At 34.9% G+C, this 429,430-nt stretch carries 352 protein-coding genes, 3 tRNA genes and 2 pseudogenes; 178 read left to right on the forward strand and 179 right to left on the reverse strand.

Going from position 1 to position 429,430, the window contains the following annotated elements; translation table 11 throughout:
• From ACSV4D_RS02195 to gdhA, 4 genes and pseudogenes are all read right to left on the reverse strand, one after another.
• Positions 1-182: pseudogene (locus ACSV4D_RS02195) on the reverse strand (hypothetical protein); the annotation flags it as partial.
• 503 nt (positions 183-685) lie between these two features.
• Positions 686-1,186, reverse strand: a complete 501-nt coding sequence (locus ACSV4D_RS02200; RefSeq protein WP_439226964.1) for a hypothetical protein — start codon at positions 1,184-1,186, stop codon at positions 686-688.
• A gap of 558 nt (positions 1,187-1,744) precedes the next feature.
• Positions 1,745-2,458, reverse strand: coding sequence for a DNA repair protein RecO (gene recO / locus ACSV4D_RS02205; RefSeq protein ID WP_439226965.1), 714 nt, complete (start codon positions 2,456-2,458; stop codon positions 1,745-1,747).
• Between the two features lie 126 nt (positions 2,459-2,584).
• Positions 2,585-3,928 (reverse strand): NADP-specific glutamate dehydrogenase, encoded by a 1,344-nt coding sequence (gdhA, locus tag ACSV4D_RS02210; RefSeq protein WP_439226966.1) that lies wholly within the window; start codon positions 3,926-3,928, stop codon positions 2,585-2,587.
• 374 nt (positions 3,929-4,302) lie between these two features.
• Between gdhA and ACSV4D_RS02215 the strand changes: the two genes are divergently transcribed.
• Together ACSV4D_RS02215 and ACSV4D_RS02220 are read left to right on the forward strand one after the other, a co-directional pair.
• Complete coding sequence (locus ACSV4D_RS02215) at positions 4,303-5,115, forward strand: THC0290_0291 family protein (RefSeq protein ID WP_439226967.1); 813 nt, start codon at positions 4,303-4,305, stop codon at positions 5,113-5,115.
• A 115-nt stretch (positions 5,116-5,230) separates the two neighbouring features.
• On the forward strand, positions 5,231-5,971 hold the full coding sequence (locus tag ACSV4D_RS02220; RefSeq protein WP_439226968.1) for a DUF3298 and DUF4163 domain-containing protein: 741 nt from the start codon (positions 5,231-5,233) through the stop codon (positions 5,969-5,971).
• Positions 5,972-6,021: 50 nt separating this feature from the next.
• On the opposite strand, the gene ACSV4D_RS02225 is transcribed toward ACSV4D_RS02220, so the two are convergent.
• Positions 6,022-6,477: a DinB family protein gene (locus ACSV4D_RS02225; protein WP_408080059.1), complete on the reverse strand. Its 456-nt coding sequence runs from the start codon at positions 6,475-6,477 to the stop codon at positions 6,022-6,024.
• 82 nt (positions 6,478-6,559) lie between these two features.
• Between ACSV4D_RS02225 and ACSV4D_RS02230 the strand changes: the two genes are divergently transcribed.
• The 7 genes from ACSV4D_RS02230 to ACSV4D_RS02260 all read left to right on the forward strand — a co-directional run bounded on the left by ACSV4D_RS02230 (position 6,560) and on the right by ACSV4D_RS02260 (position 12,069).
• On the forward strand, positions 6,560-6,916 hold the full coding sequence (locus tag ACSV4D_RS02230; RefSeq protein ID WP_408080061.1) for an arsenate reductase family protein: 357 nt from the start codon (positions 6,560-6,562) through the stop codon (positions 6,914-6,916).
• A 91-nt stretch (positions 6,917-7,007) separates the two neighbouring features.
• The gene (locus ACSV4D_RS02235; protein ID WP_408080063.1) at positions 7,008-7,868 is read left to right on the forward strand and encodes a YicC/YloC family endoribonuclease; all 861 of its coding nucleotides are present in this window, start codon (positions 7,008-7,010) and stop codon (positions 7,866-7,868) included.
• 76 nt (positions 7,869-7,944) lie between these two features.
• Positions 7,945-8,517: a guanylate kinase gene (gene gmk, locus ACSV4D_RS02240; protein WP_439226969.1), complete on the forward strand. Its 573-nt coding sequence runs from the start codon at positions 7,945-7,947 to the stop codon at positions 8,515-8,517.
• Between the two features lie 63 nt (positions 8,518-8,580).
• On the forward strand, positions 8,581-8,946 hold the full coding sequence (locus tag ACSV4D_RS02245; protein ID WP_439226970.1) for a four helix bundle protein: 366 nt from the start codon (positions 8,581-8,583) through the stop codon (positions 8,944-8,946).
• Positions 8,947-8,979: 33 nt separating this feature from the next.
• Complete coding sequence (gene nadD / locus ACSV4D_RS02250) at positions 8,980-9,561, forward strand: nicotinate (nicotinamide) nucleotide adenylyltransferase (protein ID WP_408080069.1); 582 nt, start codon at positions 8,980-8,982, stop codon at positions 9,559-9,561.
• A 72-nt stretch (positions 9,562-9,633) separates the two neighbouring features.
• Positions 9,634-10,791, forward strand: a complete 1,158-nt coding sequence (locus tag ACSV4D_RS02255) for an iron-containing alcohol dehydrogenase (protein WP_439226971.1) — start codon at positions 9,634-9,636, stop codon at positions 10,789-10,791.
• Between the two features lie 282 nt (positions 10,792-11,073).
• The gene (locus ACSV4D_RS02260; protein WP_408080073.1) at positions 11,074-12,069 is read left to right on the forward strand and encodes an NAD(P)H-dependent glycerol-3-phosphate dehydrogenase; all 996 of its coding nucleotides are present in this window, start codon (positions 11,074-11,076) and stop codon (positions 12,067-12,069) included.
• A 141-nt stretch (positions 12,070-12,210) separates the two neighbouring features.
• Here the strand turns inward: ACSV4D_RS02260 and ACSV4D_RS02265 are convergent, their stop codons facing one another.
• From ACSV4D_RS02265 to ACSV4D_RS02275, 3 genes are all read right to left on the reverse strand, one after another.
• On the reverse strand, positions 12,211-12,618 hold the full coding sequence (locus ACSV4D_RS02265; RefSeq protein ID WP_439226972.1) for a hypothetical protein: 408 nt from the start codon (positions 12,616-12,618) through the stop codon (positions 12,211-12,213).
• Between the two features lie 89 nt (positions 12,619-12,707).
• On the reverse strand, positions 12,708-13,727 hold the full coding sequence (gene pheS / locus ACSV4D_RS02270) for a phenylalanine--tRNA ligase subunit alpha (RefSeq protein WP_439226973.1): 1,020 nt from the start codon (positions 13,725-13,727) through the stop codon (positions 12,708-12,710).
• A 111-nt stretch (positions 13,728-13,838) separates the two neighbouring features.
• Positions 13,839-14,195 (reverse strand): hypothetical protein, encoded by a 357-nt coding sequence (locus ACSV4D_RS02275; protein WP_439226974.1) that lies wholly within the window; start codon positions 14,193-14,195, stop codon positions 13,839-13,841.
• A 146-nt stretch (positions 14,196-14,341) separates the two neighbouring features.
• Here ACSV4D_RS02275 and ACSV4D_RS02280 point away from each other — a divergent pair, with 146 nt between their 5' ends.
• A complete protein-coding gene (locus ACSV4D_RS02280; RefSeq protein ID WP_439226975.1) occupies positions 14,342-14,842 on the forward strand; it encodes a CvpA family protein in 501 nt (166 codons plus the stop codon).
• A gap of 53 nt (positions 14,843-14,895) precedes the next feature.
• Here ACSV4D_RS02280 and ACSV4D_RS02285 read toward each other — a convergent pair whose 3' ends face one another.
• The 8 genes from ACSV4D_RS02285 to ACSV4D_RS02320 all read right to left on the reverse strand — a co-directional run bounded on the left by ACSV4D_RS02285 (position 14,896) and on the right by ACSV4D_RS02320 (position 24,217).
• Entirely contained in the window at positions 14,896-15,639 is a 744-nt protein-coding gene (locus tag ACSV4D_RS02285) for a tetratricopeptide repeat protein (protein WP_439226976.1), read from the reverse strand.
• 37 nt (positions 15,640-15,676) lie between these two features.
• Complete coding sequence (locus tag ACSV4D_RS02290; protein ID WP_439226977.1) at positions 15,677-17,425, reverse strand: BatD family protein; 1,749 nt, start codon at positions 17,423-17,425, stop codon at positions 15,677-15,679.
• Between the two features lie 89 nt (positions 17,426-17,514).
• Positions 17,515-18,297, reverse strand: a complete 783-nt coding sequence (locus tag ACSV4D_RS02295) for a tetratricopeptide repeat protein (protein WP_439226978.1) — start codon at positions 18,295-18,297, stop codon at positions 17,515-17,517.
• A gap of 58 nt (positions 18,298-18,355) precedes the next feature.
• Positions 18,356-19,390, reverse strand: a complete 1,035-nt coding sequence (locus tag ACSV4D_RS02300) for a VWA domain-containing protein (RefSeq protein ID WP_439226979.1) — start codon at positions 19,388-19,390, stop codon at positions 18,356-18,358.
• Positions 19,391-19,548: 158 nt separating this feature from the next.
• Positions 19,549-20,550, reverse strand: a complete 1,002-nt coding sequence (locus ACSV4D_RS02305) for a vWA domain-containing protein (protein ID WP_439226980.1) — start codon at positions 20,548-20,550, stop codon at positions 19,549-19,551.
• A complete protein-coding gene (locus ACSV4D_RS02310) occupies positions 20,550-22,181 on the reverse strand; it encodes a hypothetical protein (protein ID WP_439226981.1) in 1,632 nt (543 codons plus the stop codon). Before ACSV4D_RS02310 ends, ACSV4D_RS02305 begins: the two co-directional genes overlap by 1 nt.
• Before the next feature lie 87 nt (positions 22,182-22,268).
• On the reverse strand, positions 22,269-23,132 hold the full coding sequence (locus tag ACSV4D_RS02315) for a DUF58 domain-containing protein (protein WP_439226982.1): 864 nt from the start codon (positions 23,130-23,132) through the stop codon (positions 22,269-22,271).
• An 80-nt stretch (positions 23,133-23,212) separates the two neighbouring features.
• The gene (locus tag ACSV4D_RS02320; protein WP_408080097.1) at positions 23,213-24,217 is read right to left on the reverse strand and encodes an AAA family ATPase; all 1,005 of its coding nucleotides are present in this window, start codon (positions 24,215-24,217) and stop codon (positions 23,213-23,215) included.
• Positions 24,218-24,599: 382 nt separating this feature from the next.
• On the opposite strand from ACSV4D_RS02320, the gene ACSV4D_RS02325 reads away from it, so the two are divergent.
• Entirely contained in the window at positions 24,600-25,355 is a 756-nt protein-coding gene (locus ACSV4D_RS02325) for an SDR family NAD(P)-dependent oxidoreductase (RefSeq protein WP_439226983.1), read from the forward strand.
• Between the two features lie 54 nt (positions 25,356-25,409).
• Here the strand turns inward: ACSV4D_RS02325 and ACSV4D_RS02330 are convergent, their stop codons facing one another.
• The gene (locus tag ACSV4D_RS02330; RefSeq protein ID WP_439226984.1) at positions 25,410-26,231 is read right to left on the reverse strand and encodes a DUF4382 domain-containing protein; all 822 of its coding nucleotides are present in this window, start codon (positions 26,229-26,231) and stop codon (positions 25,410-25,412) included.
• A 98-nt stretch (positions 26,232-26,329) separates the two neighbouring features.
• Here ACSV4D_RS02330 and ACSV4D_RS02335 point away from each other — a divergent pair, with 98 nt between their 5' ends.
• The 3 genes from ACSV4D_RS02335 (at position 26,330) to ACSV4D_RS02345 (ending at position 28,808) form a co-directional block, all read left to right on the forward strand.
• Positions 26,330-27,466, forward strand: coding sequence for an ATP-binding protein (locus ACSV4D_RS02335; protein WP_439226985.1), 1,137 nt, complete (start codon positions 26,330-26,332; stop codon positions 27,464-27,466).
• Positions 27,467-27,560: 94 nt separating this feature from the next.
• A complete protein-coding gene (locus ACSV4D_RS02340) occupies positions 27,561-28,286 on the forward strand; it encodes a metallophosphoesterase family protein (protein WP_408080105.1) in 726 nt (241 codons plus the stop codon).
• 24 nt (positions 28,287-28,310) lie between these two features.
• Positions 28,311-28,808, forward strand: a complete 498-nt coding sequence (locus ACSV4D_RS02345; RefSeq protein ID WP_439226986.1) for a DUF6646 family protein — start codon at positions 28,311-28,313, stop codon at positions 28,806-28,808.
• A 58-nt stretch (positions 28,809-28,866) separates the two neighbouring features.
• Here the strand turns inward: ACSV4D_RS02345 and ACSV4D_RS02350 are convergent, their stop codons facing one another.
• The 5 genes from ACSV4D_RS02350 to ACSV4D_RS02370 all read right to left on the reverse strand — a co-directional run bounded on the left by ACSV4D_RS02350 (position 28,867) and on the right by ACSV4D_RS02370 (position 33,696).
• Positions 28,867-29,280, reverse strand: a complete 414-nt coding sequence (locus ACSV4D_RS02350; protein WP_439226987.1) for a DUF3828 domain-containing protein — start codon at positions 29,278-29,280, stop codon at positions 28,867-28,869.
• 81 nt (positions 29,281-29,361) lie between these two features.
• Positions 29,362-30,915 (reverse strand): L-piperidine-6-carboxylate dehydrogenase, encoded by a 1,554-nt coding sequence (amaB, locus tag ACSV4D_RS02355; RefSeq protein WP_439226988.1) that lies wholly within the window; start codon positions 30,913-30,915, stop codon positions 29,362-29,364.
• A gap of 33 nt (positions 30,916-30,948) precedes the next feature.
• Positions 30,949-31,737 (reverse strand): hypothetical protein, encoded by a 789-nt coding sequence (locus tag ACSV4D_RS02360; RefSeq protein WP_439226989.1) that lies wholly within the window; start codon positions 31,735-31,737, stop codon positions 30,949-30,951.
• A gap of 115 nt (positions 31,738-31,852) precedes the next feature.
• A complete protein-coding gene (locus tag ACSV4D_RS02365; RefSeq protein WP_439226990.1) occupies positions 31,853-32,392 on the reverse strand; it encodes a 3-hydroxyanthranilate 3,4-dioxygenase in 540 nt (179 codons plus the stop codon).
• Between the two features lie 200 nt (positions 32,393-32,592).
• On the reverse strand, positions 32,593-33,696 hold the full coding sequence (locus ACSV4D_RS02370) for an endonuclease/exonuclease/phosphatase family protein (protein WP_439226991.1): 1,104 nt from the start codon (positions 33,694-33,696) through the stop codon (positions 32,593-32,595).
• 235 nt (positions 33,697-33,931) lie between these two features.
• Between ACSV4D_RS02370 and ACSV4D_RS02375 the strand changes: the two genes are divergently transcribed.
• The 3 genes from ACSV4D_RS02375 to ACSV4D_RS02385 all read left to right on the forward strand — a co-directional run bounded on the left by ACSV4D_RS02375 (position 33,932) and on the right by ACSV4D_RS02385 (position 36,063).
• A complete protein-coding gene (locus ACSV4D_RS02375) occupies positions 33,932-34,831 on the forward strand; it encodes a S66 peptidase family protein (protein WP_439227237.1) in 900 nt (299 codons plus the stop codon).
• A gap of 97 nt (positions 34,832-34,928) precedes the next feature.
• A complete protein-coding gene (locus tag ACSV4D_RS02380; RefSeq protein WP_439226992.1) occupies positions 34,929-35,288 on the forward strand; it encodes a YraN family protein in 360 nt (119 codons plus the stop codon).
• Positions 35,289-35,406: 118 nt separating this feature from the next.
• A complete protein-coding gene (locus tag ACSV4D_RS02385) occupies positions 35,407-36,063 on the forward strand; it encodes an aspartate kinase (RefSeq protein WP_071184243.1) in 657 nt (218 codons plus the stop codon).
• A 71-nt stretch (positions 36,064-36,134) separates the two neighbouring features.
• Here the strand turns inward: ACSV4D_RS02385 and ACSV4D_RS02390 are convergent, their stop codons facing one another.
• The 9 genes from ACSV4D_RS02390 to ACSV4D_RS02430 form a co-directional block, all read right to left on the reverse strand.
• Complete coding sequence (locus tag ACSV4D_RS02390) at positions 36,135-36,902, reverse strand: SDR family NAD(P)-dependent oxidoreductase (RefSeq protein WP_439226993.1); 768 nt, start codon at positions 36,900-36,902, stop codon at positions 36,135-36,137.
• A gap of 98 nt (positions 36,903-37,000) precedes the next feature.
• Positions 37,001-37,936, reverse strand: a complete 936-nt coding sequence (locus ACSV4D_RS02395; RefSeq protein ID WP_439226994.1) for a helix-turn-helix domain-containing protein — start codon at positions 37,934-37,936, stop codon at positions 37,001-37,003.
• 63 nt (positions 37,937-37,999) lie between these two features.
• Positions 38,000-38,869: a hypothetical protein gene (locus ACSV4D_RS02400; protein ID WP_439226995.1), complete on the reverse strand. Its 870-nt coding sequence runs from the start codon at positions 38,867-38,869 to the stop codon at positions 38,000-38,002.
• A gap of 10 nt (positions 38,870-38,879) precedes the next feature.
• Positions 38,880-40,964, reverse strand: a complete 2,085-nt coding sequence (locus ACSV4D_RS02405) for an ATP-binding protein (protein ID WP_439226996.1) — start codon at positions 40,962-40,964, stop codon at positions 38,880-38,882.
• Positions 40,965-41,093: 129 nt separating this feature from the next.
• Complete coding sequence (gene mfd, locus ACSV4D_RS02410; RefSeq protein ID WP_439226997.1) at positions 41,094-44,468, reverse strand: transcription-repair coupling factor; 3,375 nt, start codon at positions 44,466-44,468, stop codon at positions 41,094-41,096.
• A complete protein-coding gene (locus ACSV4D_RS02415) occupies positions 44,461-45,120 on the reverse strand; it encodes a hypothetical protein (protein ID WP_408080132.1) in 660 nt (219 codons plus the stop codon). Before ACSV4D_RS02415 ends, mfd begins: the two co-directional genes overlap by 8 nt.
• Before the next feature lie 174 nt (positions 45,121-45,294).
• Positions 45,295-47,169: a M1 family metallopeptidase gene (locus tag ACSV4D_RS02420; RefSeq protein ID WP_439226998.1), complete on the reverse strand. Its 1,875-nt coding sequence runs from the start codon at positions 47,167-47,169 to the stop codon at positions 45,295-45,297.
• 60 nt (positions 47,170-47,229) lie between these two features.
• Positions 47,230-48,852: a S8 family peptidase gene (locus ACSV4D_RS02425; RefSeq protein WP_439226999.1), complete on the reverse strand. Its 1,623-nt coding sequence runs from the start codon at positions 48,850-48,852 to the stop codon at positions 47,230-47,232.
• A gap of 75 nt (positions 48,853-48,927) precedes the next feature.
• Positions 48,928-49,788 (reverse strand): MBL fold metallo-hydrolase, encoded by an 861-nt coding sequence (locus tag ACSV4D_RS02430; protein WP_439227000.1) that lies wholly within the window; start codon positions 49,786-49,788, stop codon positions 48,928-48,930.
• Between the two features lie 239 nt (positions 49,789-50,027).
• Here ACSV4D_RS02430 and ACSV4D_RS02435 point away from each other — a divergent pair, with 239 nt between their 5' ends.
• The 11 genes from ACSV4D_RS02435 (at position 50,028) to ACSV4D_RS02485 (ending at position 58,619) form a co-directional block, all read left to right on the forward strand.
• The gene (locus ACSV4D_RS02435; RefSeq protein WP_408080140.1) at positions 50,028-50,357 is read left to right on the forward strand and encodes a HesB/IscA family protein; all 330 of its coding nucleotides are present in this window, start codon (positions 50,028-50,030) and stop codon (positions 50,355-50,357) included.
• Positions 50,358-50,452: 95 nt separating this feature from the next.
• Positions 50,453-51,901, forward strand: a complete 1,449-nt coding sequence (gene sufB, locus ACSV4D_RS02440) for a Fe-S cluster assembly protein SufB (RefSeq protein WP_408080142.1) — start codon at positions 50,453-50,455, stop codon at positions 51,899-51,901.
• A gap of 33 nt (positions 51,902-51,934) precedes the next feature.
• On the forward strand, positions 51,935-52,687 hold the full coding sequence (sufC, locus tag ACSV4D_RS02445) for a Fe-S cluster assembly ATPase SufC (RefSeq protein WP_439227001.1): 753 nt from the start codon (positions 51,935-51,937) through the stop codon (positions 52,685-52,687).
• A 38-nt stretch (positions 52,688-52,725) separates the two neighbouring features.
• Positions 52,726-53,091: a four helix bundle protein gene (locus ACSV4D_RS02450; RefSeq protein WP_439227002.1), complete on the forward strand. Its 366-nt coding sequence runs from the start codon at positions 52,726-52,728 to the stop codon at positions 53,089-53,091.
• 78 nt (positions 53,092-53,169) lie between these two features.
• Positions 53,170-54,486 carry a Fe-S cluster assembly protein SufD gene (gene sufD, locus ACSV4D_RS02455; RefSeq protein WP_408080146.1) on the forward strand — a complete coding sequence of 439 codons (1,317 nt, stop codon included), beginning with the start codon at positions 53,170-53,172 and terminating at the stop codon, positions 54,484-54,486.
• Between the two features lie 205 nt (positions 54,487-54,691).
• Complete coding sequence (locus tag ACSV4D_RS02460) at positions 54,692-55,906, forward strand: aminotransferase class V-fold PLP-dependent enzyme (RefSeq protein ID WP_439227003.1); 1,215 nt, start codon at positions 54,692-54,694, stop codon at positions 55,904-55,906.
• A gap of 7 nt (positions 55,907-55,913) precedes the next feature.
• Positions 55,914-56,351, forward strand: a complete 438-nt coding sequence (locus tag ACSV4D_RS02465; RefSeq protein WP_439227004.1) for a hypothetical protein — start codon at positions 55,914-55,916, stop codon at positions 56,349-56,351.
• The gene (locus ACSV4D_RS02470) at positions 56,341-56,760 is read left to right on the forward strand and encodes a SufE family protein (protein WP_408080152.1); all 420 of its coding nucleotides are present in this window, start codon (positions 56,341-56,343) and stop codon (positions 56,758-56,760) included. Before ACSV4D_RS02465 ends, ACSV4D_RS02470 begins: the two co-directional genes overlap by 11 nt.
• A gap of 83 nt (positions 56,761-56,843) precedes the next feature.
• A complete protein-coding gene (locus ACSV4D_RS02475) occupies positions 56,844-57,167 on the forward strand; it encodes an SUF system Fe-S cluster assembly protein (RefSeq protein ID WP_408080154.1) in 324 nt (107 codons plus the stop codon).
• Between the two features lie 71 nt (positions 57,168-57,238).
• Positions 57,239-57,745: a DUF2480 family protein gene (locus tag ACSV4D_RS02480; protein WP_439227005.1), complete on the forward strand. Its 507-nt coding sequence runs from the start codon at positions 57,239-57,241 to the stop codon at positions 57,743-57,745.
• A gap of 22 nt (positions 57,746-57,767) precedes the next feature.
• The gene (locus ACSV4D_RS02485; RefSeq protein WP_408080158.1) at positions 57,768-58,619 is read left to right on the forward strand and encodes a DUF3078 domain-containing protein; all 852 of its coding nucleotides are present in this window, start codon (positions 57,768-57,770) and stop codon (positions 58,617-58,619) included.
• Between the two features lie 62 nt (positions 58,620-58,681).
• Here ACSV4D_RS02485 and ACSV4D_RS02490 read toward each other — a convergent pair whose 3' ends face one another.
• From ACSV4D_RS02490 to ACSV4D_RS02525, 8 genes are all read right to left on the reverse strand, one after another.
• Positions 58,682-59,389, reverse strand: coding sequence for a hypothetical protein (locus tag ACSV4D_RS02490; protein WP_439227006.1), 708 nt, complete (start codon positions 59,387-59,389; stop codon positions 58,682-58,684).
• Between the two features lie 279 nt (positions 59,390-59,668).
• Entirely contained in the window at positions 59,669-60,901 is a 1,233-nt protein-coding gene (gene hflX, locus ACSV4D_RS02495) for a GTPase HflX (protein WP_439227007.1), read from the reverse strand.
• A gap of 94 nt (positions 60,902-60,995) precedes the next feature.
• A complete protein-coding gene (locus ACSV4D_RS02500; protein ID WP_408080164.1) occupies positions 60,996-61,472 on the reverse strand; it encodes an FKBP-type peptidyl-prolyl cis-trans isomerase in 477 nt (158 codons plus the stop codon).
• A gap of 104 nt (positions 61,473-61,576) precedes the next feature.
• Positions 61,577-62,926 (reverse strand): DUF5689 domain-containing protein, encoded by a 1,350-nt coding sequence (locus tag ACSV4D_RS02505; RefSeq protein WP_439227008.1) that lies wholly within the window; start codon positions 62,924-62,926, stop codon positions 61,577-61,579.
• Positions 62,927-62,942: 16 nt separating this feature from the next.
• Positions 62,943-65,780, reverse strand: coding sequence for a TonB-dependent receptor (locus ACSV4D_RS02510; RefSeq protein ID WP_439227009.1), 2,838 nt, complete (start codon positions 65,778-65,780; stop codon positions 62,943-62,945).
• 336 nt (positions 65,781-66,116) lie between these two features.
• Positions 66,117-67,331, reverse strand: a complete 1,215-nt coding sequence (locus tag ACSV4D_RS02515; RefSeq protein WP_439227010.1) for an MFS transporter — start codon at positions 67,329-67,331, stop codon at positions 66,117-66,119.
• 247 nt (positions 67,332-67,578) lie between these two features.
• Positions 67,579-68,622, reverse strand: a complete 1,044-nt coding sequence (locus tag ACSV4D_RS02520; protein ID WP_439227011.1) for a Gfo/Idh/MocA family oxidoreductase — start codon at positions 68,620-68,622, stop codon at positions 67,579-67,581.
• Between the two features lie 95 nt (positions 68,623-68,717).
• Positions 68,718-69,785, reverse strand: coding sequence for an NADH:flavin oxidoreductase/NADH oxidase (locus ACSV4D_RS02525; protein ID WP_439227012.1), 1,068 nt, complete (start codon positions 69,783-69,785; stop codon positions 68,718-68,720).
• Between the two features lie 153 nt (positions 69,786-69,938).
• Between ACSV4D_RS02525 and rseP the strand changes: the two genes are divergently transcribed.
• From rseP to ACSV4D_RS02540, 3 genes are all read left to right on the forward strand, one after another.
• Positions 69,939-71,285 (forward strand): RIP metalloprotease RseP, encoded by a 1,347-nt coding sequence (gene rseP / locus ACSV4D_RS02530; RefSeq protein WP_439227013.1) that lies wholly within the window; start codon positions 69,939-69,941, stop codon positions 71,283-71,285.
• Between the two features lie 135 nt (positions 71,286-71,420).
• Positions 71,421-71,494, forward strand: a tRNA-Asn gene (locus ACSV4D_RS02535).
• Between the two features lie 63 nt (positions 71,495-71,557).
• A complete protein-coding gene (locus ACSV4D_RS02540; protein ID WP_439227014.1) occupies positions 71,558-71,842 on the forward strand; it encodes a GIY-YIG nuclease family protein in 285 nt (94 codons plus the stop codon).
• A gap of 262 nt (positions 71,843-72,104) precedes the next feature.
• Here the strand turns inward: ACSV4D_RS02540 and ACSV4D_RS02545 are convergent, their stop codons facing one another.
• From ACSV4D_RS02545 to ACSV4D_RS02615, 15 genes are all read right to left on the reverse strand, one after another.
• Entirely contained in the window at positions 72,105-72,917 is an 813-nt protein-coding gene (locus tag ACSV4D_RS02545; RefSeq protein WP_439227015.1) for a tyrosine-protein phosphatase, read from the reverse strand.
• Positions 72,918-73,004: 87 nt separating this feature from the next.
• The gene (locus tag ACSV4D_RS02550; protein ID WP_439227016.1) at positions 73,005-75,863 is read right to left on the reverse strand and encodes a TonB-dependent receptor; all 2,859 of its coding nucleotides are present in this window, start codon (positions 75,861-75,863) and stop codon (positions 73,005-73,007) included.
• Between the two features lie 236 nt (positions 75,864-76,099).
• On the reverse strand, positions 76,100-77,191 hold the full coding sequence (locus tag ACSV4D_RS02555) for a helix-turn-helix domain-containing protein (RefSeq protein WP_439227017.1): 1,092 nt from the start codon (positions 77,189-77,191) through the stop codon (positions 76,100-76,102).
• A 233-nt stretch (positions 77,192-77,424) separates the two neighbouring features.
• Positions 77,425-78,252: a hypothetical protein gene (locus ACSV4D_RS02560; protein ID WP_439227018.1), complete on the reverse strand. Its 828-nt coding sequence runs from the start codon at positions 78,250-78,252 to the stop codon at positions 77,425-77,427.
• Positions 78,253-78,491: 239 nt separating this feature from the next.
• Entirely contained in the window at positions 78,492-79,679 is a 1,188-nt protein-coding gene (gene pelA / locus ACSV4D_RS02565; protein ID WP_439227019.1) for a pectate lyase, read from the reverse strand.
• Between the two features lie 30 nt (positions 79,680-79,709).
• Positions 79,710-80,381 carry a LamG domain-containing protein gene (locus ACSV4D_RS02570; protein ID WP_439227020.1) on the reverse strand — a complete coding sequence of 224 codons (672 nt, stop codon included), beginning with the start codon at positions 80,379-80,381 and terminating at the stop codon, positions 79,710-79,712.
• A 95-nt stretch (positions 80,382-80,476) separates the two neighbouring features.
• Entirely contained in the window at positions 80,477-82,156 is a 1,680-nt protein-coding gene (locus ACSV4D_RS02575; RefSeq protein ID WP_439227021.1) for a glycoside hydrolase family 28 protein, read from the reverse strand.
• Positions 82,157-82,338: 182 nt separating this feature from the next.
• Positions 82,339-83,640: an L-fucose:H+ symporter permease gene (fucP, locus tag ACSV4D_RS02580; protein ID WP_439227022.1), complete on the reverse strand. Its 1,302-nt coding sequence runs from the start codon at positions 83,638-83,640 to the stop codon at positions 82,339-82,341.
• A gap of 20 nt (positions 83,641-83,660) precedes the next feature.
• The gene (locus ACSV4D_RS02585; protein ID WP_408080198.1) at positions 83,661-84,104 is read right to left on the reverse strand and encodes a MaoC/PaaZ C-terminal domain-containing protein; all 444 of its coding nucleotides are present in this window, start codon (positions 84,102-84,104) and stop codon (positions 83,661-83,663) included.
• A gap of 96 nt (positions 84,105-84,200) precedes the next feature.
• Positions 84,201-85,268, reverse strand: a complete 1,068-nt coding sequence (locus tag ACSV4D_RS02590) for a Gfo/Idh/MocA family protein (RefSeq protein ID WP_439227023.1) — start codon at positions 85,266-85,268, stop codon at positions 84,201-84,203.
• Between the two features lie 2 nt (positions 85,269-85,270).
• Positions 85,271-86,500: an extracellular solute-binding protein gene (locus ACSV4D_RS02595; protein WP_439227024.1), complete on the reverse strand. Its 1,230-nt coding sequence runs from the start codon at positions 86,498-86,500 to the stop codon at positions 85,271-85,273.
• A complete protein-coding gene (locus ACSV4D_RS02600; protein WP_439227025.1) occupies positions 86,500-87,639 on the reverse strand; it encodes a CaiB/BaiF CoA transferase family protein in 1,140 nt (379 codons plus the stop codon). The genes ACSV4D_RS02595 and ACSV4D_RS02600 overlap by 1 nt, the downstream gene beginning before the upstream one ends.
• Positions 87,640-87,642: 3 nt before the next feature.
• The gene (locus ACSV4D_RS02605) at positions 87,643-88,779 is read right to left on the reverse strand and encodes a CaiB/BaiF CoA transferase family protein (protein ID WP_439227026.1); all 1,137 of its coding nucleotides are present in this window, start codon (positions 88,777-88,779) and stop codon (positions 87,643-87,645) included.
• Positions 88,776-89,939 carry an ABC transporter substrate-binding protein gene (locus tag ACSV4D_RS02610; protein WP_439227027.1) on the reverse strand — a complete coding sequence of 388 codons (1,164 nt, stop codon included), beginning with the start codon at positions 89,937-89,939 and terminating at the stop codon, positions 88,776-88,778. The genes ACSV4D_RS02605 and ACSV4D_RS02610 overlap by 4 nt, the downstream gene beginning before the upstream one ends.
• Before the next feature lie 450 nt (positions 89,940-90,389).
• Positions 90,390-91,988 (reverse strand): hypothetical protein, encoded by a 1,599-nt coding sequence (locus tag ACSV4D_RS02615; protein WP_439227028.1) that lies wholly within the window; start codon positions 91,986-91,988, stop codon positions 90,390-90,392.
• A 387-nt stretch (positions 91,989-92,375) separates the two neighbouring features.
• Between ACSV4D_RS02615 and ACSV4D_RS02620 the strand changes: the two genes are divergently transcribed.
• The gene (locus tag ACSV4D_RS02620) at positions 92,376-93,245 is read left to right on the forward strand and encodes an AraC family transcriptional regulator (protein WP_408080212.1); all 870 of its coding nucleotides are present in this window, start codon (positions 92,376-92,378) and stop codon (positions 93,243-93,245) included.
• A gap of 350 nt (positions 93,246-93,595) precedes the next feature.
• Here the strand turns inward: ACSV4D_RS02620 and ACSV4D_RS02625 are convergent, their stop codons facing one another.
• Together ACSV4D_RS02625 and ACSV4D_RS02630 are read right to left on the reverse strand one after the other, a co-directional pair.
• A complete protein-coding gene (locus ACSV4D_RS02625; RefSeq protein WP_439227029.1) occupies positions 93,596-94,516 on the reverse strand; it encodes a dihydrodipicolinate synthase family protein in 921 nt (306 codons plus the stop codon).
• 219 nt (positions 94,517-94,735) lie between these two features.
• On the reverse strand, positions 94,736-96,304 hold the full coding sequence (locus ACSV4D_RS02630; protein ID WP_408080216.1) for a sodium:solute symporter: 1,569 nt from the start codon (positions 96,302-96,304) through the stop codon (positions 94,736-94,738).
• Between the two features lie 588 nt (positions 96,305-96,892).
• Here ACSV4D_RS02630 and ACSV4D_RS02635 point away from each other — a divergent pair.
• The 12 genes from ACSV4D_RS02635 to ACSV4D_RS02690 all read left to right on the forward strand — a co-directional run bounded on the left by ACSV4D_RS02635 (position 96,893) and on the right by ACSV4D_RS02690 (position 107,418).
• On the forward strand, positions 96,893-97,114 hold the full coding sequence (locus ACSV4D_RS02635; RefSeq protein WP_439227030.1) for a helix-turn-helix domain-containing protein: 222 nt from the start codon (positions 96,893-96,895) through the stop codon (positions 97,112-97,114).
• Entirely contained in the window at positions 97,111-98,352 is a 1,242-nt protein-coding gene (gene dcm / locus ACSV4D_RS02640) for a DNA (cytosine-5-)-methyltransferase (RefSeq protein WP_439227031.1), read from the forward strand. The genes ACSV4D_RS02635 and dcm overlap by 4 nt, the downstream gene beginning before the upstream one ends.
• Before the next feature lie 36 nt (positions 98,353-98,388).
• Entirely contained in the window at positions 98,389-99,612 is a 1,224-nt protein-coding gene (locus tag ACSV4D_RS02645) for a type II restriction endonuclease (RefSeq protein ID WP_439227032.1), read from the forward strand.
• 14 nt (positions 99,613-99,626) lie between these two features.
• A complete protein-coding gene (locus ACSV4D_RS02650; protein ID WP_439227033.1) occupies positions 99,627-100,052 on the forward strand; it encodes a very short patch repair endonuclease in 426 nt (141 codons plus the stop codon).
• A 55-nt stretch (positions 100,053-100,107) separates the two neighbouring features.
• A complete protein-coding gene (locus ACSV4D_RS02655) occupies positions 100,108-101,226 on the forward strand; it encodes a PQQ-dependent sugar dehydrogenase (RefSeq protein ID WP_439227034.1) in 1,119 nt (372 codons plus the stop codon).
• 88 nt (positions 101,227-101,314) lie between these two features.
• A complete protein-coding gene (locus ACSV4D_RS02660; RefSeq protein ID WP_439227035.1) occupies positions 101,315-101,770 on the forward strand; it encodes a c-type cytochrome in 456 nt (151 codons plus the stop codon).
• A 79-nt stretch (positions 101,771-101,849) separates the two neighbouring features.
• Positions 101,850-102,872: a hypothetical protein gene (locus ACSV4D_RS02665; protein WP_439227036.1), complete on the forward strand. Its 1,023-nt coding sequence runs from the start codon at positions 101,850-101,852 to the stop codon at positions 102,870-102,872.
• A gap of 8 nt (positions 102,873-102,880) precedes the next feature.
• Positions 102,881-103,471 carry a polysaccharide deacetylase family protein gene (locus tag ACSV4D_RS02670; protein ID WP_439227037.1) on the forward strand — a complete coding sequence of 197 codons (591 nt, stop codon included), beginning with the start codon at positions 102,881-102,883 and terminating at the stop codon, positions 103,469-103,471.
• Between the two features lie 9 nt (positions 103,472-103,480).
• On the forward strand, positions 103,481-103,735 hold the full coding sequence (locus ACSV4D_RS02675) for a polysaccharide deacetylase family protein (RefSeq protein WP_439227038.1): 255 nt from the start codon (positions 103,481-103,483) through the stop codon (positions 103,733-103,735).
• Positions 103,736-104,047: 312 nt separating this feature from the next.
• Complete coding sequence (locus tag ACSV4D_RS02680; RefSeq protein WP_408080232.1) at positions 104,048-105,484, forward strand: circularly permuted type 2 ATP-grasp protein; 1,437 nt, start codon at positions 104,048-104,050, stop codon at positions 105,482-105,484.
• 41 nt (positions 105,485-105,525) lie between these two features.
• On the forward strand, positions 105,526-106,479 hold the full coding sequence (locus ACSV4D_RS02685) for an alpha-E domain-containing protein (RefSeq protein WP_408080234.1): 954 nt from the start codon (positions 105,526-105,528) through the stop codon (positions 106,477-106,479).
• Positions 106,480-106,485: 6 nt separating this feature from the next.
• Positions 106,486-107,418, forward strand: a complete 933-nt coding sequence (locus ACSV4D_RS02690) for a transglutaminase family protein (protein WP_439227039.1) — start codon at positions 106,486-106,488, stop codon at positions 107,416-107,418.
• A 77-nt stretch (positions 107,419-107,495) separates the two neighbouring features.
• Here ACSV4D_RS02690 and ACSV4D_RS02695 read toward each other — a convergent pair whose 3' ends face one another.
• The 18 genes from ACSV4D_RS02695 to ACSV4D_RS02780 all read right to left on the reverse strand — a co-directional run bounded on the left by ACSV4D_RS02695 (position 107,496) and on the right by ACSV4D_RS02780 (position 125,538).
• A complete protein-coding gene (locus ACSV4D_RS02695; RefSeq protein WP_439227040.1) occupies positions 107,496-108,773 on the reverse strand; it encodes a murein hydrolase activator EnvC family protein in 1,278 nt (425 codons plus the stop codon).
• A gap of 24 nt (positions 108,774-108,797) precedes the next feature.
• Positions 108,798-109,574 (reverse strand): DUF4292 domain-containing protein, encoded by a 777-nt coding sequence (locus ACSV4D_RS02700; protein WP_408080240.1) that lies wholly within the window; start codon positions 109,572-109,574, stop codon positions 108,798-108,800.
• 1 nt (position 109,575) lies between these two features.
• A complete protein-coding gene (locus tag ACSV4D_RS02705; protein ID WP_439227041.1) occupies positions 109,576-110,925 on the reverse strand; it encodes a tetratricopeptide repeat protein in 1,350 nt (449 codons plus the stop codon).
• Between the two features lie 32 nt (positions 110,926-110,957).
• Positions 110,958-111,968 (reverse strand): sugar phosphate nucleotidyltransferase, encoded by a 1,011-nt coding sequence (locus ACSV4D_RS02710; protein ID WP_439227042.1) that lies wholly within the window; start codon positions 111,966-111,968, stop codon positions 110,958-110,960.
• Between the two features lie 84 nt (positions 111,969-112,052).
• Entirely contained in the window at positions 112,053-112,487 is a 435-nt protein-coding gene (dut, locus tag ACSV4D_RS02715) for a dUTP diphosphatase (RefSeq protein ID WP_439227043.1), read from the reverse strand.
• A gap of 37 nt (positions 112,488-112,524) precedes the next feature.
• Positions 112,525-113,994, reverse strand: a complete 1,470-nt coding sequence (locus tag ACSV4D_RS02720) for an oligosaccharide flippase family protein (RefSeq protein ID WP_439227044.1) — start codon at positions 113,992-113,994, stop codon at positions 112,525-112,527.
• A gap of 304 nt (positions 113,995-114,298) precedes the next feature.
• Positions 114,299-115,159 carry an ATP synthase F1 subunit gamma gene (atpG, locus tag ACSV4D_RS02725; RefSeq protein ID WP_439227045.1) on the reverse strand — a complete coding sequence of 287 codons (861 nt, stop codon included), beginning with the start codon at positions 115,157-115,159 and terminating at the stop codon, positions 114,299-114,301.
• A gap of 73 nt (positions 115,160-115,232) precedes the next feature.
• Positions 115,233-116,810: a F0F1 ATP synthase subunit alpha gene (gene atpA / locus ACSV4D_RS02730; protein WP_408080252.1), complete on the reverse strand. Its 1,578-nt coding sequence runs from the start codon at positions 116,808-116,810 to the stop codon at positions 115,233-115,235.
• 37 nt (positions 116,811-116,847) lie between these two features.
• The gene (gene atpH / locus ACSV4D_RS02735; protein WP_408080254.1) at positions 116,848-117,381 is read right to left on the reverse strand and encodes an ATP synthase F1 subunit delta; all 534 of its coding nucleotides are present in this window, start codon (positions 117,379-117,381) and stop codon (positions 116,848-116,850) included.
• Positions 117,382-117,385: 4 nt separating this feature from the next.
• Positions 117,386-117,886 (reverse strand): F0F1 ATP synthase subunit B, encoded by a 501-nt coding sequence (locus ACSV4D_RS02740; RefSeq protein ID WP_408080256.1) that lies wholly within the window; start codon positions 117,884-117,886, stop codon positions 117,386-117,388.
• A 123-nt stretch (positions 117,887-118,009) separates the two neighbouring features.
• Complete coding sequence (atpE, locus tag ACSV4D_RS02745; RefSeq protein WP_439227046.1) at positions 118,010-118,201, reverse strand: ATP synthase F0 subunit C; 192 nt, start codon at positions 118,199-118,201, stop codon at positions 118,010-118,012.
• Between the two features lie 99 nt (positions 118,202-118,300).
• A complete protein-coding gene (gene atpB / locus ACSV4D_RS02750) occupies positions 118,301-119,461 on the reverse strand; it encodes a F0F1 ATP synthase subunit A (protein ID WP_439227047.1) in 1,161 nt (386 codons plus the stop codon).
• A 117-nt stretch (positions 119,462-119,578) separates the two neighbouring features.
• Positions 119,579-119,971, reverse strand: coding sequence for a hypothetical protein (locus tag ACSV4D_RS02755; RefSeq protein ID WP_408080260.1), 393 nt, complete (start codon positions 119,969-119,971; stop codon positions 119,579-119,581).
• Between the two features lie 37 nt (positions 119,972-120,008).
• Positions 120,009-120,239 (reverse strand): AtpZ/AtpI family protein, encoded by a 231-nt coding sequence (locus ACSV4D_RS02760; RefSeq protein WP_408080262.1) that lies wholly within the window; start codon positions 120,237-120,239, stop codon positions 120,009-120,011.
• Entirely contained in the window at positions 120,217-120,609 is a 393-nt protein-coding gene (locus ACSV4D_RS02765) for a bactofilin family protein (protein WP_439227048.1), read from the reverse strand. Before ACSV4D_RS02765 ends, ACSV4D_RS02760 begins: the two co-directional genes overlap by 23 nt.
• Before the next feature lie 2 nt (positions 120,610-120,611).
• Entirely contained in the window at positions 120,612-123,233 is a 2,622-nt protein-coding gene (locus tag ACSV4D_RS02770) for a tetratricopeptide repeat protein (protein WP_439227049.1), read from the reverse strand.
• 87 nt (positions 123,234-123,320) lie between these two features.
• A complete protein-coding gene (locus ACSV4D_RS02775) occupies positions 123,321-124,016 on the reverse strand; it encodes an ABC transporter ATP-binding protein (RefSeq protein WP_439227050.1) in 696 nt (231 codons plus the stop codon).
• Between the two features lie 61 nt (positions 124,017-124,077).
• Entirely contained in the window at positions 124,078-125,538 is a 1,461-nt protein-coding gene (locus ACSV4D_RS02780) for a DUF5687 family protein (protein ID WP_439227051.1), read from the reverse strand.
• Between the two features lie 128 nt (positions 125,539-125,666).
• Between ACSV4D_RS02780 and ACSV4D_RS02785 the strand changes: the two genes are divergently transcribed.
• From ACSV4D_RS02785 to ACSV4D_RS02795, 3 genes are all read left to right on the forward strand, one after another.
• A complete protein-coding gene (locus ACSV4D_RS02785; RefSeq protein ID WP_439227052.1) occupies positions 125,667-126,716 on the forward strand; it encodes a 2Fe-2S iron-sulfur cluster-binding protein in 1,050 nt (349 codons plus the stop codon).
• A 299-nt stretch (positions 126,717-127,015) separates the two neighbouring features.
• Positions 127,016-127,237, forward strand: a complete 222-nt coding sequence (locus ACSV4D_RS02790; RefSeq protein WP_439227053.1) for a hypothetical protein — start codon at positions 127,016-127,018, stop codon at positions 127,235-127,237.
• Between the two features lie 17 nt (positions 127,238-127,254).
• Positions 127,255-127,563 carry a hypothetical protein gene (locus ACSV4D_RS02795; RefSeq protein ID WP_439227054.1) on the forward strand — a complete coding sequence of 103 codons (309 nt, stop codon included), beginning with the start codon at positions 127,255-127,257 and terminating at the stop codon, positions 127,561-127,563.
• Between the two features lie 38 nt (positions 127,564-127,601).
• On the opposite strand, the gene ACSV4D_RS02800 is transcribed toward ACSV4D_RS02795, so the two are convergent.
• The 4 genes from ACSV4D_RS02800 to ACSV4D_RS02815 all read right to left on the reverse strand — a co-directional run bounded on the left by ACSV4D_RS02800 (position 127,602) and on the right by ACSV4D_RS02815 (position 133,072).
• Complete coding sequence (locus ACSV4D_RS02800; protein ID WP_439227055.1) at positions 127,602-128,363, reverse strand: GLPGLI family protein; 762 nt, start codon at positions 128,361-128,363, stop codon at positions 127,602-127,604.
• A gap of 40 nt (positions 128,364-128,403) precedes the next feature.
• Positions 128,404-131,187 carry an outer membrane beta-barrel protein gene (locus ACSV4D_RS02805; RefSeq protein ID WP_439227056.1) on the reverse strand — a complete coding sequence of 928 codons (2,784 nt, stop codon included), beginning with the start codon at positions 131,185-131,187 and terminating at the stop codon, positions 128,404-128,406.
• Positions 131,188-131,415: 228 nt separating this feature from the next.
• Complete coding sequence (locus ACSV4D_RS02810) at positions 131,416-132,423, reverse strand: glycosyltransferase family 9 protein (RefSeq protein ID WP_439227057.1); 1,008 nt, start codon at positions 132,421-132,423, stop codon at positions 131,416-131,418.
• A gap of 43 nt (positions 132,424-132,466) precedes the next feature.
• Positions 132,467-133,072 carry a DUF4254 domain-containing protein gene (locus ACSV4D_RS02815; protein WP_439227058.1) on the reverse strand — a complete coding sequence of 202 codons (606 nt, stop codon included), beginning with the start codon at positions 133,070-133,072 and terminating at the stop codon, positions 132,467-132,469.
• Positions 133,073-133,169: 97 nt separating this feature from the next.
• On the opposite strand from ACSV4D_RS02815, the gene upp reads away from it, so the two are divergent.
• Positions 133,170-133,823, forward strand: a complete 654-nt coding sequence (upp, locus tag ACSV4D_RS02820; RefSeq protein WP_439227059.1) for a uracil phosphoribosyltransferase — start codon at positions 133,170-133,172, stop codon at positions 133,821-133,823.
• Here the strand turns inward: upp and ACSV4D_RS02825 are convergent.
• Positions 133,818-134,747, reverse strand: coding sequence for a DUF6427 family protein (locus ACSV4D_RS02825; protein ID WP_439227060.1), 930 nt, complete (start codon positions 134,745-134,747; stop codon positions 133,818-133,820). The two genes, upp and ACSV4D_RS02825, sit on opposite strands and share 6 nt — an antisense overlap.
• 142 nt (positions 134,748-134,889) lie before the next feature.
• Between ACSV4D_RS02825 and ACSV4D_RS02830 the strand changes: the two genes are divergently transcribed.
• A complete protein-coding gene (locus ACSV4D_RS02830) occupies positions 134,890-135,120 on the forward strand; it encodes a DUF6341 family protein (RefSeq protein ID WP_439227061.1) in 231 nt (76 codons plus the stop codon).
• Between the two features lie 82 nt (positions 135,121-135,202).
• Here ACSV4D_RS02830 and purD read toward each other — a convergent pair whose 3' ends face one another.
• Positions 135,203-136,477, reverse strand: coding sequence for a phosphoribosylamine--glycine ligase (gene purD / locus ACSV4D_RS02835; RefSeq protein ID WP_439227062.1), 1,275 nt, complete (start codon positions 136,475-136,477; stop codon positions 135,203-135,205).
• 148 nt (positions 136,478-136,625) lie between these two features.
• On the opposite strand from purD, the gene ACSV4D_RS02840 reads away from it, so the two are divergent.
• Entirely contained in the window at positions 136,626-137,936 is a 1,311-nt protein-coding gene (locus ACSV4D_RS02840) for a phenylacetate--CoA ligase family protein (protein WP_439227238.1), read from the forward strand.
• 42 nt (positions 137,937-137,978) lie between these two features.
• Positions 137,979-138,500: an ORF6N domain-containing protein gene (locus ACSV4D_RS02845; protein WP_439227063.1), complete on the forward strand. Its 522-nt coding sequence runs from the start codon at positions 137,979-137,981 to the stop codon at positions 138,498-138,500.
• Here the strand turns inward: ACSV4D_RS02845 and ACSV4D_RS02850 are convergent, their stop codons facing one another.
• The 5 genes from ACSV4D_RS02850 to ACSV4D_RS02870 are packed head-to-tail and all read right to left on the reverse strand — an operon-like array spanning position 138,501 to position 144,000.
• Positions 138,501-139,268, reverse strand: coding sequence for a glycosyltransferase family 2 protein (locus ACSV4D_RS02850; protein ID WP_439227064.1), 768 nt, complete (start codon positions 139,266-139,268; stop codon positions 138,501-138,503).
• 2 nt (positions 139,269-139,270) lie between these two features.
• Positions 139,271-140,254 carry a UDP-glucuronic acid decarboxylase family protein gene (locus tag ACSV4D_RS02855; protein WP_439227065.1) on the reverse strand — a complete coding sequence of 328 codons (984 nt, stop codon included), beginning with the start codon at positions 140,252-140,254 and terminating at the stop codon, positions 139,271-139,273.
• Positions 140,255-140,260: 6 nt separating this feature from the next.
• Positions 140,261-141,958, reverse strand: a complete 1,698-nt coding sequence (locus tag ACSV4D_RS02860) for a DUF6909 family protein (RefSeq protein ID WP_408080297.1) — start codon at positions 141,956-141,958, stop codon at positions 140,261-140,263.
• On the reverse strand, positions 141,955-143,457 hold the full coding sequence (locus ACSV4D_RS02865; RefSeq protein ID WP_439227066.1) for a GH3 auxin-responsive promoter family protein: 1,503 nt from the start codon (positions 143,455-143,457) through the stop codon (positions 141,955-141,957). Before ACSV4D_RS02865 ends, ACSV4D_RS02860 begins: the two co-directional genes overlap by 4 nt.
• Positions 143,458-143,499: 42 nt before the next feature.
• A complete protein-coding gene (locus ACSV4D_RS02870; protein WP_439227067.1) occupies positions 143,500-144,000 on the reverse strand; it encodes a peptidase in 501 nt (166 codons plus the stop codon).
• 215 nt (positions 144,001-144,215) lie between these two features.
• On the opposite strand from ACSV4D_RS02870, the gene ACSV4D_RS02875 reads away from it, so the two are divergent.
• Both ACSV4D_RS02875 and ACSV4D_RS02880 read left to right on the forward strand, forming a co-directional pair.
• On the forward strand, positions 144,216-144,392 hold the full coding sequence (locus ACSV4D_RS02875; protein ID WP_408080303.1) for a twin-arginine translocase TatA/TatE family subunit: 177 nt from the start codon (positions 144,216-144,218) through the stop codon (positions 144,390-144,392).
• A gap of 346 nt (positions 144,393-144,738) precedes the next feature.
• The gene (locus tag ACSV4D_RS02880) at positions 144,739-145,812 is read left to right on the forward strand and encodes an outer membrane beta-barrel protein (RefSeq protein WP_439227068.1); all 1,074 of its coding nucleotides are present in this window, start codon (positions 144,739-144,741) and stop codon (positions 145,810-145,812) included.
• Between the two features lie 65 nt (positions 145,813-145,877).
• On the opposite strand, the gene ACSV4D_RS02885 is transcribed toward ACSV4D_RS02880, so the two are convergent.
• The 5 genes from ACSV4D_RS02885 to ACSV4D_RS02905 form a co-directional block, all read right to left on the reverse strand.
• Positions 145,878-148,001, reverse strand: coding sequence for a Tex family protein (locus ACSV4D_RS02885; protein WP_439227069.1), 2,124 nt, complete (start codon positions 147,999-148,001; stop codon positions 145,878-145,880).
• Between the two features lie 75 nt (positions 148,002-148,076).
• Positions 148,077-148,643, reverse strand: coding sequence for a DUF4870 domain-containing protein (locus tag ACSV4D_RS02890; protein WP_439227070.1), 567 nt, complete (start codon positions 148,641-148,643; stop codon positions 148,077-148,079).
• Positions 148,644-148,753: 110 nt separating this feature from the next.
• Positions 148,754-149,893, reverse strand: a complete 1,140-nt coding sequence (locus ACSV4D_RS02895; RefSeq protein ID WP_439227071.1) for an ATP-binding protein — start codon at positions 149,891-149,893, stop codon at positions 148,754-148,756.
• 190 nt (positions 149,894-150,083) lie between these two features.
• The gene (gene rpiB, locus ACSV4D_RS02900) at positions 150,084-150,515 is read right to left on the reverse strand and encodes a ribose 5-phosphate isomerase B (protein WP_408080325.1); all 432 of its coding nucleotides are present in this window, start codon (positions 150,513-150,515) and stop codon (positions 150,084-150,086) included.
• A 656-nt stretch (positions 150,516-151,171) separates the two neighbouring features.
• Positions 151,172-151,411 carry a DUF2007 domain-containing protein gene (locus ACSV4D_RS02905; protein ID WP_408080327.1) on the reverse strand — a complete coding sequence of 80 codons (240 nt, stop codon included), beginning with the start codon at positions 151,409-151,411 and terminating at the stop codon, positions 151,172-151,174.
• Positions 151,412-151,527: 116 nt separating this feature from the next.
• On the opposite strand from ACSV4D_RS02905, the gene rnr reads away from it, so the two are divergent.
• From rnr to ACSV4D_RS02920, 3 genes are read left to right on the forward strand one after another with little or no spacing between them, the layout of a single operon-like run.
• Positions 151,528-153,708, forward strand: coding sequence for a ribonuclease R (gene rnr, locus ACSV4D_RS02910; RefSeq protein ID WP_439227072.1), 2,181 nt, complete (start codon positions 151,528-151,530; stop codon positions 153,706-153,708).
• A gap of 18 nt (positions 153,709-153,726) precedes the next feature.
• Positions 153,727-154,395, forward strand: coding sequence for a head GIN domain-containing protein (locus tag ACSV4D_RS02915; RefSeq protein WP_439227073.1), 669 nt, complete (start codon positions 153,727-153,729; stop codon positions 154,393-154,395).
• Between the two features lie 39 nt (positions 154,396-154,434).
• Positions 154,435-155,118 (forward strand): LysE family translocator, encoded by a 684-nt coding sequence (locus tag ACSV4D_RS02920; protein ID WP_408080333.1) that lies wholly within the window; start codon positions 154,435-154,437, stop codon positions 155,116-155,118.
• Between the two features lie 444 nt (positions 155,119-155,562).
• Here the strand turns inward: ACSV4D_RS02920 and ACSV4D_RS02925 are convergent.
• Both ACSV4D_RS02925 and folB read right to left on the reverse strand, forming a co-directional pair.
• Positions 155,563-155,633: transfer RNA gene (locus tag ACSV4D_RS02925), tRNA-Cys, on the reverse strand.
• Between the two features lie 71 nt (positions 155,634-155,704).
• Positions 155,705-156,064, reverse strand: coding sequence for a dihydroneopterin aldolase (gene folB / locus ACSV4D_RS02930; RefSeq protein ID WP_439227074.1), 360 nt, complete (start codon positions 156,062-156,064; stop codon positions 155,705-155,707).
• Between the two features lie 143 nt (positions 156,065-156,207).
• Between folB and ACSV4D_RS02935 the strand changes: the two genes are divergently transcribed.
• From ACSV4D_RS02935 to ACSV4D_RS02950, 4 genes are all read left to right on the forward strand, one after another.
• Positions 156,208-158,331 (forward strand): glutamine--tRNA ligase/YqeY domain fusion protein, encoded by a 2,124-nt coding sequence (locus ACSV4D_RS02935; protein ID WP_439227075.1) that lies wholly within the window; start codon positions 156,208-156,210, stop codon positions 158,329-158,331.
• Between the two features lie 319 nt (positions 158,332-158,650).
• Entirely contained in the window at positions 158,651-158,947 is a 297-nt protein-coding gene (locus ACSV4D_RS02940) for a YtxH domain-containing protein (protein ID WP_408080339.1), read from the forward strand.
• Between the two features lie 26 nt (positions 158,948-158,973).
• Entirely contained in the window at positions 158,974-159,324 is a 351-nt protein-coding gene (locus ACSV4D_RS02945; RefSeq protein WP_439227076.1) for a competence protein, read from the forward strand.
• Between the two features lie 2 nt (positions 159,325-159,326).
• The gene (locus ACSV4D_RS02950) at positions 159,327-159,581 is read left to right on the forward strand and encodes a DUF6327 family protein (RefSeq protein WP_439227077.1); all 255 of its coding nucleotides are present in this window, start codon (positions 159,327-159,329) and stop codon (positions 159,579-159,581) included.
• Positions 159,582-159,604: 23 nt separating this feature from the next.
• Here the strand turns inward: ACSV4D_RS02950 and ACSV4D_RS02955 are convergent, their stop codons facing one another.
• The gene (locus ACSV4D_RS02955; RefSeq protein ID WP_408080345.1) at positions 159,605-160,597 is read right to left on the reverse strand and encodes an SPFH domain-containing protein; all 993 of its coding nucleotides are present in this window, start codon (positions 160,595-160,597) and stop codon (positions 159,605-159,607) included.
• A 76-nt stretch (positions 160,598-160,673) separates the two neighbouring features.
• Between ACSV4D_RS02955 and ACSV4D_RS02960 the strand changes: the two genes are divergently transcribed.
• The gene (locus tag ACSV4D_RS02960) at positions 160,674-161,315 is read left to right on the forward strand and encodes an outer membrane beta-barrel protein (RefSeq protein ID WP_439227078.1); all 642 of its coding nucleotides are present in this window, start codon (positions 160,674-160,676) and stop codon (positions 161,313-161,315) included.
• A 36-nt stretch (positions 161,316-161,351) separates the two neighbouring features.
• On the opposite strand, the gene gltX is transcribed toward ACSV4D_RS02960, so the two are convergent.
• A complete protein-coding gene (gene gltX / locus ACSV4D_RS02965) occupies positions 161,352-162,857 on the reverse strand; it encodes a glutamate--tRNA ligase (protein WP_439227079.1) in 1,506 nt (501 codons plus the stop codon).
• Between the two features lie 162 nt (positions 162,858-163,019).
• Between gltX and ACSV4D_RS02970 the strand changes: the two genes are divergently transcribed.
• From ACSV4D_RS02970 to ACSV4D_RS03025, 12 genes are all read left to right on the forward strand, one after another.
• Positions 163,020-166,304 (forward strand): DUF4175 family protein, encoded by a 3,285-nt coding sequence (locus ACSV4D_RS02970; RefSeq protein ID WP_439227080.1) that lies wholly within the window; start codon positions 163,020-163,022, stop codon positions 166,302-166,304.
• On the forward strand, positions 166,301-166,720 hold the full coding sequence (ybeY, locus tag ACSV4D_RS02975; protein WP_408080353.1) for an rRNA maturation RNase YbeY: 420 nt from the start codon (positions 166,301-166,303) through the stop codon (positions 166,718-166,720). The genes ACSV4D_RS02970 and ybeY overlap by 4 nt, the downstream gene beginning before the upstream one ends.
• Positions 166,721-166,884: 164 nt before the next feature.
• Complete coding sequence (gene mnmG / locus ACSV4D_RS02980) at positions 166,885-168,756, forward strand: tRNA uridine-5-carboxymethylaminomethyl(34) synthesis enzyme MnmG (protein WP_439227081.1); 1,872 nt, start codon at positions 166,885-166,887, stop codon at positions 168,754-168,756.
• A gap of 248 nt (positions 168,757-169,004) precedes the next feature.
• Positions 169,005-169,853, forward strand: a complete 849-nt coding sequence (locus ACSV4D_RS02985) for a class I SAM-dependent methyltransferase (RefSeq protein ID WP_439227082.1) — start codon at positions 169,005-169,007, stop codon at positions 169,851-169,853.
• 259 nt (positions 169,854-170,112) lie between these two features.
• Positions 170,113-170,742, forward strand: coding sequence for an OmpH family outer membrane protein (locus ACSV4D_RS02990; protein WP_439227239.1), 630 nt, complete (start codon positions 170,113-170,115; stop codon positions 170,740-170,742).
• A gap of 109 nt (positions 170,743-170,851) precedes the next feature.
• Positions 170,852-173,122 carry a helix-turn-helix domain-containing protein gene (locus tag ACSV4D_RS02995; RefSeq protein WP_439227083.1) on the forward strand — a complete coding sequence of 757 codons (2,271 nt, stop codon included), beginning with the start codon at positions 170,852-170,854 and terminating at the stop codon, positions 173,120-173,122.
• 868 nt (positions 173,123-173,990) lie between these two features.
• Positions 173,991-175,349 carry an oxygen-dependent tRNA uridine(34) hydroxylase TrhO gene (gene trhO, locus ACSV4D_RS03000; protein WP_439227084.1) on the forward strand — a complete coding sequence of 453 codons (1,359 nt, stop codon included), beginning with the start codon at positions 173,991-173,993 and terminating at the stop codon, positions 175,347-175,349.
• Between the two features lie 185 nt (positions 175,350-175,534).
• Positions 175,535-176,836 carry a PSP1 domain-containing protein gene (locus tag ACSV4D_RS03005; protein ID WP_439227085.1) on the forward strand — a complete coding sequence of 434 codons (1,302 nt, stop codon included), beginning with the start codon at positions 175,535-175,537 and terminating at the stop codon, positions 176,834-176,836.
• Complete coding sequence (locus ACSV4D_RS03010) at positions 176,820-177,299, forward strand: gliding motility lipoprotein GldH (RefSeq protein WP_439227086.1); 480 nt, start codon at positions 176,820-176,822, stop codon at positions 177,297-177,299. Before ACSV4D_RS03005 ends, ACSV4D_RS03010 begins: the two co-directional genes overlap by 17 nt.
• Positions 177,300-177,305: 6 nt before the next feature.
• Positions 177,306-179,603, forward strand: a complete 2,298-nt coding sequence (locus tag ACSV4D_RS03015; RefSeq protein WP_408080367.1) for a penicillin-binding protein 1A — start codon at positions 177,306-177,308, stop codon at positions 179,601-179,603.
• A gap of 123 nt (positions 179,604-179,726) precedes the next feature.
• The gene (locus tag ACSV4D_RS03020) at positions 179,727-180,428 is read left to right on the forward strand and encodes a CoA transferase subunit A (protein WP_439227087.1); all 702 of its coding nucleotides are present in this window, start codon (positions 179,727-179,729) and stop codon (positions 180,426-180,428) included.
• Positions 180,429-180,520: 92 nt separating this feature from the next.
• Positions 180,521-181,180, forward strand: coding sequence for a CoA transferase subunit B (locus ACSV4D_RS03025; protein WP_439227088.1), 660 nt, complete (start codon positions 180,521-180,523; stop codon positions 181,178-181,180).
• 104 nt (positions 181,181-181,284) lie between these two features.
• Here ACSV4D_RS03025 and ACSV4D_RS03030 read toward each other — a convergent pair whose 3' ends face one another.
• The 6 genes from ACSV4D_RS03030 to ACSV4D_RS03055 form a co-directional block, all read right to left on the reverse strand.
• On the reverse strand, positions 181,285-182,886 hold the full coding sequence (locus ACSV4D_RS03030; RefSeq protein ID WP_439227089.1) for a fumarate hydratase: 1,602 nt from the start codon (positions 182,884-182,886) through the stop codon (positions 181,285-181,287).
• 390 nt (positions 182,887-183,276) lie between these two features.
• The gene (locus tag ACSV4D_RS03035; RefSeq protein ID WP_439227090.1) at positions 183,277-184,716 is read right to left on the reverse strand and encodes a nucleoside recognition domain-containing protein; all 1,440 of its coding nucleotides are present in this window, start codon (positions 184,714-184,716) and stop codon (positions 183,277-183,279) included.
• 510 nt (positions 184,717-185,226) lie between these two features.
• On the reverse strand, positions 185,227-185,940 hold the full coding sequence (locus ACSV4D_RS03040) for a 3'-5' exonuclease (RefSeq protein ID WP_439227091.1): 714 nt from the start codon (positions 185,938-185,940) through the stop codon (positions 185,227-185,229).
• 3 nt (positions 185,941-185,943) lie between these two features.
• Positions 185,944-187,104 carry a serine hydrolase domain-containing protein gene (locus ACSV4D_RS03045; RefSeq protein WP_439227092.1) on the reverse strand — a complete coding sequence of 387 codons (1,161 nt, stop codon included), beginning with the start codon at positions 187,102-187,104 and terminating at the stop codon, positions 185,944-185,946.
• Positions 187,105-187,176: 72 nt separating this feature from the next.
• The gene (locus ACSV4D_RS03050) at positions 187,177-187,662 is read right to left on the reverse strand and encodes a methylated-DNA--[protein]-cysteine S-methyltransferase (RefSeq protein WP_439227093.1); all 486 of its coding nucleotides are present in this window, start codon (positions 187,660-187,662) and stop codon (positions 187,177-187,179) included.
• Positions 187,652-188,545, reverse strand: a complete 894-nt coding sequence (locus ACSV4D_RS03055; RefSeq protein WP_439227094.1) for a LysR family transcriptional regulator — start codon at positions 188,543-188,545, stop codon at positions 187,652-187,654. Before ACSV4D_RS03055 ends, ACSV4D_RS03050 begins: the two co-directional genes overlap by 11 nt.
• An 88-nt stretch (positions 188,546-188,633) precedes the next feature.
• Here ACSV4D_RS03055 and ACSV4D_RS03060 point away from each other — a divergent pair, with 88 nt between their 5' ends.
• Positions 188,634-189,341 (forward strand): class I SAM-dependent methyltransferase, encoded by a 708-nt coding sequence (locus tag ACSV4D_RS03060; protein ID WP_439227095.1) that lies wholly within the window; start codon positions 188,634-188,636, stop codon positions 189,339-189,341.
• Between the two features lie 150 nt (positions 189,342-189,491).
• Here ACSV4D_RS03060 and ACSV4D_RS03065 read toward each other — a convergent pair whose 3' ends face one another.
• The 14 genes and pseudogenes from ACSV4D_RS03065 to ACSV4D_RS03130 form a co-directional block, all read right to left on the reverse strand.
• A complete protein-coding gene (locus ACSV4D_RS03065) occupies positions 189,492-189,887 on the reverse strand; it encodes a c-type cytochrome (protein ID WP_439227096.1) in 396 nt (131 codons plus the stop codon).
• Between the two features lie 70 nt (positions 189,888-189,957).
• Entirely contained in the window at positions 189,958-190,953 is a 996-nt protein-coding gene (hemB, locus tag ACSV4D_RS03070; protein WP_439227097.1) for a porphobilinogen synthase, read from the reverse strand.
• Positions 190,954-191,019: 66 nt separating this feature from the next.
• Positions 191,020-191,372: pseudogene (locus ACSV4D_RS03075) on the reverse strand (four helix bundle protein).
• A gap of 66 nt (positions 191,373-191,438) precedes the next feature.
• Complete coding sequence (gene hemF / locus ACSV4D_RS03080) at positions 191,439-192,344, reverse strand: oxygen-dependent coproporphyrinogen oxidase (protein WP_439227098.1); 906 nt, start codon at positions 192,342-192,344, stop codon at positions 191,439-191,441.
• Positions 192,345-192,351: 7 nt separating this feature from the next.
• On the reverse strand, positions 192,352-192,561 hold the full coding sequence (locus tag ACSV4D_RS03085) for a hypothetical protein (protein WP_439227099.1): 210 nt from the start codon (positions 192,559-192,561) through the stop codon (positions 192,352-192,354).
• A 135-nt stretch (positions 192,562-192,696) separates the two neighbouring features.
• Complete coding sequence (locus ACSV4D_RS03090; RefSeq protein WP_439227100.1) at positions 192,697-193,071, reverse strand: hypothetical protein; 375 nt, start codon at positions 193,069-193,071, stop codon at positions 192,697-192,699.
• A gap of 81 nt (positions 193,072-193,152) precedes the next feature.
• A complete protein-coding gene (gene hemE / locus ACSV4D_RS03095) occupies positions 193,153-194,181 on the reverse strand; it encodes a uroporphyrinogen decarboxylase (protein WP_439227101.1) in 1,029 nt (342 codons plus the stop codon).
• Between the two features lie 53 nt (positions 194,182-194,234).
• Complete coding sequence (locus tag ACSV4D_RS03100) at positions 194,235-194,918, reverse strand: uroporphyrinogen-III synthase (RefSeq protein WP_408080399.1); 684 nt, start codon at positions 194,916-194,918, stop codon at positions 194,235-194,237.
• A complete protein-coding gene (gene hemC, locus ACSV4D_RS03105) occupies positions 194,918-195,844 on the reverse strand; it encodes a hydroxymethylbilane synthase (RefSeq protein WP_439227102.1) in 927 nt (308 codons plus the stop codon). The genes ACSV4D_RS03100 and hemC overlap by 1 nt, the downstream gene beginning before the upstream one ends.
• Before the next feature lie 75 nt (positions 195,845-195,919).
• Positions 195,920-197,179 carry a glutamyl-tRNA reductase gene (gene hemA / locus ACSV4D_RS03110; protein WP_408080403.1) on the reverse strand — a complete coding sequence of 420 codons (1,260 nt, stop codon included), beginning with the start codon at positions 197,177-197,179 and terminating at the stop codon, positions 195,920-195,922.
• Between the two features lie 374 nt (positions 197,180-197,553).
• On the reverse strand, positions 197,554-198,144 hold the full coding sequence (locus ACSV4D_RS03115; protein WP_439227103.1) for a hypothetical protein: 591 nt from the start codon (positions 198,142-198,144) through the stop codon (positions 197,554-197,556).
• Between the two features lie 18 nt (positions 198,145-198,162).
• Positions 198,163-198,591, reverse strand: coding sequence for a hypothetical protein (locus ACSV4D_RS03120; protein WP_408080407.1), 429 nt, complete (start codon positions 198,589-198,591; stop codon positions 198,163-198,165).
• A gap of 137 nt (positions 198,592-198,728) precedes the next feature.
• The gene (locus ACSV4D_RS03125; RefSeq protein ID WP_439227104.1) at positions 198,729-199,568 is read right to left on the reverse strand and encodes a DUF5777 family beta-barrel protein; all 840 of its coding nucleotides are present in this window, start codon (positions 199,566-199,568) and stop codon (positions 198,729-198,731) included.
• Between the two features lie 37 nt (positions 199,569-199,605).
• A complete protein-coding gene (locus ACSV4D_RS03130; protein WP_439227105.1) occupies positions 199,606-199,995 on the reverse strand; it encodes an OB-fold protein in 390 nt (129 codons plus the stop codon).
• A 153-nt stretch (positions 199,996-200,148) separates the two neighbouring features.
• Between ACSV4D_RS03130 and ACSV4D_RS03135 the strand changes: the two genes are divergently transcribed.
• The 10 genes from ACSV4D_RS03135 to ACSV4D_RS03180 all read left to right on the forward strand — a co-directional run bounded on the left by ACSV4D_RS03135 (position 200,149) and on the right by ACSV4D_RS03180 (position 209,173).
• Positions 200,149-200,517 carry a c-type cytochrome gene (locus ACSV4D_RS03135; RefSeq protein ID WP_408080413.1) on the forward strand — a complete coding sequence of 123 codons (369 nt, stop codon included), beginning with the start codon at positions 200,149-200,151 and terminating at the stop codon, positions 200,515-200,517.
• 15 nt (positions 200,518-200,532) lie between these two features.
• Positions 200,533-201,072 (forward strand): YceI family protein, encoded by a 540-nt coding sequence (locus tag ACSV4D_RS03140; RefSeq protein ID WP_439227106.1) that lies wholly within the window; start codon positions 200,533-200,535, stop codon positions 201,070-201,072.
• A 137-nt stretch (positions 201,073-201,209) separates the two neighbouring features.
• Entirely contained in the window at positions 201,210-202,064 is an 855-nt protein-coding gene (locus ACSV4D_RS03145) for a helix-turn-helix domain-containing protein (RefSeq protein WP_408080417.1), read from the forward strand.
• A gap of 117 nt (positions 202,065-202,181) precedes the next feature.
• Complete coding sequence (gene hemH / locus ACSV4D_RS03150) at positions 202,182-203,213, forward strand: ferrochelatase (RefSeq protein WP_439227107.1); 1,032 nt, start codon at positions 202,182-202,184, stop codon at positions 203,211-203,213.
• Positions 203,214-204,569, forward strand: coding sequence for an MATE family efflux transporter (locus ACSV4D_RS03155; protein ID WP_439227108.1), 1,356 nt, complete (start codon positions 203,214-203,216; stop codon positions 204,567-204,569).
• Positions 204,556-205,104: a CopD family protein gene (locus tag ACSV4D_RS03160; protein WP_408080748.1), complete on the forward strand. Its 549-nt coding sequence runs from the start codon at positions 204,556-204,558 to the stop codon at positions 205,102-205,104. Before ACSV4D_RS03155 ends, ACSV4D_RS03160 begins: the two co-directional genes overlap by 14 nt.
• A 123-nt stretch (positions 205,105-205,227) precedes the next feature.
• On the forward strand, positions 205,228-206,643 hold the full coding sequence (locus tag ACSV4D_RS03165) for a sensor histidine kinase (RefSeq protein WP_408080750.1): 1,416 nt from the start codon (positions 205,228-205,230) through the stop codon (positions 206,641-206,643).
• 10 nt (positions 206,644-206,653) lie between these two features.
• Positions 206,654-207,436 carry an enoyl-CoA hydratase/isomerase family protein gene (locus ACSV4D_RS03170; RefSeq protein WP_408080423.1) on the forward strand — a complete coding sequence of 261 codons (783 nt, stop codon included), beginning with the start codon at positions 206,654-206,656 and terminating at the stop codon, positions 207,434-207,436.
• A 170-nt stretch (positions 207,437-207,606) separates the two neighbouring features.
• A complete protein-coding gene (locus tag ACSV4D_RS03175; protein ID WP_439227109.1) occupies positions 207,607-208,725 on the forward strand; it encodes an ATP-binding protein in 1,119 nt (372 codons plus the stop codon).
• A 49-nt stretch (positions 208,726-208,774) separates the two neighbouring features.
• Positions 208,775-209,173: a hypothetical protein gene (locus ACSV4D_RS03180; RefSeq protein WP_439227110.1), complete on the forward strand. Its 399-nt coding sequence runs from the start codon at positions 208,775-208,777 to the stop codon at positions 209,171-209,173.
• Between the two features lie 91 nt (positions 209,174-209,264).
• Here the strand turns inward: ACSV4D_RS03180 and ACSV4D_RS03185 are convergent, their stop codons facing one another.
• The 7 genes from ACSV4D_RS03185 to ACSV4D_RS03215 all read right to left on the reverse strand — a co-directional run bounded on the left by ACSV4D_RS03185 (position 209,265) and on the right by ACSV4D_RS03215 (position 218,306).
• Entirely contained in the window at positions 209,265-210,716 is a 1,452-nt protein-coding gene (locus ACSV4D_RS03185) for a TolC family protein (protein ID WP_439227111.1), read from the reverse strand.
• The gene (locus ACSV4D_RS03190; protein ID WP_439227112.1) at positions 210,709-213,957 is read right to left on the reverse strand and encodes an efflux RND transporter permease subunit; all 3,249 of its coding nucleotides are present in this window, start codon (positions 213,955-213,957) and stop codon (positions 210,709-210,711) included. Before ACSV4D_RS03190 ends, ACSV4D_RS03185 begins: the two co-directional genes overlap by 8 nt.
• Before the next feature lie 23 nt (positions 213,958-213,980).
• On the reverse strand, positions 213,981-215,063 hold the full coding sequence (locus ACSV4D_RS03195) for an efflux RND transporter periplasmic adaptor subunit (RefSeq protein ID WP_439227113.1): 1,083 nt from the start codon (positions 215,061-215,063) through the stop codon (positions 213,981-213,983).
• Positions 215,064-215,201: 138 nt separating this feature from the next.
• Positions 215,202-215,627 carry a hypothetical protein gene (locus tag ACSV4D_RS03200; protein ID WP_439227114.1) on the reverse strand — a complete coding sequence of 142 codons (426 nt, stop codon included), beginning with the start codon at positions 215,625-215,627 and terminating at the stop codon, positions 215,202-215,204.
• Positions 215,628-215,785: 158 nt separating this feature from the next.
• On the reverse strand, positions 215,786-216,439 hold the full coding sequence (locus ACSV4D_RS03205; RefSeq protein ID WP_439227115.1) for an HD domain-containing protein: 654 nt from the start codon (positions 216,437-216,439) through the stop codon (positions 215,786-215,788).
• A gap of 133 nt (positions 216,440-216,572) precedes the next feature.
• Positions 216,573-217,559, reverse strand: coding sequence for an acyl-ACP desaturase (locus ACSV4D_RS03210; RefSeq protein ID WP_408080439.1), 987 nt, complete (start codon positions 217,557-217,559; stop codon positions 216,573-216,575).
• Between the two features lie 3 nt (positions 217,560-217,562).
• Entirely contained in the window at positions 217,563-218,306 is a 744-nt protein-coding gene (locus ACSV4D_RS03215; RefSeq protein ID WP_408080441.1) for a lysophospholipid acyltransferase family protein, read from the reverse strand.
• 126 nt (positions 218,307-218,432) lie between these two features.
• Between ACSV4D_RS03215 and rnpA the strand changes: the two genes are divergently transcribed.
• The 3 genes from rnpA (at position 218,433) to ACSV4D_RS03230 (ending at position 221,364) form a co-directional block, all read left to right on the forward strand.
• A complete protein-coding gene (rnpA, locus tag ACSV4D_RS03220; RefSeq protein ID WP_439227116.1) occupies positions 218,433-218,843 on the forward strand; it encodes a ribonuclease P protein component in 411 nt (136 codons plus the stop codon).
• Between the two features lie 77 nt (positions 218,844-218,920).
• A complete protein-coding gene (locus ACSV4D_RS03225) occupies positions 218,921-220,558 on the forward strand; it encodes a S41 family peptidase (RefSeq protein WP_439227117.1) in 1,638 nt (545 codons plus the stop codon).
• The gene (locus ACSV4D_RS03230) at positions 220,558-221,364 is read left to right on the forward strand and encodes an OmpA family protein (protein ID WP_439227118.1); all 807 of its coding nucleotides are present in this window, start codon (positions 220,558-220,560) and stop codon (positions 221,362-221,364) included. Before ACSV4D_RS03225 ends, ACSV4D_RS03230 begins: the two co-directional genes overlap by 1 nt.
• Positions 221,365-221,367: 3 nt before the next feature.
• Here ACSV4D_RS03230 and ACSV4D_RS03235 read toward each other — a convergent pair whose 3' ends face one another.
• The 4 genes from ACSV4D_RS03235 to ACSV4D_RS03250 form a co-directional block, all read right to left on the reverse strand.
• Entirely contained in the window at positions 221,368-222,384 is a 1,017-nt protein-coding gene (locus ACSV4D_RS03235) for a DUF4837 family protein (protein WP_408080449.1), read from the reverse strand.
• Positions 222,385-222,571: 187 nt separating this feature from the next.
• Positions 222,572-224,557: a LysM peptidoglycan-binding domain-containing protein gene (locus tag ACSV4D_RS03240; RefSeq protein ID WP_439227119.1), complete on the reverse strand. Its 1,986-nt coding sequence runs from the start codon at positions 224,555-224,557 to the stop codon at positions 222,572-222,574.
• A 105-nt stretch (positions 224,558-224,662) separates the two neighbouring features.
• A complete protein-coding gene (locus ACSV4D_RS03245) occupies positions 224,663-225,850 on the reverse strand; it encodes a phosphoglycerate kinase (RefSeq protein ID WP_439227120.1) in 1,188 nt (395 codons plus the stop codon).
• A gap of 246 nt (positions 225,851-226,096) precedes the next feature.
• Positions 226,097-226,981, reverse strand: coding sequence for a helix-turn-helix domain-containing protein (locus ACSV4D_RS03250; RefSeq protein ID WP_439227121.1), 885 nt, complete (start codon positions 226,979-226,981; stop codon positions 226,097-226,099).
• Between the two features lie 250 nt (positions 226,982-227,231).
• Between ACSV4D_RS03250 and ACSV4D_RS03255 the strand changes: the two genes are divergently transcribed.
• The gene (locus tag ACSV4D_RS03255) at positions 227,232-228,875 is read left to right on the forward strand and encodes an alpha-L-fucosidase (RefSeq protein ID WP_439227122.1); all 1,644 of its coding nucleotides are present in this window, start codon (positions 227,232-227,234) and stop codon (positions 228,873-228,875) included.
• 25 nt (positions 228,876-228,900) lie between these two features.
• Positions 228,901-229,242, forward strand: a complete 342-nt coding sequence (locus ACSV4D_RS03260; RefSeq protein WP_439227123.1) for an L-rhamnose mutarotase — start codon at positions 228,901-228,903, stop codon at positions 229,240-229,242.
• Between the two features lie 69 nt (positions 229,243-229,311).
• Here ACSV4D_RS03260 and ACSV4D_RS03265 read toward each other — a convergent pair whose 3' ends face one another.
• The 3 genes from ACSV4D_RS03265 to ACSV4D_RS03275 all read right to left on the reverse strand — a co-directional run bounded on the left by ACSV4D_RS03265 (position 229,312) and on the right by ACSV4D_RS03275 (position 233,307).
• Positions 229,312-230,676: an alginate export family protein gene (locus ACSV4D_RS03265; RefSeq protein WP_439227124.1), complete on the reverse strand. Its 1,365-nt coding sequence runs from the start codon at positions 230,674-230,676 to the stop codon at positions 229,312-229,314.
• Positions 230,677-230,782: 106 nt separating this feature from the next.
• On the reverse strand, positions 230,783-232,570 hold the full coding sequence (locus ACSV4D_RS03270) for an amidohydrolase (protein WP_439227125.1): 1,788 nt from the start codon (positions 232,568-232,570) through the stop codon (positions 230,783-230,785).
• A gap of 50 nt (positions 232,571-232,620) precedes the next feature.
• Positions 232,621-233,307 carry a hydrolase gene (locus tag ACSV4D_RS03275; RefSeq protein WP_439227126.1) on the reverse strand — a complete coding sequence of 229 codons (687 nt, stop codon included), beginning with the start codon at positions 233,305-233,307 and terminating at the stop codon, positions 232,621-232,623.
• Positions 233,308-234,049: 742 nt separating this feature from the next.
• On the opposite strand from ACSV4D_RS03275, the gene ACSV4D_RS03280 reads away from it, so the two are divergent.
• From ACSV4D_RS03280 to ACSV4D_RS03300, 5 genes are all read left to right on the forward strand, one after another.
• A complete protein-coding gene (locus ACSV4D_RS03280; protein WP_408080461.1) occupies positions 234,050-235,198 on the forward strand; it encodes a DNA polymerase III subunit in 1,149 nt (382 codons plus the stop codon).
• A gap of 5 nt (positions 235,199-235,203) precedes the next feature.
• Positions 235,204-235,587: a DoxX family protein gene (locus ACSV4D_RS03285; protein ID WP_408080463.1), complete on the forward strand. Its 384-nt coding sequence runs from the start codon at positions 235,204-235,206 to the stop codon at positions 235,585-235,587.
• A 118-nt stretch (positions 235,588-235,705) separates the two neighbouring features.
• Complete coding sequence (locus tag ACSV4D_RS03290) at positions 235,706-236,221, forward strand: acyl-CoA thioesterase (protein ID WP_408080465.1); 516 nt, start codon at positions 235,706-235,708, stop codon at positions 236,219-236,221.
• 180 nt (positions 236,222-236,401) lie between these two features.
• A complete protein-coding gene (recA, locus tag ACSV4D_RS03295) occupies positions 236,402-237,409 on the forward strand; it encodes a recombinase RecA (RefSeq protein ID WP_408080752.1) in 1,008 nt (335 codons plus the stop codon).
• Between the two features lie 182 nt (positions 237,410-237,591).
• On the forward strand, positions 237,592-237,999 hold the full coding sequence (locus ACSV4D_RS03300; RefSeq protein ID WP_408080467.1) for a hypothetical protein: 408 nt from the start codon (positions 237,592-237,594) through the stop codon (positions 237,997-237,999).
• 43 nt (positions 238,000-238,042) lie between these two features.
• Here ACSV4D_RS03300 and ACSV4D_RS03305 read toward each other — a convergent pair whose 3' ends face one another.
• A complete protein-coding gene (locus ACSV4D_RS03305) occupies positions 238,043-238,804 on the reverse strand; it encodes a lysophospholipid acyltransferase family protein (RefSeq protein WP_439227127.1) in 762 nt (253 codons plus the stop codon).
• Positions 238,805-239,095: 291 nt separating this feature from the next.
• Here ACSV4D_RS03305 and trpS point away from each other — a divergent pair, with 291 nt between their 5' ends.
• Together trpS and ACSV4D_RS03315 are read left to right on the forward strand one after the other, a co-directional pair.
• A complete protein-coding gene (trpS, locus tag ACSV4D_RS03310; RefSeq protein ID WP_439227128.1) occupies positions 239,096-240,067 on the forward strand; it encodes a tryptophan--tRNA ligase in 972 nt (323 codons plus the stop codon).
• Between the two features lie 126 nt (positions 240,068-240,193).
• Positions 240,194-241,006, forward strand: coding sequence for a hypothetical protein (locus ACSV4D_RS03315; RefSeq protein WP_439227129.1), 813 nt, complete (start codon positions 240,194-240,196; stop codon positions 241,004-241,006).
• A gap of 59 nt (positions 241,007-241,065) precedes the next feature.
• Here the strand turns inward: ACSV4D_RS03315 and dprA are convergent, their stop codons facing one another.
• On the reverse strand, positions 241,066-242,166 hold the full coding sequence (dprA, locus tag ACSV4D_RS03320) for a DNA-processing protein DprA (protein WP_439227130.1): 1,101 nt from the start codon (positions 242,164-242,166) through the stop codon (positions 241,066-241,068).
• A gap of 103 nt (positions 242,167-242,269) precedes the next feature.
• Here dprA and ACSV4D_RS03325 point away from each other — a divergent pair, with 103 nt between their 5' ends.
• Complete coding sequence (locus ACSV4D_RS03325) at positions 242,270-243,211, forward strand: SPOR domain-containing protein (RefSeq protein WP_439227131.1); 942 nt, start codon at positions 242,270-242,272, stop codon at positions 243,209-243,211.
• Between the two features lie 32 nt (positions 243,212-243,243).
• Here the strand turns inward: ACSV4D_RS03325 and ACSV4D_RS03330 are convergent, their stop codons facing one another.
• Positions 243,244-244,194 (reverse strand): helix-turn-helix domain-containing protein, encoded by a 951-nt coding sequence (locus ACSV4D_RS03330; RefSeq protein ID WP_439227132.1) that lies wholly within the window; start codon positions 244,192-244,194, stop codon positions 243,244-243,246.
• A gap of 278 nt (positions 244,195-244,472) precedes the next feature.
• Here ACSV4D_RS03330 and ACSV4D_RS03335 point away from each other — a divergent pair, with 278 nt between their 5' ends.
• The 33 genes from ACSV4D_RS03335 (at position 244,473) to galB (ending at position 314,114) form a co-directional block, all read left to right on the forward strand.
• Positions 244,473-246,989 (forward strand): L-rhamnose mutarotase, encoded by a 2,517-nt coding sequence (locus ACSV4D_RS03335; RefSeq protein WP_439227133.1) that lies wholly within the window; start codon positions 244,473-244,475, stop codon positions 246,987-246,989.
• 86 nt (positions 246,990-247,075) lie between these two features.
• Positions 247,076-248,146, forward strand: a complete 1,071-nt coding sequence (locus ACSV4D_RS03340) for a Gfo/Idh/MocA family protein (RefSeq protein ID WP_439227134.1) — start codon at positions 247,076-247,078, stop codon at positions 248,144-248,146.
• Between the two features lie 11 nt (positions 248,147-248,157).
• Positions 248,158-249,747 (forward strand): sodium:solute symporter family transporter, encoded by a 1,590-nt coding sequence (locus tag ACSV4D_RS03345; RefSeq protein ID WP_439227135.1) that lies wholly within the window; start codon positions 248,158-248,160, stop codon positions 249,745-249,747.
• A 12-nt stretch (positions 249,748-249,759) separates the two neighbouring features.
• Positions 249,760-251,958: an alpha-L-rhamnosidase-related protein gene (locus ACSV4D_RS03350; RefSeq protein ID WP_439227136.1), complete on the forward strand. Its 2,199-nt coding sequence runs from the start codon at positions 249,760-249,762 to the stop codon at positions 251,956-251,958.
• Between the two features lie 109 nt (positions 251,959-252,067).
• Positions 252,068-253,687, forward strand: a complete 1,620-nt coding sequence (locus ACSV4D_RS03355; RefSeq protein ID WP_439227137.1) for a hypothetical protein — start codon at positions 252,068-252,070, stop codon at positions 253,685-253,687.
• Positions 253,688-253,745: 58 nt separating this feature from the next.
• Positions 253,746-254,873 carry a glycosylase gene (locus ACSV4D_RS03360; RefSeq protein ID WP_439227138.1) on the forward strand — a complete coding sequence of 376 codons (1,128 nt, stop codon included), beginning with the start codon at positions 253,746-253,748 and terminating at the stop codon, positions 254,871-254,873.
• 234 nt (positions 254,874-255,107) lie between these two features.
• Entirely contained in the window at positions 255,108-258,386 is a 3,279-nt protein-coding gene (locus ACSV4D_RS03365; protein ID WP_439227139.1) for a glycoside hydrolase family 2 TIM barrel-domain containing protein, read from the forward strand.
• 100 nt (positions 258,387-258,486) lie between these two features.
• The gene (locus tag ACSV4D_RS03370; protein WP_439227140.1) at positions 258,487-261,900 is read left to right on the forward strand and encodes a glycosyl hydrolase; all 3,414 of its coding nucleotides are present in this window, start codon (positions 258,487-258,489) and stop codon (positions 261,898-261,900) included.
• A gap of 57 nt (positions 261,901-261,957) precedes the next feature.
• On the forward strand, positions 261,958-263,391 hold the full coding sequence (locus ACSV4D_RS03375) for a sialate O-acetylesterase (protein WP_439227141.1): 1,434 nt from the start codon (positions 261,958-261,960) through the stop codon (positions 263,389-263,391).
• A 147-nt stretch (positions 263,392-263,538) separates the two neighbouring features.
• A complete protein-coding gene (locus ACSV4D_RS03380; protein ID WP_439227142.1) occupies positions 263,539-265,857 on the forward strand; it encodes a DUF5703 domain-containing protein in 2,319 nt (772 codons plus the stop codon).
• A 63-nt stretch (positions 265,858-265,920) separates the two neighbouring features.
• Positions 265,921-268,389 (forward strand): pectate lyase family protein, encoded by a 2,469-nt coding sequence (locus ACSV4D_RS03385; protein ID WP_439227143.1) that lies wholly within the window; start codon positions 265,921-265,923, stop codon positions 268,387-268,389.
• 185 nt (positions 268,390-268,574) lie between these two features.
• Positions 268,575-270,590, forward strand: a complete 2,016-nt coding sequence (locus ACSV4D_RS03390; RefSeq protein ID WP_439227144.1) for an aceric acid hydrolase — start codon at positions 268,575-268,577, stop codon at positions 270,588-270,590.
• 352 nt (positions 270,591-270,942) lie between these two features.
• Positions 270,943-274,296, forward strand: a complete 3,354-nt coding sequence (locus ACSV4D_RS03395; RefSeq protein ID WP_439227145.1) for a SusC/RagA family TonB-linked outer membrane protein — start codon at positions 270,943-270,945, stop codon at positions 274,294-274,296.
• A gap of 19 nt (positions 274,297-274,315) precedes the next feature.
• Positions 274,316-276,316 (forward strand): RagB/SusD family nutrient uptake outer membrane protein, encoded by a 2,001-nt coding sequence (locus ACSV4D_RS03400; RefSeq protein WP_439227146.1) that lies wholly within the window; start codon positions 274,316-274,318, stop codon positions 276,314-276,316.
• A gap of 127 nt (positions 276,317-276,443) precedes the next feature.
• Positions 276,444-278,165: a polysaccharide lyase gene (locus ACSV4D_RS03405; protein WP_439227147.1), complete on the forward strand. Its 1,722-nt coding sequence runs from the start codon at positions 276,444-276,446 to the stop codon at positions 278,163-278,165.
• Between the two features lie 92 nt (positions 278,166-278,257).
• A complete protein-coding gene (locus ACSV4D_RS03410) occupies positions 278,258-278,926 on the forward strand; it encodes a DUF3826 domain-containing protein (RefSeq protein WP_439227148.1) in 669 nt (222 codons plus the stop codon).
• 71 nt (positions 278,927-278,997) lie between these two features.
• Complete coding sequence (locus ACSV4D_RS03415; protein WP_439227149.1) at positions 278,998-280,683, forward strand: polysaccharide lyase; 1,686 nt, start codon at positions 278,998-279,000, stop codon at positions 280,681-280,683.
• A 38-nt stretch (positions 280,684-280,721) separates the two neighbouring features.
• Positions 280,722-283,901, forward strand: coding sequence for a DUF6298 domain-containing protein (locus tag ACSV4D_RS03420; RefSeq protein WP_439227150.1), 3,180 nt, complete (start codon positions 280,722-280,724; stop codon positions 283,899-283,901).
• Between the two features lies 1 nt (position 283,902).
• Positions 283,903-285,318, forward strand: coding sequence for a glycoside hydrolase family 140 protein (locus ACSV4D_RS03425; protein WP_408080519.1), 1,416 nt, complete (start codon positions 283,903-283,905; stop codon positions 285,316-285,318).
• A 6-nt stretch (positions 285,319-285,324) separates the two neighbouring features.
• Positions 285,325-286,908, forward strand: coding sequence for a glycoside hydrolase family 28 protein (locus ACSV4D_RS03430; protein WP_439227151.1), 1,584 nt, complete (start codon positions 285,325-285,327; stop codon positions 286,906-286,908).
• Positions 286,909-286,964: 56 nt separating this feature from the next.
• Positions 286,965-287,882 (forward strand): glycoside hydrolase family 43 protein, encoded by a 918-nt coding sequence (locus ACSV4D_RS03435; protein ID WP_439227152.1) that lies wholly within the window; start codon positions 286,965-286,967, stop codon positions 287,880-287,882.
• Positions 287,882-289,747 carry a six-hairpin glycosidase gene (locus ACSV4D_RS03440; protein ID WP_439227153.1) on the forward strand — a complete coding sequence of 622 codons (1,866 nt, stop codon included), beginning with the start codon at positions 287,882-287,884 and terminating at the stop codon, positions 289,745-289,747. Before ACSV4D_RS03435 ends, ACSV4D_RS03440 begins: the two co-directional genes overlap by 1 nt.
• A gap of 62 nt (positions 289,748-289,809) precedes the next feature.
• The gene (locus tag ACSV4D_RS03445) at positions 289,810-292,590 is read left to right on the forward strand and encodes a glycoside hydrolase family 78 protein (protein WP_439227154.1); all 2,781 of its coding nucleotides are present in this window, start codon (positions 289,810-289,812) and stop codon (positions 292,588-292,590) included.
• Positions 292,591-292,615: 25 nt separating this feature from the next.
• On the forward strand, positions 292,616-294,028 hold the full coding sequence (locus ACSV4D_RS03450; protein WP_439227155.1) for a prolyl oligopeptidase family serine peptidase: 1,413 nt from the start codon (positions 292,616-292,618) through the stop codon (positions 294,026-294,028).
• Complete coding sequence (locus ACSV4D_RS03455) at positions 294,028-296,505, forward strand: glycoside hydrolase family 95 protein (RefSeq protein ID WP_439227156.1); 2,478 nt, start codon at positions 294,028-294,030, stop codon at positions 296,503-296,505. Before ACSV4D_RS03450 ends, ACSV4D_RS03455 begins: the two co-directional genes overlap by 1 nt.
• Positions 296,506-296,570: 65 nt before the next feature.
• The gene (locus ACSV4D_RS03460) at positions 296,571-298,130 is read left to right on the forward strand and encodes an MGH1-like glycoside hydrolase domain-containing protein (RefSeq protein WP_439227157.1); all 1,560 of its coding nucleotides are present in this window, start codon (positions 296,571-296,573) and stop codon (positions 298,128-298,130) included.
• 142 nt (positions 298,131-298,272) lie between these two features.
• Positions 298,273-301,026 (forward strand): glycoside hydrolase family 78 protein, encoded by a 2,754-nt coding sequence (locus ACSV4D_RS03465; protein ID WP_439227158.1) that lies wholly within the window; start codon positions 298,273-298,275, stop codon positions 301,024-301,026.
• 24 nt (positions 301,027-301,050) lie between these two features.
• The gene (locus tag ACSV4D_RS03470; RefSeq protein WP_439227159.1) at positions 301,051-302,196 is read left to right on the forward strand and encodes a sialidase family protein; all 1,146 of its coding nucleotides are present in this window, start codon (positions 301,051-301,053) and stop codon (positions 302,194-302,196) included.
• An 84-nt stretch (positions 302,197-302,280) separates the two neighbouring features.
• Complete coding sequence (locus ACSV4D_RS03475) at positions 302,281-303,174, forward strand: sugar phosphate isomerase/epimerase family protein (RefSeq protein ID WP_439227160.1); 894 nt, start codon at positions 302,281-302,283, stop codon at positions 303,172-303,174.
• A 45-nt stretch (positions 303,175-303,219) separates the two neighbouring features.
• A complete protein-coding gene (locus ACSV4D_RS03480) occupies positions 303,220-305,136 on the forward strand; it encodes an exo-alpha-sialidase (RefSeq protein WP_439227161.1) in 1,917 nt (638 codons plus the stop codon).
• A 149-nt stretch (positions 305,137-305,285) separates the two neighbouring features.
• Positions 305,286-308,018 carry an alpha-d-galacturonidase gene (locus ACSV4D_RS03485; RefSeq protein ID WP_439227162.1) on the forward strand — a complete coding sequence of 911 codons (2,733 nt, stop codon included), beginning with the start codon at positions 305,286-305,288 and terminating at the stop codon, positions 308,016-308,018.
• Positions 308,019-308,020: 2 nt separating this feature from the next.
• A complete protein-coding gene (locus tag ACSV4D_RS03490; protein ID WP_439227163.1) occupies positions 308,021-311,539 on the forward strand; it encodes a malectin domain-containing carbohydrate-binding protein in 3,519 nt (1,172 codons plus the stop codon).
• A 136-nt stretch (positions 311,540-311,675) separates the two neighbouring features.
• On the forward strand, positions 311,676-314,114 hold the full coding sequence (gene galB / locus ACSV4D_RS03495) for a beta-galactosidase GalB (protein WP_439227164.1): 2,439 nt from the start codon (positions 311,676-311,678) through the stop codon (positions 314,112-314,114).
• 86 nt (positions 314,115-314,200) lie between these two features.
• Here the strand turns inward: galB and ACSV4D_RS03500 are convergent, their stop codons facing one another.
• Complete coding sequence (locus ACSV4D_RS03500) at positions 314,201-315,154, reverse strand: Fic family protein (RefSeq protein WP_439227165.1); 954 nt, start codon at positions 315,152-315,154, stop codon at positions 314,201-314,203.
• A gap of 203 nt (positions 315,155-315,357) precedes the next feature.
• On the opposite strand from ACSV4D_RS03500, the gene ACSV4D_RS03505 reads away from it, so the two are divergent.
• Complete coding sequence (locus ACSV4D_RS03505) at positions 315,358-317,250, forward strand: peptidase U32 family protein (protein ID WP_439227166.1); 1,893 nt, start codon at positions 315,358-315,360, stop codon at positions 317,248-317,250.
• 276 nt (positions 317,251-317,526) lie between these two features.
• Here the strand turns inward: ACSV4D_RS03505 and ACSV4D_RS03510 are convergent, their stop codons facing one another.
• The 10 genes from ACSV4D_RS03510 to ACSV4D_RS03555 form a co-directional block, all read right to left on the reverse strand.
• On the reverse strand, positions 317,527-317,859 hold the full coding sequence (locus ACSV4D_RS03510) for a 2Fe-2S iron-sulfur cluster-binding protein (RefSeq protein ID WP_439227167.1): 333 nt from the start codon (positions 317,857-317,859) through the stop codon (positions 317,527-317,529).
• A gap of 52 nt (positions 317,860-317,911) precedes the next feature.
• Positions 317,912-318,448: a hypothetical protein gene (locus tag ACSV4D_RS03515; RefSeq protein ID WP_439227168.1), complete on the reverse strand. Its 537-nt coding sequence runs from the start codon at positions 318,446-318,448 to the stop codon at positions 317,912-317,914.
• Positions 318,449-318,637: 189 nt separating this feature from the next.
• Positions 318,638-319,048 (reverse strand): BrxA/BrxB family bacilliredoxin, encoded by a 411-nt coding sequence (locus tag ACSV4D_RS03520; RefSeq protein WP_439227169.1) that lies wholly within the window; start codon positions 319,046-319,048, stop codon positions 318,638-318,640.
• A gap of 136 nt (positions 319,049-319,184) precedes the next feature.
• Positions 319,185-320,330 (reverse strand): lycopene cyclase family protein, encoded by a 1,146-nt coding sequence (locus tag ACSV4D_RS03525; protein WP_439227170.1) that lies wholly within the window; start codon positions 320,328-320,330, stop codon positions 319,185-319,187.
• A gap of 35 nt (positions 320,331-320,365) precedes the next feature.
• A complete protein-coding gene (locus tag ACSV4D_RS03530) occupies positions 320,366-320,830 on the reverse strand; it encodes a thioredoxin family protein (RefSeq protein WP_439227171.1) in 465 nt (154 codons plus the stop codon).
• Positions 320,830-323,136, reverse strand: a complete 2,307-nt coding sequence (locus tag ACSV4D_RS03535) for a TonB-dependent receptor (RefSeq protein WP_439227172.1) — start codon at positions 323,134-323,136, stop codon at positions 320,830-320,832. Before ACSV4D_RS03535 ends, ACSV4D_RS03530 begins: the two co-directional genes overlap by 1 nt.
• Positions 323,137-323,316: 180 nt before the next feature.
• On the reverse strand, positions 323,317-324,531 hold the full coding sequence (locus tag ACSV4D_RS03540) for a hypothetical protein (protein WP_439227173.1): 1,215 nt from the start codon (positions 324,529-324,531) through the stop codon (positions 323,317-323,319).
• A gap of 26 nt (positions 324,532-324,557) precedes the next feature.
• The gene (locus tag ACSV4D_RS03545) at positions 324,558-325,157 is read right to left on the reverse strand and encodes a type 1 periplasmic binding fold superfamily protein (protein ID WP_439227174.1); all 600 of its coding nucleotides are present in this window, start codon (positions 325,155-325,157) and stop codon (positions 324,558-324,560) included.
• Between the two features lie 30 nt (positions 325,158-325,187).
• Positions 325,188-327,569, reverse strand: coding sequence for a TonB-dependent receptor (locus tag ACSV4D_RS03550; protein ID WP_439227175.1), 2,382 nt, complete (start codon positions 327,567-327,569; stop codon positions 325,188-325,190).
• Positions 327,570-327,631: 62 nt separating this feature from the next.
• Positions 327,632-327,976, reverse strand: coding sequence for a hypothetical protein (locus ACSV4D_RS03555; protein ID WP_439227176.1), 345 nt, complete (start codon positions 327,974-327,976; stop codon positions 327,632-327,634).
• A gap of 146 nt (positions 327,977-328,122) precedes the next feature.
• Between ACSV4D_RS03555 and ACSV4D_RS03560 the strand changes: the two genes are divergently transcribed.
• On the forward strand, positions 328,123-328,518 hold the full coding sequence (locus ACSV4D_RS03560; protein ID WP_439227177.1) for a Fur family transcriptional regulator: 396 nt from the start codon (positions 328,123-328,125) through the stop codon (positions 328,516-328,518).
• On the opposite strand, the gene ACSV4D_RS03565 is transcribed toward ACSV4D_RS03560, so the two are convergent.
• Positions 328,512-329,426 (reverse strand): NAD(P)/FAD-dependent oxidoreductase, encoded by a 915-nt coding sequence (locus ACSV4D_RS03565; RefSeq protein ID WP_439227178.1) that lies wholly within the window; start codon positions 329,424-329,426, stop codon positions 328,512-328,514. The two genes, ACSV4D_RS03560 and ACSV4D_RS03565, sit on opposite strands and share 7 nt — an antisense overlap.
• Before the next feature lie 172 nt (positions 329,427-329,598).
• Here ACSV4D_RS03565 and ACSV4D_RS03570 point away from each other — a divergent pair, with 172 nt between their 5' ends.
• Both ACSV4D_RS03570 and ACSV4D_RS03575 read left to right on the forward strand, forming a co-directional pair.
• Positions 329,599-331,467 carry an Nramp family divalent metal transporter gene (locus tag ACSV4D_RS03570; protein WP_439227179.1) on the forward strand — a complete coding sequence of 623 codons (1,869 nt, stop codon included), beginning with the start codon at positions 329,599-329,601 and terminating at the stop codon, positions 331,465-331,467.
• 88 nt (positions 331,468-331,555) lie between these two features.
• Entirely contained in the window at positions 331,556-332,209 is a 654-nt protein-coding gene (locus tag ACSV4D_RS03575) for a metal-dependent transcriptional regulator (RefSeq protein WP_408080582.1), read from the forward strand.
• 239 nt (positions 332,210-332,448) lie between these two features.
• Here ACSV4D_RS03575 and feoB read toward each other — a convergent pair whose 3' ends face one another.
• The 12 genes from feoB to ACSV4D_RS03635 form a co-directional block, all read right to left on the reverse strand.
• Positions 332,449-334,548 (reverse strand): ferrous iron transport protein B, encoded by a 2,100-nt coding sequence (gene feoB, locus ACSV4D_RS03580; RefSeq protein ID WP_439227180.1) that lies wholly within the window; start codon positions 334,546-334,548, stop codon positions 332,449-332,451.
• Positions 334,548-334,787, reverse strand: a complete 240-nt coding sequence (locus tag ACSV4D_RS03585; RefSeq protein ID WP_408080586.1) for a FeoA family protein — start codon at positions 334,785-334,787, stop codon at positions 334,548-334,550. Before ACSV4D_RS03585 ends, feoB begins: the two co-directional genes overlap by 1 nt.
• A 136-nt stretch (positions 334,788-334,923) precedes the next feature.
• Positions 334,924-335,589 (reverse strand): SCO family protein, encoded by a 666-nt coding sequence (locus tag ACSV4D_RS03590; protein WP_439227181.1) that lies wholly within the window; start codon positions 335,587-335,589, stop codon positions 334,924-334,926.
• Between the two features lie 48 nt (positions 335,590-335,637).
• On the reverse strand, positions 335,638-336,582 hold the full coding sequence (locus ACSV4D_RS03595) for a DMT family transporter (RefSeq protein WP_439227182.1): 945 nt from the start codon (positions 336,580-336,582) through the stop codon (positions 335,638-335,640).
• Positions 336,582-337,406, reverse strand: a complete 825-nt coding sequence (locus ACSV4D_RS03600; RefSeq protein ID WP_439227183.1) for an NAD-dependent epimerase/dehydratase family protein — start codon at positions 337,404-337,406, stop codon at positions 336,582-336,584. Before ACSV4D_RS03600 ends, ACSV4D_RS03595 begins: the two co-directional genes overlap by 1 nt.
• A 165-nt stretch (positions 337,407-337,571) precedes the next feature.
• On the reverse strand, positions 337,572-337,940 hold the full coding sequence (locus ACSV4D_RS03605) for a hypothetical protein (RefSeq protein ID WP_439227184.1): 369 nt from the start codon (positions 337,938-337,940) through the stop codon (positions 337,572-337,574).
• Positions 337,941-338,106: 166 nt separating this feature from the next.
• On the reverse strand, positions 338,107-338,715 hold the full coding sequence (locus ACSV4D_RS03610) for a porin family protein (RefSeq protein WP_439227185.1): 609 nt from the start codon (positions 338,713-338,715) through the stop codon (positions 338,107-338,109).
• A gap of 122 nt (positions 338,716-338,837) precedes the next feature.
• On the reverse strand, positions 338,838-339,461 hold the full coding sequence (locus tag ACSV4D_RS03615) for an MCP four helix bundle domain-containing protein (RefSeq protein ID WP_439227186.1): 624 nt from the start codon (positions 339,459-339,461) through the stop codon (positions 338,838-338,840).
• 85 nt (positions 339,462-339,546) lie between these two features.
• Positions 339,547-341,967: a M20/M25/M40 family metallo-hydrolase gene (locus ACSV4D_RS03620; RefSeq protein WP_439227187.1), complete on the reverse strand. Its 2,421-nt coding sequence runs from the start codon at positions 341,965-341,967 to the stop codon at positions 339,547-339,549.
• Between the two features lie 25 nt (positions 341,968-341,992).
• The gene (locus tag ACSV4D_RS03625) at positions 341,993-342,343 is read right to left on the reverse strand and encodes a hypothetical protein (protein WP_408080600.1); all 351 of its coding nucleotides are present in this window, start codon (positions 342,341-342,343) and stop codon (positions 341,993-341,995) included.
• Positions 342,344-342,348: 5 nt separating this feature from the next.
• Complete coding sequence (locus ACSV4D_RS03630; protein ID WP_408080602.1) at positions 342,349-342,900, reverse strand: YfiT family bacillithiol transferase; 552 nt, start codon at positions 342,898-342,900, stop codon at positions 342,349-342,351.
• Positions 342,901-342,902: 2 nt separating this feature from the next.
• Positions 342,903-344,432: a GNAT family N-acetyltransferase gene (locus ACSV4D_RS03635; protein ID WP_439227188.1), complete on the reverse strand. Its 1,530-nt coding sequence runs from the start codon at positions 344,430-344,432 to the stop codon at positions 342,903-342,905.
• A 210-nt stretch (positions 344,433-344,642) separates the two neighbouring features.
• Between ACSV4D_RS03635 and ACSV4D_RS03640 the strand changes: the two genes are divergently transcribed.
• Positions 344,643-344,975 carry a single-stranded DNA-binding protein gene (locus tag ACSV4D_RS03640; protein WP_408080606.1) on the forward strand — a complete coding sequence of 111 codons (333 nt, stop codon included), beginning with the start codon at positions 344,643-344,645 and terminating at the stop codon, positions 344,973-344,975.
• Positions 344,976-345,063: 88 nt separating this feature from the next.
• Here the strand turns inward: ACSV4D_RS03640 and ACSV4D_RS03645 are convergent, their stop codons facing one another.
• The 9 genes from ACSV4D_RS03645 to ACSV4D_RS03685 form a co-directional block, all read right to left on the reverse strand.
• Positions 345,064-345,249 carry a hypothetical protein gene (locus ACSV4D_RS03645; RefSeq protein WP_408080608.1) on the reverse strand — a complete coding sequence of 62 codons (186 nt, stop codon included), beginning with the start codon at positions 345,247-345,249 and terminating at the stop codon, positions 345,064-345,066.
• Positions 345,250-345,328: 79 nt separating this feature from the next.
• A complete protein-coding gene (locus ACSV4D_RS03650; RefSeq protein ID WP_408080610.1) occupies positions 345,329-345,847 on the reverse strand; it encodes a ferritin in 519 nt (172 codons plus the stop codon).
• Between the two features lie 148 nt (positions 345,848-345,995).
• Positions 345,996-347,498: a hypothetical protein gene (locus ACSV4D_RS03655; protein WP_439227189.1), complete on the reverse strand. Its 1,503-nt coding sequence runs from the start codon at positions 347,496-347,498 to the stop codon at positions 345,996-345,998.
• Positions 347,499-347,531: 33 nt separating this feature from the next.
• Positions 347,532-348,221, reverse strand: a complete 690-nt coding sequence (locus ACSV4D_RS03660) for an HAD family hydrolase (RefSeq protein ID WP_408080614.1) — start codon at positions 348,219-348,221, stop codon at positions 347,532-347,534.
• Between the two features lie 5 nt (positions 348,222-348,226).
• On the reverse strand, positions 348,227-349,105 hold the full coding sequence (locus ACSV4D_RS03665) for a DMT family transporter (RefSeq protein ID WP_439227190.1): 879 nt from the start codon (positions 349,103-349,105) through the stop codon (positions 348,227-348,229).
• Between the two features lie 140 nt (positions 349,106-349,245).
• Positions 349,246-351,306: a methionine--tRNA ligase gene (gene metG / locus ACSV4D_RS03670; protein ID WP_439227191.1), complete on the reverse strand. Its 2,061-nt coding sequence runs from the start codon at positions 351,304-351,306 to the stop codon at positions 349,246-349,248.
• A 210-nt stretch (positions 351,307-351,516) separates the two neighbouring features.
• On the reverse strand, positions 351,517-352,071 hold the full coding sequence (locus tag ACSV4D_RS03675; RefSeq protein ID WP_439227192.1) for a hypothetical protein: 555 nt from the start codon (positions 352,069-352,071) through the stop codon (positions 351,517-351,519).
• Positions 352,025-352,666: a hypothetical protein gene (locus ACSV4D_RS03680; RefSeq protein ID WP_439227193.1), complete on the reverse strand. Its 642-nt coding sequence runs from the start codon at positions 352,664-352,666 to the stop codon at positions 352,025-352,027. Before ACSV4D_RS03680 ends, ACSV4D_RS03675 begins: the two co-directional genes overlap by 47 nt.
• On the reverse strand, positions 352,659-353,429 hold the full coding sequence (locus ACSV4D_RS03685) for a TIGR04255 family protein (protein WP_439227194.1): 771 nt from the start codon (positions 353,427-353,429) through the stop codon (positions 352,659-352,661). The genes ACSV4D_RS03680 and ACSV4D_RS03685 overlap by 8 nt, the downstream gene beginning before the upstream one ends.
• A 212-nt stretch (positions 353,430-353,641) precedes the next feature.
• Between ACSV4D_RS03685 and ACSV4D_RS03690 the strand changes: the two genes are divergently transcribed.
• The 12 genes from ACSV4D_RS03690 to ACSV4D_RS03745 all read left to right on the forward strand — a co-directional run bounded on the left by ACSV4D_RS03690 (position 353,642) and on the right by ACSV4D_RS03745 (position 365,415).
• Entirely contained in the window at positions 353,642-353,812 is a 171-nt protein-coding gene (locus ACSV4D_RS03690; protein WP_439227195.1) for a hypothetical protein, read from the forward strand.
• A 141-nt stretch (positions 353,813-353,953) separates the two neighbouring features.
• Positions 353,954-354,493 (forward strand): DMP19 family protein, encoded by a 540-nt coding sequence (locus tag ACSV4D_RS03695; protein WP_439227196.1) that lies wholly within the window; start codon positions 353,954-353,956, stop codon positions 354,491-354,493.
• A gap of 115 nt (positions 354,494-354,608) precedes the next feature.
• Complete coding sequence (locus ACSV4D_RS03700; RefSeq protein ID WP_439227197.1) at positions 354,609-355,997, forward strand: sensor histidine kinase; 1,389 nt, start codon at positions 354,609-354,611, stop codon at positions 355,995-355,997.
• Between the two features lie 184 nt (positions 355,998-356,181).
• Positions 356,182-357,453: a serine--tRNA ligase gene (serS, locus tag ACSV4D_RS03705; RefSeq protein ID WP_439227198.1), complete on the forward strand. Its 1,272-nt coding sequence runs from the start codon at positions 356,182-356,184 to the stop codon at positions 357,451-357,453.
• A 105-nt stretch (positions 357,454-357,558) separates the two neighbouring features.
• Positions 357,559-359,337: a tetratricopeptide repeat protein gene (locus ACSV4D_RS03710; protein WP_439227199.1), complete on the forward strand. Its 1,779-nt coding sequence runs from the start codon at positions 357,559-357,561 to the stop codon at positions 359,335-359,337.
• 70 nt (positions 359,338-359,407) lie between these two features.
• On the forward strand, positions 359,408-359,731 hold the full coding sequence (locus ACSV4D_RS03715; protein WP_439227200.1) for a DUF4286 family protein: 324 nt from the start codon (positions 359,408-359,410) through the stop codon (positions 359,729-359,731).
• A gap of 49 nt (positions 359,732-359,780) precedes the next feature.
• A complete protein-coding gene (gene rsmA / locus ACSV4D_RS03720; protein WP_439227201.1) occupies positions 359,781-360,560 on the forward strand; it encodes a 16S rRNA (adenine(1518)-N(6)/adenine(1519)-N(6))-dimethyltransferase RsmA in 780 nt (259 codons plus the stop codon).
• Positions 360,550-361,902: a magnesium transporter gene (mgtE, locus tag ACSV4D_RS03725; protein WP_408080634.1), complete on the forward strand. Its 1,353-nt coding sequence runs from the start codon at positions 360,550-360,552 to the stop codon at positions 361,900-361,902. Before rsmA ends, mgtE begins: the two co-directional genes overlap by 11 nt.
• Positions 361,903-361,932: 30 nt before the next feature.
• A complete protein-coding gene (gene proC, locus ACSV4D_RS03730) occupies positions 361,933-362,712 on the forward strand; it encodes a pyrroline-5-carboxylate reductase (protein WP_439227202.1) in 780 nt (259 codons plus the stop codon).
• A 302-nt stretch (positions 362,713-363,014) separates the two neighbouring features.
• Complete coding sequence (locus tag ACSV4D_RS03735) at positions 363,015-363,833, forward strand: DNA adenine methylase (RefSeq protein WP_439227203.1); 819 nt, start codon at positions 363,015-363,017, stop codon at positions 363,831-363,833.
• Entirely contained in the window at positions 363,820-364,272 is a 453-nt protein-coding gene (locus ACSV4D_RS03740; protein ID WP_439227204.1) for a hypothetical protein, read from the forward strand. The genes ACSV4D_RS03735 and ACSV4D_RS03740 overlap by 14 nt, the downstream gene beginning before the upstream one ends.
• Positions 364,273-364,278: 6 nt before the next feature.
• A complete protein-coding gene (locus ACSV4D_RS03745) occupies positions 364,279-365,415 on the forward strand; it encodes a DGQHR domain-containing protein (RefSeq protein WP_439227205.1) in 1,137 nt (378 codons plus the stop codon).
• A 91-nt stretch (positions 365,416-365,506) separates the two neighbouring features.
• Here ACSV4D_RS03745 and ACSV4D_RS03750 read toward each other — a convergent pair whose 3' ends face one another.
• On the reverse strand, positions 365,507-366,562 hold the full coding sequence (locus ACSV4D_RS03750) for a glycoside hydrolase family 43 protein (protein WP_439227206.1): 1,056 nt from the start codon (positions 366,560-366,562) through the stop codon (positions 365,507-365,509).
• Positions 366,563-367,083: 521 nt separating this feature from the next.
• Between ACSV4D_RS03750 and ACSV4D_RS03755 the strand changes: the two genes are divergently transcribed.
• From ACSV4D_RS03755 to ACSV4D_RS03765, 3 genes are all read left to right on the forward strand, one after another.
• Positions 367,084-368,028, forward strand: a complete 945-nt coding sequence (locus ACSV4D_RS03755) for a 2-hydroxyacid dehydrogenase (RefSeq protein WP_439227207.1) — start codon at positions 367,084-367,086, stop codon at positions 368,026-368,028.
• 89 nt (positions 368,029-368,117) lie between these two features.
• Positions 368,118-368,636 carry a DUF805 domain-containing protein gene (locus ACSV4D_RS03760; protein WP_439227208.1) on the forward strand — a complete coding sequence of 173 codons (519 nt, stop codon included), beginning with the start codon at positions 368,118-368,120 and terminating at the stop codon, positions 368,634-368,636.
• 129 nt (positions 368,637-368,765) lie between these two features.
• Positions 368,766-369,047, forward strand: a complete 282-nt coding sequence (locus ACSV4D_RS03765; RefSeq protein ID WP_408080644.1) for a TM2 domain-containing protein — start codon at positions 368,766-368,768, stop codon at positions 369,045-369,047.
• 38 nt (positions 369,048-369,085) lie between these two features.
• Here ACSV4D_RS03765 and ACSV4D_RS03770 read toward each other — a convergent pair whose 3' ends face one another.
• Positions 369,086-370,897 carry a GNAT family N-acyltransferase gene (locus tag ACSV4D_RS03770; RefSeq protein WP_408080646.1) on the reverse strand — a complete coding sequence of 604 codons (1,812 nt, stop codon included), beginning with the start codon at positions 370,895-370,897 and terminating at the stop codon, positions 369,086-369,088.
• Positions 370,898-371,035: 138 nt separating this feature from the next.
• On the opposite strand from ACSV4D_RS03770, the gene ACSV4D_RS03775 reads away from it, so the two are divergent.
• The 3 genes from ACSV4D_RS03775 to ACSV4D_RS03785 all read left to right on the forward strand — a co-directional run bounded on the left by ACSV4D_RS03775 (position 371,036) and on the right by ACSV4D_RS03785 (position 373,946).
• On the forward strand, positions 371,036-371,800 hold the full coding sequence (locus ACSV4D_RS03775) for an exodeoxyribonuclease III (RefSeq protein WP_439227209.1): 765 nt from the start codon (positions 371,036-371,038) through the stop codon (positions 371,798-371,800).
• A gap of 81 nt (positions 371,801-371,881) precedes the next feature.
• Positions 371,882-372,823 (forward strand): OmpA family protein, encoded by a 942-nt coding sequence (locus ACSV4D_RS03780; RefSeq protein ID WP_408080650.1) that lies wholly within the window; start codon positions 371,882-371,884, stop codon positions 372,821-372,823.
• Between the two features lie 85 nt (positions 372,824-372,908).
• Positions 372,909-373,946, forward strand: coding sequence for an NADP(H)-dependent aldo-keto reductase (locus ACSV4D_RS03785; RefSeq protein WP_439227210.1), 1,038 nt, complete (start codon positions 372,909-372,911; stop codon positions 373,944-373,946).
• Between the two features lie 204 nt (positions 373,947-374,150).
• Here the strand turns inward: ACSV4D_RS03785 and ACSV4D_RS03790 are convergent, their stop codons facing one another.
• Complete coding sequence (locus tag ACSV4D_RS03790; protein ID WP_439227211.1) at positions 374,151-376,112, reverse strand: transglycosylase domain-containing protein; 1,962 nt, start codon at positions 376,110-376,112, stop codon at positions 374,151-374,153.
• 281 nt (positions 376,113-376,393) lie between these two features.
• On the opposite strand from ACSV4D_RS03790, the gene ACSV4D_RS03795 reads away from it, so the two are divergent.
• Both ACSV4D_RS03795 and ACSV4D_RS03800 read left to right on the forward strand, forming a co-directional pair.
• The gene (locus ACSV4D_RS03795) at positions 376,394-378,394 is read left to right on the forward strand and encodes a sensor histidine kinase (protein ID WP_439227212.1); all 2,001 of its coding nucleotides are present in this window, start codon (positions 376,394-376,396) and stop codon (positions 378,392-378,394) included.
• A complete protein-coding gene (locus ACSV4D_RS03800; protein WP_439227213.1) occupies positions 378,394-379,158 on the forward strand; it encodes a LytR/AlgR family response regulator transcription factor in 765 nt (254 codons plus the stop codon). The genes ACSV4D_RS03795 and ACSV4D_RS03800 overlap by 1 nt, the downstream gene beginning before the upstream one ends.
• A gap of 48 nt (positions 379,159-379,206) precedes the next feature.
• On the opposite strand, the gene radA is transcribed toward ACSV4D_RS03800, so the two are convergent.
• The 4 genes from radA to panC form a co-directional block, all read right to left on the reverse strand.
• The gene (gene radA / locus ACSV4D_RS03805) at positions 379,207-380,568 is read right to left on the reverse strand and encodes a DNA repair protein RadA (protein ID WP_408080660.1); all 1,362 of its coding nucleotides are present in this window, start codon (positions 380,566-380,568) and stop codon (positions 379,207-379,209) included.
• On the reverse strand, positions 380,568-381,707 hold the full coding sequence (locus ACSV4D_RS03810; RefSeq protein ID WP_439227214.1) for an alpha/beta hydrolase: 1,140 nt from the start codon (positions 381,705-381,707) through the stop codon (positions 380,568-380,570). The genes radA and ACSV4D_RS03810 overlap by 1 nt, the downstream gene beginning before the upstream one ends.
• Positions 381,708-381,829: 122 nt before the next feature.
• Positions 381,830-382,180: an aspartate 1-decarboxylase gene (panD, locus tag ACSV4D_RS03815; protein WP_408080664.1), complete on the reverse strand. Its 351-nt coding sequence runs from the start codon at positions 382,178-382,180 to the stop codon at positions 381,830-381,832.
• Positions 382,181-382,194: 14 nt separating this feature from the next.
• Positions 382,195-383,073, reverse strand: a complete 879-nt coding sequence (gene panC, locus ACSV4D_RS03820; RefSeq protein ID WP_439227215.1) for a pantoate--beta-alanine ligase — start codon at positions 383,071-383,073, stop codon at positions 382,195-382,197.
• Positions 383,074-383,152: 79 nt separating this feature from the next.
• On the opposite strand from panC, the gene ACSV4D_RS03825 reads away from it, so the two are divergent.
• The 11 genes from ACSV4D_RS03825 (at position 383,153) to ACSV4D_RS03875 (ending at position 397,586) form a co-directional block, all read left to right on the forward strand.
• Positions 383,153-383,956, forward strand: coding sequence for a glycogen/starch synthase (locus ACSV4D_RS03825; RefSeq protein ID WP_408080668.1), 804 nt, complete (start codon positions 383,153-383,155; stop codon positions 383,954-383,956).
• Positions 383,957-383,971: 15 nt separating this feature from the next.
• A complete protein-coding gene (locus tag ACSV4D_RS03830; protein WP_439227216.1) occupies positions 383,972-385,624 on the forward strand; it encodes a DUF4270 domain-containing protein in 1,653 nt (550 codons plus the stop codon).
• Positions 385,625-385,640: 16 nt separating this feature from the next.
• Complete coding sequence (gene glmS, locus ACSV4D_RS03835; protein WP_439227217.1) at positions 385,641-387,485, forward strand: glutamine--fructose-6-phosphate transaminase (isomerizing); 1,845 nt, start codon at positions 385,641-385,643, stop codon at positions 387,483-387,485.
• Positions 387,486-387,724: 239 nt separating this feature from the next.
• Positions 387,725-390,604: a TonB-dependent receptor domain-containing protein gene (locus tag ACSV4D_RS03840; protein WP_439227218.1), complete on the forward strand. Its 2,880-nt coding sequence runs from the start codon at positions 387,725-387,727 to the stop codon at positions 390,602-390,604.
• Between the two features lie 203 nt (positions 390,605-390,807).
• Positions 390,808-392,319, forward strand: coding sequence for a F0F1 ATP synthase subunit beta (gene atpD, locus ACSV4D_RS03845; protein ID WP_408080676.1), 1,512 nt, complete (start codon positions 390,808-390,810; stop codon positions 392,317-392,319).
• Positions 392,320-392,402: 83 nt separating this feature from the next.
• Positions 392,403-392,684, forward strand: a complete 282-nt coding sequence (locus ACSV4D_RS03850; protein ID WP_408080678.1) for a F0F1 ATP synthase subunit epsilon — start codon at positions 392,403-392,405, stop codon at positions 392,682-392,684.
• A gap of 63 nt (positions 392,685-392,747) precedes the next feature.
• Complete coding sequence (locus ACSV4D_RS03855; protein WP_439227219.1) at positions 392,748-393,908, forward strand: aminotransferase class I/II-fold pyridoxal phosphate-dependent enzyme; 1,161 nt, start codon at positions 392,748-392,750, stop codon at positions 393,906-393,908.
• A gap of 41 nt (positions 393,909-393,949) precedes the next feature.
• On the forward strand, positions 393,950-394,351 hold the full coding sequence (locus ACSV4D_RS03860; protein WP_408080682.1) for a GxxExxY protein: 402 nt from the start codon (positions 393,950-393,952) through the stop codon (positions 394,349-394,351).
• Between the two features lie 38 nt (positions 394,352-394,389).
• Positions 394,390-395,007, forward strand: a complete 618-nt coding sequence (gene bioD / locus ACSV4D_RS03865) for a dethiobiotin synthase (RefSeq protein ID WP_439227220.1) — start codon at positions 394,390-394,392, stop codon at positions 395,005-395,007.
• A 101-nt stretch (positions 395,008-395,108) separates the two neighbouring features.
• Complete coding sequence (gene bioA, locus ACSV4D_RS03870; protein WP_439227221.1) at positions 395,109-396,380, forward strand: adenosylmethionine--8-amino-7-oxononanoate transaminase; 1,272 nt, start codon at positions 395,109-395,111, stop codon at positions 396,378-396,380.
• Positions 396,381-396,431: 51 nt separating this feature from the next.
• Positions 396,432-397,586, forward strand: coding sequence for a beta-ketoacyl synthase N-terminal-like domain-containing protein (locus ACSV4D_RS03875; protein ID WP_439227222.1), 1,155 nt, complete (start codon positions 396,432-396,434; stop codon positions 397,584-397,586).
• Between the two features lie 142 nt (positions 397,587-397,728).
• Here ACSV4D_RS03875 and ACSV4D_RS03880 read toward each other — a convergent pair whose 3' ends face one another.
• Entirely contained in the window at positions 397,729-398,205 is a 477-nt protein-coding gene (locus ACSV4D_RS03880; protein WP_439227240.1) for a regulatory protein RecX, read from the reverse strand.
• A 195-nt stretch (positions 398,206-398,400) separates the two neighbouring features.
• On the opposite strand from ACSV4D_RS03880, the gene ACSV4D_RS03885 reads away from it, so the two are divergent.
• From ACSV4D_RS03885 to ACSV4D_RS03895, 3 genes are all read left to right on the forward strand, one after another.
• Positions 398,401-402,096 carry a hypothetical protein gene (locus tag ACSV4D_RS03885; protein ID WP_439227223.1) on the forward strand — a complete coding sequence of 1,232 codons (3,696 nt, stop codon included), beginning with the start codon at positions 398,401-398,403 and terminating at the stop codon, positions 402,094-402,096.
• Positions 402,097-402,727: 631 nt separating this feature from the next.
• Complete coding sequence (locus ACSV4D_RS03890) at positions 402,728-406,579, forward strand: T9SS sorting signal type C domain-containing protein (RefSeq protein WP_439227224.1); 3,852 nt, start codon at positions 402,728-402,730, stop codon at positions 406,577-406,579.
• Positions 406,580-407,122: 543 nt separating this feature from the next.
• Complete coding sequence (locus ACSV4D_RS03895) at positions 407,123-410,296, forward strand: T9SS sorting signal type C domain-containing protein (protein ID WP_439227225.1); 3,174 nt, start codon at positions 407,123-407,125, stop codon at positions 410,294-410,296.
• Between the two features lie 69 nt (positions 410,297-410,365).
• On the opposite strand, the gene bioB is transcribed toward ACSV4D_RS03895, so the two are convergent.
• From bioB to ACSV4D_RS03915, 4 genes are all read right to left on the reverse strand, one after another.
• Positions 410,366-411,451 carry a biotin synthase BioB gene (gene bioB, locus ACSV4D_RS03900; protein WP_408080696.1) on the reverse strand — a complete coding sequence of 362 codons (1,086 nt, stop codon included), beginning with the start codon at positions 411,449-411,451 and terminating at the stop codon, positions 410,366-410,368.
• Positions 411,452-411,536: 85 nt separating this feature from the next.
• Positions 411,537-411,974 (reverse strand): hypothetical protein, encoded by a 438-nt coding sequence (locus tag ACSV4D_RS03905; RefSeq protein ID WP_408080698.1) that lies wholly within the window; start codon positions 411,972-411,974, stop codon positions 411,537-411,539.
• A 62-nt stretch (positions 411,975-412,036) separates the two neighbouring features.
• Positions 412,037-412,474, reverse strand: a complete 438-nt coding sequence (locus ACSV4D_RS03910) for a hypothetical protein (protein ID WP_439227226.1) — start codon at positions 412,472-412,474, stop codon at positions 412,037-412,039.
• Positions 412,475-412,589: 115 nt separating this feature from the next.
• Positions 412,590-413,519, reverse strand: coding sequence for a bifunctional riboflavin kinase/FAD synthetase (locus ACSV4D_RS03915; RefSeq protein ID WP_439227227.1), 930 nt, complete (start codon positions 413,517-413,519; stop codon positions 412,590-412,592).
• A 207-nt stretch (positions 413,520-413,726) separates the two neighbouring features.
• On the opposite strand from ACSV4D_RS03915, the gene ACSV4D_RS03920 reads away from it, so the two are divergent.
• Entirely contained in the window at positions 413,727-416,393 is a 2,667-nt protein-coding gene (locus ACSV4D_RS03920) for a reprolysin-like metallopeptidase (RefSeq protein ID WP_439227228.1), read from the forward strand.
• Between the two features lie 53 nt (positions 416,394-416,446).
• Here the strand turns inward: ACSV4D_RS03920 and pth are convergent, their stop codons facing one another.
• The 3 genes from pth to ACSV4D_RS03935 all read right to left on the reverse strand — a co-directional run bounded on the left by pth (position 416,447) and on the right by ACSV4D_RS03935 (position 419,004).
• Positions 416,447-417,121, reverse strand: a complete 675-nt coding sequence (pth, locus tag ACSV4D_RS03925) for an aminoacyl-tRNA hydrolase (protein WP_439227229.1) — start codon at positions 417,119-417,121, stop codon at positions 416,447-416,449.
• A 233-nt stretch (positions 417,122-417,354) separates the two neighbouring features.
• Positions 417,355-417,966, reverse strand: a complete 612-nt coding sequence (locus tag ACSV4D_RS03930) for a 50S ribosomal protein L25/general stress protein Ctc (RefSeq protein WP_408080708.1) — start codon at positions 417,964-417,966, stop codon at positions 417,355-417,357.
• Positions 417,967-418,062: 96 nt separating this feature from the next.
• A complete protein-coding gene (locus tag ACSV4D_RS03935; RefSeq protein ID WP_408080710.1) occupies positions 418,063-419,004 on the reverse strand; it encodes a ribose-phosphate pyrophosphokinase in 942 nt (313 codons plus the stop codon).
• Between the two features lie 246 nt (positions 419,005-419,250).
• Here ACSV4D_RS03935 and ACSV4D_RS03940 point away from each other — a divergent pair.
• From ACSV4D_RS03940 to galE, 8 genes are all read left to right on the forward strand, one after another.
• Positions 419,251-419,330, forward strand: a tRNA-Leu gene (locus tag ACSV4D_RS03940).
• A gap of 280 nt (positions 419,331-419,610) precedes the next feature.
• Entirely contained in the window at positions 419,611-420,855 is a 1,245-nt protein-coding gene (locus tag ACSV4D_RS03945; RefSeq protein ID WP_439227230.1) for a DUF2264 domain-containing protein, read from the forward strand.
• Positions 420,856-420,881: 26 nt separating this feature from the next.
• A complete protein-coding gene (locus ACSV4D_RS03950) occupies positions 420,882-422,036 on the forward strand; it encodes a glycoside hydrolase family 88/105 protein (protein ID WP_439227231.1) in 1,155 nt (384 codons plus the stop codon).
• 828 nt (positions 422,037-422,864) lie between these two features.
• Positions 422,865-424,877, forward strand: a complete 2,013-nt coding sequence (locus tag ACSV4D_RS03955; RefSeq protein ID WP_439227232.1) for a DUF2264 domain-containing protein — start codon at positions 422,865-422,867, stop codon at positions 424,875-424,877.
• A 139-nt stretch (positions 424,878-425,016) separates the two neighbouring features.
• A complete protein-coding gene (locus ACSV4D_RS03960) occupies positions 425,017-426,036 on the forward strand; it encodes an aldose epimerase family protein (RefSeq protein ID WP_439227233.1) in 1,020 nt (339 codons plus the stop codon).
• Between the two features lie 43 nt (positions 426,037-426,079).
• A complete protein-coding gene (galK, locus tag ACSV4D_RS03965; RefSeq protein ID WP_439227234.1) occupies positions 426,080-427,246 on the forward strand; it encodes a galactokinase in 1,167 nt (388 codons plus the stop codon).
• 5 nt (positions 427,247-427,251) lie between these two features.
• Positions 427,252-428,301, forward strand: a complete 1,050-nt coding sequence (locus ACSV4D_RS03970) for a UDP-glucose--hexose-1-phosphate uridylyltransferase (protein WP_439227235.1) — start codon at positions 427,252-427,254, stop codon at positions 428,299-428,301.
• Between the two features lie 12 nt (positions 428,302-428,313).
• Positions 428,314-429,327, forward strand: coding sequence for a UDP-glucose 4-epimerase GalE (gene galE / locus ACSV4D_RS03975; protein ID WP_439227236.1), 1,014 nt, complete (start codon positions 428,314-428,316; stop codon positions 429,325-429,327).
• Positions 429,328-429,430: the final 103 nt, after the last annotated feature.

A 429,430-nucleotide genomic window follows, 5' to 3' on the forward strand; every position in this document is an offset into this window, starting at 1 on the left:
TTCCACAAAACGGCAAATTGCAGCGAATCTTTCTTAAAATAATCCCTTAATCCTTTAGGACCTATACCCATTGCCTTAGCAATGCTGCTTTTGGTTTGGGCTTGCTGTATAATGTGGTAATGGATAAAATTCCCTATTGGAGGGTATTGTACGGCTGGGGTTGGTTTCGTGTTATCAGACATAAGGCGCTATTTTTTAGAGGAATAGTGTCAAATATAAGCAAAATTAACATAGCATTTTAGTTTAATAGTACCTAAAAACTCCTCATAGCAAACTTAAAACATCTCTTTTAGTACTTAAAAAGTACTTGTATCCTACTTAAAAACTCCTTTTAACTACTAAAAAAGTAGCTATAACAAACCTAAAAACTCCCTTTAAGCACTTAAAAATACCCTATAACAAACCTAAAAACTACTTTAAGACACTAAAAAAGTACCTATAACGAACCTAAACAGTTCTTTTTAGGCATAAAAAAAGCCCCATTTGTTCAATGGGACTGGAAATGATCCTTAGCAGCTTAACGAACCACCCCGCCTTGCAGGCACCCCTCCTGAGGAGGGGAAGTCGCGTAATTTCCCCTCCTTTGGAGAGCTTATCCCTATTTTATTTCGGGAGGTGCCCAGAGGGCGGGGTGGCTTTTCTAGGTATGGAAACCAGCCCAGTTTAATAGCATTAATTTTTAATTTTATGCCGCTGGAGGTGCCGGAGGTGCTGTAACCGGATCACTGGAACTTTTAGTTGCAAAACGAGTCTTGAGTTTATCGACAATGCTGTCGGCACCCTGTACTCCGGCATCGGCGGCAGTCCCAAAGGATTTATACAGGCTAAGTGCTGTATTATAGGCTTCGCTACCCGCCAGCATTTTAGTATCCTCAATGCGTTCGCACAATTGGTTCGCTAATCCCGAGATTTCGTCCATTTGAGCAAACAGCGTCAGGTCGTTTTGCATAGTAGGCACCGAAATATAACCGGGAACCAGTGTAGCATTGTTTACCGCAGCACTAAGAGCATCTTCGGCAAAGGCTTTGTTGTTGACATCAATGGCGTTTAAGGACTTTCTTTCGTCAGCAGTAAGCCCCACCAGAAAAGGCAGGTTGGTTAAAATGGTTTGAAAAGCAGCTTTTACTGCTGTTAATTGCGCTGCCGTAGCCGTCGTGTTTACACGGTTGTTCAATAAATTTGACATAAAATAATGGTTTAACGGTTGATAATTAATAAGATTATACTCCCAAAGCTAAACTATTATTCTTTTGGTTTGCAGTTTGTTAGTTCTTTTTTTAATTTTATTATAAGTGATCAATTACGGATAGGGTTTTGGATAATTAGTTTTGTCAATAGCGTCTGGCTTTAGCCAGATGATTTGAATTATTAAAACAGAAAAGGCTTTAGCCAAAATCTAAATCAAGATTTGGCTAAAGCCTTTTCTGTTTTAATTTGTAAACGGGCTAAAGCCCGTTCTGATACTTTTAAGATTGATTAATAAAAAGATTCATGTTTTAAAAATCTGAAATGACTGACTATGAATCTGTTATAATTGAATATTTAAAAATAATCTGGATAATCCGTTCCAATTGACACTTTTAAGATTGATCAATAAAAAGATTCGTGTTTTAAAACTCTGAAAGAGCTGACTATAAATCTGTTGTAATTGAATATTTAAAAATAATCTGGATAATCGGTTACAATCCGTCCCGATAGATCAGGATTGTGTGTCATCCTCAATAATTCGGACAATTAGAAAATTTTAAGCAAAAACCTCTTTTAAAACCTCTAATGATTTTGGTCTTTTAAAACCATCGAGATGATATGCGTAGTAGTCAATCAGAATTTTCAAAAGGATCTGTCTTTCGATCACATGAAACACTTTTTGATTGTTATCCAATTTCAAAGCAATGAGTTTTTTGAGTAATTGGGTTTCGTGTTCGCTCAGAGAACCTAGAGCATGAAAGGGCGTAAAAACGCCTTCGTTCATTTCGAAGAAAGGCATATCCATATCGGAAGTATCAGGATAAAAACCAAAATACTTGGTCATTTCGAGCATTAAAATCAGATGAAAATTAGCCATATCATCATGTTCGTCCAGCCAATGCAAGGCCGCTTCCAGAAACTCAAAAAGGGATTCGTTTTTTTCCTCTTCATGTATCGAATGATGCAAAATTTCAGAAAGAAACAACACAATGGTACTCTTGTAAATATCGGAATGTATCGACTGGAAAGGCGCTGCAATTTTAATTTCTTTAAAATGCTCCAGAGTGCCTTTGTTCTTGTGTGTGGCTTCGATTTCCAGAATGGTCATCGGTTGAAAATAAGCCATTTTCTGATTGCTCTTTCTATTCGAAAAAGCATCCCGCACAAAGTATGATTTCAATCCGTGCGACAACGTAAAGCACTTTACAATCAGGCTTTTTTCCTGGTATTTTAAAGCCGAAATAACAATTGCTCTGGTTTTAATTTGCATGGATTTTGATTTTTTGCGAAGATAGTTAAAAGTCCTTAGCTTTATAAAAAAGTCCCTAGTCCTTAGTAGTTAGTCCTTAGCAAAACACTAAAGAACTAACTAAAACTAAGCACTAAGGACTAAAAACTAAACTACTCCCTGCGCCAGCATGGCATCGGCTACTTTTACGAATCCGGCAATATTAGCCCCTTTTACATAATCTACATACCCATCAGCATCGGCACCATATTTCACACAGGCCGCGTGAATATTAAGCATTATCCCTTTGAGTTTTTCATCCACTTCCTCGGCAGTCCAACTCAGTCTAAGGGAATTTTGCGACATTTCTAAACCGGAAGTCGCTACTCCACCGGCATTAGAAGCTTTTCCGGGAGAAAATAATATTTTGGCTTTATGAAAAACGGCAATCGCTTCAGGTGTAGAAGGCATATTAGCCCCTTCGGTCACACAAATACATCCGCCGTCAACTAATTTCTGAGCACTTTGAGCATCCAATTCGTTTTGTGTGGCACACGGCAAGGCAACATCACAGGGCTGCTGCCATGATTTTTCCCCTTCACGGTAAACGGCATTAGGATATTTGTTTACATAATCACTAATTCGGGTACGCAGCTCGTTTTTCAAATACATGATATGTGCTAATTTTTCGGCATCAATTCCATCAGCATCATAAATATAGCCGCCCGAATCTGACATTGTAATCACTTTAGCACCTAACTCAGAGGCTTTTTCCACCGCATATTGTGCAACATTTCCGGATCCGGAAACAGCCACGGTCTTATTCTTTAAGTCATCCCCCTTTGTAGCTAACATACTTTGGGCAAAATAGACTACCCCATATCCTGTAGCTTCAGGACGGATTAAAGAACCTCCAAAAGAAATTCCTTTTCCGGTTAAGACTCCGGTAAATTCATTTCTGATTTTTTTATACTGCCCGAATAAATACCCCACTTCTCTGGCTCCTACTCCAATATCACCAGCGGGAACATCGGTATCAGGACCAATATGCTTGCATAATTCGGTCATGAAAGCCTGACAAAAACGCATTACTTCGATATCTGATTTCCCTTTTGGGTCAAAATCAGAACCTCCTTTTCCTCCGCCCATAGGCAAAGTAGTCAGACTGTTTTTAAAAGTTTGTTCAAAAGCTAAAAACTTCAAAACGCTTAAATTTACCGTAGGATGAAACCGAAGCCCCCCTTTGTAAGGTCCAATAGCCGAATTCATCTGAATACGATAGCCACGGTTTACCTGAGCTTGTCCTTTGTCATCAATCCAGGCCACCCGGAAAATAACAATTCTGTCGGCCTCCACCATGCGCTCTAAAAGCATTTTGTTTTGGTATTTTTTATTCTCTTCTATAAAAGGAAGCACCGTTTCGGCAACCTCTGATACGGCCTGTAAAAATTCCGGTTCGTTAGGATTTTTTAGCGAAACCTCATTTATAAAATCTGTAAATATCTTTGACATAGGTATGTTTAATTATGAATTTAAAAAAAATTACTCCTCTTACAAATATACATTTTATGAAGAAATTCTATTTAAAATAAACTTAATTAAAAAGAGAAATATAAAAATAAAACGGCATTCCTGACCACTCATTTTTGCTGATCTTTTAGATGCTATTTAAGCCGTTGGATGTGATTAGTTTTTGATGATAATTTTTCGTCAGTTCGAGTAATTTTCGATAAAAATTGTATCGAGGACAAGAAATATTATTGTCAAAAACACTCGAATTGACGTTTTTGATAATTACACCTAACGGGTATGCTATTTAGTTCGTTATTATTGCAATAGATAAATTATGTTTTTTATATCTTTGTCCAAACCCGAAAAGTTTTAAAATGCTCAGAAATAATTTGCTAAGCTTATTAACTCTTATTATTTTGCTAGGAATTTCCGGTGAAATAAATGCGCAATTTGGTTTTTCGCATGAGGTTGGAGTTATTGCGGGGCCTGTTGCTTTTCAGTCTGATTACGGAGAGCGGCATGATTTGAGTACCAATGCCGGAAATACCGGATTAGGAATAGGAATTATTCATTATCTGAACTTTTCATACACCGCAGAATGTAACTGTTACAGTCCCGAGACGTATTTTAACGATCACTTCAAGTTAAGAACGGAGCTCTCATACAATAAAACCGAATTCAAGCATTTTGGCGAATGGGTAAGCCCTGACCGGACGTCGCTTCAGGCAGACCAATTACGGGCCATGGAAGGCAACAGTGCAGTGACTAATCTGGGAATGCAGTTAGAATATTTTCCGTTAAGCATTCGTGATTTCACCGCAAGGATAGGAAGTCTTGGTCCTTTTGTGAGCCTCGGCGCTCAGTTTAGCTATTACAATACCGAAGCAACATCTTCTTTAGGACCATTAGGCACACCATTAACCACATATCCTAAATACCTGACGCCATATGACGGACGTCAATATGGTTTTTCAACCGAAAGCGGCAGTGTATGGTCTATTGTTTCCAGTGTAGGTACGCGATACAAGCTGGCACCGCTGAGTGATTTAATGGTTGATTTACGGTTTCAGTATTATTTTTCGGATTGGGTTGACGGCTTAAACCCGAATAAGGATCTTTATAAAGAAAACAAAGCCAACGACTGGCTCGTATGGTTTAATGTGGGCTATATTTATTACTTACAATAAAACAGTAACACTAATTTTTGATTTTTATATTTAGTTAAAAACTGTTATCTTTCAATCCGGGACTTTTTTAGAAAAGTTCAACCCTTTATTTGAGATCCGGATTAAAAAAATTAAAATGAAATATACTTTATTCTTTCTGTTGCTTTTTATATGTATTAGTTGTTCCAAAGAATTGGATTTTGAAAATCAGTCTTTTGAAAAAACAACCTCTGTAGACTGTACTGAAAAGTGTCCGAATATAAAAATTGATATTCCGGTGGCTGAAAATGCAGCGACTGTTTCAGACAGCATTAACAATACCGTTTTTAAAACGGTAAAATCTATTGTTGACTTTGGAGACAAACCTAATGAATCCAAAAATTATGAAGAATTAGCCCAATCCTTCATTCAGAACTATGAAAAAATAAAAAGAGATTTTCCCAGAGATCATTTTGGATGGGAAGCTAAAATTGAAGGAGAAGTAAAATACAGATCGGAAAACATCTTAAGCATTACCATCAATCATTACACGTTTACCGGAGGAGCTCATGGATATGCCGGATTGCGTTCTTTAATTTTTGATCCGAAAACAGGAAAAAAAATAACAAATGAAAAGTTATTTAAAAACTGGAATCTTTTTAAAGCGCTGGCTGAAACCAGATTCAGAGAAAAATATAAAATACCAAGAGACCAATCGATAAACAGTACCGGAATGTTTTTTGAAAATGATGTCTTTCAGGTAGCCCAAAATATTTTTTTTACAAACGAAGGGATTATTCTTCATTACAACCCGTATGAAATTGCCGCTTATGTGGATGGTTCCAGAGAGTTGCTTATCAAATATGAAGAAGCAAACGATTATCTGATAACGAAATAAAAAAAGAGCTTCCATTAGAAAGCTCTTTTATTTATACTTTATTTCGGTCATTATACTAATTTTCGAATAGCCATAATAACACCAATATGAATTCCTTCGTGGAAGTTATTGAAAGACATCGAATCAAAATTGTTTTTTAACACAAATCCTGTAGATGTTGGATACTCATTGAAGTTTTGGAACAAATTATTATCAATATCAATGGCTGTTTGTTCGATTGTTTTATGTAACAAAGACAAAATTTCATCTACTTCTTCCTGCGAAGCATCCTGCTCTGTTTTAGTTCCTTTTTTATATTTTTCTATCAATTCATCAGAAACCATTACCGGTAAACCTGCTAATTTATAAACCAGCACCTGTTGTGTAACGATAATATGCGCTACATTCCAAATCAAATTATTATTAAAGCCTGCCGGAACTTTGTTCAGTTGTTCTAAAGTATATCCCTGAATCAATTTAGAAACCATGTTTCTGCTTGTTTTAGTAATCTCTAAAAGTTCTTTCATTGTATTGAATTTGTAAATTTTGGCGTAAAAATAAACAATTAACGTTCTAAATGATTTTTCTTTGCATAAAGAAATTATAATTATGACTAATAAAATATACTATCTCGCTTCCTGCGATACTTGTCGAAAAATCATCAAATCATTACCTAAAGACAATAATCTTGCTTTTCACGACATCAAGCAAGACCCAATTACTGAGACAGAATTGGAAGAAATGTACCAGCTTTCGGGAAGTTATGAAGCGCTTTTTAGCAAAAAAGCCCAATTGTACAAATCGATGGGATTAAAAGATAAAAACTTAACCGAAGCCGATTTTAAAAAATACATTCTGGAACATTATACCTTCCTGAGCCGCCCGGTTTTTATTATTGATGGCAAAATTTACATTGGCAACAGTCAGCAAAACATCCTTCAGGTTATGAAAGCATTAGAAAAGTAACATTATAAATTAAATCGAATCTCTTACACCATTGACTGAAAACTGACTACTGCAAACTTTTCTTTATCTTTGACCACTTTTAGAAAATAATATGATACAATCCATGACCGGTTTTGGTAAAGCTACTTTGCAGTTACCAACCAAAAAAATAACAGTCGAAGTAAAATCTTTAAACAGTAAAGGACTAGACCTGAACGTCCGAATGCCATCGCTTTACCGCGAAATGGAATTGGGTTTACGTACGCAAATAGCTGCTGCACTAGAACGTGGAAAAGTAGATTTTTCTATTTATATCGAAAGCACTGCTGAGCAAACTTCAACGAAAGTCAATGTACCTATTGTAAAAGCCTATATCAATCAATTAAGAGAAGTATATGCTGATGCCGATGAAACCGAATTGATGAAAATGGCTGTTCGAATGCCCGACACCATGAAAGTGGAAAGAGAAGAAATTGACGAAAACGAGTGGACTCAGATAAAAGAAGTTATCAACGAAAGTTTGAATAATATTCTTTCTTTTAGAAAAGACGAAGGCCTATCGCTGGAAAAAGAATTTCAGTTGCGAATCAGTAATATTCGTCAATATATGAATGATGCTCTGGCACTTGATCCGGAACGTGTTCAAGCCATCAAAGACCGTTTGCAAACTGCCATTGATGAATTAAAAGTAAATGTCGACGAAAACCGTTTTGAACAGGAACTAATCTATTATTTAGAGAAATTAGACATCACTGAGGAAAAAGTGCGTTTGACCAATCATTTGGATTATTTCTTAGAAACCATCAAAGGAACAGAAGCCAATGGTAGAAAATTAGGTTTCATCACTCAGGAAATGGGACGCGAAATCAACACTATGGGTTCTAAATCCAATCATGCACAAATGCAGAAATTAGTTGTGATGATGAAAGACGAATTGGAAAAAATTAAAGAGCAAGTGCTTAATGTTTTATAAAGTAATTAGTAACTAGTGAATAGTAATTAGAGTTTGAAACCATTCACTAATTACTATTCACTAATCACTTATAATGATGAAAAAAGGAAAATTAATCGTATTCTCGGCGCCATCAGGTTCAGGAAAAACAACTATAGTAAGGCATTTATTAAAACAGGAAGACCTGAATTTAGAGTTTTCTATCTCGGCTGCAACACGCGCAGCCAGAGGCGAAGAAGTAAATGGTCAGGATTATTATTTTATCTCTTTAGACGAATTTAAAAACCACATTAAAAACGAGGATTTCGTGGAATGGGAAGAAGTGTACCGGGATAACTTTTACGGAACTTTAAAAAGCGAAGTAGAACGCATCTGGGCTTTGGGCAAAAATGTGATTTTTGATATTGATGTTGCTGGCGGATTGCGTATCAAACATAAATTTCCGGAAGAAACTTTAGCTGTTTTTGTAAAACCCCCAAGTGTGGACGAACTCAAAAGACGTTTGAAAGAACGCTCTACCGAAAGCGAAGACAAAATCAATATGCGTATTGCTAAAGCTCACGTCGAACTCGCCACTGCTCCACAATTTGATGTGATTATTAAAAATTATGATTTAGAAGTGGCTTTGGAAGAAGCGACTGAGTTGGTTAGGGATTTTGTTAATAAGTAGTCCTTAGTTATTAGTACCTAGTCCTTAGTATTAAGTAATAACCATGTGAAAATTAACCAAATTATGAGCGGAGTTAAATCATACAAAGAATTATTAATTTGGCAAAAGGGCATCAAAATTGTGGTTTTGATTTACAAACTCACAAACGATTTTCCAAAAGAAGAAATTTATGCTTTAACAAGTCAGTTAAAAAGAGCTTCCGTTTCTATCCCTTCAAATATTGCAGAAGGATTTGGACGACAAACAGATAAATCATTTAATCATTTTTTAAATATTGCCAGAGGTTCATTAAATGAAATAGAAACACAACTCATTATTTCAAAAGAATTAGATTTTGTAATTGATGATAATTTATTTAATGAAATTCTGTTTTTAATAGAAGAAGAAAGTAAAATGATAAATGCCTTCTCAAAAAACTTAAAAAACTAAGGACTAGGGACTAAAAAACTAAGTACTAAAAAAATGAAAATAGGATTGTATTTCGGCACTTTTAACCCCATTCATGTTGGACATCTCATCATTGCCAATCACATGGCTGAGCATTCTGACTTGGATCAGGTTTGGCTCGTGGTTACACCACACAATCCGTTGAAGAAAAAGAGCACTTTACTGGATGATTACCATCGTTTACAAATGGTTTATTTAGCTACCGAAGACTATCCAAAACTCAAACCTTCGGATATTGAATTTAAACTTCCGCAGCCTAATTATACAGTAAACACTTTGGTACATCTGGAAGAAAAATATCCAAATCATGAATTCTCATTAATCATGGGCGAAGACAATCTGAAATCATTGCATAAATGGAAAAATTACGAAGCCATTCTGGCACATCATGAAATTTATGTGTACCCGCGTATTTCTTCTGAAACCGAAAATTTGGAACTAAAAAACCATGCTAAAATTCACCTGATTGATGCTCCGGTTGTTGAAATTTCTTCAACTACTATCCGAAATAATATCAAATCAGCTAAAAACATACGCCCGCTATTATCTCCAAAAGTTTGGGAATATATCGATCATAATTTATTTTATAAAAAATAATTAGAATTTAATTAACGTATCATTTCGCCCACTCCGGGAAGCAATTTCTTATTTTTGATAAAAAAAGAAATCATGCTAAACTTCGAATTATACAATCCAACCAAACTGGTTTTTGGTAAAGGACAAATAGAAAAATTATCCGAATTAGTTCCGCAAGGTGCTAAAATATTACTGGCTTATGGCGGCGGAAGCATTTTTAAAAACGGAATTCACCAACAGGTAATCGATAACTTAAAAGGTTTCGAAATTGTTGAATTTGGTGGAATTGAACCCAATCCGCATTTTGAAACTTTGATGAAAGCCGTTGAAGTAATAAAAACAGAAAAAATCGATTTTATTCTGGCAGTAGGGGGTGGATCAGTAATTGATGGTGTAAAATTCATTTCGGCTGCCGTACATTTTGACGGAAATCCAATTGATATTTTACAAAAACATATTCTAATAAAAGAAAATGCAATGCCTTTTGGAACCATTCTAACCTTGCCGGCAACGGGAAGCGAAATGAATTCCGGATATGTGGTAACGATTCAAGCGACTCAGGAAAAACTGGCTTCCGGCGGAAGCGCTTTGTTTCCGCAATTCTCAATTTGTGATCCAACTGTAATTCAGTCTTTACCAAAAAGACAATTACAAAATGGTGTGGTGGATGCTTTTACACACGTCATGGAACAATATTTAACGTATCCGCACGAAGGTTATTTACAGGACAGGATTGCCGAAGGAATTTTGCAAACCTTAATCGAAGTAGGTCCTAAAGTGGTTGAAAATCCTGCCGATTATGCATTGGCTTCTAATTTTATGTGGTCTTGTACCATGGCTTTGAACGGATTAATCCAAAAAGGAGTTCCCAGTGATTGGGCAACGCACATGATTGGTCACGAATTAACGGCACTCTACGGAATCGATCATGCCAGAACATTAGCCATTATTGGACCAAATCTTTACAGGGTTTTATTCGAAACTAAAAAAGAAAAACTGGCGCAATACGGAAAACGTATTTTTAATTTATCGGGAACGGTGGACGAAATTGCAAACGAAGCCATCAATAAAACCGTTGCTTTTTTCCACACGATGGGAATGGACACCAGACTGTCACAATACACAGAGAATTACAGCAAAACTGCCGATTTTATTGTAAACAGATTTGATGAAAGAGGCTGGAAAGCAATGGGAGAAAGACAAAATATTACTCTGGAAAAGCTAAAAGAGATTGTAGAAATGAGTTATTAATTTTAGTAAATAAACTTTATTCTCAACAAAAAAGGCGTCTGTGAGTACTATTCTCAGACGCCTTTTTAAAATAACACCAAAACTAAATTAACTAATTCTAATAATTTAAAAAACACAAATTACTCATATATACTATTTTACAACGAAACCAACCTTCTTTTTATTGCATAGTATTTAAAAAAAATTGAAAATATTTGTTTTTACAGATCTGTGTCCAATTCAAAAAGAATAGTCTTGCTTCATTAGTACATTTTTAAGTACTTTTGGTTAAACTATAAAAAGATGAGTGAAAATATAAAGTTTGCAGTAATTGGTGGTGGGAGCTGGGCAACAGCCATTACAAAAATGCTCTGCGTCAATCTTTCTGAAGTTTCATGGTATATGCGAAATGAATCGGCTATTGAGCATATAAAAGCACACAAACACAACCCAAATTACATTAGTTCAGTAGAATTTGACACTAAAAAACTACTGCTTACTAATGACATAAATGAAGCTGTTTCTTATGCAGACTACCTTATTTTTGCAATTCCTTCCGCTTTTTTAGATACTGAACTGCAAAAGCTGACTGTTTCTCTAAAAAACAAAATTATTTTCTCAGCCATTAAAGGAATAGTTCCTGAAACCAGTTTGATTGTTGGGGAACATTTTCATTTTCAATACAACATCCCTTATTATAATATTGGTGTAATTACCGGTCCATGCCATGCCGAAGAAGTAGCATTAGAACGCTTATCGTATCTGACCATTGCTTGTGGTGACGAAAAAAAAGCAGAAAATGTTGCTAAAAATCTTGCTGGAAATTATATTAAAACTAAAATTACCGATGATATTATTGGTACCGAATATGCTGCGATGCTTAAAAACATTTATGCTATTGCAGCCGGAATTGCACATGGCTTAGGCTATGGCGATAACTTTCAATCGGTGTTGATGAGTAATGCGATTCGGGAAATGAAACAGTTCATCAAGAAAGTACACAAAATGAAGCGCAACATCAATGATTCGGCTTATCTGGGCGATTTATTGGTAACAGGTTATTCGGTTTTTTCAAGAAACAGAATGTTCGGAAACATGATTGGCAAAGGCTACACCGTAAAAAGTGCCATGATGGAAATGAGCATGGTTGCCGAAGGTTATTATGCTGCTAAAAGTGCGTACAAACTCAATCAGGGTTATGGTGCCAAAACACCTATTATTGACTCCGTTCATGAAATTTTGTACGAAGGTAAAAATGCTAAAGCCGTATTTAAAAAACTGGTGGATAAACTGGATTAATATCATTGCGAGTTCCGATAGCTATCGGAACGAAGCAATCACATGACGAGAGTAACCGCAAATTGCTTCACCTATTCGCTATCGCTCGGGTCGCAAATTATAATAAGTGAATTTGTGGTTATTATTATTTTAAGATAAAATTTATCGAACAATCACACCATCTACAAATAGAATCGGTACTTCTTCGGTATTGTTTTCGTTAATGAAATTGGCTTTAAAAATAAATTTCTTGTCGTATAAAGTGTTTCCAATAAAATAAGTCAGCATGAATTCATTATTCAACGCTAAAAGACTTTTTTCGACCATTTCGATTTTGACTACTGAAACAGCAGGAACTTCCACAAAAGCATGACGCAAAACAGAGGTTTTCTTCATTTCGCCATCAATAGTTCCAAAAGCTTTAGAAACCACCATCACACTTTCAATATTAAAATCGCTGTCGTTTACTAAATAAGCATACCAGACTTTCTCCATAAAATCATCGCTCCATTCCTGAACGGCAGCAATGAATACGTTTTCTACTTCGGGGATTGTGATGTCTTTTTTCATTTTTAAAAAAGAGTCCCTAGTACTTAGTACTCAGTCCTTAGCAATATTTTAAACTAATGACTAAGGACTACCAACTAAGGACTTATAAATTATATTATCGATTTAAATTGTTCTAAGAAACGTATGTCGTTTTCATAAAACATACGGATGTCTCCAATTTGGTACAACAACATGGCAATACGCTCTACTCCCATTCCAAATGCAAATCCGTTATATTCGTCAGGATTGATGCCACAGTTTTTCAAAACATTAGGATCTACCATTCCGCAACCACCAATTTCTAACCAACCGGTTCCTTTGGTAATTCTGTAATCAGTTTCCGTTTTTAGTCCCCAATAAATATCAATTTCGGCACTTGGCTCAGTAAATGGAAAATAAGAAGGACGCAAACGGATTTTTGATTTTCCAAACATCTCTTTGGTAAAATACAATAAGGTTTGTTTCAAATCAGCAAAAGAAACTTCTTTGTCAATGTATAATCCTTCCACCTGGTGAAAAATACAATGTGAACGCGATGAAACGGCTTCATTACGGAAAACACGTCCCGGAGAAATCGTTCTGATAGGCGGTTTATTGTTTTCCATATAACGCACCTGAACCGATGAAGTATGCGTACGCAACAAAGTATCAGGATTAGTCTGGATAAAAAACGTATCCTGCATATCACGTGCCGGATGGTATTCTGGCAAGTTCAATGCAGTGAAATTATGCCAGTCGTCTTCAATTTCCGGACCTTCGGAAACATTGAATCCAATAGTCGAGAAAATATCAATAATTTGGTTTTTTACAATAGAAATCGGATGACGGGAACCAATAGTTACCGGCTCAGCCGCACGGGTTAAATCGCCATAAATTCCTTTAGATTCTTCTTTGTTTTCTAAAGCTTCCTGGATTGATTTTACTTTTTCTTCTGCAGAAGTTTTCAGCAGGTTAATTACCTGTCCAAATTCTTTTTTTTGCTCATTAGGAACATTCTTAAATTCAGCAAAAAAGTCTTTTAAAATCCCTTTGCTTCCTAAAAATTTAATTCTGAATGCTTCTAATTCTGCTGTATCCTGTGTTGAAAAAGCTTGTGCTTCACCAATATATTCTTTAATCTTATCTATCATTTTCATCCAATAATTGAGAGTGCAAATTTAGTTTTTTTTAGTGAGTAGTAAAAAGTAATTAGTGATTAGTTATAAAAAACCCATGACTAATTACTACTCCCTCTTTACTAATTACTCAATGAGTTGCTTTTCTATAAAATAATTCACAATCGCTTCTTTCATTAAAACCGATTGTTCTCCTGCTTTCAAAGGGGGCAATTCTTCTTTTACTTTGTAATGCGGCCAGCCATCTTCATCAAAAAATTCGAATTCATAAAACCCATAAGGTTCTAACAAACGGCAAATGGCAATATGCATCAGGTTTAATTTTTCATCTTTTTTATATTCCCGATGAAATTTACCCAGTTCCTGAACACCAATCAGAAAAATAATAGCATCCAAATCTAAATCTTCGCCTTGCGAAAACTGATTAGAAAGCATATCGACGAGCCTTTCCCAGCGCTCTTTAAGTTGTGTATCTCTTGACATTTTGATTTCTGATTTTAGATTTTAGATTTTAGATTTTAGATTAAGAATTTTCAATCTAAAATCTAAAATTTTAATTCTAAGATTTTAGGGCAAAGATACCAACATAATTCTTTTATCTTTGCTCTTTATTCTTTTCTCTTTTTACTATGAGTTTTTTAGATATAATTTTGGGTGCTTTACTGGTTTTTGCTTTGTATAAGGGAACTATAAATGGTCTTTTTATAGAGTTAGCCTCTTTTCTCTCATTAATTTTAGGAGTTTATTTTGCTGTTAAATTTTCCGTTATTACTAAAGACCTAATATCAGAGCACGTACATTGGAATCCAAATACTATTCAGATTTTTGCTTTTCTTCTTACTTTTCTTCTGGTTGTAATTGCTATTCATTTCACTGCTAAAATACTTACCGGAATTGTAGATTTTGCTTTTCTGGGGTGGATGAACAAACTAGGCGGTGGATTATTTCGTGTTCTAAAAACGGTATTGCTTATTGGAATTATCTTTTCGATTTTCGAAAAAATAAATCACAACCATTTTTTTGCAAAACAGGAAACACTTGACAATTCCATTTTTTACAATCCTATTCAGAAAACCGCTGCTTTCCTGTATCCGTCTATTGCAAAATGGTATGGAGACCTTAAAAAGTAAGCCAGTTTCAAAACTCAGAAGGTATCTGTATCCTGGAATCTATAATCTTATTCCTATTTCACTTCCCGGATGGCATCACTGTCAATCCAGCCCTCGGTACCGTCCGTTAATTGAATTTTTTTCCAGTTGTCTACTTTTTCATTTACATATACTTTAGTTCCTTCATGTAAAACAACTACATTTGTTCCTTTATTTTGTGGTTCATTCTTAACTTCTGCCATTTCTGCGAAAACAATTGCCGGTTTTTCATTTTTAAAATGACTTTTTTCAAAAGCAGCCGATGAAATACTGATAATAACAAATACCAGCATTACAAACATTCCAAAGAAAAATAATCTTTTATTCAATGCTAAAGCTGAAAAATAATATCCTAAAAAACATCCTAGAAATAAAACAGCGAAAACAACCGAAATCCATGCCCAGGTATTGTAATGAAAATTACCGGTGAAATCACGAAGTAATTTTGCAAAACCTACTTTAGGCACTACTTTTATTTCATCTACAGTCCTTTTCTGAGCAAATCTTAAATTGTTGACAATATCTTTATCGTTAGGATTCAGGACTAATGCTTTTTCATAATTGTATATCGCAGGCGCTACTTTATTGAGTTTATAATAGCAATTGGCTAAATTAAAATACAATTCTGCCGATTGCTTTTTAGCGCTTAATTCAGAATTATAAGCGTCGATAGCCTGCTCATATTTGCCGCTTTTATACAAACTATTTCCTTTTTCAAAACCACTTTGGGCAAAGAAAACCTGGCTAACGAACAATAATAAGTAAAGTATGTTTTTCATTTTTAGTACTCTTTGTATCCTTTGTGTTTAATCTTTTTTAAGAAAGCTGTTTTTCAAGATCAGAAATTATCAGCACTGCTTTTTCATAATCTTTTTGAATACTTGCACTGGATGACGGCGCATATCTTGCTATTTCACAGTTTTCAGTAAGTGCAATAAACTCATTTATCGATACCGGATTTGCATTTTTAGACAATAAAATTTCCTTAATATTATCTTTACTCATTTCCGAGGTTTCAATATGCAATTTAGCTTTCAGGAAATTATGCATGGCTTTTTCAAGCGCCACATAAAAAGGTTCTTTGTTGTTGATTTGCTTTTTCGCTTCCGATAAATATTTCTTTGCCAGACGGTTGTTTCGCCTGATTCTGTTTCCTACAACATCGCTGTCAATGGCTTCTTTTTTCTTTTTAGCTAATACAATCACCGGTAATAAACCAAAAGGTATTAATAACAAACAATAAAACAAGCTTGAGCCAAAAAAATCTTTGTGATTAATCGCTTCCAATTTTGTTTTTAATTTGACATACTTAAATTGTTCCGTTGGGACTACCTGATTTTTTTGAACTCCGGCTGAAGCTGTAGCATCAGTAGGTGTTGGACCGTCAAGTACTTTAACAATAATCTCCTGAGAAGTAATCGTTTTATACTTGCCAGAATTTAAATCAAAATAAGAGAACTGCATCGGTTTTATAGGATATTCTCCTTTATACTGCGGAATAATTGTATAACTATCGGAGATTTTTCCGGTCATTCCTGAAAGAGGCGTATTTACCTGCTCATTATGAACGGCATCATACATTTCCAGCGCATTTGGCACAACCGGTTTTGGTAAATTAAACAGTTTTAAATTTCCTTTTCCGGCCACACTTACCACTAAATCCAGACTTTCTCCGTTTTTAAGTTCCGTTTTTGAAGGAATTACTTTAAAGTCAAAGCTTCCCACTGCCCCTGAAAAATCTTCCGGTTTTCCAGCTTCCGGTAATGCTTTTACACTGATGTTTCTGGCTCCGGCTGAAACCCTTTTGCTGTCTTCTTTCAGAAGCATCTGTCCAAAAATATTTCTTCGATTAGTAGGCAATTCTACATCAATATCTAATGAAAGTGGTTCAATAGCCAGCTTACCTGATTTTTGAGGATATAAAACGGTTTTTTTCAAAACCACATAACGAAATTTTTCTCCTTTAAACATTCCTTCTTCAGGAACTAACTCTTTGATATCAATATTCTGACTCCAGAAGTCATTATAGGTTGGTTTCCCTAATTCTCTCCAGTTTTTGATTCCAATATTATAACTAAAATACAATTTATAAACCACAGTAATCGGCTCATTGATATACGGATTTGTTTTAGAAACATCCGCTACCAGATATAAATTATTATCCGCGGAAAGACTGGTATCATTAGGATCTTTCGGTTGTTCAACCGCATTGGTAACATTTATCCTTACCGGATTAGTCTTATACACCTGCCCATTGTATTCTATGGTAGCCTGCTTAATTGTCAATGTGCCTTTTTGATTAGGCATTAAATAATAAGAATAGATTTTTTCAAACGAGCTTCTACCATTTACCCAGGATTGACTCACTTGCTGACTTGGACCTGCAATGACTCTGAATCCTTCAAAAGAAGGTTCATTAAAATTGTCACCATCAATATTCATCACAAAATCAATACGAAGTCTTTCGTTTAGACCCAGCGTGTTTTTGCTCACTTTAGCCTCAAACTGTACCTGAGCCCAAAGTCCCTGAAAACTTAACAGTAATACTACTAAATATCTTTTCATTAAATTGTTTAATTGTTTAACTGTTTATTCGTCTAATAGATTAACTGCTTTCTTGAAACAAATTAACGATTAAACGAATCAACTAAATTCTACCAATCTTTTTCTGTTTCAACCGGTTTTCCTTTTACTTTATTTGCGTTTACCTTATCCTGAATTTTCTTTTCTTCATTATTCACTGCATCTAAAAGATTTTGCAGACGATCTTTGGAAATTCCGCCCGGCTGTGGTTTTGGTGGCTGATTTTCATCCTTTTTATCCTTACCGTCTTTTTTATCCTGATTTTTTTTGTCCTGATCTTTCTTATTCTCGTCTTTTTTATCCTGATCTTTCTTGTCTTTGTCCTGATCTTTTTTGTCCTGATCCTTCTTGTCCTTATCTTTATCCTTGTCCTTGTTTTTATCTTTTTTATCCTTATTGTCTTTTGGAGGATTTTCTTTCAGCATTTTTTTTGCTAATGCAAAATTGTATCGGGTCTGCTCATCTGCAGGATTATTGCGAAGAGCATTTTTATAAGCTTCTACGGCTTCGGTATAATTCTTCTCTTTCATAAACACATTTCCTAAATTATGATACGCTTTGTGTTTCTGAACCCTTGATCTGGCATTTTTTAACGCTTTTGCGTAAGCATATTTAGCCTCCGAAGCCTGATTTTGTTTGTAAATAGCATTTCCCAAATTATACGGTGAAACGGATCTGTTAGGAAATTTAGAATTCGATATTCTATACTCTGCCTCCGCCTCAGCATATTTACTTTCACTGTAAGCCTCATTTGCTTTTGGTAATGCTTTGTCTTTTTCCTGCGCCAAAATGTTGCCCAAACCCACAAACAGCAGTGCAAAAAACGTAAATCCGTATTTTATAAAATTCTTCATTTTCATTTCTTTGTGTTCTCCCTTATCATTTAATTTAATCCTTCAAAGGAATTGACATTTATTTTTCCTCGTTAAATAAGTTTAACTTTTTAACCCAATTGGTTTTTTTCTCTAAAAGAAATATATCCAGAAACAACAGCACGAAAGCGAATCCTAAGAACCATTGAAACTGGGACTGAAAATCGGCCATTTGAGTCGATTCAAATTCCGTTTTCTGAATCGTATCTAATGTCTTTTTAATATATTCAACTACTTGTTTAGTATTATTTCCACTTACATAACCGCCTTTAGTTTCTTTTGCAATTAACTCTAAGCCGGGCTGATTTAGTTTAGTTACAACTACTTCGTCATTTCTGTCTCTTTGATAACTTTGTACTATGCCGTTTCTTTTTAACGGAATAGTTCCTCCTTTTTCGGTTCCTATTCCGATAGTAATAATTCGCATTCCCAGCTTATTCGCTTCCTCTGCAGCTGCCTGAGCACCTTCGGAATGATCTTCTCCATCAGAAATAAGAATTAACAGTTTAGACGTTTTACTTTTTTCATCAAAATAAGTTGCAGATAATCGTATAGCTTCGTCTAAAGATGTTCCCTTAGAAGAAACGATATCGGTATTCATGCTTTGTAAAAACATTTTTGCTACACCATAATCGGTCGTAATAGGTAAAACGGGAAAAGCGCTTCCCGCATAAGCTACGATACCGATGCGATCACTTCCCAACTGATTAATAATCTGAGAGACTACTTGTTTACTTTTTTCTAATCTATTAGGTGCCACATCTTCTGCAAGCATACTTTTAGAAACGTCCATTGCAAAAACAATATCGATACCTTCCCGTTTTACGGTTTCCAGCTTGGTTCCTATTTTAGGATTTACTAAGCCTAAAATTAAACCCAGTAATGCTAATGTAAGTAGTATTAATTTAAAAACCGGCTTAAAAACAGAATGTTCAGGACTTAGTTTTTTTATGATATCCAAATCACCAAATTCCTTTTGTTTTTTTCTTTTCCAGTACATATTCAACAGGAAAAGCAACACTACAAGAGGTAGTATAAAAAGTAAGTACAAATATATTTTTTCGTCTAATTCCATATTTCTTTAACCACAAAGGGCACTAAGTTTTGTCGCAAAGTACACTATATTAATTTCTCTTTATAAAGTTCCATTTATCAGTTCTAACAATTCTATTTTCAAAACTTATAGCTTTTAAAGCTTTGTATTCTCAGTGAATTCTTTATGAACTTTTAGCACTAAATAAAGCTTCTGTAAACTGTATTTCGTAATCCAAATTCAAGCAATATCAGAAAACCGGCTAACCACACGAAAGGCCTGTATTTTTCATCATAATCATAGAACTTCAATTCTTCAATTTCAGTAGTCTCCAGTTTATTGATTTCGTCATAAATCTCGGCTAGCTTGCTGTTACTGGTAGCTCTGAAATACTCCCCATCGGTTTTCTTAGCTATGCTTTTCATCAATCTTTCATCGATTTCAACTTTCATTCTTTGAAATAAAAACTGTCCGTTAGGACCCAGTGCATAAGGAAACTCAGCCATTCCATTGGTTCCGATTCCTATGGTGTATACTTTTATTCCGTATTGTTTTGCAATATCTGCAGCTGTTTCCGGTTCAATAAAACCGGCATTGTTAACACCATCTGTCAGCAAAATAATTACTTTACTCTTAGCTTTACTGTCTTTTAATCGGTTTACTGCCGTAGCCAATCCCATACCTATACCGGTTCCGTCTTTTAAAATATTATCATATTTGATACTTTCGATGGCCTGTGCTACAATAGCTTTGTCACTGGTTACCGGAGTTTTAGTATACGCTTCGGAGGCATATACCACTAATCCGATTCTGTCATTTGGCCGTTGATCAACAAAATTCTCCGCTACTCTTTTCAAAGCTTCCATCCGATTTGGTTTCAAATCTTTAGCAAGCATACTTCCTGAAACATCCACTGCCATTACAATGTCTATTCCTTTAGTTGTTTTTGTTCTGTTACTAATATCAACTGTTCTGGGTCTTGCCAGCGCAATTATTAAAGAACTTAATGCCAATAAACGAAGTACACTCAGATAGGGTTTTAATTTTGTCCATACTGAATAAGAGCCTTTAAAACCTTTTACAGAACTTACTTTTAAAGTTGCCGATTGTTGATTTCTTTTTAAAACCAACCAAATGATGGCTAATGGAATTAAAAGAAACAACCAAAAAAACTCCGGATTTAAAAAATTTATTTTTGCCATTATTTATCTCCTTGTTTTAATTCAACCGAGTTCAAAACCCGCTCTGAAATTTCATTTGCATATTTATCTCCTTCCTGATGCAGAATCAGAATTTGTTGTAATCCGCCTTCCTGACTGAACATCAAAACTTCATAATACACTCTCTCTTTCTCATTAGTAATCGGACTTACTCTGGAGAAAGTTCCATATGCTTTTAAACCTGTAATTCCTTCCTTAGTCTCGTAATCTTCCTGTTTCACTATCATATTTTGTGCACCCTGAGATTCCATAGCCTGCAAGGAACCGTCCATTGATTTTTTCAAATCGATTTGTCCTTCTTGTTTATACTTAAAAGTGGAAACCATTAAATAGAAATTATCAATCATACTTCCGTAAACAAATGATTGCATTTCTTTGATTAAAGCCATCCCTTCTTTCGGCAAAGCTTTAGACAAATCTGTTCTTACAAGAACTTTTGGAGTTTCAATTTTTACAGCCGGATTTCCATATTCACTTCTTACCCATTCTCCTTCCAGAAGTTCTTTTGAAGGATGCCCGATAAGATTATCTTTTACATAATCAAATCCTTTAGTAACCATCAGAAAAATAGTTGTTGCTGTCAATAAAAATAACACAATAGCGGCAGCTGTAATAATGCGTTGTTTTCTTTTCTTTTTTAACTGAAGTGCAATTTGTTTTTGCCTTTGTGCTTCATTTAACAAAACATCTTCTTCAGCAGGAACCTCAACAGGAATAGAACTGTCCAGGGTTAAAATTGCTTTTTGGATTTTATTTCTGTCTTCGGTTATTTCATATTCCAGCGGTTTTGATTTAGCAAATTTTACTAAATCGGCCTGTTTTAAAACTCTTTCCAGATTTTCAATTGTTTCGCCAGAAACCGTCATTTTCTTTTTGACAGAAGCCGCTTTTAAACCTGCTATCAGTTCCGAAGTTGTACTCTCCATGGCCGGAATTTCTATAGCTTCTTCAATATAATTTCGGGCAATATCAGTTAATTCGCTATAATATTCTTTTACTTCTCCTTTTTGCCAGAGTTCTTTCTTTTCTAAGTTATTCAACAGACTAGTAGCTTTTTCTATAGGTGTCTTATAAACTTCTTCTTCTATTTTTTTCTTTTGTTTATTCTTTAAAAACCAGTATATCCCTGCCCCGATTGCCAGAAATACAATTAAACCTAAAAGATATTTCCACCAGTCGCCTATAGTGTCAGCAGCAGGCTGAATATCTTTGATGTCATACATTTTTTGTTTTAAAGTATCCACCTCAACATTAGCCACCTCAACAGCTATGGAATCTGTTTGATAAGCTTTGCTATTAATAATTATTTTGATAGCAGGAATGACATAACGCCCTGAATCAAATTGTGTCAGTCCGTATTTTTTAATTAACTCATAGCGGTCATTATTTTTTACGGTATCAACAGGGTAAGACTGAATAACTTCTAAAGCACCAATATTTTTTAATTTGGGAAAAACAACTTTAGACAAAGTGTCTACCGAAGTTTTCACCGTTAATTTAAACTCGGCTCCAATTTTATTTTTTGTTGTATCAATACTTGTTTCTACTCTTTTTTGTTGTGCAAAAACTGTAGTAGAAAGAAGCAGAAGTAAGAAGAATATTTGTTTTTTCATGTTTATGAATCCTGTTAAAATCTGAAATCAAGAACCGCTATCGGGAAACTTTGCTCAAATTGACGAAATAAGCTTAATGCTGAAATTTTATCTCGATTTAAAATAACCTAACAATTTAGTTACGTAACTTTCGTCCACTCTGGTATTTACTACACCTGAACCTGATTTACTAAAGGTTTCTCTGAAATAATTTAATTGCTCCTGATAGTATTTCTCATAATCCATCCGGACAACTTTAGAGCCGGTATCTACGAGTTGTACTTCGCCTGATTCGGCATCCAGCATCGGAACCATTCCTATGTTTGGCATTTTTTGTTCTCTGATATCGTAGACTCTTATTCCTGTAAGATCATGTTTTTTAGCTGCAATTTTTAAGGTCTGCTCATAATCATCCGACATAAAATCAGAAATCATAAAAACAATAGCTTTCTTTTTTTGAGTACTCGACAAAAATTTCAATGCCTGAGCAATATCTGTTTTATGGCTTTTTGGTTCGAATTCTATCAGTTCACGAATGATACGCAAAACATGAGATCTTCCTTTTTTTGGCGGAATATACAATTCGATTTGGTCCGAAAATAAAATCAGCCCTATTTTATCGTTGTTTTGTGTAGCCGAAAAAGCCATCGTGGCAGCAATTTCTGTTACGATGTCTTTTTTAAATTGATTTTTAGAACCAAAACTCTCCGAACCCGAAATATCAACCATCAGCATCATGGTTAACTCGCGTTCTTCTTCAAAAACTTTTACATGTGCTTCATTATAACGTGCGGTAACGTTCCAGTCGATATTTCGAATATCATCTCCATATTGATACTGACGTACTTCGCTAAAAGTCATTCCACGCCCTTTGAAAGAAGTATGATATTCCCCTGAAAAGATATGATCACTCAGTCTTCGGGTTTTGATTTCTATTTTTCGTACTTTTTTTAAAAGCTCTTTTGTATCCATTTTTCTAGTAATTAGTAATTAGTGAATAGTGAATAGTAACGAACCAAGGCTAATTACTGTTCACTTATTACTATTCACTTTTACGGAACCTCTACTTCGTTTATAATCTTATTGATAATATCAACCGAAGTAATATTTTCTGCCTCAGCTTCATAAGTCACTCCTACTCTGTGACGTAAAACATCATGTACCACAGCACGAACATCTTCTGGAATTACATAACCACGACGTTTTATAAAAGCATAACATTTTGCCGCAGTAGCTAAATTAATACTTCCACGTGGCGAAGAGCCAAAACTGATTAATGGTTTCAGATCAGCTAGTTTATATTTTTCAGGATAACGGGTGGCGAAAATAATATCCAGAATATATTTTTCTATTTTTTCATCCATATAAACATCTCGTACAGCTTCCTGTGCACGTAAAATCTGCTCAATAGAAACTACCTGATTTACTTTCTCGTAACTTCCGCTTAAGTTTTGACGAATCACCAGTCGCTCTTCATCCATTTTAGGATAATCAATTACCGTTTTCAGCATAAAACGATCCACCTGTGCTTCGGGTAACTGATAAGTTCCCTCCTGCTCAATTGGGTTTTGCGTAGCTAAAACTAAAAATGGTTTTTCCAGTTTAAAAGTAGTATCTCCAATGGTAACCTGCTTTTCCTGCATAGCTTCTAACAAAGCCGATTGTACCTTAGCCGGAGCACGGTTGATCTCATCAGCAAGAACAAAATTAGCAAAAATGGGTCCTTTTTTGATAGAAAATTCATTTTGCTTAATATTATAAATCATTGTTCCTACTACGTCTGCAGGTAATAAATCCGGGGTAAACTGTATTCGGCTAAAAGAACCGTGAACCGCTTTAGAAAGCGTATTAATTGCTAAAGTTTTTGCCAGTCCGGGAACACCTTCAAGCAAGATATGTCCTTGTCCTAATAATCCAATCAATAATCGTTCAACCATTTGCTTTTGACCCACAATCACCTTGTTCATTTCCATAGTAAGAAGATCGATAAAAGCACTCTCTCTTTCTATTTTTTCATTGATTGCTCTGATGTCTAAAGTCGCTGTATTCTCTTCCATAAAATTATTTTTTATACCTTGAATTTAATGCCTTAGTTTTGAGAGTGCAAATTGAATTTTTTTTTACAGGAAAGATGTTAAAAAATGGTTAAAACTTCTGTCAATCCTGCAATTTTAAGGTCGAATTATGATACAATTTCCATAATTTTAAGAAGTCTAAGAATTATCCTTTCAAAACGAAAAAGAATAGATTTTTTTCTGAAAAATTAAAGCCGCAAATAGAATATAATCAACACAAATTAAAGACCTTAGCAAACGAATCAATAAAGAACAAAAAGAGCTTTTTTTAGCATTCGATTAAATAAACAGTTAAAAAAATATTCTCAATTTTATTAAAATTCGAAAATCATTTTCTTTCAAAAAACAAGCATACTGATTAAACATGAATAAAACAGCATTAATAACCGGTGCAACCAGTGGAATAGGAAAAGCAACCGCACAACTGTTAGCCCGGAATAATTACAACATTATACTTTGCGGAAGACGTGAAAACCGATTAAAGGAACTGGAAAAAGAACTTAGTCTTCATACTAAAGTCCACACTTTATCATTCGATGTCAGCAATAAAAAAGACGTTTTTGAAAAAATAAATTCCCTGCCGGATGCTTTTTCGAAAATTGATATTTTAATTAACAATGCCGGAAATGCTCACGGCTTGGATTCCATTCAGGATGGAAATATTGAGGACTGGGAAAACATGATTGATATTAATTTAAAAGGTCTTTTATATGTTTCCAAAGCAATAATCCCAAAAATGATTGCCCAACAATCAGGACATATAATTAATATAGGTTCCACAGCGGCAAAACAGGTTTATCCAAACGGAAATGTATATTGCGCCACAAAACATGCTGTTGATGCGCTTAATAAAGGAATGAAAATGGATTTGAATCCGTATGGAATTCGTGTAGGAGCGATTCATCCGGGACTTGTAGAAACCGAATTCAGTCAGGTTCGTTTTAAAGGTGATACTGAAAAAGCTGCCAATGTTTATAAAGGATTTACCCCTTTAAAACCTGAAGATATCGCAGATATTATCCATTTTGTCATATCAAGACCTTACTACGTAAACATCTCTGATTTAGTCGTCATGTGTACGGCACAAGGTTCGGCAACGATGATTCAAAGAGCCGAATAAGCATAAAAAAACAGCTCATTGATTTGAGCTGTTTTTTATGCTTTTTTTTATTTTTTATTCGAAAGAAACAGATCCTACATCAGTAATTTCACCATTTTCAACTACTACATCAGTAATCGTAATTGGCGTTTTACCCGAAGCAACATCCGGAGTCAAAGTCACTGTATAAGTTCCTGCCGGAACACCATTTAACTGGAATAATCCTGTTTCTCCAGCAAAAGTAGTAATAACAGCATCTCCCACAGGAACAGAAACTTCGACCTGATAACCTTCCAGAACAGGATTTATCGCTCCTTTAATTACTCCTGAAGTAGCTGTTGCTGAAACATGAATTACAGGTTTTAAATTATACATTCCTGAACCTCCGGCTGAAACGATAGATTTGGCTACATCAAAATCTAAAATAAATTCATAAGTAGCTCCCGGCTGCAGTGTTTGGTTAACCATTAATTTCAATCCGGATTGCATCGCGCTTGGAGTATTTAAATCCATTACTGCATCGTCTTTTACAAGAGTATTGTTCTCTCCTAAAACTAATCGTATCTGTCCCAGATATCCCGATGGAACCAACTCATCAGCCAATAAAACATTTACACCTCCTGTTAAATCTAATAAATTATATACACCGGGAGTAAAATCATCATCAACAATACTTACCCAGCCTTCACTATCATTAGTATCATCAGAATATTTAATCATTATATCCTGTACATCAATATTCACTTCATCATAATCTCCTGGGGCATCTACCATTCGAACCGTCATTCTTGAAGTTTGGGAGCTGTCGTCATTATCGTTATTATTACAAGCTGTAAAAAAGCTCGCAAGCAAAACAATGACAAAGAACAATTGGGGGCAAAATTTAATCTTCTTCATTTTATTTGACATATTTAAAATTAGTATATTGACAACGTAATAAAAACAATAAAATTGCTTAAAAAACGGTATTTTTCATAAATAAATTTCATTTTCCAATGATTAACAAACGGCTTTTAATCAAGAATTTATTAGCTCACAATGATGAAAACAGCTTTTATGATAAAAAGCGTCAGCTAAATTTGCACCTCAAAGAAGGTAAAGCAAAATTTTTAAAGCATATCTGTGCTTTATCCAACTCTAATCCGGCCAACAATTCCTATATAGTAGTAGGAGTCGAAGATCAGGATAATGAAATTATTGGAACTGATTTTTTTGATGACAGCCACATTCAGAATCTCATTAATGCCTATCTGGAAAATCCTCCTAAAATACAGTATGAAAATGTCCCTTTTCCTAATCTCCCCAAAGACAAGGTGATTGGCTTAGTAACCATCAAACCAAAGAATAAAATCTCTTCCTTTAAAAAAGGGATTTATACGATACCGGCACACAGCGTTTTTATAAGACGCGGCAGCAACACCACTCCGGTAGAAGAGAAAATTGAAAAAAATTATCCCAATACCGAAACGGTTATTGATCTTGAAAACAATTCCCGAAATAATATTAAATACACACTGGACGGTGTTTTTGATTTTATGAATTTCAGGCATAAGGACATGGCTCCAAAATACAAAGTTTTTAAAGAGTTATTTGTGATATGCTGGGCCGGAATACCTAAAACGGTCCGGGGAAAAACTTTTTTATCCCGGGTAGATATTGAATTGATTAACGAACATATTAAACTTTTTTATTCAGATCAGGATGTGGTAACTATTTCTTTTAACGAAGATACTTTTACCATTATTGAATATGTGCCACTAGGTCTAAATGACAAAACCAGTTATTATCCATTAGAACAGCAAACCATACATTTTTTTGAAAATGGTTATTACAAAATTGAAAGCAAGATGCTTTTTGAACCGCCAGCGTTCAACAAAAAAATGCTTTTTCACATCTATAACAACAATGAAGCTTTGATAAAAAAGCTCATTAAAGGTATTCAGCTCACTCCCGTAGAACTCAAAGACCTTGAAAATCTTCCTTCTACTTTTATGATTTGTTATCTCAACGGTTTTGAAGATGCTAAGAAAAAACTAATTGATGCAAAAACTTATCTTAAACCTTTTCCTCAGGTATATTTATCATTTAAAGAAGCCATGCGTATTTTGAGAAAAATGAAATACGACGTGTAATTAAGACTCATTAAAAAAAAGAGAAACCCGGATCTTTTTAGTCGCTTTTTAGCTATTTTTATTATATTAGAATATAAAAGCAGATTTCAGAAAAATGAGAACATTAGTAATAGGAGACATTCACGGAGGATTACGGGCATTACATCAAATTATGGAAAGGGCTCAGGTTACCGAAAAAGACAAGCTGATTTTCTTAGGTGATTATGTCGATGGATGGAGTCAATCGCCTCAGGTAATCGATTTTTTAATAGAATTAAACATAAAAAATGACTGTGTTTTTATAAGAGGAAATCATGACGAATTATTACTGTATTGGTTAAAAGACAACAAAGACAATCTTATGTGGTACAACCACGGTGGAGAAGCTACAGTCCTTGCATATGAAAAAGTAAGTGCTGAAACCAAGCGTAAACATGTTGAATTTTTACTGGAATTAAAAGATTATTACCTGGATGAACAACAACGCTTATTTATCCACGCCGGTTTCACCAATATGAATGGTATAAATTTTGAATATTTCCCAAAATTATTCTACTGGGACAGAACCCTTTGGGAAATGGCCTTAGCATTAGATGAAAACATTCATCCTTCTGATGTCAGGTATCCGAAACGACTTACTCTATATAATGAAATTTACATTGGTCACACTCCGGTAACACGCATTAACCAGACCATCCCGGTAAACAAAGCCTGTATCTGGAATGTTGACACAGGAGCCGCTTTTAAGGGTCCTTTGACTATCATGGACATTGATACAAAAGAATATTGGCAAAGCGAACCATTATGTAACTTATATTTTGACGAAAAAGGAAGAAATTAAATACATTTGCATAAAAAAATTATCATGAAAAAAACATTCGTTTTTGTATTATTAACTGTAACAGGTTTAATAAATGCTCAGGCTTTTAAAGGAAAAGAAGATATTAAATTTGATATCGCGGCTAACATTCAAAATGGCGGTTCAGGAATACGTCTTTCATCTGATTTTGGTCTAGGAGAAAACATCTCCGTTGGAGTTTTAGGTTCTTATCTCTTATCTGTAAGTAAAGACGATTTGGGAAACAAACCTGATTTTGGTGACAGAATAGACCTCAAAGCCCGTTTTAATGCTAATCTTGGAAATGTGTTTAATATCGACGAGAAAGTAGATATTTATCCGGGACTGGATTTAGGATTAAGAAATTTTGGTGCCCATCTGGGAATTCGTTATTTCTTTACAGACGGTTTTGGAATCATGAGCGAAATAGGTGTTCCTATTGCGAAATACAAACCCGAAGCGACAGGGTTTGAACGTCTAAACAATCAGTTTGTATTTAACATTGGAGCTTCATTCAACTTGTAAAAAAATAACTTTTTAAAAATAGAAAACGGCAATTCGATTTTTCAAATTGCCGTTTTTTTTATTTCAATGAAGAAATTTTAAAAATTCCCTTTTCATTAATTACAGTAACGTGAATACTTGTTGCATTCCCCGAATATTTATCGAGATATTGCACGTTAAATTTATTTTTTGAACCGGACAATCTACTTACAGTTAAAGTTTCTATCCAATCTAATGATGCATCCTGAGCTTTAACAAATGGATTATAATCCAGTTCATTATGTTCAAATTCATTTGAAATACTGTCCAATAAAGATTTCGTGCAAAATTTAATTTCAATTGAATCTAATTTTCTTTCCGATTCAGCGATTTTTTCGTTTGTAAATTCTTTTATATAAACACTATAAAATTCCTTTAGCATTTTTTGAATGGCAGCATCCTTATCAATTTCATTTTTAGAACTTTCAATGGACATTTGTTTATTAGATTCCAACGGTTCTTTTTTACAACTGTATAAAAAAGACATTAGCAACAAACAGACATAAACAGTTTTCTTAGTATTCATATAAAATATTTACAAATCAAATTTTATTCCTTGTGCCAAAGGCAAAGTACTGCCGTAATTAATAGTGTTGGTTTGACGTCGCATATAGACTTTCCAGGCATCCGATCCTGATTCTCTGCCGCCGCCTGTTTCTTTTTCTCCGCCAAAAGCCCCACCAATTTCAGCTCCGGAAGTTCCAATATTCACATTGGCAATTCCGCAATCAGAACCTGCTGTAGACAAGAATAATTCCGCTTCTAGCAGGTTGTTCGTCATAATTGCTGATGACAATCCCTGAGCAACATTATTTTGTATTATAATAGCATTATCAACAGTTCCTGAATACTTTAGCAAATACAAAATAGGAGCAAAAGTTTCCTGTTGTACAATTTCAAAGGAATTCTCAGCTTCCACAATGGCGGGTTGCACATAACAACCACTTTCATATCCGGAACCGGAAAGCACTGCTCCGTCTACCAGAATTTTAGCTCCTTCGGCAACTGCTTTTTGTAAAGCTTTATTGTATTTATCAACTGCATCAAGATCAATTAGTGGTCCTACGTGATTTTTTTCGTCCAATGGATTTCCAATACGCAATTGCTGGTAAGCAGAAATCAAAGCTTCTTTGACTTTGTCATAAACACTTTCGTGAATAATTAAACGACGTGTCGAAGTACAACGCTGACCGGCTGTTCCGACAGCCCCAAAAACTGCTCCGATAACGGTCATTTTAATATCGGCATCGGGAGTAACAATTATGGCATTGTTTCCGCCTAATTCTAATAAAGTTTTACCTAGACGAGCCGCAACAGTTTGTGCCACAATTTTTCCCATTCGGGTAGAACCTGTGGCTGAAATTAACGGAATTCTCGAATCTGTAGTCAATAATTCTCCTATCTTGAAATCGCCATTAATTAGACCGGAAATGCCTTCCGGCAGCTTATTTTCCTGTAAAACCCCGGCTAAAATATTTTGGCAGGCAATTCCGCAAAGAGGTGTTTTTTCCGATGGTTTCCAAACACAAACATCTCCACAAACTAAAGCTAAAGCTGCATTCCAGGACCAAACCGCAACCGGAAAATTGAATGCGGATATAATTCCCACCACACCCAACGGATGATATTGCTCATACATCCTGTGATTAGGACGTTCCGAGTGCATGGTTAATCCGTGTAATTGTCGGGAAAGTCCAACCGCAAAATCGCAAATGTCAATCATTTCCTGAACTTCTCCATAGCCTTCCTGCAGGGATTTCCCCATTTCGTAAGAAACTAATTTACCTAAGGCTTCTTTATTCTGACGTAATTTTTCTCCAAACTGACGTACAATTTCACCACGTTGTGGTGCAGGCAATAATCGGAAAGATTGGAAAGCTTCTGTAGCAGTCTGCATTACTTTTTCGTAATCAGCTGCGGAAGTGGTTTTTACTTTTGCAATCAGCTGACCATCTACAGGAGAATAACTTTCCAGAATTGCTCCTGAAGAAAAAGAGTCGGCTCCAGTTGATGTTCCGTTATTTATATCAGAAATTCCTAATTGCGCTAAAGCTTCTTTAATTCCAAATTGTGTTGCGATTGTTGTCATGGTAATGAATTACGTTCTGTTATTTTTTTTAATTTAATTCTTATCCATATGTCTATATATTTTCCAATTCAAATTATGTTTCAAACACAATTTTTTAAATATTTGAAAACTAAACTGACACATAAAATCTATTAGATTTTTGAAATGTAAAATATCTAATTTAACTCTGACATTTTGATTATCAACTTCATCATACATAAATAAATCAACAAATAATTCCTTCTTATTAGTTGAACAAAATATTTCTGATTTATTCAAAATATAATTATTATGAACAATATTATGTCTTGTCTCGGACAATATAGAGAATGAAGTTTTTAAATCAAATTGCATTTTATCTTTTCCATATAAGAATGAATCTAACTGTGAATCGACTATTTCCCGAAGATGATTTCCACTAGGCATATTTTTTCTAGAAAACTCTTGCTTATTTTTAAGCTTTTTTTCAATAAGACATTTTAATTCTGAATCGATAGAAGAAAATTCAAACATTAAACTTTTCAACAATCTTTCCAAACCTTCAAAAGATTGAACATAAAAAAAACAAAATTGTTTTGAAATTAAATCATGAATAAATTCTGGATAACTCTCTTTAGTAATCTCCAACATACTGTCTGTTGGATAAGCATATGCCCAACCATTATCTGTTTTACCGCTCCAATCTCTTAAGACTAAAGACGAAGCAAATCTTAACTTAGAATCTTCAGAATCAAATCTTTTTAAATCATTAAATAAAATTGTATTCGTTCGTAAAGCTAAATGTTTATATTCTATTAATGAATCAAAATATCTATCTAAATAACCTTTAATAATTTCTTCCAATATCGACTTTATTATTTATTAATTTCCTTTAGCCCCAGTAGCAGCGGCATCCTTTTCCTGCTTTCTTTAAGCAGGAAAAGATAGAGCGGATAACGGGAAATAGCTCCTGAAAAAATTACTTTTTGGCAGTAAATATTGGGTCGGTTTCCATAACCGTTCCGCATTTTTCACAAGTTCGAAGTTCTTCGGAGTTGTAAAAATGTTCAAAATGAGGCAGGAAATCTTTTTCGATATTGTTGAGTTCAAAATAAACTTCGTACAGCTTATGATTGCAGTTGTCACAATACCACAACAAACCGTCAGTAAACCCCTTTCCAGCTCTTTTTCTTTCAATTACAAGACCTATAGAACCTTCAGAACGAACCGGAGAATGTGGGATTGCCGCCGGATGTAAATACATATCACCGGCATTGAGTTGCATTACTTTACGCTCGCCATCTTCCTGAATGTGCACTTCAATCGAACCTTCCAACTGATAAAATAATTCTTCGGTCTCATTATAATGAAAATCTTTTCGGGCATTTGGTCCCGCAACAACCATCACAATGTAATCACCTGAATCTACATATAGGTTTTTGTTACCAACAGGTGGTTTAAGTAATTGACGGTTTTCGTCAATCCATTTAGTAAGATTAAAAGGTTTTGAAATTGCCATTTTGAGTTATTTTTTTTAAGAAAAGCTAAGGTACGAAAAAAAAGAATTTTGGTTTCACGCAGATTCATTAATAAACCCAGAGACACGCAAAGAAACAGATTGAAATAAAATCTTAAGAACTTTATCTAATATTCATTTTATAAAAAATCATGGTGCAACTTTGTGTTTGCTTTGTGAATCTTTGTGTAACAAACAAAACATCATTTAGCTTCCTTAATCAAATAAATATAAACCGGAAAGTGGTCGCTAAAACCCACTTCGGTAGCGGAATGTCGTTTGGGATATCCCTTATATTGTCCGGAATTCTGAATCAGATAACTTTTATTGAAAATTCCTGCTTTCCAATATTGATATGTAGAAAAATCATTTTTAATTAAGGATTGCGTCACCATAATTTGGTCAAAAATATCCCATGAATCCCGAAATGCTATAGTTCCCAAGCCTTTCTTAGCCATTTCTTCAAAAGGATTGTAAATTCCAAATTCAGGTACATCCTGCTTTTTAGCTTTTGCACCCAGCGCTTTTTTAATACTGTTATTAAAGGGACCATCATTCAAATCGCCCAGTGTAATTACCTTAGCATCAGGATTTATTTTTTGTAAAGAGTCAATTATTTTACGGTTCAACATTCCGGCTGCTTCTCTGAACGGACTTGATTTTTTCTCACCTCCGGAACGAGACGGCCAGTGATTGACTATAATATTGATTTCTTCCCCATCAAGGAAACCTGTAACCAGCAATTGATCCCTGGTAAAAACACGATTATCGTATGTTGTAACAGCCTCACTCTGGTCTGAATCTTCTGAAGGCGTTACTAACTCTTGAATTTCAACCTCCTTTTTGTAAATATAAAGCGGAATATTAGCATAAGATGTTGGTAAGAAATATTTCTTTTGAAATAATAAAGCCACATCAATCCCTCTTTTATCAGGTGAATCAAAATGGATAATACCATAATCCTGCAGAACCATTTTAGGCTGTAATACTAAATCTTCTAAAACACCTCGGTTTTCAATTTCTGAACAGCCAATAAAAGTGGGTGAATTACTGTTTTCCGGCTTACCGGTTTCAATCAGAACGCGGGCTAAGTTTTCTAATTTCTGATGGTATTTTTTAGAAGTCCACCGCTGACTTCCCATTGGTGTCCACTCATCATCATCAGTATGCGGGTCATTAATTGTATCAAAAAGATTTTCAAAATTATAAAACACAAGTGTATGAATACGAAAACTTTTTTGCTGTGAAAATCCAATTCGATACAAAAACAGCAAAGCGAGTAACAAAAGTATTCTGAATATTTTCATAACCCGTTCTTTTTAAAGGAGTTTTAGTAAAAATAGTACATTTTAAGTAACAATTTTAAAATTATTTTTGAATTTGATTATCTTTGTTTAAATGCCCGGTAAAGGCCTCTTTATTTAGTATCTATTCCGGAAAAACACCTATATGATTACTTCTCGAATTTTATTTTCAAACCGAACCATCTGTGTATTTCTGATTTTTATTTTTCAATCTTTCAACATTCAAGCACAACAACAAATGATTACACCTGCCACTTTACAAAAAGGAGATACCGTTGCCATTGTAGCCACAGCCAGAAAATATACGGACAACCATCTGCAGCCAGCTATCGATTTATTACATAGCTGGGGACTGAAAGTGGTTATTGGAAAAAGCATTGGACTTGACAATAACCAGTTAGCGGGATCTGATGAAGAAAGAACTGCCGATTTCCAGACCCAGCTAGACAACCCAAACATCAAAGCCATTTGGTGTGTGAAAGGCGGTTACGGAACGGTTCGTATTATTGATTTATTAGATTTTACAAAATTCAGACAAAATCCAAAATGGATTGTAGGCTTTAGCGATATTACTGTTTTGCACAATCATTTAAACACTTTGGGTTATAAAACTATTCACGGGATTATGCCGGTAACTGCTCCCAGAGCAACAGCCGAAGCAAAGGAAACTTTAAAAAAAGCATTATTTAAGCAACCCTTAAGCTATGAAATCCCTTCTGACCCTATGAACAGAACCGGCTTTGCAAAAGGGGAATTAGTAGGTGGAAACCTTTCTATTTTATACAGTTTATTTGGTTCTCCATCGGCAATTGATTGTGAAGATAAAATCTTGTTTATTGAAGATTTAGACGAGTACTTATATCATATTGACAGAATGATGATGAACTTAAAACGCAATGGCTGTCTGGAAAGTATCAAAGGAATTGTGGTAGGTTCTATGACAAAAATGAAAGACAACGATATTCCGTGGGGGAAAAACGCTGTTCAGATTATTGAAGATGTGACTAAGAAATACGATATTCCTGTAATATATAATTTTCCTGCCGGACACATTCAGGACAACAGGGCTTTGATTTTAGGCAGTACTGTATCCATGGAAGTTACTCCGGTAAAAAGCACACTAAAGTTTCAGGATTAATTAATTTTACCATATAAGCCATATAAGTCCACACAAGAATAAATGGTTGCGGAACTTAATAAACTTTTATGGTTTATATGCTAAAACAAATACAGTAATGGCGGAGCATAACGAATTAGGAAAACTGGGAGAAGAACTGGCTGTTCATTTTTTAAAAGAGAATGGCTATACAATTATAGAAACCAATTGGACTTTTCAAAAAGCCGAAGTCGATATTATTGCCCAAAAAGGAGACACACTGGCTATTATCGAAGTAAAAACCCGTTCTTCTATTGAATTTGGTCTGCCGCAGGACTTTGTGAATTCAAAAAAAATAAAACTACTTACGAAAGCTATCGACAACTACGTAGTTGAAAAAAATCTCGATATTAATGTCAGATTTGACATTATTGCCATCCATTTAGAGAATAAATCTTTTGTAATTGAACATCTTACAGACGCTTTTTATCACTTTTAACGATATTTTTTGTTGTTATTTTTGTAACAAATTGTTTTTTTAATTATATTTGCCTGAATTTTTAACGATTTATCTAAGTAAATCAGATTAAAAACTAAGTAAAAACACCTATTTAATTATGAAAACTGTTTCTTCAATTGTCGAAAATTACATCAAAACAAAACCATTTTTATTAAATGCTTTGTCGCTTGGAATTATCAATTTAACCTCGTTATCCCGAAATATCATGTCGGAATTAGAGAGCGAATTTGGAAAAGAAGTAAAACAGGGTGCTGTTGTCATGTCACTAAAAAGACTGACAGAAGAACTGGATTTCAGATTGAATCATAAAATCAACAAAGTAATCAAAAACATAGGTGAGATTACCGTTCGTTCTGCCCTGACAGATTACACATTTGCTGTTTCTGAAACCGTTTTAAACAAACAAGCCGAATTAATTTCGGATATTAACGGTTTTCCGGATGTGTTTTACACTTCGTCAAGAGGAGTAAATGAAATCAATATTGTAGTAAGTAATACGGTAAACAAACTGGTAGACAAACATTTTTCTAACGAAAAACTAATTCAGAAACTAGACAATTTAGCTTCAATTACAGTGAAATTACCAAAAGAAAATATTGTAATTCCGGGGATTTACTACTTCATTTTTCAACGTTTGGCCTGGGAAGGCATTATCATTAATGAAGTAATTTCGACTTCTAACGAATTCACCATTTTAGTGAGTGAAGAACAGGTGGATGTGGCTTTTAAAGTAATTAAAGATCTTAAGAATTAATAAAAAACGACAAAATACGAAAGCTTCCAGTCTATACGATTGGAAGCTTTCGTATTTATACAACGACTTGATTACAAGTTCATCCCGCCTGAAACTTCAATACGTTGTGCATTAACCCACTTAGCATCATCAGTACACAAAAACGCTACTACGCCTCCAATATCATCCGGCAAACCGACTCTTCCCAGAGCCGTTACAGAAGCAACAAACTGATTCAGCTGCTCGTTATCCCGAACTGCACCACCACCAAAATCAGTTGCTATAGCTCCCGGTGCTACTATATTTACTCTGATTTTTCTTTCTCCTAATTCCTTAGCCTGATATTTTGTCAATGTTTCCATTGCTGTTTTCATACTGGCATAAGCGGCATAACCGGGAAATGAAAAACGGGTCAATCCTGAAGAAACGTTTACAATTCCACCTCCATTATTCATTAGAAAAAGTGCTTTTTGAGTTAAAACAAAAACTCCCTTAAAATGAATATTGAACATATTATCAAGTTGCTCCTCAGTAGTGGTCATAAAACTTTCATGAACTCCTACACCGGCATTATTCACTAAAAAATCAATTTTATCCGTAGCAAAAGTATTTTTCAAAACAGTGGTTACTTCTTCAAAAAAGGAATCAAAATCACCTGATTCCTCCACATTCAACTGAATAGCTGCTGCGCTTTGTCCTAATTTTTCAATTTCGCTGACAACTTTTTTTGCTTCATCAATTTTACTGTGGTAAGTTACTAATACATCAAGACCTTTTTTAGCCAGACTTAAAGCCATTTCTTTTCCTAATCCGCGGCTTCCGCCGGTAACCAGTGCTATTTTATTTTTTTTGAATTCCATCTTAAAATTTATTTTAAATTAACAAGACAAAATTAAGTATGAGCAAAGACCTGTAACTTGTAAATATCAATCGATAATTTGCAAAATTCAAATCCAAATTATTTATCCCTAAAAGACATGGGAGTCAAAGTAGTTTGTTTTTTGAAAAAATTAGAGAAATGTGCCAATTCTTCGAATCCTAACGAATAAGCAATTTCGGAGATGTTCCAATCCGTTTCTTTCAACAAAATTTTAGCTTCATAAATTAAACGCCGGCTAATCAATTCGGTGGTGGTTTTTCCTGTGTTCTCTTTCAGCACTTTATTCAAATGGTTCACATGAACAGACAATCGATCGGCATAATCTTTCGGTGTTCTTAGTTCTAACCTTTGACGCGGAGACTCAACAGGAAATTGTCTTTCCAGTAATTCTGCAAAAAGTGAAGCCACTCTGGCAGCCGAATTGTGCTTAGAATACAATGCTGTTGCAGGTTGAAGTTTTTGTCCAAAGTGAATTAACTCTGAAACATAATTCCGGATTAAATCATACTTATAGGTATAATCCGAAACAATTTCGTCATGTATTTTTTTAAAAATCAACTCTATCGCTTCTGCTTCCTCCTCTGATATTTCAAAAATCGGAAAACCCTCCGGCTGGAAAATCGGGAGCGTTTCTAAATCAATTCCGCTTTTATCTTTTGTGAAAAATTCCGGTGTAAAAACACAAAAATGCCCAGATTGTTGTTGCAAATCCTGAGGAACATAATGATATGGAATCTTTGGAGTAGCAAATAACAAGGCATGTTTTTCAACATTAATTACCTTATCTGCATATTCTGCCCTATTCTTGCCCTTTATCAAACTTATTTTGTAATAGGCTCTCCTGTCATAAGGCATAACGGGTTTCTCATTGAATGTTTCGTAAAGATCTTTGATATTAAAAACATTAAAATGACCAATTTCTTTTTGAATCCCATCCGGTAATAAAGAAATTTGTTCCGCACTGTCAAAATCAGTGATTTCGTTATAAAACTCGTCTATTGATTTTAATTTCATAATATATATATTTGCAAAAATCAAATATACAAACAATAAGAATATCAGTAAACCATCAAATAATTAATATCCAAAACTAATTCCTGCAACCAGAAAATTTTTGCCAAAAAAATCAGTGTTTGCTGAAGCAGCATTATGTATATAATTCAAGGACACGGGCATCGAAATTCCATTTGATAAATCAAACTCTTTAGTTGCTTTAAAACTTAAATTCACTAATGAAGGCTTATCATAATCTGCAAAAGAATAATATTCGGATTCATTATTAAGCACAGCTCCAATGGCAGGTGCTAATGAAATATTATGAAGTTGTTTACAGGGCGAGTTTTCGAACAAATTAAAAGTATAACCCAATTCTAAATAAGTAGTGTAATTGCGTTTTGGATTATCATTTTCATCATACCGGTAATCATTTCCGCCTATAAATGTACTTACAACGGCATTAAAAGGATATTTATAGCCTTCGGAAAAATCAAAACAAAGCATCGCATCAATGGTTTGCGAACTTGCAGGACCGAAATCAAAAAACTTATTACTTACACCTTCTACCTTTGACACCGAAGGCCAGTAGTAATTCCAAAGCTGGAATTGCAAAAAATCATTAATCTGATAGCTCACATAAAAATCTATTTCCTGATATCCTTTATAATAGGTTGCTCCATCAGGATAAAAATATTCCTTTTTAAAATTAGTAGTTCCCCAAAAACCTAAGGTTAACTTTGGAATAATTTCATATTCAATCGTAGGCTGAACAGCAGCATAATCACCTCCCCAGCATTGTCCACGCCACAGATAACGGTTGATAATATCAACATTTAAACTTAGCTTTTTTTCTTTGACAAGAGTATCTTTTAGCTTTTGATCGTCCTGAGAAAATCCAAAAGCTGAGAGTAATCCAAAAATCAGAATCCAGTTATTTCTGTGTATCCTCATTAAAATATTTCTAGTATTTATCTATCAGTTCAAATAAACGCTCTCTGCTTAGCGGCTTTGTAATATAATCATCAAATCCGGCCTTTTCAATTTTCATCTTATCTTCAGAAGAAGAATAAGCCGTCTGGGCAATAATAGGCAGTTCAGGACGAATAGGCCGTATTTGTTCAACAGCTTCAAATCCATTTAAAACCGGCATTTTGATATCCATTAAAACCAGATCAATATTTGAATTGCTGATGCAAATATCTACTGCTTCCTGACCATTTTTAGCTCTGATAATTTCAAAATCCTTGTCTTTCATCATTTTTTGGAACAACAGAAAATTAATATTGTCATCTTCTGCAATCAAAATAGTTTTATTGGCTGATTTCATTCCTTCTTTTTCTTTTATTGGTTTTACTATAATGGGTTCTGATTTTACATATTGCAACGGAATGGAGAAATAAAACGTGGATCCCTCACCCATTTTTGATTCAAAACTAATGGTTCCTCCCAGAATTTCAATATAGGCTTTTGAAATAGAAAGTCCCAGTCCTAAACCTCCTACCTGTATGGATTTGTCATTTTCAACACGTTTAAACCGGTCAAAAACATGCTTATGATGATCTTCTTCGATTCCGGATCCGCTATCCTGAATAGTAAAATGAATTAAATTTTGTTCTTCGTCTATTTCATATTTAAATTTTACAAAACCTTCGTCGGTGTATTTAATGGCATTTGTCAGCAAATTGATGATAACCTGTTTTAATTTAATTTCATCGGTAATTATATTATTTTCTGCCGGGACACTGCTTTTTATCAGTTTAAATTTTATAGTTTTTGTTTTAGGAATCGTGACTTTTAGGGTTTTATACAATTCTACAATACAGGATTCTAAATTAATTTCACTAAAGTTAGGCGAAACCTGATTGGAATCTATTTTAGACATTTCAATTAAATCATCAATAATAGAAACCAGATTCTGACCGTTTTTCTGAATGACGTTTAAATATTCTATTCGCTCTTTTTTATCAATATCTGTATTCAGAATCAGTTCGGTAAAACCATTTATCGCGTTCATGGGTGTTCTGATTTCATGTGATAAATTAGCTAAAAAGGATGCTTTTAATAAGTCTCCTTCTTCGGCTTTTATTTTTGCCTTTATCAGTGCCTGTTTCTGATTGTTATTCTCTTCGAATAAATTTCCTATATAACTGAATTCGCCACTTGACTTTTTTAATTCGGCTATTGCCGCTTTACTTTCATTCTGAAGTGCCTTCCGAACCATGTAAAGAGGCCGGTAAATTAGTTTTTGGGTGTAAAAAACACTTACAAACAAATACACTATAAAAACAATGATTATTGCATATAAAATATTGATTGTATTTTCAAAATAAACATCAAATTTTCTTTCAAACAACAGTTTCCCGATTGGTTTTCCCTGAAAATCTTTCAGAAGATAAACAGAACTCACAATATGCCTTTCCTCAGGGATACGGTCATTAGTGGCCAGAAATTTAATTTTAGAAGAAGTAATAGTTTCTAAATTCTGAATAAAATCAGCATTGATCAAACGTACCGCAAAAAAATAACCTGAAGGTTCTGATTTGTTTTTAAAAGGATCATCAGAAGGATGAACCGTTGCTCCGGTTATCTCTACAATTCCTTCGGGAATTTTTAAGTAAAACCTTCCCATCCTTACATTATCCAGGTAAGTCATTGCTTTCTCAGGAACAAAATCAAGCGTTTTAATTACCGGCGTAGGCGTACGCATTATAAACTGCTTGTCCCGATCATACACACCTAAATAATCAGCTCCGTAAATTTCCAGTTCGTTATTGATGGTTTCCTCATACCAGCTTTTATCTTTTGTAGCAATGAAATTTACAAATTCATCCCAGTTAGTATCATTGTTTAAAGCTGTTAAAATGGGTTTAGATTCCAACACTAACAACTGGTTGATTTTACTTTCAAATAATTCAACAGCATTCTGATATGCTTCTTTTTCTGTCTTATTAATATAATAAAACAAAGCAGCATAAAGCAATAAAAAAACAACACTGGAGGATACTACTAAAATAAGTATTTTTGGGGACGTTTTTTTTAAGGTCATAAATTTTATTACGGTCTCATTAGGGTTAAAAAAATATTAAATTAGTAAAAATAAATACATTTCAAACCCTGTTTTATAAAGTAATCGACAGACAACACCGTAATTAACCAAAGTACTACAAAAAAACCATTAATTATCTTTCCCTCCCAATAGCTCCATCAATTCCAAAGCTCTCCTAGTCGATTTTACGTTATCAAAAGTCAGTAACAAACGCAAACCGTTAGCGGTTTGTTTTTCTTTCATTTTGCAAAGTGAAGGATGTTTTTGAACAAATTGTAACACCTTATGAAAACGATTCGACTGATAAAAATCGGATTGTTGATCGGACACAAAATAGCCAATCATCTTGCCTTGTTTCATTACCAATTTTTCTATTCCCACTCTCGTTGCAACCCATTTGATGCGAATACTGTTCATTAAGGCATTGGCTCGAGGAGGTAAAGGACCAAAACGGTCAATCAGTTTATTTTGGAAAACAACCAACTCTTCTTCGTTTTTAATAGCTGCCAATTCGTTATACAAATTCATTCGCTCTGAAATATTATTGATGTATTCATCCGAAAACAACAACTCAAAATCGGTATCAATTTGCAGATCTTTTACATATTCTTTGGTTTCGATATCATTCTCCACCGGATACAAATCTTTGAATTCGTTTTCTTTCAACTCTTCAATAGCTTCGTTCATGATTTTTTGGTAAGTATCAAAACCAATTTCGTTAATGAAACCAGATTGTTCTCCACCGAGTAAATCTCCTGCACCACGAATCTCTAAATCTTTCATCGCGATATTAAATCCGCTGCCGAGTTCACTAAATTGTTCCAAAGCCTGAATACGTTTTCTGGCTTCTTCGGTCATGGACGAATAAGGCGGACAGATGAAATAACAAAACGCTTTTTTATTACTTCGACCCACACGACCCCGCATTTGATGCAAATCAGACAAACCAAAATTATTGGCATTATTGATAAAAATCGTATTGGCATTGGGTACATCCAATCCACTTTCGATAATAGTTGTAGCGACTAAAACATCAAATTCTCCATTCATGAAAGCCAGCATCAGCTCTTCGAGTTTTTTTCCGTCCATTTGGCCATGACCGATTCCAACTTTAGCATTTGGTACCAAACGCTGAATCATTCCAGCTACTTCTTTGATATTTTCAATTCGGTTATTGATAAAATAAACCTGTCCGTTACGCTGAATTTCATACGAAATCGCATCCCGGATTACCTCTTCACTAAAACCAACGACATTGGTTTCAATAGGATATCTATTAGGCGGAGGAGTTGTAATCACCGATAAATCTCTTGCCGCCATCAACGAAAACTGTAAAGTCCTAGGAATTGGCGTTGCAGTCAAAGTCAGCGTATCCACATTAGCAGCAATGGTTTTCAACTTGTCTTTTACGTTTACGCCAAATTTTTGTTCCTCATCCACAATCAGTAAGCCCAAGTCTTTAAAAACTACATTTTTGTTCACCAACTGATGCGTTCCAATCACAATATCCAGTTTGCCTTCGGCTAGTTGTTTTAAAGTTTCTGCTTTTTGTTTCGCTGTTCTAAAACGGTTCAAATACCCAATAGAAACCGGCATGTCTTTTAATCGCTCCGAAAAAGTTCTAAAATGCTGGTATGCCAAAATAGTGGTAGGCACCAAAACCGCTACCTGTTTGCTATTGTCCACCGCTTTAAATGCTGCACGGATGGCAACTTCGGTTTTTCCAAAACCTACGTCACCACAAACCAATCGATCCATTGGGCGATCGCTTTCCATGTCGGCTTTTACTTCCTGAGTCGATTTGGTTTGATCTGGTGTATCTTCGTAAATAAAAGAACTTTCTAATTCGTTTTGTAAATAACTATCCGGCGAATATTGATAACCTTTTTCCAATCGCCTTTTAGCATACAACTGAATCAAATTGAAAGCAATATGTTTGACTCTGGCTTTGGTTTTTTGTTTCAGAGCCTTCCAGGCATTCGAACCTAATTTATATATTTTAGGAGGTGTTCCGTCTTTACCATTGTATTTTGAAATTTTGTGTAGCGAATGAATACTCACATACACAATATCATTATCGGCATAAACAAGCTTAATGGCTTCCTGCGTTTTGCCTTCGACCTGAATTTTTTGTAATCCGCCAAATTTCCCAATTCCGTGGTCAATATGCGTTACATAATCGCCAACAGAAAGCGTCGTCAATTCTTTTAAGGTGATATTCTGTTTTTTCGAATAACCGTTTTTGATGCTAAATTTATGATAACGTTCGAAAATCTGGTGATCGGTGTAGCAGGAAATCTGATTTTCTTCATCAATAAAACCCTGATACATTGGCAACACAATAGTATGGTATTGTTTGCGAATATTCTCTGAATTGGCTTCGTCCAAGGTTTCAAAAATATCATGAAAACGTTTGGCCTGCGCTTCATTTGAACAGAATAAATAATTTTTGTATCCGTTAAAATGATTTTCACTCAGATTATTCAACAGTAAATCAAATTGCTTGTTGAACGAAGGCTGCGGCTGAATGTGAAATTCAATTTTTTTAGTGGTTTTAAAAATGGCTTTTGAACTCAATTCGACAATTGAAAAATCCAGAGCACGCTTTACAAATGCTTTTTGATCCAGAAATAATTGTTCCGGAGTGGCATGTTTGATATCCTTAGACAATTTTTCAAAAGCTTCTTCGGCTCTTGCAAATTGTTTGTCTAATTGTGCCAATAAATCCTCGGTATTCTGAATAAAAAGTACTGTTTGCTCCGAAATATAATCTAAAAAACTCTCTCTATTTTCTTGAAAAACCTTGTTTTCTACATTGGGAATAATGGTAATTTTCTTTTGTTGTTCCAATGACAATTGGGTAGCCACATCAAAAGTCCGGATACTTTCGACCTCATCACCAAAAAACTCGATTCGGTACGGATTATCATTTGAAAAAGAAAACACATCCACAATCCCGCCACGAACTGAAAATTCGCCTGGCTCCGTTATAAAGTCGACTCTTTTAAATTCGTATTCGAATAAAACTTCATTGATAAAATCAATCGAAATTTTATCGCCCACACTTACTTTCAAGGTATTTTTATCCAAATCCCGACGAGTAACCACTTTTTCAAAAAGTGCTTCGGGATAACTCACAATTACCGCTGGTTTTTTACGGGAATTAATGCGGTTTAATACTTCGGCACGAAGCAAAACATTGGCATTGTCGGTTTCTTCTATTTGGTACGGACGGCGGTACGAACTGGGATAAAACAAAACATCCTGCTCGCCAATCATTTGTTCTAAATCGTTCAGATAATAAGCCGCTTCTTCTTTGTTATTTAAAATCACCAAAAAGGGAAGTTCCGCTTTTTTAAACGCCGAACGAATCACGAATGAAACAGCCGATCCCAGCAAACCGCTCAAATGTAATTTTACTGTATTTTTTTCCTGTAATAAAGCAACAATTTGCTGCGTTTTAGGCGAAGTTTCGTAGAGGGTATATAAGGCAGATTTACTCAACTCTGGCGTCGTTTGGGTTAATTATTGCTCGTGTACTGGCCGGAATAACGGATGGATTGGGCAATACCATATTCGGATTATTAGGAATCGCCCGAGCCGAATCCAATAACATTCTTCTCATTTCGTCTTCTCCTTCTTCAACCGGAATTTTACTTTTCTCCGTTAAAATATCCATCTGACGTTGCAATGTGGCTAGTTCTTTATTGATTTCGCCCACTAATTGTACTACTTTCTGATCCGGAATTTCATCCAGATGAATGTACATATCCATCAGACGAACCTTAGTAATCAAAACTGAAATACGGGTTTTGATTTGGGGTTTATTAAATAATTCCGGGACATTATTTCGTAGTGCCAATGCTTTCTTAGAAATTGCTTTGGCTTTTTGCTGGTAAGCACTAATGGTCATTTTAGGTTTACGAGCTAATTCCTCAATAAACAAGCGCAACTCATTCCAGGTTTTTACTGTTTCTTCGGTAGCTTCGTTAATAGGTTCGTCATAAAAATCCCAGCCTTTTTTGATATTTTCAAAAATGACTTTTTTCTTTTGGGCATCTTTGGCATTTTCAGCCAGCCTTTTTTGTTCGTCTTCTCCTTTACAGGAAGCCAGCAAAATCAGCAGACCAAAAATATATACTAGTTTGTTTTTCATCGAATTTTTCATTGAACGGCAAAGTTACAAAGTAAATTGATATTAAAAGAGGCAAATCTTGCTATGAAAATGCTCTTTTTGGGCGTTACCCAAGGGTCGGGCTTTTCGTTTCAATCTTTTGTTTTTTAAAGAGAAAAACAAAAGGATTTACACTGCAATCCCTAACGCAACTCCCTACTTCACCTCAACACTATTATTTTTCAATTGTACATCAGCCATCAATCCGCTTGGGTCAATGGTAATTTTTTTGATGCTGCTTTTAGGCTTTGAAATGGTCAACTCATATTTTGGGTTTGCCCAAGGCCAGTCATTCAACACTGTTCTTTTTATTGACGGATTCGGATTTTCTTTTTCAAAATGCATCATTCGCAACGGAATGTAAAAACTTTCCTTTGTTCCGTCAGTATATTCTAGTTGCAAGTCAATAGGCATTGGCATGCGCCCCATTCGTTCTAAATTAACTAGTGTACTTGCTCCATTTTCTGTAACGGCTGCAATTCCGTAATCAATAGTGTTTGTCGTTTGTGTCCAATCGGTTAAATACCAATCGAGTTCTGCTCCCGAAACGCGTTCGGCAGTACGCTTAATATCATTAGGCGTAGGATGTTTGAATTTGAAATCCTGATAATATTTTTTGATCGTCTTAGCTAAATTATCCTGACCAATCAAATAACCCAATTGCGACAGAAAAATACTTCCTTTGATATAAGAAGAAATACTATAAGAGCGATTTTCGTCGTACCTGTCACCATGTGTGGTTTGTGGCTGTTCTTTACCTGATTTTACCAAATCAGCATACAGTAAATAATTTGTTTTAAAAGGATTTGATTCTTTTTTAACTGCAAATTCATTGACAGCCAAATCCTCTACATACGTGGTAAAACCCTCATCCATCCACGGATGTTTAGACTCATTAGAAGCTAAAATATGCTGAAACCAGGCATGACCTAACTCGTGAGTAGCGGTACCAAAAATCCCTTCCAGAGTTCCGTTTCCTAAAATCAGAGTACACATGGCATACTCCATTCCGCCATCGCCACCCTGAATAAAAGAATATTGTTTGTACGGATAATCGCCAATTGTTTTATTATAAAAATCCATCACCTTAACCATTAATGGCTGGAGATTTTTCCAGTTTTCAATGATTTTAGGATTGTTTTTGTATAAAAAATGCAAATCGACATCATTGGGTCCTTTTACCACATCATGGATGTATTCTTTATCGGCTGCCCAGGTAAAATCATGTACCATTGGCGCTACAAAATGCCAGGTCAGGTTTTTGGTTCTTTTGGGATATTTTACTTCAACACCGTTTTCCTGATAACCATGTCCTATTTCGTTAGCGTTTTGTAAATAACCTGAACCTCCTAAAACATAGTCTTTATCAATGGTAATTTTGACATCAAAATTACCCCAGACACCGTGAAATTCTCTTGCGATATAAGGATCGGCATGCCAGCCTTCAAAATCAAATTCGGCTATTTTTGGGTACCATTGCGACATCGAAAAAGCGATACCTTCCGCATTGTTTCTGCCCGAACGACGAATCTGAACCGGAATCTGTCCGTCAAAATTCAATGTAAAAGCAGTTTTAGAATGAGGCAAAATGGGCTTTGCCAAAACCACTTCTAAAATAGTACCGGTAATTTTTGTTTTTGCTTCAACACCATCCTGTTTAAAATTGCTGATTTTTAAATAGCCTGTTTCATCGGGTTTCAAATTCTGGATTCGGTTTTCTTTAAGCTCTTTTCCATCCACTTTTGTTTTTCTCACCATTCGGGCATCGGCGTCCTTGATATTACCGGCTCTTTCGGCCATTTCGCTGCCGGGCTGGAAAGCATTTGGATACAAATGATAATATACTTTCTTCAAAGTATCCGAAGAATTATTGGTGTAAACCAGTTCCTGCGTGCCCTGGTATTGATATTTCTTAGCATCCATAACAACATCCATTTTATAATCAACGGCTTGCTGCCAATAAGGAGCATTTTGGGCAACTAAAGAAAATGCATTTGATAAAATTAACGATAACAGCAGAATTTTTCTCATTTGTATTTAATAAAAAAAGGAAGGATAAATACCCTTCCATTTGATTTTTAATTTATAAAATTATTTTTTAGCCATTTGATTTGCCATCAAAATGGCGTTATAAGCGTTTACTATTTTGCCAGTTTTTGATAATTCATTAAAAGGTCGAACGTCCTGTGGATTTCCACCTACCACAACATCGTTACTGATTACCACACCCGAATCCATCAAAATCTGTTTTACTTGTGAAGCCTTCAATTTTGGATAATACGAACGAATTAAAGCTGCAACTCCGGCAACATTTGGCGCAGCCATTGAAGTTCCCTGTAAAAACTTATAGGTATTATCCGGAGTTGTAGCATATATTTTTACACCAGGTGCAAATACATCTACATTTATTTTTCCAATGTTTGAAAAACGAGCCGCAATATTTTTTCCATATTCAAAATTCAAAGCGCCCACAGTGATTAAATTATCTGAAATCTCCGTTTTTTTATCTTCAGAATCATTTGGGAAATTATCATAGAAATCAATATTTTTAGCATCATTCCCAGCGGCATGAACGATTAAAACATCTTTCTCAGCAGCATATTTTATAGCATCAAAAACCCAGTTTTTATGTGGAGAAAAACTTTTTCCAAAGCTTCCGTTAATTACTTTTGCTCCATTGTCAACAGCATAACGAATCGCTAATGCAATATCTTTGTCATACTCATCGCCATCAGGAACGGCACGTGCAGTAAGGATTTCAACATTATTAGCAATTCCGTCTCCTCCAATGTTGTTGTTTCTCACCTGCGCTACAATTCCAGCAACATGAGTTCCGTGTAAAGCTTCATTTTTATCGGGACCTATGACATTGTTGTTCCCATAATTAGTATCGGCAATATCATTAGGGTTATCTCCCAGTACTTTTCTATAGTCAGTATCTAAATTATCTTTTTTTAAGAGTTCCTCTTTAGCTTCTAATTCTTTTTGAATTTCTGTCTTCAAATCGGCAATTGGCATCCCAAAAGAAAACATCTTTTGGATAATCATAGTGCTTTTTTGAACCAAAGTATCCTTAGAATCAATAGTTTTCACCTCATCTAAGGTATAGATTTCTTTTTTTAATTGTTTTTTAATGATATCGTCCGCTTTAGTTGCTTGAGCTAATAAAGTACCTAGATAGTTTTTCTCGTTCTGTGCGTCAGAGATTTTTTTATCGTAGATTTTTTTAGCTTCCTGATAAGTGGCTTCATCTACCAGCGATTTGTCTTTAATGATTCTCTCATATTCTAAATGTTCTTTAGTAATGTCACCCAGAAAATTCCAACCATGAATATCATCTATATAGCCGTTTTTATCATCATCAATTCCGTTATCCGGAATTTCTTTTGGGTTAGTCCAGATTACTGATTTTAAATCTTCGTGTTCAATATCTACGCCAGAATCTACGATTCCAACGATTACTTTTTGAGCTTTTCTGTTTTTAAGCAATTCGGCATAAGCTCTATTAACACTCATTCCGGGAACGGTATCTTTTACGATATCATATTGATTCCAAAACTTCAATTGGTTATCCGTTAAAGCCTTCTTTTTTGTAACATTTTCTGGCGCTGTAATAGCAGTTATTGATTTATAATTGGGCAATTTCTGTGCCCCACATCCTGCTAAAACTATAGCAGAAAACAGCGAAAGGCTAAGGGATTTTACTGTATTCATATACATTCATTATTTTGTCAATTTCAAATATAGATTAAAAATAATTTTTCTATTCGAAAATTTTCAGGATTAACACTAGATTAAGATATCAGCACAACTAAAAACCTCCGATAATCGCACGCCTTTTTCGGTGTGTTGTACTGTTATAATCTCGTTATGCGCATCATGTTCCAGAAATAAATAGTAATTATTATCGGCTGCAGCGTTCATGAACTTTGTCTTTTCATCCATTGTTAAAAGTGGTCTTGTATCGTATCCCATCACATAAGGAATAGGAATATGTCCGGCTGTTGGCAACAAATCGGCACAAAAAACGATGGTTTTACCTTTGTACTGAATATGCGGAATCATCTGTTTTTCGGTATGTCCATCAACAAATAAAATTCCGAAATCCAACTCTGATTTTTCTAAAAAATCGGCTTCGTTTCTGGCAATAAAATGCAGCTGTCCACTTTGCTGCACTGGCAAAATATTCTCACTCAGAAAAGAAGCTTTTTCACGGGAATTGGGTTCAGTTGCCCATTGCCAATGATTTTCATTCGACCAAAATCGAGCATTTTTAAAAGCCGGTTCGTAAGCTGTTTTATCTGCATTCCACTGAATACAACCTCCACAATGATCAAAATGCAAATGGGTCAGAAATACATCAGTAATATCGTCACGGTGAAACCCAAATTGAGCCAAAGAAGCATCCATAGAATGGGTTCCCCAAAGCGAATAATACCCAAAAAACTTCTCTGATTGCTTATTTCCCATTCCGCTATCAATCAAAATTAAGCGATTGCCATCTTCAATGAGTAAACAACGTGCAGCAATATCAATTAGATTATTAGCGTCAGCGGGATTGGTTTTGTTCCAAATTGTTTTGGGTACAACACCAAACATGGCACCGCCATCCAGTTTAAAATTACCGGTTTCTATTGGATAAAGTTTCATATCTTTTATTTAAAAAATTCTAAAATAATTAGCAATGGCAATTTATGCAAAAGGAATGCATTTGTAAAAATAAAATGACTCTATATTATTTAATAAACCAAAATAAAATATACTCATTCTAAATAACTATGATAAATAACTATTATCTATTTGCTTATTAGTTATAAAAATGTTATCTATTGTGCAATACCGTTTTTATGCCTTATCTTTGCAGTTAATTTAGACAAAATCAACACACAATGATAAAGGTTTCTGATACTGCCAAAAAGAAAATCATCGACTTGATGAAAGAAGATGGTTTTGATGCCGCCACAGATTATGTAAGAGTAGGTGTTAAAAGCGGCGGATGCTCGGGCTTATCCTATGATTTAAAGTTCGACAAAAACAAAGGTGAAGACGATAAAATCTTCATAGACAACGACATTACGATTGCCGTAGAAAAAAAATCATTTCTATATCTGGCCGGAACAATTTTAGAATTTTCAGGTGGATTAAACGGAAAAGGATTTGTTTTTAACAACCCAAATGCAAGCAGAACTTGTGGATGTGGAGAAAGTTTTTCTTTGTAAAACCAGACTACAATTTTTTAAAGAATTTTTTTAATCTTTAAATTTTCACCCAAGTCTCACAGGCTGCCGGAGAAAATAATATTTAAATAAAAAAAATGAGTAAATATACAGAAGACGATTTAAAAATCGAACTCGAAACGAAAGAGTACGAGTACGGATTTTACACCAACTTGGAATCGGAAACGTTTCCTATTGGTTTAAATGAAGATATTGTTCGTGCCATTTCACAAAAGAAAGGCGAACCTCAGTGGATGACGGACTGGCGCATTGAAGCTTACAAAGCCTGGGAAGAAATGACTGAGCCGGAGTGGGCCAATGTAAATTATGTTAAACCTGATTTTCAGGCTATTTCTTACTATTCAGCACCAAAAACGGTAGACCCGAATAAAACACTTGACGATGTAGATCCTGAACTTTTGGAAATGTACAAAAAGTTAGGCATCTCTGTTGATGAGCAAAAAATGATGAATAATGTAGCTATGGATATTGTAGTTGACTCGGTTTCTGTTGCTACTACATTCAAGAAAACATTAGGCGAAAAAGGGATTATCTTTATGAGTATCTCTGAAGCTATCAAAGAACATCCGGAATTAGTACGTAAATATTTAGGAACAGTAGTACCGCAAAAAGATAACTTTTATGCCGCTTTGAACTCGGCTGTTTTCTCTGATGGTTCTTTTTGTTATATCCCAAAGGGTGTGAAATGCCCTATGGAATTATCAACTTATTTCCGTATCAATCAGGCGGGAACAGGTCAGTTTGAAAGAACTCTGGTTATTGCCGATGAAGGAAGTTATGTGTCTTACTTAGAAGGCTGTACAGCTCCAAGTCGTGATGAAAATCAATTGCACGCAGCAGTGGTAGAATTAATTGCACTTGACGATGCTGAAATTAAATATTCTACGGTTCAAAACTGGTTTCCTGGAAATAAAGAAGGAAAAGGTGGGGTTTACAATTTTGTAACCAAAAGAGGTTTATGTGAAACCAATGCTAAAATTTCGTGGACTCAGGTAGAAACAGGATCTGCGATTACGTGGAAATATCCTTCCTGTGTATTAAAAGGAGATAATTCAGTAGGCGAATTTTACTCTATTGCAGTCACAAACAACTTCCAGCAGGCAGATACCGGAACAAAAATGATTCATTTAGGTAAAAACACTAAATCAACCATTATTTCAAAAGGTATTTCTGCAGGAAAATCTCAAAATAGTTACAGAGGATTAGTGCAAATAAGTCCAAGAGCCGAAAACGCCCGTAACTTCTCTCAATGTGATTCCTTATTAATGGGTAACAATTGTGGAGCACATACTTTCCCTTATATCGAAAGTAAAAATCCAACCGCTAAAATTGAGCACGAAGCAACTACTTCTAAAATTGGAGAAGATCAGGTTTTCTATTGCAACCAACGTGGAATACCTACTGAAAAAGCGATTGCCTTAATCGTAAACGGTTTCAGTAAAGACGTATTGAACAAGTTGCCAATGGAATTTGCCGTTGAAGCTCAAAAATTACTGGAAATTTCATTAGAAGGTTCAGTAGGATAATCATAATCAAAGTATAAAAAACACATTCGAAAAATGTTATCAATAAAAAATCTACAAGCCTCAATAGGCGATAAAGAAATTCTTAAAGGGATTAACCTTGAAGTAAAAGCAGGAGAAGTTCATGCAATTATGGGACCGAATGGAGCCGGAAAAAGTACACTTTCTGCAATCATTGCAGGAAATGAAAACTACGAAGTTACAGAAGGTGAAATCCTGTTAGAAAACGAAGATATCTCTGAATTAGCTCCGGAAGAAAGAGCACACAAAGGCGTATTTCTTTCGTTCCAGTATCCTGTAGAAATTCCGGGAGTTTCGGTAACCAACTTCATGAAAACCGCTATCAACGAAACCCGTAAAGCTAATGGTCAGGAAGAAATGCCGGCTAACGAAATGTTGAAAGTAATTCGTGAGAAATCAGAATTATTAGAAATTGACCGTAAGTTTTTGTCGCGTTCTCTTAACGAAGGTTTCTCAGGTGGAGAGAAAAAACGTAATGAGATTTTCCAAATGGCAATGTTAGAGCCTAAATTAGCTATTCTTGATGAAACTGATTCCGGATTAGACATCGATGCTTTACGAATTGTGGCTAATGGAGTAAACAAATTAAAAAGTGATAAAAACGCCATTATCGTAATTACACACTACCAAAGATTATTAGAATATATCGTTCCTGATTTTGTTCACGTATTATATAACGGTAAAATTGTAAAATCCGGTGACGCCAGCCTGGCTTTAGAATTAGAAGAAAAAGGATACGACTGGATTAAACAAGAGCAAGAAGCTTAATATAGTCGAAGGTCTAAAAGTCTAAAGAAAAATAGTAAATGGGCAAATTTAATTCTTTTGAAGAAATTAATTCTTGGCAAAAAGCAAGAGAATTCAACAAAAGAATATACCTGATTACAGAAAATATAAATTTTAAAAAAGACTTTGATTTCACAAGACAAATTAGACGGGCATCTATTTCAATAACATCTAATATTGCAGAAGGTTTTGAGAGAAATACAGATAAAGAATTTGTTTATTTTTTATTCGTCGCAAAAGCTTCAGCTGCTGAAGTTAGATCTCAATTATATTTGGCATTTGATTTAGATTACATAACAAAAGAAGAATTCGAAGAACTTTTAGAATCAGTAACAGAAATATCAAAATTGTTAAGTGGTTTTATTAAATACTTATCAAAAGTCTAAAGCTTGAAAATTTAAGGATAAAGGTTTCATACCTTTGACTTTACGACTTTCGACTTTCGACTTTAAGACTTAAATAAAATGGAATTAAAAGAAAAATTAATATCATCGTTCATGGCCTTTGAAGAGCGCATCGATGTTCATTCAGAACTGCATGATGTGAGAACTTCAGCTTTAAAAAACTTTGAAACAAAAGGTTTCCCTACTAAAAAAGAAGAAGCCTGGAAATACACTTCGTTAAATGCCATACTGAAAAATGACTTTACCGTTTTTCCTAAAAAAGACAGTGCAATAGAATTTAATCAGGTAAAAAAATACTTTATTCACGAAATCGATACTTATAAAGTAGTTTTTATTGATGGTATTTTTAGTTCTCATTTGTCTTCAACCACTCACGATGGAATTGACGTTTGTTTGATGTCTTCGGCATTGACAAAACCAAAATATAAAATGGTTATTGATAATTATTTTAACAAAATTGCCAGTAAAGATGATAGCCTGACTTCATTAAACACTGCTTTTGCCTGTGAAGGTGCTTACATAAATATCCCAAAAAGCAAAGTAGCTGACAAACCTATTGAAATCATGTATTTCTCTACAGGAAATGAATCAGCATTGATGACACAGCCGAGAAACTTAGTGATTGTAGGAGAGAATTCTCATGTACAAATTATTGAACGTCACCAAAGTTTAAGTGAAAATCCTGTTCTGACTAATTCAGTTACCGAAATTTTCGCTCAAAAACGTGCTATTGTAGATTATTATAAAATTCAAAATGATAATCATCAGGCTAATCTAATTGACAATACTTATGTTTCTCAGCAAAAAGAAAGCCATGCTTCTGTGCATACTTTTTCTTTTGGTGGAAACCTTACCAGAAACAACCTGAACTTCTACCACTACGGCGAAAGACTGACAAGTACACTGAACGGAATTACCATTATTGGTGAAAAACAACACGTAGATCACTACACATTAGTAAATCATGCGGAACCTAACTGTGAGAGTTTCCAAGATTACAAAGGAATCTTCTCGGATCGTTCAACAGGAGTTTTCAACGGAAAAGTGTATGTAGAAAAAGAAGCTCAGAAAACGAATGCTTTCCAAAAAAGCAACAACATTTTATTGAGTGATAAAGCAACTATCAATGCGAAACCACAATTGGAAATTTTTGCCGATGATGTAAAATGTTCTCACGGATGTACTGTGGGGCAATTAGACGAAACGGCTTTATTCTACATGCAACAAAGAGGAATTCCTAAAAAAGAGGCTAAAGCTTTATTGATGTACGCTTTCTCTAATGCAGTTATAGAAAATATCAAAATACCGGAATTAAAACAAAGAATTACTAAAATCATCGCTATGAAATTAGGCGTGAAATTAGGATTTGATTTGTAATATTAAAAAAACAATACTGCTGACGCAAAGTTTTAATTCATTTAGAACTTTGCGTTTTTTTTATGACTGAAATTTTACAGCCAAAAAGACGTTTATTTATTTCATATCAATTAAACTGATACAACAATCAATCAAAACGAATAATAGCCGTTAAAAACAATTTTAGTTTTAGTACTTTTGTATAATAGAATTTTTCTAAATAGTTATGCTGGACATTCAAAAAATAAGAGCCGATTTTCCAATTCTGAACGAAAAAGTAAATGGAAAATCATTAGTATATTTCGACAACGGAGCTACTTCGCAAAAACCACAGGTGGTTATTGATGCGATTTCAAAATATTATCAGGAAATCAATGCCAACATTCACCGTGGCGTTCATACACTAAGCCAGTTAGCCACTGATGCTTATGAAATTTCCCGTAAAAAAGTACAAAATCACATTAATGCCAAACATGCTCACGAAGTACTTTTTACTTCAGGAACAACTTTTGGAATCAATTTGGTTGCTAATGGTTTTGCTTCCATTTTAAAACCAGATGATGAAGTGATGGTTTCGCATTTAGAACATCACAGTAACATTGTGCCCTGGCAAATGCTTTGTGAAAAAACAGGAGCTGTATTGAAAGTCATCCCAATGAACGAAAACGGAGAGTTAATCATGTCTGAATTTGACAAATTACTTTCTGAGAAAACTAAAATTGTTACAGTAAATCATATCTCTAATGCTTTAGGTATTATCAACCCTGTTAAATACATGATTGATAAAGCTCATAAAGTGGGAGCTGCAGTATTTATTGACGGAGCACAATCAGCTGCACATTTAAAACCTGATGTTCAGGCGCTGGATTGTGATTTTTATGCCTTTTCAGGACATAAGATGTGCGGGCCAACCGGAACCGGAATCTTGTACGGAAAAGAAGCCTGGCTGAATAAATTACCGCCTTATCAGGGTGGTGGCGAAATGATCAAAGAAGTAACTTTCGAAAAAACTACTTATGCCGATTTACCTCATAAATTTGAAGCAGGAACGCCCAATATTGCCGGAGGAATCGTATTAGGAACCGCTATCGACTATTTGAATACTGTTGGGTTTGAAAACATTCAACAACAAGAATTGGAATTGTTAGCTTATGCAACCCAGCGTTTATCAGAAATTGAAGGTCTGCGTATTTATGGAAATTCAAAAAACAAAACCTCAGTGATTTCTTTTAATATCGAAGGAATTCATCCTTATGACATTGGCAGTATTATTGATAAATTAGGAATCGCAGTAAGAACAGGACACCATTGTGCCCAACCTATTATGAATTTTTATGGAATTCCCGGAACTATAAGAGCTTCATTCTCTTTTTACAACACTAAAGAAGAAATTGATGCCTTAGTTGAAGCGGTTAAAAAAGCCCAATTAATGTTATCCTAAAACAAATATGAAAATACTATCGTTATTATTATTGACCTTTTTTCTGGGCAAAGGCTGTCAGGGTGATGTACTACAAAATATGGATACAGCACTAATAACATACACAGCAAATACCAGAGGTTATTATCACGAAGTAATTATAGAAAAACATATTGCGAGTATAAAAAAAAACAGAGCAGAAAAAGCTGTTGATGTTAAAATATCAGATACTGACTGGAAAGAGCTGGTTAATCTTTTTCAGGAGCTGGATTTAGAAGAACTGAAAAATCTGAAATCACCTACCGAAAAACGTTTTTATGATGGTGCAGCAATAGCCAGTCTGAAAATAAATTACGAAGGCAAAAACTATGAATCACAAAGTTTTGATCATGGTTTTCCACCTGTAGAGATAAAAAAATTAGTGACTAAAATAAATTCATTTGCAAAACAAAACAATGAAAATTAAAGATATACAAGAAGAAATAGTGGACGAATTTTCGATGTTTGATGACTGGATGCAGCGTTATGAATACATCATCGAACTGGGAAAAAACCTTCCGCTAATCAAAGAAGAATCAAAAATTGACGAAAACTTAATTAAAGGCTGTCAGTCTAAAGTGTGGTTACAGGGAGAGAAAAAGGATGATAAAATAGTTTTTACGGCTGATAGTGATGCCATATTAACCAAAGGGATTATTGCCATTTTAATTCGTGTTTTTTCAAATCAGACCCCTAAAGATATCATTGATGCCGAAATGGATTTCATTGACGAAATAGGCTTAAAAGAACACTTATCTCCTACCAGGGCTAATGGTTTGGTTTCGATGATTAAGAATATAAAAATGTACGCTTTAGCATTTGATTCAAAAAAATAAACTTTTTAAAACAGAAACAAAAAACTTAGAGGACTTATATGTTTAAAAAAATAAGCCCTGTAATTTAACAAAAAAACAAAAAAATGGAACAAGAAATAGACACCAACCAATTAGGAGAAGCAATCGTAATGAAATTAAAAACAATTTACGACCCTGAAATTCCTGTAGATATTTACGAATTAGGATTGATTTACGATGTAATGATCAATACAGATTATGAAGTAAAAATCCTGATGACACTAACCTCTCCAAACTGTCCGGTAGCGGAAAGCTTGCCAAGAGAAGTTGAAGAAAAAGTAAAATCTATTGAAAACATCAAAGGTGCTGAAGTAGAAATTACTTTTGACCCGCCATGGAGCAAAGATTTAATGAGCGAAGAAGCAAAATTAGAATTAGGAATGCTTTAAAAAATTGCATTCAATGTTCAGGAATCAGTACACAACTGAAAACTAAACATTGAACACTGAACACTAGAATAATGGAAGAAATTGTAAATAAAGTAGCAAACAGCGCTTTGGAAGTTTTCGACTTAGAAGATTATTATCCAAAAGGCATTCGCTCGCAAATTGATATTTCGCAATGGTTACTCGAAGGATTTCTATTAAAAGAAAAAGACTTTAGAGAACAGCTTAAAAATCATGACTGGACTCAATATCAGGATCAGTACGTAGCAATTAATTGCAGTACTGATGCCATTGTTCCGGCATGGGCTTCTATTTTAGTAGCAATACAATTAGCCCCTTTTGCTAAAAAAATCATCAATGGAAATAAAGAAGATTTAGATGCAGCTTTATACGAAGAATTGTTACCTAAAATAGATTATAAAGTTTACGAAAATAAATCAGTTATTATAAAAGGCTGTTCTAAAAAACCAGTTCCCACAAGGGCTTACGTGTTAGCTGTCCATTATTTACAACCTTTTGCAAGAAGCATTATGTATGGAGAGGCCTGTTCAGCAGTGCCTTTGTATAAAGCAAAAAAGTAACTAAAACCCAAATAACATTTATATGAAAAAACTAATTCTATTTGTTGTTGCAATTCTGGCTACGTTTACAATACAGGCTCAGGAAACAGAAAAAGACACTACAAAAGTATGGACAAAAAAAGGCAATATGTCCTTATTGTTAAGTCAGTCAGCGTATAACAGACAATGGCTGGGTGGCGGAACTTCAAACGTGGCTGGGAATTTTGGTTTGAATTATGACTTTAATTATAAAAAAGGGGATGTAGTATGGGATAATAAATTTATACTTGCTTATGGTTTAAGTAAAATTAAAGGAAATGAAAATACAGCCAAAACAGACGACCGCCTCGAATTAAATTCTATGTGGGGAAAAAAAGCTAAAGCTAAAAACTGGTATTATTCGATGTATTTTAACTTTAAATCGCAAATGGATGTGGGTCTTGACAAAAACAACGAGGTGATTTCTCACTTTTTCTCTCCGGCCTATTTTCAATTTGGACCTGGTTTCTTATGGAAAAAAGATAACAATGCCAGTATTAATATTGCTCCGGCAGCAGGAAAATTAATTTTGGTTCACAAGCATTTTACAGATTTAGGATCTTCATTTGGTGTTTTACAAGGTGATAATACCCGCTTTGAATTTGGAGCCAGCGTTTCTGCATATTTCAAATTTGTTGCTGTCACAAATGTTTCTATAGAAAACCGTCTGAATTTATATTCTAATTATTTAGAAGATCCGCAAAACGTTGATATCGATTATCAAATGAACGTGGTGATGAAAATCAACAAATACCTTTCGGCAAATATTGCTTTGCAAACCATTTATGATGATAATGCTATAAAAGGGGTTCAGGTTAGAGAAGTTTTTGGATTAGGAGTTAATTATGGTTTCTAATCTTTTCTGCAGCATAAAAAATCCCTTTTTAGAACTGATTCTGAAAAGGGATTTTTTTTGAATTAAATTTCGTTGTTCTTACGTCCTATGATAAAACGAATACCAAAACCAACATTTAATGGATAAGTTCTGGCATTGGAATATTTTGAAAGCGGATTATTAGTAAAATGAATAGGGAATCCTAACAGAAAATCAAAACGAAAAGCCTTAGATCCCAAACCCATCAAAAATCCGGGTTCAACTACAAAATATTCCGAATGGATTTGATCTTTGGTTGCATTTAAATGACTTCCATCGTAGAACAAATAACTGTTTTTTAAACAAAAAACAGCATCTCCTTTAATTCCTCCTATAATTTTACCTCCGCTAATTCCTGCATTTAACTGAACAAAAGGACGACGAAAACTTCCTTCGTATTGTTTTGCTACATGTGTACTATCCGTAAAAGCAAAGTTTGAACCAAAACCCATTCCTCCGGAAACATATAGGTTTTTTGTAAAATATCCCACAGCTACTTCTCCTTCGTGAGAACGATAATTACCTAATCCTCCGCCACTGTACATTCCCATAACTCCAAAATGCTCTGTAAGAGCGACAGCCGCTTTGGTTGTAAAGCCCGAAGTACCTACTTCAGCAGAAACATGTACTTCTCCTTTATCTTGGAATAATACAGGATTGACTGTTGGCGCAAAATACTTATAATTACCAGACTTACAAGATGATAAAATAATTAAACAGAAAAGTAAAATTGGCAAGGCTATTTTTTTCATAATTTAAATTTGAGCAAATCAAAGATACAAATCTACATTAGGAAACTTTTACTCTGTAACTATTCTATGAAAATTATAATTTTAAAGTCAATTGTTATTATTAGCACAAAATCCGCATGAGGGATGGCAGTGGAAATCCTTTTATGCAGTGTAACGAAATAAAAGATTGCAACGTACAGCCCGACCTAACTGGAACGCAGTGGAAGTTGGGTCATGCCCAAAAAAAATCCCTCTTGAAAAATTCAAAAGGGATTTGGTATATTTATATTTCGAAAAAAATTATTCTTTTTCTTCTTTTTCAATGGCATCCTTATAATCCGGATACAGGAATTTATTGTACGGGAAACGGGTAATATGAATTTGGCGCACGGCTTCGTAAACCCTTTCTCTGAATTCTTCGAAGTTTTCTTTGTTGGTAGCCGAAATGAATAAAGCCTTTTCCTCTCCTACACGACTCATCCAGGTGGCTTTCCACTCTTCTAACGTATAATGTTTGGTTGTTTTTTCGGTCATCAAATCATCTTCGTCAATAGTCAAATGCCTATAAGAATCAATTTTATTGAAAACCATAATTACCGGTTTATCAGCTGCTTTGATATCCACTAATATTTGGTTTACCGATGCAATATGATCTTCAAAATCAGGATGGGAAATATCCACTACATGCAATAACAAATCGGCTTCACGAACCTCATCAAGCGTACTTTTGAACGAATCTACTAACTGGGTTGGTAATTTTCGAATAAAACCTACCGTATCTGAAAGCAGGAAAGGCAGGTTTTTAATCACCACTTTTCGAACCGTTGTGTCTAATGTAGCAAACAATTTATTCTCTACAAAAACATCACTCTTACCTATGGCGTTCATCAAGGTGGATTTTCCCACATTGGTATAACCTACTAAAGCGACACGAACCATAGCACCGCGATTGCTTCGTTGAGTACCCATTTGCTTGTCGATAGCCTTGATTTTTTCTTTCAATAATGAAATACGGTCACGTACAATACGACGGTCGGTTTCAATTTCCGTTTCTCCGGGACCACGCATTCCGATTCCCCCTTTTTGACGCTCTAAGTGTGTCCACAATCCCGAAAGACGCGGTAACAAATAGATACATTGCGCCAGTTCTACCTGAGTTCTGGCATAAGAAGTTTCGGCACGTTGTGCAAAAATATCCAGAATAAGATTGGTTCTGTCCAGAATTTTACAATCGATAATTTTGGAGATGTTCTTTTGTTGTGAAGGCGTTAACTCGTCATCAAAAATAATAGTCGAGATTCCGTTCTCTCTTACATAGTGATGAATCTCATCTATCTTTCCTGTACCAAGAAAAGTCTTTGGGTTAGGTTTGTCTACTTTTTGAAAAAAACGTTTTACCACTTGTCCACCTGCTGTGTAAGTCAAAAACTCTAATTCGTCCAGATATTCATTGAGCTTCTCTTCGCTTTGATTTTGAGTTACAATACCAACAATGGCTGTTTTTTCGAAATTTATTACTTCTTTTTCTAACATATCTTATAATAAGCAGCAAATTTAATGATTTGCTGCTTAGGAATTGAATTTATAATTTCTTAAAAATATTCCTTTTGTCTGAAAAAAAGAAATTTTAGTTTACTGAAATCAGTTTTACTTCAAAAATAAGTACTGATCCACCAGGAATACTTGCATAATCATTTCCACCATAACCCAGTTTTGCAGGAATAACAAGTATAGCACTTCCGCCTTCTTTAAGATAAGATATCCCTTCTGTCCAGCCTTTTACAACCTGATTCAAACCAAAAGAAATTCCGTTTTCATCGCTTTGGTCAAATACTTTTCCATCCATAAAATAACCTTTGTAAGCAACAGTTACATTTGAAGCCGGAGTAGCTTGTTTACCTGTTCCGGGATCTTTGATTACATAATACAATCCGGATTCGCTTTTAGTTCCTTTTAAACCTTTTTCAGCTACGTACTTTTCGATTTCTTTTTCATTTTTAGCTACATAAGGAATTTCACTTGGTGCTTCGCTGGAATTATTACTTTCTTTTTTACAGGAAATAAAAAGTGTTACAACCAATAGTGCTGATAATAGATGTTTCATAATAAAATTATTTTTTTTAAAAAGCCAAATATAGTAAAATTCGAACTTATCACCTTAAAATTAACTGTTCCATGATTTCAGAAAAGTATAAAATTATTTCTAAACTAATCCCCGTAAACCTGAACATCATCTACTAAAAAAGCACCATCCAGAGCCAGATTTTTTCCGGAGCCAATATACTTAAAGGCGATATTAATTTTCCCGGTATAACCAGACAAATCAATCATTCCTGAACCGATAAACTCATTCCAGGGCGTAAGCTGAGTTGGAAGATTTGCTGAAACAGGAATCCACGTTGCTGTTTTAACATTTACTCCATCAAAGTTAGTCGACAGATATACTTTTAGGGTATTTAATGGAGAATCTACATCTAAATGATGCTGTGCAGTTCTGAACGAAAGGATTTCATTAGTATGCACATCCATATCAATTTTTGGGGAAATCAGCCATACAATATTCGACGCAACTTTAGTTCCTGTAATTACAAATTCGGCGTAGCCATTCGTTGAAGTAATTCCGCCTTTCCAAACAATAGCACCTGCTTCAATAATATTACTCCATCCTGGCAAACTTAGGTTAGTGCCATCAGCAACAGTCTGAAAATCTTCCACAAAAAAAGGAATATTTCTGGTTCCTTTCATCTGAACATCGGATTCTTTTCTGGCTATCAATTGGTAATCAGTAGCATATTTTGTCAAAACTCCCCGCACTTTCCCACTTCCGCCGGGAACAATATTTTTAGAAAAATCCGCAAAGCTGCTGGTTCTGAAAATTAGCTGATTGCCCTTTTTGTCCACAAGGTTCCAGTTGGTAGCACCTCCCACATTATTGGTTTCTTCAAAGTAATGACGTCCAATAGCCGGTTCTGTAAATTGTACCTCAGACAATTCGATAAGTGTATTTAAATGGCTGTCGTTTATTTCACCTAAATCAATTGACCGAACCAGTTGTTCTTCTTTCACATTGGTACAGGAAGCATGCAATACTTTTTTATAATCATTTTGTGAAAGCCGCCCTACTCCGCCCTGATTAAAAGCACTAACATACAAATCCCCAATTCGTAAACCGCCATAATAGAAATCAGTATATTGATTTTTTAGTTTTACATATACCTTATTTCCTATTCTGTAATCCACATATACATTTGTCGCATCTACAGGCACACTAAACCCAATTGCAGGTGTTGTGGCTGTAGCCAATGTCTGAAACGAAAGAGTCTTGAAAAAATTACCATTTTCATCACTGGAAACCACATAGCCTTCTATCACATCATCATATCTATATTGGGCTACAATTTCAGCGGTAACTGACTTAATATCAGCTACAGTTTTGTTAACTTCAAAATCAGGCTGATTACACTTTAACTCCGGAATTTTTACCTCGTCACTGGCACAGGAACCTGCAGCAGTGATCAATAAAACCAATAACAAAAAGCAAATACTATCATTTTTCATACTAATAAAATTTAAATTAAAAACTGAAATTGAGATTTACAAAATACGTTCGGCCATATCCATAAAAATATTTATTACCAAAAGAAGGCGTCCCGCTGGAAACATCCTGATTGAGTTGTCTGAAATTAGCATTCCTGGCCTGTTCATAACCGCCGGTTTTATATTTACTGTCCAGCACATTATTGATACTTGCAAACAATCCCAGATATTTTCCTTTGATTCTCCATGATTTTCCACCAATCAGATTCAGCAGAATCACCGCATCAAATTGTTCCTGTTTCAGTAATTCTGCTGCTCTTTCCGGAGTGGCTTCTGGAAAAGGAAATCCACTGGCAGGATTGGTATAAAAGCGATTGGTTCTCGACACAGGCGAAACATCGATGTAATTCTCTGCCAGATAATTAACATTAGGAGCAATCCACCAATATTTAGGGTCACGATATTCCAATCCCAAACTATATGCCTGTTGCGGCATCCCTGCCTGTTTGTAATTTTTTAGAAATGCTGTACCAAAATCAAAAGACGGATTGGTATTTTCTGTCGTAGCCACCGCATCATTATTGATACTCACATTGGGATTACTGTCAAAAATAAATTGTCCGTAAGCTGCCGAAAAAGTTGTTTTTAAAGTAGCGCTCAGCTGGTATTCAAAACTCAGTTCTGCTCCTGTATTTTTTCTGTCTAAATGCGTTAAAGTCTGACTCACAAAAGCATTGGTATTGGTATAACCGGCTTCATTATCAAATATTCCTTCGGCATAAAAAAAGCTGATTTTTGTAGCATCTTTTATCGTCGAATAATAGGCTGTTACTCTCGCTTTTAATTTTGGCGTTCTGAAAACGTAAGTTGCATCAAGACTGTTGAGCGTTTCATTTTCTAAACCGCTGACAATAGTATTATTTAATCGGGCATTTGAGAAACTGTTTCTCAAATTAGGCGCTTTAGTCAAATGAGCGGCATTAAAATTCAATGATTGCTTACCGGAAATTTTAAACAGTATACCGCCTTTAAACCCAAAATTTTCAAAATTCAGTTTTTGGCTTTTGCCAAAGGAAATTGTTTCATAAATTCCGTTTTTATATAAACCTTCCCGTTGATAATTAGTCTTAGAAAAAGATTGAGCCAGATAAAAATCTATTGTATTATAAGAAAACCGGAACTGACTAAAAGCTTCCAGAACCGTTGCTGTGAAATTGTAATTGTATCCGTATCTATCACCTGTTTTCACTTGCCTGTTTGGATTATTCAAATCAGATTGTGCCTGGGTTCCGCTGTAAAAACCGTCAATATCTTCAAAAAACGCACCCCCTAATAAATCCAATAATTTTTGATAGTTATGCGAATTGAAATCCCGAAACGAAATTCCGGCATTCACAATCAGATTTTCGCTAAGTTGTGAATTAAAATTAGAATTTACTGCAATGGTTTTGTCATCATTCCGATCCTCATACCACACATAATGGCTTTGTGCCGGTTCGTAACCAATAATATTTGAACCAGCATCTGTTACAGGATTCTGATTGGCACGATACATCGCTTCCCAGTCTATTTGCTGATTGGCTAAAAATGCAATTCTGTTTTGCTCAGCATTATCATAATCCGGAATAAAATCACCTGAAAACTCTCCTTTATCAGCCCCATAGAGAGCAGTGTAATAACTGGGCATTTTTCTAAAATAAGCCGGATCGGGACTATTGGCATTTTGATAATCGATATTGCTGTTTCCTATTTTTCCAAATTGGTACATTACTGCCGAATTCAGATTTGTATGATCATTAATTTTAAAATAATGATTCAGCATTACAATAGGTTCTTCGATAGTTTTTACTCTGGCATTTCTGATTTTTCCATTTTGATATCCCCAGTAGGAATTATAATTTTTAGAAGTTAAAGTATTGACCTCTTTTGTATTGGGTGAATTCTTACCCCGTTCATTAGGAGTGTAAAATCCGGTGATATTAACGGAATTCCGGTCATTTATTCTTTTTTCGATACTTAAAAAAAGTGAATTGGCATCATAAGTTGTTCCTTCAAAATGACCTTCTTCAGCATAGCGTTTCCCTGCTGAAATCACATAAGCCCAACCAGAATTACTCATTCCGGAAGCATAGGTTCCCATAATACGCCAACTGTAATTGGTATTGGTAGCCGAAACTGTAATCCTGCTCCCTGTACGATATAATGAAGCCCGGGTATTGATTTCCTGAGTGCCCAGAATTCCTCCAAACGTATAATCAGACGGTGTAGTGCCTATTGAAAATTCCTGATTTCTGGTGGCATCATTGAGTCCGCCCCAATTATTCCATTGCGGTCTTCCATCATAAATTTTATTCATGGTTATCCCGTTGATCATCGTATTGGCGTTTTCACTATCGAGACCACGAATTCTAAACCGCGCCTGTCCCCAGTTAAAAGCAGCTGCCTGCTGAAAAGCATCCCTGGAAGACTGTAATAGTCCTGAAGTATTTTCTGAACTGCTGTTATCATCGGTTAAATCATCTTCAAAAAGCTGAATTACGGCAGCTTGTTGCTCAGCCACCTGATCTAATTCCAGCAAAATGGTTCCCAAATCGAATGCTAAGGTATTTTCAAGCGTTATGGGAAACAAGGCATCTTTATAACCCTGACTATGAAAAAGTACTAAATAATCTGCTGGCGGAATGGATTCAAAAATAACTGTCCCTTCAGAATTAGTCAGTTGCGTAAAGTTGGTGTTTTGAATTGAAACCACCACAGCAACTATTGGTTTTAGTGTTTTAGCATCTAAAACTTTAGCTGAAATTTGAGTTCCATTTTGTGCCAGTGCACTACCACTAATTCCAATACCAAAAAGTAAAACAAGAAAATATCTCATAAGCCCAACAGAATTAATTGCAAATCCTTTGCAGAAAAAATTTACAGCATCTTACCACTTTAAAATGTGGCTTCAAAGCATCAAAAAAACAGTTCCAAAAGGGACTGTTTTAATATCAGTACGGATTGTTATTCCTGGAAATTGGGCATCTTTTCAAATTTCAAAAAACACTGGTATTAAATGACTTACCCAAGTCAATTGTGTTTTTGACAAATTAAAAGTAAGAAAAAAATTATTTAGATTTATTATTTTTTATATTATTTTTCACAAAATAAATATTACAAAAAAAACAATCTGAAAAAAATGAGTAAATACGGGCTTCTGACTACAATGAAATTATTGAATTACTTTAATTCGGGGAACAAGAAAAGCAATAAGAATTCCGAATATTCCTATAAAAGCAAATGAAAAGCGCAAACCGAGCAATTCTGCTATAAACCCAATTACAGGCGGTCCCATTAAAAAACCCAGAAAACTCACACTCGAAACAGCGGTAAGTGCCTCACCAGGAGGAATCGTGGGATGTTTTCCTGCTATACTGTAAAGTGTAGGCACAATCGTAGAAACTCCTAATCCAACTAACATAAAACCTATAGTGGACGGAACTAGAAAAGGTAAAAAAACTGCGGTAAAAAGTCCGGAAGATATTAAAATTCCACCCGTTTGGATAACACGCTTTCGTCCAAATTTATTAATCATTCCGTCTCCCAGAAAACGTCCGGTAGCCATCATAATCATAAAAGAGGTATATCCTAAAACTATCAGCGGACCCGGTGCCTGAACAATATCTTTAAAATAAATTCCACTCCAGTCAAACATAATTCCTTCGCTTGCCATCGATCCAAAACCTATAATTCCAAGCCAGATTAGAGACATGTCGGGTTTTGAAAACAATTTCTTCTTTTCCACAACTTTTCGTTTTTCTTTGGCTTTAACCAAATATTTGTAATTAAAACCAATAAGAGAAAGCGTAATTATTCCAACAACAATAAAATGATGATAAGGCGTTAATTTTAAAGCCAGCATTGCTAATCCTACTAATGCACCGGTAAAGCCGGCAAAACTCCATACCCCGTGAAAAGATGCCATGATAGTTCTTTGAAAAAGCTGTTCTGTATATACGCCCTGAGTATTTACGGCAATATTATTCATATTTCCAAAAAGTCCGAAAGCGTACAAACCCAAAGCCAATTGCCAGGCCGTGGTGGCCAAACCTAAATTAGTCAGACAAAAGGCATACATACTCAATGACAAAACCACCAGACGATGACTTCCATAACGGGTAACTAATTTTCCGGAAAAGGGCATCATCGTAAGCTGCCCTAACGGAAGTGCAAATAAAATAGTTCCTAAATCAGCATCACTAAGCTGGAGTGCTACTCTGATATCCGGAATCCGGCTTGCCCAGGTTGCAAAACACAATCCCATTCCGAAATAAAAAGAAGCGACGGCAATACGCACCCTTTTTAAATAAGAAAGTTTAGCATTTCTAAAACTCTTTTTGATTTTCCCCTGTGCTCTGAAGCTTCCTATAAAATTTAATCGTAACAAAGTCGCTGTGTTTTTAGAAATTGAAACCGCAAAAATACGAAAAGCAATCGGGAGGTGGCATTAATTAAGTGTTACATCCATTTATTATATCGTTATCGTTTATAAGTTTAACAGATAGTGTACTCAAATGGAACATGGATGAAACAGATTTTAGTAGAGTAGCACAAATTTGAGTAAAAAAAACCGCAGATTCGCACATTTTAAATTAATCTGCGAATCTGCGGTTAATATTATAAGCGAAAAAAAACTACAAATCAATCACTCTTTTTTCGGTACTACTTTGAATAGCGGCTTCAATAATTTGCATAACTCTTGCTCCGTCCTGAGCCGTAACAGGTTCTTCGGCATCATTAATAATCGAGTTATAAACGCCATTAAAAAAAGCATAATAATTCCCCTGAAGTGTCGGGATTTTACCGTGCATCACGGTACCCTCCATTTCAGCATGTAAAAAACCTTCTTTTTCCTGCGCTTCTGTTCCCCAGGAATCTAAATTAGGTTTTTTCATTAATTTTAAATCATCTTCCTGCACATCACCACGTGGTTTTAAAAAGGATCCTTTTTTCCCGTGAATTACATAAGCAGGATTGGGTTCGCGCACAAAGAAACTTGCTTTTAATCTTACCCTGAAATCCGCATAATATAACAAAATATCAACCCAGTCATCCACCACCGAATTTTCACGAGTCGTTCTAATATCTGCAAAAACTGCTTTTGGAAAACCAAATAAGTACAAAGCCTGATCAATTAAATGCGGGCCTAAATCTTTCAGAATTCCCGAGCCTGAATTCACAGTTTCTTTATGTTGTTTTGGACTCAACAGCGGATTATAACGGTCAAAATGGAATTCGGCCTCCACAATTTCGCCCAAAACACCATCTGTTAAAACCTGACGTACGGTTTTCAAATCGCTGTCCCATCTTCTGTTTTGGAAAACGGCTAATTTTAATCCTTTTGCTTGGGCTAATGCTGCTAACTCCTGTGCTTCGGCAACCGTTGTGGTAAATGCTTTCTCTACAATAGCGTGTTTTCCGGCTTCTAAAACGCGTTTTGCATATTCGAAATGAGTATCAATTGGCGTGTTTACAACAACCAAATCGATTTCATCATTTGATAAAATTTCTTCCAGAGAAGCATAGCTTTTAACCGTCGGATAATCTTCCTGAATTAATTTCTTGCTTCTTTCCCAGGAACCCAAAAGTTCAAAACCCGGATGTAATTCTAAAAAAGGTGCGTGAAATACTTTGCCTGACATTCCATAAGAAAGTAAGGCTGCTTTTATTGTTTTCATATTTTTTATATTAGATTTTAGAATGTAGATTTTAGATTTATCAAAAATAGAATGTAGATTTCAGAATTCTAATCTCTAAAATCAGCAATCTAAAATTATTTTGCTCTTTCGTATTGCACAGGCCACGGAACTTCTGTTTCTAATGCTTTTGCAAAATGTAAAGCTAAATTAGGGTCGCGCAACGATTCTCTGGCGAATAAAACTAAATCTGCTTTTTTATTTTGCAAAATTGCCTCTGCCTGATGAGCCTCGGTAATTAATCCGACAGCGGCTGTTAAAATTCCGGTTTCCGTTTTTATTTTTTCAGCAAATGGCACCTGATAGCCCGGTTCTACCGGAATTTTTTGGTGCGAAACCAGTCCGCCCGAAGAAACATCAATTAAATCGACTCCTTTTTCTTTTAGGATTTTAGACAACTGTATGGATTCTTCAATGTTCCAACCTCCTTCTGCCCAGTCTGTAGCTGAAATTCGAACAAACAAAGGCAAATCAGCAGACCATTCGGTTTGCACTGCTTCGAGCACTTCCATCGTAAAACGAATTCGGTTTTCAAAACTGCCTCCGTATTCATCGGTTCTTTCATTCGATAATGGCGATAAAAACTGATGGTTCAAATAGCCGTGAGCCGCATGAATTTCAAGGACTTCGTATCCAGCCTGAACAGCTCTTCGGGTTGCTGTTTTAAAATCGGAAATGAGTTTTCGGATTCCGTTTTTATCCAAAGCTTCAGGAAGAAAAGGCTCCGTATCGTGATATGGTATTGCAGATGGAGCTACGGTTTGCCATCCGCCTTGCGAAAATTCAAGTTTTTTATTACCATTCCAGGGTGAGGAAACACTGGCTTTTCGTCCGGCATGTGCCAATTGAATTCCCGGAACTGCATTCTGACTTTTGATAAAAGCGGTAATGGTTTTCAGTTTTTCGATATGCCCGTCCTTCCAGATTCCTAAATCTTCGGGTGAAATTCGGCCTTCGGGAGCTACCGCAGTGGCTTCCTGAATAATTAACCCCGCTCCGCCAGTGGCTCGGCTGCCTAAATGCACCAAATGCCAGTCGTTAGCAAATCCATCTATGGATGAATATTGGCACATTGGAGAAATACCAATTCGGTTTTTAAAGTTAATTTGTTTGATTGATATAGGAGAAAATAATTGAGATTTCATAGATTTTGTTTTTTTGAGAAACGTAAAGTTACGCTTCAAAAAGCAAAATGAAAATTATTAACAAACATTTATTATCCAAGCTAATCCTAAAATCTTTGCAACTAAAACAGAAAATGTTACTTTAGCCGAATATAAAAGAACCGAAAATTAAAAATGGAAATAATTATCAAGCTTTCTCAATTTTTATTGAGCTTATCATTACTGATTATACTACACGAACTGGGACATTTTATCCCTGCCAAATTATTCAAAACCAGAGTCGAAAAATTCTATTTGTTTTTTGATGTGAAATATTCGCTGCTTAAAAAGAAAATCGGTGAAACCGAATACGGAATTGGGTGGCTGCCACTGGGTGGTTACGTAAAAATTTCAGGGATGATTGACGAAAGTATGGACAAGGAACAAATGGCTCTGCCTCCAAAGCCTTGGGAATTTCGTTCAAAACCAGCCTGGCAACGTTTGATTATTATGCTGGGCGGAGTTACGGTAAACTTTATACTAGCTTTCATTATTTATATTGGGATGGCATTTGCTTATGGTGATGCTTACATAACTATGGAAGACTTCAAAGATGGACTTTTAATAGAAAATCCAGCTATGATTAATACTGGTTTTAAAACCGGAGATAAAATCCTTGCGGTTGATGGAAATAAAATTGTCAAATTTGACAATGATCTTAACATGGAAATTGCAATGGGTAAAGAGATTCTGATTGAAAGAAATGGTGTGCAACAAACAATAAAAATGCCTATTGATTTTATTGACAATTTTTCAAGAGGAGAAAAAACAATAGCATTAGTTGATATACGAGTACCATTTGTTGTTGCTGCTGTTAGCGAAGAATCTAAAAATACGGCTTTACAACCCAAAGATGTTTTGCTTTCGTTAAACGGACAAAAAATAAAATATCTGGATGAAGCTAAAACAATTTTAGAAAAGAATAAAGGAAAAACTATTCCTGCAACTGTATTACGTGACCAAAAAGAAACACAAGTTCAAGTTATTGTAAACAAAGAAGGAATGCTAGGTGTTCAATTAGGAGGATTAAATGATGAATCTTTAGGAAAATTAGGTTATTATAAAATAACAAAACAATCCTATACTTTTTTAGAATCAATTCCTGTTGGTTTAGAAAAAGGAAAAAACAAATTGATTGGTTATGGAAATCAACTTAAAGTTATGTTTAATCCAGAGACTAAAGCTTACAAACAAGTAGGAGGTTTTTATGCGATTTTTAATATTTTTCCTGAAACATGGAGTTGGGAAGTATTTTGGAATATCACTGCTATATTATCAATCATGCTTGGCGTAATGAACTTATTACCTATTCCGGCATTAGATGGTGGTCATGTGATGTTTTTATTATACGAAATTGTTTCCGGCAAAAAACCAAGTGACAAATTCCTAGAGAACGCACAAATAGTTGGTTTTGTTTTACTTATCACATTGTTAGTATTTGCTAATGGAAATGACATTTATAAAGCCATTGTAGGCAGGTAAAAAAAATCGAAAATTTTTTTATTTTTTGTTTGCTACATTGAAAAAAGCTCTTATATTTGCAACCGCTAAGAACAAGATAACACATCTTAAGAACAGCAAACAAAAACGTTCCTTACGCATATTAAATATACAGTTTCCTCCTTAGCTCAGTTGGTTAGAGCATCTGACTGTTAATCAGAGGGTCCTTGGTTCGAGCCCAAGAGGGGGAGCTTTTTTAGAAAGCCATTCAAGAAATTGAGTGGCTTTTTTTGTTTAAAAAATCCACTATATCTATGCACTTTGTTTACATCATTTATTCTGTAGAAAAAGACAGTTTCTACATCGGTGAAACTTCAGATATTGAACTTCGATTACAATGGCACAACTCTGGTATATTTGAAAGCTCATACACTAAAATAGCCAATGACTGGGTATTATTTCATATTATTGAATGTACCGATATTTTTCAAGCAAGAAAAATAGAGCGACACATAAAAGACATGAAAAGCAAAACATACATTTCTAATCTCAAAAAATATCCTGAAATTTCCGAAAAACTACTACTTAAACATCGTTAATCAGAGAGTCCTTGTTCCGATAGCTATCGGAACGAGCCCAAGAAGGGGAGCTTTTTTAGAAAAATCCAGTTTATTCATTTAAACTGGATTTTTTGTTTTAGACATATTTTGAACCTGGTTCGAGTCCGCCGCGGTGGAGGAGCTTTAGAGGATCAGGTTCAAAAGGGATCAGGTTCAAAAGTTAGGTATTGTGCAAAAAGGCTGTTTTTAGCAACTAAAAACAACCTTTTCTAAAAAAATAAAACAAAAACAAAATGCTACACTAATTAATCAAATATTTATTCTTGATTAATTGTTTTGTAGAAGCATCAATACCAAACTCTTTTAACAGCATATTGTCAACCGAACCGTATTTAGCTGCAACTTCATTCCAAGCAGCTTCTAAATAAGAAGCTTTTACTCCCATTAGTAATTTCATCTTTTCTGCCGGAATCCCGTACATTGCCAATTTTTTATCATCTACATATTGAACAGCTTCATTTGATTTTAAATAGTCATTCATAATTTCATCCTTGGGAACATCCAAAATATGCAAGAACATGGAAGCCGCAAAACCAGTTCTGTCTTTTCCGGCTGAACAATGAAATAAAACTACCGATTTATCGTCTTTTAAACTTTCAAAAAAAGGCTTGAAATCGGCAATGTTAGCAACAAAACTTTTATTAGCATCTACCATTAAAGAATCGGCTTGTTGTGCTCCAAAATCGGGTTTTGCCAACGCTTTCATAAAACCCTGCATTGATTTTGATCCAATATCTCCAATAGGAGCATTTTTGACTTCGATATGACTTCCGGCAGGAACATAATCAGGTTCTCTTGTTATTTCAAAATCATTTCTAAAATCGACAATTGTCGTAATGTGTAAATTTTTGAATTGCTTTTTTTCATCTTCATTAAGATTAGAAAAACTACCTGAGCGATAAATATTCGTTTTGATTTTTTTCCCTTCAGCATTTACAATTTCTGAAAAGTTTCTAAAATTAGGACTGTCCTGGAAAAACACTTTTTGTTGGGCACTTAATTGTAACCCTGAAAACATTGCCAATAACGGTACGTAAAATAAATTCTTTTTCATTTTTTTTTAATTTTAAGATTTGGAAATAGCGCCCTAAACCGAAATCGATTTGCCGTTGCAGGACGCTTTAATTATTGTTTGTAATTATTAGAAAATTTGATATTTAACCCCTAACTGACCGTTAATAGCTGACCATTCACTGCTGGTAAATCTATTTTCGTTAGTTCCTAAATACTGTTGAAAAGGAGTATTAGCTAAATTGCGTACTTCCATGAAAACTTTCAGCTTATCACTGATGGAATAATCTGCTGAAAAATCTACGGTGAAATTACTTCTGGCCGAGATATAATAATCAGGGCCTAAATTTTGATTAATCGTTTCTACAGATTTTCCTCTATAGTTTCCGGCAATTTTGAACATAAAACCATATTTTTCATAGAAAATAGATGAATTAAATAAAAACTTCGATTGATTAGGCAAAGTTGTTTTATCCACTGCAACTAAACCTCCATCAGCATCAAATCGATTTACTTTTAAGCTGGATTTAATGAAAGCTCCATTTAAATCAATACCAAATCCGCCGAAGAAATTATCCCATTCGGTAAAACGTTTTGTAATTCCCATTTCAAAACCATATAAACTGGCATTTTCTACGTTTTTGGGTTGTGTAATTAAGTAATCGACATTGTCTATTTTTTGAACTGATAAATCTTTGAAAATATAATTTGACAAATCTTTGTAGAAAACACCGGCTGTAATCAAACCAATATCGTCCAGAAAATATTCGCCCATCAGATCAAAATTGTTTGCAAATGTTGGCAACAAATCAGCATTTCCTTTCGTAATTTTAACCAAGCCCGGATTTGTTGTATCTACATTTTCTCCAGGATTCAAATCTCCAAAATTAGCTCTGGAAAATGTTCTGGTATAGGCAGCCCTAATATTCATATTATCATTAGCAGCATATTTAATATGCAGCATAGGCAAAAAGGCATTATACGAATTGTTTTCTTCAACAGTAGTAACCGTTTTAGTTTCCACATCATATTTAGCACTCTTAATATTAATCATGGTATATTCATTACGAACACCACCTATAAGTGTTGTTTTGTCAGTCAATTTATAAGTAGCCATCAAATAATTACTAAACACATTCTCATGAGCCACATATTTTGTAGTAGGGTTTGATTTTGAAGAATAGTCTGCAAAACCATTATCAGCTAAATAATCTGGTGTAAATATTCGGAACAATTCGCCTTTAGTAATTGGGTCAACAATAAGAGGAGCAAAAGTCCCTCCTATTTCTTTAAACGAAGTTGACTCATTAGGATAAGCCTCTGTTTTAAATTCGCTCAAAGTCCGTAATGCCGGTGAACCCGGAATCCCTAAAGCTGCACCAGGCAAGAATGCTAAAGGAGTCAATTGACCCTCGTATTTTTTTAACTTCCCCTTAGCACCCATTTTCAAACTCAGCGCAGCGGTTGGATTGTATGTCAAATTAAACTGTGCGATTTTGTCTTTATCTTTTTGGTTGGTTTGATAAATAACCAACTGTGTCAATTGTAAACGTGTTGGATCTAAAAAGTCATTCGGATTAGTCAATTTTGGATCAATATTGAATAAATCAACTCCATTAGCATCCGGAGAATCAAATAAATTATAAACCAATCCATCTGTAGCGCGGTTTCCAAAATCTCCTGATAAATTTTGAGTAAACTGTGCAATAGGCAAACCTCTTTGGTTTTTAGGCATATTAGGCGGTGTATTCAAAATATAATCCATATCATTGCTTGATACTGACCAATCCACTTTTACCTTTGAACCTATCAAATGATTTCCTCCTACCTCAAATGAATTCAAAGCTGTTTCATAAAAAGAATAACGGTAGCTATAAACATATCTTTTCTTTGCAAAATCATAAAATGATTCATAAACCGGACGAACATCTTCAAATTTATCAATCAGGAATTTACCAAAGAACTTGTTGCTTTCGTTCAACTCAAAATCTATAGTTCCACTAAAGGCTTTTGTTTTTCTGGATCCAAAATATCGTTTTGCATTCACACTATTGATGGCATAGCGTTGATCCTGATTGGCAGCATTGATGTTATAATCAACTACCATTTCATCTGTAGAAAAATTTCTGTCCCAAATAGAAGCTGCTAAAACCACTCCTAATTTTTTATCAAAAAATTTTTTCCCAAAAACAACAGAACCATTATAAGTAGATTTATTTGCACGTTGATTGTAACCTCCGCCCAAACTTACATTCAGCATATCTTTACTTTGAGCAATACGGGAAATAAAATCAACCGACCCCCCAATAGCATCTCCTTCAATGTCGGGAGTGATGGCTTTTGACAATTGAATATATTGAATCATCTCGGTAGGAATCGCATCCAGCAAGGTGTTTCTCGAACCAAAAACGGAAGCACTCGGCAATCTGTTCCCATTGTACAAAGTAGAATTCCAACCAAAAGGAGTCCCTCTAACACTCACCTGATTAGCTTCGCCGTGGTATCTGTTCACACTTACGCCAGGCATTCTTTGTACAGCCTCAGCCGCATTACGATCTGGTAATTTCCCTACCGCATCGGCAGCTAAAACATCCATAATGGCAAACGATTTCTTTTTAATACTTAAAGCTTTAATTTGTGAAGGAGCGGTAAATCCTTTAATTATAACCTCGCTCAACACACCTTCTTCCTCATCCATTGTAATTGTTCCCAAATTGTTAACTCCGGGAGCTAAGTTTACTTCTTTTGTAATTTCTTTATAACCTAAATAACTAATAGCCACTTTTATCTTTTCACCAACCAGATTTGTCAGTTGAAAAGAACCGTCTAAATCTGTAGTCACTCCATTTTTTCCTTCAAGTACAACAACATTTACACCGGGCAAATATCCATTACCATCTGAAATTTTACCCACAATTGAAGAACGATTTTGAGCGTAAAAATTAAGCCCGCACAAAATCATCCCGAATAACAATAATTGCTTTTTCATTTTCTATTATTTTAATTTTCGGCAAATGTATCGGGGAAGTTCAAGCAAGCAGTCTTTTTAAATTTAGACATACAGGATTTAAATTTAACTGTATTAATTTTGATTAAAAACAATTATAAAACACTGAAAAAGAATATATTACACAATATTAACTTTGTATTAACGAATTGTAAAAAAGAAATTAATGAAAAATTAAATGTATCTAAAAACCATTGAATACTTCATTTAGTAGGATATTATACGAAATTCAAAAGCAGATTTTTTTGATATTCTTTTGGAGTAATTCCGTTAAGGAGTTTGAAGTTTTTATAAAAGGTCGATTTATTTTTAAATCCGCTTTCAATGCTAATATCTATTAAACTTGAGTTCTTAGATTTTTTAATTAATCGTTTGGATTCTTCAATTCTGAAATAATTAAGATAATTGTAAAAATTACTGTCCAATTTAATATTGAGTGCCTGAGTAATTTTTATTTTAGGAATATTGATATTTTGAGACAGTAAATCTAAACTAAAGTCAGGATTAAGATATACTTTTTGAGATTCGAAAGAGTGATTAATTTTATTGATGATGGCATCCATTTCATCCTCATTCAAATCATAATTTTTATATTTTTCTTTTGCTTTTTCAATTACATTACCCTCTTCGTTACTAAGCTGAAATTTATGAGTCAATTTTATTCTGTAATTTAAAGTAGTAATCATTATAACTAACAAAAAACCGTAATAGAAATACCTTAGATTGAGGATACTTTCAAAATGAATGATAGTAAAAAACAACCCCAGAATCGCCAAAAAACCAGAAAATAAAAGCATATAACTCAACAACTGAATCATTTTATTTCTTAAGCCAATAATAGTTTCATCTTTAAAATCGAAGCTAAAAGCTAATTTTTTTAAGCAAAAAAGAGAATACAAAAGCAAAGACGGAACAAAAAGCATCATCGAGAATATATCGTAAATTTCTACCCATTGATCGTTTTCTTCAAAGAAAAACAAATGAATCAGCATTCCTATATTAACCATCGAAGAAAAAAGAAACGGAAGGGTATGAAGAAATACTTTTTTATTAGTCAACTCAATTCCGTAAGCCGAAGCGTAGAAAAAATAAAGCACAGGTCCGTACAATAATGAAAAACTGGCATGAACTTTATTGAACACCAAATCATTAAAAAAATAAGACAAAGCCATTTTAAAAACGATATGCAGAAACACTATTCCAAAAAAAGACATTAAATAGTAATCTTCTTTTTTGTCCTTTTTATTCAGGAACAGCAAAAACACTAATACAAATGACTGAAATGCAACAAAAAAAAGAATATTAAGCATGTAAAAAAGATTTTTACAAAAATACTCTTGGTTGATTATTAAATTATTAACTCAACGTTAAACTTGAATTTACAAATGATAGTGAATAAAAGGGGAGGTTTATAAACAGTAATAAAGTCTTTACCTGAAAACTATTGGATATACATTGAATTTTTATAAAACATTTTTAAGATCAAAAAAACCTTCACATCACTGCAAAGGTTTTTTTCTATTTTACATTTTCTTAAGAAATTTTAATCCATCAACAATTGATAGGCAATCACACTATTATGATTAAAAGTAGGGATATACAACATGTTTTCTTTAGGGTTATACCCTAAATCAGCGGTGTTCATTTGTCCCTGTACGTCCTGTAATTTATTGATTTCACCATTGGCTTTTACATAATAGATTAAGCCCGCCCAGCAACTTACTATAAAATCACCGTTTTTAAGCTGTTCGAGTCCGTCACCGGATTTTTCAAAACCTTGCGCAATGACCGTTCTGTTTTTATTTTTATCAATTATTAAAAGTTCTGTATTGGCTAAAACATAGAGGTTTTTATTGATCCATTTTAAACCATTGGCGCCATTTACATTTTCCAGATAAAGTTCTGCCTGTCCGTTTTTTATGCGATGAATTTTATTAGTACGGGTGTCAGATACATATACCACTCCTTTATTATCTACTGTTACATCATTCAGAAAAACAGCATTTTCAATTTCCAGTTTATTAATGATTTTTCCAGTTGTAATATCAATGCTCACCAATGCCGTGATATCAGCCACAAAAAGAGTGTTTTTATAACGCGCCAGACCTTTTGGTGCATCTAAACCTTCTACCCATTTTTCATTGCTTACCGAGCCATCGGTATTCAGAATAGCAACTCCGCCCTTTCCGTCTTTTACGTTGCCGGCACCATCAATCAGACTTACATATAGTTTGTTGTCAGTGGAACTATAAAGCACTGATTCAGGTACAGGCAGCTTGCTACTCTCCCAGATGTTCTTTGAAAGTTGCTGAGCTTTAGTGGTAAAGCTTAGCAATACAAAAACGGACAGGGATAAAAATTTATATTTCATACTTTTAAATATTTCGTTATACATCATGGTTTATAACAAAAGTAAAATTTATTAACCAATTAGAAAACATCAGGTTTCTTTTATCTGATGCAATATGACTGAGACAGACATAATTTTACTACACTCAATTTTCAGTTCAATTGTGCATCGTCGCTGTAATATTTCAATTGAGAACCGCCTGTAAATAAATTACCACATATCACAGCTCACTGTCTTTTCTATTTAGAAAATTAAATTCTTTATTTCTTTAACACATTATTATCCGGTGCATATTTTTGTTGCCAGTCCGGATATTTATCCAGTACTTTTTGAGGACTGGAAGTATACCAGGCATATCCGCTGCGGCGTTCCACACTCACCTCAGCCAGCGAGTATAACAATTCACTGTTGCGATCAGAAAATAAAGGTCTATTGGTATCCAATTCATAATAACGCGTCCAGATAGGTGTCGCAGCAGGATCGGCTACAGCTCGGACATCTCTTTTTACGGTTTTATATTTAGACTCAAATGCATCAATTTGAAAAGACTCAATGCGGGTGTTATAGATTTTAGAGTCCTCAAACCATTTTACAGCACTTTGTACCGAGTGAATAATTCTTTCGTTTGGATTTTTTATTTTCATTAAAAACAGCACCACATCTGTACTTTCGCCATTGCAGATGCTTGGCGGTTCAAATTTTCGTGCCCATGCAGGAGCTAAAGTCACCTCATCATGTTGTTGACACCAGGCAGTAAGTCTGCCATTATCTTTAATTTGCATGTTTAAAATGCAATCCAGTCCTTTATTGTAAGACTCTTTCGCCTTTGACCTGAGTGCTTCGTCTAAAAAAGAAAAATTAGGATTGTTATAGACTATTTTGTCTAACAAATTCATAATTCCCATATAAGCACCATCGTTGAGAGTAATATGACGGCTGTAATTTTTTTCCAATGGATAATATTGCGGCCATCCACCATTAGCATATTGTGCATCAAGAATAAACTGAATTCCTCTTTGGCATGCTTGTTTATACTTCTCAATTTTAGTGGCTGTATAAACCTGAGCTAAGTAATACACATGAGTATAACTGGTTTCATTGTCAAAAGTAGTATGTAAAATAGCCTTAGTTGAAGCGACTTTTTCGACTTGTTCCGGTGTCAGAATCGCTTTCATATCATAATTTTTAGGCCAGCCACCATTGGCACGCTGAAAAAGAATCATGTTATCGGCAATTTTCGTGTAATCAGATTCGGCATATTTTGGCTGATTGGGTACCGGATTTACTAAATTATTTTCATCTTTAATTCCGTACCAGTGTCTTTCGCTGTCGCCAAAAGGTTTGGTAGTAATAGCATCGGTCTCTTTTTTGGCTTGGGCATTTGTAAAAGTATTCGACAATACAAATAGGATCAGAAATACCAAATAATTTCTTTTTTTTGTGGTCATGGTTGCTGGGATTTTTACGATTGGTTATAGTTAGAGTCTTAAAAACTCATTTGGTTTAAGTGCTCCGGGAGAAATTTGTATTTTATAAATAGCTCCTTTAAACCAGCTGACTTTATTCATTCGCACACCAATAGATGTTTGTCCTTCTTCAATGGGATTAAAAGTATAATCCTGATGCAACTCTTCCTTCCCATTAACATAAGTGGTCAGACTATTAGCTGTAACTACAAAAACCACATGATACCATTTTTCTAAAGGATGCATTAATTCTTCGGTTGCCAAGGCCAATTTCACTCCTTTGGAAGCTACAAAACCATCAAAATACCAATGATTGTTTACAGCACGTATTTCCAGCAGCATTCTGTCTGTTGTAACACCTCCAATATGTAAAATGCGCTGTTCAAAAACGCCATTACTTTCAGGTTTAAAAATCATCTCGACTGTAAAGGATTTTAAACCTTTTAATGGCATTTCTTTTAAAAATAAAGCATCATCAATACCATCAAAAGCAACTGCGTTTCCATAAGGAGACAGAACAATTGTTGGGTTTCCTAAAATTGTGGTTTGCTCTGTTTTATGTTGAAGGAAAGATGCCATCAGCCATTCGGTTTTTTTATTTGCTGCAGCATCCGTATGCTGAGCTTTCAATACAAAAGAAAAAACCGTTAAAAACAGTGCTGCAAATACCAAAGTTATTTTCATCTTTTAATATTTTAAGAATGAATAAAATTGCTTCCTGAATAAAAAAATCTCCAAAATCAGCTGATTTTGGAGATTCCGGATATTTAGTCTGTTATTTAAAATTTCACTGCTTTTTTAGGAACTTTTGCTCCTATAAATGTTTTCTTAGACAAATCAGAAGTTGATAAATCGATATTCTCAGAAGCTGATCCGTTTATCGTAACTGCTTTTGGAGAAGTCGAATTGAATTCCACATTTTTAAGCGACAAATTTTTAGCATTATAAACATCAAATACTGCGGTGTCTTTAAGGTCTATCTCTGCATCAGTAATTTTAATTCCTTTGGCATCAATAATGGTAAAACCTTTATCTGCTTTTACTTTCAAATTCGAAATTTCAATATTTTCCAGATTCATTTCAGGTAATCCCTGTAAAAATACCGCCTGATTAGCTCCGGCTATAGTGATATTTTTCATTGAAATATTCTTGAATTGTGGTGTTTTCTCATCCACAGGAATCATTTTATTTTCTACCGGTGTTCCTCCTTCTTCAAGAGTTTCGGCAATTGATTTTCCGCCATAATAAAGGTTAAAAGAAATGGCCTGAGATGGAATATCAGTCATAAAAATATCCGAAATGAAGATATTTTCAACAACTCCCCCACGTCCGCGATTACTTTTAAAACGCAGTCCTACATCTGTTCCCATAAAAGTACAATTAGAAACATGCATGTTTTTTACCCCGCCGGACATTTCGCTTCCTACCGTTACTCCTCCATGTCCATGATACACAATATTATTTCGGATCACCAGATTTTCACACGGGATTCCTCTGTCACGTCCGTCTTTATCTTTTCCTGATTTAATACAAATCGCATCATCACCCACATCAAAACTGGAATTTTCTACCAAAACATTCTTACAGGATTCTACATCAAGACCGTCACCATTTTGAGAAAACCAGGGATTACGAACCGATACATTTCGAACAATCAAATCCTCAATCATTAACGGGTGAATATTCCATGCCGGAGAATTTTGAAACACCGGTCCGTCAAACAATACTCTTTTACTGTTTTGAATACTCACTAGAACCGGACGAAGAAAATCATGAATTTTTTCAAAATCTTCTCTGGTTTTTAAGTCCAACCGTACATTTTGATCTGCACCTTCAGAAGCATTCATAAAAATTTCTGACGGATACCAGCTTGTTTTGGATGCATTCACCACTCCTCCCGAAGCTACAAATTTTTTCCATTGGCTTTCGGTTAGTTTGCTTCTTTTAACCTGTCTCCACACTTCGCCTGAACCATCCCAGACTCCTTTCCCAGTGAAAGCAACATTTTCCAGATTCTTACCGTAAAGAGGCGAAATACAACGCCAGGTATTTAAGCCTTCAAAACTGGTTTCTATAAGTGGATACAAACTTTTATCCGGTGAAAATTTAATTAAAGCTCCTGCCTGCGCATGCAATTCCAGATTACTTTTTAAAATAATAGGTCCTGTTAACCAAATTCCAGGAGGAATAATAACTTTTCCGCCACCTTTTTGGCTCACTGCTTCAATAGCTTTAGCAAAGGCTTCTGAGTTTAAAACATCGCCTCCGCTTACTGCGCCAAAATCTTTAATGTTCACGGAATTATTTGGTATAACCGGTTCTTGAACTATCGCCATTTTAAATTCAATTCCTTCATAAGTTGCATTGGAATTGGAAACCTGAGCTACGCTGTTTTGTGACCAGCAGCTCAAGAAAGTAACAACAGCAATAAATAATAAATTTCCTGATTTAATTTTCATTCTGATTTTTTTTTGATTGTTTTTTTGTTATAATAAAAAATGTAATCGATTATCTCACAAATATATTTAAAATTATTTAATTAAAATAGTAATCATGCATCGTTTAAATTAAAAGCGATGTAACAAAAAAACCCCTCTTTCCATTGCTGAAAAAAGGGGCCAATAATTTTAAAAAAACCGAATCAGGCTACTTTTTTCACCTTGTGTCCAAAAACTCCAAAATAAAGAATAATCAGGAAACACACTAACGGAATCAAATAACCTGATTGAATGTCATCATGATTCATATCAATCAAAGTTCCCATTCCGTATGGCAAAATGGCTCCGCCAATTATAGACATTACCAACCACGAAGAACCGGTTTCGGTATTGTTTTTTAATCCTACTAAACCAAGAGAGAAAATCGTTGGGAACATAATAGACATAAAAAATCCAATTCCCCACAATGCATAAATAACATAAACTCCTGTACCATAAATCGCTACAGCACAAAGTATTGTACTCAGAACAGCATAAACAGAAAGTAACACATAATCTTTTACAAACTTCAAAAAGAAAGTTCCTGTAAATCGCCCTATCATAAACAACAATCCGTAAATACCATAATAGTAGGCAGCCATTTTTTCATCTAATCCTGCTTCTTTCTGAGCAATTCTGATAAAGAAACTCGTTACACATACCTGAGCTCCCACATAGAAAAACTGCGCTACTACAGCCCAGCTCAAATGACGGTGTTTCAACACTGAAAAAAATCCGGGCTTTACCTCTACTTCGGTATTCTCAGATTTCATTGATGGTAAATGCATGAAATAAAACAAGATTGCCACTAAAACCAATATAGATCCTAATATAATATAAGGCAATTTTACAGCTGCCGCTTCACCAGTCAGATAAGCTATTCGCTCTGCATCTGGCATTGCAGCCATTTGCTCCGGAGTATGATTAATCCCTGAAAGAATAAAAAAACCTCCCAAAAATCCTGCTACCGACACTGCCAGTCCATTAAAAGATGCAGCCAGATTCAATCGAAAAGAAGAAGATTCCGGCGGACCTAAAATTGCTGCATAAGGATTCGCACTGGTTTCCAGAATAGTCAGTCCGCATCCAATAATAAACAACGCAATTAAAAACAAATCATACGCTCGCGAATTAGCTGCGGGAACAAATAAAAAGGCTCCCGTTGCAAAAACTAACAAACCGGTAATGATACTGTTTTTATATCCAATTTTTTTAATAATCATTCCTGCCGGAATCGCCATTAGAAAATAAGCCAAATAAATTGCCGTATCAATCAATGTGGATTGTCTGTTGTTAAGCTGACAGGCTTTTTTAAGGTGCGGAATTAAAATTCCATCAAGTCCGTGAGCCATTCCCCAAAGGAAAAACAGCGTCGTTATTAAAATAAAAGGCAACAAATATTTTGAACCCTGTCCTTTTTCTGTAGGTACCTCATGGACATCTCCCATTTGATTGGTTATTTTCATAATTGATAATTATTGGTCATTTAATTTTTTCTTTTTACCAGTAACAAATGGTCGCAAACCATCACTACTTCTCCTCGCTGGTTGATAATTTCTACGTGCTCCGTCACCGTTCCCATCTCCGGTCTTTTAGCATCTCCTTTTTCAGAAATCGTAATCTCTGAATGAATGGTATCGCCGATGTGCACCGGTTTTACAAAACGCATCCGGTCATAACCCTTAGAAAAAGCTTCCGGATTAATCTCTGATGCGGTTAGCCCGATCCCAATTGCAAAAACCATTGTCCCATGAGCAATACGCTGACCAAAAGGCTGTGTTTTACACCATTCTTCATCCATGTGATGCGGAAAAAAATCACCGGTATGCCCGGCATGCACTACAAAATCCGTTTCGGTTATGGTTCTTCCCAGCGTCACACGCTTTTCATCTAATTGGTACTCTTCAAAAAAAGTTGATTTGAAATACATATTTTTAGTTGTTTAGTACTTAGTCCCTAGTCCTTAGTGATTAGCCAAAATACTAAGGACTAATTACTAAGGACTGAGGACTTTAATTTATTATTTTTATAACTCCATTTGTGGAATTCCACCTTTTTTATTACTGATATAACAGGCTTCCACGACCTTCATCGTTCCAAGAACGTTTTCAACACTAGCGTGTAATACCGTATCCGAACCTTCTTTGTAACGCATCAGGTTTGCCATTGTTCCCACAAAAGCTTCCGGGAACCACGAGCCTTCCAGCTGTACTTTATTCCATTCGTATTTTCCTTCATCATTTGCAACTGCATATTCAAAAACATCTTCCAGACCTGCCGGATAGTTCATCAGCAAGCCCATTTTAGCCTTGATAGCTCCTTTAGTTCCTTCCCATTTAATGTAACTTTCTTCATGTTCCGGACCAAAATGATGGTCGTGATTGGTATTAATTACCGCACGTATCGTATCGCCGTAATCCAGAATAATAGTGGAACGCGAAGACGATAAATCCTTCAACGGATGTCTCCAGGTTTTAGCCAAAACACTTTTTGGATCTCCAATAAACGAACGAATACAATCCACATAATGCACACTGTGAAATAAAATCTCTAATCGCGGATGTACCTTGATTAACGGGAACAACTCCCAGGGTGTATTTACCGTTACCTTAAATTCCATATCGTACAATTCGCCAATGATTCCTTCGTTAATCAAATGACGGGCTGCTGCTACAAAAGGGGCAAAACGCAATTGGAAATTAATCGCACCCACTAATTTTTTTCTTTCGCAAACTTCCAGAATTCCTTTGGCTTCAGCCAGATCATTTCCCATGGGTTTCTGAATCAAAACTGCTGCACCATCAGGCAATTGTTCTAAAATTTCAATGTATTGTTCCGGTAAAACCGTAATATCATAAACGGCATTAGCCGGAGCGTTACGTACAGCATCTGCCACGGTTTCAAAAGCGTGGGGAATCCCAAATTCATTTGCCATTGCCTGAGCCTTGGCAAAAGTTCTGTTCGTAATCCCGAAAACCTCAAATCCTGCAATTTTATAAGCAGGTAAATGCGCATCTTTCACTATTCCGCTGGCACCAATAATTACTATAGGCTGATTGGTTTTTGGCAATTCGGGTTTATAAGGGATATGCATAATTATAGTATTTTTTCAATTTCAATTTGTGTGTTTTTTAATAAATCTGCCGATGGAATGTCTGTTTTTAAAGCAGTCAGCACCATTTGGTCTATCAGTATGGCAATATCCGGCCAAACTGCAATTTGTGGTAAAGTCAGTGCATTTTCATGTAAGCTCTCCAGCTTGTGGTAATACGGAATGGTTTCGTTAATCTCAGCATCTTTCCATGTGGATTTTCTGCAGCCTATTCCACCTTCATTAGTTAATAATTTATCACTTTCAGCAGTAGTAGCAAATCGTAAAAAATCATAGGCCAGCTTTTTATTTTTACTTCCTGTTCCAATTGTATACAACCAATAAACATTCAGTGAAGCTGTTTTTCCGCCTACCGCGAAGGGCAAAGTAGTAACATCAACTTTTCCTTTTACTTTTGATTCGGTAATAACTTCACACATTGAGGCAAAACCAAACCAGTTAATTGTCATAGCGGCTTCTCCGTTGGCGAAAGCCATTCCTGCTTCAACCGAACCAAAATCAGCAGAGCCAGGGTGAACAGCATCGGTGTTTTTAACAATATAACGGTAATAATCTAAGGTATCAATTGCGGCCTGGGTGTTGATATTCATTTTGTTTTCAGCATTTAATAGTGAACCGCCACGGGTCCATAAATGCAGGCAAAAATCAAATACCATATTGTGTCCGTCAGGATAATTAGCAAAAACACAGCCGTATAGATTTTTATCAGGACGATTAAAAAAAGTAGCGATTTGCTCAAATTCCTGCCAGGTTTGAGGCGGAGCTAATTCGTAACCAAACTGCTTTTTAAAATGTTCTTTTTCTATCGGATCTTCGAATAAATCTTTTCTGTAAATCAAACATTCAGGACCATCATGAAAAGGCAATCCATAAATTCCCCCTTCAATTTCCTGCAAATGCAATAAAGAATTATGCCATCCTTCGGGAAAATTCTGAGGTGCTTCAGTAGCAATAAACGACGTTAAATCCTGAACTGCATTTGCATTAGCCGCATCAAAAATCCAGTCGGTGTTCATATGAGCAATATCCCAATCTCCTTTTTTCAAACCGCCTTCACTGATAGTCTGTTCATACAAATCATGTAATTCCATTGGAACCATTTCGACCCCGATACTAATATCGTATTTTAAACAAAATGCATCCCAAAGTTGCTGCATGGCCGTTTCAAAAGGCCCAAATTTTCGAACTGCTATTCTAAAGACTGGATTTTCCATTAGCTAAGATTAAATTCGTTTATGATATTTTGATTGTCCTGACCCAATTTTGGCGATCCCTTACCCGAAGTAAATAATTCCCCATCAATTCTAACAGGACATCGGGTAGTTTTATAACTGTAGCCATCCAGCATTTCTACCTGCTGCACAAAGTCTAAAACCTGAAATCCTTCCTGAGCAAAAAGCTGCTCGTAATTTAACACATTGGCACACCAAATATCAGCCGGTTCTAAAATACCCAGCCAATATTCCGAATCCTGTGTGCGTAAATGCGCTGCCAAAATTGATTTTATTTCGTCTCTTAATGTAAATTTATTTTCGGGAAATTGTTTTAGTTCTTCACAACTTAACAATTCAGCCAAAACAGGTATTGAACCCATGGCAAGGCTCATGTAACCATTTTTAGTCTGGTAAATTCCGTAAGGTGCACCCAGATAAGCATTGGCATTGTTGGTTTTAGTTCGTACCGGCAATTCGCCACCGTCATTAAAGAAAGTGGTAATGGTTTCAAACTGAAAATCAAATGCCGATTCTAACATACTTACTTCCACCAAAGCGCCCACATTTTGCATTGCTTTTCGGTACAAAGCCGCTAAGATTCCCTGAGCCAAATGCGCTCCGGCCAGCATATCCACGATAGACAATCCCATAGGAACAGGACCGTCGCCTTCGTTTCCTGTTAACCAGGTTAAAGCCGTCAAGGATTGCAACAGCAAGTCCTGTCCCGGTAAATCTTTATAAGCTCCCTTTGAGCCGTAGCCACTTATCGAAGCATACACCACATTAGGATTTATCTTTTTTACCTCTTCATAACTTAACCCAATGCGTTCCATAACGCCCGGTCTGAAATTATGCATCACCACATCGGCTTTCGCCAAAAGTTTCTTCAGTTTTGCTAATTCTTGCGGCTGTTTGAAATCAATTGCAAAGGATTCTTTATTTCGATTTATCGTATGAAAAACGGAAGATTCTCCGTTCATAATCAAATCCGAAGTGTATAAAGTTCTGCAAATATCACCTGTTCCCGGTTTCTCAATTTTTATCACGCGGGCTCCTAAATCGGCCAGGCGTAAACTTGCCGAAGGTCCTGAAAGAAACTGGCTGAAATCTATTATTAAATAATCTTCTAATGGTTTCATCTTCTAATTGATAATAGTTTCAAGAATTATTTTATTGTGCTCTCCTACTTTTGGTGCTGCTTTTCGACTCGTCAGAATTTCGCCATCTAACTGAATCGGACTTCTGGTAGTAACGATTTTTTTATGATCTGAATTTTCGATGGTTTGTTTCATTGGCATACTAAAATCAATCTGATCCAAATCCTGATAATTCAATACTTTTCCACACCAAACCCCTTTTTCCTGCAACAATTGCAACCAATAATCAGTTGTTTCTTGCGATAATCTATCACTCAACAGCACCCTGATTTCGTCACGGAATTCAAACCACAAATGTTTTTCTCTGTACTTTTCAAGATTGACTTCCAGCAATTCACTAATATACATTAAATCGCCCATAGCCAAAGAAAGATAACCATCCTGAGTTTTATAAACACCATAAGGCGCGCTTAAAAAAGCATGAGCACTTCCGGCAACATCACCTCTTTCCTGCAATTTCCCACCATCATTCAGATAAGAAGTAATAGCTTCAAACTGTACATCTAAAATAGATTCGATTAAAGAAACTTCCACCAAAACTCCTTTATTGGTTTTGGCTCTTTTTAATAAAGCTGCCAAAAGTCCTTGTACCAAATGATTTCCACACATGATATCAGCCACCGATAAACCAAAAGGAACCGGTCCCTGACTTTTTTTACCGCTTAACCAGGCTAAACCGGATAACGATTGTACTAATAAATCCTGTCCCGGTTTTTTAGCCCACGGTCCTTCATCCCCATAACCGGAAACTACTCCATAAATAATTTTTGGATTGATAGCAATAGCATCGGCGAAAGCCAGACCTATTTTATCCATTACACCCGGTCTGAAATTATGTGTCATAATATCAGCCCTGGCAATGAGTTTTTTAACCAATTCTAAATCGTCGGGATTTTTAAGGTCGGCGGCAAAAGAATCTTTATTTCGATTAATGGTATGAAATAACAAACTGTTTTCGTCAACAAATAAGTCTTTAATACTCAATTGGCGACAAGCTTCTCCTTTTACAGGTCTTTCAATTTTGATGACTCTGGCACCTAAATCGGCGAGTTTTAATCCTGCTGAAGGTCCTGCCAGAAACTGACAAAACTCTAAAACCACTACACCTTCTAAAGGTCTCATACTGTTGCCGGATTAAGTGATTTTACATACAAAGCATCCATAGCGGCTAAAACCTCTTTTTCATCACCCCCATTCATCAGATAATCACGCACAACATCGCCGGCATGATCCTGAAAATACATGTGACCGGAATATCTTGGACGCAAGAAAGCACGCTCTAAAGCCGGCAGCGTATTTTTGAAATAATCATGGGTGATGCCATTAATTCTTTCATTTTTCCAGGCTTGCAAATGTCCGGGTTGTCCCCCATTATCGGCAAAAATATTTTGTTGTACCTGAGAAGAACCTGTAAATTCAGCATATTTTAATGCCTCTGGTAGGTTTTCGCTAAAAGCAGAAACAGCTAATCCTGTTCCGCCAAGCGAACTAATCATAGGCTGATCGTTCAACTTTACTAAATCATAAAAATGTAATAAATGCTTACTGTAACCAATTCTTGAATAATTAGAATATCCGTAAGCAAACGGGCAGTACGCTATTTCATCAGTATTGACCATGGCTTCATACACCTGAATTGGATTTCGGTTAAAATTAGCAGGATCCATCAATTGCGCTAATTCACGGTGCATTTGTAACGCTTTAATTCCTGTTTCTTCCGAAATCACTTTTTGCTGAGATTGAAATGGTGCTTCGCCTAAACTACAGCAAAACGAATAAAAACTCATTAATGAGTCTACCGGGATTCCGGCAAATGCCACCAATCCTTTTTTGGCCAAAGCCAATAAATCATCGTAAGTTTCAGGAACTTTTAAACCGTTTTTTTCTAAAATGTCCAAACGGGCTGCCGCAACAGGAGTAGCTGCATCGATAGGCAAAGCCCATAGCTTGTTGTCAAAAACATAACTTTCGTATGATTTTCCTACGGTATTGACTTCCTGATCTTTGATGTATTCAGCTGAAAAATAATCAGACAAAGGTACAATAGTGTTAGTCGCTGCACCAAAACCAGTCCACGGATGATCAATCACCAATAAATCAAATCTTTTAGCCAGATCTTCAATCGAAGCATCGGCAAATTCCTGTAAACTTCTCTTTTCCCAACTAATCTCTACATCCGGATACAACTCTGTAAAACGCTGAGCCGTAGCAACCATTGGCAAAAGTCCTCTGGTATGGTTCCATGTAATTCCTTTCAATTTCTTCATCTTGTAACTTTTCATTTTTTTTATTAGAACACAGATTTGCAAAAATTAAAATTAAGAAAACTAATTAATTCATTTTTATCCGTTATTATCTCTGTTCTGTCTATTTTTTTCATTTTAAAAACAATCCTAAATGTAATTATAAATCGTCAATTTGAGCTTTTTTTTATTTTGCATTTCGCTTTGTATCAATATTTTGCACAATACTTAAACTGATATAAAAAACAAAAAATGCCTGTTTATTACAGACAGGCATTTTTATGTCGAAAATGACTCTAATTGATATATTATGATTGCGTCACTTCGAGTGTTTTTGGCTTCGGTGACTTGAATTCAGAATAAATTTCAAATCAGCCAAAAATGTATCGAGAAGCCTTGTTTCGATAAAAATTCTCGATACAAATTTTAAAAAAAAGCTGTTTGCATTTTCTTAAAATTCACTCGAACTGACGTACAATAAATGTATTATTACAACGCTACATCTCCGCAAAAGTGAACCTGAATTCCCAGTTCCTGTAGAGCTGCTGCTTTAATTCGGCACAATTTGTTGGCTTCAGCTTCGTTTTCGGCATACACCACATGAATGTGATTCGCTTTGTGACGACCCATCATCTGGTCACGGCTTACTCCTTTTAAAGTTGCATTCATAATAGGCCATTGTGGTGTAGTCATATTCCATCTTCGGTCTAATTCTTCTTTTGGTAAATCTACCGATTCTCCAATTCCTAAATCACAATGCAGGGCGTCATCCATTACATAAATTCGACTCCAGACAATAGATCCCGGTTTACTCACCCCTTTTACGCTTCCGCCGCCTAATTTAAAGTACATTTCAGGCTGTCTCTCGCTTGAAGTTCCTTCATAACCTCCTACAAAATGTTCCGGTGGTGCTGCTCCGCTAATTAAGAATACCCAAACAAATCCGTCGATAGATTCGTTTTTAAAATATTCTCCATAGCGTAAATCGTGCAGGGTATTTTCGCCTTTCAAGCCCATAGAGCGCCATAAATTGTAAGTCAGTAAAGCATCGATTCCGGCACATTCATCGACTTCGTTAAAATGTGGCAAAGCTTCTCCGGCAAATAATTCATTACCTTCTTCGTCAAAAACAGGAGGACGGTTTTGATTGTTCAGTAAACCTTCAACCAGATCGCTGGCAGGAACTAAATCCTTCAAGCCCTGCTGGTACTGGATTCCGATAGTATCACAACCAAATTCGGCTGCAATGCGTACTGCAGCAATGTACATTTTGCATTGTAACAAAGTCTGGTTTCTGGTTAATTGAGTCGCTTCATCCGTTCCCCAATTGAATTTCATTCCTTTATCCAGCAGCCATTGTAACACTGTTTCTGCTTCCTCGTCTTTCACTGTCTGCATTTTTGCGTAAAGCGATGACTGCGATAATCTTTCTTTATAAATTCCGGTTGGATGCAACAAATGATCCGGAACAATCGCATTGAACATTCCCATACAACCTTCGTCAAAAACACCCATAATGGCTTTTTCATTTCTGAAAGCTTTTGCAAAAGCAACTCCTTTAGCCAGTTCGTCCGAAGGAATTAATGCTTTGTCAAAAGCTTTTACGTGACTTAAATCTGGTTTTACTGTAGCGGTCTGCATCCAGTTTTTCAAATTATTTTTGAAAAAATCATCACTAAAATCCACACTCCATAACGTGCTGTATGTAACTCCTGCTTTAGTTAAAGAACCATTTAAATTTAACATTCCTACTAGTCCCGGCCATTCTCCGCTCCAGTTGGCCACCGTTAAAATTGGACCTTTGTGTGTAATTAAACCTGCCAGAACGTGGTGTGAATATTGCCAGACACTTTCAGCAACAATAAGCGGTGCAGTTGGGTCAATATTTTTAAAAACCTGCATTCCCATTTTCTGGCTGTCAATAAAACCATGTTGTTTTTTCTCATCATAGGCATGAGCTCTTATGATTTTTCCGCCAGCTTCGGCAACTGCTTCTGATAATAATTGTTCCATTTGGGCTTGTGCTTCCCAACATACCTGATTTGCTGACAAACGCAAATCGCCACTGGCTACTAAATAAATGTTCATTTTTTTAAATTATTTATAAGCAATAGAGCACAAAGCAATTTGAATTTTAAACTCAAATTGCTTTGTGACATGCTATTAATGATTATTTGTTATTTCTTAAACTTTCTAAACTAAGAGCCTGATTAATTTTTCTGCCACACTGAGCCTGTCGAAATGTTTTCTATCTAAAAATGAGGTTTTCAACAGGTTCAGACTGACAGTAGAAATCTCTTAAACTTAATCAAACTGACTATAATTTCAAGAATAAAAACCTATTATCAAATATGCTAAAAATCAGCATTTATTCATTGTTAGTTATTTGCATGTATTTATAGGATATTATCATAAAAATATTTGTAATTGTAAAATTTACACTAATTTTGCAGCCTAAATCGAAACCAGCTGTTTATGAAGCCTTTATTTCACAAAGTACCCACCAGCATCCAAAGCTCTTTTGAAGTGCGCCACAACAAAGAACCTAATTTTGGGAAGATCTGGCATTACCATCCTGAACTGGAACTGCATTATGTAATCAAAGGTGAAGGGGTACGTTTTATAGGGGACAACATCAGTAATTTCAGCTCTGGAGAGCTTATTTTGCTGGGTGAAAATTTGCCTCATACCTGGCGTTGTCATGAGGAATATTATCAGAATAAAAAGGATTTGGATGTAGAAGCCATTGTAATTCAGTTTTTACCGGATTGTTTAGGCAAAGATTTTATACATTTACCCGAATCTTTTCTGATTCCGAAACTCTTTGAAAAAGCAAAAAAAGGCATGATTATTCATGGGAAAACCCGTGAAAAAGTGATGGAGCAAATGAAAAAAGCGTCTCATGCCAATCATATCGACAAGCTGATTATTTTATTAAACATCTTAAAATTTTTATCGGAAACGGAAGAATATACCGAAATCACCGCTTCGCATGCGTTTTATCAATCCAATGAATCAGATTCCATCAGACTCAACAGAATATGCAGTTACACACTTTCGAATTACAAGAGAGAGATTACCTTAAAAGAAATTGCGGCCTTTAGTAACTTAAGTGTGACTTCTTTTTGCCGCTATTTTAAACTGATGACCAAGAAAACCTATTATGATTTTCTAATAGAAATCCGAATCAGTCATGCCTGCAGGCTGCTGATTGAAAACAAAATCCCAACCGAAATGATTTGTTTTGAATGCGGTTTTAATAATGTGTCTAATTTTTACCGCCATTTTAAAAAAGTAACAGGAATTACCCCTATGGAATACAAGAAAAGGTATTTGTCGAATTGAAAAAGATGCAAGAAAACAGAGGAAAGATAAAAGAAAACAGACGATACAAGCTAAAGTTGATGTTCCAAAAAAAACTGCGGTAATTTTATAAACATAAGGATTTAAAAAAATTAGTGCATTTGTGGCAAACCGCAAGCGTTTCAAAAATTATTAAACCATCTGTTCGAAAAATTTCCATTGGAAATTGTATTCAGAACAAAAATTATGGTCAAAAAAAGTTCTTACATTTCTATACAATGACCTAATTGGGAGGAGCGGTCAATACACAAAAACAATCGAACAGACGACTTAATAATCACTAAAAACTAACACTAACCATACACTAACCAAAATGTATTTCTTTTTATAAACTAGAATGACAATTCATTCTGGAGCATATCATATTCTGTTTGCAGCTGATCTACTGCATATTTTACAATAGGAGAAAAATCTCCTACTTCTCTGCGGGTGAAATTTGAAATAGGCAAACCTCTTTTTTGCAAAGCATATTTAGCCACAATAGGATACACATCATGCATAACCCCCATATTAGACTCTAAAAATTGTTGTACTGCTGCTAATTCCTCTTTCTTAGAAGTATCATTATAATTGTCGCAAATCCAGACAATTAATTCCGGAAAAAAGTTCCCCTGAATACAGGACAATCCAGCCGAACCTGCTTTTAACGATTCGATAGCATGTACCATATACGCATCATACAAACCAAAATCAGGATTTTTTACCACACTCAGTTTTGCCTTAATCTGATTGATATCTAAGCTGGTGTCTTTATGGTAAATTACTCTTCCTGTATTGACAAAATCTTCTAACTGAGCCGCTGTCAGTACTCTTTTATAAGGAACCGGACATTCATAAAAACCCGTTGGAATTCCCGGTGTCAAATCCAGCAGTTGGTGTACATTATCAACAAACACAGCATCTGAATCTGTTTCTTTAGCCAGTAAACCGGATATCAAAATCACTGCATCAATTCCGGTACCGTATATTTTTTTAGTAAAATCGGCCTGTTGCGCAATGGTTCCTTCAAAAGTTCCCGTAGCTACAATTGGCACCTGACCTGCCACGACATCAACCACATGTTTGGTTACCTGAAGACGTTCTGCTTCGGATAATTCAAACATTTCACTTGACAAACAATTGGCAAATAAACCCGTAACTCCAGACTTTAAATACAATTCTGTAAGAGCTGTTAAAGTTTTGTAATCAATGCTGCCATCATTATTAAATGGCGTTAACATTACCGGAATAAATCCTTTTTTTGAATTGTTCATCGTTTTTTATTTAATAATTAGTGATTAGTGATTGGTAATCAGTCAAAAATCACTGCTTTAATCTTTATTCTTCCTTCTTTTTATTTTTTAAACACAAAAGCGCACTAAGATTTTTTTTCTTTGATGTCCTTTATAAAAACACAAACCTCACAAAGCCACTCTCTGCTTTCTTTTCTCTTGCTTCTTTACTCTTGCTTCTTTCCTCTAACTTCTTGCTTCCTAAATACTGCTTTCCAGTTTCTTCCCTCTGATTCTCGTAATAATAATTCCTGTCAAAAAGATACTCAGAGTACCTATTACAATAATCATATTGGTATCAAAAGGGCTTTTTAAAACCGGATAACTGGCCGCAATTTTATCTGAGAGTGACATCCATAAAATCACCACTAACCCAATAGCCGTTGCAATCATCGCTTCTAAATTTTTAGACTGTCTGCTCAGAATTCCTAATAAAAACAGTCCCAGCATTCCACCTGAGAATATTCCGCTCAGTTCCCACCAGATATCTAATACACTCTTAGTTCCTATCAGCATAATTCCAACACCCATTCCGGCGATTCCAAAAACAGCCGTAGCAATATAAAGCAGTCTTAAAAATTGTGTTTCCCCTAAATTAGGATTGAAATATCTTTTATAAATATCAATACAAAAAACCGTTGCCGTAGCATTCATCCCGGAACTGATGGTACTCATCGCCGCCGACATAATAGCCGAAATAATCAGTCCTACTAGTCCGGACGGAATTTCTTTTACCATAAACATTGGCATCACTTTATCACCATAATCTGATGGTTTCAGTGTTTGCGCTGCAGCCTTAATCTGTTCGGCAGTGCTTCGTAAAGGAAGTCCTTCGGCAGCTGCTTTTAATTTAACTCCTTCAATTAATTCAGGATTAATATGGTAATAAGCATACAGACAGGAACCAATAATAAAAAACAGCAATGAAATAGGCACATACATCAAAACACAAATCCATAAAGATTTAGCCGCTTCTTTTTTAGTTGTTGCCGCATGGTATCTTTGTACATAATTCTGGTCAATACCAAAGTTGTTCAGGTTGATAAAGAAACCATACAATAAGATCACCCAGAAAGTAGGCGAACTAAAATCCAGAGAAAAAGAACCCAGACTGAATTTATCATCGGCATTTCCTATTTCGATAATCTCACTTACGCCACCCGGTACTTTGTTGATGATAGTAAACAAAATCAATAAGGCTCCAAAAGTCAGCAAAACCGCCTGAATTACCTCAGTCCAGATTACTGCTTCAATTCCGCCCGAAACGGTATAAATTACAATACAAATACCCACAACCAGCATGATTGACTGCATATCATAACCCGTAAGTGCCTGTAAACTCAACGCAATTCCAAAGAATATCGAACCCATTCTGGCCAGTTGTGTAAAAATAAAACACACCACCGCATAGGTTCTGGCCCATAATCCAAAACGTTTTTCCAAATGCGAATAAGCCGAAACTTCCTGTACACTTCTGTAAAACGGAATGAATAATTTGTACGCAATAATGGCCGCAAAAGGCATCGACAAACTAAACACAAAAGCACTCCAGTTACTCCCAAAAGCTTTTCCCGGAACCCCTAAAAAAGTATTACTGCTCAGGAAAGTAGCATACAATGACAGACCTATTGCCCAGCCCGGAATGGCTCCCGATGCCTTAGTATACTGCTCTGAACTCTTGTTTTTTCTGGAGAAATAAATTCCCACGCCAATCATAATCATCAGGTAAATGATAATAATAGCGATATCTAATAATGGTAAATTTTTCATTTATTAAAGATGGGATTTTATATTCAGTTTCTCGCCATCAATACACATATCCTACAATGTATTGATGATTTTACAAAAATATCCCAAAACTACAACGATTTCCTATGAGATTTTTTCAAAAGATTATAGGATGTTATCACAATGCTTCTCGATACATTTTTGGCTTGTCAAGTTGCTGTTCAAAACAAATTCCTTCAAGCCAAAAACACTCGAAGTGACGTAACAGTAGTCAGTTCGAGTGAATTTTCGGAAAATGCGAATAGCTTTTTCCGAAAATTTGTATCGAGAACTATTTTTATAAGAAGCTGTTTCCTGCCCTCCGCTCCACTCTTATTTGTAGCCTTGTTTTTTTCTAAGTGCCAAAAAGGAGCTTCTTACAGTCGCTCTTTTGGCACAAGAAAAAAATACAAGCCTACTGCATCAGGAGTTCCACTGCGGTCAGGGCTAGGGGAATTGGAAAGTATTTACTTCCTGTTTTCCATTCAATATCCTTTATTTAGACATGCTAATAAGTTGTTCACAAAAACAGTTCTTACGCTTACAATTGTAGGCGGGTCAGTTGTAGGCACAAATCTAATTTTATAAACTATGAATATTAAAGAAAAATTTGGTCAAAAAGTAAAAATACTCAGAGAGCAAAAAGGAATCTCAATTGAGCATTTAGCCAACATTTCAAATGTGGACAGAAACTATATATCTGATATTGAGAAAGGTAAAAGAAACGTATCAATAACCATAATTGAAAAAATAGTCTTCGCTTTAGATGTTGACTTTACAACATTTTTCAACGACAAAAATTTTAAGAAATGAAGAAGCTAAATAAATATTCCGAAATAAGACAAAAACTTAAAATTGAAGTTGACAAAAAAACAGATAATGGTTTGGCTAAACTTACTCATTATTTACAAAATCACAAAAATGGTGTTTCACAATATTTCAAAAGTGAAGCTACAGAATATCTAACAAACTTACATGATAAATTAAATATTGTAGAGGAGCCTAATTTTCAATATTACTTACCAATAAAATGGGACATACCTTTCCCTTCTCCGGAAAATCCAAAATTTAAATTTATTGACCTGTTTGCAGGTATTGGCGGTATAAGGCTTGCTTATCAGAATTTAGGAGGAAAATGTGTTTTTACAAGTGAATGGGATACTTATTCAAAAAAAACTTATGAAGCAAATTTTGGAAAGGTACCATTTGGAGACATAACTCAAATTAAAGAAACAGAAATTCCAGATCATGATATATTGCTGGCCGGATTTCCATGTCAGCCATTTTCAATTGCCGGAGTTTCAAAAAAAAATGCTTTGGGTAGAAAACATGGCTTTTTAGATGAAACACAAGGAACTTTGTTTTTTGATATTGCCAGAATATTGAAACATAAAAGACCAAAAGCTTTTATGTTAGAAAATGTAAAAAATCTTGTATCTCATGATAAAGGAAATACATTTAAAGTTATCCAAAACACTTTAAAAGAATTAAACTATAATATTTATTTTAAAGTTTTAGACGGCAAGCATTTTGTTCCTCAACATCGAGAAAGAATTATCATTGTTGGATTCGATAACGGGTATTTTGAAGGAAAAGAAAATTTCAAATTTCCTGAAATGGGCGATACAAAATTTGCATTAAAAGATATTCTTTTACCCGAAGTTGATCCAAAATACACTTTATCGGATAAACTTTGGAATTATTTACAAGAATATGCTAAAAAACATAAGGCTAAAGGAAATGGATTTGGATTTGGCTTAGCAGATTTAAATGGAATTTCAAGAACAATGAGTGCCCGATATTATAAAGATGGAGCAGAAATATTAATTCCCCAAGAAGGAAAAAACCCTAGAAGATTAGTCCCAAGAGAGTGTGCTAGGCTTCAAGGTTTTCCTGATGAATTTGTCATTCCTGTTTCAGATAATCAAGCTTATAAACAATTTGGAAATTCAGTAGTTTCACCTTTAATGCAAGCTGTTGGTAAAAATTTAGTTGCAGAAATTGAAAAACAAAAGGCTAATCAGAAATTAAACACTCCGGAGCAACAATAGAATAATCCTGATAAATTAATTTTAATTTTATTAATAATGGAAAATGGTTTTCTTTCAAAATACTTTAAAGGCATAGTTGCAAAAAAACTTAGTCAAGTTGAAGTTAATCCCCAAGTTTCTAACCAACATGAATTTAATGGTATTAATGAATTTAAATCTATTTTAGGCACGGGAAAATCTATATATGAAGGTGTTTTTATATACCTAACCGATGATGAAGAAACTATATTAAATGAAGAAGGCTCCCTGACTTGGTATAACGCACGAGAAAATGATCCCAAAAGAAATGAATTTCGCCTTTATTATTCCAAAACTCAAATTATGGAAAAAGCTAATGCTGGTGATTTCTTATTAATTGGACTCACACATGATAATAAATTAGCTGTGGTAATAGCTCCAACGGGAACCACAGCTGAGCAGCAATTGCTTTGGCTCTTTGACATAGGTGAAATTGGAAACAAATTTATTTTCCGTGATATTTCCTCAAATGACATCAAACTTAATTTTGCAGGAAGACATATTCTTAATTCACTTGGTTTTGAAATTGATGAGACTGAACCTAGTTTCTTAGATTTGATACTTACAACATTTGGAAGTCAGTTTCCTTCAACAGCGATTTTTTCAAATTTTGCTCGATCTACGGTTGATAATGTCTGCCCAATTGAAGAACCTGATAAAACTTTAATTTCTTGGCTTGAAAGAGAAGAGATGCTTTTCAAAACTCTTGAGAAACATATTGTATCAAAAAAACTTGAACAAGGATTTGGAAAAAACGGGATTGATGTAGACGATTTTATTTCATTTTCATTAAGCGTTCAAAATAGAAGAAAGTCTCGTGCCGGTTTTGCTTTTGAAAATCATCTCGCATCTATTTTTAGATCTCAAGAAATAAGTTTTTCAAAGGGGGCAAAAACAGAAAGAAATAACAAGCCAGATTTTCTTTTTCCGTCGATAACAGATTATCATAATCTAGATTTCCCAGTTGAATTATTGACCATGCTTGGTGTTAAGACTACAGCAAAAGACAGATGGAGACAAGTTTTATCAGAAGCAGAACGAATTACTTCTCAGAAACATTTAATCACTTTAGAACCAGCAATAAGCGTAAATCAGACTGACGAAATGTTTGCGCAAAATTTACAACTTGTAATTCCACAATCTTTGAAGGAAACTTTTACAGCTTCCCAACAATCAAAATTATTAAATCTTCAAGACTTTTTACATTTAGTACGCCAACGACAAAATAAAATTATTTATTAATTAACTTAATTGTTATGGACGTCCACAATCCACAACAACGTTCTAAAAACATGCGTGCTATTAAAAGCACCGCAACAAAAGCTGAGATTGCTTTAGCAAAAGCGTTGTGGAACTTAGGATACCGATATCGAAAAAACAACAAAACAGTCTTTGGTAAACCGGACTTAACTTTTAAAAAACTTAAAATTGCCATATTTGTAGATTCAGAATTCTTTCATGGAAAAGACTGGGAAACCAGAAAGAAACCGCAAACCAACGCTGAATTCTGGATCAAAAAAATCGAAAGAAATATGCAAAGAGACATAGAAGTCAATACTTTTCTGGAATCCCAACACTGGAAAGTACTGCGTTTCTGGAGCAATGATATAAAAAACAACCTTACTAAATGTATCGCAGTCATTGAGTGTGAAATTGCTCAAAGAAAACCAAAAAACGGATAAACCTCTTCAATTCAACTTTTTTAGTACCTTTAAAAAAAGTTTTAAGAATCAAATTATGAAGACATTAGCCATCCTGTTATTTTCTTTTTTTATCCTGAGTGGTCAGGCACAGTTAAAGACTAACGATGCGATTCCGCTACAGGAAGAAGTGAAAAATTATACTTTAGAAACCGTAGTCGATGGCATTAACAATCCGTGGGGAATGGCATTCTTACCCGATGGTTCGATGTTGATAACCGAAAAATCAGGAATTTTATACCATTTTAAAAACGGTTCAAAAACCGAAGTCAAAAATCTTCCTGCGGTTTACAACCGCGGTCAGGGTGGTTTGATGGATGTGGTACTGCATCCTAATTATGCTCAAAACGGCTGGATTTACATTACGTATGCTTCCACAGAAGGCGAAGGCACAGGCGGAAACACCAAATTAATCCGGGCTAAACTGGAAAATGAAGCATTAACACAAATAGAATCTTTATACAAATGCGAACCCAATACGACTAAAGGACAGCATTTTGGTTCCCGAATTGTATTTGACAATACCGGTTATTTGTATTTTTCGGCCGGAGAACGCGGCAATCATTTTGTAAATCCTCAGGATATCACTCGGGACAACGGTAAAATTTACCGCCTGAATGACGATGGCAGTATCCCAAAAGACAATCCGTTTGTAGGAAAGGAAAATGCCAAGCAAGCTATTTATTCGTACGGTCATCGCAATCCGCAGGGCATGGCCATACATCCTGAAACGGGTGTTCTGTGGGAACACGAGCACGGTCCTCAGGGCGGTGACGAAATCAATATTATCAAAAAAGCCGCTAATTACGGCTGGCCGGTGGTCACTTACGGGATTGATTATGACAATTCGGTTATCAGTAACGAACAAACCAAATCCGGAATTGAAAATCCTGTTTATTACTGGGCGCCCTCTATCGCTCCAAGCGGAATGGCATTTGTAACCAGCGATAAATATCCCCACTGGAAAGGACATTTATTGGTCGGTTCGCTAAAATTTCAGTACTTGGAACTGGTAAAACTGGACGGCGAAAAAATCATTGGCAGACAAAAAATTGCGGCTGATAGCGGTCGTTTGCGTAATGTAGTACAAGGTCCCGATGGCTTTATTTACATGGGTGTAGAAGGTAAAGGAATTGTAAAAATCATACCCAACTAAATTACCGCAGATTCGTATATTTTTTATAATAATGTGCGGTAAAAAAACTGAAACATTGCTTCAATAAATTAAACCTAATTAGATTAACATGCTATTTACCAAAATAAATATTGGCGTAAGCTTATTGGTTCTGGGTGGTTTGTATCTTTCAAACCCAAACACTTTTACCAGCTCAGAAAATGAGTATTTCTCTATCACACAACAACAAACGCCTTTGCAAACAAGCATCGTCCGCGGCAAAGAAGTCTATACTGACTTTTGTATGCAGTGTCATCTGGCAACAGGAAAAGGAAACGGAACCAGCTTTCCTCCTCTGGACGGTTCTGACTGGCTAAAAAAGAAAAGAATCGAAAGCATTCATGCCGTGAAATACGGTCAAAAAGGCGAAATCACGGTCAACCAGAAGAAATTCAATACCATGATGCCGCCCATGGGCTTAAGCAATGAGGAAATAGCAGATGTGATGAACTACATCATGAATTCCTGGAGCAACAAAAACCCAAAAATGGTTACGGTTCAGGAAGTTGCTTCAATAAAACCATAAAGACGGTAAATTTTAATTTTAAGACAGAAACCGACGGTATTAAATACACTATCTTTGGTATTTAATACCATTTCTTTTTATGAAAAAACATGCTTTGGCAATCTTCACTCCTGTTTTATTTTTACTTTTTACCAATTGCAAACAAAGCGAAAACCACACAGAAGAAACTCCCCAAAAAGACACTATAGCCGTAAAAACGGATTCAGTTCCTAAAAAGGTTACTACTATTGATACTGTAGATTTCAACCGTCGCATGCTGGCATTAAGCAATCAGGACACCACCGGAAGATGGCCGGTAAAAGCGCCGTATCCTTTACCCGGAGCCTTATTGCCGTACCATAGAATTATTGCTTTTTACGGCAATTTATACTCCAAAAGAATGGGCGTTTTAGGCGAATATCCTAAAGATGAAATGCTGGCAAAACTTCAGGAAGAAGTTACGAAATGGCAGGCTGCCGATTCTACCGTAATTACTATCCCGGCATTGCATTACATTGCTGTTTCGGCTCAGGCGGCGCCGGGAAAAGCAAACCGTCATAATATGCGAATGCCTTTTAAACAAATTGATACGGTTTTAAGCTGGGCAAAACCTATTAATGCTTTAGTTTTTTTAGACATTCAGGTGGGACACAGTACGGTAAAAGAAGAAGTAAGCCAACTGGAAGAATACCTGGCTTTACCCAATGTTCATTTAGGAATTGATCCGGAATTCTCGATGAAAAACGGCGAGATTCCGGGTACAAAAATCGGAACTTTCTCAGCCGATGACATCAATGACGCAATTGATATTCTGGCAAAAATTGTTCGCGAAAAAAAATTAGCTCCAAAAGTATTGGTTGTTCATCGTTTCACTCAGGGAATGGTCACTAATTACAAAGCCATTAAAACCGTTCCTGAAGTGCAGATTGTGATGGATATGGACGGATTTGGCAGTCAGGTTTTAAAACGTTCTACCTATTTAAGATACATTTACAGAGAACCGGTTCAGTTCACCGGTTTCAAATTATTTTATAAAAATGACAACTGGAATGACTGGAAAATGTATACTCCGGAACAATTATTACAGTTTACTCCCAAACCAAGTTACATTCAGTTTCAATAATTTTAGCAATGAAAAAAGCAATAAGTAGCGCAATTGTAACGCTTTTTTTGATATCCGGCTGTCAGCAGAGGAAAAATACTGTTGCTGAAAAAGAAGTTAATATTACAAAAAACTCAACTCCTGCCAAACAAGAACCACGTCTGGTGGCTAATAATGCTGCAGCAATACTGGCTAAAAAAGAAGTGCCTGTTTTGTGTTATCATAATATCCGCGATTTTTCAGAATCTGCCGGCGAAATGACTAAAACTTACACCGTAAAACCTGCCAACTTTGCTGAACAGATGAAAGCCTTGGCCGATGCAGGTTATCATAGTATTTTGCCCAATCAGTTGTATGATTATCTGGTTTATAACAAAGCGTTACCTGAAAAACCGGTGATGATTACTTTTGACGATACCAGAGCAGAACAATACAGCATTGGCGCAGCCGAAATGAAAAAACATAATTTTAAAGGCGTTTTCTTTGTGATGACGGTTTCCATCAACCGGCCAAACTATCTGAGCTCAGCGGAAATTAAAGACTTATCTGATTCCGGAAACGGTATTGCAGCCCACACCTGGGACCATCATATGGTTACCAAATACAGTGGGGAAGACTGAAACATTCAATTGGTTAAACCAAAAGCCAGACTCGAAGCAATCATCGGAAAACCCGTCACTGATTTTGCTTATCCTTTTGGCTTATGGAACAAAGAGGCTATTCCTGAAATTAAAAACAATGGATACAAGATGGCATTTATTCTTTCTGCCAAAAGAGATTCGACTGCTCCATTATATACCATCCGACGCATGATTGTTTCCGGAAACTGGAGTACAGACAGAATGATGAAAGCAATGGAAACTACTTTTAAAAATGCGAAATAAGCAAAAGTTAAAAAAAGCCCATATTCCGGAGTCAGCAAGTCTTTAACTCCATCTAAAAATATTTTCTTAAAAATCTTTGGAAATCAGCCACATCCTTTTATTACTGGTTTAGATTGTTGAGAAATTTGAAAAAAAATTTAGTTTTAAAACACTAATTATCAAAAAACATATCTTCAAAAAAAGAATGCTGTATTAATTACAGTATTCATAACAAATTTAAATTTACATATCTTAAAATTTAGTAAATTAGCCTAAAGACTGATATTTTATTAATCAAATTTAGTTTTTATTAATTTTTCAATAATTGTTAGGATGGTAAATTTAACACCAAAATTAGGTCCGAAAGGATGGGATGAAATGTTTTCTAATGACGGGGTAAGGGATTCTTACAAACAGGTTCTGCAAACATTAGAGAGTTTAAATATTGACAAGCTCAATCTGAAACAGAAACAGGCTTCGGATATTTTCATGAACCAGGGAATCACATTTACGGTTTACAGCGATGATAATCAGGGCATCGAAAGAATTTTTCCTTTTGATATCATTCCCAGAATAATTACTAAAAACGAATGGCTGGAAGTTGAAACCGGAATTGCACAACGGTTAAAAGCGCTAAATCTGTTTCTGGAAGACATTTATAACGAACAGCTGATTGTAAAAGATGGCATCATGCCTGCTTCGATAATTGCTTCCTGCCCTCATTATATTCCCGAAGTACATGGTATTAAGGTACCGCATGACATTCATGTTCATATTGCGGGCATCGATTTAATAAGAGGGGAAAAGGGAGAGTTTTATGTACTGGAAGACAATTTAAGATGTCCCAGCGGGGTGAGTTATATGCTGGAAAACCGGGAGATTACCAAACGCATTTTTCCGGAAATGTTTCGTGCCAATAATGTGAGCATGGTGGCTAATTACCCGATGATTTTCCATAACATTTTAATTTCGCTTTCGCCAAGAAGCATCTCTAATCCTAATGTGGTTTTGCTGACTCCGGGTGTTTATAACTCGGCATATTATGAGCATACTTTTTTAGCCAGACAAATGGGAATTCCGCTGGTAGAAGGACGTGACCTTGTAGTGAACAATCACAAAGTGTATATGAAAACCACCTCAGGTCTGCAACAGGTAGATGTTATTTACAGACGTCTGGACGACGAATATCTTGATCCTCTGGTTTTTAAACCCGACAGTGCTTTAGGCGTTCCGGGCTTAATAAGTGCTTATAAAATGGGAAATGTAGCCTTAGTAAATGCTGTGGGAAATGGTGTTGCCGATGATAAAGCCATTTATGCTTTTGTGCCGCAAATGATTAAATACTACCTGAATGAAGAGCCTATCCTGAAAAATGTTCCAACGTATCAGATGGAAAACACAGAAGAACGTGAATTTGTATTTGCCAACATGGAAAATATGGTCATTAAAGAAACCAACCAGAGCGGTGGGTACGGAATGGTTATGGGAAACAAGGCTTCCGAAGAAGAACTCGAAGCTGCTAAAGTGGCTATTTTAAACAATCCCCGCAATTTTATTGCCCAGCCTATCATTCAGTTAAGCACCGTTCCCTGTTACATTGACGGCGAACTAAAACTGCGTCATGTGGATTTAAGACCTTATGCGCTTTGTGGTCCTAACGGAGTACAAATAGTTCCCGGCGGACTCACCCGTGTGGCACTTACGGAAGGTTCACTGGTAGTAAATTCCTCTCAGGGCGGCGGAAGCAAGGATACCTGGATTATGAAATAATGAAATCGAAATTGTTTTTTTAAACTTTAAAAAAAATAACTATGGAAGTAAATATGCTCAGTCGTGTAGCCGACGGGATGTTCTGGCTCAACCGATACATGGAAAGAACCGATGGAATGCTGCTTACCCTCAACACCCTTTACATCATGTCTTTTGATCAGGAAACGAATGATTATCAGGGATACAAACCATTGTTAAAATATTACACTGATTTATCTCCGGAATACATTGCCGAATTTCAGCATGACACTAATTTTGTGTTGAAATATGTCATTTGTGATAATAAAAACCTTAATTCCGTTCGGAATTTGATTACCAAAGCCCGGGAAAATGCAAGAGGTTCGCAGGATAAAATTACCAAAGAACTTTGGGAACACATCAACTCGATGTACCATTATATCAATGCCGCCGACTTGCCTAAAAGACTGGAAACCCCCGAAGCCATTAGTATTTTGGCCAAATTGAACAAAGATTTTTTGTTATACAATGGGATATTTCATGTTACCATGCCCAGAGGTTTGGGCTGGTGTTTTTCGAGCATTGGCAAACATATTGAACGATGTCTGCAAACTATTTCGATGACACAATCCTATTATGCACCTATTGAATACAATCTGGAAGGAAAAGAAGATTTATTGTATTGGAGAAAATTATTGTTGTCGCTGTCGGGTTACGAATTGTATCTGAAAAGCTATAGTAATATACCGCATAATCGAAAAGTAATCCAACATGTCATTTTCAACCCTGATTTTGCACATTCGGTAATATTTACGCTGGGTTTGATAGAAACCTATCTGGAATGTGTGTTTAGAAACAACAACCTGATGGAAGCACGTACGATGCGCAATCAATTTGGGCGACTTAAAAGCTACATAGAATATACTGACTACCATCACCTTAGCAATTATCAGTTAGAACAAGTATTAAAAAACACTAAAGATCAGCTGAATGATTTTTCGATGGATTTTTCAAAATTATTCTTTTCATATACCTAAACCACAATGGCAGTTTTTAACATCATCCATATTACCAAATACAAATACAACTTCGCTATCAAAGAGAGCATTAATGAAATACGCTTGTTTCCGCATCACTTTGAAAACCAGGATGTGTTGCAATACCAGCTTTTGATTACTCACAATCCCGATGTGGCTTATACAAATGATTATCATGGAAACAGGGTGGGCAACTTTAATATTTTAGAAGCCCATACCGAAATGACTATTGAATCCCGGATGCTGGTGCGTGTAAATCATTCGCTTAGAATTCCTGAAACTGAGGATACCAAAGCAGCCGATCTGGATTTTCACAATGATATTTATCTTTTACGTCTCTGCTATCCGGAAACCATCAGAAAGCAGCAGGAAATCATGGCTATTTTAAAAGAGATTGATTATGAAAACAAATCGATTGTTGACATTGCTTTTGACTGTAGCCAATACATTTACAACAATTTTACCTATACCAAAGGCATTACCAATATTGAAACAACAACAGATGAAATTTTAGGTCACCGCAAAGGTGTCTGTCAGGATTTTGCTCATGTGCTGTTACAGCTTTTAAGAACTGCCGGTATTCCGTCAAGATACGTCAGCGGTTATATTTGCCCTAACGAAAGCGGACTCAGAGGAGAAGGGGCTACGCATGCCTGGGTTGAAATTTATACCCCAAAACAAGGCTGGCTGGGTATTGATCCGACCAATAATATCTGGACTATGGACAATCATGTCAAACTCTCGGTTGGAAACAATTTTACCGATTGTACTCCTGTAAAAGGAACTTTCAAAGGGGTTTCTAAACAAACACTTTCGGTGTTTGTTTCTGTTGGTTATGAAGATGGACGTCACTTTGAAGAAATCAATGATGTGGAATTACAAAAAAATTCCATTGAATTTCAGCAACAATTACTGTATGCCGAACAACAGCAGCAATAAACGGTATTATTTTCAGACCTAAAAAAAAGCGAATCAGAAAAATATCCGATCCGCTTTTATTTTTATGTCAGCATCTACTAATTAGCCAGCCAGCCCTGTGGATTCATATAGGTTGTATTTTGAGATAAAATAAACTTAAGCACCGTTTTTCCGGTATCTCCACTGGTACGGATTCTGCCTAAATTTTGTTTGATACTTACTTTCTCTCCTGCAGATACATTCACAGAACTCAGGTTTTGATACACCGTAAAATAATCTCCATGCTGAATCATTACTGCTTTATTTACAGGAGTAATTAACCAGATACGGGATACTTCTCCTGCAAAAACAGCTCTGGCATTTGCTCCTTCATTAGTAGTGATTTCCAAACCACTATTGTGCACCACTAAGGTATTGTAAATAGGATGCGGCTGATCACCGTAGCCTAATGATATAAATCCTTTTTCTACCGGCCATGGTAATTTTCCACGGTTGGCTTTAAAATTATCGGCAATTATTTTGTCCTCAGGGGTCATCTCAATCCTTGAAGAAGAAACTGAGCCTCTGGAAACTGTTGCTTTTCCTGTGTCTGATTTTGATTTATCACCGCTGGCAGCAGCCTTAGCGCGTTCGGCAGCAGCTTTTCTGTTAGCCTCAGCAATAGCTTCCCGAATCAAACGGTTAATTTGGGCATCAATAGTTTTAGATTCTCTTTGTTTTTTTCGAATATCAGAAACAATCCTGTTCTTATCTTTTTTAATTGAATTGACCAGTTTTTCCTGTTCTTGCTTTTCTTCTACCAGAGCTAAACGTTCCTTTTTATTTTCTTCCAGAAGTTTTTGTTTGGCAATTTTCTGAAGCATTAATTTTTCATTAATACTAAGTAATTCTTTGGATTTCTTATTGATTTCTACTCCCTGTGATTTTCTAAAACTGGTATATTGTTTTAAATACTGCGCTCTTTTATAAGCCTGCAGGAAATTTTCGGAAGAAAGGATAAACATGGCACGGCTTTGCTCTGAACGGCTTTTGTATGAATTTACAATTTTCTTAGCGTAATCTTCTTTTAAAACTTTCAATTCCCGGTTGAGCTTGTTTATCTTAAGCTGGTTGCGATACATATCATCCGCTAAAAGCCGGGTTTGTTTTTCGGTGGTATTAATCAGATTCTCTTTCAGTCTGATTTTGTTTTTCTGAATCAAAAAAACATTCATCGCCGATTTTTCCTTTGACTTGACGTTTTGTAACATCTTTTCGTTATCTCTGATTTCTCTCTGAATCTGAGCTTTTCGTTGTTCTAACTTTTCTTGCTGCGACTGGCTCCACATGGTAGCAGTCAGGCATACAAATAACAGACTAAGGAAATATTTTGGCATCTTAAGAAATATTTTTTTGCAAATTTACTTAATTATTATTCTTTTGTAACCATCCGGAACGCTATATGGGAAAGAAAGTTCTTCATTAAATGAAACAGAATTGTAATTTAAGTTAATTTCCGTTTTCCCTTTAGGCTGTTCTGTTTTAATTTCAACACTAGCCGGCAAATTTGCTTCTTTATAAGCCACTCTCTCCGGATAACTAATCTGAATGCTTCTGTTTTTATCCGTCTGGCTTACCTGTTGTTTGTTTACCGTAAAATCATTTGGATTAAAATAGTAGCTTTTTTGTGTATTTCCGTTAGCAGCATCATCCAGACGATAAAGATTATCGAGTAAAATTTTAGTGTATTTCCCTTTATTCAAATCGTCCAGAGCTTCTCCGGTTAGCATATTCTGAATTTTATTATAATCCAAATCTGTTCCTAACCACTGGCTTAATGCAGTAAAATCACCTTCAAAATAAGTGCCTTTTATTTTTTCATAATAACTCACCGAAGTGGGAGTTATAGAAGCTTTAGCCATTGTTATTCCTAAAAAACGTATGCTGACCAGAATTTGCCGGTCTTTGTTTATTTTAATTTCTGCGGTTACATTCTGTGACTGTTTTTCATCCGTATAACGAGCACTGGCTTTGACGTATAATGTAGAAAAATCACTTTTATTGCTATAGTGATTGTCTATTATCCTTGCTGTCTTCATATCATCAACAGGTTCTGTAACCGTTGTGGAGATAACCGTGGCTTTAGGTTTACAGGAAACCATACCTATAACTACTAATAATACTATTATTCTTTTCATCTTACTTTTGTTTTTTTAATAATTCATTAGCCTTAGAAAAATAAAACTCTTTTTTAGAGGTATCCCCCAAACCATTATAGGATTCTCCTAACTGAATATAATAATTTATTTCTAATGTCGGGTTTTCTACTACATAATCCATGCCTGTTTCTAACATTTCTTTTGCTTTTTTAAATTCTTTCATTTGGTTATAGGCCAATCCGGCATAATAATAAAATTGTGGCTGTGCCGGATATAAATCTACCATATCAGAAGCAAACAGAGCTGTTTTTTGATATTCCCCGGATTGTAAATATACATCCAGCAAAAGTAAAGCTGTTTCAACATCAGCAGGGCTATTTTGTTTAAGCGCTAACTGATAGTATTTTATTGCCTTATCCCATTGTTTTTTATTATGATAATATTTACCTACTTCCTGACTTACATTCACATTTTTATCCTCATCAAAATAACCAATCGCTTTATCTAAATCAGCTGTAAATTGCGGGTTGCTATTGAGATAAATCAGAAATTCATTGAAAATACGGTGTTTTATTTTACTATCTATTTTAGAACTTGCCAGAACAATATTCATTGCTTTAATGGCTTTCTCGCTTTCATTTCGAACCAGATAACTTTTAAACAAACTCACTTGTGCCCATTCTGAATCCGGAATTTCCGTTTCTAACTGATGTGCTGTTGCCAGTACTTTTTCTAAATCATCCTTCTTAGAATAATAGTAAATAAGCGAAATATAATTTTCCTCTTCCTTTGGATACTTTTTAATTTGTTCCAGCAAGTTACTGATTTCCGCATCCTGATATTTCCCCTGCGATAAAATCTGCATTTTATAATTCTCTCTCCGTTCTGATTTACCAACGGTTTCATTTAATTCATTGATAAGAATCAGGGCTTTGTCAAATTCGCCCGTATTCATATAAAGCGATGTCAGATCTTCTTTGAATTTTTCATCCAGAGGAATCAGTCGGTTGATTATTTTAACCCCATCTTCATAATTTTTAGTAGCATAATCAACATCATACATCCCGATTAAAAACCACTTATTGGCTGGGTCTAATGTACTGGCTTTTTCAAAAGAAGAATAGGCATTTTTATAATCTTTTAAAGCCAGATAATTTTTACCTAATTCATGATAAATTGTTGCATTATCAGGTTCTAATTTCAGGCAACGTTCCAATGAAACAATAGCTTTGTCATAATTTTCGATAGCCTTTTGCTTTAAAGCTTCAAAAAAATAATCTTTAAATTTATTGTCTTCCAGCTTAATTTCTTCGGGTTCTGTTTGAGCCCATGACGCAGCCGGATTGCTGAGCAAAACGAACATTATCATTAAAGAAACAGCCTTTTTCATGGTAAAAAATTAGACGATTTTATATCTCAAAATTATTCTAACACGGAATAATCCCCAATACTGATGCTTGTAAAATTACCATCAAAACTAGCGTGATTACCAATCATAGCATTGTCTAAATTGGCATTTTTAATATGAGCATGTGTTTGCACCAAACTATTTTTAATACTACTGTCAATCACATGACAACCATTTCCTAAAGATACATTAGGACCTACCGTGGCATTAATCAACACCACATTTTCTCCAATAAAACAAGGTTCGATGATGGTTGAATTTTCTGTTTTTATATTTTTAGAAACCAGGTTTTCTTTGTCTTCTGCAAGAAAAGCCAGCATTCTGGAATTGGTTTCCACCGTAACATTTTTGTTGCCACAATCCATCCAGGCACTTACTTCTCCGGTTTTAAAGATTTTACCGTTAGCCATCATGTTTTTAATACCATCATTAATCTGGTATTCACCACCGTTTTGGATATTATTGTCTAAAACGTTTTGTAATTCCTGTTTTAAAACAGCAATATCTTTAAAGTAATAAATTCCAATAACCGCCAGATCACTTACAAACTCCTGTGGCTTTTCCACTAATTCGATGATTTCATTTTTATCATTTAATTTAACAACACCAAAAGCTTCCGGATTGTCAATTTGTTTGACCCATATTACTGCATCAGCAGTTGGATCCAATTCAAAATCAGCTCGGATTAAGGTATCTGCATAAGCAATTACTGCCGGACCCGACAGCGAATCTTTGGCACACATAATCGCATGACCTGTTCCCAAAGCTTCATTTTGGTAATAAATAGTTCCTTTTGCTCCTAATTTTTCGGCAATAGCAATTAAATCCTGCTCGACTTTTTCGCCAAAACTCTCGTGAATAATAAAAGCAACTTCTTCAATTTCCTGATTTAAAACACCGGCGATATCTTCTACTAAACGGTGTACAATAGGTTTTCCGGCAACCGGAATTAATGGTTTAGGAATAGTCAATGTATGTGGTCTAAGTCTGGAACCTCTTCCAGCCATTGGAACAATTATTTTCATATTTTATTTATTGAAAGATTAAAAAATTGAAAAATTGAAAGATTAAAAAATCTTTCAATCATTGAATCTTTAAATTATTAAATTTTATTTTACTCCGGTACTTCCAAATCCGCCGGCTCCTCTTGAAGTTTCTGATAATTCTTCTACTTCAGTCCATTCGGCGCGCTCGTGTTTGGCAATGATTAACTGTGCTATGCGTTCTCCGTTTTGAATCTCAAAAGCCTGATTGGATAAATTCACTAAGATCACGCCTATTTCGCCACGATAATCGGCATCAACTGTTCCGGGACTGTTTAACACTGTAATTCCGTTTTTAAACGCGAGTCCGCTTCTTGGTCGAACCTGAGCTTCGTAACCTATCGGCAATTCGATAAAAAGACCTGTTTTAACAATGGTTCTTTCTAATGGCTGTAAAGTTATCGATTCCGTTAAATTAGCTCTTAAATCCATTCCTGCCGAAGCTATAGTTTCATAGTTAGGCAAAGCATGCTGTGATTTATTGATGATATTAATTTTCATTCTTTTATTTTTATTAACGAACAAGTAAGCACTTATTCTACAGATTGTTTTTACGTTTAAGAATATTCAACAAAGTGGTTTTCTCATTATAATAAATAAAATAGAGAAACGAGAGTAACAGGGCAATTCCAACAAAATAATTTTGTCTGAAATAATAAAATGAAATTACCGAAAACAGTACAGACAATCCCAGATAACCACCTATTTTTTTAAAATCATAAGGAATAGGATAATATTTATTGCCCAGATAATAGGAAATCAACATCATACTTCCATAAGCAGCCAGTGTTGCAATCGCAGAACCCAAATAACTATGAGAAGGAATCAATAAAAAGTTAAGTACTAAGGTGATAATTGCTCCTACAATGGAAATATAAGCTCCAATATATGTCTTATCAATCAATTTGTACCAAACAGAAAGATTCGTATAAATTCCAAGACAGAAATTAGCCAGAATAATTAACGGAACTACTTTCATCGCCACCCAATAGGATTCGTCACGGATCATCAGCAATTTAAATAAATCAGCAAAAACGATAACGCTTAACATAATAAACGATCCAAAAATGACAAAATATTTTGTGACCATGGCATACGTCTGAGGCGCATTTTTATCCGAAGCATGACTAAAAAAGAAAGGTTCGATACCAAGGGTATATGCTGTGCGGTACAATACCATAAACAAACCTAATTTATAACAGGCGGAATATTCACCTACTGCATCTTCTGCAATATTTCTAGGTAATAATCGGTCGAGAAGAATTTTATCAAATTGTTCATTGATGGCAAAAGCGATTCCTGCTACCAAAATAGGCAACCCGTATACCATCATTTTTTTCCATAAACCAAAATCAAATTTCCATTTCAGGAACACATAATCCGGCGATAAAACTACAAAAGTCAATAAACTGGCAATAATATTTGCCAGAAAAATGTAACCGATTTGGAAATTTTCTATATAAAAAGAACTGATTAAACCGGTAGGATTTACTGCAGATAACTTAGGCAGATAAATCAAAAATAAAACGCTCAACAACAGGTTTACCAATACATTTCCAATTTTAATAATGGCATAAGTCATTGATTTTTGAAGCGCTCTTAACTTGGAAAACGGAATAATAACTAAGGCGTCTAATGCTAAAATCCAGATAGCATAACTAATGTACTGTGAATCAATCCCTGACCAGTCAGCTAAGCTCGTCCGGAATAAAAGTGCCGCAAATAAGAATACTAAAGTGGTCCAGAAAATAGAGACCATCGAAGTCTCAATCACTGTTTTCTTATTTTCTTCTTTATTATAAAATCTAAAAAAAGCGGTTTCCATTCCGTAAGCCAGAATCACATTGAAAAAAATCATCCAGGCAAATATGATAGTCACTTTTCCATACTCTGCTTTTGGAAGCAAATCGGTATAAAGCGGTACTAATAAGAAACTAAACATCCTGGGCAAAACCGTAGCTAGTCCGTAAATGGCTGTTTGTTTGAAAAGATTTTTATATAAACCCAAAATGATATGTCTTAATACTATTTAAAAAACAAAAATAACTAAATCTTTGGTTTAATTAACGCAGCTATGGAATCATTTGTTGCTCTTTTAAACAAGTTATTTTACAATAGTAACAAAACTTATTTTTTAGTTTGATACACACTATTTATAGTACTGAAACATCTGATGCAAATAATAAAAAGAGGGTAATCTTTACATATTTTGAAATTAAAATTATAAAAAAAACCTTTTGGATTTACTGTTCTTTACAAATGAAAAAAGTCCCGCAAATACGGGACTTTAAAATAATATTCTGAATAAATAACTATCCGTTTAAAGCTTCTGCTCCACCCACAATCTCTAAGATTTCGCTGGTAATTGCAGCCTGACGTGCTTTGTTGTATGTTAGTTTCAATTGATTTCTCAATGCAGTTGCGTTATCAGTAGCTTTGTGCATTGCCGTCATACGCGCACCATGTTCAGAAGCAAAAGAATCACGGATTCCTTTATACAATTGCATTTTTAATGATTTAGGAATCAAAGTCAAAACAATTTCTTCTTTTGATGGTTCGAAGATATAATCTCCGGCGGTAACATTTAAGTCTGATTTTACAGGCGCTAATGGTAAAAATTGTTCTGTCTGAACGATCTGAGTAGCGGCATTTTTAAACTGATTGTAAATCAATTCAATTCTGTCGTACTCTCCGCTAACAAATTTTTGCGTCAGTGTATCAGCAATAGCGGCAACATTATCAAAAGTCAAATTATCAAAAACCGTACTTTGGTTTTCAATAACTGTATTTGTTTTGCTTAAAATATCATTTCCTTTTTTACCTATAGCAAAAATATCCACTTGTTTTCCTGCATAATAGGCTGCACGGTTTTTAGCTTCTTTGATTGCATTTGTATTAAATGCACCTGCTAAACCTCTGTTAGAAGTTACCACTACAAGCAATACTCTGTTAATTTCACGTTGCGTAGTAAACTCTTCTCCAATTCCTCCCTCAAGAGTTGCAGAAAGGCTTTGTAATAATTCCGTTAATTTTTCGGCATAAGGGCGCATGGCTGTAATTGCATCCTGAGCTTTTTTAAGCTTGGCTGCAGATACCATTTTCATCGCCGATGTGATTTGCATCGTAGATGAAACGGAAGTAATTCTATTACGGATTTCCTTTAAATTTGCCATTTTTTATTAAGTAAATAGTAATAAGTGAATAGTGAATAGTCTAATTACTACTCCCTATTCACTATTCACTAGATTAGTTATATTTTGCTGAAACTTCTTTCGCTACAGTTTCAATTACATCTGTAATTTCGTCTGTTAATTTACCTGCTTTTAAAGCGTCAAGAGTTGGTCTGTGTTTTGCGTTTAGGAATTCTAAGAAATCTTTCTCGAATTCTTTTACTTTGTTCACAGGAACATTTCTCAATAAATTTTTAGATCCGGCATAGATAATTGCAACCTGATCTTCAACAGTATAAGGATCGTTCAAACCTTGTTTCAGGATCTCAACGTTTCTTTTTCCTTTTTCAATTACGTTTAATGTAACTGCATCAAGGTCAGAACCAAACTTAGCAAATGCTTCCAATTCACGGAATTGTGCCTGGTCTAATTTTAAAGTACCTGATACTTTTTTCATTGATTTAATCTGAGCATTACCTCCTACACGAGATACAGAAATACCTACGTTGATTGCAGGACGAACCCCAGAGTTAAACAAATCCCCATCAAGGAAAATTTGTCCGTCAGTAATCGAGATTACGTTTGTTGGGATATATGCAGAAACGTCACCAGCCTGAGTTTCGATAATTGGTAAAGCTGTTAATGAACCTCCACCTTTAACGATTCCTTTGATAGACTCTGGTAAATCGTTCATGTTTTTAGCAATTCCGTCATCAGCGATAACTTTACAGGCACGCTCTAACAAACGGGAGTGTAAGTAGAAAACGTCTCCAGGATAAGCCTCACGTCCCGGTGGTCTTCTTAATAAAAGAGAAACCTCACGGTAAGCCACAGCTTGTTTAGATAAATCATCATAAACAATCAAAGCCGGACGACCTGAATCTCTGAAATATTCTCCAATTGCAGCACCTGCGAAAGGAGCATAAACTTGCATTGGAGCAGGGTCAGAAGCATTAGCAGCAACGATAACTGTGTAAGCCATTGCGCCTTTTTCTTCTAACATTTTTGCAATTCCTGCTACTGTTGAAGCTTTTTGTCCAATAGCAACATAGATACAAAATACTGGTTTACCAGCATCATAAAATTCTTTTTGATTTAAGATAGTATCGATACAAACAGTTGATTTACCTGTTTGACGGTCACCAATAACTAACTCACGTTGTCCACGTCCAACAGGAATCATAGCATCAACCGCTTTAACACCTGTTTGTAATGGTTCAGTTACCGGTTGACGGAAAACTACTCCAGGAGCTTTTCTTTCTAATGGCATTTCGTATAATTCTCCACCGATAGGTCCTTTACCATCAATTGGTTGACCTAAAGTGTTTACTACACGTCCTACCATTTGTTCTCCTACTTTAAGAGAAGCAATACGTTGTGTTCTTTTAGCAGTAGAACCTTCTTTGATACCAGTTGATGGTCCTAAAAGTACCACCCCTACGTTATCTTCTTCTAAGTTCAATACAATAGCCTCAAGACCATTTTCAAATTCTACTAACTCTCCATATTGTACATTCGAAAGCCCGTAAATACGAGCAATACCATCTCCAACTTGAAGTACCGTTCCTACTTCCTCCAGCGTAGCGCCAGATTCAAAACCTTCTACTTGCTTTCTTAATATTGCTGAAATTTCAGCAGGTTTGATTTCCGCCATCTTAATTTATAATTTAGACACTTAATGTGCAATAAAACTAGTTACTTAATTCTTTTCTTAATACTTGTAATCGGTTAGCGATAGAAGCATTATACTGCTTATCACCTATAGTTAAAATAAATCCTCCAATGATTGCAGGATCTACTATATTTTTAATAGTCACTTTTTTATCTGACAAAGATGAAATTTTAGCTAAAACTTTAGCTTCTAAATCAGCATCCATCGGGATAGCAGTAGTTACCTTAGCTACTTCAATTCCATTGGCTTCATCAAATAAATTAGAATAGGCTACTGTAATAGCTTCCAGAATTTCAAATCTTTTATTCTCAAATAATAAATGAAATAATCCTTTGGTTACGCCATTGATTGTAGCAAAAACTTCTAATAATGCTTTTTCTTTTACGTCAACACTTATTGTAGGACTCTGAATAAAAGTATTTAACTCAGCGTTTCCTTTGATTGTTGAAGCAATTGAAATCATATCGTTATTTACCTCTTTAGCCACTCCTATCGAATCGGCCATATTAAGGATTGCTTTTGCGTAACGAATTGCTGCTCTTGTACCTGCCATAATATTAGTTTAGCTTTACGTCACCTAACATTTTCTCAACTAACTTAGTCTGAGCTTCAGTATTAGATAATTCTTCTTTCAATAATTTCTCTGCAATGCTTAATGATAATGAAGAAACCTGCAATTTCAATTCAGCCATAGCTGCATTTTTCTCGCTTTCAATTGCTGCTTTAGCCTGCTCGATCATTTTTGCTCCTTGCGCTTGTGCTTCAGTTTTAGCATCAGCAACCATTTTCTCTTTCATTTCACGGGCTTCTTTTAACATCGTATCACGCTCTGCTCTTGCCTCGTTTAAAATTCTTTGGTTATCAGCCTGAAGTTCCTGCATTTCTTTTCTAGCATTTTCAGCAGATTCTAATGCATTCTTAATTCCTTCTTCTCTTTCATTAACTGCATCAAGAATAGGTTTCCAAGCAAATTTTTTCAATAAAAATATTAATCCAACAAATATTAATACTTGCCAAAAAAACAAACCAAACTCAAACTGATTTATTAACTTTTCCATTATATATAATTCTAAGTTTTATATTCTAAATTTAATCTTATTGCAATGCTGCAATGTAATGTTTTAATTTTAAAAACAATAGTTACAACCAACCGTTGCAACTATTGCTCTTTTTAGTTTTAATTAAGCTGCGAATAAAGCCGCGAAACCAATACCTTCAATAAGTGCAGCAGCGATAAGCATAGCTGTCTGGATTTTTCCTGAAGCTTCTGGCTGACGTGCAATAGCGTCCATAGCAGAGCTACCAATTTTACCAATTCCGAAACCAGCTCCAATTACGATTAATCCTGCTCCAATGAAATTTAAACCTGTCATGATGTATATATTAAAAATTAAACATTCTTTTTTGAAAACTAAATGTTATTTATTATAAGTTAAACGTACAATGACTCATAACCCATAACTCATAACTTTTTAGTGGTGTCCTTCTTCGTGATGGTGTTCCTGAACGGCCGAACCAAAATAAAGTGCTGATAACATTGTAAAAATATATGCTTGTAAAAAGGCTACCAAAATTTCTAAGATAGACAAAGCAAATGCCAATCCAAAAGATAATGGACTTCCTATCCAGTTTTTAAAGACAAACATTAAAGCAATAATACTCATCAATACAATGTGCCCTGCAAAGATATTGGCATACAAACGAATCATTAATGAAAAAGGTTTGATAACAACACCTAATAACTCAATTGGTGCTAAAATGATACGCATTGGTTTTGGCACACCTGGCATCCAGAAAATGTGTCCCCAATAATGTTTATTAGCAGTAAAATTTGTAATTAAGAAAGTTAATAATGCTAAAGCAAATGTTATACTTAAATTTCCAGTAGCATTAATTCCTAGTGGTGTTAAACCAAAGATATTTAAGAACAATACAAAGAAGAATATTGTCAATAAATAACTCATGTATCTTTTATAGTGTTTCTCTCCAATGTTTGGGATTGCAATTTCGTCACGTATGTAAACTACAAGCGGTTCAAAGAATCGTCCTGCACCAGAAGCGATTCCTCCATTTTTAGCATACGATTTTGCTAAACTGGTGAAAACAAAAAACATTAAAATAGCAGCAGCAATAATTGAAACTACCGTTTTTGTAATTGAAAAATCAAGTGGACGAACATTAGTTGGGAAACCTGTTTTTTCATCTTCGTGAATAGTTCCTGAAGCATCAGTTTTATAGATTTTCCCGTCATGGTGATTTAACACATAATAGTTACCATTTGACTCAGCTACTTCTTCACCATGGTGAAAAGCAGCAGATGAAAAAATATGCAATCCTTCATCCCATAAAATAACAGGTAATGGAAATCCCCAGTGTTCTCCTGTTTTGTTATCCTGCGTTAATGTGAAATCATGAGAATCTAAAACGTGGTGACCTATAAAAGCTTTGTTTTTAGATTTATCATCAGTTGGTTCAGCGTGAGCTCCTTCATGGTGGCTTTCAGCTACTGCTTCGTGAGTATCTGCTTCTTTACCATGTTCAGCATCAACTTCTTGATTTGCAAAACTAATCAATGGAAGACACGCTAAAAATGCTACTAAAATCAATCTAAGTGGTCTCTTTAAAATCACCATAATTACAAAATATGTTATATTTACGTTTCTAAAATTTGGCGCAAAGGTACATTATTATTTTATATCTAAAAGGATATAAAAACATATTTTTTTTTAACCCTCAATAAAGCCTTGTTTTTATTGCTTTTCGCTTAATATTCTTATGGTTACAATGGTTTCTAATGTCAAAAAAAGAATAAATAACGCAAAAAAACTCATTTTCTCCGTTGCAATATCGTATTGTTTCGTATTCAAAATTGGCCTTAAAAGCAAATAATAAACTCCTAATTTGATACTGGTTAACAATAAAAACGACATGCCTACCTGATCAAAATTACGTTCTTTTATTTTTAATAAAATCAAAATAATTCCCAATGAAAGAATAAAAAAGACAGCATACAATTTTTCCAATGTATAATAAAATACCTCCTGATTGATTTCGAAAATATAAAAAACCAGTTTGTGTATTATATAAGACAGCAATACTGCAACTGTTAAAAACAGAAATGACTTATAATTTTTTAAAATCATGCTTTCCTTTTTGACAACAAAAATATTTTCTGAAAAATTAATCTTTGTCTTTATTTATCTCATTCACCTGTCTTATCACGTTGTATAATGCTAAGAACACACCTACCATCACTAAAACCTTATTATAATATATTTTTGGATGGGGGTGATTTTCATCCAGCCAATTTCCTAAATAAGAGAACAGAAAAATAATTACTCCCATCTGGATGGGAATATTTATCAATGCGAGCCACTTAGCGGATTTTTTATTGTTGGGTTTCTTTTCCATCAGTTAACAGCTTTACATTTTCTTTCATACTGCAGGAAGCACTAAAATCAGCTCCGGGTTCCACTGCCAGTTTGCCTACTGTTACCTCACCATAAATACTGGCTTTAGATTTTACATTTAATAATTCTGTAACCTGAATTACACCGTTAAATTTTCCTTCAATATCGGCATTATTACAACTTATATCTCCTGTAACACTTCCGGTGGGACCAATAACGAGTTTGCCCGCAGATTGAAAATTACCTATTAATTCGCCATCTAATCTAAAATCAGCTTTAGAAATAATATCTCCTTTTATCACAGTTCCTTCGACTATTCTGTTGGTTTTGCCTAAAAGTTCGGTATAGGGTTTCTCTTTTTTATTAAACATTGTTATTCTTTTTTTGCTTCTAAATACGAATTTAGATTTTTCTTGATTTGGATTATTTTATAATTTTCGTTCGAAATAATGATAGCCGGAGTGGCTATTTTATAAGCCGGATCTTCTTTTAAAAGCTGTGCTACGCTCACCGCATATTCCTGTGTTGTAATTCCCTGAATAATTACAAAACCTTCTTTAGTATCATAAGAATTGAAAGCTAAACTCAGTTTCTGAGCATTCTCAGCATTCATAAACTTAGTGATTTTTTCTTCGATGGCTTTTTTGTCATCCACAGCATCTAAAGCTAAGGGATATACTATTTTCCAATGAGCTGATGTTTTAAAATCAAAATCCATTTTTTCTAATAGCGGAATCTGTTCTGCTAAAATAGTATTCGCTTTTTTCCCTTCGTCAGAATTAGGATAATTATCAGCTACAAACTCTAATGCCTTTTTATAAGCACTTAATCCCTGTACTTTCCCGATAGCATTTGCTTTTAAAAGCTCTAATTTAGGCAGCACTTCTTCTCCCGAAAACTGATTGATTAAACCATCTATCTTCTCTAAAACAGCACTAAATTCCTCATTTGCATATTGCTGATATAATTTTTGATAAATTACATCAGGACTACCTTCCTCGACGATTATATTTTCGTTTCCTAAAATTTTTGCGTAACGCGAATCGGGATATTGAGTTATAATTTTGTTTTTAAAAGATTCGGCTCTGTCTGCATCTGTAATCTGATAAATTTTATACAAATTATATAAAGCAGGGAGTACTATTTTTTCTTCGGGGTGGTATCCTAACAACAGCTCTAATTTACTGGCAGCTAAATCATATTCTTTAAACTTTTCTTTATAAATCACACCTAACTGATAATAGGAATCATTACGTTCTTTTGCAATACTGTCAATTGCCGTCTTTGAAGTGGGAAGCTGTCCTAAATAAAAATCAGCCTGGTATCTTGGATTTACTTCTTTTTCCTTTATTGAATCCGGAGAAATTTCTTTTTGTGCGACTATTGAAGTATCTTTTGCAAAAGCATCATTAGTATTGATATTAGACGGAGAAGATAGTCTCCAATAACCGGAAGCTGTACGCTTTCCCCAGTTTTTCTTAAACGCCACTTTCCCAAAAGATACTGTTGTGGGATTATAAAAATAAAAAGTATTATCCGCCTGAAGAGCGGTCATCGATGGTGGCGTAAATGCGGGTTTAGGCATTGCATTTCCATTGGCCGAAACAGCTACATCGGCAGTTGTAGCCAGACTGTTTCTCTGTATATTTTTTTGCTTCTCGGCTTCTTTTTCTTCTAAAATTCTTTGCGCTTCATCTTGTTGCTTTATTTTTTCAATATAAGCGTCAAAATAAGCCACTTTTTCGGATTCCGGTAATCCAACTACATGAAGAATACTATCATTTCTAACCGCTATGGCTTCATACAAAATAACTTCATCCAGATTTTTACGTACTTTTTCAATTTTTATAAATTCTCTGGTTTTTGGATTCAGTTTTACTAATGTGCTGTCATAGTATTTTGCAGCTATGGGATAACTGGCTTTTTTAAAATACATGTCTCCAATATTTCTGTAATTGGAAGCCATTAAATAAGTATCTGTTTTAGCATAATCCAAAGAAGCATTGTAATATTCTAAGGCTCGTTCATCCCTGCCTTGTTTATCATAAAAAATGCCCATTTGGTGATTTAAAACATCCAGAAAAGGACGATTTTCACGATTTTCCAAAAGTTTATGGTACTTTTCATCAAAAGCAAATTTATCGCCATTTTGATAATCAAACAGCTGTGCCAGTCTCACGTGAGATTGCATCATGTATTTCCTGTCTGCTTTTCGGTTCATTTTAATAACGGCTTCATAATAAGCACGTGCCTGATCATTCTCTCCTTTTTCCTGATACAATTGTCCTAATATAAAACGGTATCTGGCTTTTTCATTATTATGTTTGCTGAAATTCACCGCTTTTTGCAGTTTGACAATGGCGCTGTCTTTTTCTTCTAAATTTAAAAATGCCGAAGCCAGAAGCGCATTGGCATCAGCCATAACCTGTTTTTCGAGTTGGTGCTCATTGAGCATCTTACTAATATTCTTTACAACTAACGCATCATTACCCAGACGCATATTGGTTTTTTCCCGCCATATTTTAGCTTCATAAATTCTGCTGCTGTTAGGATATTTATATAAAATATAATTAAAAGCGTCCAGCGCAGGAATAAACCGTTTATCATAATAACGGGATTTTCCTAAAAGTAAATAAGCTTCGTCTATTTGCGAATTGCGTTCTCTTCCTCCAATATTCATCGAATGTTTCTGAATGGCTTTGGTAGCTTTTTCTTCGGCTTTAGCAAAATCAGCATTTTTAGTAGTATCAGCCACAACATCTTCATCAATGTTCATGGCTTCGACAGGAAGAGTTTCCCAAAAATCATCCTGATTACCGGCTTCAATTCCTTTGATTCCTTTGTCTAATGCTATTTGCCCGTTGTATAAAATATTATATTTTGTACTTAAAGCATGTGAATTTCGAGCCAAAAAAGTATTATTTCTGGTAGAACAAGCTACCAAAATACACAAACACCCTAATGGAATTGAATATTTAAATCTGTTGGTTTTCAATGATTCGCAGTTTTTATCATTAAACTTTTAAAAAATTTTTTTAGTATAATGACTGGTAAAAATACTCTTTTTTTAAAATATAAAAACTTATACAGCAAAAAACGCTTCCAGTTCCTGTAATGTTTCTTTTGAAGTCTGAATGTCTTTTACAATTTCTCCTTTGTGCAACGCTACAATCCGGTCACAAACTTCAACTGTATGCTGTAAATCATGACTGGAAACTAATATTGTAACATTAGGCTTATCAGCTAATTTTTTGATTATTTTTTTCAGCCGGCTTACGGTAGTTGGATCTAAATTAGCAAAAGGTTCATCTAAAATAATTACATCAGGATTACCAATAAGTGTGGCAATTATCCCCACTTTCTTCTGATTTCCTTTAGAAAGGTCACGCAGGTACTTTTTATTATTTAAAATTTCTCCGTTAAAAAAATCTTCGTGTTCATTAAGCAGTGCATCTACATCCGCTTTATTCTGATGACGTAAATCGCCTATAAAGTAGAAATATTCTTCCGGAGTTAAATAACCAATAAGAAAACTTTCGTCTAAAAAAGAAGCGGTAAACGATTTCCAGTCTTCACTTGTATTTACCTGAATGCTATTATTTTTAATATTTCCTGTTGATGGCTGAATCAAATCCAGTAACAAACTGAAAAAAGTGGTTTTTCCCGCGCCATTGTTTCCTACTAATCCAAAACTCTGACCTTTAGGAATTTCCAGATTACTGATATTCAAAACGGTAGTTCCGTTGTATTTTTTTGAGAGTTGATTTACTGCTATCATGATAATTTTTCAGATTATATTGTTATTAGAGGGAGAGACCGTAGGTATGATAAGTCACTAATTAATTTTTTTGTTTGTAAGCATTAATGGTACTGTATTTCTCAATTATATATCTCTTTTCAATAATTGAAAATACTTTATTTCTAAAAACAAATCCAAGAATTCCCGCTCCTGCAACTAAGGCTAATGCTATAGTTTTATTGCCAAAATGAAATCCTGCCCAATACAATAATAAAGGCAATAAAAGTTTGGGTAACGTTAACAGCATGGTATGGATATTGAAGGCTTTTTTATCACCAAAAGCACCGCTGTTACTGGTTAGGTCAATTGGTGTTTTTATGAATGCACCTCCTAGAAGCACAACATGCGAGTTGACCCCGATATTGTAGATTGCCCCCACAACAATGGTCAGGTAAGTTTCCATTCCGTACAAAAGATAGAAGGAAGCCAGAATGGTTGAAATAAATGTAGCAATAACTATCAGCCACCATTTTGAAGTAATATAGCCGCGATAGGGAATATTTTGTGTCATCATTAATTGGTAATAGGAGCTATCCCAACTGGGTACAAATTGTCCAAACACAAATAAGAATCCGCCCGAAACAAAAATACCTGCAAAAATATGCATGAAGTACGGTTGATGTGCCTTTCCGAAAAACAGCAATCCGTAAAATAAAAAAAGAACACTCATTAAAATAGTGGTTTTGGATCTTTTATTTCTCCTGATTAATTTGATATCATTTTTAAGAAATGTTCCTAAAACACCAAACTGATTCAGCCAGGTAAGATTTTCGGTCTTGGCAACAATTTCTTTCTTAGCCAGTCCTGCATCTAAATATAAATTGTTACTAAAATATTTAAAGGTCAGATTATATAACACTATTAGTATTATGCCCGGAATCAAAAACATCCATTTTGTTTCATAAATTCCTTGAAAAAACGGAGTTGTAAAAGTAGTAATATCAAATAACTCATAATACTGAGCCATCACTAAACCCGCAAACAATACGATAAAAATACTACATAATTTATCGATATTACTCAGAATGATATTAACAAAATTATTGATGTACACCAAACTCAGGCAAGCCAGAAACCATAACACAATCCCAGTTATATCATATCCTTCTATGACCAAAACAATTGAAAAAGGCAGAAAAAAAAGATAATGAATCCCATTAAAGAAAGACAAAGCCGTTTTCCCTAAAGAAAAATGAATAATTGTTGGTTTTTTAAAAGGTAAAATCAAAAGCGGTTTTATATTCAGAACCGGAATTTTCTGCATGAATAAACGCATTATCAAATCCAACAAAAAATAATAAATCAAAAATTTATTGATAGTCGCCAGAGGTTCAAGATTACTCTTTTTTAATATATAAAAAGCCCCAACTCCAATTGCGACAAAAAGGACTGAAAAATAAGCTACCAGAAAACCTATTATAATTTTCATCACTAAATTAGTACCAAATGAGGCTGACCTTATAAAAGCCTTCCATTCGAGATAAATAAATTTTTTAATCATGGTTATTTGATTTTTTGGTTGCGTACAAAATCAAATGTAAGAAGATATTTTAGTGAAAAGTTAAAAAAAATAATTTAGTGTCTTTCTTTTAACCGTCGTTTGCTACTTTTGCATAAAATATTAATAACATGCCTTCATTTTTAAAACTCCTTATAAAAGAAGTTAGAAGAGAAACTGCCGCTGCCGTTTCAATACTTTTTAATGTCCCTGCGGAATTAAAAGACGATTATAAATTTATTGCAGGACAATATGTAAACATTCGTCTAACTCTGGACGGAGAAGAAATTCGTCGTGCCTATTCTATATGTTCTTCGCCGGAAAGCGGCGAATTACGAATTGCTGTAAAAGCGGTTAAAGATGGTAAATTTTCTCAATTTGCCCGCACAAAATTAAAAGCAGGTGATGTTCTTGAAGTAGGCAAGCCAGAAGGTAAATTTACTTTTGAACCCGACGCTAACAGACAAAAAAACTATGTTGCTTTTGCTTCCGGAAGCGGAATCACACCGGTTTTATCTATTTTAAAATCGGTTTTAAAAAGCGAACCTAAGAGTTCTTTTGTACTGGTTTACGGAAATAAATCGCCGGAAGAAACTATTTTTCATCAGGAATTACATGATTTGCATTTGCAGTATGTAAACCGATTATTTGTTCATTATGTTTACAGTCAGGTTAAAGCTGATGAAGCTTTGTTTGGAAGAATAGACAAATCGGTGGTGAATTATGTTCTGAATAACAAACACGCCGCACTTGAGTTTGAAAAATTCTATTTGTGTGGTCCTGAGCAGATGATTGAAACTGTATCAGGGATTCTGAAAGAGAAAAATGTAAAAGAATCAGCTATTAAATTTGAGCTTTTTACTTCTTCAGTTCATGAAAATGAAATTAAAGAATTATCCGGTCATACAAAAATTACTGTTATGGTGGATGATGAAGAAACCTCTTTTGAAATGTCACAAAAGCAAACCATTCTGGATGCAGCATTAAAACAAGGAATTGATGCGCCTTATTCCTGTCAGGGCGGAATTTGCAGCAGCTGTCTTTGCCGCGTAACCGAAGGAAGCGCAGAAATGAAGAAAAACTCTATCCTAACCGATAAAGAAATTGCCGATGGATTAATCCTGAGCTGTCAGGCACACCCAACATCTGATACGATTTATGTAGATTTTGATGATGTATAATACAATTTCAGATTTTAGAATGTAGATTTTAGATTCATCCTAATGATAACGAAAACTTCTCTGAAAAGGGAAGTTTTTTTGTTTTAAGAAAGGTGACGTTTGAATCAACAGCAAACGAATAGCTCTTTAGACTGACAAACAAATAATCCAACTCTTTATAATCACTAAGCGGACTTTTATTATATTCAGGAAGAATCCTTCACTTTTTGTGAAATTAAAATATAAAGTAACAGAGACAATCAAAAAAATTATTTTAAACACCCAATAATTTAGTATTTTTGTATAAAACAATAATTATCATGGATTTACAAACTAGAAAAATTGAATTTGTACAAGAGTTTCTTAAACTTCAAAGCGAAGAATTAATTGCTCAGTTTGAAAATTTATTGAAAAAGGAAACTCAAAAACAACTAAAACCCATGTCGGTAATTGAGTTAAACTCTAGAATTAACCAATCAGAAGACGATTTTAAGAATGGGAAGTTCAAAACGAGTGACGAACTTTTATCCAAATACAAATAATTTCAATTATTCATATTATGAAATCCATTCGGGAAATATTCAGGAACAATCCTTCGCTTCTGGACGAACCGGAAGTACAGCAGCTTATAAACTATTGCGAAGAATTACAGGATGAAATTGTAGAGTTCAAATTTAAAAAAACAGACAATAAAGAACTTGCTATGCTCGATATGCTTAAAGAAGTTAGTAAAGGCTGTAATACTTTTGAAAAGGAGCAAATGGAGCATGAACGTTTTGGTTATCCGGCACCCAATTATCAGGAAACTATTTCGAATCTAAAAAATTACATTTATAGTAGATGTAGAGACGAGAAAATATATTTATAAAAAATCCCAACTTCATAAAAATTGGGATTTGGAATTTATTAAAGGAAAGCATTCCACAAGAACATATTCTTTTGTCTTTGAATTTCTTCTTTCTGATCACCATCGCTGTACCAATTTTTTAATTTATCTTCAAAAATGGCTTTTAACTCTTTAAAATCATAGGTTTTTTTAGCAGTGATGGGTTTTATTTCCGCTGCGTTGGCAAAAGATACATCTACTTTTGTCGCAATATAGGAAGTATATAGTCGCGGTACAGTAAGTCCCAAAATCATTCCCGGTAAACCATTGATAGAACAGGGACCACCTGAAATGGTAATATCATCGGTATAAAAAGCAAAAACATACACGTCATCCATTATTTTACCTACAGCTTTCCGGCAATTATATCCGGCAATTTCTCTGTTTTCATTGGTAATCTTCCACTCAATTTTACTGATACTGTCAACTATAACAAAATTAGTTCCTACTATTTGTTTTTGCATATTCATCATCCCGGCATTAAAATCAAAATACCAGCTGTTTTCTTCATCTGCATCTTTCAGATATTTTGGAATTCTTGTTTTAGGACTCCATCTGTCAAATTTAAAAATGCTTTTATTATCGGTAAAAGTATAATTGAAATACGAAATTTTAAGATCCGAAAGGTTGTCTTTCATCATTTCGTCCCAGCTGTCATTGCTCATCGTTTTTTTGAGATTCGTACTTACTTCGTATTCAATAACAGCTTTATTTACAAATTGCTGCGCATTTGATATTATTGTAAAAAAAAGCACCGTAATAAAAAAAAGTATTGTTTTCATAGGACTATTTTGTTTTTTCATTTCAAAAACCGACATTGTTTTATTTATTTTTTGCTCCGCCTCCATTTTTAAAATTCCAGGTAAAACCTATCATTGCATAGCGTTTAAGTCTGTCATTTTGTTCCTGACTAATGGTGTTTTGATATATGTTTCTTTGTATACCAATATTCTGATTTAAGATATCGCGTACCAAAAAATAAGCGGTAAACTCATCGTTTTTAAAGGTGCGTTGCAATCTGGCATTCCACAATTGATTGGTTAAATTGTCCTGAAAATCAACCGTTTTTTGCCGGGTATTCAGGTTATAATCAGTAGATACTTTCCAATTTTTGGCAAAATAAACTCCTATGTCTAAATTTAAGTTATTAGTATTAAAGGATTTAACTTCATCATTTTGAGAAGTGTTGTTTCTGTTAAATGAAAAACGATTACTTAAACTAATATCATATTGCTTTTGTTTGGATTTATTTAAATAAACTGAAAATCCGGTGTTTAAATTCTTAGCACTTCCCATTTTATCATTAATGCTAAGTACTGATTTATTATAGCCAAATGAAGGACTAAAATCAGCTCTCATATTTAATTTCTTGATTTTTAATCCATATCCCAAATAAAAATTACCTGAAAAATTCCCATTGGTATTTATAGGTCTGGAAACTGTTTTGGCTGTTTCAGGATCAATCACCCTGCTGTAAATAATAGCATTGCTTGTCGTACTGAAATTTAATCCCTGATAAATTTGGGTTTCAGTCAGCATGTCATAACTGCTCTGGCTGATGTTGATCGTATTAGTAAAAGACTGCTTTAAATCCGGATTTCCTACCGTTTGGTTAAAAAAGTCCTGATTGTTTCTTAAAGGTTGCAATTGGTCCAGTGTAGGCTGTCTGGTTGATCCCTGATAATTAAAGCGTAAACTACTATTGCTTTTATACTTATAGGAAAAATTTGCCGAAGGGAAAAAATTAGTATAACTACGCTTGTATTCTTTATTTATAGTTTTATCCAGCAAATCAAAAGAAGTAAATCCAAAACCGCTTCCAATACTATAATTAATTTTTTTAGCATTATAACTCAATTTTAAGTTGGGTCTTTGTGTGATAAAAGTCTGTTCAAACTCATTTGACAATGAAGATACTAATTGATCATATCTTCCAGTATCTTCAGAAAAATCATAAGTTAATTGATTGTTCTTCCCTGTATCATAAGCGATTTGGTAGGCAAACTGAAGTGACAACTGCTTAGCAATAGGTTCAGAATAACTAAAACTTGCTGAAAGATTTTGAGTGGTTCTGTCTCCTATTTTATTCTGGTTAATGCTATCTTTTGTAGCAAGAATTCCTTCTACATAACTTTCATTCGAAGATCTTAAAAAATTATTAGAACTAGTATTCAACCTACTCCAGCTACCATTAACCGAAAAAGTACGACGTGCTTTGGCAAACTTATGTTTGAATAAAAAACCTGCTGACAAAGCCGATTTATCTGAATCTGTAATCGCTAATCGTTGTTGTTTATTTTTTAATATTTCGTCATTTCCTGTTGTGATTCCGTCTGTGAATTCATCACTGTTAGTATCATAAAAATTAGTTCTGGCGGAGAATTTTATCGAATTTACCGAATCTAATTTTACATCATAGACCGCATTAAGTTTAAAATTACTCCTGTCAACATTGTTCACTGTAGAGCGGTTTTCATTTAATTGCGTTTCTCCTATCTGTGTTTGGGAAATTCTGCTACTGTTATTGGTGTAAATCTGATTATTGAATTTTGGCGAAACATTCAGGTTTTGTTTGTCATTCCACTTGTTAGTATATTGCAATCCTGCATTAGTATTTTTCGTAAATCCGTTTTGAGTATTGATACGGGGTTCTCCGTCATTATTATCTCCCACCCATTCATAACTTACATTTCCATCATCATCCATGTTCATACTGATGTTACTGTCACGGGCTCCAAATTTCTCGCTGTCTTCCCAACCCAGTCCGTCCTGACCGGTATTTCCATTTAATAAAAAAGCAGATAATTTTCTTTTCCCTTTAAAACTGCTAAACATCAAATTAGTATTATATCTCGAATCGGCATCAGAAAATGGTTCGTTAGCTCCGTCTATTTTTCCAAAATATCCCTTTTTCTTATCTTCTTTTAATTTCAGGTTAATTGTTTTTTGAGTTTTCCCGTCATCTATTCCTGTAAATTCAGCCAGTTCACTTTTCTTATCAAATACCTGAACTTCTTTTACTGCATCTGCTCTTAAATTTTTGACCGCCATACCAGGATCATCACCAAAAAACTCTTCACCATCTACCAATACTTTTTGGACCGTTTCTCCCATAGCTTTTATGGCTCCGTTTTTATCTACTTGTATTCCCGGTAATTTTTTAAGTAATTCTTCCACATTTGCATTGGCATCTACTAGAAAATCACTGGCTCTGTAACTGGTAGTATCGCCTTTAATTCTTATAGATCCTGTTTTAATGACTACTTCTCTTAAAAGTTCTATTTTACTCATTAAAGGAATTGTTCCTAACTTTTTGTCGTTTTCATCCATAGTGATTACGTCTACATAATCTGCATACTGATTGTGTGAAGTCATCAGAATATAATCTCCTGCTTTCACATTTTTCAGATTAAATTTCCCATCCTTTCCAGATCGGGTAAATTGATATAAAATAGAATCTACAGGTGTTAACAAAGCTACAACTGAATTGTAAACCGGTGTGTTTTCATTAGCATTAGTAATAATACCGGAAATAGTAGCTTTTTGAGAAAAGACTGAAAATGAAAATAAAAAGAAAATAGTAACTAATCCTAAAGTTTTTTTCATAACTAACTATGTTGTAAAGTATTAACGTTTTAAGATTTAAAGCCACTCGGGAAAGTTTCTCTATTTCTAATTATAATTTGTGACCGTAAAAGTACACTTACGTCGAACCAAAGTAGTATTTTTAACACTAATTATTTAAAAGGGATTAGTTAAAAAATTGGTAAAATTATTCTTTCAATAAAAAAATCAGGAAATATAAGGGTTTGCGACAGATGTAAACTAATTAACTTATTTACAAATATTTAAAATTTTAACAATGGAGTCGGGTGTGATAGTTCTCATGGCTTGCTGATAACCTTCAACTTCTTTACTTCCATAAACTGAAGTGGGTAATAATGGAAATTTTTCTCTATCGGATACCAAGGCATTTTCAACAGGCTGATTAAAGGGTGAAAAACCGGCAAAAGGATGTGTTGCTCCCCAGAGTGTAATAACTTTCACACCAAGCATTGCGGCTATATGTGCATTTCCGGAATCCATAGAAAGCATCACATCAAGATTACTAATCAATTGAAGCTCTTGTTGGAATTTAATTTTTCCAGCCATATTAATGACATTTTCACAGGATTTAGAAATAGAATCTAAAATTTCAATTTCTTTTTTTCCTCCACCAAAAAGTAATATTTTGTTTTGTGGATTTGCTGCTAATTGCGAAATAACTTCCTGCATTAAATCCAAAGGATACACCTTAGAATCGTATTGTGCAAAAGGGGCTATTCCGATTAATTTTTGATGATTTTCGCCAATGATCGAAATAATTTCAGAACTTAAAATCGCTTTTTCAGGAAATTGTGGATTAGATAAATCAACCGCAAACCCAAGTTCTTCAAACACTTTTACATGTCTTTCAAACATAGTGGGTAGTTGTACGAAAACTTTTTTTTCAGCACGTGTCAGTGCTTTTTTTTCTTTACGTCCCTTATCTACAGCGGCTATTTTTTTTCCGCTCAAGGCAAAAAGTGTTCTCACAACTTTAGAACGCAATACATTGTGCAAATCGGCAAAAGCATCAATTTTTAACTTTCGTAAATCCTTAAACAACCGAATCAGACCAAGAAAGCCTTTATGCCTTTCCTTTTCGTCAAAAGCAAAAAAAGTAACATTGGGTATCGTATCAAAAAAAGGCTTGAAAAACGGACGCGAAACCACCGTTATTTGAATATTAGGATGCTGTTCTACAAAAGCACGTAAAACAGGAACCGTCATGGCGACATCCCCCATTGCGGAGAGTCTCATGACGGCTATATGCTTTATTTTATCAGACAAGAGTACTGCCAGTTTATTTTTTACCCTGATACAAAACAGGATTCAACTCATCATCGTTGTACATTTTCATTTGCTTGTACACTTTCATAAATTTATCACCGTTTTCAATATCTGTAAGCAGATCATCAATAGCTGTTGATAAATCTGTTCTTTGTTCTAAAAGTACATTTAATTTTTCCTGACATTTATCTCTGTGCTCCTGCGAAGCTTCTGAACGGGTAGCTTCTTCAGTCATGTGATAAATTTTCAAAGCTAAAATAGACAACCTATCAAAAGCCCAAGCTGGACTTTCTGAATTGATTTTTGCATTCTCTTTTACAACTACTTTACTGTATTTTTGCAAAAAATAACTGTCAATATATTCCACCATATCAGTACGTTCCTGATTAGAAGCATCAATCCTTCTCTTTAAAGTTAAAGCAGCTACGGGATCAATTTGCGGATCACGGATAATATCTTCAAAATGCCATTGTACCGTATCAATCCAATTTTTCAGATACAATAAATGTTCAAACTTCTCCTTTGGATAAGGATTATTAATCGGTTGATCTACATTATCAAATTGATGATAATCTTTTATACTTTGCTCAAAAACGGAATAAGCTAATTTTGAAAACATATATATCTTTTTATTTAGACAAAGATACTTTTTATACTTTTATAAAAAAATTACATTTCAAGTTTCTGCTCTCCATTAAAAATTAATAATTCCCGGTATGCAAATTCATTATTTATCAGAAAAAAACAGCATTTTAAATCATTTTTTAGGAGAAATAAGAGCTGTAAATATTCATAAAGATGCTATGAGATTCAGACGCAATATAGAACGGATTGGTGAGATTATGTCCTATGAACTGAGTCAGCAATTAAAATACGAATCTATCGAAATTCAGACACCGCTGGGAATTAAGGAAACAACAAAAATTGCCGACAAAATTGTAATTTGTTCCATTTTAAGAGCCGGACTGGCAATGCATCTGGGTTTTCTTAATTATTTTGACCAGGCCGAAAACGGATTTATTTCGGCATACAGACACCATCCTGCTAATGATGATAATTTTGAAATCAGAGTCGAATATCAGGCTATTGCCGATATTAACAATAAATGTTTACTATTAGTGGATCCTATGCTGGCAACAGGCCAATCTATTGTCGCAGTTTATAATAAATTAATGGAACACGGAAATCCTGAAACCATACATATTGCTGTAATAATTGCCGCTCCTGAAGGTATTGCTTATCTTGAAAAACAGTTGCCTGAAAATTGTCATTTGTGGATAGGCGCCTTAGACGAAAAACTAAATGAGCACAGTTATATTATTCCCGGTCTGGGAGATGCAGGCGATTTAGCTTACGGAATCAAATTATAACTGACAAAAAAAAGCAAACAAACTACACAAAATCAATATTCCCAGAGCCAGTTCCTGATTCAATTTAGACTGAGGCATTTCAATATGTGCTGTGGTCATTACTGCCAGAGGCATAATTGTAAAAATTAACAGATCATTACTTTTATTCGGGGAAATTATAAAAATTGCTACTCCAATAAAAAAGGCAATTACAATTTTCTTCAAAGAAGCATGTAACAACTGGGATCGGGAAGACAGAGTCATTAGCATCGAAATAACAAAAAATAAAGCTACTGTAGCATAAACTGACAGTGCAGCATTTTGATAATTATTAGTAAAATAATCAATGCTGAAATCCGTTTCAATTCCACTGGTAATATACCCTAGTGCATCTCCGTTAAATAATAAAGAATACAATGCAAAAATTATCGCTGCTGCAAAAAAAGCTATAAAAGGCAAAAGCCAGTTCCTGTAATCGCCGGCAACATGCGAAATAATAGAAATAAATACTAACACCAGATATAAAATACTCCAAAAATGAAACAAAGCGGCTACAAGAATCCATAAAGAAGCATCAAATATTTTCTCCTTGGATGATTTTTGAGACTGTAATGAAATCAGTCTCCGAATCGCTAACAAAATGAAAAAATTAGCAAAAACAAGATTAATGTTTTCAAAAAGTGAAGGAAAAAAAAGCAGAAGTAAAAGAAAAAATAAAATGCTGTATGCACTGTCTTTACTGAGATTATTTTTTTTTGCAACAAAATTAGTAATCAGTGCCGAACCTAAAATAACCAATCCAATCCCTATTGTCTTAAAAACCAAAACCGTCGAATGAGACCAAGCTAAATCCTGAATTTGATAAACAAAATCAAAAAATAATATCAAAAATACTACTAAAGAAAAATTTAATGGTGTAGATTTTTTAAAAACACTTGTAATCATAAGGATATTTTATACTTTTGTGACTGTAAATATAATACTTGTTTAAAAAGGAAACGAGATATAGCAAAATTTTATTAGACTAATAAAATTTTAAATTATTTACCATTGATCACATCGCTTAATAAAATTTAAATTCTATATCATGAAAGCATTTTTCGAAGGAATACAATCACTTTTTGTTGATTTTCTTTTCTTACCATTAGATGGATTACGTTCTTTAGAATTAAGAACCTGGTTTGGTGCAAACTTTATCAACTGGGTTTTTATGATTATCTGTGCTGTTGCAATTGTTTACTGGATTAAACAATTACGTATTTTTGACGAGGCAGGAACTGAAAATCAGGATACTACAGCACATTCTTTCTTAAAATAAGAACAGCATTTAAAAATTTAAATAAAAAACGAATTGCATTTTTAAAGTGCAATTCGTTTTTTTATGTTTGAAAGGTTTTGATTTAAACTAAATCGAATCCAATATCTTTTCTGAAATAAACATTTTCCCAGCTTATTTCAGCAACGTTTTTATACGATTGTGCCAAAGCTTCCTGAAAAGAATCTCCATAAGAAGTAATGGCCATTACTCGACCACCATTTGTCACTACATTTCCGTTATCTAACTTCGTTCCGGCGTGGAAAACAATTGAGTTTTCTACCTTTTCCAAGCCCGAAATTACTTTTCCTTTTTCAAAATCTTCAGGATAACCACCAGAAACTAACATTACTGTAGTAGCACTTCTTGGATCAATTTTTAATTCAAATTCGTCCAGTTTTTCATTGGCTACAGCCAAGAACAACTCTACTAAATCCGATTCTAATCTTGGAATCACAACTTCTGTTTCCGGATCCCCCATCCTCACATTGTATTCAATAACCAAAGGCTCATTGTTTACATTAATTAATCCAATGAAAACAAATCCTTTGTATGGAATTCCATCTTTTTGTAAACCATCAATTGTTGGTTTTACAATACGGGTTTCAATTTTTTCCATCAATACCGCATCAACATAAGGAACCGGAGAAACAGCTCCCATTCCGCCTGTATTCAATCCTGTGTCGCCTTCACCAATACGTTTGTAATCTTTGGCTGTGGGTAAAATTTTATAGCTTTTCCCGTCTGTTAATACGAAACAGCTCAATTCAATTCCGTCCAAAAACTCTTCAATAACCACTTTTGAACTGGCTGCACCAAATTTTTGTCCCACTAGCATGTTTCTTAATTCAGCTTTAGCTTCTTCTAAATCCTGAATAATCAAAACTCCTTTTCCAGCAGCTAAACCATCTGCTTTCAATACATAAGGTGGTTGTAAAATTGCTAAGAAATCACATCCTTTTTCTACTGTTTCTGCCGTAAAACTATCATAAGCTGCTGTTGGGATATTGTGTTTTACCAAAAATTCTTTGGCAAATTCTTTACTTCCTTCTAAGGTTGCCCCAATTTTTGATGGACCAATTACAGGAATATTCTTCAAATTTTCATCGTTTAAGAAAAAGTCATAAATACCTTTTACTAACGGATCTTCAGGACCTACCACAACCATTTCGATATTTTCTTTGATAACCAAAGCTTTAATTGCTTCAAAATCGGTTACAGCAATCGCAACATTCGTAGCAATTTCGGCTGTTCCGGCATTTCCAGGTGCCATAAAAAGGGTATCACAAAGCGGACTTTGAACCATTTTCCATGCAAATGCATGCTCTCTTCCTCCTGAACCCAATAGTAATATATTCATGTCTTTAAATTTTAATTGAAAACTCATTTTTAGAGTGCTGCAAAAATAATTGCTTTTGGACGTAAAAAATAATTATTTATTAAAAAGTTGTCGATTCTACATCTTTAGTTCTAACCAGAATAGTATTTTTGAAGAAATAAGCACTCACATGTTTTCTATTTTTGATTTCTCGCTACGAATAAATGGTTTCCCCATCCGGAAAGCCAAATCCGATTTGGACAAAATAGTTGGACTTTCCGCCGACGAAAAAAAGCAATTTATTGAAAATCAGAAACAGGCTATTGTTGATTTTCATTTAGAAAACAATTCTTTTTATCAAAAATTAGTGGGTTCTAAAAACCATAAAAACTGGAAAGATTTACCTGTTTTGAATAAAACTAATCTCCAAATTCCTCTCGAATCCAGACTATCTAAAGGTTTTTCGACAAAAACCTGCTACATCAACAAAACTTCAGGTTCCAGCGGCGAACCCTTTGTTTTTGCTAAAGATAAATATAGTCATGCATTGACCTGGGCTTCGAATATGTATCGTTTTGGCTTACATGGGATTGATTTTAACCGTTCTCTGCAAGCCCGATTTTACGGAATTACATTGGATTTTATAGGTAACAAAAAAGAACGTTTTAAAGACTTTTTGAGCAAACGTTACCGCTTTCCTATTTTTGATTTATCGGATGCCGTTTTAGAAAAAGTGCTAAAAAAATTTCAAACAACAAAATTCGAATATCTCAACGGTTACACCAGTTCGATTGTTTTATTTGCTAAATTTTTGCGAAAGCAAAACCTCATCTTAAAAGATATCTGTCCTACTTTGAAAGTGTGTATGGTCACTTCCGAAATGCTTTTTGAAGATGATAAAATTCTTTTAGAAACACAATTCGGAATTCCAATCATCAATGAATACGGGGCTTCGGAACTGGATTTAATTGCTTTTCAAAATCCAAATGAAGAATGGCTAATCAATTCCGAAACATTGTTTGTAGAAATTTTAGATGAAAATAATAATGCTGTTCCAAATGGAGCTGAAGGTAAAATTGTGATTACTTCGCTCTTCAACAAAGCGCATCCTTTTATTCGTTATGAAATTGGCGATATTGGAATTTTGGACGAAAAAAGTACTCTTGATAAACCTATTTTGAAACAACTTATTGGTCGTACCAATGATATCGCAATTCTCCCAAGTGGAAAAAAATCACCCGGACTGACGTTTTATTATGTTACCAAATCCATTATTGAAGACGACGGAAACGTAAAGGAATTTGTCATCAAACAACGTGAAATAGATCAATTTGAAATCGAATATGTCAGCGAAACCGAATTAGATTTGGTACAAATTCAAAAAATAGAACAAGCTATTGCTTTGTATTTAGAACCCAATTTGCACTTTGCATTTATTAGAAAAAACACTTTAGAAAGAACCGCCAGAGGAAAATTGAAACAGTTTACTTCTTTCTTATGATGTAAATAAAATCGTATATTAGTATTTTTAAAATATGAAGCGATGGATTCCAAACTTATTCTTTCAGAAGAAACAATTTCTAATACTATTTACTACATTAGAAATCAAAAAGTGATGCTGGATAGGGATTTAGCAACACTTTACGGAATAGAAACAAGAGTGTTAAAACAAGCCGTAAGACGAAATATATCCCGATTTCCTGAAGATTTTATGTTTGAATTATCTAAAGAAGAGTTTCAAAACTTGACATCACAAATTGTGACATCAAATTGGGGAGGAAATAGAAAACCTCCTTTTGTCTTCACAGAACATGGAATTTTAATGCTTTCAAGCGTTTTAAATAGCGAAAAAGCCATTCAGACCAACATTCAAATTATGCGGATTTTTACCAAAGTAAGACAAATGCTTCTGGACACCACCGAAATGAAATTAGATATTGTTCAAATTCAAAAAAAATTAGAAAATCAGGGTAAAAATATTGAATTGGTTTTCTCTTATTTAGATGAATTAACAGAGAAAAAAGAAGACGAAAAACCAAGAACCAAAATTGGCTACAAAAAATAATTAAATCTTCTTAGAATAAAGCGGTTTTATAAGCAATTGGGTAAACAAGAATCCAATCATACAAAACACGGAAACTATCCAATTAAAACCGTGAAATTGCCTGTAAACCGCAAAATTATATTGAATTAAAGCGGTTTTAGAATTAGAAAGCGAATTTTTCCGGATTCTATAGATGGCTAAACTTTCGGGAACTGGTTTTGCCGTTTTAATCTTTTTCAGAAGAGTCAACCAGTGCATCCAATCCTGTCTTTTTCGAATAGATGAAATACTGATTTTTCCAAAATATTCTACATCATAAATCCCCGTGAGGTTACCTACATAATTACAGAAAAACAGCTGTGTATAAGATAAATTACGAGGTGCCTCTAGCCTTTTTCCTAATAATTTTCCTTCATCATCAATGCAATCATAAAAAGAAAAAGTAAATGGTAATTTTTGCTTTTGCATGAAATTGATTTGTTTTTCCAATTTCTCCGGTTTCCACAAATCATCGGCATCCAGAAACGAAATATATTTTCCTGAAGCCTTAGAAACTGCCAGATTTCGTGCTACACCTGTTCCTGAATTTTTTTCTAACGAATAAAATTTGATTCTTTTATTCGTTAGAAAAGGAGTAATTATCGTTTGGGTTTCATCAGTTGAAGCATCGTCGACTATTATGACTTCCCAATTTTGATAACTTTGATTTTGAACAGATTGAATAGTATCCGAAATGTATTTCTCAGAATTGAATGTGGGAATAATTACAGATACTAAAGGCTCTTCCATTTTTACTTGATATAATCTGAGAAATCCTTATGCTCTTCTTTAGAAAGTTCTTCCGGAGACAAAGATTTGAAATACTCATAGGTAATTTTCATTCCTTCAGCACGACCTACTTTAGCTTCCCAACCTAAAATTTCCTTCGCTTTGGCAGTATCGGGCTGACGTTGTAAAGGATCGTTAACCGGCAATGGATGATATACCACTTTTTGACTTGTTCCTGTTAATTTAATGATTTCTTCAGCAAAATCTTTAATGGTAATTTCGTCCGGATTACCAATGTTCACCGGATACACATAATCAGAATGCAGCAAACGGAAAATCCCTTCTACCTGATCATCTACATAACAAAACGAACGGGTTTGCATTCCATCACCAAAAATGGTTAAATCTTCGCCACGAATGGCCTGCCCTATAAAAGCCGGAATTACGCGACCGTCGTTCAGACGCATTCTGGGACCATAAGTGTTAAAAATTCGCACGATACGGGTTTCTACACCATGAAAAGTATGATAAGCCATCGTTATGGATTCCTGAAAACGTTTGGCTTCGTCATAAACTCCTCTTGGGCCTATTGTATTTACATTACCGTAGTATTCTTCTGTTTGCGGATGCACTAATGGATCACCATAAACTTCGGAAGTCGAAGCAATCAAAATTCTGGCTTTTTTTACTCTGGCCAGACCTAATAAATTGTGTGTTCCAAGTGAACCCACTTTCAAAGTCTGAATTGGGATTTTTAAATAATCTATCGGGCTTGCCGGTGAAGCAAAATGCAAAATATAATCTAATTCACCCGGAACATGAACAAACTTAGTAATATCATGATGATAAAATTCAAAATTTTCCAATTTGAACAAATGTTCTATATTTTTTAAATCACCTGTAATGAGATTGTCCATTCCAATAACGAAATAACCTTCTTTGATAAAACGATCGCATAAATGGGAGCCTAAAAATCCCGCTGCACCTGTAATCAATATTCTTTTCATAGCTGTCTATTTATCAATTGTTTTATAATTAATATTAAAAATTTGTTCTAGTATTTTAATGGTTATTAAATAAGTAGGTTTTACACCGGTAGTCCCTAATCCTCCTGAAGCCAGGGTACTTCCTGTTTCCAGCGGATTATCCGACGCATAATAAGCATAACGTACTTTAACATCTTTTGGAATACTTTTTCTGATTTTAGAAGCCGATTGTATCGCTTTCTGATAGTGCGAACCTTCCATTTCCAATCCAATAACACCCCAGGTAGATTCGTGAAAAAACTTTAATAATTCTCTGTTTTGCAATGACGTTCCAAGAACAGTAACCATCGAACCTCCAAAAACAGCAATATCATTGCCCTCAAACATCTCCGGAGTTAATTCATTTTCAAAATAATAATTATCGGCAGTTCCTTCATTGATGTGCGCATTAGGAATCATAATATCTCCTTTTCCGCCTTCGAGAATTCCGGCTTTTCCCATTATTGAAACCGACTGTACATTGAGAAAAGTATTCTTTTTATACGGTTTTAACAGCTCGTCAACCGTTTCATATGCCTGTTCACCAAAAGCATAATCCATTACAATCAACACCGGTTTCTGAACTCCAAAACTGACTTCGGGAAATGAAGTACTTGCCCAGTCAATCTTAGCCGTATCAAAAATCTGAACATCAATGTTTGTTCCTACACTTTCTGGTAAAAAAATCATTCCGTTTTGAAAAGCAACATCTTTTACAATATTCCTGATTTCACTTGCTGAAGCTTTACTTAACTCTTCAAAAATATCAAAGTCTAACTTGCCTTTTAAAGTGTTTTTTAATGCATTTTTAGCAAAAATAGAATTCATTACCGAGTGCATATTAGCACTTATAATATGAATTGGACGGTCTAAAAGCTGGTTGATCTTTAAAACCTCTTTAATATTGTTTGCCCAGATTTCGCCATGAATATGATGCCCTAAGCGTTCTCTGAGAATGGGACTAAAAGTAATCGTACGCTTTGTATTGCTTACTACTTCTTCCATGGCTAGTTTCCCCAGCCAAAATATGATGTGTAAAAAACGGTCCGGTGCTTCCTCTGAACCAAAATCGTCATAAATATCCAATACATCTTCAAAAGTTCTTGCTAAGATGTTTGCTGCATGAGAAATGGCAATTTCTTTTTCAACCAAAGTCAAAGGATCTTTTTTTAAAACCGCCTGTTCTAATTTCACCCAGTCCCGCGACACTTCACCTCCTTCATCAATTAAAACCCTGTCTTTAATTTTATGCGATTCGATAAAAATAAAAGTAAGATGTGTCAGAATATCATAAATATCCGAACGTCCTCGTGTGATTTCGACATTCATCTGCTCGGCATCAATCCGGTAACAATTGCGTTTCCTTTTTGGAGGAACTATAGCTTCAAAATGGGATTTAGAATATCCCTCATCCGAAGTCAGATTAATAAAACGACATTCCTCAATCCCTAATGGTAATCGTTCAATAACGTACAAAAGTCCTTTTAATTCTACTTTTTCATCTGCAATATTTCCATAAATTTCCGGTCGCAATGTCATTAATGCTTCTCGCAGAGTATCACCCGAAATGCCCATGGGTTTATAAAATCCTCTATTGAATAAATGCCGCATCGTAATGTACATTTTTTCAATAGCAGCAGATGATTCCTGAGCTCTGGTTCTTAATATATTTTTAGATTCTTTCATAAATTTTCAGATAAAAAGTCAGCAATTTTTCTGTCATTGGAAAGTCTTGGAATTTTATTTTGTCCTCCTAATTTTCCAATGGATTTCATGTATTCCTGAAAACCATTTTTAGAAACTTTGGTAATTACCAACTTTTGCAAAATGTTCCCAACAATCAAATCATCATAATAAATATTTTGTTTACGCATCGCGTTATCAATGGCTTCCGCAAAGGCATCCATGTCATCAGGTTCCCCCGAAGCTTCGGAATCAAATTCAATAAACCATTCGTGATACGGCAAACCGCTTGAAGGTGTAATTTGGGGGGCAACGGTAAATTCATTCACCCGAATGTTTGTTCCTTCTACAGCTTCCTGCAATGCGCTTTCTACTTCTTTACCAATAACATGTTCACCAAAAGCCGAAATATAATGCTTAATTCTTCCCGAAACAATCACACGATAAGGCGTCAAAGACGTAAACTGAACCGTATCGCCAATGTTATACCGCCAAAGTCCGGCATTGGTAGAAATAATCATCACGTAGTTCACTCCCAACTCTACTTCACCAATGGTATATGATTTAGGATTATCTGAAAAAAAGGCTTCTGACTTTATAAATTCATAAAAAATTCCGGAATTCAGTAACAACAGCATTCCTTTCTCTTTTTGCGAATCCTGATAGGCAAAAAATCCTTCAGAAGCCGGAAATAATTCGATACTGTCTACTTTTCGACCAATTAAATTTTCAAACTTAGCTCTGTACGGTTCATAATTCACACCGCCATAAATGAACAAATTGAAATTCTTAAAAATATCTCCTACAGGTTTTCCTGCCTTTTGCTTCAAGCGTTCAAAATACATTTGCACCCAGGATGGAATACCCGAAATTACTGTCATATTCTGCTGAAAAGTCTCTTCGACAATGGCATCAATTTTAGCTTCCCAGTCTTCGATACAGTTGGTTTTCCAGGAAGGCATTCGGTTTTTTTGTAAATATTTAGGAACAAAATGGGCTACAATTCCTGAAAGTCTCCCAAACTGGATTCCGTATTTTTCTTCTAAAATAGGACTACCCTGTAGGAAAATCATTTTGCCATCTACAAAATCAGCATTTCCAGTTTCATGAATATAATGCAAAATGGCGTTTCGGGCTGCTTCAATATGATATGGCATGGATTCCTTAGTTAACGGAATATATTTTGCTCCTGATGTTGTTCCCGAAGTTTTTGCAAAATACAATGGCTTGCCTTTCCACAGCACATTTTTTTCGCCTTTCACTACTTTTTCAACATAGGGTTTTAAATCTTCGTAATCCCGAATGGGAACCTGTATGGCAAAATCTTCTGTAGTTTTAATCCGGTCGAAATGATGGTCTTTCCCAAATTGTGTATGTTGCGCTTCCTGAATTAAACTTTCAAAAACGGCTTGTTGAGTTGCCACAGGCTTATTGGCCCAAAGCTGCGTTTTTTTATAAATATTTCTAGCAAATAGTTTTGCCGCTATTGATTTTATTGACATTTTGTTTTGCTGATTATAATTTACTGAAGAAAATTTTCAGAATTATTTCTTTTTTTTAACAGCCGTTTGCTGTGTTTTTTTCTCTTCATTTTCTACCTCGGATCTCAATTCTAATTCTTCTTTGGAAGGCGATAAATCGACTTTTTGAATTGTGTCTGCTGATACTGCTAAAATAGAATCTTTATTGAATTTAGCATAATCTAATTGTCCGGTCAATACTTTTTGGATGGAGGTGATATAAGCCTGATTTTTCTTTAAAATACTGGTCAAAGAATCAGATTTTAATGCGAGTTCAGTAGCATCTTTTTTTAATTTCGTAGAAGAATAACCCGGAATAAATTCGCGTAAAGGAGTAAAAGCAATAATAAAAGTAGTTACTGCAATTAAGAAAATTGCACCTAAAGATGCAACCACAAACACATTCATAAGAGTCAGTTTTAAAGAGAATGTTTCCTCAAAAGTATCCTCGTTTAATATAACCAAACGGTTTTTTGTAAACAGTTTTTTATGAAGTTTCTTCCTTTTTAATCTTTTGGCTGACATGATTTTTCTTTATTTCACAAATATAATAATTAATGTCAATCAATGTATTGAGTTGACATTAGCTTATCATTATAAATGATTGAAAAAAAAATTAAATAATTTTTAACGTTATATAAATTAAATAATTGGCAGAAATTGAATCCTCATTAAGTTATTCTAATTATCTTTGTAGCCAGTTTTTAATACAAATTTGCTTCGGCATAAATTATTCGATCATGGGAAGATTTGGAGTTACAGAAATCCTGGTTATTTTAGCAGTTGTTTTATTACTTTTTGGAGGTAAAAAAATTCCGGAATTAATGAAAGGTTTGGGTAGTGGAATAAAAGAATTCAAAAACGCTGCTAAAGACGATCAACAACCGGCTGATAAAAAAGAAGACGAAACGAAATAAGAAAGTTATTTTTTTATTAAAAATCCCAAAATCCATTAATACATAATTGAATTTTGGGATTTTTTGTTTTTCTACAAAACCATCGTCAACTGAATACATTTCCTATCTTCATCCACTTCAGTTACTTATACCTGTACCTGATGTGTAACTTCATCACTTCGTTTACATCAATTACAAAGCCTGCTTTGAGCTGAGAAATATGAAATATTGTTTCTTTTTTTAATCGTAACTTCTGTAAACTCAGTTAGAGTTTAGATAGTATTTTTAAATATACTAAGAAAAAACTGAATTTAGTATTGTTAAAAGAATTATATTTACCGCTGTTTTTAACTTTATTTTTTAATAAATGAGTGGTGCCAAAAAACTATTGTATTTTCTTTCTTTAATTTCTTTTAGTTTTTCTTTTGGACAAATAACGGAAAGTTATTCTAAAGGAGTTATCATTCTTAAGAATGATCAAAAAAAAGAAGGTTTTATAAAAAATGAAAGTCTTGATAAATATTGTAATGAGGTTAAATTTAAAGCATTAGCAACTGATACCGATTTTGAAATATATTCTCCTTCCATAATTAAATCTTTTACTACTGAGAAAGGACTTGTCTTTGAGAGTCTTATCTTCAAAGTAAATAAAAACACTCCTGAAATTAACATTCTAGCACAATTGCTCTTGAAAGGGAGAGCTTCATTGTATCAGACTTACTATGAATCTCAACCTATTTATATAATTACTAATGATGATGTCCCTTATGTATTAAAAAATGATGAATTAAAAAGAAATGATACCGAAATAACTAAATTTCACTATAGAGGAATCTTAAATATTGCAACTGAGAATTATACAGCTAACCGTACTATTATAAATTTTAAGAAAAAAGAATTCATAAATGCTGTCAGTGGATATAATAAATCAGTAGGTTCAGAAATAGTTTCTTTCGAGACAAAAGAAAAACCAATTACTTATTTTATTAGTTTTGGTGGAATTGGTAAAGGTGAATATGATAATGTGGTGTTTTTTCAAGGAATTTATAGAATCTTCTTTCCAAATATGTATAATACTTCATTAAATATTGGTTTGAATTATTACAATGAAAAGTATGATTACAAAACATATTATTCTCTTCCTACAGAAAAAATTACTAGTGAATTATATTCAATTCCTTTTACAATTCAGCAAAATATTTTTTCTAAAAATGTTCGTCCCTATTTATTTGGAGGGTTTGGTTTAACCAAAATAAAAGAAGTAAATCAAGATAATAAATCAATTATTGAATCAGGATTTCAGAAAAATATAGGTTTTTCATTAGTTTATGGTGTTGGGATAGAATGGGATATATACAAAGGAATTACATCTAAAGTAGAGTATCGGAATGAATTAGTACCTTTCTTCCTCGCCGGTATTGGTTATAATTTTTCTAAATAAATTTTATAGTGAAATAAAAAAATCCCAAATTCCAGTAATGTTGGATTTTGGGATTTTTTGTTTTTCTACAAAACCATCGTCAGCTGAATACGTTTCCTATCTTCATCCACTTCGGTTACTTTTACCTGAACTTGCTGGTGTAGCTTCACCACTTCGTTTACATCACTTACAAAGCCTGCTTTGAGCTGAGAGATATGAACCAAACCGCTTTCTTTGATTCCTAAATCTACAAAACAGCCAAAATTGGTAATATTATTGACAATTCCGTTTAAAATCATTCCTGATTTCAAGTCTTTTATGGTTTTTACATTTGGGTCAAATTCAAATATTTTAGCCGCTTTTCTTGGATCTAAACCTGGTTTTTCTAATTCTTTGATAATGTCCTTAATCCCTAAAATCCCAATCGTTTCATTGGTATAATTTTCTGCTTTTATCAAAGCTGTTTTTTCTTTGTTGGCAATCAAATCATTTACCGAAAGTTTTAAATCTTTGGCCATTTTTTCCACAATAGGATAAGCTTCCGGATGTACTGCCGAATTGTCTAATGGATTTTTTCCTTCTTTTATTCGAATAAAAGCCGCTCCCTGTTGGAATGCTTTTTCACCTAATCGAGGCACTTTTTTCAATTGTTTTCGATCTTGAAAAGGTCCATTTTCAGAACGGTATTGCACAATATTTTCAGCCAGCTTCTCTCCTATTCCACTCACATAACTCAACAAATGCTTACTCGCCGTGTTGATATTAATTCCCACTGAATTCACACAACGAATTACAGTGGAATCCAGTTCTTCTTTCAACTTATTTTGATCAACATCATGCTGGTATTGGCCTACGCCAATGGCTTTCGGGTCAATTTTTACCAATTCGGCCAAAGGATCACTCAGCCTACGACCGATAGAAACCGAACCACGAACCGTTACATCATAATTGGGAAATTCTTCTCTGGCAATTTTAGATGCGGAATAGACCGATGCTCCAGCCTCAGAAACCACAAAAACCTGTACTTCTCGGTCAAAAGCAATTTTTTTGATAAAAAATTCGGTTTCACGAGAAGCGGTTCCGTTTCCAATAGAAATGGCATCAATATTATAGGCATTTACCATGGAACGGATTTTTTTCATTGCCATTGCCGATTCATTTTGAGGAGCATGCGGATAAATGGTTTCGTTGTATAACAAATCCCCTTTTTCATCCAGGCAAACTACTTTACAGCCACTTCTAAAACCCGGATCAATGGCTAAAATTCGTTTTTCACCCAATGGTGGCGCTAATAACAACTGCCCTAGATTATTGGCAAAAACCTGAATCGAATTGGCATCGGCTTTGGCTTTGGCCTTCTGTAAAGTTTCATTTGCAATAGCGGGTTGCAACAAACGTTTGTAACTATCTTCAATGGCTAATTGCACATGAGGCGTGGCTGGACTTTGTCCTTTCAAAACTAATTCGTCAATAATATCATAAACTTCGTCCAAATCGGTTTCGACTTTAAACTTAATAAAACCTTCGTTTTCGGCACGTAACATCGCCAACAATCGGTGTGAAGGCGCTTTAGTCAACGGTTCCGACCAATCAAAATACTGATTGAACTTTTGCGCTCCCTCCTCCTCTTTTTTTGTTTTTACAACCTTGGTTGTAATTGTTGCTTTTCGTTCGTACAAACGTCGCAATTGTTTACGAACATAAATATTTTCATTAATCCATTCGGCAATGATATCTCTTGCTCCTTGCAAAGCGGCATCTTCATTTATGACATTTTCATTCAAATATTTTGTAGCCAGGAAATCAACATCATCTTTTCCTTGCGCCATGATAATTTTAGCCAAAGGTTCTAATCCGTTTTCGCGGGCTACATCGGCCTTCGTTTTTTTCTTCTTTTTGAATGGCAGATAAATATCCTCCAATTCTTGCGTATCAAAACTTTGTTGAATTTTTTTCTCTAATTCCGGCGTTAAAGCTTTTTGCTCTTCTATTGATTTTAGAATGGCTTCTTTTCGTTTTATAATGGCTTCGTATTCCTTTTGAAGTTTAGCAATTTGTTCAATTTGAACTTCATCCAGATTCCCTGTAGTATCTTTACGATAACGGGAAATAAACGGAATGGTGCAATCTTCTTCTAATAATTGAACCGTATTTTGAATGTTTATAGCTGCTGTATTAACAGACTTGGCGATGAATTGTATATTTGTCATTACTTGATTTTTCTAATCGCAAAGAAGCGAAGTTTTCTCAAAGTTCGCAAAGGTTTTTGGATTATTATAGTATAATTATTTCAAAAATTTTATTGGGTTTGGATAATAATTCTTTATCTGATTACTTTTTATTTTTATAGCTACATAAATTGAATAACAAATGTTTAAAAAGGTAAAGCTATAATAAGCAAGGAAAATAGATACTATTCCTAATCCCAAATGCATTATTTTGCCTAAAACGGCAATTATTAAGATTAGATTTGAAATTATTGAAAAGAGAATTTGAAAATTTAAAATATTCTTGCCCTGATTATTAACTTCAATTATACTATCTCTTTTATTTAACCATAAAATAAGGGGTAAAATGATATTTCCCAGAGGTATTATGATATTTGAAATTATTGATAAATGAAGAAAAATTAAGTAACTATTATCTTCTTTTTTTCCAAAATCAAGTAATTCTTCAATGTTGATTTCTAAAACTTCACAAATCTGTTTTAACGTATTTCCTCGGGGTTCATTTTCATCTTTTTCAATTCTTTGTAATGTCCTTAAATTGATTTTTGACAAGTCTGCAAGTTCTTCTTGAGACATTCCTTTTTGCTTTCTAATTTTTGAAATTTTTGTTCCAATAGTTTCCATAATATAGCTTTTAAAATTTCTTCAAAATTAGATTGCTTAACCTATTTTATCTTGCGGTTTGTTTACGACATGTTTACGACATTCCTGTCCAGAAGCTGGTTTTATTAGATTTACTGTATAAAATCTAAATAATTCTGCTTGTTAATCACTTCAAAACTGGCTTCCGGATAAGCTTTGGCGAAAGCCTTAGGAATCTTGGCTTTTCGGTTTTCATTCCATTTGAATTCGAAACCGTGTAAATTACCGTTCTCTTCTTCTACCCAGTCTAATTCTTGTTGGTCATAAGTGCGCCAAAAATAATTAGTAACCGTTTTTTGAGTATAATTTTGGTATTTAATTCGTTCGGAAGCGAGATAATTTTCCCATAATGCACCTACATCCGTTCTGGAATCCAAACGACTAAAATTGGCTATAATCGCATTTCGGATACCATTATCATAAAAATACCATCGGTTTGATTTTGTAATTTCCTTACGTAAATTTCTACTGAAACCTGGTACTTTATAAATAACAAAAACTTTAGAAAGTAAGTCTAAATAACTTTCGACCGTGTTTTTAGAAATACCCAATTGTCGGGCTAATTCCTGTAGCGACACTTCTTGCCCAACTTGAAAAGCTATTAATTTTAATAAATCCAGAATTTTATTCGATTGTTTAATACTTTCATAAACCAAAATATCCTTCAATAAATACGAATTGACTATCTCCTTTAAATAATTGATTTTCTCATTCCAATCCAGGTATTGTTCCAATTCCGGATACGATCCAAAAAGTAATCGTTCTTCTAATTTTTGAGTGGTTTCTTTGAAATTTTCATACTTAGCAAATTCCATTTGAGCCAATGGAAATAAATAAATGGTATTTTTTCTGCCTACTAAAGGTTCGCCCAACTTATTCGATAAATCAAAAACCGAAGATCCTGTAGCAATGACTTTTATATCTTCAATAGTATCTACAATCAATTTCAAAATCAATCCAATTTCAGGAATATTTTGGGCTTCGTCAATAACTAACAATTTTACATTCGCTAAAAGACGTTTATAATTAACAACTGATCGTTCTTTCAATAAATCGGCATCTTGAATATCTTCCCCATTTAATTGTAAATAATCTTCTTTAGGAATCGTAGAAAGATAATTTTTTATGAAAGCCGTTTTACCCACACGTCTTGCTCCCAATAAAATCAACACTTTATTAGGTAAAACTTTTTTGGAAAACACTGTATCTATTCCTCTTTCTAAAAAATTCATGACTTTGAATTTTAACTATTAGATACAAATATAATCAAAAAACGTTAATTCAGTCAGTACATTGACTGAATTAACATTAATTCCGTCAGTACATTGACCGAATTTATATTAATTTAGTCAATAGAAAACAAAAAAAGCCCGGTGAAATACCGAGCTTTACTATACAATTGGTGCGTAGCACCGCAAAATTTTATTTACAAGCAATTTTATCTACTCTGTTTTGGTGTCTTCCACCTTCAAAAGCAGTTTCTAAAAAGGTTTCTACAATTTCAATAGCTTGCTGAATTGAAGTATATCGCGCCGGAATACTTACAATATTAGCATCATTATGCAAACGTGTTAAATAAGCAATTTCTTTAGTCCAGCACAAACCTGCTCTAACTCCTGCATGTTTATTAACAGTCATTGCAATTCCGTTTCCGCTTCCGCAAATAACAATACCAAAATCTGCTTTTCCTTCTTCAACATCTGTTGCAACCGGGTGACCAAAATCAGGGTAATCAACAGAAGCATCTGTATCCGTTCCATAATTAGTTACTTCATATCCTTTAGCTTCTAACCATTTTACTATAGCTATTTTATATTCCGGACCTGCGTGATCATTTCCTATTGAAATTTTCATTATATATCTTTTTAATTTTTTGCAAATTTACCAAAACTATTTGTCTTTTAACAGATTTTAAAAAAGGAAAACTATGATAGCTATAATTATCAGATTATTAGCAGCATAGGAGTTTATTAACATTTTTTAATAATGTATAAAATACTGGTAATCAATTCATAAAATAGATTTAATCTGTTAAAATTTTGCATTGTTAATAGTGAATTCTAATTCGTTGATTTTCAGTTAACTTTAATTTAACATGAATTGTTAATAAGTTAAGAAAGAAAATCAGAAGTTTTTTTTGTCTGTATCGAAAAAAAATCTAATCCAAAATTGGAATTTATAAACCTAAAAAAGTTTGAACGATTTTTAGAAAAGTTATAAACACAAAAAACAAGTTTATCAATATAATTTCAAAAATTACTTATTTACATTTTAAAATAATTTTTGGTTATCAACCATTGTTAACTAAAAATCAAAAACACTTTAAAATTAAATATTTAGCTTCGTATAACTATGTTAATAACTCATAATAACAAACTAAAACTTCATTTTTAAACTATTTCTAAAAAAATTATTGCAGCTATTAACACGCTATAATAACAAACAATAATTTAATTAATTTAAAATTTTCTTTTTTATAATATTAATATATGTTGACAACTTTGAAAAGATTAAACAATTTTTAGATTGTTATCGTTTCTCATTTCTTCAAGAATTGTTTTTACAGTTTCAAAATCGTTAGGATGAATTTTAAGTTTGATTCCTCCTAAAGCTGTGGAATACATCGGAGCGAAAGAAGACATGATTTCATTTTGAAAATAATATTGCAGACCTTCATGATTCAATCGGTGTTTTAGAATTTCGATTTCATGGATGTAATCAAAAGTGGCAATGGTTATAAAAGCTTCCATATCGAATTGTTTAATGTTGAAACGACTGCTAATCCGTTATATTTTATTTAAAACTGGCTTCATATCTCTTTTAAGTGTTAACTATTTTGTAATTTTCGACTTTTAAGAAAAGACGTATGGGAAAAAGATTAAGAAAGCCTGTTAAGAAAGAGAAAAGTTTCTCAGATAAAATTATAAAAATATTATCGAATAGTGCTAATAAAGCTTTCAATTATAAGCAAATAGCAGCAAAATTAGAAGTAGATGATACACAAAGCAGAAATCAGATTATAAAAGACTTAAAGATTCTTGCTGCGGAAAAGAAAATCACAGAATCTGAACCCGGAAAATATTTAATCAAGGCGGTGAGTCAGGATTATTATGAAGGAACAATTGATATGACGAGTCGTAAAACGGCTTATTTTATTTGTGATGAATTTGAAGAGGATATTTTCATTCCAACGAATAATTTAAATCGTGCTTTAGACAAAGATAAAGTAAGCGTTTATGTTTATAACAGAAGAAAGGGAAGAAGAGCTGAAGGAGAGGTAATTAAAGTTTTAGAAAGACATAAAACGGACTTTGTAGGTGTTATTGATATTCAAAAGAACTTTGCTTTTGTATCGACTGCAAATCCAAAAATGTATACTGATATTTTTATTCCAAAAGACAATTTAGGCGAAGCTGAAAATGGGGATGTGGTATTAGTTCACATCGAAGACTGGCCTAAAAGAGCAGATAGTCCGTTTGGGAAAGTAGTGAAAGTTTTAGGAAAACCCGGAGAACACGATACGGAGATTCATGCTATTTTAGCGGAATACGGTTTACCTTCTGAATTTCCAATTGAAGTAGAAACGTACGCTCAAAAAATTGATACTTCAATAACAGAAGCTGAAATTGCGAAGCGTCGTGACATGCGGGATACGCTGACTTTTACGATAGATCCAAAAGATGCTAAAGATTTTGATGATGCGCTTTCTTTCAAAAAATTAGAAAATGGTAATTACGAAATTGGTATTCACATTGCCGATGTTTCGCATTATTTAGAAGAAGGAACTATCCTTGATGATGAAGCGTATCAAAGAGCAACTTCGGTTTATTTAGTCGATAGAGTAGTGCCAATGCTTCCTGAAGTGTTGTCTAATTTTGCTTGTTCATTGCGTCCGCAGGAGGAGAAATATACTTTTTCGGCTGTATTTGAAATTACTGAAAAATGTCAGGTGGTCAATCAGTGGTTTGGCAGAACCGTAATTTATTCAGACCAACGATTTGCTTACGAAGAAGCTCAATACATCATAGAAACCAAAGACGATACTATTCCGGAAGAAATTTCACTTACGGGTAGTTCGTATCAGGTTTCGGAAGAAATTGTCTCAGCAACGCTTAAATTAGATGAATTAGCTAAAATTTTCCGTAGAAAGAGAATGAATGACGGAGCGATTTCATTTGATAAAGTAGAAGTAAAATTTAATCTGGATGCTGATGGAGAACCGGAAGGTGTTTATTTTAAAATTTCTAAAGATGCCAATCATCTGATTGAAGAATTCATGCTTTTAGCCAATAAAAAAGTAGCGGAATACATTGGAAAACAAAAGAAAACTTTTGTTTACAGAATACACGACGAACCCAATGAAGATAAATTAATTGCGATGCAGAATGTAATTGCAAAATTTGGTTATAAAATTGATTTTCGTAATCCTGGCGATATTTCCAAATCATTGAATCAGTTAATGGCTGATGTAAATGGAAAAAAAGAACAGAATTTAATTGATACACTGGCTATCAGAAGTATGAGTAAAGCCAAATATTCTACGGATAATATTGGTCATTACGGATTAGCTTTTGATTATTATTCGCATTTTACTTCGCCTATTCGTCGTTATCCGGATGTTATGGTACACCGTTTGTTACAGTATTATCTTGATGGAGGAAAATCAGCCGATGAGGAATTGTATGAAACCAAATGCCTGCATTGTTCTACGATGGAAGGTTTAGCTACTAATGCCGAAAGAGATTCGATTAAATACATGCAGGTAAAATACATGCAGGATCATCAGGATCAGGAATTTTTAGGTGTTATTTCTGGTGTTACCGAATGGGGAATTTATGTTGAAATTGTCGAAAATAAATGCGAAGGGATGGTTCGGATAAGAGACATAAAAGAAGACTATTATACCTTTGATGAAAAACAATATGCCTTAGTTGGCGCTACTTCAGACAAATTATTACAATTAGGAGATGAAATTTACGTTAAAGTAAAAAATGCCGATTTAGTCAAAAAGCAATTGGATTTTAATTTTATAAGAAGAGCAGAATAAACAATTAAATTAATGAAAATGAGAAAATTATTTATAGCAGCATTAGTAATCCTGTCACAAGCAGGTTTTGCACAGTTAACAAAAACATTAGGTGATTTTAGCAGCTTAAAAGTGTATGATAAACTAACAGTAAAATTAATAGCTTCTACTGAAAACAAGGTGGTTATTAGTGGAAATAGAGAAAAAGAAGTAGAAGTAGTTAATAATAATGGGGAATTAAAGTTAAGAATGCCTTTCCCTAAATTGTTATCTGGGGATGATATTTCTATCAAATTGTATTATAAAAATATTGATGATATAACGGCTAATGAAGGATCGTCGGTATCCGGTGATGCTGTTTTTAAGCAAACTATTTTTAATTTAAATGCTAAAGAAGGTGCTTCTATTATCATAAAAGTAGATGCTCAGAAAGTCAATGTAAAAGCTGTAACGGGAGGAATTATAGAATTGAGTGGCGGAGCAATCAATCAGGATGTAATTATTATGTCCGGCGGGGTGTTAAAATCTAAAAATTTAGCTACTTCACAATCCACAGTAAGTGTTTCTGCAGGTGGAACTGCTGAGATTAATGCAAGTACTTTAGTCGATGCAAAAGTGAAAGCAGGAGGTAATATTTTTATCTACGGTAAACCGAAACAAATTAATCAGCAAACAGTTTTAGGAGGAAAAATTGAAGAAAAAGAATAAAAAAAATGTATTTTTATTCTAAAATAAATTCTGAAATTAATGATTAACGATATTTTATCAGGTATTCCCTGGGGAATTTTCCTGAGTTTTATGATTGGTCCTGTTTTTTTTATTTTACTGGAAACCAGTATTTTAAAAGGATTCAGAGCCGCTCTTGTTTTTGATTTAGGAGTAGTTTTAGGTGATATAATTTTTATTTCAATTGCTTATTTAGGTAGTTTCAGATTAATACAGAGTTTAAAAGATAAGCCGGCTCTTTTTATTTTCGGAGGTATTTTAATGTTTGCTTATGGTATAATATCATTAATAAGTTTAAGAAAAGAGAAGAGAATTAATACCAAAGAAATTGACAGGGAAATACTTAAAAAAGATTATTTCAGTTTGTTTATTAAAGGACTTTTTTTAAATGTTATTAATATTGGAGTTTTAGGATTCTGGCTGGCAGTAATTATTTCAGTTGGACCTAAATTAGATATGCAAACTTCCAGAATGATGACTTTTTTTACTACCGTAATTATTACTTATCTGTTAGTAGATTGCATTAAAATTTTGTTAGCTAAACAACTAAAATCTAAAATGACTCCTGGGAATATCCTCAGAATTAAGAAAGGAATCAGTGTTGTTTTAATGGTTTTTGGGATTGTTTTAATGATTCAGGGTTGGTTCCCTAAAGAAAAAGAAATGGTTACTAAAGCCTTTCAACATATTGAAGAACAAAAATAAAATGAATTATTAAACCGCTTATAATGAGCGGTTTTTTTATGTTCAGTTTGTCATTTCGAGGAGCGAAGCAATCACATCACAAAAGTGACTAAGTAGGATTTCTTCGTTTATCAGAATGACAAGATTGTGGAAAATTAGAATAAAATACCTCTAAATTACTTTGTAGGTTCTTGATTTATCGTTCGGATTCGAACCTAAACTTTACTTATTTTTTCTCAAAAATTAGACATACAAAAAACCTCCAAATTACTTTTAAGGTTTTTGAGGCATCGTCCGGATTCGAATCTATCTTTATTTAATTTTTCTCAAAAATTAGACATAAAAAAATCTCCAAATTACTTTGAATATTTTTGACGTATCGTCCGGATTCGAATCTATCTTTATTTAATTTTTTCTAAAAATTAATAATAAAAAAAAAGAGACACATTTCTGTATCTCTTTTTGAGGCATCGTCCGGATTCGAACCGGAGTAGGAGCTTTTGCAGAGCCCAGCCTAGCCGCTCGGCCACGACGCCATTGTTTTATGGACTGCAAAAGTAATTAAAAACTTTAAAGTTTAAAACTTTTACTCTAAAACTTTTAATTTTTAATTTCTGGTTTCTTCTAAAATTATGGTAACTGATTCAACATCACCACCAATAGGAGGATTGATTTTTGAGACTTCCACAATGGTTTTCATTACCATAGGAATTTCAGCCAGTACTCTTGTATTAATTCTTTTAGCTACATGTTCTAATAATTTAGACCGAATAGCCATTTCTTCAACAACAATACGATTTAAATGCACGTAATCTACTGTATCTATTAATTCGTCTGATTGTGTAGATTGTTGTAAATCGGCTTTAATTTCTAAGTCAACAGCATAATCAGAACCTATTTTTCCTTCTTCAACAAGACATCCGTGATATGAGAAGGTGCGGATATTTTTTAATTTTATAGTTTCCATATTATTGTTGTTCTTATAAGTTATTTGAATTGGCTGCAAAAGTACAAAATATTTGAAATTTTATACTTTAATGTAAATATGCAATTCTTCAAATCCTTATTTAATCAACAATTTTGATAACTTTGTGTTTTTAAAACTTAGACATGTCAACTGAAGAAAAATCACTGCATTTTATAGAACAAATTATCGAAGAAAACTTAACTAATGGTTTTCCTCAAAATAAATTAAGATTTCGTTTCCCACCTGAACCAAATGGATATTTGCATATTGGACATGCTAAATCCATTTGTTTGAATTTTGGTTTAGGACTAAAATATAATGCTCCCGTAAATTTACGTTTTGATGATACCAATCCGGCTAAAGAAGAGCAGGAGTATGTAGATGCCATTAAAGAAGATTTGCAATGGTTAGGGTTCCAATGGGATAAGGAATTGTATGCTTCTGATTATTTCCAACAGTTGTATGACTGGGCTATTATTTTAATTAATAAAGGCAAAGCTTATGTAGACAGTCAATCTTCTGAAGCTATGGCGGAACAAAAAGGTACACCAAGTCAGGCAGGTGTTGACAGTCCGTATAGAAATCGTTCTGTAGAAGAGAATTTAGCTTTATTTGAAGGAATGAAAAACGGTGATTTTCAAGAAGGAACTCATGTTTTGCGTGCTAAAATTGATATGGCTTCTTCTAATATGTTAATGCGTGATCCTATCATGTACCGCGTTTTACACAAAGAACATCATAGAACCGGAAACGATTGGTGCATTTATCCAATGTATGATTATACACATGGTGAAAGTGATTATTTAGAGCAAATTTCACACTCTATTTGTACTTTAGAATTTGTCATGCACCGTGAATTATACGATTGGTTTTTAGACCAAATTTATGATGAATCTAAGGTTAGACCACATCAATATGAATTTGCTCGTTTGAACCTGAATTATACGGTAATGAGTAAAAGAAAGTTGTTACAATTAGTACAGGAAAACTTTGTTTCTGGATGGGACGATCCTAGAATGCCTACAATTTCCGGATTAAGAAGAAGAGGTTATACAGCTGCTTCTATTAGAAAATTCTGTGATATTATTGGTGTTGCTAAACGGGAGAATATCATTGATTATTCTTTATTAGAATTCTGTTTGCGTGATGATTTGAATAAAACTGCACCTCGTGTAATGGCTGTTTTAGATCCGGTAAAAGTGGTAATTACTAATTATCCTGAAGGAAAAGAGGAGTGGTTGGATGCTGAAAATAATCAGGAAGATGAAAGTGCAGGTTTTAGAAAAGTACCTTTTTCTAAAGAATTTTATATTGAAAGAGAAGACTTTTTAGAAGTAGCTCCGGCTAAGTTTTTCCGCTTAAGTATTGGTAATGAAGTACGTCTTAAAAATGCTTATATCATTAAAGGAGAAAGTGTTATAAAAGATGCTGATGGAACAATTACTGAAATTCATGTTACCTATGATGAAGACAGTAGAAGTGGAAGTGGAAGTGAAGCCTCTAAACGTAAAGTAGCGGGAACCTTGCATTGGGTTTCAATTCAACACGCCGTTGAAGCCGAAGTACGTTTATATGACAGATTGTTTATAGATGAAGCTCCGGACAGTCATAAAGAGAAAAATTTCCTTGATTTTATAAATCCAAATTCATTATCTATAGTAAAAGGATTCGTAGAACCAAGTTTAGAAACAGCAGTTTTAGGAGATAAATTCCAATTCCAACGTTTGGGTTATTTCAATGTGGATAAAGATTCAACGGCTTCTAAATTAGTGTTTAACAAGACTGTAGGACTAAAAGATGCCTGGGAAGAAAAAGGTAAAAAAGAAACTAATAGTATTAATAATGCTTTAAAAGACATCAACAAATATTTTAAAGTTAGTACCAGAGAAGAGCGTAATGCAATACGAAATGCAATAGGAGAGACCCTGGCCGGAATTTCGAATTATAGTTTATTGCAAAATTCATTTAAGAAAAATATCAACAATAATAAAAGTTCGTTGTTGTTTGCTAATTTGATTTTGAAATATGCTCCTTTAAAAGCATCTGATTACGATAGAGAAGATTTGCAAAAATTATTTACAATGTCTCTTAGAAGTGAATCAACTTTTGTTCGTTCGAGAACAATTTTAAATTTATATCATTTAGAATATGATTCAGAATTTAAAAATTCTTTCAGAGATGAAATTTTAAAGTTAGAATCGAATCCTCCTAAAAATTCTTCCGAAAGAGAAAAAGAATTTATAGAACAATTTTTAAATAAATTATAACTATTGAAAAGCGCTAATTAAGCGCTTTTTTTTATTATTATAAAATTCTATTTATATTTTTAAAACTATAATTTTTATAGATTAAAAAAGGCTTTCATATTTTAATTTTAAGCGATTTTTTAAAAGAATCCGGTACAGAATATGTTTTTATTTTTTGAATCGATTTAAAGGTTTAATTTGGGTTTTTAGTGTTCTTCATTTGATAATTTAACTATTCCTGACCAGAGTTTCATATTTCGACTTTTTTTATAACCATTCCTTAAGAAAAGATTCGAAAATTAATTAGTATCTTTAAGGAAACTTAAAAAAATAAATAATTATGGCAACTAATACTGGAAACACAATAATAGCTCTTGTAAGTGGTGCAGCCATTGGAGCCGCACTGGGAATTTTATTTGCACCTGATAAAGGGGATAAAACAAGAAAAAAAATTAAAGACGGGTATAAGGATCTTGAAAAAGATTTAAAATCGAAATTAAATAATGCTAAAATAGATTTAGAAGAAACTTATGGAGAATTAGTTTCTAATATGAGCCATAAAACAGAAGATGTCATTTCGTTTTTAGAAATAAAATTAGCGGAACTTAAAGAGCAAAATGCTAAACTTCAAAAATAATTTTATAAAAATTGAAATAAAACAATATGGCTTTTGATGATTTAAAAGAGCATTCAGAAAACATTCAGGAACAAGCTAAAGATTATATCGATAAGAATTTATCTTATTATAAATTGGTAGCGTTCAAGATGGCTATGAAATCCACTACAATGGTTTTTAAGTTTACCTTGATTTTGCTGTGTTTTTGTATGGTTTTATTGTTTTGTTCCATCGGATTAGCTTTTGCTATTTCGAGTTATTTAGGAAGTTATACTTTAGGATTTTTAACTGTCGGTTTCATTTATTTGCTTTGCACCGGATTATTGTTTTTGGTAAAAGACAAAATTGTTGAAGGACCTATTTTAGAGAAATTTTCAGAAATCTTTTTTAATGATTAATTATGCAAACCAAAAAATATTCTTCTTATGCACAAATTGATAACGAATTAGAAATTCTGAAAATTGAAAAAGAAATCAGTTATCAAAAATTAGTTTTAAGTGTTCAGAAAACAAAAGAAAGTTTTACTTTTCTAAATGTAGCATCAAATGTAACAGATGCTGTAAAAAGCACTTTTTTTAGCTCCTCTGGGACGATATTAAGTTTGATGATACCAATTATTATAAAATGGTTTACAAATAAAAAAAGAGGCAATTAAGCCTCTTTTTTGTGTTTAAGTATTTATTCTTCATCATTTTCATCATCGTTATCTGATGAATAATCTTCAGGTTCTTCTAATTTTGTTTGTTCTTTTTTAGGTAAAACTTTTCTATTTTTCTTCATCATTTCACCCACCTGATTGGATGCCGAGAATGAAGCTACCATGTTATTCAGCATCTCGCTTCCTGCTTGTGGAGAATTAGGTAATAAAATTAAATTAGAATTGGTATCAGCTCCAATTGCTTGTAAAGTATCATAATGCTGTGTAACTACAATTAATGCTGAAGCTTCCTGAGAATTGATTCCTACGCGGTTCAATACATCCACACTTTCTACTAATCCACGGGCAATTTCGCGTCTTTGATCTGCAATACCTTGTCCTTGTAATCTTTTACTTTCGGCCTCAGCTTTAGCTTTAGCTACAATTCTGATTCTGGATGCCTCAGCTTCAAATTCGGCTACTGTCTTTTCTCTGTCGGCAGCATTAATTCTGTTCATCGCATTTTTTACCTGAATATCCGGATCAATATCAGTTACCAGAGTGTTGATAATGGTATACCCATAAGTAGTCATCGCTTCATTTAATTCTCTTTTTACAGCAATGGCAATATCATCTTTTCTTTCAAAAACATCATCTAATTTTAATTTAGGAACTTCGGCACGAACTACGTCAAATACATAAGATGTAATTTGATCATGCGGATATTCTAATTTGTAAAAGGCATCATAAACAGTTTCTTTAACTACCATAAACTGAACGGAAACTTTTAGTTTAACAAACACATTGTCTTTAGTTTTCGTTTCAATAATAACGTCTAATTGCTGAATCTTAAGATTTACACGACCTGCAATTTTGTCAATTATAGGAATTTTTAATTGCAGTCCGGAATGTCTGATACTTAAAAATTTTCCAAAACGTTCCACAATCACCGCTGTTTGCTGTTTGACCGTAAAGAAAGAAGAGAGGAAAATAAAGAGCGCAATAAATAATAGAAAAATCATTGGAATATTCATGATATATAATTTAGTTAAAATTTCCCTGTTAAATTACAAAAAAACTTTAGGTTTGTGTCTGTTTAAAACACTTATTATGAAAAAGCTTACGTTATCTTTTCGTTTTCTATTGATTTCCTTAGGTAGTTTTGCTCAATATGGTTATCGCGATTCTAACAGAATTGGGATTACTGCTGGAATCAATCAGTTTACCTTAAATACCAATAATTTTGATACCAAACCCGAAACGGGATGGAATGCAGGGTTATCTATGAGAGGAAATTTTCATGATAACTGGGATATGGTGTATGGCATTCAGTTTTCTGAAAACAATTTTTCTGTGGCTACTGACCAATTGGTTTTAGGAAAAGAAGATGTGAATTATAAATTACCATCCGCACAAATTTCGTTACAACTCAGTTATATTTTAATTGAAAATCATTTATCATTTGAGTTTGGTCCTTTGGTTCAGATAAACGGAAAATACAAAGTAGAGTCAGGCAAAGAAAACAATATAATTTCAGGGACTACTTTACAAGCTAAAGACATTGTGGATATTTCTAAATTTAATTTTTATCCCACGGTTGGAATTACAGCAGGAGTGAAGCATTTTAGATTAAATGTTTCCTACCAATATGGAATTTCAAATATGCTGGGTAATTTGAATTCTAAAAATCTGGGATATAAGTTCAAAGGAAACCCAGGAGTTCTAAACGGAAATGTTATTCTTTATTTATAAAAAAAGTCCCGACAATTAATCGGGACTTTTTTAGTTTTATATGTTTTCAATTGCTTTTTGAATTCTTGAAATGGTTTCTTCTTTTCCAATGACTTCCACAATATCAAATAGGTGAGGGCCTTTTAAGGCTCCAACCAAACTCAAACGGAAAGGCTGCATTACTTTACCCATTCCAATTTCGTTTTTAGTTAACCAGTCTTTTACAATTGTTTCAATAGTTACAGAAGTAAAATCGGTGATTTCTTCTAGAACAGAAACTAATTCCTGCATTAAAGCTGGTGTTTCTGCTTTCCAGTTTTTCTTTGCTTTTTCATCATAAGAAGTTGGAGCTACAAAAAAGAAATCACTTAATTCCCAAAATTCAGATACAAAGTTTGCTCTTTCTTTGATTAACGATACAATTTTTGTAACTACTTCAAGAGCAGGAGTGAAGCCTTTTTCTTTTAAAATAACATCAAAATCTTCTGCTAATTTTAAATCTTCTGCCTGAATCAAATATTGGTGATTGAACCATTTGTTTTTTTCCGGATCAAATTTAGCTCCCGCTTTATGAACTCGATTCAAATCAAATGCTTCCACTAATTCTTCTAATGAAAATAATTCTTTATCTGTTCCGTCATTCCAACCTAATAAAGCTAAGAAATTAACAACAGCTTCCGGGAAGAATCCGTTTTCTCTGTATCCGGATGAAATTCCCTCTTGTGTTTTCCATTCTAAAGGAAATACTGGAAAGCCTAATTTATCTCCATCACGTTTGGATAATTTTCCATTTCCAACAGGTTTTAAAATCAAAGGTAAATGTGCAAATTCTGGAGCAGGCCATCCAAAAGCGTGATACAGTAAAACGTGCAATGGCATAGAAGGCAACCATTCTTCACCACGTATTACATGGGTAGTTTCCATTAAATGATCATCAACAATATTGGCTAAATGATAGGTTGGCATTCCGTCACTTTTAAACAAAACTTTATCGTCTAAAAGATTACTTTCAAATTTTACATGTCCACGAATGATATCCTTCAAATGTAAAATTTCATCTACCGGAGTTTTAAAACGAATCACATAATGTTCTCCGTTAGCAATTCTTTGTGCTGTTTCATCTGCAGAAATAACTAAAGAAGTATCTAATTTTTCTCTGTTGGTATGATTGTAAATAAAAGTTTTTCCTTGTTCTTCTTCAGATTTTCTATAAGCATCCAAAGCTTCTGGAGTATCAAAAGCATAATAAGCCCAACCGGAATTAATCAATTGGTCGGCATATTTCTTGTATAAATCTTTTCTTTCGCTTTGACGGTAGGGACCAAATTTTTCATTTTTTCCAATAGTTTCATCCGGAGCAATTCCTAACCATTCTAATGCTTCCATGATGTATTCTTCCGCTCCTGGTACAAAACGGTTTTGGTCAGTATCTTCAATTCTTAGAAAGAAGGTTCCACCGTTTTTTTTGGCAAACAGATAATTAAACAGGGCAGTACGAACTCCGCCAATATGTAAAGGTCCCGTTGGACTTGGTGCAAAACGCACACGAATTGGGTTTGACATTTGATATATATTTTATACAAAGATACAATTTTAGTCAAAAGTCATTAGTCGAAAGTCGTAAAGCTTTTAATTCAAAATCATAACTTTTGACTTTAGACTTTTGTCTTTCAAACTTATGTTTATAATTATTACTTTTATGGGTTATTAAAAAGCAAAATAAATTTGAATAGTTCCAATTTCATATATCAAAAATTAGAGGCTTTTATTAGAAAGTATTATCTAAACGAATTGATACGAGGTATAGTTTTCTTTATCGGTTTGGGTTTACTGTATTTTCTATTTACGCTTTTTATAGAATATTTTCTTTGGTTAAAACCTACTGCAAGAACTATTTTGTTTTGGACTTTTGTTGGAGTAGAAGTGATTTTATTGTTCCGTTATATTGTATTTCCCATTTTTAAATTGTTCAAATTCAAAAAGGGAATAGATTATAAGGAAGCTTCAGCCATTATAGGAAATCATTTTTCAGATGTAAAAGACAAGTTACTCAATTTTATTCAATTGTCAGATTCTGATATTCATCAGAATAAATCAGAATTGCTTTTGGCTTCTATTGAACAAAAAGCAAATGCTTTGCAACCAATTCCATTTAGTAAAGCAGTAAATTTCAACTCCAATAAAAAATATTTACCCTTAGCTATTGTTCCTGTTTTATTATTTGCTTCTTTTTATTTTTCTGGAAATAAAGGAATCATTACTCAAAGTTTGAATAGAATAGTTCATTTCAATGCTACTTTTTTACCACCAGCTCCGTTTGAATTTGTGCTTTTGAATTCTAATTTACAAACAGAACAAAACAAAGATTTTACTGTTAAGCTTAAAACCGTTGGAAAAATCGTTCCAGAAAATGCAATGATTTTCATAAACGACGAAAGTTATTTTATGGAAAGTACTAAAGCAGGCGAATTTGAATTCAAAATAGAAAAACCTACTCAGGACATTTCTTTCCATGTTGAAGGGAATGCTGTTTCTTCTCAGGAATATCAATTGAAAGTTATTGCCGTTCCTTCTATTTTAAATTTTGAAATGCAGTTAAACTTTCCTGCTCATCTCAATAGAAAAGCTGAAATTATCAAAGGAACCGGAAATGCTATTATTCCCGAAGGAACTAAAGTTACCTGGAAAATTAATACTCAATCTACTCAAAAAGTAGTTTTTTCGAACGCTAATTCAGTTTCTGAATTCAATAAATCTGAAAATAACTTCATTTTAGCTAAAAATATTAATGAAAATACAGATTATCAAATCATTAGCTCTAATAATGCTGTAGTTGACTATGAAAAACTGAATTATCAGTTAACGGTTATCAAAGATCAGTTTCCAACCATTACCGTTAACCAGGCACCAGACAGTTTAAAGCTGGCTACGAATTATCTTTTAGGAAAAATTTCAGATGATTATGGCTTACGCCAATTACAGGTTGTGTATTATGAATCGAATAAACCAGCAACTGCCAAACGTGGAACAATTGCAATTAAGTCAGGAGTTTTTGATCAGTTTGTATTTGCTTTTCCTGCTAATCTTCCTGTTCAGGAAGGTGTCAATTATGATTATTATTTTGAAGTTTTTGACAATGATGTGCTGCATCATTTTAAAAGCGCTAAGTCAGCAGTGTTTTCTAATCGAATAAGGACTGCACAAGAAAAACAAGATTTGGTTTTGCAACAACAATCTGATAATATTCAAGGTTTACAAAAATCTTTAAAAAGCCAGGATAAGCAATTTTCTCAATTAGATAAGATTCAAAAATCCGGAAAAGAAAAAGAAAATTTTGAATTTAATGATCAACAAAAGATAAATGATTTTATCCAACAGCAAAAAAAGCAAGATGAATTGATGCGTAATTTTATGGATAAAATGAAAAATAATTTAGATGATTCTAAAACTAAAAAAGAGGATGAGTTTAAAAAAGAATTAGAAAAGCGTTTAGAATCTAATAACGAAGAAATAGAAAAAAACAAGAAACTGTTAGATGAGTTAAAAGCTTTAAATGAGAAGATGAAGAACGAAGATTTACTTGATAAGTTGGATCAGTTCAAACAAAAAAGTAAAAATCAAGTTAAGAATTTGCAACAACTTGTTGAGCTTACTAAGAAGTATTACGTCCAAAAAAAGGCAGAACAAATTGCTGATAAATTAGATAAACTTTCAGATAAACAGGATAAGCTTTCGGAAAATGAAAAAGAAAATACACTTTCAAAACAAGAAGAAATTAATAAAGAGTTTGATAAAATTCAAGAGGATTTAAATGATTTAAAAAAGGATAATAAAGCGTTAAAAGCTCCTTTGGATTTACCTCAAGATGATAATACAGAAAAATCTATTGATACCGATTTGAATAAAGCTTCCGAAGAATTAAAGAATAAAAATTCTTCTAAAGCTAAACCGAATCAAAAAAATGCTGCTAAGAAAATGAAGTCCATGTCTAAGAAAATGGATCAAGGTATGGAAGGAGCAGAGATGGATCAAATGGAAGAAGATGTAAAAATGTTACGTCAGATTTTAGATAATCTATTAGCTTTTTCTCTTTCTGAAGAAGCCGTCATGTTGCGCTTTAAATCATTGAATAGTGCTTCACCAGCTTTTAATAAAAATATAAAATTGCAACAGGATTTACGTTTACAGTTCAAGCATGTTGATGATAGTTTGTTTGCTATGTCTTTGCGTAATCCTAAATTAACAGAAGACATTACTCGAGAAGTTGGCAATGTACAGTATAATGTAGATAAAGCATTAGAAACCTTATCCGATTCTCAAGTTTCAAAAGGAGTTTCTCATCAGCAATATGCAGTCGCTTCTGCTAATAAATTAGGGGATTTTTTAAGCGAAGTTTTGAATAATATGCAAATGTCTTTGTCCTCTATGGGACAAGGAAAACCAAAACCGGGTCAGGGTGAAGGGATGCAATTGCCGGATATTATTGCTAAACAGCAATCATTAGGAGACAAGATAAAGCAAGGGATGAAATCTGGTGAAGGTAAAGAAGGCAAAGGGAATGATAAAAATGGAAAGGATGCTGGAGAAGGTGAAGACGGGGAAGGAGATGCTAAAGCTATAATGGAGATTTACAAACAGCAAAAGGAGTTGAGAGATGCTCTGGAAAATGAATTGAAAAAGCAAGGTTTGGGTAATGGTGGACAAAATGCTTTGGACCAAATGAAGCAACTTGAAAAACAATTATTAAATAAAGGTTTTAAAAATGAAACGCTTCAGAAAGTAATGAATATTAAACAAGAATTATTGAAATTAAACAATGCTATTCAGCAACAGGGAGAAGAAAACAAAAGACAATCTCAAACAAATAATAAAGAGTTTAGTAATCAATCAAGGGCACTACCTAACAGCTTGTTAGAATATTTGAATAGTATAGAAATTTTAAATAGACAATCATTACCTTTGCGCTCCAATTTTAACCGTAAGGTTCAAGAATATTTTAAAACAAAATGATAAATTTTAACTACGAGAATGACTTTAATCTGGATAATGAAGAAGCAATTGCTTCATGGTTATCTGCTGTAATTGTATCTGAAAAAAAGAAAGAAGGTGAAATTAATTATATTTTTTGTGATGATGATTATCTGCATAAAATCAATCTTGAATACTTAAATCATGATACGTTGACAGATATTATTAGTTTCGATTATACGGTTGGTAATGAATTAAACGGAGATATATTTATTTCTGTAGAACGTGTTCAGGACAACGCTTCTGATTTTAATGTTTCTTTTGAAGAAGAATTAAAACGTGTATTGGTTCATGGTGTTTTACACTACTGTGGTTATAAAGATAAAGATGAAGAAAGTGAACGGTTGATGCGTTCAAAGGAAGATGAAAAAATTGCTATGTTCCACGTGGAACAATAAAGCTCTTTTTTGTCTTTCGATATAAAATGTTTCACGTGGAACATTTTAAAATTGAATATTGAAATGTCTCGTTTTCGAGACGGAATTTAAACTCGGGTTTTGATTTCAAAAATGTTTTTGAGATTAAAATTGCATCCCTGATTTCAGGGCAAATAATAAAAAAAATGTTTCTAGAAGAGTATGATGTAATTGTTGTTGGTGCTGGTCACGCAGGTTCAGAAGCTGCTGCCGCTGCCGCAAATTTGGGTTCGAAAACTTTGTTGGTTACAATGAGTTTGCAAAACATTGCCCAAATGTCTTGTAATCCTGCTATGGGTGGAATTGCAAAAGGTCAAATTGTTCGTGAGATTGATGCGCTTGGTGGTTATTCAGGAATTGTTTCTGATAGAACAGCAATTCAATTTAAGATGTTGAACAAATCAAAAGGACCTGCAATGTGGTCTCCTCGTGTTCAAAGTGACCGTATGCGTTTTGCCGAAGAATGGAGAATGATGTTAGAAGGAACTCCAAATCTTGATTTTTATCAGGAGATGGTTAAAGGTTTGATTATTGAAAATGGAAAAATAAAAGGAATCACTACTTCTTTGGGAGTTGAAATTAGATCCAAATCGGTGGTGTTGACCAATGGAACTTTCCTGAATGGATTGATTCATATTGGAGAAAAACAATTTGGTGGAGGTAGAGCAGGAGAGAGTGCGGCTCATGGAATTACCGAAGATTTGATCAAAGCAGGTTTTGAAGCAGGAAGAATGAAAACGGGAACACCTCCTCGTGTGGATGGTCGTTCTCTGGATTATTCAAAAATGAATGAAGAAAAAGGAGATGCAAAACCTTCTAAGTTTTCGTATTCAGATTTGACTGCGCCATTATCGCATCAGCGTTCTTGTTATATGACTTATACTTCACTTGACGTACATGATATTTTGCGTGAAGGTTTTGATCGTTCGCCAATGTTCAACGGACGAATTAAAAGTTTAGGACCAAGATATTGTCCTTCTATTGAAGATAAAATTAATCGTTTTGCTGATAAAGAACGTCACCAATTATTTGTAGAACCGGAAGGATGGAATACTTGTGAGGTGTATGTGAACGGATTTTCAACTTCACTTCCAGAGGATATTCAATTTAAAGCATTGAGTTCTGTTGCTGGTTTTGAAAAAGTAAAATTCTTTCGTCCAGGTTATGCAATCGAATATGATTATTTTCCACCAACACAGTTAAAACACACTTTAGAAACTAAATTAGTTGAAGGATTGTATTTTGCCGGACAAATTAATGGAACTACAGGTTATGAAGAAGCAGCTTCTCAAGGATTGATGGCGGGAATTAATGCGCATTTAAAAGCGCATGATAAAGCGCCGTTAATTTTAAAAAGAGATGAAGCTTACATAGGTGTTTTAATCGATGATTTAATTACAAAAGGAACTGAAGAGCCTTACAGAATGTTTACTTCTCGTGCAGAATACAGAACATTATTACGTCAGGATAATGCCGATTTTAGATTAACACCAATGTCGTATGAAATAGGTTTGGCTTCTGAAGCGCGTTTGCGTAGAATGGAGCGTAAGCTAAATGAATCGGAAAAGATGGTTGCTTTCTTTAGAGAAACTTCAGTTTCTGTTGCTGAAACAAATCCTATCCTAGAAGAAAAAGGAACTGCTCCAATTTCACAAGGGGATAAGATGTTTAAAATATTTTCTCGTCCGCAAATTGATTTAGAAGACATGATTAAGTTTGAAAAAGTTCAGGCTTACGTTGCCGAAAATGATTTAGACGAAGAAATTTTAGAACAGGCAGAAATCCAAGTCAAATATTCAGGTTATATTGAAAAGGAAAGAAACAACGCTGATAAATTGACGCGTTTAGAAGATGTGAAAATTCCAGCTGATTTTGATTATAATAAAATCAAATCGATGTCTATAGAAGCCAAACAAAAATTAAACAAGATTCGTCCTGTAACTATTTCACAAGCTTCAAGAATTAGCGGGGTTTCTCCTAGCGATATTTCAGTCTTGTTGATTTATATGGGTAGATAAAAAAGTAGTCAGTGTTCAGTAAGTTTTTTTTACTTTAAGTTGAACACTGATTTCTGATTACTAAAGTTATGTTCCACGTGAAACTACGGCCGTAAGCCTTGATATCACTGAAAAGTTTCGATTTAAAAAAACAAAAGGAGTAATAGATATTTTGATTTATTACTCCTTTTAAAAATTACAATAAATTTTAATGTATAATTTCGTCCTCGATTTAACTGAATACTAAAAAGACCACTAACCGCTAAAAAATGGATATTTCAAATAAAACACATTTCCTTACTGTAAAAGATCATTCTGTTTCTAAGGAAATTTTCGAATTGTATTATGATAAAGATTTGGATATGCTAATTACACATCCACAACCCAGGCTTGAAAATTTAGGTAAATATTACGAGAGTGAGGATTACATTTCGCATACCGATAATAAACGTTCTTTATTTGAAAAAGCATATCATTTTGTAAAAAGCATTGCTTTAAAAAACAAATTGAATTTAATCAATTCGCAACAAACTGCAAAAGGTCGAATTTTAGATATAGGTGCAGGAACAGGTGATTTTTTAACGGTTGCTAAAAATGACGGTTGGCAAACGGTTGGAATTGAACCGAGCGATAGAGCAAAAGGAATTGCAATTAACAAAGGAATTTCATTTGTTGAAAATTCAACTATATTAGAAAATAATTCGTTTGATGTTATTACCATGTGGCATGTTTTAGAACATGTTACAAATTTAGATTTTCAAATCAAAGAATTAAAACGTTTGCTAAAACCGGATGGAACTTTGATTGTTGCGGTTCCTAATTTTAAATCTTTTGATGCAAACCATTACAAAGAATTTTGGGCAGCTTTTGATGTGCCTATTCATTTTTGGCATTTTTCAAAAAAGGCAATCCAGATGCTTTTTGAAAAAGAGAATATGATTTTGAAAAAAGTACTTCCCATGAAATTTGATTCTTTTTATGTGAGTCTGCTTTCCGAAAAGTATAAAAATGGAAAAATGAATTTTGTTAAAGCTTTTTTTATAGGATTACAGTCTAATTGGAAAGCAAAACAAAATTTAGAGTATTCTTCATTGATTTACGTCTTAAAAAACAACTAAAACGCATTTTAAAGCTTTTTTACGGCTTTTTTTGGCGTTGAACGTGAATTATATTTGCCTTTTTTTGTTTTTGCTTTATTTCAAATGTATTTACTTCGTTTTTAATAAATTTAAATTATTGCTTTTGCTTGCAGCATAGCAAATGATAATAGTTTAAATTTTTGCCATTTTTTCAGTGTTTTTTAGGATGCTGTCTATTTTTTTATATTTTTGCTCACACACACATTTTTTAATTACAATTTAGTTCAAAATGAAATCAATGATTCACGAATACCAAAAAGGAAATATTTTTAATATGAATAAAAGAATATTATTAATGATCGCAATTTCTATTTCAGTTATTGCTTGTAATAAAACTACAGAAGAAGTTAAAGAAGTTAAAACAGCGTATGTAGATACTTCTGAATTGATGAAAGAATATACAGAAGCAAAAGATCTGGAAGCAAAATATAAAGCGCAATCAGAAGAAAAAGGAAGACAGTTAGACGCAGAGATAAAACGTTTTAAACAAGATGCTGCTAATTTTCAAAATCAAGCGCAAGCTAATGGTCAGGAATGGGCTCAAAAAAGAGCAGCAGAATTGCAAAAAAGAGAGCAGCAATTAGGTTATGCGCAACAAGCTTTAGCACAACAATTACAACAGGAAAGCGGTGCTGAGATGGATACCTTAATTTCAGGTATTAAAAAATTCATTAAAGATTACGGTAAGAAAAACGGTTATGCTTATATTTACGGTACTGGTGATGCAGCTTCTATCTTATATGCTGAAGACAAATACGATATCACTAAAGAAATTATTACAGCATTAAATGATAAATACAAATCTTCATCTAAATCAGAAGAAAAAGTTGAAGAAAAAGCTGAAGATAAAAAAGAAGAAAAAAAATAATCTGATTTAAAAGTCAAAAAAGCCTTCAATTCTAATTTGGATTGAAGGCTTTTTTATTTAATTTAGTTTTTATAATTCTTTTTAAGAAAAAACTTATACTAGTTATCTAATGCAAACCTTATCCGAAGCCGCAAAATATACTTTACAGTTTATCAATCAAACCCAACGTTCGGTTTTTTTGACAGGTAAAGCAGGTACGGGTAAGACTACTTTGCTGCGCGAAATTATTGAAACCACGCATAAAAATACTGTGGTTGTAGCACCTACAGGAATTGCGGCTTTAAATGCCGGCGGCGTAACGATTCATTCGATGTTTCAATTGCCATTTAGCGGTTTTATTCCTTCGCATACTGCTGAATCACAGTTTTCAGAAACGATAAAATTTGAAACAAAGGAAAGTTTGCGCAGGCATTTTAAAATGAATGGTTTGAAGAAATCAGTCATTCGGAATATGGAATTGCTCATTATTGACGAAGTAAGTATGCTTCGTGCCGATTTGCTGGATGCAATGGATTATATGATGCAAACGGTTCGGAAAAAAGCGACTCCTTTTGGTGGTGTACAAGTACTGTTTATTGGAGATTTATTGCAATTGCCTCCCGTAATTCGTGATGAAGAATGGCGTACTTTACGTAATTATTACCGTGGAAAATTCTTTTTTCATTCGCATGTTATTCAGCAATATCCGCCTTTGTATATTGAATTATCTAAAATTTTTAGGCAAACAGATTCTAGTTTTATTTCGGTTTTAAATAATTTAAGAAACAACCAAATCACGCCCGAAGATGTTCAGGTTTTAAATCAGTATGTCAAACCTGATTTTGATTTAAAGGCCAACAAAGGTTATATCACTTTAACGACTCACAATGCTAAAGCCGATGCAATGAATGCTCAAGCTTTGGAAGATTTAAAAGGAGAATTAATTACCTACACACCAGAAATTATAGGCGATTTTCCGGAAAAAATTTATCCTGTAGAATATAATTTGCAGTTGAAAGTGGGTGCCCAAATTATGTTTGTCAAAAATGATTTGAATTATGAGAAGAATTATTTTAATGGTAAAATGGGAATTATCAAATCGCTTTCCAGCCAGGAAATTCTGGTTCATTTTCCTGAAGAAAATAAAACTATAGAAGTAGAGCGTTACGAATGGCAAAACATTCGCTATAAAGTAGATCCTTTGACCAAGGAAGTGGAAGAGGAAGTTTTGGGAACTTTTGTGCATTATCCTATCAAATTGGCCTGGGCCATTACGGTGCATAAAAGTCAGGGTTTGACTTTTGATAAAGCTGCAATCGATGTTTCGCAGGTTTTTATGCCCGGACAAGCTTATGTGGCTTTGTCGCGTTTGCGTTCGTTAGAAGGCTTGGTTTTACTCTCTCCGTTACGTATGAATGGGATTTCTAACGACCAGGATGTGATGGATTATGCGCAAAATAAAGCTTCGGAAGAAGTTTTGAAAAATTCGTTGCATTTTGAAACCAAAAATTTCATTCATAATTATTTGATTAGCAGCTTTGATTGGCAGGATTTGGTACAAGAATGGCGCAATCATAAGTTCAGTTATTCGGATAAAACGGAAAGTTCCGCCAAATCTAAGAATGCACTTTGGGCAGCGAAACAATTGGAGAATATCGAAGCGCATTTGGATCCATCCAAAAAATTTATCCTACAACTGAATAAAATATTTGCCAATGAAACAGTCGATTTAATTCATGTTTCCGAAAGAATTCAGGCAGCCATTGCTTATTTTTTCAAACCCATGGACGAATTGGTTTTTGAGATTTTGTGGAAAATTGAAGAAGTAAAACGACTCAAGAAAGCCAAAGCTTATTTTGAAGAATTATCCGAATTAGAAGAATTACAATCCAAAGCCGTTTTGCGCTTGATGAAGGCCAAATTGTTAATGGAAACCGTGATTGCAAATGAGGCGATTTCGAAAGAAAAACTAAGTTCAGACGAAGTAAAAAAATACCTTTCAAGAAAAAAAGAAGCCATTCAAAATCAATTTAAAGAAGTTAATGTCACTTTGATTGAAGATGAAGAAGATTTGAACCGTTACACTTCGAAGAAAAAAGATAAAAAAGCACCCAAAAAATCGACTGTTGAAGAAACTTTTGATTTGTGGATAGCCAAAAATTCGATTCAGGATATTGCTGATATTCGAAAATTAACAGTTAGCACTATTCAAAGTCATTTGGTCAAATTAATTCAGGACAAAAGAATTTCCATTAGTGAAATTTTGCCTCAGGATAAAATTGATGAATTGGCGGAAGCTTTTAAATTTTACCAAGAAGAATCACTTACTCCGATGAAAGAACAATTTGGTGAGAAATACTCTTGGGAAGAACTGCGTATGTTTAAAGCGAGTTTGAATTAAAAAATCATTGCGAGGAACGACAGCTATCGGAACTAAACAATTTCACTTAAAGATTCTTTGTTGAAAAGTTTTTTAATTAAAAAAGCAATTTTTTATTTAAAACTAAAGTTTTTTTATATTTTTACAACATCAAATTATATAGTAAAAAAGCATAACAAAAATTACTATATAAAAAAACCCGCCTTTGAAAGACGGGCATTTTAAAACTAATCTAAAATCGTTTATTAGCACGGTAGATATTTAGAACAATACCGGAAAAATAAAAAAGGCATTCAGAAATAGTTTTCCAAGATGAAGGATCGTTAAAACTCATTTTAGAAAATTTAAAGTTAATAAATATGAACTTCTGAGGCCTTACAAATAACCACAGTTGGCGCTGTGGTTTTTTTATGTTCAGCTATCAGATACAAAGATTGTAAATTCTTACGGCAATTAAAAGCCAAACTTATTCACAATAACCCCTAGTTTTTAACAAAAACAGAAAACTAGTATTTTTTATTTATAAATTATAATTTACTGATATTCAATAATATAAAAAACAAAATACAGTGATTTTTACCGTAAAATATAGGGTTTATAAAATACAAAACAAGAAAAAAAACGAAAATTTTAAGCGTCAATAATCGCCATAAACGATTAACAAATTGTAAAACGATACAAAGTAAAATTCAAGATAAAACAGCTAATTATATTTGAGTTTTTCTTTCATTTTTTCGCTCTGATAGCTATCGGAACGAAGCAATCTCACTAACTGTTATACAGTGTTTGACTTTTGAAATGAGATTTCTTTGTGAATTTTTGCGTAATCACTAAATCATTTATTTTTTATACTTTTGCAAAAAATATTCTCACTTAAACCGTTTATAGCATGCAACTGTACAACACCTTAAGCGCAGAAGAAAGAGCTGAATTGATAGATCAAGCGGGTAAACAACGTCTTACGTTGTCTTTCTATGCGTATGCCAAAATTGAAGATCCCAAAAAATTTCGCGACGATTTATTTCTTGCCTGGAACGCACTGGATGCACTGGGTCGAATTTACGTTGCTCACGAAGGTATTAACGCCCAAATGAACGTTCCTGCCGAAAATTTTGAAGCTTTCAGAGAAACGCTGGAAGTTTATGATTTCATGAAAGGCATTCGTTTGAACGTAGCCGTTGAGCAAGATGATCATGCTTTTTTAAAATTAACCATCAAAGTGCGCCACAAGATTGTTGCTGACGGACTAAACGATGATACTTTTGATGTAACCAACAAAGGGGTACACCTTAAAGCGAAGGAATTCAATGAAATTCTGGAAGACCCAAACACCATTGTGGTTGATTTTAGAAATCACTACGAAAGTGAAGTCGGTCATTTTAAAGGTGCTATCACTCCAGATGTAGAAACTTTTAGAGAAAGTTTACCTATTATCAATGAGCAACTTCAAGATTTTAAAGAAGACAAAAATCTAGTAATGTATTGTACTGGTGGAATTCGTTGTGAAAAAGCCAGTGCTTATTTCAAACATCAGGGTTTTAAAAATGTGTTCCAACTAGAAGGCGGAATTATTAATTATGCCAAGCAAATTGAAGAAGAAGGTTTAGAAAGTAAATTCATTGGAAAAAACTTCGTTTTCGATAATCGTTTAGGGGAAAGAATTACCGATGATATCGTTTCGCAATGCCATCAATGTGGAAAACCTTGTGACAATCATACCAATTGTGCTAATGATGGTTGTCATTTATTGTTTATCCAATGTGATGATTGCAAGGCTGCTATGGAAAATTGTTGTTCAGTAGAATGTCATGAAATTATCCATTTGCCTTGGGAAGAACAATTGAAATTAAGAAAAGGAAAACAAGTAGGAAATAAAGTATTCCGAAAAGGAAAATCAGAAAGTTTAAAGTTCAAACATTCTGGAGAACTAACGGATATAGCTTTGGCAACAGCTCCTAAAACCAACGATATTCGTCAGAAGATAAAAGTAAAAAAGATTTTAGTAGGTAAAGCAGAGCATTATTATGTGAAAGCTCAAATTGGACTTTTTACTATTGAAAATCAAGAATTAAATTTAGGAGACAAAATTTTAATTTCCGGACCTACAACTGGAAATCAGGAATTGGTTTTAGAAAAAATGTTTGTAAACGGATACGAAGGAATTCAGGCTGTAGCAGGTGATAAATTGACTTTTGCGGTACCATTTAGAATTCGTCTATCGGATAAATTATACAAGATTTTAGACTAAAAAAACATTGTTCAAAATACCTTCAAAAGCCTGTTTCAAACTATTTGAAACAGGCTTTTTTTATAAAAATTTTAATCTTTTGGAAAATTTAAGCCCTTGCAAGTTAAGATTAAAAAATACTATCTTTACGGATTAAACGTTTTAAGAACTTAAGTTGTGCTGGTCACAACACTACATATAAAATTATGGCATGTGCAAGTTGTTCAACTTCTGATGGTGGCGCACCTAAGGGTTGTAAAAATAATGGGACTTGCGGCACCGATAGCTGCAACAAATTAACGGTTTTTGATTGGCTTTCAAATATGAGTTTGCCTAATGGCGACGCTCCTTTTGATTGTGTAGAAGTCCGTTTTAAAAATGGAAGAAAAGAATTTTATCGCAATACCGAAAAATTAACTTTAAGCATGGGAGACATTGTAGCCACAGTGGCTTCTCCTGGGCATGATATCGGTATTGTTACTTTGACTGGCGAATTAGTCCGTATCCAGATGAAGAAAAAAGGAGTAGATCCTAATAGCAACGAAGTTCCAAAAGTGTACCGCAAAGCTTCTCAAAAAGACATTGATATCTGGTCAGCGGCCAGAAACAGAGAAGAACCAATGAAAGTGCGTGCCAGAGAATTGGCTATTCAGCATAAATTAGAAATGAAAATTTCAGATATCGAATTTCAGGGTGACGGATCCAAAGCAACTTTCTATTACACCGCAAATGATCGTGTTGATTTCAGATTATTAATAAAGGATTTTGCTAAGGAATTCAGTACCAGAGTCGAGATGAAACAAGTAGGTTTTCGTCAGGAAGCGGCCCGTTTGGGAGGAATTGGTTCCTGTGGACGCGAATTATGCTGTTCTACCTGGTTAACTGATTTCAGAAGTGTGAATACCTCGGCGGCACGTTACCAGCAATTGTCTTTGAATCCTCAAAAATTAGCCGGACAATGCGGGAAACTGAAGTGTTGTTTAAACTATGAATTAGACACTTATATGGATGCCCTGAAAGGATTTCCTGAATTTGAAACCAAATTAGTAACCGAAAAAGGAGATGCTGTTTGTCAAAAACAAGATATTTTCAAAGGCCTAATGTGGTTTGCTTATACCAACAATTATGCTAACTGGCATGTTTTAAAAATTGATAAGGTCAAAGAAATTATTGCAGAAAATAAGCTGAAAAAGAAAGTTTCTTCTCTTGAAGATTTTGCATTAGAAGTAACGCAGGAAGTTGAAAAAGACTTTAATAATGCGATGGGGCAGGAAAGTTTAACCCGTTTTGATCAGCCTAAAAAGAATAAAAGACACAATAAAAAACCTAAAAAAGCAGTTGAAAATGCTGCGGGTGGTCCCAACAATAAAAAACAAACGAACAAACAAGGTAATAAACCGGCTCAAGGCAATCAGGCTCCTCAAGCCCAACAAAAACCCGCTGGTGAAAAAAAGCCTAAAGGACCCAGAAAACCTATAATTATTAAAAAGAATGAAACTAAAAAATAGCATTTTACTACTTTTAGTTAGCCTGATTTTTTTTTCATGTGATGAAAAAAGAGTTTTTGATGAATATAAATCCGTGGGAAGTGCCTGGCATAAAGACAGTATTGTTTCTTTTAGTTTACCTGAATTAGATTCAACAAAGCGATACAATCTTTTTATAAACATCAGAGATAATAATAATTATCCGTTTAACAATCTTTTTTTGATTGTAACTTTAGAAAAACCAAATGGTTATACTAAAGTGGATACCTTAGAATATCAAATGGCTGCTCCTGACGGAACTCTTTTAGGAAACGGATTTACAGATATAAAAGAAAGCAAATTGTATTTTAAAGAAAATGTAAAGTTCAGGGGAAAATATAAACTTAATATAAAACAGGCGGTAAGAGAAGGAGGTAAAGTTCCCGGAGTTACCCAATTAGAAGGAATTACCGAAGTAGGTTTACGAATTGAAAAAAAAGAATAAATAGTTATGGCAACTAATAAAAAAACAAATACAACTCGCGATTTTAAGTATTACAATAAAAAATTCTGGACACTTTTTATTTATGGAATGGGAGCTATTGTACTTTTTTTCCTGTTTGCTTCCTGGGGGCTTTTTGGTTCCATGCCTTCATTTGAAGACTTAGAAAATCCGGATTCTAATCTGGCTACCGAAATTATCTCTTCAGACGGAGTGGTTATTGGAAAATATTTTCAAACCAATCGTTCGCAGTTAAAATACTCTGATTTGCCTAAAAACCTGGTAGACGCCTTAGTAGCTACCGAAGATGAGCGTTTTTATGAACATTCGGGTATTGACGGTCGTGGTACACTGAGAGCTATTTTTACTTTAGGAACTAATGGTGGTGCGAGTACTTTAACTCAACAATTAGCTAAGCAACTTTTTCATGGTGAAGGGTCAAAATTTTTACCATTTCGTATTATTCAGAAAGCTAAAGAATGGATTATTGCTATTCGTTTAGAAAGACAATACACTAAAAATGAAATTCTTGCGATGTATTGTAATGTATACGATTTTGGTAATTATGCTGTAGGAGTGAGTTCAGCTGCACATACTTATTTTTCAAAATCCCCAAAAGAATTAACTGTTGATGAATCAGCAATTTTGGTTGGAATGTTTAAGAATTCAGGTTTGTATAATCCGGTAAGAAATCCTGTAGGTGTAAAAAACCGAAGAAACGTGGTGCTTGCGCAAATGGAAAAAGCCAATATGATTTCTAAATCTGAAAAAGAAAGATTGCAGGCTTTACCTATTACGCTGCATTTTAAATTAGAGAGTCACAGAGAAGGAACTGCAACCTATTTTAGAGAATATTTACGTGATTACATGAAAAAATGGGCCGAAACGAATAAAAAAGCAGACGGTACAGATTATGATATTTACAAAGACGGATTAAAAATATATACCACCATTGATTCCAGAATGCAACAGCATGCAGAAGAAGCTGTAAAAGCACACATGGCAAATCTTCAGGAGCAGTTTTTTATTGACCAGAAGAATAATAAAAATGCACCATTCGTTAATATTTCTGAAAAAGAGACCAATCGTATCTTAAAACAGGCAATGAAAGCGTCAAATCGATGGTATGTGATGAAATCAATGGATAAGTCTGAAGATGAAATTATAGAGTCTTTCAGTAAAAAAACAAAAATGACTGTTTTTACATGGAAAGGAGAGAAGGATACCATTATGACACCTTTAGATTCCATTCGTTATTACAAACATTTTTTACAGAGCGGATTGATGGCTATGGAACCGCAAACAGGTAACATAAAAGCATGGGTTGGTGGAATTGATTATAAATATTTCCAGTACGATCACGTAGCACAAGGAGCAAGACAGGTAGGTTCTACTTTTAAACCATTTGTATATGCTACCGCTATTGAACAACTGAATATGTCTCCTTGCGATTCCATTATTGATGCGCCATTTACAATTCCTGTAGGACGTCATCATGTCACCGCAACCTGGACTCCAAGAAACTCTAATAACACTTATCTGGGAATGGTAACTTTGAAAAAAGCACTGGCCAATTCGATTAATACTGTTTCGGCTAAATTAATTGACAAAGTAGGACCGGAAGCAGTTATTAAATTAACCCATAAGCTGGGTGTTAAAACCAGCATCCCTGCACAGCCTTCTATTGCACTTGGAGCAGTAGATATTACAGTGGAAGAAATGGTAGCAGCTTACAGTACGTTTGCAAATCAGGGAGTATATAATAAACCTCAGTTTTTATCCAGAATTGAAGATAAAAGCGGAGTAGTTATCTATGAACCTATTCCGGAATCGCATGATGTGCTGAATAAAGACATTGCCTTTGCCGTTATCAAATTACTGGAAGGGGTTACCGAAGGTGGTTCAGGGTCAAGATTGAGAACACAGTACGGAGGAAACGGAGACAAACGCTGGACGGGTTATCCGTATATGTTTACTAATCCTATTGCAGGTAAAACAGGTACTACACAAAACCAGTCTGATGGATGGTTTATGGGAATGGTTCCTAATCTTGTAACAGGAGTATGGGTTGGATGCGAAGATCGTTCGGCACGTTTTAAAAGTATAACTTATGGACAGGGTGCTACTGCAGCATTACCTGTATGGGGATATTTTATGAAGTTATGTTATCAGGATCCCGATTTAAAAATTTCGAAAAAACCATTTGACCGCCCTGCAAATCTTTCAATAAAAGTAGACTGTTATCAGGCACCAAAAGTAAAAGATACTACTGCTGTTATTCAGGATACTGATGAATTTGAATTTTAAAATAAATAAAAAAATAGCTTCTCAACAGGAAGCTATTTTTTTGTTTATCAACGAATGCGAATATTGTTTTTTCTTTTGAAAATAAAGCCTTATTTTTAAGAATCAAAAGCAATCCATTTCGATATGATTAATAAAAAAGTAAATTCGGTTCAGGAAGCACTTCAGGATATTCAAGATAATTCAACCATCATGTTAGGCGGTTTTGGATTGTGTGGCATTCCTGAAAATTCTATTGCCGAATTAGTCCAAAAAGAAACTAAAAACCTCACTTGTATTTCTAATAATGCAGGTGTTGACGATTTTGGTTTGGGTTTGCTTTTGCAAAAAAAACAAATCAAAAAAATGATTTCTTCCTATGTTGGCGAAAATCACGAGTTTGAACGTCAGATGCTTTCTGGCGAGCTCGAAGTAGAGTTGATTCCACAAGGAACTTTAGCCGAACGTTGTCGTGCCGCTCAAGCCGGAATCCCCGCTTTTTATACTCCGGCAGGTTATGGAACCGAAGTTGCCATTGGCAAAGAAACCAGAGAATTTAACGGAAAAATGCATGTAATGGAATTGGCTTTCAGTGCCGATTTTGCCATTGTAAAAGCATGGAAAGGCGATACTGCCGGAAATCTAATTTTCAAAGCTACGGCCCGGAATTTCAATCCCTGTATGGCCGGAGCTGCAAAAATTACCATTGCTGAAGTCGAAGAATTGGTCGAAGCAGGAACTTTAGATCCCAATCAAATTCATATTCCGGGCATTATGGTGCAGCGTATTTTTCAGGGAGAGAAGTATGAAAAAAGGATTGAGAAACGTACTGTTCGAAAAAGAGAATAGAATAAAGAAACTAGAGAAAAGAAACTAGAGAAAAGAAATAGTGTTCAGCTTGAATAAAACTTAAATGACTTTTATGTATCAAAAATATAATTATGGCTTTAACAAAAGAAGATATCGCAAAACGAATTGCTCAGGAACTTAAAGACGGCTTTTACGTTAATCTGGGAATAGGAATACCTACGCTCGTGGCAAATTATATACCGGAAGGAATAAACGTTGAAATACAAAGCGAAAATGGCGTTTTAGGGATGGGTCCGTTTCCTTTTGAAGGCGAAGAAGACGCTGACCTTATCAATGCGGGCAAACAAACTATTACCACGCTTCCTGGTGCAAGCTTTTTTGATTCTGCAATGAGTTTTGGAATGATTCGCGGTCAACACGTTGATTTAACGATTCTGGGCGCTATGGAAGTGGCTGAAAACGGTGATATTGCCAACTGGAAAATTCCCGGAAAAATGGTCAAAGGTATGGGAGGGGCGATGGATTTAGTGGCTTCGGCCGAGAATATCATCGTAGCGATGATGCACGTCAATAAAGCAGGAGAAAGTAAAATTTTAAAAAAATGTTCGTTACCCTTAACAGGCGTTGGATGCGTAAAAAAAATAGTAACTGAGCTAGCCGTTATGGAAATCACTCCCAAAGGAATTAAATTGCTCGAAAGAGCCCCAGGCGTTTCGGTAGAATATATTATCGCTTCTACGGAAGCCAATTTAATCATTGAAGGAGAAATTCCGGAGATGATAATTGATTAAAAATATAAACCGCAGATTTACAGGTTTTTAAAAATAACCTGCGAATCTGCGGTAACTTTTTTTTGTATTAGAATCTAAGTGACTTAGCAACTTAGAATCTCACATTATAAATTCTCAAAGAAATCATTTCCTTTATCATCAGTAATAATAAAAGCAGGGAAATCTTTTACTGTGATTTTACGAACGGCTTCCATGCCTAATTCTTCAAAGTCAACTACTTCTACTTGCAAAATATTATCCTGAGCTAAAATCGCTGCCGGTCCTCCGATAGATCCTAAATAGAATCCGCCGTAAGTTTTACAGGCATTCATCACATCTTTAGTACGGTTTCCTTTAGCAAGCATTACCATGCTTCCACCATTTTTCTGGAATTCTTCTACATAGACGTCCATACGTCCTGCGGTTGTAGGTCCAAAACTTCCTGAAGGCATTCCGTCCGGAGTTTTAGCCGGTCCAGCATAATATACGGGGTGATTTTTAAAGTATTCCGGCATTGGTTTACCAGCATCCAATAATTCTTTGATTTTAGCGTGTGCAATATCACGGGCAACAATCAAAGTTCCGTTTAGTTTCAAACGCGTTTTAATTGGGTATTGCGATAATTTTTTAAGGATATCAGCCATTGGCTGGTTCAAATCAATTTCAACCGCTTCCTCCAAATGTGGTGGTGTTTCAGGCAATAATCGTTTTGGATTTATTTCTAATTGTTCTACGAAGATTCCGTCTTTGGTAATTTTACCTTTGATGTTTCTGTCTGCTGAACAAGAAACTCCTAATCCTACCGGACAGGAAGCAGCATGACGTGGCAAACGAATCACACGAACATCATGTGTAAAATATTTTCCTCCAAATTGTGCTCCAATAGCACTTTCCTGACAAATTTGCTGTACTCTTTTTTCCCATTCCAAATCACGGAACGCCTGACCTGCCATGTTTCCAGTAGTTGGTAAATTATCAAAATAACCTGCAGATGCTTTTTTAACGGCGGCTAAATTTGCTTCGGCAGAAGTCCCTCCAATTACTAAAGCCAGGTGATACGGTGGACAAGCCGAAGTTCCTAAATCCATGATTTTTGCACGAATGAAAGCATCCATAGATTTTTCATTCAATAAGGATTTGGTTTGTTGGTACAAATAGGTTTTGTTAGCCGAACCGCCACCTTTTGCTAAAAACAAGAATTCATAAGAAGCTCCTTTTTTCGAATAAATATCAATCTGTGCCGGAAGATTAGAACCTGAATTCTTTTCTTCAAACATGCTGATAGGTACAATCTGTGAATAACGAAGGTTTCTTTCCTGATAGGTGTTAAAAATCCCTTTAGAAAGCCATTCGGCATCATCAACACCTGTATATACGTTTTCTCCTTTTTTAGCCATTACAATCGCTGTTCCGGTGTCCTGACACGAAGGTAGTTCACCATCTACTGCTACGGCTGCATTTTGTAACAGATTATAAGCTACAAAACGATCATTGTCCGTTGCTTCAGGATCGTCCAGAATAGCTCTTAATTTTTCCAAATGTGAAGTCCGCAACATAAAAGAAACATCTTTCATCGCTTCCTGTGAAAGCAATTCCAAACCTTTTGGGTCAACGGTCAGTATTTCTCTGTCACCTAGTTTTTCTACTTTTACGTAATCAGAAGTAATTTTTCGGTATTGAGTATCGTCTTTTAAAATTGGATAAGGATCCTGATATATAAAGTCCATGAGTATTTTATTTTTTTGGCAAAGATAAAAATTATTTAACGTAGGCACAGTCTTTTAATAGCTGCTATTCTTTCGTAAAATCAGACATTTTGTTATAAAATCAAACAAAAAGAGATGATATTTGTCAAATACCACCTCTTAGTTTGTATAATTAATCTTTTGAAAATTAGGCTAATAAGCTCGTTACTAAAAAAAGAATAAGCAATCCTATCGCGATGTATTTGGTGTATTTTGACATTTTGTTAGTTGGTTTAATGATTAATAAATGTTTTTTTTTCAAGAAATCAAAAGAATGAAAAATTGATTGAAAATCCTAAAATTATTTTCAGATAAATCCGTTGAGATAATCAAATCTATTTAGATGAGAGTCGTAGGCTCGGTATATTAAATTTAAAAAAACCAACTTGCCACAAAAATCGCCGTAATCACACAAATTAAATCAACTAATAACATGATAGGCAAGGCATAACGGGTATTTTTGATGTTTACAGAACCAAAGTAAACCGCAATAACATAGAACGTACTTTCGGCACTACATTGAAAAATACTACTCAGTCTTCCGGTTAGAGAATCGGCACCAAAGGTGTTCATTGAATCAATCAAAAATCCTCTTGATCCTGCTGAACTAAATGGTCTTAACATCGCTACAGGCAAAGCATCTGTAATTTGTTTATTGACACCCATATTCGAAAAAACAAAAGCAATCCCATTGCTAATGATTTCAAATAAACCACTGTTTCTGAATAACGAAATAGCGACTAACATCCCTAAAACATAAGGAAAAATAACCACTCCGGTTTTCACACCATTATTCGCTCCCACAACAAAAGCATCAAAAACGGTCGTGCCGGATTCGGCAAATTTCCTCTCTTTAAAAAAGGAAAAGATTAAAGTAAAAACGATGATGGCTACCAATATTAATGCTGAAAGATTAGAAGTAAAATAGTTTTTACCTATTAAATCCAAATGATTCACATACATTAAAAGGCCGATGATGGCTGCAATTAAAGTGATTAAAGCCAATACCAGAGAAGCACTTTTGAAATTGATTTTTTGTTTGACCCCAACAATTAAAAAAGCTGCAATTGTACCAATAAAAGAAGTAATGATACAAGGTAACATCACATCAGCAGGATTTGCCGCACCAGCTGCCGCGCGATATCCAATAATAGAAGTTGCAATTAAAGTTAGTCCCGAAGCATGCAAACACATAAACATAATTTGGGCGTCACTGGCTCTGTCTTTTTCAGGATTGAGTTCCTGCAAACTTTCCATCGCTTTAAGTCCAAAAGGCGTTGCAGCCGAATCCAGTCCCAGAAAATTAGCAGCAAAATTTAAGGTCATATACGATATTGACGGATGATTTTTAGGAATAGTTGGAAACACTTTTACAAATACGGGACTCAAAACAACAGCCAGTTTTCCGGATGCTCCCGAGATGATTAAAAGCTCCATCAAGCCACAGAAAAAAGCCAGATAAGCAATCAACGGTAAAATCAAATCAACTAAAGTACTTTTACAGGTAGGTAATAATCCATCCGATTTTTGAACACCGCTGTAAATTTTTACCGTTTTTGCAGAATAAACATAAGTAGTATCCGGATTTGAAGTAATATTGTTAATGACCATCGTTTTATCGGGAGCTTTTTCTATACTGTCTTTTATAAAAACAGGCAATTGATCGATGTATTTTTCAGAAATTAAAATAGGTTCATCTTTCTTACCATTTAGTACATGATCAATCGTGTAACTGTTTCCAGTAAATAAACTCACTACAATAAAAATAATCGACGAAATAAATATTACTAACCAGAATCTACTTAATACCATAATTTATAATTTTTGTAAATGTAAATATTTAACCGCAAAGTTCACAAAAGGTTTTCTCAAAGGACACTAAGAAATAATTTGTTGTTTTTTATTTCGGTTTAAATAATATTTAATTACGAAGACAAGCATAGTTAATTGTTGAAATAATAGTGTATACGCTCCATAAACTAACATTTCTGGGGCATTTATGAATACAATTGCAAAATAACCAATAGTAAGTATATTCAATGAAATAATAACTAGGTGTTTTTTGTAGAAATAAATTATGGGAGTAAATAGAATTGAAATAAATATTATTGATAACCAGATGCTATCAATAATAGAAAGTAATTCTAGTTTAAAAAGTTTTATATTATCATAAAAATCTTGATATAAATATCTCGATTCATATGTTATAGTACTTGTTTCGAATCCACAGCCTATTACTGAATTTTCATAAAAAGGAAACGTTAATCCAATAACTCCCAATATATATAAAGCATATAATATTTTCTTTTCCATAATGGTTGATTACACATGAATAATCTCATCGTCAATCAATAAATCTTCTCTTCTAAGGCGGAGGAAAATTTGTGCTACGGCAATGGTGTCTTTTTCGCAATAGGTTACAATGCGGTCAATGTCTTTGTCTACATAAAAAACGTGTCCTACCTGACTGCCGTCGATATCGCCTTTGGGAGAAGGAATCCCCAGAACTTTACACATCAGTTTTAAAGAAGTGAAATGTTTGTAATCGCCAAATTTCCATAATTCTAAAGTATCTAAATGTGGAATTTCCCAAGGTTTTTTTCCAAATAAATTCAGTTTGTCCGGAATTGCAATTTGATTGATAATCATTCGACGAGCTAAAAACGGGATGTCAAATTCTTTGGCATTATGTCCGCACAAGACATGTTGCGGTCCGTTGAAATGATTGTTTAATAAATTGCTGAAGTCTTTGAGGATTTTCTTTTCTTCTCCAAAAAAAGAAGTCACCCTAAAGTTTCTGATGTCATTTTTATTGGCAAAAAAACCAACAGAGATACAGACAATTTTTCCAAACTCAGCCCAAATTCCGGCACGGTCATAAAATTCTTCAGCTGAAAAATCATCCTTACGCTGGTATTGCGTTTTTTGCTCATACAAGGTTTTCATTTCATCGTCTAATGAATTGAAATCCGCTGTTTCAGGAACCGTTTCTATATCCAGAAAAAGGATGTTGTTGAGGTTGATTTTTTCTATCATGTGTTATTTTTTGGTTTGTTGAAGCATTTTATAGGTTTCTTCTAAATAAATATAGAAATCATCGCTGTGCGGCGAACCGTTTGTACTGTGCTTACTCTGATGTCCCAGTCTTACAATAATTAATTGATCCTCGGGAATAATAATGACATATTGCCCTAAATGACCCCGCATATAAAATACTTTTTTGTTATGAAAATTACTTAACCACCAGCCATAACCATATTCCGGAGAAATCTCAAATCGAGGGTTTACTGATTGGGCAACAAAAGCGCTATCCAGAATTTGTTTTCCGTTCCATTTCCCATGATGCAAATACAGTTTTCCAAAACGGGCAAAATCTCTGGCGTTACTGGCAATGCAGCAATAGGCTTTTACCATTCCGTTTTCACTATCCGTTTGCCAGAGCGCATCACTTTCGGCTCCCATTGGTTTCCAAAAAGATTGAGAAACATAATCCGCCAGATTTTTCGCTGTCGCTTTTTCAATACACATGGCTAAAAGTTGGGTGTTTCCACTCAGGTATTTGAATGATTTTCCGGGTGCTTCGATGCCTTTTAAACCCAGAATAACTCCTTTTAGATTATCATCAAAATAGGCACGGGTGGTTATTGAAAACGGACTGTAGTAAGACTCATCCCAGTCTAATCCCGAAGCCATGGATGCTAAATCACCTACGGTCATAGTTGCGGATTTTCCGGTTTTAAATTCCGGGAAAAAATCAGAAACTTGCTGGTCTAAGCTTTTAATTTTACCTTCCATTATGGCTTTTCCTAAGCAAGCTGTTACAATACTTTTGGCCATAGAAAAAGAATTGGATTTAGAATCTTTAGAGTAATTATTATAATAACTTTCGTGCCGGATGCTATCGTTTTTGATTATTAAAAATGCAACTGTACCAATGTCTTTATGCAGTTTTTCAAGCTTTTCGGTCGCTTTAATCTGGTTGTAGTTTTTAGCAATTTTCCAGGGTTGTGCTACGCTACTGTTGGCAATTGTTCTGTTATCAAAGTATTTATAATCGTCTAAAAATGCTGTTTTATGTCCGTTTAAATAAGTTACCCGAACGGCTTTAAATAAATAATCAATGTTGAAAACATAGAAAACAATTTCTACAAGGAGTATCAAAGCAATCAATCCGATTAAGAGTCTTTTTAGCCATTTCATGATGTAATGCTTTAGGATTCAGTACGAATTTACATAAATTAAGCCTTTCTTTTGGAATCGTTTTTTATTTTCTTAGAACAAACTTTGTTGGCTTGTTGGATTTTCATGTTCCAATAACCATTTTTTTCGCCATAAACCACCGGCGTAACCTGTTAAAGAACCATCAGTTCCAATAACTCTGTGGCAGGGAACCACAATCCAAAGCGGATTTTTCCCATTGGCGGAAGCCACAGCCCTAATGGCTTTGACATCGCCCAGTTTTTTGGATAAATCTAAGTAACTCATCGTTTTTCCAAAAGGAATTTCCCGCAAAGCCTGCCATACTTTTTGTTGAAATTCGGTTCCCTGCGGGTTCATTTTAAAAGTGAAATCAGTTCTTTTTGCTTCGAAATAGTCTCGAAATTGTGCAACGGCTTCTTGTAAAACAGCCGGAATTTCGGAACTAATTTCGCCTTCATCAGTAATCGAAATTATTGAAATTCCATTTTCATCACCTGTAATTTCAGCAATTCCTAAAGGGGTTTGGATATAAACAGTTGATTTTTCGTTAGTACTCATCTTTCAGGTTTTGTTTTGTTAGAAATTGTATGGCTAATTTCGAAATTTCCGATGGATTTCCTTTTGGTGTAACCAATAAAATATCGGTAAAATGATGTGCTTTTTTAAGTTCTAAAAATTCCAATTCCGGATAATTATGACTTTTCATTATTGCCGTTGGCACAATTGAAATTCCCAGTCCGTTTTTGACTAATTGAATTATCGATGAAATGTTATTTGATTCGTGAACTACTTTGGGTTTAAAACCATATTGGGCACAAATTTCTAATAAAGAATCATAGAAATAAGGCGCATATTGTTTGTTAAAAAACACAAAAGTTTCCTCTTTCAAATGTACCAAATCTTCTTCGGATGTGATGTTATATTTATTTTGATTAAAGACTAACGAAAAACTATCTTTATACCACAATCGGGAGTCAATTTTTGGTGAATGCAAGGGTGCACGGATGATTCCAAAATCTATTTTTCCTTCTTCTAAAGCAGCAATCTGTTTGACTGTGGGTACTTCGTACAATCTGAAATTGACAAATGGATATTGAGCTGACAAAAACTGAATTAATGCCGATATATCTCCCGAAAAAGTCGAACTTACGTAGGCAATTCGGAATTCGCCGCTTTGATTCTCACTGATTTTTTTGGTGGTAGCATTGATTCGCTCCAGGTTTTGAACCAATTCCTGAATTTCCTTTTGGTAATATTTTCCGGCATCGGTAAGGATTACCCGTTTGTTATTCCGCTCAAAAAGTGTCGCTCCCAGTTCTGTTTCTAATTCTTTAATTTGCCGGCTCAAGGGCGGTTGCGAAATAAATAGTTTATCGGCAGCGCGAACAAAGCTGAGTTCCTCGGCTAATTTCAGGAAATATTTTAAGTGCCGTAATTCCATAAATACTTTTTAGGTATTAATAATTGACAAAATAAGTATTTTTAAGTCATATATAAAAATTATAGGTTTGTAAAAAAAACCAAGAATTATGAAAAAGTCAACAGTAACAGAAATCAGAGAACGTTTTGACAATGAGGTAGAACGTTTCTCGAATTTAGAAACCGGTCAGGTAGCTACAATGGATGCTAAAATTGCATTAGAATTGATTACCTGCACGGCAAGAGCTATAAAACCGGGAGCAAAAACCATTTTGGATTTAGGGTGTGGTGCCGGGAATTATACGTTGAAAATGCTTTCTAAAGTACCCGATTTAGAGTGTACTTTAATCGATTTGAGTCAGAATATGTTAGACAAAGCATTTGAACGTGTTTCTGAGGCAACAACTGCCAAAGTGGAGACGATACAAGATGATATTCGGAATGTCGAATTGCCTGACAACAAATATGATATTATTTTGGCAGGAGCCGTTTTGCATCATTTACGTGATGATTCCGATTGGGAATTGGTATTTCAAAAATTGTATGACAGCTTAACACCGGGAGGTTGTTTCTTCATTTCAGACTTGGTAACTCAGGATCATCAAGCGGTAAATCAATTGACCTGGAAAATGTATGCCAATTATTTAAAGCAACACGGTGGGGAAGAATACCAACAAAAAGTATTTGATTATATCGAAAAAGAAGATACACCAAGATCGATGACCTATCAATTGAATTTAATGAAAAAAGTAGGTTTTTCTAGCACTGAAATTTTACATAAAAATGCTTGTTTTGGTGCTTTTGGAGGGATAAAGTAGTTTGCTGTAAAGGGCAAAAATATGTTGTTTATAAATGTAAAAACCATTCGATTTCCCGAATGGTTTTTGTGTATGTAGCCCTGATGGCAGCGGCAGCCTTTTATGGAGGCGTTCGCCATAAAAGCTATAGCGTACAGCAGGAATAGCTTCTTATTTTAAATTTGAATAAATATAGGCTTCCAGACTTTGTAATTCTTTATCCGTGAAAGTTTTGGTAAGCGTTAGATTCGCCTGCATTACTGGAAATTGTGAAGGATCGACAATAGCATCGCTTTCTCCTTTTAGAAAAGCCACCATATTCCCATTTTTTTCTTTATATACTTTAGCAATTTCCTGAACACTTGGACCTATTGTTTTGCTGTCTGTCTGATGGCAGGAAGTACAGTTTCCTTTGCCTTCAAAAATCACTTTTCCAATTTCTTCTGCGGTTAATTCTTTGTCTTCAGTGGCGACAGCAGTTTGTTCATTATTCCCAAAAGATTCTTCGGATTTATTTTTACAGGAAAAAGTAACAATTGCAATACTAAGAAGGATTAATTTTTTCATTTTTAAGTAATTTAATCTCAAATGTATATCATTTCCGCGCTTCCGGAAATGATATATGTCATATGTCAGTTTATTGATTTAAAAGTATAGCAGCTTCTTTAGCAAAATATGTTGAAATCAAACTAGCTCCCGCACGTTTAATACACATTAATTGCTCCATCATGATTTTGTCGTTGTCTAACCAGCCTCTTTCGGCAGCGGCTTTAATCATCGCATATTCGCCCGAAACGTGATAAACAGTTACTGGTACGTTTACTGCGTTTTTAACCTCTCTAACGATGTCTAAATAAGCAATCCCGGGTTTTACCATGACCATATCGGCACCTTCTTCAACATCCCAAAGGGCTTCTTTGACGGCTTCAATGCGATTGGCATAATCCATTTGGTAGGTTTTTTTGTCTTTTGGTACCACAACATCAGCTTCTTTTGGAGCGGAGTCCAAAGCATCTCGGAAAGGTCCGTAAAATGCTGAAGCATATTTAGCCGAATAACTCATGATTCCCACATTGTGAAAACCCGCGGCATCCAATCCCTGACGTAATCTTAAAACTCTTCCGTCCATCATGTCTGATGGGGCAACAAAATCGGCACCAGCTTCGGCATGAGAAACTGCCATTTTTACCAAAGCGTCGTTTGTGGTATCATTTTCTACATCACCATTAGTGATAATTCCGTCATGACCGTAAATAGAGTAGGGGTCTAAAGCTACATCGGGCATTACAATCATTTCCGGACAGGCTGCTTTGATAGCGCGAATAGCATTTTGCATCAATCCATTTGGATTCCAGGCTTCTGTTCCGGCATTGTCTTTTAGTTTTTCATCTACTTTTACATAGATGTTTACCGCTCGGATGCCTAAAGTGTAAAGTTCTTTGACTTCTTCAACGGTTAAATCAACCGAACGACGAAAAATGCCCGGCATCGAAGGGATTTCTACTTTTACGTTTTCGCCTTCGGCAATAAACATTGGAAACATAAAATCCGATGGACTTAAGGTTGTTTCTCTAACTAAACTTCTAATTGATTCGTTAACGCGTAATCTTCTGCCTCGTTGTAATGGGAACATAATATTTTAGCTTTTAGCTGACAGCTTTCAGCAATTAGCTTTTAGCCGTTAGCAATTATAATTTAATTACTTATTTAATTTAGATATTAAACTATTGAGCATTTTTTTGATTTCTTCGACTTGAAATAAAAGCTTTTGACCATTTTCAAATTCAATGAATTTTAAATCAATGCTTAGTAATAGTTGGTACTCTAATTCATTTGCAGAACCAAATGCAATATATAAAAAAGACAAAAATCTTTATCTGAATTTCTACCGCAACCTTCAGCAATATTTGTAGGTATTGAACTTGAAGATCTCTTCATTTGACTGATTAATCCAAATATTTCATCTTTAGGAAAAGCAATGGTAATTCTATATACATCAAGTGTAAGTTGATGTGATTTTTCCCAAACCGAAAATTTCTTATAATCTCTCATTTTCTTGGCTAATATCAATTTATGATTTTTTACATAGCTCAAAAGCTAACTGCTAAAAGCTGATAGCTAAATTATCCAATCAACAGGATTTTCCAACACTTTCAATAACTTTTCTTCTTCGCTTTCTGCTTTTGGATGATGGTCGTAAACCCATTGAACATGAGGTGGTAAAGACATCAAGATAGATTCAATTCTTCCATTGGTTTTTAAGCCAAATAAAGTGCCTTTATCATGAACCAAATTGAACTCGACATAACGACCTCTACGGATTTCCTGCCAGTTTTTTTGCTCTGCTGTATAAGGCAAATCTTTTCTTTTTTCAACTATTGGAACATAAGCCTGAAGGAAACTATTTCCAACTTCAGTAACAAAATTGTACCAATTTTCCATTGACATTTGTTCTGTTGCTTTGCAATAATCAAAGAATAAACCGCCAATACCACGGGCTTCGTTGCGGTGCGCATTCCAGAAATACCCATCACATTGTTTTTTATATTTTGGATAAAACTCCGGATTGTGTTTGTCGCAAGCGGTTTTACAAGTCTGATGAAAATGAACCGCATCTTCTTCAAACAAATAATAAGGTGTTAAATCTTGTCCGCCGCCAAACCATTGCTGAATTACATTACCGCTGTCATCGTACATTTCAAAATAACGCCAGTTGGCATGAACCGTAGGTACCAGTGGGCTTTTAGGATGAATAACTAAACTCAGTCCGCAAGCAAAAAAATCGGCTTCGCCTACGTTGAAAAGCTTTTGCATGGAATCGGGTAATTTTCCGTGAACAGCAGAGATGTTGACTCCTCCTTTTTCAAAAACGGCACCGTTTTCAATCACACGGGTTCTTCCGCCGCCTCCTTCCGGACGTTTCCAAAGATCTTCTTTAAACTTAGCCTGACCGTCAACGGCTTCTAATCCTGCTACGATTTGGTCTTGAAGATTTTGTATGAATTGGTAAAATTTGTCTTTCATTTTGGAATTAAATAAATATGATTAATAAGACAATTCCAATTAAGAATAAAAAAGGCAATGAAATAAATTCATAATCAGTGTAATATTTCTTTTTTGAAATTAGATTAATAATTGCAAGTACTAATAAGAAAAGAAGAGATAAAATAGGCGTTAAAAACATTAATCCCACCATCATATTTCCAGCTCCGCATGGATTATGATTTTTAAATGATTCCATTTTGAAAATATAAAAATATAAAACAAATAATACCCATAAGCTGTGTAGTCCAATAGGTAAGATGCTCTTTTTATTATTGATTTTTAAATATTTCAAATTTGTTTTTCTATTAAATATTCTTTTAACTTTGTTGTCCTAATTTGTTTTGGCAGCCGCTATTTTATTAAAAATTCCAAACGAAAAAGTCTTACTTTCTTGTTGAATATAATTGTAAATCGCAACCGCTTTTTCTAAAAAATGAAACTGATTTTTCTGAGACATTTCTACTAAAATATCAGCAAAATATTCCTGATGATTCCAGTCCAGATGATAACGTTGCAAGAGTTCAATCAGTTCGTCTTCAGAAATTTCGTTTATTCTTTCTAAGTTTAAACCAAAATTTTTTAATTGCTCTTCAATAGCAGGAATAGCTTCTTCATTCCATTTTGGTACAAAAACCAACGAATGCAAGGTTTTAAGAATATTGTCTATTCTTATTTTTTCCTGATCTCTTAAACCTTTGTTGAGCATTTCTTTTTAGTTGTTGGTTGATTGTTGTTAGTTGATAGTCGTTAAGTATTTTTCCAACAACTATCAACTAACAACCTTCAACTATTTATTTCCGTACTCTTTCACCGCATCAATGAACGCTTTGGCGTGATCCACAGGAATGTTTGGTAAAATTCCGTGACCAAGGTTTACGATGTATTTGTCTTTTCCGAATTCGTCAATCATTTCGTGTACCATTTTTTTGATGGTTGGAATTGGCGAAAGCAATCTTGAAGGATCGAAATTCCCTTGTAAAGTTACGTTTCCTCCTGATAAATAACGCGCATTTCTGGCCGAACAAGTCCAGTCTACACCAAGGGCAGAAGCCTTACTTTTCCCCATGTCGTTCAAGGCAAACCAGCATCCTTTTCCGAAAACAATAACAGGAGTGATTTCAGCTAAAGCTTCAACGATTTGGTTGATGTATTTCCATGAGAATTCCTGATAATCCACAGGAGACAACATTCCTCCCCAGGAATCAAATATTTGAACCGCATTTACTCCTGATTTTACTTTTTCTTTTAAGTATAAAATGGTAGTATCGGTGATTTTTTGTAATAAAGTGTGAGCAGCTACCGGATTTGAGAAACAAAATCCTTTAGCGGTATCAAAGCTTTTAGAACCTTTTCCTTCCACGGCATAACAGAAAATTGTCCAAGGTGAACCTGCGAAACCAATTAACGGAACTTCGTCATTCAGCATTTCTTTGGTCAATTTCACGGCGTCAAAAACATAACCTAAAGTTTCATTCACATCCGGAACATACACTTGGTTTACCTGTTCCATGGTACGAATTGGATTTGGAATAATCGGACCTAAATTATCTTTCAATTCCACGTGAATTCCCATAGCTCTTGGAACAACTAAAATATCCGAAAATAAAATAGCCGCATCAGGTGCAATCCTGCGAATAGGCTGAACTGTGATTTCAGCTGCTAATTCGGGAGTTTCACAACGGGTAAAAAAATCATATTTATCACGTAAAGCTCTAAATTCTGGTAAATATCTTCCTGCCTGACGCATCATCCAAACTGGTGGACGTTGTACAGTTTCTCCTTTTAGTGCTTTTAAAAACAAGTCATTTTTTAACATAATTCTATCTTTTTTTATTCCTCAACGGGTTTTTTGGATTTTTTTATTGTCAGCTAGACACTTTCAGATTTATAATACTCTATAACTTCAACAATAACATCTTCAATTGTTGGTGTTTCCGGAATTATAATTTTTTTGATTTTATTTGCTTCTAATGTTTTTGCGGTGGTATTGCCGATGCAAAAGCAGATTTCTTTTTTGATTTTATTATTTGTTAAATAGCTTTCAACAGCTGAAGGGCTAAAAAACAAAATTCCATCAAATTTTTCCTCTTTGGATATTTTAAAAGGAGCTAATGCAGTTTGATACACTTCAATTTCATTGAATGTGATGCCTGCATTTTTTAATGCTTGGGGTAAAGTTTCTTTGCGTAGGTTTCCGCTGAAAAAAGTATAGCTTTCTTTGTTGTAAATTAACGTAATAATTTCGGCTAATTCCGAGGCATAGTCCATATATACATCTACTGTAAAACCGTTAAGCTCCAGTAATTCTTTAGTTTTTATGCCCACACAAAAAACACTTTTGGTTTGCAGTTTTTCCCAGCCGTTTTGTTCCATTAAACTTAAAACGGCATTTTGACTGCTGAAAATCAGATTTGTATTGAGGTCTTTTAATTCGAAATTACTGTTTTTAATTTCGATAAAATCTTGTTCTAAAAGATCAAAACCAGCATCAAGAAATGCTTGTCTTTGTTCGGGGGATAAGGTTTTGGTAGACAGAATACTTATTTGACTCATTATTTTTTCAAATTAGTTTTAATTGCTGCCATCAGTTCAGCTCCGCCATTTTCCAGAATTTCTTTTGCCATATAAAATCCTAATTTCTTCCATTCGGATATATCCACGATTTTATGGACTTCGATTTTTTCTTTTCCGTCTAATGAAAACAAAACGCCATCAAAATGTATGGTGTCTTCCTCTTCATTGTATTTTACCAAAGCACCAATAGGAGCGGTACAACCACCTTCTAAAGTTCTTAAAAACTGGCGTTCTATATGCGTGCAAATTTGGGTTTCAACATGATTTAAATTAGAAAGAGCATCCAGTGTATAATTGTCATTCCCCATAGCAACCACTAGCATAGCACCTTGAGCCGGTGCCGGAATCATCCAGTCTAAATCGATGTAATCGCTTGGTTTTAAATTGATTCTTTCCAGTCCTGCTGCTGCAAAAACAGCTCCGTTCCAGTTGTTATCCTGCAATTTTTGCATTCTGGTATTTACGTTTCCGCGCAAATCGACTACGGTATGATTTGGGTATTTGTTCAGCCATTGTGCCTGACGTCGTAAACTTCCGGTGGCAATAGTTCCGTTGCCTTCCAAAAAGTCTAAGTTTCCTTTATGCACTAAAATATCTAAGGTATTGGCTCTTTCTAAAACAGCAGCCTGAACAATTCCAACAGGAAGAGCCGTTGGAACATCTTTCATCGAATGTACGGCAATATCGACATCACCGTTAATCATGGCAATATCCAGAGTTTTGGTAAAAATTCCGGTAATTCCTAATTCGTAAAGGGGTTTGTCAAGAATAATGTCGCCTTGGGATTTTACGGCTACAATTTGAGTTTTATAACCTAAATCATTTAGTTTATTTTGAACAGTGTGGGCTTGCCATAATGCGAGTTCGCTATCTCTTGTACCTATACGTATTGTTTTTTCTGCCATTTTTATATTTTATTCCAAAAATAGGATATAAATTAATATCCATTAAGGAATTGAGGTTCTTTCTTTTTTTCTGGTTTATTTACTTACCAGTGCTTCAATTTTAAACACTTTTTCAATCCATTCAATGCTTTCATCTACCATGGTATTCTCATCTTTGAGGTGATTGGCAAAATGAGTCGTGATTTTCTGAATGATTCTGTTGCTGATGATTTCGGCTTGTTCTTCGTTAAAATCAGCCATTTTTTTACTTTGAAAATCCAATTCTGAATTTTTAATATCGTTCAGTTTGGCTTTTAAGGCGTTGATAGTTGGAGCAAATTTTCTTCCTTTTGTCCAGCTTCTGAATTCGTCTTTTATTTCTTCTATAATAGCTTCGGCAGCAGGAATATGTTTTTTTCTGTTTTCTAAAGTTTCATCGGTCATTTGCGCTAAATGATCCATATGGATGAGTGTAACACCTTCAATTTCGGTAACATTTTCATTCACATTTTTAGGAATCGATAAATCTAAAATCAACAATGGTTTCTTGAGATTCAGAATTGCTTTATCCACAGTCGGATTCTGAGCTCCGGTTGCCACTACTAATACATCAGCTTTTTGTAATTCCAGTTGCAAATCAGCATAATCTTTAACTACTACATCCAGTTTCTCAGCCAGTCTCTCGGCTTTATCTTTGGTTCTGTTAATTAAAGTAATTTGTTCGTGTTTGGTATGTTTTACAAGGTTTTCACAGGTGTTCCTGCCAATTTTTCCTGTTCCGAAAAGTAAGATATTTTTATTCGAAATATCTGCTACATTCTTGATAATATATTGAACCGATGCAAAAGACACTGAGGTTGCACCGGAAGAAATTTCAGTATCTGTTTTGATTTTTTTACTGGCCTGAATCACAGAATTTACTAAACGCTCTAAAAAGTTGTTTACTAAACCATAGGATTTACTTTGGTTAAAAGCATTTTTTATCTGGCTGATGATTTCAAAATCTCCTAAAATCTGACTGTCTAATCCTGTTCCTACACGAAACATGTGATTAATTGCATCCTGATTTTTATAAATATAAGCGACTTCCTGAAATTCCTGAACCGAACCTTTGCTATTTTCGCAAAGTAATTTGATTAATTCATAAGGATGATTGGCAAAACCGTAAATTTCAGTTCTGTTGCAGGTAGAAGTAACTATTAATGATTCGATTCCTTCGGCTTCAGCCTGCATTAATAAAATAGATTGAGCCTTGGCGTCTAAGCTGAATTTTCCTCTAATCGTTGCATCTGCTTTCTTGTAACTTAGACCTAAAGCGTAAAAAGTGCTGTTTCTGGACATGTTAAAATTTTCCATAATTATACTTTCCTTAAAAAGTTCAACAAAATTATTATTAACTATTTTATAAAAACAACGCTGTAAGTTCTTTTTGTATCGCTTCATGACAAATTGATTCAAAATAGTGTTTACAAAATCGATTATATTTAAAAATAGAGTAAAATCAGGTGTTCTTTTGTTATTTATGTAGATTTGTTCTAAATAACAAAACGATTAGACTTTAGTTTGGGTTACGAAAAAATATCGCTTAGAGTTCTTTGAAATGTTATTAAAATACAATTCATGTTTTCATTTACTAGAAAATATAACAATTCCAGTTGTCTGATTAAATTGTATTTTGATAAAAAAACGCTGCCTTCAAATGTCAGGCAGCATTTTTTATTTTAATAGAATTATTTTTGAACAATTGGAGCTCTCAATGATTCTAATACAACAACAATATCTTTGTATAAATTTGATGTTGATGGTACTCCATTAGTATTTGCTGCAGCACCTACATAACCCACAAATTTTGTGTAATCAGCATTAGAAGATTTTGTTCCCATACGAGAATTTTTAGCAGGATCATGAGCATCAACCATGTTTAAACCTGAATAGGTGTTTACTGCATTTGTTCCTCCTGTATTGAAAGAGAAAAAGTCAGTCAGGTTATCTACTAAAACTGCTAACTTAGTAGTGTTTCCAGCTCCAACTTCTGCTAAAAGTGGTGCAAAATGAGCTCCTAGATTTCCGGATGCATTATTTTCTACGTCAGCAACAATAAGTCCTACGGTAGAGTTTACCACTTTACGGTAAGATAATCTTCCGGCTTCAATCATTTTACTTGAATCATCAGGGTCAGTAACCATTTTTGTTCCGCCTAAACGAGTGTAAATTGACTCTTCTACCGGATCTGGTTTTGGATCATCATCGTCACTGCAGGAAGTAAATGCTGCCGACGCAATTAGTAATACACTTAGTGTAATCTTAGAAAAATTTCTCATAATAATTGAATTTAAGGATTAATTAAAAAATTGATTTATTGTTTTTGATGCTTTGTATGCGAAACTGTTCTGATCCACCGGGCAAACTTCTTTATTTTCCATATTGGCAGGTAGTAAAAAGCGTTTCGCTTCATAAGGTCTTTTAGTCATTAATTCGTTATAAACTTTTTCTGAATTAGTGATTTTATTGTTGTGGAAATACACGACAACATTTTTTTTTACAATAATGGAATCAGATGTTAAGCCTTTGATGGTTCTTAAATCGGCACAAATTTGCTTCGCCTGAACCGAATCAATATTGGCTTTAAAATCAATACGACTGACTTGTAAATTTGGGCTATCATAAACGGCTGGTTTTGCTGTAATAATGTGAAAAAGCAAAATAGCTATGAACAGCACTGCAATTCCCGAGATTACGTAGAGTAATTTTTTGACTGTTTTATTCATTTTAATAATTTTTTAGGTTTTCAAAATTATTTACGAATGTTTTTTTGCTGTGGTTTTAAAATTTATGAGAAAAAGATTAATTTAGAATTGTTTTAAATACTGATTTGTTTTGAAGTAGGGCAAAAAAGGCGGTTTTTCTAAAATACTCTTAACAAATTAAAACCAAAAAATACATCTCCTTTGGTCCAGTCTCCGGTAGTCTGACCTAAATATCCTGCTTCATGAATCCCTTGAGAACTGGTAAAATGCATTTGGAAAACATGTCCACCCGTCTCTAAATCAAAACCTACTGAAAGTGGATTTTTGTAAACAGAATTGGAAGCTCTGTTTAGATGTGCGGCATAATCAATATTAAGCGACCAGCGTTTGGATAATTTATAGCGACCGCCAATACCAATGGCATATTGTGTATTATCCTGTTGTACATTGTCTACAAAATTTTCGTGAAAAATGGTTGGTGCTAATTCCAGAGATAATTTTTCAGAGTATTTTCTGGAAATCAATACTTGCTGTACATAGGTAAACCGGTCATCAAATTGTAGTTTAGGGTACAAACTTTCTTTGAGTGTATTGTTAATGGCTAAACTTGAAAAACCCGCAATGGTTATTGGGAAACCATCTGTAATCTGGCTCATCAAAGTATATTTTGCAGAAAAATCATAGGCTAGTTCGCTTCTGGCACCACTGATTGTTAACCAGTCGGTTAACCCGTAAACAAATTTCAGTTGTGTGTTTGCATTATCCAAGCCAAAAAAACCTTCAAAACCATCTTTTACGGAGCCAAACCGGTGCGCAACAATAAAATACAAGTCGCCTTTTGCAGCCAGTTTAGTCGATTCCAGATTGACAATTTTTAAACCTTTGAATGCTGCGGATACTTTTTCTTTTCCGGAAATTGTATCGATCCCTTTTAATAAATCTTCTTGCGAAAAAGAGATTAGCGGGAATAATAATAAGAGTAGGAGGAACTTTTTCATAAAATATAATTTTGGATTGTTAGTTAATTGGTTTTTTTTAGCGAATAACGGAACTCTGATCTATTTTGAATTCATCTAATAAGTCGTCATAGCCCAGAAAACGACCTTTGATTGTGATAGTTTTTCCCGGAAGAATGTTTTCTGGCAAGCTTTCATTGAACGTGGCAAATACTTTATTGTCCAGAATAATTGCTGTGTTTTCAATGTCTACTGCCGTTATTTGTGCCTTCAGTTCGATAGTCTGATCCTGATATTTTAATAATGCCAGACTATCATTAGTCGTAAATTCTTTTTCTAATTCGGGAATGCTTATACTATAAGTTGCCGCTTCAGTACTAATGTCACGGTGACTTTGGTAGATGTAGCCATAAAAAACAATGACAATAACAGCTGAGATAAGAATTCCGATGAGTATTTTTTTCTTCATGGCGGTGGTTTTAAGGTGTAATTTCATCTACGTTAAAACAGAAAGATTGGTTTTTTTAAAATAAAAAGTGTGGGACAAAACTGGATAAGCATTTTCAACGTACATGAGTTATCTAAGAGATGCAATCCTTTTTTTAATCTAAAACCAATTGTTATGAAACCAAAAAATCTTTTTCCGCTGCTGTTGTCAGCCAGTTTTTTAATGTCCTGTTCGAATGATAATCCGGATACTCTGATGGAGGATGTACCTAATGATACTGCCGTAACATATCAGCAAAATGTAAAATCTATTATCGATAATAATTGTATTTCCTGTCATGCGGCAACGCCCAGAAATGGTGCTCCAATGGCATTAGTGACCTATGATCAGGTAAAAAATGCCATTCAGAACAGGGGTTTACTCAATAGAATTTCATTAAATAACGGAAATAGTTTATTAATGCCCCAAGGCGGACCCCGCTTGCCTCAGGCTACTATTGATATTGTAGCACAATGGCAACAAGATGGTTTGTTACAACAATAATTTAAAAAAAATACGATGAAAAACTACTTGATAATAGCAATGATACTGGTTTCAGGATGGACAATTGCTCAGGATAAAATGATTTGTAAAACGGGGAATATTACTTTTGAAGCTTCGGTACCTTCTTTTGAAGAGGTTAAAGCCACTAATACAAATGTAACGGTAGTTTTAAACCCTAAAACAGCAGAGATAGCCAGTTTAGCTTTGGTGAAAGGTTTCCGGTTTAAAGTGGCATTAATGGAAGAGCATTTCAATGAAAATTACATGGAAAGCGACCGCTATCCAAAAGCGCTTTTTAAAGGGAAAATAGAAAATTTTAATGTCGATAGTCTAAATGAAACCCCTAAAAACTTTACAATCAACGGGAAATTAGAACTTCATGGTAAAACGGTTGCGGTAAAAACCATTGCCAAAATGAGCCAATCCGGTTCCGGTATTACTTTAGTGTCTGATTTTTCAGTGAATGCCAGTGATTTTGATATTTCTATTCCGGCTGTAGTTAAGAAAAAGGTTTCCAATAAAATCAATATTCATGTCGATGCACTGTTGAAATAAGCGGTCTAAACAATAAAGATTTTATAAAATTAGAAGGAAGTAAACAATAAATCCTCAAAAAGATTTAATTTTGAAAGACCAAAAGAGTCGTTTGACTAAAAACGATAATAGTAAGTTGAATTAAGTAAATCAAAAAAATGGAGGAAGAAATAAAAATTGACGATGATTTTATTTTAATTCGTTTTCAAAACAATACTGATGAGGTACTCACTTTTCAACGTCCGGTACAATTAGGGCTTATACAATTTCATTTTGGTTTGAAAGGAAGCGCTAATTACATTTTTAATCAGGGCAATTATGTGCTGAATTTAAAAGAAGAAAAAGCCTTATTGTTTTATAATACCGAAAAAGAATTGCCGCTTAATGTAGAAATTGCACCAAAAACCTGGTTGATTTCCATATTTGTTTCCATTAAAAAATTCCATGGATTGTTTACCAGTGATGCCGAGCATATTCCGTTTTTAAGCAAAGAAAATCAGGAAAAAAAGTATTATAACGAAAGCGAAATTAGTCCGTCGATGGCTATTGTTTTAAACCAGATGTTTCATTATAACCTTAATCCATCCATAAAAAACCTGTATTACAAAGGAAAAGGATATGAGTTATTAAGTCTTTTTTTTAATCGAAATGAAGACCCAGATGCCGAACAATGTCCGTTTCTGGTTGATGAGGAAAATGTATTGAAAATTAAGAAAGCCAAAGAAATTATAATTGCTAATATGTCTGAACCACCGGGATTACAGGAATTAGCCGATCAGGTAGGATTAAATTTGAAAAAACTCAAAATGGGTTTTAAACAAATTTACGGCGACACTGTTTATGGTTTTTTATTTGATTACAAAATGGATTTTGCCCGAAAACTACTCGACAGTGGTTCTTATAATGTAAACGAAGTAGGTTTAAAAATTGGTTACAGTACCGGAAGTCATTTTATTGCTGCCTTCAAAAAGAAATTTGGAACCACTCCTAAAAAATATTTAATGTCCATTTAAACAGCAATCTCAGGCATAGTATTGATTTTGAATATTAAAATATAAATAAAAAATAACATTTATCATATTTCTCAAAAGCAGCTCGCAGTACTTTTGAAAAAAATTAAAAAACTACCTATGAAAGGCGTATTACTAGTAAATTTAGGATCTCCGGAGAGTCCGACTCCCAAAGATGTAAAACCGTATTTAGACGAATTTTTGATGGACAAATACGTTATTGATGTTCCGTTTTTGTTACGCGCTTTACTGGTTCGTGGAATTATTTTAAGAAAACGTCCGGAAGAATCAGCCCATGCTTATGAAAAAATTTGGTGGGAAGAAGGTTCGCCATTAATCGTTCTTTCAGAAAGAATGTATAAAAAAGTCAAAAAATTAGTAGACACGCCTGTTGCATTAGCGATGCGATATGGTACTATGACTATTGAAAAAGGACTTCAGGAATTGCACGATCAGGGTGTTACTGAGGTGTTGCTTTTTCCGTTGTATCCGCAATATGCTATGGCTTCCACATTAACCATTTTAGTAAAAGCCGAGGAAATCAGAAAAAAGAAATTTCCCCATATGACTTTTACCGATGTTCCGGCATTTTACAATAAACCCGATTATATTGAGAACGTGGCTAATGTGATGAAAAAACACCTGGAAGGATTTGATTATGACCAGCTGGTCTTCTCGTATCACGGAATTCCGGAGCGTCACATTCGAAAAACCGATGTCACTAAATCACATTGTAAAATAGATGGTTCTTGTTGCAACACGCCATCGTCGGCACATGATTTTTGTTATCGCCATCAATGTTATGAAACCACCCGACAAATTGTAAAATTACTTGGAATTCCTGAGGATAAATATTGCCTTACTTTTCAATCCAGACTGGCAGGTGATAAATGGTTAGAGCCTTATACCGATGTGGAAATTAATAAAATGCCGGCCAGAGGAATTAAGAAAATTGCTGTGGTTACCCCGGCATTTGTTACAGATTGTTTAGAAACATTAGAAGAAATTGCGATGCGTGCCAAAGAAGAATTTGAGGAAAATGGCGGACAGGAGTTTCTTGCAATTCCATGTCTGAACGATGATGATTCCTGGTGTGAGACCGTAAGTAACTGGATTAAGGAATGGGCTGTTTCTGCACAAAAAATTGCATAAATGGCAGTATCCGCGGAAGAATTAGGCTCTCAAAGTATTAAAAAACTCCTTGTAAAACAGGCTGTTCCTGCTTCAGTTGGGATTTTATTTCTTTCGTTAAATATTTTAATAGATACCATATTTGTTGGGCAATGGATTGGTTCACTGGCAATTGCTGCTGTGACCGTCGTATTGCCCATCACTTTTTTAATTTCTTCTCTTGGAATGGCAATCGGGGTAGGAGGAGGCTCGGTTCTTTCCAGAGCTCTGGGTGCCCAGAATAAAGAAAAAGCCGAACATACTTTTGGAAATCAGATCATGATGACCTTGGCTTTATCATTGTTTTTTATGTTCTTATGTCTGTTTTTCAGTAGAGATATCTTATTTATTTTTGGTGCTAAAGGTTCCATCATGGAACTGGCAACGGCATTTTTTGCTCCGCTTATTTTTTCGGTTCCTTTTCTGGCTTTGTGCATGATGGGCAATAACATCATCAGAGCCGAAGGTAAGGCCAAGTTTGCGATGGTGGCTATGATTATTCCCGCATTTGTTAATATTGCTCTCGATATTCTTTTTATAAAAATATTAGGATTAGGAATGTTTGGTGCTGCAATGGCGACCACTATTTCTTATGTGATGTGTTTTCTGTTTGTGCTTTGTTTTTTTGTTTTTAAAAGCGAATTGACGTTGAAACCTCACCATTTTAAATGGAATATTCCTATTGTTAAAGAAATTACGGGATTAAGTTTTGTTACTTTTGCCCGGCAGAGCGTTATTAGTATTCTTGCTATTATTGTCAATCATACTCTATATTCTTACGGAGGTGAAAGTGCTATTACGGTTTACGGAATTGTAAGCAGAATGCTGATGTTTGCTTTATTTCCCATTTTAGGTATTACGCAGGGATTTATTCCTATTGCCGGATATAATTATGGCGCTGATAATTTTAAAAGAGTTAATGAGAGTATTCAGGTTTCCATTCAATATGCGGCTTTATTAGCTACGGTTATATATCTTTTTATTTTGTTTTTTGCCTCTGAAATAGTAAGTGTTTTTACGCATGATATTCAGGTAAATGCTGATACTACGGTTGCTCTAAGATGGGTTTTTGCGGCTTCTCCGGTTATTGCCATTCAGTTAATTGGTGCGGCTTATTTTCAGGCGGCAGGAAAAGCCAGAAAAGCGTTGTTACTAACCTTGAGCAAACAGGGTTTTTTCCTGATTCCATTAGTTATTATTCTACCAAATTTTTTCGGTATTTTTGGAGTCTGGGTTGCTTTTCCAATAGCAGATGTTTGTTCGACTTTATTGACAGCCTATTTTCTTAAAAAAGAAATGAATACCAAATTGATTCAGACTAATGATGGAATACTATAATTATTTAAAATCATTGCATTTAATTTTTGTAATTACCTGGTTTGCAGGATTGTTTTATATTGTGCGTTTGTTTGTATACCAGATTGAAGCTGCAGATAAACCTTCTCCGGAAAAAGAAATTTTGCAAAAACAATTTAAAATCATGAGTTACAGACTGTGGTATATTATCACCTGGCCATCGGCTGTTCTGGCCAGTTTTTTTGCTTTTTGGATGTTGTTTTTTACAGAACTTGGAAATTCCTGGTTGCAAATGTCGTGGATGCATGTTAAACTTGGCTTTGTTTTTGCATTGTATTTGTACCATTTAAAATGCCATCAGATATTTAAACAATTGCAAAATAACGAGGTAAAATACACGACTAACTTTATGCGTTTGTGGAATGAAGGAGCCACCATTATTCTTTTTGCGGTTGTTTTTTTAGTAGTTTTAAAAAATGCCGTTAACTGGATTTATGGGGTAATCGGAATTGTTTTGTTTTCGGTTTTAATTATGCTGGGGTTTAAATTTTATAAAAGAATAAGAGAAAAGCAGTAATTAGTAACTGGTGAGGAGTAATTAGCATTTACTAATCACTAATTACAATTCACGAATCACTAAATTATGCCAAAAAGCTTTAAATTATCCATGCTTTCGTTGCGAATCCGAATTTTTCTTTCGATGATCGTAGTGATAATTGTTGCTTCAATTTTATTGGCTTCTATTTCGATAATCCAATTTAAAAATGAGGCTAAAGAATACCATAAAGAACGTTTAGAGCGCAAGGAAAATGCCGTTCGGGAACATATTAATTATGTGCTTTCTACCACTACTTATCCGCTGACGACTGAAAACTTAGATTTAATTTTTAAGGACAGAATTCACGAAATTGCACATATTCACAATAGTGAAATTAATATTTATGACCTAAATGGAAAGTTATTAAAGTCCTCAAAGGAATCTTTTTCAGTAGATAAAGTCGCACCGCCTATTCCTAAATATATTTTAAAACTGGTGCGTTCTTCGATTGAAAAACGCTATGTAGATATAAAAACCATTAACGGAATTAAAAACCGCTCCTCTTTTACACAAATTAAGGATGATAAATTCAAACCGCTGGGAGTTTTAAATTTGCCTTATCAGGAAGACGATGGTTTTTATCAAAAAGAACTCAATAATTTTCTTATCCGTTTAGGGCAGGTTTATTCTTTTATGCTGATAGTGGCTTTTGCTTTGGCCTATTTTCTTTCTTCGTATATAACGAAATCTTTAAAAACCATTTCTGATAAGTTAAATGAAACCCGACTGAATCAGAAAAACGAAAAAATCCTTCTTTCGGCCAGCAGTAAAGAAATCAATTTACTAATTCGCGGTTACAATCAAATGGTTGATGAATTAGAAAAAAGTGCTATTAAACTGGCGCAAAGCGAAAGGGAAGAAGCCTGGCGCGAGATGGCCAAACAAGTGGCGCACGAGATTAAAAATCCATTAACGCCCATGCGATTAACGGTGCAAAGTTTTCAAAGAAGATTTAATCCGGATGATCCGGATATCAAACAGAAAATGCATGATTATTCAGAAACATTAATTCAGCAAATTGATACGATGAATTCAGTAGCTTCGGCATTTTCTAATTTTGCTTCCATGCCGGCACAGCAAAATGAAACGTTGAATGTGGTAGAAGTAGTCGAATTAGCCTTAGATATCTTTAATGAAAATCATATTGTTTTTGAAAGTGATGCTCCCGAAATAATTTCGAAGATAGACAGGACGCAATTGATACGAATTATTACTAACTTAGTAAAAAATGCCATTCAGTCCATTCCGGAGCAACAAGAACATAAAACGGTATCTGTTTCAGTAAAAAAAGAAGAAGAAAATGTCCTGATTATTGTTCAGGATAATGGAATAGGAATTAAAACTGAAGATGTCAATCGTATATTTGAACCTAAGTTTACCACTAAAAGTAGTGGAATGGGACTGGGATTAGGAATTATAAAGAATATTATCGAAAATTATAAAGGCAGCATCAGCTTTGATACTGAATACGGAAACGGAACCCGTTTTACCGTTTCACTTCCCATTATTAACTCTTAAAATCAATACAATGAGCTACAAAAATATTTTGATTACAAAAGAGCAGACTATTGCAACGGTTACTATTAATCGTCCGCAAAAATTAAATGCCTTAAATAAAAGTACCATTCAGGAACTGCATCAGGCTTTTTCTGCTTTGGAACAAAATCCTGATATAAAGGCTGTGATTTTAACAGGTAGTGGAGAAAAAGCCTTTGTTGCCGGAGCAGATATTGCTGAATTTGCTGATTTTTCAATCGAGGAAGGCATACAATTATCGGCTCAGGGTCAGGATATCTTATTCAATTTCGTTGAAAATTTACGAGTACCGGTAATTGCAGCTCTTAATGGATTTGCCCTTGGCGGCGGATTAGAACTGGCGATGGCCTGCCATATTCGCGTAGCCGCTGATACTGCTAAAATGGGGCTTCCGGAAGTTTCGTTAGGCGTAATTCCAGGTTATGGAGGAACACAGCGTTTGCCACAATTAATAGGCAAAGGACGCGCCATGGAAATGATTCTTACCGCAGCTATGATTTCAGCAGAGGAAGCTTACAGAATGGGTTTAGTGAATCATGTAGTTGCACAGCAGGAATTATTAGCATATTGTCATGAGATTGCTCAAAAGATTATTAAAAACTCCCCATCGGCAATTAGTATGGCGATGACTGCTATAAATGCCAGTTACAAAGAAGGAGAAAATGGTTTTGAAACCGAAATAAAATCCTTTGGACGGTGTTTTGGAACCGTCGATTTTAAAGAAGGTACTCAGGCCTTTATTGAAAAAAGAAAAGCCGTTTTTACGGGAGAATAAAAAAGTATTCAGCATTCAGTATTCAATCCTAAAGTTTCAGTCTGCCAACTTGAATTTTATTTGAATATTATATTATTATATTTTTTTGATATTCTAATATCAAAATATTATATTTTTTTGATATTAGAATATCAAAATATTATATTTGTATTCTAATATTAATGCGAAAGATGATAATCAGAAGCCCGCAAACTGAAATTGACAGTTATCTTTTTAAAGGAAAAGCGATATTGGTATTTGGCGCAAGACAAGTAGGTAAGACCTCTTTGATAAAAAAGACAATCAAAGGACAATCGTTTTTGTGGTTTAATGGAGACGAACCCGACGTCCAGATTTTGTTAGAAAATATTACTACCGACAGATTGAAAGCCTTAATTGGCGAAAAAAAAATCATAGTAATTGACGAAGCTCAGATGATTCACAATATTGGTTTACTTATCAAGCGAATGGTAGATAATTATCCCGAAATACAAGTCATTGCCTCTGGAAGCAGTGCTTTTGAATTGGCTGACAGAACTAAGGAATCGATGGTGGGAAGAAAAGAAGAATTGCAACTTTTTCCTTTGAGTTATGGCGAAATGGTTAAGCATTCTAATTTTGTTGAGGAAACACGCTTAGTTCCGCACCGTTTAGTCTTTGGTTATTATCCTGAAGTGGTTACCAGTGTTGGTAAAGAAGAAAAAATTCTGAATGATCTGGTTGAAGGTTTTCTTTATAAAGATATTCTGAACCTGGAGGGTATAAAAAAATCGGCAACTTTACAAAGATTAGTTCAGATGTTAGCCTATCGCATTGGTAGCGAAGTCAATTCGAATGCACTTTCTAATGATTTGGGGGTAAATCGATTAACTGTTGAGAAATACATTGATATTCTGGAGAAAAATTTTATAGTTTTTAGTTTAACTGCTTTTAGTAGAAATCAGGATAATGAACTTAAAAAAGGTAGAAAAGTATATTTTTGGGATAACGGTTTGCGCAATCGAATTATCAAAAATTTTAATCCTATAGAACTTCGTGATGATGTTGGTGCGTTATGGGAAAACTTTGTTATTAGCGAGAGGAAGAAAAAATTGGCTTATGAAAATCAATTTAAAGACACTTATTTCTGGAGAAATACACAACAGGCAGAAATCGATTATTTAGAAGTAAAAAATACTGAAATTGAAGCTTTTGAAATCAAATACAACCCCAATCAAAAAGTGCGATTTACAAAGTCATTTACAGAAAAGTACCATCCCAAAACTACTCAGGTAATTCACAAAGAAAATTTTTGGGATTATTTATTGTAAACTAAAAAGCAATTTAACTTAGAACTTTATTTTAAACAAAAGATAAAACATGTCATACGAGCCTATATTTGCCCTTTTTTGGGAAAGAGTAAAACAAAGTATTGAAGATAAAACTTTTGCTAAATTAACCTTAGCAAAAACCATTGGCGATACCGAATTAAAGAATATATATGTTCGTCCTGTTCTACTGGAGAATGATGTGTTTAGTCTTTCCGTTATTGCCCGTTATAAAACCGAAGAAATTGAGAGTTTCCACAGTTTAGACGAAGCGTATCCAATACTAGCTTCCTACATGAATAAACCGTTTTTAACTGCTCTTTTGTTCACTACTGAAAATGATGTATATTTTAAGTTGAATAAAAAAAGAGTAGGTACAATCACTGAGCAAGCCCCAACTTTTAAAAGTGCTTCGGATGTGATTCTGGAAATGAAAGAAAAAGGGATTTGAGTTTAATTAAATAGCAAAGCCACTCAGAAAATGAGCGGCTTTGCTGCTTATCAGGGATGGTTAAAGACTATCAAACTTTAACCTAAAGGAATTAGTTCCATCCTCCACCTAATGATTTGTACATATTTACCTTAGCGGATAATTGCTCTTGTTTGGTTTCCACCAATTGTAGTTTTGATTCCAAAGCATCACGTTGGGTTAGTAAAACTTCCATATAATCGGCTCTGGCCGCACTGAAAAGTTTATTGGTGATTTCGATAGAATTAGTCAAAGCTTCCACCTGATGCTCTTTTTGTTCGTAGCTTTTCTTTAAATTTTCAATTTTAGATAAACCATTTAGTACTTCGATATGTGCATTCAAAATGGTTTTTTCATAATCAAAAACGGCTTGTAATTGCTTGTCGTTAGCATTATAATAAGCTGCTTTGATAGCATTTCTGTTAATTAAAGGCGCTACCATATCTCCGGCTAAACCATACAATAAAGATTCAGGAGTTGTCGTAATATATTTTGTTTTGAAAGATTCTAAACCTACACCAGCCCTTAACGTAAAAGACGGATAAAAATTTGCTTTAGCAACCTGTGTATCCAGTTTGGCCGCTTGCAATTCATATTCCGCCTGTCTGATATCAGGACGATTAGTTAAGAGCTGTGAAGGTATACCTACGTACATGGTATCTATTTTTTGATCAATAAAAGTATCAGAATCACGATTAATGTGCTGTGGTGAACGACCCACTAAGAAATTCAATTTATTCTCCGTTTCAACAATATCTTGTTTTACATTGTACAATTCACTGGTGTTTTTATACACTTCAGCTTCCAGTCTTTGTACTCCAAGTGCTGTTGCTTTAGCTGCCTGCATTTGTAAACGAATGGTTTTTAAACCGTGATTTTGCAATTCTAAATTTTGGGAAAGAATGGTCAGTTTATTGTCTAATGCCTGTAATTCATAATACGAATCAGCAATTTCAGCAATTAAATTAGTGACCATGAAATTTTTGCCTTCTACAGTAGAAAGGTATTCCATTGCTGCCGCTTTTTTAGAATTGCGGAGTTTTTTCCACACATCCAGTTCCCAGGTGGCATAGGCACCTACCTTATAATTTTGTAAAGGTTCCGGAAACTCTTCTCCGGGTTTAATATCCGTATTAGCATCATTAGCACCCTGACTGGTATAACGTCCCACTTTTTCTACTTCTGCAGCTGCCTGAATCCCTAAAAAGGGTAAGTATTCTCCTTTTCTGGCCTGTATTTCGTTTTTAGCCATATCTACCTGTTGCAGCATAATATTCAACTCCTGATTGTTCACTAAAGCGGTATCAATCAATGCTGTTAAATTAGGGTCATTAAAGAACTCCTTCCATTTCATTTGAGCTGAATTGGTCGTATCATTTGAAACCGTGTTTTGAAATTGCTCCGGCAAATCCTTTTTTTCGTTACGAACAGTTTTTGTTGGCACACAGCTTTGAAAAACGATGATGGATAAGGTCAGTGTTAATACTGCCCGTATGTTTATGTATTTGAAAATTGCTTTATTCATTTTCTTCGTCTCTTTTCATTAGTTTTTTTAATTGTTTGTTCATTGCTCTAAGCTTTAATTTGAGAGCACTTTCGTTTTCACTGGCTCTCATGAACTCTTCTGATACGGGTTCGAAAGTTTCGTCTTGTATCAGACTGCGACCGTCACTCATTTTAGCAAATGTGTAATACAATCCCGGAATAATAAATACGCCAAAGAGCGTTCCGATGATCATTCCTCCCATGGCAGAACCACCAATAGTGCGGTTACCAATTGCTCCGGCACCAGTAGCAATAACTAATGGAATTAGTCCCGCAATAAAGGCAAAGGATGTCATCAGAATAGGTCTGAAACGTAATTTAGCTCCTTCCATAGCGGCATCTACAACACTCATGCCTTGTGCCCGCTTCTGGACGGCAACTTCTACAATCAGTACGGCATTTTTACCCAGAAGTCCAATAAGCATGATGACACCAATTTGAGCATAAACATCATTAGATAATCCCATTAGCTGCAATAATGCAAAAGATCCAAAGAAACCAACAGGTAACGATAGTAATACGGCCAAAGGCAATACAAAACTTTCGTATTGAGCGGCTAAAACGAGGTAAACGAATATTAATACAATTCCAAATACGTACAGCGCATCATTTCCTCTGTTAGCTTCGTCATAAGACAATCCTTCCCAGGCAATATCATAACCGCGTGGAAGCTTGTATTGTGCCACTTCTTTAATCGCATTAATCGCATCAGCACTAGTGTAACCTTTAGCCGGTAATCCACGAATTGCTGCCGAATTGTACAGGTTGTAGCGTGTTATTTCATTAGGACCTAAATGTTTTTCTACTTTCATAAAAGCAGAATAAGGAACCATTTCGCCCGCTTCATTTTTTACATATAATTTCTCTAAATCAGAAGGGATTTTTCGATATTCAGGAGAAGCTTGTGTATATACTTTAAAGAACTGACCAAATTTGATAAATCCTTGTTCGTAAGTACTTCCGATAAGGATATTCAGATTGTCCATAGCTTTTCCTATAGAAACCCCTTTTTGCATCGCTGCTTTATTGTCAATATTTAATTTAAGCTGTGGATAATTGGCAGAATAAAAAGTAAAAACTCCTGTTAGCTCTTTTCGTTTTTCTAATTCAGCCAGAAAATCGTTGTTTACTCTTTGGAATTCCTGATAATCGGTTCCGTTTGTTTTATCCAGCAAACGTAAAGAAAACCCTCCTGAAGAACCGAATCCAGGTACTGCCGGTGGCTCAAAATATTCGATAACAGCTCCTAAATTTTTGGATTTTTCTTCTAATTCTTCCATGATTTCATGTACGGAATGTTCTCTTTCCTCCCAGGGTTTCAGGTTGATTAAACAGGTTCCGGCATTCGATCCACGACCTTCAGTCATAATTTCGTAACCTGCTAAAGAAGATACAGATGATACGCCATCAATTTTTTCACAAATGCCTTGTAGTTTTTTTGCAACATCATTAGTGCGTTCTAATGTTGTGCCTGGCGGTGTCTGAATGATAGCATATATCATTCCCTGATCTTCACTGGGAATAAAACCGGCAGGAAGTGCCTGATTAGTAAAATAGGTAGCAAAGCAAAATCCAATTAGAATCCCAAAAGTAATGACTCTTCGGTTAACAATATGTTTTAAAATACCCACATAATGTCCTGTCAATTTTTCAAATCCTTTGTTGAACCAATCGATAAAGCGATCGATAGGAGATTTTTTCTTAGCATGCCCATGATTGTGCTTAAGCAACATCGCACAAAGTACAGGAGTCAATGTCAGCGCAACTACAGCTGAAATAATAATCGAACCCGCCATAGTGATAGAAAACTGACGGTAGAATACTCCTACCGGTCCTGTCATAAAGGAGATAGGAATAAATACAGAAACCATTACTAACGTGATTGCAATAATAGCTCCTCCAATTTCACCTAAAACCGCTTTAGAAGCCTTAAATGGTGTGAGATGTTCTTCCTCCATTTTTACATGGACTGCTTCTACCACTACAATCGCATCATCGACAACAATACCAATGGCCAGTACCAAGGCAAATAAAGTAATCAGGTTGATGGATAAACCAAATAGTTGCATCACAAAAAAAGCTCCGATTAAGGATACAGGTACTGCGATTACCGGAATAAGTGTGGAGCGCCAGTCACCTAAAAACAAAAAGACTACAATAGATACTAAGACAAAAGCATCTCTAAGAGTGTCTATTACCTGTTCAATAGATGCATCTAAGAAACTGGATACATCATAACTGATTTTATAGCCCACTCCGGGAGGAAGGTCTTTCTCTAATTCCTTTAATTTGCTTTTTACATCCCTGATTACATCGCTACCATTGGTTCCAAGTGTTTGTTTTAATACAATCGAAGCCGATGGTTTACCATCCAGATTATCGTAGATATCATAAAATTCGCTTCCTAATTCTACATTAGCAATATCACCTAGTTTTATTTCTTCACCATTCGCATTTGCCCGTATTATTACGTCTTTATATTCCTGAGGCTCACTAAATCGGTCTCTGTAAGTTAATACATATTCAAGCGATTGTGATTTTACTCCTGAACTTTGTCCTATTCTTCCTGGTCTTGCTAAGATGCTTTGTTCCTGCATTGCTTCCATTACTTCTTCTGCAGAAATATTATACGCACGCATTCTGTCTGGTTTTAACCAAATACGCATGGCATATTTACGGCTTCCCAAAATCTGTGCACTGGCAATTCCGTTAATACGCTGTATTTCGCGAAGCATATTCGTATACGCATAATTGTAAAGGAATTTCTCATCTACATCGTGCCCTTTTTTGCTGAATAAATCTACATACATCAACATACTTGGCTGAACTGGTGTAATGATAACTCCTTCACGTTGTACCAAATCCGGTAATAAAGGCATTACCTGATCGACTCTGGTTTTTACCCTGATTACCGCGACGTTGGGATCGGTTCCAGGTTCAAAAATTATACGAATGGTTCCTTCTCCGGCACTGGTTGCATCGGAAGCAATATAGCGCATTCCGGGTACACCATTAATGGCTGTTTCCAGTGGGATTAAAGTTGATTTTACCAATACATCTGAACTTGAGCCCGGATAAGCTATAAAAATATTAACGGTAGTTGGAGCAATTTCAGGAAACTGCGAAATGGGTAATTGTTTGATAGCAAGCAACCCCATAAATACAATAATAACCGAAATAACAATTGCTAAAACGGGTCTTTGAATAAATTTTTTAAACATTTTGTTGTTTTTTAAGGGGGTTTTTACTCGGCGTAAACATCAAGGTTTGCTAGTACCTTTTTAGGATTTTCAATGTTGAATTTGACTTTTTCATTGTTTTTAACCAATCGTAAACCATCCAGTAAAATATGGTCATTTACATTAAGTCCTTTTTTCACTACAAACAAATTTTCTAAAGTGGCACCAATAGTAATTTCTCTTTGTCTGACTACACCATTTTTATCAATTACAAAAACATAGCGTTTGTCTAATACTTCAAAAGTTGTTTTTTGCGGAATGATAAGTACGTTTTTTAAAGGAACAGTCATTAGTATCGTTCCTGTTTCACCATGTCTTAAAATACTTTGCGGATTAGGAAATGCAGCTCTGAAAGCAATATTACCCGTTTCATTATTGAATTCTCCTTCAATGGTTTCTACAATACCGGATTGATTGAATTGCATGTTATTAGCCATGCGTAAATTCACTTTTTCTTTCTTGTTTTTATCAGCACTTACAATATAATTCAGGTATTCTGCTTCAGGAACGTTAAAGTAAACCCACATTTTACTGTTGTCAGAAAGAGTAGTAAGCAATTCTCCTTCATCGAGCATACTTCCTTCTCTTACATGAAAATGATCAATGACTCCGTCAAAAGGAGCTTTAATAGTGGTAAATCCCAGATGCGTCTGAGCAAGAGCGATTTCAGCATTGGCTCTGTCAAATTTAGCTTTGGAAAGTGCTAATTCATTCGAAGATACTACTTTGCTGTCAGCCAGAAGTTTGGTGTTTTTATATTCAATTGAAGCAGCATTACCTTCTGCTTTTGCTTTTTGCAGTTCGGCCTGATAAATGTTTGGCATGATTTGGAACATGAGTTGCCCTTTTCTAACTTTTTGTCCCTCATCAATATTTATTTTTTGAAGGTAACCTTTTTCCATTGCACGAAGTTCGATATGACGAATAGAATGTATCTGACAAACATATTCTTTAACAATCGAAGTATCCATTGCCACCGGATTAGTTACTGTAAATGTCCTTTCTTCTTTCTTTTCTTCTTTATGTGAATTGCAGCCAATAGTGCACAAAGCGGCCATTAGACCAATGAAAATTGCGTTTTTTTTCATGATGATTCTTTAACTTTTTAAAACAATAAGGTATGTTGATTTGTATAAGCTGTAAAATGAGCCACAGCATAGTTTCCCAGACTTACTAGCGTAAGAAAAGGATGTGTTGCACAGTAGTGTGCTTAAAAAGTTAAATTATCATATTCGAAAAACTTCGAATATAATGTAAAGAGGATTACGTAAAGGGAAGTAAAACAGATTTTTAGGAAAATCTGAAGCTTTTTTTAAATAGGATACAGTAGATTCTGCTATTTGCTGTCTGAAAAAAGAAGAACAGGAAATCGATTTGTTTAATAGTTTTTTATAACTAATAATTTCAGAATCTTCTTCTTCATTGTCTACAACAATTTCTTTCTTGCTGTAAAGGTCTTTTACCGGATTAGCCAGATTGAACTGATTTCCAAACAGATGTTCTGATGCTATTCTTGTGGGTTTGTCTAAAGGAATTTTTTTAATTACAGAAGTCGCAAGAAGGGGAGCTGTCAGTGTTTGAGCAAACAAAGGACTGTTGCCGGATAACAGCAGTATACATAGAAGGATAATATGTCTTATTGCCTTTTTCATGAATGCTGCAAAGCTATATTTTGTAATGTATACTGGCAAGTAGTTGTTTATAAATATTTGTTAATTAAAGGTAAAAGCAATAAAAAAACCGATTAAATGCAATTTTTTAGTGGATAAATGCAACATTTTTCTCAAAAGAATGAGAAAAATAGTAAAGCTTATTTTTCTCCATCCCATTCTGCATAAAACTGTGCTAAGAAATTTTCCATAAAATGATGTCTTTCTTTTGCTATTTTTTTTCCGGTTTCTGTATTCATTTTGTCTTTCAGTAACAGTAATTTTTCATAAAAATGATTGAGTGTTGGCGCCTGACTTTTTTTATATTCTTCAATAGTCATATTAGTATTGGGTGCAATTTCAGGATTATAGAGTGCCCTGTTTTTAAAACCACCATAATTGAAGGCTCTGGCAATTCCAATGGCTCCAATCGCATCTAAACGATCTGCATCCTGAACGATATCCAATTCAATTGATTTGAATTTTTTTTCAAAATTCCCGCCTTTAAATGAAATATTTCTAATAATTTCTATTACATGAATAATTACATCTTCGATAACATTTTGAGATTCTAAAAAAGTTCGGGCCACTTTAGGACCAACAGATTCATCGCCGCCGTGAAATTTACTGTCAGCAATATCATGAAGCAAAGCACTTAATTGTACTACTTGCAGGTCACAAACTTCTTCTTTAGCAATTAAAAGTGCATTTTTATAGACTCTTTCAATATGAAACCAGTCATGCCCGCCTTCGGCATTTTCTAATTGTTTTTTTACAAATGCAATTGTTTTGCTAATAATATCTGTGTTGTTCATGATTATTGTTTAAAAAAAATGTTGATTCTCAAAGCTTTTAAACTTCAAAAATCAACATTTTAAATTAACTAATTGTATTTTTATTCAATTTCAATTTCTAAAAATCGGCATTCTAACATCTGAAATCTATCATCTATAATCTCGCCGGTTCTACCCATTTGAAAATATGTGATTCTTTAGGGATTACTATTCTTTCCGAAATTCGGGCCATTCTGGCAGGTAATTTCATCAGGTAATCACGGGCTTTTTCAGCTTCGTCTGTTAAGCCTGCAATTTTATCAATTTCCCATTTATCGATTAATTTTTGCATAATTTCAACATAATCATTAGCTGTATACACCCCAATACGTTGCGCTGAATCAGAAAATAATTCAAATGCAGAACTTATTTTTTGTCCTGATTCTCTAAGGAAATGGGCTGGCATCACAATTTTTGCCTTCATCATGTATTGAAAAGCAAGCATCATCTCGCTTGGATCTACTTTGAAAATTTCGCTTACAAAATGACTGTAGGCATGATGATGGCGCATTTCATCTCCGGCAATCATTTTACACATTTTAGACAATTTCTTGTCGCCATAGCTTTTTGCTAGTTGTGAAACTCTGTTGTGCGAAACATAGGTAGCTAACTCCTGAAAACTTGTGTAAACAAAGTTTTTATAAGGATCTCTTCCGGTACCAATATCAAATCCGTCATTGATAAGGTGCTGGGTTGTCATTTCGATTTCACGCATGTTTACACGACCTGATAAATACAGGTATTTGTTCAGTAAATCCCCATGACGATTTTCTTCACCTGTCCATTGGCGTACCCAGGCTGACCAGCCGTTTCTTTCTTCATTATCAACTCCTTCTACTTCCATCAGCCAATTCTCATAGGTAGGAAGCGCTTCTTCGGTAATCATATCACCTACCATAGCTACCCAGAAATCATAAGGTAAATCTTTAGAGATTTCGCGTAACTCTTTTACTTCTTCTAAGAAATTATCTCCTTCAGAATTAGGTAAAAAATCCGATGGCTGCCATATTTGCTCTACCGGAATCAGATACTGATCCATATAGCCAGTCACGTTTTTTTCCAAAAACTGCATAACTTCTAATCGAATGTTTTTTATAGACATTTTTTATATTTTATTAAATTTTATTCCTTTTACTACTGCACTTTCAGTCTTCTCCATCAATTCAGGAAAATTATATTCACTCACCTTTAAAGGTTTATGAACTACAAAGGTAAGATGATTTCCTAAACCTACAGGGAAAAAACCATATTTTACCATTTTCCATGAGTTATTAATACTTACGGGAACAATATAAGCGGAAGGTGCACTTTTACATAATATTTTCAAACCTGTTTGTGCAAATTCCTTTGGTTTTCCGGTTTTGCTTCGGGTTCCTTCCGGAAAAATTACCGCTGAACGTTTGTTTTTCTCAATGTACTCCGATAATTTTTTAATTTCCGGAATGGCCTGTTTTGGGTCTTTTCTATCTATTAAGGCTCCTCCGCCATGTCTTAAATTATAAGAAACACTGGGAATTCCTTTACCTAATTCTTTCTTACTTACAAATTTACAATGAAACCGTCGCAAGTACCAAATCATGGCTACAATATCATACATACTCTGATGATTAGCAACAAAAATCAATGGCACTCCTTGCGGAATAAGTTCCCTGTTTTCAAATTTATACGTCGTTCCTACTAAGTTAGTACATTTTAATAAAAAAAAGTTCAAATAGTCCACACTTTTTTTATGAGCCTGATAACCAAAAACGTTTAAACAAACCCACTGAATGGGATGAAAAATGACTAATGTAAGTCCAAAACACAAATAATAAATTACGGATATGGGATACGAAATAAGTTTTTGCATTCTTGAAAAAATTAGCTGCAAAAGTATGAAATAATTTTTTAGCGGTATTTAATTCTTAAACATTAATAGGTTTAGTGTTAAATTGTACCTTTGTCGTTTAAAAAAATGTATTTTCCCAGTAAAAAAATGAGTTTTAACTATCCAAAAAACGAAAAATTAAAAAGTAAAATCAGCATTGGATTGTTGTTCTCTGAAGGTAAATCAGTTTCTAAATATCCTTTACGATTGGTTTATCATTCCAGTTCTTTAAACGGGAATGAAAAAATAAAAATGGGTGTTTCGGTTTCTAAAAAATATTTTAAAAAAGCCGTTGACAGAAACCGTTTCAAGCGTATTCTTCGCGAAACCTATCGTCTTAACAAACATATTCTTCTGGATAATTTAGACAAACCTTATGTTTTTATGTTTTTTTATCAAACCAAAGAGCGTTTGTCTTATGAAGAAATCAATACTAAAACCATTCAGTTATTCGAAAAGTTTGTAGCTCAGAATATAAAAAAAGAATCTTCCGACATTGAAGATACTCTAAATAAATAATTAAGTTTTTCGTGTAAATCTCCCATTTTATTATTAGTGATTTATTGCTACTTTAGTAATCTGTAATTTAAAGTACTATGAACTTCTCTTTTAAGAAAAAATACATTATTCCCTTAGTCGCTTCGGCTTTTTTGTTTATCGGTTCCAGTTTTAAAGATGATTTTTTTGAAATTGCCAAGCAATTAGAAATTTTTACGACACTTTTTAAAGAACTGAATACCAATTATGTGGATGAAACGAATCCGGGCGAATTGATGGATAGTGCTATCAAAGGCATGTTGGCGAGTTTAGATCCGTATACGGTGTATTTTAATGAGCAGGATGTACTAAAATTTAAAATTAACAATACAGGAGAATATACCGGAATAGGTGCTTTAATCACCCAAAGATCAGGGAAATTGATTTTGCGGGAAGTCTATAAAAATTTTCCGGCTGATAAAGCGGGATTTAAGCCCGGTGATGAAATTATCCAGATAGGTGATGTGGCTATTGCCGATTTTAAGGATGATGCTTCCCAATTGTTAAAAGGAGCAAAGAATACTAAAATTGATATAAAATACATTCGACAGGGAAAAACAAACACAACCCAGATTTTACTCGATGAGGTCGAAATTAAATCGGTTCCTTTTTACTCCAAAATTGATGATAAAACGGGTTATATTGTGCTGAGCCGTTTTAATAAAAAAGCTTCTAATGAAACAAAAGAAGCTTTATTGGAACTTAAAAAACAAGGTGCTACACAAATCGTGTTGGATTTAAGAAACAATCCCGGCGGACTTTTAGGCGAAGCCATTAACATTTGTAACTTATTTGTTCCAAAAAATGAAATCATTGTAACCACAAAATCTATTAATGAAAAGCATAACAATATTTATAAAACAGCTGCTGATCCGGTAGATTTAGAGATTCCGTTAGTGATCATTGTAAATGATAAAAGTGCTTCGGCGTCCGAAATTGTTTCAGGAGCCTTGCAGGATTTAGATCGTGCTGTGATTATAGGAGGCAGAAGTTTTGGAAAAGGATTGGTTCAAAAACCGGTTGATTTAACCTACAATACTCAATTAAAAGTTACGATCTCCAGATATTTCACTCCTTCAGGAAGATGTATTCAGGCATTAGATTATGCTCATAAAGACAAAAACGGACTGGCAACCCGTACACAGGCGACTAATTATAATTTGTTCAAAACCAGAAAAGGAAGAACGGTTTATGATGGTGGCGGGATTTTACCTGATGTGCCCATGGATGAATCAAAAACCAGCGTGATTGCGAATGCTTTGCTTAAAAACGATGGGATTTTTAATTATGCTACTGCTTATTATTATAAAAATCCAAATTTAGGAAATCAAATTCCAAATTTCACCAATACTGATTTTCAGGATTTCAAACAGTTTTTAAAAAATCAAAAAATCTCATTTGGTACAGAAACCGAAGAATCTTTAAAAAATACTTTGGCAATAGCCAAAAAAGAAGCTATTGATGGTGCAATTATAAATGAGTACAATCAATTATTAGCTGCAGTACAAAAAAGTGAAGCAAATCAGCTGGACAATAATCAGGAAGAAATTAAGAATTTGATTCTGGAAGAAATCATCAAGCGCTATCAATATCAGGAGGGTTTTTATCAGTATTACATGAAATCGAATTCTGTAATTAAAAAAGCAGTTACTATTTTAGACAACCCCGTGACTTATAAAACAATTTTAAAAAGCTGATGTTAAAATCAATTCTGATATTTTCTTTTTTTACTTGGAGTACAATATGCGCTCAGGAGAAAAAAATAGGAACCGTTTATTTTGAATTTGATAAGTATGCTGTTGATACCGTTCAGGAACAGAATGTAGTAGCCTTTGTTCATGATTTAGATACCACTGAGGTAGAATCGATTCAGATTTATGGATATTGTGATGATCGGGGCAATAATGATTATAATTTGAAATTATCTGAAAACAGAGTCAATGCTGTAAAAAGTGTTTTGGTTGCCAATGGTTTTAATAAGAACAAAATTGTTATTGTTGAAGGTAAAGGCCGTATCCTTATTGATGATTTTTCAGGCGGAAGTTTAACGGATATTCGTTCTAAAAACAGAAGAGTTGATTTGTTAATTGTTAAGAAAAACAGTTTTGGAAAAGGAATCTATACTTCTTTTCAGGACAGGCATGAAATAGGAGACCGTATTTATCTGGAAAATATCTTTTTTGAGCTAGGGAGCAGTACCCTTACATTAGCTTCCAGAAAAGAACTTGACAGAATAGCTGTGATTCTGCAGGAAAGAAAGAGTATAGAATTTGAAATTCGGGGTCATGTGTGTTGTACTCCTGATTATTATAAAGATGCAATAGACAGGGCAACAAAGGAAAGAAAACTCTCCTTGAACCGTGCCAAAAGTGTTTTTAAATATTTGATTTCTAAAAATGTGAGCAGTTTAAGGATGGTTTACAAAGGTTTGGGAAATCAGTTTCCTTTAGGAAAAGGAGATGAATTTGACCGTAGGGTCGAGTTTTATATTACGAAAATTTAGTTTTTACTTAGAAAACATAGCCATGATTTTGGATGCTTCAGAAACCGGTTTTTTATTGATTTCTACAGATTTTATTATAGCTTCCAGTTCCAGCATCAAATCTCTTTTTTCTTTTGAAGGAGAGTAACAAAAACCTTCTAAAACCAGTATGCGATTATTCTCTTTATCTACAATGGCATAATTAATAAAGGGTCCCGACATGAAATCGTTTTTTAATTCCCAGGTTCCTTTAGTTTCGTATGCTTTAGTATGGTTGAGTACAATATTTGAAAAATAAGGAGCATAAGCTTCTTCGGTAATCATATTCGTGTTTTGTTCTCTGCCATGAATGTACAATTTTCCAATAGAATCCCGCATTGTGATAATTTGGGAAACCTTATCTCTTTTGGTTTCAATACTGCTTATAGGAACCTGATAAAGTAAAATGCTGGTATTGCCACTGATAATTTCTTTTTTAAACCACATGAAATTCTTTTTTTTCAGCATCAATTGATAGCTGGATGGCATTTCAAAGTGGATATTGAAACTGTCTTTGAAAAATTTTGGGCTTAATAATGATTTTCGGTTGATACGCTGACATTCTTCAATCTCTGTCTGGTGGATGATTTTAATGATTTCAGGGGTGTTTTTTTGAATCAGACACAGGATATCATCTGCTACTTTTCCTGAGATATAAAATATGTTCTGAGGTGTGGCAATTTTGTTTTTTTCTGCTTTAAAATATTCTTTAGCATCTTTTTTAATAACAATAATATTGCGGCTGTCCGTCATAAATCCTTCCATTAATTTTACAGGATACTGATTAATGGTAAAAAGAGGTTCTTCCTGAGGTAAACCAATAACGGGAGATGCAAATTTATTTCTGATGCTGTCGCCAATTTCAGCATTCCACAACAAATCGTCTATAATCACAGAAATGCTGTTGATTTTTCCATTAGTTTCTTTAGTACTTTCATTTTGCTGATTGCAGGAAATGAAAAAAACGGAAACAAAAAACACTATACAATGGATTTTATTCATTTTGTTTACTATAATGGAATTCAGATTTATAATTGGATCGTTTTTAATACTATACTTTACTCCGCTAATATCGTTCCATTTTTTCAAAATAGAAATAAAACCATATAATTTTATAGTCTATAGTGTAAAAAAAGGGCTTTATTTGATATTCAAATAAAGCCCTTTGTTATGTCTTTTTGAGTTGTTTTTATTCAACTATTCTTAAACGCATTCCCGGTTTGATGTCTTCATTGTGAATACCATTCCATTTTTTAATGTCTGAGACAGTAACTCCTGCATATTTTTTGGCAATACTAAATAAAGAATCTCCTTTTTTTACAAGATAGTCATGTTGTAATTCGCTGTTGTTCTTTTTAAATGATGCTGCGGTAGCTTTATCAGTATTGATAGCAATTTCGTTTTTAGCTACGATTAAGGTCTTACCTAATGTGATATTATTGTCAGATAAGTGATTCCATTCCTTTAAATCAGCAATTGCGGTGCCAAATTTTTTAGAAATGTTACCCAGATTGTCTCCTTTCTGAACTGTATATTCGATATTTTTTAGTTCCGGAGTCACTGCGGCAATGGCTGTTTCTTTAGCTTCAGCTTCTTTTTCAGCAATTTGTAAAGTTGTTCCGGCTTTGATTGTATTGCCTGCAAGTTTGTTCCATTCTTTAAGCTGAGTTACAGTTACGTTATTTTGTTCAGCAATATCACTTAGATTATCTCCTTTCTGAACAATATAATTAGTCTTGTTACCAGCGATTAAAGTATCAGCTTTAACTTCTTTTTTTGTTTTTTCAGTTTTACTGATTTTAGTATTAGCAGAAGCAATTGCAGTATTATTTTTGGTAGTTATAATAGTAAGTACTTTTCCGTAAGAAATAGCATTACTGCTTAATTTATTCCATTTTTTTAAATCAGTAATACTCACATCATATTCATCGGCAATAGTGCTTAGATTGTCACCCTGTTTTATTTTGTAATATTGTGTTGTACTTCCAATAGGGTAAGCAGGCGTTTCTGTACTGGCGACTGCAGTGGCAGAGTTTTTTTTGTAAGGATTGTTGTTTTTCTGATCGGCTTCGTGTTCAATATAGGCATAAATCTTATCCTCATTAGACACAAAAACACCGATTTTGTCTTTTGGTAATCTCAAATAATGATTCTGATCATTGTAATAAGGGATTACATTGAGTTTGTACGAAGGATTCAGCAATTGCAATTGTGGCACGGATACGTCCAGTAAATCGGCTATTTGCTGGAAAGACATCTGTTTTTTAATCATTACAGTGTCTGTTTCAAAATGTTGAATTAAAGCTTTGTTAGGTTTGATTCCATGTTCATTATGGTATTCATACAAATACATGGTCGCTAAAAATGCAGGTACATATCCCTGAGTTTCTTTAGGAAGATGATTTTTAATGCTCCAGAAATTCTGTTGTCCGCCTGATCTTCTGATGGCTTTAGCTACATTTCCCGGACCTGAATTGTAAGAAGCTAAAACCAGTTCCCAGTCACCAAAAATTGCAAACATGTTAGACATGTATTGTGCAGCTGCCTGAGTGGCTTTTAATGGGTCACTGCGTTCATCAATATATGAATCTATTTTTAAATTATATTGTTTACCGGTGTGATACATAAATTGCCAGAGTCCTGTAGCTCCCATTCTGGATACTGCTTTCGGATTTAATGCTGATTCTACTATGGCTAAATATTTAATTTCCAGCGGAACGTTTTCCTTTGCAAAGGTTTCTTCAAACATTGGAAAATAATAGTCTGAAATAGCCATGAGACGTTCAAAAGATTTTTTTCTGTTCTTTAAGAACGATTTAATGATGTTTTCTAATCCGTGATTGTATTGAATGTTAAACGGGGATTTAGCATTCATTGCAGCCAATCGTGATTTTAGTAATTCGGTAGGTAGTTCATAATCAACTTTTTCGTCCATATTTATACTTTCGATGTCTTTGTTCAGATCTTTGTAGATATCTAAGTCAGTTAATTCTTTAGTCCATAAACTGTCAACGCAACTGGCCATGTCGTCATTAACAAAACTAAGTTTTATAGAATCCAGATAAGAAAGCTTAGTTTCTATAACAGCAATTCCCTTGCTTTCGGCAGTTTCCTGTGAAAACAAGGGAATTGATAGTAATAGAAAAAATGATAAGGTGATTTTTTTTATATTCATGCTTTTGTTGTCAACGTGCTTAATTTTAAACGATTACAAAATCGTAATGCAAACTTAATAGGTTAGAACTAAAAAAATCAATAAATATTGTTAAAATTGTTATATTTAATCTAGAATAGCTGCTATTCCAGGTAAAGTTCTTCCTTCAAGCATTTCTAACATAGCACCTCCACCTGTAGAAACATAGCTCATTTTGTCTTCAAAACCGAATTGTTTTACTGCTGCAACTGAATCTCCGCCACCTACAAGTGAGAAAGTTCCATTAGCTGTAGCTGCCGCAATATAGTTTCCTAAAGCAATAGTTCCTTTGGCAAAAGTTTCCATTTCAAAAACACCTAATGGACCATTCCATAGAATTGTTTTGGAATTCATAATTACTTTTTCGAAAGCTTCTAATGATTTTGGACCGGCATCCATACCTTCCCAACCATCAGGAATATTAGTTACATCAACCACTTGTGTATTTGCATTGTTAGAAAAATCATCTCCCGCAACAACATCAACAGGAATGTGAATCTGCACTCCTTTTTCTTTCGCTAATCTTAAAATTTCAAGTGCTAATTCTTGTTTGTCATCTTCACAAATAGAATTTCCAATTTTTCCTCCCTGAGCCTTGATAAATGTAAAAGTCATTCCACCACCAATAATCATGTGGTCTACTTTGTCCAGGATGTTTTCGATAACTGTAATTTTAGAAGATACTTTAGAACCACCAAGAATAGCAGTTACCGGTTTTTCACTGTCTTTTAATACTTTATTGATGCTTTCAATTTCTTTAGCTAATAATGCTCCAAAGCATTTTGCTGTCGGGAAAAATTGTGCGATAATTGTAGTGGAAGCGTGAGCTCTGTGTGCAGTTCCAAAAGCGTCGTTTACATAAATGTCTCCTAATGAGGCTAATTCTTTTGCAAAAGCAACATCTCCAGCTTCTTCTTCAGCATGAAAACGTAAATTTTCTAATAATAAAACTTCACCGGCTTTTAAATCATCCGAAGCCTGTTTTGCAGCTTCGCCTACACAGTCCGTTGCAAATTTTACAGGAACTCCAAGAAATTCAGTTGCTGTTTTTAAGATATGTTTTAATGAATATTTATCTTCAACTCCTTTTGGACGACCTAAATGTGACATTAAAATAACACTTCCTCCATCGGCAAGGATTTTAGAAATGGTAGGCTTCGCAGCTTCGATACGGGTCGTATCTGTAACATTAAAATTTTCGTCAAGTGGTACGTTGAAATCAACGCGTATTATTGCTTTTTTATTAGCGAAATTAAAATCGTTTAAAGTCTTCATCAGTATTTTTTTAGTTTAATTTTTTTGAAATTGAAACAAATATAGAAATTTTCCGGTAGGAATAAATTTCAATAATTTAAAAAAATCAATTTTTTGCAACGAAAACGATGTAAACTCACAAAATTTTTTATTTATATCTCTAAATTTAAAAAATAAGCTCTAAAAGTTAAAATTAACTGACTGTGAAAATTACATGTTGTTTAGGATATCAAATAGATAATTCAGGTATAAAGTTTCAAATTCATTCTAACTATTAAGATAAAAATCATTTCTATTTCTGTATTCTCCAGGTGTAAGACTCACAATTTGTTTGAATATTTTTGAAAAGTGAGGCAAATTGGAAAAACCGGTATCTATAGCAATTTCTAAGAAAGTCTTATTAGTTGTAGCAATAAGATATTGTGCCCGTTCAATTTTTTTCTCATGAATGTAATTTAAGGGTCTTTGACCGGTGTGAAGTAAAAATTGCTTGGAGAAATAATCTTGATTCTGATTGACTCTTTGAGCCAATTCGTTTACGGTGAGGTTTTTGTTTAAATGAAGCTGGATGTAACTCATAGTATCCAGAATTTTTGAAGGAGTACTTTGACGGGTGTTTTGTTTGAAATCTGTAGTATTCAGAAATCTGGAAATTAACAGTAATAATATCCCTTGATTTTCGAATTTGAGATGCGTTTTCATAGTATCATTGTGCGAGCGGTATTCTTTATAATAATTTTCTTTTTCATATATCTTTGGATTGTCAGAGCGGTTAATACCTCTGCCGGGATTGTGTTTTAACATTTGTTTGATAAGCGTTACGTCGGTTTCAGTAGCGGCTAATTTCATCACATTTCTGTTCTGGTCAAATAATGAAATTCCATCGGGTGATTCTTCAAAAAACTGAATGAAATACTGGCTTAGGTAATCTTCGCAATTCAGATTACAAATAGTAAAGCTTGGAATCAGATATAAATATCCTGATTCTAAAATCAACCGACCGGAATTGTCAGAAATAGTTCCGTAGCCTTCATCTATATAGTACAATCGATAATAAGGACTTATTACATTATTATAATTCCACTTGTAATTCAGTTTTACATAATCTATGTGCAATAATGAAAAGTAATGTTTAAAAATTTTCTTGGACATAAGAATTTAAAATCAAGATTAAAGTCGTTTTTGAGTAATAAAAAATCGGTTTTGTGTAAATAAGATGTATTCTGTCTTAATTACATTTGTTTTTGGTTATTCAAAAATAAAGGATTAAAAATATTAATAATCAAATTTATATGTAAAATTTAAAGATTATGAGACTTTGTTTTTAAAATAGATTTATGATGTTAAAACAAATGGTAAAAATCGGAAATAAATAATATTATACTATTCAAATTATATATAGATGAACAGAAGAAACGCTTTAAAATTAGGTGTGTCAGCAATGGCCGGACTTTATTTGTCTCCTTTATTGGGACAATCCAATATACTTAATACTCCTGCTTTCAAAGGACCATTTGAGCCAAGCTGGGATTCGCTGGAAAAATATCAGGTACCGGATTGGTTTCGTGATGCCAAATTTGGAATGTGGGCACACTGGGGCCCTCAGTGTGAACCCGAAGCCGGTGATTGGTACGGGAGAGGAATGTATGAAGAAGGTTCGAGACAATATAAATTTCATGTGGAGAAATATGGGCATCCATCTCAATTTGGTTTTAAGGATGTAATCAATGTGTGGAAAGCCGATAAATGGAATCCGGAAGAATTAGTGAATTTATACAAAGATTCCGGAGCCAAATATTTTATGGCAATGGCAAACCATCATGATAATCTGGATTTGTATGACAGTAAATATCAGCCTGACTGGAATTCGACTAAAATAGGGCCTAAAAAAGATATTATAGCCGGATGGGAAAAAGCAGCCCGAAAAGCGGGATTGCCTTTTGCCGTGAGCGTTCATGCAGCGCATGCCTGGAATTGGTATGATACTTCTCAGGGAGCGGATAAAAATGGTCCTTTGGCAGGAGTGTCTTATGATGGGAAATTGACTAAGGAAGATGGAAAAGGAACCTGGTGGGAAGGTTTAGATCCTCAGGATTTATATGTTCAAAATCATGAATTAAGCGCAAAACCCTCTGGCGATTCATCTGTTCACAGCCAGTGGGACTGGGGAGATGGAGCTTCCATACCAACTCCGGAATATTGTGAAAAATTCCATGATAGAACCATTGATCTGATTGATAAATACAATCCGGATATGATTTATTTTGACGATACTGCTTTACCGCTTTGGCCTGTTAGCGATGCCGGTTTGCGTATTGCGGCATATATGTACAACAAAAGCCTTCAAAAAAATAACAGGGTTCAGGCAGTGATTACCGGTAAAATTCTGGATGAGCAGCAGCGTAAAGCCATGGTTTGGGATATTGAAAAGGGACAAAGTAATACTATTGAACCGCTGCCGTGGCAAACGGATACCTGTATTGGAAACTGGCATTATGATAGAAGGATCTATAATGACAAACGCTATAAATCGGCTAAAACGGTTATTCATACGCTGGTGGATGTAGTGAGTAAAAACGGAAATCTGATGTTAAATATTCCGGTGCGTGGAGATGGAAGTATCGATGAATTAGAACTTGAAATCGTTAAAGAAATAGGTGTTTGGATGAAACTGAACAGCAAAAGTATTTACGGTACGCGTCCCTGGAAAATTTTTGGCGAAGGTCCGCAACAAGCAAGTGCCGGAGCATTAACCGCTCAGGGTTTTAACGAAGGAAAGGGAAAACCGTATACGTCTGAGGATATTCGTTTTGCTCAAAAAGACAAAACACTTTATGCAACCGTAATGGCGTGGCCGGAGAATGGTGTGGCTGTTATAAAAAGTTTAGCGAAATCAAGTTCGTATCATACTGAAAAAATCAGACAAGTCAAATTAGTAAGTACAGGTCAAAAATTGAAGTTTATACAAACAGAAAGAGGACTTGAGGTTTATTTTCCAAATCAAAAACCGGAAGCTTCTTATGCCAATGCGTTAGAGATTGTGTGATACTCTTTGAATGAAATCTAAAATTATGACCTCAAGAAAATTTTGTTATGCCTGTGATTTAATTGATAATCCAAAGTTGATAGAAGAATATAAATACTATCATTCAAAGGAAAATGTCTGGCCTGAAATTACAAAAAGCATAAAAGATGCCGGCATTATTGATATGGAAATTTATATCTTGGCGAACCGTTTGTTTATGATTATGGAAGTAGATGAAAACTATACTCCGGAACGCAAACAAATGATGGATGCTGCCAACCCAAAAGTTCAGGAATGGGAAAAATTAATGTGGCAATTTCAACAAGCGCCTCCGGGTGCTAAAGAAGGAGAAAAATGGTTGCCGATGGAACAGATATTCAAATTGTAAAAAGAAAACCTATTGTTATTTTAAATAAACTTACAATAGGTTTTTTCTTTTAATCTGATGAATATTTCCTTAAAAATAGTACGCCAGTGTAGCTGCAGTAAAAAGGATATCTTTTCCTGTACTTACCTCTTTTAAATAATATCCTGCATTAAACCAGGTTGCTTCAACTTTTAGGGAAAACCATTGTTTAATGTCATAATTTATTGATGCGCCTAGTTGCGAACCAATGTAGCGTTCCATTGAATCTGCCGAAGGATAAATTAGGACAGTATTAGGTTGGTAAATCCCATCGTTTTTACTAAAACGCCAAAAGAAATCATAATCAGCAGCAAATGTCATTTTATCATTAATTTCTAATTCAATCGAAGGATGGATATCATATAAATTGGATGGTCCTAGAATGGCAGCTAAACCAAAGTAAGCACCTCGTGGAAACAACGGATTAAAGGTTTGTAATTTATTATCATCAGTAGCTTTATCTCCCGAAATTAATTCGGTTTTTAATCCCAATTTCGGTTTGAATTTTAATTGGTTAAATTGATAATTTGTGTATAAAGATGCTGTCCAGGCCTGAATTGATTCGTTTTCTATTGATCCGAATTGATAAACTGTTTCAAAATCATAATTCCAGTTTTTGTTCTTACTCCAAATTCGGGTTCCAATAGTATGTCTTTTTTCTTCTCCGGAAATGCTGTTGAATGAAGCTGTTTTTTTATCTAATCCTAGGTAATATAAATCAATATTTTGAATCACCGGAATTCTATTAATCACATTATAAATACCATAAAGTTTGGTATTTGGGTTCACTCGGTCATTGAAATTTCCAAAAGTATTTTTTACAAACTGGCTGTAAAATACATCGCTTTTTATATTTTTATATTTCCAAATCATCTTAACAGCATCAAATGCCTGTCGGCTGTTTGGGCCTTCGCGAACCGAAATCAAACGCTGTGATCCATACATAAACTCCTGTCTCCCGATTCTAAAAGTAAAATCACTTGTGTTTAACTTGAAATTAAAATCAATAAAAAGTTGGTGAATATCCAGTTCATTTTTATCAACCGGACTTGGATCAATTCGGCTAATTGCGGTTCCACTTTGAATTTGTGCAAACAGTCGAAAGCTTTTTTTGTATTTTGTATCCAAATGAAAAAGAGCTCTGTTCAATAAAAATCCATCCGAATCATTTGGTACATCGCCCCAATTCTCATTATTGAAATACTGATATTGCGAACGCAATTCTCCTCCTAAAGACAACTTTAAATTTCCGTCTTTTGTCAATGGGATGTATTTTATTTTATCTAAAAATGTACTGTTAAAATCATTTTCGATTTTAGAATAATCTTCGTCGTAACGTAGCGATTTAAAATCTAATCGGCTTTGTGCAAATCCCAATTGAATTGTAATAAGAAACAGAAGAATCAGTTTTTTCATGATTGTTTTTTCTTAAGTTTATACTAAGAATGGAGTAGTTAGAAGAAATTAAAAGGAATTGTAAATCAATTCCTTTTAATTTTTAATCAGGTAGAGTAGCGTTAGATTAATTTTTTTGATATCCGCCAAAGAAATTAATTGGAGACCATTCCGGAATTGCTTTTGGAAGTGGATTTATTAGTCCTTTAAAAATGTTATCGGCATAAACAATTTCTCCGTTTACCACTGTCAAGTCAGATGCTATATCCAATATTTTTTCATCGGCAGTACTAAAATAATCATCTGATAAGATAGCGAAATCAGCCAAATAATTTTCTTTTAAAGTTCCTCTGTCGGCATCTAATTTTACCAATTTTGCGCTTCCTTGAGTATACAATTTTAGCGCAGATGTTCGGTCTAAAATGTTTCTTTCTCCTTGGTATTTTGTTCCTCCAACGGTTTTACCGGTTGATAACCAATACAAACCAATCCAAGGATTATATGAACTAACTCGAGTGGCATCTGAACCCATTCCCACAGGGATTCCCATTTCGATCATATCTTTTACCGGAGGTGTATTTTCAGCAGCTTTTTTACCGTATCTTTTAATGAATTCTTCACCCTGAAAAGCCATTCGGTGTTGAATTGCAATTCCGCCACCTAAGTTTTTTACACGTTTTAAATTTTCGACAGATATAGTTTCAGCATGATCAAAAAACCATGTCAAACCGTTTAAAGGAGTTTCTTTATTTACTTCTTCAATAACATTTAAAAAGCGTGTTATGGTTTCATTGTAAGTAGCATGAATCCTAAATGGCCATTTGTTCTGAATCAGCTTACTTAAAACTTCTTTCATTTGTCCCTCCATTGCAGGAGATAATTCAGGTCTTGGTTTTTCGAAATTTTCAAAATCTGCAGCCGATGCAACAAGACTTTCCCCACCACCCTGAACATGATATTCTAAATGATCTCCGTGATCATCATCGTGGCTGCCAATTTCTACTTCGCTAATCCATTTAGTAAAATCATTTAATTCCTGACCTGGTTTTTGAGGATAAAGATAAAATGGCAAACGAACTGTAAGTTTGTTTTCAGAAGCTAATTTTCCGGTAATTCCGTAATCATCAGGGTAGTTTTGAAATCCACCGCCTGCATCCATAACTGCAGTAACTCCAAAGCGGTTGTTTTCTGTTAAAAATTGTTGAGTTGAATTGATTTTTTCTTCAGCAGATAATTCCGGCAGCTTAGCAATATTCGAATATAAAATATAAGCATTAGGTTCTGCAACTAATAATCCGGTTGGATTTCCCTGAATGTCTTTTTCAATAAGACCGCCATTAGGATTTGGCGTGTTTCCGTCAATTTTTAATTTGGCTAATCCTGCTTTGTTTAAATAAGCATGACCGTATAAATGAAGGATAAATGTGGGTACATTTCCTGTTGCTTCATTGATTTCTGCTAATGTTGGTAATCTTTTTTCTTCAAACTGATATGCATTCCATCCGCCAATTACGCGTACCCATTGACCTTCCGGAGTTCTTTGTGCCTGTTCTTTTAGCATTTGCAAAGCACGTTTTAGTGAGCGAACGCCATCCCAACGCAATTCGGTATTAAAAAATCGTCCACCGCGAATTACGTGCGAATGACTGTCAAATAATCCTGGAATTATAGTTTTTCCTTTAGCATCAATAATTTTTGTCTGAGCTGATTTTAAGTTTAAAATGGCATCATTTTTACCCAATTTTAAAATTTTACCATCGCTTACTGCTAAAGCTTGTACAATAGAATTTTGATTGTCCAGAGTATGAATTTTGGCATTAAAAACAATAAGTGAGGGAGATGTATTTTTTTGTGAGAAAGCTAAACCACTTAGTAATGTAAGTAGTAAAGTTATTATTTTAGTTGTTGTCTTCATTTTAGGGAGTTATAAAAAGGCGGACAGGAAGCCCGCCTTCAGGTTTTTATTTAGTGTTTTAACATTTCTCTTGCGTATTGAATTCCAATACCATATCCACCACCGTATTTTACAGCTAAATCATTCACCGCTTTATAAGTTTCTTTTCTAGACCAGTCTCTTTGTAATTCTAATAAGTATTGTAAAGAAGTAATAGGTTTAGCACCTACCTGAACCATTCTTGCAATTGACTGCTCATGTGCTTCAGTAGAAATATCGCCACTTGCATCGGTAATTACATAAACTTCGTAACCTTCGTTTATTGCTGATAATGTTGGTCCTACAATACAAACACTTGTCCATAAACCGGCAAACACAAGTTTCTTTTTCCCTTTTTCAGTAATTGCTTTATGTGCATTTACATCTTCCCAGGTATTCATTGTTGTTCTGTCAATGTATTTTGTTCTGTCTGGATAAGCTTCTAATATTTCAGTAAAAACAGGACCGCTAAATGAATGTTCTGCAACAGTGGTTACTACAGTAGGAACATTGAAGATTTTTGATGCGCCAGCAACTAAGCCAACATTGTTTTTTAAATTAATAGCGTCAATACTTTTAGTAGCAAATGCCATTTGACCTTCATGATCTATCAAAACCAAAGCATGATTTGTTGGGTTTAATAATTCTGGACTTGGTTTTTGAGCAAATGCAGATAAAGAAGTTACAGCTAAAACTAGAGATAATATTACTTTTTTCATGTTGTTAAATTTTAAAATTGTTATTAATTATTATTTGTTTATAAATTGAGTTCGAGACGCTAGCTTTTCTCGTACACACTTTCATTTTTATGCTTGTTCTATTTTCTGTTTTTATTTTAGAACAAGAATGTTTTTATTTTAATTGAAAATTCTGTTTTTCATCATTCTTATTTTCAAAATCCAAAATTAGTTGGTTACTAATTGTTTTAAACTTAATCTAGATTATGAAATAAAAATCTGTTTAAAATATTGTTAATATAATTTCTTTTGTAATTCTAATCGAAATCTCATTTTCATCATTACTTATTTTCAAAATCCAAAATTAATTGGTTAGCTTTTGTTTTGAACTTAACCTAGATTATGAAATGAATTCTGATTATAATTGATGTTTTACCAAATTTCAAAATGTTCTTTTCCTCATTTCTAATTTCAAAATTCAAAATTAGTGGGTTAGCATTTGTTTTAATCTTAACCTAGATTATGAAATATAAAACTGTTTAAATTTTGTTAAAATGATTTCTTTGATGATTCTAATCAAAATCTTTTTTTCTTCATTCCTAATTTCAATATCCAAAATTAGTTGAGGACTTGTTGTTTGAAACTTAATCTAGGTTATGAAATGAAAACGGGATATTTTAATGCTTTTTCCAATTGAAAATACTAAGATTATTTTGCTCGATACAGACCGGAAACTTTATAATCTAAAATTTTAGACTTATCCATTTTCTGCTATCTTTGCCTTATGCAGTTTTCAGAAATTTTAGGGCAGGAACACATTAAGAATCATCTCACCAGAAGTGCTGATTTGGGAAGAATTCCGCACGCACAATTGTTTGTTGGTCCGGAAGGAAGCGGAACTTTAGCCATGGCAATTGCTTATGCACAATACATTTTGTGTGGCAATCAAAACGGAGAAAATAATGGAGAAAATCAGGCCTGTAATATTAAATTTCAAAAATTATCGCATCCTGATTTGCATTTTGCTTACCCAACTGTTACCACCGATGAGGTAAAGAAAAATCCAAAAAGTATTGACTTTATTGCCGATTGGAGAGAATTTGTAACACAAAATCCTTACGGTGGATTGTTTGACTGGTATGCTGTTTTGGGTGTTCAAAACAAACAAGGTGAAATCAGAGTAGATGATGCTCAGGAAATTTTGAAATCACTTTCGTTAAAAGCCTATGAAGGCGGTTATAAAATTATGATTGTCTGGATGGCTGATAAACTCAATATTGCAGCTTCCAATAAATTATTAAAACTACTCGAAGAACCACCGGAGAAAACAATATTCATTCTGATTTCAGAAAACGAAGAAGATATTATTCAAACCATTCGTTCACGTTGCCAAATTTTACATTTCAACGGATTGAGCGAAGCGGTTATAACAGATGCTTTGGTTGCTCGTGAAGCAATTGATTCTAAATTTGCAGCAAAATTAGCGCATCAGGCACAGGGCAATTACAATGCTGCTTTGCATTTACTTAGAGACAAAGACGAGGAACATCCGTTTGAACAATGGTTTGTTACCTGGGTTCGTGCCGCTTTTAAGGCTAAAAAAGATGCGGCTGCCATTCAGGATTTGATACTTTGGAGCGAAAAAATAGCGGCTTTGGGAAGAGAAGCTCAAAAGAAGTTTTTGCAGTTTTGTATAGAAATGTTTCGTCAGGCGTTGTTGATTAATTATGAAACCCAGGGATTAGTTTATTTTGAACCAAAAGTAGATAAATTCAAATTAGAAAATTTTGCACCATTTGTAAATGGTAATAATATTCAGGATATCTTTAAAGAACTTTCGGAGGCCATGTATCACATTGAGCGCAACGGAAATGCGAAATTAATTTTAACTGATTTATCAATCAAACTTACCCGTTTAATCCATAAAAAATAACGATTATGAATAATCCGGCTTCACTTTTAATTCTGGTGTTTTTTGGTATTACCTATCTGCAATCCAGTTATGAGAAACTGTTTTACTGGAATGATAATCTAACCTGGTTGAGGGAACATTTTTCAAAAACGAGACTTAAAAATCATGTGAAATTAGCATTGATTAATCTCATTATAATGGAATTGATTTCTACTGTTTTGTGTTTTGTAGGCTGTATTGAATTGCTGGTTAATAACGGAAGGCTGTTTGGTTTTTACGGTGCGGTGTTTTCGGCAATTACTTTATTGATGATGCTTTTTGGACAACGATTGGCTAAAGATTATGATGGGGCCAGGACTATTGTGATTTATTTTATTCCGGCTGTAATGGCAGTGTACTGGTTGAATTAGTAATCAATTGCAAGGCAATGAAAAAATCAGGGTCAGGTAAATTTCAATTCAAAAATTCTAATCCTAGAATATAATTTTACCTGAATAAGAAGGAATCTGAAATAAAAAAATAAAAAATATGCCATTAACCCCTAAACATCCATCAGAATCCTTAACGGTATTAACCGATTTGGTTTTGCCAAGTGAAACGAATCACATCAATAATCTTTTTGGAGGTGAATTATTGGCTCGAATGGATCGCGCAGCCAGTATTTCGGCACAAAGACATTCCAGAAACATCTCGGTTACGGCATCGGTGAATCATGTGGCTTTTACTAAGGCTATATTGCTGGGAAGTGTGGTGACTATTGAAGCCAAAGTTTCACGTGCTTTCAAGAGTTCGATGGAAGTCTATATTGATGTTTGGGTTGAAGACAGAATCTCTGGAGTGAAAACAAAGGCTAATGAAGCAATTTATACCTTTGTTGCGGTTGATGGAACAGGAAAGCCAGTCGAGGTAGCTCAGATTATTCCGGAAACCGAATTAGAAAAAGAACGTTATGAAGGTGCCTTAAGGCGCAAACAATTAAGTTTGGTGTTAGCCGGAAAAATGAAACCTGGCGAAGCAACAGAGTTGAAAGCATTGTTTGTATAAGATTTTATTTTTTTGATTCGAAATCTCTTTAAACGGAAAATTTGCATCAAAAAAAGAAGTATTTTTACGAACACAAAATAAAGATATCTAACAGAAGTTAAAAGAAGTAAACCACTTTTTTAGGTTTCTGATCGCTATAAAAGCAATATTAATTTAATGAAAGAAAAGCTAAAAGAAAAGATGAGTACAGAGAAAGAAGCCAAGTTAAAAGCTTTACAGCTTACCCTTGATAAATTAGATAAAACTTACGGAAAAGGGACTGTTATGAAAATGGGGGATAAGGCCATTGAAGAAGTTGATGTAATTTCTTCAGGTTCTTTAGGTGTGGATTTAGCACTTGGAGTTGGCGGATATCCAAAAGGAAGAATTATTGAAATCTACGGACCGGAATCTTCCGGTAAAACTACTTTAACGCTTCACGCTATTGCCGAAGCGCAAAAAGCAGGTGGGATAGCTGCTTTTATCGATGCGGAACATGCATTTGACAGAAATTATGCTGAGAAATTAGGTGTTGATATTGAAAATTTAATTATTTCGCAACCAGACAACGGGGAGCAAGCTTTAGAAATTGCTGAAAACTTAATTCGTTCCGGAGCAATTGATATTGTAGTTATTGACTCGGTTGCAGCTTTGACTCCAAAAAGTGAGATTGAAGGCGAAATGGGAGATTCTAAAATGGGTCTTCACGCGCGTTTGATGTCGCAAGCATTGAGAAAGTTAACAGGAACTATTAGTAAAACCAATTGTACTGTTTTCTTTATTAACCAGTTGAGAGAGAAAATCGGGGTAATGTTTGGTAATCCAGAAACTACTACAGGAGGTAATGCTTTAAAGTTTTATGCGTCGGTACGTTTAGATATTCGTCGTTCTACACAAATTAAAGATGGTGAAAATGTTATTGGTAACAGAACCAAGGTTAAAATTGTGAAAAACAAAGTGGCGCCACCTTTCAAAGTGGCGGAATTTGATATTATGTACGGTGAAGGTGTTTCTAAAACAGGAGAAATTCTGGATTTAGCAGTAGAATTCGAAATCGTAAAAAAATCAGGTTCATGGTTTAGTTATGGAGAAACTAAGTTAGGTCAGGGACGTGACGCTGTAAAATCATTGATTAAAGATAATCCGGAATTAGCGGAAGAATTAGAAGAAAAAATCAAAGCAAGAATTAAAGAATTAGCCGAAAACTAATAAATTTACTGGTATAAATTTTTAAAATGCCCGACAAAATTGTCGGGCATTTTTTTATTAAAAACAGAAAATTTGACCATTTTTTTCAGAAAAAAATATTTTTAAAAGCAACCTTTTTTATTTATCACAGTCTTTATAAAAACAATAAACAAGAATAGTTAATTTATAAATTCAAAAAAAAAATGAAAAAAATAGCTTTGTTTTTGGTCTTAATGACCACGTTGTTAAGTTGTAGTCTGGACGAGCCGGATTCCTATACTTATTATGTATTACCAATTGAGAGTTATACTTTGCCAGAGACTTTCGTTAAGGGAGAATCTCATGAAATTAAGCTTAAGTACCAAAAACCTACCGCTTGTTATATCTATGGCGGAATTTATTATTATTCAGAAAACAGTACAAGAACTATCGGAATTAATGCTTCTGTAAAAAACGGCGAAAACTGTTCTGATACCTTACCTCCTGAAACAGAAGTTTCTTTTAATTTTACACCTACAACAGCAGGAGTGTATACTTTTAAATTTTACAAAGGAGAAGATGATGCCGGAGAAGACGAATTTGAAGAAGTTGAGATTACGGTAACAGAATAATTATTTAAAAAGTAAAAAATCACCTTTAACGAGGTGATTTTTTTTAAGCTGTTTTGAGCGTTTTTTTAGCTTCAAAAACCAGTAACTGGCTGTAAATGATGTTTCTTATCTGTTCACGAATTTCTTTTCTGTCAGCATTCGTTTTACCCAGTGTATTTACTTGTTTGTGTATTTTTACACGCATAATTCCGGGACTTCCAGCAAAAAAAGTATAAGGAAAACGCTCTTTATTATCGCCAAAACTGATAGGCAAAACAGGAATCTGGTGTTCAACGGCCAATCTAAAAGCGCCTTCTTTAAAATTATCTAAAAGTATGGACTCATCATTAGGAACACCACCTTCTGGGAAAATACACACACTAAGACCGCTTTCTATTCTTTTTTGGGCTTTTGCAAAAACTGCCATTCGGCTTTGCGAATCACTTCTGTCTACTAGAATACAGGTTCTTTTGTAAAAAAATCCAAAAATAGGAATGCGGGCTAATTCTTGTTTTCCCACAAATACAAATGGATTTTTGATAATGGCCAGCATCAGCATAATATCAGCCATCGAAGTATGGTTGGCCACAATCATGTAACTTTTGTTTTCGTCAAAAGCTTGCTCACTTTCTACTTTATAATAAAATCCCATTCCAAAAAGAATGAATTTAGCCCATATACGAGCCATGAAGAAAAAGTAAGGATATCCTTTTTCAGAAAGTATAGAAAGAATCAAAAAGGGAAACATGATTAAGATGGGTATCGCCATAAGGATGTAAAACCAAATGCGCCACAGGGTCCGGAGAATTATTTTTATACCTTTCATGGGGTCAAAAATAAGGAATCAATTGTTATCATTTGTATAAAAAATAGTGTTTTAAACCATAAATCCTTTAAGATAGTTTGTTGCTGTATTAAAGCTTATATGTGTTCTAAGTTCATTTAAGTTACTTCTCTTTTTTTAATTCATTTTGAGTAAATGATCATAAGAAAACTTACAGTACTGATGTGTTAAATAAAATAGGCGATAGGATTTATTTCAGGTAATTTTTAAATTTTGTGAATTTGCAGTAAAAAATAAAAAACTTTGCGAACTTTGCGTTTAAGAAAAAAAAGCATGGCAAAAATACTTACCGGAGTTCAAAGTACAGGAACTCCACATTTAGGAAACTTACTAGGAGCAATTATTCCGGCAATACAATTATCTAATAATTCAGAAAACGAATCTTTTCTTTTTATTGCTGATTTGCATTCGGTTACCCAGATCAAAAACGGAGAAGTTTTAAAAAATAATACTTACAGCGTGGCAGCAGCCTGGCTTGCTTTTGGATTAGATGTAAACAAAGTAGTTTTTTACAGACAATCAGATGTGCCGCAAACAGCCGAATTATCATGGTATTTAAGTTGTTTTTTTCCATTCCAAAGATTGACTTTAGCGCATTCTTTCAAAGACAAAGCAGATCGCTTAGACGATGTAAATGCAGGTTTGTTTTCCTATCCCATGTTGATGGCGGCAGATATTTTATTGTATGATGCCGAGTTTGTTCCGGTGGGTAAGGATCAGTTGCAGCATCTTGAAATCACACGTGATGTGGCTTCCCGTTTCAATCATCAGCTGGGAGAAACGTTTGTGCTTCCGGAGGCTAAAATTCAGGACGACAGTATGCTGATTCCGGGAACTAACGGCGGGAAAATGAGTAAATCAGCAAATAATATCATTAATATTTTCTTAGAAGATAAGGCTTTACGTAAGCAGGTGATGAGCATTGAGACCGACAGTACACCGCTGGAAGACCCTAAAAATCCGGATACATGTAATGCTTTTGCGATTTATTCTTTGTTGGCCAATGAAGAACAAATAGCGCAAATGAAAGCCAATTATCTGGGAGGAAATTACGGTTATGGTCACGCTAAACAGGCTTTGTTTGAATTGATTTGTGAAAAATTCAAAACGGAAAGAGAGAAATACCATTATTACATTAATAACTTAGAAGAAGTAGATGTTTTATTGAAAATAGGAGCAGAAAAAGCTTCAGTTGTAGCGGATGAAGTTCTAAAAAGAGTACGTACTAAACTCGGTTTTTTGTAAAATAATTAGCCGGTACAAGTTTTAAAAATGTGTTTGTTAAAGTTTTTTTAAGAAAATTTTAATAAGCACATTTCTTTTGGGCAGCATCTATTGTATAATTTTATACAAAATATAAAATTTTTATTTATGAAAAAGATACACCTATCCTCTTTAGGGCTATTGACTTTGGCTTTAGCTACAATGACCTCCTGTAAAGATAAAACGGAGAAAACAACAGAAGATTCGGCTATAGAAACACCTGTAAAATCAGAAATTTCAGTTACGCCAATTGAAGATTCAAAAATGTTTCCGGGTGCAAAACTAACTGTTGCTTCAGAAACTGCAACTGCAGCTGATGCCGATTCAGTAACATTCAAAATCAATTACAAAGTTGCTAATTTTGAGTTGACTCAACATACTGAAGGTCATCATGGTGAACACATGGCAAACTCTGGTCAGGGGCAACACATTCATTTTATTCTGGATAATAAACCTTATTCGGCTTTGTACAAACCGGAGCATGAAGTGAAATTAGAAAAAGGAAGTGAGCATTACCTGTTGTCTTTCTTATCGCGTTCTTACCATGAATCCTTAAAAGATAAAGACGCATTTGTAGTGGAGCATTTCAAAATTAATGATAAAGGAGCTTACGAAAAATTAGCAGAACCTAAAGAGGCGATGTTGTTTTACAGCCGTCCAAAAGGAGAATACAAGGGAGATGATACTAAAACAATCTTGTTAGATTTTTTTGTTGTAAATACTACTTTGGCTAAAGATGGTTATAAAGTACAGGCTAATATAAATGGTGAGGAATTTACACTTGATGAGTGGAGACCTTATCAGATTACAGGACTTCCAATGGGTGAAAATATTATAAAACTGACTCTTATCGATGCTGAAGGAAAAGCTGTTTCAGGTGAAAATACTTCGGTTGAACGAAAAATTACTTTAATGGAGTAAGTTTTATTTTATTTCAAATAAAGAAAGCGGTACTATTTTTTAGTATCGCTTTCTGTTTTTTAAATTGCCTCGAATAACTTCCCCGGCAATGGACGAATGACACCTTTAAGTTCCATGTTTAATAGTAATGCCGAAATTCTGTAAATAGGAAATTCACATTCCAGAGCAATAATATCCATTAACTCTTTTCCTGTTTTTAACAGGTAATCGTATATTTTTTGTTCGTCAGTATCCAGAGAAACAAATAATTGTTTCTGCACTGCTTTCGTTTCTTCTTTGATGTCCCAATTCAGTATATAAATCAAATCGGCAGCACTGGTCAAGACATTTGCTTTTTGGGTTTTGATAAGGTTGTTGCAGCCTGCACTGTATTTGTCGCTTACGCGACCGGGAACAGCAAATACATCACGGTTGTAATCATTTGCCATATTAGCAGTAATTAAAGATCCCCCTCTATCGGCAGATTCAATGACAATGGTAGCTTCGGAAATTCCGGCAACAATACGGTTTCTTTTTACAAAATTTTCTTTGTCGGGATTAGCTGAACTCCAAAACTCGGTCATAAAACCGCCATTTTGTTCCATTTTAGACATGTATTTCTTGTGGTTTTTGGGATAAATCTGATTCAGACCATGAGCCAGAACTCCTATGGTTTGTAAATTGTTTTCCATAGCCAGTTGATGCGCAACAATATCCACTCCGTAAGCAAAACCACTTACAATTACCGGATTAAGCGGAACTAAATCTTCAATCAATTTTTTGCAAAATTCCATCCCGTAAGAAGTTATTTGGCGTGTGCCTACGATGCTGATTATTTTTCTGCTCTTCAAATCAATATTTCCGGCTGTAAACAATACTAATGGAGCATCAACACAATGTTTGAGTTTGTCAGGATAATTTTCATCCTGAAAATAAGAAACTTTTATATTGTTGTTCTGAATAAATTCTAATTCTTTATTGGCTTTGTCAAAAACACTTTGGTCCTTTAAGTTTTTCAGTAATGTAGTTCCAATTCCGTCAATAGCTGCCAGTTGATGGGTTTTTGTTTTAAACACCGCCTCGGCCGAACCGCAGTGACTGATTAATTTTTTGGCCATGATATCGCCCACGCCTTCTATTCTTTGCAAGGCCAATATGTAAAATAAATCAGTTGCTGTCATGTTAAATATTTGAAACTGAAAAGTATAAATTTTTTAGTTAGATTGTTAATAAAAATTGTGAATAAAATTTTGATAACTATTATGGTTGTATAACTTTGTAAGTATGAATATAGAACACTACATAAGCCAACTATTATATCGTTATCAATGTGTTACCGTTCCGGGTTTTGGTGCTTTTTTAACCGAAATTCAATCGGCTCAATGGGTTGAAAGTGCTAATTCTTTCTTTCCGCCTAAAAAATTGATTTCTTTTAATACCAACATTAAAAATAATGATGGATTATTAGCCAATCATATTGCCAGAACAGAGAAAACTTCCTATGAATATGCTATCAGCTCGATTCAATATCAAGTTTTGAACTGGAAAAAAGAATTGGAAAAAAATAAGAGTCTCACGGTTAAAAATATAGGTAGTTTCACCCTGAATGCTACAGATAATTTAATCTTTACCCCTACAGAACAAAAAAATTACCTGACCAGTTCTTTTGGTTTAGGTTCTTTTATAGCTCCCGTTGTAAAACGTGAAGCTGTTGAAGAAGAAACTATTGTTGAGGAAAGAGAAGTGATTTCTTTGGTTACCGAAGAAAGAAGCGGTCGTTCTTATTTAAAATATGCTGCTATTTTTGTTCTTGGATTAGGTTTAATAGCGAGTGTGGGGTATTCCGTTTATCAGAATCAAATGGTTTCCCAAAGAGTTCTTGTTGAAAAAGCAGTTCAGAAACAAGTACAAAACAAAATCCAGGAAGCTACTTTTTTTATTAAAAACCCGATGGCTCCCGTAACACTATCTGTAAAAGCCGATAAGGAAGCTAAATTACCTTACCATGTTGTTGCTGGTGCTTTTAGAGATGAAAATAATGCGGAGGAAGTTTTTAGAAAATTATCTAAAATGGGTTATAAAGCCAGAAGATTGGAGGTTAATAAACATGGTTTGTATCCGGTACTTTATGGAAGCTTTGCTACTTATGCCGAAGCTCAAAAAGTTAAAAATAAAGTTAGAGAATCAGAAAACCCTGAAGCCTGGTTGCTGGTTGAATCCTTATAAATTATAAACCTTTCTTAGCGGAAAGGTTTTTTTTATTTCTTTTTTTTCTGTTGTTGCAACTGATATTTTCTTGGGCTGATTCCGTTACGCTGAGAGAATGTAGAGGTAAAGTGTTGTAAGGATGAAAATCCGCATATAAAAGCTATTTCTGCCATGGTAATAGTGGCATTATTTTTTATTAACTCAATGGCTTTTTCTAATTTAAGACTTATAATAAAACTGTTTGGGGGGAAACCGGTTAGTTTTTTTACCTCATAAGTAAACTTGGTTTTGCCCATATTAAATTCGGATGCTAAATCTTCAATATGCCATTTCTTCGTTAAATCGGATTGAAGTAAATGGGTAAGTTTTTCGATAAAATAATCGCTTTCCTGATTTTTATGAATTTTATTCGAAAGCTGACGGTGTAAATCGATAAAAAGATTCTCGAGAATATTCTGTACTTTTATCTCGAAACCTTCCTCCTGATAGGCTAATTCATTTCGTAATTCATCAAAATATTTTTTGAAACTTTTTGCTTTTTCAAGTACAGCATTATTGGCATCACCAATCATTTCGCCCAGATTTTGCTGAAAATTTTTAGATAGTTTACTCCAGTTTCCTAATACTAATACTTTGTTTACTGAAAATTCAGAAGGTTTTATAATAATCCAGTTAATTTGACCAATATCCATAATTCCTGACGTGCTTCCGTTTTCGTGCCAGGGTGCAGTTACCGATAAATTTTCGGGTAATAATTCGATTTCTTTGCCTTCAATAACCCAATCGTATTTTCCGCTGTTGACATAATGAATCTCAATCCCGTCATTTAAGTGAGGTCGCATGCTGTCATCAATACGAACTTTTGAGAATTTCATGCTTCCAAACTGACTGATAAAAGGCAGCTTTTTTAAAGGTCCGGGATTGTTTTCGTGCCACCAAACGCCGTAATTACCATGCTCGTCTTTTGCTCTTAAGTCTTTTGGTAACAAAAAGGAATTCATAATTTATATTGTATTAAATTGGTATAAAGATAATTATTAAATTTATTTATTGAAACAACAGTAGTTTTTATAAAATCGACCGTTGTTTAAAAGTATGATTTTTTTTGAGTAAAAAATACTATCTTGCCCAGCCCAAATTATTTATTTCAAGGATATTAGAGTCGACAGACTTTTTTTTATTATTTAAAATGATAACGTTTACATTTTTTATTTTTTTAAACGAAAGCATTTTTGAAATATGGGTAGCTAAGAATCCAAATTTATAATTACAATATATTATGTTTCTAAAAAAACGAAATCCTCTGTTAACCTTTTTATTTGTTATTTCCACTGTATTCTCCATGCAGGCAGCCGATATCTGGGTAGCTGTAAACGGAAAAGATACCAATGAAGGAACAAAAGCAAGTCCGCTCGCTACTGTTCATATGGCCTTAAGAAAAGCCAGAGAATTACGCCGTTTGAAAGATGCTTCAATTAAGGGAGGGATTCATATTATCATAAAAGACGGCATTTATCATCTGGATGAACCATTGTTTGTAAGACCTGAAGATTCAGGAACTGCCGATAGTCCAACTACCATTGAGGCTGATGTCAATGCAAAACCTGTTTTTAGCGGGGGAATTGCCATTAAAAACTGGAAAAAATCAACGACGGTTATTAATGACTTAAAAAAAGGAACCGTGTGGGAGGCGGATGCGCCAACCATCGCCGGAGAAGTGATTAATTACCGTCAGCTTTGGGTAAATGGTGTCAAAGCCGTGCGTGCTAAAAGTACCGCAGGAAATAAAATGGAAAGAATCCTTTCTTGGGATAAGGAAACCGAAACCTGTTGGATTCCATTTAAAGACAAATCAGTGAAATTTGAACCAGGCATGGAAATGTTTATCGTGCAATGGTGGGCCATCGCTAATTTACGAATCAAAAATATCGAAGTAGTTAAGGACAGCGCAAGACTTTCATTTGAAAAACCGGAAAGTCGTATTCAAAGTGAACATCCCTGGCCAGCGCCCTGGATTTCTAAAAACAATGGAAATTCAGCTTTCTTTTTAAACAATGGAATGTCCATGCTAAATGAAGCGGGTGAATGGTATCTGGACAGAAGAAATGCGAAGATTTACTATATTCCCAGAGCAGGCGAGAATATGGCTTCTGCCAAAGTAATAGCTCCTGTTTTAGAAAATTTAGTAGAAATTAAAGGAACGATTGATTCTCCCGTACATGATGTAAAATTCAAAGGAATCTCGTTTCAATATAGCAACTGGCTTCGTCCATCGCAACAGGGACACGTTCCTTTGCAGGCCGGAATGTATTTGCTGGACGCCTACAAATTAAAAATACCGGGAACGCCCAATCAGGCTTCTTTAGAAAATCAGGCTTGGGTAGGACGACCAAGAGCTGCTGTGGAAGTAAATTATGCGAACAACACCGTATTTGAATCTTGTAGTTTTGAACATTTATCTTCTACAGGATTGGATTTAAACAAAGGAACGAATCACAATATTGTACAAGGAAATCTTTTTAAAGATATTGGAGGTAACGGAATTACGCTGGGAGTTTTCTCTGAAGAAGCTTTCGAAGCGCATTTGCCATTGCAAGTAAAAGATGATAGAGAAGTGTGTTCGAATGAATTAATTACAGACAATTTAATTACTAATGTTGCCAATGAAGATTGGGGATGCTTGGGTATCGCTGCTGGTTTTGTAAGGAATCTGACTATTGAGTATAACGAAATTTCGGATGTGGCTTATAGCGGTATTTCAATGGGCTGGGGTTGGACACATACTGAAAATGTGATGCGTAACAACAAAATTTTAGCCAATAAAATCCATCATTATGCCAAACATTTGCATGATGTAGCCGGAATTTATACGCTTTCTTCTCAGCCAGACAGCAGAATAGAGGAAAACTACATTGATAAAGTGTACAATAGTCCGTATGCTCACGATCCGTTTTTGTGGTTGTATTTATATACCGATGAAGGTTCTCAGGGTTTTACCATTAAAAACAACTGGATCCCAATTCAGAAAATTTTAAAGAATAACAATGGTCCGAAAGGAAATATTTGGCAGGATAACAATCAGTTTGTAAGTACTGCTGTAAAAGAAAACGCCGGAATTCGTGCGCCTTTTACCCACTTGAAAAAAGAAGTGGTTATAGACGAAGCCTGGGGCATGCAGGAAATGCCAAAATCAGTTGCGATTGAGGTAATAGGGAAAAATCTGGATATCGATAAAATCAAATCGACTATCAAAGGTTTCCGAATTGTAGGGGAAGAATTGTACCAATGGGAAAATCATCTGGTGATTTACGGTTTAATGAATCAACCGGAAAGAACGAAAAGAAAATTAGCTTTGGCTTTTCCTGAATTAGAAATCAAAATTTATGAGAATCCGGTTTATGATTTTCAAAATTTTGAAAGATGTCCGGGAGTTAAACCCGCTTCTGAATGGGAAAATATTGTGTTAACCGCAAATTTGGTTGAGGATCCAAAAATGCAACAGGAATATCTGGATTACCATAAAACCCAGTTTGAAAAATGGCCGGAAATAGCCAAAGGTTTCTGTAATGCCGATTTCCAACAATTGCAGGTTTTCAAAAACGGAAGACAATTGATGTTAGTAATTAGTATTCCAAAAGGAGAAGATTTAGACAAACTCAATCCAAAAACAACTAAAAATAATCCAAGAGTGGACGAATGGAATGCTTTAATGAAAAAATACCAAACCGGAATTGATGATGCAAAAGCGGGAGAAACCTGGATTTTTTTGAAAAAAGTAGAAGAGAAAAAAGAATAAAGAAAAAATAATAAAGAGCCATAGGCTCGGTGATATTGTAGGGATGGATTTTAATCCGTCCATTTAATAAGTAATAATAAAAATCAATGTTAAAAATAGCCATTTTAGGTCTTGGAGAAGGACGCAGTACCATGTCAGCAGCTATAGAAAGCAGCAAAGTAGAGTTGGTGAAAGTATGTGACAGAAATGAAGAATTGTGCAAACAACGCGCTAAGGAATTTGATTTTCCTCACTATACAACTAATTACGATGATTTATTAAAAGACGAAGCTATTGATATCATTGCCATTTATACTCCGGATCATTTGCATGCTGAACATGTAAAACAAGCGTTATTGCACGGGAAACACGTAGTTTGTACCAAGCCTTTTATTGATGATCTGGCTGCAGCCAAAGAATTAATTGCTATTAGTGAACAAACAGGGAAAAGAGTTTTTGTGGGACAAAGTTCGAGATTCTTTGAACCGGCTAAAAGACAACGAAAAGATTTTGAAGCAGGAGTTATTGGTGATTTGATTACCATCGAATCGCATTATCACGCAGACCACCGCTGGTTTTTAAAGAAAGAATGGTCGTTGTTACAATCTTTCAAATGGTTGTACGGTGGATTGAGTCATCCTGTGGATTTCATCCGTTGGTATTTACCCAATATCGAAGAAGTAATGGGCTACGGAATGATCAGCAGCAACGGAAAAACTGCCGGGTTGAAAAACGAAGATACGATGCATTTTATTTTCAAAGCAACGGATGGTAGAATTGCCAGAGTTAGTGGGGTGTATACTTCGCCTACTCAGCCAACCAAACGAGATAGTGGAATGAGTGTTATCTTGAGAGGAACTGAAGGAGCCAGTCAGGCGGATTATCATGAATTACGTTATTCAGTTACCGATAAAGAAGGCGAAGAAAAAATCATTCATTGGGGTGATGCTACTATAAAATACTATTTCCGTTTTGAGGGACAAAGTCATCATGGGGGTGAATACCAAAATTATTTAGAATATTTCGCAGATAGTATCGAGCAGGGATTTACCGCTTATCCCGATATGAAAGAAGGAATTGGAACTGTAGCTTTGTTACAGGCAATGGACAAAACCCTGCAAACTGGAATGCCGGTAAAAATTGCCGATGTATTAGCAGCATATGATATTCAACTTTAATACTAACAATGATGAGTAAAATCAGTAGTTTTTTAGAACCCATAGATTATGCCGTAGTTATTGGATATCTTCTGGTGTTGATTGCTTTTGGTTATTATATTTCTTTTGTAAAGAATAAAAAATCAGAGGACGAGAGCATTTTCCTCGCAGGAAACACCTTAGGCTGGGGAAGTATCGGTTTGAATATGTGGGGAACTAATGTTGGCCCTTCGATGCTGATTGCTTCGGCCAGTGTGGGTTTTACCACTGGTATTGTTGCAGGTAATTTTGCCTGGTATGCCTTTATTTTTATTCTGCTTTTAGCGGTGGTTTTTTCGCCAAGATATTTAGGAGCTAAAGTATTGACATTGCCAGAATTTATGGGAAAACGCTTTGGCGACTCAACCCGAAACATTTTGGCTTGGTACACATTGATTACGATTCTGATTTCGTGGTTGTCTTTAACCTTATTTGCCGGAGGAGTTCTAGTCAAGCAATTGCTGGATTTACCAATGTATCTTTCTGTGATTATGATGGTGATTCTCTCCGGATTTTTTGCGGCAGCAGGAGGATTAAAAGCCATTGCTTATACGAATGTTTTCCAAATGTTATTGTTGATAGCCGTTTCGCTTTTATTGGTAGTAATGGGGATTAATAAAGCAGGAGGATTGGAACATATTTATCACAGTACTCCAGGTTCATATTGGAATTTATTATTACCAGCAGACGATAAAAACTATCCTTGGGTCGCCATTTTATTAGGATATCCTATTATGGGAGTCTGGTTTTGGTGTACCGATCAATCCATGGTACAATCTATTTTAGGAGCCAAAAATTTAAAACAAGGGCAATTAGGAGCCAACTTTATCGGTTGGTTGAAAATCCTGGATGTGCCTTTGTTTATTTTACCTGGAATTGTGTGTTTTGTTTTGTTTCCAAATTTAAAAAATCCGGACGAAGCGTATATGACGATGGTTACCCAATTGTTTCCGGCGGGCTTACGCGGTTTGATTATTGTCGTGTTGATTGCAGCATTAATTAGTACCATTGGTTCGGCATTGAATTCTTTGAGTACCGTTTTCACGATGGATGTTTATGTGAAAAATCACAAACCAAATGCGACTAACAAAGAGATTGTAAAAACAGGAAGATTGGTGACCTTATTTGGTTCATTATTGGCAATCCTGATTACACTGGCTATTGATAGCATCAAAGGATTGAACCTTTTTGATATTTTCCAATCGGTTTTAGGATTTATTGCTCCGCCAATGTCGGTGGTGTTTTTGTTTGGAGTGCTTTGGAATAAAACTACCACAAGAGCAGCTAATTTGGTATTGACTTTAGGAACATTTATCAGTTTAGGAACAGGAGTTTTATACTTATGGGTTTTCCCAAATCAAGTGTATGAGTGGCCTCATTTCTTATTATTGTCATTTTACATTTTTGTAGGACTTTCTGTGTTGGCTTATATTATTACCATTACCGATAAAGCAGGGCAAAAAGACCATCAAACCTTATTACGAATCAATCCTGCGGCTAAACCAGACAAACAGGTTAAGATATTATGGGTGCTGTTAACTTTGGTTATGGTAGCGCTTTATGTTATTTTTAATGGACATTAAAATCAAATAAATATGAAAAACACTGCTTCTTTGAGAAAAAATGTGTGGCTTATTGCTTTTGCAATCGTACTTTTGTTTCCTTCTTTCCCAAGTTTTGCACAGCAAAAAACGGAAGAAGCAACCTGGATTTGGTATCCTGGTGATTTTGAAGTTTGGTTAAGCAATAAAATGCAGGTTAGACGTACTGAACGTGAAGCGGTATTTCCACCGCTTTGGCAATATTATAGTCCGTATGCTTTGGTAACTTTTCAAACAGAAGTAGACATACCTGAAGCCGATGAGGTAAAAATCTTCACCGAAGGACCTTTTCAATTGCTTTTGGATGGTGTTCAAATTTACGGCCAGCCAAAATCTTTAAAAATTCCTGCCGGTAAACACAAAATTTCCTTTAAAGTATACAATCAGGAAGTGTTACCTGCTATCTATATTGCCGGTAAATATGTGAAATCAAATGCTTCCTGGAAGGTGACGAATGAAGATAAACTTTGGATTGATGAAAATGGAAAAGCACAACAATCAGGAACACCTTGGGTACCTGTGGGTTCCTGGAATTTTGATTCGCCAGAACATAAGCCTTCAGAGTTTAAACTAACAACGACGCCTTGGAATGCCAAAAAAACAGAAAAAATTGGAACTGGCGAGTTGGTCGATTTTGGTAAAGAAACTTTTGGTTATATTAAAATTCATGGGTTAAAAGGAAAAGGCAAACTAGCCTTGTATTATGGTGAATCTCGTGAGGAAGCGCTGGATACGGCCAAATGCGAAACCTTAGACCATTTATCTTTTGATGGAAAACAGTCTGCAACCTACACTCATGACGGGTCCAAAGCTTTCCGATATGTTCGGGTACAAGCAGATCCAACAGTAAAATACGATTCGATTTCGATGCTTTATGAATATTTGCCATTAGACTATCGTGGGGCATTCAAATCATCGGATGAACAATTGAATAAAATTTGGGATGTGTCGGCTTACACGATGCATTTAACTTCTCGTGAATTTTTTATAGACGGAATCAAGCGTGACCGCTGGGTTTGGTCCGGCGATGCTTATCAGAGTTATTTGATGAATTATTATTTATTCTTTGATTCGGCTTCGGTAGAACGAACGCTTTTGGCGCTTCGTGGCAAAGAACCTGTAACGGCTCATATCAATATCATCATGGATTATTCGCTGTATTGGTTTGTGGGTGTTTACGATTATTATTTACACACGGGCGATACTAAATTTATCAAAACGTTTTATCCGCGAATGAAATCGCTTATGGATTTCTGCTTGGAAAGAAGAAACAAAAACGGATTCCTGGAACCATTAGAAGGGGATTGGGTTTTTATTGACTGGGCTGACGGATTACCAAAAACGGGTGAAGTTAGTTTTGAGCAAATGCTTCTAGCCAGAAGTTTAGAAGCCATGGCAGTTAGTGCTGAAATTGCAGATAAAAAAGATGACCAAAAAGAGTATAAAAAATTAGCAGATGATTTAAAAACTAAATTGTTTGAGGTGTTTTGGGACAAAAAAGAAAATGTCATGAAGCACCAACGTATTGATGGTAAAATGCAGGATATTGTGACCAGATACGCTAATATGTTTGGGATTTTCTTTAATTATTTTAATGAAGAACAAAAACAAAGTATCAAAAATAAGGTCTTGCTTAATGATGAAGTGCTACAAATCACCACACCCTACATGCGTTTTTACGAATTGGAAGCCTTGTGTGCTATGGGCGAACAGGATTATGTGCTGAAAGAAATGAAAGACTATTGGGGTGGTATGCTAAAAGAAGGCGCTACTTCATTTTGGGAAGAATACAACCCAAACAAAAAAGGAACCGAGCATTTAGCGATGTACGGGCGTCCTTATGGAAAAAGTCTTTGCCATGCCTGGGGTTCCAGCCCGATTTATTTGTTAGGAAAATATTATTTGGGTGTAAAACCAACCGCTCCGGGTTATGCAGAATATGAAATCAAACCGAATTTAGGCGGATTGCAATGGATGGAAGGAAAAGTACCAACACCTAAAGGCGAAGTTTCATTATACATCAGCAAATCTGAAATCAAATTGAAAGCCGCTGAAGGCGAAGGGAAGTTAATTTTTGAAAGTAAAAGCAAGCCAAAAACCAATTCAGGAACGGTTGTTGCGTTAGGAAAAAACAAATATCAATTAACGGTAAAACCTAATGTGAATTACCAAATTAGTTATAAAGCAATTTAGTCATTGCGAGGAACGAAGTAATCACACTAATAATTACACAAAGTCTTTAAAAATCTATGAATCTATGTGGTTAAAAAAAATAAAATATACTTTTTTAATAGTGTCTATAATGTGCTTTACTTTCGTAAACGCTCAAAACATTGCATGGCAATCCGCTTCTTTTGAAGTGGTGAAGTCCAACTACAAGACATTCAAAACAACTCAATATGCGCATGTTTTTTCGAACAGTAAAAACAATATTGTGCGATTAGCTCCGGAGTTAGATGGCTTGAGAGGAATTGAATTACCTTTGGATAGTTATAAAAATGGAACCAACGCTCCTTTAAAATTGAAATTCAAAGAAAATGCGCAATTACTTATTGGTGTTTTTCAGGAAAAAGAGAATAAAGATTACTTGCAAATTGCTCCAGCCGATAAAGCTAAATTAGTCTTGGAAAATGGACTAACAGTAATGGGTTTGCCTCCGGTAAATGTGTATGCTATCGCTTTCGCAAAAGGAACTCACACTATTTTACCAAATTCCAAAGGATTATTTGTGGTTTTAGGCGTTGTGAAAAGCAATCAGAATTTGGTTTATAGAAATGCCGAATTCCCTGACGGGAAATTGTGGAATCCAACATTTATCGTAGAAGGATTTTCAGATGAGAAACCATTATTTGAAATTATCGGTGGCGAAAATAAACCTGTTATTGATGAAGGTTTTCCGGGTACAGAAGGTATTCAGGGAGGTTTTGAAGGCGGTCGTGTGGTAAAAGTGGGCGACACCTATCATATGTTTCCAACGGAAAGAGCCGGAGAAAAAGGAGTGGAAATGTACTATGATCGTGTAAAGACCAAGATTGGGCACTGGACGAGTAAAGATGCCATTCATTGGAAACGCGAATCGACTATATTGCAAGCCAGCGGAACTTATGCAGTTACCGAAGATGATAATCCAATGAACGATCGTCGTGCGGCAATTTGGTCGTATATGCCGGTTTTTAGTAAAAAAGAAAATAAATGGTACGGCTATTATTTGGCTTACACCGTTCATAAAGAAATAGAACCAAATCACTCTTTTGGTCGTATTTGGCGTTGTGAGTCAACGGTAGCAGGTATTGACGGAATTGCAGGTCCTTACAAAGATATCGGAATTATTATGGAGCCAGGATTAGATTCACAACCTTGGGAAGGACGTCAGGGAGTAGCTTCTTTTTTCCCTTATCCAGTGGGCGATAAATACTTTGGATTTTACAGCGGTGCTTATCCATTTGCTTCTTGGGCTGATTATCCAAAAAAATCAGGGAAAGGCTGGTTTGTAGCTTTAGCAGAATCCAATAGTTTGGAAGGTCCTTGGACACGATTAAATAAAGGTTTGGAACCAATTAAAACTATTCACCCCATGTTTGTTGAGAATCCGATTGTGAGTCAGTTGCCAAATGGTTTATACATCGCCATTTTTGATGGTGGACCTGACGGTTGGGGACATCATTTGCCTAATATGATGGGGTATTCGTTGTCTAAAGACGGAGTGAATTGGTCGGAAGCGCATTATTGGCCAATAGAAACTAAGGTTGATAAATGGTGGGATATCATGCGTACTCCTTTGTGTTTGATTCCCGAAGGAAATGATGTGTATACCATCGTGTACAATGCTATCGATTTGAAAAAACGTTTCCATCCTACCGGAATGGTAAAACTGAAATTGAATCGTGAGGTGATGGAGCAGCGATTGAAGGAATTGAAATAAGAATATAGAGAAAAGAATAAAGATAAGAGACAAAAGAATTGTCCATAAAGAGCAGGAAATGAAGAACTCAATACAATATTTGTTTGTTGCAATAGCAACAATTTTGTTAGCCAGTTGTGCCACACATTACAAGAAGCGTGAAATCACTGATACCGTTATGAATGAGATTTACAACGAAATCAAAACGCCTTATAAATACGGTTTGGTAATGGTGCCAACAGACAACTCTTATAAGATGGATTGTCCTTCGGTTTTTCGTAAAGACGGAAAATGGTTCATGACCTATTTAATTTATGACGGAAGAGGTTATGAAACCTGGCTTGCTGAAAGTGACGATTTGCTAAATTGGAAACACCTTGGAAAAGTAATGTCTTTTTCTAAGGATGAAACGCATTGGGATGTGAATCAAAAAGCAGGATATATTGCCTTGCAGGATTACAACTGGGGCGGTTCCTATGAATGGAACAAATACGATGACAAATACTGGATGAGTTATTTTGGCGGAAATACTAAAGGTTACGAAGCAGGAGTTTTGTCAATCGGAATGGCCTATACTAAAGAATCTCCAACAAAACCCCACGAATTTGAACGTTTGCCCGATCCGGTGCTCACTCCAAAAGACAAAGATGTGCGTTGGTGGGACAACAGTACGATGTATAAAAATAGTGTGATTCGTGATAAAGATAAAATGACAGGACACAATTTTATTATGTATTACAATGCCCGTGGTGATAGTTTGAATCCTGCTAAAGGAGCTGAGCGTATTGCAATGGCAGTGTCTAACGATATGAAACATTGGGAACGATACGGTGATAAACCTTTAATCAATTATCATAGAGGAATCTCCGGGGATGCTTATATTCAGCGTATTAATGACACCTGGGTGATGTTCTATTTTGGCGCTTTTTGGACTGGTTGGGATCAGGGTGCATTTAACCGTTTTGCGGTTTCAAACGATTTAATTCATTGGAAAGATTGGGAAGGCGACAATTTAGTGGAGTCCTCAGAACCTTATGATAATCTATTTGCACACAAATCTTTTGTGGTAAAACATGATGGTGTGGTTTATCATTTTTATTGTGCCGTGAACAAAGCAGAACAACGAGGGATAGCCGTAGCAACGTCTAAGGATTTAGGGAAAAGCGAATTGAATTTTGTTGCTCCGCCAGAGAAAAAGAAGAAATAAGCATAAATAGCAAGTTTTGTAGCAGAATGATTGGGGATTTATCAGAAACAACAGTCCCGCTATTCGTTTCAATCTTTTCTTTTTTATAAAAAAAGAAAAGGATTTCCACTGCTATCGGGGCTAGAGATGAAGTTTTTGATTGCTTTTTGGCATTTAAAAATTAATTAATTTAAAAGAATAGAATCTGCAAAATCTGCAGAATCTGCGTGAAATAAACCAATAGAGTATTCTAAGATGAATAAATTTAAAATACTAGTTTTTACTTTATTAACTTCTTGCCTAATACAGGCACAACTGGTTACGGGGGAGCCTGCCGGAATTCCAAGAATTCCGCAGAAATATTCCTTTAATCCCTGGGAAAACCCAATGATTACCAGTATCAACAGAGAACCAGCCAGAGCAACTTCGTACTCCTATGCCACGGTTGCTGATGCTTTAGAAGGGAATCGAGCTAAAAGCAGAATAAAAATGCTGAATGGTGAATGGGATTTTAAATTTGCCAAAAACTTACAAGAAGCACCTCAGGATTTTTATAAAAAAGAAGTAAAAGGCTGGGACAAAATCGAAGTACCATCCAACTGGGAAATGAAAGGTTACGGAATGGCGATTTATAAAAGTGCCGTGTATTCTTTCCGACCGGTAAATCCACCTTTCGTACCTCAGGACGATAATCCTGTAGGTTCGTACCAACGTAAATTTACGGTTCCTGAAAATTGGAACGGAATGACCGTTAGTCTTCATTTTGGTGGCGTAAGTTCGGCATTTCAGGTTTGGATAAATGGCGATTTTGTAGGTTATGGTCAGGATAGTTTTAATTCTTCCGAATTTAATATCACTCCTTATCTAAAAAAAGGAGAAAACACCTTATCAGTTCGTGTGTTGCGTTACAGCGATGGTTCGTATTTAGAAGATCAGGACCATTGGCGATTGAGCGGAATTCAGCGTGAAGTGTATTTGATGGCAGAACCTAAATTGCGTATTGCCGATTTCTTTTACCAAACCAAACTAGACAAAAACTATGAAGATGCGGTGTTCCAATTGCGTCCGCGTTTGGATAATTTTACGGGAGATACTATCAAAAATCATACGTTCGAAGTACAATTATACGATGCTCAAAATAAACCTTTGTTTGAAAAAGCTTTAGTGCGAAAAGCTTCTGAAATCATTGAAGAAGTATCGCCACGATTGGACAAAGTGCGTTTTGGTTTTTTTCAGGAAACTATTAAAAATCCTTTAAAATGGAGCGCCGAAAAACCGAATCTGTACACTTTAGTAATGACCTTAAAAAATCCTGATGGAAGTATTAGCGAGGTGAAAAGTTGCAAATTAGGTTTTCGTTCTATCGAATTTTCGAAAGAAAACGGTAAAATGCTCATTAACGGAAAAGAAACTTATGTATATGGCGTCAATCATCACGGGCATCATCCTGAAAGAGGAGAGGCGGTCAATCATCAGGATTTAGAAGAGGACGTAAAACTGATGAAGAAATTCAACTTCAATTTTGTGCGTACTGCTCACTTTCCCGATGATCCTTATTTTTATGATTTATGTGATAAATATGGTCTGATGGTGATGGACGAAGCCAATCTGGAAACGCATGGTTTAGGAGGTCATTTGAGCAATGATCAGCTTTGGACCAGTGCTTATTTGGAGCGTATGACCCGAATGGTACATCGTGACAAAAACCATCCAAGTATTGTGATGTGGAGTTTGGGTAATGAAGCAGGTAAAGGTCCTAATCATGCAGCTATGGCAGCCTGGACACATGACTATGATATTACCAGACCTGTGCATTACGAACCGGCACAAGGAAATCCACGTTTGGATGGGTATATCGACCCATTGGATCCCCGTTATCCTAAAACCGTTGATCATTCCCATCGCTATGAAAATCCGCAAGATGAACCTTATGTAGATATGGTAAGCCGTTTTTATCCGGGTGTTTTTACACCTAAGTTTTTGGTAGATCAAAAGAAAGACACCCGTCCGATTTTGTTTGTTGAATATGCGCACTCGATGGGGAATTCTACAGGGAATTTAAAAGAATTATGGGATGAATTCCGTTCGACTCCAAGAGTTATTGGTGGTTGTATTTGGGATTTAAAAGACCAGGGTTTGCTTCGTAAAGACCCAAAAACGGGTCAGGAATATTTTGGTTACGGAGGTGATTTTGGAGAGAAAAAACACGATGGAAATTTCAACATCAACGGAATGGTGGCTGCTGATGGTAGACCAAAAGCAGCTATGTTTGAAAACAAATGGATTTATCAACCGGCAACTTCTAGTTTAAATGCTGATAAACTGACCATTCACAATCGACAAACGGTCCAAAATTTAAGTGATTTTATTCCTGTTTTGAAAGTTTTAGAAAATGGAAATGTGATTAAGGAAGTTGTTTTAAAACCATTGAATATTCCTGCCGGAACTGATTTTATTTTGGATGTGAAAAAATACCTTCCTAAAATGAAATCGGATTCAGAATATTTTTTGAATATCGAATTTCAACTTTCGAAAGACGAATTTTGGGCAGCTAAAGGCTATGCGGTGGCTACAGACCAATTTTTGTTGCAAAAGAAAGCCGAAGTTACTTTGGCGGAAGCCAAACAAAAAAGCAATTTACAAGAAACCAAAGAGGCGTACACTATCATTGGGACGGATTTTAGCATTAGCATTAATAGAGCAAATGGAGCTTTGAGTTCGTATGTGTACAAAGGCAAAGAGCAGTTAAAATCCGCATTGATGCCTAATTTTACCCGTGCTTTAACGGATAACGATAGAAAAGGATGGAAACCTCAAAAAGTTTTGAAACAATGGTTTTCGGTTAAACCAGTTTTGAAAAATTGCAATGTAGAACAGTCCAATGCTGGTGTAAAAATCAGTAGCGATTACGAAATCATTAAAGACAGTGCTGCGGTGAAAGTAGTGTACAACATCAATCCAAACGGAATTATAAAAGTAGATTATCAACTAAAAGCGTCTTCTAAATTGCCAAACATTCCTAGAATTGGAATGCAAATGGGTATCAATCAGGATTTCGACCAAATTTCATGGTACGGGAAAGGGGAATTAGAAAATTACAGCGATCGTAGTTTTGGTTTCACTGTTGGGAAATATGCATTGCCAATAGATAAATTCGTTGAGCCTTATGTAATGCCGCAGGAAAATGGCAATCGTACCGAGGTGCGCTGGATGGCTTTTACTACGCCAACAAAAAACTCCGGTCTAGTGGTGGTGAAAGATAATACCAATTTGAGCATGAGTGCCTGGCCTTACACCCAACAGAATTTGGATGATGCCAAACATACATTTGACTTGATAAATCCTGGTTTCCTAACGGTAAATATTGATTTAAAACAAATGGGCGTGGGCGGAAATGACAGTTGGTCACCAGTAGCTGCACCAATGGAAAAATATCAAATTCCTTCGGGCGATTATCAATATAGTTTTTATATCCTTCCTTTTGCGGATGCAAAAAACGGATTGGAAAATAGTTTAAAGAAATTTAAGTATTAATGAGGTCATTGCGAGGAACGAAGCAATCACATAGAGAGAGTAACTAAGTGAGATTCCTCCTTCATCGGAATGACAAAGTAAACGGATAAAAACAAAAATAATGCTCAACAAAAAATACTTCTTTCTTATATTACTCTTTGCGGGAATGCTTTCTGCACAGGAACTTAATAAAAAAGAAAATGCACTTTTTCAGCCAACCATTGAATCCTCCAGACCTTGGGTATATTGGTATTGGATGAAATCTGCTTATTCTAAAGTGGGTATAACTGCCGATTTAGAGGCCATGAAACAAGCCGGAATCGAAGGTGCTTATTTAATGACCATTAAAGGACCTGCTGAGCCGCCATTAATCAATCCACCAGTTTTGCAATTAAGTCCAGAATTTTGGGATATGGTGAAATGGGCTTTTATCGAAGCGGATCGATTGGGGGTAAAACTAGCTTTTCATGCCGCAGATGGTTTCGCCGTTGCCGGTGGCCCTTGGATTACGCCTGAAATGTCGATGCAAAAGGTAGTTTGGTCCACGACTGAATTCACGGGAGGTAAAAAAGTTGCTGTAAAATTGCCTGTTCCGGAACATTATAAAGATTTTTATAAGGACATTGTTACTTATGCAATTCCGGTAAAAGAATGGGAACAAAATTCGAAAGATATCCTTCCTAAAGTGACTGTTTCAAATGGTGAAGAGGCCTCGTTTTTGGCCAATCCTAATAAAGACGGAAATTTGAAAATCAGCAACAAAGGTTGGATTTTATACGAATTTGACAGTCCGTTTTTATGCCGAAATATCAATATTCAAACCAAAGGATTGGACTTTCAAGCACAACGTTTGATTGTTGAAACCAGTAATGATGGGGTGAATTTTAGTTTTCATCAACGATTACAACCACCGCGTCAGGGTTGGCAAAATACGGATTACGGAACCACAAGCGCTATAAAAGCGGTTAAGGCTAAATATTTTCGATTTGTTTTTGACCCGGCTGGAACAGAACCAGGAGCAGAAGATTTGGATTTTGCCAAATGGAATCAGGCGAATTTAAAAGTGAGCAAAATCACCCTTTCCAATCAATTTGTAATTGATAATTACGAAGGAAAATCGGGGGCAGTATGGCGATTAGCGCCAGCGACTACAGAAGCATTGATTCCAAATTCCGATGTGTTTCCTAAATCAGCCGTTATTAACGTTTCCCAATTTGTGGATGCCAATGGTAATTTAAATTGGAAAGCACCAAAAGGGAAATGGAAAATCATTCGCATGGGACATACGTCAACAGGGCATGAAAATGCAACTGGTGGAGCAGGAAAAGGTTTGGAAGTGGATAAATTCAATCCGAAATTGATTCGTTTTCAACTCGACCATTGGTTTGGAGAAGCCATTCGTACTACCGGACCGGAATTGACTTCGAAAGTATTGGAAATTTTACATTTGGATAGTTGGGAATGTGGAAGCCAGAATTGGTCTTCAGTTTTTCAAGGGGAATTCAAAAAAAGAAGAGGTTATGATATTGTAGAATATTTGCCGGTTATGGCTGGAATTCCCATCGAGAGTGCTGCTACTACCGAAAAAGTGTTGTATGATGTTCGAAAAACCATAGCCGAATTAGTTGCCGATAATTTCTTTGGGACTGTTGCTGCTATAGCAAAAGAAAATAATGTAAAATTCAGCTCTGAAAATGTAGCGCCAACAATGATGAGTGATGGTTTGTTGCATTTTAAATATGTAGATTATCCTAGTGGAGAGTTTTGGTTAAAAAGCCCTACGCACGATAAACCTTTTGATATGTTAGACGCCATTTCGGGCGGACATATTTATGGAAAAGACATCATTCAGGCAGAAGCTTTTACAGCTTTAAGAATGGATTGGGATGAGCATCCGGGGAATTTAAAAGTAATTGCCGATCGAAATTATGCATTGGGAATCAACCGTTTTTTCTATCATGTTTTTGTGCATAATCCTTGGTTAGATAGAAAACCGGGAATGACTTTGGACGATATTGGTTCGTTTTTCCAAAGAGACCAAACCTGGTGGAAACCCGGAAAGGCATTTTTTGATTATTGTCAAAGGGTACAATTCCAATTGCAAAAGGGGAAACCAGTAGTGGATTTGGCTGTTTTTATTGGTGAAGATTTGCCTTCCCGTTCCTTAGTTCCGGATAGATTGTTTCCTTTTGTTCCCAATGTTTTTGGAAAGGAAAAAGTGGCAAGTGAAAAAATCCGATTGGAGAATGAAGGTCAGCCGACAACCAAAATGCCTAAGGAAGTTACTTTTTCTAAAAATAATACCGATTTATCCCAATGGATAAATCCAATGAATGGTTACCAATATGATTCTTTTAATGCTGATGTTTTATTGAACAGAGCCAAAGTTGAAAATGGAAAAGTGAGTTTTGGTGGCGGAATTGAATATGGTGCTTTATTATTTCCGGGAAGCAGAAGAATGGCTCCCAATAATATTATTTCATTGGCGGTAGCTGAAAAAATGCTGCAATTAGTTAAGGACGGAGCCACTTTGTTTATTGACGAAAAACCTATTGACGCACCAAGTTTTCAAACTGCCGACGAAGCTAAAAAATGGGAGAATGTTTTAGATGAATTATGGTCGAATGATAAAAATACAACTTCCGGCTCAAGACAATTAGGAAAAGGAACAGTAATCCAACTTCCATTTTTAGGCACTGATTTTTCTAAAATTGGAATTAATGCTGATTTGTTATTTGAGGATGCAACAACTAATGACCGAGGCTCTATAGCCTGGACACACAGAAGAGCAGCCGATGAAGAAATTTATTTTATTTCTAATCAGTTGGAAGAAAAACGATCTGTTGTTTTTTCTTTTCGCGAAAGCGGTAAAATTCCATCGGTTTACAATCCGGTGACGGATGAAACCACTGTTGTCAAACAATGGGAAGTTAAGAATGGCAGAACAATTATTCCATTGGAATTGGATAAAAACGAATCTTGTTTTGTTATTTTTAAAGAAAAAACCACAGTTTCAAAATCTAAAAATGGTTCGAATATATTTCATTATGAAACGGTTAAGACTTTGGATGAAAACTGGAATTTACAATTTGCCCCCAATTTTAAAGGGCCGGAAAAAGCCTTGAAGATCAACTCCCTTTTTGATTGGAGTACATCGGAAAATGAAAGTATTAAATATTACTCGGGGACAGCGGTGTATACGAAAGAGTTTATGTGGAATCAAAATACAAAAGAAGCTGTTTATTTGAATTTAGGTTCGATTGCAAATTTGGCTGAGGTGAATGTAAACGGAATAGATTGCGGAACGATTTGGACCTTTCCATACCGAACTAATATTTCGAAAGCGTTGAAAAAAGGAAAAAACATCATCACTATCAAGGTGACGAATACCTGGGCAAATCGATTAATTGGTGATCAGAAATTACCGGAAAAAGACCGATTGACTTGGACACTTGCTCGCTACCGATTGGTAGAAAGTGAAAATTTGTTAAAAGCAGGATTGCTTGGACCAGTGACATTAGAAAGTAAAAAATAAAGGTCAAATAAATTTTGCCACAGATTCACGAATTTGTGGTGATTAAAATGAGAATAAATGAGAAATTTTAGTAAATCAATTATTGCGTTTGTATGTTTAATTGGAAGCTTCCAAATAAATGCAGCTATTAAATTACCGGCTTTGTTTTCGGATAATATGATGTTACAACAAAAAAGCAACGCTCCTATTTGGGGTTGGGCAGATAAAAATCAAAGCCTAAAAATCAAAACTTCCTGGGATGCTAAAACTTACGAAGTCAAAGCCGATAAGGAAGGAAAATGGAAAATAGCTTTGCAAACACCAGCTGCTGGTGGGCCTTATGAAATTTCAGTTTCAGATGGTAAGGCTTCTCAAAAGATTCAAAACATTTTGATAGGTGAGGTGTGGTTGTGTTCCGGACAATCCAACATGGAAATGCCTTTGAAAGGATTTCCGGGTCAGCCTGTTTATAAAGGAAACGAGACCATTGTGCATTCGAAAAATAATCAAATTCGTTTTATCACCATTCCACGCGCTACTGTTTTGACACCAAATGAAGATTTTGTTGGGAAATGGAATGCAGCAGGGCCACAAACTACAGGAGATTTTAGTGCAACTGCCTGGTATTTTGGTTCTTTGTTGCAGGAAGTATTAGATGTGCCGGTGGGATTAATTCACGTTTCTTACGGTGGTTCAAGCATGGAAGCCTGGATGAATCAGGAAATGCTGAAAGATTTTAGCAGTGCCAAAATTCCAACCAAAAAAGAAGATTTGGCCAAAGACCCTAATCGTGTGGCAACGACTTTGTTTAACGGAATGTTGTCGCCGGTTATTGGTTACGGTATCAAGGGATGTATCTGGTATCAGGGTGAATCCAATTATGAAAGAGCTGCGGAATATTCAGCTTTAATGCAAAAGATGGTAAGCAGTTGGAGAACGCTTTGGGGGCAAGGGGATTTCCCATTTTATTACTGCCAGATTGCACCGTTTAATTATGCACAATTTCATCCGAATGATTATTTGGAAAAATACAATTCGGCTTTTTTGCGTGAAGCACAATTAAAAGCTTCTAAAGAAATTCCGAATTCAGGAATGGCAGTTTTGATGGATATTGGCGAAGAAAATAACATTCATCCTATTCATAAAGAAGCAGGAGGAACTCGATTGGGATATTTGGCTTTGACAAAAACTTATGGTCTAAGCGGTTTTGAATTTGGAAGTCCTGAATATAAAGCAATGGAAATCAAAGAGGGTTCTGTAATAGTTGCTTTTGATAACGCTCCTAACGGAATTACAGCAAATGGAAAGGAAGTTACTGGTTTTGAAATAGCTGGTGAAGATAAAGTGTTTTATCCGGCAAAAGCAGAAGTACGAAGAAAGTCGGTGGTGTTAAAATCGGATAAAGTGACCAATCCGGTTGCTGTGCGTTATTTGTTTAAAGATGTTGCTGAGGCACAAATTTTTAGTACCGGAGGATTGCCACTATCTTCTTTCAGGACGGATAATTGGTAATTGATATAAAAATACACACAATTTTGTCATTCCGACGAAGGAGAAATTTCCGCAACGGAAGTAACTAACGAAGATTGCTTCGCCAGTTCGCCAATGCTCGTGTCTTCCTTCGTCGGAATGACAAGCAAGACTTAAAAAATGTCAAGTTTGAAAAATTTAATTTCCATATTTCTACTATTTCTAACGCTTTGTGTCAAAGCGCAAATTCCTGTGATTGATATTTACAATCAGGTATGGAATACGCAAAGCAGTAATTCATCAGAATCCATGCCTTTGGGAGGTGGTGATATTGGCACAAATGTTTGGGTGGAAAAAGGGGATTTGTATTTCTATTTTTCCCGTTCCGGAACATTTGATGAGCACAACACTTTATTGAAATTAGGAAGAGTGAAAGTAAGTTTGAGTCCAAATCCTTTTACCGATAATGAAGGTTTCAAACAGGAATTGTTTTTGAAAGATGGTGGAATCAAAATTTCTCAAAACGGAACTACGGTGAAACTTTGGGTAGATGTATTCAATCCAGTAATTCATGTTGAAGTTGGGAGTAAAACGCCAACCGAAATGAAAGTAGCGTATGAAAGTTGGCGATATAAAAACAGAGAATCTAAAGGCAAAGCCAATAATGCCAATTCCTATAAATGGGCTCCAAAAGGCGAAATTGTAACTTATAAAGATTCTATTTCATTGGAAGGGAATGGGGTGCAATTTTATCACAGAAATAGAGCTCATACGGTTTTTGATGTAGCAGTGAAACAACAAAAAATGGAATCGGTAAAGGATCAAATGATGAATCCATTGGCGAATCTCACTTTTGGTGGGAAGCTTTTTGGTGAAAATTTAAAAGCTAATGGTACTTATAAAGGCATGTATCAGGATACTGATTTTGAAGGGTTTCAACTCAAAAGTATCAAAGCTTCTAAAAAGCAAGAGTTCCAAATCCAGTTGCATACCAATCAATCGGCAGATGCAAATTTGTGGAAAAAAGGATTGCAAAAACAAATTGCGAATTATAAAAAAGAAGAAAAAAAGACCATTTCTTGGTGGCATAATTTCTGGAATCGTTCTTTTATTTATACAAAAAAATCAAAAATAGAAAAAGATTCCGTATATCAAATCGGACAGAATTATCAGTTGTTTCGTTATATGTTGGGTTGTAATGCGTATGGCAAGTACCCAACTAAATTCAATGGTGGCTTGTTTACCGTAGATCCGGTTCATACTAACAAAGATTTGAATTTTACACCTGATTTCAGGAATTGGGGCGGAGGAACTATGACACAGCAAAACCAACGATTGGTTTATTTTCCAATGTTGAAAAGTGGTGATTTTGATATGATGAAATCCCAATTGGATTATTACTTGAGTTTACAAAAAAATGCCGAACTGCGTTCTCAGGTATATTGGAATCACGGTGGCGCTTCGTTTACCGAACAATTGGAGAATTTTGGCTTGCCTAATCCAGCGGAATACGAATGGAAACGCCCGGCAGATTACGATCCTGGTATGGAATACAATGCTTGGTTAGAATATGAATGGGATACCGTTTTGGAATTTTGCCAAATGATGTTGCAACAAAAAGAATATGACGGCGAAGATATTCAAAAATACCATCCGTTTATCATGAGTTGTCTGCGATTTTTTGACGAACATTACCAATATTTGGCAAAACAAAGAGGGAGAAAAGCCTTGGACAATGATGGTCACTTGATACTTTATCCGGGTTCTGGTGCAGAAACCTATAAAATGGCCTATAATGCTAATAGCACTATTTCAGCTTTAAAAGTAATTACGGAACAGTTTTTGAGACAATCGGAAAACAAATTATCAAAAGACGAGGTGGACTATTTGAAAGGCTTTCAAACCCGAATTCCGCCTTTGAGTTTCAGAGAATTTGATGGACATAAAACATTGGCTCCGGCCAAACTTTGGGAACGTATTAATAATTCAGAGGTGCCACAATTGTATTCGGTTTATCCTTGGAAAATTCACGGATTGGGAAAACCAGATTTGGAAACAGCCTTGAATACCTGGAAATTTGATACGGATGCTATTAAATTCAGAAGTCACATTGGCTGGAAACAGGATAATATTTTTGCAGCAAGATTAGGATTAACCGAGGAAGCGGCTAAGTATAATTTGCTGAAAATGGCGAATTCAGAAAGGAGATTCCCCGCTTTTTGGGGGCCGGGATTTGATTGGGTTCCGGATCACAATTGGGGAGGAAGCGGAATGATAGGCATGCAGGAAATGCTTTTGCAAACAAACGGAAACCAAATTTATATTTTTCCCGCCTGGCCAAAAGAATGGGATGTGCATTTTAAATTGCATGCACCAAAAAACACCTCTGTTGAAGTGAAAATGGAAAACGGAAAAGTAACTTTTCTAAGTGTTTATCCAAAAGAAAGAGAAAAAGATATCGTAAATCTGTTAGGAAAAAGTCTAACAGAGAAAACAAATTTAAAATAGAAAATGTTATCTGAATTTGGTAGAAATACCGAATGGTAATATAAAAACCCTAAAATAATAAATATGAATTTAGTAAAGCAACTGGCATTTTGCGCGGGAACAATGATAACGTTTACATTGAGTAGCAGCGCGCAAAATCAAAATGTAATTTCTGCTTCAAAATCATTAAAAGTAGATTTTGATTTGGCACAACGCCGCACTTTAGAAGTTAATGATCCTAATTATATTTCCTGGCCTATTAGTGAAGGGACGTCTATTGAAAAAAGTTTTGGAACAATCAAAATGACGTTAAAAGGAACCATTAATTCGAGTTGGTACAAAACCGGAATTCAGGCGCCATTTTATGCGCGATTAGTGAATGACGGAATTGTAGCGGATAAAAGTGTAGAATTAATTATTAGCGGATTGACAGAAGGCAAACACAGTCTGTTAACCTTCAATAATACATTTGATAGTCCGGAGCTGGCTAATTATGCTCCGATTAATGTGTATGTGAATGGTGTTTTTTCGCAAACGATTAAACCAACCAATAGAGCGACAGCAACTATTGACGCAGCTACTTCTTATATCCATTTTAATGCTGAAACAGGCAAAGATGTTGTCATTAAGTTTGAGGCTGATGCCAAAGCGGCTTCGGCTATACAAAAAGTAATTATTAATGGTTTCGAATTGGATTTACCTAATTTAAAGAAACAAGCCAGTACGCCAAGTCCGGCTAATAATGACGAGCATGTTGTTTTAGGTAATGACTTTAAATTAGAATGGAATTCGCCAGAAGGAACTGTTTCTCACGATTTTTATTTTGGCGAAAGCCTTGAAAAAGTAGCTAATGCTACTCATAGTTCAGCTGAATTTAAAGGGAATTTAAACAAAAATACAGCAGCTGTAGATGGAGCTTCTTTGAGTAATTTGAATACTTATTATTGGAGAATTGATGAAATAGACGCTAGTAAAGAAGTAACTAAAGGAAAAGTTTGGTTTTTTAAACCAGCCCAAATTGCCTTCCCGGGAGCTGAAGGTTATGGACGTTTTGCAATAGGAGGAAGAGGCGGAAAAGTGATTGCAGTAACCAATTTAAATGATAGCGGACCAGGAAGTTTGCGTGACGCGGTGGAACAGGAAATTGGGCCCAAAACAATTGTATTTAATGTTTCTGGTAATATCGAATTAAAATCTCGTTTGGTAGTTAGTCAGCCTAATGTAACCATTGCAGGACAAACAGCACCAGGTGAAGGGATTACAATTACTAGAGCGCCAATAGGACTGACAGGAAATGATGGAATTATTCGTTTTTTAAGAGTTCGTATCGGCGGAGGAACTACTTATGACGGAATGGGATTAACGGGAGCAAATAACAGTATCATTGACCACTGTTCAATTAGTTGGACAATTGATGAATCATTTAGTTCACGCGGTGCGCACAACATCAGTTTACAACGCACTTTAATTTCTGAGGCTTTAAATGTAGCAGGTCATGATAAATATCCGGCAGGAAAAATGCACGGTTATGCAGCTACTATTGGTGGTGATGTAGGTAGTTTTCACCACAACTTATTAGCACACAATTACGGACGTAACTGGAGTATTGGCGGAGGTTTGAACGGGAATGGTTTTTACGGAGGAAAAGTTGATATTAGAAATAATGTAGTCTACAATTGGGGACACCGTGCTACCGATGGAGGAGCAAGCCAGGTTAACTTTGTAAACAACTATTACAAACCAGGAGCTTCAACGAATTTCTTTTTTGCTCTAAATGCGCAGCACGAAGGTGTTGGGAAAGGGAAACAAGAATATTATTTTGATGGAAATGTGATGCCGGGTCATTTTAATGAAAAAAACCAGCAAAAAGGAAGAACGGCTACTTATTCTCATGGAGATAAAGAAACCTATGAAACATTTGTGGACAAACCATTTTTTGAATCGCATGTAAAAACACAATCAGCAGAAGCAGCTTATAAAAATGTGTTATCAGATGTAGGAGCGACTCAACCTGTTTTTGATACACACGACCAGAGAATTATCGAGGAAACTTTAAAGGGGACTTATAGTTTCAAAGGCAGTAAAAGTGGTTTGGGCGGAATGATTGATAATGAACAGGATGCAGGTGGATGGCCAAAATTTGCAACAGAAACGCGTCCGGATATTTGGGATACGGATCAGGATGGGTTGCCAAATTGGTGGGAAGAAGCCAAAGGTTTGAATCCAAATTCTGCAAAAGGAGATTTTGCTGATGCAAATGAGCACACAGGAGATGGCTATACACAATTAGAAGATTATTTGAACTGGATGGCACAACCGCATTATTTTATAAATGCAGGAGAATCTTTAGAAATTGATGCTGAGGCATTTTTTAAAGGCTATACTAAAAAACCTAAATATACTGTAACAACAGTTATAAATGGTTCCGCTTCGATGTTTAAAAATGAAATTCAATTTACTTCAGATAAAAAGGGTTTTGCTTCTGTTGAAGTTAAAGTTGAAGATGCTGACGGAGATTCTATGAGCCGAATTATCAATGTATTTTTAAAATAAAAAAAGCCTATAAGTCATATAAGTTTTTTAAAATAAGTGTTTTATTGTATTCTTTTATGAGCTTTATGTTTTAATGATTAAGGATTAGTTTAAATTATAAGTAATAATAAATAGCATATAAGTTTTGGTTTTTAAGAAAACACTTTAATGAACTTATATGACTTATATGGTAAAAATAAGTGAAAATGAAAAAGAACATCATTCTATTGTCAGCCGTGCTTTTTTCGACTGTTATTAATGCGCAAAACAAAGGTTTAGTCGATAATTCTGCAAGTCCTTACACGAAATTGAAAAGTGTTGGTTTGCAGGATGTAAACTGGACAGGCGGTTTTTGGAAAGAGCAACTGAATGTAGAAAATCAGGAGACTTTACCTTATATGTGGGATTTGTATCATGATGATGACATTTCCCATGCTTATGCTAATTTTGAAATAGCAGCAGGAAACAGAAAAGGAACTTTTAAAGGCCCTTCTTTTCACGATGGTGATTTTTATAAAATTTTTGAAGGAATGGCGGCAACTTATGCCGTTACTAAAGATCCTAAATTAGACAAGCAAATGGATGAAGCGATTGCTTTATTTCAAAAAGTGCAACGAAAAGATGGTTACTTGCATACTCCCGTTTTAATTGATGAACGTTGGGGAACTTTAGGCCCTGAAGAAGTGAAAAAACAATTGGGTTTTGAAAAATATAATATGGGTCATTTAATGACTGCAGCCTGTGTGCATTATCGTGCCACCGGAAAAACGAATTTTCTAAATATTGCCAAGGGAGTAGCTGACTTTTTATATGATTTCTATAAAAAAGCATCTCCTGATTTAGCACGAAATGCGATTTGTCCTTCGCATTATATGGGAATTGTAGAAATGTACCGTACGACCAAGAATCCTAAATATTTAGAATTAGCGAATAATTTAATAGATATCAGAGGAACTACTAATGACGGAACGGATGACAATCAGGACCGAATTCCATTTAGACAACAAACTACCGCTATGGGACATGCGGTAAGAGCCAATTACTTATATGCCGGTGTTGCCGATTTGTATGCTGAAACAGGAGAGAAAAAATTGTTAGACAATCTGGAATCCATTTGGGAAGATGTAGCTTATCGCAAAATGTACATTACCGGAGCCTGTGGTGCTTTGTATGATGGGGTTTCACCGGATGGAACTTCTTATGATCCAACCGTAGTTCAAAAAATTCATCAGGCTTATGGAAGACCTTTTCAATTGCCAAATGCTACAGCGCATACAGAAACCTGTGCAAACATTGGAAACGTATTGTGGAATTGGCGTATGTTACAACTTACTGCTGATGCAAAATATGCTGACGTAGTAGAATTGGCTTTATATAATAGTGTTTTGTCAGGAATTAATTTGGAAGGAAATAAATTCTGCTATAACAATCCTTTGAATGTGTCCGTTGATTTACCTTTTAAACAACGATGGGGAAATGAACGCGAAGGTTATATTGCTTTGTCTAATTGTTGTGCGCCAAATGTTACCAGAACTATTGCCGAAGTCAGTAACTATGCTTACAGTCTGACTAAAGAAGGCTTGTATGTTAATTTATATGGTAGTAACAATTTGGATACCAATACTGAAGAAGGTGCTAAGATTCAATCGCGTCAACAAACGAACTATCCTTGGGATGGTGCTATTTCAATAACTATGGATAAGGCTCCTAAAGAATCCTATGCTATATTTTTAAGAATTCCGGGATGGAGTAATGGAACAACTATTATGGTTAACAATAAGGTTGTAGAGGCAAGTCTGGTTTCCGGAACTTATTTTAAGCTGGAAAGAAAATGGAAGAAAGGAGATGTTATCAGCTTAAACATCCCAATGCCTGTGGAATTAATGCAGGCGAATCCGCTGGTGGAAGAAACCAGAAACCAAGTGGCTGTAAAAAGAGGACCGCTGGTATATTGTTTAGAATCTGACGGAGTTTCAAAAGAGGCATCAATTAATGAAGTTGTTTTAGATATTAATTCAGATTTTAAAACTGCAAATTATGAAAAGAACGATAGAAATCTGATTGCGATTACTGCACAGGGGTTTTTAAACACCAATTCGTGGGATAAAAAATTGTACCAACCGTTGCACAATCATAAGGAGAAAGTTTCCTTAAAACTAATACCTTATTTTGCTTGGGGAAATGGTTCAGGTAAAGAAATGAACGTATGGTTTTTACGTTAAAAAACTTGTTAAAAATTAGAAAACAAGAGAATTTGAAAAATTTAACATAAAAAAAACATCAAAACTTAAAAAAAATGTGCTAAAAAAATGTGTTGTAATAAAATTTTAGTACATTTGAAAAATGTAAACGTTTACATTTGATTTATTTAGCTCATTTAAAAGCAAAATCATTAAATAAATCTTACAGAAATGTAAACGTTTACACAAATAAAAACACTCATAAATACATGCGGTCAGAATGTTAAATAAACCGAAAAACAGTATGTTAAAGACATCCGAAACTGATTTCTCACTTATACAGAAATAAATAAGCCAAACAAATTAATAATTTTTTAACCAAAGAAACACACTTATGAAACAAACATTTAAAATGGTATTTAGTGTATTACTGTTCAGCATGATGAGTCTGACTGGTTTTGCTCAAAATGCAGCTGAAAGGACAGCTATCACTGGAAAAGTAGTGGATAAAGACGGACTGGGGGTTGTGGGCCTCAATGTTCTTGAAAAAGGGACAAAACATGCTGTTATGACTGATATTGATGGTAATTACAAAATCCAGGTTCCTAAAGGAGCAGTTTTGCAGTTTTCTTATATCGGTATGAAAACTCAGGAAAGAGCAGTTGGTACTGCAACAACAATTAATATAACGATGCAGGAAGATGCTTCTACATTAGATGAAGTAGTGGTTGTGGGTTATGGTACGCAAAAGAAAGCAAATTTAACTGGTGCAATAGCGACAATTGATCCTCAGAATGTGCAGGATTTACCTGTGTCAAATTTATCAGAATCTTTGAGAGGTTTGATTCCTGGTTTATCAGTTAGTAATGCTAATGGTTCAAGCCGTCCGGGTGGAGCTGCAGATATACAAATACGTCAAAGTTATGGTTTCTCTAAAGATGGTAACTCTACTATTCCATTAATTGTAATCGATGATATGGTTCAGATTGATCCGGAAACAGGTAAGCCGACACAGGAAACTTTTAATAGATTGGATCCTTCAGAAATTGAAAGTATTACTATTTTGAAAGATGGTTCTGCGGCAATTTATGGTTCACGTGCTTCTCAGGGGGCAATTATTGTAAAGACAAAAAGAGGTAAAGAAGGTAAAGCTAAATTTACTTATTATTCTCAGTTTGCTGTAAATGATGCGATAAGTCATGTTAAAACAATGAATGCTTATGAACATGGAATTTGGAAAAACAGGTTTTTAAATTCTAATTTAAATGCAAATCAGGCAAATTATTTTTCTACAGATGAGTTAGAGCAAATGAAAGGTTTAAATTATGATTGGTTAAAAGAAGCCTGGAAACCTGCTACACAACAAAGACACGTTCTTAATGTAAGTGGAGGTACTGAAAAAGCAACTTATTTTGCAGGTTTGACTTATTTTACTCAGGGAGCTAATTTAGGATCACAAGATTACAACAAATGGAATTTTAGAACAGGTACGAATGTAAAAGTTAGTAATAGTTTAGATTTTTCTGCCTCTATTGCTGTAAGTACATTAGATGTTCAAAAATCATTTTCCAAAGCTTCTGCTAACTTAAATGATAGTAGTTTTGGTGCACTTGGGGGTGGTGAACAAGCTGATTATATGTACTTATTACACATGCCTAAATATGTGCCTTGGAAAACAACTAAGGATGGTGTAGAATATTGGATGTCTCCCTTTCCTCGTACCGATCGTAACTTGGGTAGTGCAAATGCTAATACTACTATTGCAGGATGGAATTATTTTGCAGCTCAGGATGCAGGAAAACAAATTGATCAGGAATTTTCATATAATGTCAATTTGAATCTGACTTATAAAGTTCCTTTTATTAAAGGAATGTCGATTAAAGGAAGTTATGCCAGAAGTCAGTCTAGTGCTAATACAGAGCAGGTGCAACTACCTTATGATTTGCTTAGAATTACTAACCATAATTTGCAGGATAATCATCTTTTGAATCCTAATTCAACATATGCAAATAATGGTTTGCCAGAAACTAATATACGTGGATCAAGAGTGTATTACAATACTGATTTGAGTAATTTAGAGCAAGCTAATATTTTTGCCAATTATGCAAGAACTTTTGGAGATCACTCTATAGATGCTATGGTAGGTATGGAGCGTTCGGAGTCAGATTACAAATCAGTACGTTTGGCTTATGAGGGAACAGGTAAAGATTATTTAGGTTCCAGTACTTCTGCAGGTCCATTAAGTTCAAATTCTCTTGCTGACAAGGGAGAGGCTGGGACATTATCTTATTTAGGGCGTTTGAACTATAGCTTTCAGGATAAGTATTTGTTATCATTAATTTTTAGAAGCGATGCATCTACAAAATTTGCTCCGGAAAATTATTGGGGCTTTTTCCCTGGTGCACAAGTAGGTTGGGTTGTTTCAAAAGAAAATTGGTTTGCAAATAATGTATCATGGGTAGATAATTTGAAATTACGTTATTCTATTGGTAAAACAGGAAATGATAATTTACAAATGTGGCGTTGGTTACAATTGTGGGAACCAATTGTTGATAAGGGAGCTCAATTTGGATCAGCAGGAGGTACCTTAGGAACAGGTATAACACCTAGAGTTACTCCTAATAGAGATGTAAGATGGGATTCTACTATAAAACATAACTACGGTATTGATTTAGCCCTGTTGGATAACAGACTGCAAATTACTGCAGATTATTATTTTGATAAAAAAACAGACATGTTGGTTACTTTAGCCAGTCAGGCTGGTACTCCTATTTCTGTAGGAGGGGCAACAGCTGAATCAAATTATGCAGCAATCAATACTTGGGGAACTGAGTTTTCTGTAAACTGGAGAGACAACATAAAAGACGATTTTAGTTATAACGTAGGGGTGAACTTTGGTTTTTCTAATAACGAAATTAAAAAGTATCCTGAGGCAGCTTTGACTGATCCTTCAACTAATCCAAGAGTTGTCGGTAGTTCATTAATAACTCCGGTTTGGGGATTCAAAACTTGGAAAGAAACTTCAACTGGTGATGGAATTTTACGTACAGATGAAGATGTTACTAATTATTGGAATTATTTAACAGAGCGTGCTGCAGCAGTAGGGGGTACTCCAAATTATCTGAATGTCACTAATGTAGCTAATATGAGAAAAGGTATGCTGGCGTATGAGGATGTTAATGGTGCTTTCGATGCAGCTACTGGCGAAAGACGTCCTGCTGATGGTAAAATTACGAGAAATGATGATTACCAAAAATTAGTGAACCAAAACAGAACGTACGGATTTACTACTAATTTAGGGATGAAATACAAAAATTTCTCTCTTAGAACCCAAATTGCTACATCTTGGGGAGGTTATAATACTTTAGATATGATTAAACAAGGAACTTCTTCTGCTCATAATGACTGGGCTCATGAAAGTTTCTGGACAGATATGTATGATGCAACGGATAATCCAAATGGTAAATATCCTAATATGGGACAACAAGATTATATTTTTGCACCATCCGATTTTTGGCAACTAAATACATTTAGATGTGTGGTTAGAAACTTGACAGTAGGTTATTCGCTTCCTAAAGAAGCATTAAAATCTATAAAAATTGACGGTCTTAGTTTTGGTATTACTGGTCAGAATCTATGGGATTTATACAATCCATACCCTGATAAATACCGTAATATGTATGATGATTCATCTACAAAATATCCAACACTTAGAACTTGGTCTCTTAGTATGAATGTATCATTCTAATTTTAATTCAATCACAATTATGAAAACAAAAAATAATAAATATATAGTAGTAACATTATTACTGGTTCTGGGAATCTTTTCTTCCTGTAGTGATGATTTTTTAGAAGATAAAAAGCAATATAAATATTATGATGAAGAGTTTTATCAAGGTGAAGATCGTGTAACTCAATATGTGAATAATTTATATTATGATTTTTTTGATGGATATAAAACTCCTACTGCAATTAGAGTAGGTTCGTTTACAACAACAGAAACTTCATACACTGAAGAACTAGGAGGAATTTCTAATCTTATCAATCCTAATATTACATTGGTAAATGCACAAGATGCTTCTGGATATTATGGACCGGCTTTGAGAGATGCTTTTGATAATGTACCTTACAATAGAATTAGAGATTGCAACGCTATGTTAGAGAATATTGATGTTTTGGGTTCTAATTTGCCACAACAGTTTCGTGACAGAGTTAAAGGACAAATGTATTATTTAAGAGCGCTTCAGTACTATGATTTAATGCGTACTTATGGAGGAGTTCCTATTGTAACTACAGTTCAGGTTGCTTCAAATTCTGACGAATCTATCAAAATACCTAGAGGATCTGTTACAGAAGTGGTGAATCAAATTGTAGCTGATTTAGATCAGGCAGCTGCTTTACTTCCCCCAAATTGGGATGCTGCAAATTATGGACGTTTTACTAAAGGTGCAGCAATGGCTCAAAAATCTCGAGTATTATTGACTTATGCCAGTCCTTTATTTAATAAAAACTGGGATACTGATATGTCGCGTTGGGATGCTGCTTTAGCCGCAGGTTTGGCTGCTGAAACTCAGTTAACTCAGGATGGTTATGGCTTGTATGGAACAAATGCTAAACAATGGGCTGAGATGTTTTATGTTAATAATAATGCTTTCAATAAAGAAGCAATTACTATTAAACTTTTATCTGATGGTAATACAGGGTCTTTATTTTCAAACAATTCTTGGGAAAGATCCATCCGTTTGGCTAGTCAAGGTGGTCAGGGAAGTGGTGGAGTAGATGTTCCGAAAAGAATGATTGACCTGTTTCCAACAAGTACTGGAGCCAGACCTGTTGCCGGAACTAATTATGATCCATTCCTTTTCTTTAAGGATCGTGATCCTCGTTTTTACAGAACTTTTGGTTTTTCAGGATGTTATTGGCCTTATAATAATACCATTACCACTTCAACTACTCAACCTACAGTGTGGGCATACCGTTGGTCAACTAATGCAACTACAGGTGTAGCTTATAGTATGGGTAATGATGTTGCAAGCCCTGCTTTTGTTAGAAAAATGTCTAGCCCTACAGTTAGTAATGCATCCAATTTCCAATTCTCCGGTACAGATATTATGGAATACCGTTATGCGGAATTATTGTTGAATATTGCGGAATGCTACGCTGCAAAAAATGATATTACAAACACTATTACTTATTTAGGTAAAATTAGAAATCGTGTTGGGATTCCTTCTGCTAATAATTATGGTATAGGAACTTTAGGTTCTAAATATGCTGCATTAGAAGCATGTTTATATGAACGTAGTGTAGAATTGGCTTACGAAGGGAAACGTTTTTATGACATTCAGCGTTGGATGTTGTATAGTGATGATGCAAGTTTAAATGATGATACAAATGCTAAATTAGGTATACCTGCTATAAACGGCACACAAAGGATAGGTAATTATCTACATTATAAGAACGGTATTAGCGCTACAAATACTGATCCATTAGCTACTGCACGAGCAGGTATCTCTGTAGATCCTGATGCTTCTAATTTTGCTGCTCAAATTACAGCATTGTCTAATTTTTATACTGCTAACTTTGAATTACGTTCTCCTCCGACACCTATGGATGCTGTGAATAATGTGGCAACTAATATCGATTGGAAATCAAATTATTATATTATGGGACTTAATCTTACGGTATTGTCTCAAAATCCATGGTTAACACAAACTAAAGGTTGGAATGATGCTTCTGGTAATTCAGGAACTTACAACTATCAAGAATAATAAATCCTTATAACAACAAGAAATGCCTGATTTATTCAGGCATTTCTTCTATTACAACTATCAAAATTTTAATCTAATAAAAACACAGTTCTAACCAAACATTTTTATTAATTAAGAGAATTTTAAAATGAACAAATTAAATTATTTATTGGCTTTTTTGGCTTTAGGAAGCAGTGTAAACTGTTTTGCACAATATCCAAAAATATCTCCTGAGGTTCAGGCAAGAGAAAATGCGATTAAGGCTGAAGCTGAGAAACTTTCAAATGAGGCTTGGGAAAAAGCGAAAGTAATTGTGGAACAGGAAGAAAGACAAGGAAAACCATTTATACCGTGGGCTTCGAGACCTACTGATTTGCCACAGGCATCCATTCCTGCTTTTCCAGGTGCTGAAGGAGGAGGAATGTATAGTTTTGGCGGTAGAGGTGGTAAGGTTTTAACTGTTACCAGTCTGGAAGACAGAGGTCCAGGGTCTTTGCGTGAAGCACTGGAGCAAGGTGGTGCCAGAATCATTGTTTTTAATGTTTCAGGTATTATAAAGCTTAAAAGTCCTTTAATTGTTCGTGCTCCTTATGTTACTATAGCAGGGCAAACTGCTCCCGGTGACGGAATTTGTGTAGCAGGAGAAACCATCTGGGTAGATACTCATGATGTGGTTATTCGTCACATGCGTTTCCGTAGAGGGGAAACTTTTGTAGGTCGTCGTGACGATGCTATTGGAGGAAATCCGGTGGGGAATATCATTATTGATCACGTTTCTGCAACATGGGGCTTAGACGAAAACATGTCTTTTTACAGACATATGTATGCTGATGGAACCGGTGGTCCGGATAAAAAATTTCCAACAGTAAATGTTACCATTCAAAACAGTTTGTTTGCTGAAGGTTTAGATACGTATAACCATGCTTTTGGTAGTACTTTAGGTGGGGAAAATTGTTCTTTTATTCGAAATTTATGGTCTTCTAATACAGGTAGAAACCCATCAATCGGTTGGAACGGAATCTTTAATTTTGCTAATAATGTTATTTTTAACTGGGTAAACCGTTCTATTGATGGAGGTGATTATACGGCTCAGTATAATATCATTAACAATTATTTTAAACCAGGACCGGCAACGGATAAAAATGATCCGATAAGCTACCGAATTTTGAAACCGGAATCAGGCAGAAGTAAATTACCTTATGTAGTTTTTGGTAGAGCTTACGTAAACGGAAATTTTGTCGAAGGAAATGAAAAAGTTTCTAAAGATAACTGGGCTGGCGGTGTACAGATGGAAAATAAAAAAGGAAATGCAATGAGTTTTGAAGAAGCGTCAACGTATTTCCCTAAAATGAAAGTAAATGAACCAATGCCAATGCCTTGGTTAAAAACATTTATGACTGCTGAAGAAAGTTATGATTTTGTACTTAAAAATGCCGGAGCAACATTGCCTGAAAGAGATCCTGTTGATACCAGAATTGTAAGAGTTGTAAAAACAGGAAAACCGGAATATGCAAAAGGATTAGATCCTAAATCATTCTATCAGTTTGAGCACAGACGTCTGGGGCAGGATTCTTATAAATTAGGAATTATTACTGATATTTCACAAGTAGGCGGTTATCCGGAATACAAAGGGAAAGCCTATAAAGATTCAGATAATGATGGGATGCCGGATGCATGGGAGAAAAAATTCGGTTTAAATCCGAAAGATGCTTCTGATGCAAATAAAGACAGTAATGGAGATGGTTATACAAATATTGAAAAATATATCAATGGCATAGATCCTACTAAAAGAGTAGATTGGAAAAACCTGGATAATAATGAAGATACTTTAGCTAAAAAAGAACAAGGATTAGCAGAGTATAAGAAGTAAATCGGTGTTTTTTGGTATAATTCTTGCCTAATCTGGTAACAGATTGAGCAAGAATTTTGCTTTATATTACTTAAGTTTTAAAAAAATAAATGATGAAAATGTACAAAAAATTAGTAGTTGCTTTAATGTTGTTTGTTGGTTCAAATATAGTTTTGGCACAATCAGGCGTTGATCCTGAATATGTAAAAGTGACTAATGAAAGAGCTCAGAAAATTGTTGATGATTTGAAATTAAAATCATCGGAAGATCAGCTGGCAGTTAGAAATATAATTGCAGAACAATACCGTTCATTGAGTAAGATCCAGGATGGTCGTGATGCTAAAATTGAGGAAGTTAAAAAAAGTATTACGGATAAGGAGAAGCAGCAAAAAGCAATTGATAAATTAAAGAATGATGCCGATAAAAAAATCCTGTCACTGCATAAATCCTATCTGAAAAAATTAAGTAAAAAACTTAATAATAGTCAGATAGTTCAGGTAAAAGACGGAATGACTTATGGTGTTTTACCGATAACTGTTACAGGTTATAATGATATGTTACCCAACCTGACTCAGGAACAACAAAAGTACATTTATGATGCGCTGGTGGAAGCCAGAGAACATGCAATGGATGCGGGTTCTTCTAAAGAAAAGCATGCCTGGTTTGGAAAATACAAAGGAAGAATCAATAATTATCTTTCTAAACAAGGATATGATTTAAACAAAGAAAGTGCTGACTGGCATAAAAGATTAGAAGAAAGAGAGAAAAATAAGAAAAAATAAGGTTTTATAGATTTGGTATTGTGATTTAAACTTCATAAAAATATAAACTCATTCATTAAAAATTTCAAAAAATGAAATACAACCTACAACAGCTGTTTAACTTAAGCATACTCTTTTTCAGTTGCTCGGTTATGCACGCTCAATATCCTGAAATTCCAAAAGCCCTTCAGGACAAAACCGATGCAATTTTAGCAGAGGAAGATGCACGATTAGCTAAAATTTGGAAAGACAATGAAAATATACTCAGAGAAGAGGCTATAAAAGGGCGTCCCTTTATTCCATGGGCAGCTTATCCGGGAGATTTAATTCAGGCTGAAATCCCTGCTTTTCCAGGAGCTGAAGGTGGTGGTGCATTTACCGCTGGTGGACGTGGAGGAAAAATATTCGTCGTGAACAGTTTGGAAGATTCCGGTAAAGGAACTTTAAGAGAAGCTTTAGAAGCAGTAGGAGCAAGAACAGTTGTTTTCAATGTATCAGGTATTATTAAACTCCAAAAACCAATCAGTGTGCGTGCACCATATATTACCATCGCTGGTCAGACTGCACCTGGTGATGGTATTTGCGTAGCAGGAGAATCTATTTTGTTGGATACACATGATATCATTATCCGTTATATGCGTTTTCGCCGTGGCGCAACTGAGGTTACAAGAAGAGATGATGCTTTAGGCGGCAATGTGATTGGAAACGTTATCATTGATCATTGTTCTGTAAGCTGGGGGTTAGACGAAAACATTTCGTTGTACCGCCATCAGTTTCAGGCTAATGAAAAATCAAAATTAGAAAAAATTCCTGCAGTTAATGTAACAATACAAAATACCATATCTTCGGAAGGTCTGGATACTTATAACCATGCTTTCGGAAGTACTATTGGAGGCTTAAACAGTACTTTTATTCGTAATTTGTGGGCCAATAATATTTCAAGAAATCCTTCCATAGGAATGTACGGAAGTTTTAATTTTGTAAATAATGTATTGTTCAATTGGTGGAATCGCTCTCTGGACGGAGGTGATTATCGTTCGATGTTTAACATCATCAATAATTATTTCAAACCTGGACCTATTACTCCTGAAAAAGAACCGATTAGTTACCGAATTTTAAAACCGGAATCGGGTTATATGGAGCCTAAAACTTTTGGAAGAGCTTATGTATCGGGTAATTTTGTAGTAGGTTCACCGGAAGTTACCGCTGATAACTGGAATGGTGGAGTACAGCTGGAAGATCGTTCTTTAGCAGAATCTAAAGATTATTTACAGTTAATTAAACAGTCCAAACCATTTCCAATGGCACATGTAACCATTATGAAAGCTGATGAAGCTTATGAATTTGTGCTGAATAATGTAGGAGCCACTTTGCCTAAAAGAGATGAAGTTGATAAACGTGTAATTAATTATGTCCGAACAGGAAAAATAGAATATAAAGATGGTTTGGAAAACACCATTGGAAAAGAATTTATCAAAAGAAGATTGCCTGCTGATTCTTATAAGAAAGGAATCATAACACATCCGGATCAGGTAGGAGGTTATCCTGAATACAGAGGAAAAGCATACAAAGATTCTGATAATGATGGAATTTCGGATGCCTGGGAAAAGAAATACGGTTTAAATCCTAAAGACGCTTCTGATGCTAATGGAGATTTAAATGGTGATGGATATACAAATATTGAAAAGTATATCAACGGAATTGATCCTGTTAAAAAAACGGACTGGACAAAACAGGAAAATAACAAAGAGACGCTTACAGCTCCGTTGTTACAATAGTTTTGAATTTTAATATTTAACTCCCTTAGGGTTTATATATGAAAAACAAATATCCATATTTGAATAATAGTAATTGTTGTAAACACAACATAATCAACAAGTGCCTTAGTTTTAAGGCACTTTTGTTGTTCTTTTTGGCTGTTTCTCTGAATGCTCAAAACAGTTTTCCAACCATTACAAAAGATAAAGCCGGAAAAATAATCCGAACTCAGAACAATTTGGGAGACCAGATTCCTGATTTTTCTTTTGCAGGTTATCGTGCCGGAGAATATGCGATTCCTAATATTGCAGTTAAAGCGTTTGTACCTCATATGTCAGGCGATGCAACAGCTACTATTCAGGCTGCTATTGATTATGTGGCGACACTTAAAGCAGATAAAAATGGTTTTAGAGGAGCGGTGCTTTTAGATAAAGGAATATTTAAGGTTTCGGGAATTCTTACGATTAAAGAAAGCGGAATCGTTTTAAGAGGAAGCGGATCCGGAAACAGCGGAACCACAATTCTGGCAACAGGAATTTCAAGAGGCGCTATTGTAAATATATCCGGAAATAATAATCGTATTTTAAAAGATAAATTTCAAGTTGCTGATGCTTATACACCGCTTGGCAGTACTACAATTTCTTTAAAAAATGCCAATGCTATACAAAAAGGCGATCATATTTTAGTAAATACTCCTATCACCCAGAAATGGATTGACAGTCTTGGAATGAAAGATTTTGGTGGTGAAACAGGATGGATAGGCTGGAAAAGTGATGATTTTGTAATTCGTGCCGACAGAGAAGTGACTCAGGTTCAGTCCAACAAAATCAGTATTGATGCTCCTTTAACAAATGCTTTGGATACAAAACTGTCTCCGTCGGAAGTAGTAATTTATTCATGGTCAGGCCGAATTAATAATGTGGGTGTAGAAAATTTGATTTTAAAATCAGATTTTGATACTACAAAACCAAAAGACGAACAACATAGATGGTATGGAGTATCCATTCAAAATACGGAAGATCTATGGGTAAGGCAAGTGAATTTTGAACAATTTGCCGGAGGCGCTGTTTCTATATTAAAGTCAGCTAAAAGAATCACGGTAGAGGATTGTATTTCTTTGAATCCGGTCTCAGAAATTGCTGCTTTCAGAAGAAGTACTTTTTATACCGAAGGGCAGCAAACCTTATTTCAGCGCTGTTATTCAGAATATGGTTATAATGATTTTGCTGTTGGTGGCTATGCTACTGCGGGACCTAACGTATTTTTGCAATGTCAATCGTATTTACCTTATAGTTTTAGTGGCTCTGTTGGAAGCTGGGCTACCGGAATGTTGTTTGATGTTGTTTTAATTGATGGAAACGCATTAAGTTTTAAGAATTTAGGACAGGATGGCCGCGGAATCGGCTGGAATGCAGCTAATAGTGTCATTTGGGAAACATCGGCTTCAAAAATTGATAATTTTAGTCCGCCTACAGCTGATAACTGGGCATTTGGAGTTTGGGCACAATGGGCAGGAAACGGACATTGGAATGACGTAAACAGTCATATTAATCCCAGAAGTTTGTACTATGCTTTGCTAGAACAGCGTCTTGGAAAATTGCCAATGCAATCCCAGATTATTGATTTAGGATCAGAGCCTACTTCCAGTCCTACGATTGAACAGGCAGCTGTTTTAACAGCCGAATCTTATAAAAAGCAAACCACTTTAAAAGAATGGATTGAACAGGCAGCAACGAGAAATCCTATTGCAATTGATTTTTCGAAAGCAAAACGCATTAACGAAGTAAAAACAGAATCAAAATCTTTTGCAGATAATACCGATAAAATCGATATTAAAAATGGCCTTTTAATTAGTAATAAAGGATTGTTAACAGGCGAAATTATTGATATTCCATGGTGGAGAGGCAGTTTGCGTGAATCAGATATTGTAACCGCGAGACCTCATATTACCCGTTTTGCTCCGGGGCATTATGGATTGGGGTATACCGATAATTTAGCTGAAACGGTTCAGTTTTTAGTGGATAATAATAAGGCATCTTTAGATCATAATTACGGTTTGTGGTACGAACAAAGAATGGCCGATCACGAACGCATCCGCCGAATGGATGCCGATGTCTGGGCACCTTTTTACGAACAGCCTTTTGACAGAACAGGACAAGGAACAGCTTGGGACCATCTGAGTAAATATGATTTAACAAGATTCAATACATGGTATTGGGATCGTTTGAAAACATTTGCGGAGTTAGCGGCTCAGCAGAATAAGATATTAATGAACGAACAATATTTTCAACATAATATTTTAGAAGCTGGAGCGCACTGGTCAAGTTCACCCTGGCGTCCGGCTAATAATGTAAACAATACCGGACTTCCCGAGCCACCACCTTATGTAGGTGATAAAAGAATTTTTATTGCAGAACAATTTTATGATGTTCGAAATGAAAATATTAGGAAATTACACCAGGGTTTTATCGAAAAAAGTTTAGAAAATTTCGACAATAATGCCAATGTATTACAACTTACAAGTGCCGAATATACCGGACCTTTATCGTTCATGCAATTTTGGATTGATGTAACAGCCAATTATAAAAAAGCACATAAAAGTGAATCTAAAATCGCCTTAAGTGCCACTAAAGATGTTCAGGACGCTATTCTGTATGATGATAAAAGAGCTGCAACAGTTGATGTAATTGATATCAGATATTGGTATTATAAAGAAGACGGAAGCGCATATGCTCCTCAGGGAGGTGTAAATTTGGCACCAAGACAACACGCCAGACAAATGAAAGTGGGTAAAGAAACAGATGCTCAGGTGTACAGAGCAGTGCGGGAATACAGAGATAAATACAGCAATAAAGCTGTTATTTATTCTACTCCGGGAGCTAATAGATTTGGCTGGCCGGTATTGATGGCCGGTGGTTCTCTGGCTGCCATTCCTAAAATTACTATTCCGGGTTTTCATGAAGCATTGGTAAACATGAAAACGGTTTCTGCAGAAAATTACAACAGCGCTGTCTGGACACTTGAAGATAAGGGAGAAGGATATCTTTATTACTTCCAAAAAGCAAATCAGGCAAAACTGGATTTATCGGATTACAAAGGAACTTTTGAAGTATACTGGATAAATCCTGAAAACGGTAACCAGATTTCAAAAGAAGTGATTCAGGGAAAATCAATCCATACGTTGACAGCTCCGGGCGGAAAAGATTCAAAAATTGTAGCATATATTAAAAAGAAATAAAATGAAAGTAATGATTTCTAAGAAAATGGGTAAACTATTTGCAATTGCAGGATTAAGCTGTCTGGCTATTTCATGCAAAGTAAATAAGGAAGAAACAAAAGCTTTGGCAAAATTAGAAGTTGCCTCAAACAAGCATTATTTCCAGACAGAAGACGGAAAACCCTTTTTCTGGTTGGGAGACACAGGCTGGCTGACTTTTGGAAAATTAAGTCGTGAAGAAGTAAACCAGTATTTTGAAGATCGAAAACAAAAAGGCTACAATGTAGTTCAGGTGATGGTATTGCATTCTTTGGCTGTAAAAAATGTCTATGGAGATTTTGCTTTAACAGATGAGAATGTTTCAAAACCATTGGTAACTCCCGGAAATAATTTTAATAATCCGGATGAATATGATTACTGGGATCATGTAGACTATACATTGGAAGTAGCTGAAAAAAACGGAATCTATTTGGCAATGGTTCCAGTTTGGGGAACTAATGTGAGTAGTAAAGACAGTAAAGTAACTAAAGCTGATGCTGAAAAATATGCACAATTTTTAGCCGGAAGATACAAAGGCAGAACCAATGTAATTTGGTTAAACGGTGGCGATACACATGGTGAAAAGTTCATGGATATCTGGAATGCTATCGGGAGTACTTTAAAGACCAGCAATCCGGATCAATTGGTGACTTTCCATCCTTTTGGACGTACAGATTCTTCTGAAAACTATCATAATGCCGACTGGTTGGATTTTAATATGTTCCAATCCGGACACAGAACCTATGCTCAGGATACTACGAAAGGAGCTTTTAAAGAAGACAATTACAAATATGTTAGTAGAGATTGGGATTTAAAACCAACAAAACCAACACTTGATGGAGAACCGTCATACGAAGGGATTCCTCACGGTTTACACGATACCCTGCAACCTAAGTGGAAAGATCATGATTTAAGAAGATATGCATATTGGTCTGTTTTTGCAGGAGGAGCAGGTTTTACATATGGAAATAATGCTGTGATGCAAATGTACCATAAAGGAGAAAAGAAAGGGGCTTATGGAAACAGAGAAATCTGGAGCGATGCATTGAAAGCTCCCGGCGCCGGTCAAATGAAATATCTCAAGGAATTGATTTTAGATCACAATTATTTTGAACGTGTTCCGGATGAAACTATTATAGCTAATCAGGGTGAAAAATACGATTACTTAGCAGCTACGAGAGGAGCTGATTACGCTTTAATTTACACTTACAATGGCAGAACAATGTCTTTGAATATGGGGAAAATTAAAGGAGATAAAGTAGATGCTTCCTGGTTTAATCCTAAAAATGGTGAAAATAAATCTATTGGCGAATTTAAAAACGAAGGCGTGTTAGAGTTTGATCCTCCGGGAGAACAAGCTGACGGGAATGACTGGGTTTTAGTTTTAACATCAAAATAATCTGAAATGAATTTTATAAAAAAATACCTTCTGTTGAGTGTTGTATTAATTACTGCTTTGGCGACTGCCAAAAATAAAAATGAAGGCTGGATAAATATTTTGAACGAAGGAGGAAATAATAAAGGAATCCTTTGTACTCAGGCCATTCAAAAAGCGATCGAAAAAGCTTCTAAAAATGGCGGAGGAACTATTTTCTTTCCGGCGGGAAATTACTTAACAGGACCCATTACATTCAAAAGCAATATCACGATTTATCTGGATGCTGGTTCGGTTTTGAAATTCTCCAATAATTTTGATGATTACCTGCCTTATGTAGAAATGCGTTACGAAGGAATCATGATGAAGACTTTCTCGCCATTATTTTATGCTAAAGATGTCGAAAATATCAGCATTAAAGGAAGAGGTGTTATTGATGGTCAAGGGGAAGCCTGGTGGAACGAAGTGTACCGTATTGAAACAGCTAAAGGTCCGATTCCGTTGACAAAATACCAAACGATGTGGGTGGAACAAAACAAAGGAATTGTGTATTCGCCATATTATCAAAGAACAATTGACAAAAAGTTTTTCAGACCAGCTTTTTTTCAGGTACAGAACTCTAAGAATATTTTAATCGAAGGAGTGACTTTTCAAAACTCTCCTTTCTGGACGATAAATCCGGTTTTTTGTGAGAATATAAATATCACGGGAATCACCATTTTTAATCCGCACTCTCCTAATACAGATGGAATCAATCCTTCTTCGTGTAAAAATGTACATATTTCGAATTGTCACATTAGCGTAGGCGACGATTGCATCACCATAAAATCAGGAAGAGATGAAGACGGTCGTAAATATGGGATGGCTACAGAAAATGTGACTATTACTAATTGTACGATGCTAAGTGGTCATGGTGGTGTGGTTATAGGAAGCGAAATGTCTGGAGGAATTAAAAAAATCACGATTTCAAACTGTGTTTTTGACGGAACCGACAGAGGAATCCGTATCAAAGCAGCTCGTGGTCGTGGCGGCGTTGTAGAGGATATTCGTGTAGATAATGTTGTGATGAAAAACATCAAAGAAGAAGCTTTTATGATGAATCTTTTTTATGATAAAAATACTGTAGAAGAACCGGTTTCAGAGCGAACACCTATTTTTAGAAACATTCATATTAGCAATGTGACCGGAACAAATGTGAAAAAAGCAGGAACTGTTTTAGGAATTTCCGAAATGCCGGTACAGAATATTTCTTTTTCAAATATAAACATTCAGGGTACAGAAGGATTTACACTAAATACAACTGACAATGTGGAATTTCATGATGCAAAAGTTACAACAACTTTAGGAGCTTCTTTTAAAATTGAAAATTCAAACAACCTGATTTTGGATAATGTTGCTTCAATGAAACCCATAGCTAACACCGCATTAATTAAATTAACTGATGCATCAAACATGATGATTTCTAATAATTTTCCAATGTTTACTACAGATGTTTTCCTGGAAGCTGATGGTGCGAAAACTAAAGGAATATTCCTGAAAAACAATGTTTTTAACAATGTAAAAAAAGTGATAAATAAAGGAGCTGCATTAGACAAAAACGCTGTTGTAGAATAAGTGTATCTTCCTGTAAGGTCTTTTTGATCGTATGGACAGAAATTAATTTTTAAAAAATGAAAAAAATTCTATTTATCCTGACAATTGCTTTAAGCACTTGGAGTTGTTCCAATTCGAAACAAGCCTATCTGTTTACTTCTTTTCGTGAGCCAGCTACAGATGGATTGTACTTGGCTTCCAGCGAAGATGGCTACCATTGGAAAGATTTAGGAGGTCCTTATTTAAAACCGGAAGCAGGGAAAAGCAAAATCATGCGTGATCCTTCAATCGTAAAAGGAAAAGACAATGTGTATCACATGGTCTGGACAACAGACTGGAAAGGTGGCGATGGTTTTGGGTATGCCAGTTCTAAAGATTTGCTGCATTGGTCAGAGCAGCAGTATATTCATGTGATGAAAAATGAACCTGAAGTGGTAAATGTTTGGGCTCCCGAAATTTTTTATGATGACGAACAGGACCGCTATATCATTATCTGGGCTTCTACCATTCCGTTTCGATTTGAAAAAGGAGTAGAAGACGAGAAGAACAACCATCGCATGTATTATGTGACGACTAAAGATTTCAAAACATTTTCGGATACCAAACTGTTTTTTGAACCCGGTTTTTCTGTGATTGACTGCGTCATTGTCAAGAGAGCTAAAAACGATTACGTATTAGTTTTAAAAGACAATACCAGACCCATGCGAAATTTAAAAGTAGCTTTTGGAAAAACACCATTGGGACCGTTCGAAAATATTTCTGAACCGTATACGGCATATCTTTCTGAAGGCCCTACGGTTTTGAAAAAAGGAAACGATTGGCTGATTTATTACGATAATTACGGAGCAAAAAATTATAAAGCAGTAAAGACTTCTGATTTTAAAAAATTTGAAGATGCATCGTCGCAAATTCAACTTCCGGAAGGTCATAAACACGGCACAATTACTACTATTTCAAAGAAAACTTTGAAAAATTTAATTGAAAATAAAAAATAATGAAAAACATTTTAAACATAAAAAACAATTTTTTAGTAATAGCTGTTACAATAGCAAGTTGTACTGCAGCTGTTGCACAAAATGATACCGTGAGATATGTTGGAAAAACATTGTCTAATATCGATTACCACCACGGACAATTAAGTCCTGCTGTTGGGGTTCATGCTACGCAAATTATGCGTGCCAGCAGGGAACATCCTGAAAAATCAGATGGCTATGGCTGGACTTACAATCATCAGCCTACCATGGCGTATTGGAATAATACTTTTTTTCTGGAATATTTAAGTGGTCGTTCAGGAGAACATATTCCGCCAAGTCAAACTTTATTAGTGACTTCTAAAGACGGCGAAAACTGGGGAATGCCAAAGGTGATTTTTCCGGTTTACCGCATTCCTGACGGATGGAAAAAAGAAGGAGTAGATGGTGTAGCTAAAAATCTGGATGCGATTATGCACCAGCGAATGGGATTTTATACATCATCTGATAAAAAATTGTATGCATTAGCTTATTACGGGATTGCAATGGACGAAAAAGACGATCCCAATGACGGAAAAGGAGTGGGCCGTGTGATTCGTGAGATTCATAAAGACGGAAGTTTTGGACCTATCTATTTCATTCGATACAATAAATCCTGGGATAAATCGAAATCGGCTTTTCCATTATATACCAAATCAAAAGACAGAGCTTTAAAGAAAGCTTGTGAAGAAATCCTTTCTCAGCCCTTAATCATGCAGCAATGGGTAGAAGAAGCTGACAGAGATGATGAATTGATTCCATTACAAAAACCATATAAAGCCTTTAGTTATTACCACTTAGCAAACGGAAATGTGGTAGGTTTATGGAAACACGCCTTAACTTCTGTTAGTAAAGATGGTGGTAAAAACTGGGAATACATGCCGTTGCGTGCACCGGGTTTTGTCAACAGTAATGCTAAAATCTGGGGACAAAAAACGTCTGATAATCGGTATGCTACGGTTTATAACCCATCAGAATACCGATGGCCATTAGCCATTTCAACATCCGATGACGGTTTAAATTATACCGATTTATTGCTGGTTCATGGAGAAATTTCTCCAATGCGTTACGGAGGAAATTACAAATCCTATGGTCCGCAATACGTGAGAGGAATTACTGAAAACAACGGAACTCCGCCAGACGGGAAACTTTGGGTTTCTTATAGTGTGAATAAGGAAGATATCTGGGTGGCTTCTGTTCCGGTTCCGGTAACAAGTGAAGTAAAAGAAAATGCCAATGACGTTTTTAATGCTATGCCTGACGGTCAGGAATTAAAACTCTGGAATACGTATAATCTTTCCTGGGCTTCCGCCAAAATAGAAAAGAAAGCTGACGGTGTAAAATGGTTAACTTTGCGTGATCATGATTTGTTTGACTATTCCCGTGTAGAACGTGTAATTCCTTTTGCTGAAAAGATGGAAGCTACTTTTACCGTAAAACCGGAACAAAATGATCATGGTTTATTGCAAATTGAATTCCAGAATAAACAAGGATTACCATCTATTCGACTGGTGTTTGATTCGGAAGGGGTTTTAAAAGTGAAAAATGGTGCCCGTTTTAGCGGAATTACTAAATACGAAGCCGGTAAAGAGTATACCATTACCGTAAAACTGGATGCTGCTTCCCGTTCTTATACTGTAAAAGTAAATGACAAAGAATCAGGTACAAAGATATTCTATGCACCAACTGATGGAATTTCGAGAATTATGTTCAGAACCGGCGATCAGCGTTACACTCCAAATCCGGATACAGCACCCGATATTGAAGATTATGTGGATTTACCAAACACTGGTTTAGAAATCCCGGAAGCGGTATTTAATATTAAATCACTGGTTACGGAAAAATTATAAAAAACAGCCACGAATTTGCAAATTGTTTTTGATTCGTGAATTCGTGGCAAAAAAAACAGAACATGAAGTTTTTCAAAAACATAGGATTGCTTGTTTGTCTTTTAGTAACTTTTATTTCTAATGGACAAATTAATGTTGCCCATTTAACATGCAATAGTACTACAAATCCGTTAGCAGTAAGTACCCAAAATCCGGTTTTTAGCTGGAAAATAGTTGCTAAGAAATTTGATGTTTCACAAACAGCGTATCAGTTAGTAATAGCTTCTACTAAAGAAAAACTGAATGCCAATGAAGGGGATGTCTGGGATAGCGGAAAAGTAATTTCCAACGCAAGTCAGGACGTTAAGTACGCAGGGAAAACTTTAAAAAATGGAACCAAATATTTCTGGAAAGTCAGAATTTGGTACAGTAATAGAAAAGTGACTCAATGGAGCAATGTGGCTTATTTCAGAACCCAGCCTTCGGATTTAAATCCAACGTGGATTGGAGCCATTACTAAAGCCGATAGTCATTTGCCGGAAGGCAGAAACTACCATACCGCTACTTTCAAAAAAGAAAAGAGACAGGCTATGGTAGATGCAACAGATTCTTTGGCCCGTAGAAGTATCCAGTTACGCAAACCATTTACAATTTCGAAAAAAATAAAAGAAGCGGTAGTTTATGTTTCCGGATTGGGACATTATGAACTGACTTTAAACGGAAAAAAAGTAGGCAATAGTGAATTTGCACCGCTCTGGACAGATTATGATAAGACCGTTTACTACAATACTTATGAAATTAAGGCAAATGAATTATCAAAAGGTGAAAACGCAATTGGGGTGGTCTTAGGCAACGGAATGTACAACATGATTGAAGAAAGGTATGCTAAGTTCTTTGTGAGTTTCGGTCCGCCTACTTTGTTTTTACAAATGAAAGTCCTGTACGAAGACGGCTCTGAACAAATTATCAAAACGGATAAAACCTGGAAATATGCTAAAAGTCCAATCACTTTCAATAGTATTTTTGGAGGCGAAGATTACAATGCAAATTTGGAACAAAAAGGATGGAATAAGGCTCATTTTAATGATGCTCACTGGAAATCAATTGTGATTCAGGAAGCGCCAAAAGGGGTGTTAAGACCACAACAACTTACTCCTGTAAAAATTGAAGAGCAGTTTGCTGTTAAAGCAGTTACGGAACCGAAAGCGGGTGTTCGTGTTTTTAATATGGGACAAAATCTATCCGGTTTCCCTACGCTGAAAGTACAGGGTAAAAAAGGACAAACCGTGAGAATGTGGGTTGGTGAAGGACTCAATGATGATGGAACGGTAGGTCAGGGAAGATCCGGTAAACCGTATTATTTTGATTACACTTTAAAAGGCGAAGGAGTTGAAGAATGGCAGCCTAAATTTAGTTATTATGGCTATCAGTACATTCAGATTGAAGGGGCAAATTATAAAGCGACTAAGGATGCTTCTTTGCCAACAATTATAGATTTAAAATCTAATTTTATTTATAATTCAGCCGGAACTGCCGGAAGTTTTACTTCTTCGAATGAAATTTTCAATAAAACGCATGAACTGATTAATAATGCTATCAAAAGTAATTTTCAGGCGGTGCTTACTGATTGCCCGCATCGGGAGAAATTGGGGTGGCTGGAAGAATCACATTTAAACGGACCCGGATTGATTTACAATTACAACATGAAAAATTATATTCCCGGGATCATGCAAAACATTGCCGATGCACAGCGTGAAAACGGAATGATTCCAACTATTGCTCCGGAATATGTAGTTTTTGGTGGTGATTTTACCGATTCGCCTGAATGGGGAGTGGCTGGAGTTATTCTGCCTTGGATGTATTATGATTATTATGGAGACGATTCTTTATTGAAAGAATATTATCCGGTAATGAAAAAATATGTGGATTATCTGACTTCAAAAGCTGATAAAGGAATTGTTTCTTACGGTTTAGGTGACTGGTATGATTATGGAGATCATGCGGCAGGTTATTCTAAAAATAGCCCAATAGCACTCTCAGCGACAAGTCATTACTATTTTGGTGTTGATTTATTGGCCAAAGCTGCGAAGCTATTGGATAAAAAAGAAGATGCCGTTATTTATGAAAAATTAGCAATAAGTGTAAAAAATGCATTTAATGGCAGGTTTTTTGATGAAAAAACGAAGCAGTACGGTACCGGAAGTCAGTTTTCTAATGCAGTACCTTTGTTTTTAAACATGGTTTCCGCAGAAGACAGGCAGGCTGTTTTAGACAATTTAGTCAACGACATCAAAGCCCGAAATTATCGGTTAACTACGGGTGATGTTGGGAATCGTTATTTGTTTCAGGTTTTGGCCGATAACGGTTTGAATGAGGTGATGTATAAAATGCACAACCATTATGATGCACCGGGTTATGGTTTCCAAATCAAATTTGGTCTGACCACTTTAACCGAGCAATGGGATCCGCGAAAAGGAAATTCCTGGAATCATTTTATGCTGGGGCAAATTGAAGAATGGTTTTATAAAAGTTTAGTGGGGATTGTTCCCGATGAAGCAAATCCAGGGTTTACGCATTTCTTTTTACAACCTGAAATGGTGGGCGATATGACTTTTGTAAAAGGAACTTATAATTCGGTTTATGGAGAAATCGCTTCAGAGTGGGAGAAAAAAGACAATAAATTAATTTATAAATGCACGATTCCGGCTAATACAACGGCAACTGTAAAATTGCCTGTAGCTAATACTACCGTTATCAAAGTAAATGGTAAAAAACTGAGCAATTCTAAAACGGTTCAAAATGAGAATGGTAAAACTGCATTTGTTTTAGGTTCAGGTGTTTATGTTGTGGAATGTGCTTTGTAAATATAAATAAAATGATACTTTAAGAATGATGAGAGCTATAATGAAAAAGACTTTTTTACTGCTGATGTTGCTGTTGGTTTTGCCAAAACTAGCCGCACAAACCTCAGATGATAATTACAAAGAACCCATAGTAAGAACAATAAAAACGATAGAATCTATTTTTAAAATTACTATCAATGACAAAGATGGTTTGCTTAAAGAGAAAGAATTAGAATATGCCCGATGGAGAATCCGTCAGGACAATTTAGAAGTTTCATTGACAGCTGTTTTAACGCCTTTTAATCTGACGTATTTTAAAGAAAATGATTCTGTTTATCGCATACGCAAATTTGAATATGCCCGAAATTCGGATGCTGTAGGTAAGGAACGATTAGAATATCTAGCAGACTTATATCCTAATTTAAAATCCTGGGAAACCAGAAAAGCCGATTTGAAATCCTGTATTATCAGTTCCATTGGTTTAGACAAAGCACCGGCAATGCCAAACAAAAACCCAATTTTAACTAAAGTTAGAAAATATGGTAATTATACAGTGGAGAATATTGGTTTAGAAATTATGCCGGGAGTTTATGCTACGGGTTCCATTTACAAACCGTATCCTTTAAAAGGAAAAGCACCGGTAGTGATTACACCTAACGGACATTTTGGGGATGGAAGATACAGAAAAGACGAGCAATTGCGTTGTGCTATTCTGGCCAAAATGGGAGCAGTGGTAGTGAATTTTGATTTGTTTGCCTGGGGCGAATCGACTTTACAGTTTGATTCTACTTTGCACAGACAAAGTATTGCGCAAACCATTCAGGTTTTGAGTGCCGAAAGATTATTAGATTATATGCTTTCGCAAAAGTATACCGATAAAAACCGCGTGGGAGTTACCGGTGGTTCCGGTGGTGGTTCCATGACGATGTTCCTGGCAGCAATTGATGATAGAATTACGGTTTCGGTTCCGGTAGTGATGACTTCTTCTCATTTTTCAGGTGGTTGTCCTTGTGAGAGCGGTCGCGGTTTACACCTTTGTGGAAACGGAACCAATAATGCTGAAATTGCATCAATGGCAGCTCCAAAACCACAATTAATAATTTCTGATGGTGGTGATTGGACATCGACAGTACCGGAATTAGAATTTCCATTTATTCAAAAAACCTATGGTTTATACGGAAAAAAGGAGTTAGTTGAAAACGCACATTTTGCTAAAGAGGGACATAATTATGGCGAATCGAAACGCATGGCAATGTATCCTTTTATGGCAAAACATTTAGGCTTAGATATCAATAAAGTAAAAAACAGTAAAGGTGAAATTGATGAATCTGCCTGCGTAATTGAACCTTATGAAAAAATGTACGTTTTTGGTGCAAAAGGTGAAAAACTACCGGCAAATGCATTAAAAGATATTAATCAATTATACGCTCTTTTTGGAGAGAAAAACTTAAAACAATAATGAATTATTTTACAAGTACAAAAAGCCGATTCTTTTTTCAATTCCTAATGGTTTTATTGGGAGTGAATTTTGCATTGGCACAACAACAGCCACTAAAATTATGGTATGATAAACCTGCCGCTATCTGGAACGAAGCCTTGCCTTTGGGTAATGGACGTTTAGGTGCTATGGTTTTTGGAAATCCATCCATTGAAAGATTGCAATTAAACGAAGAAACTATTTGGGCCGGTTCGCCCAATTCTAACGCGCATTCCAAATCATTAGCGGCTTTGCCAGTGGTTAGAAAATTAATTTTCGAAGGAAAATTTGATGAAGCACAGGCTTTGGCAGATTCGGATATCATGTCGCAAACTAATAACGGAATGCCGTATCAGACTTTTGGAAGCCTGTATATTTCCTTTTCAGGACATGATCAATTTACTAATTATTACCGTGATTTAAATATTGAAAATGCAACGGCAACAGTAAAATATACGGTGAACGGTGTAGAATATAAAAGAGAAATTTTGACCGCATTTGGTGATCAGGTTGTTGCTGTTAAACTGACTGCCAGTAAGCCGGGAATGATTAGCTGTAATCTGATGATGAATAGTCCATTTGATAAAACGGATCCTTATTCAGATGGGAAACAAAGTGTCATTTCGGGTGTAGGAAGCACTGTGGAAGGGCAAAAAGGGAAAATCAAATTTCAGGGGCGAACTGCTGTTCAAAATGTTGGAGGAACCGTAACTTCAAAAAACGGAATTATCAGTATCGATAGCGCTGATGAAGCTACAATATATGTTTCTATTGCCACTAATTTTGTGGATTACAAAACACTAGACGAAAATCAGGAGCAAAAATGTAAACGTTTTCTTGAAGCAGCTTTAACTAAAAATTTTGACGAAATTAAAAAAGCACATGTGGCTTATTATCAAAAATTCTTCAAACGAAGCAGTTTGGATTTGGGAAGCAACGCAGCGATGAATGCACCAACCGATGAACGCATCAAAAACTTTGCGAAGCAATCTGATCCGCAATTGGTTTCTCTTTATTATCAATTTGGACGCTACCTTTTAATCTCCTGTTCGCAACCGGGCGGTCAGCCTGCGAATTTGCAGGGTATCTGGAATGATATGCTTGCACCGCCATGGGAAAGTAAATACACCATGAACATCAATGCGGAGATGAATTACTGGCCAGCTGAACTGACCAATCTTTCGGAAATGCACGAACCATTTATCCAAATGGCAAAAGAATTAGCGGTTACAGGACAGGAAACGGCTAAAACTATGTATAATTGTGGCGGATGGGTATTGCATCATAATACTGATATCTGGCGTATTACCGGACCTATCGACCACGCTACTTCAGGTATGTGGATAACCGGAGGCGCATGGGTTTGTCAGGACTTATGGGAACGTTATTTATACACCGGAGACAAAAAATATTTGGCTGAAATCTATCCTCTTATGAAAGGAGCGGCTCAATTCTTTTTGGACTTTATGGTAATTGACCCAAATACAAAATGTCTGGTGGTCGTTCCGGCAAGTTCACCTGAAAATACGCATGCAGGAGGTTCCGGCAAAGCAACTATTGCTTCGGGAACCACAATGGATAACCAATTGTTGTTTGATTTATTTACTAATGTAATTAAGGCTACCGATATTCTGTCAGAAGATGTGACTTTTGCTAAAAAAGTACAGGAAGCGCTGGCTAAAATGCCTCCGATGAAAATCGGACAACACAATCAATTACAGGAATGGCAGGACGATTGGGACAATCCTAAAGACAATCACCGCCATGTATCCCATTTGTACGGTTTGTTTCCAAGTAATCAAATATCAGCATTTAGAACACCGGAACTTTTTGAAGCGGCTAAACAATCCTTGATTTACAGAACAGACGAATCTACAGGATGGTCGATGGGATGGAAAGTAAATTTATGGGCTCGTTTATTAGACGGAAATCATGCTTATAAATTAATTCAGGATCAGTTGCATTTAGTTACCGCTGAACAACGAAAAGGAGGGGGGACCTATCCAAATATGCTGGATGCACACCAACCATTCCAAATAGATGGTAACTTTGGTTGCGCCGCGGGAATTGCCGAAATGCTGATGCAAAGTCAGGAAGGTGCTATTCAATTATTACCGGCATTGCCAACAGTTTGGAAAAATGGTTCTATAAAAGGAATAGTAGCCAGAGGCGGTTACGTACTGGATATCGAATGGAAAAATAATAAGGTTTCGATGTTGAAAATCAAGGCCAAATTAGATGGAAATTGCAGACTGAGATTAGAAAATAATTTAAAAGCAAGCGGATTTGCAATGAAAAAAGCCAAAGGACAAAATCCAAATCCATTGTTCCAGACAGCGAATGTGAAGAAGCCAATTATTTCAGATAAAGCAAAATTACCAAAAGTAAAATTGCCAAAGTATCAGGAATATGATGTAGAGATGAAAGCGGGTCAAACCTATACTTTTTACGGGAATTAATAAGGTCATTGCGATCTCATAACGTGAGCGCAATGACAAACAAACTGAAAAAATAAATAATTAAAATGTTGACAAATTTTAAATACAAAATAATCGCTTTTACAGTTTTGATCGCTTCATTAAGCGGCTGTAAATCCACTTCGGGACATTTTTCAAAAGGAGCTGTGTTGAAAGCCGATAACTTCAAACATTATGTTGATTATTTCAACACCATGGAAGACGAAAACCTGAAGTTTGCCATTCCAAATGATAGTGCCTGGACATGGATGGAAAAGAATATTCCGTTGTTTGAATGTCCACAGCAAAATTTTGAAGAAATCTATTATTTCCGTTGGTGGACAGCCCGCAAACACATCAAAAATACGCCTCAGGGTTATGCAATCACTGAGTTTTTGGTAGATCGTTCCTATGCCGATAAATACAATATGATTGCCTGTGCTCTAGGGCATCATATTAACGAATTCAGATGGGTTCATGACCCAAAATACATTGAGCAGGATGTGCATTTATGGTACAGAGGCAATGAGGGAAAACCTATGAACAAGTTGTATAAGTTTAGTAGCTGGACTGCCGATGCTTTGTACAATCGTTATTTGGTAAACAACGATAAAAAATTCTTATTGGATATGATGCCGGATCTGGTTACGGATTATGCCGTTTGGGAAAAAGACCGTCAGCGCAAAGATGGTTTGTTCTGGCAGCATGATGTAAAAGACGGAATGGAAGAATCCCTGAGTGGCGGACGAAAAGTGCAAAATGCAAGACCAACCATTAACAGTTATATGTATGGTAATGCGATGGCGATTGCAAAAATGGCCGGAATGAAAGGCGATAAGGAAACGGAAGCAAAATTTAAAGCTAAAGCCGATGTGTTGCAACAATTGGTAGAAACCAAATTATGGAATCCGAAAAGCGAGTTCTTTGAAACCTTTACCGAGAAAGATACCTTGGCACAAGTAAGAGAAGCCATTGGTTTTATTCCGTGGTATTTTAATTTGCCGCAAAAGAATAAAGGTTTTGAAAAGGCCTGGGAACAATTAAAGGATGAAAAAGGATTTTCGGCTCCTTTTGGTTTAACCACTGCCGAGAGAAGAAGTCCGCGTTTTAGAACACATGGAACCGGAACTTGTGAGTGGGATGGTGCTATCTGGCCATTTGCTACTTCGCAAACCTTAACCGCTATGGCTAATTTGCTAAATGATTATGAGCAAAAAGTAGTAGATGCAAATGATTATTTCAAACAAATGAATTTGTATGTGGAATCACAATATTATCGTGGGCGACCATATATTGGCGAATATCTGGACGAAACAACGGGGTATTGGTTAATGGGCGACAGAGAACGCAGCCGTTATTACAATCACTCTACTTTTAATGATTTGATGATTACGGGATTAGTTGGTTTACGTCCGAGAGCTGATGAGAAAATTGAAGTGAATCCGTTGATTCCACAGGAAAAATGGGATTGGTTTTGTCTGGATAATGTGTTGTATCACGGCAATATCATCACCATCCTTTGGGATAAAACAGGAGAAAAATATGGTAAAGGGAAAGGGTTTAGGATTTTTAAGAATGGGAAGGAAATTGGGGTTTCTGAGAGATTAGAAAAATTAGTTGCGGAGTAATAGAATTTACGTTCGCTTTGTCATCCCGACGAAGGAGGGATCTCAGTAAGCTGAATCGACAAAGATTGAACTACCTTACGGAGTTTCTTGTGGAGATTCCTCCTTCGTCGGAATGACAAAAATGGGAATAAAAATAAAACTTATGAAAAAAATACTTCTACATACATTTATTCTAATTGCATTATTCTGTTTTTCTTTGGCAAAAGCCCAAAATAAAATCAGCGTGACCCATCTGCAATGCGAAATGCTAAACAATCCGGAAGGAATTGATGTAGTGCAACCTCGTTTGAGCTGGCAGATAAAGTCGGATGTGAATGATGTGAAACAAACGGCCTATCAAATTATGGTCGCTTCGACTTTGGAAAATCTGAATGCGAACAAAGCCGATTTATGGGATAGCGGAAAAGTAAGTAGCAACGAATCTGTCAATATTGTTTACAAAGGCAAAAAGCTGGGCGACCGACAAAATGCATTTTGGAAAGTAATTGTTTGGACAAATAAAGGCGAAATTAAATCGGATGAAACGGCACATTTCAGCATCGGGATTTTGACCTATGCCGATTGGAAGTCTACACGTTGGATTGGCTATGAAAGATTATCAAAAGACGATAGTGTTTCTCAGTATTCCAGACTTTCAGCCCGTTATTTGCGAAAAGCAATTGATTTGAAAAAACCAATCAAAAATGCCAAGGTTTACATCATGGGTATGGGCTTGTATGAGCTGTACATCAACGGAAATAAAATTGGCGATCAGGTATTGGCTCCCGTTCCAACAGATTATACAAAAAACGTAAAATTTAATGTTTTTGATGTGACTGCGCAATTGAAAGAAGGCAAAAATATGTTGGGTACTATTTTAGGAAACGGACGCTATTTTGCGATGCGTCAGGATTACAAACCCTATAAAATAAAATCTTTTGGTTTTCCAAAAATGGCTTTGCAATTGTTTGTGGAATATACCGACGGAAGTAATGAGGTAATCAGAACCGATGAAACCTGGAAATTAACTACCGACGGACCAATTTTGGCTAACAACGAATACGACGGTGAAGAATACGATGCCCGTAAGGAAATGAAAGGGTGGAACACAACTAATTTTGATGATTCTACTTGGATAAATGCCAGATATGTGCAGGAACCGGGCGGTTTTTATGAAGCGCAGATGACACCGAATATGAAAATAATGGCTGAGGTAAAACCCATTTCTATCAAAGCGACTCCAAGAGGAACTTACATTTTAGACATGGGTCAGAATATGGTAGGCTGGTTGCAATTGAAAGTAAAAGGAAAATCTGGTGACCAAATCACACTGAAATTCGCCGAATCCTTACAGGAGGATGGGTCGCTGTACATTGCCAATTTGCGTGATGCGAAAACTACCGATGTTTATACACTAAAAGGCGGAGGAGAAGAAATCTGGGAACCACGATTTGTATTTCACGGTTTCCGTTTTGTAGAAATTTCCGGTTTTCCGAACAAGCCAACATTGGATAATTTCATTGGAAAAGTGGTATATGACGACATTAAAACAACAGGAACTTTCGAATCTTCGGATGCAACGATGAACCAGATTTTTAAAAACGCCTGGTGGGGAATCAGCGGAAATTACAAAGGAATGCCAATCGACTGTCCGCAAAGAAACGAGCGCCAACCTTGGTTGGGTGACAGAACAACAGGAGCTTATGGTGAAAGTTTTTTATTCGATAATCAGACTTTGTATGCCAAATGGCTCGACGATATCAAATATTCCCAAACTCAGGACGGTGGATTGCCAGATGTGGCGCCGGCATTCTGGCGTTATTATGGTGATAATGTAACCTGGCCCGGAACTTACATTACAGTTGCGGATATGTTGTATCAGCAATTTGCAGATGTTGAAGTAATTAAAAAACAATATCCGTCGATGAAAAAGTGGATGACGTATATGGAAGAAAATTATCTGAAAAACGATTTGATGAACAAAGATAAATATGGAGATTGGTGTGTTCCACCGGAATCTTTAGAGTTGATTCGTTCTAAAGATCCTGCCCGTTTAACCGATGGACAATTGTTATCCAGTGCTTTTTATTGTCAGCTTTTGGGTATAATGCAAAAGTTTGCTAAAATAGCGAATGCAGAATCCGATATTGCTCATTATGAGGATTTGGCAACAAGAATTAAAAAAGCATTCAATGCTAAATATTTGAATACAGCTACCAACAGCTATGCTAATAATACCGTAACCGCTAATGTTCTGCCTTTGGCTTTCGGGATGGTTCCTGAAAACCTAAAAGAGAAGGTTTTTCAAAATATGGTTCACGAAGTGGAAGTGACTAAAAACGGTCATATCAGCACGGGAGTTATTGGAACACAGTTTTTAATGCGAACGCTAACCAATTTTGGAAGAGGTGATCTGGCTTATAAATTAGCTTCCAATAAAACCTATCCAAGCTGGGGTTATATGGTCGAAAACGGTGCCACAACCATTTGGGAATTATGGAATGGAAACACAGCTGACCCCACGATGAATTCTCAAAATCACGTGATGCTTTTAGGTGATTTAATGATTTGGTACTACGAAAATATGGCGGGAATCAAGAGCAATCCTGAAAATCCGGGCTTCAAGGAAATTATCATGAAACCCGATTTTAATGCCGGACTCACTTTTGTAAATGCTTCTTACGAATCTATTCATGGATTGATTAAAAGCCATTGGAAAAAAAATAAAAATGGTTTGGAATGGAACATTACAATTCCGGCAAATACTTCGGCTGTGGTTTATTTACCAACAACTGATTCGAAAAAAATTACTGTAAATAAAGCAAAATTAGAAAAAATAGGAATTAAATATAAAACTGAAGGTAATCAACAAATTGTAAGCTTGCCATCAGGGGTTTATACCATAAACTTAAAATAAATTACAATAACAAATAAAAATAAAATGAGAGGATTAAAAATAGCAGTCATGCTTATTGGAGTGATAACATTAGGAAGTTGTAGTTCTGCTTTAAAAAATAAAACCTGGAAAGAAGGCATTTTAGTAGATCAATTTATCTATGATAAAGCACCTTATCCTTCTTGTCATTCGGTAACTATTGTAGAGGCAACTAATGGTGATCTAGTGTCAGCTTGGTTTGGAGGAACACGTGAAAGAAATCCTGATGTCTGTATTTATGTAAGTGTGAAAAAGAAAGGCAGCGACAAATGGGGTGAAGGAATTCAGGTGGCAGACGGAATAATGAAAGACGGACCAAGATTACCAACATGGAATCCGGTTCTGTATCAAATTCCCGGAGGCGATTTGATGTTGTTCTACAAAATTGGTCCAAAACCTTCAGAGTGGTGGGGAATGCTAAGAAGATCTACTGACGGAGGAAAAACCTGGTCAGAAGCAGAGAAATTGCCTGACGGATTCTTAGGACCTATCAAGAATAAACCTGTTTTACTAAGTAACGGAAATTTATTATTACCATCCAGCACCGAAGGAAATGGATGGCATTTGCGTATGGAATCAACTCCTGATTTTGGAAAAACCTGGGTGATGGGCGATACTATTTCGAGAGGAAAAAACCAAGTTAATGCAATTCAGCCAAGTATTCTTTTTCATAAAGACGGAAGTCTTCAGGCTATTGGTAGGACAAAAAACAGGGCGTTGTTTAGTACTTTTTCTAAAGACAATGGAAAAACTTGGTCGGATTTGGAGTTGCTAGATATGCCAAACAACAATTCAGGAACCGATGCGGTAACACTTAAAGACGGAAGGCATTTATTGGTGTATAACCATGTTTTACCTCCGGGAACAGAAGCCAAAGGACCAAGAACACCGCTAAATGTTTCGATTTCAAAAGACGGAATCCACTGGAATGCCGCTTTGGTTTTAGAAGATTCAAATATTAGTCAGTATTCGTATCCATCAGTAATACAAAGTAAAGATGGTATGGTACATATCGTTTACACCTGGAGAAGACAGAAATTGAAATATGTAAAAATTGATCCTTCAAAATTAGTGACTCTTCCTATCAAAAAAGGAATTTGGCCTGGTGAAAAAGGAAAAGTAGTTACTGCTGTTAAGGCAGAAGAAGAATAAGAATTTAAAATGAACCATTAAGAAATTAAGGAAGTTAAGCAGAAAACTTAATTAGTTTAATTTCTTAATGGTAAAAAAGAAATTATGAGTAAAGTGAATTTTAATAAAAACTTCATTGTTGTGATGTTGCTGCTAATTGCAGGAACATCTAATAATTTGGTTTTTGGACAAGTAAAAAACAAGCAAAAATACAAGGTCGCAGTATGCGATTGGATGATTTTAAAAAGACAAAAATTAGGTTCGTTCGAATTGGCCAGCCAAATAAAAGCCGACGGAATCGAATTAGACATGGGCGGTTTAGGAAACCGGGAAACTTTTGACAGTAAACTTGCTGATCCTGTTGAAGTAAAGAAATTTAAGGACAAGTCCAAAGAATTCAATGTTGGTATCTCTTCAATTGCGATGTCCGGATTTTACGGGCAATCTTTTGCAAAGCGTGAAACCGTAAAACTAATGGTTCAGGATTGTATTGATGCTATGAAAACCATGAATGTAAAAGTGGCTTATTTGCCGTTGGGTAATCAATGTGATTTGAAAAAATTTCCGGAATTGCGTCCTGTAATTATCGAAAGATTGCGTTGGGCAGGAAAACAAGTTGCCAAAGTAGGCGGGGTAATTGCTGTTGAAACAACCTTGGACGCCACAGCCGAAAAAGCCTTTTTAAAAGAGGTAAACTGTAAACAAATTAAGAGTTCGTTCAACTTTTCAAATGCTATAGAAAACGGAAAAGACATTGCGTCTGAATTACAAATTTTAGGCAAAAAGAATATTGCTCAAATTCACGCTTCCAATACAGATGGGTTTTGGTTAGAAAAAGATCCGGCTATTAATATGCCAAAAATCAAAAGCACTTTGGATAAAATGAATTGGAAAGGCTGGTTGATTGTGGAGCGCTCTCGTGACACCACTGATGTGTACAATGTAAAGAGGAATTATGGTGCAAATGTGGCCTATTTGAAGAAAATTTTTCAAAATTAGTTTAATCGGTTTTACTTTTTAAAATAAATTAAAAAACAAATTAGAATGAGGATAATACAAATTGCTTTGATCTTGGTAGGAATACTACTTTTAGGAAGTTGTAAACCAACTTTTGATACTAAAATAGCATTACAAGATAAGACCTGGAAAGAAGGGATTGTTAAAGATGAATTTATATTTGAGACAGCTCCTTATCCATCTTGTCATGCGGCAACCATTGTAGAAACAACCAATAAAGAACTTGTAGCTTCATGGTTTGGTGGTACCAATGAAAAAGACCCGGATGTTGGTATTTGGGTAAGCAAACTTAAAAATGGAAAATGGACAGAAGGTGTAGAAGTTGCCAATGGAGTAATCAACGATACCTTGCGTTATGCCACTTGGAATCCTGTATTATACCAAATTCCAAATGGTGATTTGATGCTTTTTTATAAAATAGGTCCAAGTCCTACAGAGTGGTGGGGAATGATTATTCGTTCATCAGATGGTGGTGAAACTTGGTCAAAACCAGAAAAAATGCCTAAAGATTTTTTAGGGCCCATCAAAAACAAACCGGTATTGTTAGCAAATGGAACACTTTTATCACCGTCAAGCGTTGAAGGAGAGGGCTGGTATTTGCGAATGGAATCGACTCCAGATTTTGGAAAAAATTGGATTATGGGAGATACGATATCTCGAGGGAAAGACACAATAAATGCCATTCAGCCTAGTATTTTATTCCATAAAGGGAAAAAGATACAAGCCATCGGAAGAACAAGAAACAGACATTTATTTAGTACTTTTTCTTCAGATAACGGTAATACTTGGTCGGATATTTCACTGTTGAATATGCCTAATAATAGCTCAGGAACCGATGCAGTAACCATGAAAAATGGACAGCATGTTTTAATTTACAATCATGTTTGGCCCAATGAAGATCAAATAAAAGGAATCAGAACTCCATTGAATATTGCTGTATCAAAAGATGGAATCAATTGGGATGCTTCATTGGTATTAGAGGATTCAGGAATCGGGCAATATTCCTATCCGGCAATCATTCAAAGCTCAGATGGGATGTTACATTGTGTTTATACATGGAGAAGGCAACGTATCAAATATGTAAAAATTGATCCTTCAAAATTAGTATCTTTTCCTATTGTAGATGGAGTTTGGCCTGGTCCGACTAAAGAAAGATATAAGGTTGCGGTTTGTGACTGGATGATATTAAAAAGACAAAAATTGGGTGCATTTGAATTGGCGAAAACAATTGGTTCAGATGGCATCGAATTGGATATGGGTGGTTTGGGTAATCGAGAAACTTTTGATAGTAAATTGGGAGATCCGGTTGAGAGACAAAAGTTTTTAGACAAATCAAAAGAGACTGGAGTAGAAATAAGTTCGATTGCGATGTCTGGTTTTTATGGACAATCTTTTGCAGAAAGAGAATCCGTAGAGAAAATGGTAAATGATTGCATCGAAACTATGAAAAATATGAATGTTCAGGTCGCTTATTTGCCTTTGGGTACGAAAGGAGATTTAGTAAAACATCCGGAATTAAGAGCAAAAATTGTAGAACGTCTTCGATGGGCTGGAGAACAAGTAAATAAAGTGGATGGTGTTATTGCTGTAGAAACTTCTTTGGATGCTGCGGGAGATAAAAAATTATTAGAAGAAATTGGAAATAGAAATATTAAAATTTCATTCAATTTTGCCAATGCAATTGATAACGGAAGAGACATTTCTAAAGAATTAAAAACTTTGGGAAGAGACAATATTGCTCAAATTCATGCTTCGACTACAGATGGAGTTTGGCTGGAAAATAATAAAGCTGTTGATCTTCCTAAAATAAAGAAAACACTTGACGACATGCAATGGCATGGGTGGTTAATTATAGAGCGATCCAGAGATATCAATCAAGTCCATGATGTGAAAGCTAATTATGGAGCTAATGCCGCTTATTTGAAGAAAATTTTTCAGAATTAAAAAAATGGTTCCTCATTTTTGTTATCCTGAGGAACGAGGGATCTTCACAAAGTGAGTTAAGTATTGTGGATTCAGTATCTGGAGATTTCTCCTTCGTTGAAATGACAAACTAGACAGGATGAGATTTCTAAAACAAAATTATAATAGAAATGAAATATATAAGTTTACTTTTTTTCAGTTTTTACGTCTCTTTTGCGACAGCGCAACAGCTTACCATTGTAAGTGATGTTCAGTCGCCACGAGCGCAATTTGGAGCCGAAAAAATATCAGAAGCAGCAAAAACAAAAGGATATAAAGTGATTTTTGCTGATAAAGTACCAAAAAAATCAAAAGATAAAGTAATTGTCATTGGCGAAAAAGGAACTGATTTTTGGAAAAAAAATACGGCCAAATTTACTTTGGACGAAAGTCAGTTAACTAAAAAGGAAGGCTTCCAAATCAGTACGCAAAAAAGCATCATTTTTATTGAAGGCTTTGATGCTTCTGGAGCTTTATATGGTGCTTTAGAACTAGCCGATGTTATTAAAAAAGAAAACAAATTACCAGCCGAAATCAGTAAAAACGACAGTCCGGAAATGGTCTTGAGAGGAACTTGTATCGGAATGCAAAAAACAACTTATCTGGAAGGTCGTGGCGTTTATGAATATCCTTATACGCCGGAATCTTTTCCATGGTTTTATGATAAAGCGCTTTGGATCAAATATCTGGATATGATGGTTGAAAACCGCATGAATTCCCTGTATTTGTGGAACGGACATCCGTTTGCCTCATTGGTAAAACTAAAGGAGTATCCGTTTGCTGTCGAAGTAAGTGATGAAACATTTAAGAAAAACGAAGAAGTTTTTCAATTCTTAACCGAAGAAGCTAATAAAAGAGGAATCTGGGTCATTCAGATGTTTTATAATATCATTCTTTCGAAGCCTTTTGCCGATCATTACAACTTAAAAACTCAGGAAAGAGAGCGCGTTATCACTCCGTTAATTGCCGATTATACCCAAAAATCAATTACTGCCTTTATCGAAAAATATCCGAATGTTGGTTTGTTGGTTTGCTTGGGTGAAGCGATGAATACGGTTGAAGATGATGTAAATTGGTTTACTAAAACCATTCTTCCCGGTGTTCAGGACGGTTTGAAAGCTTTAGGAAAAACGGAAGAACCACCCATTATTTTGCGTTCACACGATACCGATGCTCCAGCGGTAATGGCGAAAGCTTTGCCTTTATATAAAAATTTATATACCATGAGTAAGTACACCGGAGAATCTTTGACCACATATACACCAGGGGGACCTTGGGGAGAAACGCACAAACAGTTGAGTTCTTTGGGTTCAATTCATATTGAAAATGTACATATTTTGGCCAATCTGGAGCCTTTTAGATATGGTTCTCCTGATTTTATCCAGAAAACTGTAAAAGCAATGCATACTATTCATGGAGCAAATGCGTTGCATTTGTATCCGCAAGCGTCATATTGGGACTGGCCGTATACTGCCGATAAAACCAAAACCGGGGAACGATTATTAGAAATGGACCGCGACTGGATTTGGTATCAAGCATGGGCAAGATATGCGTGGGACAGTAAAAGAGACCGAACTCAGGAAATTAGTTATTGGGATGCCCAATTAGCTACAAAATACGGTACAGATGTTGAAAGTGCAAAAAATATTCTGGAAGCTTATGAGCAAATAGGTGAAATTGCTCCTAAAACACTTCGAAAATTCGGAATTACCGAAGGAAATCGTCAAACGTTGTTGTTAGGAATGTTCGAAAGCCAATTGGTCAATCCAGCCAAATGGCGCGTGTATCCGGGATTTCACGAATCTTGCGGACCTCCGGGCGAGTTGCTTCAGGAGTATGCCAGAAAAGAATGGAACCATGAAGCCCATTCCGGAGAAATTCCTACGCAGCTGATTAGCGAAATTGTGCAACACGGAAAAATTGCCGTAGCAGCGATTGATAAAGCCGCTCCAAAGGTGACTAAAGACAAGGAAGAATTCAATCGTTTAAAGAATGATGTGTACTGTTATAATGCTTTTGCCAATTGTTTTTCCGAAAAAGTAAAAGCAGCCATGTTGGTTTTACGTTTCAGTTATTCGAATGATATTGCCGATTTAGATCAGGCCGTACCACATTTAGAAAGAGCATTGACGTATTATGAGGAATTGGTAAAGCTGACTAAAGATACCTATTGGTATGCCAATAGTATGCAGACTGCGCAACGTCGAATTCCAATAGGTGGTGATGATGGGAACAACAAAACCTGGGAGGAATTGTTACCGCATTACGAACGTGAACTGGCTAATTTTAAACGAAATTTAGTATTGTTAAAAGAAGCTAAAGATGGAAAAATCAAACCAAAAGCAATTACACCTTGGAAAACAGCCCAAGTGACAATGCTCAGTCCACAGGCAGTCTCTTATGCGGTGAAAGAAGGAACTAAAGTCTATGGAACGGATATTTCTGAATTGATAAAAGTCGCTCCTGAACTAAAAAATTTAAAAGGAATTTCATTGATAGAAGACCAGCAGAATACCGAAGGAACTACGCTGAAATTTAAAAATGATAAAGCAGTGAAATTAGTGGTAGGCTATTTTAACTCAGATCAGAAAAGATTTTTATTTCCTCCAAGTCTCGAAACTAATGCAGCAGGAAATGAAAGAGGTGAAGCCGAAGTAATCTTGGCGAATGCGATGAATTTAAAAGATTTGCCAAGAATTAATATTCATACTTATACTTTTAAAGCAGGAGAAAATGAACTTAATCTGGGTAAAGGAAGAGTATTGATTTTAGGTTTTATTGATGCCAATCAAAAGATTGAAACCCGTGATGTAGGTTTCATTGGGGCAGATGAAAAAGAAGCTGTAGACTGGTTATTTTATTAATTATGAAAAAAGAAACAAAGACTATATTATTTTTGATATTTATTGTTTTTGCTTTTTGCAAAAGTGATCAAATTCTGGCGCAAACACGTGAAGAAATTTCGCTGAATGCCGATTGGAAAACAACTATGGTTGATTCCAATTCAGGTTCAGATCAGGATTTTGTACATCATTCGGATACGGACTGGAAAGCGGTAGATGTTCCGCATAACTGGGATCAGTATTATGGCTTTCGCCAAATGACACACGGCAATTTGCATGGAACAGCCTGGTATTCAAAAAAAATAAAAATTGGAAAACAGCAAAAAGCCAAAAGATATTTCCTGTTTTTTGAAGGAGTAAACAGTTATGCTACCGTTTGGGTAAATGGAACAGAAGTAGGTCAGCACAAAGGGGGTCGTACCACTTTTACTCTGGACATAACGGATGTTGTAAAGTTTGATGCTGAAAATAAAATCGTTGTCAAAGCGGCTCATCCTGCTTTCATTGCCGATTTGCCCTGGGTTTGTGGCGGATGTTCCGGTGAATGGGGATTTTCAGAAGGTTCACAGCCTATGGGGATTTTCAGACCGGTAACTTTAGTGATTACTAATGATGTTCGAATTGAACCTTTTGGTGTTCATATCTGGAATGATCAATCGACTTCAAAAGAACAAGCTATTTTACACACCACAACCGAGCTACAAAATTACAGCGTATCCAATAGAAATGTTATGGTCACTAGTGTACTTTTGGATGAAAAAGGTAAAAAGGTAGCTTCGGTTACCAGTACTGTTTCACTTTCTAATGAAACGAAGGAAATTCAGCAAACATTACCTAAAATTAAAAAACCAAAATTGTGGTCGCCTGACAATCCGTATTTATATACACTTTCGACTACTATTTCAGAAAATAATAAAGTTTTAGATAAAATTACAACAGTTTACGGAATCCGTTGGGTTTCCTGGCCAGTAGACAGACCGGGAGAAGATAACCGATTTTTTATTAATGATAAGCCTGTTTTTATCAATGGAACCTGTGAATATGAACATCAGATAGGTCAGAGTCATTCTTTTTCGGATAAACAGATAAAAGCCAGAATTGAACAGATAAAAGCGGCAGGATTCAATTCATTTAGAGAAGCACATCAGCCTCATAATTTGAAATATCAGGAATTGCTGGATGAAAGCGGAATCTTATTCTGGAGCCAGTTTTCGGCTCATATATGGTACGATACGCCGGAGTTTAAAGAGAATTTCAAAACCTTATTGCGCGAATGGATTAAAGAACGTCGTAATAATCCATCAGTAGTATTGTGGGGATTGCAGAACGAAAGTACGATTCCGAAAGAATTTGCCGAAGAATGTACAGCGATTATTCGTGAAATGGATCCAACAGCATCCTCGCAACGAAAAGTAACAACTTGCAACGGTGGCGAAGGAACGGATTGGAATGTAGTACAAAACTGGTCCGGAACTTATGGTGGTGATCCGTTTAATTATGATGTCGAAATGACGTCTCAGTTATTAAACGGAGAATATGGTGCCTGGCGTTCCATAGATTTACATACTTTTGGCGAATTTGACCAAAAAGGGCTTTTGAGTGAAAACCGATTTTCGCAGTTAATGGAGATTAAAGTGCGTGAAGCGGAGTCTGTAAAAGATAAAATTGCGGGACAATACAACTGGTTATTTGCATCACATGAAAATCCGGGAAGGGAACAAAACGGAGAAGGATTCAGAGCTGTCGATCAGGTGGGACCGGTAAATTACAAAGGATTGTTCAGTATTTGGGGTGAGCCGCTAGATGCGTATTATATGTACCGCGCTAATTATGTTTCCAATAAAACCAACCCGATGGTGTATATTGTTTCACACACCTGGCCCAACCGCTGGGAATCTGCCGGGATTAAAAACGGGATTGATGTATATTCTAATTGTGATGAGGTAGAATTGTTTAATGATGTCAATAATCAGTCTTTAGGGAGATTAAAAAATCCGGGAAGAGGACAGCATTTTCAATGGAATAAAGTCAATATTCAGTATAATGTCCTGTACGCTGTGGGTTATGTAAATGGCAAAAAAGTAGCTCAGGATTATATTGTGCTGCATAATTTGCCTGAAGCACCCAACTTAAAATCATTAAGTTCCAAAGAAGAAATTGTTTCGACAAAAGCGAATTATAATTACATCTATCGTGTCAATTGTGGAGGTCCTGATTATAAAGATGCAGACGGAAACCAATGGTTAGCTGATGTTCATAAAACGGAAGCGAACACCTGGGGTTCTTTGTCCTGGACAGATGATTTTAAAAATATACCCGCTTATTTTGCGAGTCAGCGTGCTACTTTTGACCTTGTTGACGGAACTCAGAATGATGCCTTATTCCAAAATTTCCGTTATGGAATGGATAAGTTAAAATATGAATTTCCTGTTGCCGATGGGGAATATGAAGTCGAATTGTATTTTTCTGAGCCTTGGTACGGAACCGGTGGAGGATTAGATTGCAAAGACTGGCGTATTTTTGATGTGGCAATCAATAATCAGGTGGTTTTAAAGGATTTTGATATTTGGAACGAAGTTGGTTTTGCGAAAGCGGTAAAGAAAACTTTTGTAGCAGAAAGCAAAAATGGAAAATTAGTAATTGATTTTCCAAAAGTAACTTCCGGAGAAGGAATTATTTCCGCTATTGCGATTGCGTCGAAAGATCAATCGGTAAAAGCAGCTGCTCCTTCACCAAAGAATATCTTAGATGTTGTTGCAAATACATCAGTTGAAGTTGGTTCCTGGTTACAGCTGAATTCAAAACAATATTTAAATTCAGATGTGACGTTTACACAATTACCGTCTAATTTGTACACTTCCGATTATGTTTATTTTGCAGATGAAAATAACATAACAGGTTCTTTTATTTCGAAAGAAAATGCAACAGTTTCGGTTTTGATTGATTCGAATCTAAAAACAGCGTTACCATGGCTTTCAGATTATAAAAAATCAGAAGCAACAGCTACAAACAATAAAGGAGTTGTTTTTAGTATTTTTGAAAAAGAAGTAAAAAAAGACGAAAAGGTGTTTTTTGGCAACAAAGGTGATGGAACTCCTGCTTTTACGATTGTAGTAGTGCCAAGTTCTGATTTAGGAAAAGTAAAAGACGACCGGCCTTCACTAAAACTGGAAGCTGAAACTGCTAAAATAAAAGGAGGCGGAACTGTGAAAGGAAATTTCAAATCAGCTGATTATATTGAATTTGCTAAAAATACACCAAACAGTATTGAATTTGAAGTCAATCCCGGTGTTGCGAACATCTATCTGATGCGTTTCAGATACATGAATCTAAATCAGGAACCGATAAAAGTGAAATTGATTATCGAAGATGCTTATGGAATTTTGTTACGAAATGACGAAATTGAATTCCCGGCACCAACAGAGAAATGGAAGATTTTAAATACCACTTCGGGAGGTTATATTAATGCCGGAAAATACAAAATAAGAATTGAATCGGATAATATGAAAGGATTGCGTCTGGAGTCTTTAGAGTTTCAATAGAAAGAAAATAGAAAATAGAGAAAAGAGGCAAGAATAAAGATTTTTGGATGTCAGATAAGCTTAAAAAAAATCTGCTCAAATCTGTTGAATCTGCGTGATAAAATTTAAATTCCTTGTAGGGAAAAAAAATAATACAATGGTAAAAGAATATAAAAGTGTTTTACAAAAAGGAGGAATAGCAATAGCAATGGTGTTATTGGTGGCTTGTGCCTCAACAAAAAAAGACAGTAGAATAATTGCCGATTTTAATCCGGATTGGAATTTTAAATTAGGCGATCATCCATCGGCAATTCAGGCTGATTTTGATTCAAATGATTGGCGAACATTAGATTTGCCACACGATTGGAGTATCGAAGGTACTTTTAGCGCAGATTATCCAACAAAACCCAAACAAGGCGCATTACCTGCGGGAATAGGTTGGTATAGAAAGTCATTTACTTTACCGGAATCTGCCAAAAATAAAAGCATTGCTATCGAATTTGGCGGGGTATTCTGCAACAGCGAAGTCTGGATTAATGGTCATTATTTAGGAAAACGTCCGTTTGGGTATATTTCGTTTTCTTATGATTTGACTCCTTATCTGAAATTTGGTAACCAAAAAAATTACATTGCTGTAAAAGTGGATAATGATGCTCAGCCGAGTTCCAGATGGTACACCGGTTCCGGGATTTACCGAAATGTACGTTTAGTAACTACCGATAAAGTGCATGTGGCACATTGGGGAACTTATGTCACTACACCTGAAGTTTCAAAGGAAAAAGCTACGGTAGATTATCAGGTTAATATTCAGAACGATGCTGCTATGCAAAAGCAGCTTAAAGTGGTAACAGCTATTCTGGATGCTGATAATAATGTGGTGACCAAATTAGAATCTACTGAAACTATTGCTGCAAATGCTGTTTTGGAAAAAGGACAAAAATTTGAAGTGAAAAATCCAAAATTGTGGGATACTAAAAATCCTAATTTGTACAAGGTAGTAACTAAAATCTACGAAAAAACGACTTTGATAGACGAATATGAAACGCCTCTTGGATTTAGATTTTTTGCCTTTGATGCCGAAAAAGGTTTCTCTTTAAACGGTATTCCAATGAAAATTTACGGCGTTTGTCTGCATCATGATAATGGGGCTTTAGGAGCGGTAGCTAATTATCATGCTATCAAAAGAAAGCTGACTATCATGAAAGAAATGGGCGTGAATGCTATCAGAATGGCTCATAACCCACCTTCGTTAGAAATGCTTCAGCTGTGCGACGAAATGGGGTTTATCGTGCAAGATGAGGTTTTTGATGTTTGGAAACTTAAAAAAGTAAGCCACGATTACAACAAATATTGGGACGAATGGCACAAACGTGATTTGGAAGATTTTATTAAAAGAGACCGTAACCATCCATCGGTGATGATGTGGAGTATTGGGAACGAAATCCGGGAACAATTTGATAGTACGGGAGTTTCGATTACTAAAGAACTGGCACAAATTGTGAAATCCTTAGACAAAACCAGACCCGTAACTTCGGCGCTGACAGAGAATGTTCCAGAGAAGAATTTTATCTATCAATCGGGTGCGTTAGACCTTTTAGGATTTAACTACAAACATGCTGATTACGGAACTTTCCCCGAACGTTTTAAAGGACAAAAAATCATAGCTTCTGAGAGTGTTTCGGCATTAGAAACTCGTGGTCATTATGATATGCCAACAGACACCATCAGAATGTGGCCCGTAAAATACAATGCGCCTTTTGATGGAAATGATGATTGGACCGTAACTGCGTTTGATAATATTGCTTCTTTCTGGGGAACTACGCATGAGGAAAACTGGAAAGCAGCTAAGAAATATGATTTTATAGCAGGAACTTTTGTTTGGACCGGTTTCGATTATATTGGAGAACCTGATCCGTATCCGTATCCTGCCCGTAGTTCGTATTTTGGAATTGTAGATTTGGCTGGTTTGCCTAAAGATGTGTATTATATGTACCAAAGCGAATGGAGTGATAAAACAGTCTTGCATTTGTTGCCACACTGGAACTGGAAAACAGGTCAAGTGATAGATGTTTGGGCGTATTACAACAATGCCGATGAAGTGGAATTATTCCTAAACGGAAAATCTTTAGGTTCGAAAACCAAACAAGGAGATGAATTGCATATTGCCTGGAAAGTGCCTTTTGAAGCAGGAACTTTGAAAGCCGTTTCCAGAAAAGCAGGCAAAGTGGTGAAAGAAACTGAAATTCATACTGCTGGCGAAGCCACTAAAATTGATTTAAAATCGGATAAAACGAGTATTAAAAACGACGGATATGATTTGGCTTACGTGACGGTTTCTTTGCAGGACAAAGACGGAAATCCACTTCCAAAAGCTGATAATCTAATTAACTTTAAAGTTTCGGGAGGTGCTACAATTGTTGGTGTTGATAATGGTTACCAAGCCAGTTTAGAACCTTTTAAAGCCGATTATCGCAAATTGTACAACGGAAAATGCGTAGTAATTTTGCAATCAAATAAAAAGGCCGAAAATATAACTTTGGAAGCCACAACAGCAGGAAATATTACGGCTGCTACTGTGAATATTAAAGTGGAATAATTTTTTCGATATTTTTAGTTTAAAAAGCACGGATTTCGATTCGTGCTTTTTTTGTTAAACTCATAGATTTGTCATTCCTGTGAATGTTAGTTTTTTTGATATACAGTTGTTTTTTTATCCCCAGTTTTTGAAATGATTCCATTGTCTACCGCTTTTTTTAAATCTCTACTAGCTGTTGCTGATGATAGATCTTTGAAGAAATTTAAATAATCCTTTCTTGTAAAAATAGATGTGAAATTTTCAATGAAAACTTGAATTCTTTCTTCATCAGAAAGTTTTTTTGTTGAATTATCTAAAAGCTCATTTAAAGATTCATCTATAATACCTAGCATATATTCAATAAATTTAGTTGATTTTCCTTCCTTGTCGGAAACGGATAATGAATTGTAATAAGCTTCTTGGTTTTTTGCTATTAATGTTTCGAAAGGCAAAAATTCAAAAACAGAATATTCTTCTTTCAAAATTAGAGTTTGCCACAATCTTCCCATTCTTCCGTTTCCATCTATAAATGGATGAATAAATTCCATCTCATAATGAAAAACACAACTTTTAATTAATGAGATTTCAGATTTATCTTTTAAATATTGAAATAAATCTTTCATTAAAAAAGGAACATTTTCATAAGGAGGTGCAATATGTTCTACTTTTGAACCTTTTACAATCCCAACACTTTTGGTTCTGTATTTTCCTGAATTTCCGATAAGATTTTTCATTAGCAGTTTATGTGCTTTTAAAAAATCTTTTTCAGAATGATGTTTAAGGGTATTTAAGTTTTTATAAACTTCTAAAGCATTCAAAACTTCTATTATGTCTTTTTGGGGACCAACAACTCTTTTGTTTTCTAATATTGCTGTGATTTGTTCTTCAGATAAAGTATTCCCTTCAATACTTAATGATGAATAGATTGTTTTAATCTGATTTTGTTTTCGTAAAGTTGGATTTGTCTTTACTAAATATTTAGCATTCACTTCCCCAATTTTTTCAGAAATGGAAGAAATATATTTTAAAATTACTGAGGTTATTTCGTATGGCGGTTTCATTTTGATACTATCATTTGATACTATCAAAAATAAAGATATAAATTCAATTTTATGTTTTTATTTTAATTCAATTAATTCTTTGTTGTATAAGTAGTTGTTTTTCAAATCATTTAAATCTTAATCCCACTAAAATCCTGATTTTTTAAGAAGTATTTTATACTTTTGCACTCTGATTCCAAAAAAGAAGGAATTCAAGGACTGAAATGACAAAGAAGAAAGTAGAAATTCTGGCTCCGGCTAAGAATCTGGTTCAGGGAATTGCCGCTATCAATGCGGGTGCAGATGCTGTATATATTGGAGCACCACATTATGGAGCGCGTACTAATGCCACGAATTCTGTGGAAGATATTGCCGAAATGGTCAAATACGCCCATTTGTTTAAGGCACAGGTTTTTGTGGTGATTAATACGATTTTGTACGATAACGAACTAGAAGATTGTAAAAAATTAATCTATCAATTATACGATATTGGTGTCGATGCACTTATTGTGCAGGATATGGCTATTATGGAAATGGATTTGCCTCCCATTGTGATTCATGCCAGTACACAGGCGAACAATCGTGACCCAAAACATGTGAAGTTTCTGAAAGATGTCGGGATGCAACGTGTGGTTTTGGCCAGAGAGCTGAATTTAGACCAAGTACGTGATATTGCTGCTGCAACTGATGTAGAATTAGAATTCTTTGTTTCCGGGGCATTATGTGTTTCTTTTAGCGGGAATTGCTATATGAGTATTGCGGGTGGAGAACGCAGCGCTAACCGTGGTTCCTGTGCGCAAAACTGCCGTTTACCTTACAATCTGATTGACGGAAACGGAACGACTTTATTGACCGAAAGTCATCTGCTTTCGATTAAAGATTTGGACTTAAGTGATCAATTGCCGGCTTTGATCGAAGCGGGAATTACTTCATTTAAAATTGAAGGTCGATTAAAAGATATTGTTTACGTAAAAAATAACACTTCGTTTTTAAGAAAGAAATTAGATGCTTTCTTAGAAAATAATGAGAATTTCCAAAAAGCATCTTCCGGTAGAACGTTCTATAATTTCGAACCGGAAATGGACAGAAGTTTCAACAGAGGCTACACCGATTATTTTGTAAACCAACGAAAAGAGAAAATTGGGAACTGGGAAAGTCCAAAATCACAAGGACAGCATATTGGTAAAGTAACAGAAATCAAAGCCAATGGTTATGTAATTGAAAATTCCGAAAAGCTGAATAATGGCGATGGTCTGTATTTTATCAATGCAGATGGAATTGCTGATGGAGTACAAATCAATATTATTGTGAATGATATTGTGGTGCCTAATACGTTCAAGAATATTCCGGTAGGAACAATGATTTATCGTAATTCGGATGCGGAATTTAACCGCATTGTAGAAAAAGAAAACGCTGCGGTTCGTAAAATTGGTGTTGAAATGCGTTTTGTAGAAACAGCAAATGGTTTTGAACTGATTGTTACCGATGAAGACGGTCATCAAAGTATTGCTAGTTTAGAAACAGCAAAAGAAGAAGCGAAAAGTGAAGAATCGGTAATACCAAATATCAAAAAGAACTTAGCTAAAACAGGAAACACACCTTTTATCGTGGATGCGATTGAAGTGGAATTCAGCAACAACTGCTTTTTACCTATTTCAAAGGTGAATGAAGTACGTAGAATTGCTTTGGAACAATTAATTGATATCCGTATCAACGAATACCACAGAGAAGAATTCCAAATCGTTCCTACGGATCATCCTTATCCAACCGAAAAACTGGATTTTACTTTTAATGTTTCGAATAAATTAGCCAGAGCTTTTTATAAAAGACACGGGGTAACTGAGATTGAAAAAGCCTTTGAATTGCAATGGGATCCGGGAAAAGCGCGTGTGATGACAACCAAATATTGCGTGAAATACGAGTTGGGTAAATGTGCCCGTTTCCAGCGAGATACTATGGGAGAAAAAGTAAAGGAACCGTTAACCTTGAAACATGGTGAAAACGAATACAAATTGAAATTCAATTGTAAACCTTGTGAGATGGAAATTTGGGAAAAAGATGCCGAATTTGAAATCATAGATCAGGACGAGCAATTGGATTATGTGAAAAGGAGATAATACCATTAGTTCGTCATTGCGAGATCCGGAAGCAATCACATAAAGTGAGACCCGCAACTGGAATTTTTTATACAGAAAGCTGCAACTAGAATGTTGTGGCTTTTTTGTTTTTAACAGTCCCGAATTCACGAACTATTTTTTAATTTTTTTACCGCAAATTTCGCAGATTATTAAAAAAAAAGCGTAGTGTAACTTTGTGTTTACGTTGTTTGTCACCCTGAGCTTGTCAAAGGGCTTTGTTTTGATTTTTTTGACTTTCGTAGTTTCTAAGAAAAATTATATTTCCAAAATACTAATTTCTGCTCCATTCAAATCAGTGGTGATATAGATTTGACAGGAAAGCCGTGTAGCTTCATCAGAATAGCCTAATTGTTCTAAAGTATTGGGTTCATTTCGGTCTTTTACGGCAGAATTTCCGGTAATTCCGGATGTTTTTACCACACAGGTGGCACATCGGCCTACGCCGCCACATTCGCCAAAACTTTCCAACTGTAATTCTTCCTTGAGCAAATACATCAAATTAGGATAGCTGCCATGACGCGTTGTAATGGTAATTCGAGTTCCGTTTTCTGTAACAGTGAAGTGGATATTTTTGAATTCTTTTTCCAAAGTTTTTAACCGCAAAGATGCAAATGTTTTTCGCAAAGTTTTTAAGTATCCTTTAGATTTCTAATTCAGGTAGATTAAATTTTTTACTAGCTTGTTTTCTTATTTCAAGTAAGTCTTTCTTTTTTATTGTATGCAAAAATTGGTTTTTTCGATAACAGTTACCATTTTTTAAGTCTAGTTTTATTCCGTTATTTAACTCATGTGCGTGAGGATTAGAAGGAAAAGGATCAGCGTCATATTTATGAATTAGCCAAATTAAACCATTAGATTTAATTTTGACTTTGTACTGCATCAATAAGTCCTGAGGAATTATATTTTTATTTGTATGCACTTTAAAAAATACAGTCTTAAAATCAAAGTCAGATAACACATTTTTTGCCTCATCTTCGTTGATTTCTAAATCCCAAAAGTCAAGTGGGTGTTCCCAGTCCAATTTATTTTTCAAAGATAGATATAGAGCATCAAAAATATCCTCTCTTAAAATCGACTTAGCATTAAGTTCTGAATAATGATTAGATAATTTATTTAATATTTTATCAAGATTCTCAATTCTATTTAGAGATTCATTTGCTTCCTCTTCAGAAATCATTTTTAAATTTTTAGAGTTGTTTAATAGATTACAAGTAAATCAAATGTATATATTAATTTTTATTCCGAAAAGACTGAAACGAATAACTTGGAAATAGCTCCAAATAAAAAACCGCAAATTCACAAATTAAAAATAATAATTTGCGAATTTGCGGTAAATAATTTTCTTCTTTTTGTAAGAATTTAATCCTTAGCAAAATTCATTGTAAGCATCTTGTAAGTTCTCAGCAATCATTTCAGCCGGGCGACCTTCAATGTGGTGACGCTCTAACATGTGAACCAATTCTCCGTTTTTGAACAATGCCATAGATGGTGAAGATGGAGGAAAAGGGAACATGTGTTGTCTGGCAGCATCAACCGCTTCTTTATCAACTCCTGCAAAAACAGTGATTAAATGATCTGGTTTTTTAGCTCCTTCTAAACTCATTTTAGCTCCCGGACGTGCATTTCTTGCTGCACAACCACATACAGAGTTTACCACTACCAATGTTGTTCCTTCCGCTTTAATAGCGTTGTCAACTTCTTGTGCACTATGTAAATCTTGAAATCCAGCTGAAGTTAATTCAGCCTGCATTGGGGTTACCATTTCTTGTGGATACATATCTTTTGTATTTTAATTTGTAAATTTTGAATAGGCAAAGTTACAAAGAATCTGCTGAACAAAATGGTTTGGATTATAAAGTTTTGTTATAGTTTAATAGCCGTTCTCGAAAGAGAAAACAGCGTATTTTTCAATATTAGAGATAACGTACCGCTTGGAATAGTGCTTTTATAAAAAGCCATTTAGGACATTTTAGAATAACCTGAATATCTTCAATTAGTGAAGTTTCTTCGTCCAGGAATTTAAAAATCAAAGCGGGATTTCGATTTTTAAACATCGAAGAAAAAATGCGGGAACCCAATTCGTTTTGTCGGTCCAAAATATCTAATAAAAGTAAATCATAAAACCAAAATTTAGTTTTGCGATGAAATTTCCTAAAATCCGTTTCCTGTTGAAGAAAAGTAATTAATTGCGATGATTTTTTATCGGAATTCTTAAAAGTATAACCCGTGCTGGCTTTCGTCCATCCACCGGCGGTACCAATGTTGAGCACTTTTTTAGTGTTTTTTTCCCAAAAAGGATAAGAAGTCATTGGGATACTTCCTTGTTCTTTTTCGATGATTTGGTAATTAGTAATACCAAGTTTTTTGATGTAGTTTTCTATTTCGGCTTCGTATTCCTCTTTTGCTAAAAGCGAATGTGAAAACAAAGTATATTCCAGTAAAGCTTCGGTTTTAGATGTTGGCAACACATACATAAAACGGGTGTTTCCTTTTTGAGATACTGAAAAATCCATAAACGTAGCCTGCTCCGGATTGAAAACGGCTTCTTCTGATATTATTTTCCAACCAATAAAATGCTGTTGCAAAACCGGAAATTTCGTTTGATTGCTTACAACAGCTTTGTTGTAAACGGAATTAAAAACCTGATCACAAGTAAAGGAATTGTTTTCGGTAGCCACGAAAACGTGATTTTCCAATTCGTTAATATCAGTTACTTTTTCATTTAAAAAAGTGATGTTTTTTTGTTTTGTAAGTAATTCAAAAACCAAATTGTAAAAATCCAATCCCTGAATCATTTTGTATTGATAGGGTTGAATTTCTAAATTTCGATTGAAATTTTCATTGGCAAACAAAGCCGAATCCCATTTTTTTGAAACGATGGAGTCCCAAATTGCATTTTCTTTTTCCCAAAAACACCAGGTTCTGTCGTTGGTTTTTTTAGGATTTTCATCCAAAAGTAAAATGCTTTTGTCTTTAAATTTTTCGGATGAAACCATTTTATAGACGGTCATTAAAGCAGCGAGGCCTGTTCCGGTAAAAATATAATGGTAGTGTTTCATATTGGTTTTAGAAGATGCTTTCCAAAAGTAACCAATTATTTTATTTTCTCAAGAATTTCAAGTAAGTCTAGGGCTTTTAGATAGGAAGCTTGCTGGAATAAGATAGAATAGTCCGGATCTAAAATAGTCAATGTAGGATAAGTGACCTGATTGTTGCTGGTAGCTAATGCTGTTGCAAGTTCGTGAATACCGGTATTGGTTCCGGTGGGTTTGTATTGAAAGGTATGTTTGTTGAACGTAATGTCTTTTTTGTCTTCAGCATCTAAAGCGACAAAATAAAAGCTATCGTTCAGTATGGAGATAATTTCAGGATTTTTAAAAGTGGAATTCTCCATCAATTTGCAGTATTTGCACCAGGAAGTATGGGTGAAAACGACAAAGGGTTTTGGGTTTTTTACGGCTAATTGTTCGGCTTCTTCAAACGTATGGGTTTTCAATTGGGCAAAACCGGATGGAATCGCCCAAAAGAAAATTAATAATATGAATAGCCTTTTTTTCATTACTTTAAAGTATATCGCAAGCCAAAGAAACTTCGGATTCCCTGATTCGGTCCATAAACATAGCCGGGGTCAAAAGTTAAGGCATACGGATTATCTGCTGTGTCGACTACCTGACCATTTGGAACAAAATTCCCTTTTTGGCCATAATTATTAGGATCATTAGTATTGCCGTCAGAAACTTTCACATTATCATCAAATGGATCGTTGGCGCGCGCAATAATAAACGGATTCCCTTTGTTAGGAGTCCAGTTCAACAGGTTTTTGATTCCGGCGTAAATTTCGATATTTTTAAATTTATTAAACGTAAACTGAATGTTTTGAATACTCCAGGTTGGAGAATAATCTTTTCTTGGATCCAATTCTCCCAGAGTAGGAAGTCGCATCGGGCCGTATAGATTTCCGGTATAGTCAACATCCAGGAAAAGTTTGTTAATCCGATATGAAATTGCCCAGGTTCCTGTGAATTTTTCGGTTAGTATCTGGCGGGTTTTTATTCCGTTTTCGGTTTTGGATACATCCATATAAGTTGCTCCTACAATGACTTTCAGTCCGTTTTGAAAAACCATATCGATATTGGTACTAATTCCTTTGGTAACCGCATATCCGTCCAGATTTTTATAAATAATCTGATTCGGATTAGTATCATAATCAGGTATAATTGAATTGGTAAAATGCGTGGACCAGGCCGAGGTTTCCAAGCCGATGAAGTTTCCGTTGTTGGTGAAAATTTTCTTCAGGTAGTTTAAATTCGCATTGTAAGAACGCTCGGGTTTTAATTCTTCTAAAATTATTACATCGCGAGATCCGGTCAGTGCTGCATGTTCTTCGGTAAATAAGTTGACTACTCTGAAACCGGTTCCGGTATTGAATCGAACAATGTTATTATCGTTGATTTTCAATTTGTAAGCCAGTCTGGGTGTAAAAATAGCACCGTGATTGCGGTTGTAATCATAGCGTGCGCCTAAAAGCAATTTGTGTTTTTCGGCTAAAGCTATTTCGTCCTGAACAAATAAACTCGGAATCCAATTGATACTTTCCTCTGCTGTTGCAGGCGTATTGTCGTTATAATATTGATAACGTAGGGCTGTTCCAAAGAGCATATCATGTGATGCTATTTTTTTATCCCAGGTCAACTGTCCAAAACCAATACGTTGTTTTGCCAGATAAGGAATATTGCCATACACCGAATTTTGATCGTGGTCGGTGTAAGAGAAGGAGAATAACATTTTTTCTGAAAAAGGCAATTCATAAGCTCCTAATATTTCCCAGCGTTTGGTATAGATACTTTCTCCGTACACTTCGTCACCACCACGGTATTTTTTCTCCCATTGCATTTCTCCGCCCCAGCGGTCTTCATAAAAATAACGCCCTGCTACCGAAAGCAATTTGTTGTTTTTTCTATTGAAATTCCATTTTTGAAAAACGGAAATCCGATCCTGTAAAGTCATATCGGTAAAATTATCGTGATTGTTGTCAATCGGATTGCTGTAATTAAAATAATTAATTCCGGTTAATACTGAAGCTGTTTTACTGACGTTTCCTTTGAAACCCAAATCAAGATTAAGCTCTCCCCAACTATTGGTAAAAGCATCTGCAGAAAAAGCAGGAGCATTTTTAGGATTTTTGGTAATAATGTTGATTAATCCCCCTACAGCTTCACTTCCGTACAGAGAGGAAGCGGGTCCTTTTACAATTTCAATACGCTCCAGCAGAGAATTTGGGATTCCGGATAATCCATAAACGGTTGAAAGTCCGCTTACTATTGGCATTCCGTCAATTAAAACTAGGGTATAAGGACCTTCTAATCCGTTGATGTGAATATCCCCCGTATTACAAACATTGCAATTCAATTGCGGACGTACTCCGTTTACATTCTGCAAGGCTTCAAAGATATTTGACGTCGGATTTTTTTTAAAAAAAGCGGGTTTATAAACCTCCACCGGCACAGGACTTTCCAAACGGCTGACCGGTTTTAATGTTCCGGTAATCACGACTTCGTCTAAGGTGTTGCTTTCTTTTAGGTCAAAATTTAAAATGATTTCAGTAGTGTCTGTTACCATGATTTTTTTTGTCCGGGTTTTTAAACCGGTATATGAAACCACCATTTCATGATTTCCCGGCATTATTTTTTGAATAAAATAATTACCGTCTTCATCACTGATGGTTGCGATTTTCGAATTTTTAAGTGAAATGTTGGCATATTGTAATGGCATGCCTTCAGAGGATACTTTTCCTTTTATGGTGGTCTGAGCAAATAAAACAGTATTTGTTAATAGAATACCGATAAGTAGAATTAGATTTTTCACAATTATATTTTAGATTGACTTATTAATTAAATTTAGACAAATCTAAAAATAATATTTGATTAACAAAATAAAGTTTGAAAATAATTTAGAAAGCCAATTGTTGAAGTTATAAATGGATTCTTTATCAAAGAAAAAAAGGCATACAAAATTGCATGCCTTTTACTATAAGTTACTTTTAAATTAGTGTCCGGAACTATTCTCATGACCAAAAATGGTAATTCTGTAGGGAGTAGCTGATGTTTTTATTTTAGTAGTAGCCAGACTGGAAAGATTAACTTTTAATAATTCTCCGGTAATTGGCGAAGTGATATAAGCAAACCTTTCGGTTAATTCCAATTGCGGTTTTTGTGTCGAATCTTCAGCAGTTGCTGAAATGATATTAGCAGTTTTTTCAGCTTGTAAACTGTTCAAATCAAATAATCTGAATTCTCCTGAATGCAAAAGGATTCCCAGTTTTTTATGATTGTAACTCACTTTACACTGCATGATTTTTGTGCTTTCAAAAACAGGAGTAACAGTTTCATTAGACACATCAATTAAAAAAGCACCTTTTGCAGCGGTATAACCTATAAATTTTCCAGGATAAGCAGTTTCCAGAATACTACCAAACCAGGCTGTTCCAAAACCTTCAGGATGAGGAATTAATTTTTGATTTCCATTACTTTCTACCACAAGAATTCCACTTGCAGAACCAAAAACCGCATAAGTTCCATCGGTAGCGTTTCCGTGAATTCCCTGTGTAGCCAGTTTTGCAGCGTGAACAGTTGCTCCCGTGTTATCTATAATTTTTACTTTTTCGGGAAGTGTTCCTGCAATAGAATTGTCTTTTACAGTAATAGCATAAGTACCATTAGAGAAAGTGGCCATTGCGCCGTGATGTGCTGTAAGTCCGGCACTGATAGTTTTAAATGTTGCTCCTATGGTATGAATTTCAGATTCTTTACCAACAGATAAAGTGCCATCACCATCATTAAATGTTAATAGCTCTCCTTTTTTACTCTTGAAATGCGTTGGTGAAAGCGATGTTCCTGTCAAAGCTCCAAATTTTGGTGTTCCTTTGGTATCTACATGATCACCGTGGAATTCAAATCCGCTGTCGAAAGTTTCAACGGTGTTGTCGGCTCTGTGAATAATTGCGGCAAATCTTCCGGATTCTGTAGTGTACAATGCCGATTTTGGAAATTTAGCATTGAAAAATGATGCTGTTCCGTCTACCGGATTTATAAATGAAAGTTCAGTGGTTTTTTCGTCAGAAACCAATACTCTCAGGTATTTATATTCCTGTGAAGTTTCGTCATCATGATGGTCATGTTCATGATCGTCATCATTGCTACAAGATACAGCAAAAGCAGATAAGGCAAATAAAAATAATAATTTTTGAAATTTGTTTTTCATTGGATATTTAGATTAATTATGATTTTTTATTGAACTGAAATAGAGAAAGAAACTTCGGCATCAGTAGAACCGGCTGCATTAGTGATGTCTCCGGCAGCAACGTTAGCACCCGATTTGTTGGGCTCATGTCTCAGAGTAATGGTTAAGGTTCCAGAAGAAGCTTCGGTTGTTACAAAAACAGATTGCAGACCAATAGGTTTTTCATTGCTGTCAAAATTACTTGAAGTTGTTGCGTACGTAAACGGATTCAAAGTTCCTGTTGTCTGATAAAAAAGTTGGTGATCTAAAGCTTCTTCCAGAATTTCAGCAGTAATATCTTCGGCAGGATTTACCAATTCATTTTTAAATGTTACCGTTCCGTTATAGGTTTTGTTTTTTGAAAAAGGACCGGAAACAGTAATTTGCGGAGGATTTGCACCTTCACCATCTAAATCTTTGTATTGTAAAGTTACCGCTGTTCCGCCACCTGCAGGAGTGTAAACAGCCGTAACTGTTGTGATTAATTCTTCCTCGTTTACTGGGGGAGCAGGATTGTCATCATCGTTGCTACAGGATGAAAAAGTTAAGGCAGTTATTACGGCAAGAGCATACAATCTAAATTGTTTTGATTTCTGAATTGTTTTCATTTTGTTTGAATTTAAATTAAGGGATATAGTTTAATAATTGAATTTGAGTTGAATTTGGAAACTTCGCCCGATTTCATCAGCGAAAAAGCGTTGGCGGTTTAAATAATCTCTATAGGAAAAATTGAAGATATTCTGAACAGAAAAGGCTATAGTTGTCGTGGCATTTTTGAACGTATTGAATTTCATTTCCGTATAAAAATGCAGTAAATGATAGGCTGGAGGCGGCGTACTGATATCTACCAAAACCGATTCGAATTCGTTGTTTTTAATGATATTGGTGTAGAAATTATTGTCAGGATAGCGGTTTTGTTTGGATACAATTTCGCTGTTTAATTCCAGAATAAGTTGATGCCATTCTTTTTTAGAAAACCGTATTTTATTGTTCAAATTCAATGGAGGCATATCAATTAAAGGTTCATCATTACTGCTATCTTTTCCGTTTACATACGCCAATGAAAAGGAATGTTGCCAATGATTTGTAATATTCCAATGCGTTTGAATATCCATTCCCCAAAGGCGGACATTAGTTTGCTGGTATTCCCAGACAGGGAAAGCACCACGAATAGTTGTTTCAAAACCAACAGGCTTCAGGAAGATATAATCCTGAATGTGATTGAAATAAGGATTTACTTCGAAAGAAAATCCGTTGTATTTTTTTTGAATGGTTAGTGATAATTTGGTCGATTGTTCTTTGTCCAGATTCAAATCTCCCAACTCAATCACGCCAGTAGAATGATGCAATCCGTCGCTAAAAAACTCAGAAGGATTGGGATTTCTCGAAGCAAAACTTACATTGGAAAAAATATCCCAATTCCTTTCCAGTTTTTTATGAAAACCGACACTTGCCGAGATATTATGAAAAGTAAAGTCAGGTTTAGTTAGCCATTGCGTTCCATAATCTCCCGCGATAAATTCAGGAAAGGTTTCATTATAACCTCTTTCTTCCCATCTGGATTTTTGGTAATATTTAGTCGCATCAATTTTTGAAAAATCATAACGTAATCCGCCATCTACAGAAAAACTATCTGAGAAATTGTAGCCTGAAATGACATAAGCGCCAAAATCAATTTTGTCATAATTAGGAATCAACGGACGAATTCCTGTTGCCGGATTCGCATAATTATTTTGTGTATTGGCACTTAATCCCGATTTTAAATTCCAGTCATGTCCGTTTTTCTTGTAATCAATATTTATCGAATGGGTTTTTAAATCTAAATCTAAAGCGGCAGTGTTTTTATAATCACCTCTCCGGACATCATATTCTAATCTTTTGTTGAATTGAAAAGCATATTGAAACGTAACAGATGCCGATTCGTTCAAATAATAATCAAAGTTGAATTTAGCAATTTGATGTTCTACATCTTGTTTAGGATTTTTGATGTTATACGTAAATTCATTTACAATTGACGGCTGTTTGTTGTTAATAGATTGGTACAAATCATTCACATTTCCGGTATGTGAAGCACTCAAAATTCCAATTTCCGATTTGTAATAACTGTAAAAAGCAGTAGCATTGTACTTTTCGGCAGTATATTTTATATCGCCTGAAAAATTAGCTTCTCTATTTCCTGTATTCGACAAAACATAATCAGCTCCCTGTTTATCTCCCAGATATTTAAAAGTTCCCAAAGCATTCCAGCTCCAGTCCAAATCATTTCCTTTATGAATGCCGGAACTTAGAGAACCGCCTTTTCCATTTGAATCCAAGTTTAAAACAGTTTTGCCAAAAAGCGTATCTTTTTTCGCGTTTAGCGGTTCAATAATCACTAAACCGCCAATAGCATCACCACTGTATTGCAAACCTGAAGCACCTTTTATCACGGTAATTTTGCTGGCTGCATTCACATCAAAATTAGGAGCATGCTCAGTTCCCCATTGCTGATCTTCCAATCGCACTCCGTTATTCAAAACAGGAACTCTGCTTCCATACAAGCCATTAATAATTGGTTTTACCACAGTGTTTCCAGTTTTGAGAGTGGAGACTCCGGGAATTTCTTTAAGCGCATCACCTAAGGATTTATTGCTGTATTTTTCAATCGTTTCTAATTTCAGTTGTTGTTCTGCGACTGATTTTTTGTTGCTGTTTTTTTGCTGAATAACCACTTCATGCAGTTTAGTGGTGTTTAATTTCAGTTTAAAATCAATTTTTAAATTGTTTTTCAAGTCAATAACAGTGTCAATGGATTGATATCCAATGTGTGAAATATAGATTTTTGTATTACCATCCGGTAAATTATTAACGTGATAATTTCCTGAGGCATCACTGCTGCTGATTTTTTGACCAATATGAATATGGATATCCGAAGCGCTAATTTGCCCTTGTGATGTTATTTTTCCACTTATCGTGTTTTGCGAATAAACTGTATTACAAAGCACAATAAGCCAGAAAAAAACGAGATGTTTTTTTGACATTACCTGAATTTAAAATATAGAAAAGCGGCTCATTATATAGAATGAGTAGTTCTTTGAATATTTTAATATAATGGCGGTGCCCGAAGTGCGAACAGACTTCCGGTAAAAAAGGAAAGATGTTGTTTAGTAAATAATGAAGTAAAGACTTTTACTGTATTGTTTTTACAAAAAGGAAATACATAAAAATCAGTGGTAGTAAACGAGCTAAAGTTAAAATCACAAGTGGAACATTTTTCAAAAATGCTGTGATTCTGATTTATTTCGACCTTGTTATCCGAATGATGATAAGTAGTTTTTTTAGCAATTTCTTCCGAATAATGTCCGTAAGCATGTATCGCCTGGAACAGTATTGAGTACAATACTGCCATAGACAGAAATACATTGATTAGGATAAATTTTTTTTTCATTCTTGGAAATGCGATAATTGATGGGTTGAAGAATAGACAATTCATTTCGTATTGTCTTTTCTTGTATCTTTGCTTAATGCAATTGAGTTGCAAATATAATAGTCTTATTTTTAAATGCAACAGTGTTGCGTTTTATTTTCTAATAAATGAAAACAACCCGAAATACCACTGCTAAATCGGCTATTCTGGAATTGATAAAAAATTCCGAAGTAGCATTGTCACATGCTGAAATTCAAAAAATGAATCAGGAATTGTGTGACCGGGTAACTATTTACAGAATTTTAGATCGTTTGGTCAATGAAGATGTCATTCATAAAATTGCCACTCCGGAAGGAACTATTAAATACGCTGCCTGTCATCATAGCCATGATCATCATCAACATACGCACAACCACGTGCATTTTAGTTGTGAAAAATGCCAATCGGTGACTTGTTTGGATTCCGTCGAACCTTCTTTTAAACTTCCTGAAAATTATTTGGTTAAAGAAGTCAATTTTACTTTATCAGGCTTGTGTCCGTCATGTGTCAAAAATAATCAGTAAATAAAATTATCCTCAATAAGCTCTTTATTGATTGCTGCACCTGCAAATGAACCCGTAGCGACAGCCATAGCCACAGATCTTGCGGGAGTTTGATTGTCACCACTTGCATAAATTCCGGAGATGTTTGTTTTTTGCATAAAATCTACTTTTAACAAGCCTTGTTCGTTGTGTTCACAACCAAGGGGTTCCGGTAAAGCACAATGCTGTTCAAAAGCAGGACGATGGTAAATGGCTTTGACAGCCGTTTTTTCTCCATTTTTGAAAACAATGTGTTTGATATAACCATTTTGATGTTCGAAAGATGCAATTTCGTTTTCAATAATTTCGATGTTGTTTTTCTTCAGCGTTTTTGTTTGTTCAGGTGTTAAAGTTGATTTTCCATTGGTACACAATTTTAAATCTTTAGTCCAGTTGCTGATTAGTTTAGCATATTCAAAAGCAGTTTCTCCGTTAGCAACGATAGCTGTTTTTTCATTTTTTACTTCATATCCGTGGCAATAAGGACAATGCAGTATGGAAATTCCCCAACAATTGGCAAAACCATCTGTATCCGGAAGTAAATCTCTAACTCCTGTAGCAAATAGTATTTTCTTAGAACTAAAAGTTTTTCCTGATTTGGTGGTAATTTTAAATCCATCATTGTTTTTTTGAGCTGCTGTTGCCAAATCATTATAAAACTGAACGGTTTTGTAAAAAGCTACCTGTTCTTTAGCTTTCGCTAAAATTACAGCTGGTTTCTCACCATCCTGAGTGATGAAATTATGGGAATGAGGTGTTGAACTGTTGCATGGATGTCCACTGTCAATCACTAAAACCTGTCGTAGAGAACGGCCTAAAGCCATAGCTGCTGAAAGTCCGCTGAAGCTGCCGCCGATAATTATAACTTCAAAATGGGTTTGTGCTGTCATATTGTTTTTTATTTATGCTGTAAAGATAATGAGTTTTTCTTAAATGCAACAATGTTGCATTTTGTTTTTATGCAAAAGCTAAAAATACGGTTTGTATTTTTAGTCCAGGCTAAAAAAAATATTTGATTAATGTAATTTTTCTATATATTTGCCGGAATCAGTTATTTATACAATGGGAAAATCACTTGAAGAAGTACATCAGTCGGTTTCGACTCAAAATAAAAAATCAGTTTTCAGAAAAATAATGGCTTTTTTTGGTCCTGCTTATCTGATAAGTGTGGGATATATGGATCCGGGAAACTGGGCTACCGATATTGCCGGAGGAAGTCAGTTTGGATATTCGCTGCTCTGGGTTTTGTTAATGAGTAACATTATGGCGTTACTGTTGCAAAGTTTAAGCGCCCGGTTGGGAATTGTTACCCAGCGGGATTTAGCGCAGGCTTCACGGGAAACCTATTCGCCCTTTATCAATTATATTTTGTATTTTCTGGCAGAAATAGCCATTGCAGCCTGTGATCTTGCTGAGGTATTAGGTATGGCAATCGGAATCAATCTGTTGTTTGATATTCCGTTAATTGAAGGGGTTTTAATTACGGTTTTAGATACTTTTTTACTACTCTTTTTGATCAATAAAGGCATCCGGAAGATGGAAGCATTCATTATTGCCTTAGTCACCGTAATTGGCGTTTCATTTATTTTCGAAATGATTTTTGCACAGCCGGAAGTGGATAAGGTGATGCTGGGTTTAATTCCTTCGATGCCTACTGAGGCGGCTTTGTATATTGCTATTGGTATTATTGGAGCTACGGTAATGCCACACAATTTATACCTTCATTCCTCATTGGTACAAACCCGAAAATTCGATCGTACAACTGCGGGAATTAGACAGGCTTTGAAATATAATTTTGTGGATTCTACCATTGCACTAAATCTTGCTTTTTTTGTGAATGCGGCAATATTAATTCTGGCTGCGGCCACATTTTATAAAAGCGGAATGCATGAAGTTGCTGAAATCCAGGATGCTCATAAATTTTTACAACCTCTTTTAGGGACTAAATGGGCACCTGTTTTATTTGCAGTAGCTTTAATTGCTGCCGGTCAAAGTTCTACGGTAACCGGAACATTAGCCGGACAAATTGTAATGGAAGGCTATCTTAATTTAAGAATTCAGCCTTGGGTAAGAAGAATCATTACACGATTAATTGCAATTGTTCCGGCAGTAATTGTCATTACTATTTTTGGAGAAGGCGTAACGGGAGAATTACTGATTTTTAGTCAGGTGGTTTTAAGTTTGCAATTGGGATTTGCTATTATTCCTTTAATTCATTTTGTGAGTGATAAGAGTAAAATGAAGGGTTTTCATATTAGTAAACTCACACAAATTGCTTCGTGGATTGTAGCATCGATTATCGTAATATTAAATGCAAAATTAGTTTATGATGAAATCAACGGATGGCTGGAAACTTCAGAAAATCCGATGGTTTTATGGTTTACAGTCGTACCTCTGGCTTTTGGATTTTTAATTTTGTTGCTGTATATTGTATTTAAACCTTTTATCACCAAAACAAGAATGGCGATACTAAATCATTCGCCACATAATCTAAAACTGCAGTTTTCTAAAGCGGAAAGTTATGCTAAAAAGAATATTGCAGTATCAGTAGATTTTTCTTTTGCTGATGAAATTGCTTTAAATAATGCTTTTGAACTGGGAGGGAAAGAAGCTAATTATACATTGATTCATGTCGTCGAAACTGTAGGAGCCATGGTTTATGGTGAAAAAATTGATGATCATGAAACCTTAATAGACGAGAAATTATTATTGCAATACAAAGAAATGCTTTCGCAAAAAGGATTCAATGTTAAGACCGAATTGGGTTTTGGAAAACCAACAACAATAATTCCGAAAATAGTAAATAAAGGTGGTTTTGATATTTTAGTAATGGGAACACACGGGCACACAGGATTTAAAGATTTGATTTTTGGTACAACTGTAGACAAACTTCGTCATAAAATTTCGATACCTTTGTTAATTGTTAAATAAAGTGGCTGAGATACTGAGTTGCTAAGTTTCTGAGGTTTTCTCAGCAACTTAGCAACTTAGGAGCTTAGTAACATACAACCTCAAAAAAATGACTTTTTCAGAAGAAAATTATCTTAAATCTATCTATCATCTTACTGTAGTTTCCGGTTCGGGAGTAAGTACGAATGCTATTGCCGAAGTCATGGAGACAAAAGCCTCATCAGTTACTGATATGCTTAAAAAGCTGGCTGAAAAAGATTTAGTTCATTATAAAAAATACCAAGGAGTAAGTCTGACTGAAAAAGGAAAACTGGAGGCTAAAATGATTGTCAGAAAACACCGTTTGTGGGAAGTTTTTTTAGTTGAAAAGCTGGATTTTTCCTGGGATGAGGTTCATGATATTGCAGAGCAGTTAGAGCATATAAAATCGGAGAAACTGATTAATAAGCTGGATGATTTTCTAGGAAATCCAACCGAAGATCCACATGGTGATCCTATTCCTAATGCGCAGGGATTGTTGCCTAAAATTGAAAAACAATTGCTTTCTGACCTGACAGAAAACCAAAAAGGAATTTGTGTAGGTGTTAAGGATACTTCTTCGGAGTTTTTAAAATATCTGGATAAGCAGCAAATTGCTCTGGGATCTACTATTGAAATTCTGGGTAAAGAAACTTTTGATCTTTCGCTGCGTATTAAAGTGGATGATAAACCATTGAATATTTCGAATAAAATAGCTACCAATCTTTTTGTAAAGCTGAGTTAAACAAACAGAACTATAAAAAAAATTACCGCAGATTCACAAAATTATCATCTGCAAGTCTGCGGTGAAAATTACCGCTTAGGTCTTGTTTTTTTGGATAAAACTATTTTTTAATGGCAGCCGCAGTCATCACCGCCGCAGTTTTTATCCTTTTTTTTCTTTTTTAAAAAGAATTTCTTAATAAGGTAAATAACGGCTATGCCAAGTGTTATAAAAGCTATAATTTCCTGAAACATCTTTTCTTATTTTAAAATTTGATACGCTATTAAGGCAACAAAATAGGCAAAAGCACTCATGAATATTAATTGTCCTAACGGCCATTTCCAGCTATTAGTCTCTTTTTTAGTAATGGCTATTGTACTGGCGCATTGCATTGCAAAAGCATAAAACAGCAGTAATGAAATCCCGGTAGCAAAATTAAATACCTTTAAACCCGTTTCAGGATGGATTTCAGATTGCATTTTATTTTTAATAGTAGTTTCATTATCTGATCCTCCCACACTGTAAATGGTCGCTAATGTACCCACAAATACTTCTCTGGCCGCAAATGAACTAATAATGGCAATACCTATTTTCCAATCATATCCTAAAGGAGAAATAACCGGTTCTATTGTTTTACCCATGATTCCAATATACGAATTCTCCAGTTTATAGGAAGCAATTTTGTTTTCAAGTTCAGCTTCTGAAATGGTGTTGTTTTTTTCCTGCGCAGTAATAATGCTTTCGGCATTTTGAAATTTTTCTCCGGGCCCGTAAGAAGCTAAAAACCAAAGTACAATGGATATTGCTAAAATAATCTTTCCTGCACCTAAAATAAATGCTTTTGTTTTTTCGATTACATTAATAGCAACATTTTTAAATAAGGGTAACTTATAATTAGGCATTTCGACTACAAAAAAAGTTTTCCCGCTTATTTTCATTACTTTGTTTAATACATAAGCCGAAAATATTGCCATGCCAAAGCCTAAAAGATACAATAACATTAAGGTTAACCCCTGAAGGTTCAAAAACCCTAATACGCGGTGATTAGGGATAACTAATGCAATAATTATAGCATAAACAGGCAATCGGGCAGAGCAGGTGGTGAACGGCGTTACCAGAATGGTTATTAAGCGTTCTTTCCAGTTCTCAATATTTCGTGTGGCCATGATAGCAGGGATTGCACAGGCAGTTCCTGAAATCAAGGGGACAACACTTTTTCCTGATAATCCAAAACGACGCATGATTTTATCCATAATAAAGACCACTCGGCTCATATAACCACTTTCTTCTAAGATGGATATAAAGAGAAATAAGAATGCAATTTGTGGGATAAAAATCAGGATTCCTCCAATACCGGGAATAATTCCCTGAGAAATCAAATCGGTTAAAATACCTGCCGGCAAATTCTCAGCGGCCATCGTGCTTAATGTGGCAAAGCTGCTGTCGATAAAATCCATTGGGATAGAAGACCAGTCAAATATCGATTGGAAAATAACAAAAAGGATTACAAAGAAAATGATATACCCCCAGAACTTGTGCGTTAAAACACGATCCAGTTTAGAGCGAAAATCTTTGGCTATGCTGGTATCTATACTAAGACCTTCTTTTAATACATCATTGATAAACTGATAGCGTTTAATCGTCTCTTTTTGCTGTAAGCGCTTTAATTCAGTATGTGATTTGGTAAACGAACTCTGTATTTCTTTTCGTTCTAAATTTAAAAAGTTAACATCCTGAGTAATTACTAACCAAAGTTTGTATAACAGCTGATCCGGAAAAGCATTTTGTAAATTGTTAAAATATTCTTTGTCAATAACCGAAGCATTTAAACAAGGCTCAGCCGGTATTGATTTATAAGTTACAATGAGCTCTTTTAACTCCTCAATTCCTAAAGATTTTCTGGAACTTACTAAGGCAATTTTTGTTTTTAATTGTTCTTCTAGAAAAGGGATATTGAGTGAAATTCCTTTAGTTTCCATTCGGTCAGCCATATTAATGACTAAAATGGTGGGGATTTCAAGATCTTTAATCTGAGTAAAAAGCAATAAATTTCTCTTCAGATTTTCTACATCAGTGACTACTAATGCTACATCCGGATATAATTTATCATTTTTATTTAATAATAATTCTATAACTACATTTTCATCAATAGAACTTGCATTAAGACTGTAAGTCCCCGGCAAGTCCAGAATGTTAGCTTTGATATTATGGGGTAATTTGCAAAATCCAATCTTTTTTTCCACGGTGATTCCCGGGTAGTTACCTACCTGTTGATTCAGACCGGTAAGCTGATTAAAGACAGAAGTTTTACCTACGTTTGGATTTCCGATTAATGCTACGTTAATATTCTGAGGGACCATTAAAGTACAATTTTGATAAGTTCTACTTCAATTTCTTTAGCTGTTTCCAGACGAATAGCCACGTGAGAACCATTTACATCTAAATATAACGGATCTCCAAAAGGTGCAATTTGAAGTAATTGGACTGTGTTTCCAGGCAAGCACCCCATTTCAAGTAACTTTAAAGGAATAATGTCAATATCAAAATCTTTGATGATTGCTTTTTCGTTTTTTCGTAGTGAATTTATCGTGGTACGCAAGGCTTATTTAGATTGAATTAAGATTGCAAAAATACATAATTATAATACTAAATTGACTTCTAAAAATCAGTTTTATGATTTAATTAGAATTTATTTTAAGTAAAAATATATTTCTGTGTTTTTGGGTTTTGGTTTTTTAATTTTCACAAAGAAAGTTAATATCTTCGATTAATCGCTCAATATCTTGTTTTTTCGTTCCGTCATAAAAGCCGCGAACACGTTTTTTAGCGTCAACCAAAACAAAATTTTCTGTATGAACCATATCGTATAATTCACTTGGTTTTCCCAGTTTTACGGCTAAATATGATTTTCTGGCCATGGTATAAATTTCTTTTTTATCTCCTGTAACCAGATTCCACTTGCTGTCAACTACATCGTTTTTCAGCGCATAAGCTTTTAAAGCTTCTACTGTATCTACTTCGGGAAAAACGGTGTGTGATAACAACATGACTTTGGGATTATTAAGGACAGCTTTTTGAACTTCCACTAAATTTGCGGTCATTTTTGGACAAATAGAACCACAGGTAGTAAAGAAAAAATCAGCAACATAAATTTTCCCTTCATAATCTTTTTGAGTAATGGTTTTCCCGTTTTGATTGGTAAACGAAAAATCAGCTATTGTATGGTATTTGCTCACATATTGCACCGTACTGTCTACTAATTCCGGATTTACATCGGCGGGATTATAAATAGGAAGTGTTTTTTTAGGTTTTAATGCCCCATAAAATAAAAAAAGTGTGATTGCCGAAAAAACAATAAAGATACCAATGAATATGCGGTATTTGTATAAAACAGATTTCATGAATTTTTTTTGCAAAAATACAAAAACCTGCTTGGAAATCAGGAAGCTTTACTTAATTAATATATTTGTTTTTTTGCGGCTTTGTCTTAATGATTTGTTGACTAAATACAAGCCGGATAAAGTAACCAATCCGCCCAGTGCAATGGAGATACTAAGCGATTCCCCAAAAATGGCCGAACCTAAAAGTACTGCTACTACAGGATTCATATAGGCATACAGGCTGCTCACTTCGGGAGGGAGGTTTTGCAGCGAATAAATGAATACAGTAAAAGTAATTAACGAACCTACCACAACAAGATAAGCGATCGCAAGCCAGGTTTCCATCGGAATTTCACGTACACTAACCGAAATGCCTGTAGCAGCATTGTAAGCAAATAAAAGCAGACCCGAAATAAACATTTGGAATCCTAAACTAAAATACGGATTATAAGAAGCTGCTTTTTTCTTGGTATACAAAGTACCAAATGCCCAGGTAATGGTAGCTAAAACTGATAGAAAAATTCCGAATCTAAAGTCGGGAATTAAAAAATCTGCCAGATATTCATAAAAAATAATGCAGACTCCGCCAAAGCTTACAAAAACTCCGATTGCAGCTAACTGAGCAATTTTTTCACCTTTAAAAAAAGAAATAAGCACTATCCAGATAGGGAAAATGGCAGCAATAATAGCACCCAGTCCGCTACTGATGTATTTAACCCCCGCTGTACTCAGACCATTGCTTAAAGTAAAATTGAGAATAGCCAGAATAACAATTGTATTCCATTGTTTGCCTTTTGGCCAGGGTGTTTTTGTAAAAAGAAAAAAGACAATATAAATTGCTCCGGCAATAAACTGCCGAATGGCAGCCATCTGAATACCGGGAATATAACGAACTCCTTCTTTTGAAGCGATCCAGGTGGTTCCCCAGAAAAAACCAACCCAAATAAGCGCCAGAACAGGTAATCCAATAGCATTTATTCTGGTTGAAACGGTGGTTTTGAATTTGGTTATCACTATAAATGAATTTGAATGAAATGATAATCTAGCAGTCTGATTACTTTATCGGATAAAATAGTTTTTCCAACTGAAGGAATTTCGCGATTAAATTGCGGAGGGACCAGATTTTCTATAATTGCTTTTTGAGTATAATACTCTTGTCGGCTGGGATGAAATGGTGCCACTGCATTAAGAGTAGTATTCCAGATGTTGGTTGTTATAATTTTCAGGATGATTCCAATACAATCATCCAAGTGAATTAAATTGATGGGTGCATCCGGATTAGGAACATTTTCTTTTCCGGCTAAGAATCGGGCAGGATTCCGGTCTTCACCAATGAGCCCGCCAAAACGCAAAACAGTAGTTTTAAAATGTGTATTAGCTAGCAATAATTGTTCAATTTCCAGTAATTGTTTGCCGCTTTCTGTAACAGGAGAGGGAGCAGTGTTTTCGTCAACAACGTCATTAGCTTCTCCGTAAACCGCAGTCGAACTAATAAACAGCACATTTTTTACTGTTGATTGCTGAATAAAAGGCAGGAGGTTTTCTATTTTTTTAACAAATGAATTGTGTGCTGCATCAGAGTAATCTTTATTTTTTCCTCTTAATTTAGGAGGGATAGCAATGATAAGCGTTTCGCTTCCGTCTAAAAATGGCGTTACGGTAGACGAGGAGTTTTCTGCTTCGAGAGCAATAGGGAAATGTTTAATTCCGGACTTTTCCAGCATTTCTTTTTTATCTGCTGTTGTAGTAGAACCTTTAATCGTAAAACCTTCTTTCAGTAATGCTTTCGCCAAAGGAAATCCCAGCCATCCACAACCTAAAATGCTTATTTGTTCCATTTTGCTTTCAATTATTTCAAGATGCAAAGGTCTATATAATTATTTGGATTTTAGGGGCAAAGATTAGAGTATTTTTTAAGACACAGATGCTATATAAAATTATCGGATATAAAAAAACCGCCTCAATTTTGAGACGGCTACCGAACAATAAACTTGTATCGTATTTTATTTTTTCATGAATGTGATTTTTACTTCTTCGCTGTCTAAAATCAGCATATCGTCGGAAATGGTACTTTCAAAAGGATACGGAGTACCTGTTTCATCTTTAATTACCAGGTTTTTACCCTTTTTAGTTAAAGCATAGGTTCCGTCATTGAAATCAGTTTCCAGTTTTCCGTTAACATGTCCGTCTTTAGTAAAAGTTAAAGTTCCATTAGCCAAAATATCATTTTTTACAGAATCCATATGAGGCGTTTTTCCCTCTACCGCTGTAACTTTCCAGGTATCTACCAGATCGTTTCGTTTATTATTACAAGATATTATCAATGTAGCCGATAATACAAGTCCACAAATAAAAAAGTTTAATTTTTTCATAATTTTTGAGGTTTTTGGGTTAGATATGTACAAGTTACAAAAAAATATTTTTTTAAATGTTTATTTTCAGTTATTTATAGAATAAAAATTAAATTAAACGAATGATTTTTTGCATAAAAAAACCACGCAATCCGCGTGGTTTTCTATTGCTATTTTATGAAAAATATTAGAATTTGTATCCTACACCAGCCTGAATCCCAAAACGGTTATTTCCTTCCGGTCCGTAAGCTAAGTCCAGAAAATTATAAATGTATCTTGCCTGAATAAATGCTCCTGAGGTAAAGTCATAAGCTAATCCTGAAACTGACGCCACATTGTATTTTCTCAAATTGGTGTTAGCATAAAGTCCGTTTGCTTTAGAGTCAATTATAGCACTCGCCTGAGGACCAACTTCAATTGACAAACCTTTAGTAAGGTTGAATTTGGCTAAAACAGGTATTGCAATTTCACTAATTTCTAAATCACTGCCGCTGGTATTTCCATTTCCATCAAATTTAAAGCTGGAATGAGAATACAAAGCTTCAGCCTGAAATGAAAATTCATCGCACATTTTGAATTCGGCTACTAAACCGGCATGATATCCTACTTCAGGACGTAAATCATGTACAGATGAAGCTCCTGTTGCTAACCAATCGTAATTAGCTCCGGCTTTGATTCCTAATTTTACATTTTTTGTTTCCTGAGCATTTGCAAATCCAAATGCAAAAACTGCAGCTAATGATAAAATGATTTTTTCATGTTTAATTTTTTTTTTTTTTTTTTTTTGACTATACAAAATTAGATAAAAGCTTTTGGAACCCCTGTGTTTTCGGGCTTTTTAACGTTTTTTACAGCATCTTGGCTCTCAGTGATTTATATAGTTTTTGTAAAAAATAAACTTTATAGGTATCTTTTTTTTCAATTCATACCGGGTGCTTCAGGAATTTTTATTTTTACTTTCATTTTTTTTAAAACCAATAAATAGGCTGAAAGGCAGCCTAAAACAATGAACAAACCAATTTCCAACTGAGCAAAAAACTGATTTCCATTGTGCATTGTATTGGCAGTTGTAAGTGTTGTTTTTCCTTCATCAATTTGAATTTGGGCTAATATTTCTAAGGTTTGTAAACTTTGGGTACTCCATTCTGTAACTTTTTGCCAATCTTTATTTTGATTCATTGTTTCTATTGCTGCACACTGATTCCGGAAAAAATTGAATTGTCTTTTTTCTTCGGGAGTCAGAACAGTCGCTAAGTATTTTTTATCTAAAGACCGGATGCGCTGCAAAGAGCCGCTGATAAACTTTTGTTTTTCGGAAAAAGGAGAGCTTGCAGCTGCTGATTTTATTTGATGAATAGTATTAGTATACTGAAAAATATAATGACTTACCATTAACCTGTCGTTGTAAATCGCCTGAATGCTTTCATTGGTTTTTTTAGAATTAAGTCCAATAAAATAATTACTTATTAACAGTAAAATGGTAACAAAAATCAATATGGCTGCCGCTTTTGTTTTTCGGTTTATGGTATTTATATCTCTCATAATCAGTTGGTTTAATTCCGAAAGATAAACCTTTCTTTCTGATTTAAAAAGAGAATTAAGGAAACTACATAAAAGGAGTTTGCTGTTATGCTTTTGTAGTATCAATAACAGTTTTAAGTTCCCTGTCAGGAACAGCTTTTACGGGAATTGGTTTCGCTTTGTAAACTTTGGGTTCGGCTATTGCTGATGGTGACTGAATAGCAACCGGAGACGCTTTAATTGTTTTTTGGATAGCAACTGCATCGTTTAATACAAAAGGTGTTGGCATCATCCAGTCAGCTCTTTTTTCCATAGTGAATAATGGATTGTCCATTAAATCAAAGGAACTTTCAAGTAATTGCATATCAAAAACTGCAGATGCATCCATGTTAAATTCTAAAACCAACGGATCATTATCAACTACATAGTAACTCAGTAATTTTTTACCTTCCCGTTTTAATAGTCTGCTTTTTTGTTCTAAATGAGAAACTCCATTGGTTTTAATATTATAAAACTGCATTTTTTCATGAGCAAAAATATCATAGCGATTAACTTTCCGGTTAGGTGAAATACGAATTTTGAGATACCGCTGATTTTCTGCAATGCTATCCGTAAGAAAATCAATTGTGGGTTGAGCTATTTTTTTTAAAGGAGCCGGTGCAGCAAAAGTAAATTGAGAATTGTATTTACTAAAAAGCGGAATATCATCAGGACCTTTTAATAATCCGGGATTTTCGCCTAAATATTTTTTGGTCCAGATATCTAAATTTTTATCATAGGTGAGCCATTTTGCTTTATTTGTATCAGCATTATAGAGATAAACAAGGCTGTTTGATTTAGCTTTTCCTTTTTCATAATTGGAATCAGCATCTGCTTTAATAAAAAAGCCGACAGAAGCTATTAAAAACAGAATGGACCAGCTGCCTTTCTGGACAAAATTACCCAAAGTAGGCAGGAGTAATCCAAAACATAAAGCAGTAAGAATGGCACTTCCGAAGAGAATTTTTAATCCAAGACCTATGGGGAACATTTGAATGAAAGGGGCAATGATTAATAAGGCCGGAACAGCAAAAATTAAGTTTAACAGAGGAATGTATTTTTGGGTAAGAATATAAAATCCAAACATAAAAATTCCAAAATAAACCGGAATAATTAAAAACCCGGCACCCTGTAAACCAAATGCAATTGCGATATTGATAAGCAGCCAGCTAAATATGGGAGCTACAAAATCATTAGCACTAATTCTGTTTGGGTAAAAAAAGCGATAAAAGGCAAAACATATTGCGATGCTTAAGCATACAAATGCGCCAATATAACTATGTCCGTTGTAAGTAAAGCCGTTAAGTAAATCACTGTATTGCGGATAAATCTGCAGTACAATTTTCCAGCCAAAAAAGACAATTACTCCGGCTGAAATTAACGCTCCCAAAAAAGGAATGAATCCATGGAGAATTTTCTGAACGCTTAGAATTCTTTTAGCAATTCCTAAGAATATAAAAAACAGTAAAAGAGCAAAAGCAATAACTAACATGGGTATCACCCAGCTAAACGGATAGCTGATAAAACTAAATGGTATGGAGAAATATACATAATCTTCAGATGATTGGACGCTGTTTAAATTGGCATTAGAAAAATATTGCAGCAAAGGCATCAGATAAGAACCCTGATGTGCTAAAGAATTGCTGTCTAAATGCTGTAGATTATCCTGAGCTGTATGATAATTATAATGTCCGTCAATAAAAGCAAAATTGAAACCCTGAATATTTCCTTGTTCTCTGAAAACAGTTAAATCGGTATCATTAGGCAGCATTTTATAAATGCTGTACATCAGTGAGTTAGATACCGGAAAAGTAGGATTTGCTGCTGCAAAATTCTTGACCATTCCTGCATTTCCACCATTGGTTTCCATTAGCATATAAGAAGGACCAGATGTTCCCCGGGCTTCAAAATTTAAGGCTAATCCAATTTCCTTAGCCCATTGGTGTCTGCTTACAAAAAGTGAAGCGCCATTTAATCCAAGTTCTTCGGCATCGGTAAACAGAATAATAATGTCATTTTTATGTGGGGTTTTATTATGTAAAAATGCCCGCACACTTTCCAGAATGGTGGCCACACCTGTTGCATCGTCACTGGCTCCGTGGGATGCCGAATGCGGAGCACTGTCATAATGAGAAAGTAATAAAAGTGCTTTTCCCTGTTGACTTCCTTTTATTCGGGCGATTATATTTTTTGATTTGGTTAAATTTCCCCAATCCGTTAACGTATATCCATCCTGAAAATGCGTTTCAAGCCCCAGTTTTATTAATTCATAACGTAAATAATTAGCGACTTTGTTGTGATTTTCTGATCCAGTAAAATGTGGTTTCTGACTAATTGATTTTATATGTACTAAAGCTCTTTTAGTAGAAAACTCTGCAAGGGGTTTGTCATTATTTACAGTCCATTGCGGCATCATGCTAAGGTATACTAAAGCCAGAATAGCTATAAAAAACAGTACCGAAACAATGGAGGATAAATCTTTTTTCATTTTTAAGGTAGATTTGGGTGGGTTGCTAATTGTCTTTTTTTACAAGAATATACAAATCATTTTCTAATAACATATAGCCTTGATCGTACAGAAAATAATAGGTGTTTCCTGTTTTGGTTTTCAATATATTGGTAAAAAAATCAAAATCAAAACCTTTACTTAATAATTTAGTTTTTGTAGTTTTTGATTTTCCATCTGTATTGAGTTCTGTAAGAATACGATAATTTTTGCGTAATTTATTATTAATGTTACGCATAATGTTATTACTGTCTTTGTTTATCTTATTGTTATAAGCATTGCGACAGCCGTCGCTGCAGAACTTTTTATCTTCGCGGCCTACAATTTTTTCCCCACATTCTAAACAGTTTTTTTCCATAATTATTAAAATTGGCCTTTGTATAGTAAGGCTTGTTCGATATGTGCTAAATGATGGTTGCAATGCCAGGCATACATTCCGATTGTTTCTTCCAGTGTCGAAATTTTATTGGTAGCAGGATGAATAAATTGTCGTTTTAACTCCTTTTCGCCAAAGGATTTCAGTAAGTAAACCCATCGGGCATGTACGCCTTCAATAATTAGTACTGATGCTGATAAATCATCAGCAAGTCCGTCCTGAAGTTCAGCCCATTGATCTTCTTCGTAAGGTTTTATTATGGGCATTTCTTCTGTTAAAGCCAGTTTAAAGCGAATAAAACTATTCATGTGGCTGTCGGCACAATGATGTATTAGCTGTTTTATTTTCCATCCGTCAGGTCTGTATATCCAATTTAACTCTTTTACAGAAAGGTTTTCAGTCAGCAATTTTACCTTTGAAGGGAATTCTTCAATAATTGCTATCCAGTTTTTTAAATTATCTGTGGTTATTAAATTTGGTTTTTGAAATTCTCCGATGGGAAACTTTAATTTTTCTAAATCAAATAGTTCACTTTCCATATTTAGCTTTTTAATTTTCTGATACGATATAAATCATGTCGGCGGTCTTTTAATATTTTAACGCTTCCGTGTTCGTGGAGCTCTTTTAATAAATCCAGATCAACATCAACAATCAATGTCATTTCGGTGTTTGGGGTTGTTTCGGCTTTCACTCCATTACTTGGAAAAGCAAAGTCAGAAGGAGTAAAAACAGCTGTTTGCGCATATTGAATATCCATATTATTTACTTTAGGTAAATTCCCTACACATCCCGCAATAGCAACATAACATTCGTTTTCTATTGCCCGGGCCTGAGCGCAATGTTTGACGCGTGTATAACCGTTTTGTGTATCCGTCAAAAAGGGAACAAATAGAATATTCATGCCTTCATCGGCCATTAATCGGGAAAGTTCAGGGAATTCAACATCATAACAAATTACAATTCCTATTTTTCCACAATCAGTATCAAAGGTCTGGATACTGTTTCCGCCTGTTATTCCCCAATGGAAAACCTCATTTGGCGTGATGTGAATTTTAGTATAAGTTTCATAGGTACCGTCCCTTTTACAAAGAAAACCGGCGTTGTACAAAGTGCCGTCTACCAGATGCGGCATGCTTCCGGTAATAATATTAATGTTGTAGGCAATGGCTAATTCCTGAAAACGTTTCCTTATAGGTACGGCATATTTTGCTAATTCCCGGATAGCATCTGCTTCAGAAAGGTGATTGTAATCAGCCATCAGAGGGGCAATAAATAATTCAGGAAATACAGCAAAGTCACTGCCATAACCTGAAACAGCATCAATAAAAAACTCTGATTGTTCAAACAATGCTTCTAAGTCTTTTAAGGGACGCATTTGCCATTGAATTAATCCTAAACGAATGACACTTTTTGTCGTATTGATAATCTGCGGACTTTCATCATAATAAATGTTGTTCCATTCTAATAGTACCGCAAATTCTTTAGATTTTTTATCTCCTTCGAGATAATTTTTCATGATTCGCATCACGTGAAAATCATTACTCAGCTGAAAGGAAAGTACCGGGTCATGAATTTCTTTTCTTTTTACCTTGTCAATATATCCTTTAGGCGTGAGTTCTTGTGCATACTGACCGTAATTAGGAATTCTGCCTGCAAATACAATAGATTTCAGATTCAGTTGTTCACAAATTTCTTTTCGTGCGTCATACATTCTGCGGCCTAAGCGTAAACCTCGGTATTTTGGGTCCACAAAAACATCAATTCCGTAAAGCACATCTCCATTGTAAGTATGCGTCGAAAAAGTGTAATTTCCTGTGATTTTAGCATAATCATGATTTTTATCTACTAAATCTTCAGGAACAATCAGGGACAATGCTGAGCCTACCACAATATCATCTACCAGAATCACAAGTTGGCCTTCGGGAAAAATTTTAAGTAATTTTTTAACCTCAGATTCATTCCAGTAATTATCGGCCATCTCAGGATAAGATTCCATCATTGACTTTTTTAATTCCTTATAATCTTCGATTTTTAAATTTCGTAGTTCTACTTTATTAATTTCAGCTTGCATAAATGTGTTGATTTTCTGCAATGTACAAAAAATATTATCCGTTTACAAACGTTTACAATTATTTACAACCGAAAGTAATTAGATAGTAACCGAATAATTCATCACAACGGTTGCAACTTTGTCCCATCGGAATGAAACAAACTGTTTTCGATACTATAAGCCAAAAAGTCTGAAACGAGTTCAGATAATAACAATTAAATGATATACGCCATGAATGCATTAAGAAACAAAGTACAGTTGATCGGACATTTAGGAAATGATCCTGAAATCAAAAATTTTGACGGAGGTAAAAAATTAGCCAATTTTACCCTGGCGACAAATGAAAGTTACAAAAATGAAAAAGGAGAAAAAGTAGAAGAAACGCAATGGCACAGAGTTGTGGCATGGGGTAAAACGGCTGAAATTATTGAAAAATATGTAACTAAAGGAAAAGAAATTGCTGTTGAAGGTAAATTAACACATCGCACCTATGATGATAAAAACGGAGAAAAGCGTTATGTTACCGAAGTAGTGGTTACCGAATTACTTTTATTGGGAAAATAGCTGAATTGAATTAAAGAACCGAATTTTTTAAAAGCAGAAAACCCATCTCGATGTAAAAAAAAAGAGATGGGTTTTTGTATATATAAAATTAGGCTACTTTTTTAATCAAATCATGCATAGGGCAACGTTTGCAACGCTTGCTTTCTGATTTTTTGAATTTTTCGCAACAAGAAGATTTACAGTTTTCCACTTTTTTGATGACAACAAGAGCTTCTTTTTTCTTTTTGTCTTTCTTTTTTTTCTTCTTATCCTTTTCTTTTTCTTTCTTGCCCACTTTCTATCCGTTTAATAACGAGACAAATATAAAACAAAAAATATTATTTTTATATATTCTAAATAAACTTTAACTTTTTTTATTTTGGATTGATTGCAACAGAACTGGTTACTGTTATTTGCTGAATGTCACGGTCAAACAAGTACAAACCTCCTTTGTCATCACCAATCAGATTAATTTTATCCAAAATTGTTTTAGCAGTAGCTTCTTCTTCTATTTGTTCCGAAACATACCATTGTAAGAAATTATGCGTCGCATAATCTTTTTCAGAAAAAGTGATGTGTACCAGTTCATTAATGGAGTTTGAAACAAAAGTTTCATGCTCATACAATGTTTCAAACATTTCTTTGAAAGTAGTGTAGGATGTTTTAGGTGCTTTTAAATCAGTGATTTGCGAGTGACCGCCACGTTCATTTACATATTTGATTAATTTAAGCATGTGCGCACGCTCCTCATCTGACTGTGCATACATAAATTGCGAAATCCCTTCTAAACCGTTTACTTCTGCCCAGCAGGCCATTGATAAATAAGTTTGAGAGGATTCTGCTTCAATACGGATTTGCTTATTTAATGCTGCTTCTATATTTTTTGATAACATAACGATAAGTTTTTTTATTTAACGTGATGTAAAGGTACTTAAAAAGGCAGTGAAAAATCTTTCAGGGAATCAATTTGATTTCTATTTGGCAATAGTTTTAATCTATTCTATATCTTCCAAAACTAAAGAAAATCGGGCTTTGCGTTTTTTAAAAATCAAAACCATCAGTAAATTTTCGCATTACATATTTTTTTGCTTTGACATCATAATAACCTAAAACATAATAGTCTTTAAGTTTAAAGCTGTTGCTTAAAACTATTTTCTTGTTTTTACTTAAAAAATAAGACAGTTTATCAAGTGCAAGTGGTGATTGATTACGGGTAACAAGTTCCAGATTTTGATTCAGAATACCCTCAAAATAAGCATATTTAAAATGATAAATTTCCGGGAAATCTATATCAGAAAACTCGTCATCAAGGAAACTGTTATGAAACCTATTAGCCTGAATAAGTTTTCCTTTATCTTCTGTCATTGGAATTCCACCTATAGAAATATAAGTATTTCTTTTAGTATTATAAACGGTCACTCCTATGTCTAAATCATTCAGATGCTGTAAAAATCGTTTTGGTTTTTTAATGTCTTTCGGTTTTCGGGAATCTTTTTGAATGAAAAGGGGAATGTTGTTAAAGTCTTGATCACTTTCGTTTAAAACACTATTCTTTTTTAGAATTTGACCCGAGTTAAAATCTTTTATTTCCAAAGTGAGTTCGGATTCGCCTGCAGTAATCTGATACAGTTTTCCGAGGTGATAAAAGGAATTACTCTTTTTCTTTACATCCTGAAGAACAGATTGTGAGAAGTTCTTTTCGGTTAAATGACCATTTTCCAAATTAAGATCAAATGCCTGCGTATTTTTAGGGGTATAATCTAAAGTCAGTACAATGTGGTTATTCTGAATATAAATTTTACTTTTTTGAGCCGTTTTCTCCAGCAGATTATAATCATTAATATCTATTTTTTCCATTGGATACGCCTTAGTAATGGTATTAAACGTTTGCATTTTACCATTTTTATCCTGAAAAGTAAATGAGGATAAATCAAAAACTTTCTTGGCGACTTTAGGTTCCTCAAAACTGTAGACAATCAATGCCTGCATCATGCGATGCTGTGCCAGAATATGAAAAGAATTATTCATCTGGAATGTTGTTATAACAGATTCATTAACAGGTAATTTTGTGCTGTAAAGGGTGTGCGTTTTGTTTTCTAAATTAAATTTTAAAGTTAAAATAAAAGCTAATGGAGCTTTTTTGCCAGGTAAATTAGGGGATAGATAAAGGTTTGGATTTCCATCTTTGTTAAAACTACAGCCGGTTAATTGTACGTTTTCTAAATTTTGCAGCGGAAAGACATATTCACTATTTAAAAATAAGGCCCGATTGTATTTTAGAATCGTAATTTTCCCGCTGTCCTTTATAAAAACAAATACTTCGTGGGTATTTTCATTTTCAACATGCAGAATTTGATTGTTTTTATTAGAGTAATTAGATGTGGCGGAGACAACGATTTGATCGAGAGATCTTAGGCGCTCAAAATTTAATTCTTTATCATTTCCTTTAGGATTGTTTAAGCTAATAGGATAGGAGTTGAGAACCGTTTGACAAAACAGTACTGATGAGCAAAACAGAAATAAAAAAAGGAATGATTTTTTCATGAGTTTTTACTTTCAAAAATCATTCCAGATTTTTTAATGTTCTATTTTTTTTAAAATATCAGTAATTTTTTCAATTGTACTAAAGTTTTGGTGCTTTACTTCATGGTCTATTTTTTCATGTGCCCAAGTGGTATGAAACGGTACATGAGCTGCATGTCCGCCAATAGCTAATACCGGTAAAACATCAGATTTTAGGGAATTTCCAATCATATAAAATTCAGATGGATTAATTTCCAGACGTTTAATCAAATCCAGATAATCCTGTTCCTGTTTGTCAGACATCACTTCGATATGATGAAAATATTTTCCTAATCCCGAATTGTGCAATTTGCGTCTTTGATCTAATAAATCGCCTTTGGTGGCAACCACTAATTTGTATTTACCATACAACGCTTCCAGAGTTTCTTCGACTCCGTCTAAAAGAACAATAGGTTTGTCTAATAATTCTTTTCCGTATTGAATAATTTTGGCAACAACCTCAATTGGAATCGTATTGTTCGAGATGGTCATAGCTGCTTCAATCATTGAAAGAATGTAGGCTTTAATTCCGTAACCGTATATGGCTAAATTTTTTATTTCAATTCTGAAAAGCTCTTGGGAAATACTTTTGTGTGACAGGTAATCACTCATTAAGTCACAAAATTTTTCCTCTGTTTCCAGAAAATAAGTTTCGTTAACAAATAAGGTATCGTCGGCGTCGAAAGCAATAACTTTAAAAGGCATATAATTTATTTTATTTTTTTAACCCAAAGTGGCTGATTGTAAAAAGTGATTCTTATTCCTAAAAGTAAAAAAATACCGCCAATAATCATATGCCAATTTATATTTTCATCTAAAAATAGCCAGGCCATAAAACTTGCTAAAATAGCCTGACCTAATAAACTGACAGAAATTCGGGTGGCTCTTAAATGTTGTGTCGCATAGCTAATGAGAAGCCAGGCGGTTAATTGACACACAGCTCCCTGAACAAATAATACAAGCCAGGCGGTAGTAGAAAAACCGGTAAAAGTTTCCTTAGATACCCAGCATATTAACCCCAGAAAGAGACTTGCAGCAATTAATACAATTGTCATAAAAGAGAGAATTTCTATTTTAGACAAAACATTTTTACTGATTAATAAGTAATTCGCATATAGAATTCCGGATAAAACAGCGAGGAAAAATGCAGTGTCAAAATGAAATTGGCTAATGGTTTCAAACCCCATAAAAATTATCATCCCGAAAAGGGCTACAACAGTTCCAATCCAGAAATTTAGCGCAGGTTTATTTTTTAAAAATAAAAATGAAGTTATTCCGAGCCAAAGCGGCGACAAATTAGATAATAAAGTGGCTTGCGTAGCAGTTGATTCCTGAATGGCAATATTCCAGACCGCAATATCCGTTGCAAAAACAATTCCGCAAAGAACAGCGGAAATGAGGTTTTTAAGGGTTGGTAACTGAAATTTTTTGAAAATGATTACATAAGGAAGCAATAACAGTGTCGCTATAAACATCCGGTAAAAAGCCGAAATCAGTCCATTCGTTAAATGCAAGCGAACCAGAATAGGGAAGATTGAAATACAGACAATACCTAAAACTAAAGCTAATTGCGGTTTGTTAATTTTCATTTTGTTTACAGAAAATAGTTTTGCTTACAATTAGTATGTCATTCATCTCAAGTGCAAAAAAAAGTTTATTTTACCGCAAATTCGCAAATTATTTTTTCAAAACTTTAAAAAGAAAATTTGCGAATTTGCGGTTAATATTTTTAATTTATCGTTTCTCCATTCCCAACACCATCAGTATCCGGATTTACAAAAACCAGTTTTCCTTCGGCATTATTAGTCATCAGAATCATTCCCTGACTTTCAACACCTCGTAATGCTCTTGGAGCCAGGTTGACTAAAACAGTCACTCGTTTCCCAATGATATCTTCCGGTTTAAAACTTTCAGCAATTCCAGAAACAATCGTACGAACATCAATACCGGTATCTACTTTTAATACCAATAATTTATTGGCTTTTGGCATTTTCTCTGCTTCTAAAATCGTTCCTACACGCAAATCCATTTTGGCAAAATCCTCAAACTTAATCAAGTCTTTCTGAGGTTCTGCTTTTTTGTTTTCGGCAAGGTTCGCCGTTTTAGTTGCTTCCAGTTTGTCTATTTGTTTTTGAATTTCTTCATCTTCAATTTTAGCAAAAAGCAATTCGGCAGCACCAATTTGGTGTCCGGCAGCTAATAAGTCTGAAGTTTCAGTAATAGTATTCCAACTTACTTTAGATTCTATATTTAAGATTCTGGATAATTTTGTTGCTGTAAACGGCAGGAAAGGTTCGCAAAGTGAACTTAAAGCAGCCGCAATTTGCAAAGCCACATACATCTGCGTTTGTACGCGTTCCGGATTGTCTTTAATTACTTTCCAAGGCTCTTCGTCAGCCAAATATTTATTTCCTAAACGAGCCGCATTCATCATTTCGCCCAAAGCTTCACGGAAACGGTAACGCTCAATAGAACTTGAAATCACCGCAGGATAGGCTTTTAATTCGGCTAATGTTTGTTCGTCAACTTCCGAAAATTCGTTTGGAGCAGGAACAACACCGTTGTAATATTTATTGGTTAAAACCACCACACGATTGATGAAATTCCCAAAAATCGCTACTAATTCATTATTATTTCTGGCCTGAAAATCTTTCCAGGTAAAGTCGTTGTCTTTAGTTTCCGGCGCGTTGGATGTCAATGCATAGCGCAACACATCTTGCTGATTTGGAAATTCTTCCAAATATTCATGCAACCAAACGGCCCAGTTTTTAGAAGTCGATAATTTATTCCCTTCTAAGTTCAGGAACTCATTGGCAGGAACATTGTCAGGCAAAATATAATTTCCTTCCGCTTTTAACATCGCCGGGAAAATCACACAGTGAAACACAATATTGTCTTTCCCGATAAAGTGAACCAACTTGGTTTTTTCGTCTTTCCAGTATGGCGTCCAATCTTTTCCTTCTTTCGCAGCCCACTCTTTGGTGGACGAAATGTACCCAATAGGTGCATCAAACCAAACGTATAATTTTTTTCCTTCGGCACCTTCCACAGGAACATCAATTCCCCAATCTAAATCACGAGTTACCGCACGAGGCTCTAATCCACCGTCGATCCAGGATTTTACCTGTCCGTAAACATTAGGTTTCCAGTCGTTTTTATGTCCTTCCAGAATCCATTCTCTCAGGAAAGCATCGTATCTGTCCAATGGCAAAAACCAGTGTTTTGTTGATTTCAAAATAGGTGTTTCTCCTGTAATAGTCGATTTTGGATTAATCAAATCGGTAGCATTCAAAGTCGAACCACACTTCTCACATTGGTCGCCGTAAGCTTCTTCGTTACCGCATTTTGGACAAGTTCCCATCACAAAACGGTCTGCCAGAAATTGATCCGCTTTTGCATCGTATAATTGCTCAGTTACTTCTTCAATAAAATCACCGTTATCATATAATTTCTTAAAAAATTCCTGAGCCGTATCATGATGAATCTGAGCCGAAGTTCGAGAATAATTATCAAATGCAATTCCAAAATCCGAGAACGATTTACGGATAATACCATCGTATTTATCAATTACTTCCTGAGGTGTAATCCCCTCTTTTTTGGCTTTCATCGAAATAGCAACGCCATGTTCGTCGCTTCCGCAAACAAACAAAACATCTCTCCCCTGCAAACGCAAATAACGCGAATAAATGTCCGCAGGAACATAAACTCCCGCCAAATGCCCTATATGTATGGGTCCGTTAGTATAAGGTAAAGCCGCCGTAATGGTATATCTTTCTGGATTCTGTATCATGATTCAATTTTATTGCGTGCAAAAATAAGGAATCCAATTTTATTTGGAGCTATTTCCTGCTCCCGAAACTTCGGGACATTGCAATCTTTCTATTTTTAAAGAAAAAAGTAAAAGGATTTTCACTGTTATCGGGGCTAGGGATTTGGAGCAGTAAAACATTTGTTATTCTTGAGAAGAATAAAAACTATATTTTTTTAAGATTAATTGTTTTTAAAGTAATTCATCTCCTGTCCAATTGGATAATTCTGGATTGTTGTCTTTGTAGAGTCTTGTTGATTTTACTAGTTTTTGAATTTTATTACTAATTTCCGCAGGTAATTCTTCTCCAGTAATTACGGTATATCCAATTTTAATATCTGAATGATATGGATTGTAATCAGTTGATTCTGTTTTAGGTGTGTAAATAATGTCAGAATCGGATTTTCTAATGTCTAATGCATTTATAACTGCAAAACCAAAATAATTTCTATTAGTATTCTGCATTTTTATAGCAATCTTTTTTAAGAAATTAGCATTTGTAAAATCTAGTCTATTTACGGAAATTTCGTCATATCCTGCAGGAGGTTTGTAGCAATTTGACTTTAATTTTCCTGTATTAGGATTTACATTTATAGGTGAAAATATAAATCTACTTATTTTTTCAGAATCGGATATTTCTGAAGGAATATTTGGAGCTTCAGTCGTAACTGTTACAGGGAGATTAACGAAAGTTCTTTTTCTAAATCGCTTTAATAAACGTAGAAAGTAATTTAGAATTTTCTTCATTTATGATCTGTTTGTTAAAGTATTTAGTTTCAATAGAATTATATTCAACATAGTATGAAAAAGTAGAGTTTCCAATCTCCAAAAAAACAGTTTCGTCTTGCTCATTATACCATTCAAAAGTTATTGTTCCATTTGGATTAGGATAAAAATCTTTAACAGAAGAGGCTGAGTCATCTCCAATTAAATCTAATAATTTAATTGCATTTGAAGCACTTTTAATCTCTAATGGAATAGAATTAAATCCGTCCCAATTGTTATTCAAACTTTTAAATGACAATATGTTTTCAATAATAGAGTATTTAGAATTAAAATTTTTATTTAAAAAATTAATTCTATCAACATAATTAGATATTTCATTTCCAATTTTTTGAGAACATTCTATGGATTCCTTTGTAGCATTGTCAAAAACTTTATAATTATTAAAGTCATTTGATTGAGCCAAAACAGATGTTCCTATAAAAAGTGAGGTTAATACAATATTGCCTCTTAAACCAAAACCTTTGTTTTCACGAACATTATTTGAAAAGTCATCCTGATTTATATAATCAAAAGTATTGATTAATAAATCGTCTTCTAATATTTCTATACTATCCATTATTTAATAAATTTTTAGTATTATCATTAATAACCCAATTAAAAACGTTAAATATTTCATCGTTAATTTTATTTGATTCAGTCAAAATTGTCTCTAATAAAATTTCACTTTTATTTATTACTTCAATGTCAATAATTAATTGACCTCTTTCGTTATTTAGTTGTGGTAAAATATTCATTCCGTATTTTAAATTTAAAAAATAATTTTCATTTACGAAATTAACTGAATGAATATTATGATTTATATTATTCATATTTGGAAAAGCATCATTGTTGTTAATCAATGCTTTATTTAATAAAAAGTCTAAAATACCATTTGGATTGTCATTATTTTTGAATTCAACAATATTAATTTTTCTAATGGAAAATTTATTTACCTTTTTAATGTCACAAATTTTTAAAAATTTAAGGATAGTTTGTAAATCATCCAAAATAGAATCGTATTTGGTGTAAACACTTCCTTCTACGGAAAAATTTAAAGAGGATTCAGTGATGTTAATATCTTTTTGACCATCAATAGACTTTAAAATTATATTATCCCCTTCTTCGATGTGTTGAAAATTAGTTTTTTCCTTATCAATTGAAATTTGAAAACCTTTTCCTTTTCCCAAATTAAATCTTGGAAAAGTGTCTTTAAATAAAGTTTCTATTTTTTCAGAATTGTCTTTTAAATTTTTACAAGAATTATATTCAATTTGAAAAAAAACTTTTCTTAAGAAATTTTTTTTATATTCTTTTCTCTCAACAGGTTGAAATCCAAACACTTTTTTTGTTTTTTTAAGTTGTAGTTTATATTTAAATTATTATGTCAAATTAATGAAATCTTTATCAAATACTGTGCAAAAGTACAAAATTAATTTAGACAAATGTGTAAACTAATTTTTAGTACATGACAATCCTCTTAGGAGAATTTATAATCTAATTCTTTCTATCAATTATTGTTTATCTTTGCCAACAGATTTAAAGAAAATAAATCATGCCCAAAGGACCTGAAAAAAACACCAAAAACAAGGCTTTACACACCAAATTATTGAATCGGAAAAAGGCTAAACTACAAGAAGAAAAAGCAGCAAAAGCAGCACGAATGAAAGCTTTGGTTGCCAAAATGAATCAGCAAAAGAAAAATAACGAATCTAATGCTGAATAAATTTTAACTTTAAACAAGCTGCATAATTTGTGGTTAAAAATGTTTTAGCTACTAAAACTCCAAAAAAAATCCGTGCTAATCTGTGAAATCCGTGGCAAAAAAAACGAAATTTGCTGACAAACTCCTTTAAAAAATCTCAAAATGGAATTCGGAAGCATTATTATCTCAGAAAACGCAGCCAATAGCGAAAACCCTCAAGACGTAATCAATTCTAATATTTCGGTTATCAACCTGATGCGTGAGGAAAAAATTGACGATGAATTCATTCACGAAGATGCTTTAATGAGTTATTACCTGGATTATTATGTGGCGCAACATATCGAAGGCAACTTTGCACAATTTGTTTACAAATCGGGCTGGAATAAAGAACTGAACGAATTAATAGAAGAAGGCTTGCAGTTAATTGGTGCCGAAAAGCATTTGGAATTATTCCAACAACAAGCTAAAAAAGTCCGCTTAATGAGCAGCGTAAAGCTCAACAAATTCTTAAATGGAAAACTGGAAGGCGTAAATCCAACAAGAGATTTACTCAACAGCGATACTTTCTTCGAACTGGAAGAAAACCTTATGGAACTTAATGCTGCATTTTTATTAAACCATCCCGACACTCAGGTACTTTCGGTGGATGCTATGTTTGAACTTTTAGAAGATTATTTAGGTCGCGAAATCAAGAGAATGTAATAGATTAATTCAACGCTGTCTCCAAATATTGCAGCATTTGTTAGGATACTTTCAAAATAAGTATATTTTTGTAATACCTGTTAGTTATAAGTCCTATAGAAAAATGTAGTTGGTTATGGAGATTCTAAATCAATTTTTAAAATTATTTGTATTAGACATCCGCAATGTAATGGGATTGTTGTTTTGGGGAAATTTCGCTCTGGCAACACTTGTTTTTACTTTTCGATTCACACTCAGTAGTAAGGATACTAAAACCCATTTATTGGTATTTGGTTTTTCTAAAATTTTTCAATCTTTTGCCTGGTTAGCATTTTTTCTCAGAACGGACACCGTTACATTCAATCCTGTAAATATTATTATTCCCAATACTTTAGTTTTTGGAAGTTATTATCTGGAATCTATAGCAATGCTTATGATGGTGAATAGCTCTAAAAAAGCCTATCGGATACAAGCCGTACTTTTTGCTGTTATGTTGTCTGCTTTTTATTTGGCAGTATGGTGTGAGGCGGCAGCTAATATTCGGGTAGCACTAGCTTCGTTTGTAATTTTTATAATGCTGATAATACCTGCTTTTCGATTTTTAACCGAAACCAGAAGCAGTATGTTTAAAAAAATACTGGGTTTTAATTATTTTATTCTGTTGATTGCAGTGATTTTCAGAATCATTTATCCTTTTTTTAAAACTTCAACAAGCCTTTATTCTGTTGATCCCGCACAGCAGATTATATTTTTAATCATATTTCTGATGATGATTATAAGCGGAGTAGGATATTTGCTTTTACTACAAGAAGAAAAAGAATTGCAGGTTAAGAAATTACTCGAGGATAAAAACAGATTTTTTTCAATTATTGCGCATGATTTAAAAGGCCCCTTTAATGGGATTATTGGACTTTCGGAATTATTATTAGAAGATGAGACCCATACTAATTATAAAGAAACCAATGAATATATAAAGTTAATTCATCAGTCTTCCAAAAGTGTGTCTTCGTTGCTGGATAATCTTTTAACGTGGGCACAATCTCAAACAGGAAGTCTTGGATTTAATCCTCAAAGAATAGAAATCAGTCCGGTGATTGATAAAGCAATCCATCTGCTGGCGAATGTTGCTAAGAATAAAAACATAACCATTCATTCTGAAATTACAGCTCGGGAATATGTTTTTGCGGATAAAAATATGTTAGAAACGATCTTTAGAAACCTAATTTCCAATGCTATAAAATTTACTGAAACTAATGGAGAAGTAGTGCTTTCTATGACAAAAGAAAATAATGGGCTGGTATTTTCGGTCAGGGATAATGGTATTGGTATTGCTCCTGATAAAATGGCGGCTTTGTTTGCAGTTGATCATCTGCACACAACTGCAGGAACGAATGATGAAACCGGCACAGGATTAGGATTGATGTTGTGTAAAGATTTTATAGAAAAACATGGCGGTGTTATATGGGTGGAAAGTGAGCCAGGAAAAGGAAGTGATTTCAGGTTTAGCATCCCGGATTCCATTTAATTCTGCTAACACTTTTTAATGCTCCGGTTACATACAAAGTCAAGTGAGACTTGGCGAATATCAGTGAAAGGCTGCTCTGGTTTTGAGAAATAGTTTTTTCGTCAAAACTTTGTCTTAGAAGTCTCAAACATTTCCTTAAATTTGCTACCGTTATTAGAAATTTTATAGTTATAAAAATCCAACTATGTTACAAATTGCATTTATTAGAGAGAATCAAGAAAAAGTAATCCAAGCTTTGGCCAAAAGAAATATGGATGCCAGAACAGTTGTGGAAGAAGTGGTAGAACTTGATGAGCGTCGTCGTGCTACGCAAGTAGAATTAGACAACATCTTAGCTGAATCTAATAAATTGTCCAAAGACATCGGGGAAATGATGAAAGCAGGTGAAAAAGCCAAAGCTGCCATCCTAAAAGAAAAAACGGTTACTAATAAAGAAAAAAGCAAAAAGCTAGCAGAAACAGCTGATGCTATCGCTGCCGAACTTACTGAAAAATTATACACTTTACCTAACCTACCGGCTGATATTGTTCCCGAAGGAAAATCAGCAGATGACAACCTGAATGTTTTTGAAGCAGGCGAAGTACCTGTTTTACACGAAGGAGCACAACCGCACTGGGAATTGGTAAAAAAATACGATATTATTGATTTTGAATTAGGAAATAAAATCACAGGTGCAGGATTTCCGGTTTACAAAGGAAAAGGAGCGCGCTTGCAACGAGCCTTAATCAATTATTTTTTAGACAAAAATACTGCTGCCGGTTATAATGAAGTACAGGTGCCTCATTTTGTAAACGAAGCTTCGGCTTACGGAACGGGACAATTGCCGGACAAAGAAGGGCAAATGTATCATGATGCTACCGATAATTTATATTTAATCCCAACGGCTGAAGTTCCGGTAACCAACTTGTTCAGAGATGTAATTTTGAACGAAAGTGAATTCCCGATTCTAACTACAGCTTACACGCCATGTTTCCGTCGTGAAGCAGGTTCGTACGGAGCGCATGTACGTGGATTGAATCGTTTGCACCAATTTGATAAAGTCGAAATTGTACGTGTGGAACATCCTGAAAAATCATACGAGGCTTTGGAAGGAATGGTAGAGCATGTAAAAGATATTTTGAACGAATTGAAATTACCATACCGAATTTTACGTTTATGTGGTGGCGACATGGGGTTCACGTCAGCTTTAACTTATGATTTTGAAGTGTTTTCTACAGCGCAGGATCGTTGGTTAGAAATTTCTTCAGTATCTAACTTTGAAACTTTTCAGGCCAATCGTCTAAAATTGCGTTTCAAAGACAAAGACGGAAAAAACCAATTAGCGCATACCTTAAACGGAAGTTCATTGGCTTTGCCTAGAGTTTTAGCAGGAATTATAGAAAACTACCAAACTACGGAAGGAATCGTAATTCCAGAAGTATTGCGTCCGTATTGCGGATTTGATATTATAAACTAACTTTTGTTTGTTTTCATGTACCGCAAATTCGCAAATTATTTTTTAAGTTTAATAAAAATAAAATTTGCGAATTTGCGGTAAAATATTTTCGAAATAAATCGAATAATGAAAAAACTATTTCTACATATCGCCTTGTTTTTTTCATTGATTTGTTTTGCTCAAAACGAGCAGTTAGCACAGTATTATTATGACAAAGGCGATTTTGAAAAAGCAAAAATCAGTTACGAGGAATTGTTAGAAAATGTTCCTCAGAACATGCAGTATTTTCTACGCACAATAGATTGCTACCAGCAATTACAACAATTTGATATTGCAGAAAAGGCAATCCAAAACCGATTGACTAAATACAATCAAGGCAGTCTTCTGGTCGAATTAGGCTATAATTACCAATTGCAAAAAAAAGATGTTAAAGCTAAAAGCTATTACGAGCAAGCTATAGAACGCATTCGAAAAAATCCCAATGAAGTTTACGGAATTGCGAATTCTTTTGAACGAAAAGTACAACTAGAATATGCCTTAAAAGCCTATCAGACAGCTACTGAAATTCAGCCCAATTTTAATTTCAATTACCATCAAGGGCTGATTTACGGACAACTGGGCAATTTTGATAAAATGATTGTTACTTTTCTGGATGAAGCCTATGCTAATCCTCAAAATTCGATTGTGATTCAAAATCAATTGTCGCGTTTTATGACCGATGAAGCCGATGCTACTTTTAGCGATGCTTTGCGAAAAGCCTTGATTTTAAAGGTTCAAAAAAGTCAGGATTTGTTTTGGAATCATTATTTGAGTTGGTTTTACGTGCAGCAAAAAGAATTTTCGAAAGCCTTTATTCAGGAAAAAGCCATTTACAAACGTAATCCTGAGTCACTTTCAGGTATTTTAAATTTGGCAAATTTAGCCATTGAAGAAGGTAATCAGGAAGTGGCTAAAGAAATCTTAGATTTTGTTATTGAAAATACTAAAGATTTACAACTGTTAATTCAGGCGCATAGTTATTTAATTGATTTAAAAATCAAAAAAGCCAGTGAAAAAGATTATGTAAGCATTAATCAAGAAATTGAAGCTTTGTTGAAGGAATTTGAAATAAACCCTTTTACCTTATCTTTGCAGCTGATTCAGGCGCATTTTGTAGCATTCAATTTAAAGAAACCAGAGCTGGGAAGGGAAATCATAAAAAAAGCTTTGGAATTACAATTGAATAATTATGAAACGGCTCAGGTCAAAATGGAATTGGCGGATATTTTGCTTTTGGAAGAAAAGTACAATCAGGCATTATTGTATTATTCACAAATTGAAATGGACTTAAAGAATGATGCCGTAGCACATGAAGCCAGTTTAAAAGCTGCTAAGACGAGTTATTTTAAAGGTGATTTTGCCTGGGCATTGAAACAATTTAAAGAATTGAAATCGGCAAACACACAGTTGATTGCTAATGATGCTTTAGAATATTTTTTATTGATAAATGACAACACCGTTGCTGATTCTACCCAAACAGCATTGAAGGCTTTTGCTAAAGGGGATTATCTGTTATATCAAAACAGAAATCAGGAAGCTGTTGCGCAGTTTCAATTGGTTTTAAATTCCTTTAAAGGAGGCGAAATTGAAGCGGTAACGCAATTGCGACTGGGTAAAACTTTTGAAAAAATGGGTGAATATAATTTGGCTTTAAGCCAATATCAATCTATAATGGATCATCACAGCGATGGAATTTATATTGATGAAGCACTGTTTTTTTCGGCTGAAATCTATAGTAAAAAAGTAAACGAACCTGAAAAAGCAAAACCATTGTATGAGCAGATTATTTTTAATCATCAGGACAGTATTTATTTTGTAGAAGCCAGAAAGAAATTCCGAGAATTAAGAGGAGATAAAAACTTATAATAAAGTTTAATCGGTTAAACGAATCAACGGTTAACCGATCAAACCGTTAACCGATTAAATAAAATCAACAATGATAATATATAACATTACCACTAACATACACGAAAGCGTTCACGATCAATGGATGATCTGGATGCAACACAAACATATTCCGGAAATGCTGGCTACAGGCAAATTTACCTCGGCCCGGTTGGTTCGTGTTTTAGTTGAAGAAGAAATGGGAGGCATAACTTATTCTATTCAGTATACTACAGACAGCAAAATAACTTTAGAACGATATTATAAGGAAGATCAGGCACGTTTTCAGGCAGAAGCAATGAAATTATTTGCCGATAAAATGTTGTCTTTCAGGACAGAATTAGAATTGGTTTCCGAGTTTTTTCAGAATAATTAAAATAATATTAGTCTCTTAGCAGATAAAGAGCTAATTAATTCAGCCTAAAATGGATAAAGTAAAAGCTAAAAAACACCTCGGACAGCATTTCTTGAAAGATGAAAGTATTGCAAAGAATATTGCAGATACTTTGAGTTTGGAAGGTTATGAGGATGTATTGGAAATAGGACCGGGAATGGGTGTTCTGACTAAATATATGCTGGACAAAGCGGTCAATACCTATGTGATTGAAATTGATACGGAATCAGTGACTTATCTGGAAGCCAATTATCCAAAATTACACGGAAAAATCATTTCTCAGGATTTTTTGAAATACAATATCAACGAAGTTTTTGAAAACAAGCAATTTGCTGTCATTGGAAATTTTCCGTACAACATTTCGACTCAAATTGTATTTAGAGTTTTAGAATTCAGAGATCAGATTCCGGAATTTTCGGGCATGTTCCAAAAAGAAGTCGCAGAACGCATATGCGAGAAAAAAGGAAGCAAGGCTTACGGAATTTTATCTGTTTTAGCTCAGGCATTTTATGATACCGAATATTTGTTTACAGTAGATGAAAATGTTTTCAATCCGCCGCCAAAAGTAAAATCGGGTGTGATGCGTATGCGCAGAAAAGAAGATTACAGCTTGCCTTGTAGTGTGAAATTATTTTTTACAGTGGTAAAAACGGCCTTTCAGCAGCGTCGTAAAACTTTACGTAACAGTTTAAAAACATTCAGTTTATCGGATAATTTAAGAGAAGATAGTATCTTTGACCTTCGTCCGGAGCAGCTGGATGTCGCACAGTTTATCGAACTTACTCAAAAAATAGAAGCCGATGGAGTTTAAAATCAGCAAGGAATTAATACAGGAAGTAAAAGAACTTATTGAGGCAAAAAACGACCATAAACTGGAAGTAATCCTTAATGATATCCACCATGCTGATATTGCTGAAATTCTGGACGAACTTGATTTTGATGATGCTACCTATATTTTTAAAGTTTTAGATAGTGATAAAACAGCAGAAATTCTTCTGGAATTAGAAGATGATTTGCGGGAAAATATATTAAGCAGGCTTTCGCCTAAAGAAATTGCAGAAGAGTTAGATGAACTGGAAACTAATGATGCTGCCGATATTATTGCTGAACTTTCGCAGGAAATTAAAGCAGAAGTAATCTCTGAATTACAAGACGTTGAACACGCTAAGGACATTGTAGACTTACTTCGTTATAAGGAAGATACTGCGGGTGGAATCATGCACAAAGAATTGGTTAAAGTCAATGAAAACTGGAACGTACTAACCTGTGTCAAAGAAATGCGTATTCAGGCCGAGAATATCTCCCGTGTACATTCCATTTATGTAGTGGATGATGAAGACCGTTTAAAAGGACGCTTGTCGTTAAAAGACTTACTGACTACTTCTACCAAAACTGCTATTAGCGACGTGTACATTCGAAAACTCAATTATGTAAATGTGGATGCAGAAGATGTTGAGGTCGCCCGTATCATGCAAAAATACGATTTAGAGGCTATTCCTGTAGTAGATGAACTGGGACGCTTAGTGGGGAGAATTACCATAGATGACATTGTAGATGTAATCAAGGACGAAGCCGATCAGGATTACCAGCTGGCAGCAGGTATTTCTCAGGACGTTGAAGCCGATGACAGCATCATGGAATTGACTAAGGCGCGTTTGCCGTGGTTAGTTTTAGCATTATTAGGAGGGTTTATAACCGTGCGAGTTTTGGGATTATTTGAAGGCGCGATGTTAGAACATGGTAATCTGTTCTTTTTTACACCACTAATTGCAGCGATGGCTGGAAATGTGGGCGTACAATCTTCAGCAATTATTGTACAGGGTCTGGCTAATGATACTTTAAGCGGTTCGTTATTCAACCGATTGGTTAAAGAAGTTTCGCTGAGTCTATTAAATGGGATTATCCTTGCCAGTATTTTATTCGTTGGGAGTCATTTTTTTCTGAACGTAGAAATGGTGATAGGTCTTATTGTGACTATTGCTCTGGTTTCAGTAATTGTAATAGCTTCCTTAATTGGTACTTTTATTCCGTTATTACTGGATAAATTCGGGATTGATCCGGCTCTTGCAACGGGACCGTTTATTACAACGAGTAACGATATCTGCGGAATCTTAATTTATTTTTCGATTGCCAGAATGATTTTAGGTTTTTAAAAAATTAGAAGATAATAAAATAAAGAATATATGAATATACATATTATAGGAGGGGGGAATTTAGGAGCTGCTATTGCATTAGGAATGGCTAAATTCTCCACGGAACATCAGATTACTGTAACAAGAAGAAACACTGCGAGTATTCTCTATTTGGAAAAATTAGGCGTTACCGTTTCTTCGGATAATAAACATAACATACAGCAGGCCGATATTATTATTCTGACTATTAAACCATATCAGGTAGATACGGTTTTAGCTGAAATTCTTCCTGTTATTTCAAATAAAATAATTGCTTCGGGAGTAAGCGGATTATCTATTGAAGCACTTCAGAGTAAAATTGGCGAAGACCATCAGGCCATTCGCATTATGCCCAACATTGCAGCACAATACGGCGCATCAGCAACTTGTATTTCTTTTAATGAAAAACATGCAGAGCAAGGAGAAAAGTTAGTAACTATTTTCAAAGATTTAGGAACAGCTCCGGTAATTGACGAGAAATTAATGGATGCTGCTACGGTTTTAGCTGCCAGCGGAACTGCTTTTGCTTTGCGATACATCCGAGCGTCTATGCAGGCAGGAATCGAAATAGGGTTTGACTGGAAAACAGCATTGGCTATTTCGGCACAAACAGTAAAAGGAGCTGCCGAAATGGTTATGGAAGAACAAATTCATCCGGAACAATTAATCGACAGAGTGACTACACCACAGGGTTGTACCATTGCAGGATTGAGCGAAATGGAATCGCACGGATTCAGTTCGTCATTAATCCGAGGAATTAAAGCAGCAGTAAAGAAAATTAAAGGAGTTTAAATTCTTTCTTTAAAAAATACAAAAAGGGCTTCTCAGTGATTTGAGAAGCCCTTTTTTGTTGTTATAATTAACTTGTACTATTTGCGAAAGCACTAAATTATTATCTTATATTTAAACATATGAAATTTAATTTTATTCGGAATATCATTTGTAATACAATTTTTATATATTTGAAACAAATTAAAATTGTTCTTTTGGTATGGCAGCATAAATCAGAAAAGAATGGATTAATTTATAAACATTTGTTATAAATAGGTAATGATAATTCCAAAGTTAAGTTAAGAATTTTTTTTGCAAAATAAATGGATAAAATAAAACCATTTTTGAGATGGGCGGGTGGAAAAACATGGCTAACAAAGCATATCGATGAGTTCTTACCAAGAGAATTCAATGATTATTTTGAACCGTTCATCGGAGGAGGAGCAATTTTTTTGCATTTAAAATCTAAAGGATACATAAAAAATAAATCATATCTATCTGATAGTAATCCAGATTTAATTAATGCTTACAGAATAATCAAATCTAATCCAACTGATTTAATTCACTTATTGGATAAATTTAAAAATACAGAAGAGGAATATTACAAAATAAGAAAAGTTTTTTTTGATAACAATATCGAAAATGCAGCAAAATTTATTTATTTAAATAAAACTTCATTTAACGGAATATATAGAGTTAATAGCAAAGGAGAATATAATGTCCCTTACGGACATAGAAAAACTAAAGAGCTTTTTGATTTTGAAAATATTCTAAAAATTTCTGACTTATTGGATAAAACATATTTTTCAGTAACTGATTTTAAGAGAAAATGTAAAGAAACTAAAGAAAACGATTTAATTTTTCTGGATCCACCTTACACTGTTGCACATGAAAACAATGGTTTTATTCAATATAATCAATCGATATTTTCATGGAAAAATCAAATTGAGTTATCTCACATCTTAAATTCATTAGAGCAAAAACAAACACACTTTGTACTTACTAATGCATCACATAAAAGTATAGATGAACTCTACCAAATTGGAGTGAAAAACATATTATCGAGAGCAAGTACAATTGGTGGAATTGGAGCAAAAAGAACGAATTACAACGAAATAATTATAAGTAATGTTAGGAGATAGAAATTTTTACTGGTCGGCGTTTTGGGAAACGCTAGTGATTTTGGTTTTAACAATATTACCAACAATCTTTATTTTCTTTTCAATTGTATTCGATCAAGAAAGTACTAAAACTTTTAGCGATTTTTATAAATCAGGTGAGTTTTTTCTATATAGTGTTTCATTTTCAAGTTCTGGACTTTTAGTATATAGATCGATTAAAAAGGGTATAAGTTATTTCGCATTAGTTATCATTATTCTTTCTTCAGTTGCTTATATGGTCACTCTTAATGCTAAAAGACCTAATTTAGAAATTATTACAAAATGCTCAATTTTTTCATTTTTTATATCCTTAATTATTTTCTATTGTGCTCAAGTTGTTAGCAATAGAAATTCTCATCCGCCTGACCCGAGGGATTACAGACTAAATGAACAGGATACAATTGAACAAGGCTTATATTAAAATATTATGGAAGTTATTAACGAACAATTTATAGATATTAAATGTATTAAAGCCACACAGCCAATAGGACAAATGTTTATCGGAGTTATTGATAGTGAAGATCTTGAAAAAATTACATATGCAGATGTTCGTCGTTTATCTGAAGGTTCAGAAAACCGAGAAGTAGAAGATTACATTGGTATCCAGAGAAAATTAGATACTAAAAGAGCTAAAAATGAAATTGGTAAATATGTTAATTTAGTTGATGCTACATTTCCTAATAGTATTATACTATCCATCTCCTCTGAAAATGCAAAATACATTGAAAACGAAGGGGTTTTAAGAATTTTATACAAAGATGACATTGCAAAAGTTCTTGATGGTCAGCACAGAATTGCTGGATTTGAACATTATAATCAATCACGTGGTACTTTTGAATTAATTGTCACCATATACATAGATATGGAGCTTGAAGATCAGGCAATTGTATTTGCAACAATAAATAAAGAACAAAGAAATGTAAGTGGATCGCTTGTTACGGATCTTTTCGCATTTGCTGAATCCAGAAGCCCACAAAAGACAGGACATAATATAGCTAGAGCTTTAAATAATAAAGAAGGAAGCCCATTTTATAATAAAATAAAAATATTGGGTAATGCAGATTCAAGTTCTGAAACAATTACTCAATCGACTTTCGTAGAGTCTTTACTTAAATATATAACTAAAGATAAACAATCAGATAGAGATTTCTACAGAAGAAATAAAGAAAAAAAACATGCTAAGCTTGAATATGTAGATCCAAAAGAAGCTGATAGACTTTTTTTAAGAAACATTTTCATTGATGATGAAACCGATATTAAAATTGCACAAATAATATGGAATTATTTTTGGGCAGTTCAACAAAAATGGCCTATAGCATGGAATGAACCAGCAAATAATAATATTTTAAATAAATCTACAGGATTTATTGCGTTAATGAGATTTTTTAAACTTGCGTATTTAAGTTTCAATAAGCGTGATGAAGTAATTACTAAAGAAGAATTTAAATCAATCTTTGATTTAATTGATCTTGAAGAAAATGATTTTAATAGGCAAAAATATGTTCCTGGTGGAATTGGACAAAGTGCTTTATATAATGATTTAAAAACACAAAGTGGATTATAAATATTAGAGTAAAAATCACTATTTAGAAAACACAAAAAAGGGCTTCTCAATAATTTTTGAGAGGCCTTTTTTTAATATAACTAAAAGGTAATTATTTCTTTTTCTTTGTTTTCAAAGCCATTTCATTGTCGTCTAATTCCTGACCAAAATCAGGCATACCGTCTTTAGTCCATTTTATTACTCTGGCACGGGTGTGACGGTTTGGGTCTGACAAGGCGTCTCCTTTAATTTTTTCATAATCACGGGCATGGTAAATCATCACATCGGTTTTTCCGTCTTCTGCTACAGTAAAACTATTGTGTCCCGGACCGTAGCGTTTGAATTTTTCATTCGTAAAGAAAACCGGTTTGTCCAGTTTGTTCCACGATTTTGGATCCAGTAAATCGGCATCTTCTTTTGCCCAAAGCAAACCTATGCAATAAGTCGAGTCAGTAGCACTAGCTGAAAAAGTTAAAAATACTTTTCCGTTTCTGATTAATACAGCCGGTCCCTCATTTACTTTGTAAGTGTGCATTTCCCAATCATAATCTGGTTGGCTGATTACCACTTGTTTTTCATCTACAGTTGTTGGACTGGTCATTTTAGCAATATACAGACTGGTATTTACCACATTTCCGGGACCTCTGTCTACCCAAATAAGGTAACGCTGCCCGTTATGCTCAAAAGTAGTAGCATCTAAAGCAAAGACATCTTTATTTGTTACAATCTGACCTTCTTCTTTCCATTCACCTTTTGTTGGGTCTTCAGAAGGATTTGACAAAGCATAGATGCGAATTTTCCATTTTTCTTCCGCTGATCCTGCTGCAAAATAAATGTACCATTTGCCATCAATCCGATGCAGTTCAGGTGCCCAAATGTGATTTCCCATAACGCCTTTATTGTGTTTACGCCACACAACAATGGGCTTTGCTTCTTTAATTCCGTTAATTGTTTTTGAACTTCTAATTTCAATGCGATCATATTCCGGTGCTGTTGCGATAAAATAGTAAGTACCGTCAGTTGTTTTAGTTACAAATGGATCTGCCCTTTGCAATGCTAATGGATTGTCAAATTGGTTCTTTTTTAGCTTTTGCGAATGCACGGTCATTCCCAGGAGGATCAGACAGCCTAACACGAAGTGACGGATGAGGTTTGTGATAATATTCATTATTTTTATAATTGGTTTTGTTAAATGTAAAAAACACATTTGTTTACAAATATATAAATATTTAAGATTTCTTATAGGTTTTAAAGAATTACTTCATTGGTTATACGGTATACAATATTTGTAAATAAAATAATATAAAATATTGATTATCATGTGTTTTGTCTATGAAATTTGCTTTACGTCGAATATTACTGCCGTTATTTTTAAATTTATAAAAATAGCTGTAATTTTATAGAAAACATACCCCGGCTATCCTGACTTTTCTTGTTAATGATTTAATTTTTAACTGTTTAAAAAATATATTATTATGAAAAAGTTATTCAACATGTTTTATGACAAGATTTCCAGATTTTTATTTGGAGATGAAAAAGTAATCAGATATTAAGAAAGTAATCCGTAAAGAACAGCGTATGTAAAAAACTACTTTTAGGTTTGATTAATTCAACACAAGACCATTTCTAAGTTTATTTAAATTTAGAAATGGTTTTTTGTTATTTTTGGAGACTCAATTTAAAACTATTATGAGTATCAAAATTCTCCACATAGACAGTAATAATCCCATTTTAATGCAGCAATTGCAGGAATTAGGTTTTGAAAATCATGAAGATTTTATTTCGTCTAAAGAAGTTATCGAATCAAAAATTCAGGATTATCATGGGATTGTCATCCGGAGCCGGTTTAAGATAGATAAACACTTCCTTGACAAAGCTACAAAGCTGCAATTTATAGCAAGGGTAGGTGCCGGTTTAGAAAGTATTGATTGTGAATATGCTTCTGCTAAAGATATTCAGTTAATCGCCGCTCCTGAAGGAAACAGAAATGCGGTTGCCGAACATACTCTGGGAATGATTTTGTCGCTTTTTAATAATCTGAACCGGGCTGACAGAGAAATTCGTTCCGGGCATTGGAACAGAGAAAGCAATCGTGGTCATGAACTGGACGGAAAAACGGTAGGAATTGTTGGTTACGGCAATATGGGCAAATGGTTTGCTAAAAAATTAAGAGGTTTTGATGTTGAGGTACTTTGTTATGATATCAAAGAAAATGTTGGCGATGCTCATGCAAAACAGGTCTCATTAGCTGAATTACAAAAAAAAACGGATGTTTTGAGTCTGCATCTTCCCTGGACACCGGAAACGGACAAAATGGTTGATACAGCATATATTAATGCTTTTGCAAAACCATTTTGGATTTTTAATACTTCGAGAGGAAAAAATATTGTAACAGCTGATTTGGTTAAGGCACTACAGTCCGGGAAAATATCAGGTGCCGGATTAGACGTACTGGAATATGAAAAACTTTCATTCGAAACTTTATTTCAGGATAAAACTACACCGGAAGCTTTTCAGTATTTATTAGAAGCGGATAATGTATTGTTGTCGCCTCATGTAGCGGGCTGGACATTTGAAAGCCATGAAGGTTTAGCGCAGGTAATTGTGGATAAGATTAAAAAGTTATATTTTTAAATAATCGGCAGTACTATTTTTCTGTAAAATTCATATATTAGTAACCTAAATCCTAAAGTAGGATTAACTAACTAAAAATATTATTAATTATGATTGAATGGTACAAAAAAGTAATTTTCGAAAACTATGCAAATTTTAGTGGAAGAGCCAGAAGAAGTGAATACTGGTATTTCATATTGGCTAATGTAATTATTGGTACAATATTAAGTGTATTAGACAATGTTTTAGGTTTTAAGTTAGGGAGTTCTAATTCTGGAGTTTTGGGTAGTTTATATAATCTGGCTGTGTTTGTACCGGGTTTAGCTGTCTCTGTAAGAAGGCTTCATGATATTGGTAAAAGCGGCAAGCTGTTATTGCTTTTTTATGGAATAATTTTCATTTCAGTTATAGTGATGGTAGTTTCCGGATTTTCGGTATTTATGTCAGGAAATTTTTCTATGAGCTCTCTTGGGGTTGCTTTTTTTGCTCCACTTTTAGTTGTATTGGCAATGTCTATATGGATGTTAGTTTTATATTGCACTGAAGGAGACCAAGGGCCGAATAAATATGGATCTGATCCTAAAAATGATGCTGCTGAAATTAATGAAATAGGCACTTCTCAATTATAGTTGATTTTTTAAAATTTTAAATAAAAAGTCTCGTCTTGATTATAAAATTCAGATTGAGGCTTTTTTTATATCTTCATTTCGATATAATTTCCTAATTTTATAGGATGATAATCAATTAAATGGATGATTATGGAAAATTCAAAATACGAACATTGGAACCATCCGCAACCCTATCCGGAAGATAATAAAAAATTAGCCGCCGGTCTGTTAGCGATACTTTTGGGTCCTTTTGGAATTCATAAATTTTTATTGGGGTATACCAAGCAAGGAATTATTTGGCTTTTTTTAAGCCTGATTACTTTTGGCACTCTTACCGGATTATTAGGGCTTATCGAAGGAATTATTTATTTGACTAAATCCGATGAAGAATTTTACAGAACCTATCAGCTGGGGCGAAAACCCTGGTTTTAAAATAACAAAAAAGTCTCTGATTGCAGAGACTTTTTTGTTTATATAGGATATTCTCCTTTTTCATTAAATTTTCGTTCCAGTTCAGCCTGGAATTCTTCCATAACGGGTTTCATAGTGCTTTCCGGAATATCGGCAATTCTAATGTACATTAAACCGTCTACAGCGTTATTGAATAAAGGATCTACGTTAAAAGCAACCACTTTGGCATTTTGCTTGATGTATTTTTTTATCAAAACCGGCAAACGTAATATACCGGGCTCCAATTCATCAATAATTTTGTCAAATTTATTCAAATCAGCTTCCGTTTCATTGAATATGAAATCCTTGTCGGCATCTTTTAGTTTTACTTTATATGCTTTTTTAGGATGAATGTATTGTGCAATATAAGGATCATAATAATTGGATTTCATGAATTCAATCATCAGGGATTTTGAAAAATCCGAAAACTGATTACTAATACTCACGCCTCCTAAAAGGTATTTATGTTCCGGAAAACGCAATGTAGTATGAATGATTCCTTTCCAGAGCAGAAATAACGGCATTGGTTTTTGCTGGTATTCTTTAATGATAAACGCACGTCCCATTTCAATGGATTGGTGCATCATTTCGTGCAATTCAGGTTCAAATCGGAAAAGTTCATTCAGGTAAAAACCTTCAATACCGTTTTTAGGATAAATTTCTGAACCCAATCCCATTCTGTAGGCACCGGCAATTCTTTTAGCCTCTTCATCCCATAAGAATAAATGGTGGTAATATTGGTCAAATTTGTCCAAATCAATAGATTCATTTGTTCCTTCTCCCACTTCCCTAAAAGTAATTTCACGTAAACGTCCTATTTCATGTAGAATACTTGGAATCTTGTTTGCCCCAGCAAAGAAAACCTCATAGTTTTTGCTTTGTAACAATCGGCAATCAGTATCCCTTAATGCTTTTACTTCCGAAATGATTTTTTCCTCATTTGCAGGAGTTGCAATTTCTTTAGGATTTCTGGAAATTTTTAAATTAGAAGGTGTCAGTAGCTTGCTTTCTTTTTCAAAAGGATTAGCAAGCATATAGGTTTTTTTTCTTAAAAATTCGGAGTACGATTCAATACTTTCGTATTCATTTTGCTCAGCAACCGAAATCGGTTTGCCAATTCTCACTTTAATCACGCGGTTCTTCTGGCTAAAAAGTTCCGAAGGCAATTTAGCAGTTCGTAATGTGCCGCTTATTTTAGACAGAATATAAAAAAGACGGCTGTTTTTAGCATGAAAATAAATAGGCACTACAGGAACCTGCGCTTTTCTGATAACTTTTATGGCGCCTTCTTCCCAGGGTTTGTCTACAATAAGCTGTCCGTCTTTATAACTGGAAACTTCTCCGGCAGGAAACATTCCAAGAGGTTTTCCATCACTTAAATGACGTAGGGTTTCTTTAATTCCTAAAACACTTGATTTGGCATCCTTATGATTTTCAAAAGGATTTACAGGCATAATATATTGTTTCAAAGGATTTATGCGATGCAAAAGAAAATTAGCGATAATTTTGAAATTAGGTTCTTTCTCTAACATTAATTTCAATAGCAGGATACCATCAATTCCTCCTAATGGATGATTTGAAATAGTAATATAAGCACCGTCTTTAGGCAATCGTTTAAAGTCTTCTTCGGGAATTTCAAATTTAATTTGTAAATCATCAACAATTCCATTTAAAAAGTCAATTTCTTTTAAATGATTGTTGCGATTGTATACTTTATTGAGTGTAGAAATCTTAAGCACTTTCATTAATAACCAACCGGAAAAAGTCCCTAAGACCCCGTATTTCTCAACATTAATTGCTTTAGCAACTTCTTTGGCGGTAACTAAACCCATTTATTTTTTTATTTTTTGAGCGAAAAACAAAGATAGAAAAAAACTCCATTATCCGGCTATGGGCTTTCCCGGATTTTAAAGTTTTTATGTGAGGAGCTTTTTATTTTTAGTATTTTTGAAAACCTAAAAACAAATTAAATGAGAATTGTATCGTATAATGTGAATGGAATCCGTTCAGCAATTTCAAAAGGATTTATCAATTGGTTAGAACAGTCAAAACCTGATGTGGTTTGCCTTCAGGAAATTAAAGCTACACCGGATCAATTGCCGTTACTGGATTTTGAATTAGCGGGTTATCCGTATCATTACTGGTTTCCGGCAACTAAAAAAGGTTATAGCGGAGTTGCTATTTTGTCCAAAATAAAACCTAACAATGTGGTTTATGGCACGGGGATTGAACATATGGATTTCGAAGGACGAACGGTTCGTGTGGATTTTGATGATTTTTCGGTGATGAGTCTCTACCTGCCATCAGGAACTAATATTGAAAGACTGAGCCATAAATTCATGTTTATGGATGATTTTCAAAATTATATAACTGATTTAAAGAACGAGATTCCCAATCTTATTATTTGTGGGGATTATAATATTTGTCATGAAGCAATTGATATTCATGATCCTGTCAGAAATGCTAAAGTTTCAGGTTTCCTTCCCGAAGAACGTGCCTGGCTTGATGCTTTTATGAAAAACGGATTTGTTGACAGTTTTCGTCATTTGAATAAAGAACCGGGACATTATTCCTGGTGGACTGTAAGGGTAAAAACTGCAAGAGCGGATAATAAAGGCTGGAGAATTGATTATTGTTTGGTGAGCGAGCCATTAAAAGACAGAATTAAAAAGGCACTGATTTTACCCGAAGCAAAACATTCTGATCATTGTCCTATTCTTGTAGATATTGAATAAATTAATTAATAGCAATTAGAATAATTATTGCAATTGCAATGTAAAAAGAGCAATAATTTGATTCAAATAAAATTAAATAAAATGATAAAAAAAATTTCCTTAGGCTTATTAGTTTTAGCACTTTCGACTTCTTGTGTTTCAAAGAAAATATATACTGATTTAGAGAATAAGTATACAGATTTGAAGAAAGAAAACAGAAGCCTGTCAGATGAAAACGAAAGTCTTTTAAAAGCTAAAAATCAATTAGAGTCTGATAAAGATGCTTTAGAAAAGAATTTGGAAAAACTAAAATCAGAGCGAGATAAACTAGCTGTTGATCAAAAAGCACTGAATGAAAAAATAGACCGTTTACAGGATTCCTATAATGCTTTAGAAAAAAACAGTAACGAGGCCTTGCAGGCTAATATGAAAAAAAATCGTGATTTATTAGCTGAATTAGAAGCAAAGGAGAAAGCATTAGCTGTAGAGCAGGAGCGACTGAATAAAAACGCGCAACGTTTAAAAGAACTGGAAGACAAGATTGCTGCTAAGGAAGCAACAATGCGAAAATTAAAAGAAACCCTGTCAAATGCTTTAAACGGATTTGAAGGTAAAGGACTGACCGTGGAGCAAAAAAACGGCAAAGTTTATGTGTCTATGGAGAACAAACTACTTTTCAATTCCGGAAGCTGGTCAGTGGGTACGGAAGGTAAAAAAGCGGTAGTGGAATTAGGAAAAGTTCTGGCTGATAATCCTGATATTGCCGTTCTTATTGAAGGACATACTGATAATGATCCTTATGGCGGTTCCGGACCTATTGCTGATAACTGGGATTTATCGACTAAAAGGGCTACTGCAATTGTTGCTATTTTAAGCGAAAACAGAGCGATAAATAAAAAGAATCTGACTGCTGCCGGAAGAGGAGAATTCTCTCCGTTAGCCACAAATGATACGGCAGAAGGAAAAGCGAAGAATCGTAGAATCGAAATTATCCTAACGCCACGATTAGACGAAATAGCCGAAATGTTAAACGAAATTGATTAAATTTTTCTCATAATCGAAAGTCGTAAAGTTATAAAATAGTCAGCTTTATAGTTTTACGACTTTTGGTTTATAATTTTTATACTTTATGAAATACACTACTTTGCCCGATACGGATATAAAAGTGAGTAAAATATGCTTGGGTACCATGACTTTTGGACAACAAAATACCGAAGCTGATGGTCATGCCCAAATGGATTATGCTGTTGCAAATGGAGTAAACTTCTTTGACACTGCCGAAATGTATTCTGTTCCTGCACGGGAAGAAACCTATGGAAGTACCGAAAAAATCCTTGGAACCTGGTTTAAAAAATCAGGTAAGAGAGAAGAAATTGTTTTGGCTTCAAAAATTGCCGGACCCAATCCTAATTTTAGCTACATGCGTGAGAAAAACGATTTCTCGCCAGCGAGTTTAAATTATGCTTTGGATAAAAGCCTGCAACGCTTACAAACAGATTATATTGATTTGTACCAATTGCACTGGCCGGAACGAAAAACCAATTTTTTTGGAAAAAGAGGATTTGTTGCAGAGAATGATGCCTGGGAAGATAATATTCGTCTGGTTTTAGAAACTCTGGATGGATTTGTCAAAGAAGGGAAAATTAAACACATTGGGCTTTCTAATGAAACTCCGTGGGGAATTATGCGTTTTCTCGAAGAAAGCAAGTATCACAATTTACCTAAAATTAAAACGGTTCAAAATCCGTATTCTTTATTAAATCGTCAGTTTGAAGCAGGTTCTGCCGAAATTTGTATCAGAGAAAACATTGGTTTGTTTGCTTATTCACCAATGGCTTTTGGTACTTTGTCAGGTAAATTTTTAGCTGGTGAAAATCATCCCAATGCCCGAATTAAATTGTTTCCGCAATTTTCAAGATATAGCAGTGCCCAAAGCACGGAAGCAACAAAACAATATGTTGCAATTGCCGAAAAACATGGTTTGTCAGCAGCTCAAATGGCTTTGGCTTTTGTAAACCAACAAGCTTTTGTAACCAGTAATATTATTGGAGCAACCACTTTGGAACAGTTAAAAGAAAACATTGCTTCTATTGATTTAGTTCTTTCGGAAGAAATTATCAACGAAATCAATGCGGTGCATGCTGCTATTCCTGATCCTGCACCTTGAATTTTTCTCTGACCACGAAGAAGACAAAGATTTACACAAAGAGAAATTAAGTTATTATTTACCGCAGATTCGCAGATTACAATTTATAATCTACGAACCTGCGGTTTATTTTTTTTAAAAATAATCCTAATATGATTCTTAAAAATTTGTTTCGAAAAACCTTAATAAACTTTGTGACTTCTCTGTTGACTTCGGGGTTAAATTTTAAAACTCAAATTCATCACTTACTTTCAAAGAATCAAGCACTGTAGTGTCTTTTTCTTTTATACGAAGTAATGATTTTGCCGGACCGGTTAGAATAGTTTGTTCCTTTTTAAAAATGGTATCTTCAACGGTAAGCAATCCTCGTCGAATCATCAGATTTGTTAAAAAAGAAACTTGATTCATAGCCGATTCTCTTAAGTTTCCTTCGTCATTAAATTGGTACATAAATTTTTTCGGACTTGGGATAATCCGTGCCAGAAAAAGACATTCGTTGAAAGTCAAATCGGCAGGGATTTTCTGGAAATAAAACTGACTGGCTTCGCCAATTCCGTACACGTTTGGTCCCCATTCGATAATATTAAAATACACTTCCAGCATGCGTTCTTTACTCACAATTCGATTGTTTTCTAAGATGTAAACCAATAGAATTTCTTCCAGTTTTCGGGATAAAGTTTTTTCTCTGGTCAGAAAAACATTTTTAATTAACTGCATGCTGATGGTACTGGCACCACGGGAAAATTTCTTTGTTTTAATGTTTTTTATAATCGACTGCTTGAAAGCTTCATTGATAAAACCGTGATGCGAAAAGAACGAAGGATCTTCGGTAGTTAAAACACATTTTTGTAAATAAGGAGAGATTTGCTCCAAAGGTGTAAAATAAGGATTCGCCATTCCTACAAGCACCGGACGTTGCAATACATTATTGATGATAGCGCGATACATGAATTCGCCATTTAATTTATTCAGATTTGCTTCACCGTAGCGCGTAATTTTTAAGTTTTCTTTTTTTATGTCGCTGTTAAAAACTAAATCATCTGGTTTGTTTTTATTGTATTCAAAATCCAGATTATATGAAAAACTCCCTTCAGCTTCCATGCCTTCAAAATGCGTAAACAAACCGTCCGGAAGCGAACTGATAAAATTCTGGGCTTTTATTTTTGGAATGTTCACTTTGAGTTTGTAAATGGTATCTTCCTCGGTTTTGTAAGCTAAATATGGGTGAAATTTCACTTTGTTAAACTGCACGGTTGAACTGCTGTCAACAGAAATAAAATCAGAACCTAAAAGCAGGCGATAATCAAAACGTGCATTTTTAATCAACACATCTTTTCGGGCAATTTTAGCATGATTAATTTTTAAATTAGCAATCGAAGTAAAGCCGTCAATATGAAGCTCGCCTCCACTTTTATCAATATTTTCGATGTTTAATCGAATAGAATCAAAACTGGAAATAAGATTGTAGCGTTCATCAAAATAAGGAACCTTTATGGCTCCGGTATCGATGTTGAAGAAGCGGAGATCGGCTTTTTGATTTCTGGGGTCAGCAAAACCTTTTATTTTCCAGCGTTGGCCAAAAGTATTTGTTTTTACATGAATCGAAGTTTCCAGTTCTTTGTTTAATAATACTAATTTTTTGATATCAATTGTTGCTTTTTTTCCGTTGTCGTCAAGTTTGAATTTCAAATTTTCGACTTCCATATCAGTCGGAATTAAATTCAGTACTTTTGAAATAATACGATAAGTAAAAGAAGCATAATCTTTCTTATTGGTACTGTTTTCTTCGTTTTTATTTCTTTTTAAAAAAGCAGCAAAATTTTTGATTTTTCCTTTTTGAGTAAGTTGGATGTAGCCATTTTTGACTTCTAAAGTTCCTAACTGAACATCACCCAGCAGCAAACGCCAGATGTTGACAGAAGTTCTCATTTTTTGAATATGGAACAAAGTGTCGGCGTTTTTTGGAACTAAAGTGATATCTGTAAGATTGATTCCGGAAAGTCCTTCAAAATGGGCGTTTTTGACTAAAAATTCACTGTTATAATCGCTTTTTATTTTCTTAGTTGTTTTTGCAATAGCTTGTTGCAAAAGTGTTTCTCTAAAAATGAAAATTCCAATAACTGCAATTAGAATAACAGCAATAAGTATTTTCAGAATTAAAAATATTTTTTGTTTTTGGGTTTTCATCAATGGAAGCGCATTTTGGCGATGAGCTAAAATAATAACTTTTTTTATTCCATTGATATTCTTTATCTAAAGTTTAATAAAGTCTGAGTGAATGAAGAAGTTTGATGGCTTTAAAAGTTTATCTAGTGTTTTGTAAGAAGTTTTTTTGTTGTGTTTTAGAAATGTGTTCAGATTAGTATAAATTGCAATTCATTATGCTTAATTGCAGTTCGTCGGAAAAATGTTTTTTCAAATGGCTTGGTTTCCTTCATTTGCTAAATAATTAAACCAACTCACAAATTATGAAAAAATTTATCGCATTAATCCTGATTTTGGTAGTTACAAGTTCGATTGTCGTTTCTAAAAATGACACATCTTTGAATATGAATTTAGCAAACGATAAAAGTAATAATCCCAGTCAATACAATAAAAACTGGGAATATGTAAAAGACAGATTGTTTGATGGAGAAACTGAAACAGTATATAAGCGTGAAGGGCCAATACTTATATCGCTAAAATATGCCTCAAAACAAGACAGTCTAATTGTAAATGAAATTATTCGGGAATTGAGAACAGTTATTCCTAATGAAACAGTTGATTACTTTGATAATTTTACCGGTGTATCTTTTGACATTGCTTTACGTAATGGTTATAACGAAAAATACAAGGGAATCTCTTTATGGGATTTGTCAAGATCAACAACTGAGTTGGGTTTTTATAAAAGTTCAGGAGTAGACAATAGACTTGAATCTGAAAAACGTATATTGTACCTTATGCCTCCTAAGGTAGATTCTGAAAGAAATATAGATTATCGATTACCGAATGAAATTGGGAAGATAACAAGAGGAATTTTTGATTCGAAATCTGAAAATTATTATTCGCCGATTTCTATTTCATTTGATATTAATAAAGAGATAACTTATAATGAAAGGAAAACATATATTCAATATGAATTATTAAGGTCGCTTTGTTATATTCAAGATGCTAATTTTATTCCTGTTACTTATGGAAAAGGGAATGTGAATAGTATTTTTAAGTCTACTCGACACAATCCGGAAAATTCAAAATTTACAGATAGTGATAAATTTTTATTGAAAAAACTATATTCGGATGATTTTATAGAGCAATTTAAAGATTATATGTATGCCAATTATCCTTGGCGTTATGCCAGTAGTTTCACCAATAAAAAAGCACACGAATTTAAGGTTTGGGGTATTATTATTGTTGTAGGTGTTGTTGTTTTTGTTTTAATGTTCAGCTTCTTTCAAAACAGAAAATTCAAGTATAATTATCTTAATTACTTATTCCCAATTTTCATTATTTTAATGTCTTTTATAAGTTTTAGTAATTTTCATAATTTGATGACAGATTTTAGAGTTTTTGTTAGTTGGTGGAATGCACTTTTCTCGCTATTAATAACTCCGATTTTATTTGCTCCGTTAATTTCCTTTGTATTATGGGGATTAGAAAAAAATAGCTTTAAAAAGAACGAAAGTTTTAGCTATCAATTGATTCTCAAAGTAATTTTTACATTTGTTTCTTTTATAGCGCCACTTACTTTAATATTTTTAGAATCAGATAGAGAAGGATTTTTTGAATTTATTTTGCCTTATGTTTTTTTCTCAGCTGCATTGGCAATTGGTAGGGGATTGTTGTTGTATTTGAATCATTTTTCAGCATCTTTGGTTAAAGAAAAAGATGTAGAATTGAGCCGTTTACAAGAAGCGAAAGCCGAAGCTGAGGTCAAAGTATTGCAGTCCCAAATTAATCCGCATTTCTTGTATAATGCTTTAAATTCCATTGCCAGTTTAGCGCATACGGATGCTGATAAAACCGAAAAAATGGCGTTATCCTTGTCGGATTTATTCCGTCACAGTATTAATCGAAAAGGGAAGAAAGTAAATACTTTAGGCGATGAGTTAAGTTTGGTTCAAAATTATTTAGAAATTGAACAAATCCGTTTTGGTGACCGTTTGGATTTTTCTATCGATGTCGATGCTGATTTATTGAATGTTGAGATACCGATGTTTATTTTACAGCCTTTGGTTGAAAATGCCATTAAACACGGAATTTCTAAAATTGAAGGACAAGGCCAAATTATCTTGAAAGTAAGTGAAAAAGGCGAAGGGATTTTGATTTCCATTCAGGATAACGGTCCTGATTTTCCGGAAGGATTAGTTAGTGGTCACGGATTGCAAACCGTTTATGATTTGTTACGATTTACTTATGGTGACAAAGCGGAAATGAGTTGGCACAACGAACCTCAAAAAGAAATCAACATTCAAATAAATAATATGATTTAATGAAAAATCAAGCTTATACCACCTTAATTATAGATGACGAACCGCCGGCAAGAGCCCGTTTGCAAAAATTACTGGAACATTTTCCGGAAACTTTTCGGGTATTGGATGAAGCTAAAAATGGAATAGAAGCTGTTGAAAAAATCAATCAATTACAGCCTGATGTTATCTTTCTGGATATTGAAATGCCCGGATTGAACGGTTTTGAATTATTGGAGCGTTTGGATAAAATACCCATTGTGATTTTCTGTACGGCATTCGACCAGTATTCTTTGAAAGCTTTTGAAACTAATAGCATTGATTATTTATTAAAACCGCTACGATTGGAACGTTTGCAACAAACAGTAGAAAAACTGAGTCGTTTTAAAAACAATCTTTCTTCGGCAACTATTAGGTCAGTTTTAAAGGAATTTTACAGTCAGAAAGAAGAAAAAAAGATGACTTCAATAACAGTTAAAAAAGGAGACAAACTCATTTTTATAAAACTGGATGAGGTCACTCATTTTGAAGCCGATGAAAAATACGTGACGGTTTATACCAATAAAGAAAATCATTTGATTGAGCAATCGCTATCTCAATTAGAATTGAAATTACCACAAGAATTTATACGAGTACATCGTGCTGTGATTCTAAATAAGAATCTGGTGCTGGATGTTCAAAAGTACTTTAATAGTCGTTTTGTGATTACGTTGAATAACAATAGAAAAACGAGAATCACTTCTGGAAGAAGCTATAATTTACAGATTAAAAATTGGATGGGAATTTAATCAATCCTGACAGGTTTCAAAAACCTGTCAGGGTTTGGTAATAAAGATTTATCCAAAAAGCATACTTGCGACATCTTCAATTTTAGCGACTAATTCGATTTTAATTCCGGTATTTTTTAAAGCAATTTTATTGTATTTGGATACAAAAATAGTAGAGAAACCTAATTTTTCGGCTTCCTGTATGCGTTGGTCCACGCGGTTTACAGGACGAATTTCGCCTGAAAGACCTACTTCGCCGGCAAAACAAAAACCTTTGTCTACGGCTATATCTTCATTCGATGATAAAATAGCGGCAACAACGGCTAAATCAATCGCAGGATCATCTACCGAAATTCCGCCGGTGATGTTCAGGAAAACGTCTTTGGCGCCAAGCCTGAAACCGGCTCTTTTTTCTAAAACCGCCAGAATCATATTCAGCCTTTTGGCATTGTAACCGGTGGTACTGCGTTGTGGAGTTCCGTAAACGGCGGTGCTGACTAAAGATTGAATTTCAATCATCAGCGGACGCATGCCTTCTAATGTGGTGGCAATGGCAGTTCCGGATAATTCTTCGTCTTTATGCGAAATTAATATTTCGGACGGATTGGAAACTTCACGCAATCCGCTGCCTAACATTTCGTAAATACCAATTTCAGCGGTAGAACCAAATCGGTTTTTTAAGGAACGCAGAATTCGATATACATGATTTCGGTCACCTTCAAATTGCAATACGGTATCGACCATGTGTTCTAATATTTTGGGCCCGGCAATGTTTCCATCTTTGGTAATATGACCAATAAGAATCACGGGGATATTGGTTTCTTTTGCAAATTTGATTAACTCAGCAGTAGTTTCTCTAATTTGAGAAATGCTTCCTGCGGTCGATTCGATATAATCGGTATGCAGCGTTTGAATCGAATCGATAATTACGATTTCGGGTTCAATGGCTTCAATTTGTTTGAAGATGTTTTGGGTTTTGGTTTCGGTCAGAATATAGCAATTATCGCTACTTGGCGTAATCCTTTCGGCGCGCATTTTTATTTGTTTCTGACTTTCCTCGCCCGAAACATATAGGGTTTTGTAAGGTAATTTTAACGAAATTTGGAGTAAAAGCGTACTTTTTCCAATTCCGGGTTCACCTCCTAAAAGCGTTAAGGAACCTGGAACGATTCCGCCACCAAGGACACGATTCAATTCGGCATCTGTAGTGTTCATCCGGATTTCTTCCGTCGAATCTATTTCGGTTATTTTTAAAGGTTTGGGTGCTCTGCTATTTGGAGTTGGTTCGCTTTTCCAGGCTACTTTGTCTTGTTTCTGAATAATTTCTTCGGCAATGGTATTCCATTCTTTACAGGCGTTGCATTGGCCTTGCCATTTAGCATAAGATGTTCCGCAGTTTTGGCAGAAAAAAGAGGTTTTAACTTTTGACATTATCTTTTAACAGTTAGGCTTTTCATATCATCGTACTTGTTGTACATCATATCTTTGGTCAAATCACCAATTTCTTCCAGTTGAGTAGCACGTTGGTATTTGCTGGCGGCTTTTTTGGCATCGCCTGTTTTTTCATACATTAATCCCAATTCGTAATCAGCAAGCATGGTTTTTGGGTAGTTTTTATTGGCTAATTGGGCTAGTTTCTCTAATTCATCATACGCTTTGTTTTTTAAAATAGCGGCTTCAATAGCTTTGAAATCATTAATCCGGATAGGGATGTTTAATCCCAGTTTTTCAGTAGTATTGTCATATTTTTTAGTCAGATAATCTACATAACCCGATGGTAATACCACTATTTTCTCTGAAAATTCAGTAGAAGAAATAGGTTTGTAGCTGTCAAAAATTTGGTACAAAGCATTTGGAATCGAATATAAAACTAAAGAATAATGGGATGCATTCCTAAAATTATCAAATTTATAATTAACTAAGGGATTTGTTATTGATTTTAAACTGTTATCTAATGATGCTACAGGTTCACGTAATTGTTTGATATCGCCATCGGCTGAGGATTGGTAGTAGAAAACAGGTTTTTTTGTATTGGTTAAACTCGTTGTTATTTGGTTTTCCATACCCGGAGCAAGTTCCGGACTTAATGAAATATAGGCATTAAAATAGGGATTTTCTTTATACAGAAAGAAGTTTAAAAAACCCGCAGTGGTGTCATGTCCTGCTATAATTCTGAAAGGAGCAACACGGTATTTTTTTTCGATAAATGGCATCAGTTCTTCGCCGATAAAATTATAAAAAGCGGCAGATCTTTGTGTTGGCATTCCTTCGGTTTCATCAAAAGTACAATCGTCCATGCGGCTGTTTTTTTGATTGATTCCTATAATTATAGTTTCCGGTAAATCATCCCAATATTCACCGTATTTTAAAGCGCCCTGAAAAGAATCGAATAAATATTGTCCGTCTAATAACAAGAGAACGGGATATCTTTTACCTGGGCTCGTTTCATAGGAGGGAGGTAAGCTAACAATGATTTCTCTGGTTGTTCCCAGCTTATCGGATTTGATTAATTCTGTTTTTTGAGCAAATAATGAAAGGGAAAATAAAAATAAAAGTAGAAGTTGTTTCATAATTTGGGCTTTTAGAATTCGATTTTAAATATACTACTTTTACTCAAAGTAAATGGCTGTAAAAAAAAGAAGCGCTTCTTTTTTAGAGAAACGCTTCGGATATTTAATGTTTAGATGTTTTTTTAGGTTAATGAATTGTCTTTTTCATTTGGGAAAATAATCCATGGCTGGAAAGTTTTGGCTTCTTCAAAGTCCAGAGTTGCGTAAGAAATAATAATAATAATATCATCTCTTTGTACCTTTCTTGCTGCAGGACCGTTAAGTGTGATTTCACCGGAATTTCTTTTTCCTTTTATGGCATAAGTGTCAAAACGTTCTCCATTGTTGATGTTAACAATAGAAACTTTCTCTCCTTCAATAATATTTGAAGCTTCTAATAAGGTTTCATCGATGGTGATGCTGCCAATATAATTTAAATCGGCACCTGTTACTTTTACCCGATGTATTTTTGATTTTAAGACTTGAATTTGCATGGCACAAAAGTAAATTATTTTAGTGAAATGGTATCAATCAATCGGATATTATTAACAAATACGGCGATAAATGCACGATAATTTTTATCTTTTGTTTTTTCGTCGCAAGGAATAAGTGTTTCCTCATCAGCGATTTCAAAATACTCTAAGTCAAAATTTGTGTTGGCGTCAAAAACATCTTTTACCCATTGTTTCACGGATTTGCAATCCTGTGCTTTGAATTTTTCTTTTGCCTGAAGTAAAGTTTGATAGATGATTGCTGCCTGCTCTTTTTCAGAAGCGGATAAGCGTTCGTTTCGGGAACTCATGGCTAAACCATTAGCTTCTCGGTGGATTTTGCAGCCAATAATATTTACGTTTAAATGATTTTTAAGAACCATTTTTTTTACGATTTGCAATTGCTGGAAATCTTTTTTGCCAAAATAAGCATTGTTTGGAGAGACAATTTCAAACAGACGTTTTACAATAGTTCCTACTCCGTTAAAATGCCCAGGTCTGAATTTGCCTTCCATTTGGTTTTCTAAACCGTCAAAATCAAAATTTTGTGATATTACTTTTCCTTCATAAATATCATCTACGGTAGGCGCATAGACAATTATATTGGCATTTAATTGGAAAATTTTTTGAGTATCTTCTTCTAAGGTTCTGGGGTATTTTTCTAAATCTTCAGCATTGTTGAACTGGGTAGGATTAACAAAAATACTTACGACAGTATTGTTGTTTTCTGCCAGTGATTGTTGCATCAGCGAGAGATGTCCCTGGTGTAAAGCACCCATTGTAGGAACAAAACCAATAGTGGAATTTTGAGTTTTAACTGAATTTAAAAATTCGGCTAAAGCAGCTTTTCCATAGAAAATAGGCATGATGATTTTATTAAAATTGAGTGCAAACATAATATATTAGTTAATAACTGCATAAAATTTCGTAATTTTGCGTGGTTTTTATTACCAACTTAACTAACTAAATTACAATATGAAAGATAAGAGGATATTATATGTATCATCTGAAGTGGTGCCCTATCTGGCTGAAAATGAGGTTTCTTTAATGTCTTATGATGTTCCAAAGATGGTTAATGATCAAGGGGGGCAGATTAGGATTTTTATGCCAAGATATGGAAATATTAATGAAAGAAGACACCAATTGCATGAAGTAATTAGATTATCCGGAATGAATTTGGTAGTAAATGATTTAGATATGCCTTTGATTATTAAGGTAGCATCAATTCCAAAAGAGAGAATTCAGGTTTATTTTATTGATAATGATGAGTATTTTAAAAGAAAAGCCACTTTTGCTGATGAAGACGGGGTTATGTATCCTGATAATGATGAGCGCGCTATATTTTTTGCAAAAGGAGTTGTTGAAACAGTAAAAAAATTAAACTGGGTTCCTGATATTATTCATGTCCATGGCTGGATGGCAGCAATGTTGCCTGTTTATATGAAACATTTTTATAAAAATGAAGCTTTATTTTCAGATACTAAAATAGTTACTTCCGTTTATGGACAGTCGTTCGATGGTACTTTAGATGTTGAAATGATTAATAAAGTGAAACTTGACGGTGTGCCTCAGGAAGAAGTCGAGATGCTTGCAACACCTGATTATGAGAATATTATTAAGGCAACGGTAATGCATTCGGACGCTGTAATTGTGGCTTCCCCAAATGTTAGTCCAAGTTTAACAAAATTTATTGAAACTTCGGGAAAACCTTTTTTACCTTTCGTCCCTAAAGATGCTTTCGCAGAAGCGTATAGCAATTTTTATAAAGAAATGCTTTAACCTTACTTTTTTAATATGCATAATAATTCTTTTTTTAAGAAAATTCTAATAGTAATAACGGTTGTTTTTTTTGTATCCTGTGATAAAGATTTTAATTCCATCGGAGATGATTTAGTAGGAAATGATCATTTTGGTTTGGAAAGAAAGTCTTTTAATGTGTTAGCATACAATCAAAAAATTAATGCAGTACAATCCAGTAATTTACCTGTAAATGCTTTAGGTGTTTATGAAGATGCTGTTTTTGGAACTACAACAGCCAGTTTTGTAACTCAGCTTACTTTAGCTTCTGTGAATCCGGTTATTGGGAATAACGTTGAGGTGGACAGTGTGATTTTGTCTGTTCCTTATTTTAACACTCCGTTGCCTAACCCGGATTTAGAATCAGGAGAGAACCTTTATAGATTAGATTCTCTTTATGGAAACAAAGATCTGGGTAAAATTAAGCTCAGTATTTATGAAAACGGATATTTTATGAGGGATTTAGATCCTGAGACCGGTTTTTTAGAAGCACAAAGATATTATACAAATCAGATATCTGATTTTGAGACACTCAAAGGATCTGTTGCATTGAATGATGCTGCCGATGTTTCTCAAAACACCGCTTTTTTCTTTAATCCTAAAGCTGTCAAAGAAACTACAACAACTAATGGTGAAGCAGCAACAACTCAATCTGTTCCGGCTATGAGACTGGCTTTAAATAAAAACTATTTTAAAACAAAAATTATTGATGCTGCCGCTTCAGGCAAATTGGTAACTAATGATGTTTTTAAAAATTATTTCAGAGGTTTGTATTTTAAAGTAGAAAAATCAGGTTCTAATCCGGGAGTTTTGTCTATGATGAATTTTAGAGCGGGTACGGTTACTATATATTATAAAGAAGATTCTTCAACGGATAATACGGTTAAAGTTTCTAAATCAATTCTGCTTAATCTTACGGGAAATACCGTTAATTTGCTTTCTAATGATGTAACAAATGCGACTGATTATACAAATGCAGCTACTAATCCTGATATTGCAGCCGGTGATGAAAAGTTGTATGTAAAAGGAGGAGAAGGCTCAATGGCTGTATTGGATCTTTTTGATCAAACGGATAACCTGAGTTATGATGCTAATGGGAATGTACAGGGACCTAACGGAGTTTATGATGAATTAGATGAATTAAGACGTAAAGATCCGGTAACCGGAAAGAGAGTGTTGATAAATGAAGCTAATTTGGTTTTTCATATGGATCATACCGCAATGGGAGCAAATAAGATTCCGGGCAGGATTTATCTATATGATTTAACTAACAATACGACGATTGTAGACTACCTCTTTGATGGAACAACAGGAACAAATAGTAAAAACGGATTATTGATATATGGAGGTCTTTTGAATACCACTAATACTGATGATAAAACATATAAATTCAGAATTACCAATCATATCAGAAATCTGATTCAGAACTCTGATTCTACGAATGTTAAATTGGGAGTGGTAATTACTGAGGATATTAATAATAGTGCAATGAATAAGTTGCGATTGCCATTACAGCCGGGAACCACTTTGACTAAAGTGCCTCAGGCTTCAGTAATGAGTCCTTTAGGGGTAGTGCTTCATGGAAGTAAATCTTCTGTACCGGCAGATAAAAAATTAAAATTAGAGATTTATTACACAAAACCGAATTAATATAATATATATATATATGTGTGGAATTGTTGGTTACATAGGCCATAGAGAAGCTTATCCTGTTGTTATCAAAGGTTTAAAACGATTAGAATATCGCGGGTATGATAGTGCAGGTGTAATGATTTATGAAGAAGGAATCAAAGTTTGCAAAACAAAAGGTAAGGTAGCGCAACTTGAAGAACTTGCTTTGAAGGAGATGTCTACCAAAGGAACCATTGGGATGGGGCATACAAGATGGGCTACTCACGGGGTTCCTAATGATGTAAATTCACATCCTCATCTTTCAAACTCTGGTGAATTAGCCATTGTTCATAATGGAATTATTGAAAATTATGCACCTTTAAAAGAAGAATTAATTAATCGTGGTTACGTTTTTCATTCAGATACTGATACAGAGGTATTGGTTAATCTGATTGAAGAGGTTCAGAAGAATGAAAAAATAAAATTAGGAAAAGCAGTTCAGTTAGCATTGAATCAGGTGGTGGGTGCTTATGCAATTGCTGTTTTTGACAAAAAAAATCCTGATGAAATTGTTGCGGCTCGTTTAGGAAGCCCGCTTGCGATTGGTGTAGGTGAAGAAGAATATTTCATTGCCTCTGATGCTTCACCTTTTATCGAATATACTTCAAATGCAGTGTATTTAGAGGATGGAGAAATGGCAAATATCAATCTTCATAAGCCAATTAAGATTAGAAAAATAAAGGATGACAGTTTGGTTGATCCTTATATTCAGGAACTTCAAATGAATTTGGAGCAGATTGAAAAAGGAGGTTTTGATCATTTTATGTTGAAAGAAATTTTTGAACAGCCTAGTGTTATCAAAGATACTTACAGAGGAAGATTGCATTCGGATAAAGGAATTGTTCAGATGGCTGGAGTTGAAGACCATTTAGAAAAATTCTTAAATGCCGACAGAATAATTATTGTAGCCTGTGGGACCTCATGGCATGCAGGTTTAGTGGCTGAATATATTATTGAAGAATTTGCTCGCGTTTCAGTAGAAGTAGAGTATGCTTCTGAATTTAGATATAGAAATCCGATAATTAAAAGTACTGATGTGGTTATTGCTATTTCACAATCGGGTGAGACAGCGGATACTATGGCAGCTATTAAATTGGCTAAGGAACAGGGGGCTTTTGTGTTTGGAGTTTGTAATGTGGTGGGGTCATCTATCTCAAGGGAGTCACATGCAGGAGCTTATACACATGCAGGACCGGAAATTGGTGTGGCATCAACAAAAGCTTTTACTACTCAAATTACCGTACTGACTATGCTTGCTTTACGTTTGGCCAAAGCGAAAGGAACATTGTCTCATTCTGATTTTCACAGGTATTTGTTAGAATTGGAATTGATTCCTGAAAAAGTTAAAGAAGCTTTAACTACTATCGAAAAAGCGAAAGAAATTGCAGCTGCTTTCAAAGATGCTCCTAATTGTTTGTATCTGGGACGTGGTTATAATTTTCCCGTAGCTTTAGAAGGAGCTTTGAAATTAAAAGAGATATCTTATATTCACGCAGAAGGTTATCCTGCCGCAGAAATGAAACACGGACCAATTGCTTTAATTGACGAACAAATGCCGGTAGTGGTAATTGCTCCAAAGCAAGGTCATTATGATAAAATAGTAAGTAACATTCAGGAAATTAAGTCCAGAAGCGGAAAAATTATTGCTGTAGTGACTAAAGGAGATACTCAGGTTAGGGAATTGGCAGATTATGTTATTGAGATTCCGGAAACATCAGATGCTTTATCGCCATTAATTACTACAATCCCATTGCAGTTATTGTCTTATTATATTGCTGTTTACAGAGATTGTAATGTAGATCAGCCTCGTAATCTGGCTAAATCTGTGACGGTAGAATAAAAGCATATTAATTGAGTCTTCCTAAAAGGCTGACAAGTTTATAAAAAAGCAAGGCAAACGCCTTGCTTTTTTGTTTTAAAAAATCAGAGAATTAATGAAAATTGAATTTTCTGCCATATTTTTTGTTAAATAATTATTTTTTTTGCTTAAATTTAAGGTGTTGAAAATTTTGAATGTTCTTATAATGCTGTTGTAAAGTTGATTGTTTTTGAATGCTCCAACTAATAAAACTTAATCATATGAAAGCTAATTTATTTTTTTCGGTATTGTTTTTCTGTAGTATAATATATGCTCAGGATACTGTTCAGGGAGTTGTAGTTGAAAGTAATAATCAGCCTGTTGCTGGTGCAAATGTTACAGTGATTGGCGATACCGGTGTAACTGTAACTGACAGCGACGGGAAATTTATTCTTAATTCACAAAAGAAGCAGCCTTATGAAATAGAAATTAGTAGTGTGGGATTTGTATCCCAAAGGATTATGGTTACTTCAAAACAACAGATTAATGTAGTTTTACAGGAAGAACAAAATGTGCTCAATGAAATTGTGGTGTCTGCTTCCAGAACGCCCGAAAGAGTTTTTGAATCGCCGGTTACTATTGAAAGAATGGGAATCAGTGATGTCAAGAAATCAGCATCACCAAGTTTTTATGATGGTTTAGAGAATTTGAAAGAAGTTCAGATGAATACCAGTAGTTTGTCTTTTAAATCCATTAATACCCGTGGTTTTGCTACTGTGGCTAATTCCCGTTTTTTACAGTTAGTGGATGGAATGGATAATGCATCTCCTTTGTTAAATTTTGTTTTAGGAAACATGATTGGTATTTCTGAGATTGATGTACAAAGTGTGGAGTTGTTACCGGGGGCATCTTCGGCGTTATACGGAGCCAATGCGTTTAATGGAATTTTATTTATGAATAGTAAAAATCCGTTTCTCTATGAAGGAATTACGGCTTATGCCAAATACGGTCAAACCAGTCAAAAAGCTGCAGGAACAAATGATTATATCGATTATGGAATCAGAATGGCGAAAGCCTTTAGCCGGCATATAGCGGGAAAGGCCAATTTTACTTATATGCGGGGTACTGATTGGTTTGCGACCAATTATGATGATAAAACAAATATCGGCAGAAATCGTTCGCATCAAAATTATGATGGAATTAATGTCTATGGAGATGAAGTTTCAACTAATATTTATACGGTAGGGCAGACTTTGGTAGCTAATAATTTACTTCCTGCTAATTTAGCTGCATTACTGCCTAATGAAAATGTTTCCAGAACAGGTTATAATGAAACAGATTTAACCGATAACAGAGCCAGTAATACAAAGATTGATCTTTCGTTGCATATCAGGCCTTTTGGTGACGAAAAGTTAGAAGTAATTCTGCAAAGTAAATTTGGTTTTGGTAACGCGGTATATCAGGGAGCCAATAGATATTATCTGAATAATTTTTTTATGCAACAGCATAAAATAGAATTTAAAGGCAAGAATTTTTTCCTCAGAGGTTATACTACGTCAGAAAACGGTGGTGACTCTTATGATATGCAATTCACGGGAATCAATATTAACAGAATGTGGAAGTCAGACAATAATTGGTTTGGTCAATATGCGGGTGCTTATTCTCAGGCTTTTGCAGGTTTGTTTGGTCCAGCTTATGCTGGAAACGCTGACGCTTCTCATGCTTTTGCACGTGCCGCTGCCGAAACGGGGAGATTAGAGCCGGGTACACCGGCATTTAAGAATGCTTTCAATCAGGTGATTGCTAATCCGGATGTGTTGTCGGGTTCAAAATTGGTTGATAATTCTAAAATATATCATTCTGATGTGAATTATAATTTTAAAGATCTGATATCATTTGCTGAAATTCAGCTAGGTGGTTCTTATAGAAAGTATCAGCTGAATTCATTTGGAAGAATTTATACTGATGCCAACGGATCGATTCATTATGATGAATATGGATTGTATACGCAGCTGCAAAAGAAATTCTTAGAAGAAAGACTAAAGTTTACAGGGTCAATCCGTTATGATAAATCTCAAAATTTCGATGGAAGTTATTCGCCAAGGGTTTCTTTAGTATATGCTGCCGGTGAATCCAGAACACATAATTTCAGAGCTTCTTTTCAAACAGGCTTTAGAAATCCTACTACTCAGGATCAGTACATTGGTTTTAATGTAGGAAATGCTGTTTTAATAGGTTCGGCTCCGGATAATTTATTGCGTTATTCTGAGACAAGAGCTGTTGCAAATGGGACTCCTGCTGTAGGACAATTATATGCAGGCGGTGCTTCTGTAATAATGACTGGTGAAAATGCATATAATAATTCATATACCGCATCTTCGGTAAGAGCCTTTGCTGCTTTTGCAGCTGCTAATCCGGGAAATACACCGGGAGCTGCTGCTTTATTACGAAAAACAGATGTGAATTATGTAAAACCCGAAGAAGTAAAAGCATTTGAGGTAGGGTATCGTTCCAGAATTAATGATATTAATATTGATATTAACGCTTATTATAATATCTATAATAATTTTATTGGAGCTGCTAATGCAGTTGCGCCCCTATACGGTACTGCATCTAATACTTTTGATTTTGCCTCAGGAGCGCCTACATATGTCACAAATCCTGAAGTTCAGTCTTTACATGCTCTTGCTAATGGAAATTTCAGAGCATATCAATTGTATACTAACACAGATGTTGAAATCAAGTCGTTTGGTTTTGGTTTGGGACTTTCCAGAAAAATATATAAAGATTTTGAATTAGGTGCAAATTATAATTATGCTGAGTTTGGTTTTGATCAGGCTAAAGATCCTAGTTTTGAAGCTGGATTTAATACCCCTAAACACAGAGTAAAAGTCTCTTTTGGGAATGAAAAATTATTTGAAAATTTCGGATTTAATATTAGCGGAAGATGGAATAGTGATTATTTATGGCAGTCTACTATGGTGGACGGAATGATTGACGGAGCAACTGTTGTTGATGCTCAAATTAACTACAGTATTCCTTCACTTAAATCTACTTTAAAAATAGGAGGATCTAATATTGGGGGGAAAGAATATGCGCAGGTTTTAGGGGCCGGTTTAATTGGGCAAATGTATTTTGTTTCCTGGACCGTAAATCCATAGAAAAATCATTTTAAAAATAGTTTTAGAGAGCGTTTTAAAAGCTGTTTTAAGGTCTGGTTTTATTTTTTTATGTTTTTTAAATAAAATTGTTGATTTTTTATTTTAAAAAATTATCTTTGCGCTCTGAAAAAACACCTAAATCATTGAATTTTGATGGTGTGTATTTCATAAACCTAAATAGCTGTTTAATAAATACATAAGTAATGTCTAAAGTAATAGGAAAAGTTGCCCAAATCATTGGCCCAGTAGTTGACGTTGTTTTCAACGGTAAGGATGTTGAACTTCCAAAAATTTATGATTCATTAGAAATCACTAAAAAAGATGGTACTAAATTAATCCTTGAGGTGCAATCTCACATTGGAGAAAATACTGTACGTACCATTTCGATGGATTCAACAGATGGTTTGAGCAGAGGATATGAAGTAGTAGGAACAGGTAATCCTATTCAAATGCCGATTGGAGCAGATGTTTACGGTCGTTTATTCAACGTGGTTGGAGATGCTATTGATGGTTTGCCAGAATTGCCAAAAACAGGTGAGAACGGAATGTCAATCCACCGTCAGGCACCAAAATTTGAAGATTTATCTACATCTTCTGAAGTTTTATTCACAGGTATTAAAGTAATTGATTTGATTGAGCCTTATGCAAAAGGAGGTAAAATTGGATTGTTTGGTGGTGCCGGAGTTGGTAAAACAGTATTGATTCAGGAGTTGATTAACAATATTGCAAAAGGTCACGGTGGACTTTCTGTATTCGCAGGAGTAGGTGAAAGAACACGTGAAGGAAATGACTTGCTTCGTGAGATGTTAGAGTCAGGAATTATTAAATACGGTGAGGAATTCATGCACTCTATGGAAAATGGAGGATGGGATTTGTCTAAAGTAGATTTACCAGGAATGAGAGAGTCTAAAGCTACTTTCGTTTTCGGACAAATGAATGAGCCACCAGGAGCTCGTGCACGTGTGGCACTTTCTGGATTATCTATCGCTGAGTATTTCCGTGATGGAGCTGGATCTGATCAAGGTAAAGACGTATTGTTCTTCGTTGATAATATCTTCCGTTTTACACAAGCAGGTTCTGAGGTGTCAGCACTTTTAGGTCGTATGCCATCTGCGGTAGGTTACCAACCAACATTAGCAACTGAAATGGGTGCTATGCAAGAGCGTATTACATCTACAAACAAAGGATCTATTACATCTGTACAGGCGGTTTACGTTCCTGCGGATGACTTAACTGACCCTGCGCCAGCAACAACGTTTGCTCACTTAGATGCTACAACAGTATTGTCTCGTAAAATTGCTGAGTTAGGTATTTATCCAGCGGTAGATCCATTAGATTCTACTTCTCGTATCTTGACTCCGCATATTTTAGGAAATGAGCACTACGACTGTGCACAAAGAGTAAAAGAGATTCTTCAAAAATACAAACAATTACAAGATATCATCGCGATCTTAGGTATGGAAGAGTTATCTGAAGAAGATAAATTAGCGGTATCCAGAGCACGTCGTGTACAACGTTTCTTGTCTCAACCGTTCCACGTAGCGGAGCAATTTACAGGTATTCCAGGTGTATTAGTTGATATTAAAGATACTATCAAAGGATTTAATATGATTATTGACGGTGAATTAGATCACTTACCAGAATCAGCATTCAACCTTAAAGGAACTATCGAAGAAGCTATCGAAGCTGGAGAAAAAATGTTAGCTGAAGCGTAATAATTTGGTTGTTAGTTGTCAGTTGTCAGTTGTTAGAAAGCAACCATCAACCATCAACCATCAACTATTAACTAAAAAAAGACATGATTTTAGAAATAGTATCACCAGAAGCAAAATTATTTTCAGCAGAAGTTACTTCGGTAACTCTACCTGGAGTTAATGGAAGCTTCCAAATATTGAACAATCACGCACCAATCGTTTCTATTTTAGGAAAAGGTCTTGTGAAAATTGATGCGCCAAGTTTCAAGTTTTCTAAAGAGGTAGCAAGTAAGTTCTCTAAAGTAAATGACCATACTTATACATTAGCTATTGAGTCAGGGACTATTGAAATGAAAGACAATAAAGTAATTGTTTTAGCAGACTAAGACAATTTGCATTAATATAAAAACGTCAAGCTTTTGCTTGGCGTTTTTTTTTATTTTTGATTTATGAAAAGTTTACCCAAAAATCTCATAGCAAAACTAGAGGTAAGAACCCAAAATAACGCTTTGCGTCAATTGCCAGAGTACAATAATTTAGTCGATTTTACATCGAATGATTACATTGGTTTTTCAAAAAGCAAAGCCATTTTCGAGGAAACCCATCAGTATTTATTAGAAAATCATTTTACTCAAAACGGAGCAACAGGCTCTCGGTTAATATCAGGAAATCATAAAGTCTATCAGGAAACTGAAAATTATATTGCTCAGTTTCATCAGGCAGCGTCGGCATTGATTTTTAATTCGGGTTATGATGCCAATCTCGGTTTTTTCAGTTCGGTTCCTCAAAAAGGCAATTTGATACTTTATGACGAATTGTGTCATGCTTCCATCAGAGACGGAATCCAACTTTCAAATGCAAAATCCTATAAGTTTAAACACAATGATTTTGAAGATTTAGAAAGATTAATTTTAAAATTCAAACCAACAACCAGTAACCAGCAACCGGTAACCATTTACATTGTTACAGAAACTGTTTTTTCAATGGATGGCGATTGCCCAAATATTGAAGAATTGCTTGTAGTTTCCGAAAAGTATGGTTGTTATGTTGTGGTTGACGAGGCGCATGCTTTGGGTGTTTTTGGCAAAAATGGTAGTGGTTTGGTTCAGGAGTATGGTGTGGAAGACAAAGTTTTCGCGCGAATTATGACTTTTGGAAAAGGTTTAGGCTGTCATGGTGCAGCCGTATTAGGAAGTCAGGAATTAAAACAATATTTGGTCAATTTTTCAAGAAGTTTTATTTATACAACAGGGCTTTCTCCACATTCCGTTGCTACGATTTTAGTGGCCTATCAGCATTTAGAAACAGAAAACAGCAATATTACTTTGTTAAAAGAGAATATTATTCATTTTAATCAGCAAAAGAATTTGTTGGGTTTAAAACCGCTTTTTGTTAGATCTAAGTCAGCGATTCAAAGTGCGATTATTCCAGGGAATGATAAGGTGAAATTGATTGCTAATAAACTTCAGGAAAAAGGTTTTGATGTAAAACCGATACTTTCACCAACCGTTCCAGAAGGACAAGAGCGTTTGCGTTTTTGTTTGCATGCTTTTAATTCTAAAGAGGAAATTGCGCAAGTATTACAATTGTTGAGTACTTTTGTTTTTTAGCCACGGATAATACGGATATAACTGATTTACACAGATTAAATATGGCAGACCTTTTGCATAAATCTATAACAGATTCGATTTTAAAAGTTTATTATGAGGTTTATAATGAACTCGGTTCAGGTTTTCTCGAAAAAGTGTATCAGAATGCGATGTATTTTGAATTGATTGCAAGGGGTTACAAGGTTGAAGCACAAAAGCAAATTAAAGTTTATTTTAAACAACAGCTTGTTGGGGACTACATTGCAGATTTGTTAGTTGAAAATAAAGTTATTGTTGAACTTAAGGCTTGCGAATTACTTATGAATGTCCACGTGGCACAAACAATGAATTATTTAAAAGCTACAGAAATTGAAGTCGGCTTATTATTGAATTTTGGGGAAGAACCAGAATTTAAAAGGTTTATATATACAAATGATAGAAAAATAAATTTAAAAAATCAGTGATAATCCGTTATATCCGTATTATCCGTGGCTAAAAACACATGAAATTATTTATAACAGGAATCGGTACCGACGTAGGTAAAACCATCGCCTCAGCCATTATAACCGAAGCATTAGAAGCAGATTATTGGAAACCCATTCAAGCAGGAGATTTAGATACTTCGGATAGTCATAAAATAAAAGCGTTTTTATCGAATGATAAAACGATAATTCACCTGAATAGTTATGCGTTGAATACGCCAGCGAGTCCTCATTTGGCAGCCGAAATTGATGGAATTACAATTGATAAATCTAATATTATAGAACCTTCAACTCAGAATCATCTTGTAATAGAAGGTGCGGGCGGAATTTTTGTACCATTGAATGATAATGAAACAATTGTCGATTTGATTCAGTCGGATTACAAGGTAATCGTGGTTTCCCGCCATTATTTAGGAAGTATTAATCATACTTTGCTAACCATTGAGGCTTTGCAAAACAGAAAAATTGCTATTGCTGGAATTGTTTTCAATGGAGAAGAGAATCTAGCCACTGAATCCATTATTTTGAAAAAAACAGGAATTCCATGCATTGGAAGAATCAGTCAAGAACCTTATTTTGACCAAAATGTAATTCGTGAATATGCCGATTTGTTTCGTGAAAAATTAATTAATTTATAAGAGAGTAAAGAGCAAAGAGAAAAGAAAATAGACTTTCTTATCTTTGCAGAAAATTATAGCGTTTAGTCTTTATACTATTCTCTATTTTCTATATCTCACATATGAACTTAACAGAAAAAGACAGCCAATACCTTTGGCATCCTTATACCCAACATAAAACGGCTCAAACTCCGATTGCTATAACCAAAGGCGAAGGCGCTTTGCTTTGGGACGAAAATAATAAGGAATACATTGATGCCATTGCTTCCTGGTGGGTGAATCCTTTTGGTCATTCCAATCGATTTATAGCCGATAGAATTTATAAACAATTAACCACTTTAGAGCATGTGCTTTTTGGCGGTTTTACCCATGAACCCGCTATTAAGGTTGCCGAGCAACTGATGAAACTATTGCCAAAAAATCAGCAAAAAGTATTCTTTTCGGATAATGGTTCTACTTCGGTAGAAGTAGCCATAAAAGTGGCTTTGCAGTTCTTTTATAATAAAGGCGAAAAAAGAACGACTATAATTGCATTGGAAGATGCTTTTCATGGTGATACTTTTGCAGCAATGGCTGCAAGTGGTATTTCGTTTTATACCCAGGCTTTTCAGGGAATGTTTATTGATGTGGTGCGAATTCCGGTTCCGATTAAAGGTGAAGAACAAGCGAGTTTTGATGCTTTGCAAAAAGTGATTCAAGACTATAATTGTGCGGCATTTATTTTCGAACCTTTGGTACAGGGAGCTGCGGGTATGGTGATGTATGAAGCGGAAGCCTTGGATGAGTTAATTAAAATCTGCAAGGAAAATAATGTTTTAACCATTGCCGATGAAGTGATGACGGGTTTTGGAAAAACAGGAAAAACTTTTGCAATGGATTATGCCCAGGAGATGCCTGATATGATGTGTTTGTCAAAAGCTTTGACCGGGGGAACCATCCCGATGGCGATTACCACTTTTACACAAGAAATATTTGATGCTTTTTATGATGAGGATATCAACAAGGCCTTATTTCACGGACATACTTTTACAGCTAATCCAACTGGTTGTGCGGCGGCATTAGCTAGTTTTGAATTGTTGCAAACTCCCGAAATGCAAGCGAATCTAGTTCGGGTAAATGCCAATCATTTGGCTTTTCAAAAACACATTGAAAAACATCCAAAAGTGACTAACACCCGGATTTTAGGGACTGTTTTTGCATTGGAAATAAAGAAAGAAGGAGAGGAATTCTATTATGGAACCATGCGTAATAAGCTTTATAATTTCTTTATCGAAAATGGAATTATTCTGCGTCCAGTAGGTAATATTGTTTACATTTTGCCTCCTTATATCATCACGGATGAGCAATTGCAAAAAGTGTATGAAGTGGTCGAAAAAGCTATTGATATGGTTTAAATAGCTAATGTTTTTAAAAACTTTACGACATTTGCAGAAAATTAAAAAGTCTTGTCACAAACAATCTCTATAACAGCAATAGCATCTATTTCTCCATTAGGAAATGACTCCAAAACCATTTGGGGAAATTACCTTTCTGATGCTCCTTTTTTTTCAAAAAGGCATTTGGATAATCAGGAAACCTGGGTGGCTCCTTTGGATGCTACTTCGGAACAAATGGTAGCTGAATTGCAAGAATCGGATATCAAATACAAATCCTTAGATAAATCGGTTTTGTATGCGATGGCGGCTTCCCGACAAGCAGTTGCTGATGCAGGCTGGGATTCAGATTCAGTTTTCGGAATCAATATAGGATCTTCCCGTGGTGCGACGGAATTATTTGAAAAACATTATAAAGAATATTTAGATAACGGAAAATGCCAAACACTGGCTTCGCCAACAACAACTTTGGGGAATATTTCTTCCTGGGTGGGTCATGATTTGCAATGCACAGGACCGGAAATCTCGCATTCTATTACCTGTTCTACAGCTTTACATGCGTTATTAAATGGTGTTGCCTGGTTGCGTGCCGGTATGGTTGATAAATTTCTAATTGGTGGAAGCGAAGCGCCTTTAACTGATTTTACGATTGCTCAGATGCGAGCTTTGAAAATCTATTCGCATAGTGAAGAAGTCTATCCTAATCAGGCATTGAATTTTGATAAAAAACTAAATTCGATGATTTTGGGCGAAGGTGCTGCAGTTTGTTGTCTCGAAATAGGGAAAAAGGAAAGTGCTTTGGCCTTTATTGAAGGAATAGGTTATGCTACGGAGATTTTAGAACATAATATTTCCATTTCGGCAGAAGCCACTTGTTTCCAAAAGTCAATGAAAATGGCCTTGGAAAATACCAATTTAGCAGCGGTTGATGCCATTGTGATGCATGCTCCGGGAACAAAAGCAGGTGATTTGACCGAGTATAAAGCCATTCAGAAAATCTTTGGAGAAAATCTTCCTTTGTTAACTACAAACAAGTGGAAAATCGGACATACTTTCGGTGCTTCGGGAATGCTGAGTGTGGAGTTGGCTATTCTAATGATGCAACACAATCAATTCATTGGAGTCCCATTTGCGAAAGCGCAACAACAAATTAAATCCATTAAAAAAGTATTGGTAAATGCAGTAGGTTTTGGTGGAAACGCAGTGAGCGTATTGTTGAGTGTTTAACCACCGAGTTCACAAAGTAGGAACTAAGTACATAGTTTTTTACAGACTCAAGGATTATTTGTGGTGTTTCTTAACGTAAATATTCTCAAATCTTATGGTTAAAAAAGTTTCTTTTAAAATTTTTAGGACTACTGAATACTGATCAATGATTGCTGTTTTCCAAATCCCGAACTTTTTCATAAACTAGGTTGCTCTCAAATCCTCGTCGGAGCATATAATCACAAAACTTCTTTCTTTTTTTTAGCGAATTGGTTTCCCGAATGGATTCCCAATTTCTGTTTGCTAAAGTTTCGAAAGTTTCATAATATTCTTCCGGACTAATTTCTTTTAAAGCGATATTGATTAAGGTTTGATTGATATTCCTGAATTTCAACTCATTGGTTATTCTGATTTTTCCCCAATGTTTGATGCGGTGTTTTCCTCTGGCAAAACTACAGGCAAAGCGTTCTTCGTTTAGAAAATTGTCATTGATAAGATGTGTTATAATCTGGTTAATTTCTTCCGAATCCATTTTCATGTTTCGCAATTTTTGTACTACTTCTTCGTGGCAACGGTCTTGGTAGGCACAATAATGCTCTATTTTTTGTATGGCTTCTTTTAGGGAAAAAACTTCTTTCATCTTATCCTGATGGATTATAAATAAGGAGCAATAAAGGTACATAATTCTGGGAATAACTGCTGTCATTTGAAAAAAAAGCGGATTGGCGATGATTAATGTAGCTTAACGACTTTGTTTTACTATCTGACTTATAATGAGTTACTTTAATATGTTTCTTGCGAATGTTTAGGATTGTTAAATTTTATACTTGAGATTATGAGACTATTTTTACTTCAACTCATCTTGTTGTTTTTTGTCCTTACAAATTGTAATGCGCAATATACTATTACCGGAAATGTAAATTCAAGTTCGTACTCCTGCGCCAGTTTTTCAGGTAATTCCACTATTTATATAGGAAACGGAACAACAAGTACTAATTTGTCTATGAATCAGACTTTAGACCTTTATAATTCCTGCTCTTTAGGACCGATACAATTTGTAGTTAGAAATAATGCTTCTGTTGATTTTTCTCCTGGTAATGAGCGTTTGGTTTTACCCGCCGGATCTTCTATTATAATTGAATCAGGGGGTAGTTTAATAGGAGGAAGTTGTAATGCTTCGGAAAGAATATATATAGGAACAGACTTAATTGCCAGTTGTAATGGTGGTGCAGGAGCAGATTATGCTTTTAATCAGTTAGTTATTAATGGAGGATATAATTTTGTAAAGACAACAGTTTCACCTATCTGTGGTTCTGGTACAGCATCTGTAGCAGTTTCAGTAATTCCAACTCCTGCTGCTTCTACAACCTACAGATTATATACTGTACCAAGTGGGGGAAGTGTTGTTTCAAGTGTTACGGCTTCAACTAGTCCTTATTCTGCAACATTAACTACACCTTCGATATCAGCTACAACAACTTATTATGTGGCGGCTACTACAGGTTCAAATACGACTCCAAGAAAGGAGTTTGTTGTTACTGTAAATTCAATTCCAACTATAACAGCTACAGCCCCATCTTCTATTTGTGGTTCCGGAGTAGTAACATTAGGTGCTACTGCTTCATCCGGAACTATTAATTGGTATACAACAGCGACCGGCGGAAGTCCTGTTGCCACAGGAGTAACCTATAATACACCATCATTAACAAATACAACCACTTATTATGTTGATGCCACTAATGGTGGTTGTACGACTGCTACGAGAACGGCTGTTGTAGCAACAGTCAATAATGTACCAAATAATATAAGCAATGGTTTTTCAGCGACTACTATTTGTGCAGGAGGAAGCCCTCAACTGACTTTTGATGCTGAAGATGCTACTTTTGTATTGCCTTACAGTATCACTTATAAAAACGATGATACTTCAATCCAGTATACAGTTTCAATTCCATCAGCAGCGCCTTATATTTTTACACCGGCAGATAACCCTACAGTTAATACAGGATATACTTTGGTATCTATATCTAATGGTACATGTACCCGAACAAGTGGTTTTGTGGATCCAGGATCTAATTTGATTGTTCGCCCTGCACCTGTTGTTACGATTAGTGGAACAACAAGCGTATGTGTTGGAAATTCATCTCCCAATATCACATTCACAAATCCTCAAACGGTAGCTGTTACAGTTACTTATACCGTAAACGGAGGAGCTAATCAACAGATCAATATTCCTGCTGGTAATACGGCAGCCGTAGCTGTTCCTACATCTACTGCGACTACATATAATTATAATTTAGTTAGTGTAGTTTATCAAACTATGCCAGGTTGTTCCAACATGATTTCTGGTAGTGCAACAATAACTGTAAATCCAATTTTGCCTGCAAATGTCACGGTGTCTGCCTCACCTTCAGGAGCAATTTGTTCAGGGACTTCAGTAACATTTACAGCTATTCCAACAAATGGTGGTACAATGCCAGTTTATCAATGGAAATTAAACGGTGGAAATGTAGGTTTAAATTCAGCCACTTACACAAATACAGCATTGACTGATGGAGATGTTGTTGCGTGTGTAATGACTTCCAATGCGACACCATGTTTGACAGCAAGTCCGGCAACGTCTAATGCTGTTACGATGACAGTTAATTTATTGCCGTCAGCTCCGGTAGTGGGAACAGTTACCCAGCCCACGTGTATGCAGCCCACAGGAAGTGTTGTATTAACTAATTTACCTGCTTCCGGTACATGGACAATAAACCCGGGTAGTTATATGGGAACGGGGACAGCAACTACGATTTCTGGTTTGGCTGTAGGGAGTCATACTTTTACGGTTTCTTATGGTAGTTGTACCTCTGTTCCCTCTGTTCCTGTGGTCATAAGTTCCCCTTTAATTACAACTTATAATGGTAGTAGCTGGAGTTCTACACCTGATAATACTAAAGTAGGAGTAATATCCGGATCAGGAACTATTGGAGTGGATACTGAATTATGTTCCTGTATTGTAAATACGGGAGTTGCTGCTATTGTAGCAACGGGAGTTACACTTAAACTTCAGGATAATCTTGTTGTAAACGGTTCGTTAACTTTTGAAAATAATGCCAGTCTGGTTCAGGTAAATAATGGAGCAATTAATTCTGGAAATATTCATTACAAGCGCCATACAGCAGCTGTAAGACGTTATGATTTTACGTATTGGTCCTCACCGGTTGCAGGGCAAACCATGAAAGCTTTGTCTCCTAATACACTTTTTGATAAATATTATAGTTATAACCCAAATACGGGATGGAAAATAGAATACAATGGAGCGCTTACCATGCAGCCAGGGAATGGCTATATCATTAGAGCACCACAAACATTTAGTATCACTACCGCTACGGTTGATACCAATCCTGTTTTTATAGGTGTTCCTAACAATGGAATGGTGAATATGACTTTGATGGCAAATAAAACCTATTTATTAGGAAATCCATACCCATCGGCTATTGATGCAGATACTTTTTTAGATGTAAATGCCAGCGTTTTGGAAGGAACCCTTTATTTCTGGACACACAATACGCCACCAAATATTAACATTGCAGGAGATGCTATTTACAACTATACTTCTGATGATTATGCTACTTATAACAGAACCGGAGGAGTGAGTACAAGTATTTCTGCAATTTCGGGAGGTGCTGTACCAACAGGTAAAATTGCAGCCGCTCAGGGGTTTTTTGCACCGGCAAGCGCTTCTGGAGGAAACTTAGTTTTTAACAATGCTATGCGTATTTCCGGTGGTTTGTCAGGTGTAAATAATTCTCAGTTTTTTAAATTAAATCCTGCAGCTAAAAGTGCTGCAACAACTGTCACAGCTGATAAACATCGTATCTGGCTGAATTTAACTAACAATCAGGGGGCTTTTAAACAAACTTTGATTGGTTACCTAACCGGAGCAACCAATAATTATGATCCAGGCTACGATGGAGTGACTTATAATGGAAATCAGTTTATTGATTTTTATAGTATAAATCAACAGTTGAATTTAACTATTCAGGGGCGGGTTTTGCCTTTTGAACAGAAAGACACTGTAGCTTTAGGTTATAAATCTACTATAAAAGGAGATTTTAAAATCAGCATTGACCACACGGATGGAATAATAGATATGCAACAGGTTTTTCTTGAAGACCAGGATTTGCAGCTATTACATGACCTTAAAAAAGAGCCTTATACTTTTACTACCGAAAAAGGAACTTTCAATAATCGTTTTGTCTTGCGTTATCAAACTAAAAGTAATACTGATAAAACAGTAAAAAAAATAGCTTTAGTAGACCATGCTGCTTCCGTTACAGTGTTTGATAAGGAAATAAGACTCCATTCATCCGAAAGTTTTATTTCTAAAGTCAGTATTTATGACGTTTCCGGAAGTCTTATTTATCAAAACGAGGCAGTGAAAGCAAATGATTTTATCATCCGGAATTTAAATGTAGCCCATCAGGTATTGCTAATCAATATGGTTTTGGCTAACGGGGAAAATAGTGTAACAAAGATTGTCTACTAAGATTATTTTTTTGAGATTCTTTCGCTCACAAAAGACTGACAGAAACCGATTTATTACCAGAAATCCGGATAAAAAAATGTTGATTAAATTCTTTCGGCAGAATAATAATTACATTCCTTAAACCAAACCCTAATAATTGTGAAAACCAGACGGTCTCAAAATCAGTCTGGTTTTTTTAGGAATATCGCGCCATACTAAGACTATAGCAAACCTTACTGTTTTTTTAGATGTTAGCTTTTGAGTAAATAGGCGGGTCTGGCTTTTTTGTAGATGGTGCTTAAAAAAGCCGGGTGTGTCATTATTTTTATAGCCATTCGTTGCTTTTTAGTATGTCATGCCTATTGTTTCAGTAGGCTGGCTTATTGCTTTTAAGCCCTGCCTTGGGTTTAAAAACTATTAGGCTTTTTTTTAAACTAAAATCCAGATAAAGGTGTATGTTAAAAAAAAGTACTAAAGCATTGTTATTCAGTATTCTGATAAAGCTGCTTTAAATACCTGTGTTAGTGCCGAAAAATGGTAGCTTAACGACTATAAATGCAGATAAACGACTTTGTTTTACAGTGCTGTTTTCTATCATTTATTTTGACCCAAATTTAAGATTAGCCCCTTTTTTGATTTTATAAATACTACTATGAAGAAAATTTTACTTATTATAATTTTATTCCCTTTTTTAGCCTTTACACAGATAACTGGTGATTATCGTTCTGCTGGTAATGGAAACTGGACAGTACTAACAAGTTGGGAACGCTATAACGGTACAACATGGGGGACACCCACTTTAGGACAGGGATATCCCGGACAGAATTCTGGGACAGGTACTGTAACAGTTCGCGATTCCAATGTTATTACAGTAAATACTAATATCGCTAATAGTTTTGTTTCTTTGGTTATTGGTACAGGAACAGGGGGGAAATTAATTGTTGATGGAACTGTAACAGTCAATACTATGAGTGTTAGGGTTAATTCTGCTGGTCTTATGTCTTTTGTGGGTAATAGTCAAATAACTTTTCCAACTAATACTTCATTTGTTATTAATGGTTCTGGTAAATTAGTGTCTCAAAGTAATCCATGCAGTAACCAAACAGCTCTTTATATAGGAAGTACTAAGGTGTCTGCTTGTACTGGAGGTGGAGGAGCTCTCTCTAATTTTGATAGTTTTAGTAGTGGTGGTGGGACTGGTAGTGCAACTTCAAATTCTCCCGCATGTGCAGGGAACTCTTTAATTCTTACAGCTATTCCGCCTACAGCAACATCTGGTTCTTATACATATACTTACAGATGGTCGGGTAATGGGATCTATTATAATCCTGATTTTAGTACTACAGCTACGTATACCATAGAGGGTGTTAATATTTATAATCATGGGGGAGTTTATTCTGTTGAAATTAAAAGAAATGATGGTTTTATTTCGACAGTGTCAACAAATGTTGTGGTAAATAATTCAATAGCAGCTCCTACCAATACAAGGGTAGATAACGTTAATTGGTGTACAGCTACAATAAGGTGGGAGGGAGACGCTACAAATTTTAATTTAGATGTGGCAACAACTAATACATTTTCTGCGGGGACTATTCTTCCTGCCTATAATAATTTGAGTGTAGGAAATGTGAGAGATTTAATTCTATCGGGATTATCACCAAACACTACTTACTATTTTAGAGTTAAATCATCTGGAAATTGTGCGTCAACTAGTTATTCTCCATTTGCTAGTTTTACGACTACGACTATAGCGGCACCTGTAGCCAATTCGGGATATGGAAGTTGCAATGATTGGGTAGCACAATGGAACGGGGTTTACAATGTAAGTGGTCAGGAAGTTGATGGATACTTTTTAGATGTAGCAATTGATAATACTTTTACAAATTATGTTAACGGTTATCAAAATTTATATGTTGATAAGTCCAGTAACCGTAACTATACTATAACAGGTTTGGCCCTTGGAGGGGTTTATTATTATAGATTAAGAGCAAAAACAAGTTGCGGGGTAAGTGGTAACTCAAATGTAGTTACTTTTACTGAAAAAGGTAATGATTCTTCAACTCCTGGTACTATCAGTGGTGGGTCAACATCTATTTGTGTGGGTAGCACTGCTACATTTATAAAAGATCCAAATTTTTGGTCTTCTACAGGAACAGGTACTTGGTCAATTTTTAATCAAACGGGAAGTGCTACTATAACACAGGCAGGAGTTGTTACAGGTGTTAGTGTAGGGACTGTTAAGGTTATTTTTACTACTTATAATGGTGGTTGTGGAACGTCAACTTCTACAGATTTAATAGTTACATCAGGCAGTGTTGTAGGTACAGCTTCTCCAAGTCCAATATTATGTGCCAATACTGCAATGTCTAATATTACACATACTACAACTGGAGCAACAGGAATAGGTACTCCGTTAAATTTACCTGCAGGAGTAACAGCTTCTTGGTCTTCTAATGTTATTACAATCAGTGGTACACCTACACAATCTGGTACTTTTAATTATAGTATACCTTTAACTGGTGGTTGTGGAAGTGTTAGTGCTACAGGAACTATTGTTGTTAATACTATTCCGTCTACTCCTACGGTGGGTACACCGACAAATCCAACTTGTACAAGACCAACAGGTAGTGTTACTTTAAGTGGGCTGCCTTCATCTGGAACTATTCTTCAAACAGGAGAACGTTCGGATAATATCGCAATTACAGCCGGTGGGTCACAAACAATAACAGGACTTTTACCAGGTACTTATTATTTTGCAGTTGATAATGGAAGTTGTATTTCTGCTGTTTCTACTGTTGTAGAAATTATTACTCCAGAAACAAACACATGGTCGAGTGGATCTTGGAGTAAAGGAACACCAACTATTAATCAAAGATTAGTTTTTGCTTCAGATTATACGAATGCAAATGATGCTGATATCGAAGGTTGTTCTTGCCAGGTTACAGGATCCACAGTTGTTACCATAAAATCTGGTCGTACTTTAAAAATTGAAAATGGAGTGGAGGTTCAGCCAAACGCAACATTGACTTTCGAAAACAATGCGAGTTTAGTTCAGGAGAATGAAGATCCTAATATTAATTCAGGAAATATTAGTTATAAACGTTTAGCCAAAAATTTAAATCGTTATGATTTTACCTATTGGTCGTCGCCGGTTGCAGGGCAAACTTTAAAAGCTTTGTCGCCTAATACGCTTTTTGACAAATATTACAGCTATAATAATGGTTGGATAGTTTCGTATAATGGAGTGGATACAATGAAAAAGGGACATGGTTACATTATTAGAGCACCGCAAACGTTTTTCATTGAAGGAAAAGGACCAGCAGAAGATTACTTAGCCACTTTTACAGGAGTGCCTCATAATGGTGTAGTTACTTTATCAGGATTAGCAGCAAATCAGGCTCATTTATTAGGAAATCCATATCCATCCGCTATTGATGGAGATAAATTTTTAGAGAAAAATGAGGATGTGTTAGAAGGAACGCTGTATTTCTGGACACATAATACGGAAATTCAATTGGCTACCAATATCACTAACGGAACTGCCGGTTCAGGAACTTATGCTTATACCTCTGATGATTATGCAACTTACAACAGATCAGGGGGAATTGCAACCCGTCCCGCAATTAGTGGGGGAGCTCCACCAACAGGTAAAATTGCAGCAGGTCAGGGGTTCTTTGCACCAGTAAAAGCAACAGGAAATGTAGAGTTTAATAATACCATGCGAATTTCTGGAGGGGCTTCAGGAACAGATAATTCGCAGTTTTTTAAGTTAACTAGTGGTAAAGCTGCAACAACTACGGTAGCTAAAACAGAGAAAAACCGTATTTGGCTGAATTTAACTAATACACAAGGTGCTTTCAAACAAACATTAGTGGGATATATTACAGGAGCAACTAATAATTATGAAGGTGGTTTTGACGGTATTACTTATGACGGAAATTCATTTGTTGATTTTTATAGTATAAATCAAGATGTAAATTTAGCTATTCAGGGACGTGCTTTGCCTTTTTCTAAAAAAGATTCTGTGGCATTAGGATATAAATCAGCAATTAAAGGAGAGTTCCAAATCAGTATTGATCATACTGACGGTGCATTGTCTTCTCAAAATGTATTTATTGAAGATAAGGACTTAAAAGTGCTTCATGATCTTAAAAAAGGGGCATATACTTTTAGTACCGAAAAAGGTTTTTTCAATAACCGTTTTGTGTTGCGTTATGTAGATAAAAATGCTGTTGAAGAAGTTATAGAGCCGCAATTACCTGAAGAAGTATTAAATAAAGAAATTACGGTTGCGGTTAAAAATAAGTCGATTATCGTGGATTCTCCGCTGGTATTAATTGATAAGGTGGTGGTATATGATGTAGCTGGAAGAAAGTTATATCAAAAAGAAAAAACTGATGCCAACACGTTAGTTATCGATTCTTTAATTTCCGGTCATCAGATATTAATAGTTGATATTGTATTGATAGATGGTAGAAACCTCAGCAGAAAGATTGTTTATTAGTTTTAAAATTGATTTTAAAAAGTCCCGATTACGCTATGTAGTCGGGATTTTTTTGTGCTGTATCGACAAAGATTGCCTGCATTCGTGACTAAAAGAATAGCCCACAGATTGTACTGATTTTACAGATAAATACTGATTTTATCTAAAAGATTTAAAAAATATAATTTGCGAATTTGCAGTAAAATAGTCTAAAGTTTTTTACAGATTAATTCGTGTATTCGTGGCTAAAAAAAGGTCTATTATGATATTCATTCTTTTAATTCCTTGAGATTTCTATCAAATTAGTTTTTCAATTAAGTGTTTTATTAACGCTTTTTCTTATGATTTAATCTGTTGTAAATTAATGGAGTTACTTAACTTAAGGATTCTTTGCTGTAGCTTTTGACTTTATTTTATTGTTAAAAGCTGTATTTTAACAGTGTAAAACCTCCGTTAAACGATTTTTTTAGTAATTTTATGTCAGATTTTTAGACCCCCTAAAAAATTGTGTTCACCTGATACATTTGGTATCGGGCCGGCTATATAATTTTTTAATATAGGGTTATGAATAAAAATTACTTTACCTCCTTTGTACCAATAAACTCGCTTAAAACCTGCTGTTTTTTATTGGTAATTTGTTTTTTACTTTCCGTTTCGATTGCTGCTCAAACAACAAAAACCTTAACGAGTTCCGGTACTCTTGAAATTCCTGCCGGTGTCACCAGTTTGTCCGTTCAGGCCTGGGGTGCCGGTGGAGGAGGAGGAGGTGCAGACAAACTAGTAGGTTTAGTTAGTCTTCTTGCTGCTGGTGGTGGTGGTGGTGGTGGTGCTTTTAATACAGGAAATGTGAATGTTGGTACAAGTCCTAATAATGTAAGAGTTAATTATGTTGTTGGTATTGGTGGTGCAGGAGAAATTTCACCTACAAATCGTAATGGCGCTCCTGGAGGGGCAAGTACTTTTCCATCATCTACTGTTCCTGCTTTTTTATATACATCAGTTGTTGCTAATGGTGGAACCGGAGGTAATAAAGGAGGAGTAAATTTGACAACATTAGTAGGTGATGGTGGTGCTGGCGGTGTAGGATTATATTCAGGTGGAAAGGGTAATTCGGCAAGTCTTCTGAACCTTGGTCTTACGTTAGTTAGTGGTGGTGGTGGTGGTGGTGCAGGATCTAATGGTAATGGATTAAATAGTACGAATGGAGTATTATCCAGAGCAGGTGGAGCAGGTGGAGCAGGAACATCAGTTGATGAAATGGGAGGTTCAGGTGCTGATGGTTTAGTGGGACAAATTAATGTATTAGGAGCTATAACACTTGGTGGTACTAGTAATGGTGAAGATGGTTTTGCCCCTGGTGGTGGTGGTGGTGGTGGTGCTATATTGTTGAATGTTCTAGGTTCTGGGATTAGAGGTGGAAAAGGTGGTGACGGTCAAATAAAAGTAACTTATACTTGTCCAACTTATAGCATTACAAGTTTAAGTGCTGATGCTGATTGCGAACAAAGCCGAACTATTACATTGCATTCCACGCCTGAAGGATTACCCATAGGGACATATACCGTAACTTATACCATTGATGGAGGGGTCGTGCCCCCACCTCCGGCTACAATGGTTGTTGGAACAGCCGGAACAGGAACTATTGAAGTTCAGGAGTTACGTACTGTAGGTGTAACTACAGTTACTATAACCCACCTTAGCTCTGTTGATTGTTCTACAGCAGTGAATGCTTCAATAATTTTTGACCGCCCTGCTGTACCTGTTCAAGGAACAATAACTCATCCAACATGTGCTGAGCCAACGGGAAGTGTGGAATTGAGCGGCTTGCCAGACGGTTCTTGGACTATTAATCCGGGAGAATATGCCGGAACAGGCTCTACAGCGACCATTTCAGGATTAGCTTCAGGAACACAAAGTTTTGTTGTTTCTAAGGGAGATTGTAGTTCTCAAACAGTTTCTGTTCCGTTTACGGTGGTTATTAATGATCCACCTCCTGTAAGAACCTGGGAAGATGGTGAATGGGATGAGGTTCCTACTCTGGAAAACAAAGTGATTTTTGCGAGTAATTATGATGAGGATGCCGATGTTCAGGCTTGTTCCTGTAAAGTGAATACAGGAGCATATGTGGTGTTTAAAACAGGTCGTTATTTGCAAATTAGGAATGAATTAGTGGTGGATGATGGAGGTTCATTGACATTTGAAAATAATGCAAGTTTAGTCCAGATGAATGATGCTGCTGTAAATTTGGATTCGGGAAATATTATTTATAAGCGTCATACCATGCCAGTAAAACGTTATGATTTTACTTATTGGTCATCACCGGTTGCGGGACAAATGATGAAAGCTTTATCTCCTCATACACTTTTTGATAAATATTACAGTTATGATCCTGTTATGGGGTGGGAAATAGAGTATAACGGAGGAGTACTTCCAATGGTGGCTGGGAATGGTTATATTATCAGAGCACCCCAAACCTTCAGCATTACAGATGCAGCTATTGATGCTAGTCCGGTTTTTGAAGGGAAACCAAATAATGGTGAATTTACAAAAAATATAGCCCGAAATCGCGTTCATTTGTTAGGGAATCCTTATCCTTCGGCTCTTGATGCTGATGCTTTTTTAACTGCTAATATGGATATTGATCCAGTGACTGGAGATAATAATGGTCCTCTGGATGGGACGCTGTATTTCTGGACTCATAACTCACCGCCAAGTGATAATGCTGATCCTTTTCTCGGAAATGATAACGCTCCTGCAAATGATCCTGCAATCTACAATTATACGACCAGTGATTATGCAGGTTATAATCTAACAGGCGGTGTAGGAACTGCGGCTACAGTTGATAGCGATGCTAATGATCCAAATGACAATAATAATTTAAGTGTTCCAACGGGGTTAATTGCAGCTGCACAGGGATTTTTTGCTCCGGCAAGTGCAACGGGGGGTGATATCGTATTTAATAACAGTATGCGCTTTACCATTAACGAAGAGGAGGAAGAAGAGGTAATGGATAATTCGCAGTTTTTTAAATTAGGAAAGTCAGGTAAATCAACTGTGAAAATCGAGAAGAATAGATTGTGGCTGAATTTGACAAATGCAGAAGGAGCTTTTAAGCAAACATTAATTGGTTACATTACTGGAGCGACTAATGATTATGAGGGAAGATTTGATGGGGTGAGTTATGATGGCAATCAATTTGTGGATTTTTATAGTGTAAACCAAGATGTGAATTTGGCTATTCAGGGGCGTGCGTTACCATTTCAGGAACAAGATTCGGTAGCATTGGGTTATAAATCAACTATTAAAGGCGATTTTAAAATCAGTATTGATCATAGTGATGGTGTTTTGGCTTCGCAAAAAGTATTCTTAGAAGACAAATTGTTAGCAGTGCTGCACGATTTAAAAGAGCCTTACTCGTTTACTACCGAAAAAGGAATTTTTAACAATCGTTTTATATTGCGTTATCAGGATAAAGATGCTTTGACAGAAGATGTTAGCGATATGGCTGTTGAAGGAGTTGTTATTTCGAATCAGAACAAAGTAATCACTATTAATACTTCAGATGAAATCATTAAAACTATTTACGTTTATGATTTTTCGGGAAGCTTGATCTATTCGGATACGGAAGTTAATTTAGAAACTGTAACTATTAGTAATATATCAGGAGTACATCAGGTTTTGATTGTAAAAGCAGTATTAGAAAATGGTAAAACAGCAGTGAAGAAAATAATCTATTAATGATTTTACATGCATAAAAAAATCCATTAGCATTAGACTAATGGATTTTTTTTGTATTCAAAAAGGTATTTATTTGCCTTTAATGGATGCTTCCACATTACGTTCAATAGTGTGTCCCGGACGAGACCATTTTGGTTTTTCGCCAAGAGGCGCAAATTGAGAATCGGCAGCTTCAACAGTTTGTGGCTGTGAAACTTTAGTAAATGGTTTTTGTGGATTTAAACCTAACATTTCAAACATTTTCATGTCTTCGTTTACATCAGGATTTGGTGTTGTTAGAAGTTTATCTCCCGCAAAAATAGAATTAGCGCCTGCAAAAAAGCACATTGCTTGTCCTTCACGACTCATATTTGTTCTTCCGGCTGAAAGGCGAACCTGAGTTTCCGGCATGACAATACGGGTAGTGGCTACCATTCGAATCATTTCCCATATTTCAACCGGTTTTTCTTCTTCCATTGGAGTTCCTTCCACAGCAACAAGTGCGTTAATAGGTACTGATTCAGGTTGTGGGTTTAAAGTAGAAAGAGCTACCAGCATTCCGGCACGGTCTTCAATACTTTCTCCCATACCGATAATTCCTCCGCTGCATACCGTAACATTTGTTTTACGAACATTTTCTATCGTTTCCAGACGGTCTTCAAAACCTCTGGTGGAAATAACATCTTTATAATATTCTTCAGAAGTATCTAAGTTGTGATTGTAGGCATATAAACCTGCTTCAGCTAATCGTTGTGCCTGATTTTCGGTAATCATACCGAGTGTACAACACACTTCCATATCAAGTTTATTGATAGTGCGTACCATTTCAAGAACCTGATCAAATTCGGGTCCGTCTTTCACGTTTCTCCAGGCTGCTCCCATACATACGCGGGAAGAACCTGTAGATTTTGCACGCAAAGCTTGTGCTTTAACCTGGCTCACACTCATTAAGTCATTTCCTTCAACGCCTGTATTATAGCGTGCTGCCTGAGGACAATAACCACAATCTTCAGGGCATCCACCTGTTTTAATGGATAATAATGTAGATACCTGAACCACATTTGGGTCGTGGTGTTCTCTATGAATAGAAGCTGCTTCAAAAAGCAAATCCATCATAGGTTTGTTATATATAGCAATAATTTCTTCTTTAGTCCAGTCGTGTTTTGTAATACTCATTGTATTGTATTTTTTGATGCGTCAAAAGTAGTCAAATTGTTCAAAATAGCAATGCAATAGCTTTAAAAAGGGATGGAGTACTACATCAGTCTGTTGAAAATTTATTGTTCCAATACAGCATTAGCAGGAGAGTTACAATTACTGACGAAGCGACTCCTTCAAATAATAATGAAATCGAGTAAGCATCGATAGAAGGATTTCCGCCAAAGAGAAACGTTTCTGACAGCGATTGTACAAAAGCATCACCACCTTGTAGATAACTGTAAATGACTAATGCAACAATGCTTAAGATGACACCAATTACAGCAGTAAACATGGCAGAAATGGCATTGGAAACAAACTGTTTGTTTCCTTCATTCAAATTTTGTTTAATGGTTCTGTTGACACCATAAAAAACAAATACTATGTTTAAAAACCTCAGGTAAAAATGATGAGACAGACCTAATAGTTCCATTAACAAAAAGTAAATACTTATAGCAATGAAAATAATAAGTCCGTTGATAATTTCTTTATTCAGTTTCATTTTATTTGAATTCAAATTGAAAATAAAAGAACCGAAAACTTAAATTTAAAGGATTTAAGTTTCTAGTCAGATGGGTATTTTCTTTTCCAGAATAATAATAATGAAAAGCTAACAATCATTACTGAAACAATTGCTTCAATAAGTAAGGAAAAAACATAAGTCATTACAGTAGCTTCTCCCGGATAAAGTAAAGTATAAGATAAACTTTCAATGAATTCATCACCTCCTTTGGAATAAATATAAGCTGTTAAACCAATAAGACTTAAAAAGATACCAATAAATCCTGTCACAAATGCTGAAATAGCATTTTTTCCAAAATTATTTTTTCCGTGTTTATAGTTAGACTCTAAGGTTTTATTGACTCCGTAATAAACAAACAGGATGTTTAATAATCTTAAATAAAATACATCAGTGAGTTGGAGTACTTCTATTAATGCAAAATAAAGAGCAATACCTATAAAAATAATTACTCCATTGTATAATTCTTTGGGCATTTTCATACGTTTAATTTTTAAAGTTAAAAAATTATTTGATAGTAATCTGGGCGTTGTCTATCAAATTTACGTAAAAAAGCAGGAATTATTTAATAAAATGAAAGGTTTTTTTACTTAAAATTTAAAGTCTTGCTATGTAGGAAAGTGTTTGTGTTTTGTCTTTCTCAATTTGTTCTTTTAATAAAGTAAGCGAATCAAATTTTTCCTCATTCCGAATCCTTTGGTGTATGGCTACTGTAATTTTTTGGTCATATAGATTACCCTCAAAATTTAAATAATGAATTTCCACAGACAATTGTTCTTCACCAACAGTAGGGTTAACACCTATGTTCATCATACCATAAACCGTTTGATTGTTAATCTCACTGGATATAATATAAACCCCTCTTGACGGAATAAGCTTGTAGTCTTCTTCGATTTCCAGATTAGCTGTTGGAAAACCAATTGTTCGTCCCAGTTGTTTGCCTTTACAAACTGTTCCGGTTAAGAAATACTGGTATCCCAAATATTTATTGGCTAAAACCATTTCGCCTTGCTGAATAGCGTTTCTGATTTTTGTAGAACTTACTGAAATAGCATTGATTTCCTGTGCAGATATTTGTTCTACTTCAAAGTTGTATTTTTCGCCAAATTCAATGAGATTATTGATGTCTGCGGTTCTGTTTCTTCCAAAACGATGATCGTAACCGATGATTATTTTGTGAATTTTAAATTGTTCTACAAGGACAGTTCTTACAAAATCTTCAGCTGTTAATCTCGAAAAAATTTCGTCAAAAGGATGTATAACAAGGTTTTGTATGCCTAGTTGTTCCAGAAGAACTATTTTCTCAGACATAGTATTTAGCAGTTTTATTTCTGAACGTTCCTGCAAAATCATTCTGGGATGTGGAAAAAATGTAAGTACCAGACTTTCATACTTGTCATCCCGGGTGTTCTGAATTACTTTTTCCAGTATTTTTTTATGCCCGATGTGTACTCCGTCAAAGGTGCCTAAAGTAAGGATTGTTTTTTTGGGAGAACTGAAATCTTTTATAGAATGAAAAATCTTCAAAGTAAATATTTTATAATAGTGCAAATTTATACTATCTAATTTAAATTTGATACTATGCTTATTCTATTTTTAAGGATTTATGCTCTTTGTCACAAAAAATGAAATTTAATTTAATTATTACGTTTGTTTTGTGTGTTAATTAAAATTAGAAGTTGAATATTTTCTGATTTAAATGCTTTATTTTTGAAACTTAAATTTAAGCTAATCATGAAGATAAATTATCTGTTCCTCTTTTTTTTATTGTGGTTTTCCGTTACTCAGGCTCAGGAAAAGGAAACGTGGACAAGAGTTAATTTGTCGGCTACAGAAAAATTACGCGGAAAATCAGATTCTAAACCTGCTGTTTTATTCCGATTAAATGAAGAGATTTTAAAAAGAAAACTGAAAACGGTACAGGATACAAAGTTTTCAAATGCTTCGACCGAAGTTACGATTCCGAATTCTAATGGTGAGTTGGAAAAATTTGTTATTCATGAAAATTCTAATTTCGAACCGGAACTTCAGGCAAAATATCCGGACATCAGGTCTTATTCTGGTGCAGGAATCACGGATGTTTCGGCCGTTTTAAACTTTAGTATGTCGCCATCAGGAATTCAAACGATGATTACCAGAAAAGGGAATCAGGTAGAGTTTATAGAAAAAGATACAACAAATAAAGATGTATATGTAGTTTTTAATTCTGAAAACAAAGATGAGGAAAAGCTGCCGTTTCGTTGTGCCACTGCTGATGAGTCCGGTTTAACTAAAAAAAATGCTCAGAATGCTAAGCTGGTTTCCAGTGACAAAAAATTTCGTACTCTGCGATTAGCGTTGTCTTGTACGGGAGAATATGCTGTTTATCATGGCGGTACCGTAAACGGAGCATTGGCAGCAATGAATGCCACTATGACAAGAGTAAATGCTGTTTTTACAAGGGATTTAGCGGTAAAATTACTTCTTATAGCTAATAATAATGCTGTGATTTATACAAATGCAGCGACTGATCCGTATTCTGCCGCAGAGGCAGGTGTTGGTAATGGAGATGCCGCCGGAGTCTGGAGTGGAGAGTTACAGAATAATTTAAATTCGGTTATTGGTAGTGCTAATTATGACATAGGACATTTGTTCGGAGCTACTGGTGGTGGTGGAAATGCAGGTTGTATTGGCTGTGTTTGCGAAGCAGCTAAAGGAAGCGCTTATACTTCTCCATCTAATGGCCGACCGGAAGGAGATAGTTTTGATATCGATTTTGTAGCTCACGAAATGGGTCATCAGTTGGGAGCTAATCATGTTTTTTCTTATGAAATAGAAGGTACGGGAGTGAGTGTCGAGCCTGGTAGTGGATCAACAATTATGGGATATGCCGGAATTACTACTGATTATGATGTAGAACAACGTTCGGATGATTATTTTTCGTTTGCAAGTATCAGCCAGATTCAAACTAATTTAACCTCTAAAACATGTCCTGTAATCACGACTATTATTGGAAATACACTAATAGTAAATGCTGGAGCCGATTATACAATTCCAAAAGAGACTGCGTTTATCTTAAAAGGCACTGGTAATTCTGCGGCAGGTGTTACTTATGCCTGGGAACAAAATGATTCAGCTACTTCTGCAGATGGTGATTTGAGTGTGGCTTCGGCTACTAAAACTAACGGACCGCTTTTTAGGTCTTATCCGCCGGTCAGTACTCCTATACGTTATATGCCTGTTTTTGAAAATGTCCTGGCAGGAAGATTAACCAGCAGATGGGAATCTGTGCCTGCAGTGGCTAGAACACTTCATTTTGTTTTAACGGCCAGAGACAACGCTGCAGAGGGTTTTGCACAAACGCTTTCAGATGAGATGGTAGTAAATGTTAATGCAGCAACTGGCCCTTTTGAAATTACGTCTCAAAATACAGATAATCTCAGTTGGTTTCAGAATACTGAAAAAATAATTGAATGGAATGTTAATGGAACCAATGCTTTGCCGGGTTCGTCAAAGGTTAATATAAAACTTTCAATTGATAACGGAGTTACTTTTCCTATTACGCTGGCTTCGGCTGTTGCTAACGATGGTTCTGAGACTATTACAGTTCCGGATGTTTCTTCTCAATTTTGCAGAATTTTGATTGAGCCAACGGAGAATATCTACTATGCTGTTAATAAAAAAACGTTTACCATAGGGTATGCTATTGAATCTGATTGTGAAACTTTTGCTGTTCCCGCAACTCCTTTTGCAATTCCGGAATCGGGTAGTTTTGCTACTAAGGTTATTACAGTGCCTGCGACGGATTCTTTTGTAACTGCTGTAACTGTAGAGATAGATATTTCTCATAACTATTTTTCAGATGTTCAGTTGGAATTAATGAGTCCAAAAGGCACTATAGTCAAATTATTTTATAATGGCTGCAGCAGTACTAACGGGCGTTTGTTATTGTATTATGATGACGTTGGTTCCGATTTATCTTGTGGAAATGCGAGTTTACAAACGGTAACTCCTTTAGGAGTTTTGGGAAATTTTAAAGGCGAAAATCCCACAGGAAACTGGACGCTGCGCTACAGGGACATTTTTACTAATGATACCGGAACGATAAATGCAGCATCGATTGCTGTTTGTACGCAACGATATACCCTGATTCCTTTTGACGAAATTAATAAGGATTTAATAGTGAGTTCTAAGAATAATGATGGCAATTTTAATGTAAAGTATATTAGTACTTCTTCCTCTGCTGAAATCAGGATTTTAGTCTTTGATACTACTGGGAAAAGATTATTTGATGATAAATATCCTAATAATGGTGATTTTAGTCAGGATATCCAACTGGATACCAAGCCAAAGGCAGGAGTTTATTTTGTACACATGATAGATGGAGGTGTGAAAAAAACAACTAAAATTATTATTAAGTAGTTTGTAATCAATTATAAAAAAGCAGGAAAACAAAATCTGTTTTCCTGCTTTTTTTATTTTCCGTTGAAAGCTGACATGGTCTTTTCTAAGCCTGCAGTTCCAAAAGATTTGATGATTTCGGCAGCTGTTTCCAATCGTTCAGGAAGCGTTTCGTTTTCGGCAGTACTCCATTCTCCTAAAACGTAATCTACTTGTTTTCCTTTTTTGAATTCGTCGCTGATTCCAAAACGGAAACGAGCGTATTCGGTTGTGTTTAGTACGGCCTGAATATTTTTCAAACCATTGTGTCCGCCATCGCTGCCTTTTTTTCTAATGCGGATAGTTCCGAAAGCAATGTTTAAGTCATCCGTAATTACTAATATATTCTCTAATGGAATTTTTTCTTTTTCCATCCAATATTGAACCGCTTTTCCACTTAAATTCATGTAGGTGTTGGGCTTTAAAAGTAAAAAAGTTCTTCCTTTGAATTTGTATTCAGCCAGAGATCCTAATTTTACGGTTTGAAAGTCAAGACTTTCTTTTTTGGCTAAAAAATCTAATACTTTAAAGCCGATATTGTGTCGTGTATTTACATATTCGGCGCCAATATTGCCTAATCCTACAATTAAATATTTTTTACTCACGCTTTTTATATTGTTTTCTGGGTGTTCGTGAACCTCCGGTTTCATGTTGTTGCTGTAATCTTCTTTTGCTGCTGTGGGAAACAGACTCTTTATCCATTGTAACATGCTGCAAAAATAGAGTAAAAAGAGAAAAGAATAAAGTGTGAGGACGAATTGTTTTTAATGCATAATATTCTTTTTTTAGCCCCGATGGGAGGGAAAATCCTTTTATTTTTTTCTTTAAAAAATAAAAGATTGGAAGGACAGCGGGACGGCTGTTGTTGTGTTACGGAATAGTTTGCTCCAAAAAAAAAGCACCAACCTTTCGATTGATGCTTTTAAGTATGATTGAAAAAAGATTATTTTTTCTTTCCTTTTGCTGGTGCTTTTGCAGCTTTTGCAGCTTCCTGAGCCGCTTTCATAGCAGCACGAGACATCTTCACCTGACAAATAACAGTGTTGTCCGGGTGCATGATTTTGAAATTTGGAGTAGGAACTTTAGTTACATATAACTTGTTACCCATGTCTAATGGAGTAATATCAGCTTCAACAAAATCAGGAAGATTTTTAGGTAAAGCTTTAACTTTTAATTTACGGTTGTTGATACGTAAATCTCCACCAGCCATAACTCCTTTAGAGTTACCAGTGATTTTTACAGGAACTTCAATAGTGATTTCTTTGTTATCATATAACTGGAAGAAGTCAATGTGTAAGATTCTGTCAGAAACTGGGTGAACCTGGATATCTTGTAAGATAGCGTTGAATGATTTTCCGTTACCCAATTCGATCACAACTGTGTGAGCGTTTGGAGTGTAAACCAAGTTTTTGAATGCTTTTTCTTCTGCTGAAAAATGAACTGGTTGATCTCCTCCGTATAACACGCAAGGAACCGCTCCAGCATTACGTAAGGCTTTAGTAGCTACTTTGCCCACGCTTTCTCTTTCTGATCCTTTAATTGTAATCGATTTCATTTTAAATATTTATATAGTTATTAATTAAACTCTTATTCAGTGACTAGTGACTAGTAACTAGTTATTAGCTACTATTTGACACTAATCAGGTGTTTTTTACATGATAAACTTTCCGCTGATGGAATTGTTGTTTTGTACCATGTGCATTACTTCAGCAAAAAGAGGCGCACAACTTACTACTCTGATTTTGTTTGAAGCTTTCTTTAATGGAATAGAATCTGTTACGATTAATTCGCTCAATTTAGATTCTTCTATTCTTTCGTATGCTTTACCAGATAAAATAGGATGTGTACAGATTGCTCTAACACTTAAGGCTCCTCTTTCTATCATTAGGTCAGCTGCTTTTGCTAATGTACCTCCGGTATCAATCATATCGTCAACCAGGATAACATTGCGTCCTTTTACATCACCAATTAATTCCATGGTGTCAATAACGTTAGCTTGTTTTCTTTGTTTGTAACAAATTACCACATCAGATTCTAAGAATTTAGAATAAGCATAAGCTCTTTTTGAGCCTCCCATGTCTGGAGAAGCAATTGTTAGGTTATCTAACTTAAGGCTTTCTACGTATGGTAAAAATATAGTAGAAGCAAAAAGATGATCTACTGGTTTTTCAAAGAATCCCTGGATTTGGTCAGCGTGTAAATCCATAGTCATAATTCTTGTTGCTCCTGCTGTTTCCAGCATTTTAGCTATTAACTTAGCTCCAATTGGGACTCTGGGTTTGTCTTTTCTGTCTTGTCTTGCCCAACCAAAATAAGGCATAACAGCAGTTATATGTCTTGCTGAAGCGCGTTTAGCAGCATCAATCATCAATAATAACTCCATTAAATTATCCGTATTAGGGAAAGTAGAGCAAACAATAAAAACACGTAATCCTCTGATTGACTCTTCGTAAGACGGTTGAAATTCTCCATCACTATAATGTGACATAGATACTTTACCTAATGGAATTCCGTATGCTTCGGAAATTTTTTCAGCTAGATAGACACTTTGTGAACAAGCAAAAATTTTAGCTTCTGGTTCTTTTTGTGACATTTATTTTGTTGTTTTTATTCCGCTACACTCAATTACAATCTTGTTTTGTCTTTTTTTAAAAGACAGAATGTGTTTAAATGCCTCGGATGGAGTTAGTTAGTATATGCTGTTTTAACGAGCTGCAAATTTAGAAAATTAATTTGACTGTGAAAGTAAAAAATTAAGATTTTTTCTTAGAATGTTTAAGAATATTTTTTACATTTGCACCGTGTTAAAGAAAAGATATTTTGTCTTTTCTTTTTAAAAGCCCAGGTGGCGGAATTGGTAGACGCGCTGGTCTCAAACACCAGTTCTTAGGAGTACCGGTTCGATCCCGGTCCTGGGTACAAAAGCCCCTTCGAAAGAAGGGGCTTTTTTTATGCTTATTATTTTCTTTTTTGAAACAAATCTCATTCCTTTCTATATTTATTTTATCTACACTCCTTGTTTTTGAGTTTTTATTAGTCGATAAGTTTTGAAATATGTTGATAAAGGTGAGTCCGTCTGGGTTTAAAACGAAGTATTAAAATGTTAAGGATAATAATATATTTTTAACGAGAGCTTTGGAAATCTGCTTAAATTGCAAACATATTTCTGAAAATTACCAAACCAATACCAAAAAACCTTATGAGGGATTATTTAAAAAAAAACAATTTGCTGTTTTTCTCTTTTTTAATTGCAATCAATATATCCTATTCGCAATCTAAAAAAATAGAGAAAGATTCGCCAGAAAAAGTTCGTGAATTCTTTGTGTCCTCATTAATTACTATTGGCGATCCTGTTTTAGAGGCGCTGAGTAAAAATGAATTAAAAAAGAACATGCCTGTAGAACGATCACCTGATGCATGGGATAATAGAAAACATGTGACTTATTTAGAGGCATTTGGTCGATTGTTATCAGGAATGGCGCCTTGGTTAGAATTAGGTCCTGATACAACAGCTGAAGGAAAATTAAGAGCTAAGTATATTGATTTAGCGCAAAAATCCATTCACAATGCAACTGACCCTGCTTCTCCGGACTTCATGAATTTTGTAGTAGACAGGCAGCCATTGGTAGATGCTGCTTTTTTGGCGCAAGCCTTACTTAGGGCGCCAAAACAATTGTGGGAGCCACTGGATGTTACCACTAAAGAAAATGTGATAAAAGCTTTTAAGTCGTCTAGAAAAATAGAGCCATATCATAGTAATTGGCTTCTTTTTGCCAGTATGGTAGAAGCTGCAATACTTAAGTTTGATAAAGGCGAAGACCAAAAACGATTAATGTATGCCTTAGATGAACATAAAAAATGGTATTTAGGAGATGGAATGTATGGTGATGGTCCCGATTTTCATTGGGATTATTACAATAGTTTTGTAATTCATCCTATGCAATTGGATATTTTAAAAACACTCAACGAAAACGAGGCTAATTTTAAAGCCGATTTTAAAACTGAATTGGATAGAGCCAGGCGTTATGCGGCTATTCAGGAACGATTAATTTCTCCTGATGGTACTTATCCTCCTATCGGTAGGTCGTTAGCGTATCGTTTTGGGGCTTTTCAGTTATTGTCGCAAATTGCTCTTTGGAAAGAATTACCTAAGGAAGTAGCTCCTGCTCAAGTGCGTTCGGCTCTATATACCATGATTCAGAATCAATTGAAAGCGCCGGGAACTTTTGATAAAAACGGTTGGCTTCAGATTGGATTGTATGGTCATCAACCTAACATTGGTGAAGGTTATATTTCAACGGGAAGTTTATACTTGTGTTCAGAAGCCTTTTTAGTACTTGGTTTACCGGCTACAGATGCATTTTGGAGTGACAAATACGAACCTTGGACCCAAAAGAAAATTTGGTCAGGACAGGTTATTCCAATTGATCATGCTTCAAAATAAATAAAAACTAAATCAACGTTATAATTATGAATTTTAAAAACTCATTTTTTATCCTAATGACATCTTTTTCGTTGATGATTGTTAGTTGTAAAAGCAGCGCTGTTAAGAAAGAAAATGCTATAAAAGAATCTAAAAAAGAAGTTCTTGCTATTATTGATAAAGTAAACAGCCGTTGGCAAGATACACATCCTGAATTGGGTAATGCTTTTTGGAATGTTGCGGCTTATCATACGGGGAATATGGAAGCGTATAAGGTTACTAAAAACAAAAAGTTCTTGGATTATTCTTTGGCTTGGGCTGAAAAAAATCAGTGGATGGGAGCCAAATCAACTAATAAATCGGAATGGAAATACAATTATGGGGAAAATGACAAGCATGTGTTGTTCGGTGATTGGCAAATATGTTTTCAGACCTATATTGACTTGTATAATTTTACAGAGAAAAAAGATCCTCAAATGATTGCCAGAGCTCGTGAAGTTATGGAATACCAAATGAGTACTGCTGCTAATGATTATTGGTGGTGGGTAGATGGCTTATATATGGTTATGCCTGTTATGACTAAGTTGTATAAAGTTACGGGAAATGAATTGTATCTGGAAAAATTGCATGAATATTTAACTTATTCAAACTCTATTATGTATGACGATGAAGAGAAATTGTATTTTAGAGATGCAAAATATATTTATCCAAAACACAAAAGTGCCAACGGTAAAAAAGATTTCTGGGCAAGAGGAGATGGATGGATTTTTGCGGGTTATGCTAAGATTATTCAAGACTTACCTGATAGTGCTAAACACAAACAAGAATATATCAGCCGTTTTAAAGATATGGCTAAGTCATTAGCTGCAGCCCAACAAAAAGAAGGCTATTGGACCAGAAGTATTTTAGATCCGGAACATGCTCCGGGACCGGAAACCAGCGGAACTGCTTTTTTTACCTATGGATTTTTATGGGGAATTAATAATGGCATTTTAGATAAAGAAACCTACTTGCCAGTAGTGGAGAAATCTTGGAATTACTTGACTCATTTTGCACTTCAGGCTGATGGTACTGTAGGTTATGTTCAACCTATTGGTGAAAAAGCTATTCCAGGGCAAGTAGTCGATAAAAATTCCACCGCTGATTTTGGAGTAGGAGCATTTTTATTAGCAACTTCTGAGATGTATCGTTTTGTGAAATGATTTGAATAATAGATTTTATAAAGTCATAAAAAGCTACTGTTTTTTAAAAAAAAAGCACTAGCTTTTTTTTAAATTTATGTTTACTTTTTTTGTTATGAATTTTGTTTTATCCCTTTATATATGCTAAATACAGCCTATAGTAATTGTGGCTAGATTTATAATTAAATATATGTTAAAATATTAAGTGGTAGCTTTATGCTTTACTTATGTTTTGCAACTAACAAAACAGTATATTCTGTTAGTCAAAAGATTCTTCCATTTCAGCAGCCTCATTATTTATTAGTTAATCTGGCTGTAGGGGCACTAATGGAGGTAATTATACTAGTACAAGTTTACCTTCAAAATACATAATAGATTATATCAGGGTTTATCAGAAAAAACAATCCAAGTAATACATTCAGTAGTTTCAAATCTCGAATTATTCTTTTATTTTGAATCAGAAGTATTTTTTTTTATTTATGAAAATAATAAGCTGATAGTAAGTTGGTTAATGTGGATTCTGATAATGGTTGTTTAGCCAGAGTGTTTGGATGTAATAATAAAAGGAATAAATTCGAATTCATTCGTGTTTTTTATCCGGCCGTTTTTATTCTAAAAAACTGGTAGGGGCTGGTATTGAAAACTAGATTAATTACATAGATTTGAATTTTCATGATTAGAAAAAAACAAAATTACAAATTGTACAGTGATGAAAAACATACCATTTGTAACGGCCTTATTTTTGCTTGGCTTGTTAACTGTGAATTGTATTTCGGCTCAGACGAAAGTGAAGAATACATGGAAAGGATTCTGTCAACTGATAAAAATATATAAAAAAACCATTTGAAGATGAATAAATCAAGTCTTTTGTTTCTGACTGTTTTTTTAAGTACTTTTTTGTTTGCACAAAAGAAGGAAAGCAATAGAGAGGTATTTCAAATTACAAATCCGGATTATAAATTGAGTCCTTATACCGGAATGACCAAACAACACTGGAGAGATGCTGCCTTATATTTACTGGAAGGTGCGTTTACATATATTCATACACTGGATGACCCAATGAAATTTCCTAAACAGCAAGGAAAAAGTTATCCAATAAATGAAAGTCAGATTCCGACAGAAAAATTAGAAGGACTTTGCAGAACCTTATTCATTGCTGCTCCCTTATTAAAAGAAAATCCGGATTTGGTTATCAACAACATACAAGTAGCCGATTATTACAGACATCAGATAGGGGAATTGACAAATCCCTCAAGTCCTTCTTATATTGAATCACGACCTAAAAATGGAGGCCCAAATCAAAAATTAGTTGAATTTGGAGCATTAGCAGTTTCGATGATGATTAATCCGGAGGTTTTATGGAAACCTATGCCTCAAAATCAAAAAGATGCATTAGCCAAAATAATGCTCAGTTACGGAGATGGACCTACGGTAGATTCGAACTGGAAATTCTTTAATGTTTTTGTGCTGAGTTTTTTTAAAGAACAAGGTTATGAGGTTAACGAAAAACTGCTGGTTGAATATCTGGAAAAATCACTGAAACATTATAGAGGAAACGGCTGGTATAATGACAGCCCTGCTTATGATTACTACAGCATGTGGGCTTTTCAGATGTATGGAATGATTTGGTCGGAGTATTTTGGTAAAAAAAATTATCCTGAAATAGCAGCTCAATTTGAGCAAAATTTTAGCGATTTAAAAAGTAATTATCCTAATCTTTTTAGTAAAAACGGAGAAATGATTATGTGGGGACGAAGCATTAGTTATAGAACCGGTTCGATTATTCCTTTTCCGCTAATGGGATTTCAAAATGACCCTAATACTAATTTTGGCTGGATGCGTCGTATCGCATCAGGAGTGATTAAACAATTTTTTACGCATCCCGATTTTATGAAAGATAGAGTTCCTACTTTGGGTTTTTATGGAGCTTTCGAACCTGCCGTTCAAATTTACAGTTGCCGTGGTAGTGTTTATTGGATGGGGAAAGCCTTTTTAGGCTTACTGGTTCCGGATAATAATCCGTTTTGGAATGCTAAAGAAAATAATGGTAATTGGGATACCCAATTTAAAAAAGACAAAGTTTACAACCAATATCAGGGAGATTCTCAAATTCTTATTACCGATTATCCGAATATAGGCGCTTCTGAAGTGAGAGCCTGGTGCCATGAAAAGGTAAAAAACGATTGGCAAAAATTCCGTTCTACTGAAAATTACAACCGATTATCTTATAACAGCGCATTTCCCTGGCAAGCCGATGGTGAAAATGGTGAAGTGGCGATGAATTATTTGGTTAAAAATAAAGTGGATAAATGGGAAGCCTTTCGATTATTCACTTTTAAAAATTTTGAAAACGGAATTTACCATCGCGAGGTGGTTTTAGAAACCGATGAAAATATTAAGTTTAGCTTGGCTGATATTCCTCTTGCCAATGGGATTTTGAGAGTCGATAAAAACAATTCGGATAAAGCCATTTCAATGCGTTTAGGGCATTATGCTTTGCCTGAACTTGATAAAGAGATTATGGTTACTAAAAAGAAAATAAAAAATTACGAAGTAACTATTATTGATAATGGTAAATACCAATTAGCGATGATTCCAATCTTAGGATGGGAAAAATCAGAAGTTGTAAATGCTCAGGGATTGCACCCTGAAAGTAACAAGAGTGCCGTAATTGATGTAATAGCGCATACTAATCCGGAAAAAGAAGGCTCAGGTATTTATGCAACTCTAATGCTGTGGAAAAAATCAGGAGAAAAATGGAATTCAAAGGAACTAATTCCTGTAAAAAACATACAGCAAAGTGATAAAAGCATCACTATTGATTTTTACAAAGGAAATGCAAAACATATCAGTTTTGATTAATTCTTTGGGATAAGATAATATCAGTTGATTTTTTCAATCTAGTGGCTTTATTTGAAAAACTGGTAGGTACTGGTATATACAATTGAGGTTTATTTCTATTTTTGCTCAACCAACTTAAATAAAAATAAAACCAATTCCTATGTCTGCTTCTGATAATAATTTAAATTATTCCAATACTACTGTTAATACTTTTTATGTGTTAACCAATAAAAATGGAGCGCAACTTACCGTAATTCCTTTTGGAGCTACTGTTACTTCATTAAAAATTCCAATCACAAATGGAGAATTGATTGATGTGGTTTTAGGATTCGATAGTGTAGAAGGTTATGAGAAATCATTTCAATTAGATGGTTCACCTTATATGGGGGCTACCGTGGGGCGTTATGCCGGGAGAATTAAAGATGGAAAATTCGAATTAAACGGTAAAAAATATCAACTAGCAATCAATAACGGAGCTAATTCATTACACGGAGGAATAGAAAATTTCAGTAAAAAAAACTGGGAAGTTGATGCGGTAAATACGGGCAAAAACCCATCAATTACGTTGAGTTATGTCAGTGTTGCTAACGAAGAAAATTATCCGGGTGAGCTTTCAGTAAGTTTAACTTATACTTTGACTGAAGAAAACGAATTGATTCTGGATTACAAAGCTACAACTACCGAAAATACCATTATCAATTTAACACACCATAGTTATTTCAATCTGGAGGGACACCAATCGGATGTTTTGAATCAGGATTTGGTTGTTCACGCTCAAAAAGTAGTTGAAACCAGAGAAGACGGTATTCCTACAGGAACTATGCTGGAGGTGGCTAATACGGTTTTTGATTATCGAACAGCTAAAAAATGTCCTCAAAATATCGATAACACTTTTGTAGTGGAGAATAATGATGAGGTAAAAGCAACTCTTTTTAGTCCAAAAACTAATTTAAAAATGGATGTTTATACCGATCAGCCTGGAGTTCATATTTATGTGGGCGGAAATTGCGGTTCTGATTTAAAAGGGAAAGAAAATGCAGCTTACCACGCTTTAAGCGGAATTTGTTTTGAAACACAAAATTTCCCTGACGCACCAAATCACGCCAATTTTCCAAATGCTGTTTTGAAAAAAGGCGATGTTTACACTCAAAAAACTATCTATAAATTCGAATCATTATAATACACGATTTTAATAAATTTAATACTATTCCAATTTCTAACTAATGAATGATATTTTAATAAACAAAACAACCAGCTCTTTTAAGGAAACTTTTGGTGCTGAACCCGCTAAAATAGTAATTTCTCCGGGAAGAATAAACATCATTGGAGAGCATATTGATTACAATGACGGTTATGTTTTGCCGGCAGCCATTGATAAAGTAATTTGTTTTGCTTTTGCAAAAAACAATACGAATACTTCCAGAGTGATTGCTTTAGACCTGAATGATGAGTTTGAAATTGATGTTACGGCTGAGGTAAAATTAGACGATAATTCCTGGACAAATTATATCAGAGGAGTAATTAATCAGTTAAAAATCAACGGATTTCAATTTGAAGGTGTAAACTGTGTTTTCAGCAGTAATATTCCTGTTGGTTCTGGGTTATCTTCTTCGGCAGCCTTAGAATGTGGATTTTTATTTGGAATAAACGATTTATTCAATTTGAATATCAAACCTATTGATATTGCTTTATTAGGACAAAAAGCAGAGCATTGGGTGGGAATTAAATGCGGAATTATGGATCAGTTCTCAAGTGTAATGGGACAGGAGGACAAAGTGATTAAGATTGATTGCCGTACTTTAGAGTATACCTATCACGATGCTGATTTTAGCGATTATTCATTGATTTTATTTGATTCAAATGTAAAACACTCGTTAATGACTTCGGCTTATAACGAAAGAAGACAGCAATGTGAGGAAGGAATTGCTATTGTAAAAGCAAATTTCCCAGAAATAAAAAGCTTTAGGGATTGTACTGAACAAACAATTATCGATTTAAAAGACAAAATGAGTCATGACGTTTTTAGACGTTCTCTTTTTGTGGTAAAGGAAATCAATCGTGTAATTCAGGCTTGTGAAGCTTTGGATAACGGAAATATTGAATTCTTAGGCGAATTGATGTTTGCTACTCACGAAGGATTGTCTAAAGATTACGAAGTAAGCTGTGAAGAGTTGGATTTATTAGTAGATTTGGCTAAAGAAGAAACAGCAGTTATTGGTTCAAGATTAATGGGCGGCGGTTTTGGAGGCTGTACAATTAATCTGGTGAAGAAAGGACAAGAGCAACAAATTAAAGATAAATTCTCAAAATTATATAACGATTCTTTCGGAATCGAATTGAAAATTTACGACGTGAAAGTAAGTAACGGAACATCACTATATACTAAATAATGACTATGAGACAGTTTGATATTAATGAAGATCCGCATAGAAGATTTAATCCTTTAATAAACGAATGGGTTTTAGTTTCTCCACACCGTGCTAAGAGACCTTGGCAAGGACAAAAAGAAGCAGTAAATACTATTGCGTTACCAAAATACGACCCGGAATGCTATTTATGTGCTGGAAATGTTCGTGCTAATGGTGAAGTAAATCCAGCTTATGAAAGCAGTTTTGTTTTTGAAAATGACTTTGCAGCCTTAAAACAGGAGGAGATTACTTTTGATGGAAATGAAGAAGGAAGTTTTTTTAAAGCGCAACCGGAAAGAGGAATTTCAAGAGTAGTATGTTTTTCACCAAGACATGATTTGACTTTGCCGGAAATGGAAGTAGATGGTATCGTAAATATTATCCATACCTGGCAAAAAGAATACACTACTTTAGGAAGTGTAGATTACATTAATCACGTACAGATTTTTGAGAACAAAGGAAGTGTAATGGGATGTAGTAATCCGCATCCACACGGACAAATCTGGGCGCAATCTTCATTGCCAACTCAGGTTCAAAAAACACAGGATAGTTTAAAAGCTTATTTCGATAAAAACGGAACCAATCTTTTACAGGATTATTTGCAACAAGAATTATTGAAAAAAGAGCGTGTGGTTGTTGAGAACGATCACTTTGCAGCTATTGTTCCTTTTTGGGCAATCTGGCCTTTTGAAACGATGATTATCAGCAAACGTCATATTACTAAAATCACTGATTTTACTGAAGATGAAGTGATTGCTTTTGCTGAAGTTTTGAAAAAACTGACGACAAAGTACGATAATCTTTTCGAAACTTCATTCCCTTATTCATCCGGAATTCATCAGGCACCAACAGACGGTGAGGAGCATCCGGAATGGCAATTTCACATGCATTTTTATCCGCCATTGTTGCGTTCGGCTTCCGTAAAAAAATTCATGGTAGGTTATGAAATGATGGGAGAATCACAAAGAGATATTACACCTGAGAAAAGTGCTGAAATGTTGCGAAATTTATCTGATGTACATTACAAACAAAAATAAAATTTAAAAGATATGAAAATACTAGTAACGGGAGGTTTGGGTTTCATAGGTTCGCATACGGTAGTAGAATTACAAAATGAAGGTTTTGAAGTGATTGTGATTGATAATTTATCCAATTCGTCGGAAGATGTTTTAAAAGGTATCGAAGCTATAACAGGTAAAAAACCACTTTTTGAAAAACTGGATTTAAGAGAAAAAGCATCGGTCCAGGATTTCTTCAAAAAACATGCTGATGTAAGTGGAGTGATTCATTTTGCGGCTTCCAAAGCAGTAGGAGAAAGTGTAGGGAATCCATTGTTGTATTACGAGAACAACATCAGTGCCCTTGTATATATATTGCAAGAATTGGAGAAAAAGGAAAATGCTAATTTTATTTTTAGTTCTTCCTGTACAGTTTATGGTCAGGCGGAAACAATGCCTATTAATGAAGATTCAGCAGTTCAGCCAGCGATGTCTCCTTATGGAAACACGAAACAAATAGGGGAAGAAATTATTAGTGATGTAGCTAAAATAAGTGGAATCAACGCTATTTTATTACGTTATTTTAATCCAATTGGAGCACATCCATCGATTGAAATAGGTGAATTACCAATAGGTGTTCCCCAAAATTTAGTGCCATTTATTACACAAACCGGAATTGGCTTGCGTAAAGAATTACTGGTTTACGGAAATAACTATCCAACACCAGACGGAACCTGTATCCGCGATTATATTCATGTAGTCGATTTAGCTAAGGCGCACGTAGTGGCTTTGCAACGTTTATTAAATAAAAAGAACGTTGAAAAAGTAGAAACTTTTAACCTTGGCACCGGAGTAGGAAGTTCTGTTTTAGAAGTAATCAATGCTTTCGAAAAAGTAAGCGGTCAAAAATTAGCTTACCAAATTGTTGACAGAAGAGAAGGTGATGTGACTTTAGCTTACGCTGATACTACTAAAGCAAATGAAGTGCTTGGGTGGAAAACACAATCTACTTTGGAACAAGCCATGGAAAGCGCCTGGAAATGGGAACAAAAAATAAGAAGCTAATGCTTAAACCAATTACTAATTTAAATAATTTCTTATGAGCTCAAGTCTCGAATTTGCAGATTATGCAGTATTTATAATCTATTTTTTAATTGTATCGATTTAC

It is taken from the genome of Flavobacterium sp. ARAG 55.4 (assembly GCF_051846875.1).
Taxonomy (GTDB): Bacteria; Bacteroidota; Bacteroidia; order Flavobacteriales; family Flavobacteriaceae; genus Flavobacterium; species Flavobacterium plantiphilum.

Bases quoted from the DNA above. Each gene is read 5' to 3' on its own strand.
- ACSV4D_RS02200 (WP_439226964.1), bottom strand. From the start codon at position 1,186: ATGTCAAATTTATTGAACAACCGTGTAAACACGACGGCTACGGCAGCG.
- recO (WP_439226965.1), bottom strand. From the start codon at position 2,458: ATGCAAATTAAAACCAGAGCAATTGTTATTTCGGCTTTAAAATACCAG.
- gdhA (WP_439226966.1), bottom strand. From the start codon at position 3,928: ATGTCAAAGATATTTACAGATTTTATAAATGAGGTTTCGCTAAAAAAT.
- ACSV4D_RS02215 (WP_439226967.1), top strand. From the start codon at position 4,303: ATGCTCAGAAATAATTTGCTAAGCTTATTAACTCTTATTATTTTGCTA.
- ACSV4D_RS02220 (WP_439226968.1), top strand. From the start codon at position 5,231: ATGAAATATACTTTATTCTTTCTGTTGCTTTTTATATGTATTAGTTGT.
- ACSV4D_RS02225 (WP_408080059.1), bottom strand. From the start codon at position 6,477: ATGAAAGAACTTTTAGAGATTACTAAAACAAGCAGAAACATGGTTTCT.
- ACSV4D_RS02230 (WP_408080061.1), top strand. From the start codon at position 6,560: ATGACTAATAAAATATACTATCTCGCTTCCTGCGATACTTGTCGAAAA.
- ACSV4D_RS02235 (WP_408080063.1), top strand. From the start codon at position 7,008: ATGATACAATCCATGACCGGTTTTGGTAAAGCTACTTTGCAGTTACCA.
- gmk (WP_439226969.1), top strand. From the start codon at position 7,945: ATGAAAAAAGGAAAATTAATCGTATTCTCGGCGCCATCAGGTTCAGGA.
- ACSV4D_RS02245 (WP_439226970.1), top strand. From the start codon at position 8,581: ATGAGCGGAGTTAAATCATACAAAGAATTATTAATTTGGCAAAAGGGC.
- nadD (WP_408080069.1), top strand. From the start codon at position 8,980: ATGAAAATAGGATTGTATTTCGGCACTTTTAACCCCATTCATGTTGGA.
- ACSV4D_RS02255 (WP_439226971.1), top strand. From the start codon at position 9,634: ATGCTAAACTTCGAATTATACAATCCAACCAAACTGGTTTTTGGTAAA.
- ACSV4D_RS02260 (WP_408080073.1), top strand. From the start codon at position 11,074: ATGAGTGAAAATATAAAGTTTGCAGTAATTGGTGGTGGGAGCTGGGCA.
- ACSV4D_RS02265 (WP_439226972.1), bottom strand. From the start codon at position 12,618: ATGAAAAAAGACATCACAATCCCCGAAGTAGAAAACGTATTCATTGCT.
- pheS (WP_439226973.1), bottom strand. From the start codon at position 13,727: ATGATAGATAAGATTAAAGAATATATTGGTGAAGCACAAGCTTTTTCA.
- ACSV4D_RS02275 (WP_439226974.1), bottom strand. From the start codon at position 14,195: ATGTCAAGAGATACACAACTTAAAGAGCGCTGGGAAAGGCTCGTCGAT.
- ACSV4D_RS02280 (WP_439226975.1), top strand. From the start codon at position 14,342: ATGAGTTTTTTAGATATAATTTTGGGTGCTTTACTGGTTTTTGCTTTG.
- ACSV4D_RS02285 (WP_439226976.1), bottom strand. From the start codon at position 15,639: ATGAAAAACATACTTTACTTATTATTGTTCGTTAGCCAGGTTTTCTTT.
- ACSV4D_RS02290 (WP_439226977.1), bottom strand. From the start codon at position 17,425: ATGAAAAGATATTTAGTAGTATTACTGTTAAGTTTTCAGGGACTTTGG.
- ACSV4D_RS02295 (WP_439226978.1), bottom strand. From the start codon at position 18,297: ATGAAGAATTTTATAAAATACGGATTTACGTTTTTTGCACTGCTGTTT.
- ACSV4D_RS02300 (WP_439226979.1), bottom strand. From the start codon at position 19,390: ATGGAATTAGACGAAAAAATATATTTGTACTTACTTTTTATACTACCT.
- ACSV4D_RS02305 (WP_439226980.1), bottom strand. From the start codon at position 20,550: ATGGCAAAAATAAATTTTTTAAATCCGGAGTTTTTTTGGTTGTTTCTT.
- ACSV4D_RS02310 (WP_439226981.1), bottom strand. From the start codon at position 22,181: ATGAAAAAACAAATATTCTTCTTACTTCTGCTTCTTTCTACTACAGTT.
- ACSV4D_RS02315 (WP_439226982.1), bottom strand. From the start codon at position 23,132: ATGGATACAAAAGAGCTTTTAAAAAAAGTACGAAAAATAGAAATCAAA.
- ACSV4D_RS02320 (WP_408080097.1), bottom strand. From the start codon at position 24,217: ATGGAAGAGAATACAGCGACTTTAGACATCAGAGCAATCAATGAAAAA.
- ACSV4D_RS02325 (WP_439226983.1), top strand. From the start codon at position 24,600: ATGAATAAAACAGCATTAATAACCGGTGCAACCAGTGGAATAGGAAAA.
- ACSV4D_RS02330 (WP_439226984.1), bottom strand. From the start codon at position 26,231: ATGAAGAAGATTAAATTTTGCCCCCAATTGTTCTTTGTCATTGTTTTG.
- ACSV4D_RS02335 (WP_439226985.1), top strand. From the start codon at position 26,330: ATGATTAACAAACGGCTTTTAATCAAGAATTTATTAGCTCACAATGAT.
- ACSV4D_RS02340 (WP_408080105.1), top strand. From the start codon at position 27,561: ATGAGAACATTAGTAATAGGAGACATTCACGGAGGATTACGGGCATTA.
- ACSV4D_RS02345 (WP_439226986.1), top strand. From the start codon at position 28,311: ATGAAAAAAACATTCGTTTTTGTATTATTAACTGTAACAGGTTTAATA.
- amaB (WP_439226988.1), bottom strand. From the start codon at position 30,915: ATGACAACAATCGCAACACAATTTGGAATTAAAGAAGCTTTAGCGCAA.
- ACSV4D_RS02365 (WP_439226990.1), bottom strand. From the start codon at position 32,392: ATGGCAATTTCAAAACCTTTTAATCTTACTAAATGGATTGACGAAAAC.
- ACSV4D_RS02370 (WP_439226991.1), bottom strand. From the start codon at position 33,696: ATGAAAATATTCAGAATACTTTTGTTACTCGCTTTGCTGTTTTTGTAT.
- ACSV4D_RS02375 (WP_439227237.1), top strand. From the start codon at position 33,932: ATGATTACACCTGCCACTTTACAAAAAGGAGATACCGTTGCCATTGTA.
- ACSV4D_RS02380 (WP_439226992.1), top strand. From the start codon at position 34,929: ATGGCGGAGCATAACGAATTAGGAAAACTGGGAGAAGAACTGGCTGTT.
- ACSV4D_RS02385 (WP_071184243.1), top strand. From the start codon at position 35,407: ATGAAAACTGTTTCTTCAATTGTCGAAAATTACATCAAAACAAAACCA.
- ACSV4D_RS02390 (WP_439226993.1), bottom strand. From the start codon at position 36,902: ATGGAATTCAAAAAAAATAAAATAGCACTGGTTACCGGCGGAAGCCGC.
- ACSV4D_RS02395 (WP_439226994.1), bottom strand. From the start codon at position 37,936: ATGAAATTAAAATCAATAGACGAGTTTTATAACGAAATCACTGATTTT.
- ACSV4D_RS02400 (WP_439226995.1), bottom strand. From the start codon at position 38,869: ATGAGGATACACAGAAATAACTGGATTCTGATTTTTGGATTACTCTCA.
- ACSV4D_RS02405 (WP_439226996.1), bottom strand. From the start codon at position 40,964: ATGACCTTAAAAAAAACGTCCCCAAAAATACTTATTTTAGTAGTATCC.
- ACSV4D_RS02415 (WP_408080132.1), bottom strand. From the start codon at position 45,120: ATGAAAAACAAACTAGTATATATTTTTGGTCTGCTGATTTTGCTGGCT.
- ACSV4D_RS02420 (WP_439226998.1), bottom strand. From the start codon at position 47,169: ATGAGAAAAATTCTGCTGTTATCGTTAATTTTATCAAATGCATTTTCT.
- ACSV4D_RS02425 (WP_439226999.1), bottom strand. From the start codon at position 48,852: ATGAATACAGTAAAATCCCTTAGCCTTTCGCTGTTTTCTGCTATAGTT.
- ACSV4D_RS02430 (WP_439227000.1), bottom strand. From the start codon at position 49,788: ATGAAACTTTATCCAATAGAAACCGGTAATTTTAAACTGGATGGCGGT.
- ACSV4D_RS02435 (WP_408080140.1), top strand. From the start codon at position 50,028: ATGATAAAGGTTTCTGATACTGCCAAAAAGAAAATCATCGACTTGATG.
- sufB (WP_408080142.1), top strand. From the start codon at position 50,453: ATGAGTAAATATACAGAAGACGATTTAAAAATCGAACTCGAAACGAAA.
- sufC (WP_439227001.1), top strand. From the start codon at position 51,935: ATGTTATCAATAAAAAATCTACAAGCCTCAATAGGCGATAAAGAAATT.
- ACSV4D_RS02450 (WP_439227002.1), top strand. From the start codon at position 52,726: ATGGGCAAATTTAATTCTTTTGAAGAAATTAATTCTTGGCAAAAAGCA.
- sufD (WP_408080146.1), top strand. From the start codon at position 53,170: ATGGAATTAAAAGAAAAATTAATATCATCGTTCATGGCCTTTGAAGAG.
- ACSV4D_RS02460 (WP_439227003.1), top strand. From the start codon at position 54,692: ATGCTGGACATTCAAAAAATAAGAGCCGATTTTCCAATTCTGAACGAA.
- ACSV4D_RS02465 (WP_439227004.1), top strand. From the start codon at position 55,914: ATGAAAATACTATCGTTATTATTATTGACCTTTTTTCTGGGCAAAGGC.
- ACSV4D_RS02470 (WP_408080152.1), top strand. From the start codon at position 56,341: ATGAAAATTAAAGATATACAAGAAGAAATAGTGGACGAATTTTCGATG.
- ACSV4D_RS02475 (WP_408080154.1), top strand. From the start codon at position 56,844: ATGGAACAAGAAATAGACACCAACCAATTAGGAGAAGCAATCGTAATG.
- ACSV4D_RS02480 (WP_439227005.1), top strand. From the start codon at position 57,239: ATGGAAGAAATTGTAAATAAAGTAGCAAACAGCGCTTTGGAAGTTTTC.
- ACSV4D_RS02485 (WP_408080158.1), top strand. From the start codon at position 57,768: ATGAAAAAACTAATTCTATTTGTTGTTGCAATTCTGGCTACGTTTACA.
- ACSV4D_RS02490 (WP_439227006.1), bottom strand. From the start codon at position 59,389: ATGAAAAAAATAGCCTTGCCAATTTTACTTTTCTGTTTAATTATTTTA.
- hflX (WP_439227007.1), bottom strand. From the start codon at position 60,901: ATGTTAGAAAAAGAAGTAATAAATTTCGAAAAAACAGCCATTGTTGGT.
- ACSV4D_RS02500 (WP_408080164.1), bottom strand. From the start codon at position 61,472: ATGAAACATCTATTATCAGCACTATTGGTTGTAACACTTTTTATTTCC.
- ACSV4D_RS02505 (WP_439227008.1), bottom strand. From the start codon at position 62,926: ATGAAAAATGATAGTATTTGCTTTTTGTTATTGGTTTTATTGATCACT.
- ACSV4D_RS02510 (WP_439227009.1), bottom strand. From the start codon at position 65,780: ATGAGATATTTTCTTGTTTTACTTTTTGGTATTGGAATTAGTGGTAGT.
- ACSV4D_RS02520 (WP_439227011.1), bottom strand. From the start codon at position 68,622: ATGAAAACAATAAAAGCAGCCTTACTTTCTTATGGAATGTCAGGCAAA.
- ACSV4D_RS02525 (WP_439227012.1), bottom strand. From the start codon at position 69,785: ATGAAATCTCAATTATTTTCTCCTATATCAATCAAACAAATTAACTTT.
- rseP (WP_439227013.1), top strand. From the start codon at position 69,939: ATGGAAATAATTATCAAGCTTTCTCAATTTTTATTGAGCTTATCATTA.
- ACSV4D_RS02540 (WP_439227014.1), top strand. From the start codon at position 71,558: ATGCACTTTGTTTACATCATTTATTCTGTAGAAAAAGACAGTTTCTAC.
- ACSV4D_RS02545 (WP_439227015.1), bottom strand. From the start codon at position 72,917: ATGAAAAAGAATTTATTTTACGTACCGTTATTGGCAATGTTTTCAGGG.
- ACSV4D_RS02550 (WP_439227016.1), bottom strand. From the start codon at position 75,863: ATGAAAAAGCAATTATTGTTATTCGGGATGATTTTGTGCGGGCTTAAT.
- ACSV4D_RS02555 (WP_439227017.1), bottom strand. From the start codon at position 77,191: ATGCTTAATATTCTTTTTTTTGTTGCATTTCAGTCATTTGTATTAGTG.
- ACSV4D_RS02560 (WP_439227018.1), bottom strand. From the start codon at position 78,252: ATGAAATATAAATTTTTATCCCTGTCCGTTTTTGTATTGCTAAGCTTT.
- pelA (WP_439227019.1), bottom strand. From the start codon at position 79,679: ATGACCACAAAAAAAAGAAATTATTTGGTATTTCTGATCCTATTTGTA.
- ACSV4D_RS02570 (WP_439227020.1), bottom strand. From the start codon at position 80,381: ATGAAAATAACTTTGGTATTTGCAGCACTGTTTTTAACGGTTTTTTCT.
- ACSV4D_RS02575 (WP_439227021.1), bottom strand. From the start codon at position 82,156: ATGAAAATTAAATCAGGAAATTTATTATTTATTGCTGTTGTTACTTTC.
- fucP (WP_439227022.1), bottom strand. From the start codon at position 83,640: ATGAAAATAACCAATCAAATGGGAGATGTCCATGAGGTACCTACAGAA.
- ACSV4D_RS02585 (WP_408080198.1), bottom strand. From the start codon at position 84,104: ATGTATTTCAAATCAACTTTTTTTGAAGAGTACCAATTAGATGAAAAG.
- ACSV4D_RS02590 (WP_439227023.1), bottom strand. From the start codon at position 85,268: ATGCATATCCCTTATAAACCCGAATTGCCAAAAACCAATCAGCCTATA.
- ACSV4D_RS02595 (WP_439227024.1), bottom strand. From the start codon at position 86,500: ATGGAAAATCCAGTCTTTAGAATAGCAGTTCGAAAATTTGGGCCTTTT.
- ACSV4D_RS02600 (WP_439227025.1), bottom strand. From the start codon at position 87,639: ATGAAACCATTAGAAGATTATTTAATAATAGATTTCAGCCAGTTTCTT.
- ACSV4D_RS02605 (WP_439227026.1), bottom strand. From the start codon at position 88,779: ATGAGACCTTTAGAAGGTGTAGTGGTTTTAGAGTTTTGTCAGTTTCTG.
- ACSV4D_RS02610 (WP_439227027.1), bottom strand. From the start codon at position 89,939: ATGAAAAGTTACAAGATGAAGAAATTGAAAGGAATTACATGGAACCAT.
- ACSV4D_RS02615 (WP_439227028.1), bottom strand. From the start codon at position 91,988: ATGAACATTTATTTAGTAGCCAGTGGCGATTTGCGTTTGTCAGCAAAT.
- ACSV4D_RS02620 (WP_408080212.1), top strand. From the start codon at position 92,376: ATGAAGCCTTTATTTCACAAAGTACCCACCAGCATCCAAAGCTCTTTT.
- ACSV4D_RS02625 (WP_439227029.1), bottom strand. From the start codon at position 94,516: ATGAACAATTCAAAAAAAGGATTTATTCCGGTAATGTTAACGCCATTT.
- ACSV4D_RS02630 (WP_408080216.1), bottom strand. From the start codon at position 96,304: ATGAAAAATTTACCATTATTAGATATCGCTATTATTATCATTTACCTG.
- ACSV4D_RS02635 (WP_439227030.1), top strand. From the start codon at position 96,893: ATGAATATTAAAGAAAAATTTGGTCAAAAAGTAAAAATACTCAGAGAG.
- dcm (WP_439227031.1), top strand. From the start codon at position 97,111: ATGAAGAAGCTAAATAAATATTCCGAAATAAGACAAAAACTTAAAATT.
- ACSV4D_RS02645 (WP_439227032.1), top strand. From the start codon at position 98,389: ATGGAAAATGGTTTTCTTTCAAAATACTTTAAAGGCATAGTTGCAAAA.
- ACSV4D_RS02650 (WP_439227033.1), top strand. From the start codon at position 99,627: ATGGACGTCCACAATCCACAACAACGTTCTAAAAACATGCGTGCTATT.
- ACSV4D_RS02655 (WP_439227034.1), top strand. From the start codon at position 100,108: ATGAAGACATTAGCCATCCTGTTATTTTCTTTTTTTATCCTGAGTGGT.
- ACSV4D_RS02660 (WP_439227035.1), top strand. From the start codon at position 101,315: ATGCTATTTACCAAAATAAATATTGGCGTAAGCTTATTGGTTCTGGGT.
- ACSV4D_RS02665 (WP_439227036.1), top strand. From the start codon at position 101,850: ATGAAAAAACATGCTTTGGCAATCTTCACTCCTGTTTTATTTTTACTT.
- ACSV4D_RS02670 (WP_439227037.1), top strand. From the start codon at position 102,881: ATGAAAAAAGCAATAAGTAGCGCAATTGTAACGCTTTTTTTGATATCC.
- ACSV4D_RS02680 (WP_408080232.1), top strand. From the start codon at position 104,048: ATGGTAAATTTAACACCAAAATTAGGTCCGAAAGGATGGGATGAAATG.
- ACSV4D_RS02685 (WP_408080234.1), top strand. From the start codon at position 105,526: ATGGAAGTAAATATGCTCAGTCGTGTAGCCGACGGGATGTTCTGGCTC.
- ACSV4D_RS02690 (WP_439227039.1), top strand. From the start codon at position 106,486: ATGGCAGTTTTTAACATCATCCATATTACCAAATACAAATACAACTTC.
- ACSV4D_RS02695 (WP_439227040.1), bottom strand. From the start codon at position 108,773: ATGCCAAAATATTTCCTTAGTCTGTTATTTGTATGCCTGACTGCTACC.
- ACSV4D_RS02700 (WP_408080240.1), bottom strand. From the start codon at position 109,574: ATGAAAAGAATAATAGTATTATTAGTAGTTATAGGTATGGTTTCCTGT.
- ACSV4D_RS02705 (WP_439227041.1), bottom strand. From the start codon at position 110,925: ATGAAAAAGGCTGTTTCTTTAATGATAATGTTCGTTTTGCTCAGCAAT.
- ACSV4D_RS02710 (WP_439227042.1), bottom strand. From the start codon at position 111,968: ATGAAAATAATTGTTCCAATGGCTGGAAGAGGTTCCAGACTTAGACCA.
- dut (WP_439227043.1), bottom strand. From the start codon at position 112,487: ATGAAAATTAATATCATCAATAAATCACAGCATGCTTTGCCTAACTAT.
- atpG (WP_439227045.1), bottom strand. From the start codon at position 115,159: ATGGCAAATTTAAAGGAAATCCGTAATAGAATTACTTCCGTTTCATCT.
- atpA (WP_408080252.1), bottom strand. From the start codon at position 116,810: ATGGCGGAAATCAAACCTGCTGAAATTTCAGCAATATTAAGAAAGCAA.
- atpH (WP_408080254.1), bottom strand. From the start codon at position 117,381: ATGGCAGGTACAAGAGCAGCAATTCGTTACGCAAAAGCAATCCTTAAT.
- ACSV4D_RS02740 (WP_408080256.1), bottom strand. From the start codon at position 117,886: ATGGAAAAGTTAATAAATCAGTTTGAGTTTGGTTTGTTTTTTTGGCAA.
- atpE (WP_439227046.1), bottom strand. From the start codon at position 118,201: ATGACAGGTTTAAATTTCATTGGAGCAGGATTAATCGTAATTGGAGCT.
- atpB (WP_439227047.1), bottom strand. From the start codon at position 119,461: ATGGTGATTTTAAAGAGACCACTTAGATTGATTTTAGTAGCATTTTTA.
- ACSV4D_RS02755 (WP_408080260.1), bottom strand. From the start codon at position 119,971: ATGATTTTAAAAAATTATAAGTCATTTCTGTTTTTAACAGTTGCAGTA.
- ACSV4D_RS02760 (WP_408080262.1), bottom strand. From the start codon at position 120,239: ATGGAAAAGAAACCCAACAATAAAAAATCCGCTAAGTGGCTCGCATTG.
- ACSV4D_RS02765 (WP_439227048.1), bottom strand. From the start codon at position 120,609: ATGTTTAATAAAAAAGAGAAACCCTATACCGAACTTTTAGGCAAAACC.
- ACSV4D_RS02775 (WP_439227050.1), bottom strand. From the start codon at position 124,016: ATGATAGCAGTAAATCAACTCTCAAAAAAATACAACGGAACTACCGTT.
- ACSV4D_RS02780 (WP_439227051.1), bottom strand. From the start codon at position 125,538: ATGATTAAAAAATTTATTTATCTCGAATGGAAGGCTTTTATAAGGTCA.
- ACSV4D_RS02785 (WP_439227052.1), top strand. From the start codon at position 125,667: ATGCCTTCATTTTTAAAACTCCTTATAAAAGAAGTTAGAAGAGAAACT.
- ACSV4D_RS02790 (WP_439227053.1), top strand. From the start codon at position 127,016: ATGGATTTACAAACTAGAAAAATTGAATTTGTACAAGAGTTTCTTAAA.
- ACSV4D_RS02795 (WP_439227054.1), top strand. From the start codon at position 127,255: ATGAAATCCATTCGGGAAATATTCAGGAACAATCCTTCGCTTCTGGAC.
- ACSV4D_RS02800 (WP_439227055.1), bottom strand. From the start codon at position 128,363: ATGAAAACAATACTTTTTTTTATTACGGTGCTTTTTTTTACAATAATA.
- ACSV4D_RS02805 (WP_439227056.1), bottom strand. From the start codon at position 131,187: ATGAAAAAAACTTTAGGATTAGTTACTATTTTCTTTTTATTTTCATTT.
- ACSV4D_RS02810 (WP_439227057.1), bottom strand. From the start codon at position 132,423: ATGAGACTCTCCGCAATGGGGGATGTCGCCATGACGGTTCCTGTTTTA.
- ACSV4D_RS02815 (WP_439227058.1), bottom strand. From the start codon at position 133,072: ATGTTTTCAAAATTAGCTTATTCCGTTTTTGAGCAAAGTATAAAAGAT.
- upp (WP_439227059.1), top strand. From the start codon at position 133,170: ATGCAAATTCATTATTTATCAGAAAAAAACAGCATTTTAAATCATTTT.
- ACSV4D_RS02825 (WP_439227060.1), bottom strand. From the start codon at position 134,747: ATGATTACAAGTGTTTTTAAAAAATCTACACCATTAAATTTTTCTTTA.
- ACSV4D_RS02830 (WP_439227061.1), top strand. From the start codon at position 134,890: ATGAAAGCATTTTTCGAAGGAATACAATCACTTTTTGTTGATTTTCTT.
- purD (WP_439227062.1), bottom strand. From the start codon at position 136,477: ATGAATATATTACTATTGGGTTCAGGAGGAAGAGAGCATGCATTTGCA.
- ACSV4D_RS02840 (WP_439227238.1), top strand. From the start codon at position 136,626: ATGTTTTCTATTTTTGATTTCTCGCTACGAATAAATGGTTTCCCCATC.
- ACSV4D_RS02845 (WP_439227063.1), top strand. From the start codon at position 137,979: ATGGATTCCAAACTTATTCTTTCAGAAGAAACAATTTCTAATACTATT.
- ACSV4D_RS02850 (WP_439227064.1), bottom strand. From the start codon at position 139,268: ATGGAAGAGCCTTTAGTATCTGTAATTATTCCCACATTCAATTCTGAG.
- ACSV4D_RS02855 (WP_439227065.1), bottom strand. From the start codon at position 140,254: ATGAAAAGAATATTGATTACAGGTGCAGCGGGATTTTTAGGCTCCCAT.
- ACSV4D_RS02860 (WP_408080297.1), bottom strand. From the start codon at position 141,958: ATGAAAGAATCTAAAAATATATTAAGAACCAGAGCTCAGGAATCATCT.
- ACSV4D_RS02865 (WP_439227066.1), bottom strand. From the start codon at position 143,457: ATGTCAATAAAATCAATAGCGGCAAAACTATTTGCTAGAAATATTTAT.
- ACSV4D_RS02870 (WP_439227067.1), bottom strand. From the start codon at position 144,000: ATGTCAGCCAAAAGATTAAAAAGGAAGAAACTTCATAAAAAACTGTTT.
- ACSV4D_RS02875 (WP_408080303.1), top strand. From the start codon at position 144,216: ATGGGAAGATTTGGAGTTACAGAAATCCTGGTTATTTTAGCAGTTGTT.
- ACSV4D_RS02880 (WP_439227068.1), top strand. From the start codon at position 144,739: ATGAGTGGTGCCAAAAAACTATTGTATTTTCTTTCTTTAATTTCTTTT.
- ACSV4D_RS02885 (WP_439227069.1), bottom strand. From the start codon at position 148,001: ATGACAAATATACAATTCATCGCCAAGTCTGTTAATACAGCAGCTATA.
- ACSV4D_RS02890 (WP_439227070.1), bottom strand. From the start codon at position 148,643: ATGGAAACTATTGGAACAAAAATTTCAAAAATTAGAAAGCAAAAAGGA.
- ACSV4D_RS02895 (WP_439227071.1), bottom strand. From the start codon at position 149,893: ATGAATTTTTTAGAAAGAGGAATAGATACAGTGTTTTCCAAAAAAGTT.
- rpiB (WP_408080325.1), bottom strand. From the start codon at position 150,515: ATGAAAATTTCAATAGGAAATGATCACGCAGGTCCGGAATATAAAATA.
- ACSV4D_RS02905 (WP_408080327.1), bottom strand. From the start codon at position 151,411: ATGGAAGCTTTTATAACCATTGCCACTTTTGATTACATCCATGAAATC.
- rnr (WP_439227072.1), top strand. From the start codon at position 151,528: ATGGGAAAAAGATTAAGAAAGCCTGTTAAGAAAGAGAAAAGTTTCTCA.
- ACSV4D_RS02915 (WP_439227073.1), top strand. From the start codon at position 153,727: ATGAGAAAATTATTTATAGCAGCATTAGTAATCCTGTCACAAGCAGGT.
- ACSV4D_RS02920 (WP_408080333.1), top strand. From the start codon at position 154,435: ATGATTAACGATATTTTATCAGGTATTCCCTGGGGAATTTTCCTGAGT.
- folB (WP_439227074.1), bottom strand. From the start codon at position 156,064: ATGGAAACTATAAAATTAAAAAATATCCGCACCTTCTCATATCACGGA.
- ACSV4D_RS02935 (WP_439227075.1), top strand. From the start codon at position 156,208: ATGTCAACTGAAGAAAAATCACTGCATTTTATAGAACAAATTATCGAA.
- ACSV4D_RS02940 (WP_408080339.1), top strand. From the start codon at position 158,651: ATGGCAACTAATACTGGAAACACAATAATAGCTCTTGTAAGTGGTGCA.
- ACSV4D_RS02945 (WP_439227076.1), top strand. From the start codon at position 158,974: ATGGCTTTTGATGATTTAAAAGAGCATTCAGAAAACATTCAGGAACAA.
- ACSV4D_RS02950 (WP_439227077.1), top strand. From the start codon at position 159,327: ATGCAAACCAAAAAATATTCTTCTTATGCACAAATTGATAACGAATTA.
- ACSV4D_RS02955 (WP_408080345.1), bottom strand. From the start codon at position 160,597: ATGAATATTCCAATGATTTTTCTATTATTTATTGCGCTCTTTATTTTC.
- ACSV4D_RS02960 (WP_439227078.1), top strand. From the start codon at position 160,674: ATGAAAAAGCTTACGTTATCTTTTCGTTTTCTATTGATTTCCTTAGGT.
- gltX (WP_439227079.1), bottom strand. From the start codon at position 162,857: ATGTCAAACCCAATTCGTGTGCGTTTTGCACCAAGTCCAACGGGACCT.
- ybeY (WP_408080353.1), top strand. From the start codon at position 166,301: ATGATAAATTTTAACTACGAGAATGACTTTAATCTGGATAATGAAGAA.
- mnmG (WP_439227081.1), top strand. From the start codon at position 166,885: ATGTTTCTAGAAGAGTATGATGTAATTGTTGTTGGTGCTGGTCACGCA.
- ACSV4D_RS02985 (WP_439227082.1), top strand. From the start codon at position 169,005: ATGGATATTTCAAATAAAACACATTTCCTTACTGTAAAAGATCATTCT.
- ACSV4D_RS02990 (WP_439227239.1), top strand. From the start codon at position 170,113: ATGATTCACGAATACCAAAAAGGAAATATTTTTAATATGAATAAAAGA.
- ACSV4D_RS02995 (WP_439227083.1), top strand. From the start codon at position 170,852: ATGCAAACCTTATCCGAAGCCGCAAAATATACTTTACAGTTTATCAAT.
- trhO (WP_439227084.1), top strand. From the start codon at position 173,991: ATGCAACTGTACAACACCTTAAGCGCAGAAGAAAGAGCTGAATTGATA.
- ACSV4D_RS03005 (WP_439227085.1), top strand. From the start codon at position 175,535: ATGGCATGTGCAAGTTGTTCAACTTCTGATGGTGGCGCACCTAAGGGT.
- ACSV4D_RS03010 (WP_439227086.1), top strand. From the start codon at position 176,820: ATGAAACTAAAAAATAGCATTTTACTACTTTTAGTTAGCCTGATTTTT.
- ACSV4D_RS03015 (WP_408080367.1), top strand. From the start codon at position 177,306: ATGGCAACTAATAAAAAAACAAATACAACTCGCGATTTTAAGTATTAC.
- ACSV4D_RS03020 (WP_439227087.1), top strand. From the start codon at position 179,727: ATGATTAATAAAAAAGTAAATTCGGTTCAGGAAGCACTTCAGGATATT.
- ACSV4D_RS03025 (WP_439227088.1), top strand. From the start codon at position 180,521: ATGGCTTTAACAAAAGAAGATATCGCAAAACGAATTGCTCAGGAACTT.
- ACSV4D_RS03030 (WP_439227089.1), bottom strand. From the start codon at position 182,886: ATGGACTTTATATATCAGGATCCTTATCCAATTTTAAAAGACGATACT.
- ACSV4D_RS03035 (WP_439227090.1), bottom strand. From the start codon at position 184,716: ATGGTATTAAGTAGATTCTGGTTAGTAATATTTATTTCGTCGATTATT.
- ACSV4D_RS03040 (WP_439227091.1), bottom strand. From the start codon at position 185,940: ATGATAGAAAAAATCAACCTCAACAACATCCTTTTTCTGGATATAGAA.
- ACSV4D_RS03045 (WP_439227092.1), bottom strand. From the start codon at position 187,104: ATGAAATGGCTAAAAAGACTCTTAATCGGATTGATTGCTTTGATACTC.
- ACSV4D_RS03050 (WP_439227093.1), bottom strand. From the start codon at position 187,662: ATGAGTACTAACGAAAAATCAACTGTTTATATCCAAACCCCTTTAGGA.
- ACSV4D_RS03055 (WP_439227094.1), bottom strand. From the start codon at position 188,545: ATGGAATTACGGCACTTAAAATATTTCCTGAAATTAGCCGAGGAACTC.
- ACSV4D_RS03060 (WP_439227095.1), top strand. From the start codon at position 188,634: ATGAAAAAGTCAACAGTAACAGAAATCAGAGAACGTTTTGACAATGAG.
- ACSV4D_RS03065 (WP_439227096.1), bottom strand. From the start codon at position 189,887: ATGAAAAAATTAATCCTTCTTAGTATTGCAATTGTTACTTTTTCCTGT.
- hemB (WP_439227097.1), bottom strand. From the start codon at position 190,953: ATGTTCCCATTACAACGAGGCAGAAGATTACGCGTTAACGAATCAATT.
- hemF (WP_439227098.1), bottom strand. From the start codon at position 192,344: ATGAAAGACAAATTTTACCAATTCATACAAAATCTTCAAGACCAAATC.
- ACSV4D_RS03085 (WP_439227099.1), bottom strand. From the start codon at position 192,561: ATGGAATCATTTAAAAATCATAATCCATGCGGAGCTGGAAATATGATG.
- ACSV4D_RS03090 (WP_439227100.1), bottom strand. From the start codon at position 193,071: ATGCTCAACAAAGGTTTAAGAGATCAGGAAAAAATAAGAATAGACAAT.
- hemE (WP_439227101.1), bottom strand. From the start codon at position 194,181: ATGTTAAAAAATGACTTGTTTTTAAAAGCACTAAAAGGAGAAACTGTA.
- ACSV4D_RS03100 (WP_408080399.1), bottom strand. From the start codon at position 194,918: ATGAGTCAAATAAGTATTCTGTCTACCAAAACCTTATCCCCCGAACAA.
- hemC (WP_439227102.1), bottom strand. From the start codon at position 195,844: ATGGCAGAAAAAACAATACGTATAGGTACAAGAGATAGCGAACTCGCA.
- hemA (WP_408080403.1), bottom strand. From the start codon at position 197,179: ATGGAAAATTTTAACATGTCCAGAAACAGCACTTTTTACGCTTTAGGT.
- ACSV4D_RS03115 (WP_439227103.1), bottom strand. From the start codon at position 198,144: ATGAGAAATTTTTCTAAGATTACACTAAGTGTATTACTAATTGCGTCG.
- ACSV4D_RS03120 (WP_408080407.1), bottom strand. From the start codon at position 198,591: ATGAATAAAACAGTCAAAAAATTACTCTACGTAATCTCGGGAATTGCA.
- ACSV4D_RS03125 (WP_439227104.1), bottom strand. From the start codon at position 199,568: ATGAAAAAGTTCCTCCTACTCTTATTATTATTCCCGCTAATCTCTTTT.
- ACSV4D_RS03130 (WP_439227105.1), bottom strand. From the start codon at position 199,995: ATGAAGAAAAAAATACTCATCGGAATTCTTATCTCAGCTGTTATTGTC.
- ACSV4D_RS03135 (WP_408080413.1), top strand. From the start codon at position 200,149: ATGAAACCAAAAAATCTTTTTCCGCTGCTGTTGTCAGCCAGTTTTTTA.
- ACSV4D_RS03140 (WP_439227106.1), top strand. From the start codon at position 200,533: ATGAAAAACTACTTGATAATAGCAATGATACTGGTTTCAGGATGGACA.
- ACSV4D_RS03145 (WP_408080417.1), top strand. From the start codon at position 201,210: ATGGAGGAAGAAATAAAAATTGACGATGATTTTATTTTAATTCGTTTT.
- hemH (WP_439227107.1), top strand. From the start codon at position 202,182: ATGAAAGGCGTATTACTAGTAAATTTAGGATCTCCGGAGAGTCCGACT.
- ACSV4D_RS03155 (WP_439227108.1), top strand. From the start codon at position 203,214: ATGGCAGTATCCGCGGAAGAATTAGGCTCTCAAAGTATTAAAAAACTC.
- ACSV4D_RS03160 (WP_408080748.1), top strand. From the start codon at position 204,556: ATGGAATACTATAATTATTTAAAATCATTGCATTTAATTTTTGTAATT.
- ACSV4D_RS03165 (WP_408080750.1), top strand. From the start codon at position 205,228: ATGATCGTAGTGATAATTGTTGCTTCAATTTTATTGGCTTCTATTTCG.
- ACSV4D_RS03170 (WP_408080423.1), top strand. From the start codon at position 206,654: ATGAGCTACAAAAATATTTTGATTACAAAAGAGCAGACTATTGCAACG.
- ACSV4D_RS03175 (WP_439227109.1), top strand. From the start codon at position 207,607: ATGATAATCAGAAGCCCGCAAACTGAAATTGACAGTTATCTTTTTAAA.
- ACSV4D_RS03180 (WP_439227110.1), top strand. From the start codon at position 208,775: ATGTCATACGAGCCTATATTTGCCCTTTTTTGGGAAAGAGTAAAACAA.
- ACSV4D_RS03185 (WP_439227111.1), bottom strand. From the start codon at position 210,716: ATGAATAAAGCAATTTTCAAATACATAAACATACGGGCAGTATTAACA.
- ACSV4D_RS03190 (WP_439227112.1), bottom strand. From the start codon at position 213,957: ATGTTTAAAAAATTTATTCAAAGACCCGTTTTAGCAATTGTTATTTCG.
- ACSV4D_RS03195 (WP_439227113.1), bottom strand. From the start codon at position 215,063: ATGAAAAAAAACGCAATTTTCATTGGTCTAATGGCCGCTTTGTGCACT.
- ACSV4D_RS03200 (WP_439227114.1), bottom strand. From the start codon at position 215,627: ATGAAAAAGGCAATAAGACATATTATCCTTCTATGTATACTGCTGTTA.
- ACSV4D_RS03205 (WP_439227115.1), bottom strand. From the start codon at position 216,439: ATGAACAACACAGATATTATTAGCAAAACAATTGCATTTGTAAAAAAA.
- ACSV4D_RS03210 (WP_408080439.1), bottom strand. From the start codon at position 217,559: ATGTCTATAAAAAACATTCGATTAGAAGTTATGCAGTTTTTGGAAAAA.
- ACSV4D_RS03215 (WP_408080441.1), bottom strand. From the start codon at position 218,306: ATGCAAAAACTTATTTCGTATCCCATATCCGTAATTTATTATTTGTGT.
- rnpA (WP_439227116.1), top strand. From the start codon at position 218,433: ATGAGTTTTAACTATCCAAAAAACGAAAAATTAAAAAGTAAAATCAGC.
- ACSV4D_RS03225 (WP_439227117.1), top strand. From the start codon at position 218,921: ATGAACTTCTCTTTTAAGAAAAAATACATTATTCCCTTAGTCGCTTCG.
- ACSV4D_RS03230 (WP_439227118.1), top strand. From the start codon at position 220,558: ATGTTAAAATCAATTCTGATATTTTCTTTTTTTACTTGGAGTACAATA.
- ACSV4D_RS03235 (WP_408080449.1), bottom strand. From the start codon at position 222,384: ATGAATAAAATCCATTGTATAGTGTTTTTTGTTTCCGTTTTTTTCATT.
- ACSV4D_RS03240 (WP_439227119.1), bottom strand. From the start codon at position 224,557: ATGAATATAAAAAAAATCACCTTATCATTTTTTCTATTACTATCAATT.
- ACSV4D_RS03245 (WP_439227120.1), bottom strand. From the start codon at position 225,850: ATGAAGACTTTAAACGATTTTAATTTCGCTAATAAAAAAGCAATAATA.
- ACSV4D_RS03250 (WP_439227121.1), bottom strand. From the start codon at position 226,981: ATGTCCAAGAAAATTTTTAAACATTACTTTTCATTATTGCACATAGAT.
- ACSV4D_RS03255 (WP_439227122.1), top strand. From the start codon at position 227,232: ATGAACAGAAGAAACGCTTTAAAATTAGGTGTGTCAGCAATGGCCGGA.
- ACSV4D_RS03260 (WP_439227123.1), top strand. From the start codon at position 228,901: ATGACCTCAAGAAAATTTTGTTATGCCTGTGATTTAATTGATAATCCA.
- ACSV4D_RS03265 (WP_439227124.1), bottom strand. From the start codon at position 230,676: ATGAAAAAACTGATTCTTCTGTTTCTTATTACAATTCAATTGGGATTT.
- ACSV4D_RS03270 (WP_439227125.1), bottom strand. From the start codon at position 232,570: ATGAAGACAACAACTAAAATAATAACTTTACTACTTACATTACTAAGT.
- ACSV4D_RS03275 (WP_439227126.1), bottom strand. From the start codon at position 233,307: ATGAAAAAAGTAATATTATCTCTAGTTTTAGCTGTAACTTCTTTATCT.
- ACSV4D_RS03280 (WP_408080461.1), top strand. From the start codon at position 234,050: ATGCAGTTTTCAGAAATTTTAGGGCAGGAACACATTAAGAATCATCTC.
- ACSV4D_RS03285 (WP_408080463.1), top strand. From the start codon at position 235,204: ATGAATAATCCGGCTTCACTTTTAATTCTGGTGTTTTTTGGTATTACC.
- ACSV4D_RS03290 (WP_408080465.1), top strand. From the start codon at position 235,706: ATGCCATTAACCCCTAAACATCCATCAGAATCCTTAACGGTATTAACC.
- recA (WP_408080752.1), top strand. From the start codon at position 236,402: ATGAGTACAGAGAAAGAAGCCAAGTTAAAAGCTTTACAGCTTACCCTT.
- ACSV4D_RS03300 (WP_408080467.1), top strand. From the start codon at position 237,592: ATGAAAAAAATAGCTTTGTTTTTGGTCTTAATGACCACGTTGTTAAGT.
- ACSV4D_RS03305 (WP_439227127.1), bottom strand. From the start codon at position 238,804: ATGAAAGGTATAAAAATAATTCTCCGGACCCTGTGGCGCATTTGGTTT.
- trpS (WP_439227128.1), top strand. From the start codon at position 239,096: ATGGCAAAAATACTTACCGGAGTTCAAAGTACAGGAACTCCACATTTA.
- ACSV4D_RS03315 (WP_439227129.1), top strand. From the start codon at position 240,194: ATGAAAAAGATACACCTATCCTCTTTAGGGCTATTGACTTTGGCTTTA.
- dprA (WP_439227130.1), bottom strand. From the start codon at position 242,166: ATGACAGCAACTGATTTATTTTACATATTGGCCTTGCAAAGAATAGAA.
- ACSV4D_RS03325 (WP_439227131.1), top strand. From the start codon at position 242,270: ATGAATATAGAACACTACATAAGCCAACTATTATATCGTTATCAATGT.
- ACSV4D_RS03330 (WP_439227132.1), bottom strand. From the start codon at position 244,194: ATGAATTCCTTTTTGTTACCAAAAGACTTAAGAGCAAAAGACGAGCAT.
- ACSV4D_RS03335 (WP_439227133.1), top strand. From the start codon at position 244,473: ATGTTTCTAAAAAAACGAAATCCTCTGTTAACCTTTTTATTTGTTATT.
- ACSV4D_RS03340 (WP_439227134.1), top strand. From the start codon at position 247,076: ATGTTAAAAATAGCCATTTTAGGTCTTGGAGAAGGACGCAGTACCATG.
- ACSV4D_RS03345 (WP_439227135.1), top strand. From the start codon at position 248,158: ATGAGTAAAATCAGTAGTTTTTTAGAACCCATAGATTATGCCGTAGTT.
- ACSV4D_RS03350 (WP_439227136.1), top strand. From the start codon at position 249,760: ATGAAAAACACTGCTTCTTTGAGAAAAAATGTGTGGCTTATTGCTTTT.
- ACSV4D_RS03355 (WP_439227137.1), top strand. From the start codon at position 252,068: ATGTGCTTTACTTTCGTAAACGCTCAAAACATTGCATGGCAATCCGCT.
- ACSV4D_RS03360 (WP_439227138.1), top strand. From the start codon at position 253,746: ATGAAGAACTCAATACAATATTTGTTTGTTGCAATAGCAACAATTTTG.
- ACSV4D_RS03365 (WP_439227139.1), top strand. From the start codon at position 255,108: ATGAATAAATTTAAAATACTAGTTTTTACTTTATTAACTTCTTGCCTA.
- ACSV4D_RS03370 (WP_439227140.1), top strand. From the start codon at position 258,487: ATGCTCAACAAAAAATACTTCTTTCTTATATTACTCTTTGCGGGAATG.
- ACSV4D_RS03375 (WP_439227141.1), top strand. From the start codon at position 261,958: ATGAGAAATTTTAGTAAATCAATTATTGCGTTTGTATGTTTAATTGGA.
- ACSV4D_RS03385 (WP_439227143.1), top strand. From the start codon at position 265,921: ATGAATTTAGTAAAGCAACTGGCATTTTGCGCGGGAACAATGATAACG.
- ACSV4D_RS03390 (WP_439227144.1), top strand. From the start codon at position 268,575: ATGAAAAAGAACATCATTCTATTGTCAGCCGTGCTTTTTTCGACTGTT.
- ACSV4D_RS03395 (WP_439227145.1), top strand. From the start codon at position 270,943: ATGAAACAAACATTTAAAATGGTATTTAGTGTATTACTGTTCAGCATG.
- ACSV4D_RS03400 (WP_439227146.1), top strand. From the start codon at position 274,316: ATGAAAACAAAAAATAATAAATATATAGTAGTAACATTATTACTGGTT.
- ACSV4D_RS03405 (WP_439227147.1), top strand. From the start codon at position 276,444: ATGAACAAATTAAATTATTTATTGGCTTTTTTGGCTTTAGGAAGCAGT.
- ACSV4D_RS03410 (WP_439227148.1), top strand. From the start codon at position 278,258: ATGAAAATGTACAAAAAATTAGTAGTTGCTTTAATGTTGTTTGTTGGT.
- ACSV4D_RS03415 (WP_439227149.1), top strand. From the start codon at position 278,998: ATGAAATACAACCTACAACAGCTGTTTAACTTAAGCATACTCTTTTTC.
- ACSV4D_RS03420 (WP_439227150.1), top strand. From the start codon at position 280,722: ATGAAAAACAAATATCCATATTTGAATAATAGTAATTGTTGTAAACAC.
- ACSV4D_RS03425 (WP_408080519.1), top strand. From the start codon at position 283,903: ATGAAAGTAATGATTTCTAAGAAAATGGGTAAACTATTTGCAATTGCA.
- ACSV4D_RS03430 (WP_439227151.1), top strand. From the start codon at position 285,325: ATGAATTTTATAAAAAAATACCTTCTGTTGAGTGTTGTATTAATTACT.
- ACSV4D_RS03435 (WP_439227152.1), top strand. From the start codon at position 286,965: ATGAAAAAAATTCTATTTATCCTGACAATTGCTTTAAGCACTTGGAGT.
- ACSV4D_RS03440 (WP_439227153.1), top strand. From the start codon at position 287,882: ATGAAAAACATTTTAAACATAAAAAACAATTTTTTAGTAATAGCTGTT.
- ACSV4D_RS03445 (WP_439227154.1), top strand. From the start codon at position 289,810: ATGAAGTTTTTCAAAAACATAGGATTGCTTGTTTGTCTTTTAGTAACT.
- ACSV4D_RS03450 (WP_439227155.1), top strand. From the start codon at position 292,616: ATGATGAGAGCTATAATGAAAAAGACTTTTTTACTGCTGATGTTGCTG.
- ACSV4D_RS03455 (WP_439227156.1), top strand. From the start codon at position 294,028: ATGAATTATTTTACAAGTACAAAAAGCCGATTCTTTTTTCAATTCCTA.
- ACSV4D_RS03460 (WP_439227157.1), top strand. From the start codon at position 296,571: ATGTTGACAAATTTTAAATACAAAATAATCGCTTTTACAGTTTTGATC.
- ACSV4D_RS03465 (WP_439227158.1), top strand. From the start codon at position 298,273: ATGAAAAAAATACTTCTACATACATTTATTCTAATTGCATTATTCTGT.
- ACSV4D_RS03470 (WP_439227159.1), top strand. From the start codon at position 301,051: ATGAGAGGATTAAAAATAGCAGTCATGCTTATTGGAGTGATAACATTA.
- ACSV4D_RS03475 (WP_439227160.1), top strand. From the start codon at position 302,281: ATGAGTAAAGTGAATTTTAATAAAAACTTCATTGTTGTGATGTTGCTG.
- ACSV4D_RS03480 (WP_439227161.1), top strand. From the start codon at position 303,220: ATGAGGATAATACAAATTGCTTTGATCTTGGTAGGAATACTACTTTTA.
- ACSV4D_RS03485 (WP_439227162.1), top strand. From the start codon at position 305,286: ATGAAATATATAAGTTTACTTTTTTTCAGTTTTTACGTCTCTTTTGCG.
- ACSV4D_RS03490 (WP_439227163.1), top strand. From the start codon at position 308,021: ATGAAAAAAGAAACAAAGACTATATTATTTTTGATATTTATTGTTTTT.
- galB (WP_439227164.1), top strand. From the start codon at position 311,676: ATGGTAAAAGAATATAAAAGTGTTTTACAAAAAGGAGGAATAGCAATA.
- ACSV4D_RS03500 (WP_439227165.1), bottom strand. From the start codon at position 315,154: ATGAAACCGCCATACGAAATAACCTCAGTAATTTTAAAATATATTTCT.
- ACSV4D_RS03505 (WP_439227166.1), top strand. From the start codon at position 315,358: ATGACAAAGAAGAAAGTAGAAATTCTGGCTCCGGCTAAGAATCTGGTT.
- ACSV4D_RS03515 (WP_439227168.1), bottom strand. From the start codon at position 318,448: ATGATTTCTGAAGAGGAAGCAAATGAATCTCTAAATAGAATTGAGAAT.
- ACSV4D_RS03520 (WP_439227169.1), bottom strand. From the start codon at position 319,048: ATGTATCCACAAGAAATGGTAACCCCAATGCAGGCTGAATTAACTTCA.
- ACSV4D_RS03525 (WP_439227170.1), bottom strand. From the start codon at position 320,330: ATGAAACACTACCATTATATTTTTACCGGAACAGGCCTCGCTGCTTTA.
- ACSV4D_RS03530 (WP_439227171.1), bottom strand. From the start codon at position 320,830: ATGAAAAAAAGGCTATTCATATTATTAATTTTCTTTTGGGCGATTCCA.
- ACSV4D_RS03540 (WP_439227173.1), bottom strand. From the start codon at position 324,531: ATGAAAAACAAATTTCAAAAATTATTATTTTTATTTGCCTTATCTGCT.
- ACSV4D_RS03545 (WP_439227174.1), bottom strand. From the start codon at position 325,157: ATGAAAACAATTCAGAAATCAAAACAATTTAGATTGTATGCTCTTGCC.
- ACSV4D_RS03550 (WP_439227175.1), bottom strand. From the start codon at position 327,569: ATGTCAAAAAAACATCTCGTTTTTTTCTGGCTTATTGTGCTTTGTAAT.
- ACSV4D_RS03555 (WP_439227176.1), bottom strand. From the start codon at position 327,976: ATGAAAAAAAAATTTATCCTAATCAATGTATTTCTGTCTATGGCAGTA.
- ACSV4D_RS03560 (WP_439227177.1), top strand. From the start codon at position 328,123: ATGAAAACAACCCGAAATACCACTGCTAAATCGGCTATTCTGGAATTG.
- ACSV4D_RS03565 (WP_439227178.1), bottom strand. From the start codon at position 329,426: ATGACAGCACAAACCCATTTTGAAGTTATAATTATCGGCGGCAGCTTC.
- ACSV4D_RS03570 (WP_439227179.1), top strand. From the start codon at position 329,599: ATGGGAAAATCACTTGAAGAAGTACATCAGTCGGTTTCGACTCAAAAT.
- ACSV4D_RS03575 (WP_408080582.1), top strand. From the start codon at position 331,556: ATGACTTTTTCAGAAGAAAATTATCTTAAATCTATCTATCATCTTACT.
- feoB (WP_439227180.1), bottom strand. From the start codon at position 334,548: ATGGTCCCTCAGAATATTAACGTAGCATTAATCGGAAATCCAAACGTA.
- ACSV4D_RS03590 (WP_439227181.1), bottom strand. From the start codon at position 335,589: ATGAAATCTGTTTTATACAAATACCGCATATTCATTGGTATCTTTATT.
- ACSV4D_RS03600 (WP_439227183.1), bottom strand. From the start codon at position 337,406: ATGGAACAAATAAGCATTTTAGGTTGTGGATGGCTGGGATTTCCTTTG.
- ACSV4D_RS03605 (WP_439227184.1), bottom strand. From the start codon at position 337,940: ATGAAAAAATTAAACTTTTTTATTTGTGGACTTGTATTATCGGCTACA.
- ACSV4D_RS03615 (WP_439227186.1), bottom strand. From the start codon at position 339,461: ATGAGAGATATAAATACCATAAACCGAAAAACAAAAGCGGCAGCCATA.
- ACSV4D_RS03620 (WP_439227187.1), bottom strand. From the start codon at position 341,967: ATGAAAAAAGATTTATCCTCCATTGTTTCGGTACTGTTTTTTATAGCT.
- ACSV4D_RS03625 (WP_408080600.1), bottom strand. From the start codon at position 342,343: ATGGAAAAAAACTGTTTAGAATGTGGGGAAAAAATTGTAGGCCGCGAA.
- ACSV4D_RS03630 (WP_408080602.1), bottom strand. From the start codon at position 342,900: ATGGAAAGTGAACTATTTGATTTAGAAAAATTAAAGTTTCCCATCGGA.
- ACSV4D_RS03635 (WP_439227188.1), bottom strand. From the start codon at position 344,432: ATGCAAGCTGAAATTAATAAAGTAGAACTACGAAATTTAAAAATCGAA.
- ACSV4D_RS03640 (WP_408080606.1), top strand. From the start codon at position 344,643: ATGAATGCATTAAGAAACAAAGTACAGTTGATCGGACATTTAGGAAAT.
- ACSV4D_RS03650 (WP_408080610.1), bottom strand. From the start codon at position 345,847: ATGTTATCAAAAAATATAGAAGCAGCATTAAATAAGCAAATCCGTATT.
- ACSV4D_RS03655 (WP_439227189.1), bottom strand. From the start codon at position 347,498: ATGAAAAAATCATTCCTTTTTTTATTTCTGTTTTGCTCATCAGTACTG.
- ACSV4D_RS03660 (WP_408080614.1), bottom strand. From the start codon at position 348,221: ATGCCTTTTAAAGTTATTGCTTTCGACGCCGACGATACCTTATTTGTT.
- ACSV4D_RS03665 (WP_439227190.1), bottom strand. From the start codon at position 349,105: ATGAAAATTAACAAACCGCAATTAGCTTTAGTTTTAGGTATTGTCTGT.
- metG (WP_439227191.1), bottom strand. From the start codon at position 351,306: ATGATACAGAATCCAGAAAGATATACCATTACGGCGGCTTTACCTTAT.
- ACSV4D_RS03675 (WP_439227192.1), bottom strand. From the start codon at position 352,071: ATGAAGAAAATTCTAAATTACTTTCTACGTTTATTAAAGCGATTTAGA.
- ACSV4D_RS03680 (WP_439227193.1), bottom strand. From the start codon at position 352,666: ATGGATAGTATAGAAATATTAGAAGACGATTTATTAATCAATACTTTT.
- ACSV4D_RS03690 (WP_439227195.1), top strand. From the start codon at position 353,642: ATGCCCAAAGGACCTGAAAAAAACACCAAAAACAAGGCTTTACACACC.
- ACSV4D_RS03695 (WP_439227196.1), top strand. From the start codon at position 353,954: ATGGAATTCGGAAGCATTATTATCTCAGAAAACGCAGCCAATAGCGAA.
- ACSV4D_RS03700 (WP_439227197.1), top strand. From the start codon at position 354,609: ATGGAGATTCTAAATCAATTTTTAAAATTATTTGTATTAGACATCCGC.
- serS (WP_439227198.1), top strand. From the start codon at position 356,182: ATGTTACAAATTGCATTTATTAGAGAGAATCAAGAAAAAGTAATCCAA.
- ACSV4D_RS03710 (WP_439227199.1), top strand. From the start codon at position 357,559: ATGAAAAAACTATTTCTACATATCGCCTTGTTTTTTTCATTGATTTGT.
- ACSV4D_RS03715 (WP_439227200.1), top strand. From the start codon at position 359,408: ATGATAATATATAACATTACCACTAACATACACGAAAGCGTTCACGAT.
- rsmA (WP_439227201.1), top strand. From the start codon at position 359,781: ATGGATAAAGTAAAAGCTAAAAAACACCTCGGACAGCATTTCTTGAAA.
- mgtE (WP_408080634.1), top strand. From the start codon at position 360,550: ATGGAGTTTAAAATCAGCAAGGAATTAATACAGGAAGTAAAAGAACTT.
- proC (WP_439227202.1), top strand. From the start codon at position 361,933: ATGAATATACATATTATAGGAGGGGGGAATTTAGGAGCTGCTATTGCA.
- ACSV4D_RS03735 (WP_439227203.1), top strand. From the start codon at position 363,015: ATGGATAAAATAAAACCATTTTTGAGATGGGCGGGTGGAAAAACATGG.
- ACSV4D_RS03740 (WP_439227204.1), top strand. From the start codon at position 363,820: ATGTTAGGAGATAGAAATTTTTACTGGTCGGCGTTTTGGGAAACGCTA.
- ACSV4D_RS03745 (WP_439227205.1), top strand. From the start codon at position 364,279: ATGGAAGTTATTAACGAACAATTTATAGATATTAAATGTATTAAAGCC.
- ACSV4D_RS03750 (WP_439227206.1), bottom strand. From the start codon at position 366,562: ATGAATATTATCACAAACCTCATCCGTCACTTCGTGTTAGGCTGTCTG.
- ACSV4D_RS03755 (WP_439227207.1), top strand. From the start codon at position 367,084: ATGAGTATCAAAATTCTCCACATAGACAGTAATAATCCCATTTTAATG.
- ACSV4D_RS03760 (WP_439227208.1), top strand. From the start codon at position 368,118: ATGATTGAATGGTACAAAAAAGTAATTTTCGAAAACTATGCAAATTTT.
- ACSV4D_RS03765 (WP_408080644.1), top strand. From the start codon at position 368,766: ATGGAAAATTCAAAATACGAACATTGGAACCATCCGCAACCCTATCCG.
- ACSV4D_RS03770 (WP_408080646.1), bottom strand. From the start codon at position 370,897: ATGGGTTTAGTTACCGCCAAAGAAGTTGCTAAAGCAATTAATGTTGAG.
- ACSV4D_RS03775 (WP_439227209.1), top strand. From the start codon at position 371,036: ATGAGAATTGTATCGTATAATGTGAATGGAATCCGTTCAGCAATTTCA.
- ACSV4D_RS03780 (WP_408080650.1), top strand. From the start codon at position 371,882: ATGATAAAAAAAATTTCCTTAGGCTTATTAGTTTTAGCACTTTCGACT.
- ACSV4D_RS03785 (WP_439227210.1), top strand. From the start codon at position 372,909: ATGAAATACACTACTTTGCCCGATACGGATATAAAAGTGAGTAAAATA.
- ACSV4D_RS03790 (WP_439227211.1), bottom strand. From the start codon at position 376,112: ATGAAAACCCAAAAACAAAAAATATTTTTAATTCTGAAAATACTTATT.
- ACSV4D_RS03795 (WP_439227212.1), top strand. From the start codon at position 376,394: ATGAAAAAATTTATCGCATTAATCCTGATTTTGGTAGTTACAAGTTCG.
- ACSV4D_RS03800 (WP_439227213.1), top strand. From the start codon at position 378,394: ATGAAAAATCAAGCTTATACCACCTTAATTATAGATGACGAACCGCCG.
- radA (WP_408080660.1), bottom strand. From the start codon at position 380,568: ATGTCAAAAGTTAAAACCTCTTTTTTCTGCCAAAACTGCGGAACATCT.
- ACSV4D_RS03810 (WP_439227214.1), bottom strand. From the start codon at position 381,707: ATGAAACAACTTCTACTTTTATTTTTATTTTCCCTTTCATTATTTGCT.
- panD (WP_408080664.1), bottom strand. From the start codon at position 382,180: ATGCAAATTCAAGTCTTAAAATCAAAAATACATCGGGTAAAAGTAACA.
- panC (WP_439227215.1), bottom strand. From the start codon at position 383,073: ATGTTTGCACTCAATTTTAATAAAATCATCATGCCTATTTTCTATGGA.
- ACSV4D_RS03825 (WP_408080668.1), top strand. From the start codon at position 383,153: ATGAAAGATAAGAGGATATTATATGTATCATCTGAAGTGGTGCCCTAT.
- ACSV4D_RS03830 (WP_439227216.1), top strand. From the start codon at position 383,972: ATGCATAATAATTCTTTTTTTAAGAAAATTCTAATAGTAATAACGGTT.
- glmS (WP_439227217.1), top strand. From the start codon at position 385,641: ATGTGTGGAATTGTTGGTTACATAGGCCATAGAGAAGCTTATCCTGTT.
- ACSV4D_RS03840 (WP_439227218.1), top strand. From the start codon at position 387,725: ATGAAAGCTAATTTATTTTTTTCGGTATTGTTTTTCTGTAGTATAATA.
- atpD (WP_408080676.1), top strand. From the start codon at position 390,808: ATGTCTAAAGTAATAGGAAAAGTTGCCCAAATCATTGGCCCAGTAGTT.
- ACSV4D_RS03850 (WP_408080678.1), top strand. From the start codon at position 392,403: ATGATTTTAGAAATAGTATCACCAGAAGCAAAATTATTTTCAGCAGAA.
- ACSV4D_RS03855 (WP_439227219.1), top strand. From the start codon at position 392,748: ATGAAAAGTTTACCCAAAAATCTCATAGCAAAACTAGAGGTAAGAACC.
- ACSV4D_RS03860 (WP_408080682.1), top strand. From the start codon at position 393,950: ATGGCAGACCTTTTGCATAAATCTATAACAGATTCGATTTTAAAAGTT.
- bioD (WP_439227220.1), top strand. From the start codon at position 394,390: ATGAAATTATTTATAACAGGAATCGGTACCGACGTAGGTAAAACCATC.
- bioA (WP_439227221.1), top strand. From the start codon at position 395,109: ATGAACTTAACAGAAAAAGACAGCCAATACCTTTGGCATCCTTATACC.
- ACSV4D_RS03880 (WP_439227240.1), bottom strand. From the start codon at position 398,205: ATGAAAGAAGTTTTTTCCCTAAAAGAAGCCATACAAAAAATAGAGCAT.
- ACSV4D_RS03885 (WP_439227223.1), top strand. From the start codon at position 398,401: ATGAGACTATTTTTACTTCAACTCATCTTGTTGTTTTTTGTCCTTACA.
- ACSV4D_RS03890 (WP_439227224.1), top strand. From the start codon at position 402,728: ATGAAGAAAATTTTACTTATTATAATTTTATTCCCTTTTTTAGCCTTT.
- ACSV4D_RS03895 (WP_439227225.1), top strand. From the start codon at position 407,123: ATGAATAAAAATTACTTTACCTCCTTTGTACCAATAAACTCGCTTAAA.
- bioB (WP_408080696.1), bottom strand. From the start codon at position 411,451: ATGAGTATTACAAAACACGACTGGACTAAAGAAGAAATTATTGCTATA.
- ACSV4D_RS03905 (WP_408080698.1), bottom strand. From the start codon at position 411,974: ATGAAACTGAATAAAGAAATTATCAACGGACTTATTATTTTCATTGCT.
- ACSV4D_RS03910 (WP_439227226.1), bottom strand. From the start codon at position 412,474: ATGAAAATGCCCAAAGAATTATACAATGGAGTAATTATTTTTATAGGT.
- ACSV4D_RS03920 (WP_439227228.1), top strand. From the start codon at position 413,727: ATGAAGATAAATTATCTGTTCCTCTTTTTTTTATTGTGGTTTTCCGTT.
- pth (WP_439227229.1), bottom strand. From the start codon at position 417,121: ATGTTACAATGGATAAAGAGTCTGTTTCCCACAGCAGCAAAAGAAGAT.
- ACSV4D_RS03930 (WP_408080708.1), bottom strand. From the start codon at position 417,966: ATGAAATCGATTACAATTAAAGGATCAGAAAGAGAAAGCGTGGGCAAA.
- ACSV4D_RS03935 (WP_408080710.1), bottom strand. From the start codon at position 419,004: ATGTCACAAAAAGAACCAGAAGCTAAAATTTTTGCTTGTTCACAAAGT.
- ACSV4D_RS03945 (WP_439227230.1), top strand. From the start codon at position 419,611: ATGAGGGATTATTTAAAAAAAAACAATTTGCTGTTTTTCTCTTTTTTA.
- ACSV4D_RS03950 (WP_439227231.1), top strand. From the start codon at position 420,882: ATGAATTTTAAAAACTCATTTTTTATCCTAATGACATCTTTTTCGTTG.
- ACSV4D_RS03955 (WP_439227232.1), top strand. From the start codon at position 422,865: ATGAATAAATCAAGTCTTTTGTTTCTGACTGTTTTTTTAAGTACTTTT.
- ACSV4D_RS03960 (WP_439227233.1), top strand. From the start codon at position 425,017: ATGTCTGCTTCTGATAATAATTTAAATTATTCCAATACTACTGTTAAT.
- galK (WP_439227234.1), top strand. From the start codon at position 426,080: ATGAATGATATTTTAATAAACAAAACAACCAGCTCTTTTAAGGAAACT.
- ACSV4D_RS03970 (WP_439227235.1), top strand. From the start codon at position 427,252: ATGAGACAGTTTGATATTAATGAAGATCCGCATAGAAGATTTAATCCT.
- galE (WP_439227236.1), top strand. From the start codon at position 428,314: ATGAAAATACTAGTAACGGGAGGTTTGGGTTTCATAGGTTCGCATACG.